This window comes from Allobosea sp. UC22_33 (genome assembly GCF_042700715.1).
Lineage (GTDB): Bacteria > Pseudomonadota > Alphaproteobacteria > Rhizobiales > Beijerinckiaceae > Allobosea.
Genome location: NZ_CP170556.1, coordinates 1,348,677 through 1,800,964, shown reverse-complemented (window position 1 = coordinate 1,800,964; position 452,288 = coordinate 1,348,677). Strand labels below are relative to the sequence as shown.

Annotated in this window: 412 protein-coding genes, 5 tRNA genes, 9 pseudogenes and 2 riboswitches (2 of these 428 cut by a window edge); of the genes and pseudogenes, 191 read left to right on the top strand and 235 right to left on the bottom strand. The window is 66.4% G+C overall.

Going from position 1 to position 452,288, the window contains the following annotated elements; all coding sequences use genetic code 11:
- A protein-coding gene (locus ACFJGT_RS08535; protein ID WP_377847841.1) for a multicopper oxidase family protein crosses the window boundary here: on the top strand, window positions 1-1,556 show its 3' portion. 28 nt of this gene lie to the left of the window's left edge; only the last 1,556 of its 1,584 coding nucleotides appear in the window; the start codon falls outside the window, past its left edge; the stop codon is at window positions 1,554-1,556.
- On the opposite strand, the pseudogene ACFJGT_RS08530 reads toward ACFJGT_RS08535, so the two are convergent.
- From ACFJGT_RS08530 to ACFJGT_RS08520, 3 genes and pseudogenes are all read right to left on the bottom strand, one after another.
- Window positions 1,501-1,899: pseudogene (locus ACFJGT_RS08530) on the bottom strand (gluconokinase); the annotation flags it as partial. The gene ACFJGT_RS08535 and the pseudogene ACFJGT_RS08530 overlap by 56 nt on opposite strands.
- A 48-nt stretch (window positions 1,900-1,947) precedes the next feature.
- Window positions 1,948-2,934 carry a phosphogluconate dehydrogenase (NAD(+)-dependent, decarboxylating) gene (gnd, locus tag ACFJGT_RS08525; RefSeq protein ID WP_377847839.1) on the bottom strand — a complete coding sequence of 329 codons (987 nt, stop codon included), beginning with the start codon at window positions 2,932-2,934 and terminating at the stop codon, window positions 1,948-1,950.
- A 79-nt stretch (window positions 2,935-3,013) separates the two neighbouring features.
- Window positions 3,014-3,883, bottom strand: a complete 870-nt coding sequence (locus tag ACFJGT_RS08520; protein ID WP_377847837.1) for an AraC family transcriptional regulator — start codon at window positions 3,881-3,883, stop codon at window positions 3,014-3,016.
- Here ACFJGT_RS08520 and ACFJGT_RS08515 point away from each other — a divergent pair.
- From ACFJGT_RS08515 to rpmG, 5 genes are all read left to right on the top strand, one after another.
- Window positions 3,882-4,292: a DUF2000 family protein gene (locus ACFJGT_RS08515; protein ID WP_377847835.1), complete on the top strand. Its 411-nt coding sequence runs from the start codon at window positions 3,882-3,884 to the stop codon at window positions 4,290-4,292. The genes ACFJGT_RS08520 and ACFJGT_RS08515 overlap by 2 nt on opposite strands.
- A gap of 440 nt (window positions 4,293-4,732) precedes the next feature.
- Window positions 4,733-7,084, top strand: a complete 2,352-nt coding sequence (gene rnr / locus ACFJGT_RS08510) for a ribonuclease R (RefSeq protein ID WP_377847833.1) — start codon at window positions 4,733-4,735, stop codon at window positions 7,082-7,084.
- Window positions 7,084-7,527: a DUF983 domain-containing protein gene (locus ACFJGT_RS08505; protein WP_377847830.1), complete on the top strand. Its 444-nt coding sequence runs from the start codon at window positions 7,084-7,086 to the stop codon at window positions 7,525-7,527. Before rnr ends, ACFJGT_RS08505 begins: the two co-directional genes overlap by 1 nt.
- Complete coding sequence (locus ACFJGT_RS08500) at window positions 7,527-8,261, top strand: NUDIX hydrolase (RefSeq protein ID WP_377847828.1); 735 nt, start codon at window positions 7,527-7,529, stop codon at window positions 8,259-8,261. The genes ACFJGT_RS08505 and ACFJGT_RS08500 overlap by 1 nt, the downstream gene beginning before the upstream one ends.
- 141 nt (window positions 8,262-8,402) lie before the next feature.
- The gene (gene rpmG / locus ACFJGT_RS08495; RefSeq protein ID WP_038367996.1) at window positions 8,403-8,570 is read left to right on the top strand and encodes a 50S ribosomal protein L33; all 168 of its coding nucleotides are present in this window, start codon (window positions 8,403-8,405) and stop codon (window positions 8,568-8,570) included.
- Window positions 8,571-8,705: 135 nt separating this feature from the next.
- Here the strand turns inward: rpmG and ACFJGT_RS08490 are convergent, their stop codons facing one another.
- The 5 genes from ACFJGT_RS08490 to ACFJGT_RS08470 form a co-directional block, all read right to left on the bottom strand.
- Window positions 8,706-9,017, bottom strand: a complete 312-nt coding sequence (locus tag ACFJGT_RS08490; RefSeq protein WP_377848951.1) for an I78 family peptidase inhibitor — start codon at window positions 9,015-9,017, stop codon at window positions 8,706-8,708.
- Window positions 9,018-9,105: 88 nt separating this feature from the next.
- Window positions 9,106-9,789 carry a DUF2161 domain-containing phosphodiesterase gene (locus ACFJGT_RS08485; RefSeq protein ID WP_377848950.1) on the bottom strand — a complete coding sequence of 228 codons (684 nt, stop codon included), beginning with the start codon at window positions 9,787-9,789 and terminating at the stop codon, window positions 9,106-9,108.
- Window positions 9,790-9,982: 193 nt separating this feature from the next.
- Entirely contained in the window at window positions 9,983-11,551 is a 1,569-nt protein-coding gene (guaA, locus tag ACFJGT_RS08480) for a glutamine-hydrolyzing GMP synthase (protein WP_377847826.1), read from the bottom strand.
- A 90-nt stretch (window positions 11,552-11,641) separates the two neighbouring features.
- Window positions 11,642-11,980: a putative quinol monooxygenase gene (locus ACFJGT_RS08475; protein WP_377847823.1), complete on the bottom strand. Its 339-nt coding sequence runs from the start codon at window positions 11,978-11,980 to the stop codon at window positions 11,642-11,644.
- Window positions 11,981-12,069: 89 nt separating this feature from the next.
- The gene (locus ACFJGT_RS08470) at window positions 12,070-13,362 is read right to left on the bottom strand and encodes an RsmB/NOP family class I SAM-dependent RNA methyltransferase (protein ID WP_377847821.1); all 1,293 of its coding nucleotides are present in this window, start codon (window positions 13,360-13,362) and stop codon (window positions 12,070-12,072) included.
- Between the two features lie 181 nt (window positions 13,363-13,543).
- Here ACFJGT_RS08470 and ACFJGT_RS08465 point away from each other — a divergent pair, with 181 nt between their 5' ends.
- Window positions 13,544-13,681 (top strand): hypothetical protein, encoded by a 138-nt coding sequence (locus ACFJGT_RS08465; RefSeq protein WP_170843263.1) that lies wholly within the window; start codon window positions 13,544-13,546, stop codon window positions 13,679-13,681.
- A gap of 128 nt (window positions 13,682-13,809) precedes the next feature.
- Here ACFJGT_RS08465 and mbfA read toward each other — a convergent pair whose 3' ends face one another.
- Window positions 13,810-14,799: an iron exporter MbfA gene (gene mbfA / locus ACFJGT_RS08460; protein ID WP_377847818.1), complete on the bottom strand. Its 990-nt coding sequence runs from the start codon at window positions 14,797-14,799 to the stop codon at window positions 13,810-13,812.
- A 241-nt stretch (window positions 14,800-15,040) separates the two neighbouring features.
- Between mbfA and ACFJGT_RS08455 the strand changes: the two genes are divergently transcribed.
- The gene (locus ACFJGT_RS08455) at window positions 15,041-16,201 is read left to right on the top strand and encodes a glycerophosphodiester phosphodiesterase (RefSeq protein WP_377847816.1); all 1,161 of its coding nucleotides are present in this window, start codon (window positions 15,041-15,043) and stop codon (window positions 16,199-16,201) included.
- Window positions 16,202-16,307: 106 nt separating this feature from the next.
- Here the strand turns inward: ACFJGT_RS08455 and ACFJGT_RS08450 are convergent, their stop codons facing one another.
- From ACFJGT_RS08450 to ACFJGT_RS08430, 5 genes are all read right to left on the bottom strand, one after another.
- Window positions 16,308-17,102 carry an amino acid ABC transporter ATP-binding protein gene (locus ACFJGT_RS08450; protein ID WP_377848949.1) on the bottom strand — a complete coding sequence of 265 codons (795 nt, stop codon included), beginning with the start codon at window positions 17,100-17,102 and terminating at the stop codon, window positions 16,308-16,310.
- A gap of 20 nt (window positions 17,103-17,122) precedes the next feature.
- Window positions 17,123-18,502, bottom strand: a complete 1,380-nt coding sequence (locus tag ACFJGT_RS08445; RefSeq protein ID WP_377847814.1) for an amino acid ABC transporter permease — start codon at window positions 18,500-18,502, stop codon at window positions 17,123-17,125.
- 10 nt (window positions 18,503-18,512) lie between these two features.
- Entirely contained in the window at window positions 18,513-19,709 is a 1,197-nt protein-coding gene (locus ACFJGT_RS08440; protein ID WP_377847812.1) for an amino acid ABC transporter permease, read from the bottom strand.
- Between the two features lie 370 nt (window positions 19,710-20,079).
- Window positions 20,080-21,105, bottom strand: coding sequence for an amino acid ABC transporter substrate-binding protein (locus tag ACFJGT_RS08435; protein WP_377847810.1), 1,026 nt, complete (start codon window positions 21,103-21,105; stop codon window positions 20,080-20,082).
- Between the two features lie 160 nt (window positions 21,106-21,265).
- The gene (locus tag ACFJGT_RS08430; RefSeq protein WP_377847807.1) at window positions 21,266-22,288 is read right to left on the bottom strand and encodes an amino acid ABC transporter substrate-binding protein; all 1,023 of its coding nucleotides are present in this window, start codon (window positions 22,286-22,288) and stop codon (window positions 21,266-21,268) included.
- Window positions 22,289-22,553: 265 nt separating this feature from the next.
- On the opposite strand from ACFJGT_RS08430, the gene metC reads away from it, so the two are divergent.
- Window positions 22,554-23,744: a cystathionine beta-lyase gene (gene metC / locus ACFJGT_RS08425; RefSeq protein WP_377847805.1), complete on the top strand. Its 1,191-nt coding sequence runs from the start codon at window positions 22,554-22,556 to the stop codon at window positions 23,742-23,744.
- Window positions 23,745-23,839: 95 nt separating this feature from the next.
- Here the strand turns inward: metC and ppx are convergent, their stop codons facing one another.
- The 5 genes from ppx to ACFJGT_RS08400 form a co-directional block, all read right to left on the bottom strand.
- Window positions 23,840-25,321: an exopolyphosphatase gene (ppx, locus tag ACFJGT_RS08420; protein WP_377847803.1), complete on the bottom strand. Its 1,482-nt coding sequence runs from the start codon at window positions 25,319-25,321 to the stop codon at window positions 23,840-23,842.
- 28 nt (window positions 25,322-25,349) lie between these two features.
- On the bottom strand, window positions 25,350-27,545 hold the full coding sequence (locus ACFJGT_RS08415; protein ID WP_377847801.1) for an RNA degradosome polyphosphate kinase: 2,196 nt from the start codon (window positions 27,543-27,545) through the stop codon (window positions 25,350-25,352).
- 121 nt (window positions 27,546-27,666) lie between these two features.
- Window positions 27,667-28,365, bottom strand: coding sequence for a hypothetical protein (locus tag ACFJGT_RS08410; RefSeq protein WP_377847799.1), 699 nt, complete (start codon window positions 28,363-28,365; stop codon window positions 27,667-27,669).
- Between the two features lie 7 nt (window positions 28,366-28,372).
- Window positions 28,373-29,482: an AI-2E family transporter gene (locus tag ACFJGT_RS08405; protein ID WP_377847797.1), complete on the bottom strand. Its 1,110-nt coding sequence runs from the start codon at window positions 29,480-29,482 to the stop codon at window positions 28,373-28,375.
- A gap of 89 nt (window positions 29,483-29,571) precedes the next feature.
- On the bottom strand, window positions 29,572-30,102 hold the full coding sequence (locus ACFJGT_RS08400) for a CDP-alcohol phosphatidyltransferase family protein (protein ID WP_377847795.1): 531 nt from the start codon (window positions 30,100-30,102) through the stop codon (window positions 29,572-29,574).
- Window positions 30,103-30,277: 175 nt separating this feature from the next.
- On the opposite strand from ACFJGT_RS08400, the gene purM reads away from it, so the two are divergent.
- Together purM and purN are read left to right on the top strand one after the other, a co-directional pair.
- Entirely contained in the window at window positions 30,278-31,351 is a 1,074-nt protein-coding gene (gene purM, locus ACFJGT_RS08395) for a phosphoribosylformylglycinamidine cyclo-ligase (RefSeq protein ID WP_377847793.1), read from the top strand.
- On the top strand, window positions 31,348-31,971 hold the full coding sequence (purN, locus tag ACFJGT_RS08390) for a phosphoribosylglycinamide formyltransferase (protein WP_377847791.1): 624 nt from the start codon (window positions 31,348-31,350) through the stop codon (window positions 31,969-31,971). The genes purM and purN overlap by 4 nt, the downstream gene beginning before the upstream one ends.
- Here the strand turns inward: purN and ACFJGT_RS08385 are convergent.
- Both ACFJGT_RS08385 and ACFJGT_RS08380 read right to left on the bottom strand, forming a co-directional pair.
- On the bottom strand, window positions 31,968-32,726 hold the full coding sequence (locus tag ACFJGT_RS08385; protein ID WP_377847789.1) for a helix-turn-helix transcriptional regulator: 759 nt from the start codon (window positions 32,724-32,726) through the stop codon (window positions 31,968-31,970). The two genes, purN and ACFJGT_RS08385, sit on opposite strands and share 4 nt — an antisense overlap.
- Window positions 32,727-32,913: 187 nt before the next feature.
- Entirely contained in the window at window positions 32,914-33,276 is a 363-nt protein-coding gene (locus ACFJGT_RS08380) for a hypothetical protein (RefSeq protein ID WP_377847787.1), read from the bottom strand.
- Between the two features lie 1,179 nt (window positions 33,277-34,455).
- Here ACFJGT_RS08380 and ACFJGT_RS08375 point away from each other — a divergent pair.
- Complete coding sequence (locus tag ACFJGT_RS08375; protein ID WP_377847785.1) at window positions 34,456-35,298, top strand: MipA/OmpV family protein; 843 nt, start codon at window positions 34,456-34,458, stop codon at window positions 35,296-35,298.
- A gap of 154 nt (window positions 35,299-35,452) precedes the next feature.
- Here ACFJGT_RS08375 and ndk read toward each other — a convergent pair whose 3' ends face one another.
- Complete coding sequence (gene ndk / locus ACFJGT_RS08370; RefSeq protein WP_377847783.1) at window positions 35,453-35,875, bottom strand: nucleoside-diphosphate kinase; 423 nt, start codon at window positions 35,873-35,875, stop codon at window positions 35,453-35,455.
- A 164-nt stretch (window positions 35,876-36,039) separates the two neighbouring features.
- On the opposite strand from ndk, the gene ACFJGT_RS08365 reads away from it, so the two are divergent.
- The gene (locus ACFJGT_RS08365) at window positions 36,040-36,174 is read left to right on the top strand and encodes a hypothetical protein (RefSeq protein WP_377847781.1); all 135 of its coding nucleotides are present in this window, start codon (window positions 36,040-36,042) and stop codon (window positions 36,172-36,174) included.
- Between the two features lie 43 nt (window positions 36,175-36,217).
- On the opposite strand, the gene ACFJGT_RS08360 is transcribed toward ACFJGT_RS08365, so the two are convergent.
- The gene (locus ACFJGT_RS08360; protein WP_377847779.1) at window positions 36,218-36,487 is read right to left on the bottom strand and encodes a hypothetical protein; all 270 of its coding nucleotides are present in this window, start codon (window positions 36,485-36,487) and stop codon (window positions 36,218-36,220) included.
- Between the two features lie 357 nt (window positions 36,488-36,844).
- Here ACFJGT_RS08360 and ACFJGT_RS08355 point away from each other — a divergent pair, with 357 nt between their 5' ends.
- On the top strand, window positions 36,845-37,231 hold the full coding sequence (locus ACFJGT_RS08355) for a DUF2147 domain-containing protein (RefSeq protein ID WP_377847777.1): 387 nt from the start codon (window positions 36,845-36,847) through the stop codon (window positions 37,229-37,231).
- Window positions 37,232-37,367: 136 nt separating this feature from the next.
- Here ACFJGT_RS08355 and ACFJGT_RS08350 read toward each other — a convergent pair whose 3' ends face one another.
- From ACFJGT_RS08350 to gatB, 4 genes are all read right to left on the bottom strand, one after another.
- Entirely contained in the window at window positions 37,368-38,075 is a 708-nt protein-coding gene (locus ACFJGT_RS08350) for a glutathione S-transferase N-terminal domain-containing protein (RefSeq protein WP_377847775.1), read from the bottom strand.
- Window positions 38,076-38,194: 119 nt separating this feature from the next.
- On the bottom strand, window positions 38,195-38,683 hold the full coding sequence (locus tag ACFJGT_RS08345) for a GNAT family N-acetyltransferase (protein WP_377847773.1): 489 nt from the start codon (window positions 38,681-38,683) through the stop codon (window positions 38,195-38,197).
- A 28-nt stretch (window positions 38,684-38,711) separates the two neighbouring features.
- The gene (locus ACFJGT_RS08340) at window positions 38,712-39,218 is read right to left on the bottom strand and encodes a GNAT family N-acetyltransferase (protein ID WP_377847771.1); all 507 of its coding nucleotides are present in this window, start codon (window positions 39,216-39,218) and stop codon (window positions 38,712-38,714) included.
- An 82-nt stretch (window positions 39,219-39,300) separates the two neighbouring features.
- Entirely contained in the window at window positions 39,301-40,782 is a 1,482-nt protein-coding gene (gene gatB, locus ACFJGT_RS08335; protein WP_377847768.1) for an Asp-tRNA(Asn)/Glu-tRNA(Gln) amidotransferase subunit GatB, read from the bottom strand.
- Window positions 40,783-41,056: 274 nt separating this feature from the next.
- Between gatB and ACFJGT_RS08330 the strand changes: the two genes are divergently transcribed.
- Both ACFJGT_RS08330 and ACFJGT_RS08325 read left to right on the top strand, forming a co-directional pair.
- Window positions 41,057-42,214 carry an efflux RND transporter periplasmic adaptor subunit gene (locus ACFJGT_RS08330; protein ID WP_377847766.1) on the top strand — a complete coding sequence of 386 codons (1,158 nt, stop codon included), beginning with the start codon at window positions 41,057-41,059 and terminating at the stop codon, window positions 42,212-42,214.
- Window positions 42,215-42,334: 120 nt separating this feature from the next.
- Complete coding sequence (locus tag ACFJGT_RS08325) at window positions 42,335-45,523, top strand: efflux RND transporter permease subunit (protein WP_377847764.1); 3,189 nt, start codon at window positions 42,335-42,337, stop codon at window positions 45,521-45,523.
- A 140-nt stretch (window positions 45,524-45,663) separates the two neighbouring features.
- Here ACFJGT_RS08325 and ACFJGT_RS08320 read toward each other — a convergent pair whose 3' ends face one another.
- From ACFJGT_RS08320 to ACFJGT_RS08300, 5 genes are all read right to left on the bottom strand, one after another.
- On the bottom strand, window positions 45,664-45,870 hold the full coding sequence (locus ACFJGT_RS08320) for a hypothetical protein (protein WP_377847762.1): 207 nt from the start codon (window positions 45,868-45,870) through the stop codon (window positions 45,664-45,666).
- A gap of 135 nt (window positions 45,871-46,005) precedes the next feature.
- Complete coding sequence (gene gatA / locus ACFJGT_RS08315) at window positions 46,006-47,520, bottom strand: Asp-tRNA(Asn)/Glu-tRNA(Gln) amidotransferase subunit GatA (protein ID WP_377848948.1); 1,515 nt, start codon at window positions 47,518-47,520, stop codon at window positions 46,006-46,008.
- An 86-nt stretch (window positions 47,521-47,606) separates the two neighbouring features.
- Window positions 47,607-47,894 (bottom strand): Asp-tRNA(Asn)/Glu-tRNA(Gln) amidotransferase subunit GatC, encoded by a 288-nt coding sequence (gatC, locus tag ACFJGT_RS08310; protein ID WP_377847760.1) that lies wholly within the window; start codon window positions 47,892-47,894, stop codon window positions 47,607-47,609.
- Window positions 47,895-48,128: 234 nt separating this feature from the next.
- The gene (locus tag ACFJGT_RS08305; RefSeq protein ID WP_377847758.1) at window positions 48,129-48,827 is read right to left on the bottom strand and encodes a metal-dependent hydrolase; all 699 of its coding nucleotides are present in this window, start codon (window positions 48,825-48,827) and stop codon (window positions 48,129-48,131) included.
- Between the two features lie 21 nt (window positions 48,828-48,848).
- The gene (locus tag ACFJGT_RS08300) at window positions 48,849-49,133 is read right to left on the bottom strand and encodes a GIY-YIG nuclease family protein (RefSeq protein WP_377847756.1); all 285 of its coding nucleotides are present in this window, start codon (window positions 49,131-49,133) and stop codon (window positions 48,849-48,851) included.
- Window positions 49,134-49,357: 224 nt separating this feature from the next.
- Here ACFJGT_RS08300 and ade point away from each other — a divergent pair, with 224 nt between their 5' ends.
- Both ade and ACFJGT_RS08290 read left to right on the top strand, forming a co-directional pair.
- On the top strand, window positions 49,358-51,058 hold the full coding sequence (gene ade, locus ACFJGT_RS08295; RefSeq protein WP_377847754.1) for an adenine deaminase: 1,701 nt from the start codon (window positions 49,358-49,360) through the stop codon (window positions 51,056-51,058).
- Between the two features lie 134 nt (window positions 51,059-51,192).
- Window positions 51,193-51,648 carry a hypothetical protein gene (locus ACFJGT_RS08290; protein WP_377847752.1) on the top strand — a complete coding sequence of 152 codons (456 nt, stop codon included), beginning with the start codon at window positions 51,193-51,195 and terminating at the stop codon, window positions 51,646-51,648.
- A 63-nt stretch (window positions 51,649-51,711) separates the two neighbouring features.
- Here ACFJGT_RS08290 and ACFJGT_RS08285 read toward each other — a convergent pair whose 3' ends face one another.
- Window positions 51,712-52,644, bottom strand: coding sequence for a hydroxyacid dehydrogenase (locus tag ACFJGT_RS08285; protein WP_377847750.1), 933 nt, complete (start codon window positions 52,642-52,644; stop codon window positions 51,712-51,714).
- The gene (locus tag ACFJGT_RS08280; RefSeq protein ID WP_377847748.1) at window positions 52,641-53,222 is read right to left on the bottom strand and encodes a GNAT family N-acetyltransferase; all 582 of its coding nucleotides are present in this window, start codon (window positions 53,220-53,222) and stop codon (window positions 52,641-52,643) included. The genes ACFJGT_RS08285 and ACFJGT_RS08280 overlap by 4 nt, the downstream gene beginning before the upstream one ends.
- 172 nt (window positions 53,223-53,394) lie before the next feature.
- Between ACFJGT_RS08280 and ruvX the strand changes: the two genes are divergently transcribed.
- Entirely contained in the window at window positions 53,395-53,898 is a 504-nt protein-coding gene (gene ruvX, locus ACFJGT_RS08275; RefSeq protein ID WP_377847746.1) for a Holliday junction resolvase RuvX, read from the top strand.
- Between the two features lie 70 nt (window positions 53,899-53,968).
- Here the strand turns inward: ruvX and ACFJGT_RS08270 are convergent, their stop codons facing one another.
- Together ACFJGT_RS08270 and ACFJGT_RS08265 are read right to left on the bottom strand one after the other, a co-directional pair.
- Window positions 53,969-54,325: a hypothetical protein gene (locus ACFJGT_RS08270; protein WP_377847744.1), complete on the bottom strand. Its 357-nt coding sequence runs from the start codon at window positions 54,323-54,325 to the stop codon at window positions 53,969-53,971.
- Between the two features lie 148 nt (window positions 54,326-54,473).
- The gene (locus tag ACFJGT_RS08265) at window positions 54,474-54,854 is read right to left on the bottom strand and encodes a hypothetical protein (RefSeq protein ID WP_377847742.1); all 381 of its coding nucleotides are present in this window, start codon (window positions 54,852-54,854) and stop codon (window positions 54,474-54,476) included.
- A 249-nt stretch (window positions 54,855-55,103) separates the two neighbouring features.
- Between ACFJGT_RS08265 and ACFJGT_RS08260 the strand changes: the two genes are divergently transcribed.
- A complete protein-coding gene (locus ACFJGT_RS08260; RefSeq protein ID WP_377847740.1) occupies window positions 55,104-56,018 on the top strand; it encodes an AEC family transporter in 915 nt (304 codons plus the stop codon).
- Between the two features lie 111 nt (window positions 56,019-56,129).
- Window positions 56,130-56,375, top strand: a complete 246-nt coding sequence (locus ACFJGT_RS08255; protein WP_377847738.1) for a hypothetical protein — start codon at window positions 56,130-56,132, stop codon at window positions 56,373-56,375.
- Window positions 56,376-56,391: 16 nt separating this feature from the next.
- Here the strand turns inward: ACFJGT_RS08255 and dprA are convergent, their stop codons facing one another.
- The 4 genes from dprA to ACFJGT_RS08235 all read right to left on the bottom strand — a co-directional run bounded on the left by dprA (window position 56,392) and on the right by ACFJGT_RS08235 (window position 60,720).
- Window positions 56,392-57,603: a DNA-processing protein DprA gene (gene dprA / locus ACFJGT_RS08250; protein WP_377848947.1), complete on the bottom strand. Its 1,212-nt coding sequence runs from the start codon at window positions 57,601-57,603 to the stop codon at window positions 56,392-56,394.
- A 16-nt stretch (window positions 57,604-57,619) separates the two neighbouring features.
- Complete coding sequence (plsY, locus tag ACFJGT_RS08245; protein ID WP_377847736.1) at window positions 57,620-58,243, bottom strand: glycerol-3-phosphate 1-O-acyltransferase PlsY; 624 nt, start codon at window positions 58,241-58,243, stop codon at window positions 57,620-57,622.
- Between the two features lie 198 nt (window positions 58,244-58,441).
- Window positions 58,442-59,758, bottom strand: a complete 1,317-nt coding sequence (gene pyrC, locus ACFJGT_RS08240; RefSeq protein ID WP_377847733.1) for a dihydroorotase — start codon at window positions 59,756-59,758, stop codon at window positions 58,442-58,444.
- Window positions 59,759-59,775: 17 nt separating this feature from the next.
- Window positions 59,776-60,720, bottom strand: a complete 945-nt coding sequence (locus tag ACFJGT_RS08235; RefSeq protein WP_265059009.1) for an aspartate carbamoyltransferase catalytic subunit — start codon at window positions 60,718-60,720, stop codon at window positions 59,776-59,778.
- 139 nt (window positions 60,721-60,859) lie between these two features.
- Here ACFJGT_RS08235 and ACFJGT_RS08230 point away from each other — a divergent pair, with 139 nt between their 5' ends.
- From ACFJGT_RS08230 to ACFJGT_RS08220, 3 genes and pseudogenes are all read left to right on the top strand, one after another.
- The gene (locus tag ACFJGT_RS08230; RefSeq protein ID WP_377847731.1) at window positions 60,860-61,984 is read left to right on the top strand and encodes a serine hydrolase domain-containing protein; all 1,125 of its coding nucleotides are present in this window, start codon (window positions 60,860-60,862) and stop codon (window positions 61,982-61,984) included.
- A gap of 217 nt (window positions 61,985-62,201) precedes the next feature.
- A pseudogene (gene topA / locus ACFJGT_RS08225) lies at window positions 62,202-64,821 on the top strand (type I DNA topoisomerase).
- Between the two features lie 78 nt (window positions 64,822-64,899).
- Window positions 64,900-65,148, top strand: coding sequence for a hypothetical protein (locus ACFJGT_RS08220; protein WP_377847729.1), 249 nt, complete (start codon window positions 64,900-64,902; stop codon window positions 65,146-65,148).
- 224 nt (window positions 65,149-65,372) lie between these two features.
- On the opposite strand, the gene ACFJGT_RS08215 is transcribed toward ACFJGT_RS08220, so the two are convergent.
- Window positions 65,373-66,464 carry a tlde1 domain-containing protein gene (locus tag ACFJGT_RS08215; protein ID WP_377847727.1) on the bottom strand — a complete coding sequence of 364 codons (1,092 nt, stop codon included), beginning with the start codon at window positions 66,462-66,464 and terminating at the stop codon, window positions 65,373-65,375.
- A 463-nt stretch (window positions 66,465-66,927) separates the two neighbouring features.
- Between ACFJGT_RS08215 and ACFJGT_RS08210 the strand changes: the two genes are divergently transcribed.
- On the top strand, window positions 66,928-68,190 hold the full coding sequence (locus ACFJGT_RS08210; protein ID WP_377847724.1) for an MFS transporter: 1,263 nt from the start codon (window positions 66,928-66,930) through the stop codon (window positions 68,188-68,190).
- A gap of 8 nt (window positions 68,191-68,198) precedes the next feature.
- Here the strand turns inward: ACFJGT_RS08210 and ACFJGT_RS08205 are convergent, their stop codons facing one another.
- Window positions 68,199-70,523, bottom strand: a complete 2,325-nt coding sequence (locus tag ACFJGT_RS08205) for a bifunctional salicylyl-CoA 5-hydroxylase/oxidoreductase (RefSeq protein ID WP_377847723.1) — start codon at window positions 70,521-70,523, stop codon at window positions 68,199-68,201.
- Between the two features lie 240 nt (window positions 70,524-70,763).
- Here ACFJGT_RS08205 and ACFJGT_RS08200 point away from each other — a divergent pair, with 240 nt between their 5' ends.
- From ACFJGT_RS08200 to ACFJGT_RS08175, 6 genes are all read left to right on the top strand, one after another.
- Window positions 70,764-71,519, top strand: a complete 756-nt coding sequence (locus tag ACFJGT_RS08200) for an SDR family NAD(P)-dependent oxidoreductase (RefSeq protein WP_377847721.1) — start codon at window positions 70,764-70,766, stop codon at window positions 71,517-71,519.
- A 1-nt stretch (window position 71,520) separates the two neighbouring features.
- Window positions 71,521-72,057 (top strand): MarR family winged helix-turn-helix transcriptional regulator, encoded by a 537-nt coding sequence (locus ACFJGT_RS08195; protein ID WP_377847718.1) that lies wholly within the window; start codon window positions 71,521-71,523, stop codon window positions 72,055-72,057.
- Window positions 72,057-72,893, top strand: a complete 837-nt coding sequence (locus tag ACFJGT_RS08190; protein WP_377847716.1) for an enoyl-CoA hydratase family protein — start codon at window positions 72,057-72,059, stop codon at window positions 72,891-72,893. Before ACFJGT_RS08195 ends, ACFJGT_RS08190 begins: the two co-directional genes overlap by 1 nt.
- Window position 72,894: 1 nt before the next feature.
- The gene (locus ACFJGT_RS08185) at window positions 72,895-74,103 is read left to right on the top strand and encodes an acyl-CoA dehydrogenase family protein (protein ID WP_377847714.1); all 1,209 of its coding nucleotides are present in this window, start codon (window positions 72,895-72,897) and stop codon (window positions 74,101-74,103) included.
- A gap of 63 nt (window positions 74,104-74,166) precedes the next feature.
- Entirely contained in the window at window positions 74,167-75,807 is a 1,641-nt protein-coding gene (locus tag ACFJGT_RS08180; RefSeq protein WP_377847712.1) for a benzoate-CoA ligase family protein, read from the top strand.
- A 46-nt stretch (window positions 75,808-75,853) separates the two neighbouring features.
- Entirely contained in the window at window positions 75,854-76,261 is a 408-nt protein-coding gene (locus tag ACFJGT_RS08175) for a RidA family protein (protein ID WP_377847710.1), read from the top strand.
- Window positions 76,262-76,358: 97 nt separating this feature from the next.
- Here the strand turns inward: ACFJGT_RS08175 and ACFJGT_RS08170 are convergent, their stop codons facing one another.
- From ACFJGT_RS08170 to ACFJGT_RS08140, 7 genes are all read right to left on the bottom strand, one after another.
- A complete protein-coding gene (locus ACFJGT_RS08170; RefSeq protein WP_377847708.1) occupies window positions 76,359-77,993 on the bottom strand; it encodes a sulfate adenylyltransferase subunit 1 in 1,635 nt (544 codons plus the stop codon).
- Window positions 77,993-78,895 (bottom strand): sulfate adenylyltransferase subunit CysD, encoded by a 903-nt coding sequence (cysD, locus tag ACFJGT_RS08165; RefSeq protein ID WP_377847706.1) that lies wholly within the window; start codon window positions 78,893-78,895, stop codon window positions 77,993-77,995. The genes ACFJGT_RS08170 and cysD overlap by 1 nt, the downstream gene beginning before the upstream one ends.
- Window positions 78,892-79,701, bottom strand: a complete 810-nt coding sequence (locus tag ACFJGT_RS08160) for a phosphoadenylyl-sulfate reductase (protein ID WP_377847703.1) — start codon at window positions 79,699-79,701, stop codon at window positions 78,892-78,894. Before ACFJGT_RS08160 ends, cysD begins: the two co-directional genes overlap by 4 nt.
- Window positions 79,702-80,025: 324 nt before the next feature.
- Complete coding sequence (locus ACFJGT_RS08155) at window positions 80,026-83,439, bottom strand: error-prone DNA polymerase (protein ID WP_377847701.1); 3,414 nt, start codon at window positions 83,437-83,439, stop codon at window positions 80,026-80,028.
- The gene (locus ACFJGT_RS08150) at window positions 83,436-84,980 is read right to left on the bottom strand and encodes a Y-family DNA polymerase (protein WP_377847698.1); all 1,545 of its coding nucleotides are present in this window, start codon (window positions 84,978-84,980) and stop codon (window positions 83,436-83,438) included. The genes ACFJGT_RS08155 and ACFJGT_RS08150 overlap by 4 nt, the downstream gene beginning before the upstream one ends.
- Window positions 84,886-85,737 (bottom strand): ImuA family protein, encoded by an 852-nt coding sequence (locus ACFJGT_RS08145; RefSeq protein ID WP_377847696.1) that lies wholly within the window; start codon window positions 85,735-85,737, stop codon window positions 84,886-84,888. The genes ACFJGT_RS08150 and ACFJGT_RS08145 overlap by 95 nt, the downstream gene beginning before the upstream one ends.
- Window positions 85,738-86,137: 400 nt before the next feature.
- The gene (locus ACFJGT_RS08140; protein ID WP_377847694.1) at window positions 86,138-87,163 is read right to left on the bottom strand and encodes a helix-turn-helix domain-containing protein; all 1,026 of its coding nucleotides are present in this window, start codon (window positions 87,161-87,163) and stop codon (window positions 86,138-86,140) included.
- Window positions 87,164-87,410: 247 nt separating this feature from the next.
- On the opposite strand from ACFJGT_RS08140, the gene ACFJGT_RS08135 reads away from it, so the two are divergent.
- From ACFJGT_RS08135 to ACFJGT_RS08080, 12 genes and pseudogenes are all read left to right on the top strand, one after another.
- Window positions 87,411-89,681 (top strand): TonB-dependent receptor, encoded by a 2,271-nt coding sequence (locus ACFJGT_RS08135; protein WP_377847692.1) that lies wholly within the window; start codon window positions 87,411-87,413, stop codon window positions 89,679-89,681.
- Between the two features lie 4 nt (window positions 89,682-89,685).
- Window positions 89,686-90,063: a hypothetical protein gene (locus ACFJGT_RS08130; protein WP_377847690.1), complete on the top strand. Its 378-nt coding sequence runs from the start codon at window positions 89,686-89,688 to the stop codon at window positions 90,061-90,063.
- Window positions 90,060-91,331 (top strand): MFS transporter, encoded by a 1,272-nt coding sequence (locus ACFJGT_RS08125; protein WP_377847688.1) that lies wholly within the window; start codon window positions 90,060-90,062, stop codon window positions 91,329-91,331. Before ACFJGT_RS08130 ends, ACFJGT_RS08125 begins: the two co-directional genes overlap by 4 nt.
- A gap of 39 nt (window positions 91,332-91,370) precedes the next feature.
- A complete protein-coding gene (locus tag ACFJGT_RS08120; RefSeq protein WP_377847686.1) occupies window positions 91,371-92,816 on the top strand; it encodes a phospholipase D-like domain-containing protein in 1,446 nt (481 codons plus the stop codon).
- An 89-nt stretch (window positions 92,817-92,905) separates the two neighbouring features.
- Window positions 92,906-93,703 (top strand): annotated as a pseudogene (locus tag ACFJGT_RS08115) (endonuclease/exonuclease/phosphatase family protein); the annotation flags it as partial.
- Between the two features lie 516 nt (window positions 93,704-94,219).
- Window positions 94,220-94,768 (top strand): chromate transporter, encoded by a 549-nt coding sequence (locus ACFJGT_RS08110; RefSeq protein ID WP_377847684.1) that lies wholly within the window; start codon window positions 94,220-94,222, stop codon window positions 94,766-94,768.
- A gap of 8 nt (window positions 94,769-94,776) precedes the next feature.
- Entirely contained in the window at window positions 94,777-95,313 is a 537-nt protein-coding gene (locus ACFJGT_RS08105) for a chromate transporter (protein WP_377847682.1), read from the top strand.
- 353 nt (window positions 95,314-95,666) lie between these two features.
- Complete coding sequence (locus tag ACFJGT_RS08100) at window positions 95,667-97,808, top strand: TonB-dependent hemoglobin/transferrin/lactoferrin family receptor (protein WP_377847680.1); 2,142 nt, start codon at window positions 95,667-95,669, stop codon at window positions 97,806-97,808.
- A 93-nt stretch (window positions 97,809-97,901) separates the two neighbouring features.
- On the top strand, window positions 97,902-98,654 hold the full coding sequence (locus ACFJGT_RS08095; protein WP_377847678.1) for a hypothetical protein: 753 nt from the start codon (window positions 97,902-97,904) through the stop codon (window positions 98,652-98,654).
- Window positions 98,632-99,531, top strand: a complete 900-nt coding sequence (locus ACFJGT_RS08090; protein ID WP_377847675.1) for a ChaN family lipoprotein — start codon at window positions 98,632-98,634, stop codon at window positions 99,529-99,531. The genes ACFJGT_RS08095 and ACFJGT_RS08090 overlap by 23 nt, the downstream gene beginning before the upstream one ends.
- Window positions 99,528-101,270, top strand: a complete 1,743-nt coding sequence (locus tag ACFJGT_RS08085) for an ABC transporter ATP-binding protein/permease (protein WP_377847673.1) — start codon at window positions 99,528-99,530, stop codon at window positions 101,268-101,270. Before ACFJGT_RS08090 ends, ACFJGT_RS08085 begins: the two co-directional genes overlap by 4 nt.
- A gap of 41 nt (window positions 101,271-101,311) precedes the next feature.
- Entirely contained in the window at window positions 101,312-103,171 is a 1,860-nt protein-coding gene (locus ACFJGT_RS08080) for an ABC transporter ATP-binding protein (RefSeq protein ID WP_377847671.1), read from the top strand.
- A gap of 24 nt (window positions 103,172-103,195) precedes the next feature.
- On the opposite strand, the gene ACFJGT_RS08075 is transcribed toward ACFJGT_RS08080, so the two are convergent.
- The 19 genes from ACFJGT_RS08075 to ACFJGT_RS07985 form a co-directional block, all read right to left on the bottom strand.
- The gene (locus ACFJGT_RS08075; RefSeq protein WP_377847669.1) at window positions 103,196-104,476 is read right to left on the bottom strand and encodes an NAD(P)/FAD-dependent oxidoreductase; all 1,281 of its coding nucleotides are present in this window, start codon (window positions 104,474-104,476) and stop codon (window positions 103,196-103,198) included.
- 95 nt (window positions 104,477-104,571) lie between these two features.
- Complete coding sequence (locus ACFJGT_RS08070; protein WP_377847667.1) at window positions 104,572-106,920, bottom strand: molybdopterin guanine dinucleotide-containing S/N-oxide reductase; 2,349 nt, start codon at window positions 106,918-106,920, stop codon at window positions 104,572-104,574.
- Between the two features lie 182 nt (window positions 106,921-107,102).
- Window positions 107,103-108,119, bottom strand: coding sequence for an amino acid ABC transporter substrate-binding protein (locus ACFJGT_RS08065; RefSeq protein ID WP_377847664.1), 1,017 nt, complete (start codon window positions 108,117-108,119; stop codon window positions 107,103-107,105).
- A gap of 101 nt (window positions 108,120-108,220) precedes the next feature.
- Window positions 108,221-109,405 (bottom strand): MalY/PatB family protein, encoded by a 1,185-nt coding sequence (locus ACFJGT_RS08060; protein WP_377847662.1) that lies wholly within the window; start codon window positions 109,403-109,405, stop codon window positions 108,221-108,223.
- 289 nt (window positions 109,406-109,694) lie between these two features.
- Window positions 109,695-111,008: a porin gene (locus tag ACFJGT_RS08055; protein ID WP_377847659.1), complete on the bottom strand. Its 1,314-nt coding sequence runs from the start codon at window positions 111,006-111,008 to the stop codon at window positions 109,695-109,697.
- 12 nt (window positions 111,009-111,020) lie between these two features.
- A complete protein-coding gene (locus ACFJGT_RS08050) occupies window positions 111,021-112,046 on the bottom strand; it encodes an amino acid ABC transporter substrate-binding protein (protein ID WP_377847657.1) in 1,026 nt (341 codons plus the stop codon).
- Window positions 112,047-112,090: 44 nt separating this feature from the next.
- Window positions 112,091-112,720: a L,D-transpeptidase gene (locus tag ACFJGT_RS08045; protein WP_377847654.1), complete on the bottom strand. Its 630-nt coding sequence runs from the start codon at window positions 112,718-112,720 to the stop codon at window positions 112,091-112,093.
- A 14-nt stretch (window positions 112,721-112,734) separates the two neighbouring features.
- A complete protein-coding gene (locus tag ACFJGT_RS08040; protein WP_377847652.1) occupies window positions 112,735-113,241 on the bottom strand; it encodes a hypothetical protein in 507 nt (168 codons plus the stop codon).
- A gap of 275 nt (window positions 113,242-113,516) precedes the next feature.
- The gene (locus ACFJGT_RS08035; protein WP_377847649.1) at window positions 113,517-116,345 is read right to left on the bottom strand and encodes an autotransporter outer membrane beta-barrel domain-containing protein; all 2,829 of its coding nucleotides are present in this window, start codon (window positions 116,343-116,345) and stop codon (window positions 113,517-113,519) included.
- A 206-nt stretch (window positions 116,346-116,551) separates the two neighbouring features.
- Window positions 116,552-117,325, bottom strand: coding sequence for an SDR family oxidoreductase (locus ACFJGT_RS08030; RefSeq protein ID WP_377847647.1), 774 nt, complete (start codon window positions 117,323-117,325; stop codon window positions 116,552-116,554).
- A 172-nt stretch (window positions 117,326-117,497) separates the two neighbouring features.
- Window positions 117,498-119,147 (bottom strand): tetratricopeptide repeat protein, encoded by a 1,650-nt coding sequence (locus tag ACFJGT_RS08025; protein WP_377847645.1) that lies wholly within the window; start codon window positions 119,145-119,147, stop codon window positions 117,498-117,500.
- A 188-nt stretch (window positions 119,148-119,335) separates the two neighbouring features.
- Window positions 119,336-120,097: an ABC transporter ATP-binding protein gene (locus tag ACFJGT_RS08020; RefSeq protein WP_377847643.1), complete on the bottom strand. Its 762-nt coding sequence runs from the start codon at window positions 120,095-120,097 to the stop codon at window positions 119,336-119,338.
- On the bottom strand, window positions 120,094-121,083 hold the full coding sequence (locus ACFJGT_RS08015; RefSeq protein ID WP_377848946.1) for a FecCD family ABC transporter permease: 990 nt from the start codon (window positions 121,081-121,083) through the stop codon (window positions 120,094-120,096). The genes ACFJGT_RS08020 and ACFJGT_RS08015 overlap by 4 nt, the downstream gene beginning before the upstream one ends.
- Window positions 121,084-121,130: 47 nt before the next feature.
- On the bottom strand, window positions 121,131-122,153 hold the full coding sequence (locus ACFJGT_RS08010; protein ID WP_377847641.1) for an ABC transporter substrate-binding protein: 1,023 nt from the start codon (window positions 122,151-122,153) through the stop codon (window positions 121,131-121,133).
- Between the two features lie 186 nt (window positions 122,154-122,339).
- Complete coding sequence (locus ACFJGT_RS08005; protein ID WP_377847639.1) at window positions 122,340-124,097, bottom strand: mechanosensitive ion channel family protein; 1,758 nt, start codon at window positions 124,095-124,097, stop codon at window positions 122,340-122,342.
- A gap of 192 nt (window positions 124,098-124,289) precedes the next feature.
- Window positions 124,290-125,303: a DUF1254 domain-containing protein gene (locus tag ACFJGT_RS08000; RefSeq protein ID WP_377847637.1), complete on the bottom strand. Its 1,014-nt coding sequence runs from the start codon at window positions 125,301-125,303 to the stop codon at window positions 124,290-124,292.
- Between the two features lie 163 nt (window positions 125,304-125,466).
- Entirely contained in the window at window positions 125,467-126,300 is an 834-nt protein-coding gene (locus ACFJGT_RS07995) for a phosphatase PAP2 family protein (RefSeq protein WP_377847634.1), read from the bottom strand.
- A gap of 40 nt (window positions 126,301-126,340) precedes the next feature.
- Window positions 126,341-127,138, bottom strand: a complete 798-nt coding sequence (locus ACFJGT_RS07990) for a hypothetical protein (RefSeq protein WP_377847632.1) — start codon at window positions 127,136-127,138, stop codon at window positions 126,341-126,343.
- Window positions 127,139-127,376: 238 nt separating this feature from the next.
- Window positions 127,377-128,144: a transporter gene (locus ACFJGT_RS07985; protein ID WP_377848945.1), complete on the bottom strand. Its 768-nt coding sequence runs from the start codon at window positions 128,142-128,144 to the stop codon at window positions 127,377-127,379.
- Window positions 128,145-128,416: 272 nt separating this feature from the next.
- Here ACFJGT_RS07985 and ACFJGT_RS07980 point away from each other — a divergent pair, with 272 nt between their 5' ends.
- Entirely contained in the window at window positions 128,417-129,415 is a 999-nt protein-coding gene (locus ACFJGT_RS07980) for a helix-turn-helix domain-containing protein (protein WP_377847630.1), read from the top strand.
- A gap of 165 nt (window positions 129,416-129,580) precedes the next feature.
- Here ACFJGT_RS07980 and ACFJGT_RS07975 read toward each other — a convergent pair whose 3' ends face one another.
- From ACFJGT_RS07975 to ACFJGT_RS07965, 3 genes are read right to left on the bottom strand one after another with little or no spacing between them, the layout of a single operon-like run.
- Complete coding sequence (locus tag ACFJGT_RS07975; RefSeq protein ID WP_377847628.1) at window positions 129,581-130,462, bottom strand: ABC transporter permease; 882 nt, start codon at window positions 130,460-130,462, stop codon at window positions 129,581-129,583.
- On the bottom strand, window positions 130,459-131,475 hold the full coding sequence (locus ACFJGT_RS07970) for an ABC transporter permease (RefSeq protein WP_377847626.1): 1,017 nt from the start codon (window positions 131,473-131,475) through the stop codon (window positions 130,459-130,461). The genes ACFJGT_RS07975 and ACFJGT_RS07970 overlap by 4 nt, the downstream gene beginning before the upstream one ends.
- A gap of 22 nt (window positions 131,476-131,497) precedes the next feature.
- Window positions 131,498-133,093, bottom strand: coding sequence for an ABC transporter substrate-binding protein (locus ACFJGT_RS07965; protein WP_377847624.1), 1,596 nt, complete (start codon window positions 133,091-133,093; stop codon window positions 131,498-131,500).
- 149 nt (window positions 133,094-133,242) lie between these two features.
- Here ACFJGT_RS07965 and ACFJGT_RS07960 point away from each other — a divergent pair, with 149 nt between their 5' ends.
- A complete protein-coding gene (locus ACFJGT_RS07960; RefSeq protein WP_377847622.1) occupies window positions 133,243-134,484 on the top strand; it encodes an aminotransferase class III-fold pyridoxal phosphate-dependent enzyme in 1,242 nt (413 codons plus the stop codon).
- Between the two features lie 21 nt (window positions 134,485-134,505).
- A complete protein-coding gene (locus tag ACFJGT_RS07955) occupies window positions 134,506-135,300 on the top strand; it encodes a shikimate dehydrogenase family protein (protein ID WP_377847620.1) in 795 nt (264 codons plus the stop codon).
- An 18-nt stretch (window positions 135,301-135,318) separates the two neighbouring features.
- Here the strand turns inward: ACFJGT_RS07955 and ACFJGT_RS07950 are convergent, their stop codons facing one another.
- The 6 genes from ACFJGT_RS07950 to ACFJGT_RS07925 form a co-directional block, all read right to left on the bottom strand.
- A complete protein-coding gene (locus tag ACFJGT_RS07950; protein ID WP_377847618.1) occupies window positions 135,319-137,580 on the bottom strand; it encodes a N,N-dimethylformamidase beta subunit family domain-containing protein in 2,262 nt (753 codons plus the stop codon).
- A gap of 13 nt (window positions 137,581-137,593) precedes the next feature.
- The gene (locus tag ACFJGT_RS07945; protein ID WP_377847615.1) at window positions 137,594-137,920 is read right to left on the bottom strand and encodes a hypothetical protein; all 327 of its coding nucleotides are present in this window, start codon (window positions 137,918-137,920) and stop codon (window positions 137,594-137,596) included.
- A 66-nt stretch (window positions 137,921-137,986) separates the two neighbouring features.
- Complete coding sequence (locus ACFJGT_RS07940) at window positions 137,987-139,075, bottom strand: extracellular solute-binding protein (RefSeq protein ID WP_377847614.1); 1,089 nt, start codon at window positions 139,073-139,075, stop codon at window positions 137,987-137,989.
- Between the two features lie 43 nt (window positions 139,076-139,118).
- Complete coding sequence (locus ACFJGT_RS07935) at window positions 139,119-139,955, bottom strand: ABC transporter permease (protein WP_377847612.1); 837 nt, start codon at window positions 139,953-139,955, stop codon at window positions 139,119-139,121.
- Complete coding sequence (locus ACFJGT_RS07930) at window positions 139,952-140,821, bottom strand: ABC transporter permease (protein ID WP_377847610.1); 870 nt, start codon at window positions 140,819-140,821, stop codon at window positions 139,952-139,954. Before ACFJGT_RS07930 ends, ACFJGT_RS07935 begins: the two co-directional genes overlap by 4 nt.
- On the bottom strand, window positions 140,818-141,918 hold the full coding sequence (locus ACFJGT_RS07925) for an ABC transporter ATP-binding protein (RefSeq protein WP_377847607.1): 1,101 nt from the start codon (window positions 141,916-141,918) through the stop codon (window positions 140,818-140,820). The genes ACFJGT_RS07930 and ACFJGT_RS07925 overlap by 4 nt, the downstream gene beginning before the upstream one ends.
- A 168-nt stretch (window positions 141,919-142,086) precedes the next feature.
- On the opposite strand from ACFJGT_RS07925, the gene ACFJGT_RS07920 reads away from it, so the two are divergent.
- Complete coding sequence (locus ACFJGT_RS07920; protein WP_377847605.1) at window positions 142,087-142,845, top strand: GntR family transcriptional regulator; 759 nt, start codon at window positions 142,087-142,089, stop codon at window positions 142,843-142,845.
- Here ACFJGT_RS07920 and ACFJGT_RS07915 read toward each other — a convergent pair.
- Complete coding sequence (locus ACFJGT_RS07915; RefSeq protein WP_377847603.1) at window positions 142,812-143,810, bottom strand: transketolase family protein; 999 nt, start codon at window positions 143,808-143,810, stop codon at window positions 142,812-142,814. The two genes, ACFJGT_RS07920 and ACFJGT_RS07915, sit on opposite strands and share 34 nt — an antisense overlap.
- Entirely contained in the window at window positions 143,807-144,667 is an 861-nt protein-coding gene (locus ACFJGT_RS07910; RefSeq protein WP_377847601.1) for a transketolase, read from the bottom strand. The genes ACFJGT_RS07915 and ACFJGT_RS07910 overlap by 4 nt, the downstream gene beginning before the upstream one ends.
- A 299-nt stretch (window positions 144,668-144,966) precedes the next feature.
- On the opposite strand from ACFJGT_RS07910, the gene otnK reads away from it, so the two are divergent.
- The 3 genes from otnK to ACFJGT_RS07895 are packed head-to-tail and all read left to right on the top strand — an operon-like array spanning window position 144,967 to window position 147,664.
- Window positions 144,967-146,235 carry a 3-oxo-tetronate kinase gene (gene otnK / locus ACFJGT_RS07905; protein ID WP_377847598.1) on the top strand — a complete coding sequence of 423 codons (1,269 nt, stop codon included), beginning with the start codon at window positions 144,967-144,969 and terminating at the stop codon, window positions 146,233-146,235.
- Window positions 146,232-146,897, top strand: coding sequence for a class II aldolase/adducin family protein (locus ACFJGT_RS07900; RefSeq protein ID WP_377847596.1), 666 nt, complete (start codon window positions 146,232-146,234; stop codon window positions 146,895-146,897). Before otnK ends, ACFJGT_RS07900 begins: the two co-directional genes overlap by 4 nt.
- 17 nt (window positions 146,898-146,914) lie before the next feature.
- A complete protein-coding gene (locus tag ACFJGT_RS07895; RefSeq protein WP_377847594.1) occupies window positions 146,915-147,664 on the top strand; it encodes an SDR family NAD(P)-dependent oxidoreductase in 750 nt (249 codons plus the stop codon).
- A 15-nt stretch (window positions 147,665-147,679) separates the two neighbouring features.
- Here the strand turns inward: ACFJGT_RS07895 and ACFJGT_RS07890 are convergent, their stop codons facing one another.
- The 4 genes from ACFJGT_RS07890 to ACFJGT_RS07875 form a co-directional block, all read right to left on the bottom strand.
- Window positions 147,680-149,998, bottom strand: coding sequence for a penicillin acylase family protein (locus ACFJGT_RS07890; protein ID WP_377847592.1), 2,319 nt, complete (start codon window positions 149,996-149,998; stop codon window positions 147,680-147,682).
- 46 nt (window positions 149,999-150,044) lie between these two features.
- Complete coding sequence (locus ACFJGT_RS07885) at window positions 150,045-151,619, bottom strand: ABC transporter substrate-binding protein (RefSeq protein ID WP_377847590.1); 1,575 nt, start codon at window positions 151,617-151,619, stop codon at window positions 150,045-150,047.
- Between the two features lie 169 nt (window positions 151,620-151,788).
- Window positions 151,789-152,253 carry a transketolase C-terminal domain-containing protein gene (locus tag ACFJGT_RS07880; RefSeq protein WP_377847588.1) on the bottom strand — a complete coding sequence of 155 codons (465 nt, stop codon included), beginning with the start codon at window positions 152,251-152,253 and terminating at the stop codon, window positions 151,789-151,791.
- A 104-nt stretch (window positions 152,254-152,357) separates the two neighbouring features.
- The gene (locus ACFJGT_RS07875) at window positions 152,358-152,786 is read right to left on the bottom strand and encodes a hypothetical protein (RefSeq protein ID WP_377847586.1); all 429 of its coding nucleotides are present in this window, start codon (window positions 152,784-152,786) and stop codon (window positions 152,358-152,360) included.
- Window positions 152,787-152,865: 79 nt separating this feature from the next.
- On the opposite strand from ACFJGT_RS07875, the gene ACFJGT_RS07870 reads away from it, so the two are divergent.
- Both ACFJGT_RS07870 and ACFJGT_RS07865 read left to right on the top strand, forming a co-directional pair.
- Window positions 152,866-153,483: an aminotransferase class III-fold pyridoxal phosphate-dependent enzyme gene (locus tag ACFJGT_RS07870; protein ID WP_377848944.1), complete on the top strand. Its 618-nt coding sequence runs from the start codon at window positions 152,866-152,868 to the stop codon at window positions 153,481-153,483.
- A gap of 97 nt (window positions 153,484-153,580) precedes the next feature.
- A complete protein-coding gene (locus tag ACFJGT_RS07865; protein WP_377847584.1) occupies window positions 153,581-154,453 on the top strand; it encodes an SMP-30/gluconolactonase/LRE family protein in 873 nt (290 codons plus the stop codon).
- A 570-nt stretch (window positions 154,454-155,023) separates the two neighbouring features.
- Here ACFJGT_RS07865 and ACFJGT_RS07860 read toward each other — a convergent pair.
- From ACFJGT_RS07860 to ACFJGT_RS07830, 7 genes and pseudogenes are all read right to left on the bottom strand, one after another.
- Window positions 155,024-156,349 (bottom strand): HlyD family type I secretion periplasmic adaptor subunit, encoded by a 1,326-nt coding sequence (locus ACFJGT_RS07860; protein WP_377847582.1) that lies wholly within the window; start codon window positions 156,347-156,349, stop codon window positions 155,024-155,026.
- Window positions 156,349-158,101 (bottom strand): annotated as a pseudogene (locus tag ACFJGT_RS07855) (type I secretion system permease/ATPase). The gene ACFJGT_RS07860 and the pseudogene ACFJGT_RS07855 overlap by 1 nt, the downstream one beginning before the upstream one ends.
- A 397-nt stretch (window positions 158,102-158,498) precedes the next feature.
- Window positions 158,499-160,319, bottom strand: coding sequence for a M10 family metallopeptidase C-terminal domain-containing protein (locus ACFJGT_RS07850; RefSeq protein ID WP_377847580.1), 1,821 nt, complete (start codon window positions 160,317-160,319; stop codon window positions 158,499-158,501).
- A 491-nt stretch (window positions 160,320-160,810) separates the two neighbouring features.
- Window positions 160,811-161,872 carry an AraC family transcriptional regulator ligand-binding domain-containing protein gene (locus ACFJGT_RS07845; RefSeq protein WP_377847577.1) on the bottom strand — a complete coding sequence of 354 codons (1,062 nt, stop codon included), beginning with the start codon at window positions 161,870-161,872 and terminating at the stop codon, window positions 160,811-160,813.
- A 289-nt stretch (window positions 161,873-162,161) separates the two neighbouring features.
- A complete protein-coding gene (locus ACFJGT_RS07840) occupies window positions 162,162-162,524 on the bottom strand; it encodes a YdcF family protein (protein WP_377848943.1) in 363 nt (120 codons plus the stop codon).
- Entirely contained in the window at window positions 162,505-163,002 is a 498-nt protein-coding gene (locus ACFJGT_RS07835) for a YdcF family protein (protein ID WP_377847575.1), read from the bottom strand. Before ACFJGT_RS07835 ends, ACFJGT_RS07840 begins: the two co-directional genes overlap by 20 nt.
- Before the next feature lie 36 nt (window positions 163,003-163,038).
- Window positions 163,039-165,174, bottom strand: coding sequence for a GumC family protein (locus tag ACFJGT_RS07830; protein WP_377847573.1), 2,136 nt, complete (start codon window positions 165,172-165,174; stop codon window positions 163,039-163,041).
- Between the two features lie 252 nt (window positions 165,175-165,426).
- Here ACFJGT_RS07830 and ACFJGT_RS07825 point away from each other — a divergent pair, with 252 nt between their 5' ends.
- From ACFJGT_RS07825 to ACFJGT_RS07805, 5 genes are all read left to right on the top strand, one after another.
- Window positions 165,427-166,143: an NDP-sugar synthase gene (locus ACFJGT_RS07825; RefSeq protein ID WP_377847571.1), complete on the top strand. Its 717-nt coding sequence runs from the start codon at window positions 165,427-165,429 to the stop codon at window positions 166,141-166,143.
- Window positions 166,144-166,208: 65 nt separating this feature from the next.
- Window positions 166,209-167,384 (top strand): DegT/DnrJ/EryC1/StrS family aminotransferase, encoded by a 1,176-nt coding sequence (locus ACFJGT_RS07820; RefSeq protein ID WP_377848942.1) that lies wholly within the window; start codon window positions 166,209-166,211, stop codon window positions 167,382-167,384.
- A gap of 13 nt (window positions 167,385-167,397) precedes the next feature.
- Window positions 167,398-168,087, top strand: a complete 690-nt coding sequence (locus ACFJGT_RS07815) for a sugar transferase (protein ID WP_377847569.1) — start codon at window positions 167,398-167,400, stop codon at window positions 168,085-168,087.
- A 41-nt stretch (window positions 168,088-168,128) separates the two neighbouring features.
- Complete coding sequence (locus ACFJGT_RS07810) at window positions 168,129-169,136, top strand: SDR family NAD(P)-dependent oxidoreductase (protein WP_377847566.1); 1,008 nt, start codon at window positions 168,129-168,131, stop codon at window positions 169,134-169,136.
- A 60-nt stretch (window positions 169,137-169,196) separates the two neighbouring features.
- Window positions 169,197-170,438 (top strand): polysaccharide biosynthesis/export family protein, encoded by a 1,242-nt coding sequence (locus ACFJGT_RS07805; protein WP_377847564.1) that lies wholly within the window; start codon window positions 169,197-169,199, stop codon window positions 170,436-170,438.
- 275 nt (window positions 170,439-170,713) lie between these two features.
- Here the strand turns inward: ACFJGT_RS07805 and ACFJGT_RS07800 are convergent, their stop codons facing one another.
- The gene (locus tag ACFJGT_RS07800) at window positions 170,714-170,890 is read right to left on the bottom strand and encodes a hypothetical protein (RefSeq protein ID WP_377847562.1); all 177 of its coding nucleotides are present in this window, start codon (window positions 170,888-170,890) and stop codon (window positions 170,714-170,716) included.
- A 200-nt stretch (window positions 170,891-171,090) separates the two neighbouring features.
- On the opposite strand from ACFJGT_RS07800, the gene ACFJGT_RS07795 reads away from it, so the two are divergent.
- From ACFJGT_RS07795 to ACFJGT_RS07780, 4 genes are read left to right on the top strand one after another with little or no spacing between them, the layout of a single operon-like run.
- The gene (locus ACFJGT_RS07795) at window positions 171,091-171,354 is read left to right on the top strand and encodes a hypothetical protein (RefSeq protein WP_377847560.1); all 264 of its coding nucleotides are present in this window, start codon (window positions 171,091-171,093) and stop codon (window positions 171,352-171,354) included.
- Window positions 171,351-172,754 (top strand): O-antigen ligase family protein, encoded by a 1,404-nt coding sequence (locus ACFJGT_RS07790; protein ID WP_377847558.1) that lies wholly within the window; start codon window positions 171,351-171,353, stop codon window positions 172,752-172,754. The genes ACFJGT_RS07795 and ACFJGT_RS07790 overlap by 4 nt, the downstream gene beginning before the upstream one ends.
- A gap of 20 nt (window positions 172,755-172,774) precedes the next feature.
- Window positions 172,775-174,325: a hypothetical protein gene (locus ACFJGT_RS07785; protein ID WP_377847556.1), complete on the top strand. Its 1,551-nt coding sequence runs from the start codon at window positions 172,775-172,777 to the stop codon at window positions 174,323-174,325.
- A gap of 13 nt (window positions 174,326-174,338) precedes the next feature.
- Window positions 174,339-175,679, top strand: a complete 1,341-nt coding sequence (locus ACFJGT_RS07780; protein WP_377847554.1) for a phenylacetate--CoA ligase family protein — start codon at window positions 174,339-174,341, stop codon at window positions 175,677-175,679.
- A gap of 343 nt (window positions 175,680-176,022) precedes the next feature.
- Here ACFJGT_RS07780 and asnB read toward each other — a convergent pair whose 3' ends face one another.
- A complete protein-coding gene (gene asnB / locus ACFJGT_RS07775) occupies window positions 176,023-178,029 on the bottom strand; it encodes an asparagine synthase (glutamine-hydrolyzing) (RefSeq protein ID WP_377847550.1) in 2,007 nt (668 codons plus the stop codon).
- Between the two features lie 248 nt (window positions 178,030-178,277).
- Here asnB and ACFJGT_RS07770 point away from each other — a divergent pair, with 248 nt between their 5' ends.
- The 6 genes from ACFJGT_RS07770 to ACFJGT_RS07745 all read left to right on the top strand — a co-directional run bounded on the left by ACFJGT_RS07770 (window position 178,278) and on the right by ACFJGT_RS07745 (window position 184,476).
- A complete protein-coding gene (locus ACFJGT_RS07770) occupies window positions 178,278-179,606 on the top strand; it encodes a glycosyltransferase family 4 protein (RefSeq protein WP_377847548.1) in 1,329 nt (442 codons plus the stop codon).
- Window positions 179,587-180,612 carry a glycosyltransferase gene (locus ACFJGT_RS07765; RefSeq protein ID WP_377847546.1) on the top strand — a complete coding sequence of 342 codons (1,026 nt, stop codon included), beginning with the start codon at window positions 179,587-179,589 and terminating at the stop codon, window positions 180,610-180,612. Before ACFJGT_RS07770 ends, ACFJGT_RS07765 begins: the two co-directional genes overlap by 20 nt.
- A gap of 61 nt (window positions 180,613-180,673) precedes the next feature.
- Entirely contained in the window at window positions 180,674-181,801 is a 1,128-nt protein-coding gene (locus ACFJGT_RS07760) for a glycosyltransferase (RefSeq protein WP_377847544.1), read from the top strand.
- Window positions 181,773-182,849 carry a glycosyltransferase family 2 protein gene (locus tag ACFJGT_RS07755; protein WP_377847542.1) on the top strand — a complete coding sequence of 359 codons (1,077 nt, stop codon included), beginning with the start codon at window positions 181,773-181,775 and terminating at the stop codon, window positions 182,847-182,849. Before ACFJGT_RS07760 ends, ACFJGT_RS07755 begins: the two co-directional genes overlap by 29 nt.
- Window positions 182,850-183,041: 192 nt before the next feature.
- Window positions 183,042-183,689, top strand: a complete 648-nt coding sequence (locus ACFJGT_RS07750) for a Crp/Fnr family transcriptional regulator (RefSeq protein ID WP_377847540.1) — start codon at window positions 183,042-183,044, stop codon at window positions 183,687-183,689.
- Window positions 183,690-183,810: 121 nt separating this feature from the next.
- On the top strand, window positions 183,811-184,476 hold the full coding sequence (locus ACFJGT_RS07745) for a LuxR C-terminal-related transcriptional regulator (protein WP_377847538.1): 666 nt from the start codon (window positions 183,811-183,813) through the stop codon (window positions 184,474-184,476).
- 31 nt (window positions 184,477-184,507) lie between these two features.
- Here the strand turns inward: ACFJGT_RS07745 and ACFJGT_RS07740 are convergent, their stop codons facing one another.
- On the bottom strand, window positions 184,508-185,314 hold the full coding sequence (locus ACFJGT_RS07740) for a sensor histidine kinase (RefSeq protein WP_377847536.1): 807 nt from the start codon (window positions 185,312-185,314) through the stop codon (window positions 184,508-184,510).
- A gap of 168 nt (window positions 185,315-185,482) precedes the next feature.
- On the opposite strand from ACFJGT_RS07740, the gene ACFJGT_RS07735 reads away from it, so the two are divergent.
- Together ACFJGT_RS07735 and ACFJGT_RS07730 are read left to right on the top strand one after the other, a co-directional pair.
- Window positions 185,483-186,958 carry a right-handed parallel beta-helix repeat-containing protein gene (locus ACFJGT_RS07735; RefSeq protein WP_377847534.1) on the top strand — a complete coding sequence of 492 codons (1,476 nt, stop codon included), beginning with the start codon at window positions 185,483-185,485 and terminating at the stop codon, window positions 186,956-186,958.
- Between the two features lie 33 nt (window positions 186,959-186,991).
- Window positions 186,992-187,225 (top strand): annotated as a pseudogene (locus ACFJGT_RS07730) (transposase); the annotation flags it as partial.
- A gap of 193 nt (window positions 187,226-187,418) precedes the next feature.
- Here the strand turns inward: ACFJGT_RS07730 and ACFJGT_RS07725 are convergent.
- Both ACFJGT_RS07725 and recJ read right to left on the bottom strand, forming a co-directional pair.
- Window positions 187,419-187,493: transfer RNA gene (locus tag ACFJGT_RS07725), tRNA-Glu, on the bottom strand.
- Window positions 187,494-187,595: 102 nt separating this feature from the next.
- Complete coding sequence (recJ, locus tag ACFJGT_RS07720) at window positions 187,596-189,389, bottom strand: single-stranded-DNA-specific exonuclease RecJ (protein ID WP_377847532.1); 1,794 nt, start codon at window positions 189,387-189,389, stop codon at window positions 187,596-187,598.
- Window positions 189,390-189,502: 113 nt separating this feature from the next.
- On the opposite strand from recJ, the gene ACFJGT_RS07715 reads away from it, so the two are divergent.
- Window positions 189,503-191,230, top strand: coding sequence for an FAD-binding dehydrogenase (locus tag ACFJGT_RS07715; protein WP_377847530.1), 1,728 nt, complete (start codon window positions 189,503-189,505; stop codon window positions 191,228-191,230).
- 9 nt (window positions 191,231-191,239) lie between these two features.
- On the opposite strand, the gene glpX is transcribed toward ACFJGT_RS07715, so the two are convergent.
- The 5 genes from glpX to ACFJGT_RS07690 form a co-directional block, all read right to left on the bottom strand.
- The gene (glpX, locus tag ACFJGT_RS07710; protein WP_061963934.1) at window positions 191,240-192,238 is read right to left on the bottom strand and encodes a class II fructose-bisphosphatase; all 999 of its coding nucleotides are present in this window, start codon (window positions 192,236-192,238) and stop codon (window positions 191,240-191,242) included.
- Between the two features lie 44 nt (window positions 192,239-192,282).
- Window positions 192,283-193,635, bottom strand: coding sequence for a homoserine dehydrogenase (locus tag ACFJGT_RS07705; protein ID WP_377847527.1), 1,353 nt, complete (start codon window positions 193,633-193,635; stop codon window positions 192,283-192,285).
- A 71-nt stretch (window positions 193,636-193,706) separates the two neighbouring features.
- Complete coding sequence (locus ACFJGT_RS07700; protein WP_377847525.1) at window positions 193,707-194,138, bottom strand: hypothetical protein; 432 nt, start codon at window positions 194,136-194,138, stop codon at window positions 193,707-193,709.
- Between the two features lie 105 nt (window positions 194,139-194,243).
- The gene (locus tag ACFJGT_RS07695; protein ID WP_377847523.1) at window positions 194,244-195,464 is read right to left on the bottom strand and encodes an LL-diaminopimelate aminotransferase; all 1,221 of its coding nucleotides are present in this window, start codon (window positions 195,462-195,464) and stop codon (window positions 194,244-194,246) included.
- A gap of 183 nt (window positions 195,465-195,647) precedes the next feature.
- On the bottom strand, window positions 195,648-196,010 hold the full coding sequence (locus ACFJGT_RS07690; RefSeq protein ID WP_377847521.1) for a hypothetical protein: 363 nt from the start codon (window positions 196,008-196,010) through the stop codon (window positions 195,648-195,650).
- Between the two features lie 115 nt (window positions 196,011-196,125).
- On the opposite strand from ACFJGT_RS07690, the gene phaC reads away from it, so the two are divergent.
- On the top strand, window positions 196,126-197,946 hold the full coding sequence (phaC, locus tag ACFJGT_RS07685; protein ID WP_377847519.1) for a class I poly(R)-hydroxyalkanoic acid synthase: 1,821 nt from the start codon (window positions 196,126-196,128) through the stop codon (window positions 197,944-197,946).
- A gap of 23 nt (window positions 197,947-197,969) precedes the next feature.
- Here phaC and aac(6') read toward each other — a convergent pair whose 3' ends face one another.
- Both aac(6') and ACFJGT_RS07675 read right to left on the bottom strand, forming a co-directional pair.
- Window positions 197,970-198,446, bottom strand: a complete 477-nt coding sequence (aac(6'), locus tag ACFJGT_RS07680) for an aminoglycoside 6'-N-acetyltransferase (protein ID WP_377847517.1) — start codon at window positions 198,444-198,446, stop codon at window positions 197,970-197,972.
- A 126-nt stretch (window positions 198,447-198,572) separates the two neighbouring features.
- A complete protein-coding gene (locus ACFJGT_RS07675; RefSeq protein ID WP_377847515.1) occupies window positions 198,573-199,916 on the bottom strand; it encodes an OmpP1/FadL family transporter in 1,344 nt (447 codons plus the stop codon).
- 57 nt (window positions 199,917-199,973) lie between these two features.
- Here ACFJGT_RS07675 and ACFJGT_RS07670 point away from each other — a divergent pair, with 57 nt between their 5' ends.
- Both ACFJGT_RS07670 and ACFJGT_RS07665 read left to right on the top strand, forming a co-directional pair.
- Window positions 199,974-200,270 (top strand): hypothetical protein, encoded by a 297-nt coding sequence (locus tag ACFJGT_RS07670; RefSeq protein ID WP_377847513.1) that lies wholly within the window; start codon window positions 199,974-199,976, stop codon window positions 200,268-200,270.
- A 75-nt stretch (window positions 200,271-200,345) separates the two neighbouring features.
- Window positions 200,346-201,194, top strand: coding sequence for a fumarylacetoacetate hydrolase family protein (locus tag ACFJGT_RS07665; protein WP_377847511.1), 849 nt, complete (start codon window positions 200,346-200,348; stop codon window positions 201,192-201,194).
- 351 nt (window positions 201,195-201,545) lie between these two features.
- Here the strand turns inward: ACFJGT_RS07665 and ACFJGT_RS07660 are convergent, their stop codons facing one another.
- The 5 genes from ACFJGT_RS07660 to rplM form a co-directional block, all read right to left on the bottom strand.
- Complete coding sequence (locus ACFJGT_RS07660; RefSeq protein WP_377847508.1) at window positions 201,546-202,646, bottom strand: helix-turn-helix transcriptional regulator; 1,101 nt, start codon at window positions 202,644-202,646, stop codon at window positions 201,546-201,548.
- Between the two features lie 105 nt (window positions 202,647-202,751).
- Complete coding sequence (argC, locus tag ACFJGT_RS07655) at window positions 202,752-203,687, bottom strand: N-acetyl-gamma-glutamyl-phosphate reductase (RefSeq protein ID WP_377847506.1); 936 nt, start codon at window positions 203,685-203,687, stop codon at window positions 202,752-202,754.
- 462 nt (window positions 203,688-204,149) lie between these two features.
- On the bottom strand, window positions 204,150-204,428 hold the full coding sequence (locus ACFJGT_RS07650) for a hypothetical protein (protein ID WP_377847503.1): 279 nt from the start codon (window positions 204,426-204,428) through the stop codon (window positions 204,150-204,152).
- Window positions 204,429-204,677: 249 nt separating this feature from the next.
- Window positions 204,678-205,157: a 30S ribosomal protein S9 gene (gene rpsI, locus ACFJGT_RS07645; protein ID WP_199090930.1), complete on the bottom strand. Its 480-nt coding sequence runs from the start codon at window positions 205,155-205,157 to the stop codon at window positions 204,678-204,680.
- Between the two features lie 2 nt (window positions 205,158-205,159).
- Window positions 205,160-205,624, bottom strand: a complete 465-nt coding sequence (gene rplM, locus ACFJGT_RS07640) for a 50S ribosomal protein L13 (protein WP_377847500.1) — start codon at window positions 205,622-205,624, stop codon at window positions 205,160-205,162.
- Window positions 205,625-205,851: 227 nt separating this feature from the next.
- On the opposite strand from rplM, the gene ACFJGT_RS07635 reads away from it, so the two are divergent.
- A complete protein-coding gene (locus tag ACFJGT_RS07635; RefSeq protein ID WP_377847498.1) occupies window positions 205,852-206,625 on the top strand; it encodes a substrate-binding domain-containing protein in 774 nt (257 codons plus the stop codon).
- A 20-nt stretch (window positions 206,626-206,645) separates the two neighbouring features.
- Here ACFJGT_RS07635 and ACFJGT_RS07630 read toward each other — a convergent pair whose 3' ends face one another.
- Window positions 206,646-207,071 (bottom strand): PaaI family thioesterase, encoded by a 426-nt coding sequence (locus tag ACFJGT_RS07630; RefSeq protein WP_377847496.1) that lies wholly within the window; start codon window positions 207,069-207,071, stop codon window positions 206,646-206,648.
- Window positions 207,072-207,172: 101 nt separating this feature from the next.
- Between ACFJGT_RS07630 and ACFJGT_RS07625 the strand changes: the two are divergent.
- From ACFJGT_RS07625 to ACFJGT_RS07615, 3 genes and pseudogenes are all read left to right on the top strand, one after another.
- A pseudogene (locus tag ACFJGT_RS07625) lies at window positions 207,173-207,989 on the top strand (enoyl-CoA hydratase).
- 175 nt (window positions 207,990-208,164) lie between these two features.
- Window positions 208,165-208,695, top strand: coding sequence for a CoA-binding protein (locus tag ACFJGT_RS07620; RefSeq protein WP_377847493.1), 531 nt, complete (start codon window positions 208,165-208,167; stop codon window positions 208,693-208,695).
- Between the two features lie 88 nt (window positions 208,696-208,783).
- Window positions 208,784-210,062: pseudogene (locus ACFJGT_RS07615) on the top strand (O-acetylhomoserine aminocarboxypropyltransferase).
- A 212-nt stretch (window positions 210,063-210,274) separates the two neighbouring features.
- Here ACFJGT_RS07615 and ACFJGT_RS07610 read toward each other — a convergent pair.
- On the bottom strand, window positions 210,275-211,366 hold the full coding sequence (locus ACFJGT_RS07610) for a COX15/CtaA family protein (protein WP_377848941.1): 1,092 nt from the start codon (window positions 211,364-211,366) through the stop codon (window positions 210,275-210,277).
- Between the two features lie 96 nt (window positions 211,367-211,462).
- Between ACFJGT_RS07610 and ACFJGT_RS07605 the strand changes: the two genes are divergently transcribed.
- Window positions 211,463-211,669 (top strand): DUF2842 domain-containing protein, encoded by a 207-nt coding sequence (locus tag ACFJGT_RS07605; protein WP_377847491.1) that lies wholly within the window; start codon window positions 211,463-211,465, stop codon window positions 211,667-211,669.
- Window positions 211,670-211,684: 15 nt separating this feature from the next.
- Here the strand turns inward: ACFJGT_RS07605 and ACFJGT_RS07600 are convergent, their stop codons facing one another.
- Both ACFJGT_RS07600 and ACFJGT_RS07595 read right to left on the bottom strand, forming a co-directional pair.
- Complete coding sequence (locus ACFJGT_RS07600) at window positions 211,685-211,999, bottom strand: hypothetical protein (RefSeq protein WP_377847489.1); 315 nt, start codon at window positions 211,997-211,999, stop codon at window positions 211,685-211,687.
- Complete coding sequence (locus ACFJGT_RS07595) at window positions 211,996-213,030, bottom strand: polysaccharide deacetylase family protein (protein ID WP_377847487.1); 1,035 nt, start codon at window positions 213,028-213,030, stop codon at window positions 211,996-211,998. Before ACFJGT_RS07595 ends, ACFJGT_RS07600 begins: the two co-directional genes overlap by 4 nt.
- A 186-nt stretch (window positions 213,031-213,216) precedes the next feature.
- Between ACFJGT_RS07595 and ACFJGT_RS07590 the strand changes: the two genes are divergently transcribed.
- A complete protein-coding gene (locus ACFJGT_RS07590) occupies window positions 213,217-214,440 on the top strand; it encodes a GNAT family N-acetyltransferase (protein WP_377847485.1) in 1,224 nt (407 codons plus the stop codon).
- 20 nt (window positions 214,441-214,460) lie between these two features.
- On the opposite strand, the gene ACFJGT_RS07585 is transcribed toward ACFJGT_RS07590, so the two are convergent.
- The gene (locus ACFJGT_RS07585) at window positions 214,461-216,626 is read right to left on the bottom strand and encodes a GumC family protein (protein ID WP_377847483.1); all 2,166 of its coding nucleotides are present in this window, start codon (window positions 216,624-216,626) and stop codon (window positions 214,461-214,463) included.
- A 663-nt stretch (window positions 216,627-217,289) separates the two neighbouring features.
- Here ACFJGT_RS07585 and ACFJGT_RS07580 point away from each other — a divergent pair.
- Together ACFJGT_RS07580 and ACFJGT_RS07575 are read left to right on the top strand one after the other, a co-directional pair.
- Window positions 217,290-217,850, top strand: coding sequence for a polysaccharide biosynthesis/export family protein (locus tag ACFJGT_RS07580; RefSeq protein WP_377847481.1), 561 nt, complete (start codon window positions 217,290-217,292; stop codon window positions 217,848-217,850).
- A 16-nt stretch (window positions 217,851-217,866) separates the two neighbouring features.
- Window positions 217,867-219,030 (top strand): glycosyltransferase, encoded by a 1,164-nt coding sequence (locus tag ACFJGT_RS07575; protein WP_377847478.1) that lies wholly within the window; start codon window positions 217,867-217,869, stop codon window positions 219,028-219,030.
- 195 nt (window positions 219,031-219,225) lie between these two features.
- Here the strand turns inward: ACFJGT_RS07575 and ACFJGT_RS07570 are convergent, their stop codons facing one another.
- Together ACFJGT_RS07570 and ACFJGT_RS07565 are read right to left on the bottom strand one after the other, a co-directional pair.
- Window positions 219,226-219,561, bottom strand: a complete 336-nt coding sequence (locus ACFJGT_RS07570; RefSeq protein ID WP_377847476.1) for an SMR family transporter — start codon at window positions 219,559-219,561, stop codon at window positions 219,226-219,228.
- Window positions 219,558-219,911, bottom strand: coding sequence for a DMT family transporter (locus tag ACFJGT_RS07565; protein WP_377847474.1), 354 nt, complete (start codon window positions 219,909-219,911; stop codon window positions 219,558-219,560). Before ACFJGT_RS07565 ends, ACFJGT_RS07570 begins: the two co-directional genes overlap by 4 nt.
- Window positions 219,912-220,432: 521 nt before the next feature.
- Here ACFJGT_RS07565 and ACFJGT_RS07560 point away from each other — a divergent pair.
- Together ACFJGT_RS07560 and ACFJGT_RS07555 are read left to right on the top strand one after the other, a co-directional pair.
- On the top strand, window positions 220,433-221,986 hold the full coding sequence (locus tag ACFJGT_RS07560) for an undecaprenyl-phosphate glucose phosphotransferase (protein ID WP_377847472.1): 1,554 nt from the start codon (window positions 220,433-220,435) through the stop codon (window positions 221,984-221,986).
- Complete coding sequence (locus tag ACFJGT_RS07555) at window positions 221,983-223,254, top strand: O-antigen ligase family protein (protein ID WP_377847469.1); 1,272 nt, start codon at window positions 221,983-221,985, stop codon at window positions 223,252-223,254. Before ACFJGT_RS07560 ends, ACFJGT_RS07555 begins: the two co-directional genes overlap by 4 nt.
- Here ACFJGT_RS07555 and ACFJGT_RS07550 read toward each other — a convergent pair.
- Both ACFJGT_RS07550 and ACFJGT_RS07545 read right to left on the bottom strand, forming a co-directional pair.
- Complete coding sequence (locus tag ACFJGT_RS07550; protein WP_377847466.1) at window positions 223,224-224,042, bottom strand: class I SAM-dependent methyltransferase; 819 nt, start codon at window positions 224,040-224,042, stop codon at window positions 223,224-223,226. The genes ACFJGT_RS07555 and ACFJGT_RS07550 overlap by 31 nt on opposite strands.
- Before the next feature lie 952 nt (window positions 224,043-224,994).
- Window positions 224,995-225,072, bottom strand: a tRNA-Pro gene (locus ACFJGT_RS07545).
- 738 nt (window positions 225,073-225,810) lie between these two features.
- Between ACFJGT_RS07545 and ACFJGT_RS07540 the strand changes: the two genes are divergently transcribed.
- Entirely contained in the window at window positions 225,811-226,062 is a 252-nt protein-coding gene (locus ACFJGT_RS07540; RefSeq protein WP_377847464.1) for a hypothetical protein, read from the top strand.
- 414 nt (window positions 226,063-226,476) lie between these two features.
- Here the strand turns inward: ACFJGT_RS07540 and ACFJGT_RS07535 are convergent, their stop codons facing one another.
- Together ACFJGT_RS07535 and ACFJGT_RS07530 are read right to left on the bottom strand one after the other, a co-directional pair.
- Window positions 226,477-227,100: an alpha/beta hydrolase gene (locus tag ACFJGT_RS07535; protein WP_377847462.1), complete on the bottom strand. Its 624-nt coding sequence runs from the start codon at window positions 227,098-227,100 to the stop codon at window positions 226,477-226,479.
- Between the two features lie 105 nt (window positions 227,101-227,205).
- On the bottom strand, window positions 227,206-228,138 hold the full coding sequence (locus ACFJGT_RS07530) for a ring-cleaving dioxygenase (protein ID WP_377847460.1): 933 nt from the start codon (window positions 228,136-228,138) through the stop codon (window positions 227,206-227,208).
- Between the two features lie 203 nt (window positions 228,139-228,341).
- Here ACFJGT_RS07530 and ACFJGT_RS07525 point away from each other — a divergent pair, with 203 nt between their 5' ends.
- The 3 genes from ACFJGT_RS07525 to ACFJGT_RS07515 all read left to right on the top strand — a co-directional run bounded on the left by ACFJGT_RS07525 (window position 228,342) and on the right by ACFJGT_RS07515 (window position 230,036).
- Window positions 228,342-228,767, top strand: coding sequence for a DoxX family protein (locus ACFJGT_RS07525; RefSeq protein ID WP_377847458.1), 426 nt, complete (start codon window positions 228,342-228,344; stop codon window positions 228,765-228,767).
- 47 nt (window positions 228,768-228,814) lie between these two features.
- Window positions 228,815-229,780 (top strand): LysR family transcriptional regulator, encoded by a 966-nt coding sequence (locus tag ACFJGT_RS07520; protein WP_377847456.1) that lies wholly within the window; start codon window positions 228,815-228,817, stop codon window positions 229,778-229,780.
- 85 nt (window positions 229,781-229,865) lie between these two features.
- Window positions 229,866-230,036: a hypothetical protein gene (locus ACFJGT_RS07515; protein WP_377847454.1), complete on the top strand. Its 171-nt coding sequence runs from the start codon at window positions 229,866-229,868 to the stop codon at window positions 230,034-230,036.
- Between the two features lie 10 nt (window positions 230,037-230,046).
- On the opposite strand, the gene sugE is transcribed toward ACFJGT_RS07515, so the two are convergent.
- The 7 genes from sugE to ACFJGT_RS07480 form a co-directional block, all read right to left on the bottom strand.
- Window positions 230,047-230,364: a quaternary ammonium compound efflux SMR transporter SugE gene (gene sugE, locus ACFJGT_RS07510; protein WP_377847452.1), complete on the bottom strand. Its 318-nt coding sequence runs from the start codon at window positions 230,362-230,364 to the stop codon at window positions 230,047-230,049.
- 154 nt (window positions 230,365-230,518) lie between these two features.
- Window positions 230,519-231,055, bottom strand: a complete 537-nt coding sequence (locus ACFJGT_RS07505; RefSeq protein WP_377847450.1) for a MerR family transcriptional regulator — start codon at window positions 231,053-231,055, stop codon at window positions 230,519-230,521.
- A complete protein-coding gene (locus ACFJGT_RS07500; protein ID WP_047573001.1) occupies window positions 231,052-231,366 on the bottom strand; it encodes an integration host factor subunit alpha in 315 nt (104 codons plus the stop codon). The genes ACFJGT_RS07505 and ACFJGT_RS07500 overlap by 4 nt, the downstream gene beginning before the upstream one ends.
- Before the next feature lie 189 nt (window positions 231,367-231,555).
- The gene (locus tag ACFJGT_RS07495) at window positions 231,556-232,533 is read right to left on the bottom strand and encodes a beta-ketoacyl-ACP synthase III (RefSeq protein ID WP_377847447.1); all 978 of its coding nucleotides are present in this window, start codon (window positions 232,531-232,533) and stop codon (window positions 231,556-231,558) included.
- A gap of 13 nt (window positions 232,534-232,546) precedes the next feature.
- Window positions 232,547-233,605 (bottom strand): phosphate acyltransferase PlsX, encoded by a 1,059-nt coding sequence (plsX, locus tag ACFJGT_RS07490; protein ID WP_377847444.1) that lies wholly within the window; start codon window positions 233,603-233,605, stop codon window positions 232,547-232,549.
- Window positions 233,606-233,719: 114 nt separating this feature from the next.
- Window positions 233,720-234,277 (bottom strand): YceD family protein, encoded by a 558-nt coding sequence (locus tag ACFJGT_RS07485; protein WP_377847442.1) that lies wholly within the window; start codon window positions 234,275-234,277, stop codon window positions 233,720-233,722.
- A complete protein-coding gene (locus ACFJGT_RS07480; protein ID WP_377847440.1) occupies window positions 234,267-234,800 on the bottom strand; it encodes a ubiquinol-cytochrome C chaperone family protein in 534 nt (177 codons plus the stop codon). Before ACFJGT_RS07480 ends, ACFJGT_RS07485 begins: the two co-directional genes overlap by 11 nt.
- A 150-nt stretch (window positions 234,801-234,950) precedes the next feature.
- On the opposite strand from ACFJGT_RS07480, the gene ACFJGT_RS07475 reads away from it, so the two are divergent.
- Complete coding sequence (locus ACFJGT_RS07475) at window positions 234,951-235,445, top strand: outer membrane protein assembly factor BamE (protein WP_377847437.1); 495 nt, start codon at window positions 234,951-234,953, stop codon at window positions 235,443-235,445.
- An 83-nt stretch (window positions 235,446-235,528) separates the two neighbouring features.
- Here ACFJGT_RS07475 and ACFJGT_RS07470 read toward each other — a convergent pair whose 3' ends face one another.
- The 10 genes from ACFJGT_RS07470 to nrdR all read right to left on the bottom strand — a co-directional run bounded on the left by ACFJGT_RS07470 (window position 235,529) and on the right by nrdR (window position 245,608).
- Window positions 235,529-236,455, bottom strand: a complete 927-nt coding sequence (locus ACFJGT_RS07470) for a DMT family transporter (protein WP_377847436.1) — start codon at window positions 236,453-236,455, stop codon at window positions 235,529-235,531.
- 228 nt (window positions 236,456-236,683) lie between these two features.
- Window positions 236,684-238,840 (bottom strand): sodium-translocating pyrophosphatase, encoded by a 2,157-nt coding sequence (locus ACFJGT_RS07465; RefSeq protein ID WP_377847433.1) that lies wholly within the window; start codon window positions 238,838-238,840, stop codon window positions 236,684-236,686.
- Between the two features lie 213 nt (window positions 238,841-239,053).
- The gene (allE, locus tag ACFJGT_RS07460) at window positions 239,054-239,854 is read right to left on the bottom strand and encodes a (S)-ureidoglycine aminohydrolase (RefSeq protein ID WP_377847431.1); all 801 of its coding nucleotides are present in this window, start codon (window positions 239,852-239,854) and stop codon (window positions 239,054-239,056) included.
- Between the two features lie 35 nt (window positions 239,855-239,889).
- Window positions 239,890-241,092, bottom strand: coding sequence for an MFS transporter (locus tag ACFJGT_RS07455; protein WP_377847429.1), 1,203 nt, complete (start codon window positions 241,090-241,092; stop codon window positions 239,890-239,892).
- A 36-nt stretch (window positions 241,093-241,128) separates the two neighbouring features.
- A complete protein-coding gene (thiL, locus tag ACFJGT_RS07450; RefSeq protein ID WP_377847427.1) occupies window positions 241,129-242,124 on the bottom strand; it encodes a thiamine-phosphate kinase in 996 nt (331 codons plus the stop codon).
- 154 nt (window positions 242,125-242,278) lie between these two features.
- Window positions 242,279-242,743, bottom strand: a complete 465-nt coding sequence (gene nusB, locus ACFJGT_RS07445; protein ID WP_377847425.1) for a transcription antitermination factor NusB — start codon at window positions 242,741-242,743, stop codon at window positions 242,279-242,281.
- Window positions 242,740-243,249 carry a 6,7-dimethyl-8-ribityllumazine synthase gene (gene ribH / locus ACFJGT_RS07440; RefSeq protein ID WP_377847423.1) on the bottom strand — a complete coding sequence of 170 codons (510 nt, stop codon included), beginning with the start codon at window positions 243,247-243,249 and terminating at the stop codon, window positions 242,740-242,742. Before ribH ends, nusB begins: the two co-directional genes overlap by 4 nt.
- A gap of 34 nt (window positions 243,250-243,283) precedes the next feature.
- A complete protein-coding gene (locus ACFJGT_RS07435) occupies window positions 243,284-243,931 on the bottom strand; it encodes a riboflavin synthase (RefSeq protein ID WP_377847421.1) in 648 nt (215 codons plus the stop codon).
- On the bottom strand, window positions 243,931-245,121 hold the full coding sequence (ribD, locus tag ACFJGT_RS07430; RefSeq protein ID WP_377847419.1) for a bifunctional diaminohydroxyphosphoribosylaminopyrimidine deaminase/5-amino-6-(5-phosphoribosylamino)uracil reductase RibD: 1,191 nt from the start codon (window positions 245,119-245,121) through the stop codon (window positions 243,931-243,933). Before ribD ends, ACFJGT_RS07435 begins: the two co-directional genes overlap by 1 nt.
- Window positions 245,114-245,608, bottom strand: coding sequence for a transcriptional regulator NrdR (gene nrdR, locus ACFJGT_RS07425; protein ID WP_199091679.1), 495 nt, complete (start codon window positions 245,606-245,608; stop codon window positions 245,114-245,116). Before nrdR ends, ribD begins: the two co-directional genes overlap by 8 nt.
- Before the next feature lie 180 nt (window positions 245,609-245,788).
- Here nrdR and ACFJGT_RS07420 point away from each other — a divergent pair, with 180 nt between their 5' ends.
- Window positions 245,789-246,763 carry a hypothetical protein gene (locus ACFJGT_RS07420; protein ID WP_377847415.1) on the top strand — a complete coding sequence of 325 codons (975 nt, stop codon included), beginning with the start codon at window positions 245,789-245,791 and terminating at the stop codon, window positions 246,761-246,763.
- A gap of 31 nt (window positions 246,764-246,794) precedes the next feature.
- On the opposite strand, the gene glyA is transcribed toward ACFJGT_RS07420, so the two are convergent.
- Together glyA and ACFJGT_RS07410 are read right to left on the bottom strand one after the other, a co-directional pair.
- Window positions 246,795-248,093: a serine hydroxymethyltransferase gene (gene glyA / locus ACFJGT_RS07415; RefSeq protein ID WP_377847413.1), complete on the bottom strand. Its 1,299-nt coding sequence runs from the start codon at window positions 248,091-248,093 to the stop codon at window positions 246,795-246,797.
- A gap of 121 nt (window positions 248,094-248,214) precedes the next feature.
- The gene (locus tag ACFJGT_RS07410; protein WP_377847411.1) at window positions 248,215-248,679 is read right to left on the bottom strand and encodes a helix-turn-helix domain-containing protein; all 465 of its coding nucleotides are present in this window, start codon (window positions 248,677-248,679) and stop codon (window positions 248,215-248,217) included.
- Window positions 248,680-248,747: 68 nt separating this feature from the next.
- On the opposite strand from ACFJGT_RS07410, the gene ACFJGT_RS07405 reads away from it, so the two are divergent.
- Window positions 248,748-250,010, top strand: coding sequence for an MFS transporter (locus tag ACFJGT_RS07405; protein ID WP_377847409.1), 1,263 nt, complete (start codon window positions 248,748-248,750; stop codon window positions 250,008-250,010).
- Window positions 250,011-250,067: 57 nt separating this feature from the next.
- Window positions 250,068-250,418 (top strand): hypothetical protein, encoded by a 351-nt coding sequence (locus ACFJGT_RS07400; RefSeq protein WP_377847407.1) that lies wholly within the window; start codon window positions 250,068-250,070, stop codon window positions 250,416-250,418.
- An 81-nt stretch (window positions 250,419-250,499) separates the two neighbouring features.
- Here ACFJGT_RS07400 and ACFJGT_RS07395 read toward each other — a convergent pair whose 3' ends face one another.
- The 5 genes from ACFJGT_RS07395 to ACFJGT_RS07375 all read right to left on the bottom strand — a co-directional run bounded on the left by ACFJGT_RS07395 (window position 250,500) and on the right by ACFJGT_RS07375 (window position 254,864).
- The gene (locus tag ACFJGT_RS07395; RefSeq protein WP_377847405.1) at window positions 250,500-251,744 is read right to left on the bottom strand and encodes a murein L,D-transpeptidase; all 1,245 of its coding nucleotides are present in this window, start codon (window positions 251,742-251,744) and stop codon (window positions 250,500-250,502) included.
- A 304-nt stretch (window positions 251,745-252,048) separates the two neighbouring features.
- Window positions 252,049-252,561 (bottom strand): transcriptional regulator LdtR, encoded by a 513-nt coding sequence (gene ldtR, locus ACFJGT_RS07390; protein ID WP_377847403.1) that lies wholly within the window; start codon window positions 252,559-252,561, stop codon window positions 252,049-252,051.
- A gap of 375 nt (window positions 252,562-252,936) precedes the next feature.
- Window positions 252,937-253,377 carry a DUF6163 family protein gene (locus ACFJGT_RS07385; RefSeq protein ID WP_377847400.1) on the bottom strand — a complete coding sequence of 147 codons (441 nt, stop codon included), beginning with the start codon at window positions 253,375-253,377 and terminating at the stop codon, window positions 252,937-252,939.
- Between the two features lie 2 nt (window positions 253,378-253,379).
- Window positions 253,380-254,435 (bottom strand): enoyl-CoA hydratase/isomerase family protein, encoded by a 1,056-nt coding sequence (locus ACFJGT_RS07380; protein WP_377847398.1) that lies wholly within the window; start codon window positions 254,433-254,435, stop codon window positions 253,380-253,382.
- A gap of 84 nt (window positions 254,436-254,519) precedes the next feature.
- A complete protein-coding gene (locus ACFJGT_RS07375; protein WP_377847396.1) occupies window positions 254,520-254,864 on the bottom strand; it encodes a hypothetical protein in 345 nt (114 codons plus the stop codon).
- A 217-nt stretch (window positions 254,865-255,081) separates the two neighbouring features.
- On the opposite strand from ACFJGT_RS07375, the gene hemB reads away from it, so the two are divergent.
- The 12 genes from hemB (at window position 255,082) to ACFJGT_RS07315 (ending at window position 266,364) form a co-directional block, all read left to right on the top strand.
- The gene (gene hemB, locus ACFJGT_RS07370) at window positions 255,082-256,131 is read left to right on the top strand and encodes a porphobilinogen synthase (protein ID WP_377847394.1); all 1,050 of its coding nucleotides are present in this window, start codon (window positions 255,082-255,084) and stop codon (window positions 256,129-256,131) included.
- Window positions 256,132-256,273: 142 nt separating this feature from the next.
- The gene (locus ACFJGT_RS07365) at window positions 256,274-257,653 is read left to right on the top strand and encodes a branched-chain amino acid ABC transporter permease (protein ID WP_377847392.1); all 1,380 of its coding nucleotides are present in this window, start codon (window positions 256,274-256,276) and stop codon (window positions 257,651-257,653) included.
- Between the two features lie 41 nt (window positions 257,654-257,694).
- On the top strand, window positions 257,695-258,939 hold the full coding sequence (locus ACFJGT_RS07360) for a threonine ammonia-lyase (protein WP_377847389.1): 1,245 nt from the start codon (window positions 257,695-257,697) through the stop codon (window positions 258,937-258,939).
- A 56-nt stretch (window positions 258,940-258,995) separates the two neighbouring features.
- On the top strand, window positions 258,996-259,469 hold the full coding sequence (locus ACFJGT_RS07355; RefSeq protein WP_377847387.1) for an RDD family protein: 474 nt from the start codon (window positions 258,996-258,998) through the stop codon (window positions 259,467-259,469).
- A 115-nt stretch (window positions 259,470-259,584) separates the two neighbouring features.
- The gene (locus tag ACFJGT_RS07350) at window positions 259,585-260,349 is read left to right on the top strand and encodes an arginyltransferase (protein WP_377847385.1); all 765 of its coding nucleotides are present in this window, start codon (window positions 259,585-259,587) and stop codon (window positions 260,347-260,349) included.
- A 113-nt stretch (window positions 260,350-260,462) separates the two neighbouring features.
- Window positions 260,463-261,110 carry an RraA family protein gene (locus ACFJGT_RS07345; protein WP_377847383.1) on the top strand — a complete coding sequence of 216 codons (648 nt, stop codon included), beginning with the start codon at window positions 260,463-260,465 and terminating at the stop codon, window positions 261,108-261,110.
- A 30-nt stretch (window positions 261,111-261,140) separates the two neighbouring features.
- On the top strand, window positions 261,141-261,455 hold the full coding sequence (locus ACFJGT_RS07340) for a UxaA family hydrolase (protein WP_377847381.1): 315 nt from the start codon (window positions 261,141-261,143) through the stop codon (window positions 261,453-261,455).
- Window positions 261,452-262,648 (top strand): UxaA family hydrolase, encoded by a 1,197-nt coding sequence (locus ACFJGT_RS07335; RefSeq protein WP_377847379.1) that lies wholly within the window; start codon window positions 261,452-261,454, stop codon window positions 262,646-262,648. Before ACFJGT_RS07340 ends, ACFJGT_RS07335 begins: the two co-directional genes overlap by 4 nt.
- An 80-nt stretch (window positions 262,649-262,728) precedes the next feature.
- Entirely contained in the window at window positions 262,729-263,097 is a 369-nt protein-coding gene (locus tag ACFJGT_RS07330) for a hypothetical protein (protein ID WP_377847377.1), read from the top strand.
- Window positions 263,098-263,133: 36 nt separating this feature from the next.
- Window positions 263,134-264,495, top strand: a complete 1,362-nt coding sequence (locus ACFJGT_RS07325; RefSeq protein ID WP_377847375.1) for a PepSY-associated TM helix domain-containing protein — start codon at window positions 263,134-263,136, stop codon at window positions 264,493-264,495.
- A 188-nt stretch (window positions 264,496-264,683) separates the two neighbouring features.
- Window positions 264,684-265,673 (top strand): DUF2336 domain-containing protein, encoded by a 990-nt coding sequence (locus ACFJGT_RS07320; protein ID WP_377847373.1) that lies wholly within the window; start codon window positions 264,684-264,686, stop codon window positions 265,671-265,673.
- A 91-nt stretch (window positions 265,674-265,764) separates the two neighbouring features.
- Window positions 265,765-266,364, top strand: a complete 600-nt coding sequence (locus ACFJGT_RS07315; RefSeq protein WP_377847371.1) for an outer membrane protein — start codon at window positions 265,765-265,767, stop codon at window positions 266,362-266,364.
- 157 nt (window positions 266,365-266,521) lie between these two features.
- On the opposite strand, the gene parC is transcribed toward ACFJGT_RS07315, so the two are convergent.
- The 3 genes from parC to ACFJGT_RS07300 all read right to left on the bottom strand — a co-directional run bounded on the left by parC (window position 266,522) and on the right by ACFJGT_RS07300 (window position 270,276).
- Window positions 266,522-268,768, bottom strand: a complete 2,247-nt coding sequence (gene parC, locus ACFJGT_RS07310; protein ID WP_377847369.1) for a DNA topoisomerase IV subunit A — start codon at window positions 268,766-268,768, stop codon at window positions 266,522-266,524.
- A gap of 122 nt (window positions 268,769-268,890) precedes the next feature.
- A complete protein-coding gene (gene recO, locus ACFJGT_RS07305) occupies window positions 268,891-269,652 on the bottom strand; it encodes a DNA repair protein RecO (protein WP_377847367.1) in 762 nt (253 codons plus the stop codon).
- Between the two features lie 240 nt (window positions 269,653-269,892).
- A complete protein-coding gene (locus tag ACFJGT_RS07300; protein ID WP_377847365.1) occupies window positions 269,893-270,276 on the bottom strand; it encodes a tautomerase family protein in 384 nt (127 codons plus the stop codon).
- Window positions 270,277-270,388: 112 nt separating this feature from the next.
- Here ACFJGT_RS07300 and ACFJGT_RS07295 point away from each other — a divergent pair, with 112 nt between their 5' ends.
- A complete protein-coding gene (locus tag ACFJGT_RS07295) occupies window positions 270,389-271,228 on the top strand; it encodes a LysR family transcriptional regulator (protein WP_377847363.1) in 840 nt (279 codons plus the stop codon).
- A 216-nt stretch (window positions 271,229-271,444) separates the two neighbouring features.
- Here ACFJGT_RS07295 and ACFJGT_RS07290 read toward each other — a convergent pair whose 3' ends face one another.
- From ACFJGT_RS07290 to ACFJGT_RS07280, 3 genes are all read right to left on the bottom strand, one after another.
- Window positions 271,445-273,655 (bottom strand): RelA/SpoT family protein, encoded by a 2,211-nt coding sequence (locus tag ACFJGT_RS07290; RefSeq protein ID WP_377848940.1) that lies wholly within the window; start codon window positions 273,653-273,655, stop codon window positions 271,445-271,447.
- A 161-nt stretch (window positions 273,656-273,816) separates the two neighbouring features.
- Window positions 273,817-274,206: a DNA-directed RNA polymerase subunit omega gene (gene rpoZ / locus ACFJGT_RS07285; RefSeq protein ID WP_291651738.1), complete on the bottom strand. Its 390-nt coding sequence runs from the start codon at window positions 274,204-274,206 to the stop codon at window positions 273,817-273,819.
- A gap of 103 nt (window positions 274,207-274,309) precedes the next feature.
- Window positions 274,310-276,019: an ATP-binding protein gene (locus ACFJGT_RS07280; protein ID WP_377847360.1), complete on the bottom strand. Its 1,710-nt coding sequence runs from the start codon at window positions 276,017-276,019 to the stop codon at window positions 274,310-274,312.
- 212 nt (window positions 276,020-276,231) lie between these two features.
- On the opposite strand from ACFJGT_RS07280, the gene ACFJGT_RS07275 reads away from it, so the two are divergent.
- Both ACFJGT_RS07275 and acpS read left to right on the top strand, forming a co-directional pair.
- Complete coding sequence (locus ACFJGT_RS07275; protein WP_377847358.1) at window positions 276,232-276,981, top strand: pyridoxine 5'-phosphate synthase; 750 nt, start codon at window positions 276,232-276,234, stop codon at window positions 276,979-276,981.
- Window positions 276,982-277,052: 71 nt separating this feature from the next.
- The gene (gene acpS, locus ACFJGT_RS07270; protein ID WP_377847355.1) at window positions 277,053-277,454 is read left to right on the top strand and encodes a holo-ACP synthase; all 402 of its coding nucleotides are present in this window, start codon (window positions 277,053-277,055) and stop codon (window positions 277,452-277,454) included.
- Window positions 277,455-277,557: 103 nt separating this feature from the next.
- Here acpS and aqpZ read toward each other — a convergent pair whose 3' ends face one another.
- A complete protein-coding gene (gene aqpZ / locus ACFJGT_RS07265; RefSeq protein ID WP_377847353.1) occupies window positions 277,558-278,271 on the bottom strand; it encodes an aquaporin Z in 714 nt (237 codons plus the stop codon).
- A 231-nt stretch (window positions 278,272-278,502) separates the two neighbouring features.
- On the opposite strand from aqpZ, the gene lepB reads away from it, so the two are divergent.
- From lepB to ACFJGT_RS07240, 5 genes and pseudogenes are all read left to right on the top strand, one after another.
- Window positions 278,503-279,270: a signal peptidase I gene (lepB, locus tag ACFJGT_RS07260; protein WP_377847351.1), complete on the top strand. Its 768-nt coding sequence runs from the start codon at window positions 278,503-278,505 to the stop codon at window positions 279,268-279,270.
- Window positions 279,267-279,998 carry a ribonuclease III gene (gene rnc / locus ACFJGT_RS07255; RefSeq protein ID WP_377847349.1) on the top strand — a complete coding sequence of 244 codons (732 nt, stop codon included), beginning with the start codon at window positions 279,267-279,269 and terminating at the stop codon, window positions 279,996-279,998. The genes lepB and rnc overlap by 4 nt, the downstream gene beginning before the upstream one ends.
- On the top strand, window positions 279,991-280,908 hold the full coding sequence (era, locus tag ACFJGT_RS07250; RefSeq protein WP_377847346.1) for a GTPase Era: 918 nt from the start codon (window positions 279,991-279,993) through the stop codon (window positions 280,906-280,908). Before rnc ends, era begins: the two co-directional genes overlap by 8 nt.
- A 17-nt stretch (window positions 280,909-280,925) precedes the next feature.
- Window positions 280,926-281,470, top strand: a pseudogene (locus tag ACFJGT_RS07245) (sugar O-acetyltransferase).
- A 139-nt stretch (window positions 281,471-281,609) separates the two neighbouring features.
- The gene (locus ACFJGT_RS07240; RefSeq protein ID WP_377847344.1) at window positions 281,610-282,242 is read left to right on the top strand and encodes an NYN domain-containing protein; all 633 of its coding nucleotides are present in this window, start codon (window positions 281,610-281,612) and stop codon (window positions 282,240-282,242) included.
- 10 nt (window positions 282,243-282,252) lie between these two features.
- Here ACFJGT_RS07240 and smpB read toward each other — a convergent pair whose 3' ends face one another.
- On the bottom strand, window positions 282,253-282,726 hold the full coding sequence (gene smpB, locus ACFJGT_RS07235) for an SsrA-binding protein SmpB (RefSeq protein WP_265058831.1): 474 nt from the start codon (window positions 282,724-282,726) through the stop codon (window positions 282,253-282,255).
- A gap of 166 nt (window positions 282,727-282,892) precedes the next feature.
- Entirely contained in the window at window positions 282,893-283,786 is an 894-nt protein-coding gene (gene dapA, locus ACFJGT_RS07230) for a 4-hydroxy-tetrahydrodipicolinate synthase (protein ID WP_377847341.1), read from the bottom strand.
- A gap of 168 nt (window positions 283,787-283,954) precedes the next feature.
- On the opposite strand from dapA, the gene ACFJGT_RS07225 reads away from it, so the two are divergent.
- From ACFJGT_RS07225 to ACFJGT_RS07205, 5 genes are all read left to right on the top strand, one after another.
- A complete protein-coding gene (locus tag ACFJGT_RS07225; RefSeq protein ID WP_377847338.1) occupies window positions 283,955-286,030 on the top strand; it encodes a transglycosylase SLT domain-containing protein in 2,076 nt (691 codons plus the stop codon).
- A 229-nt stretch (window positions 286,031-286,259) separates the two neighbouring features.
- A complete protein-coding gene (locus ACFJGT_RS07220) occupies window positions 286,260-287,414 on the top strand; it encodes an amidohydrolase (protein WP_377847336.1) in 1,155 nt (384 codons plus the stop codon).
- Window positions 287,411-288,706: an MFS transporter gene (locus tag ACFJGT_RS07215; protein WP_377847334.1), complete on the top strand. Its 1,296-nt coding sequence runs from the start codon at window positions 287,411-287,413 to the stop codon at window positions 288,704-288,706. The genes ACFJGT_RS07220 and ACFJGT_RS07215 overlap by 4 nt, the downstream gene beginning before the upstream one ends.
- Before the next feature lie 9 nt (window positions 288,707-288,715).
- Entirely contained in the window at window positions 288,716-289,141 is a 426-nt protein-coding gene (locus tag ACFJGT_RS07210) for a MarR family winged helix-turn-helix transcriptional regulator (RefSeq protein WP_377847332.1), read from the top strand.
- Window positions 289,142-289,220: 79 nt separating this feature from the next.
- Entirely contained in the window at window positions 289,221-290,114 is an 894-nt protein-coding gene (locus ACFJGT_RS07205; protein ID WP_377847330.1) for an alpha/beta fold hydrolase, read from the top strand.
- 6 nt (window positions 290,115-290,120) lie between these two features.
- Here the strand turns inward: ACFJGT_RS07205 and ACFJGT_RS07200 are convergent, their stop codons facing one another.
- The 7 genes from ACFJGT_RS07200 to ACFJGT_RS07170 form a co-directional block, all read right to left on the bottom strand.
- Window positions 290,121-290,888 carry a hypothetical protein gene (locus ACFJGT_RS07200; protein WP_377847328.1) on the bottom strand — a complete coding sequence of 256 codons (768 nt, stop codon included), beginning with the start codon at window positions 290,886-290,888 and terminating at the stop codon, window positions 290,121-290,123.
- Window positions 290,889-290,897: 9 nt separating this feature from the next.
- A complete protein-coding gene (locus ACFJGT_RS07195; protein WP_377847326.1) occupies window positions 290,898-293,249 on the bottom strand; it encodes an OmpA family protein in 2,352 nt (783 codons plus the stop codon).
- A gap of 266 nt (window positions 293,250-293,515) precedes the next feature.
- Window positions 293,516-294,883: a porin gene (locus tag ACFJGT_RS07190; protein WP_377847324.1), complete on the bottom strand. Its 1,368-nt coding sequence runs from the start codon at window positions 294,881-294,883 to the stop codon at window positions 293,516-293,518.
- Window positions 294,884-295,291: 408 nt separating this feature from the next.
- Window positions 295,292-299,140, bottom strand: coding sequence for a translocation/assembly module TamB domain-containing protein (locus tag ACFJGT_RS07185; RefSeq protein WP_377847322.1), 3,849 nt, complete (start codon window positions 299,138-299,140; stop codon window positions 295,292-295,294).
- Window positions 299,079-299,612: a hypothetical protein gene (locus ACFJGT_RS07180; protein ID WP_377847320.1), complete on the bottom strand. Its 534-nt coding sequence runs from the start codon at window positions 299,610-299,612 to the stop codon at window positions 299,079-299,081. The genes ACFJGT_RS07185 and ACFJGT_RS07180 overlap by 62 nt, the downstream gene beginning before the upstream one ends.
- Window positions 299,612-301,624, bottom strand: a complete 2,013-nt coding sequence (locus tag ACFJGT_RS07175) for an autotransporter assembly complex family protein (protein ID WP_377847318.1) — start codon at window positions 301,622-301,624, stop codon at window positions 299,612-299,614. Before ACFJGT_RS07175 ends, ACFJGT_RS07180 begins: the two co-directional genes overlap by 1 nt.
- 106 nt (window positions 301,625-301,730) lie before the next feature.
- Complete coding sequence (locus ACFJGT_RS07170) at window positions 301,731-302,486, bottom strand: hypothetical protein (protein WP_377847315.1); 756 nt, start codon at window positions 302,484-302,486, stop codon at window positions 301,731-301,733.
- 139 nt (window positions 302,487-302,625) lie between these two features.
- Between ACFJGT_RS07170 and ACFJGT_RS07165 the strand changes: the two genes are divergently transcribed.
- Window positions 302,626-303,147, top strand: coding sequence for a DUF4142 domain-containing protein (locus tag ACFJGT_RS07165; protein WP_377847313.1), 522 nt, complete (start codon window positions 302,626-302,628; stop codon window positions 303,145-303,147).
- Between the two features lie 133 nt (window positions 303,148-303,280).
- Here ACFJGT_RS07165 and ACFJGT_RS07160 read toward each other — a convergent pair whose 3' ends face one another.
- Window positions 303,281-304,546 (bottom strand): alkyl sulfatase dimerization domain-containing protein, encoded by a 1,266-nt coding sequence (locus ACFJGT_RS07160; RefSeq protein WP_377847311.1) that lies wholly within the window; start codon window positions 304,544-304,546, stop codon window positions 303,281-303,283.
- 247 nt (window positions 304,547-304,793) lie between these two features.
- On the opposite strand from ACFJGT_RS07160, the gene ACFJGT_RS07155 reads away from it, so the two are divergent.
- The 8 genes from ACFJGT_RS07155 (at window position 304,794) to ACFJGT_RS07120 (ending at window position 312,853) form a co-directional block, all read left to right on the top strand.
- The gene (locus ACFJGT_RS07155; protein ID WP_377847309.1) at window positions 304,794-305,930 is read left to right on the top strand and encodes an ABC transporter substrate-binding protein; all 1,137 of its coding nucleotides are present in this window, start codon (window positions 304,794-304,796) and stop codon (window positions 305,928-305,930) included.
- Between the two features lie 151 nt (window positions 305,931-306,081).
- Window positions 306,082-306,960: a branched-chain amino acid ABC transporter permease gene (locus ACFJGT_RS07150; RefSeq protein WP_377847307.1), complete on the top strand. Its 879-nt coding sequence runs from the start codon at window positions 306,082-306,084 to the stop codon at window positions 306,958-306,960.
- Entirely contained in the window at window positions 306,957-307,952 is a 996-nt protein-coding gene (locus ACFJGT_RS07145) for a branched-chain amino acid ABC transporter permease (RefSeq protein ID WP_377847304.1), read from the top strand. The genes ACFJGT_RS07150 and ACFJGT_RS07145 overlap by 4 nt, the downstream gene beginning before the upstream one ends.
- The gene (locus ACFJGT_RS07140) at window positions 307,949-308,692 is read left to right on the top strand and encodes an ABC transporter ATP-binding protein (protein WP_377847302.1); all 744 of its coding nucleotides are present in this window, start codon (window positions 307,949-307,951) and stop codon (window positions 308,690-308,692) included. The genes ACFJGT_RS07145 and ACFJGT_RS07140 overlap by 4 nt, the downstream gene beginning before the upstream one ends.
- Before the next feature lie 11 nt (window positions 308,693-308,703).
- A complete protein-coding gene (locus ACFJGT_RS07135; RefSeq protein WP_377847300.1) occupies window positions 308,704-309,441 on the top strand; it encodes an ABC transporter ATP-binding protein in 738 nt (245 codons plus the stop codon).
- Window positions 309,442-309,518: 77 nt separating this feature from the next.
- Complete coding sequence (locus tag ACFJGT_RS07130; protein ID WP_377847298.1) at window positions 309,519-310,643, top strand: zinc-dependent alcohol dehydrogenase family protein; 1,125 nt, start codon at window positions 309,519-309,521, stop codon at window positions 310,641-310,643.
- A gap of 210 nt (window positions 310,644-310,853) precedes the next feature.
- On the top strand, window positions 310,854-311,999 hold the full coding sequence (locus ACFJGT_RS07125) for a CaiB/BaiF CoA transferase family protein (RefSeq protein WP_377847296.1): 1,146 nt from the start codon (window positions 310,854-310,856) through the stop codon (window positions 311,997-311,999).
- A complete protein-coding gene (locus ACFJGT_RS07120) occupies window positions 311,996-312,853 on the top strand; it encodes a MaoC family dehydratase N-terminal domain-containing protein (RefSeq protein ID WP_377847294.1) in 858 nt (285 codons plus the stop codon). Before ACFJGT_RS07125 ends, ACFJGT_RS07120 begins: the two co-directional genes overlap by 4 nt.
- A gap of 99 nt (window positions 312,854-312,952) precedes the next feature.
- Here the strand turns inward: ACFJGT_RS07120 and ACFJGT_RS07115 are convergent, their stop codons facing one another.
- Entirely contained in the window at window positions 312,953-313,579 is a 627-nt protein-coding gene (locus tag ACFJGT_RS07115; protein ID WP_377847292.1) for a glutathione S-transferase family protein, read from the bottom strand.
- A gap of 113 nt (window positions 313,580-313,692) precedes the next feature.
- Between ACFJGT_RS07115 and ACFJGT_RS07110 the strand changes: the two genes are divergently transcribed.
- The 4 genes from ACFJGT_RS07110 to ACFJGT_RS07095 all read left to right on the top strand — a co-directional run bounded on the left by ACFJGT_RS07110 (window position 313,693) and on the right by ACFJGT_RS07095 (window position 319,715).
- Window positions 313,693-315,648 (top strand): bifunctional 2',3'-cyclic-nucleotide 2'-phosphodiesterase/3'-nucleotidase, encoded by a 1,956-nt coding sequence (locus ACFJGT_RS07110; protein ID WP_377847289.1) that lies wholly within the window; start codon window positions 313,693-313,695, stop codon window positions 315,646-315,648.
- A 130-nt stretch (window positions 315,649-315,778) separates the two neighbouring features.
- Entirely contained in the window at window positions 315,779-317,722 is a 1,944-nt protein-coding gene (locus ACFJGT_RS07105) for a putative bifunctional diguanylate cyclase/phosphodiesterase (RefSeq protein ID WP_377847287.1), read from the top strand.
- Between the two features lie 50 nt (window positions 317,723-317,772).
- A complete protein-coding gene (locus ACFJGT_RS07100; protein ID WP_377847285.1) occupies window positions 317,773-318,813 on the top strand; it encodes a hypothetical protein in 1,041 nt (346 codons plus the stop codon).
- Window positions 318,810-319,715, top strand: coding sequence for a hypothetical protein (locus ACFJGT_RS07095; protein ID WP_377847283.1), 906 nt, complete (start codon window positions 318,810-318,812; stop codon window positions 319,713-319,715). The genes ACFJGT_RS07100 and ACFJGT_RS07095 overlap by 4 nt, the downstream gene beginning before the upstream one ends.
- Before the next feature lie 9 nt (window positions 319,716-319,724).
- Here the strand turns inward: ACFJGT_RS07095 and ACFJGT_RS07090 are convergent, their stop codons facing one another.
- Window positions 319,725-320,462, bottom strand: a complete 738-nt coding sequence (locus tag ACFJGT_RS07090; RefSeq protein WP_377847281.1) for an SIMPL domain-containing protein — start codon at window positions 320,460-320,462, stop codon at window positions 319,725-319,727.
- 230 nt (window positions 320,463-320,692) lie between these two features.
- Here ACFJGT_RS07090 and ACFJGT_RS07085 point away from each other — a divergent pair, with 230 nt between their 5' ends.
- A complete protein-coding gene (locus ACFJGT_RS07085) occupies window positions 320,693-321,259 on the top strand; it encodes a cytochrome b (protein WP_377847279.1) in 567 nt (188 codons plus the stop codon).
- A gap of 9 nt (window positions 321,260-321,268) precedes the next feature.
- On the opposite strand, the gene ACFJGT_RS07080 is transcribed toward ACFJGT_RS07085, so the two are convergent.
- From ACFJGT_RS07080 to ACFJGT_RS07070, 3 genes are all read right to left on the bottom strand, one after another.
- On the bottom strand, window positions 321,269-322,945 hold the full coding sequence (locus tag ACFJGT_RS07080; RefSeq protein WP_377847277.1) for an acyl-CoA dehydrogenase family protein: 1,677 nt from the start codon (window positions 322,943-322,945) through the stop codon (window positions 321,269-321,271).
- Window positions 322,946-323,024: 79 nt separating this feature from the next.
- Complete coding sequence (locus ACFJGT_RS07075) at window positions 323,025-323,906, bottom strand: DMT family transporter (RefSeq protein WP_377847275.1); 882 nt, start codon at window positions 323,904-323,906, stop codon at window positions 323,025-323,027.
- Window positions 323,907-324,008: 102 nt separating this feature from the next.
- Window positions 324,009-324,668, bottom strand: a complete 660-nt coding sequence (locus tag ACFJGT_RS07070; RefSeq protein ID WP_377847273.1) for a glutathione S-transferase family protein — start codon at window positions 324,666-324,668, stop codon at window positions 324,009-324,011.
- On the opposite strand from ACFJGT_RS07070, the gene ACFJGT_RS07065 reads away from it, so the two are divergent.
- Entirely contained in the window at window positions 324,658-326,427 is a 1,770-nt protein-coding gene (locus tag ACFJGT_RS07065; RefSeq protein WP_377847271.1) for a methyl-accepting chemotaxis protein, read from the top strand. The genes ACFJGT_RS07070 and ACFJGT_RS07065 overlap by 11 nt on opposite strands.
- 197 nt (window positions 326,428-326,624) lie before the next feature.
- Here the strand turns inward: ACFJGT_RS07065 and ccrA are convergent, their stop codons facing one another.
- Complete coding sequence (ccrA, locus tag ACFJGT_RS07060) at window positions 326,625-327,896, bottom strand: crotonyl-CoA carboxylase/reductase (RefSeq protein ID WP_377847268.1); 1,272 nt, start codon at window positions 327,894-327,896, stop codon at window positions 326,625-326,627.
- A gap of 200 nt (window positions 327,897-328,096) precedes the next feature.
- Between ccrA and ACFJGT_RS07055 the strand changes: the two genes are divergently transcribed.
- Window positions 328,097-328,399, top strand: a complete 303-nt coding sequence (locus ACFJGT_RS07055) for a GlsB/YeaQ/YmgE family stress response membrane protein (RefSeq protein WP_377847266.1) — start codon at window positions 328,097-328,099, stop codon at window positions 328,397-328,399.
- 3 nt (window positions 328,400-328,402) lie between these two features.
- On the opposite strand, the gene ACFJGT_RS07050 is transcribed toward ACFJGT_RS07055, so the two are convergent.
- On the bottom strand, window positions 328,403-329,335 hold the full coding sequence (locus ACFJGT_RS07050; RefSeq protein ID WP_377847265.1) for a PLP-dependent cysteine synthase family protein: 933 nt from the start codon (window positions 329,333-329,335) through the stop codon (window positions 328,403-328,405).
- Window positions 329,336-329,421: 86 nt separating this feature from the next.
- On the opposite strand from ACFJGT_RS07050, the gene ACFJGT_RS07045 reads away from it, so the two are divergent.
- Window positions 329,422-329,865 carry a MarR family winged helix-turn-helix transcriptional regulator gene (locus tag ACFJGT_RS07045; RefSeq protein ID WP_377847263.1) on the top strand — a complete coding sequence of 148 codons (444 nt, stop codon included), beginning with the start codon at window positions 329,422-329,424 and terminating at the stop codon, window positions 329,863-329,865.
- On the opposite strand, the gene ubiG is transcribed toward ACFJGT_RS07045, so the two are convergent.
- Window positions 329,862-330,623, bottom strand: a complete 762-nt coding sequence (ubiG, locus tag ACFJGT_RS07040; protein ID WP_377847261.1) for a bifunctional 2-polyprenyl-6-hydroxyphenol methylase/3-demethylubiquinol 3-O-methyltransferase UbiG — start codon at window positions 330,621-330,623, stop codon at window positions 329,862-329,864. The two genes, ACFJGT_RS07045 and ubiG, sit on opposite strands and share 4 nt — an antisense overlap.
- Window positions 330,624-330,756: 133 nt before the next feature.
- Between ubiG and ACFJGT_RS07035 the strand changes: the two genes are divergently transcribed.
- The 3 genes from ACFJGT_RS07035 (at window position 330,757) to ACFJGT_RS07025 (ending at window position 334,190) form a co-directional block, all read left to right on the top strand.
- Window positions 330,757-331,995, top strand: coding sequence for an aspartate kinase (locus ACFJGT_RS07035; RefSeq protein ID WP_377847259.1), 1,239 nt, complete (start codon window positions 330,757-330,759; stop codon window positions 331,993-331,995).
- A gap of 81 nt (window positions 331,996-332,076) precedes the next feature.
- Window positions 332,077-332,490: a thiol-disulfide oxidoreductase DCC family protein gene (locus tag ACFJGT_RS07030; RefSeq protein WP_377847257.1), complete on the top strand. Its 414-nt coding sequence runs from the start codon at window positions 332,077-332,079 to the stop codon at window positions 332,488-332,490.
- On the top strand, window positions 332,490-334,190 hold the full coding sequence (locus tag ACFJGT_RS07025) for a DUF4166 domain-containing protein (RefSeq protein WP_377847255.1): 1,701 nt from the start codon (window positions 332,490-332,492) through the stop codon (window positions 334,188-334,190). The genes ACFJGT_RS07030 and ACFJGT_RS07025 overlap by 1 nt, the downstream gene beginning before the upstream one ends.
- Here the strand turns inward: ACFJGT_RS07025 and ACFJGT_RS07020 are convergent.
- The 4 genes from ACFJGT_RS07020 to ACFJGT_RS07005 all read right to left on the bottom strand — a co-directional run bounded on the left by ACFJGT_RS07020 (window position 334,171) and on the right by ACFJGT_RS07005 (window position 339,882).
- A complete protein-coding gene (locus tag ACFJGT_RS07020) occupies window positions 334,171-337,305 on the bottom strand; it encodes an efflux RND transporter permease subunit (RefSeq protein WP_377847253.1) in 3,135 nt (1,044 codons plus the stop codon). The two genes, ACFJGT_RS07025 and ACFJGT_RS07020, sit on opposite strands and share 20 nt — an antisense overlap.
- A complete protein-coding gene (locus ACFJGT_RS07015; protein WP_377847251.1) occupies window positions 337,302-338,495 on the bottom strand; it encodes an efflux RND transporter periplasmic adaptor subunit in 1,194 nt (397 codons plus the stop codon). The genes ACFJGT_RS07020 and ACFJGT_RS07015 overlap by 4 nt, the downstream gene beginning before the upstream one ends.
- 15 nt (window positions 338,496-338,510) lie before the next feature.
- Window positions 338,511-338,981, bottom strand: a complete 471-nt coding sequence (locus tag ACFJGT_RS07010; protein WP_377847249.1) for a MarR family winged helix-turn-helix transcriptional regulator — start codon at window positions 338,979-338,981, stop codon at window positions 338,511-338,513.
- A gap of 109 nt (window positions 338,982-339,090) precedes the next feature.
- Complete coding sequence (locus ACFJGT_RS07005; protein ID WP_377847246.1) at window positions 339,091-339,882, bottom strand: enoyl-CoA hydratase/isomerase family protein; 792 nt, start codon at window positions 339,880-339,882, stop codon at window positions 339,091-339,093.
- 173 nt (window positions 339,883-340,055) lie between these two features.
- Between ACFJGT_RS07005 and ACFJGT_RS07000 the strand changes: the two genes are divergently transcribed.
- The 3 genes from ACFJGT_RS07000 (at window position 340,056) to ACFJGT_RS06990 (ending at window position 343,248) form a co-directional block, all read left to right on the top strand.
- Window positions 340,056-341,147 carry an NADH:flavin oxidoreductase/NADH oxidase gene (locus ACFJGT_RS07000; protein WP_377847244.1) on the top strand — a complete coding sequence of 364 codons (1,092 nt, stop codon included), beginning with the start codon at window positions 340,056-340,058 and terminating at the stop codon, window positions 341,145-341,147.
- A 157-nt stretch (window positions 341,148-341,304) separates the two neighbouring features.
- Window positions 341,305-342,798: a carboxypeptidase M32 gene (locus ACFJGT_RS06995; protein ID WP_377847242.1), complete on the top strand. Its 1,494-nt coding sequence runs from the start codon at window positions 341,305-341,307 to the stop codon at window positions 342,796-342,798.
- 135 nt (window positions 342,799-342,933) lie between these two features.
- Window positions 342,934-343,248 carry a SelT/SelW/SelH family protein gene (locus ACFJGT_RS06990; protein ID WP_173047105.1) on the top strand — a complete coding sequence of 105 codons (315 nt, stop codon included), beginning with the start codon at window positions 342,934-342,936 and terminating at the stop codon, window positions 343,246-343,248.
- 148 nt (window positions 343,249-343,396) lie between these two features.
- Here ACFJGT_RS06990 and ACFJGT_RS06985 read toward each other — a convergent pair whose 3' ends face one another.
- From ACFJGT_RS06985 to thiO, 4 genes are read right to left on the bottom strand one after another with little or no spacing between them, the layout of a single operon-like run.
- Window positions 343,397-344,014: a thiamine phosphate synthase gene (locus ACFJGT_RS06985; RefSeq protein WP_377847239.1), complete on the bottom strand. Its 618-nt coding sequence runs from the start codon at window positions 344,012-344,014 to the stop codon at window positions 343,397-343,399.
- Between the two features lie 14 nt (window positions 344,015-344,028).
- Window positions 344,029-344,799 carry a thiazole synthase gene (locus tag ACFJGT_RS06980; RefSeq protein ID WP_377847237.1) on the bottom strand — a complete coding sequence of 257 codons (771 nt, stop codon included), beginning with the start codon at window positions 344,797-344,799 and terminating at the stop codon, window positions 344,029-344,031.
- Between the two features lies 1 nt (window position 344,800).
- Window positions 344,801-344,998 carry a sulfur carrier protein ThiS gene (gene thiS / locus ACFJGT_RS06975; RefSeq protein ID WP_377847235.1) on the bottom strand — a complete coding sequence of 66 codons (198 nt, stop codon included), beginning with the start codon at window positions 344,996-344,998 and terminating at the stop codon, window positions 344,801-344,803.
- Window positions 344,982-345,977, bottom strand: coding sequence for a glycine oxidase ThiO (gene thiO / locus ACFJGT_RS06970; protein ID WP_377848939.1), 996 nt, complete (start codon window positions 345,975-345,977; stop codon window positions 344,982-344,984). Before thiO ends, thiS begins: the two co-directional genes overlap by 17 nt.
- Before the next feature lie 78 nt (window positions 345,978-346,055).
- A riboswitch (TPP riboswitch) is annotated at window positions 346,056-346,156 on the bottom strand.
- Between the two features lie 218 nt (window positions 346,157-346,374).
- Between thiO and ACFJGT_RS06965 the strand changes: the two genes are divergently transcribed.
- The 9 genes from ACFJGT_RS06965 to ACFJGT_RS06925 all read left to right on the top strand — a co-directional run bounded on the left by ACFJGT_RS06965 (window position 346,375) and on the right by ACFJGT_RS06925 (window position 351,799).
- Window positions 346,375-346,465, top strand: a tRNA-Ser gene (locus ACFJGT_RS06965).
- 277 nt (window positions 346,466-346,742) lie between these two features.
- Entirely contained in the window at window positions 346,743-347,930 is a 1,188-nt protein-coding gene (locus ACFJGT_RS06960; protein WP_377847232.1) for a phage portal protein, read from the top strand.
- Entirely contained in the window at window positions 347,927-348,427 is a 501-nt protein-coding gene (locus tag ACFJGT_RS06955; protein ID WP_377847230.1) for an HK97 family phage prohead protease, read from the top strand. Before ACFJGT_RS06960 ends, ACFJGT_RS06955 begins: the two co-directional genes overlap by 4 nt.
- 11 nt (window positions 348,428-348,438) lie before the next feature.
- Entirely contained in the window at window positions 348,439-349,602 is a 1,164-nt protein-coding gene (locus ACFJGT_RS06950; protein WP_377847228.1) for a phage major capsid protein, read from the top strand.
- A gap of 10 nt (window positions 349,603-349,612) precedes the next feature.
- Window positions 349,613-349,927, top strand: coding sequence for a hypothetical protein (locus ACFJGT_RS06945; protein WP_377847226.1), 315 nt, complete (start codon window positions 349,613-349,615; stop codon window positions 349,925-349,927).
- The gene (locus ACFJGT_RS06940; RefSeq protein ID WP_377847224.1) at window positions 349,912-350,328 is read left to right on the top strand and encodes a hypothetical protein; all 417 of its coding nucleotides are present in this window, start codon (window positions 349,912-349,914) and stop codon (window positions 350,326-350,328) included. The genes ACFJGT_RS06945 and ACFJGT_RS06940 overlap by 16 nt, the downstream gene beginning before the upstream one ends.
- 126 nt (window positions 350,329-350,454) lie before the next feature.
- On the top strand, window positions 350,455-351,075 hold the full coding sequence (locus ACFJGT_RS06935) for a hypothetical protein (RefSeq protein WP_377847222.1): 621 nt from the start codon (window positions 350,455-350,457) through the stop codon (window positions 351,073-351,075).
- 2 nt (window positions 351,076-351,077) lie between these two features.
- The gene (locus ACFJGT_RS06930) at window positions 351,078-351,434 is read left to right on the top strand and encodes a hypothetical protein (RefSeq protein WP_377847220.1); all 357 of its coding nucleotides are present in this window, start codon (window positions 351,078-351,080) and stop codon (window positions 351,432-351,434) included.
- 41 nt (window positions 351,435-351,475) lie between these two features.
- Complete coding sequence (locus ACFJGT_RS06925; RefSeq protein ID WP_377847218.1) at window positions 351,476-351,799, top strand: HNH endonuclease; 324 nt, start codon at window positions 351,476-351,478, stop codon at window positions 351,797-351,799.
- Here ACFJGT_RS06925 and ACFJGT_RS06920 read toward each other — a convergent pair.
- Window positions 351,780-351,962, bottom strand: a complete 183-nt coding sequence (locus ACFJGT_RS06920) for a hypothetical protein (RefSeq protein WP_377847216.1) — start codon at window positions 351,960-351,962, stop codon at window positions 351,780-351,782. The genes ACFJGT_RS06925 and ACFJGT_RS06920 overlap by 20 nt on opposite strands.
- Window positions 351,963-352,115: 153 nt before the next feature.
- Between ACFJGT_RS06920 and ACFJGT_RS06915 the strand changes: the two genes are divergently transcribed.
- From ACFJGT_RS06915 to ACFJGT_RS06900, 4 genes are read left to right on the top strand one after another with little or no spacing between them, the layout of a single operon-like run.
- A complete protein-coding gene (locus ACFJGT_RS06915; protein ID WP_377847214.1) occupies window positions 352,116-352,538 on the top strand; it encodes a phage terminase small subunit P27 family in 423 nt (140 codons plus the stop codon).
- Complete coding sequence (locus tag ACFJGT_RS06910) at window positions 352,507-354,099, top strand: terminase large subunit (RefSeq protein ID WP_377847212.1); 1,593 nt, start codon at window positions 352,507-352,509, stop codon at window positions 354,097-354,099. The genes ACFJGT_RS06915 and ACFJGT_RS06910 overlap by 32 nt, the downstream gene beginning before the upstream one ends.
- A 13-nt stretch (window positions 354,100-354,112) precedes the next feature.
- The gene (locus ACFJGT_RS06905) at window positions 354,113-354,496 is read left to right on the top strand and encodes a hypothetical protein (protein WP_377847210.1); all 384 of its coding nucleotides are present in this window, start codon (window positions 354,113-354,115) and stop codon (window positions 354,494-354,496) included.
- Window positions 354,493-354,786 (top strand): hypothetical protein, encoded by a 294-nt coding sequence (locus ACFJGT_RS06900; RefSeq protein ID WP_377847208.1) that lies wholly within the window; start codon window positions 354,493-354,495, stop codon window positions 354,784-354,786. Before ACFJGT_RS06905 ends, ACFJGT_RS06900 begins: the two co-directional genes overlap by 4 nt.
- 41 nt (window positions 354,787-354,827) lie before the next feature.
- Here the strand turns inward: ACFJGT_RS06900 and ACFJGT_RS06895 are convergent, their stop codons facing one another.
- From ACFJGT_RS06895 to ACFJGT_RS06885, 3 genes are all read right to left on the bottom strand, one after another.
- The gene (locus tag ACFJGT_RS06895) at window positions 354,828-355,829 is read right to left on the bottom strand and encodes a DUF4238 domain-containing protein (RefSeq protein WP_377847206.1); all 1,002 of its coding nucleotides are present in this window, start codon (window positions 355,827-355,829) and stop codon (window positions 354,828-354,830) included.
- Window positions 355,830-355,960: 131 nt separating this feature from the next.
- Window positions 355,961-356,494 (bottom strand): hypothetical protein, encoded by a 534-nt coding sequence (locus ACFJGT_RS06890; RefSeq protein ID WP_377847204.1) that lies wholly within the window; start codon window positions 356,492-356,494, stop codon window positions 355,961-355,963.
- Window positions 356,495-356,602: 108 nt separating this feature from the next.
- Window positions 356,603-356,926, bottom strand: coding sequence for a hypothetical protein (locus ACFJGT_RS06885; protein WP_377847202.1), 324 nt, complete (start codon window positions 356,924-356,926; stop codon window positions 356,603-356,605).
- A 123-nt stretch (window positions 356,927-357,049) separates the two neighbouring features.
- Here ACFJGT_RS06885 and ACFJGT_RS06880 point away from each other — a divergent pair, with 123 nt between their 5' ends.
- Window positions 357,050-357,883: a GIY-YIG nuclease family protein gene (locus tag ACFJGT_RS06880; protein ID WP_377847199.1), complete on the top strand. Its 834-nt coding sequence runs from the start codon at window positions 357,050-357,052 to the stop codon at window positions 357,881-357,883.
- Window positions 357,884-357,929: 46 nt separating this feature from the next.
- Here the strand turns inward: ACFJGT_RS06880 and ACFJGT_RS06875 are convergent, their stop codons facing one another.
- The 18 genes from ACFJGT_RS06875 to ACFJGT_RS06790 form a co-directional block, all read right to left on the bottom strand.
- Window positions 357,930-358,322, bottom strand: coding sequence for a hypothetical protein (locus ACFJGT_RS06875; protein ID WP_377847197.1), 393 nt, complete (start codon window positions 358,320-358,322; stop codon window positions 357,930-357,932).
- A 362-nt stretch (window positions 358,323-358,684) separates the two neighbouring features.
- A complete protein-coding gene (locus ACFJGT_RS06870; protein WP_377847195.1) occupies window positions 358,685-359,449 on the bottom strand; it encodes a hypothetical protein in 765 nt (254 codons plus the stop codon).
- A 249-nt stretch (window positions 359,450-359,698) separates the two neighbouring features.
- A complete protein-coding gene (locus ACFJGT_RS06865) occupies window positions 359,699-360,046 on the bottom strand; it encodes a hypothetical protein (protein WP_377847193.1) in 348 nt (115 codons plus the stop codon).
- The gene (locus ACFJGT_RS06860) at window positions 360,036-360,470 is read right to left on the bottom strand and encodes a hypothetical protein (RefSeq protein WP_377847191.1); all 435 of its coding nucleotides are present in this window, start codon (window positions 360,468-360,470) and stop codon (window positions 360,036-360,038) included. The genes ACFJGT_RS06865 and ACFJGT_RS06860 overlap by 11 nt, the downstream gene beginning before the upstream one ends.
- Entirely contained in the window at window positions 360,460-360,804 is a 345-nt protein-coding gene (locus ACFJGT_RS06855; RefSeq protein WP_377847189.1) for a hypothetical protein, read from the bottom strand. The genes ACFJGT_RS06860 and ACFJGT_RS06855 overlap by 11 nt, the downstream gene beginning before the upstream one ends.
- A gap of 717 nt (window positions 360,805-361,521) precedes the next feature.
- Entirely contained in the window at window positions 361,522-361,770 is a 249-nt protein-coding gene (locus ACFJGT_RS06850; RefSeq protein ID WP_377847186.1) for a DUF6074 family protein, read from the bottom strand.
- Window positions 361,767-362,108: a hypothetical protein gene (locus tag ACFJGT_RS06845; protein ID WP_377847184.1), complete on the bottom strand. Its 342-nt coding sequence runs from the start codon at window positions 362,106-362,108 to the stop codon at window positions 361,767-361,769. The genes ACFJGT_RS06850 and ACFJGT_RS06845 overlap by 4 nt, the downstream gene beginning before the upstream one ends.
- Before the next feature lie 208 nt (window positions 362,109-362,316).
- Window positions 362,317-362,697 (bottom strand): helix-turn-helix transcriptional regulator, encoded by a 381-nt coding sequence (locus tag ACFJGT_RS06840; RefSeq protein WP_377847182.1) that lies wholly within the window; start codon window positions 362,695-362,697, stop codon window positions 362,317-362,319.
- Between the two features lie 244 nt (window positions 362,698-362,941).
- Window positions 362,942-364,177, bottom strand: a complete 1,236-nt coding sequence (locus tag ACFJGT_RS06835; protein ID WP_377847180.1) for a tyrosine-type recombinase/integrase — start codon at window positions 364,175-364,177, stop codon at window positions 362,942-362,944.
- 425 nt (window positions 364,178-364,602) lie between these two features.
- Window positions 364,603-365,397 carry an ABC transporter ATP-binding protein gene (locus tag ACFJGT_RS06830; protein WP_377847178.1) on the bottom strand — a complete coding sequence of 265 codons (795 nt, stop codon included), beginning with the start codon at window positions 365,395-365,397 and terminating at the stop codon, window positions 364,603-364,605.
- A 10-nt stretch (window positions 365,398-365,407) separates the two neighbouring features.
- On the bottom strand, window positions 365,408-366,451 hold the full coding sequence (locus tag ACFJGT_RS06825) for a FecCD family ABC transporter permease (RefSeq protein WP_377847176.1): 1,044 nt from the start codon (window positions 366,449-366,451) through the stop codon (window positions 365,408-365,410).
- Window positions 366,448-367,485 carry an ABC transporter substrate-binding protein gene (locus ACFJGT_RS06820; RefSeq protein ID WP_377847174.1) on the bottom strand — a complete coding sequence of 346 codons (1,038 nt, stop codon included), beginning with the start codon at window positions 367,483-367,485 and terminating at the stop codon, window positions 366,448-366,450. Before ACFJGT_RS06820 ends, ACFJGT_RS06825 begins: the two co-directional genes overlap by 4 nt.
- 214 nt (window positions 367,486-367,699) lie before the next feature.
- Window positions 367,700-367,912: riboswitch (cobalamin riboswitch) on the bottom strand.
- Window positions 367,913-367,947: 35 nt separating this feature from the next.
- Entirely contained in the window at window positions 367,948-369,126 is a 1,179-nt protein-coding gene (locus ACFJGT_RS06815) for a mandelate racemase/muconate lactonizing enzyme family protein (protein ID WP_377847171.1), read from the bottom strand.
- 11 nt (window positions 369,127-369,137) lie between these two features.
- Complete coding sequence (locus tag ACFJGT_RS06810; protein ID WP_377847169.1) at window positions 369,138-370,625, bottom strand: M81 family metallopeptidase; 1,488 nt, start codon at window positions 370,623-370,625, stop codon at window positions 369,138-369,140.
- A gap of 17 nt (window positions 370,626-370,642) precedes the next feature.
- On the bottom strand, window positions 370,643-371,491 hold the full coding sequence (locus tag ACFJGT_RS06805) for an ABC transporter permease (protein ID WP_377847167.1): 849 nt from the start codon (window positions 371,489-371,491) through the stop codon (window positions 370,643-370,645).
- The gene (locus tag ACFJGT_RS06800; RefSeq protein WP_377847164.1) at window positions 371,491-372,435 is read right to left on the bottom strand and encodes an ABC transporter permease; all 945 of its coding nucleotides are present in this window, start codon (window positions 372,433-372,435) and stop codon (window positions 371,491-371,493) included. The genes ACFJGT_RS06805 and ACFJGT_RS06800 overlap by 1 nt, the downstream gene beginning before the upstream one ends.
- A 244-nt stretch (window positions 372,436-372,679) precedes the next feature.
- Window positions 372,680-374,218 carry an ABC transporter substrate-binding protein gene (locus tag ACFJGT_RS06795; RefSeq protein ID WP_377847162.1) on the bottom strand — a complete coding sequence of 513 codons (1,539 nt, stop codon included), beginning with the start codon at window positions 374,216-374,218 and terminating at the stop codon, window positions 372,680-372,682.
- 57 nt (window positions 374,219-374,275) lie between these two features.
- On the bottom strand, window positions 374,276-375,307 hold the full coding sequence (locus ACFJGT_RS06790) for a succinylglutamate desuccinylase/aspartoacylase family protein (RefSeq protein ID WP_377847160.1): 1,032 nt from the start codon (window positions 375,305-375,307) through the stop codon (window positions 374,276-374,278).
- 79 nt (window positions 375,308-375,386) lie between these two features.
- Here ACFJGT_RS06790 and ACFJGT_RS06785 point away from each other — a divergent pair, with 79 nt between their 5' ends.
- Both ACFJGT_RS06785 and ACFJGT_RS06780 read left to right on the top strand, forming a co-directional pair.
- Window positions 375,387-376,145 carry a GntR family transcriptional regulator gene (locus ACFJGT_RS06785; RefSeq protein WP_377847158.1) on the top strand — a complete coding sequence of 253 codons (759 nt, stop codon included), beginning with the start codon at window positions 375,387-375,389 and terminating at the stop codon, window positions 376,143-376,145.
- Window positions 376,142-377,335 carry a mandelate racemase/muconate lactonizing enzyme family protein gene (locus ACFJGT_RS06780; RefSeq protein ID WP_377847156.1) on the top strand — a complete coding sequence of 398 codons (1,194 nt, stop codon included), beginning with the start codon at window positions 376,142-376,144 and terminating at the stop codon, window positions 377,333-377,335. Before ACFJGT_RS06785 ends, ACFJGT_RS06780 begins: the two co-directional genes overlap by 4 nt.
- A gap of 183 nt (window positions 377,336-377,518) precedes the next feature.
- Here the strand turns inward: ACFJGT_RS06780 and ACFJGT_RS06775 are convergent, their stop codons facing one another.
- Entirely contained in the window at window positions 377,519-378,886 is a 1,368-nt protein-coding gene (locus tag ACFJGT_RS06775; protein ID WP_377847154.1) for a sigma-54-dependent transcriptional regulator, read from the bottom strand.
- Window positions 378,883-380,733, bottom strand: a complete 1,851-nt coding sequence (locus ACFJGT_RS06770; RefSeq protein WP_377847152.1) for an ATP-binding protein — start codon at window positions 380,731-380,733, stop codon at window positions 378,883-378,885. Before ACFJGT_RS06770 ends, ACFJGT_RS06775 begins: the two co-directional genes overlap by 4 nt.
- A gap of 179 nt (window positions 380,734-380,912) precedes the next feature.
- Here ACFJGT_RS06770 and ACFJGT_RS06765 point away from each other — a divergent pair, with 179 nt between their 5' ends.
- Window positions 380,913-382,244 (top strand): dicarboxylate/amino acid:cation symporter, encoded by a 1,332-nt coding sequence (locus ACFJGT_RS06765; protein WP_377847148.1) that lies wholly within the window; start codon window positions 380,913-380,915, stop codon window positions 382,242-382,244.
- Window positions 382,245-382,332: 88 nt separating this feature from the next.
- Here ACFJGT_RS06765 and ACFJGT_RS06760 read toward each other — a convergent pair whose 3' ends face one another.
- The 4 genes from ACFJGT_RS06760 to ACFJGT_RS06745 form a co-directional block, all read right to left on the bottom strand.
- Window positions 382,333-383,061, bottom strand: coding sequence for a class I SAM-dependent methyltransferase (locus ACFJGT_RS06760; RefSeq protein ID WP_377847146.1), 729 nt, complete (start codon window positions 383,059-383,061; stop codon window positions 382,333-382,335).
- A gap of 256 nt (window positions 383,062-383,317) precedes the next feature.
- A complete protein-coding gene (locus tag ACFJGT_RS06755) occupies window positions 383,318-384,517 on the bottom strand; it encodes a mandelate racemase/muconate lactonizing enzyme family protein (RefSeq protein ID WP_377847143.1) in 1,200 nt (399 codons plus the stop codon).
- Window positions 384,518-384,588: 71 nt separating this feature from the next.
- Window positions 384,589-385,353: an SDR family oxidoreductase gene (locus ACFJGT_RS06750; protein WP_377847141.1), complete on the bottom strand. Its 765-nt coding sequence runs from the start codon at window positions 385,351-385,353 to the stop codon at window positions 384,589-384,591.
- 10 nt (window positions 385,354-385,363) lie between these two features.
- Window positions 385,364-386,113, bottom strand: a complete 750-nt coding sequence (locus tag ACFJGT_RS06745; RefSeq protein WP_377847139.1) for a FadR/GntR family transcriptional regulator — start codon at window positions 386,111-386,113, stop codon at window positions 385,364-385,366.
- 132 nt (window positions 386,114-386,245) lie between these two features.
- Between ACFJGT_RS06745 and ACFJGT_RS06740 the strand changes: the two genes are divergently transcribed.
- The 4 genes from ACFJGT_RS06740 (at window position 386,246) to ACFJGT_RS06725 (ending at window position 390,312) form a co-directional block, all read left to right on the top strand.
- A complete protein-coding gene (locus tag ACFJGT_RS06740) occupies window positions 386,246-387,256 on the top strand; it encodes a DctP family TRAP transporter solute-binding subunit (protein ID WP_377847137.1) in 1,011 nt (336 codons plus the stop codon).
- A 95-nt stretch (window positions 387,257-387,351) separates the two neighbouring features.
- Entirely contained in the window at window positions 387,352-388,365 is a 1,014-nt protein-coding gene (locus ACFJGT_RS06735; protein WP_377847135.1) for a TRAP transporter substrate-binding protein, read from the top strand.
- Window positions 388,366-388,465: 100 nt separating this feature from the next.
- Window positions 388,466-389,035, top strand: coding sequence for a TRAP transporter small permease (locus ACFJGT_RS06730; RefSeq protein ID WP_377847133.1), 570 nt, complete (start codon window positions 388,466-388,468; stop codon window positions 389,033-389,035).
- Complete coding sequence (locus tag ACFJGT_RS06725) at window positions 389,032-390,312, top strand: TRAP transporter large permease (protein ID WP_377847130.1); 1,281 nt, start codon at window positions 389,032-389,034, stop codon at window positions 390,310-390,312. The genes ACFJGT_RS06730 and ACFJGT_RS06725 overlap by 4 nt, the downstream gene beginning before the upstream one ends.
- A 19-nt stretch (window positions 390,313-390,331) precedes the next feature.
- On the opposite strand, the gene ACFJGT_RS06720 is transcribed toward ACFJGT_RS06725, so the two are convergent.
- From ACFJGT_RS06720 to ACFJGT_RS06695, 6 genes are all read right to left on the bottom strand, one after another.
- On the bottom strand, window positions 390,332-391,693 hold the full coding sequence (locus ACFJGT_RS06720) for a TIM-barrel domain-containing protein (protein ID WP_377848938.1): 1,362 nt from the start codon (window positions 391,691-391,693) through the stop codon (window positions 390,332-390,334).
- Window positions 391,614-392,624 (bottom strand): hypothetical protein, encoded by a 1,011-nt coding sequence (locus ACFJGT_RS06715; protein WP_377847128.1) that lies wholly within the window; start codon window positions 392,622-392,624, stop codon window positions 391,614-391,616. Before ACFJGT_RS06715 ends, ACFJGT_RS06720 begins: the two co-directional genes overlap by 80 nt.
- 190 nt (window positions 392,625-392,814) lie before the next feature.
- Window positions 392,815-393,879 carry an ABC transporter ATP-binding protein gene (locus ACFJGT_RS06710; RefSeq protein ID WP_377847126.1) on the bottom strand — a complete coding sequence of 355 codons (1,065 nt, stop codon included), beginning with the start codon at window positions 393,877-393,879 and terminating at the stop codon, window positions 392,815-392,817.
- Window positions 393,879-394,931 (bottom strand): carbohydrate ABC transporter permease, encoded by a 1,053-nt coding sequence (locus ACFJGT_RS06705; RefSeq protein ID WP_377847124.1) that lies wholly within the window; start codon window positions 394,929-394,931, stop codon window positions 393,879-393,881. Before ACFJGT_RS06705 ends, ACFJGT_RS06710 begins: the two co-directional genes overlap by 1 nt.
- A complete protein-coding gene (locus ACFJGT_RS06700; RefSeq protein ID WP_377847122.1) occupies window positions 394,928-395,950 on the bottom strand; it encodes a carbohydrate ABC transporter permease in 1,023 nt (340 codons plus the stop codon). The genes ACFJGT_RS06705 and ACFJGT_RS06700 overlap by 4 nt, the downstream gene beginning before the upstream one ends.
- Before the next feature lie 5 nt (window positions 395,951-395,955).
- Window positions 395,956-397,233 carry an ABC transporter substrate-binding protein gene (locus ACFJGT_RS06695; protein WP_377847119.1) on the bottom strand — a complete coding sequence of 426 codons (1,278 nt, stop codon included), beginning with the start codon at window positions 397,231-397,233 and terminating at the stop codon, window positions 395,956-395,958.
- A 90-nt stretch (window positions 397,234-397,323) separates the two neighbouring features.
- Between ACFJGT_RS06695 and ACFJGT_RS06690 the strand changes: the two genes are divergently transcribed.
- The 10 genes and pseudogenes from ACFJGT_RS06690 (at window position 397,324) to ACFJGT_RS06645 (ending at window position 408,978) form a co-directional block, all read left to right on the top strand.
- Window positions 397,324-398,625 (top strand): LacI family DNA-binding transcriptional regulator, encoded by a 1,302-nt coding sequence (locus tag ACFJGT_RS06690; RefSeq protein ID WP_377848937.1) that lies wholly within the window; start codon window positions 397,324-397,326, stop codon window positions 398,623-398,625.
- Between the two features lie 32 nt (window positions 398,626-398,657).
- Entirely contained in the window at window positions 398,658-401,741 is a 3,084-nt protein-coding gene (fdnG, locus tag ACFJGT_RS06685; RefSeq protein ID WP_377847117.1) for a formate dehydrogenase-N subunit alpha, read from the top strand.
- A gap of 10 nt (window positions 401,742-401,751) precedes the next feature.
- On the top strand, window positions 401,752-402,672 hold the full coding sequence (gene fdxH / locus ACFJGT_RS06680) for a formate dehydrogenase subunit beta (RefSeq protein ID WP_377847115.1): 921 nt from the start codon (window positions 401,752-401,754) through the stop codon (window positions 402,670-402,672).
- Entirely contained in the window at window positions 402,656-403,351 is a 696-nt protein-coding gene (locus tag ACFJGT_RS06675; protein ID WP_377847113.1) for a formate dehydrogenase subunit gamma, read from the top strand. The genes fdxH and ACFJGT_RS06675 overlap by 17 nt, the downstream gene beginning before the upstream one ends.
- A gap of 66 nt (window positions 403,352-403,417) precedes the next feature.
- Window positions 403,418-404,338 (top strand): formate dehydrogenase accessory protein FdhE, encoded by a 921-nt coding sequence (gene fdhE, locus ACFJGT_RS06670; protein ID WP_377847111.1) that lies wholly within the window; start codon window positions 403,418-403,420, stop codon window positions 404,336-404,338.
- Between the two features lie 25 nt (window positions 404,339-404,363).
- The gene (gene selA / locus ACFJGT_RS06665) at window positions 404,364-405,770 is read left to right on the top strand and encodes an L-seryl-tRNA(Sec) selenium transferase (RefSeq protein ID WP_377847108.1); all 1,407 of its coding nucleotides are present in this window, start codon (window positions 404,364-404,366) and stop codon (window positions 405,768-405,770) included.
- Complete coding sequence (locus ACFJGT_RS06660; RefSeq protein WP_377847106.1) at window positions 405,757-406,506, top strand: tetratricopeptide repeat protein; 750 nt, start codon at window positions 405,757-405,759, stop codon at window positions 406,504-406,506. Before selA ends, ACFJGT_RS06660 begins: the two co-directional genes overlap by 14 nt.
- Window positions 406,503-408,317: pseudogene (gene selB / locus ACFJGT_RS06655) on the top strand (selenocysteine-specific translation elongation factor); the annotation flags it as partial. The gene ACFJGT_RS06660 and the pseudogene selB, both read left to right, overlap by 4 nt.
- A 105-nt stretch (window positions 408,318-408,422) precedes the next feature.
- Window positions 408,423-408,518: transfer RNA gene (locus ACFJGT_RS06650), tRNA-Sec, on the top strand.
- A gap of 76 nt (window positions 408,519-408,594) precedes the next feature.
- On the top strand, window positions 408,595-408,978 hold the full coding sequence (locus ACFJGT_RS06645; protein WP_199091510.1) for a hypothetical protein: 384 nt from the start codon (window positions 408,595-408,597) through the stop codon (window positions 408,976-408,978).
- 6 nt (window positions 408,979-408,984) lie between these two features.
- Here the strand turns inward: ACFJGT_RS06645 and selD are convergent, their stop codons facing one another.
- The 4 genes from selD to ACFJGT_RS06625 all read right to left on the bottom strand — a co-directional run bounded on the left by selD (window position 408,985) and on the right by ACFJGT_RS06625 (window position 413,799).
- A complete protein-coding gene (gene selD, locus ACFJGT_RS06640; protein WP_377847103.1) occupies window positions 408,985-410,055 on the bottom strand; it encodes a selenide, water dikinase SelD in 1,071 nt (356 codons plus the stop codon).
- 374 nt (window positions 410,056-410,429) lie between these two features.
- The gene (locus tag ACFJGT_RS06635; protein WP_377847101.1) at window positions 410,430-411,665 is read right to left on the bottom strand and encodes a class I SAM-dependent methyltransferase; all 1,236 of its coding nucleotides are present in this window, start codon (window positions 411,663-411,665) and stop codon (window positions 410,430-410,432) included.
- Entirely contained in the window at window positions 411,662-412,465 is an 804-nt protein-coding gene (locus tag ACFJGT_RS06630) for a DUF1365 domain-containing protein (protein WP_377847099.1), read from the bottom strand. Before ACFJGT_RS06630 ends, ACFJGT_RS06635 begins: the two co-directional genes overlap by 4 nt.
- Window positions 412,462-413,799: an NAD(P)/FAD-dependent oxidoreductase gene (locus ACFJGT_RS06625; protein WP_377847097.1), complete on the bottom strand. Its 1,338-nt coding sequence runs from the start codon at window positions 413,797-413,799 to the stop codon at window positions 412,462-412,464. Before ACFJGT_RS06625 ends, ACFJGT_RS06630 begins: the two co-directional genes overlap by 4 nt.
- A gap of 164 nt (window positions 413,800-413,963) precedes the next feature.
- Between ACFJGT_RS06625 and ACFJGT_RS06620 the strand changes: the two genes are divergently transcribed.
- From ACFJGT_RS06620 to ACFJGT_RS06595, 6 genes are all read left to right on the top strand, one after another.
- Window positions 413,964-414,548 carry a hypothetical protein gene (locus ACFJGT_RS06620; protein ID WP_377847095.1) on the top strand — a complete coding sequence of 195 codons (585 nt, stop codon included), beginning with the start codon at window positions 413,964-413,966 and terminating at the stop codon, window positions 414,546-414,548.
- Window positions 414,549-414,578: 30 nt separating this feature from the next.
- Complete coding sequence (locus ACFJGT_RS06615; RefSeq protein ID WP_377847093.1) at window positions 414,579-414,947, top strand: DUF2147 domain-containing protein; 369 nt, start codon at window positions 414,579-414,581, stop codon at window positions 414,945-414,947.
- A gap of 88 nt (window positions 414,948-415,035) precedes the next feature.
- On the top strand, window positions 415,036-415,623 hold the full coding sequence (locus ACFJGT_RS06610) for a sigma-70 family RNA polymerase sigma factor (protein WP_377848936.1): 588 nt from the start codon (window positions 415,036-415,038) through the stop codon (window positions 415,621-415,623).
- Window positions 415,620-416,243: a ChrR family anti-sigma-E factor gene (locus ACFJGT_RS06605; RefSeq protein ID WP_377847090.1), complete on the top strand. Its 624-nt coding sequence runs from the start codon at window positions 415,620-415,622 to the stop codon at window positions 416,241-416,243. The genes ACFJGT_RS06610 and ACFJGT_RS06605 overlap by 4 nt, the downstream gene beginning before the upstream one ends.
- Complete coding sequence (locus ACFJGT_RS06600; RefSeq protein ID WP_377847088.1) at window positions 416,240-417,043, top strand: DUF1295 domain-containing protein; 804 nt, start codon at window positions 416,240-416,242, stop codon at window positions 417,041-417,043. The genes ACFJGT_RS06605 and ACFJGT_RS06600 overlap by 4 nt, the downstream gene beginning before the upstream one ends.
- Window positions 417,040-418,062: an SAM-dependent methyltransferase gene (locus tag ACFJGT_RS06595; protein ID WP_377847086.1), complete on the top strand. Its 1,023-nt coding sequence runs from the start codon at window positions 417,040-417,042 to the stop codon at window positions 418,060-418,062. Before ACFJGT_RS06600 ends, ACFJGT_RS06595 begins: the two co-directional genes overlap by 4 nt.
- A 21-nt stretch (window positions 418,063-418,083) precedes the next feature.
- On the opposite strand, the gene ACFJGT_RS06590 is transcribed toward ACFJGT_RS06595, so the two are convergent.
- Window positions 418,084-418,497 carry a DUF2177 family protein gene (locus ACFJGT_RS06590; RefSeq protein ID WP_377847084.1) on the bottom strand — a complete coding sequence of 138 codons (414 nt, stop codon included), beginning with the start codon at window positions 418,495-418,497 and terminating at the stop codon, window positions 418,084-418,086.
- Between the two features lie 143 nt (window positions 418,498-418,640).
- On the opposite strand from ACFJGT_RS06590, the gene ACFJGT_RS06585 reads away from it, so the two are divergent.
- The gene (locus ACFJGT_RS06585; RefSeq protein WP_377847082.1) at window positions 418,641-419,486 is read left to right on the top strand and encodes an alpha/beta hydrolase; all 846 of its coding nucleotides are present in this window, start codon (window positions 418,641-418,643) and stop codon (window positions 419,484-419,486) included.
- A gap of 5 nt (window positions 419,487-419,491) precedes the next feature.
- Entirely contained in the window at window positions 419,492-419,680 is a 189-nt protein-coding gene (locus ACFJGT_RS06580) for a hypothetical protein (protein WP_377847079.1), read from the top strand.
- 31 nt (window positions 419,681-419,711) lie between these two features.
- Here ACFJGT_RS06580 and ACFJGT_RS06575 read toward each other — a convergent pair.
- The 7 genes from ACFJGT_RS06575 to ACFJGT_RS06545 all read right to left on the bottom strand — a co-directional run bounded on the left by ACFJGT_RS06575 (window position 419,712) and on the right by ACFJGT_RS06545 (window position 424,475).
- Window positions 419,712-419,788, bottom strand: a tRNA-Phe gene (locus ACFJGT_RS06575).
- 169 nt (window positions 419,789-419,957) lie between these two features.
- On the bottom strand, window positions 419,958-420,272 hold the full coding sequence (locus ACFJGT_RS06570) for a hypothetical protein (RefSeq protein ID WP_377847077.1): 315 nt from the start codon (window positions 420,270-420,272) through the stop codon (window positions 419,958-419,960).
- Between the two features lie 107 nt (window positions 420,273-420,379).
- Window positions 420,380-421,651, bottom strand: a complete 1,272-nt coding sequence (locus ACFJGT_RS06565) for an NAD(P)/FAD-dependent oxidoreductase (RefSeq protein WP_377847075.1) — start codon at window positions 421,649-421,651, stop codon at window positions 420,380-420,382.
- Window positions 421,648-422,673, bottom strand: coding sequence for a Dyp-type peroxidase (locus ACFJGT_RS06560; RefSeq protein ID WP_377847074.1), 1,026 nt, complete (start codon window positions 422,671-422,673; stop codon window positions 421,648-421,650). Before ACFJGT_RS06560 ends, ACFJGT_RS06565 begins: the two co-directional genes overlap by 4 nt.
- A 77-nt stretch (window positions 422,674-422,750) precedes the next feature.
- The gene (yacG, locus tag ACFJGT_RS06555) at window positions 422,751-422,957 is read right to left on the bottom strand and encodes a DNA gyrase inhibitor YacG (protein ID WP_377847073.1); all 207 of its coding nucleotides are present in this window, start codon (window positions 422,955-422,957) and stop codon (window positions 422,751-422,753) included.
- Entirely contained in the window at window positions 422,950-423,771 is an 822-nt protein-coding gene (locus ACFJGT_RS06550; protein ID WP_377847071.1) for an SDR family NAD(P)-dependent oxidoreductase, read from the bottom strand. The genes yacG and ACFJGT_RS06550 overlap by 8 nt, the downstream gene beginning before the upstream one ends.
- Before the next feature lie 95 nt (window positions 423,772-423,866).
- Window positions 423,867-424,475 (bottom strand): Maf-like protein, encoded by a 609-nt coding sequence (locus ACFJGT_RS06545; RefSeq protein ID WP_199091495.1) that lies wholly within the window; start codon window positions 424,473-424,475, stop codon window positions 423,867-423,869.
- A gap of 302 nt (window positions 424,476-424,777) precedes the next feature.
- Here ACFJGT_RS06545 and ACFJGT_RS06540 point away from each other — a divergent pair, with 302 nt between their 5' ends.
- Window positions 424,778-425,161 (top strand): hypothetical protein, encoded by a 384-nt coding sequence (locus tag ACFJGT_RS06540; protein WP_377847068.1) that lies wholly within the window; start codon window positions 424,778-424,780, stop codon window positions 425,159-425,161.
- Window positions 425,162-425,174: 13 nt separating this feature from the next.
- Here the strand turns inward: ACFJGT_RS06540 and ACFJGT_RS06535 are convergent, their stop codons facing one another.
- From ACFJGT_RS06535 to ACFJGT_RS06520, 4 genes are all read right to left on the bottom strand, one after another.
- Window positions 425,175-426,017, bottom strand: coding sequence for a CDP-alcohol phosphatidyltransferase family protein (locus tag ACFJGT_RS06535; RefSeq protein ID WP_377847066.1), 843 nt, complete (start codon window positions 426,015-426,017; stop codon window positions 425,175-425,177).
- 235 nt (window positions 426,018-426,252) lie between these two features.
- Window positions 426,253-427,011, bottom strand: coding sequence for a phosphatidylserine decarboxylase (locus ACFJGT_RS06530; protein WP_377847063.1), 759 nt, complete (start codon window positions 427,009-427,011; stop codon window positions 426,253-426,255).
- Between the two features lie 103 nt (window positions 427,012-427,114).
- A complete protein-coding gene (locus ACFJGT_RS06525; protein WP_377847061.1) occupies window positions 427,115-427,606 on the bottom strand; it encodes a hypothetical protein in 492 nt (163 codons plus the stop codon).
- Window positions 427,607-427,822: 216 nt separating this feature from the next.
- A complete protein-coding gene (locus ACFJGT_RS06520; protein ID WP_377847059.1) occupies window positions 427,823-429,733 on the bottom strand; it encodes an ABCB family ABC transporter ATP-binding protein/permease in 1,911 nt (636 codons plus the stop codon).
- A gap of 176 nt (window positions 429,734-429,909) precedes the next feature.
- Between ACFJGT_RS06520 and ACFJGT_RS06515 the strand changes: the two genes are divergently transcribed.
- Window positions 429,910-430,248: a hypothetical protein gene (locus tag ACFJGT_RS06515; protein WP_377847057.1), complete on the top strand. Its 339-nt coding sequence runs from the start codon at window positions 429,910-429,912 to the stop codon at window positions 430,246-430,248.
- Between the two features lie 136 nt (window positions 430,249-430,384).
- On the opposite strand, the gene cimA is transcribed toward ACFJGT_RS06515, so the two are convergent.
- Window positions 430,385-431,983 (bottom strand): citramalate synthase, encoded by a 1,599-nt coding sequence (cimA, locus tag ACFJGT_RS06510; RefSeq protein ID WP_377847055.1) that lies wholly within the window; start codon window positions 431,981-431,983, stop codon window positions 430,385-430,387.
- 103 nt (window positions 431,984-432,086) lie between these two features.
- The gene (gene cysS, locus ACFJGT_RS06505; RefSeq protein ID WP_377847053.1) at window positions 432,087-433,637 is read right to left on the bottom strand and encodes a cysteine--tRNA ligase; all 1,551 of its coding nucleotides are present in this window, start codon (window positions 433,635-433,637) and stop codon (window positions 432,087-432,089) included.
- 329 nt (window positions 433,638-433,966) lie between these two features.
- Here cysS and ACFJGT_RS06500 point away from each other — a divergent pair, with 329 nt between their 5' ends.
- On the top strand, window positions 433,967-434,296 hold the full coding sequence (locus tag ACFJGT_RS06500) for a hypothetical protein (protein WP_377847051.1): 330 nt from the start codon (window positions 433,967-433,969) through the stop codon (window positions 434,294-434,296).
- A gap of 9 nt (window positions 434,297-434,305) precedes the next feature.
- Here the strand turns inward: ACFJGT_RS06500 and ACFJGT_RS06495 are convergent, their stop codons facing one another.
- A complete protein-coding gene (locus ACFJGT_RS06495) occupies window positions 434,306-434,821 on the bottom strand; it encodes a CreA family protein (protein WP_377847049.1) in 516 nt (171 codons plus the stop codon).
- Window positions 434,822-434,942: 121 nt separating this feature from the next.
- On the opposite strand from ACFJGT_RS06495, the gene ACFJGT_RS06490 reads away from it, so the two are divergent.
- Entirely contained in the window at window positions 434,943-435,494 is a 552-nt protein-coding gene (locus tag ACFJGT_RS06490) for a GNAT family N-acetyltransferase (protein ID WP_377847047.1), read from the top strand.
- Here ACFJGT_RS06490 and ACFJGT_RS06485 read toward each other — a convergent pair.
- Together ACFJGT_RS06485 and ACFJGT_RS06480 are read right to left on the bottom strand one after the other, a co-directional pair.
- Window positions 435,475-436,008, bottom strand: a complete 534-nt coding sequence (locus tag ACFJGT_RS06485; protein ID WP_377847045.1) for a hypothetical protein — start codon at window positions 436,006-436,008, stop codon at window positions 435,475-435,477. The two genes, ACFJGT_RS06490 and ACFJGT_RS06485, sit on opposite strands and share 20 nt — an antisense overlap.
- Before the next feature lie 93 nt (window positions 436,009-436,101).
- Window positions 436,102-437,112, bottom strand: coding sequence for a fumarylacetoacetate hydrolase family protein (locus ACFJGT_RS06480; protein ID WP_377847042.1), 1,011 nt, complete (start codon window positions 437,110-437,112; stop codon window positions 436,102-436,104).
- A 62-nt stretch (window positions 437,113-437,174) separates the two neighbouring features.
- On the opposite strand from ACFJGT_RS06480, the gene ACFJGT_RS06475 reads away from it, so the two are divergent.
- Both ACFJGT_RS06475 and ACFJGT_RS06470 read left to right on the top strand, forming a co-directional pair.
- Complete coding sequence (locus tag ACFJGT_RS06475; RefSeq protein ID WP_377847040.1) at window positions 437,175-438,260, top strand: TRAP transporter substrate-binding protein; 1,086 nt, start codon at window positions 437,175-437,177, stop codon at window positions 438,258-438,260.
- Between the two features lie 19 nt (window positions 438,261-438,279).
- The gene (locus ACFJGT_RS06470) at window positions 438,280-438,777 is read left to right on the top strand and encodes a MarR family winged helix-turn-helix transcriptional regulator (RefSeq protein ID WP_377847038.1); all 498 of its coding nucleotides are present in this window, start codon (window positions 438,280-438,282) and stop codon (window positions 438,775-438,777) included.
- A gap of 163 nt (window positions 438,778-438,940) precedes the next feature.
- Here the strand turns inward: ACFJGT_RS06470 and ACFJGT_RS06465 are convergent, their stop codons facing one another.
- Entirely contained in the window at window positions 438,941-439,891 is a 951-nt protein-coding gene (locus tag ACFJGT_RS06465; RefSeq protein ID WP_377847036.1) for a phosphoribosylaminoimidazolesuccinocarboxamide synthase, read from the bottom strand.
- Window positions 439,892-440,167: 276 nt separating this feature from the next.
- On the opposite strand from ACFJGT_RS06465, the gene ACFJGT_RS06460 reads away from it, so the two are divergent.
- The 3 genes from ACFJGT_RS06460 (at window position 440,168) to ACFJGT_RS06450 (ending at window position 443,133) form a co-directional block, all read left to right on the top strand.
- Entirely contained in the window at window positions 440,168-441,322 is a 1,155-nt protein-coding gene (locus ACFJGT_RS06460) for a DUF2865 domain-containing protein (RefSeq protein ID WP_377847034.1), read from the top strand.
- 189 nt (window positions 441,323-441,511) lie between these two features.
- Window positions 441,512-442,834 carry an MFS transporter gene (locus ACFJGT_RS06455; RefSeq protein ID WP_377847032.1) on the top strand — a complete coding sequence of 441 codons (1,323 nt, stop codon included), beginning with the start codon at window positions 441,512-441,514 and terminating at the stop codon, window positions 442,832-442,834.
- Window positions 442,831-443,133 (top strand): hypothetical protein, encoded by a 303-nt coding sequence (locus ACFJGT_RS06450; protein WP_377847030.1) that lies wholly within the window; start codon window positions 442,831-442,833, stop codon window positions 443,131-443,133. Before ACFJGT_RS06455 ends, ACFJGT_RS06450 begins: the two co-directional genes overlap by 4 nt.
- A gap of 28 nt (window positions 443,134-443,161) precedes the next feature.
- On the opposite strand, the gene gltX is transcribed toward ACFJGT_RS06450, so the two are convergent.
- On the bottom strand, window positions 443,162-444,502 hold the full coding sequence (gltX, locus tag ACFJGT_RS06445) for a glutamate--tRNA ligase (protein ID WP_377847028.1): 1,341 nt from the start codon (window positions 444,500-444,502) through the stop codon (window positions 443,162-443,164).
- Window positions 444,503-444,655: 153 nt separating this feature from the next.
- On the opposite strand from gltX, the gene ACFJGT_RS06440 reads away from it, so the two are divergent.
- Complete coding sequence (locus tag ACFJGT_RS06440) at window positions 444,656-445,525, top strand: outer membrane protein (protein ID WP_377847026.1); 870 nt, start codon at window positions 444,656-444,658, stop codon at window positions 445,523-445,525.
- 78 nt (window positions 445,526-445,603) lie between these two features.
- Here ACFJGT_RS06440 and ACFJGT_RS06435 read toward each other — a convergent pair whose 3' ends face one another.
- From ACFJGT_RS06435 to ACFJGT_RS06425, 3 genes are all read right to left on the bottom strand, one after another.
- A complete protein-coding gene (locus ACFJGT_RS06435; RefSeq protein WP_377847023.1) occupies window positions 445,604-446,989 on the bottom strand; it encodes a class II 3-deoxy-7-phosphoheptulonate synthase in 1,386 nt (461 codons plus the stop codon).
- A gap of 253 nt (window positions 446,990-447,242) precedes the next feature.
- Entirely contained in the window at window positions 447,243-448,613 is a 1,371-nt protein-coding gene (gene gor, locus ACFJGT_RS06430) for a glutathione-disulfide reductase (RefSeq protein ID WP_377847021.1), read from the bottom strand.
- Window positions 448,606-449,856 carry an O-antigen ligase family protein gene (locus ACFJGT_RS06425; protein WP_377847019.1) on the bottom strand — a complete coding sequence of 417 codons (1,251 nt, stop codon included), beginning with the start codon at window positions 449,854-449,856 and terminating at the stop codon, window positions 448,606-448,608. The genes gor and ACFJGT_RS06425 overlap by 8 nt, the downstream gene beginning before the upstream one ends.
- A 225-nt stretch (window positions 449,857-450,081) precedes the next feature.
- On the opposite strand from ACFJGT_RS06425, the gene ACFJGT_RS06420 reads away from it, so the two are divergent.
- From ACFJGT_RS06420 to ACFJGT_RS06410, 3 genes are all read left to right on the top strand, one after another.
- The gene (locus tag ACFJGT_RS06420; RefSeq protein WP_377847016.1) at window positions 450,082-451,047 is read left to right on the top strand and encodes a Bug family tripartite tricarboxylate transporter substrate binding protein; all 966 of its coding nucleotides are present in this window, start codon (window positions 450,082-450,084) and stop codon (window positions 451,045-451,047) included.
- Window positions 451,048-451,148: 101 nt separating this feature from the next.
- The gene (locus ACFJGT_RS06415; protein WP_377847014.1) at window positions 451,149-451,628 is read left to right on the top strand and encodes a tripartite tricarboxylate transporter TctB family protein; all 480 of its coding nucleotides are present in this window, start codon (window positions 451,149-451,151) and stop codon (window positions 451,626-451,628) included.
- A 14-nt stretch (window positions 451,629-451,642) separates the two neighbouring features.
- On the top strand, window positions 451,643-452,288 hold the start of the coding sequence (locus ACFJGT_RS06410; protein WP_377847012.1) for a tripartite tricarboxylate transporter permease. It continues 854 nt past the right edge of the window; 646 of the gene's 1,500 nt are visible here — the first part of the coding sequence; it begins with the start codon at window positions 451,643-451,645; its stop codon lies off the right edge, out of view.

The window sequence follows — 452,288 nt, the reverse complement described above, 5'->3', positions numbered from 1 at the left end:
CCTCGCTCACGCGCCGCCATATGCTGGCAGGGCTCGGCGGCACCTGCCTGATCGCGCCGATGACCGGTTTCGCGCAAACGCCGGGCCCGTCCGCAAAACCCGCAGCCGAGCCGCAGCGGCAGACGCTCGTTGCCGCCCCGGCAAAGGCGCGACTGCGCCCATCGCCGCCGGTCGATACGGAAATCTGGTCCTTCGACGGTGCGACACCGGCCCCGCCGCTGCGAATCAAGCAGGGCGAGACACTGGTCCTGAAGCTGGAAAACAAGACGACAGCGCCGCTCGACCTGCACTGGTACGGCTTGCGCGGCGAAGCGGAGCGCGATGGCGCCGCCTCGTTCACGCGGCCTCCGATCGCGCCCGGAGACACCGGCGAGTTCCGGATCACCCCGCCGGATTCGGGCACGCTGCTCTATCGGCCGCTCCGCGCCGGCGGCTCATCCGAACCCGCCGGCCGGGGGTTGAGCGGGCTCGTCATCGTCGAGGAGAAGGAGCCGCTGCCGGTCGATCTCGACCTGCCCGTGCTCGTCACGGACTGGCTGATCGGCGACGATCAGGCGCTCCAGCCCTTCGTGCTGCAGAGCAACGCCGCGGCCTCGGCGGGGCGCCTGGGCAGCTGGCTCACCGTCAACGGCCGCTCGCCGCCGCAGCCGATCACCGCTCGCCCCGGCGCGCGGATTCGCGTCAGGCTCGCCAATGCCTGCAATGCCCGGATCATGCGACTGCGCTTCGACGGCGGAAAGGCGACCGTGATCGCTGTCGACAGCCAGCCGACCGAGAGTTTCGAGCCGGTGCGCTCGCAGCTGCCCTTCGCGCCGGGCACGCGCTACGACGTGATCCTCGACCTGCCGATCGAGGTCGGCGCCGCCGTGAATATCAGTGCGCTGATCGGCGGCGGGCTGCCATTGGTCAGGATCGTGACGGCAGGCCAGCCGCAGGTGCCGCCTGCGGCCGCGCCTGCCCTGAAGCTCAACCCGGCCCTGCCGCTCGGCGTGCGCATGCAAGATGCGCTGCGGCCCGAACTTGTCGTCGAGGGCGGGGCGAAGCTGACCGAGGACCAGAAGCTCGACTTCACCGGGCTCGATCTCGCCAGCCCGTGGCGGGTCAATGGCGGCACCGGCTCGTTCGGGGGCAAGCCGCTGTTCAGCGTCAAGCGCGGCACGCCGATCGTCATGGCGATCGACAACCGCACCGCCTTCGTGCAGCCGTTCCATGTCCATGGCCACAGCTTCCGGCTGCTGCACCCGCTCGACGACGGCTGGGAGAACTACTTCCTCGACACCGTCCAGATCCCCGAGCGCAAGAAGCTGCACATCGCCTTCATCGCCGACAATCCCGGCCGCTGGCTGATCTCGTCGACCGTGCTGGAGCGCTTCGACCTCGGGCTGTGGAGCTGGTTCGAAAGTGACGTGAGTCCGGGCGTCAGAGCCCCAGCCGACCCACCACGTCCTGTACGATCGCGTCCTTGCTGTCCTCGACCGAGACGACCAGCGGCTTCTCGTCGCTGCCCGGCTCCTCCAGCGCGGCGAACTGGCTGTCGAGCAGGGCCGGCGGCATGAAATGGTGCTGGCGGGCGGCCATGCGCCGGCCGATCAGTTCGCGCGAGCCCTTGAGATAGACCAGCGCGACATCCGGCCGGTCGCCGACGATCACCTGCCGATAGGCGCGCTTCAAGGCCGAGCAGGTGACGATGCCGTGCTCGCCCTTGTTCCGCAGGTCATCGATCCAGGCGGCGATGGCGGCGAGCCAGGGCTTGCGGTCGTCGTCGTTGAGCGGCGTGCCGCCGGCCATCTTGGCGACGTTCTCAGGGGGGTGAAAGGAATCGGCGTCGCGGAACGGCCAGCCGAGACGCTCGGCCAGCCGCTCGCCGAGCGAGGTCTTGCCCGAGCTCGCGACGCCCATGACGACGATGACGGCCGGGCGGCCGCCGCTTGCTGCCTCTGACACGTCTCAGCCCTGCTTCTTGGGTTCGACATGGCCGCCGAAGCCGGCGCGCATCGCCGAGAGGATCTTCTCGCCGAAGGTGTGGTCGACGCGCGAGCGGAAGCGGGCGAACAGCGCCGAGGTCAGCACCTCGGCCGGGGTCGCGGTCTCGACGGCGGCATCGACCGTCCAGCGGCCCTCGCCGGAATCCGAGACATTGCCGTTATAGGAAGACAGTTCCTCGTCGGCGGCCAGAGCCTCGGCCGTGAGATCAAGCAGCCAGGACGTGACAACCGAGCCGCGGCGCCAGACCTCGGCGATCTCGGCGACATCGAAATCGAAGCCGTATTCGGCCGGCAGCCCTTCCTTGGCCGAGGCGTTGCGCAGCAGGTCGAAGCCTTCCGCGAAGGCCTGCATCATGCCGTATTCGATGCCGTTATGGATCATCTTGACGAAATGGCCGGCGCCGGTCGGGCCGCAATGGAGATAGCCCTGCTCGCTCGTGGGGTTGCGACCCTCGCGATGCTTCGTCGGTTCGATCTCGCCCTTGCCGGGCGCCAGCGTCGCGAAGATCGGCTCCAGCCGGTCGAAGGCTTTCTTGTCGCCGCCGATCATCAGGCAATAGCCGCGGTCGAGCCCATGGACGCCGCCGGAGGTGCCGATATCCATGTAGTGGATGCCCTTGGCCGCCAGCTCCTTGCCGCGGCGGACATCGTCCTTCCAGAAGGCGTTGCCGCCATCGATCAGCGTATCGCCCGGCGCAACGAGACCGGCGAGTTCGGCCAGCGTCGCCTCGGTGATCTTGCCGGCCGGGAGCATGACCCAGATGGCGCGCGGCGCCTTCAGCTTGGCGACCATGTCCTTGAGGTCGGCGGCGAGCGTCGCCCCGTCGGCGGCGAGCGCCTGGCCCGGCTTCGGATCGCGATCATAGACCACGCATTCATGGCCGGCGCGCATCAGCCGGCGCACGATGTTGCCACCCATCCGGCCGAGGCCGATCACTCCAAGCTGCATGTCAGATACTCCGCAAAGCCGGCTTTTTCTGCTTCAAGCATGGAGGCGACGGGCGGGGCAAGCCGAGGTGACGCAGGTCTCAGGCCCGGATTTGCCGTTGCAGGGCCCGCCAACGCCCCGGCGTGACGCCATAGGCGCGGCGGAACTGGCGGGTGAGATGGCTCTGGTCGGCGAAGCCGCAGGCGAAGGCCGCATCGGCCAGGCACGTGTCCTGCGCCAGCATGCGGCGGGCGCGATCGAGGCGGCGCATCACGAGGTAATTATAGGGGCTGGTGCCGAAGGCGGCGCGGAACTGGCGCGCCAGCGCGAAGCGATCGAGCCCGGTCATCGCCTCCAGCCGGCTTGAATCGACGACATCGGTCGCATGGGCATCGAGGTAGTCGCGCGCCCGCTCCAGCGCGGGGGCGTCTAGCCGGGATGAACGGACGCGCCCGGCCGAGGGATCGAGCGCGAGCAGGGCCTGGGCGAGCCGGTCGACGAAGTCATCGGCCGCCAGCGGGTCGAGCAGCTGGTCGAGATCGCGCAGCGCGCGGGCGATCGCCGCGACGAGGCAGGGCTCCTGCGAAACGGCTGTGGATATGAAGGGCAAGGCCCGGCCGCCCTCGCCCATTGCCTGCCGGATCAGCCGCGGCTCGACATAGAGCATGCGATAGCGGAAACCGCTCTCGACGCCTGAGCGGCCGTTATGGACCTCGTCGGGATGCAGCACGATGGCGTGGCCACCAAGACTGTCGCGCCGGGCACCGCGGTAATCGAAGGACTGCACGCCCGAGAGCGTCAGCCCGAAGGCATAGGTGTCGTGACGGTGCGGGTCATAGGCATAGCCGCGAAAGAACGCCTCTATGCGTTCGATGCCATCAGCGCCGGAGCCGAGCCGGACCCAGTCCGGCTCCGGTCCGCACGATCGTTCAAGACGGGCCTTGCCGGCCTCGGTTAGCGATGCATCCATGCGTTACGATACCAAGATCGCCATCGTGGTTCGCGAAGATCTCGCAACCTGGCAAAAACTCAATGTCGCCAGCTTCCTTGCAGGCGGGCTCGTCGGAACCTCCCCCGAACTCGCGGGTGAATCCTATCAGGATGCCTCCGGCCGCTTCTACGGGCCGCTGATCCGCCAGCCCGTGCTGATCTTCGCGGCGAGCGCCGCGGAGCTCACCAACGTGCTCCAGCGGGCTCAGCAGCGCGGCGTCAGGCCGCATCTCTATACGAAAGAGCTGTTCGCGACCGGCAATGACGTCGACAACCGCGCGGCGGTCGCGGCGGTGACAACGGATGCGCTCGACCTTGTCGGACTCGGGCTCCATGCCGAGCGCAAGGAGATCGACAAGATCATCAAGGGGCTGAAGCTGCACGGCTAACGCCTTGCGATCCGTGCCTTTCCAGCAGACTTCCCTGCCTCATTGCTGTGCAACGCAAGAGCCGGCTGATCTTTTACGGCCGTGAACGCGACTTTCGTCGTGCTCGGCCAGCGCATTTTTTGGCATTTACGAGTCCCGGAGAATCGCCTTAGCCTCCTTCTTGTCGGTAACAACTGAAAGGAGGTGATCCAGTGTCTCATTGTCATCAACCGCTGGTGCAAGGCGGGCGGACCTGGACCTCTTCTTGCTGGGGTTTCTATTCCGCGTGAGTTTTCGCACCTTCAGATCCGGTTCGCCGGGTCGCGGTTCGGCAATGGAAGGGCAGCTCGCAAGGGCTGCCCTTCTTGCTTTCAGGCCGCCCAAGCTGGCGCCCGGCCGCAAGCCGTGGCAGACAGGCGGCGTGTCACGCTTTTCCCTGCCCAACGCCACGAGTACCGGCCGTGTCCGTTCCTGATCCGAGCCGCGAGGCCATTCTCGACTTCATCGAGGAAGAGCGCGCTGCCGGCCGCGAGGTCGGCCGCCGCGAGATCGCCAAAGCCTTCGGGCTCGACGGCGGCGGCAAGATCTGGCTCAAGCGCCTGCTCAAGGAGCTGGCGGAAGAAGGCGAGATCGGCGGCGACGGTGAGGCACGCCCGGTCCATCCGCGCGGCGCGCTGCCGCCCGTCCTGCTTTCCGAGATCAAGCGCCGCGACCGCGAGGGCGATCTCATCGCCCAGCCGCTAGAATGGGACGCGGCCGAGAACGGCGACCCGCCGCAGATCCTGATCGAGCGCAGCCGCGAGGGGCGGCGCAAGGACAAATCAGCGGCGCCCGCGCCCGGCGTCGGCGACCATGTCATCCTCAAGCTGACACGCCTGCGCGGCGTCGACGGCTTCGGTTATTCCGGCCGCGTGCTCAAGGTGATGGGCAAGGCCCGGGCCGCCGTGCTCGGCATCTTCCGCGCCCTGCCCGACGGCTCCGGCCGGCTGGTGCCGATCGACAAGAAATCGCTGGGGCGCGAGGCGCTCATCCCGAAGGGCCGCACCGGAGAGGCTGAAGACGGTGACCTCGTCTCGGTCAGCTTGCGTCGCGAGAGCCGCTTCGGCCCGCCGGAGGCGCAGGTGCGCGAGCGGCTGGGCTCGATCAAATCGGAGCGCGCGGTCAGCCTGATCGCGATCCATGCCCATGGCATTCCGCATGAATTCCCGCCGGCGGCGCTTCAGGAAGCCGCGAATGCGCCGCTCGCCAGCCTCAAGGGTCGCGAGGACTGGCGCGAACTGCCGCTCGTCACCATCGACCCGGCCGACGCCAAGGACCATGACGACGCGGTCCATGCCACGCCGGACGACAACCCGGACAATCCTGGCGGCTTCGTCGTCACCGTCGCCATCGCGGATGTCGCAGCTTACGTCACGCCGCATTCGGCGCTCGACCGTGAGGCGCTGGAGCGCGGCAACTCGGTCTATTTCCCCGACCGCGTCGTGCCGATGCTGCCGGAGCGGATCTCGAACGATCTCTGTTCGCTGCGCGAGCATGAGGACCGGCCGGCGCTCGCCGTCCGGCTGGTGCTCAAGGCCGACGGCTCGAAGAAGAGCCATTCCTTCCACCGCGTGCTGATGCGCTCGGCGGCGAAGCTCTCCTACCAGCAGGCTCAGGCCGCGATAGACGGGCAGACCGACGAGAAGACCGCGCCGATCCGCGAGAGCGTGCTGATGCCGCTCTGGGCGGCCTATGGCATCGCAGCGCGCGCCCGCGACCAGCGCCAGCCGCTCGAACTCGATCTGCCCGAGCGCAAGTTGGTCCTGAAGCCCGACGGCTCCGTCGATCGCGTCATCGTGCCGGACCGGCTGGCAGCGCATCGATTGATCGAGGAATTCATGATCCTCGCCAATGTCGCGGCGGCCGAGACGCTCGAGAAGGCCGGCAGCCTCTTGATCTATCGCTGCCATGACGAGCCCTCGCTGGAGAAGATGCGCGCGTTGGGCGAAGTCCTGGCCTCGATCGGCATCAAGCTGCCGCAGGACGGGGCGCTCAGGCCCGTGCTGTTCAACCGCATCCTCGGCATGATCAAGGGCTCGGAAAACGAGACGCTGATCAACGAGGTCGTGCTGCGCACGCAGGCGCAGGCCGAATATGTTGCCGAGAATTACGGGCATTTCGGCCTCAACCTGCGCCGCTACGCCCATTTCACCTCACCGATCCGGCGCTATGCCGACCTGATCGTGCATCGCGCCCTGATCACCGCGCTCAAGCTCGGCGATGACGGCCTGCCGAAAAGCGCCACGCTTGCGGAACTGCGCGAGGTGGCGACCCGCATCTCGGCGGCGGAGCGGCGCGCTATGGCGGCCGAGCGCGAGACCACCGACCGATTGATCGCGCATTTCCTGGCCGGCCAGATCGGTGCGAGCTTCGACGGGCGCATCGGCGGCGTGCACAAGGCCGGCCTGTTCGTGAAGCTCGACGGCACCGGCGCCGACGGCTTCATCCCGGCCTCGACGCTCGGCGGCGACTACTACCGCTATGATGAGGCCGCCCATGCGCTGATCGGCGAGCGCACCGGCGAGAGCTGGCGCCTCGGCGACCGGGTCCATGTCAAGCTGGTCGAGGCTGCGCCGGTCGCGGGCGCCCTACGCTTCGAACTGCTCTCGGAGGGACGAAAAGTCGCCACGAGCGGCGCCGGCAGGCGGCGCGGCGGGGCGGTGCCGTTCGGAACGAGCCGGCCGGCTGCCAGCTTCGGCAAGAAGGGCAAGCCCGGCGGGGGCGGTTTCGGCAAGAACAAACCCGGCAAGGGCAAGCCCGGCAAGAGGCGGTGATGGGCGTCCAGGTCCATAGCGCGGACACGCATCTCGAAGAGCGCGACTGGCGCCAGGCGGTGGCGCGCGGCTTGCGGGGCCGATGCCCGCATTGCGGCAAGGGCCGGCTGTTCCGCGCCTTCCTGAAGCCCGTCGATCGATGCGAAGCCTGCGGCGAGGACCTGCATCACCAGCGCGCCGACGACCTGCCGCCCTATATCGTCATCACCATCGTCGGCCACATCATCGTCGGCGGCCTGCTGCTGGCCGAGAAATTCGCGGACTGGCCGATGTGGCTGCACATGACCGTCTGGCCGCTGCTCACGATCCTCCTGTCCTTCGCTCTGATGCAGCCTGTGAAGGGCGGCGTCGTCGGCCTGCAATGGGCCGTGCGCATGCATGGCTTCGGCGGTGAGCCCGCCCGGCCCGAGCGCCAGCCCCTGCCTCCCTCGGAACCACGCTGATGACCGATCACACCGTCACCCTGACCCAAGCCGAACGGGCGCGCACCACCGCCAATCAGCGTCCGAAGGACGCGGCGACCATGATGATCCTGGATCGCAGCGGCACGCGCCCGAAGGTGCTGATGGGCAAGCGCCACGCGAGCCACAAGTTCATGCCGGGCAAATACGTCTTCCCCGGTGGGCGCGTCGATGCCGGCGACCGGCAGATGGTCGCGACCGGCGCCGTGCCGCAGATCTGCGAGGACCGGCTCGGCAAGCGCTGCCTGCGCCCCAGCGCCGGCAAGGCGCGCGCGCTGGCGATGGCCGCGATCCGCGAGACCTTCGAGGAAACCGGCCTGCTCTTCGGTTCGGACGAGTTCGGCGCACCGGATGCGCCGCCGCCCGGAAGCTGGAGCGATTTCGCGGCGCAGGGCATCTATCCCGATCTCTCGGCGGTCACCTTCGTCGCGCGCGCGATCACGCCGCCGCGCCGGCCGAAGCGATTCGACACCCGCTTCTTCGCGATCGATGCCTCCGCCGTCGCCAAGCGGGTCGACGGCATCATCGGCCCCGATTCGGAGTTGGTCGATCTGGTCTGGGTCGATTTCGACGAGGCCAAGGAGCTCGATCTGCCGACGATCACCAAAGTGATCATCCAGGAGGTCGAGGCCCGCATCGAGGGCGGTTTCGCGCCCTATCTGCCCGTCCCGTTCTACTGGGAGAAGCGCGGCAGCTTCGTACGCGAGGAGCTCTGAGGCGACGGCGATCCCGGGAGAGCTATTCTTCCTTGACTTCGCCGGCCCTTTGCGGCATTCCCCGCGCTGACGGTTTGCCGGGTTCGCCCGGCCATTTTCTTTTCCGAGGGCCTCTGGCCCGCATGGCTCGAGGATAGACCCATGGCCAAGGCCGTGACGATCAAGATCAAACTGCTTTCGACCGCCGACACTGGCTTCTTCTACGTGACGAAGAAGAACTCGCGCACGATGACCGAGAAGATGTCGAAGAAGAAGTACGACCCCGTCGCGCGCAAGCACGTCGAGTTCAAGGAAACCAAGATCAAGTGAGGCTTGGCCTCCCGATCTGGTACGATTTGAAAACCGCCCTTTCGGGCGGTTTTTTCGTTTGGAGCTTCAGTCTCTCGCGGCCAAGGCAGCGGCGTTCAGGCAAGCTGATGACCCGGATGGCTCCCGCGGTTTTCCCTAACCGCAATAGGCGCGGATGATCCTTCCGCTCTTCGGATCGGTCTCGATGGTTACGCGCTCCCGGCGATAATCCATCGTCACGCCCTGCCCCGGCCGAATCTGCCGGACGATGGTGGCACCGGTGGCTTGCTGGGCCTCGGCATCGCCAATGCGGGCCTTGCCCGCCAGCGCCTCGGCCTCATCCTCGCTGCACGCACCGGGCAAGCCGGGTGCAGTTCCCAACGGAGCCTGTTGCGCATCGCTCTGGCAGGCTGCCAGCGTCAACGCCACGAGCGACAGAACTCCGGCCGCCAGAAATCTCTGCGTCATCGTCACAACCCCTTTCAGGCCACCCGAACGATCGCCGGAGGCTCTACGATCGCGTTGAGTCGCGGCCGTGGCAAGGGGATGGCTATGCTCAGGCCGCGAGCTCCGCTGCCGGGCTCGCCGGGAACTGAACCTGCCATGCAGCCAAGGCGCTGCGGCCGGCCTCGGTCAGCGCGTAGACGCCACGCCCGGAGCGCTCGAACCAGCCATAGACGTTGCGATGCAGGATCTTCTGCGCATCCGGGCAGGACGGCTTGAGGTCGCGTGGGCGCTTCGGCTCTACCGCCATTGCTGCCGCGCAAGCCAGCGCCTGCTGGCGGTAGGCCGTCATGATGGGCTTGCGCGTACCTCCGCCCATGGCCGGATCACCCAAACGGCGCTTGTGCTCATCCACCAGCCGCGAGCGCCGGCGCGGATCCTTGCGCGGCGTCGGGGCGGCCGGCGATACGAGGATATCGACATGGCCGGCCTTCGAGACGCCGAGCAGGCCGAAGCCGAGGCGGCGGCAGAGGTTGCGGTAGCGCGGATCGCTCTCGCGCCCCTTGCCTCGTATGGAGAGCTGCGCCGCGAGCCAGATCTCGTCGCCGAGGCTGAGCCGGTCCACGCCTTGCAGGATGAGCTCCAGATTGAAGCTCAGCTTCAGCTCGCCGATCACCACGATGGACGGATCGCCATCGCGAAGCCCGACGAGATCGCAAGGCCCGATCTCGCCCTTGACGGTGTAACCCAGCCCTTCGAGGAAGCGCTTGACGGGCAGATAGAGCGACGTTTCCACATCCACCTCCAGAGAGCTGAGCGCCATCTTGAACGGCAGTCGTTTCGGAGAGGCAAACGTCGCTCGGCGCGATGATGCTCAAACGAAAAATCCACCCGCATGGGCCGGGATGGTCAGCCGATGGCGGATGGATTTATCTCAACGGTCTATCGTCAGCCCGAGCGCGATCCGAGCAGATCGGAACAGTGTCCGATCACTCCCACTCGATCGTGCCGGGGGGCTTCGAGGTCACGTCGTAGACGACGCGATTGATGCCCTTGACCTCGTTGATGATGCGGGTCGCGGCGCGGCCGAGGAAGTTCATGTCGAAGGGATAGAAATCCGCCGTCATGCCGTCGACCGAGGTCACGGCGCGCAGCGCGCAGACATGGTCATAGGTGCGGTAGTCGCCCATCACGCCGACGGTGCGCACCGGCAGCAGCACGGCGAAGGCCTGCCAGATCACGTCGTAGAGGCCGGCCTTGCGGATCTCGTCGAGATAGATCGCATCGGCCTTGCGCAGGATGTCGAGCTTCTCCCGGGTGATCTCGCCGGGGCAGCGGATGGCGAGGCCCGGCCCCGGGAAGGGGTGGCGGCCGACGAAGGCCTCGGGCAGGCCGAGTTCGCGGCCGAGCACGCGGACCTCGTCCTTGAACAATTCGCGCAGCGGCTCGACGAGCTTCATCTTCATGCGCTCGGGCAGGCCACCGACATTGTGGTGGCTCTTGATCGTCACCGAAGGGCCGCCCGAGAACGAGACGCTCTCGATCACGTCCGGGTAGAGCGTGCCCTGCGCCAGGAAATCGGCGCCGCCGAGCTTGGCGGCCTCGGCATCGAAGACGTCGATGAAGAGCCGGCCGATGGTCTTGCGCTTGGCTTCCGGATCGGCGCCGCACTTGGCGAGCTCGGAGAGGAAAAGCTCTTCGGCCTCAACATGCACGAGCGGAATGTTGTAGTGATCCCTGAACAGGCGGACGACCTCCTCGGCCTCGTTCATCCGCATCAGGCCGTGATCGACGAAGACGCAGGTGAGCTGGTCGCCGATCGCCTCGTGGATCAGCACCGCCGCGACCGCCGAGTCGACGCCGCCGGAAAGCCCGCAGATGACGCGGCCGGTGCCGACCTGCTCCTTAATCTTCTTCTTCATCTCGGAGCGATAAGCGGACATGCTCCAATCCGGCTTGCAGCCGCAGATCCCGACGACGAAATTCCGCAGCAGCTTGCCGCCATCCGGGGTGTGGACCACCTCGGGGTGGAACATCGTGGTGTAGAAGCGGCGCTCTTCGTCGCTCGCGACGGCATAGGGAGCGTTCTCGGAGGTCGCCTTGACGGTGAAGCCGGCCGGAAGCTGCGTGACCCGGTCGCCATGGCTCATCCAGACAGGATAGCGGCCGCCCTCTTCCCAGACGCCCTCGAACAGCGCCGACGGCGTGACGATCTCGACATCGGCGCGGCCGAACTCGGCAGCGTGCCCGCCCTCGACCTTGCCACCAAGCTGATGCGCCATGGTCTGCTGGCCGTAGCAGATGCCCATGAGGGGGATATTGGCGGAGAAGACCGCTTCAGGCGCGCGCGGGCTGCCCTCGTCCGGCACCGAGGCCGGGCCGCCCGAGAAGATCACGCCCTTCGGCTTCATGCGGGCGAAGGCCTCGGAAGCGGACTGGAACGGGGCGATCTCGCAATAGACGCCGATCTCGCGGATGCGCCGCGCGATCAGCTGCGTCACCTGCGAGCCGAAATCGATGATGAGGATGGAGTCGTGATGGGGCTGAGCGCTCGTCATCGCGTTCCGTTAATGGATCGCGCGGGCGCGCGCAACGGGGCCGCCTCCGCGTCAGGGCGGAGCGGCCATGCCGGAATGCAAATCGCCGTCTCAGGACGAAACCTGATCCAGAACGATCAGGCGCAGCGGCTCGGCCAGAAGCGCCTCCATTTCTGCGGCAAAAGCCTGGAAATGCGGGGTGGCGATATGGGTATCGAGCGCCGCACGGCTGCGGAACGCTTCGCGCATGCAAAACGTGCCTGGCTCGTCGCGCTGCTCGAACAGGACATAGTCGAGGCAACCCACTTCCGCCCGCGTCGGCTCGATCAGGGCGAGAAGCGCCGCCCGCAGATCCTCTCGCCGGCCGGCTTTCGCCTTCAGGACAGCAAGGGAGACGAAGGTTTCCGTATTCGCGCTCATGACCATTCTCATGCGATTGGTGATGGTCATGAGATGAGCGGAGCGGTATCGCGGCGCAAGAACGCACAATTCCCGCCCTTGGTGAGCCGGATGATACCGTCAGGCGGCCCGTCGCGGCCTCAGCCCTGCAGGCAGGCGAGATAGAACCCGTCCGTGCCAGTGCGGCGCGGCGAGAGCTGCAGGCCGTAGGCTGTGCCGAAGCGGGCGAGCAGCGAGACGTCGCTCTCGGCGCCCTTTAGCACATCGATCGGCGCGATGGCGGAGAAGCCGGGGTGCTTGCCGAGGAAGGCGCGGATGGCCTCGTCATTCTCCTCCGGCAGCACCGAGCAGGTGATATAGGCGATGCGGCCGCCCGGCTTCACCAGCCTCGCGGCGCGGGCGAGCACTTCGGCCTGGTCCTTGATACGCTCGGCCAGCGCGCCGGGGCGCACCCGCCATTTCGCATCCGGGTTGCGCCGCCAGGTACCGGAGCCGGTGCAGGGCGCGTCGACCAGCACGAGGTCGACCTGGCCTGCGATATCGGCGAAGGGCTCGTGGCCGCGCGAGCGGGGAATGCGAACTTCGACGATGGAGGCGCCCGAGCGCGCCAGCCGGTCATGCAGCGGCGCGAGGCGGCGGCTGTCGAGATCGGTGGCGTAGAGACTGCCGCGATTGGCCATCAGCGCGGCCAGCGCCAGCGTCTTGCCCCCTGCCCCGGCGCAGAGATCGATCACGGTCTGGCCGGGCTGTGCGCCGGCGAGCAGCGTCACCAGCTGCGAACCCTCGTCCTGGATCTCGAAGGCGCCGGCGAAGAAGCCGGGCTCTGTCTGCAATGAGGGACCGCGGCCGTCATGGCCGGGCTGGAAGCGCAAGGCGTCGGGCGACCAGGGGCCTGGCTCCGGCTGGAGATGGGCGAGGTCATTCAGCACGGCGTCGCGGCCGGCCTTGAGGCGGTTGACGCGCAGATCAATCGGCGCGCGGGCGGCCAGCGCCTCGCCTTCGGCGATGGCGGCCTCGCCGAGGCCCGCCCGGAAGGACGGCCAGAGCCATTCCGGTACGTCCGCCTGCACCCATTCGGGGGCCCCTTCGACCGAGAAGGCCGTGAGCAGCGCGGTCTCGTCGTCGCTCAGGGGCGGCGGCGCGTGATTCTCGCCCGAGCAGAGCGCCGCGATCTCGGCGACGCCAAGGCCGCGCAGGCCCGCCAGCATGCCGAGGACCAGCGCGCGCGGCGTCTCGGAGGCCATGGCAAAGCCGGAGGAGGCCTTGCGCCGGAGCGCGTCATAGACCAGCGAGGCGATGGCAGCCCGGTCCTTCGAGCCGGCGAAACGGCGCGAGAGGCCCCAGTCCTTGAGGGAATCGGCGGCCGGACGGCGGCGCTCGACGATATCCTGGAGCACCTCGATGGCGGCGCTGATCCGGGCGGCTGGGGTCATGACGCTTCAATCCTGGCGCCGGACGGCTTCCGGGGCGCCGCAAAAACGGGGCCGAACCTGTTTCGACCGATTCAAGCATGACGCAGGGGCATAATGCCCCCATCGTCACACTCTTGACGCGGTCGTTCCACAAGCGGAAAGACGATGCAACCGCATGTCGCGGCCATTGGGATACACACACATGAAAAGCGCCAGCCGCATCGTCATCCTGAGCCTCGTCGCGCTGGGCCTCGCCGCCTGCGCCACCCAGCAGCCGGACTATACCCCGCCGGCCTCCAAGCGCCTCGACGCCAAGACGACCCTCGAGAACCGCCGCTGAGATTGTGCGGGAGGGATGGCTGCGCCAAGCGGCCTCCCGCTCGTATCTGCCAGCGACAGTACAACCCGCGCCGGCCTCCGCCGGGGCGGGTTTTCTATAGGCGAGGAAGCAGCAGGTGGCTTGGGCGCTCAAGCACCGCCAATCAGAATGCCCGTCGCCAACACGAGCAGTCCGCCGAGGATAATCTGGAACATGGCTCGCCCTATCGGGGTCTCCATGTAGCGGTTCTGTATCCACACGATGGCCCATAGCTCGACGAAGACGACGCAGAGCGCGATGGCCGTTGCGGTCCAGAAATGGGGGATAAGGTAGGGCAGAGCATGGCCGAGCCCGCCGAGCGTGGTCATGATGCCAGACGCCAGCCCACGCTTCCACGGCGCTCCGCGGCCCGAAAGCTTGCCGTCGTCGTGCGCCGCCTCGGTAAAACCCATGGAAATGCCGGCACCGATTGAAGCCGACAGACCAATCAGGAAGGTCGTCCACGGGTTCTGCGTGGCAAATGCGGTTGCGAAGATCGGGGCCAGTGTCGAAACGGAGCCGTCCATCAGGCCCGCAAGTCCCGGCTGAACCCAAGTCAGAACGAACTGGCGCTTGGCGTGGTCGGCTTCCGCGTGACCTTCGTCGCTGGTCGCTAGGCCCTCCTCCAATGTCATGGCCTTGCGCTCATGCGTCGCTTCCGCGGCGGCAAGGTCTCCAAGGAGCTTTCGCGTCTCGGCGTCGGTGCTGCGCGCGGCGGCCAGCCGATAGAAGGCTTCGGCCTGCCGCTCCATGTCGGCGGCCTCGGCTCGCGCGCGCTCCAATGGGAGGGACTTCACCAGCCACAGAGGACGCCGTGCGTAGAAGCCTTCGACATGTTCGCGGCGGATGGGGATGATCGTGGAGCCGAATTTGCGAACATAGAGGTCGAGCAAGACGCGCCGATGCTCGTTCTCATCGGCTGCCATGGCATCGAACATCGCTGCCGAGGCAGGAAACTGCTCGATCAGATTGGCGGCGTAGGCGGCATAGATGCGCCCGTCCTCCTCTTCGGCGAGGATTGCGAGCGACAGAACCTCCTGCGCGCTGAGGTCGTCGAACCTGCGGCGGGCCGGGTGGAAGATGGAAAAGAGGGCGGGCATCGGGAAACCTGCGGACGACGAGCAGGTGCTTTCTTTAGAAATATTCTAATCTAATGTCCAGCGTGGGGAGGCGTCGGCGACATCCGTAACGGGTCGCCAGCCGACCCAGGTCCGTCCTCCAAAGCTGCCGCCACATTCGGCAGCCAACGGTACTCCCCTCAAATCCGAGCACTGACCTTCATGGCCGTGTCATATCGGCCGCCTTAAGGTCGCCCGCATTTTCGCGAGGCTGGGCCCAATCATGACAAAGCACCTCCTTCTCTCGACGTCGCTCCTCGCCGCTCTGGCCTTCCAGGCTCCGGCTGCGTTCGCGCAGGCGGCCCCGACGCTTTCCGGCCAGAAGCCGATCGTTGTCGCCCATCGCGGTGCCAGCGGCTACCTGCCGGAGCATACGATCGAGGGCTACAAGCTCGCGATCCAGCAGGGCGCCGACTTCATCGAGCCCGACCTCGTCTCGACCAAGGACGGCGTGCTGATCGTCCGCCACGAGCCGATGCTGAGTGGCACGACCGATGTCGCCGATCGCCCGGAGTTCGCCAACCGCAAGACCACCCGTAAGGTCGACGGCGTCGACACCACCGACTGGTTCGCCAACGACTTCACCGCTGCCGAGATCAAGACGCTGAGGGCCAAGCAGGCCTTCGCCGATCGCGACCAGTCGCATAACGGCAAGTACGCGATCCCGACCTTCCAGGAGGTGATCGACCTCGCCAAGGCCGAGAGCACCCGCACCGGCCGCACCATCGGCATCTATCCCGAGACCAAGCACCCGACCTATCACGCCGCGCTCGGCCTCGCCTTCGAGGACAAGCTTTTGGACATGCTCAAGGCCGCCGGCTGGACCGACAAGGCGGCGCCGGTCTTCATCCAGAGCTTCGAGACGGCGAACCTGAAATACCTGCGCCCGAAGACGCAATTGCGCCTCGTCCAGCTCGTCGATGGCGACGGCGTCGACAAGGACGGCAAGGTCACGCTCGTCGCGCCCTTCGACCGGCCCTACGACTTCGCCGTGCTCGGCGACAAGCGGACCTTCCAGGACATGCTCTCGGCCGAGGGCCTCAAGGAGATCGCCACCTATGCCGACGGCGTCGGGCCCTGGAAGCCCTATCTGATCGGCTCGAAGCAGACGATCGGCGCCGACGGCAAGCCGCAGGACCTGAACGGCGACGGCGTGATCGACGAGCGCGACCGCACGCTGATCGCCCCCACCAATGTGGTGAAGGACGCCCATGCCGCCGGGCTGCTGGTCCATAGCTGGACCTTCCGCAGCGAGCCGAAGCGGCTGACCTCCGATTTCAAGGGCGACGCCGGCGCCGAATACAAGGCCTTCTTCGCGCTGGGCCTCGACGGGCTGTTCTCCGACTTCCCCGACCAGGCCGTGAAGGCGCGCGACGGCAAGTAAGCGCCCTCGCCTCGCGAAACGAAACGCGCGGCGTCAGGCCATCGAAACGGAAAGGGCGCGCCGGAATGCCGGCGCGCCCTTCTGTTGTCGAACAAGTCTTCCAGGTTCAGTGCAGGATCTGGCTGAGGAAGAGCTTGGTGCGTTCGTGCTGCGGGTTCTTGAAGAACTCGTTCGGCGTATTCATCTCGACGATCTGGCCGGCATCCATGAAGATCACGCGGTCGGCGACCTGGCGGGCGAAGCCCATCTCGTGGGTGACGCAGAGCATGGTCATGCCCTCGTCCGCCAGCGAGACCATGGTGTCGAGCACCTCCTTGACCATCTCGGGATCGAGCGCCGAGGTCGGCTCGTCGAACAGCATGATCTTCGGGCTCATGCACAGCGAGCGGGCGATCGCGACGCGCTGCTGCTGGCCGCCCGAGAGCTGGCCCGGATATTTATGGGCCTGCTCGGGAATCTTGACGCGCTTGAGATAGTGCATGCCGATCTCCTCGGCATCCTTCTTCGGCATCTTGCGCACCCAGATCGGCGCCAGCGTCAGGTTCTCCAGGATCGTCAGATGCGGGAACAGGTTGAAGTGCTGGAACACCATGCCGACGTCGCGGCGGATCTCGTCGATCTTCTTGAGATCGTTGGTGAGCTCCGTGCCGTCGACGATGATCTGGCCCTTCTGGTGCTCCTCCAGCCGGTTGATGCAGCGGATCATCGTCGACTTGCCCGAGCCGGACGGGCCGCAGATGACCAGCTTCTCGCCGCGAGAGACCTTCAGGTTGATGTCGCGCAGCACGTGGAACTCGCCGTACCACTTGTTCACGCCGATCATCTCGACCGCCGTCGCGGTGTTCAGCGAGGTCTGCTTCAGCGCTGCCGGGCGGGAGTCGGTCGTCTTGGTTTCTGCCATTGCCATGGTTGTCGTCCCTCTCAACGTTTTTGGCCGGCGGCGAGGCGTTTCTCGACCGCGATCGAGTAGCGCGACATTCCCCAGCAGCACAGGAAATAGAAGATGGCGGCGAAAGCGTAGCCTGTCGACCGTGTCGTGGGCGTCGCCCAGGTCGGATCGATCAGCGTCGCCTCGATGGTGCGCAGGAAGTCGAAGATGCCGACGATGGTGACCAGCGTCGTATCCTTGAACAGCCCGATGAAGGTGTTGACGATGCCAGGGATCACGATCCGCAGCGCCTGCGGCAGGATGATCAGGCGCATCATCTGCCAGTAGCCGAGGCCGAGCGACATCGCGCCCTCGTACTGGCCCTTCGGCATCGCCTGAAGGCCGCCGCGCACCACCTCCGCCATATAGGCGGCGGCGAAGAGCGCGACGCCGATCAGCGGCCGCAGCAGCCGGTCCGGCGAATATTCCTGCGGCACGAAGAGCGGCAGCATGGTGTTGGCCATGAACAGCACGGTGATCAGCGGCACGCCCCGCACGAACTCGATGAAGATCACCGAGAGCAGCTGGATCGCCGGCAGCTTGGAGCGCCGGCCGAGCGCCAGCAGCACGCCGAGCGGCAGCGAGAAGACGATGCCCACCGCCGAGATCAGGAAGGTGACGGTCATGCCGCCCCAGAGGCCGGTATCGACGCGCGGCAGCCCGATCTTGTCGGCCAGGATCGCCAGCAGCCCGAAGACGACGAGCGACATCAGGATCAGGCGCTTCGGCCGGTAGAAGCGCTGCCAGGGCGGCATCGCCTCCTCGACCGCGAGCTGCCCCTCGCCGATCCAGAACTTCATCAGCCCCGGCGCGAAGGAGAGCACCAGATAGAGCACGGCCAGAGCGAAGGTGGCGATGATCAGGAAGCGCAGGAAGCTCTCGGCGCGCGGGCCCCCGAGCAGCAGGATGAAGGCGCTCGCCGGCATGATGACGAAGAAGAAGAAAAAGCCGACCTTCTTCAACGGCATCCTGTTCCAGAGCAGCCAGACCACGCCGAGCGCGAACATCACGAAGACGATGTTGACGCGCCAGCGCTCGGCCACCGGATAGGAGCCGTAGATGAAGTACTGGGTCCGATCCGCGATATAGGCCCAGCAGGCGCCGACCGGGCGCCCGACCTTGTCGGCGAGGCAGGCGTCACGGTTCGTACCGGTCCAGACCGCATCGAGGATGTAGAAGCGGATCATTCCCGGAACCGTGTCGATCACCAGCCAGACGCAAAGCAGCGTCAGGATGATGTTGAGCGGGCTGGAGAACAGGTTCGCCCTGATCCAGGCCAGCGGGCCGGCGACGGAAAGCGGCGCCGGCTCCTGCGGAAGCGTTTCCTTGCGGACGAAGGCGAAGGGCGCGTTTTCGGTTGTTGCGTCGGTCATCGCGCAGCCCTCACCGTTCCACCAGCGCCATGCGCTTGTTGTAGATGTTCATGAAGAGCGATGTCACCAGCGAGATCGTCAGATAGACCGCCATCGTGATCGCCACGACCTCGACCGCCTGGCCGGTCTGGTTCAGCACCGTGCCGGTGAAGACCTGCACGAGATCGGGATAGCCGATCGCGACCGCCAGCGACGAGTTCTTGGTCAGGTTGAGGTAGTTCGAGGTCAGCGGCGGGATGATGACGCGCATCGCCTGCGGGATGACGACGAGCTTCAGCGTCGGCCCGTTGCGCAGGCCCAGCGCATGCGCTGCCTCGGTCTGCCCCTTCGACACCGCGAGGATGCCGGCGCGCACGACCTCGGCGATGAAGCCGGCCGTGTAGGTGGTGAGGCCGATCAGCAGCGCCACGAATTCCGGGAAGATCTGGATGCCGCCGCGCAGGTTGAAGCCGGCGAGCTCGGGATAGACGAAGCTGACCGGTCGCCCCAGGACGAAGTAGATCAGCGCCGGCACGACCACGATCAGAGCGAGAGCGACCCAGCCGACCGGGTACTGCCGGCCGGTCGCCGCCTGCTGCTTGCGCGCCCAGGAGCGGAAGACGAGCGTGGCGACGAGGCCGATCAGAAAGGCCCAGACGATCAGGCTGCCGCCGGGGCCCAGATGCGGATCGGGAAGGTAGAGGCCGCGGTTGTTGAGCAGCGCGCCGGTCGGCAGCTTGATCGAATCCCGCGGATTCGGCAGCGGCTTCAGGACCGCGTTATACCAGAAGAAGAGCTGGAGCAGCAGCGGGATGTTGCGGATGACCTCGACATAGATCATCGCGAGCTTCGAAATGACCCAGTTGTTCGACAGCCGGGCGACGCCGACGAAGAAGCCGAGGAAGGTCGCGAAGATGATGCCCAGTCCGGCGACCAGCAGCGTGTTGAGCAGGCCGACGATGAACGCATCGCCATAGGTCGAGCCGCCCGAAGCCGAGAACGGGATCAGCTTCTGGTTGATGTCGAAGCCGGCGGCGTTGTGCCAGAAGCCGAAGCCGGAGGCGATCTTCTGCGCGCGCAGGTTCTCGATCGCGTTCGAGGCCGCCGACCAGATCAGGAAGGCGACGATCGCCACCAGAGCGATCTGATAGACATAGCCTCGGATCTTCGGGTCGTAGAATAACGACGCCTTGCCGGGTGATACCTGTTCGGTGGGAATGCTCGACACCTGTCACGCCCTTTTTGTTTCGCTTGTCGTGGCCGGCGATCCTGCGGCGGTGCGGTTGCGCCGCGGTCGTCTTGTTGCCCGTGCCACTCTTCTGGTTTTGTGATCGCGCCCGGCCGGCAGGCCGCGCGCCGTTCTTTCAGCCCCCGGCCCCGATCCGCGCCATGCGCTGCGACAGGTATCCGGCGCCGGCAGCCGCCGACGAGATCATGTTCCTCATGCCATTCCCCTGTTCGGAGCGGGTTCGTCCCGCTCTCGGCTTGCCAGCAAGTCCCGGGCCAGACGATCCGGACCCTGCCCCAACTGCTTCGTCTCGTGCGGAGCCTTCCGGCTCCGTTTCATTTTGCTCCGAACCGGATTTACCCGGCCCTTTTCAGCGGATCGGCGGAGCGTATTGCAGGCCACCCCGAGTCCACAGCGCATTCTGGCCACGTTCGATCTTCAGAGGCGAGTCCCGACCGAGGTTTCTCTCGAAAGATTCACCATAATTGCCGACATGACGCAGAATGCGATAGGCCCAATCGCGATCGAGGCCGAGCGCCTCACCGAAATCGCCCTCGATGCCGAGCAACCGGCGGATATCGGGCCGCTCCGAGGCCCGCATCGCCGCGACATTGTCCTGGCCGACGCCGAGTTCCTCGGCGTTCAGCATGGCGAAGAGCGTCCATTTGACCAGATCGAACCATTGATCGTCGCCATGACGGACGGCAGGGCCGAGCGGCTCCTTCGAGATCGTCTCCGGCAGGATGACGTGCTCCTGCGGCACCGGGAGCTTCATCCGCTGGATCGCGAGACCGGCCCGGTCGTAGGCATAGGCGTCGCAACGGCCGCTGGCATAGGCGTCGACGGTCTCCTCGCTGCCCTTGAAAGCGACGATCTCGTATTTCAGTCCGTGGCTGCGGAAGAAATCGGCGACATTGAGTTCCGTCGTCGTGCCCTGCTCCACACAGACCGAGGCGCCGTTGAGTTGAAGCGCCGAGGTCAGGCCGAGCTTGCCCCGGACCATGAAACCCTCGCCGCCGTAGAAATTGATGCCGGTGAAGTTGAGGCCGAGCCCGGTGTCGCGCGCCATCGACCAGGTCGAGGTCCGCGAGAGCAGATCGACCTCGCCCGTCTGCAACGCCGTGAAGCGATCCTTGGACAGGAGCGGGACGAACTGCACCTTTTCGGGATCGTCGAAGATCGCGGCCGCGACCGCCCGGCAGAGATCGACATCGAAGCCGGTCCAGCGTCCCTGCCTGTCGGGAATGGAGAAACCGGCCAGCGAGGGCGCCACACCGCAGATGACAGCGCCGCGATGCCTGACCTGCTCCAGCAAGCCGCTCTCCAGAGCAGCCCGCCCATCAACCGGCGCGAGGATCGCCATGGCGGCGAATACCATCGCGACGATGGGCGGCATCCTTGCTTTTCCCATGGCGAACAGGCCCTGGACGACAACAGCGACGGCACCGTGCGGCAATCGAACACTCAAATCCTGCGCGCCGTCGGCGAAGGCCACCGCGGAGCGCGCATGCGAAACGGAAACGGGGCGCCGGTCAAACCGGCGCCCCGCAAGCCTCTCAGCGAACCGGCGGGGCGTATTGCAGGCCGCCCTTGGTCCAGAGACCGTTCTGGCCGCGGGCGATCTTGAGCAGCGAGCCCTGACCGACGTTGCGCTCGAAGGATTCGCCGTAGTTGCCGACATGCTTGACGATGCGGACAACCCAGTCCGCGGTCAGGCCGACCTGCTCGCCGAACTTGCCTTCGGTGCCGAGCAGACGCTTGATCTCCGGGTTCTCGGACTTGAGCTGCTGCTCGACATTCGCCTGGGTGACGCCGAGTTCCTCGGCATTCAGCATGGCGAAGTGGACCCACTTGATCAGGTTGAACCACTGCGGATCGTTGTTGCGGACGGAGGGGCCGAGCGGCTCCTTCGAGATGATCTCGGGCAGCACGAGATGCTCGTCGGGGTTCGTCAGCTTCAGGCGCTCGGCATAGAGGCCCGAGGCGTCGGTGGTGAAGGCGTCGCAGCGGCCGGCATCATAGGCCTTGACCGTCTCGTCCGAGGTCGCGAAGGCGACGACTTCGTATTTCAGGTTGTTGGCGCGGAAGTAGTCGGCGAGGTTCAGCTCGGTCGTGGTGCCCTGCTGGGTGCAGACCGAAGCGCCGTTGAGCTGCAGCGCCGAGTTCACGCCGAGCTTCTTGCGGACGAGGAAGCCCTGGCCGTCATAATAGTTCACGCCGGTGAAGAGCAGGCCGAGCGAGGCGTCGCGCGTCATCGTCCAGGTCGAGTTGCGCACGAGCACGTCGACTTCGCCCGACTGGAGCGCCGTGAAGCGGTCCTTGGCCGAGAGCGGGATGAACTTCACCTTGTTGGGGTCGTTGAAGATCGTCGCCGAGATGGCGCGGCAGAGATCGACGTCGAGCCCCTTCCAATTACCCTGCGCATCCGGCACGCCGAAGCCGGCAAGGCCGGTATTCGAGCCGCAATTCAGGATGCCGCGCTGCTTGACCTGCGCCAGCGTGGCCTGGGCCGAGGCCCCGGTCGCGGACAGCGCCATGCCGATCCCGGCCGCAAGGGCGGCTGCAATAAACTTTTTCATCGGTACTCTCCCGTTGGAACCCCTGATCCGGCTGACGCCGGAAGATATTTCTGGTGCCGCCGCCGGCGGCTTTTTCGCCGCTCGGTTCATCCCGCTTTCGCGCGGCGTCGCCATATCCTCGAGTCGATTGCCAGAGCGTCCCATGAGCGTCAAGCAACCGCCATACGCATGAGCCGCCCCTTGTTCCCTGCATACATCACATGCGAGTTTGGGGGGAGTGGTCAAGCCTGACCATGATTTTCCCGTTTCCTGGCCGTGCCGTTCCATGAAAAAGCTGACTTCGCCTGAATTTGCGCGCCTCGGCGAGCGCACGCGCCTCGTGCTGGCAGGCCGCGACCCCGCCGACAGCTACGGCTTTGTCAATCCGCCTATCGTACGAGGCTCGACGGTCGTCTATCCGAACACCGAAGACTTCCTGGTGCGCAAGGCGCGCTACACTTACGGCACGGATGGCAACCCGACGATCGATGCGCTGATCGCTGCCGCCAACACGATCGAGGGCGGTGCCGGCGTCGTCGTGACGCCATCGGGGCTGATGGCCTGCACGCTCGCCTTCCTCACCCTGCTGTCTTCCGGCGATCACGTTCTGGTGACGGATAGCGTCTACCGGCCGACACGAATCTTCTGCGACACCTTCCTGAAGCGGATGGGCGTCGAGGTGACCTATTACGATCCGCTGGTCGGCGGCGACATCGCCAAGCTGTTCAAGCCGAACACCAGGGCGGTCTGGACCGAGGCGCCGGGCTCGCAGACCTTCGAGATGCAGGACATCCCGGCGATCATCGCGGCTGCGCGCGAGCGCGACATCCTGGTCGCGATGGACAATACCTGGGCGACGCCGCTGTTCTTCGATGCCCACACCTTCGGCGTCGATCTCTCGGTGCAGGCCGGCACCAAGTATTACGCCGCGCATTCGGACGTGCTGATCGGCACCGTCTCGGCCCGCACGCCGGAGCTTTACAAGAAGCTGCGCGCGGCCTGGGGCCAGCTCGGGCTCATCGTCGCCCCGGAAGACGCCTTCCTGACGCTGCGCGGCATGCGCACGATGGCGATCCGCTTGAAGGAGCAGATGCCGGCGGGCATCGCCATCGCCGAATGGCTGCAGGCGCGCCCCGAGGTCGCCCGCGTCCTGCATCCCGCCCTGCCCGGCGCGCCCGGCCACGAGATCTGGAAGCGCGACTTCACCGGCGCCTCCTCGCTCTTCACCTTCGAACTGAAGCCGGTCTCGATGAAGGCCGTCGGTGCGATGCTGGACGGGCTGACGCTGTTCGGGATCGGCGCCTCGTGGGGCGGTTACGAGAGCCTCGTCCTGCCCTTCGACTGCAAGGAGTACCGCACCGCGACCAAGCCGGACTTCAAGGGGCCGACGATCCGCATCCATATCGGGCTGGAGGATATCGAAGACCTCAAGACCGATCTCGATGCCGGCTTCGCCCGGCTGCGGGCGGTGGGGTAAGTCGACAAGCCGCTTGTCATTCCGGGGCTTCGCGCAGCGAAGAACCCGGAATGACAACGAGTGGTACGCAGCCTTTGCGCTGAGTCGACAGCGCCTCAGAGCCTGCCGATCTCGAAATCGCGGCCGAGCAGCTTCGCCAGCTGCTTGAGCCGCCCCTCGACGCGCTCGCTCGCCAGCGCCGAGAGATCGGCGGGAAAGCGCAGGAGCAAGCGGTTGTCGACGCAGGCCGCCGGAATGCGCGGCAGGATGCCGGACATGCCGGCCGAGAGCAGATAGGCGACGCGGAAGATCGCGGCGATCAGCATCGCCCGCGCCAGGATCGCCGGCGGCAGCAGCGTCTTGAGGCCGGCCGCGGCCGGCGAGCTCGCCTTCATCCCGGCGTAGCGGTGGAAGATCGTCAATGCCAGGAAGGCGCGCCCGACATGGTCGAGGCCGGTGAAATAGGCGTGGGCGATGACGTTCATGCTCTGCTCGCCGCGATAATCGGGATGGGCGCGCCACCCGATATCGGAGAGCAGGCAGACGGTCTCGATCATCCGGCCGGAGGGCTCGTCCTGCGGCAGCCCCGCCGTCTCGAGGATACCGCAGGTCCAGGCGATCAGCTCGGCCGCATGGCGCGGGTCGCGGGCACGCAGCAGATTGTAGTCGCGCGCGGCCTGCATCAGCGGGTCGGCGCTCTGCTCCTCCGGCGAGAGTTGCTCATGCAGCAGCCCTTCGCGCACGCCCTGCGCCGAGATGATGATCGCGCGCGGCTTGCCGCGCTTGATCAGTTCGTCCAGCACCAATGCGCCATAGGCCAAAAGCGGACGGCGGGCCGACGACACCGAATCGATCGCGTCCAGCACCGAGACATCGGCCCGCTCGACCAGCTTGACGAAATCGGCGACGTCGCGGGTCGGCACGGCGTAGCCGTGCATCACGTTCAGCGGATAGGCCGCGCGATGCTGATGGAGCGTCGCAAGCGCGCGCCAAGTACCGCCGACCGCGTAGAAATCCCGCCCCTTCATCGCAGCGAGCTGGGGCAGCTTGTCGAGTTCGTCCTTGACGATCTTCTCGGCCGCCCTGAGCGAGCCCTTCGAGCGGTCGAGCAGGGCGAGGCCGCCGAGCGGGACGCTGGCGCCCTGCCCCACCGCGCCATCCTTGACCGAGATCAGCTCCAGGCTGCCGCCGCCGAGGTCGCCGACGACGCCGTCGGGATTGTCGAAGCCCGAGATCACGCCGAGGCCGGAGAGCACCGCCTCGCGCCCGCCGGAAATCAGTTCGATCGGCTGGCCGATCGCCTCCTCGGCGCGGGCGATGAACTCAGGCCCGTTGCTGGCATAGCGCGCCGCTGCGGTGGCGATGACGCGGATCTCGCCGACATGCATGGCCTCGCAGAGGATGCGGAAGCGCACCAGCGCGTTGATCGCCTTGGCGACGGCGTCATCGGCGAGACGGCCGGTCGAGGCGACCTGCCGGCCGAGACCCGCCATTTCCTTCTCGTTGAAGACCTGCGCGGGGGCGCGAGCCAGCATCTCGTAGACGACGAGGCGGACCGAGTTCGAGCCGATATCGACGATGGCGATGGTGTGGGACAACGCGAGCCGCCCCGGCGCATGCTTGAGCTCAGGCCTTGCGTCCCCCTCGGCGCGAGAGGGAACGGGGACTTGAGTTGGAGAGCGATTTTCCACGTCCGGACAGACTCGGGTTCGTCATGAAGTACTTATGCGCATTGAACGGCTCTTCGTTCGGCGCGGGGACAATGCGGCGCGAGCCGCCATCGGGCAATATCGTCCAGCTCTGCTCGTTGTCGAGCCAATTGGCCAGCATGATCTGATCCATCAGCTGCTGATGCACAGTCGGATTGAGGATCGGCGTCAGCGCCTCGACCCGGCGGTCGAGGTTGCGCGGCATCAGGTCGGCCGAGGAAATGTAGATCTTGGCCTTGGGCGACGGCATGCCGTGGCCGGCGCCGAAGGCGTAGATGCGGGTATGCTCGAGGAAGCGGCCGATGATCGACTTGACCCGGATGTTGTCGGAGAGGCCGGGCACGCCGGGCCTGAGGCAGCAGATGCCGCGCACAACGAAATCGATCTCGACGCCGGCCTGGCTCGCATCATAGAGCGCATCGATGATCTCGGGATCGACCAGCGAGTTGCACTTGCCCCAGATCGCGCCCTTGCGGCCGGCCTTCACATGGGCGACCTCCTCGGCGATATCGGCGAGCAGGCGCTGCTTCAGGCCGGTCGGCGAGACCGCCATGCGCTCCAGCCCGTCGGGCTCGGCATAACCGGTGATGAAGTTGAAGACGCGGGCAACATCCTGCGACAGCACGGGATCGGCGGTAAAGAAGGAGACGTCGGTGTAGATGCGCGCCGTGATCGGGTGGTAGTTGCCGGTCGCGATATGGCAATAGGTGACGAGCTGGCCGGCCTCGCGGCGCACCACCAATGACAGCTTGGCATGGGTCTTCAGCTCGATGAAGCCGTAGACGACCTGGACGCCGGCGCGCTCCATCTCCTTGGCCCAACGGATGTTCGCTTCCTCGTCGAAGCGGGCCTTGAGCTCGACCAGCGCTGTCACCGACTTGCCGGCCTCGGCCGCCTCCGTCAGCGCCTTGACGATCGGCGAGTTGGAGGAGGTGCGGTAGAGCGTCTGCTTGATCGCGACGACGTTGGGGTCGCGCGCCGCCTGCTGCAGGAACTGCACGACGACGTCGAAGCTCTCATAGGGGTGATGGACGAGCAGGTCCTTCTGGCGGATCGCGGCGAAGCAGTCTCCGCCATGCTCGCGGATGCGCTCGGGGAAGCGGGCATTGTAAGGCTTGAACTTCAAATCCGGCCGGTCGACGCCGACGAGCTGCGAGAGTTCCGTCAGGCCGATCAGTCCGTTGACCTCGACGACCTCGTCGCTATCGACCTTGAGCTCGCGCACGATCATCCGGCGCAGATGGTCGGGCATGCCGGTCGAGAGTTCGAGCCGGATGACCACGCCGAGCCGGCGTTGCTTCAGCATGGTCTCGAAGACGCGGACGAGGTCCTCCGCCTCCTCCTCGATATCGAGATCGGAGTCGCGGATGATGCGGAAGGAGCCGGCGCCCTTCACCTCGTAACCGGGGAAGAGCTTGCCGATGAACAGCGAGACCGCGTCGTCGAGCGCGATGAAGCGGTGCAGGCCCTCGCGCGCCAGGTCCGGCAATTCGACGAAGCGGTCGATCTTGGTGGGCACGCGGATCAGCGCGTCGAGCTGACGCCCGTCGCTCTTGCGCTCCAGCGCCAGCGCGATGGTGAAGCCGAGATTGGGAATGAAGGGGAAAGGATGCGCCGGGTCGATCGCCAGCGGCGTCAGCACCGGGAAGATGTAGTTGAGGAAGTAATCCTCGAGCCAGATGCGGTCCTGCGCGCCGATATCGCCCGGCTGGAGCAGGTGGATGCGATGGCCGTGCAGTTCGTTGCGCAGCTCGGCCCAGCGCGCCTGCTGGTCGGCAGTCAGCGCCGCGACCGCCTCGCCGATGGCGACGAGTTGGCCGGCCGGCGTCAGGCCGTCCTGGCTGCGGGTGACGACACCGGCCTTGAGCTGCTCGCGCAGGCCGGACACGCGGACCATGAAGAATTCATCGAGATTGTTCGCGGAGATCGAGAGGAAGCGCAGCTGCTCCAGCAGCGGGTGGCTGCGATTCGAGGCCTCCTCCATCACGCGGCGGTTGAACTGGAGCCAGGACAGCTCGCGGTTCATGAAGCGCTCCGGCTGGTGGCGCAGCGGCGCCGCGTCAGCCTCGCTGGACAGCTTCTCCGGCTCGTCGATCACGGTGTCGAGGGTCATGCGCTTCACTCGCGTCCTGGTCGTCTTTCCGCTCATGCTGCCGTTGAAGCCATTCTAGTGCGACGGTTCGATGACAAGCGACATGATTTGAAGCATGCGACCTGCGCGCATGGGGCCGGGTTCAACCCGGTTCCTCCGGAAACAGTTCCGCCAGCGCCTCCTGAACCAGCGGGCGCGTCACGCGCCGGCCGCGTTCGAGCGCGAGGCGGTCGAGCCGGTCGACCACCTGCCGCGCGGCGGCGAAGGAGCGCTCCATCCGCATGGCGAGGGTGTCGATCACAGCGATATCGACCACGAGCTGGCGGTCGATGAAGAGCTTGACCAGCAGCGCCCGCAGCAGCCCGTCATCCGGCGGCTCGATCGTCGCGGCCGGCGCCAGCCGAAGCCGCGAGAGCAGGTCCGGCACGCTCAGGCCCCAGAGGTCGGGCGCGCTTCGCGCCGTCAGCAGCAGGGAGCCGCCGCGCGCCTTGATGGCGTTCATCAGGTGGAACAGGGCATGCTCGTCGAGGGCGCCGGCATCGCAATCCTCGATCACCAGCGCGCCGCCCGAGACGAGGTGGGGCACCTGTGCCTCGTTCAGCTCGCTTGCTGGAATCGTCCAGGCATGGGCGGCCCGCGCCCAGATCGCGGCGAGATGGGTCTTGCCGGCGCCCTCCGGCCCGGTGAGGCGCAGCCAAGCCTCGGGCCAGGCCGGCCAGCGCTCGATCAGGCCATAGGCGGCCTCGTTGGAAGCACCGACCAGAAAGTCCTCGACACCATGGCGGCTGTCGACCGGCAGGTCGAAGGCAAGCTGGCGCGGGCGCGGGGGAATTTCGGACATGAAGAACTCAGGCGTCGGTGCCGATGCGCGCCTTCGCCGCCGCCGCGCGGGTGGCATCGCCGCCGTGATAGAGGTTGCTGGCGAGATATTGCCGCAGCGCGAAGCGGCAGAGCACACCGATGACGGCCGCGAGCGGCACCGCCAGCAGCAGACCGACGAAGCCGAACAGCGAGCCGAAGGCAAGCAGCGCGAACATCAGCCAGACCGGGTGCACGCCGATGGAATCGCCGACGAACTTGGGCTGGAAGATGTTTCCTTCGAGGAACTGCCCGGCGAAGAAGACGCCGAGCGTCGCCAGCGGCCAGGTCCAGTCCGGCCAGAACTGCACCGTCGCGACGCCGACCGAGAGCACGAGCCCGGTCAGCGAGCCGACATAGGGGATGAAGGACAGGAAGCCCGAGATGATGCCGATCAGCGCGCCGAAATTGACGCCGATCAGGCTGAGGCCGATGGCGTAGAAGCCGCCGAGCAGCACGCAGACCAGCGCCTGTCCGCGCAGGAAGCCGGCGATCGCCCTATCCATCTCGTGCAGCAGGCCGCGAATGGTGTCGCGATGGTCGAGCGGCAGCCAGCTATCGACCGTCGCGACCATGCGGTCCCAGTCGACCAGCAGGTAGAACGCGATGACCGGCGTCAGCACCAGCAGCGAGAACACGCCGACGATGGCTGTGCCGCCGCTCCAGAGCGATTGCAGCAGGCCGCCGACCCATTTCATGCCGTCGCCGACGAGATTGCCGAGCGAGCTCTGCGCGTCCTTGGTGAGTTCGGAGGCGCCAAAGCGTTCGAGCCAGGGGGTCCCCTTCTCCAGCACCAGCGCCTGGAGCTTGGCGGCGTCGCCCGGCAGACGCGCGACGAGGCCGGCGAGCTGCTGGCCGAGCAAGGGTGCCAGCAGGACCAGCCCCAGCACGAAGATGAGCAGGAAGACGACGAGGATGACGATCGTCGCCGCCAGCCGGTTCATGCCCATTCGCTCCAGCCGGTCGGCGAGCGGATCGAGCAGATAGGCCAGCGCCAGCGCCGCGATGAAGGGCAGCAGCACGTCGCGCAGCACGACCAGAAACAGGACGAAGACAAGAAGGGAGCCGACCCAGAAGCCGATCTGGCGTTGCAACGTCATCGATCAGCCTCTCTCGCATCTCATGGCCAGCGCCTATGTCAGATGTGCATCGGGGGCCGCGTTTCCAACCGCTATCGTGGAAAGCCCCGTCAACCTGCCATGTGGCGCAGCCAGAAGGCGAGATAGGCCGTCATCGAGGCGACCGTCAACAGAGCGACGAGGAGTTCACAGGCCAGCGTCAGTCCACCGGGTTCGATGCCGAAGGCGCGAGAACCCAGCGCAAATGCAGCAAAGCCGATCTGCGCGGCGGTGTTGAGCTTGCTGACGACGATGGGCGCGATCGTCAATGGTTTGTCGAGCAGCCAGGACAGGATCACCGCCGCCACGATCATCAGGTCGCGCGCAACGACGAGCACGACGAGCCAGACCGGGATCGCTCCGACGACGGCGAGCGTGATGTAGATCGAGACGATCAGCGCCTTGTCGGCGACCGGATCGAGCCATGCGCCCAATTCGCTCGCCATGCCGCAGCGCTTGGCGAGGAAGCCGTCGACCGCGTCCGAGATGCCGGCGACGACGAAGAGGATGAACGCCGCATCCCAGTTCGCATTGATGATCATGACGATGACCAGCGGCACCAGGAACAGGCGGCCGATGGTGATCAGGTTGGGGATCGTCATGGCGGCAGTGTCGCCCGAACCGCTGGAAAGGCCAATGCCCTTCCGTCAGAGGAGCTGTGACCGGCCGGAATGACGCCTCCTCACCTGTGAGAAATCGACAAAGCCGGCGTGAATGCCTTGCCACGGCGGGCATGCTTGCCTATCGCTCGCGCGAGCAGAAGGAAGGCGAAACGCAATGAGCAAGCCCGGCGCAAATGGACTGACCTATGCGCAGGCAGGCGTCGACATCGACGCCGGCAATGCCATGGTCGACGAGATCAAGCCGCTGGTGCGTGCGACGCGCCGGCCGGGCGCGGACGCCGAGATCGGCGGTTTCGGCGGGCTGTTCGATCTCAAGGCCGCCGGCTTCAACGATCCGATCCTGGTCGCGGCCAATGACGGCGTCGGCACCAAGGTGAAGATCGCGATCGAGAGCGGGCTGCACTCGACGATCGGCATCGACCTCGTCGCGATGTGCGTCAATGACCTGATCGTGCAGGGCGCCGAGCCCCTGCTCTTCCTCGACTATTACGCCACCGGCAAGCTCGACCCGAAGGTCGGCGTCGAGATCGTGCGCGGCATCGCCGATGGCTGCCGCCAGGCCGGCTGCGCGCTGATCGGCGGCGAGACCGCCGAGATGCCCGGCATGTACGCTGAAAAGGACTACGACCTTGCCGGCTTCGCGGTCGGCGCGGCCGAGCGCGGCACGCTGCTGCCCCGCGAGGACCTGAAGCCCGGCGACGTGGTGTTCGGCCTGCCCTCCTCCGGCGTGCATTCGAACGGTTATTCGCTGGTGCGCCGTATCGTCGAGCTCAGCGGCCTCGGCTGGGCGGCCCCTGCCCCCTTCGCTCCCGAGAAGAGCCTGGCCGCGGCGCTGCTGGAGCCGACCCGCATCTATGTGAAGCCGCTCCTGCAGGCGCTGAAGGCGACCGACGGCATCAAGGCGCTGGCGCATATCACCGGCGGCGGCTTCCCCGACAATATTCCGCGCGTCCTGCCCGAAGGGCTGGGCGTTGCGCTGGACCTGCCCGCCATCCCGGTTCCGGCGGTATTCGGCTGGCTCGCCAAGATCGGCGGCGTCGCCGAGCGCGAGATGCTGCGCACCTTCAACTGCGGCATCGGCATGATCGTCGCGGCTGAAGCCGACAAGGCGGGCGAGGTCCTCGCGGCGCTGAAGGCGGCCGGCGAGGCGCCTGTGAAGCTCGGCGAAATCGTGCCCGTCGCGGCCGGCGAGGAGCAGGTCAGCTATCGCGGCAAGCTCTCGCTGTGAGCGCCGCCCTTCCCCGCAAGCGCGTCGGGGTGCTGATCTCCGGGCGCGGCTCGAACATGGTCTCGCTGGCCGAAGCGGCACAGGCGCCGGGCTATCCGGCCGAGATCGCACTCGTGATCTCGAACATTCCCGATGTCGCAGGGCTCGACCGGGCGCGCGATTTCGGCATCGCCACCGCGACGGTCGATCATCGCGCCTTCAATCGGGATCGCGAAGCGTTCGAGCGGGCGATGGATGAGGTGCTGCGCGTCAACCAGATCGAGTTCATCGTGCTCGCCGGCTTCATGCGCATCCTGACGCCCTGGTTCGTGACGCGCTGGGAAGGGCGGATGATCAACATCCATCCCTCGTTGCTGCCGCTGTTCAAGGGCACGCATACGCATCGGCAGGCCCTGGAAGCCGGCGTCACCGAACATGGCTGCTCGGCGCATTTCGTCGTGCCGGAGCTCGATGCCGGGCCGGTGATCCTGCAGGCGAAGGTGCCGGTCCTGCCCGGCGACGACGAGGAGGCGCTGGCGAAGCGCGTCCTCGTCGAGGAACACAAGCTCTATCCGGCAGCGCTTGCGGAGGTCGCTTCCGGCCGCGCGAAGCTCGAAGGCGGCGCGGTGGTCCGCGGCTAGGCCGCGACGCTGCCTTCAGCGCCCGCCGGCATTGCGCCTCCTTCGCGCTTGCAGCGCTCCCACTCTTCTTTCGTCCTCTCCTCTTCCTTCTGCCAGCGGCGGAAGAGGTCGGCACGGCGCGCGGGATAGCGCTCTTCCAGCGCGACGAGGCCGGTCAGGCGGTCGGTGCGGAAATGGCGGAAAGCCTGCCTGAGCTCGCACCAGGCGATGACGATGCGCACGCGTTCATAGAACGTCATCCCGATCGGCCAGATCATGCGCTGCGTCGCCTGGCCGCTCTCGTCACTGTACTGGATCGAGAGCTTGCGGCCATTGCGGATGGCCGCACGCACGGCCCCGACATCGACCTGATCGGCCGGCACGTCGCCGGGATGGGAGGCCGCGAACAGGGCTCCGTCGAGCAGGATCGGCCGCAGATGCGGCGGCAGCACCGCCGCGACCTTGCTGACGACATCCTCGGCGGCGCGCGCCAGCACCGGGTCGGCGCGCTCGCTCAGCCAGCGCATGCCGACGAGTACGGCCTCGATCTCGTCGGGCGAGAGCATCAGCGGCGGCAGGTCGAAGCCGGCATCGAGCACATAGCCGATACCTGCCTCGCCGCGCACGGGCACGCCCTGGCGCACCAATGCGCCGATATCGCGGTAGACCGTGCGCACGGAGACGTCGAGCTCGGAGGCCAGCGTCTCTGCCGTCACGGGGCGCCTGCGGCGACGCAGGCTCTGGATCATGTCGAGCAATCGTTCAGCGCGCTGCACGGCGGCGTCTCCCCACTCGTCTCCGGTCCAACGGCCATGCCGCTCGATCGCTGGGATCGAACGGATCACGATGTGGACCTGCGGCAGAATGGCTCAACCGCGCTGACAGTTTCTGTCAGGAGCGTGTCAGCAGCAAGGCGATCGTCGCGAGATGAACGGGCGCCGGCAGGCCGGCGCAGCCATCAGCTCAGAACGGACGCTTCAGCTTGCACTGATCAATGAACTGCAAGCCCTTCTGGCGGGCCGTGTCGTTGAAGTAGCCGGTGTCGCGGAAGGCCTGGATCTCGTCCTTGCTCATCGCGCCGACCGTGCCCTTGGCGTAGCAGCTACAGGGCGTGTGAACCGCTTCGCGGGTCGTGCCCATCAACTGCGACTGCGTGATCAGGCAGGCGTCGAAGGCGCGCAGCTGGATCATGTAGGGGGTGAGATTCTTCGCCGTCGGGTCGGGCGGCGGCAAGGTCGTCGAGCTGCTCGCGGCATAGGCCGAGACGCTCGCCAGAATCGACAGTCCACCGGCCAGAACGACCGCACCCATCCGCCGCATCTTCATGATTTCGCCTGCCCTTCGAGAACGGAGCGCATCGAAGACCACGATGCCAAACCCGTGTCCCGGCATGGCCATAGAGCGGCGCCGAGGTCAAGAGGTGCACCATGGCTCGACGACCGATTTCATCGGTGGTGCGTCCGCTTCGACGCGCCTGGAGCCCGGACCCGGCCTCTCCAATCCGATCTCCTGCGGGACGACACGAGAGCCGAAAGCAAAGCCGTGAGCCTGCTTCTCATGAGCGCCATCACCGTGACGATGGCGGCCTGGATCGTCTTCCTGGGCCGGGCGGCCTGGTCGCTGCTGGGCGAAAGCTAGTCGATCTCGGGGGCGCGCTCGGCCAGTTCGAGGAACACGGCTGCGCAGAGTAGCCAGAGGATCGCCAGTTCCATGATCGCCGCCCCTTTCTGGAGGGTCATACGACCGGCATGTCCGGCCTCGCGATCATTCTCTCCGCTATCGATTAACACGACGTAATCGAGTCCGCTCAGCACCGCCGGCCGCGCCACAATCCTTGCCCGAACGCCACCGACTTCGGCGACTGCATTCCAGGGGGCCCTTCAGTCGGCCGAACGAATCGACATCCGAGCCCGCTACGCGGCCGCGGAAGCTGACAGCCCGAGCTCGACCAATATGGCGCGAGGGCACAAGCAGCCGCTCTGGCTAGGCGAAGGTCCCCAAGCGCTTTGCCACTCCAGGTCGCCCTGCTTCCAGGCTTCGACGATCGCGCGCCACTGCTTGCGCTGTTCGGAAGATTTTCGCCGGCGGACCGAGCCGGAATTCCTTTTCGCCATGTCAGCCTCACCGCTTCATTGCGACGCAGCATTGATTGTGCATCGCAACAAAAATAGAAAACCTCCAGGCGGGACGCCACCCTCGTTTCGGCAAGGCCATCATGCATGCAGAGGCCTAGCAAACGGACGCGAAGCGCTTCGGGCCACTCCGGATGGCCCTCTCGCCAGAACGCTCGCACCGCCTGCCCTGGCCGCGCTTGCAGCCTGGGCATCCACGGAGCGCAGACAGAACAAAACCGTGCAAAACCGGCCGACGCGTGAAAAACCGGGAAGATCAAACACTTGAAAATGTTGAAGATAACGAAATGGGAACCTTAACCGCGCATTAAACCTCGTCCGCCAGATTGCGGGCATCGCTATTGGAGACGCCGTCGCGTCGGAGTTCTGGATCATGCGTTGCGTTGCGTATCTGGCGGGCCTTTCGTCCTGCCTCGCCCTGTCGCTGCCTGGCCAAGCCCAGGCCCAGTCGAGAGACTACTCGACCCTCACCTCGCCCCAGTCGGCGCAGAACTGGTACATCACGCTCGGCGCCGGCGTGCGCTACCAGCCGGACTATACCGGCTCGGACGATTACGTCTTCCGGGCCCGCCCGATCATCTCGCTCGGCCGCGGCCTGAAGAGCACCTGGTGGAGCGCCGAGGACGACGCGATGCTCAGCATCGGCGTCTTCTCCGGCCAGGGCTGGCGCATCGGCTTCTCGGGCGACCTGCTCTGGAAGCGCTCGGCCAAGGTCAATCCGGCGCTCGTCGCCGTGCCCGCCACCAAGTTCGGTGCCGAACTCGGCGGCTTCGCCGAATTCTACCCGACCTCCTGGCTGCGCGGCCGCGTCGATGTACGCCGTGGCGTCGCCGCGCATGACGGCGTCGTCGCCGATTTCAAGCTCGACGCCTTCTCCACGGTCGGAACCTGGACGCTCGGCATCGGCCCACGCATGCGGATAGCCACGGCCGATTATGTTCGCACCTATTTCGGCACCGCAGGCGCCATGCCCGGCACCGGCGGCCTGCTGCAGCGCTACAATGCCGGCGTCCATTCAGTCGGCGCCCTCGCGCAGGTGACCTATCACTGGTCCGACCAGCTCAAGACCACGGCCTATGTCGAGTACAAGCGCCTCGTCGGCGACGCCACGCGCTCCCCGATCGTCAGGCCGTTCGGCTCGCGCGATTCGTTCACCTTCGGCCTGTCGGCGAGCTACTCGTTCGACACGGGAACGAACTACTCCTTCGGGCTCTGAGGCGCCCGGCCATGGCCGCTACGGCTTGAATCATGCCGTCGTCATTCCGGGGCGCGCCACAGGCGCGAACCCCGGAATGACAAAGGTCGAGCCAAATAAAAAAGGCGGGCCGGATACCGGCCCGCCTTTCTGCTTTTCAGCAGGCGACTGACAATCAGCCGACGATCTCGTTGCCCGCGAAGAACTGCGCGATCTCGACCGCGGCGGTCTCCGGCGCGTCCGAGCCGTGCACGGTGTTCTCGCCGACCGAGAGGGCGAAGAGCTTGCGGACGGTGCCCTCGGCGGCGTTGGCCGGGTTGGTGGCGCCCATCACTTCGCGATACCTGGCGATGGCGTCCTCGCCTTCCAGCACCTGCACGACGACCGGACCGGAGGTCATGAACTCGACGAGCTCGCCGAAGAACGGACGGGCCGAGTGGACGGCATAGAAGGTTTCGGCCTGGGCCTTGGTCATCTGGATGCGCTTCTGCGCGACGATGCGCAGGCCAGCCTTCTCGATGACCGCGTTGACCGCGCCGGTGAGATTGCGCTTCGTCGCGTCGGGCTTGAGAATGGAGAAGGTACGCTGGACAGCCATCGATCGATCCTTGGAAGGGGTACGGGTCAGGGAAATGTGGCGCGCTTATAGCCGCCACCTTCGCGCCCCACAAGGCTTGTGCGCAGGGCCGTCATGCCCGGAATCGATGAGCCGGCGGATCAATTCGATGCTAGATTGAGGCGTTGACGACGAGGAGCCTGCCTATGCTGCTCATTGCTCTCGCCTTCGCCAGCTGCCTGGCGCTGTTTTGTGAAATCCTGTCCGTAACGCCCGATTCCATCACCAGGGATCGCAGGGGCAACCAGCCCCCGCCCTCGGGCGGCGTCGCGGCGTTCTGAACGGCGCAGCAGGGCGCCATTCTCCGGATACGGAACGTGGCGCTCAGTGCCGCGTCAGGAAAGCTCGGGCCTCGCGCAGCGCCGAGGCGATCTGATCGCGATCCATCTCGAGCGCCAGCTCCTGGCGATGCGCCGCCGCCCGGGCACAGCCGCGGGCAAAGGCGACGTTGAACCACATCTGCGCCTTGACCAGGTCGACGGCTCCAGCCCGCCCCGAGGCATGCATCAGCCCGAGCTCGTAATAGGCTTCCGCCGACACCTCCGCCGGGATCACCAGCGAAGCGGGAACCGCGTTCATCTCCATGCGTGCCATGACAACCACCCTGATTTGTCGTTGCTGGCCAGCCACCCGTCCAAGGCCCCGGCCTGATGTGACCGAGAGTGGGTTCAATCCCTAAAATGCGTCCTAAATTTCGCGATGAATCGAGTCTCAACGAGACGTAATCAGTCGGTTAAATCAACGAAGCATTCATCTCGGAATCGCGAAAACATCAACGATCTCAATAGCCTGATCTTACGTCACGCAGACCTCTGTTGAGAATGGATTCACCTTGCGTAACGGAAGCCGTGGAAACCGCTTCCGCAACAGCAGCTTGGAGACGGGCAAGATCCGGGATACGGTTCACATCTGAACCATGCAGACATAGCTGGTCGAACACGGGAGGATCGGATGCATCACGGAATCGGATCGAAGCTTGCTGCCTTCACCGCGCTCGGCCTGCTGGCCAGCGTCTCGGCCGCGGCGGCACAAGAGGTCGTCGGCACCTGGGAGCGCGATACCGGCGCCTCGCGCGTGCGCTTCACCAAATGCGGCGAGGCGCTCTGCGGCTCGCTCTCCTGGCTCAAGGACGAGAAGGGGCCGGCCAAGGTCGGCCAGCGCATCTTCTACGACATGAAGCCGAACGGCGCGAACAAGTGGAGCGGCAGCGCCTTCAACCCCGAGGACGGCAAGACCTATTCCGGCACGATGACGCTCTCGGGCAGCACGCTGACCACCGCAGGCTGCGTCATGGGTGGGCTGATCTGCCGCTCGGTGAAGTGGAACCGGTCGAACTGACGTCGTTTTCCCTTCTCCCCTCGGGGGAGAAGGTGGCAGCGCGAAGCGCTGACGGATGAGGGAAATCAGCGCCCAACGGCCCTCATCCGTCTGCTTCGCAGACACCTTCTCCCCCGAGGGGAGAAGGAAGGGGCGTTCAACGCGCCTTCTGGCCGAACAGGATCGCCTTTTCCTGGGGCGTGCTGATGCCGGCGGGGTTGCGCAGCTCTTCGCCGACCTTCAGCCCGCGCTGCACGGCCGGGCGCGCCTGCATGGTCTCGAGCCAGCGCGCGACGTTCGGGAACTGCTTGAGGTCCTGGCCCTGCTTTTCCCAGCCGCGGGCCCAACCGATGCAGGCCATGTCGGCGATGGAATAGTCGCCGCAGATGTAGTCGCGGCCTTCGAGACGCCTGTTCAGCACGCCATAGAGGCGGTTGGCCTCGTTGGTGTAGCGATCGATCGCATAGGGCACGGGCTCGGGCGCATAGAGGCGGAAGTGATGGGTCTGGCCGAGCATCGGGCCGAAGCCGCCCATCTGCCAGAACAGCCATTCGTCGACCTCGACGCGGCCACGTTCGTCCTTCGGATAGAACTGGCCGGTCTTGCGCCCGAGATATTGCAGGATCGCGCCGGATTCGAAGACCGAGATCGGCTGGCCGCCCGGCCCGTCGGGATCGACGATCGCCGGCATGCGGTTGTTCGGGGAGATCGCGAGGAAGTCCGGCTTGAACTGGTCGCCCTTGCCGATATTCACCGGGACGATGGCGTAGGGCAGCCCGGTCTCCTCAAGCATGATGGTGATCTTGGTGCCGTTCGGCGTCGGCCAGTAATACAGGTCGATCGGCTTGGCGGGGGCTTCGGACATCGGTCGCTTCCTTTCAGGCGGGAGGCCTCGCCTCAGAACCTAGGAAGCTTGCGAAGGCCCCGTAAGGGGCTGCGGTGCGCTTTCGGCGCGACCACGCCATGCCCTGACGGCGGGCGCGCTCAGGGCTCAAGCGCCATCTTGAAGCCCTCGTGGCTCTGCACGAAGCCGAGGCCGGCGTAGAAACGATGCGCTTCGGGTCTGGCCTTGTGAGAGGTCAATTCGACGAGGCCGACGCCCTTCTCCGCTGCGAAAGCGATCGCGTGGCGCATCATGATCGCGCCGATGCCCCGACCTCGGCATTCCGGCGCGACATGGACGCTCTCGATCTTGGCGCGGATGCGGCCGCGCTCGGCCATGCCCGGCAGGATCGTGATCTGGTAGGTGCCGACCACCGCGCCTTCAAGCTCGGCGACGAAGAGCGTGTTGTAGGGATTGGCAGCGATGACGTCGAAGGCCGTGAGATAGACCGGGTCCTGCGCCTCGGCCGCGATCTGCTCGGGCGTGCGCTCCTGCACCGATGCCCCATGCATGATGAGCTCTGCGACGCGCGGCACATCGGCCCTGGCCGCCTCGCGCATGCGGATTTTGGAAGCGTCGGTTTTCGTCATAGGCCTGTCTCGCTTGTTGGCAGCCTGCTCAGGCGACGAAGAGGCGCTTCGCCATCAGGAGCGTGTTGGGCGTATCGTCGCGCCCGTCGAAGCGCGCCTGCCTCTGCAGGAAGAAGCCCATGCGCTCGTAGAAGGTGATCGCCGGCTCGTTCTGGCTCTCGACCTCGAGCCGCGCCACCGGCGCCTCCGGAAAGCAGGCGAGCGCGACCTGCAGCAAGGTGCGCCCGATGCCGACGCCCTGCCTGTTCGGCACGACATAGAGCCGCGTCAGCAGGGCCGCGCCGTCGCGCTCCTGCCGGGCGGAGGCCGTGGCGACGATCTCCTCGCCGACCAGCCCGACCAGGAAGACGCCCTCGTCGCGGCCGAGCTGCGCCTTCAGGTTCTCCAGGGAGTGCCAGGCATTGGTGATCTCGGCGACACGCTGCCAGCCGTAGATGCCGTCATAGGTGGCGTGCCAGGTCTCGACCAAAAGCGCCCTGACCGCCGGAAGATCGGCGGCTTCGGCGTCGCGGATGACGAGATCGGCGGGGGTCATCCCAATCGTCCAGCTTGCGCAGGAAGCACTGCCGTCATCCCGGATCTCCGCTTCGCTGCGTCCGGGATGACAGCATGTTTGATCACTCGATGCCGAGCTTTGCTTTGAGGATCTCGTTCAGGGCCTGCGGGTTGGCCTTGCCACCCGAGGCCTTCATCGCCTGGCCGACGAACCAGCCCAGCATGGTCGGCTTGGCCTTGACCTGCTCCACCTTGTCGGGATTGGCTGCGATCAGTTCGTCCACGGCCTTTTCGATGGCGCCGGTGTCGGTGACCTGCTTCATGCCGCGGGCCTCGACGATCTCGCGGGGATCACCGCCCTCGGTCCAGAGGATCTCGAACAGGTCCTTGGCGATGCGGCCGGAGATCACGCCTTCGCCGATCAGGTCGACGAGGCCACCGAGCTGCGCGGCCGAGACCGGCGAGGTCGTGACGTCCTTGCCTTCCTTGTTGAGGCGGCCGAACAATTCGTTGATCACCCAGTTGGCGGCGGCCTTGCCGTCACGACCCTTGGCGACGTCCTCGAAATAATCCGCCTGCTCGCGCTCGGCGACCAGCACCGAGGCGTCATAGGGCGAGAGCCCGTAGGTCGCGATGAAGCGGGCCTTCTTGGCGTCGGGCAGCTCCGGCAGCGCGCCCTTCAGGCTCTCGACGAAGGCATCGTCGAATTCGAGCGGCAGCAGGTCGGGGTCGGGGAAGTAGCGATAGTCATGCGCTTCTTCCTTGGAGCGCATCGAGCGCGTCTCGCCCTTGCCGGGGTCGTAGAGGCGGGTTTCCTGATCGATCGTGCCGCCATCCTCGATGATGCCGATCTGGCGGCGCGCCTCGGTCTCGACCGCCTGTCCAATGAAGCGGATCGAGTTGACGTTCTTGATCTCGCAGCGCGTGCCCAGCGCATCGCCCGGCTTGCGGACGGAGACGTTCACGTCGGCGCGGAGATTGCCCTTTTCCATGTCGCCGTCGCATGTGCCGAGATAGCGCAGGATGGTGCGCAGCTTCGAGACATAGGCCTTCGCCTCGTCTGCCGAGCGCAGGTCGGGCTTGGAGACGATCTCCATCAGCGCGACGCCCGAACGGTTGAGGTCGACGAAGCTCATCGTCGGATGCTGGTCGTGGATCGACTTGCCGGCATCCTGCTCCAGATGCAGGCGCTCGATGCCGACCGTGATCTGCTCGGTCGGCGAGAGATCGACCACGATCTCGCCCTCGCCCACGATCGGGCTCTTGTACTGGCTGATCTGGTAGCCCTGCGGCAGGTCCGGGTAGAAATAGTTCTTCCGGTCGAAGACCGAGCGGTTGTTGATCTGGGCGTTGAGGCCGAGGCCGGTGCGCACCGCCTGCCTGACGCATTCGGCATTGATCACCGGCAGCATGCCGGGCATGGCGGCGTCGACGAGGCTGACATGCTCGTTCGGCTCGGCGCCGAAACCGGTCGAGGCGCCGGAGAACAGCTTGGCATTGGAGGTGACCTGGGCATGGATCTCCATGCCGATCACGATCTCCCAATCGCCGGTCGCGCCCTTGATCAGCTTCTTCGGGTCGGCGGGGCGGGCATGCGCGTTCATCTGGTCTCTTCCGGCTGCTATATTCGCTTACGCGTTACGATGTCGGCGGGCGGGCGGCAAGCTTCCGTTGCACCGGCACGGCACTCGCGAGAGGCGAAAACCGCCCGCCGCGTTGCGCTCCTGCAACCGGATGGCGGGAATGTGGCGTATCTGGCGCAAGATCGTGCAAATTGACGGGTGATGGTTCTTGACATTCGTCACTCGCCAACCCTTCTTGCGCAAAATGCCGGAAACCCCCATTGGTTGTGCCGGCTCGTTACCCCGGAGTTCCGTCATGTCACGCAGCCGTTTCATCGGTCTGGTGCTCACCGCCGCCTTCACGTCGACCGCCCTCACGGCTTTCGACGCCGCCGCGCAGGGAGCTCCGCCGGCTCCTCCGGTGCAGGTCGCCAATCCGCTCGCCAAGCGCATCACCAACTGGGACGAGTTCACCGGCCGCTTCGAGGCGAGCGAACAGGTCGACGTGCGCGCCCGCGTCTCCGGCTTCATCGACAATGTGCACTTCCGCGACGGCTCGCTCGTCCAGAAGGGCGACCTGCTCTTTACCATCGATCAGCGGCCTTACAAACTGGCCGTCGACGTGGCGCGTGCCGAGGTCGCCCGTGCCAAGGCGCAGGTCGAGCTCGCCCAGAACGAGGTCGAGCGCGCCGAAGGCCTGACACAGAACCGCACGATCACGGCCCGCGACGTCGACCAGCGCCGCGCCAATCTGAACAGCGCGGTCGGCTCGCTGCAGGGCGCCGAGGCGAACCTGAAGAATGCCGAGCTCAACCTCGAATGGACCGAGGTCCGCGCCCCGCTCACCGGGCGCATCTCGAACCGCCGCGTTGACCCGGGCAACCTGATCGCCGGCGGCCAGTCGGGTGCCTCGCTGCTGACGACCATCGTCGCAGTGTCCCCGATCTACTTCACCTTCGACGTCTCGGAGGCCGACTATCTGCGCTACGCGCGGATGAGCAATCCGCGCGAGGGCACCGGCAGCAAGGATGCGGGCACGCTGGTCGAGGTTCGCCTTGCCGACGAGCCCAAATGGGGTCGCCGCGGCCAGGTGAACTTCCTCGACAACGCGCTGAATGCCCGCTCGGCGACGATCCGCGGCCGCGCCGTGTTCGAGAACAAGGACCAGTTCCTGACGCCCGGCGTCTTCGGCCGCCTGCGCTTCTTCGCCGGCGAGTCCGATGCGCTGCTGGTGCCGGATACGGTCATCGCCTCGGACCAGGCCAGCAAGATCGTGCTGACGGTCGGCCCCGAGAACAAGGTCGTGCCGAAGCCGGTCGTGCTCGGACCGCTCAGCGAGGGCCTGCGGGTCATCCGATCCGGGTTGACGACCCAGGACAAGGTGATCGTCGGCGGCTCCGCCAATCCGATGGTCCGTCCTGGCGTCGCGGTTTCACCGCAGCCCGGCGAGATCAAGGTCGCGACGACGAACTGAGCGCCTGCCGCGCCGGCTTTCCCCGAAAGCCGGCGCACGCCTCTCGGGCCATGAACGGCCCCGACTGAATCATGGACGCCACCGGGCGCCCGCCCGCCTTATTCCGGCCAGGACATTCCCATGTTCCGCTTCGCCCATTTCTTCATCGACCGGCCGATCTTCGCCACCGTGCTTTCGGTGCTGCTGACGATCGCCGGCGCCATCGCGCAGCGCTCGCTGCCGATCGCCGAATATCCCGAAATCGCGCCGCCCACGGTCTCGATCACCGCAACCTATCCCGGCGCCTCGGCCGAGACGGTCGCCGCGACGGTGGCGACGCCGATCGAGCAGGAGGTGAACGGCGTCGACGACATGCTCTACATCACCTCGCAGTCGACCGGCGACGGGCGGGTGACGATCAACGTCGTCTTCAAGGGCGGCACCGACATCGACCAGGCGCAGGTTCTGGTCCAGAACCGCGTCTCGCAGGCCGAGGCGCGCCTGCCGCAGGATGTGCGCGCGCTCGGTATCCAGGTCCGCAAGGCCTCGCCCGACTTCCTGATGGTCATCAACATGATCTCGCCGGACGGGTCGCGCGACGCGCAGTACATCTCCAACTACGCCTCACTCTATGTGAAGGACGTGCTGACCCGCGTCGACGGCGTCGGCGACGTGCAGGTCTTCGGCGCGCGCGACTTCTCGATGCGGATCTGGCTCGATCCGGCCAAGGTCGCGGCACGCAATCTGACCGGCGCCGACGTCGTTGCAGCCCTCAGGGCGGCGAACGTCCAGGTGGCGGCCGGCGCGCTCAACCAGCCGCCGGCGAAGTCGGACGAAGCCTTCCAGCTCTCGGTCAACACGCTCGGCCGCCTGACCGACGTCTCCGAATTCGAAAGCATCGTCGTCCGCTCGGACGCAGACGGCGGCACGATCCGCATCCGCGATATCGCCCGCGTCGAGCTGGGATCGCAGGACTACACCACCAACGCCTATCTCGATAACAAGAACACCGTCGCCATCGGCGTCTTCCAGCGGCCGGGCTCGAACGCGCTCGCGACCTCGGACAAGCTGATCGGGACGATGGCCGAGATGGCCAAGCAGTTCCCCGTCGGCCTCGAGCACCGCATCATCTACAACCCGACCGAGTTCATCGGCGAATCCGTCGACGCGGTCGTGCGCACGCTGCTCGAAGCGATCGTACTCGTCGTGATCGTGGTGATCCTGTTCCTGCAGACCTGGCGCGCCGCGATCATCCCGATCGTCGCGATCCCGGTCTCGCTGGTCGGCACCTTCCTGGTGATGAGCGCGGTCGGCATCTCCTTCAACACGATCTCGCTCCTGGCGCTGGTTCTCGCCATCGGCATCGTCGTCGATGACGCGATCGTCGTGGTGGAGAATGTCGAGCGCTATCTCGCCGAGGGCATGTCGCCCAAGGAAGCGGCCCACAAGACCATGGACGAGGTCGGCGGCGCGCTGCTCGCGATCGCGCTTGTGCTTTGCGCGGTGTTCATCCCGACCGCCTTCATCAGCGGCCTGCAGGGCACGTTCTACCAGCAGTTCGCGGTGACGATCGCAGCCTCGACGGCGATCTCCTGCTTCGTCTCGCTGACGCTGTCGCCGGCGATGTCGGCGGTGCTGCTCAAGGCGCACAAGAAGCATGACCCGAACGAACAGCACGGCTTCTTCTACAAGCTGGGCGCGCCGGTCCGCGGTTTCTTCCACTATTTCAACGCCGGATTCGACTGGCTGTCGCGGACTTACGGACGCATCACCTCGCGGCTCATCCGCATCGCGGTGATCCTGCTGATCGTCTATTCCGGCCTGATCGCCGCGACCGTCTACGACATCCGCAAGACGCCGACCGGCCTCGTGCCGCAGCTCGACCGCGGCTATTTCATCGCCGTCATCCAGCTACCGCCCGGCTCCTCGCTGGAGCGTACGGACGCCGTGCTGCGCAAGGCCAACGAGATCCTGCTGTCTCGCCCCGGCGTGGCGCATACCGTGGCCTTCGCCGGCCTCGACGGCGCGACCTTCACCATCGCGCCGAATACTGGCGTCGCCTTCGTCACGCTGTCGCCGTTCAAGGACCGCGAGAAGCTGGGGCTGACGACGCAGGGCATCTTCGCCGATCTCCGGCAGCAGATGTTCGGCATCTCGGAAGCCTTCACCCTGCTGATCGAGCCGCCGGCCATCCCGGGCATCGGCACCGGCGGCGGTCTCAAGGGCTATGTGCAGGATCGTGGCGGGCGCGGGCTCGCGGCGCTCGAAGGCGCGGCCTGGATCGTCGCGGGCTCGGCCGGGCAGGTCCCGGGCATCCAGCAGCCCTTCACGCTGTTCTCGACCAAGACGCCACAGATCTATGCCGATATCGACCGCACCAAGGCGGAGATGCTCGGCGTGCCGGTGACGCGCATCTTCGAGACGCTGTCGATCTATATGGGCTCGGCCTATATCAACGACTTCAACCTGCTGGGCCGGACCTATCGCGTGACGGCGCAGGCGGACAACCCCTTCCGCCTGACCACGCGCGACGTCGCCAATCTCAAGACCCGCAACGCGGATGGCGAGATGGTGCCGATCGGCTCGGTCGCGTCGTTCCACGACACGACCGGTGCCTATCGCGTGCCGCGCTACAACCTCTATCCGGCGGCGGAAGTGCAGCTCTCGATGGCGCATGGCTTCTCGACCGGACAGGGCATCGCGGCGGTCGAGAAGATCGCGGCGGAGCGGCTGCCGGCCGGGTTCGGCTTCGAGTGGACCGAGATCGCGCTGCAGGAGAAGCTCGCGGGCAATACGGCGGCCGTCGCCTTCGGCCTCGCGGTGGTCTTCGTCTTCCTGCTGCTGGCGGCGCTCTACGAGAGCTGGCTCCTGCCGCTCTCGGTCATCCTGATCGTGCCGATGTGTATCCTGGCCGCGATGTTCGGGGTGAACTATGCCGGGCTCGACCGCAACATCCTGGTCGATATCGGCCTGGTGGTGCTCGTCGGCCTCGCCGCGAAGAACGCGATCCTGATCGTCGAGTTCGCCAAGCAGGCGGAGGACGAGGGTATGAACCGCCGCGACGCGGCGATCGCAGCCGCCAAGACCCGTCTGCGGCCGATCCTGATGACCTCGATGGCGTTCATCCTCGGCGTGCTGCCGCTGACGGTCTCGGTCGGCGCCGGCGCGGAGATGCGCCAGGCGATGGGCATCGCGGTGTTCTCCGGCATGCTCGGCGTGACCTTCTTCGGCCTGATCTTCACGCCGGTGTTCTACGTGATGGTGCGCTGGCTGGCGGATCTGCGCGGGACGAAGCGCAAGGCCGCGGCACAGGCGTCCGGAGCGCATTGAGGCCGCAGCGCTCTCGATCCGGGAGCGTTGCGCCCTTCCCCGGAGGGCTTGGGACAGCCAATATGAAAAGGGGCCGCAGCGATGCGGCCCCTTTTCGTTCGCCGATCATCGGCAGGCGGTTCGAGCCTTGCCCGGCAGGCTCAGACCAGACGCCGCGCCAAAGCACGGCAGAGCGGCGCAAGGCCGGCAGCGATCAGCGTGCCGATCACTCTGGCTCCCAAATCCGGAATCGTCTCGCCGCGCGCCATCTGGACGACCGTCAGCAGGATCATCAGCGCGGCGATGAGGACAAGAATGCCGGCGAAGACCAGCAGGCAGGCATAGGCCATCGCGCGGCTGACGATCATCGCCATCTCCTTTGACGAGGCCACCAGCCTAACGGCCAGACATCGCTCATGCCATCCCGGGACGGGGCCGCTTCGCCACGTGTCCGGGATGACGAAGCGTTCTTGTAAAACAGTCGCGGGAGAACCGAATCCGGCTCAGCCCCACCAGCGCTCGGAGACGGCGAAGCGGCCGGCCGCCTGCTCGATCACCTCGCCGAGCGAGAACAGCGTCTCCTCGTCGAAGGGGCGGCCGATGAGCTGGAGGCCGAGCGGCAGGCCCTGCGCGTCGAGGCCGGCGGGCACGGCGATGCCGGGCAGACCCGCCATGTTCACCGTCACCGTGAAGACGTCGTTGAGATACATCTCGACCGGATCGGCCGAGCCCTTCTCGCCGATGCCGAAGGCGGCCGACGGCGTCGCCGGCGTCAGCACCGCATCGATGCCCTGGGCATAGACCGTCTCGAAATCGCGCTTGATTAGCGTGCGGATCTTCTGCGCGCGGACGTAATAGGCGTCGTAATAGCCGGCCGAGAGCACATAGGTGCCGATCATGATGCGGCGCTTGACCTCGGCGCCGAAGCCGGCGGCGCGGGTCTTCTCGTACATCTCGACGATGTCCTTGCCCTGCTCGCGCAAGCCGTAGCGGACGCCGTCATAGCGGGCGAGGTTCGAGGAGGCCTCGGCCGGGGCGACGATATAATAGGCCGGCAGGGCGTATTTCGTGTGCGGCAGCGAGATCTCGACGATCTCGGCGCCGGCCGCCTTGAGCCAGGCGATGCCCTGCTGCCAGAGCGCGTCGATCTCGGCGTTGAGGCCGTCGAGCCGGTATTCGCGGGGAATGCCGATCTTCATGCCCTTCACCGAGCGGCCGACGGCGGCCTCGTAATCCGGCACGGCCATGTCCACCGAGGTGGTGTCCTTCGGATCATGGCCGGACATCGAGCGCAGCATCACGGCGGCGTCGCGCACGGTCTTGGCGATCGGCCCGGCCTGGTCGAGCGAGGAGGCGAAAGCGACCGTGCCCCAGCGCGAGCAGCGGCCATAGGTCGGCTTGATGCCGACCGTGCCGGTGAAGGCGGCGGGCTGGCGGATCGAGCCGCCGGTATCGGTCGCGGTCGCGGCGAGGCAGAGATCGGCGGCGACGGCGGAAGCCGAACCGCCGGACGAGCCGCCCGGCACGAGATGGTTGCCCTCGACGGACCCGCCCTGCCCGGCGCCCACATTGGAGCCCTTGCGACGCCAGGGGTTCACGACATTGCCGAAAGCCGAGGTCTCGTTCGACGAGCCCATGGCGAATTCGTCGTTGTTGAGCTTCCCGAGCATCACGGCACCATCGCGCCAGAGCTGGCTCGTCACGGTCGATTCATAGGCCGGCACGAAATTGCCGAGGATCTTCGAGCAGGCGGTGGTGCGCACGCCGTTGGTCGCGAACAGGTCCTTGATGCCGAGCGGCAGGCCTTCGAGCGGGCCGGCCTCGCCCTTGGCGAGCTTCGCGTCAGAGGCTGCCGCCTGCTTCAGGGCGTGCTCGGGGGTTTCCAGCACATAGGCATTGAGAGCGCGGGCCTTCTCGACGGCGGCGATATGCGCCTCCGTGAGTTCGGTCGCGGAGAAGGTCTTGGCTTTCAGGCCGTCGCGGGCCTCGGTCAGCGTCAGGCGGGTGAGATCGGTCACGGTATCAATTCCGTTCTGCATGCGGATGGCGATCCCGGATGGCGTTTCGCGCCTCCGGGATGATCGAACGAGCGGCGAGCGGCCGCTTACTCGATCACCTTCGGCACCATGAAATAATCGTCCTCGGAGGCCGGCGCATTGGCGACGATCGCTTCGGCGATCTCGCCATCGGTGACCACGTCCTCGCGCTGCTTCATCGCCATCGGCGTCACCGAGGTCATCGGCTCGACGCCGTCGACATTGACCTCGTTGAGCTGCTCCACGAAGCCGAGGATGGCGTTGAGCTCGCCTTGCAGCTTGGGCAGATCGGCCTCCGGCACGGCGATGCGCGCGAGATGCGCGACGCGTTTGACGGTGGCGAGATCGACCGACATGGCGGAACTCCTGGATAGGGCGCGGATCGCGCGCCGGAAAACGGTTCGCCGCGCTATAGCAGATGGCAGCGCGTAAGTAAGTGCTGACTTACTTCACGGGTCATCCCGGACAAGCGCGCAGCCGCGCCGATCCGGGATCCATGCCGGAGCAGTTCCGACAAAGGTTCAGGCATGGATCCCGGGTCTCCCTTCGGTCGCCCGGGATGACGGCGGTGGGAGGTTCGTGCCCCGCTCTCAGATCGCGAAAGCCTCGCCCTTCTTCGGCAGCACGACCTCGATGCCGCTGCCCTGCATGCCGGCGACGAAGGCATCGGCGTTCTGGTCGATGATCGGGAAGGTGCCGTAATGGGCGGGGATCGCGACCTTCGGCTTGACGAAGCGGGTCATGGCGAGCGCGGCGACCTTGCCGCCCATGGTGAAACGGTCGCCGATCGGGCAGATGCAGGCCTCGACGCCGTGGATTTCGCTGAGCAGCGCCATGTCGGAGAAGATGTCGGTATCGCCCATGTGCCAGAGCGTCTTTTCGCCCTTGGCCTTGATGATCGCGCCATTGGCGTTGCCGACGGGGACGTTGACGCCGCCCTCGCCCATGCCGGCCGAATGGTCGGCGCGGACCAGCGTGACGCTGAACGGGCCGAGATCGACCATGCCGCCGGTGTTCATCGGGCTGAAGTTCTTCAGGCCCTGCGAGGCCAGATGCATGGCCAGATCATAATTGGTGATGACGGTAGCGCCAGTCTTGGCGGCGATGTCGAGCGTGTCGCCGACATGGTCGCCATGGCCGTGGGTGACGACGATATGGCTGATGCCCTTGGAGATCGCCGCGACATCGCCCTCGAAGGCCGGGTTCCCGGTGAAGAACGGATCGATCAGGATGGCGGCGCCGTCGATATCGACGCGGAAAGCGGAATGGCCGTACCAGGTGAGTTTCATGCGAAGGCTCCGGGCTTTCGATCAATCGAAATGCGTCGTCGGATATAGATCATTCCAATCGGGATTGGCACGTTCGATCAGGGCGATCTTCCAATCCCGCGACCAGTGTTTGACGCGCTTCTCTTGTGCGATGGCTTCTGCCGGATCGTCGTAGTGCTCTGCATAGACGAGGCGCGTCACACCATAACGGCATGCGAATTGTGACCCGCGACTATCGCGGTGCTCCTCGACGCGCCGAGAGAGGCGATTGGTCACGCCGACATAGAGCGTGCCGTTCTTCTGGCTTGCGAGAATGTAGAACCACATCCCGAACTATACGCGGGTCATCCCGGGCGGAGCGAAGCGCAGACCCGGGATCCATGCCGGAACCTGACAAGAAGAGGCTCCGCAGACAACCGTGAACGCTCAGGCATGGATCCCGGGTCGGCGCGGCTTCGCCGCTTGCCCGGGATGACCCGCGGGGGAGCGGTATCGACAAGCGGGAGCAGCCCGTGCAGGTTCGCGTGATGACCCCAGACGGAAATCGCCTCATGACCGACGCTGCCACGCTCGCCCGGCGGATCGCCCAGGGGCATGGCGACGAGCCGGCCGATCTTGTCATCAAGGGGGCGAAGCTCCTCGACCTCGTCACCGGCGCGCTGGTCGAGAGCGATATCACGATCTGCGGCGACACCATCGTCGGCACCTACGGCAGCTACGAAGGCAAGCGCGTCATCGATGCCAGGGGCCTGATCGCCGTGCCCGGCTTCATCGACACGCATCTGCACATCGAATCCTCGCTGGTGACGCCGCTCGAGTTCGAGCGCTGCGTGCTGCCGCATGGCGTCACCACCGCGATCTGCGATCCGCACGAGATCTCGAATGTGCTGGGCGTCGAGGGCATCCGCTATTTCCTCGCCTGCGCCGAGGCGATGCGGATGGACCTGCGGGTCAACCTGTCGAGCTGCGTGCCGGCGACGCATCTGGAGACGGCAGGCGCTGCGCTGGAAGCCGCCGACCTGACGCCGATGATGGATCATCCCAAGGTGATCGGACTCGCCGAGTTCATGAATTTCCCCGGCGTGATCCATCGCGATCCCGGCTGCCTCGCCAAGCTGGAGGCCTTCTCGCATCGCCATATCGACGGCCATGCGCCGCTGGTTCGCGGGATGGACCTCAACGCCTATCTCGCCGCGGGCATCCGCACCGACCACGAGACGACGACCGCCGACGAAGCCCGCGAAAAACTCGCCAAGGGCATGGCGATCCTGATCCGCGAGGGGTCGGTCTCGAAGGACCTGCATCAGCTTATCCCGCTGATCTCGCGCGATGCCTCGCCCTTCCTCGCCTTCTGCACCGATGACCGCAACCCGCTCGATATCGGCGAGGAAGGCCATCTCGACTACATGATCCGCACCGCCATCGCCGAGGGCGCGGATATACTGGCGACCTACCGCATCGCGTCGCTCTCGGCGGCGCGGCATTTCGGGCTATTCGATCGCGGCTTCATCGGGCCGGGCAAGCGCGCCGATATCGTGCTGGTCGAGGACCTTGCCGCCTGCTCGGTGAAGCAGGTTCTGACGGGAGGCCGGCTGGTCGAGGAGGCGCTGTTCGCGGACCGGGCGGTGATCGCGCCGGTCGGGCTCGGCAGCGTGAAGAGCCGCAGGCTCTCCCCTGCCGATTTCGCGGTGAAGGCCCGCGACGGCGAGACGCCGGTGATCGGCGTGGTGCCGGGGCGGATCATCACCGAGCGGCTGTCGATGGCCCTGCCCTCGCGCGATGGCGAGGCCCTGCCCGATCTGGCGCAGGACGCGATCAAGGTCACGGTGATCGAGCGGCACGGCAAGAACGGCGGCATCGCCGGCGGCTTCGTCCACGGCTTCGGCATGAAGCGCGGCGCCATCGCCTCGTCGGTTGGCCATGACAGCCATAATCTCTGCGTCGTCGGCGTCGACGAGGCCTCGATGGCGGCGGCGGCCAATCGCCTGATCGAGATCGGCGGCGGCTTTGCCGTGGCCGATGGCGGGCGGGTTACGGCGGAGCTGGCGCTGCCGGTCGCCGGGCTGATGAGCGAACAGCCCTTCGAGGCGGTGCGGCACGATCTGGAGCGCTTACGCGCCGCGGCGAAGGCGTTGGGCGTCGTGCTGGCCGAGCCCTTCCTGCAGGTCGCCTTCCTGACCCTGCCGGTGATCCCGCATCTCAAGATCACCGACAAGGGGCTGGTCGATGTCGATCGGTTTGATTTTTTGTGAGGCTACGGTAGCGGGCTATAGCGCCTTACCAATCGCCTAGCGCCTGAAATGCGTCGAAAGCGGCCGCCGCGCGGGTGGCGCAGCAGCTGCCCACAGTACGAGGATTTCGAGATTTGCGAGCGCGTCGGATCGGCTTGATCGCGATCACACTGCTAGGCGTTCCTTGGGCGTTGTTTGCGCTCGTAAACCGCCAAATACAGCGCGAGACACTGCCATCCAAATTCAAGCTCGGATGGTTTTATGCAGAGGGAAGCTGCGGCGGCTTTCGAGCGTATGCGTTCGGCCTGTCGGAGTGGTCGGCCAAAGAGATCACGCAACAGGGCATCGCATACTTCGCCGATATCGACGTGAGTGATCATGCAGCAGTCAGAAAGATGTACCACGGCGAGTGGAAGGCGACACCTCTCCCGTCATCGTTTTTTGGAGATGGGCTAGCCTCTATTTTGCATTGCGGCGAAAAGGGTTCGCTGCTTTGGCCAACGGGCGTGACGGAGGCGCTAAAGCGATCTGGAAGCTACTATCAACAGTCGGGGATGAGGGTTCTCTTTGTACTTCCCCAACCCGGTTTAGTTGTTGGAGTCTTGGACTAGGCGCACTGCCGTGATGCCCGCTAAGGGTCGCTTGCGGACTCTGGCGTTCGGCCAGCTCGCACCCTAAATCCGCTCCTCCAGCGCCGCCATGACCTTCTCGGCCACGAGCCCGGACACTCGCCCGTTCGACTCTACCGTATTGCCGGCGATATGCGGCGTCAGGATCAGGTTCGGCGCCCCGGCGAAGACCTTGGCGGCGTCCTTGCCGAGCGGCTCCTGCTCGTAGACGTCGATCGCGGCGCCGCCGAGCTTGCCGGCCTTGAGCGCCTTGACCAGAGCCGCCTCGTCCATGATGCCGCCGCGCGCCGTGTTGATCAGGATCGCGTCCGGCTTCATCCGGGCGAAGGCATTCTTGTCGATCATGCCGCGGGTTTCCGCGGTCAGCGGCACATGCAGGCTGATCACGTCGGCCTCGGCCAGCAACTCGTCGAATTCCAGCCGCCGCACGCCGCTCCAGGTGGGGTCGTCGATGGGCAGGCGCGGATGGTAGGCCGCGACCTCCATGCCGATGGCGCGGGCATGATGGGCGACGTCGCGGGCGATCGAGCCGAAGCCGACGAGGCCCATCAGCTTGCCGGCGATCTCGCGGCCGATCAGCTTGGTCTTGGGGAATTCGCCGGCGACCATCGCGGCATTGGCGAAATAGGCGCCGCGCAGCAGGGTCATCGTCGTGCCGATGACATATTCGACGACGGAGAGACTGTTGGCCCCGGTCGCGGGAAAGACGCGGATGCCGCGGGCGGCGCAGGCTTCCATGTCGAGATTGTCGAGGCCGACGCCGAGGCGGCCGATCACCTTGAGCCGCTTGGCGGCCGCCAGAACCTTGCCGCGGACCTGCGTCTGGTTGCGCACGATCACGGCCGGCACATCGGCGAAGAGCCGCGCCATCTCGTCGGGATCGGCATAGAGCTCGGGATCGTAATGGACCGAAAAGCGCGCCTTGAGATTGGCGACGGCGGCGTCGTCCATGAATTCGGTGATGACGATATCGGTCATGGCGCGGTGCTGACGAGGAAACGAAGGCGTTGATCGGGGCCGTAGAGCGGCGCGACGAAGGTCTCGATGAGCCGCCCGCCATTCTTCTCGATGATGCGGCGCGAGGCGTGGTTGGTCGCATCGCAGGTGATGGTGATGTCGGGCAGACCGGCCTCGCGTGCAACGCCCAGCATCGCGGCGAGCGCCGCGGTGGCGTAGCCGTGGCCTTCGAAGGCCGGCAGGATGGTGTAGCCGACATGCCCCAGCACATGCTCCGGCAGGGCCAGGATCGGGCGGCCGTCCTTCTCCTGCCAGCGCAGGTTGATCGAGCCGATGAAGGGCCGCTCCGGCCGATCCTCGGCGAAGATCCAGCGCGTCGGGCCGGGAATGCGATCGACCTCGCGGCCATCGGGCAGCTTGATGCGGCCGGGGCCGCCACGGGTTTCGGCGAGGAAGGTGTCGGGATCGGCAGCGATCGCAGCGAGCTGCTGGGGCGCGACATTGCGCGTCGTATTCGGCGACCAGCCGCCGCGCAAAGCCGCCTGATAGGCGTCGAGCAGGGGCTTGTCGGGAACTTGCAGCGAAATCCGCGCCGGCACGGGAGGCATCCTTCTCAAGCGGCCGCGCCGCTGACCAAGCCGGCGCATATAGCGCGGCAGCCGACAAGGCGCGATGACTTCCGCGCTACAGCGAGCGGAAACCCGCCATTCCTCGCATGCATCGCAACAGGTATCGCTCGCGAGACAGCCCGGCGCATGATACCGCCATGCCATGACCAGCGCCGTCGTCCCGCTCGAAGCCTTCGTCGATTTGCCCGCACATGCGCGCCTGCTCGGGCTCGACCTCGGCACCAAGACGATCGGCCTCGCCCTCTCCGACGTCGAACGGCAGATCGCATCGCCGCTGGAAACGATCCAGCGCGTGAAGTTCGGGCTCGATGCCGCGGCGCTCTTGAAGATCGCCGGGAAGCATCAGGTGGCCGGGCTGGTCATCGGCCTGCCGCTCAACATGGACGGCACCGAAGGTCCGCGCGTGCAGTCCACCCGCGCCTTCGTGCGCAATCTCGTGCCCCTCACCGACCTGCCGATCGTGTTCTGGGACGAGCGCATGTCGACGCTGGCGGTGACGCGTACGCTGCTCGACGCCGATGCCTCGCGCGCCAAGCGCGCCGCCGTCGTCGACAAGATGGCGGCCGCCTATATCCTGCAAGGTGCGCTCGACCGGCTGGGCCGGCTCGGCCCGCAGGACGCCGAAGACGACGGCCAATACGACTGAAGGCCGCCCCGCGCGATGGCGAAGCGGCCTTCCGTGAAAAGCCTGGTTGCCTGCCTCCGGCAGAGGCGACCTAGCGGAACAGCTGCCCGCGCTTGATCGCCCTCTTCTGCGCCTCGCGCTCGTTCTTGACCGCGCGCTTCTGCTCTTCGAGCGTCATGCCGGCCATCGGGTTCTGCTGGCGGCCATAGCCGCGGCCCCGGCCGTCGTCGCGGCCATAGCCACCGCCCGAGCCATAGCGGGATCCGCGATCCTCATAGCGCCGGGAATCGCGGCGATCGTAGTCACGGCGGTCGTAGCCGTCCCGGGAACGGCGCTCATAGCCGTTGCCCTGGCCGCCATAGTACTGGGCGACCGCCGGCTGGGCGGAAGCCCAGGCCACCACGACCAGGCCGAAGCCGGCCACCACTGCGCGTCCAAGCGATTTCATCGCGACGATATCCCTTCATCGGAAAACACAAGCCGCCCATCCTTGGCGTCTAAACCTCAAGGATATCCTGACAGACGCGAGGATGTTCCGACATACGAAGGCCCGCGCGCATTGCGCGGGCCTTGCAAGGCAGCCCCTTCAACGCCTGTCAGCGATCGTAGCGCCAGTCGTAGGGCTGCTGATAGTAATAGCGGCGCGGATAGGCGTAGACTGGCGCCGGCGGCGCGTAATAGCCATCATCGTAGTAATAGCTGGGCGCCGCATAGGAGCGGTTCTGAGCGGCGACGGCAGCCGCACCGAGAATGCCGAGGCCGATCGCGCCGGCAACCGCCGCGCCGCGCGACGGGCCGCGCCAATGGCCGCGATAGCCGCCACGGTAGCGATACTGCGTGTATTCGGCCTGAGCCTTGTCGAGGCGCGCCGCATCGAAGCCGCGCGTTTCGGCCGCCATGGCCGGAACGGCGAAGCTGCCTGCGGCAATGCTGGCCACGGTCAACGCAACAGCGGCCTTTTTCTTCAGAGACATCATGACGGCATCTCCTTTCGCGAGATCACCCAATGTTGAAGCCAGCATGGGGCAGTGCGGTTGAATGGGACCTGAACCAATCTCGGCAGCATTGCGGCAGGGACATCGCCATCCGTCTCCCGCGCCCTTGCCGGCCACGAGAGGGCATGACAGGGACAGGTCTGTTCGACATCAAGAACCGCCATCCGCCCCCATTGTTCCCGACGGCCTGCCGCTACGGCATCCTGCCCCACCCTCTTTTCCGGCCCCTGCATGCTCGATAGCCTGATCGCCGTCTTTCTCGTCATCGCGACGGGCTGGTTTCTGAAGGCGCGGGGCTTCGTTTCGCCGACGCATTGGGTCGGCGTCGAACGCCTGACCTACCAGGTGCTGTTCCCGGCGGTGGTGATCCATACGCTGGCCATGGCCGACCTGCGCAGCATGCCGGTCCTCGGCATGGGCGCGAGCCTCGTCCTCGCGATCCTGACCGTCGCCGCCCTCCTCCTGCTCGCCCGTCCGCTGCTGGGCCGCGCCGGCATCGACGGACCGGCCTTCACCTCGATCTTCCAGGGCTCGGTGCGCTGGAACACCTTCGTCGGCCTCGCGCTCGCCGCCGGCCTGCAAGGGCGTACCGGCACGACGCTGATGGCGATCGCCGTCGCCGCGATGATCCCGCTTCTCAACGTCATGTGCGTGTTCGTGCTCGCCCGTTTCGCGAGCGGCAAGCCGATGAGCCTCGGCGCGACGATCCGCTCGATCCTCTACAACCCGTTCATCTGGTCCTCGGCGGTCGGCCTCGCGCTCAACCAGCTCCAGTGGATGCTGCCCAGCGCCTTCACCGGCTATCTCGACGTGCTCGGCCGCGCCTCGCTCGGCATCGGCCTGCTGGTGGTCGGTTCGGCGCTCGATCTCGACAAGCTCGCCCGGCCGCGGCTGGCCCATGCGGTGGCAGTCTGCCTGAAGCTCGCGGTCATGCCGGTGCTGGCCTGGCTCTATGCCGGCTGGTTCGGCGTGACCGGCCCCGCGCTTGCGATGACCGTGGTCGCCGCGGCCGTGCCGACCGCGACTGCCGCCTATTTCCTGGCGCGCGACCTGGGGGGCGATGCGCCCCTGATGGCCGAGATCACGACATTGCAGACGCTACTTGCCCTGGCGACGCTTCCGGCGGCAGTCTTTCTTCTGACCTAATATACTAACGCTTGAAATTAGTTCATACTTGCAATCTATAATTGCATATCCGTCGGGAATCGCAGCCCACGGACGAGTTGGTCCCCCACTATGGGAGGGAATCCATCCGCCATGAAGCATAAAGTATCCAAGCTCATCTCGCTCGAATCCGACCCGGACGATGGCAGCGACGATATTCCCAATCGAGCGATGTCGCCCCTGGAGGCGGCCTCCTTCATCGAGGGTATGACCGCAGAGCTGCGCATCATGGCCCGCAACACCAAGCTCAGCGCGCTCAGCTATTTTCTGGAGATGGCCCGGATCGAGGCTTCCGCCGAAATCGAACGATTGGCGTCGCCGAGCCGCGACCGCCACTGAGCGAAGGCGCTGCGTTTCAGGGGGCGAGGCGCGACAGGGTTCCGCCGGGATGGCGCCTGATTGCGCCCGTGAGTTCCAGCTCGAGCAGGACATGGCCGACCTCGCCGGCAGCGAGCCCGCTGGCACGGACGAGATCGTCGAGCGGGACCGGCGTCGGCCCAAGGAGGTCGAGCACGAGACGGCCGGGATCGGCCGCGCCGGCCGTTCGCAACGACGAGGCAGGCTGCAGCTCGAAGCCATCCTCGTGCCGGGCATAGCCGGGCGCCGGCATGATCTCGGGCAGGTCGAGCTCGTCCCACATCGCCTCGGGAGCTGGTTCGCCAACGGCTTCGCGCATGAGTCTGGGTCGCGGTGACAGGTCGAGCTCGCGCTGGCGCAAGGGCTGCAGAGCCTCGATGACATGCGCGGCCTCGGCGCAGAGCGTCGCACCTTCCCGGATGAGGTGATTGCCGCCCTCGGCGCGCGGGTCGAGCGGCGAGCCGGGCACGGCGAAGACCAGCCGGCCCTGCTCGTTGGCGAAGCGCGCGGTGATCAGCGAGCCCGAGCGGCGCGCCGCCTCGACCACGACGGTGCCGAGCGACAGGCCTGAGACCAGGCGGTTACGCCTTGGGAAGTCGCGGGCGCGGGCGACCCAACCGAGCGGCATCTCGCTGACGAGCGCGCCGCGCTCCAAAAGGCGACGGGCGAGCGGGATGTTCTGCGGCGGATAGATCTCGTCGAGCCCGCCGGCGAGCACGGCGACGGTGCCGGTCTCCAGGCTCGCTTCGTGAGCGGCCGTGTCGATGCCGCGCGCCAGGCCCGACACCACCGTGAAATCGGCCTCGCCGAGATCGCGCGCGAGCCGGGCGGTGAATTTCATCCCGGCGGCCGAGGCATTGCGCGAGCCGACGAGCGCGACGCCCGGCCTCTGCAAGGTCTCGACGCGCCCGATCACGGCCAGCAAGGGCGGCGCCGAATCGATCGCCTGCAGCGGAATGGGATAGCCGGCCTCGCCGAGCGCGATGAAACGGCCGCCGAGGCGCGACAAGCCCTCGAACTCGCGCTCCGCCTCATCCGCCGGGCAGATGCGGATGCGCCGGCCGGCCTGTCTGGCAAGGTCCGGCAGCTCATCCAGCGCCCCTGCCGCACCGCCGAAACGGTTCATCAGCGAGCGAAAGCTGCGCGGGCCGATGCTCTCGCTGCGGATCAGCCGCAACCAATCGAGACGCTGGCGATCGGAGAGGACGATCCCAGCCATATCCCTGTCAGCCCTTCTGGCCGATCTTGCCTTCGCGCCCGGCCAGCAACCGGGCGATGTTCTCCCGGTGCATGATCCAGAGCAGGACGGTGAGCCCGGCCATGACGAGCGCGGCCTTGGGCATTCCGACCCAGAACCAGAGCAGGAGCGGCGTCAGCACGCTCGCGACCAGCGCCGCGAGCGAGGAATAGCGGAACAGATAGGCCAGGCTCAGCCAGATTGCGGCGAAGACCAGCGCGATCGAGGCCTTCACGCCGATCAGCACGCCGATATAGGTCGCGACGCCCTTGCCGCCCTTGAAGCCCAGCCAGACCGGAAAGAGATGGCCGAGAAAGGCGCCGACACCCGCCGCCAGCGCCGCCTCCGGGCCGCCGAGGAAGCGCGCCCCGACGAGGACCGCGACCGTGCCTTTCAGCATGTCGCCGACGAGGGTCGCAGCCGCGAGCTTCTTGTTGCCGGTGCGCAGGACGTTGGTCGCGCCGATATTGCCCGAGCCGATGCTGCGCAGGTCCGGCCCGCCGGCGAGCTTGGTCAGGATGATGCCGAAGGGGATCGAGCCGAAGAGATAGCCGACGACGAGGGCAATCAGCGTGGCGGGGCCGGAAAGGCCCCAGTTCAACGTCTCAGCCATTCAACCCCTCGCCCGGTTCAGCGCAGCCACGATAGAACCCGCCGTCGCGAATAGAAAGTGCGCCGTCATCCCGGACAAGCGGCAAAGCCGCGCCGATCCGGGATCCATTCCGGAGCGTCCCCGGGAAAGGTTCAGGCATGGATCCCGGGTCTCCGCTTCGCTCCGCCCGGGATGACCCTCGGGGGCATATTAGAGAACTCAGCCCGGCTCGGCCTCGTAGACTACCCGGCCGCCGACGAAGGTTGTGGCGACGATGCCTTCCAGGCGCGCCTCGTCGAAGGGCGAGTTCTTGGCGCGCGACTTGAGCTTGCGCTTGTCGACGACGAAGGGCGCCTCGGGATCGAACAGCACGAGATCGGCCGGCGCGCCGACGGCAAGCCTGCCGGCGGACAAGCCGATCAGCGCGGCCGGCCGCGCCGAGAGCGCGGCGAGCAGTCGCGGCAGATCGATCTGCCCGGCCTGAACCATGCGCTGGGCGGCCGAGAGCATCGTCTCGATGCCGAGCGCGCCATCGGCACATTCGGAGAAGGGCTGGCGCTTGGTCTCGACGTCCTGCGGATCGTGATCGGAGACGACGACGTCGATCACGCCCTCGGCCAGGGCCGCGACCATGGCGAGGCGGTCATCCTCATGGCGCAAAGGCGGCGTGACCTTGCAGAAGGTGCGGTACTCGCCGACGTCGTTCTCGTTGAGGGTCAGGTTGTTAATCGAGACGCCGCAGGTGACGCGCACGCCGTCCTGCTTGGCGCGGCGCACGATCTCGACCGATTCGGCGCAGGAGATCATCGCGGCATGATACCGGGCGCCGGTTGCGCGGGCGAGGCGGATGTCGCGCTCCAGCATCACCGTCTCGGCCTCGATCGGAATGCCCGGCAGGCCCTTGCGGCTGGCGAATTCGCCGTCGTTCATCACGCCGGAGCCGCGCAGGTCTGGGTCCTCGACATGGTTCATGATGAGGGCGTCGAAATTGCGGGCATAGATCATGGCGCGGCGCATGACCTGCGGATTGCGCAGGCCCTTGGCGCCATCGCAGAAGGAGACCGCGCCTGCTTCCAGCAGCAGGCCGAACTCCGTGATCTCCTTGCCCTCCAATCCCTTGGTCAGGGCGGCGCAGGAGAGGACGTTGACGACGGCCTTGTCGCGGGCGCGGCGCTTGACGAAATCGATGATCGCGGGGTCGTCGATCACCGGGTTGGTGTCCGGGCGGCAGACCACCGTGGTCACGCCGCCAGCAGCGGCCGCCTGCGAACCGGTGCCGAGCGTCTCGCGGAATTCGGCGCCGGGCTCGCCGAGGAAGGCGCGGAGATCGACGAGGCCCGGAGTCAGCACCTGGCCCTTGGCATCGATGCGGCGCACGCCCTCGCCCGTGGCAGGCGCGCCCTGCCATTCGACCGAGGCGATCGCGCCGTTGCGGATCAGGATAGAGCCTGTGCCCTCGCGCCCGGTGGCCGAGTCGATCAGGCGCGCGTTGACGATTGCCAAGTCTCTCGACGTCATGTCCTGCGTGTCAGCCATGTTCGGTCTCTTTACGCTCAGACATTCGGCAGGTGCTGGGCGAGCGCGTCGAGCACCGCCATGCGGACGGCGACGCCCATCTCGACCTGCTCGCGGATCAGCGACTGGGCGCCGTCGGCGACGGCCGACGAAATCTCGACGCCGCGATTCATCGGGCCCGGATGCATCACCAGCGCGTCAGCTTGAGCGCGCGCCAGCTTCTCCTGGTCGAGCCCGTAATAGCGGAAATACTCCTTCGCCGACGGCACGAAGGCGCCGTTCATGCGCTCGAGCTGGAGGCGCAGCATCATGACGATGTCGGCGCCCTCCAAACCCTTGTTCATGTCGGTGAAGATCTCGACGCCCATGCGCTCGATGCCGGGCGGCAGCAGCGTCGTCGGCGCGATCAGCCGGACTTTCGCGCCCAACGCGTTCAGCAGGATGATGTTGGAGCGGGCGACGCGCGAATGCAGGATGTCGCCACAGATCGCCACCGTCAGGCCCTGGATGCGGCCCTTGTTGCGGCGGATCGTCAGCGCGTCGAGCAGGGCTTGTGTGGGATGCTCATGGGCGCCGTCGCCGGCATTGATCACCGAGCAGCCGACCTTGCGGGCGAGCAGGTTGACCGCGCCCGCCGCATGGTGGCGCACGACGATGATGTCGGGACGCATCGCGCTCAGCGTCGCAGCGGTGTCGATCAGGGTCTCGCCCTTCTTTACGGAAGAGAAGGCGACGGACATGTTCATCACGTCGGCGCCGAGGCGCTTTCCGGCGAGCTCGAAGGAGGCCTGCGTCCGCGTCGAGGGCTCGAAGAACAGGTTGATCTGGGTGCGGCCGCGCAGGGCGGTCGTCTTCTTCTCGACCTGCCGGGAGAGGGAGACATAGTCCTCCGCCCTGTCCAATAGCGCTTCGATGTCCAGATGGGACAACCCCTCGATCCCGAGGAGATGGCGGTGCGGATAGAGCGGTGCTGGCGATGTCATTTGAAGCAGGCTGTTTAGGCGCGAGTCGTTGATGGCGCAAGCCGCTCCGAACCGGGAGGGCACATGTCCTGTGGGTCGTGGAGCTTTCGACGGAACGGCGCTACCAATCGGGTTTTCCGCTGTGCGTGAGGATATCGCCTTGTCCAGCCCGACCGATGCCTTCGTCCCCGCCCCCGATGGCGCCCTCTGGCAGACGATCCCGCCCGCCAAGGCCGGCTTCGACCCGGACAGGCTGAAGGAAGCGGTCGATTTCGCCCGCGCGCAGGAAAGCCCCTGGCCGCGCAGCCTCTACTATCCGGACGGCAGCTATGTCGGAAATCGCGAGTGGAACGAGAGCGGGCCCTGGACGGAGATCGTCGGCCCCGTGCGCGAGCGCGGCGGCCCGGCCGGCCTCATCCTGAAAGGCGGTCGCATCGTCGCCGAATGGGGCGACACCGCCCGCACCGACATGACCTTCTCGATCGCCAAGAGCTATCTCGCCGTGCTCGCCGGCATCGCCTTCGACGATGGGCTGATCAAGGATGTGGACGAGGCGGTCGGCGCGACGGTCTCCGGCCCGGTCTTCTCCGGGGCGCATAACGGCCAGATCACCTGGCGGCACCTGCTGCAGCAGTCGAGCGAATGGCAGGGCGAGATCTTCGGCAAATCCGACCAGGTCGACCATAACCGCCAGATCGGCCCCGGCGCCGACAACAGCCGCAAGGGCCAGCGCCGCGAGCTCAAGACGCCCGGCAGCTTCTACGAATATAACGACGTGCGGGTGAACGTGCTGAGCTACGCCCTGCTCGAACGCTTCCGCCGGCCGTTGCCGGAGGTGCTGCGCGAGCGGATCATGGACCCGATCGGCGCCTCGCCGGATTGGCGCTGGGAGGGCTACAGCACCTCGTTCACGGATATCGACGGGCGCTCGATCCAGTCGGTGCCGGGCGGCGGCCATTGGGGCGGCGGGCTGTTCATCGGCGCGCGCGACCATGCCCGCTTCGGCCTGCTGATCGGCCGGCAGGGCGACTGGGGCGGCCGGCAGATTCTGTCGCGGGAATGGGTGAAGCGCATGCTGACGCCCTCTCCCACCCTGACGAATTACGGCTATCTCTGGTGGCTGGCGGCGCGGCCCGGCGTGCCGGCCGCGTCCTTCTCGGCGCTCGGCGCCGGCAGCAACGTGATCTGGGTCGATCCGGCGCAGGATGTCGTCGCGGTGCTGCGCTGGATCAACGGCGCCCAGACCGACGCCTTCATCGACCGGCTGGTGGCGGCGCGGGGCTGACGCCCCAGCCTTGCAAAGCCTGCGACCGCCCCCATGTCTCACCGCTGCATCAGCGGGCCGGCGATCGTCGTCACCACCCATTCGGGGTTTGACACAGGCAGCGCGCTGAACCACTTTCGCGCGCAAATCCGAACCGCAGCGGTCTTGCGGGTCGCGGGACCGTCCTTCAGGGCCGGCTCCGCGCTCTGATCAAGGCTGTCATCGAGACACGAAAATCATGAAGCTCCTCGTCGTCGAGTCGCCGGCCAAGGCCAAGACGATCAACAAATACCTGGGCTCCGACTACGAGGTCATCGCCTCGTTCGGGCATATCCGCGACCTGCCGGCCAAGGACGGCTCGGTCGAGCCCGACAACGACTTCGCGATGAAGTGGGAGATCGAGGGCCGCGGCGCCAAGCAGGTCGCCGAGATCGCGCGCGCCGTGAAGGGCGCCGAGAAGCTGATCCTCGCAACCGACCCGGATCGCGAGGGCGAAGCGATCTCCTGGCATGTGCTGGAGGCGCTGAACCAGAAGAAGGTGCTGAAGGGCATCCCGGTCGAGCGCGTCACCTTCAACGCCGTCACCAAGGACGCCGTGCAGAAGGCGCTGGCCAACCCGCGTGCGATCGACCAGGCACTGGTCGATGCCTATCTGGCGCGCCGGGCGCTCGATTATCTCGTCGGCTTCACGCTCTCGCCGGTGCTGTGGCGCAAGCTGCCGGGCGCCCGCTCGGCCGGCCGCGTGCAGTCCGTTGCTTTGCGAACTCGTCTGCGACCGCGAGCGCGAGATCGAGGCCTTCCGAGCCCGTGAGTACTGGTCGCTGGTCGCGACGCTCGCGACCGCCTCCGGCCAGACCTTCGAGGCCCGCCTCGTCGGCGCCGACGGCAAGAAGATCACAAGGCTCGATATCGGCAACGAGGAGGAGGCCAAGGCCTTCAAGGCTGCGCTGGAAACCGCGCTCTTCACCGTCAGTGAGGTCGAGGCCAAGCCGGTCAAGCGCCACCCGCAGCCGCCCTTCCAGACCTCGACGCTGCAGCAGGAGGCCTCGCGCAAGCTCGGCCTCGCCCCGGCGCGGACGATGCAGCTCGCCCAGCGGCTCTATGAAGGTGTCGATATCGGCGGCGAGACCGTCGGCCTGATCACCTATATGCGTACCGACGGCGTCGACATGGACGGCTCGGCGATCACGGCGGCGCGCAACGTCATCGGCAAGGAATTCGGCGCGAAATACGTGCCGAATTCCCCGCGCAAATACATGGTCAAGGCCAAGAACGCGCAGGAGGCCCACGAGGCCATCCGCCCGACCGATCTCGCAAGGCTGCCGGCCATGGTCGCGCGCCAGCTCGAACCCGAGCAGGCCAAGCTCTACGAGCTGATCTGGAAGCGCACCATCGCGAGCCAGATGGAATCGGCCGAGATGGAACGCACCACGGTCGATATCGCGGCCAAGGTCGGCACCCGCAACCTCGACCTGCGCGCCTCCGGACAGGTCGTGCTCTTCGACGGCTTCCTGACGCTCTACCAGGAAAGCCGCGACGACGAGGAGGACGAGGACAGCAAGAAGCTGCCGGCGATGAAGGCTGCCGACAAGCTGGAGAAGCGCACTATTGCCGCCGACCAGCATTTCACCGAGCCGCCGCCGCGCTTCTCGGAAGCGAGCCTGGTCAAGCGCATGGAAGAGCTCGGCATCGGCCGGCCCTCGACCTATGCCGCGACGCTCTCGACGCTGCGCGACCGCGAATATGTCCGCATCGACAAGAAGCGCCTCGTGCCCGAGGACAAGGGCATGCTGGTCACGTCGTTCCTGGAGAGCTTCTTCAAGCGCTATGTCGAGTTCGATTTCACGGCGAATCTGGAAGAGAAACTCGACCGCGTCTCCAATGCCGAGATCGACTGGAAGGCGCTGCTGCGTGAATTCTGGGAGGAATTCCAGGCCTCGATCGGCGAGACCAAGGACCTGCGCGTCGGTGACGTGCTCGAGGCGCTGAACGGCATCCTCGGCGAGTATATCTTCCCGCAGAAGGCCGATGGTTCCGATCCGCGGGTCTGCCCGACCTGCGGCAACGGCCAGCTTTCGCTGAAGCTCGGCAAGTTCGGCGCCTTCGTCGGCTGCTCGAACTATCCGGAATGCCGCTATACGCGCCCCCTCTCCGTCCCCGCCGCGGATGGCGAGGCTAGCGCCGAGGGCGGCCAGGGCGCGCCGGGCGTGCGCATCCTCGGCACCGATCCCGTGACCAATCTCGAAGTCACGCTGCGCGACGGCCGCTTCGGCCCCTATATCCAGCTCGGCGAGGGCGAGAAGCCCAAGCGCTCCAGCCTGCCCAAGGGCATGAGCCCGTCGAGCGTCACGCTGGATAAGGCGCTCGCCCTGCTCTCGCTGCCGCGCGAGGTCGCCCGGCATCCCGAGAGCGGCGAGCCGATCCTCGTCGGCATCGGGCGCTTCGGGCCTTACGTCCAGCACGGCAAGGTCTACGCCAATATCGACAAGGACGACGACGTGCTCGAGCTCGGCGCCAACCGCGCCATCGACCTGATCGTCGCCAAGGAGAGCGGCGGCGGGCGCGGCGGCCGGGCGGCGACGCCGGGCCGGGCGCTCGGCGACCATCCCGCCGGCGGCGCCCTGGAGGTCAGAGCCGGCAAATACGGCCCCTATGTCGCCTGGGGCAAGATCTTCGCGACCCTGCCCAAGACGATGACGGCCGAGAGCATCACGCTGGAACAGGCGATCGAGCTGGCGAACGCCAAGGCCGAGGCGAAGGGCGGCAAGGGCAAGCCGAAAGCCGCGGCTGGTGCAGCCAAGGCCAAGGCGCCTGCGAAGAAGCCTGCCGCGAAGAAGGCCCCTGCCAAGAAAAGCTGATGAGGCCGAGCCGGCTCCGAAGAAGGCGCCGAAGGCCGCGCGCGGCTGACTGCGGCGCGGCTTCGCGGAGCGGCCTGAATGCGGCTTGCGATCTGGCTTCTGATCGGGGGCGGGGCTGTTCTCTGCCTCGTCGCATTCGCGGGCTGGGTCGGGCTCAACCTCTTCGCCTGCGGCCTGGCTTCCGGCGGTTGCAGCCTCTCCCGCTTCCGCTTTCGCTGGGAGGATACCGAAGCCCTTATGGTCTTCGTCCCGCCCTTCGTGCTGGGCTGCGTTCTGGCTGCGACGGGGATCGCGCTGCGGATCGCTAACCGTCAGAGGCAGTCATAAGGCTTGCTACAGCATTCGTTCTTGATCTGAGCCCTTGCCATTCCGGGGCGCGCCGCAGGCGTGAACCCGGAACCCACGACAGTGTGAGACGCAAAGTGTTCGGTTGCGAATGGCTCGCCCGGTCGTGGGTTCCGGGTTCTTCGCTACGCGAAGCCCCGGAATGACAAGGCGGCACTCGCCGAAACGCGATCAGGTGCCGAAGGGTCTCGCCTCGTGGCCTCCGATCAGAGGCTCGCGACCACCCTGATCCGCCTGACCTCGCCGCGCAGGAAAGCCTGCAGGAAACGGTCATAGTCCTTGAACGAGATGCAGCCATTCGAGTCGCCGCGCGGCCCGAGCAGGTAAGTGTGGGCGAGCAGCCCGGCGCGGCCATGGATCGCGCCGCTGCCGCCGACCGGGTTCAGGCGGATTGCGCGCACGCCATGAAACAGCGCCTCGCGCTCGGTCAGCGTATAGGTGTGCGGCGGGGTCACGCCCTTCATCCGGACATGGGCGTAGCGGACATCGTCCATCATCTCGCCGAAGCCGGAATGAGCCTCCAGGCGCTCGCCATTCGGCATGTAGACCATCTTGGCGGCGATATCGTAGATCGCCGTGCCGGCCTCGGCGGTGCGCGGCGGCGTGCCGATCGAGGGGCTGAGGCGGGTGATGCGGCCGCGGTCGACGATGTCGTCCTGCGGCGCGGCATAGGCAAGCGCGGGACCAGTCGGCTCGGCCTGCTTCTGCACGCCGAAGAGCTTCTCGAAGAAATTGCGGTTGTCCTCGGGCGTCGGCGCGACCGCCGCCGTGCGGTTGCGGCGCGACGTGCCCGGCTGGGCGACGCGCGGCTGAGCCTGCGGCTGAAGCTGCTGGGGCTCGGCCTTTGGCAGCAGGTCGAGCGGGCGCGGCACCGGTATGGGCGCCGCCCTCTCCGCCAGCGTGACCGGAGGCTGCGGCGGCAGCGGCAAGGCGGGCTCGGCGGGAGCGATAGCGGCGAGGGAGGACGGTGACGGAGCCGTGGGCTGGAAGGCGGAACGAGCGGGAGCGCCCTGAACGAAGGAAGCGCCCTTGCCGCCCGACAGAGCGGGGTCAAGCAGGCCGCTATAGGCCGGCGCCTGCTGCTGCGCGACGCGGGAGGCCGCGGCCTTTCGGGCGGTTGCGGAGGGGGCGCTGGTCGTATCGGTGCCGGGCGCGCCCTGCCCCAGCATCCAGAAGCCGGACATGGCGCCACCGCTCAGGGCGATGGCAAGGAAAAGCCCCTTCAGCAGGGGCCGGCGGCGACGGCGAGGCCGCACATAAGGCGCGCCACCTTCCCGGACATAGGTCGCATAGGTCATCCGCCGCACTCTCGATACACTTACGCCACGCCCGGCGGCCGCAGGCACAGCTTCGCGGCCCGCGCCTCTACCAAGGGAGGCGCGATACACGTCGCGAGGTGACAGAGCATGCCGGGAGAACCCAAACGTCGTTCCGTATCGATAAGGCGCTGCCTTGGTTAATCGCCGGTGAACCGCATCGATAAATTTTCGCGTTTCGCGCGCGGCGGAAGGTGGCTTCGGCGCGGGCCTCCCTGACCATCAAAAGGCGGCGCGATCGAGTCCGCGGGATGGAGGAAGAAAGACGAGGATTTTTCGTAGCCTGCCCCGATTGGCCCATCTTTTCCGGCAAGGCTGCAATCCCAGCCCATTTTTCCCCAAACCGGCCTTCGAATCGGATATGTCGCAAGCATCGCAACCGCAGGAGTTGCAGCCGCCGGAATCGCGGGATTCCGATGCGCCTGCGTCGGAGGCCGGGACCGCCGTGAGCCAGCCAGCCGAGCCGAGAACAAGCTCCGTCGCAGCGCTCGGCGCGATCGTCAGCGGCGCGCTGATCCTGCAGATCGCCTCGACCATCGTGAACACGGTCGTGCCACTGAAGATGGCGCTGGAGCAGAAGGCGCCGCTGCTGATCGGCCTCGTCGGCTCGGCCTATTCCGTCGGCTTCCTCGCCGGCTGCTTCGTGGTCCCAACCTTCATCCGCCGCGTCGGGCATATCCGCGCCTTCGGCGTCTTCGCGGCGCTGCAAGCGGTCTTCACCATCAGCTTCGCGCTGACGCCGCTCGATATCTGGGGCATCTCGCGGCTGGGGATGGGCTTCGCCGGCGCCGGCCATGCGATCTGCATCGAGAGCTGGATCAGCGGCCAGGCCAAGGCCGGCCAGCGCGGACGCCTGTTCGGCTTCTACCAGATCCTCAACCGCCTCGCGCTGATCGGCTCGCAGATCGGCGTCGGCTATGTCTCGCTGCAGTCTCACGACATCTTCCTGCTGGCGAGCGCGACCTTCTCGATCGCGCTGATCCCGGTCGGCATGACCCGCGCCAAGGGGCCTGAATCGGGCGAGGTCGTCTCGGTGCGGCTCAACACGATGTGGCAATACGCGCCGGCCTCGGTGATCGGCTGCCTCTATGTCGGGCTGATGGGCGGCGCGCTGACCAATATCGCACCGGCCTATGGCATCCTGATCGGGCTCGATCAGGCCTGGGCGATCCTGCTGACGGCGGGCATCCAGATCGGCGCGCTCGTGCTGCAATGGCCGCTCGGGCTGCTGGCGGACCGCGTGGACAGCCGCAAGATCATGCTGAGCGCCACCGTCTCCGTCGTGCTCTGCTCGCTGGCGCTCGGAGCGGTGCTCTGGTTCTCCGTTCCCCATACGCGCTTCTGGCTGTTCGGGCTCTTCGCCCTGATCGGCGCCGGCGCGATGCCGATCTACACCGTGGCCGTGGCCCATGCCTATTTCCGGCTCGGCCGCGAACGCGCGCTCGGCCTCTCCGCGCAATTGCTCTTCCTCTGGGCGGTGGGCTCGGCGATCGGCCCCCTGGTCGCCGCCGCCTTTATGCAGGCGGTGGGGCCGAACGGGCTCCTGGCCTATCTCGGCGTGCTTTCGGCGGCGGCCGCGGCTTATCTCGCCTTCCGCCTGCGGCGCAATCCGCCCTCGGCCAATCCGTTCGGCGAGCGCAAGCCGATGGCGCCGACCATCCCCGACGTCTCGCCTTCGGGACGCCGGAGCGAGGCCGAAGGCAAGTAGGCCCTCGCCTATTTCGCGACCGCGTGGCGGCTCGGCTTGGCCTTGAGCTTGAGCTCTTCCAGGTCCTGACGCTCGCGCGGGGTGTTGCGCATGAGCTGGTCCTTGCCGGGCCCGTACTGCACCGGCTGGTCGATATCGACACCGTACCAGGCGGCGGCACGCAGCACGAAGGACGGATCGGCCAGATGCGGGCGTCCGAGCGCGACGAGGTCGGCGCGGCCGGCCGCGATGATGGTATTGACCTGATCGGCCGTGGTGATGTTGCCGACGCACATGGTCGCGACCTGCGCCTCGTTGCGGATGCGGTCCGAGAACGGCGTCTGGAACATGCGGCCATAGACCGGCCGGGACTCCCGCGCGGTCTGGCCGGTCGAGACATCGACGAGATCGCAGCCCTCGGTGGCGAAGGCTTCGGCGATGGCGACGGAATCAGCCGCCGAAAGGCCGCCCTCGACCCAGTCGGTGGCGGAGATGCGCACTGAGATCGGCTTCTCGCGCGGCCAGGCCTCGCGCAGCGCCCGGAAGACCTCGAGCGGATAGCGCAGGCGGTTCTCGACCGAGCCACCGTACGCGTCGGTGCGCTTGTTGGTCAGCGGCGAGAGGAAGCTCGCGAGCAGATAGCCATGGGCGCAGTGCAATTCCAGCATGTCGAAGCCGGCGCGCATCCCCCGTTCGGCGGCGGCGACGAACTCGGCCTTGACCCGGTCCATGTCGGCGCGGGTCATTTCCCGCGGCACCTGGCTTTCCGGATAATAGGGCAGCGGCGAAGCCGAGATGATCGGCCAGGCGCCTTCCGGCAGCGGGCGGTCCATGCCCTCCCACATCAGCCTGGTCGCGCCCTTGCGGCCGGCATGGCCGAGCTGGAGACAGATCTTCGCAGCGGAATTTGCATGGACAAAACCGACGATCCGCTTCCAGGCGGCTTCCTGCTCGTCGTTCCACAGGCCGGTGCAGCCGGGGGTGATCCGGGCATCGGGCGCGACGCAGGTCATCTCGGTGAAGATGAGGCCTGGGCCGCCAATGGCGCGCGAGCCGTAATGCATCAGGTGCCAGTCGCCCGGCAGGCCGTCCTCAGCCGAGTACTGGCACATCGGCGAGAGCGTCATGCGGTTCTCGACCCGCATCTCGCGCAGCTTGAAGGGCTGGAAGGCCGGCGGCACCGGTGAGCCATTCTTGCGCCGCTTTGCCAGATCGCCGAGGCCATCGGCGACGAGCTTGTCGACGGCCGTGACCATCTCCGGGGCGCGCAGGGCGAGGTTGTCGTAGGTAATCGCCTTGGAGCGGGTCATCAGGCCAAAGGCGAAGCGCAGCGGTTCGAAATCCCAGAAGCGCTTCAATTCCTCGAACCAGACGAGCGAGACATCCGCCGCGTGCTGGGTCTTCTCGACCTCCTCGCGGCGCTGCGTCTCGAACAGCTTCAGGCCCGCAGTGACATCGAGCTTCGCCTGCCCCATCGCCTTGTGCAGGGCGATGGCGTCTTCCATCGCGAGCTTGGTGCCGGAGCCGATCGAGAAATGCGCCGTCGCCTTGGCGTCGCCGATCAGCACGATGTTCTCGACCACCCAGTTGCGGCAGCGGATCATCGGGAAATTGCGCCAGAGCGAGCGGTTGGTGATGAGCTTGTGGCCTTCGAGTTCCTCCGCGAAGACGCCTTCGAGGAAGGCGGCCGATTGCGCCTCGTCCATCGCGCCGAGGCCGGCCTTCGCGAAGGTCTCGGGATCGGTCTCCAGCACCCAGGTCGAGCGGCCGGCCTCGTACTGGTAGCAATGGGCGATGAAGACGCCGTGCTCCGTCTCCTTGAAGAAGAAGGTGAAGGCGTCGAAGGGGCGGGTCGAGCCCATCCAGGTGAAGTGGTTCGGGCGCAGGTCGGTCTGCGGCTGGAAGCGCTCGCGCCAGTTCTCGCGGATGCGGCTGTTGATACCGTCGGCGCCGACGACGAGATCGTAATCGCGCTTCAAGGTCTCGGCATCGGCGATGTCCTGCCCGAAATGCAGGTTGACGCCGAGCTCGCGTGCCCTCGCCTGCACCAGCATCAGCAGCGACCGGCGCGAGCAGCCGCAGAAGCCGTTGCCGGGCACGCGGAAGATATCGCCCTTGAAGTGGATCTCGATATCGTCCCAGTAGGCGAAGTTGTCGCGGATCGCGGCATAGCTCTGCGCATCCGCCGCCCTGAAGGTGTCGAGCGTCTGGTCGGAGAAGACGACGCCGAAGCCGAAGGTGTCGTCCGGCTGATTGCGCTCGAAGACATCGACCGTCAGCTCCGGCCAGTCCCGCTTCATCAGCAGCGCGAAATAGAGCCCCGCCGGCCCTCCGCCCACGACCGCGATACGCATCGACGCCTCCATTCGGGAGCCGGCCGACCCGGCTTAAGGAATTATTTTAAGCCTAAAATATTTTCGAACTCAAGAGGCTTTTGCGACGCCTCTGGCCGTCACGCGAGCGCTGCATACCGTGAAACGCCGGGCCCACATGGGATTTTGCACTGCGGGATGGCGGCATTTCCCGACCCGAGCCAGAGCGCTTGCAAATTCCTTCAGACTTAAAATATATTTGCTGTCGGAGGTCGAGCGGCCATGACACTGCAGGGACGGCGTGCATTGGTAACGGGTGGCGGACGCGGCATCGGCCGGGCCATCGCCGCCGCGCTGACGGCAGCCGGCGCGCGGGTCAGCATCCTCGGGCGCGACGAAGCGACCCTGCGGGAGGCCGTCGCCAACGGCGTCGCCGCCGATTTTGCGGCTTGCGACGTGCGCGACGAAGCCTCGGTATCCGCTGCACTCGACCAGCTCTCCCGCCAGCATGCCTTCGACATCGCCGTTGCCAATGCCGGCGCGGTCGAGACCGGTCCGTTCATGCGCAGCGACAGCGAGCGCTTCCGCCGCATGCTCGACATCAACCTGATCGGCACGGTCAACCTGTTCCATGCCGCGCTGCCGGCCATGCTGGAAAAGCGTCAGGGCCGGTTGATCGCGATCGCCTCCACCGCAGGACATCGCGGCTATCCCTATGTCAGCGCCTATGTGGCGGCGAAGCATGCCGTCGTCGGGCTGGTGAAATCGCTGGCGCTGGAGACGGCGCGCTCCGGCGTCACCGTCAACGCCGTCTGCCCCGGCTATGCCGATACCGACATGGCGACCGCCAGCATCGACACTGTCGCGGCCAAGACCGGCAAGAGCCGCGAGGATGCGCTGGCGGCGATGATCAAGGACAACCCGCAGGGCCGTTTGATCGCGCCGGAAGAGGTCGCGGCGGCCGTACTCTATCTTTGCGGGCCGGGCAGCGACGCCGTCACCGGCCAGTCGCTGCTCGTCAATGGCGGGGAGTTCTGAGATGGAGACGCCCTCCTCTTCCCTGATCCTCGACCGCGAGACCAAGGCCAGCGAGCGCCCCGGCGACCACAAGGACGAGTTGCGCCTCTGGTTGCGGATGCTGACCTGCTCGACTCTGATCGAGACCGAGATCCGCAACCGCCTGCGCGAGGAATTCAAGACCACGCTGCCGCGTTTCGACCTGATGGCGCAGCTCGACAAGACTGCGGTCGGCATGACGGTCGGCGAGGTCTCGCAGCGCCTGATGGTCTCGAACGGCAATGTCACCGCCGTCGTCGCAGGCCTCGTGACGGACGGGCTCGTCGACAAGCGCTCCGCCCCGCAGGACCGGCGGGTACAGATCCTCACGCTGACGGCACAGGGCCGCAAGGTCTTCCGCGCCATGGCCGAGCGCCATGAGGACTGGATCGCCGAATTGTTCGCCGGGCTCGAGCAGGCCGACCGCGGACAGTTGTTCCGGCTGCTCGGACAAACCAAAACCTCGCTGCATCGCGCCATCGCGGGGCGGGCCGAAGACGCCGCCAAGGGAGATGCCTGATGGCAGAGATCGCCAATGCCACCACCTTGCCGCTGGCGGGTTTCACGCCGGAGCATTTCAGCCTCTCGGTCTCCGGCAAGGTCGCGACGGTGACGCTGAACCGGCCTGAGAAAAAGAATCCGCTGACCTTCGCAAGCTATCGCGAACTCACGGATTTCTTCCTCGCTGCGCAGAAGGAGGAGGCGGTCAAGGCGATCGTCGTCACCGGCGCTGGCGGCAATTTCTCCTCGGGCGGCGACGTTTTCGAGATCATCGGGCCGCTGGTCGCGATGGAGACCAAGGACCTGCTGAAATTCACCCGTATGACCGGCGAGCTGGTCAAGGCGATGCGCGCCTGCCCGCAGCAGATCGTCGCCGCGATCGACGGCGTCTGCGCCGGCGCGGGCGCGATCATCGCGATGGCCTCCGACCTGCGGCTCGGCACGGCCGGAGCCAAGATCGCCTTTCTGTTCAACCGCGTCGGCCTTGCCGGTTGCGACATGGGCGCCTGCGCGATGCTGCCGCGCATCATCGGCCAGGGCCGCGCCGCCGAGCTGCTCTATACCGGCCGCGTGCTCAAGGGCGAGGAAGCCGAGCGCTGGGGCTTCCTCAACCGGCTTTGCGCATCCGAAGCCGTGCTGGCGGAGGCTCAGACGCTCGCCACCGAGCTGGCGGACGGGCCGACCTTCGCCAACGCCATGACCAAGCGCATGCTCGAAATGGAATGGGCGATGTCGGTCGAGAGCGCGATCGAGGCCGAGGCCGTGGCGCAGGCGCTGTGCATGCAGACCGAGGACTTTTCCCGCGCCTATCACGCCTTCGCCAACAAGCAGAAGCCGGTCTTCGAGGGCAACTGAGATGGGCAGCGCTTCTCCGCTCGGCCTCGACATTCTCGGCGACACGCTGGACTGGCCGTTCTTTGGGGAGAGCCACCGCGCCTTCGCCACGGAGCTCTCGGGTTGGGCCGATTCCTATCTCGCCGACCTGCCTCACGACGATGTCGACGAGGCCTGCCGGGCGCGCGTCGCGGCCTTGGGCGCTGCCGGCTTCCTGAAGGCTGCCGTGCCGGCGGCCTATGGCGGGCTCGCCGACAAGCTCGATGTGCGCACGCTCTGCCTCGCCCGCGAGATCCTGGCGGCGCATGACGGGCTAGCCGATTTCGCCTTCGCCATGCAGGGTTTAGGCACCGGCTCGATCAGCATTGCCGGCTCGGAGGCGATGAAGCAGCGCATCCTGCCGGATGTCGCGGCCGGCAAGCGTATCGCCGCCTTCGCCCTTTCCGAGAAAGAGGCCGGCTCCGATGTCGCCGCCATGGCGACGACCGCGACGCCGGATGGCAACGCCCATGTCCGCATCGACGGCGAGAAGAGCTGGATTTCGAATGGCGGCATCGCCGACCACTATGTCGTCTTCGCCCGCACCGGCGAGGCGCCCGGTGCCCGCGGGCTCTCCGCCTTCCTGGTGGAGGCCGATACGCCCGGCCTGACCATCGCGGAGCGCATCGAGGTGATCGCGCCGCATCCGCTGGCGACATTGCGTTTCGAGGGCTGCCGGGTGCCGCTCGAAAACCGCATCGGCGGGCCGGGCGACGGCTTCAAGGTCGCGATGGCGACGCTCGACATCTTCCGCTCGACGGTCGGCGCCGCCGCGCTCGGCTTCGCGCGCCGGGCGCTGCACGAGACGCTGGCCCATGCCAATGGCCGCAAGCTCTTCGGCGGCACGCTCGGCGATCTCCAGCTTTCGCAGGCGGCGATCGCCGACAGCGCTGCCGAGGTCGATGCCGCCGCCCTCCTCGTCTATCGCGCCGCCTGGACGAAGGACCGCGGCGCGGCCCGCGTCACCCGCGAAGCGGCGCTGGCGAAACTCGTCGCGACTGAGAACGCCCAGCGCGTGATCGACCGGGCCGTCCAGATCCATGGCGGGCTCGGCGTCACCAAGGGCGTCAAGGTGGAGGAACTCTACAGGGAAATCCGGGCGCTGCGCATCTACGAGGGCGCCTCGGAAGTCCAGAAGGTCGTGATCGCGCGCGACCTGCTCAAGACACATGCCGGAAGAGCAGATCGTTAGGGGCGGATTCAACCGATCGGGCCGAGGGGACCTGATCGGATCCGGCTCTTGCAGGGGAACAGCATGACAGCAACCGGATTCGCGACATCGGGGCATCAAGACAGCTTCGCGCGGGACAACCTGCCGCCGCGCCAAAGCTGGCCCGACCTGAGAGTGGAAGAGGCAGGGCTGACCTATCCCGAGCGGCTGAACTGCGTCGCCGAATTGCTCGACCGGCATATCACCGAGGGGCGCGGCGGGCGCACCGCCGTGATCGCCAGCGACCTGCACTGGAGCTATGCCGATCTCACCGAGGTGGTGAACCGCATCGCCAATGTGCTGACGCGCGATCTCGGCCTGGTCAGCGGCAACCGCGTGCTGCTGCGCGCCGGCAATACGCCGATGATGGTCGCGGCCTATCTCGCCGTGATCAAAGCCGGCGGCGTCGCCGTCGCAACCATGCCGATGCTGCGCGCGGGAGAGCTCGCCTATCCCTTGCGCAAGGCAAAGATCACGCTGGCGCTCTGCGATCACCGCCTCACCGCCGAGCTGGAGACCGCCAAGGGACAGGTGCCGGAACTCGCCCGCATGGTCGCCTTCGGCAGCGCCGGGAGCGAGCTGGAAGCCCTGATGGCACAGCCCGGCTACCAGCATTTCGAGGCTGTCGACACCGCCCACGACGATGTCTGCCTGATCGCCTTCACCTCCGGCACCACCGGCGAGCCCAAGGGCACCATGCATTTCCACCAGGACATGCTGGCGATCTGCGACTGCTACGGCGCCCGCGTGCTGAAGGCCTCGCCCGAGGACCGCTTCACCGGCTCTCCGCCGCTCGCCTTCACCTTCGGGCTCGGCGGGCTCGTGCTGTTCCCGATGCGGATCGGCGCGGCGATGGTGCTGCCCGAGAAAGCCGGCCCGGCCGATCTCCTCGACGCGATCGAGCGCTACAAGGTCAGCGTCGTGTTCACGGCGCCGACCGCCTATCGCGCCATCCTCGACAAGCTCGACGGGCGCGACATCTCTTCGCTGCGCACCTGCGTCTCGGCCGGGGAAGCCCTGCCCAAGGCGACCTTCGACGCCTGGCAGGCCCGGACCGGCATGCCGCTGCTCGACGGCATCGGCGCGACCGAGATGCTGCACATCTTCATCGGCGCGCCGCGCGAGGCGATCCGGCCGGGCTCGACCGGGATTCCGGTGCCGGGCTACGAGGCGAAGATCGTCGACGAGAACGGCGAGCAGGTGCCGGACGGCACGCCGGGGCGGCTCGCGGTGCGCGGGCCGACCGGCTGCCGCTATCTCGCCGACCCCAGGCAGGCGCGCTACGTCCTGAACGGCTGGAACATCACCGGCGATACCTATCTGCGCGATCCGCAAGGCTATTTCTGGTATCAGGCCCGCTCCGACGACATGATCATCTCGGCCGGCTACAACATCGCCGGTCCCGAGGTCGAAGCCTGCCTGCTGACCCATGAGGCGGTGGCGGAATGCGGCGTCGTCGGCGCGCCCTGCCCCGAGCGCGGGCAGATCGTGAAGGCCTATATCGTGCTGCGCGAGGGCGTCACCGGCGACGCGGCGCTGGCCAAGGCGCTGCAGGAGCATGTGAAGGCCGGCATCGCGCCCTACAAATACCCCCGCGCCATCGAATTCGTTCCGGCCCTGCCGAAGACGGCGACCGGCAAGCTGCAACGCTTCGCCTTGCGCCAGATGGCGCAGGGTGAGACCTGATTTCCCGTCAACAGAGCCTGAACGGCCGAAACCGAGGCGATACGCCATGTCCGACCTTCCGCAATCCCGCGCCATCCTGCCCGAAGGCTGGCCGCAGCCGCGCGGCTATGCCAACGGCATGGTGGCGGAAGGCCGCGTGCTGGTGACCGGCGGCCTTGTCGGCTGGGATGCCGAGGGCGTCTTCGCGCAGGGCTTCATCGGCCAGTTGCGCCAGACCTTCCTCAACATCAGGGCGGTGGTCGAGGCCGGCGGCGGACGCGTCGAGGATATCGTGCGCCTGACCTGGTACGTCACGGACATCGCGACCTATCGCGCCAGCCTCAAGGAGATGGGGCCAGCCTATCGCGAGGTCTTCGGCCGGCATTTCCCGGCCATGGCGGTGGTTGCCGTCACTGCGCTGGTCGAGCCGGAGGCGCTGCTGGAGATCGAGGCGACGGCCGTGGTCGCGAGCTAGGTCTCAGTTCGCAAGATGAAACCGGAGCCTCGGTTGTCATTCCGGGGCTTCGCGCAGCGAAGAACCCGGAATGACAAGGGGAGAAAGGCTGGATAGCCTAGATCCCCGCGCCATCCTGCAGGACCCCGGCCGGCGCCTTGCGCCAGAGGCGCATATGCAGCGCCCTTAAGCCGGGCCGTAGCAGGATGTCGCCGAGCGCGAGCGCCAAGGACGCCACCGCATTGGCTGTCAGCGCAAAGGCGGCCGCGAACAGCCCCGCCGTGCTCAACACACGCCAGCTTACGCCGGCGAGCCAAGCCCGGCGATCGGGTGTGCCTCGCCGCCCGACGATGCGCAGAACGCCGCGTTGCGCCCGGGCCAGCGCCCCGCCTTCGCCCACGGCCTGCCGAATATCGCCCTCGGCCGGCTCGACAAACCCGAAGGCCACCGTCTCGTTGCTGATGCGATCGATCAGGATGAAACCGCCGAGATCGTGGCTCCTTGCATAAGGCAACGAAACCAGGGGACGATCGAGGCGCAGTGTCACCAACCCGATGCCGTTCATGCCCAGGCTCTGCGCCGGCAGCGGCTGGAAGCCCTCGATATCGATGCTGTGATGCAGCGTCTCGACCGTGGCATTGGCGCTCTGCGTCGCGAGCTTCACCAGGAACTGGCCGCCTTCGAGCATGGCGCGCTCGCCGGTCCAGAGCAGCCGCGCCTTGAGGCCGCGGCTGACCGGGAGCGCGGTGCCGGCCGCGGCGATGACATCGCCGCGCGAGATGTCGATATCGTCTTCCAGCGTCACCGTGGCGGCCTGCCCGGCGGCGATCTGGCTCGCCTCGCCTGCCGCGCCGATCAGCCGCGCGATGCGGCTGGTGCGGCCGGAGGGCAGCGCGACGACGGGATCGCCGACACGGGCACGCCCGGCGACGGCCGCGCCGGCATAGCCGCGGAAATCGAGATCGGGCCGATTGACCCATTGCACCGGCAGGACGAAAGCCTCTTCGCCGGGTACGGTCCGCGTGATCGCGACACCTTCGAGATAAGGCAGCAGCGCCGGCCCGTCATACCAGGGCATCAGCGCGGACGGGCGCATGACGTTCTCGCCGTCACGGGCCGAGACCGGGATGAAGCGGATCGAGGCAAAGCCGAGATTCTGCACCGCCGCGCGGTAGTCCGCCGCGATCCGCGCGAAGACGGTCTCGTCATAGCCGACGAGATCCATCTTGTTGATTGCGACCACGATATGGCGGACGCCGACCAGCGAGACGATGAAGGAATGGCGCCGCGTCTGCGGCAATAGCCCCTTGCGCGCATCGACCAGGATGATCGCGAGATCGGCCGTCGAGGCGCCAGTCGCCATGTTGCGGGTGTATTGCTCGTGGCCCGGCGTATCGGCGACGATGAAGCTGCGCGTGTCCGTGGCGAAATAGCGATAGGCGACGTCGATGGTGATGCCCTGCTCGCGCTCGGCCGAGAGGCCGTCGACCAGCAGCGCGAAATCGGGCGCCTCGCCTTGCGTGCCGAACTTGCGGGAATCGCTGTCGAGCGCGCTGAGCTGGTCGTCGAAGACGGCGCCGGCCTCGTAGAGCATGCGGCCGATCAGGGTCGACTTGCCGTCGTCGACCGAGCCGCAAGTGATGAAGCGCAGCAGCGAATGCTGGCCTGTTGCGGATGAAGCTGGCGCATCATTGGCCGGAAACGGCGTCTGCACCGGTTTCGGTGCCTTCTTCTTGGCGATGGCGAAGCCCATCAGAAATAGCCTTCCTGCTTCTTCTGCTCCATCGAGCCCGAGCCGTCATGGTCGATGACGCGGCCCTGCCGCTCGGAGGATCGGGAGGAGCGCATCTCGGCGATGATGTCGGTCAGGTTCGCCGCCTCGCTCTCGACGGCGCCGGTCAGCGGGTAGCAGCCCAGCGTGCGGAAGCGGACCATGCGGGTCTCGACGGTCTCGCCGGGGCGCAGTTCCATGCGCTCGTCGTCGCGCATGATCCAGGCGCCGTCGCGCCGGACGACCGGGCGCGGCGCCGCAAAATAGAGCGGCACGACCGGGATATTCTCCAGCGCGATGTAGTCCCAGACATCGCGCTCGGTCCAATTCGAGAGCGGGAACACGCGAAAGCTCTCGCCGCGATGCTTGCGGGTGTTGAAGAGCTGCCAGGGCTCGGGACGCTGGTTCTTCGGGTCCCAACGATGTTCGGGCGAGCGCAACGAAAAGACCCGCTCCTTGGCCCGGCTCTTCTCCTCGTCGCGACGCGCGCCGCCGAAGGCCGCATCGAACCTGTGGAGGTCGAGCGCCTGTTTCAGCCCTTGCGTCTTCATCACGTCGGTATGGACGCGCGAGCCGGAGGCGAAGGGGTTGATCCCGGCCTCGACGCCCTCGCGATTGATATGGACGATGAGGTCGAGCCCGAGGCGCTTTGCCGTCTCGTCGCGGAAGGCGATCATCTCGCGGAACTTCCAGGTCGTGTCGACATGAAGCAGCGGGAAAGGCGGCTTGGCCGGATAGAACGCCTTCATCACGAGATGCAGCAGGACGGCGGAATCCTTGCCGATCGAATAAAGCAGAACCGGCCTGTCGCAGGTCGCCACGACCTCGCGGATGATGAAGATTGCCTCGGCCTCAAGCTTCTGGAGATGGCTGAGCTGGATCACTGACGCACCTCCACAGCCGAGAGCCCGGCGCGCGCCAGCTTTCCGTCTTGCCCGACATGCAGGCCGCATTCCTTGGCCGCATCGTCCTCCCACCACCAGCGCCCGGCCCGCTCGGGCTCGCCGGGGCGGATGGCACGGGTGCAGGGCTGGCAGCCGATCGAGACGAAGCCCTGCGCATGCAGCGGATTAAGCGGCACGGCATTCTCTTCGGCGAAAGCCAGAGCGCGCTCGCGCGTCCAGTCGATCAGCGGGCTCGCCTTGACGAGGCCGCGCGCCGGGTCGGCTTCCGCGAGCTTGACGCCGCCGCGGGCTGCCGATTGGTCGGCGCGCAGGCCGGTCAGCCAGATATCGGCGCCGGCCAGTGCCCGGCCAAGCGGCTCGACCTTGCGGATGTCGCAGCAGGATTTGCGCGCGTCGCGCGAGGCATAGAAGCCGTTGATGCCGTTCTGGCGGACATGGAGCTCGACCGCGTCATGGCGCGGATAATAGGGGCGGATCACGATGCCGTAGCGCTCCTCGGTCTCCTGCCAGAGGGCGTAGACCTCAGGGAAAAGCCGGCCGGTATCGAGCGTGGCGAAGGTGACCGGCAGCTTCGCGGCCGCGATGAAATGGGTCAGCACCTGGTCTTCGAGGCCGAAGGAGGTGGTGAAGACGACGGGTCCCGTGGCCTGCGCGATGATACCGGCGAGGCGCCGGGGAACCTCCGCCGCCCCAAACGCCGCATCGAGCGCAGCCGCACGATGCGCCAGCAACGCCTCTGCCGGCCTTGTCGTCGAGGGTTCGTCCGCGCCGAAGCCGTTCGCCATGGTCCTGGCCGCCTGTTCGGTAAATCGAACGAACCACTTATACCCATGGCGGCGAAGGTTCAATTTACAGCAGGTAGCGTGTTTTTTCTTATTTTACTTCCATTGGAGAAGTTTGTTTTGGCGAACGACGACGAGCACATCCGGAGGTATACTCTGCCCACGCATCCTCCTCGCCGTCATCCCGGACAAGCGACGAAGTCGCGCCGATCCGGGATCCATGCCTGAACCGCTTTCGGCGGCGCTCAGGCATGGATCCCGGGTCTCCCTTCGGTCGCCCGGGATGACCCGCGTGGAGATGGCGAAGACGGAGCGAAACGCCTGCCCTCAATGGAAATCCCGCGATTTCGGGAGGATGCGGACATTGCGCGGGTGGCGGTGGCGCGGCAGCGGCGGGTTCTTCAATTCGTCGATCGGCATCGGAACCTCGGCGCGATGCGTGTCCGAGAGCGAGAGCAGGTCGATCGAGCGATCGGCAATGCGCTGGGCCATGAGATGGGTGACGCCCTCGACGCTTTTCTGCACCCTGCCTTCGACCAGCATCAACCGTGCACCCATGACCTCGCGGCGGAAGCGCTCGAACAGCCTCGCCCAGATCACGACATTGGTGATGCCGGTCTCGTCCTCCAGCGTGACGAAGATGGCGTTGCCCTTGCCCGGCCGCTGCCGAACCAGCACGATTCCCGCCGTACGGACGAAGGCGGCATCGGGCTTCGTCTCGGTCTCGGCGCAGCTCAGAATGCCCTCACGCCGGAAGCGCGGACGCAGGAGCTGCATCGGGTGCCCCTTCAGCGAGAGCCGCACGGTCTGGTAATCGGCGACGATGTGCTCGGCCAGCGGCATGACCGGCAGCGCCATGCTCCGCTCCGAACCGAGCTCGCGGGCCTGCGCGGCCTGGAATAGCGGCAAAACGGCATCGTCCGGCAGGCGGCGCACGGCCCAGAGCGCCTCGCGGCGGTCGAGCCCGAGCGAGCGGAAGGCGTCGGCATCGGCGAGCAGGCGCATGGCGCGGGCGGGAAGACCGGCGCGGCGCATCAGTTCCTCGACGTCGCGATAGGGGCCGCCCGCTTCCCGCCCCTGCGCAATGGCCTTCCCCCATTCATCCTTGAAGCCGTCGATCTGACGGAAGCCCAGACGCAGGGCGAAGGGGTCCCTTCTGCTCTCCTGACGGGGCCGGTCATGGTAAGAGCTCGATTCCGAAACGGCTTCCAAGCTATTGTCCAAAAAGCTGGAATTGACATCGGCCGGCCGCGCTTCGACGCCACCGTTCTCCTCTGCCTCCCGCACGATCTGGGCTGGTGCGTAGAAACCCATCGGCTGGGAATTCAGCAACGCAGCGGCGAAAGCGGCCGGATACCATCGCTTCAGGAAGGAGGAGATGTAGACCAGCTTGGCGAAGGAAGCCGCGTGGCTTTCCGGAAAGCCGTAGCTGCCGAAGCCCTTGATCTGCTCGAAACAGCGCTGGGCGAAATCGCGCTCATAGCCGCGCGCGACCATGCGCTCGACCATCATCATCTCGTAATTGCCGATGGTGCCGGCATTGCGGAAGGTCGCCATCGCCTTGCGCAGGCCATTGGCTTCGATGTCGGAGAATTTGGCGGCGACCATGGCAAGCCGCATCGCCTGCTCTTGGAAGAGAGGAACGCCTTCGGTTTTCTTCAGAACTTCATAAAGCTCGTTCTCAGGATGGGGCGGCTTCGGAGACGGAAACACGACTTTCTCGATCCCCGCCCGCCGCTTCAGATAGGGGTGCACCATGTTGCCCTGGATCGGACCGGGCCGGACGATCGCGACCTGGATGACGAGATCGTAGAATTCCCGGGGCTTCAGCCGCGGCAGCATGTTCATCTGGGCGCGACTCTCGACCTGGAAGACGCCGAGCGACTTGCCCTCGCAGAGCATGTCGTAGGTCGCCTCGTCGCCATCCTTGAGGTCGGCGAGCGCGTAATCCTTTCCACCGTTCGCCTTGATCAGATCGAAGGCCTTGCGGATGCAGGTCAGCATGCCCAGCGCGAGGACATCGACCTTCATCAACCCGAGCTCGTCGATGTCGTCGCGGTCCCATTCGATGAAGGTGCGCTCGTCCATCGCGGCGTTGCCGATCGGTACGGTCTCGTCGAGCCGCCCGCGCGACAGGACGAAGCCGCCGACATGCTGCGAGAGATGGCGCGGATAGCCCAACAGCCGGGAGGCGAAATCGACGGCGCGGCGGATCGTCGGATTGGTCGGATCGAGCCCGGCCTGACGGACGCGGGCATCGCCGATCTCGCTGCCCCAGCTTCCCCAATTGGTATCGGCGATGCGGGCGGTGACGTCCTCGGTCAGGCCCAGCACCTTGCCGGCCTCGCGAATGGCGCTGCGCGGCCGGTAATGGATCACGGTCGCGGCGATGCCGGCGCGCTCACGACCATAGAACTCGTAGATCCACTGGATCACCTCCTCGCGCCGCTCGTGCTCGAAATCGACGTCGATATCGGGCGGCTCCTTGCGCTCCGTGGAGATGAAGCGCTCGAACAGCACGTCGTTCTCGTCCGGATCGACCGCGGTGATGCCGAGCACGTAGCAGACGGCAGAATTCGCAGCCGAACCGCGGCCCTGGCAGAGAATGCCCCTGCTGTTAGCGAATTCGACGATCTGGCGGATCGTCAGGAAGTAGCGGGCGTATTCGAGCTTCCCGATCAGATCGAGTTCCTTCGCCAGCAGCTTCTCGACCTTCTCCGACACGCCACCGGGATAGCGGATCAGACAGCAGCGGCGGACCAGCTCCACCAGCCAGTCCTGATCCTTCCAGCCGGGCGGGATCGGCTCGTCCGGGTACTCGTATTTGAGCTGGCCGAGGTCGAACTCGATGCGGGAGAAGAGGGCTTGCGTCTCGGCGATGGCCTCGGGCGCATCGCGGAAGAGGCGGGCCATTTCCTGCGGCAGCTTGAGATGGCGCTCGGCATTGGATTCGAGCAGGCGCCCGGCCCGCTCGATGGTGGTGCCCTCGCGGATGCAGGTGAGCACGTCCTGCAGGTCGCGCTGCCCGATGGAATCGTAGAGCGCGTCATTGGTGGCGATCAGCGGCGTGCGGGTCGCTGCCGCGATCGCCTTCAGGCGCGCAAGGCGACGGCGATCGTCGCCGCGCCGATGCATGCTGGCGGCGAGCCAGACAGCGCCGGGCGCGGCGTCGTCCAGCCGGGCGAGCAGATTGGGCAGGCCATCGAGGCTGCGCGCGGGCATCAGGATCAGCAGCAGGTCGCGGGCATCGTTCAGGAGGTCGTCGAGGACGAGATGGCACTCGCCCTTCTTCACGCCCTCATTGAGGTTGCCATGGCTGAGCAAGCGGCAAAGGCGACCCCAGCCGGCACGGTTGGCGGGATAGACGACGATGTCGGGCGTGCCGTCGGCGAAGACGAGACGGGTGCCGGTCGCGAGCTTGAAGCGCTCCGCCTTCGCTTTCATCTCCTCAGGCGTGAAAGGCAACCCGGCGAATTCGGGGTTCTCAACCCAGTAATATTCGCCGGGGCTGCCGCCCTCCCTGATCTTGTCGGGCGCCGGCAGACCCTCCTCGCGCAATTGCTTCAGTGCCGCCCAGGCGCGCACGACGCCGGCCACCGTGTTGCGGTCGGCGATGCCGATGCCGGAATAGCCGAGCAGCAGCGCCGTCAGCACCATATGCGGCCCCGGCGAGGCGCCGCGCAGGAAGGAAAAATGCGTGGCGGCAACAGGTTCGGCGAAGGCATTCGCAATCTGATTCATGCGAAGAGCCCGTGCAGGAACCAGCGCGGCGGGGCGCTGTCGGCCTCGTAGAAACCGATGCGGTAGAGCCAGAAGCGGCGACCTTGCGCATCCTCGACGCGGTAATAGTCGCGCATCGGCTCGTCCGAGCCGTCGCGCCACCATTCGGGAGCGATGCGCTCGGGGCCTTCGGCGCGGGCGACGTCATGGGTCAGACGGCGCCAGCGGAAGCGGATCGGCGGTCCGTCCGGCACCTCCGCGATCGCCTCGACCGGCTGGGGCGGCTCGAAAAGCTGGAGCGGGCGGGCCGGCGGCTCCTGCGGCTCCGGCGCAGACCATGCCGCCTCAGGTAATGGTGCGGCAGCCGAAAGCGCTTTCGCGGCTCTGACGGGGTGATGCGTGTCCTGCGCCGCGAAGCGCAGCACCCGGTCGCGGCCGAAGCGGGTGACGAGCCGGTCGACCAGATCGGCGACCGCTTCCTCCTCGATGGCGCGGCCGTCGAGGCTGTGCTGGGGCGTGTCGAGCGGCTCGCAAAGCGGCACGGCGAGCTTGATCGCATCGAAACCGAAACCGGGGTCGAGCGGGTCAGACAACGTCTCGATGCGCTCGCGATAGAGCCGCAGCAGCGCCTTTGCGTCGCGCGACGGGCGGCCGGTCTCCATGGCGAGGCGGCGGACAGTGCCGTCGCTGCGGAAGAAGCCGAGTTCGAAGACGCGCCCGCCCTCGCCGCGCGCTTCCAGCACCCGCGCCGCCTCCCCGATCAGCCTGACGACGACAGCCTCGAGGCTCGCGGTATCGGCGAAAGGCTCGGCGAAATGACGCTCGACCACGCAATCGGGCGGCGGGCGCAAGGGCGTGATGCGACGGTCCTCATGGCCGAGGATGCGCCGGAGCTTGACCGCCAGCGCCTCGCCGAAGCGGGCGGAGAGCGTTTCCGAGGGGCGCTCCGCGAGATGGTCGAGCGTCTTCAAGCCGGCGCGGGAGAGCGCGATCACGGTATCGGCGTCCGTATCCAACGCTGCGGTCGGCAGCGAACGTAGCAGCGCCTCCTCCTGCCCGGGCGGGACGATGCCGCCGCGGCCATGGCGGGCGCAGGCGCGGGCGGCGTCGGGCGTGCCGGCGATGGCGGCCTTGAGCTGAAGGCCGCCCCGCTGCATGGCGCGCGCGGCCAGGTTGCCGAGCCCGGTCTCGCCGCCGAAGAGATGGGCACAGCCGGTGATGTCGAGCATCAGGCCATCAGGCGCGTCGAGAGCGACCAGCGGGGTGAAGCGGTCGCAGAAGCCGGCGAGCGCTTCGAGGAATTCGCGATCGGCCTGGGCTTGAGTCTCCAGCGCGACGAGATCGGGGATGCGGGCGCGGGCATCGGCCAGCGTCATATTTCGTGTCAGGCCGAGAGCGACGGCGCGCTTATCGCAATCGACGAGGCGCAGGGCATTGCCCTGCATCTCGGTCAGCACATGCGGCTTCTCAGCCAGTGCGCCGGAGGCCGGAATCGCGCCCGTCCGCCGCAATCTGTCCGTCGCCAGAAAGGGGAACCAGAGGGCGAGATAGCGGCGCGGCATGGTCTGTCCGGGCAGATCGATCGAAAAGGCTGCGTTCCGCAAAGCAATGTCGGTCACGGTCCCACTCCACACGCCACTCACGCTCGGCCGCGCCGCCGCGCTGGCGCAGCAATCTCAGGGCGAAGGCCGGCGCCCCCGGCGCATTCGCCTCCAGCGCCCGCGAGGCGAGCGCCCTCACCTGCCAGCGCGTGCGCGCCGCGCTTGGAGCCTCGGCCGCTGCGACGCGCAGCAGCAGAACCGGCACGCCCGAGGCTTCCGCCGCCAGAGCCAGGCGGCGGCTCGCCGTCAGGTCGAAAGGGCGCGGCTCGCCCCAGGGTTCGATCAGCACGGCGCTGAGCGCGGCACAGCGCGCCGCCTCGGCCCCGGCCCGCAGCACACCCTCGCCGTCTCGCGCCCGCACCAGGAGCAGGCGCGCCGGATCGAGGCCGAGCTCGTTCAACCCCGGTGCATGGAGCCGCCCGGCCTCGGCATCGACGAAATCCTGCCGCGCCCAGAAGATTGGGCCTCCGCCCCCCTTCCGGTCGATCCGCCCCGCCCGCAGCGCGAGGCCGAGCGCAAACCCGGTCGCAGCGGCGAGATCCGCGACCTCGGCGGCGTAGACCTCGTGCAGCGCGGCCCGCGCGAGCCCACCGTTCAGGACCTCGTCCAGAGCGGGGACGCCCAGGTCGATCCGGCCGGCCGCGGCCGGGCCGCTCCGTAAAGCGGCCTCGGCAAGGCTGCGGCGCAGATCGGACAGGGTCGGGGCGGTTTCCGGCATGGGAGCACGATAATTGTTCTCTCTTTGTTCTTTTATAGAACGCTCCCCGCCGGAAGGCGAGTCGAGTCTTCCGGCCGTCCCCATGCCCCTGTCAGCGGATGACGCGGAGCGGAGGCCGTTTGGAAATCCCCTGAGTGCTCATCAGAGTTTGGCCGCGAGTTAGCATCATGATTTCAAAGAGTATTTGATCGCAGAAATGCGCTGGTCATCCCGGGCGACCGAAGGGAGACCCGGGATCCATGCCTGAATCTTGGTCGGAAGCGCTCCGGAATGGATCCCGGATCTCCGCTTCGCTCCGTCCGGGATGACCCGCGCCTTTCAGGTCAAAACTCAAACGCCTGAAATGACCAGCATCATTCCCGGGCAGTCTCACGATGAGGGCTGAGTGTCCGCCGGGCTCTCAGGCCTCTCCGCTGACGGCCTGCGCCTTCACCTGCGAGGGCGGGCGGCCGAAGCGCTTGCGGAAACAGCGGTTGAAATAGGAGAGATCGCCGAAGCCGACCTCATAGGCGACGGCGCTGATGGTGAGCGTCGCGCCTTCGGCCGTGACCAGCCGGTGCCAGGCACGGTCGAGGCGGCGCTCCAGCACATAGTCGGAAAAGGTCCGGCCCTCGGCCTCGAACAGCTTCTGGACGACGCGCGCGCTGACGCCGTGCAGGGACGCGATCATCTCGACGCCGAGCTCGCGCCGCTCCAGCCGGGCCTCGATATCGGCCTTGATGGCGGCGAGGCGGCCGGCCCGCCGGTCGGCCATCGCGGCCGGCACCGCGGATCCGCGATCCGAGAGGGCCGCGCCGATGAGATCGTGGACATGGCCCTTGGCGAGGGCCTGGAGATCGGCGGAGTTCAAGGGCAGCAGGCCGCGCAACAGGAGCGCGCCGTAATGCGCCAGCGCCTGCAAGCCCGGATTGGAGCGCGGGATGACCTGCATCAGCGCGGAATCGTCCCCGAGCGAAGGCAACAAGGCCCGATCGAGTTCGATCACATCGATGCGGCCGGGCTGGGCCAGGACGAACTCGGTCGGCTGGTCGAGAGCGAGCGCCGCCGCCTCGCGAGCCCGGAGCGCGATGCGCCTGTCGCCCTGCCGGATCACGACGCGCCCCTCGGCCGGGCGGACGAGGATGTAGCGGGCTCCCTCCCCGGCTCGCTCCGGCCGCCAGACCCAGTGCGCCGCCGGGGCGAAGCAGGAGCGCAGGCCGATATCGGGGCGCGTGGTCAGGATGCAGCGGGCATCGAAAGGCAGGGGCAGATCGGGCGCCGCAGCTTCGCGAGCGACGGTGCGGCCGAGGATGCGTCGCGACAGCGTGCTCGCCTCGTCGCGGCCTACACCGGCGGAGACCAGCCAGAACGGCACGAAATTCTGCGATTCAGGCGCCGCCTCACGCCCCGGGCGTGTCGCGACAGCCACATCTCCCGTTTTCGACACCGGATTCGTCTCAGTCCTATAGCGCGTTCGCGGAAGTCCAAGCTTAGACCGCAGAAACATCATTACAGCAACAACTGAAATCGATCACGGACCTCACCCAAGACCGAATCTGCAATGAAATCAAGCTACTTTACTATAATTCTAAAGAACGAATTCTGAGACGACACAAGTAATCCGCCATCAGAACGGCTTCGCATTCCTGCCCAACACATGGGCAGGACCGCAGCCAGCGCCGCCAGGTAGAACCATGACCAGATCGATCAGCCTCGCCACCAGCCTCGTGGCCCTCCTCGCCTCCTCGGTGGCGGTCGCGCAGGTTTCGCGGGAGTCCGCAGCGCGCCCTGCCGGATCGGGCCGCGCCGCGAATGCGCCGACAACGATCGATCTCGACACGATCACGGTGACCGCCGCCCGCGCCGAACGCAGCACGGCCGAGACGCCGCAATCCGTGCAGGTCATCGACCGGACGGAGATCGAGCAGCAGATGAAGTTCAGCCCCAACGCCGCTGCCGCGCTCGGCAAGCTGGTGCCGGGCTATTCGATGTCGACGCAGACGGTCTCCAGCGCCTCGGAGAACTATCGCGGCCGCGACCTGCTGGTGATGATCGACGGCGTGCCGATGAACACGCCGCTGCGCGACGTCTCGCGCATCCTTTCGCTGATCGATCTCAACACGGTGGGGCGGATCGAGGTCGTCGCCGGCGCCTCCAGCTTGTACGGCGCGGGCGCGACCGGCGGCACGGTCAATTTCATCACGCGGAAGGCAGCCGAGGGCAAGCCGCGCGTCACGGTCAACACCGCGATCCGCGGCTTCACCCAGAATTTAGGCCGTTCGCTCGCGCCGGAAACTTCGGTCACGGTCTCCGGCAAGGTCCCGGATGGCATCGACTACCTGTTCTCGGGCCAGATCCGCGGCGCCGGCCGCACCTATGACGGCGCCGGGCGCGAATTGCCGTCGGACGGCCTGCTCGGCCAGGGTGGCGGCGATCGCTACAAGGCCGGCAACCTGCTCGCCAAGCTCGGTTATGATTTCGCGGGCGGCAAGCGCATCGAGTTCAACGCCTCCTGGATCGGCTTCGACCAGGACCCGAAATATCTGACCAACTACGCCGCCCCCTTCGCGCGGCCGGACCGGACGCAGCTCTATACCGGCCAGAGCGTGCTGGAGGACACCAAGTCGGTGTCGCTGCGCTATAGCGACGCCGATTTCGCGCTCGGCAAGCTCAGCGTGCTCGGCTACTACAACGACATCAAGAAGCGCTTCAATTACTCGACCTTCTCCTATCCCTACAATTCGCAGGTCTACTACTCGTTCAACCCGCTCTCGCCGACGAGCCGGGACAACCAGACGACGCTCTATTCGCAGCGCGGCGGTGTGAACGTCACGATCGACACCCCGCTCGATCGCATTCTGCCCGGCGCCAAGCTGACCTGGGGCGGCGACCTGATCCAGGAGAAGACCTGGCAGACCCTGACCAGCGGGCAGGACGTCTTCACGCCATTGAAGCAGACGACGGCCGCCGGCTTCGGCCAGCTCCAGATCCCGATCGGCGAGCGCATCGTGCTGCGCGGCGGCCTGCGCTACGAGCATTTCTCGCTTTCGGTGAACGACTATACCCGCCCGGCGGCTTACGCGGCTGTCGCGGCCAACAATGCGCAGGGCTACCAGGCCTTCGTGCTGCCGGCTTTGCGGGTGCTCGGCGGCGATTTCGACTATTCGGCGGTGACCGCCAATCTCGGCGCGACGATCAAGCTCTCCGAGAGCAGCGAAATCTTCGGCGGCTTCTCGCAGGGCTTCGCGCTGCCGGATGTCGGCGCCTTCACCCGCCGCGCCGGCATCTCGACGCAATATGCCTGCCCCGTGCAATTGCCGAACTGCCTGCCGGCCAACCGCCAGACGATCAGCTATTCGGCGATCGCTCCCAAGGCGCAGATCGTCAACAATTACGAGCTCGGCATCCGCGGCAGCTACGACCGCTTCAAGGGCTCGCTGACCGGTTTTGTCAGCACCTCCGATGACGGCGTCACCTTCGATTCCGTGACCAATACGATGTCGCAGCAGAAGGAGCGGATCTGGGGCGTTGAGGCGACCGGCGATGTCACCATCACCGATGCCTTCACCATGGGCACGGTCCTGTCCTATCGCGAGGGCCGCTACGACACCAATGGCGACGGCAGGCTCGACAGCAATCTGCCGAACAACCGCATCGGTTCGCCCTGGCGCGGGATGCTCTATGGCAGCTACCGCTTCGTGAACGGCATGCAGCTGCGCGTCGAGGGCGAGGCGTTCTCGGACCGCGACGTCGCGATCGACCTGCGCGGCACGCGCTACAAGCTGAAGGGCGCCGCGACGATGAACGTCGCCCTCACCGCTCCGGTCTGGGAGGGCGAGGCTTATGTCGCGGTCAACAACCTGTTCGACCGCGCCTACCAGAACCCGACGGCGACCTCCGTGCGCAACCTGCCGAACTATGGCTGGGGCCGCACCGTCACCCTCGGCTTCCGCAAGACCTTCTGACGCCATGGTCAGCCTCGAGATCGACGCGGATGCGGTGGTGACGCTGCGCTTCATGCCGCCCTATCAGCCGGAGGACGAGCGCGCCTATCTCGACGCGCTTCACGAGATCGGCCAGCGCGAGGAGCCCTATACGCTGCTGACGATCTTCGGCGGCGGGCGGGCGCTGTCGCAGGCGGGCGAGCGCGAGCAGGCGCTGTGGTTCAAGGCGACGCGGGACCGGGTCTCGCGCGCCTGCCGGGCCTGCGCGATCGTGCGCCCCGATGCCAGCGAGAAGACCGCCGAGATCTTCCGCCGGCTCTGGCCCTTTCCGATCGTCGCCGAACGCGAGGAGGCGGTTGGACGCGCCTTCCTGCTGAGCCAGTACAACGGATCGAAGCCATGAGCAGCGCGACCGAATCCGCTGTCATGCCCGCCGCGCTCGCGCCGCGCCAACGCTACCGGCTCTTCGCCGTGCTGGGCGGCTTGTATCTGGCGCAGGCGATCCCGTCCTATCTCTTCGTCGCGGCGCTGCCGCCGATCATGCGTGAGCTCGGCGTCTCGCGCACCGCCATCGGCGCGATGAGCATCCTGCTGCTGCCGCTCGTGCTGAAATTCATCTGGGCGCCCTGGGTCGACCGCATCCGCCCCTTCGCGCGGGCGCACCGGGCCGGTTGGGTCCTGATCACCCAGAGCCTGACGATCCTCGCCATCCTCGCCCTGATCATGGTCGGGCCGACCGAGGTCAACGCGATCATCGCGATCGGCTTCGTCGCCTCGCTCTTGATCTCGACGCAGGACATCGCGACAGACGGCTATGCCGCGAAATATCTGCCGGAAGCGGATCGCGCCATCGGCAACGCCATCCAGGGCGGCTCTGTGGCTTTCGGCGTGGTGATCGGCGGCACGCTCGGCCTCGTGCTCTACCATCATATCGGCTGGACCGGGATGCTGGTGACCATCGCCGCGATCTCGCTGCTGCCGCTGGTCGCAGCCGCGATGATGCGCGAGGACGATCCGGTGCCGGGGACCGCACCCGCGCCGCGCCCGTCGATCCGCGCCTTCATGAGGCGGCCGGAGGCCCGCCAGATTCTCTGGATCGCCCTGACCTACCGAGCCAGCGAAGGCCTCGTGAAGGCGATGGAGGGTTCGTATCTGGTCGATGCCGGCATCCCGCTCGACCAGATCGGCTATCTCTCCGGCCTCTCGGCGACGACTGCGGGGCTTGCGGGCTCGGCGATCGCGGCCTGGATGGTGAAGCGGCAGGGGCTGTCCTTCGTGCTCGCCCTGCTCGGGGGGATGCGGACGGTCTGCTTCGCGCTCTTCGCGGCGCATGCACTCGGCGCCGTCGTCGGCGTCTGGCCGCTGTTCGGAGCGGCCGGCTTCCAGACCCTGATCCGCTACATGGAGATCGTCGCGCTCTATTCGCTGTTCATGGCGGTGACGACCTCGGAGCAGCCGGGCACGGATTTCACCATCCTCGCCTGCGCGCAATTGCTGGTCTATCTCGCGGGCTCCATGCTGGCCGGCAAGCTCGCCGACGCGATGGGCTACGGCTTCCTGTTCGCGCTGGCGACCGCGATCTCCGCCATCGCCGTGATCGCGACGGTCAGGATGCTGTCGCAAGCGACGATCATGAACCCGGCAGGCGACGGGGCGATAAAGGCCGGCTGAGCATGGCGGATCGCCTCGCCGCAGGTTAGCCTCGGCTGCATGTGGGGGATTCTCCAAGACTACTGGCCGCATATTCTCGCTGTCATCACGATCGTGACGTCGTCCATCGCCGGCGCGCATGCGGTGATGACCAAGGACGAGGTGCGCGCGGCCATCGGCTGGGTCGGTGTCATCATCCTCTCGCCGATCGTCGGGCCGCTGCTCTACGCCATCGCCGGGGTCAATCGCATCCGGCGCGCCTCGATCCTGGCCAACCGCCCCGGCCACGGCATGGCGGCGGCCGATTTCCATGTCGAGGACGAGGCGGTCGCGACGGATTTCGGCCGGCGCTTCCTGGCGCTCAAGACGCTCGGCGACCGCGTCGCCCGCCACCCGCTGACCACCGGCAACCGCATCGAGACGCTGGAGACCGGCGACGAGGCCTATGGCGCGATGCTCGTGGCGATCGCGGCGGCGCAGCGCAGCATCATCCTGGAAAGCTATATCTTCGACCGCGACCCGATCGGCCTGCGGATCGCCGATGCGCTGATCGACGCACACAAGCGCGGCGTCGCAGTCCGCGTGCTGATCGATGCGGTCGGGGCGCGCTATTCGGTGCCGAGCATCGCCGGGCATCTGCGCGAGGGCGGGGTCGCGGTCAGCGTCTTCAACGGCAACATCATCGTGGGCCTGCGGCTGCCCTATGCCAATCTCCGGACCCACCGGAAGATCATCGTCGTCGACGGCGCCATCGGCTTCATGGGCGGCATGAATATCCGCGAGGGCTTCACCCGCGAATTCGCCGGTGACGCCTTCGCCCATGACACGCATTTCCGCGTCGAAGGCCCCGTGGTGGCCGATCTCTTCGCGGTCGCGGCCGAGGACTGGTGCTTCGCCACCGGCGAGGCGCTCACCGGCCCCGCCTGGGAGCTTCCCGCATTGGAACGCGGCGGCATGCCCGTGCTGGCGCGCGCCGTGCCATCCGGGCCGGATGCCTATCTGGAGACCAATCACAAGCTGTTGATCGGCGCCCTGTCGGTGGCGCGCCATTCGGTCAGGATCATGTCGCCCTATTTCCTGCCGGACCAGGAACTGATCAGCGCGCTCGTCACCGCGGCGCGACGCGGCGTCGACATCGATATCGTCGTGCCCTCGGTGAACAATCTCGTGCTGGTCGACCGCGCGATGACCGCGCAATTCGACCAGATTCTCAAGAATTACTGCCGGATATGGCGCTCGACCGGCGCCTTCGACCATTCCAAGATCCTCGCCATCGACGGGAGCTGGGCCTATATCGGCTCCTCCAATCTCGACCCGCGTTCGCTGCGCCTGAACTTCGAGATCGACCTCGAGGTTCTCGACCATGGTTTCGCCCGCGCGATCGAGCGCCGGATCGAGATGGTGATGGCGAGCGCGACACCGGTCACGCTTGCCGGCCTGCGCGCCCGGCCCTATGTCATGCGTCTGATCGACAGGTTGATCTGGCTCGGCTCGCCCTATCTGTGAGCCGGCCCGGCCATCCCCCTGACGCCAGAGGCGCCTAAGCCGTCGATCCGTTCGACCAGAGCGGGTCCGGAGCACGAGCCGGCGGAGCGATGCAGAAGAAGAACCAGAGCCTGCCCGCCACCATCATCGCCTCGCTGCGCCAGCGCAAGAACCGCCCCGGCCCCGTGCCGGCGAGCGAGGCCGGCCGCCCCGGCGGCACGCTGGTCGCGTCCTACAACGTCCATAAATGCGTCGGCATCGACGGCCGCTTCGATCCCGGCCGGATCGCGCAGGTCATCCGCGAGATCGCGCCCGACGTGATCGCTCTCCAGGAGGCCGACAAGCGCTTCGGCGCCCGCCACGGCCTGCTCGACCTCGCACGATTGAAGGAGGAGACCGGGCTCGTCCCGGTTCCCGTGGAGAGCGCCAATGCCGCGGCCCATGGCTGGCACGGCAATGTCGTGCTGTTCCGGCAGGGGCTGGTGCGCGACGTCAATCAGGTCTCATTGCCGGGACTGGAGCCGCGCGGCGCGCTGGTCGTCGATATCGACATGGAGAGCGGCGCGGCGCTGCGCATCGTCGCGGCGCATCTCGGCCTGCTCAGGCGCTCGCGCTCGCAGCAGGCCCGCATGATCATCGAGTTGATGCGCAGCCACGACGAGCGCCCCACCCTGCTGCTCGGCGACCTCAACGAATGGCGCCTCGGCGGCCGCTCGGCGCTGAGCGCGCTCGATGCCGCCTTCGGCGCCATGCCGGTGCCCGTGCCGAGCTTCCCGGCCGGGCTGCCGCTGCTGGCGCTCGACCGGATCATCGCCAATCGCCCGGAAATCCTGTCGGAGGTCGCGGTCCACGATACGCCACTGGCGCGTGTCGCGTCCGACCATCTGCCGATCAAGGCCTTCGTCGATCCGGCCATGGTGGCGCTGCCGGTCAGCGCGCCCGAGCTCACGCTCGTGCCGGCTGAAGCGGCGATCTCCAGAAAGCCGGCTGCGCGAGACAAGGAAGCGCCCTTGCCGCTGCCGTCCTTGTCATCGGGCAAGGGTTATCGCGGCAGCAATCGCGAACTCGTGCGCAAGGCCGGCGACCAGCTGAAACGTGCGGTGAAACGCACCTTGCGGCGGCCGGATGCTCCGTCGCGGTAGGCCGCGCGTGGATTTTCACCTCGACCCAGCCGTCATTCCGGGGCTTCGCGCAGCGAAGAGCCCGGAATCCAGAACCAATGCGGCTCCTTCGAAAGGCGCTACTGGGTCACCGCTCCGATCAATAGCGGGCTCGGCTCTGGATTCCGGGCTCAGGCCTCCGGCCTGCCCCGGAATGACGACGAGGGTTTCTGCAGCTTCATGCCGGCAATGCGCTTCAGCGCTGGCCAATCCCGGCGAAGCCTGCTTTCTGGATTCGTCAGCCGTCTCAGGACGCAGAATCAGATGCCGGATGCCTTGGCCGAGCGCCCGAGCGCGCTGCAGCTCTTCCTGATCTTCACGCGGATCGGGCTGACCAGCTTCGGCGGCGGCCTGAGCGGTTGGATGCTCCGGGAATTCGTGCAGCGGCGGCGCCTGATGAGCGAGGAGGATTTCCTCAACGGGCTCTCGGTCGCGCAGGCCCTGCCCGGCGTCAATGTCACCAACATGGCGATCTGGATCGGCTACAGGCTCGGCGGCCGCAACGGCGCCATCGCCTCCTGGCTCGGCATCGTCGTTCCGGCCGCCTTCGTCATCGTGCTGATCGGCAGCGTCTTCGCCTCGCTCAGCGGTTACGCGCTCAGCCATGTCGCGCTCAGCGGCGCGGCTTCGGCCGCGATCGGCCTGTCGTTGGCGATGGGGCTCACCGCCGCGCGCCGGGTGCCGCGCCGGGTGTTCCCGCTCGCGATCATGGCCGCGACCTTCGTCGCGGTCGCGATCCTGAAATGGCCGCTGCTTTGGACGGTGCTTGGCTTCGGCTCGCTCAGCGTCGCCGTGACCTACCGGGACGGCTGAGCGACCGGATGCAATCCCTGCCCTTCAGCATCCTGCTGGTCTTCCTGCCGCTCTCGCTGGTGACGATCGGCGGCGGCCAGAGCGCCATTGCCGACATGCACCGCCAGATCGTCGATGTGCATCAGTGGATGAGCGCCGCGCAGTTCGTCGACGCCTTCGCGATCGCGCGGCTGGCGCCGGGGCCAGGCTCGCTGCTGGCGACGCTGATCGGCTGGCAGATCGCCGGGTTCTGGGGGGCCATCGCGGCCACCGCCGGCATCTTCGGGCCGACCGCCTTCCTGATCTACGGGGTTGCCCATATCTGGTCGCGCTACGAGGGCGCCCGCCTGCTGCGCGCCCTCGAGAAGGGCCTGCGACCGGTCGCTGCGGGCATGATCCTCGCGGCAAGCTATGTGCTGATCCAGTCGCTCGACAGCGGCTGGCTCGGGCGGGGCATCGCGCTGATCTCGACCGCCTTGCTGATGCTGACGCCGGTCAATCCGCTGCTGCTGATCGCCGGCGGCGCCGGCTGTTTCGTTGGACTGCATCTGCTGGCGCTGATCTGAGCGCGGCTCACGACGCCCAGGCCAAGGCTGCGAAGCCACCGACCGCAGTCATATCGAACAAATCTTGCTCCAATATCTCCGCAAGGGCTTTACACGGCAATTTATTGTAATAATTATATTATAGAAACCACCTTCTTTTGAATTATATCAATTATTATATTATCGATTCCTAAAGAATCAACTTGCGAATCCTTTCGCAAGACTATTACACGCCCCAGACATGGGACTGGGGTTACGTAATGAATAATAATTCCAAGCTGGCTTTCCTGGCGGCGCTGCTGTCGACGACCGCTCTTTCGGTGGCTCAGGCGCAGACTTAGGCGCCGCAATCCAATCAAAACACCGGCGAGCAGATGATCTCGCTCGACCAGATCACGGTCACCGCGACGCGTGGCGAGAAGCAGGTTCTCGACGTTCCCGGCACCGTCAGCGTGATCACGCGGCAGGATCTGGAGCAGCGGATCACCCGCGACACGCAGGACCTCGTGCGCTACGAGCCCGGCGTCATCGTCAACCGTCAAACGACGGGCACCGACCCCTTCGGCAATTATGGCGGCTTCACCATCCGCGGCGTCGGCGGGAACCGCGTGCAGATGCAGGTCGATGGTTCGCGCGTGATCGAGCGCATCACCGACGGCAACCGCGACTTCGTCGACCTGCCCTTCCTCAAGAATGTCGAGATCGTGCGCGGCCCGGGCTCGGTGCTGTGGGGCGCCGATGCGCTCGGCGGCATCGTCGCCTATCGCACGCTCGACCCGCAGGACCTGCTCAAGGGCCGCAAGGACAAGCCCTGGGCCGTCAAGCTCGATACGAGCTATGACAGCTTCGGCCGCTCTCTCGTGAAGACGGGGATCGCCGCCTACAGCTTCTCCCCGGCCTTGGAGGCGATCGTCGGCGTGAGCCACCGCACCGCGCAGGAAGGCAAGCTCAGCAAGGCCCGTGCCGATGGCGGGCGCTGGGGCTGCCCGGTGCCGACCCTGCGCTTCCTGGGCTGCAACCAGCTCAACCCGATCGATACCGAGGTCTGGAACGCCTTCGGCAAGCTCGTGTTCAAGCCGACCGTCGATCATACGATCAAGCTGACCGGCGAGTATTTCGACAACGACACGCGGGCGAACCAGCTCTGGGACTACAATGTCGTCAGCCTCGGCACCCGCAACGGCGCCTATATCCGCGACCAGGCCAAGAGCCGCCAGCGCATCGCGATCGAGCATGAATGGCAGGCGGGACTGAGCTTCCTCGACTCCGTGCGCTGGCAGGCCTCGTTCTCGCCGCAGGAGCGCGAGGTCATCAATAACCGCCTGCAGACGCTCTCGAACGGCCAGCAGCGCTTCACGCGCGGCCTGCTCGACTACAAGGAGCGGTTCTCGCAGCTCGACATCCAGGCGAAGTCGAGCTTCGCGCTGGGGCCGACCTTCCACCGGCTCACCTATGGCTTCCAAGGCGACGTCACGCGCACCGACTACAAGCGCCGCGACGACGTCCGCAACCTGACGACGGGCGTGACCACCACGACGATCGCGGGCGGCTTCAACTTCGCCAATGCCACGACGACGCGCTACGACTTCTACCTGCAGGACGAGATCGAACTCCTGAGCGGCCGCTGGACGATCACGCCCGGCCTTCGCTACGCGAACTACAACATCGATCCGCGCCTCGGCCAGAACTACGTCATCGTGCCCGGCAAGGAGCCGCGCGAGCTCGATTCGCACCGGGTGATCCCGCAGGTCGGCACGCTCTTCAAGCTCGACGAGACCTATTCGCTCTATGCCCGCTATGCCGAGGGCTTCAAGATGCCGACGGCGCAGCAGCTCTACACCTCGCTGCCGTTCGGCACCCAGAACCTAATTCCGAACCCGGACCTGCGTCCTGAGAAGGTGAAATCCTACGAGGCCGGCGTGCGCGGCCGCTTCGCAGATGGCTGGTTCTCGCTCGGCGCCTTCCACGCCGACTACAAGGACTTCATCCAGGAGCTCTACGAGGTGCCCGGCACGACCGACATCACCTCGCGCAACCTGTCGCGGGTGAAGATCTCCGGCATCGAGGCCTCGGCCGAATGGCGCTTCCAGGAGCGCTGGGTCGGCCATCTCGCCGTCAGCTACCAGTACGGCAAGCAGCGCAAGGAACAGGGCTCGCCCATCGTTCCCTACAATATCAGCCCGCTGAAGGCCGTCGCCGGCCTGAAGTACCTGATGCCGGAATATGGGCTGGAGGCCGAGGTGATCGGCACCTTCGCGGCCGGCGCGACGCGCGCGGACGCTCCGACCACGTTCAAGCCCGGCGGCTATTCGGTGTTCGACGCCTATCTGAACTGGAAGCCGACCAGTTCCATCACCGTGCGCGGCGGCGTGCAGAACATCTTCGACCGGCGCTATTTCGCGGATGTCCTGAACTACGCCAAGACGGCGACCGCCGCGACCGCTGCCACAAACCCGCTGGAACTGCAGACGGCACCGGGGCGCACCTTCAAGCTCGCCGCTTCCGTCGAGTTCTGAGCCTGTTCGAGACGCCGGAGCTGAAAAGCCCGGCGGATCAGCGGCGCCCCGGTCGAGACCCCGGGGCGTCGCACCCCTTTTTCGGAGACCATCATGAGCAACGAGACGAACCCGCGCGAAAAGCTCGCGCAAGCGCCGGCCGACATCCTGCGGAACCTGCCTGCCATGGGCCGCGTCATGCTGAGCACCCGTTCCGGCGGGGCCACCCATGAGCGGATGGGCGCGGTCGAGACGGTGACCATCACCGGCAACGAGGCCCGCCTCTCCGGCGCCTTCCACGACAGTCGCATCGACCTTGCCACGGTCGTCAGCATCGTCGCCGACAGGACCAGCAAGATGCGCGAGCGCGTGCTGCCGCGGCTCGAATGCCAGGACGCCGCCGGCGAGACCCTGTTCAGCCTGATCGGGCTCGACGGGCTGGAGCCCTTCGACAAGGCGCTTGAGCCCTTCGGCGCCGGCGAGACGCTGGAGCCGATCCAGCGCGAAGCACCGGGTAGCGGCGGGCCGGCCGAGGTGCCAGAGGACGATCTCGGCGCCCGCAGCTTCGCGGCGATCCTGGCCAGCGGCGAGGCGATCGCGATCGATGTCGAGCGCGCCGGCTTGTTCCAGCATTGGCAGGGCGACCTGCCCGAGCCGAAGCCGGCCATGGGCTTCGTCAACATCATGCGGGGCGATTTCCACCTGCATCTGAAGGCCGGTGCGGTCTCAGGCTGGACCCGGACGGACAACGCGGGGACCGTGACGCTCGAAGCCCGCGACAGCGACGGCAAGGGCTTCGGCCTGGTCTTGCGTGGTCCGGTGGCAGCCTTCGCAGAGGTTCCGGATGTCGATGTCGTCGGCGGCTGAACCTGTACCGGCGGGCGTGACCTTCGCCCATCCGCGCGCGACATGGCTCTGCCCGGATACGGGGCGGCAGCTTGCGCAAGGCGAGCTGATGCGGGCGATGGCGCGCAAGCGCGTCGTCCTGCTGGGCGAGACGCATGACGTCGCCGAGATTCATCGCTGGCAGCTGCATGTCACGACCTGTCTGCATTTGCTGCGGCCGGCGATGGCGGTGGGCTTCGAGATGTTTCCGCTGCGCATCCAGCCGGTGCTCGATGCCTGGGTCGCGGGCGAGATGGACACCGCGAGCTTCCTTGAGCGCAGCGAATGGGTGCAGGTCTGGGGCTTCGATCCCGAGCTCTACCTGCCGCTGTTCCATTTCTGCCGGCAGCAAAGGGTGAAGATGCTGGCGCTGAACTGCCATCGCCCGCTGGTCACGCGGGTCGGACAGGTCGGCTGGGAGGCGATCCCGGTCCCCGAGCGTGACGGCGTCACGCCGTCTGCGCCAGCGACCGATGGCTACCGCGACTATCTCGCGGCGATCACCGGCCGGTTCAGCGGATCGGCCAAGCCGGAGGCGATGGCGCCGGAGCGTTTCGATCGCTTCATACGGGCGCAGCAATGCTGGGACCGCTCCTTCGCCTGCCGCATCGCGGATCATCTCGCTGAGACCAAGGATGACCCGCTGGTCGTCGGCATCATCGGGCGCGGTCATCTCGAGTATGGTCACGGCACGCCGTTCCAGCTCCGCGATCTCGGCATCGAGGATGTCGCGGTGCTGCTGTCGGCGACGGAGGCAGCGCCTGAAGCCGGGCCACTCACCGGCATCGCCGACGCGCTGTTCCGGCTCGACGCGCCCGAGCCGCCGCAATCGCGACGGACGCCAAGAGCGGCGTCATGAGGGCCGTGCTCTCCCAGGTCATCGGGCTGACCCGGCTCTGCATCTCCGGGCCGGGCGGCAAGGTCGGCGCGCTCTATTTCCTGATGATCTTCGGGCTTGGCCTCGCCGGGGTGCAGGTCGGCGTGCGCCTGATCGCCTGGACGGCGGATTTCTACAACGCGCTGCAGAAGCTCGATGTCGATGGCGCGCTCAGGCAGATCGCGGTCTTCTTCGGGCTGATCGCGATCAGCGTTTGCATCCACCTCGGCAGTGCCTATCTGCGCAAGATGCTGCAGATTCGCTGGCGGCGCGCGCTGACCGAGGCCGCGCTCGACCGCTGGCTCGCCGGCAAGGCCTATTGGCACATGCGCGAGCGCACCGATCACGGGCTCGACAACCCCGACCAGCGCATCGCCGAGGATTGCCGCATCTTCGTCGAGAAGCTCACGATCGAGGGGCTGGAGCTCGCCACGAACATCGTCGCGCTGGTGACCTATGTCGCGATCCTGTGGTCGCTCTCGACCTTCGCGCTGTCGTTCAGCCTGTTCGGCTACGCGATCGAAATCCCGCGCTACATGGTCTGGGCCGCGCCGCTCTATGTCGCCATCGCCACCTTCATCACGCATGGGCTGGGCCGCCCGCTCAAGGCGCTGACGGTCGAGCAACAGCGGCGCGAGGCCGATTTCCGCTTCGCGCTGGTCAGGCTGCGCGAGCATGTCGAAGCCGTGGCGCTGGCCGATGGCGAGCCCGCCGAGCGCCGCCTGTTCCGCGAGCGCTTCGGCGCGATCGCCGGGAATTGGCAGAAGCTCGCCAACCGCGAATTGATCCTCGGCTTCTTCACCCGGCCCTATTTCCAGACCGTGCTGCGCATCCCGCTCTTCCTGGCACTGCCGGCCTATCTCGCCGGCCGCGTCACCTTCGGCGGGCTGATGCAGATCGGCTCGGCCTTCCAGAATGTCGTGACGACGCTGTCCTGGTTCGTGTTCTCCTATCGCGATCTCACCGAACTCGCCGCGGCCGCCAGCCGCCTCTCGCACTTCATGAGGGCCGCCGAAGGCGCGACCGCGCCGATGGCGGGCCCTGCCCTGCACAGAACCAGCAATGCGGAGATGCGGCTGCGCGACCTCGTCCTGAAAACGCCTGCGGGGCGCCGCCTCCCACCCGTCCCGGACCTGAAGCTGGAGGCCGGCGGCAGCTATTGGCTCGCGGCACCGTCCGGCCACGGCAAGAGCACGCTGGCCAAGGCGATCGCCGGGCTCTGGACACATGGCGAAGGCTGGATCGAGCGGCCGGATGGGCGCATCCTTGTCTTGCCGCAGCAGCCCTATCTGCCGCTCGGGGATCTCCGTGCCACGCTCGCCTATCCGCAAGCGCCGGAAGCCCTCGACGACGAGCGGCTGCGCGCGGCGCTGGCCACTGTCGGGTTGGAGGAACTCTGGTCGCTCGACGCGGAAGCCTGGACCGACATGCGGCGCGGGCTTTCCGGCGGCGAGCGGCAGCGCTTCGCCCTGGCGCGCGCGCTGCTCCAGGCGCCCGACTGGCTCGTGCTCGACGAAGCGACGAGCGCGCTGGATGCGCAGTCCGAGGGGCAGGTGCTCGCCGCGCTACGCCATGCCCTGCCCGCGAGCGCCCTGATCCTGATCGCGCATCGCGCGCCGCAAGGCCTCGGCTCGCTCCGGATGATCGAACTGGCGCAACCTCCGTCACGACCGGACGCCGTCCATGCCACTGCCGTTGCGCAGGCCGAGCCGATAGTCTGAACGGAGATGAATCGCCGCTCCTCTCAACGCTCGCTCTGCTGATGGCCGTGCCCTCGCTCACTGACATCCGCGCTGCCCTGCGCCGCCGCCTGGCACGCTGGCAGGGCGTGCCGCGCCTGCTGTGCGCGCTGTGGCAGACCAGCCCGCGGCTCTTCGCGACGATCGCGGCCTTGCGCCTGCTGCGTGCGTTCCAGCCGCCGGCAATGCTGTTCGTCGGCAAGCTGATCATCGACGAGATCGTGCTGCAGACCCGGACACCGGCGCCCGGCCCGGCCCTGTCGGACTGGCTGGAGAGCGGCCGGGCCTCGGCATTGGCCGGCTGGATCTTGCTGGAATTCCTGCTGGTCGCCGGCGGCAACGCGCTCAACCGGCTGGGAACGCTGGTCGAAGGCTTGCTATCAGAGCGGCACGGCTTCGCGATGGGCGCGCTGCTCGTCGAGCGCGCGGCCGAGCTCGACCTCCGGGACATCGAGGGCAACGCCGCTCAGGACAAGCTGCAACGCGCCAATGCTGCGACGATGCTCGGCTACCAGCTCGTGACCAATCTCCTCACGCAACTCCAGAACGGGGTGACGCTGCTTGCTCTGCTGGCCGGCCTCGTGTTCTTCGTGCCTTGGCTGATCGTGCTGTTGCTCGCGGCCCTGCTACCGACCTTGCTCGTCGAAGCTCATTTCAATGCCCGGCAATATGAGGCTGCGACGGCGCTGGTGCCGGAACGGCGGCGCCTCAACTACCTCCAGCATGTCGGCTCCTCAACGCATGCAGCGAAGGAGGTGAAGCTGTTCGGCCTCGGCAGCTACATTGCCGGCCTGCTGCGGGAGGTCGCGGAGCGCATCATCGCGACCAACCGCCGGCTGGCGGTGCGGCGTGCCGCCTGGAGCAGCCTGTCCGGCGCGATCGGCTCGCTCGCCTATTACGCTGCCTATGCCGTCGTCGCCTGGCGCGCGCTGACGGGTGGGCTCAGCATCGGCGACATGACCTTTCTGGCGGGCTCGCTCATGCGGCTCAACGGGCTGTTCGAAGGATTGATCGTCGGCCTGTCGCAAATCACGTCGCAGGCCCAGTATCTCGGCGATCTCTATGCCTTCCTCGACATGCGTTCGACCGTGGCGCCTCCGGCGCGTCCCCGCGCCTTTCCCGCACCTCTCCGACAGGGCGTGACGTTCGAGGATGTCGGCTTCCAGTATCCCGGCAAGCCGGATTGGGCGCTGCGCCATCTCAGCTTCAGCCTGCCGGCCGGCGAGGCGCTGGCGCTGGTCGGCGAGAACGGCGCCGGCAAGACCACGATCGTCAAGCTGCTGACGCGGCTCTACGAGCCCGACGAAGGCCGCATCCTGATCGACGGTGTCGATCTCCGCAACATCCCGCTGCCGGACCTGCGCGAACATGTCGGTGCGATCTTCCAGGATTTCATGCGCTACAACCTGACGGCTTCCGAGAATGTCGGGGTCGGCCGGGTGGCGCGCATCACCGAGCGGCCGGCGATCGTCGAAGCTGCCCGCAAGAGTTTGGCCGATCCCGTTATCGCTGCCCTGCCAGAGTCTTATGACCAAATGCTCGGACTTGGATTCCAGAGCGGGCTCGACCTCTCGGGCGGACAATGGCAGAAGATCGCCATCGCGCGGGCCTATTTCCGCGACGCCGCGATCCTGATCCTCGACGAGCCAACCGCCGCGCTCGACGCCCGCGCCGAGGCCGAAATCTTCGAACGCTTCCGCCATCTCACCACCGGCAAGACGGCGCTGCTGATCTCGCACCGCTTCTCGACGGTGCGCATGGCCGACCGCATCCTCGTTCTGGAGAACGGCGCGATCCTCGAACAAGGAGGCCATGCCGAGCTGATGGCGCAGGACGGCCGCTATGCCGAGCTGTTCAAGCTGCAGGCTGCCGGGTTCCAGTAGGCTCGGCAGCCGCTTTCGAGACGCCTACCGCCCCCGGATCAAATCGGCCGCCTGATAGCTCCAGTAGGTCAGCTGGACCGCGGCCGTGCCAAACGGGCCACCGTTCCAGACCAGGCCGAACGGTGCGAACAGCTTGTAGCGGTCGCTCGCGCCGCGGATCGCCTCGGCGATGACCGTGCCGCCGATCGCGGTCGTGTTCATGCCATGACCGCCGAAGGCGGTGCAGTACCAGACGCCCGGCCGGTACTGTCCGATCTGCGGCATGAGGTGGCGCGCATAGGACATCAGGCCCGACCAGGCGGCCTCGACCTTCAGCTCGGCGAGCTGCGGATAGGTCGTGACCATCTCATGGCGGAGGATCGCGGCGACGTCGCCGGGCTCGGTCGTGCGCGTGGTGATACGCCCGCCCCAGAGGATGCGCGAGCCGCCCTCGACCGTGCGGTAATAGTCGCCCGCGCGCCGGTCGTCGCCGACGCCGGTGCCGATGCGGATCGCCTGGCGGATCAGGTCGGGCGCGGCCTCGGTCAGCAGGACATAGGTCGCGATCGGGATATAGGCGCGGCGCAAGGCCGGCAGCACGTCGCCGGTATAGCCGCCGGTCGTGAACAGCACCTGATCGGCCTCGATCGTCGCCTTGGCCGTCTTCAGCTGCTTCACCGCGCCGTCGAGTTCGCAGGAGATGACCGGCGAGCCCTCGTGGATCTTGCCGCCGAGCCGGACGATCTCGCGGGCGAGTGCGCGAGCATAGTTCAGCGGGTGGAAATGGAAGGAATCGTCGGCCGTCAGCGAGGCGTGATACTTTGGCGAATTGAGCAGCGCGCGGGTCTCATCGCGGCCGAGATAGCGGAGCTTGCGCCCGAAGCGCTTTTCCTGCGTGTCGCGTACCGCCTGGAGCCCAACGCCGCCGTCATAGCGCACAACCTTCATGATACCCGGTGACGGCGCGGCCTCGGTGATCCCTAAGCTATCGATGTTGCCGCGGACGATCTCGACGCCTTCCATCGTCATCCGATAGAGCTCGTCGGCCTGCTCGCGCCCGGTCTGGCGCTCGATCGCGGCCAGCGAGGTCGCATAGCCCGGGCTGACGAAGCCGCCATTGCGGCCGGACGCGCCCCAGGCGACGCGTTGCGCCTCCAGCAACAGGACGGAGCGCCCGGCGCGGGCGAGTTCGAGCCCAGCGGTCAGGCCGGCGAGGCCGCCGCCGACGATGCAGATATCCGTCTTCAGCGTGCCTTCGGCCGGTGGGTAGCTCTCCTGCGTGGCGAGCGTCCGGCGATAATAGGTATCGATATAGGAGGAGGACATGCGGTCTCGCGGAAGGCAGGCAGCGGGCTGTATTCGGTGTCGGCTCGCGCGATCCGCAACCGGTTTTCCCGGCAGCGGACCGCGTGCTTGAAGGCTTATTCGGCGGCTTGCGCCGTGCGTGAACCCGGCGGATCGAAGGCCTGGATCGGCGGCAGGTTGCCGTCGAAGCGCGCGACCTGCACCGTCGTGAGCTGGCCGGTGCAGCCCTGCGCCAAGGCCGAGGTGCCGATATCGCGGGTCAGCACGTTGGGATTACCGTGGACGCAGAGCGGCTTGTCCTCGTTCGGATCGACGGGGTCGTACCAGGCGCCGGTGGGGAGCTGGATCACGCCCTTGCGGATGCCGTCGGTGACATGCACGGCCGCGAGGCAGGCGCCGCGCTCGTTCGAAAGCCGGATGATGTCACCATCGGCGATGCCGCGCAGGGCCGCATCGTCCGGGTGCATATGCGCGACCTCGCGGCCACGATGCTTGGCGTCGCTGCTATGGCCGCCGAAATCGAACTGGCTGTGCAGCCGGGTCCGGGGCTGGTTGGCGACGAGCACGTAGGGGTTCGTCTCGTCGGGGACGTTGGTGGCGCCGAGCCAGGTCGGATGTCCGGGGCAATCCGCCTCGCCGAAGCCGGCGATGGTCTCCGAGAAGATCTCGAGCTTGCCTGATGGCGTCGGCAGCGGCGATGCGTCCGGGTTGGTGCGGAAGGCACGCAGCTTGCCGCCATCGTCCGGCTGCTGAGGCAGGTCGAAGCCCTCGCCCGCCCAGAATTCTGCGAAGCTTGGCGCCGGCAGGCCCTTCGCGGCAAGAGCCGCGCGCGTCGGCTCGTAGAGATGCTCCAGCCATTGCCGGGCGGTGCGGCCCTCGGTGAAGGCCTCGCCCGTGCCGAGGCGCTCGGCGAGATCGGCGAAGATCGCGTAGTCGTCGCGCGCCTCGCCATAGGGCGCGACGACCGGATGCATCGGCACCAGCAGCGGATCGTTGGGGTTGCCGCCGATATCTTCGCGCTCCAGCGTCATCGTGCAGGGCAGCACGATATCGGCATGGCGCGCCGTCGCGGTCCAGGCGAGCTCGTGCACGACCAGCGTGTCGATGCGGGCGAAGGCCTGACGCAGGCGGTTGAGGTCCTGGTGGTGGTGGAACGGATTGCCGCCGGCCCAGTAGACCAGCTTGATCTCGGGATAGGTTCGGGTCTGGCCGTTATAGCGATAGGTCGCGCCCGGGTTGAGCAGCATGTCGGCGATGCGCGCGACCGGGATATAGTCGCTGATCGGGTTCCTGCCCTGCGAAAAGGTCGGCATCGGCACGGCGTTGTAGCGCCGGCCGTAATAGGCGATGGCGCCGAGGCCGTAGCCATAGCCGCCGCCGGGCAGGCCGATCTGGCCGAGCGCGGCTGCGAGCACCATGCCCATCCAGACCGGCTGCTCGCCATGGGCGGCTCGCTGCAGGGCATGGGCCACGACGATGAGCGCGCGCTTGCCGTGCAGGCGCTTCGCCAGGGCGACGATCTCCTCAGCCGGCAGGCCGGCGATCGGGGCCGCCCAGGCCGCATCCTTCGGCTGCCCGTCGGTCTCGCCCAGCAGGTAGCGTTCGAAGACCGGCCAGCCGGCCGTGTAGCGCTCAAGGAAGGCGCGGTCGTGCAGGCCCTCGACGACGAGCGTGTGGACCAGCGCCATCATCAACGCGGTGTCGCTGCCCGGCTTGTTCGCAACCCAGTCGGCGCGGGCCCCAGTCGGCAGGTCGCCGCGCAGCGGGCTCACCAGCACGAATTCGCAGCCGCGCTCCTGCGCCCGCTCCATCGCACCACGCTCGACATGGCGGCTGGTGCCACCGCCGGCGACCATGCTGTTCTTCAGGGCCATGCCGCCGAAGGCGAGCACGATCTCGCTGTGATCGGCGATCTGCTCCCAGGAGACGTTGCGCTTCACCAGGTCCTCGTAGTCGCCGATGATATGCGGCACGAGGACGGAGGACGCGCCCGAGGAATAGCTGTTGACCGACTTCACATAGCCGCCGGTCGAGGTGTTCAGGAAGCGATGGATCTGGCTCTGGGCGTGGTGGAAGCGCCCTGCGCTGGCCCAGCCATAGGAACCGCCGAAGATCGCGCCGGGGCCGTGGTCGTCGCGCACGCGGCGCAGCTCGGCTGCAAGCTTGTCGAGTACGGCAGACCAGGACATCGGCACATATTCGTCGCGGCCGCGACGGTCATCCGGGCCGGGGCCGTTTTCCAGCCAACCGCGCCGGACCATGGGCTGGGCGATGCGGGCGCGATGGCGCAGGGCGGCCGGGAAATTCTGGATGATCTCGTTCGGGTCGGGATCGACGGGATGTGGCCGGACTTCGAGCTCCCCGTCCTTCATGCGCGCCGAGAACACGCCCCAATGCGATGTGTGCGGGCGGAACGCCTCGCTTTCGGCCGCAGCTTCACCTGCAGGAACGATCGGAGCCGTCATCGCCTTAACCCTCGCCTTTCGGACTGAAACAGCCCTTCCCTCATGCCGCCTGTCGGCAGCGGATCGCAAGGGGTTTTCGCGGATTGCGGACAAGCGCCATACGCTTGGCCAGAATGCGGAAGGGCCCGGCTGCTCGTCGCAGCCGGGCCCTTCCCTATTGCGTCAATCGGAGCGCGCCGCGATCAGCGGATCGGCGCCGCATATTGCAGGCCGCCATTGGTCCAGAGCGCATTCTGGCCGCGCGCGATCTTGAGGAGCGAGCCCTGGCCGAGATTGCGCTCGAACATCTCGCCGTAATTGCCGACGGCCTTGATGGCGTTATAGGCCCAGTCGTTCTTGAGGCCGAGCGCCTCGCCGAAGGTGCCTTCCTTGCCGAGCAGGCGCTTGATCTCGGGATTATCCGACTTCGCGCGCATCTCGTCGACATTCGCCTGGGTCACGCCGAGCTCCTCGGCCGTGATCTGAGCGAAATGGACCCAGGTGACGATGTCGAACCACTGGTCGTCGCCGTGGCGGGTGACGTAGCCGAGCGGCTCCTTCGAGATCGTCTCCGGCAGGACGATGTGATCGGCCGGGGCCTTGAAGCGCATGCGCTCGGAATAGAGACCGGAGGCGTCCGTGGTGAAGGCGTCGCAGCGGCCGCTCTCATAGGCCTCGGTCGCCTCGTTGTTGGTGGCGAAGGTCACCGGCTCGAACTTCATGTTGTTCTTGCGGAAATAGTCCGCCGTGTTGAGCTCGGTCGTGGTGCCCTGCTGGATGCAGATCGAGGCGCCGCTGAGCTCCTTCGCCGATTTGATGTTGAGCGACTTCTTCACCATGAAGCCCTGGCCGTCATAGTAATAGGTCGCGCGGAAATTCTGGCCGAGCGTCGTGTCGCGGCTCATGGTCCAGGTCGTGGTGGCGGCGATGAGATCGGTCTCGCCCGACTGGAGCGCCGTGATCCGGTCCTTCGAGGGAAGCTGGATGAATTTCACCTTGGTCTGGTCGCCGAAGACGGCCGCGGCCAGGGCCCGGCAATAATCGGCGTTGATGCCGGTCAGGACGCCGTTCGCGTCCGGAACGGCGAAGCCGGCGAGATTTGCACCAGTGCCGCAATTCAGGACGCCGCGCGACTGAATGGTCTTCAGGGTCTGCGCTTCCGCCGACACCGAAACGGTGCAGGCGACAGCAGCGGCAAGCGCCAGGGTAAGCTTCATCATTCCATCCCCATATTACGATAGTACCGACGATGTTCCACGCGGCCCGGCTCCCGTCAATCGGCAGCAAGGGCCTGGCGTCTCGGGAACCTGACCGTTCGCGCTTATTGCAGATCGGCGAAGGCGAGCTTCAGGCGCTCCACCGCTTCCGTGACGACATCGCGCGGCGTCGCCAGATTGAAGCGCAGGCAGCTCTCGCCGCCCTTGCCGAAGGTCGGGCCGTGATTGACAGCGATCCTGGCCTGCTTCTCGACCCGCGCCGTGAACTCCGCCGGGTCCATGCCCGTGCCCGAGAAATCCGCCCAGGCGAGATAGGTCGATTCGAGCGGCATCGAGCGCACGCCCGGAATCGCGTTGATCCCGGTATCGAAGATACGGCGATTGCCGTCGAGATAGAGATTGAGCGCGTCGACCCAGGCCGCGCCCTCGGGGCTGTAGGCGGCGGTGGCCATCGCCATGCCGAAGGAATTCGGGGAGATGCCGAGCGCGTCCATGCGCCCGCGGAACAGCTCGCGCAGCCGCTCGTCCGGGATGATGACGTTGCCGATATGGGCACCGGCGATGTTGAAGGTCTTGGTCGTCGCCGTCATCATGACCAGGCGGTCCATGATCTCGGGCGCCGCGAGCGGCATCACCGTATGCTTCTGGCCGGGCATGACGAGGTCATGGTGGATCTCGTCCGAGACCAGGATGAGGTCGTGGCGCTTGCAGAAGTCGGCGATCGCGCGCAATTCGTCGCGCGTCCAGACGCGCCCGCCGGGATTATGCGGCGAGCAGAGAATCAGCATGCGCTCGTTGCCGGTCATCGCAGCATCCCAGGCGGGGATGTCGAGGACGTAACGCCCCTCTTCCTGCGCCAGCTGGCATTCGACGACGCGCCGGCCAGACGAGGTCACGATGCGCGCGAAGGCGTGGTAGACCGGGGTCATCAGCACGACGCCGTCGCCGGGCTTGGTATAGGCCTCGACGCAGAGCGCGGTGCCGTTGACGAGGCCATGCGTGGTGAAGACCGATGCCGGGTCGACCTCCCAGCCGTGACGGTTCGACATCCACCAGCGGATCGCCGCGAGGTAGGCCCGGTCATCGCCGAAATAGCCGTAGACGCCATGGGCGTTCATGCCGTCGAGGGCGTGCTGCACGCAGGCCGGCGGGCGGAAATCCATGTCCGCGACCCACATCGCGATGCCGCCATCGGCCGGCACGCCGTAGACGGTTTCCATCTTGTCCCACTTGGCCGAATGGGTGCCGCGGCGATCGATCCGCTCGTCGAAATTGGGAGAAGGCTGCATGAGACCCTGCCGGCTAACACGGAGAATATCCTTCCCCTAGCAGGTCTCTCGGGAGAACACAGCCGCTGCCGGGCGCAATGCTGGCGCACGAAGAGCGCATCCGTCGCCGGGCCGGCAGGCGCAAACGACACAGCTCGGCGGGCACAGAGGATGCCTGGGCGGCATGCCAAGGAATCTCACGCAGAGCCTTGCCGCTCTGCATCCGTGGCACAGACCCGGCTTGGCGATGTCGTCGAGATGTCGGCCCATTCCGCTTCAAGCCTGGCGAACTGGCCATGCGACCCGGGCATCAGAAGCTTCGTTCCATGAAGATCTGCGCCGAGCTTTGTCGGCCGCTGAGGCTCGCCGCGCGTGCGTTTCCGGCGATGTCGAGCACTTGCCAGGCGACCGAGCCTTCGAGGCCGAGGCGCAATCCAACGATCGGTGCCCAGATCAGATTGGCCGCCACGCGGTCGATCTGGATCCGGCCCGCCAACCCGGAGGGGTTCGGAACGGAGAGCCGGTAGCGGCTGACATAGGCGTTGGTCGACCATTCATCCGTCCATTCCCGCCCCAGCGCAACGACGCCGGACCAGCCGCGCGTCGTCGGGTCACCGGCCAGGACCGAGAGAGCCGTGCGCCGGTCGAGCTGCGAGCCGATATAGGGAGCTGCGTTCACCGCGCCGGCGATCTGGGCGGTCAGTGTCAACGGCCGGCCGAGGAGCTTCCGTTCCCAGGTCGCGCCAAGGAGAGCAGCCCGGCCGAGGCGGTATGAACCACCGGCACCCGGCACATCGCGCGCGGCGACCGCCCCGTGCAGCGTCAGCCCATCCTGTTCGTAGAGAAGGCGCGCGACGCCGTCGGGGAAGCGATTTCCCGTCGTCGGCAACACCGCGCTGCGATCGGTGACGGCATCTTCGACGGAGAGCGACAGGCTGAGCCCATCGGTCAACTGACGCTCATAGCCGATCAGCGCGACGGTGCGGCTCGGAATCCGCCCGATGAAGGCGAAGTCGTCGCCGGTCCAGAAATCGAAGCGTGAGCCTGCCAGCCCAAAGGCGAAGGCCCCGAAGGTGACGCTTGCCTCGCTCATCGTGAGCGCGCTGTCGCCTTCGCTGGTCGTGTCCACCGAGACCTCGAAAGCGCTCGCCAGATAGCGGCCGTCGGCGAGCGTCTGGCCGGTTTCGATCCGGAAGCTGCTGCTCAGGGGAAAGCTGGAGGCGTTCTGCGGCACCTGCCCTGTCGCCCGCGCCAGCGCATTCGCCTTGTAGTCGTCGCGCTGGACCCCGGCATTGACCGTGCCTGATATCGCGATGCAGGCACCGGAGAGAGGGGCAACGAAGCCGCGGGGGCTTTCATCGGCTTCCTCCTCCTCATCATCATCATCGCCAGCGCTTGCGGCGGCGGGTTTCGATGGGGCAGGAAACGCAAAGGCCGGCGCCGGGTCGGGCGGGGTGATCGTGCAGCTGCGCAGGAACAGCGGCGGCTTGCTCGCGGCCTGTGCCGGGCTGCCGGCGAGGAGAGCGACGCAGAGGGCCGCGAGCGCCGGGGTGGCAAGCCGGGCCGGCGGCAAGGGCTGCCCCATGCCATGGCCGCCGAGCCCGATGCCTTTCCCGATGGCCATGGCAGGCGAGGTTCAGCGCAGCGGCGGGGCGTAGAGGACGCCACCCATGCTCCAGAGCTGGTTGAGGCCGCGCGGGATACCGAGCTTCGAGCCGGTGCCGAGATTGCGTTCATAGATCTCGGCATAGTTGCCGCCCGCCCTGACGGCGCGGATCGCCCAGTCGGCATCGAGGCCGAGCGCCTTGCCGAAGCCGCCCTCCGCCCCGCTGAAGCGGCGCGCGTCCGGCTTCTGCGATTTGAGGGCCTCGTCGATATTGGCGCTGGAGATGCCGAGCTCCTCGGCATTGACCAGGGCGAAATTGACCCATTTCACCACAGTGAACCAGGGAAACTCGTCGCTGCGCACCACCGGCCCGAGCGGCTCCTTCGAGATCACGTCCGGCAGCACGATCGCCTCGGCCGGCCTGGCCAGCCTGAAACGGTCGCCATGCAATGCCGACTGGTCGCGGGTCAGCACGTCGCATTGCCCGCCCTCGAAGGCGGCGAAGGCTTCCGCGGCGCTCGGATAGACCTTCTCCTCATAGGTCATCGAGTTCGCCTTGAAGAAATCGGACAGATTGAGCTGCGTCGTGGTGCCGGCCTCGACGCAGATCTTCGCCTTGTCGAGCGAGAGCGCCGTGTCGACCTTGAGCGAACGCTTCGCCAGGAAGCCCTGCCCGTCGTGATAGGTGATGCCGGCGAAGGCGAGGCCCAGCTCGGCCTCGCGCCCGAGCGTCCAGGTCGAGTTGCGCGCCAGCAGATCGACCTTGCCGCCCTTCAGCGCATCGAAGCGCTGGCTCGCCGAGAGCGGCGTGAAGGCGACCTTGCCGGCATCGCCGAGCACGGCAGCCGCTACGGCGCGGCAGAAATCGACATCGAAGCCGCGCCAGTTGCCCTGCGCATCCTTCTCGGAGAAACCGGTCACGCCCTCGCTGACGCCGCATTGCAGCGTGCCTCGCTGCTTCACGGTGTCGAGCGTGCCGGCACCGGCCGGAAGGGTGAAGCCTGCGAGAGCCGCGAGGCAAAGGCTGCTACTGCGAATCCAGGACGCTTTCGACATGTCTGTCCGTTCCTTTTGCAGATCGGCGGAGCCGGCAAGGCCGGTCACAGCGTCGCCTTGTGGCGGATGATGACCTTGGTCCCGACAGGCACGCGGTCGTAGAGATCGGCGATGTCGCCATTGGCGAGCCGGAAGCAGCCGGACGAGATCGCCTGGCCGATCGTCTCCGGCTGGTTGGTGCCGTGGATGCGGAAGACGGTCGAGCCGAGATAGAGCGCACGCGCCCCCATCGGGTTGCCCGGACCGCCGGCCATGAAGCGCGGCAGATAGGGCTGGCGCTGCAGCATCTCCGGTGGCGGGCGCCAGTCCGGCCACTCCGCCTTGCGGCTGACCTGGACCTGGCCGGACCAGGTGAAGCCCTCGCGGCCGACGCCGATGCCATAGCGCAGGGCGCGGCCATTGCCCTGCACCACGTAGAGGAAACGCTCGGCCGAATGGATCACCACCGTGCCCGGTGCCTCGTTCGAGCGGAACAGCACCATCTGGCGGGCATAGGGGCCGTCGGTGACGGTGGCATCCTCGGTCGAGACGCGGCCCGGCTCGTCGCCGATATCCATCGTCTCCTGGAGAGCGGCGGGCGGGCGCGGCTGCGCCGCCGCCATGCCCGGCAAGGCGAGCAGCGACACGAGCCCGAGGCCCGAGACGGCGAGGCCGGTGCGGATTGCGTGGTTCATCGCGTCGCCTCCGTTCAGCCGCAGCGGCTGTAGATGAAGGTGCCGTAGCGGGCATTCGCATCGGCATCGACGAAGCGCGCCACGATCTCCTTCGGCTTCACCGTGAGCAGTTCGCGGTCCTGCGGATCGCCTGCCGGCGCCTCGAAACCGAGATAGGTCTTGCCACCCGGGCCGGCCTTCAGCCGGAGCTCATAGAGTTTGGGGTCATCGGCGACATGCATCATCACCCCGTCCCCGGGGCCCTTGGCGATGACATAGGGCTGCTTGCACTGGCCGCGCGCCTCGGCCTCGGTGCGCTTGCGATCCTTCTCCGTGTGGAAGGACGCAACGCCCCAGCGCCCGACCAGGGCGTCACGGGAGATTCCGGCCGGAGCCGGCGCGCTCGCCGCGCCGCCGCCGCTCGCCACAGGCGGCAGGCTCTCGCCGCCGCCACAGCCCGCAAGCACCAGGAGAAGACCGCAAGCCAGGATGGCAAGGGCCGGACGCTGCGCGCAGAGCGGCTCGACAGGGGTCCGTATCATCGTTCCTCCAGATGGATCGCGTGGTCCGTAAAGCCTCGGGACGGGAGAAGCAGCGGAGTCGGTCGCCCGGGCGCACTGGCTCGAACCCCGGAAGAGCAAGCTGAACGACCGGCAGCTAGCTCGTCAATGGGATTATCGGCGCGCCGGTTGCAGAGGCGAGCGCGGCGGCGGCACCGGAATGGGCCGAGGCCTCGCCGCTGACGACGCATCTCGGCTCCGAAGCGATCGCAGTCCTGAAGCGCCACCTGGAGTCAAACCAGGCGTTGACGGATTTTCTACCAGCTTACCTTGATGCCGGCCCGGCCGGTGATGCTGTGGCTGTCGGCGAAATGGGCGAGGCTGGTCTGGGCCTCGACCTCGCCATAGAGCGCATAGCGGCCCGTTTCGTATTTGGCACCGAGCCCGAGCCCGCCCCAGAGCCGCTCGCCACGGTTGGTCAAAGCCACGCCGGCGACCGTTGCCGTCGTCCCGCCCAGGAATTCGTAATGCAGGTTGGCGATGCCGTAGAACGAGGCGTTGACCTGCCGCCCTGCGCTGTCGCGCCAGCTCTGCCGGTAGTCCGCCGACAGGCCGAGCCGCCCACGCAGGCTGTCGCCGTCGGTCAGGGCGACGCGGGCGCCGAACGGGTCGACGAAGCTGTCGGCGTCGACGCGCGAATAGCTCAGCTGTGCCTGCGGCGTCAGCGACCAGGCATCTGAAATCGCAAAGCGCTGCCCCAGTTCGAGCCCCAGAGCATAACCGAAGCCGCCCTTGCCCTTGGCGAGCCGACGCCCGGCCGTCGTGGAGGACAGGTCGCTGTCGAACCAGCTGAACTTGGTCTGCGCGTCGGCATAAAAGCCTGACGCGCCATACCATGTCAGCGCCCCACCGAAGCCACTGCCCGCGGCCTTGATCTTGCCGCGCCCGAAGACCGAGGCGATATCGGCCAGCGCTTCGCCATGATGCAGCGAGACACCCCCGACCAGCGTGCCGGCTTCGCTGGCGAAGACCTGCCCGTCGGCGCCGGCTTGGAGGCGCCAGCTATCGATCATGTAGTTCGTGCCGGTCGTCGAGAAGGCCGGCGTGACGCGGCTGTGGGCCGCATCGATGCGGGCCCAGATCGCACGGCCCGCCGCGTTCGCGGTGTCGTCAGCTCTGCCGTCGAAGCGCTCGCCGACGCGCTGACGCAGGGTCTGGAGTTCGTTCAGGCTCTGCAGGACCTGGCCATAGGCTTCATAGATGGGCGCCCCAGGCTGGTAGATCGGGCCTGCAACGGTCGGGGAAGACGGCGCCATATAGGCCGAGCGCAGATACCAGTCGCCGTCATTTGGCGTGGAGACGCCGTTCTTCTGCAGGGTATAGGCATAGGCGCCGGCGACGACGGCCTGCTGGCCCTGGAAGACATAATCGCCCTGGAGCGTGAAGACGCCATTGGAGACGCCTCCGACATCGACGACCTTGATGCCTTCGACGGTCTGTGCGCCGGTCCCGCCCTGGTTCAGCACCTTCACGGTGGTGGAGCCAGCCGTGCTGCCGGTGATGACGAGGCGGTCGGACGGCGAGGCGTCGCCGCCGAGCACGGTCTCGATCTCGAGCCGGCCGCCATTGCCCACGTAATTGCCGTTGATCGTCAGCGTGCCGATCGAATTGCCCGGCGCGATCGTGCCGCCCGGCTGGTTGATCGTGGCGCCGACGGTGCCGATGCCCTGCAGGCGGCCGCCGATGACCTCCATCGTTCCGCCGAGGACACCGTTCACCGCGAGCGTGCCCGCCAGGACGCTGCCGGCGCCGGTATAGGTCGAACCGCTGTTGCCGGTCAGCGTCACCTTGCCCAGGCCATCCTTGATCAGCGCGCCCGCGCCGGTGAAGGTCGGAGAGATGCCGATATCATAGCCATTCGTGTCGATGACCATACCATTCGCGCCAATGGCGATGGTGCGGGTGTCGAAACCTGCGAAGAAATTCGCATTGCTCGCCGTGGCGCGCAGGAGGCCACCATCGAAGGTGACGCTGGCTGTGCCATTGCCACCGAAGATCCGTCTGGTTTCCAGAACGCCGCGATTGTTCGTGGGACCCTGCAACAGCAGTGTCCCGCTGGCGCCTGCGCTCTCACCAATCCGGACTCCGCTTTCTGCTCGAACCAGCCCGCCATTCTCGACCGTCAGCGAACCGGTTCCGAAATTGCCGATGGTGAGGTCGAAGGGCGCCATCAACCATTTCGAGCCCACTCCCGTCACGGTGACGGTGCCGGTGTTGTTGGCGCCGATATAGCCCTGATTGCTGATGACAATTGCGCCGGCTTCGATGCGCAAGGTGCCCACGTCGAAGCTGCCGACGGTGAACTGCCCCGTATTGGTCCACGTCGTGCCGACGCCGTTCAACACGACACCGCCCTGACCGCTGCTGCCGACGATGCCGTCCGCACTCGAAACCGTCGCGCCGTCCTCGATGCGCAGAGTTCCGGCGCCGTACAGGCCAACGGTCAGTCGGCCGCTGTTCTGCCAGGACGAGCCAAGTCCGCTGACCAGCGCGTTGCCGCCGCCGCTGATGCTGCCGGTGCTGTTTGAAACCCGACCGCCAGCGATAATGTTCAGTACGCCGGCCCCATCGTATCCGACAAAGAGATCGCCGGCATTGGTCCATGTGGAGGCCGTGCCGTTGCTGTTGACTCCGGAGACCGTGACCGTACCCTGGCTGCCGGAACCGCCAGCGATATACCCACTCAGGCTGCTCACCTTACCGCCATCGAGGATGGTCAGCGAGCCGGTGCCGGACTGCCCGACGACGAGGTCGCCGTTATTGGTCCATGTCGATGCATTGCCGCTGCCGTCGATACCCGAAACGGTGACCGTGCCATTCCCGGCCGCAGCGTTACCGATCGTGCCGAGATCGTTGGTCACGGTGCCGCCAGTCGTAATATCGAGCTGGCCGGTACCGGCATCACCGACACTCAGATCGCCGCCAACCGTCCAGTTCGGCGATTGGGCGGGGCCGGGGCTCAGATCGCCGCTGCCCGTGACCGATTGCGCGTACGCCGGCAGGTGGCTGGCACAGGCCAGTGCGACGAGCGCGGTCGACATCAGCAGGGCCTGGCGACAATCACGAGCGATAGCCGCGCTCTTCATCACTCGTCTCGTCACTGTTCAGCCCCCCAGCCGATGATGTCGATTGTGCTCGTCGAGTTCCCGCATAGGCGCATGTTCACGCGGAGAAATATGCTGAAAGCGAATCGCTGCAGCAGATCGCGAAGGTTAGCATTCAATCGTTAATCGTAATTGCAAGGCAAAGCCCTCCGGAGCCATTTTCGGCTCCGGGGGGCTGCCGGCTGACCTCACTTGGTGGTGTAGCCGCCGTTGACGAGAATGGTCTGTCCGGTCATCCACCAGCCATCCGAGACGAGAAAGCGGATGAAGGGAACGATGTCCTCGATATCGGTCAGGCCCGTCCTGGTGAATTTCGACAGAGCGGCCGCCGCCTTGTGATAGGCCTGGGCGTCCGCGCCTTCCGCCGGATAGAAGAACGGCGTGTCCATCGGGCCCGGGCCGATGGCGGTCACCGAGATACCGCGCTCGCCGAACTCCTTCGAGGCCGCGCGGGTGAAATGCTCGACCGGCGCCTTCGTGCCGGCATAGGCGGCATAGAAGGGCGTGTAGGCGCCAAGCAGCGAGGTCACGAGCGTGCAGATCTTGCCGTTGTCATTGACGTGCTTGCCAGCCTCCTTGAGGAAGAAGAAGGCGGATTTCGAGTTCACCGCCGTCATTTCGTCGTATTCGGCCTCGGTGATCTCGACGAAGGGCTTCTTCAGAACCTTGCCGACCGTGTTGATGGCGATGTCCGGCTTGCCGACGGCAGCAATGGTGTCGGCGAAGAGCTTCTCGACGGCAACGGCCGTGGTCAGGTCGGCCTGAAGCGCGACGGCCCACGCACCAGCTGCCTTGATCGCCGCAACCGTCTCATCCGCCGCGGCTTTGGTCGCGCTCGTGTTGTAGTGGATCGCCACGGCCCTTGCGCCATGCTCGGCCAGATCACGGGCAAGCAGCCCGCCGAGGTTCTTTGCCCCGCCGGCGATGAGAACCGTCTTACCTTTGATGCCGTGATCGAGCATGTTCCGCCTCCACTGGTCGCAGCAGCCAAAACGCGACCCTTCGACGGAACTGATCTCGTTTGGGGCGCCTGACCAGAGCAGCGACAGTCGCTGCTCCGGACTTCCCTTGACGGGATGCGCATTGTGGAATCCGACGCCGAGGTGCCGGGAGATTCGCGATTACCCGGCTCTTTCAGGAGTCGATGCGAGCGCCGGTGACGGCGAACCCGACCTTGCCCAGGCCCTCGGCGATATGGGCGATGTAATCTTCCCGGAACTTTCGCCCGCGCCAATCGACATAGAATTCAGCGGCGTAATCGGGCCTCAAACGGCGCAAGATCTGAAGATGCGTCTCTGCTCTGGCCGCAGCGCCGAGCTGCCCGCAGACCGCGGCCAGAATGACATGCATGAAGTAGTATCTTTCATCGATGCTGAGGTTCGAGGCCAGCCGCAAGGCGCCCTCGTAATCGCGCTGGCGATAGAGCTCCAGGATCGGGACACCGTACGACATCGCCGGGTGATAGTATTCGCGCGCGTTGGCGCACCGCACGAGTTCGGCTCCCTCCTCATAGCGGCCCATGACATAGAGCCGATTGCCCAGCGTCAACTGATGCTCGCCGGACCCCGGGTTCAGGTCTATGGCCCGCCGCCCGGCCTTTTCGAATTCCTCGAACTTCCCCATGGCGAACAGCACCGTCGAGCGCATGCTGTGAGCCAGAGCCGAGTGCGGCGCGATGCGGATCGCTTCATCGGCCATGCCGAGGGCTTCCTGCAGGATCCTGCCACTCTCAGCCGGCCGGGCATAGAGCCCCCGGATCTCGTTCATCTGAATATAGGACAGCATCGCCCAGGCATCCGAGTAGAGCGGCTCGTCCCTGACCGCTGCCTCGAGGCATGTCCGGATATCCTTCTGCTCGGCGTCGTCGAGATTCGCCAGATAGGTGACGGCGTGCACGACACAGCAATAGGCATCCCGGTGCTTGTCCGGATGGAGCTTGCGCTCGTTCACATTGATGATGCCCCAGCGCTGCCCGATCGCCCTCGCGACGGCTTCGCCGACGGCCTTCTCCACCGCCATCATCGAGGACGTTCCGGCGGATTCGATTTCCTCGCGCGACGCCAGAATGAGCCCCGACCGGTGCTCGCTCAGGATCCATTGGCATCGCAGCGTTCGTTCCTCGACATCGGCGGCGATATCGAGAACATAGATGCTGCCGGCGCCGCTGGCGCGCAGCGACGCCACGAGCTCCTCAAACGATTTGTGAGGCTCAAGACCGGCGATGCGCAGGCCGTGATAGGGAACGAGAGCAGCAACAACCGAGCGGATTGTGCGAGACGATGCTTCGCGGGTCCCCTCACCGGCCGCTGACCTCACCACGATGATCGGAATCTTGTGCTCGGGGCCGCGCCGGCCTTCTTCCGGTTGCGCTGGCGCGGGCATCGGCTGAAGCCCCGCCCGAACCAGTGTCTCGTTGCTGTCCGAAGTCCCGGTCGCTTTCGCCTGCCGGCGCTCGAAGCGCGGTACGTAGCCGCCGACGGGCAGACGAATCGCCACGTTCTCCGCGGCGCCATCGACGGCGTAATAGAGTGCCAGTGCCGCACGCAGGCGGGTTGCCTCGTTGCGAACCACGGCATCCTTGGCGGGGTCGAAGTCGACGCCTCTGCCGAAGACATCCACCGCGATCGTGTAGGCCTTCAGCTGGGCGCCTTCTCCCGCGAGGGTCTTTTCGACGACATAGCGAAGGAAGCGCGCACCTCGTTCGGAAATGCGAGCGCTGTGCGCATTCAACAGGCTGTCGAGTGCCGATGTGATTTCGCTCTCTTCAACGCCGTCGATAGGCATATCGCTGCTGGATCCACGCTACCATGCGCCTCAAATGCGAGGAGCCAATTGCCACGGGGCGCGGCTTTCCTTGCCCTACCACGCTTTGCGTCACTGCAGCATAACGCTCCGCGTTCCACAATCGCCCTCTGAAACTCTCTCTCGGCGCTTCCGGTCGTCGCGTGCCGCATTGATGAGGCACGCGTCGCTCAACGCAGGTAGTGGATATGCGGCCTGTGATGGTGCGGAGATATCTCGACGCGTGCTTCGACCGAGAAGACATCGCGCAGGAGGGCTTCGGTGATCACCACGCCAGGAGCGCCTGATGCCACGATCTTTCCCTGCTCCATGACGATGACCGCGTCGCAGAACATGGCCGCGTGGTTGAGATCGTGCAGGGCGACGACGCTGGTGATCGGCAGGCCAGCGACGAGTTTCAACACGCCGATCTGATGCTGGATGTCGAGATGGTTGGTCGGTTCGTCGAGGATCAGCTCGGTCGGCGTCTGCGCGAGCGCCCTGGCGATATGCGTACGCTGCTTCTCGCCGCCCGACAGGCTTTGCCAGCGGTCGTCGCGCCGGTCCTGCAGGCCGGCGCGCAGAAGCGCCTCGTCCACGGCGCGGTCGTCAGCGTGGGTCCAGCGCGATAGCCAGGAGCGATGCGGAAACCGGCCGAGCCGGACGATGTCGGCAACGCGGAGATTGGAGCTGGTGGTTGCGTGCTGCTCGACGAAGGCGACGCGGCGGGCCACGGCGCGGGCGCCCAGCGACGAGAGGTCGCTCCCATCCAGCAGCACGCGGCCCGATTGCGGGCGTTTCAAGCCTGTCAACAGGCGCAGAAGCGAGGTCTTGCCGGAGCCGTTGGGACCGAGCAATCCGAGCATCCGGCCGGGCTCCGCGGAGAAGGAGACGCCGTCGACGATCGTCTTGCTTCCGATCCGCCACACCAGGTTCTCTGCCGTGATGCTCATGCGGCGCGCTGCAATCGGTACAGGATGATCGAGAAGAACGGCACGCCGACGAGCGCCGTGACGACGCCGATCGGAAGCACCTGCTGCGGGATCAGCGCGCGCGAGGCGACATCCGCCAGCACCATGAAGACCGCGCCGATCAGCATACAGGCCGGAAGGAGCCGGATATGGAGTGGCCCGACCAGGGCACGCGCCGTGTGCGGCACGATCAGGCCGACGAAGCCGATGGAGCCGACCATGCTGACGATGGTCGCGGTCATCATGGCGGTGAGAGCGAAGAGCACGATGCGCGCCCGGTCGACATTGACCCCGAGGGAAGCGGCCGTCTCGTCGCCGAAAGCGAAGGTGTCGAGCGTCCTGGCATAGCAGAGGCAGGCGACGAGCCCGATGCCGACGACGACCGAGACCAGCATGAATTCGGGCCAGCGCACGCCGCCGAAGCTGCCGAGCAGCCAGAACATGACATCCCGAGCCTGTTGCGCGTTGCCGGATGTGGTGACGATGTAGGAGGTCGTCGCATTGAAGAGCTGGGACGCCGCGACGCCAGCCAGGATCGTGCGATCGGCGCCGCCGCGCGTGCCGTTCGAGAGCAGGGCGACGAAGCAGAAGGCCGCGAAAGCACCGAGGAAGGCGCCCGCGGACAGCGACAGGACGCCGCCGCCGATGCCCAGAATGATGATGGCCACCGCCCCGGTCGATGCGCCGGCGGAGATGCCGAGAACATAGGGTTCCGCGAGCGGATTGCGCAGCAGCGACTGCATGATCGCGCCCGACAGCGCGAGGCCGGCACCGCAGAATGCAGCGACCAGCGCGCGGCTCAAACGGTAGTCCCAGATCACCGTCTCATAGACGCGATCGATCTCGACCGCCGTCCAGCCGAGCCGGTTGGTGACGGCCGAAAAGGTTGTGCCAAGCGGAATCGGCAGGTCGCCGATGCCCACGCTCAGCCCGACGGCGAGCCCGATCGCCGCCAGCGATGCCAGCATCAGGCCGGCAAAGACCGCCCTGCCCTCCAGGGCTCCATTCTCCGAGGTCACTTCAGCAGGCCGAGCGCTTTCAGCTGCTGCGCGACCTGCTCGGCGCCATAGATCGTGCGGACGGTCGGGTTCATCGCCTGCCCGTCCATGATCACCATCGCCTTGTTCCTGACGGCTGCGAGCTGGCTGACGGCAGGGTCCGTGGTCAGGAACTTGATCTTGGCCTCGGGCTTGTCGAGCTCCCAGCGGTTGCGATCGAGGCTGGCGACGACGATCACGTCCGGCTTCGCCGCGATGATGCCTTCCCAGCCCAGCGTCGGCCACTCGGCCTCGGCAGCGATGGCATTGCGGCCGCCGAGCAGGTCGGCGATGAAGCCGGACGCACCGTTCTTGCCGCCGAGATAGGCATCGGCCGAGGGAGACGGGCTGGAGAACCAGAAGACATAGGAGAGCTTCTTGTCGCCCGGCGTCACGCTGGCGCGCAGTGCCGCCTCGCGCGCCTTGAAATCGGCGATCAGGGCCTGGCCGCGATCCGCGACGTCGAAGATCCGCGAGAGCTCGTCGATCTCCTGATAGAGAGCCTCCATGCTCCAGAGCTGGGCACGGCTGCCATAGGCGTCCTTGCTGCCCCTGGTCTCCAGGCAAGTGCTGGGCGAGAGATAGCTCGGCACGCCGACGCGCTCGAAATCCTCACGCTTGGCGACCTTGCTGCTCGGGCCGAGCAGGGTGGGAAGTGCCGCCGCGACGAAATCGGGCCTCTCGGCGAGCATGCTCTCGAAGGTGGGGAACTCCACGGTCAGGAGCTTCACCTTGGCATTGGCTTCCGCAAGCTGCGGCAGAACCTTGCTCGGCCAGAAGGCCGTGCCTACCATCCTGTCCTGCAATCCGAGCAGCAGCATGATCTCGGCGCTGTTCTGGCCGAGCCCGATGGCGCGCTGCGGCGCTTTCTGGAAGGTGACCTTCGCCCCGCAATTGTCGAGGGTCAGCGGGTAGCTCGTCGGAGCCGCAGCCAGCGGATTCGTCAGTCCACCCACGGCGCAAACCGCAAGCGCGACCAGGAGCGATTTGAAAGGACGCACGCGTTTTTCCCGGCAATGTTGCTATGCGGGAAGTCCTTAACCGTCCTGCAGGCGAAGCACTAGCTGATCGCCAAACATTATATTGATTCTAAACTCACGCCGTTTCTTGCTGTGTCAGGCTACTTACGCTTGCCTTGGCACCAGGGTCAGGTGGAACCCGGGCATTCGCTTCGAGAGACCTGAGCTTCAACTGTCCATCTGCGGCACGTGAAGCGGCTTGGGAACCAGTTTGATGTCGTTCTCGGCCAGCGTGGTCCGCACCTTGGACAGGATCGCCTTGCGGATCTGGAATTGCCGACCGGCCCGGGCCTTGTACTTGCCGCGGATCACCAGCGTGCCTTCCTCGAGGGCGGCGATGCCCTGGCTCTTGAACGGCTCGATCAGATCGGCGTTCAGTTCCGGATCTTCGGCGATCTCCTGCCCGATCTTCTTGAACAGCTTTCGAACGGCTTCGACATCGGTGTCCAAAGCCACCCGGAACATCATCTTCTCGACGACCCATTCACGGCTGAAGTTCAGGATCTTCCCGATCTGACCGAAGGGGATTGTCGCAACCGGGCCCCGCGGATGCCTCAGGGAGACCGAGCGCAACGAGATTCTCTCGACGGTGCCCTTGGCCCCCGAGGTCTCGATGTACTCGCCGTGACGGAAGGCATCGTCGACGAGGAAGAACAGGCCGGCCACCACATCCTTGACCAGGGTCTGGGAGCCGAGACCAATCGCCAGGCCGAAGATGGAGAGGCCGGTGACCAACGGCCAGACATTGATGCCCAGCATGACCAGGACGGTCAGAGACCCCAGCGTCAGAAGCGCGGCCTTGGTGAGGCCGACAAGCAGCGGCCCGACGGTCGTCAGCCGTGTGCCGATCACTGCAGTGGTGACGTGCTGGTCGCCCGGCGCATGAGGCCTGATGCGCGCGGCCATGATCGCCACCCAGTTCCAGCAGAAGGCGATGACCAGCACGAGCATCAGGATCTCGGCGGCCTTCAGCAGGACGGCCCCTCGTGGAATGCCGGCCACATCCAGAATGGGCAGAAGCCAAAGGATCGCCAGGACCGCGAATATCAACGAGGCGGCGACGATGCGGAAGGTGCGCCACAGCGCACCTGTCAGTTCGCCTCCCTGCGAGCGAGCCGCCTGCCAGCCGCGCCTTTCGATGGCGACGTCGAGATGGGGGCCGGCAAGAGCGAGAAGAAGCGAAATCAGCAGCAAGCCGCCGCGCGTCGGCCGGCCGATAGTCAGGTCAAGCTGGATGAAGACGAAGGCGAAGATGACAATCGCGACCGCAATCCAGGGCCAGATCGCAGCCAGCTTCCGGCGGAACGACCCCGGCCTGCTGCCGAAGGACAGGGCTTTCGCCACCGGCCTGCGATGGCGCAGATACGCCGCCGAGACCAGGACCGTGAACGGCAGAGACACCCCGAATGTCGCGAAGAGATCGCGAAGCGGATCAGCCGCATTCCAGATGCGCAGGCAGGCCAGTATCGCCAGGCCGCCGGACGCGATTCCGATGGCGACTGCGAGATCGCGCCGCCAGGACCGGAAGATCGACCGGCGCCCCGTGGCCAGGGGGACGCATATCACCGTCCCTGCGGCCGAGATCACGACGCAATTCAGCAAGACCTGGCGGAGCACGGGATCGGAGACGACGCTCAGCAGCAGGATCCAGGACGCCAGCACCACGAGCAGGGCGGCCGCGAACCAGGCCACGGCGGACAGGAGCGGCCGCGCCCTCGATCTGCCGATGATCGCGCCGGCAAGCAGGGCCGTCGCGGCAATGGCCATCAGGCACATCGCGACAATGCCGAGGGCCAGCAGCGCGGGGCTATATCCAGCGGCTTCGAGACCCTGGACGAAATCGTGCCACGCCCCACCGGACGATTGCCATCCCGAGAACCGCGCGGCCAGACCGTCCTCGATCAGCATGGAGAAACGATGGAGCATCGCGGATACGGCCTCGAGCCCGTCGGCCCCTGAAACGGCAGTCATGATCTCTGTCTCGCGTGGAAATCGCCGATACGAGGCTGCCCACGCCAAACGGTTGCCCGGCGTGGAGAGTGTTTAGGTGTCCGGCATAAGAGCGCCCGCTACCGCCCGGACAGAACCGCAACCGCGGCGGCCCGGGCGGATGGCCATCTACGACGCAGGCTGCGCCACCGGCAGCTTCCACGTGCCGTTCAGATACGTGGCACGGGGTCGGTAGAGCCGGAATGTGTAATTCCACCCCTGCGTGATCGGCAGGCAGTTCGCGATCTTGCCGTCGCAGCCGCCGAACTGGATGTCGATCGCGCCGTCAGCGCTCTTCGTGCCGGTGATGCTGTTGACCGAATAGGCGTCGAAATCGTTCTTCTGGAAGAAGCCCTTGTCGTTATAGACGCTGATCGACCAGAACGCGTCGACCGGAACATCCTTGAGCCTGAGCTTGTAGATCGTCTTGCCGTCGTTCCTGGCCGGGGTCACCGAGGGGTAGGACGCGTCCTTGTCGGGGTTGCCGCCCCAACCGGACGCGGTGCCGAGCAGGTGCTTGACCGGATCGACCTTGCCCTTCGGGCCGAAAGCGTTGCTGAAGTCGCCCGATGCAGCGGAGAGCGTTTCCAGCGCCTCGCGGATCTTCTTCTGCTGAGCCAGATCCCAGTTCGGGGCCTCGAACTTGCCGGCCGATTTCTGCTGCACCTTCAGCGCATCCTGCAATGCGTGCACTTGTGCGAGATCCTTGGTGTCGTTGGGATCGACAAGGATACGGACCGCGACGAACACATAGCGGGTGCCGACCTTGTCCCGGGTGAGCGTCGTGCGGCCGGGCTTGTAGACCACCATCGGGGTGTAGTGGTCTTCGCTGATGACCTGCATCGAGACGAAGCGCTTGCCGGCCTCTGGAAGGGTTATGGTCACCGGGCCGGCATCGAGATCGAAAACCGCCTGGGAGTAGAGCGTATCCCGGTTCATCCGGACCACGGGCTGCTTGTCGATCGGCGTCGGCGTCCTGTTATGGACGAACCTGCCGAGAGCACCCGCCTCGACCGTCTTGGCCATATAGAAATCGGACTCGGCTCGCTTGAAATTGTCGACATTGACCGCAGCCGGCTGCGCGGACGCCACGCATGGCGCGAGAGCCAGGAAACTCAAGCCGTAGACCCAGATCATTCGCATCGAAGGGAACCTCATTGGTGTCATTGATCCATCTGCTCGTCGGGCAGGACCGACCGGGTCTGCGCCCGTATTTCGAGAAATCGCCTCGGCAGGGAATGGCCGCCCTGCCAGAAGTCCGGCGGCGAACCGAAGCCCGGCAGGGCGCCGCAGCGCCCCGGCCCGGTTAGCGTGCGGATAGTGCCGCAGCCTCCGCGGCGCATTCGGCAGTCGAGGGCAGCCGTTTCGCCTTCGCCGCCTTCACCTCCGCTTTCGCGGCCTTCATATCGGCGAGGAAGGTCGGGTCGGTTTGCAGTCGCGCAACGGTCGCGGCGCCCATGATCCGTCCGGCATCGACGTCGCTCTGCCAATGCGCGTCGCAGATCACGCGGCTCTGCCCGAATGCGAGGCCGCGCTTCAGCAACTCGTTCGAGCGCTCGGGATTGATCTGCGCGAAAACGAGCGCCCAGCCCCAGCCGGCGGCCGTGTGACCGGAGGGGTAGGAGCCGTCGCTCCGCAGAATGGCCTCCTGATCCGCCCGGCAGGTCGCTTCGTTATGGACCACGAAGGGGCGGACCCGGTTGTACTTGTTCTTCACGCCATAGGTGGAGAGGCCGAAATCCGACAGCACCTTCTGCATCATCGCGTAGAGGCGCGGGGTCTGCCGGGCGTCGATCTTCACGCCCATCGCGCAGGAAAAATTGTCGGCCGCCTGCGGAAAGGCGAGGTCGGCGTCGGTCCGGGCGAGCGTCCAGCGCTCGGTGTTTCGCAGGGGGAGCGTCGCCCTGCGTGCTTCCTCGTCCCGGGCGAGCGCAGCCGAATCCGCCGCAGGCGGCGGCCCGAGCAGGGCCAGGCTGTCCGGCAGGTCGGACCGCTTCAGATAGCCCGGCGCGATCTTGAAATGCGGGTCGGTGACCTTGGGCTGGGCCTCGCCCGCCTGTGCCAGCGCCTGCCCGCAAAGCGCGAACCATGCCAGCAGGGCAAGATGCGCGGTCCGCATCGCAGTCTCGGTCGTCGGCATTCCCATTCCCCACGGCATGGCTGAATTGATGAAGATCCGGTCAGAACCGGTATGTTGCGGCGACGGCGGGTCCGTGCTGGGTCACGTCGTAGGAAAAGCCGCCATTGCGATAATCGACATGGAGCGCCCGGTAGCCGGCTTTCAGCGTCAGCTTCTCGTTCCACGCATAGTTGACGCTGCCCAAGGCCTGCCAGGTCAGGCGCGAGCCGACACCGAGGCCGCCGATATCGCCCGCCACCGTCAGACTCCACGGACCGTCGAGCTTTATCCCGAGGCGGGCGCCGAGGATCGGGTCGGCCCACATCTGCGATTGGCGGTCGTCAATACGAAGGTTGGCGAGTCCGGGCAGGATTTCGAGCTTGGTGTCGAGATTCCAGAACCGGACGCCGCCGCCCACGTCCAGCGCAAAGACGGCATCCTCGTGGACGCGGTAGAAGACGGAGCCCTGCAGGGTCGTGGTCTGCGAGCGCAGCTTCAGCGCGGAAAAGAAGGGGCCGGGCAAAGCGCCGCCGGTCGTCACCTGCGAGAATTGCCCGTCGACCAGGACGCTCCAGCGGTCGATGCGCATCTCGGCGGATGCCATCAGCGCGCCGTTGAGCTCCTTGAGCACGTCGCGGAAGCGCAGGCTGATATCCGCAGCCGGCAGCGGCGGCAGCGTCGCGCTTTTGCCGTCGATCGCAGTCGCCCAGACATAGCTGGTGACCGAGAAGCTCGGTGTCGACGCGAGGATGGGCGACGGCGGCGCGTAGGGCTGCCGGAGGTCGGACGCCCAAGCCGGCCCGCACAGGCAAGCCGACATCGAGCCGATAGCGAGATAGCGCGCCGTTGCGCCTGACATTGCTGCTTGTCCCCTGCCCTGCCAGCGCCTGCACGAACGCTCCGGTTCGCGACGGCCCGTGATCGCGGCCAAACGGCCGGCGCATGTCGTCGCGAGCATTTCGTGCATGGGGAGCCTGCTCGTCTTGCCATTTCGCGCCAATCGCGCGCGACTGCTCTCGATCCCCTGCATCGCCCCCGGTGCGAGATCGTCGGTTCCCTGCGACGCGGCCGAACCGGCGCGGCATCGCCGACTGCACCTATGTCGGAAACAGGAATGTCAGCCCCACGCGGGGGCCCCAGCCGCGCGGTCCGCCCTTCGGCGCGGCCGCCCAATAGCGCACGCCCGCAGAGAGGCTCACCGGCTGCTGGCCAAATTTCACAAGCTTCGAAACCTGGGCGTTGACGGGCACCGACCATTGTTCGGCCTTCCAGTCATAGGTGCTCTCGGTATTGAGCGTGAACGTCCAGGCGTCCGATGTCCTGTAGGAGATGAAGGGCTGCAGATAGGTCAAGCTGATGTCGGACCTGTCTCCGTTCCCCGCGACGGACCAGATGTGGTTCGCAAGCGCGCCGACCGTCCATGCACCCTCCTGCTTCAGGACGACGGCAGTCAGGCCCATCCCGAACTTGCCGCCTCCGAGCAGATCATCGGTCGCCGTCGGAAGGAGGAAGACGGGACCCGCCCCCCAGATGATCCCACCGGCAGTCGGCTGCGCCGGAGAAATGAAAAAGCTCTGGGTGATGTCTCCCAGACCGGACTGGTTGCCGGAGGGGCCTGCGATGTCGTGCTGCCAGATGACAGGGACGACGGTCCGGGAAATGACGTTCCAGTCCGCGTTCAACGAAAACGGGATGACGGGTTGGATGTCGAGTGTTTTCCGGTCGCCACGGTTCGGTCCGAAGCCCCGGTCGTAATTGAACTGGAAGGGCACGCTGATCAGCGACGACACGGGATTGCTGAGCTTTTTCGCCAGATCGGCTGTCGCGTCCTGCGCCTGTGCGGCGCCGGTGCCGATCAAGTCCATGCCTTGACCGACGAATGCAAAGGCCGTGAACACAGCCAGCCGGTCGATTCTCGACAGCATTCAAGAACTCCTCAATCCCCGGTCGGGAGGCTCCATGCGGCGGATTCGCTCGGATCAGCCGACGCCCTCTGTCGGGAGCATCTGGTGCATGGACAGGTTGTCAGTCTTGCCATTCCGCGCCACCCGCAAACGGCTAGTCTGCCTCGGTGGGTGCGATTCACCCGGAGGTCCGGCCTGCGGACATGCTGACCCGATGACAACGGTGCGATCCGATGGCTGATATCCCTTTGACGCGCGGCCAGTTCCTGCTGCCCTTCGTCAGCATCCTCGACGAGATCGGTGCACCGACGGAGACGCTCCTGGAGAGGTCGCGGCTGCCATCATCCCTGGCCGAGAAGAGCGAGCTCTACCTGCCGCTCCTGCCGGCACTGCGCTTCGTCGAGACCGCCCAGAGAAGCCAGGATATCGAGGATTTCGGCTTTCTCGCCGCCCGGCGCCTGCATTTCTCCCATATCCGGGAAAAGACGCGGGCCTTGATCGCGCATTCCCCGACGCTGCTCGTCGCGCTCCGGCATGCCTGCCGCGAGGCGTCGGGAGAAGACACCATCCTGAGCATGTGGATCGAACACGACACGGATCACGTGCGGGTCTGCAGCAGGCTCACCGGGCCATGGCTCCTGCATCTGAAACACGCGCAGTGGATCCAGAACATCTTCTCGGTCTACATCGTCAGGCAATTCGCAGGGTCAGACTGGATGCCGGCAGCGATCGGCTTTGAATCGTCTTACGGGCCAAGCCCTGCGACGCGCTCCAGCTGGCCGAATGTCCGGTTTCTGTCGGGCCAGCATGCCGCCTGGATCAGCGTGCCGACCATGCTGCTCGGCCTCCCCAATCGTTCGACCGCCTCGTTTGCGCTGCCACGCGACCATGAGGACGGCCCGTCCGCCTACGACATCGTCGACCTTCTCAAGCTGATGCTTCCGGCCTATCTCGATGAAGGAACAACCGCTCTTGCCGACGTCGCCGAGATCGCGGGCCTCAGCACACGGACGCTTCAACGCAGGCTCGCCCATCTCGGCTTCTCCTATTCGGACCTCCTCGACACCGTCAGATACGAGAATGCGAGCAGGCTGCTGCGCGACACCGATTGCAGGATCATCGACGTCGCCTTTTCCTCCGGCTACACCGATCCGGCGCATTTCAGCCGCGCCTTTCGCCGGATGGCGGGCGTCACGCCGCGTCAGTTTCGCGAGCAGTCGCGGCTGGGCTGAAGACGTTTCGCCTTGCCAAGTCCGTTCTTGGCGCGATCCGGCCCCGGTGGGAAATAGCGCGCCATTCAGGATGAGGCTGCAAACACCGATGTATTTGACGTCACTACGTAATCAGCGCCTCTTGCGAGGATAGGCCGAGGGCTTGAAACGCCCGCCGGAAACGCTCTAGTTCCCCGATCGGGTGTCGAGGAGATCGCGTGCCGCGTCCCCGATGAAGCTGAACGCCAGCGATAGCGACAAGATCGCAAGGCCGGGCCCCGCCGCAATCCACCAATTGTAGAAACTGGTAGCGCCCTCCGCGACCATCTGGCCCCATTCCGGCGTCGGCGGACGCGCGCCCAGGCCGATGAAGCTGAGCCCCGCCACCAGCAGGATGATCTGGCTGAGATCGGCCGTCGCATTGACCAGAATCGGCGTCCAGCACAGCGGCAGCACATGGCCGAACAGGACGCGCTGCCGTGACGCACCGATCGCCACCGCCGCCTCGACATGTTCGAGCGACCGTACGGCGAGGACCTGAGCTCGCATCAGCCGCGCATAGATCGGCCACCAGACCACGACCATGGCAATGCCGGCGTTGAGCAGCCCCGGCCCGAGCGTGGCGGCAACCGCCATGGCGAGCAGCATCGCCGGGAATGACAGCGTGATATCGGCGAGGCGCATCAGGATTCCGTCTGCGAGCCCCCCGACATAGCCGGCAAAAGCCCCGATCGCGCAGCCGATGGCGACGGCCACGGCGAGGACGCCCGCCGCAACCGGCAGCGAGAAGCGAACGCCATAGAGCGTGCGGATGAGGACATCGCGCCCCAGCGCGTCGGTGCCGAGCCAATGCGCCATGCTCGGCGGCTGCAGCCGGCGCCCCGCCAGCGCGACCGGATCATAGGGCGTCCAGAGATCGATCGTCGCCGCTACGAGTATCCAGGCGGCGATCACCACCAGGGCCAGGAGCAATGTCCAGCGCGCCGCGCCGCCGGGTGCGAATCGATGGAAGAGCCTGCGTCGGCCGGTCCGCTTTCCGCTGGCCGAGGGATCGGTCGCGACTGTCATCGGCGGTCCCGCAGACGCGGATCCGCGAACGCATAGGCGATGTCGGTGACGAGGTTCGTGATCAGAAAGGCCGCACCGCCCACGATAGTGACGCCGATGATCGCCGGATGGTCGAGCGTCCGTGCCGCCTCGACGGCATAGGAACCGATCCCCGGCCAGGCAAAGATCGTCTCCGTCAGGACCGCACCCGTGATCAGATAGGCGAAGGTGAAGCCGAGGATCGTCAATGTCGGCATCAGGGCATTGCGCAGCGCATGGATCGCCAGCACGCGCACCTCCCCTGCCCCCTTGGCCCGGGCCACCAGGATATAGTCCTGCGTCAGCACCTCGATGAGACTTGCGCGCACGAGCCGGGCGACGATCCCGACCACCGTCCAGCCCAGCATCAAGGCGGGCAGCACGAGATGAGCCAGCGCATCGCGCAGCTTGGCGCCGTCTCCCGCGATCAATGCATCGATCGTGAAGAAGCCGGTCACGAAAGGCGGCGGCAGCGAACGGGTGTCGAGGCGCCCCGGCCCGGGAGCCCAGCCGAGCGTGGCGAAGAAGATGAAAAGCGCGATCAGCCCGAGCCAGAACATCGGCACCGAGGAGCCTACGAGCGCGAAGATCCGGATGGCGGTGTCGGCCGCCCGGTCCTTCATCCTGGCGGCCACCAGGCCGAGAACCGTGCCGACGCCGCCGCCGATCAGAACCGCCGCGATGACCAGCTCCAGCGTCGCGGGCAATCGCTGCGCCAGGTCGGAGGCGACCGGCTGGCGCGTGCGGAAGGACGTCCCCATGTCACCGCGCGCGAGGTTGCCGACATAGACGAGGTAGCGTTCGGCGAGGGGGCGATCGAGCCCCCAGCGCTCCTTGGCGGCGGCGACCACGACGGGATTGTTCATCTGGCGCTCGCCGATCAGCGCGGCGAGCGGATCGCCCTTGGTCACCTGCATCAGGAAAAAGGCGACCGTGATGATGCCGAGCAGAAGGAACGGCATCATCGCCAATCGCTGCAATGCAACCCTGAGCATGGGCTCTCCCGGCGGGTGGACGCTACTGGCGCCCGACCTGGCTGAGGTCGAGATTGCAGCAGGCGCTGTAGCGCACCCCGGTCACGCCCTTTCGCGCGGCGAGGATCAGGTCGGGGCTGACCACCGGAATGATGACCTTGTCGCCGATCATCTCGAGCGCGATCTCGCGGAAGATCTTGTCGCTGTCGGCCGGGCCGGCGGCGAGAGCCTTCTTCAGGAGCTCGCCTTCCCTGGCGTTGATGACGCCTTCCACCTTCGTGGCATGCGCGCGCTTCGACCAGGAGCTTCCCTCCATCATCGAGAAGAACTGGACGTATTGCACCGTGCCGAAATAGTCCGGCGCATAATACGAGGCGGTGATCGGGATGCCCTCGCTGGCGACGCGCTCGCGCCAGACCGCGAAGGTGACGGGCTCCAGCTCCAGCTTGATGCCGACGCGGCCGAGATCCTGCTGCAGCTTCTGCATCATCAGCGAGAGATCGACGCCGTAGGAGTTCACCCCCGGGAAAGCCGCCTTCATCGCGAAGCCGTTGGGCTGTCCGGCTTCGGCGAGCTTGGCCTTTGCAAGCGCGAGGTCCTGCTTCGGCGCCGGCAGATCATGGCTGCCGGGGAAGCCGTTCGGGATCGCGACGGGCTGGAACTTGCCCTTGCCGCCGACCGTGAACTCGATCAGCCCCTGATAATCGATCGCAGCTGCGATCGCCTCGCGCACCGGCTTGGTCAAGGGCACCGTATTGGCCTTGGCGCCGACGCCGAGCGCCAGATAGATGAAGTTGTAGCTCGGCACCGACTCGAGCACGAGATTGGGGTCCTTGCTCGAGGCGGCGGTGTCGGAATCGATCTGCATCGCGACGTCGGCGGCCCCGGCCTGCAGGGCCTGAAGCTGCGACACCGCATCGGGCATCTGCTTGACGATGACCTCCGAAATCTTCGCCGGCGTGCCCCAGAACTTCTCGTTGGCGACGAGGCGCAGCTGGTCGCCGTTGCGATAGAGCGCGAGCTTGTAGGGTCCGCTGCCGGCGGAATTGGCGAAGAACCAGGCATCGGCCTGATCGGTGCTGCCCGCGTTCTCGCCGCTCCTGGCGCCGTTCGCCTCGGCGAGCTTGCGGTTGATGATGCCGGCATAGGGCGAGGCCAGCATCTGGAGGAATTCCGAATTGGCCTGGGCGGTCCGCAGCACGACCGTCTTGTCGTCGGGGGTCTCCACCGCGCTCAGCGCGTCCATCAGGAAGGAGGCGTCCGCCTTCATGTGCTTCAGCCGCATCAGCGACCAGGCGACGTCGGCCGCGGTGACCGGCGTGCCATCCGCGAACACCGCATTGGGCGCGATCTTGAAGGTAAAGCGCGTCTGGTCGGGGCTGACCTCCCAGGCGGTTGCGAGATGGGGCACCAGCGTCTTGTTGTCGGGGCCGAGCGTGACCAGCGTCTGGTAGGCGGCCGAGAGATAGATCTGGCAGGTGTCGCAGAAGGACCGGGCCGGATCGAGCGAGACGATATCCATGTTGCGCGCGACCACGAGCGGGCGCGTGTCGGCCGCCCGAAGCGGCTCCGTCAGGGCCGCCAGCGACAGGGCGGCGGCGCCCAGCGCCAGGGATGTCCTCAGCCAGCTTGCCTGCATCTCAAAACCCTCCCGCTCTGTTTTTTGGACCCTCGGACCCGGCACCGCCCGCCCTGCACAGACCGCGCCGCGCGGCCTCTCCCAAGCGACACGAAAGCTCTTGCCAAGTCAATCTTACTATATGATATATCAAATCATGGAGGACAGCCATGACCGATGTCAAGAACTCCGCTGACGCGGCCCTTCGCGACCGAGCCCTGCGCGTCGTCCCGGGCGGCATGTGGGGGCATCTGCACGCCAATCGCCTGCCCGAGGGCTACCCGCAATTCTTCGCGCGGGCGGAGGGCTGCCGCCTGTGGGATGTCGATGGCCGCTCCTATCTCGATTTCATGTGCAGCTGGGGGCCGAACCTGCTCGGCCATCACCATCCCGAGGTCGAGGCGGCCGCGGAGCGCCAGGCACGGCTCGGCGACTGCATGAACGGCCCGGCGGAAGCCATGGTCGAGCTTGCGGAACTGCTCGTCGACACGGTGGCGCATGCGGACTGGGCGCAGTTCCAGAAGAACGGCACCGACGCGACCACGACCTGCGCGACGATCGCGCGCGCCGGGACCGGTCGGCGCAAGCTGCTCGTCGCACGCGGCGCCTATCACGGTGCGGTGCCGTGGTGCTCGCCCTCGGTCATCGGCGTCACCGAGGAGGATCGCGCCCATATCCTCTATTACGAATTCAACGATGCCGAGAGCCTGGCCAGGGCGGCCGAGGAAGCCGGGGACGATCTCGCCGGCATCATCGTCTCGGCCTATCGCCATGATCTGGCGCGCGACCAGGAATTGCCGACGCGCGCCTTCGCCGAGGCGGCCCGCGCGGCCTGCGACGCCAAGGGCGCCGCGCTGATCCTCGACGAGGTCAGGGCCGGCTTCCGGCTCCATCTCGCCGGAAGCTGGGAGCCGCTCGGCGTGCGTCCCGATCTCGCCGCCTGGAGCAAGGCGATCGCCAATGGCCATCCGCTGGCCGCCGTCACGGGCCGCGAATGGCTGCGCAAGGCCGCCTCCCAGGTCTTTGTGACCGGGTCGTTCTGGTGCGGCGCCGTGCCGATGGCCGCGGGAATCGCGACCTTGACGGTGCTCCGGCGCGGCGAGGTGATCGACCGGCTCGACGCCATGGGCCGGCGACTGCGGGACGGGCTCGACGCTCTCGCCGCTCGCCACGGCGTGCGGCTTCGCCAGAGCGGCCCGGTTCAGATGCCACTGTTCCTGTTCGAGGACGACGCGGATTTCGCCAAGGGCAACCTGTTCTGCCAGACCGCGCTCACGCGCGGCGTCTATTTTCACCCGCGCCACAACATGTTCCTCTCGGCCGCCCATGGCGAGGCCGAGATCGACGAGGCGCTGGCCGCCGCCGATGCCGGGCTCGCGGCCGTGGCCGCGCGGAACCGGGCGGCGGCGTAAGGCTCGGGCGACGGCCGCGCCATGCAGCCCATCACCGGCAAGACCCGCATCCTCTTCATCCTGGGCGATCCGGTGGCTCACATCATCGGCTCCTCCCTGCTCAACGAGCATTTCGCCGGCCGTGGCATCGATGCCGCGGTCTCGCCGCTCCATGTCGCGCCGCAGGACCTGCCGGTCCTGATCGGAACGCTCCGGAGGCTGCGCAACGTCGCCGGGTTCGGCGTCACGATCCCGCACAAGATCGCCGTGATCGACCTGCTGGACTCGGTCGGCGAGCGCGGTCGGCTGGTCGGTGCCGTCAACTTCGTCCGGCGCAACGCCGATGGGACGCTGCATGGCGACAATGTCGACGGCCTCGGCTTCGTCGGCGGCCTTCTCCAGGCGGGCGTCACCCTCAAGGGGGCGCGCATCCTGCAGGCCGGTGCGGGCGGCGCCGGGCGCGCGATCGCTTTCGCGCTGGCGGAGGCCGGCGCCGCTACGCTCACCATCGCGAACCGCTCCCCGGACAAGGCAGAGGCGCTGGCCGCTGCCGTCGCGCGAGCCTATCCAAGCTGCCGCGTCGAGGCGGGAGACGGCGATCCGGCCGCCTGCGACATCGCCGTCAATGCGACCTCGCTCGGGATGCGCGAAAGCGATCCCCTGCCGCTCGCGGCCGACAGGTTGCCATCGACCGCAGTCGCGGCCGAGGTGGTGATGACGCCGGCCGTCACGCCCTTCCTCGCAGCCGCTGCGGCGCGCGGCTGCCGCACCGTGCCGGGCCGGGCGATGCTGCTCGCCCAGCTCCGGGCCGCCTCCGATCTGGTCGGGCTGGGCTGAAGCGCCGCTTGTCGCCCTTCACCGATCCGGATCGTCGAAGCCGGCGAAGGGCGCCGGATCGAGGAAGCGGCGCAGGACATTGCCGGTGACCTGGCTGACCGAGTTGTCATAGCCATTGCAGGTCAATGCGCAGGCCCAAGCGATCGAGCCGGTCGCGAACACCGCCCCGCCGGCCGCCGTCGGGAAGAAGGCGAGATCGGCGCGCACCAACGCGTTCTGGTCGCCCATCACCCCGCGGTGGAGCGTCCGCAATTCCTCCAGGGTCGGGACGCCGCCATAGTCGAGCCGGTCGGCCGTCGCCAGGCGTAGAATCTGCGGCGACGACCCCAGGGAGGGCTCGATGCGGTCGACCTCCAGTCCCGCGGCCCCGCCCCCGCGCAGGCCGAAATCGCCGAGCGGCTTGGTGAGGTCGATGCCCTCGATCAGCCAGCTCACGCGCGGATCGCGCGCGTCCTCCAGCCATTCATAGGGGTAGGAACGGGTGAAGACCTGGGCGTCGAAGCCGACGCCGACCAGCCGCTGCGGCGGCCGCCCATGCGTGCGCCAGAGCCCGGAAGGCTCGCCGGTGAAGGAGAGGCCGTTCTCGCCCGCCTCGCCCTCCCAGGTGCGCAGGCCGCTCATGCCGCGACGGATCTCCATCTGGTGCGGCTCGCTCGGATGCCAGGCGATGCGCCAGTAGAAGCCGTTGCCGCCGAGATAGATGTGCCGTCCCCCGCCGCGCTGATAGGCATCGAAGGCTTCGATCATGTTGAGGCTGTAATATTCGGGATGCGACGGCGTGATCACGCAGGCATAGGCCTCGAGCAATTGCGCGCCGTGGCGGTCGATGTCGCAATCGGTGATGACGTCGTAGTCGAAGCCGAGCTCCTCGAGCCAGTCGATGATATGCGTGTCGTTGACGTAGTTGAAGGTGTTGCCGAGCGGGCGCATGTTCAGGATCGGCCGCTTGGCGGTCGAATAGCACCAGCCGCTGCCGTCGCTATGCGTGTCGTAGGTCGACAGCCCGAGCTCGCGATGCTCCTGGATATAGGCGTCGTCGCGCGACAGCGCGATCACCCCTTCCAGCATCGCCTCCGCATGGACCTGGTCGAGCCGCAGCGCGCTGTTGGCATAGGCCAGATAGGTCGCCGTCGAGGCGACGAGCGCGAGCCTTGCCTTCGCCTGCCCCGGCGGCGTGCGGACGAAGAAGGAGACATAGCTCTCGACCGGATCGTCGCTGCCCTCGCGCGCCGTCAGCTTCAGCGCATAGAATCCGCTGCGCCAGTCCTGCGGCACGCTCAGCGTCAGGTCCGGCGCCCAGCCGCAATCGGCCATGTCGTCGCGATGGAAATGGATCGCGCCGTAGAACTCGGGCCGCTCCCGCCATTGCACCACGGAGCCGTCCCAATTGGCGCCGGTCATCGCGCGCATCGGCATATGGCGCAGCCGGCCGTCGAGGCGATTGGTCGAGACGTCGCGCACGCTATCGCCCGCCATCTCGCGCGTGAAATCCCAGGCGCCGACCAGCGCCGGATCGGCCGGCGGCGGCGCCAGCATCTCGCAGGCCCGTCGCATGGCGTCTTCCGGCAGGGCCTCGCGGTACAGCCGGGGGCGGTCGATCTTGCCGTCGTAATGGGCGCCGGTGAGCGGATCGGCACCGCCCGCCAGAGCGTGCGCCGCGAAGACCAGCGCGGTGTCGGCCGGCCAGCCTAGCGCGGCAGGCGCCCTGCCCTCGCGGGCGCCGCTGCGGTCGCGGCCGGCCTGCGGATCGAGGCTGCGCTGGGTCAGGCCGATCCGCCCCGTCGTGGCATCGTAGCTGGCGGTGACGAAGAGCCATTCCCGCTCGATCACGGCTTTCGCGGAGCGCAGTTCCGCGCCGCCGGCTGCGCCTGCGACCGCGAAGACGAGATGGCCGCCCTCGTCCAGGCCGAGCCGCCAGCCTTGAGCGATATCGCCGCGCCAGCGCGACAGGATGGTCTGGGCGCCATCGAGCGGGGCCGTCGGCCAGATGAAGCAGCCGACGGAAAAGCTTGCCGGCGCGAGAGCGGGCTTGTCGGCGATGATCGCCGCCGAGCCCGGATGGATCGGCTGGTCGCGCAGGGCGACCGGCCCGTCGATCGCGGTTCCCGGCTCGCTCAGCTTGAGGCCAGGCCCGTCCGGATCGGGATCGGCACAGCGCACCCGGACGATCCGCGCCTGCGCCTGCTTCAGGCTCGGGCTCGACAGATGGAAGGAGACGGCCTCGCCCGGCGAGACGACGAGCGGCCAGGCATAGCCGAGGACGGCGGTGGTATCTCTCATGAGGAGCGGCCCTTCAGTCCAGCTTCTGCCCGGTCAGCGCTTCCCAGCGGATGGCGAAGACGGCCCATTCGGCCTCCGCCAGGCTGGTGAACACCCGATTGGGAAAGGTCTCGATCGCGGCGCCGCGCCGTCCCGGCAGGCGGGCCAGCATCCAGCGGCGGCCCGGATCGAGGGTGATCAGGACATGGCGCTTGCCGACCCCGGTCCAGCGCATGCGGTGCAGCAGGCGCTGCAGATCGTGGCTGTGCGGGCCACGGGGCCGCGCCCGCATCTCCTCGACCAGATCCTGACGGGACGGATCGATGGGCCAGTGCGCGGCGTCGGAATAGTTTACGAGCATCGGCTTTGAAACCTCGGCATGATGGCCGGCGTCGCGAAGGCGGCGCCGGCCGATGGCGCGTGCGGCCTATTTGGTCAGCCAGGTCACCCAGCGCTCGCGCAGGGCGTTCCGGTTGGCGGCGATCCAGTCGTAATCGGCGATGACGAGCCGCGACCAGTTCTCGGGCCAGGACGGGCGGAAGCGGCGCTCCTCGGGCGGCACCAGATTCGGCGCCTCGCGGTTGTTGGAATCGAAGGAGACCTTTTCGCTGAAAGCGACATGCTCCTTGCCGTCCTGAACGAAGAAATCGAGGAACTTGATGCCGTTGCCGACATTGGGGCTGCCCTTGAGCACGGCCCAGTTGCCGACGTCGCGGATCGCCTGATTCCAAGTGAAGTCGAAATCGCCGCTCTTGGCGAGCGGCACCGAGCGGCTGGAATAGACCATCATCATCACGGCATCGCCGCCGCGCATGATCTGCATCGCGTTGTCGCCGCTCTTCCACCAGGCCGCGACCTGCGGCTTCAAGGCGTCGAGCTTCCTGTAGGCACGGTCGATATCCAGCGGGAACGCCTTGTCGGGCGCGACGCCATCGGCGAGCAGGGCCGCCAGCGGCACCCACCATTCGCGGTCGCCGGTATCCGGCAGGGAGCGCGGCCCCGGAAATTTCTGGACGTCGAAGAAATCGGCCCAGGATTGCGGCCCGCCATTCGGAAAGGCCTTCTTGCTCCAGGTCAGCGCCATCCCGCCCGCCGTGCGGATGATGCCGCGCGGGAAACAGGCATTCGGCAGCGCATGGGCGACGATGCCGGGCAGGCCGGCGCAATCGATCGGCTCCAGGATGTCGGCATGCTGGATCAGGTCCGGGGGCGTCGCGGTCACGACGTCGAAGGGGATGTTGCCGCTGCGCTGGCCGGCACGGGCGCGCGCCCATTGATCCGGCAATTCGATCGGGACGGAGCGGACCTTGATGCCGGTCTGCGCCTCGAAGCGCTTGTAGAAATGCTCCTGCAGGCTGCGTTCCATCAGGCCGCCGGTGGTGGCGACGATCACCTCCTGGGACTGGGCGAGCGCACGGCCGCCGATCGCCAGGGTCGTGGCGCCAAGTGCTCCTGCCAGGACTTTACGCCGAGTCACCTGGCGCCGTGTCGTCGAGATCTTGCTGTCGGTAGTCATCGCGAGGCTCCCCTTGTTTGGCCTTCGGAATGCGGATCGGCTGTCAGGAACTGGGCGGGTCGGTCCGGGTGCGGCGGTCGAGCCGGCTCTTGACGAGATGGCTGCCGACCAGGGCTGCGATGGTGAGCAGCGTCAGCATGGTCGCCACGGCGGCCAGCGTCGGCGAGACGTTGTAGTCGATGTCCTCGAACATCTTCCGCGGCAGGGTCTTGCGGTCGAGATTGGAGATGAAGAACGACACCACCGCCTCGTCGAAGGAGATGATGAAGGCGAAGAGCGCAGCCGAGACCACGCCCGGCGCGATCAGCGGCAGGGTGACATGCCGGAAGGTGCGGAACGGCCCTGCGCCGCAGGACAAGGCGGCCCGCTCCAGATCCACGTCGAAACGATAGAGGGCCGCCAGAACGGTGAAGACCACGAAAGGCAGGGCGAGGATGGTATGCGCCATCGCGAAGCCGAGCAGCGTCCCGGTCAGGCGCAGCTGCTCGAAGACGAGGAACATCGCGACCGCAAGCGCGATATGCGGCACGATCACCGGGCCGATGACGAGCAGTTCGACGACGCCCTTGCCGGGCAGGCGGCCGCGCACCAGCGCCAGCGCCAGCATCGTCCCGATCACGGTCGCCGCGAGCGTCGCGATGATGCCCGCCTCCAGGCTGAACAGCGTCGCGTTGATCCAGTCGGCATCGCCGAAATATTCGCCGTACCAGCGCAGCGAGAAGCCGGCGGGCGGAAACCGCAGATAGCGCTCGGGCCCGACCGACATCGGCGCGATCACCAGCGTCGGCAGCAGCAGGAAAACCGTGACCGCATAGGCGGCGGCCCCGAGCGTCGCGCGGCCGACATTGCGGGGCGGCGCGTGGCGGGCGGGCGCGCTCATGCCGACCCCACGAAGCGGTCGAGCCGCACCGCCCGCTTGAAAATGAGCACCAGCAGCAGGACGAAGGCGAGCAGCACCCCGACCAGCGCGCCGGCGAAGGACCAGTCCAGCATCTCGCGCACCTGCTGGGAGACGAGCGTGGCGATCATCATCTGGCGGGGACCGCCGACCAGGGCCGGCGTGACGAAGAAGCCTAGCGCGAGCAGGAACACCATCAGGCAGCCCGAGGTCACGCCCGGCAGCGAGAGCGGGAAGATCACCTCCCGGAAGGTCGCCCATTCGGAGGCGCCCAGCATCTGCGCGGCGCGGCTGTAATCCTCCGGAATGCCGCGCAGGGCCGAATAGATCGGCAGCACCATGAAGGGCAGCAGGACATGGCTCATCGCGAGCACGACCGCGCCTTCGGTGTAGAGCAGCGTCAGGGGCTGATCGACGATGCCGGAACCGATCAGGAGCTGGTTGACGACGCCGTTCTTCTGCAACAGCACCATCCAGGCATAGGTGCGCACCAGGACCGAGGTCCAGAGCGGCAGCAGCACGGAGGCGATCAGGATCGCGAGCTTGAGCCCGCTGCTGCGCGCCATGACCCAGGCCAGCGGCCAGGCCAGGATCAGCGTCAGGACGGTCACCGCGGCGGCGATCCGCAAGGTGCGCAGCATGACGCGCAGATAGACCGGCTCCGTCAGGGCGCGCTGGTAATGGGTCAGGGTCGGCGTCGGCAGGAACAGGCTCTCGTGCAGCAGCGAGGCCAAAGGCAGGATGAAGGTGACCAGCGCGAGCACGAGGAACGGCGCAGCCAGCGCCAGGCTCGCCGCCGTGCTGTAGTGGCGCCCGCCGAGCAGCCAGGCGTTCGGGCGCGCCGTCATGGCGCGCCCTCGAAGACGCGGGCATCGGCGGCGGCCCAGCTCAGACCCACCGCATCGCCCACCGACGGCACGGAGGCACCCGCAGGCAGGCGCAGTTTCAGGACCTGCCGCTCCGGCGTCGCCAGCAGCAATGTCGTGGCGTTGCCGACATAGATCGCTTCCTGCACGCGCGCGGCCAGCAGCCCCTCGCCCGCCGCGGTCAGGGCCAGCCGCTCCGGCCGGACCGCGACGCGAACCGCGGCACCGGGCGCAACATCACCCACCGCTGTCGCGGGGACGGCACGCCCCTCGCCCAGCCCGACGGCCGTCTGCGCACCCGCGACGGCCGCCGCCTGCGCGGTCCCGGCGATGAAATTGGTCTCGCCGATGAAGCCCGCGACGAAAGCGCTCTGCGGCGCCTCGTAGAGCGCATGCGGCGTGCCGATCTGCTGCAGCCGGCCGTGGTCCAGCACGGCGACACGATCGGCCATCGTCAGCGCCTCGGTCTGGTCATGCGTCACGAAGACGACGGTGACCCCGATCTCGCGCTGCAGATGCTTGGTCTCGATCTGCATCTCCTCGCGCAGGTTCTTGTCCAGGGCGGAGAGCGGCTCGTCCATCAGGAGCACGCGCGGCTTGTAGACGATGGCCCGCGCGATCGCGACGCGCTGCTGCTGGCCGCCGGAAAGCTGCGAGGGCTTGCGCTCGCCGAAGCCGTCCAGCCTGACGGTCGCGAGCGCCTGGCGCGCCCTGTCCTCCCGCTCGGCGCGGCCGACTCCGCGCATCTTGAGCGGAAAGGCGATGTTCTCCAGCACGCTCATATGCGGAAAGAGCGTGTATTTCTGGAAGACCATGCCGAGATTGCGCCGGTTCGGCGGCATCCAGGTCACATCCTCGCCGCCGACGAGGATGCGGCCCTCGTCGGGATATTCGAAGCCCGCAATCGCCATGAGGATCGTCGTCTTGCCCGATCCGGACGGCCCGAGCAGCGCGAGGAACTCGCCGGGCTCCACGGCCAGCGAGACGTGATCGACCGCTGTGACGGCGCCGAACCGCTTGACGGCGTCACGGACCTCGATCCCGACCGAGTGGCTGAACGCGTCGACAGGCCGCAACATCGTTCCCCTTCATTTTGATGTAGGTTATTTGATATATCGAACTTGGCAAGCCGGTTTCCGAGCTATGCAGCAGCACCGGGACACGCCTGCGTTGCGCGTTCCACGGCCCCGCGATTTGCTTTATGGCTGATGCAGCGAGTTTTAAGCCTCGGCGAAGGACAGGACAGCGTGACGGACGCCGAAGACAATTTTCTGCAGGGGGGCACCATCGAGCCGGTGGCGCGCGATAGCCTGACCCGCATCGTCTACAACAATCTGCGCGTCGCGCTGATGGAGGGCCGGTTCTGGCCGGGCCACCGCTTCAAGATCCGCGATCTCGCCGCCTCGATGCATGTATCGGAGACGCCGATCCGCGAGGCGCTGATGCAGCTTGTCCGTGCGCGGGCGCTGGAGCTCATCGACGGCCGCTCGATCATCGTCGCGCATATGTCGCTGCCGCAATATCTCGAATTGCGGCAGATCCGGCTGTTCCTCGAAGGGCTGGCGGCCGAGAGCGCGACGCCGAAGATCAGCGAGAAGGGCATCGCGCAGATGACGGTGCTGCACGAGGAGCTGGCGCTGGCCGAGGACGAAGGACGCTGGTCGGACGCGGTGCGGGCCAATTGGCGCTTCCACCACCGCCTTTACGAGGCGGCCGAGATGCCCGAGCTCCTCGCCATCCTCGACGACATCTGGATGCGCAACGGGCCGCTGCTCAACTACCATTACCCGCATGCGCGCCCGACCTATCCGGGGCCGCACGAGCATCTGCGCATCCTCGAACGGCTGCAGCAGCGCGATGCCGCCGGCGTTCGCGAGGCCGTCCAGACGGACATGATCCAGGGCGGGCTCAAGCTGGTCGAGCTTCTGAAAGCGGGTGGCGACACCCGTAACATGAGCCGCGAAGGGGCCGCTCAGCCCCCGGCACGCTCCCGCGCTTCGCGGTAAGAGCGGGCGATCGCCGCAGCGGTCAAGCCGTAGCGCTCGAACAGATAGGGCGTGGTTCCGCCTTCGGCGAAGACGTCGCGCACGCCGACCCGTGCGAAGCCGGTCCTGACGCCCTGCTCCATCAGCAGCTCGGCCACGGCGCTGCCGAGGCCACCGATGATCGAATGGTTCTCGGCCGTGACCACCGCCCTGAGGCCGGCGGCTAGCCCGGCGATCGCGGGATCGAGCGGCTTCAGCGTCGGCACATCTGCGACACCGACCGCGATCCCCTCAGTGGCGAGCAGGTCGGCGGCCAGCAAGGCCTGCTCGACCATCAGGCCGCAGGCGAGGATGAGCCCCTCGCCCGGCGCGCGCAGCAGGCGCAGCTTGCCGAGGGGCATCGCCCCGTCCTGCTCGACCATGCCGGCCTCGGTCCCGTCGGCCCGCTTCAGCCGCAGATAGACCGGCCCGTCATGAGCGGCGGCGGCACGGACGGCCGCGGGCACGGCGGCGGCGTTGCTCGGTTCGATCACCGTCATATTGGGCAAAGCCCGCATCAGCGCGATGTCGTCGATCGCCTGGTGGGAAACGCCGAGCATCGTCGTCAGCCCGGGGATCACGCCGACGATCTTCACGTTGAGCCTGGGATAGGCGACCTGCATCGCGATCTGGTCGTAGCAGCGCCGTGTCGCGAAAACGCAGAAGGAGTGCACGAAGGGGATTTCGCCGCTCCGCGCCATGCCGCCGGCGAGACCGACCATATTGGCCTCGGCGATCCCGACCTGATGGAAGCGCTCCGGCAGCGCATCGCGGAAGAGGTCCGTCTCGGTCGAGAGCGTCAGGTCGGCGGTCAGGCAGACGATGCGCGGGTCGCGCCGCGCCAGGTCGAGCAGCGTCTCGCCGTAGAACTTGCGGTTGGGCGCGGCTGCCGCGCCCCGCTGGTTGAAGTCCTGAACCGTCAGCGCGTCCGTCATGGCGCTCGTCATGCTGCATCCTCGCTGGACAACGCGGCCAGCGCGGCAGCGGCCACATCGGCAGGCAATTTCAGGTTATGCGCCAGGATGCCTTCCAGCGCCGGCACACCCTTGCCGGGAAGCGTGCGGACGACGAGGCAGGTCGGCTTGCCGGCCGTCATCCGTGCCCCGTCGAGCGCCGCCAGCAGCGCGGGAATGTCGTGGCCGTCGATGATGTGCTGCGCCCAGCCGAAGCTCGCGAACTTCCCGCCGATCGGCTCCAGCTTGACCACCTGATCGACATGCCCCTCGACCTGCATGCGGTTGTCGTCGATGAGCAGGCAGATGTTGTCGAGGCCGAGGCTGCCGGCGAGCAGCGCCGCCTCCCAGACCTGTCCCTCCTGCAGCTCGCCATCGCCCAGAACGACATACACGCGGGCGCCGTCGCCCCGGCGGCGCGCGGCCAGCGCCATGCCGATCCCGACCGAAAGCCCCTGGCCGAGCGAGCCGCAGGTCGCCTCGATCACGCTGCCCAGACGTTCGGAGGCATTGACCTCGAAGGGCGAGCCATCCTTGCAGTAACCGGGGAGGCCCTCCACCGGGACGAGGCCACGCTCGGCCAGCGTGGCGTAGAAGATCGCCGTGTTATGCGCCGTCGAGAGCAGCAGTCGGTCGCGTGAGATCCAGTCGGGATCGGCGGGGTCGAGCCTGAGCTCCGCGAAATAGAGCACGGTGAAGAGATCCGCCGCGCCGAGCCCCTGCTGGACATAGCCCTGCCCGGTCGGAGCCACCATCTCGATGACCTTGCGCCGGAGCCGCAGGGCGATTTCGGAGAGTTCGCCGGGATCGCGAACGCGCAGCGCCGGCTGACGATCGGCCACGGCACTCATCGGCACCGGTCCTTCATGACACCCTCCCGTTCGAGGCTCTTCGGCCCATGGACGACAATGACTATATGATATATTCAAATCGCGTCCAGAGCATTGTCGAGCGGAGCGAATGCCGGTTCGCTCGAAGAAAATGCGATAAAACAAGGAACTAGGGCCATTCTCGCTTCCGAGCATGGCTCTGGAGCCGGCGCGGATGGAACGGCCAGCCGGCCCATCCGGTGCGAACAGGCGAGAGGCGCGCCAGCCGCCCGGCCCGGGACACGGGCTCGACCGGCACAGGCGCTGGGGGAGAAGGCACGATGAACCTCGTCTTCGGCGCGGTCGCCGATGATCTGACCGGTGGCCTGGAACTGGCGGCGATGATCGTCGCGGCGGGCGTTCCCTGCGCCTTTGCGACCGAATTGCCGGACAAGCCGGAACACCCCGCCATCGTCATCGGCCGGCGCACGCGCGTCGCCGATCCGGCCGTGGCGGTCGCCGATATCCGCAGGACCGGCACCTGGCTCAAGGAGCAAGGCGCGCGGCAGATCTTCTTCAAGTATTGCGCGACATTCGATTCGACCCCGGCCGGCAATATCGGCAACTGCGCCGACATCCTGCGTGAATTGACCGCAAGCCGGCTGACCGCGTTCTGCCCCTCCTTTCCCGAAGCAGGCCGGCGGGTCTTCCAGGGGCATCTCTTCGCCGACGACCGGCTGATCTCGGAATCGCCGAAACGTCACGATCCCCTGACGCCGATGACCGATCCGGACCTGGTGCGCGTGCTCAGGCAGCAGACCGCGACGCCGGTCGGGCTCATCCCGCAGCAGATCGTACGCGCCGGGCTGGAGGCGATGCAGCGCCATTGCGGCGAGCTCATAGCCGGCGGAATCGGCTTCGCGCTCGCCGACGCAGCGGTGCCCGAAGACCTCGCAGCGCTGGCGGCGCTGACGGTGGATTGGCCGCTGATGACCGGGAATTCCTCGGTCGCCGCCTATTATCCGCCGCTCTGGCGCGAGCGGGAACTCGTCGCGTCCGAACCCGGCGCCCCAAGTCTCCCCGCCGTTCCGGGCCCGGCCGTCGTGCTGGCCGGTAGTTGCGCCGACAGGACGCGGCGCCAGCTCGAGGTCTTCGGCGAACAGCGGCCGGTGCTGATGCTCGACCTCGCGGATGGCGATGCCGACCGGATCGTGGCCGAGGCAATGGCCTGGGGGCTGCCGCGCCTGGGCGATGGCCCGATCGCGATCGCAACCTCCGCCGGGCCCGAGGCAGTCGCCGCAGCCCAGGCCCGCCTGGGGCAGCGCGCCGCCGCCTCGCTGGCGGAGGAGATCCTGTCCCGGCTGGCGGAAGCGTTCCGGGAGGCCGGCACGACGCGCTTCCTGATCTGCGGCGGCGAGACCTCCGGGGCCGTGCTCGACAGGCTCGGCATCCGGACCTTGCAGGTCGGTGCCTATCGCGCGCCGGGTGTCTCGCAAGCCCTGGCCGATGGGGCGAAGCCCCTCGCCTTCTGCCTGAAATCCGGCAAGCTCGGCCCCGAAGACATGCTGCTGCCGATGCTGGCGAGCATGGAGCGGGGTGAGCGGCGATGAGCGGCTCCGCGATGCAGGAAAGCGAGGCCCGCGTCGAGCTCTGCCGGATCTACCGCAGCATCGAGAGCTCGGGCCTCAGCCTCGGCAATGCCGGCAATATCAGCATTCGCTGGGGCGAGCACATGCTGATCAGTCCGACCGGCGCCGATGGGGCGACGGTCGCCCCCGAGGATTTCGTCCTGACCCGGTTCGACGGCACCGCGCTCTCGCAGGGCGTCCCGTCGAGCGAATGGGCGATCCATGGCGGCCTCTATGCCGCGGGCCTGGCGCAGGCGGTGATTCATGCCCATCCCGATTCCTGCGTGGCCCTGTCCTGCCTGCGCCGGCCGATTCCCCCGTTCCATTACATGGTCGCCTCCTTCGGCGGGCATGAGGTGCCCTGCGCACCCTATGCTCCCTTCGGCACGACGGCCCTGGCCGAGGGCGTCGTCGCGACCTTGAAGACCGGATACAGCGCCTGCCTCATGGCCAATCACGGCATGGTCTGCATCGGCGCGACCCTGGCGCAGGCCTTCGCGCGCACCGTCAAGCTGGAGATGCTGGCACGGCAATATCGTCTTGCGCGCCAGGCCGGCGAGATCGTGCATCTGACGACGGACGAGATGGACATCGTGCTCGCGCGCTATGCCGATTATGGTCGCGCCCGCCTGGCGAATAGCTGAACCCTCAAGGATACGACATGATCATTGTTACCGGCGGCACCCACGGCATCGGCCGGGCCTGCGTTGAGCGGCTGGCACCGCGCGGCGTCGTCTTCACGGGCCGCGACCGTGAGGCCGGCGAAGCGCTCGCCGCGGCCACTCCGGGCGCGCATTTCGTCCAGGGTGACGTGACACACGAGGCGGATTGCCGCCGCGCCGTCGAGGCCGCGCTCGATCTCGGCGGCGGACGCCTGCACGGCCTCGTCAACAATGCCGGTCTCGGACGGCGCATGGATTTCGCGCAAGCGGAGATCGCGGACTGGGATGCCGTGATGAACGCCAATGCCCGCAGCGCCTTCCTGTTCACACGCCATGCGCTCGCAGGGTTGCGAGCGGGCAAAGGTGCCGTCGTCAACATCGCGTCCGTGGCAGGCCGCGCCGGCGAGGAAGGCCTTGCGCTCTATTGCGCCTCGAAGGCCGCGGTGATCGCCATGACCCAGGCGCTGGCGCTCGAATATGGCGCGGAGGTCCGCTTCAACGCGATCTGCCCCGGGCAGATCGCGACGCGGATGATGGACAAGGTGCTGGCCGATCCGCTGCGGCTGGAGCAGCTCGAACTGCGCATACCGGCCGGCCGGCTCGGCACGCCGGGCGAGGTCGGCGATGTCGCGGCCTGGCTCCTGTCGGAGGCGTCGAGCTATGTGAACGGCGCCGTCCTGACCGTCGACGGCGGCGAAACGGCGGGCCTCCGCACCCCGCGCCTGCCGAAGAGCGCTGCGGCAGGCTGACGGCAGGCTTCGCCCTCAGGCCGGGACGAGTTCCTGCGAGGTCACGGCCTCCGCGGCGATCCTGTCCCAGCTATAGAGCATCGGCACCATCGCGCAGTCGCTCCAGGGCGCATTCTGGTCGGCATAATGGGGGCTGGCCGGGTGCCCGGAGGCGCCGTGGAAGACGACCCAGCGGCTGTTGTCCCAATCGCCGACATCGAAGACGTAACGCGACAGGGCGCCATAGGTCGCCTGCGGCCCGGCTGAGGGGACCAGCCCATTCGCCAGCACGGTGTCGCCATCGCCGCCGATCGGGCGGGACACCGGATCGAGCAGCGGCGCCCAGGCGGGGAACTGCGTCGAGAGCGGATGCGTGAAGCGCGGTCGATGCTCCTCGCCCCAGCCGCGTCCAGTCAGGTTCTGCGCTGCGACCGACAGCGCCTCCGACAAGGCCTCGTTCCAGCTCCAGCCCTTCAGCATCCCGGCATCGTCGTCGCGCAGCAGGGTCGGCACGGCCCACCAGACCTGGCCTTGCGGCGAGACGCCGGGCGGGACCGCCGCGAAGGGATGCGCTATCGCCTGCTCCAGCCCGCTGCGGGCCGTCACCAGCCGCGTCAGCGCCCTGCGGAATGCGATATAGGCGGCGGCCGCCTGCGAACCCGCATCCATGCGCCCGTCCCAGGCGATGAGGGCCTGCCTCAGCTCTTCGGCGGGGAGGCTGTCGCGGGTGCCGAGCGCTTCGAGCCTCGCGCGCAGCAAGCCGACATGGGGCGACAGCGTATCGGCATGGATCGCTGCCGCGTCGTCGACGGCGAAAGCCGGATTCGCGACCAGACGCTCCATGATCCGTTCGGCGCGATAGGGCGGATGGCAATCGGTGCAGAGGTAATCGGGGTGGTCATCGGCCACGACGCGGTTATTCGCGGTGACGATGAGGCCGCCCGGCGGATCGATGACGCGCGGCATCGCCTCATGCGGAATCCAGCCCTGCCACTCATGCGCCCCGGACCAGCCCGGCACCGGCAGCCAGCCATTCTCGCGCGGACGGGAGGGAACGCGGGCGCGGACCAGATGGCCGATCGAGCCCGCGACATCCCCGGCGACGAGATTATGGTCGATCAGGCCCCAGCCGCGCGTCGCGTCGTAAAGCTGCGCCACGGTCGAGGCGCCCGGCATCCGCGTCAGGCAATCGAAGGACAGATCGGTCTCGGCGAACTGGACCGAGCGCAGGGTGATAGCCGCTCCGTCGCGCGGATCGCCCGCGATGACCGGGCCATGGCGCGTCTCGACGATATCGAATTCGCGGTCGGCGCCACCCCGGACCGCGATACGGTCCCGGCGCCAGGCGACGGGCTCGAAATCGTCGCCGAAGCGCGCGGTGCGCCCCTCCCCCGCGAATTGCTCGAGATAGAGATCATGGATGTCCATGAAGGCATGGGTGACGCAATAGGCGACCTTGCCGTTATGCGCGAAATGCGGGAATCCCGGCACGCCCGGCACGGTCAGGCCGATCATGTCGAAGCGATCGCAGGCCAGATGATGCTGCGCATACATGCCGGGGATTTCGAAGACGCGATGCGGATCGCCGGCGAGGATCGGCCTCCCCGTTGCCGTGCGATCCGGGGCGACCGCCCAGTTGTTGCTGCCGCCGCCGGCAGCGTCGGAAGCATCCCCGCCCATCGCCTTCAGGAGCGCATCGACCGCCGGCCGCAGCGCCGCAAGATCAGCTTCGAGCCGGCTGGCCTCCGCGCCCGGCGGGATGCAGAGCAGGTCGCCGCCGCCATCGTCATAGCGCAGCTTCAACGCATTCGCGGCGCCGACCACCGGCAGCGCCAGCATCCGCCAGAGCTTGAACCAGACCGAGCCCATCAAGAGCCCCAGCCGCCGCATCACCGCGACGCTGTGCCAGGGCTCCCAGGGCTCCGGCTCCGCGCCGAGCAGGCCATACTCGACGGGCATGGGCGCGCCGGAAGCCAGGAATGCGTTCACACCGGCCGCGTAGGCCCGCAGCATGTCCTTCGCCGCGGCGCCCAAGGCTTCGAAATCGCGCCGGCAGACCTTTTCCATGCCGAGCCGGCGCACGAGGATATCGGCCTCGGCGGCGTCCGCGCCAAGCCATTCGGCCGCGCGCCCCAGCGCCTTGCGACGCGTCAGCTCCATCTGGAAAAGGCGGTCCTGCGCATGAACGAAGCCCAGCGCCCGATAGGCATCCGCCTCGCCGGAGGCCTTGATATGCGGAATGCCCCAGGCATCGCGCCGGACACGGACCGGCGCGATCAATCCGGGAATGGACAGGCTACCCGAGAGCTGCGGCAATGCTGCCTGCAAGGTCTCGCGATCGGTCTTGGCGGCCATGGTCATTCCTTGTCGAGATCACGTGTCTTGCCGAAACCGGGCGCGCTCACGCGTCGAGCGTGAGCTGCCAGAAGATCGGGAAGCTGGACTGGACGATGTCTTTGAGGCGCAGGCGGTAGCCCGCCGGCCGGCTGAACTGGCCCCACATCACGGAGGGCGTGTCCTTATAGGCCTCGACCTGGATTTCGGCCGCGATGCGCTTGCGGGTGGCCGGGTCAGGCGCCTTGGCATAGGCGGCGAGCTTCCCGGAGATGACGGCGTCGCAGCTCCAGCCGGCATAGTTCACGCAGTTGTTGCCGATGTAGAAATGCGTCAGCGGCGACATCATGTCGATGCCGTTGGCGTAGACCGGGAAGACACTCCAGCCGTCCTTCTTGGCGCGGCGGGCGAGCACCGTGCCCCAGTCCATCACCTGCTCGTCCACGGTGAAGCCGGCCTTGCGCATGTTGCTGGCCAGAACCGCACCGGCCGTCTGCGAGATCGAGCCGGCGACCGTCAGGAAGACCACGGGCTCGCCCTTGTAGGCGGTCTTCTTCAGGGCGGCGCTGGCCTCTGCGATCGCAAGCTTCGCGCCGGCCGCACCATCCGCGGAGCTGAAAGGCGCATCGCACATGAAGAAGGAGGGGCAGTTCTTGATCACGTAGCGGTCGGGAATCCCGATCGCCTCCAGCATCTCGGTCTGGTCGACCAGCTTCCAGAGAATCTCGCGGACAGCCTTGTCGGCAAACGGCCCCGTGGCGTGATTGAGCCTGAAATTGCCTTGGAACATGTCCAGCCCCGTCAGGGCCATGACCTTCAGGCCCTGCGCCTTTTCGAGCTTCTCAAGCCAGTCGAACGGCAGGTACTGCATGTAGTCGATTTCGCCGGCGACCAGCGCGGTCGCCGCCGTCGCATCGTCCGGCATGGTCTTGAGGACCACCTCGTCGACATTGACGACCTTGCCGCCGGCCAGGAAATCCGGCTTTTCGGCTCGCGGCCTGTATTGGGCGAAGCGCTCGAGCACCATGCGGTCGCCGGCGCGCCAGGCATCCGCCTTGAAGCGGAACGGCCCGGAGCCGACGATCTCCTTGATGCGCTCCTCGCCGGCCGGGATGATCCTTTCGGGCATCATCGCCGGGATCGGCGCGTTGGGCTTGCCAAGCACGTCGAGCATCAAGGGGAAAGGCTCGCGCAGGGTGATCGCGAAGCTGCGTTCGTCGCGCGCCTCGATCGCGGTCACCGCCGCCAGCAGCATCTTGCCCAGCGCATCGCCCTTGGCCCAGCGCTTGAGCGAGGCGACGCAGTCCGAGGCCTTGACCGGTGCCCCGTCATGCCAGGTCAGGCCGTCGCGCAAGGTGAAGGTCCAGGCAAGGCCGTCCGGAGCGGTTTCGAACCTGTCGACCATCTGCGGCCGGATGGTCCCGGCCGTGTCCATCGCGAACAGCGTATCGAAGACATGGTACGCAAAGGTCCGCGTGATCGCAGCGGTGGTCGCATGCGGATCGAGGATCACGACCTCCGACTCGAGGACGGCGGTCAGCGCGCGCGGCGCAGCGCGCGCGAACTCCGGCAATGAAACAGCCGCGACCGACGCCGCGCTTCCGATCAGAAAACTGCGTTTGCTGAAGCCGTGCCGCGCCATGAGCTCTCTCCCAAGCAGATCTGAGGCATCCACAGAAATATAGGATATATCATATTGATCATGTCAATCGCTTTCGCGACGGCCGTTCTGAAGCCCTGACCCGCTGCGCCAAACCGGCTTGCGGCCAATCGTGAAGCGACCAAGCGAACGCTAGAGACTTCGCGAACGGCTAACCGACTCCAGATCCCCTCTTCCTGTGAAATGCAGCGACGACCGCCTTGGCCGAAAGACCGTAGCGATCGAACAGGAACGGCGTCGTGCCGCCTTCGGCAAAGACATCCTGGACGCCGACGCGCGCAAACGGCTTGGCAACCCCCGCTTCCATCAACAGTTCGGCCACCGCACTGCCCAGGCCGCCGATCACCGAATGGTTCTCAACCGTCAGGACGACGGGCGCGCGTGCAGCGAGCTCGACGATGCCGGGATCGAGCGGCTTGATGGTCGACACGTCGACGACGGTCACCGCGCGCCCCGCTTCCGCCAGGATATCGGCCGCCTCCAGGATCACCGGCACCGTCATGCCGCATCCCAGCAGAAGGCCGTCCCTGCCCTCGCGGAGGACGCGGACCTTGCCGATCGCGAAGCTGTCATCGAGCGAAGGCGGGTCCTGTTCGGTGCCGTCCGCCCGCTTCATGCGCAGATAGACCGGCCCGGGATGCCTTGCGATCGCCGCGACGGCCTTGCGGACCTGGTTCGGGCCGGATGGCTCGATGACCGTCATGTTCGGCAGCGCCCGCATCAGGCGATGTCGTCGATCGCCTGATGGGAAACGCCGAGCAGCGTCGAGAGGCCGGGAATGACGCCGACGATCTTCGCGTTCAGGTTCGGATAGGCGACCTGCATCGCGATCTGGTCGTAGCAGCGACGGGTCGCGAAGACGCAGAACGAATGCGCGAAAGGAATCTCGCCGCTGCGCGCCATGCCGCCGGCGATGCCGATCATGTTCGCCTCCGCGATGCCGACCTGGAGGAACCGGTCGGGAAGCGCGTCGCGGAACAGATCGGTCTCGGTCGGCAAGGTCAGGTCTGCCGTCAGGCAGACGATACGCGGATCCTGCCTGGCCGCTTCGAGAAGCGCCTCGCCATAATGCTTGGCGGCGGATGCGGCGGCCGAACCGCGCGCATTGAAATCCTTCACCAGAAGGCTTTCGGCATCGACGTTCATCATCGGGCGTCCCTCTGGCCGGCGAGAGTGTCCAGTGCCCGGGCTGCGACATCCGCCGGTGTTCTGGAAGCGCTAGCGTGCTCTGGCGGACAAGCTGCAGGCGCTGGTGATCATGGACGAAGTCCAGGCCGCGTTTGGACGGACCGGGCAGTTCTTCGCCTTCCAGAGCCTGGGGATCGAACCCGATCTCCTCTGCGTCGCAAAAGGGATCGCGAGCGGCATTCCGATGAGCGCCATCATCGGCCGGAAAGCGCTTTTCGATGCGCTCCCTGCCGGCGTCCTGAGTTCGACCTATGGCGGCAATCCCCTGGCTTGCGCGGCCTGCCTCGCAACACTCGACGTGATCGAACAGGACGACCTCGTCACACGCGCCCGGCACCTGACCCAGACCTTCCATGGGCGCTTCGCGACATGGATGAAGGACATCCCCGGCGTCGGCGACGCGCGCGGCATGGGCCTTTCGATGGGCATCGAACTGGTCGTCGACAGCATCTCGAAGATGCCGGACCCTGCCCGCGCGCTGCGCGTGGTGAAGAAGGCCGCGGAAGACGGCCTCATCGTACTGCCGCCGTCAGGCTCGGATTCGAACGTCGTGCGGCTGGCTCCTCCGCTCGTCCTGACCGACGCGGAGGCGGAGGAAGGCTTGCGGCGCCTCGAAGACGCCTTGCGTCACACGGTCTCGAACCAGCCAGCACTGTGACGCGGAACCGGTGATGCGAGTGGGCGCGCACGGGCCGACGTGCAGACGACGGATGCGTGGACCATGATCAACGAAGGGAAACCTTGAAGGACATCCCATGAACCAGATCGACTACGATGTTCACGTCCGCGATCTGGGTTTCCCCGAAGGGCCCGTCGCCTTGGCGGATGGAGGCGTGGCCTTCGTCGATCTGCTTCATGCCCGGATCCGCCGCTGGCATCCCGATGACGGCGTCAGCGTGCTCGCCGAACTGGACGGGGCTCCGAACGGCATGTGCCTCGGCCGCGACGGCACGCTGTGGATCGCCAACAATGGCGGCATCGCCCCTCAGGGGCCGGGCCGGGCGCTGCATCACGCCGAGCGGCCGATGCCGGGCGGATTGCAGGAGCTGGATTTGCGGACAGGCGCTGTCCAGGTCATCACGCAAGGCGGCGTCCAGCCCGATCGCCCCAACGACGTCGTCGTTTCGCCCGAGGGATACGCCGTCTTCACCGATCCGCAGAACTGGGAGGTTCTGAAGACCAATCCGGATGCCTATCTGGGCGGGCGCGTGCTGATCCGCCGGGATGACGGCACCGTCGACTTGCTGACGCGGCTACCGGGTTTTCCCAATGGGCTGATTTTCCATCCCAACGGCGACCTTCTGGTCAATCTCACGCGCCGGCGCGAAGTGATCCGCTTTCGCTGGCGAAACGGCCGTATTGCCGCTCCGGAGCTGTTCTGCAGCTTTCCGGAAGGCTTTGCCCCCGATGGGATGTGTTTGACGGAAGACCGGTTGCTGGTGGCAGGAAGCGTCGGCGACATGATCGCCGTCGTCGGCCTGGATGGCCGGCCACATGGCTTGGTATCGACCGGCCCAAACACCGATCCAACGAATCTCTGCATCTCCCAAGACAGGGTTTTTATCACCAATGGCTTCGCGCGAGAGTTGGTCTCGACAAAAATCGATCAACTGCTCCGGGCGATATGATGCGCAGCCCGCCCCCCAAGCGCCTATCGAGGCGGAACTGGCCGTTGCGAAAGACCAGAAAGGGCGCTTTGGGCACGGTAATCACCGCCCTAGGAATCCGAACGAACCTGAAAGTGATGGTTGCTGCCGTTCATCCGACGCGGTTCTGCGGAGATGATTTGCTCCACCTCCTGCTTGAACTCTCTCCAGGGGCCGTACTCGCGACCGCAGCCGCTGCATCGTACAAAAGCCGAGTCGATTAGCTCGGCGGGAAGAATGACCGAGATGCTGCCACAATCATCGCACGCGAACTTCGATAGGGTTGTCACACCTAGCATGTGCGTCTCCCAGCATGTCCCGAGGAAATTTGAGCGCCCATTGCGACCAGGTCCGTAGTCGAGCCGATCTCAAGAAAAAATTCTTGATGGTTGGCAAGAACACGGATGACCGGTTCGATCGCGAACCCGCCTACCTTCGACGCCGGGTCGATGGCCGACGTGGTTTCGGGACCCGGGAGGGGAAGTTGGGGCGAAGCCTCCGAAGCAACTGCCGCCTATCAGAGCCGCGCGTTCGGCTCTGAAGGCTCGGCGCCTATCTCTCCCGGAATGCTCGCGCGACCTGGTCCGCAAGCGGCTTGGCGAAATAGGAGAGAACCGTTCTCTGCTGCGTGCGCACGAAAACCTCGACAGGCATGCCCGGCCCGACCTTTGCTCCCCCGAGCCGTCCGAGTTCGCCTTCCAGGATGGCGACGCGAAGCGTGTAGTAGTCTTGCCCCGTTCGCTGATCGACCGTGAGATCGGGAGATACGCGGGACACTTCGCCTTCGATCTCAGGCGTGGTCCGCTGATTGAGGGCCGAGAAGCGTAGCGCAGCGCGCTGTCCGGAGTATACCTGCTCGATATCCTGAGGCCGCACCCTCGCCTGCACCGTCAGGCGATCAGAGGCAGGCACGATCAGCATCAAGGTTTCGCCCGGAGAGGCGACGCCGCCAATTGTGTGAACCGCCAACTGGTGCACAGTGCCGGATTGGGGAGCCCGGATATCCACGCGCTTGAGCTGGTCCTCCGCTGTGACTTTCCGTTCGACCAGTTCGGAAATCTTGCCACGAAGCTCGGCGAGCGCCTTGCCGACTTCGGTGCGAAGATCCTCGTCGATCTGAAGGATCTGCAGCTCGGTCTCGGTGATCTTGCCTTTGGCCTGGGCCACTGACGAGACCAGGGTGCCCTTCTCCCCGGTGATACGTGCGGCATCCCGCTCCAGTGCGTTCAACCGGGTGATCGAAACGAGCTTCTTGCTGTGAAGGTCGCGCACACCCTCGAGCTCCTGCGCGATGAGGGCGGCTTCGCGGTCCTTCGCGACAATCTGCTCCGAAAAGGCCCGGATCTGGTCCCGCATCTGGCCGATGCGTTCGAGGTGCTGGGACTTCAAGCCCAACCGCGCTGCCCCTCGCAGCTCGAAGAGCCTGCGCTCTCCATTGAGGAGCGCTGCGACATCCGGCGAGCTTTCCGCTGCTGTCGATAGCTCGCTGGGAAAGACAACCTCCCCAGCTCCGTCGCGCTCGGATTCGAGTCGAGCTTGCTGCGCGAGGGCTTCGTTGAGAGCCTTGCGCACGACGGCGAGGTTGGCCTGCGTTACCGTTTCGTCGAGGCGGACGATGACGTCGCCGGCCGTGACGCGGTCACCGTCCCGGACGCGCAACTCGCTGATGACCCCGCCAGTGGGGTGCTGAACCTTCTTCACGTCCGACTCGACGACGAGCGAACCCTGCGCGACGACGGCGCCTGAAAACTCGGTTGTCGAAGCCCATCCGCCCACGCCGATCAGCAGGGCTCCAAGGCTGATTCCTACAGCGAGAACATGGCGCTGGATCGAAAGCCGGGTGGGGTGAGAGACGTCGTCCAAGTTTCTAAGCTCCATCAGGTTCTGCTCGCTGCGCGATCGAAAACGCCAGCGGATTTCGGCACCGCCTTCAAGGTGGTGGAAAGCACCTCGTCCTTGGGACCGAAGGCCTGGACTCGTCCTTCCGCCATCACGAGAACCTGATCCAATGCGGTCAGGGCGCTCGGCCGGTGGGCGATGACCACCACGACGCCGCCCCTTCGGCGAACGTGGAAGATCGCGTCGGTCAAGGCCTGCTCGCCTTCGGCATCAAGGTTCGAATTCGGCTCGTCGAGTACAACCAGAAAGGGATTCCCGTAGAGGGCTCGCGCAAGGGCGATGCGTTGCCGCTGCCCCGCCGAAAGAGCCGCTCCACGCTCGCCGATCTGGGTCTGGTAGCCTTCCGGCAGGCGCTGGATAAGCTCATGGACGCCAGACGCCTTGGCCGCTTCAATGATGCGATCGGCCGTCGCGTCGCTGCGGAAACGTGCGACGTTGGCGGCGACGGTACCTGAAAAGAGTTCAACCTCTTGAGGGAGATAGCCGACATGATGCCCAAGCTCTTCCGGCCGCCAGTGACGCAGAGAAGAGCCATCCATGCGCACGGTGCCGGTCAGGGGCTGCCAAACGCCAACGAGCATGCGGGCAAGCGAGGACTTCCCGGACGCGCTATGCCCGATGACGCCGAGCCCCTGCCCCGCCCGAAGCGCGAAGCTGACATTGGCCGCCGTCAGGCGCTGCCCCCCCGGTGGAGAGACGGACGCAGCCTCGACGGTGATCAGTTCCGTCGGAGGAGGCAACGAGAGCGCGGGCGTCGAAGCCGGCTGGGCTTCGAACATCTCCGTCAGCCGGCCCCACCCTTGGCGCGCCCTGACAAATCCCTTCCAGTTGCCGATGGCAAGATCGACGGGAGCGAGCGCGCGCGAGGTCAGGATCGAGCTCGCGATGATGATGCCAGCCGTCGCTTCCTGCTGAACGACGAGGTAGGCGCCGACGCCGAGCACGATCGACTGCAACAGCATGCGCAGCACGCGGGGACGTTGAGGCAAAGCCCCCTGCAACTTCGGCGGCGCGCTGGTGTTGACGCCGATGCTCGTCGCTGACCACCTTCCAGAGCGCACCCATCTCGCCGCCCATGCCCATTGCATGGACGGCCTCGGCGTTGCGCCGCCCGACTTCTGCGATGGAAATCCGGTGGGCCGCAGCCCCACTCGCTGCCGTCGACGGCTTTTTCGTGAGCCGCTCGGTCAGCATGGTCAGCGCGACCAGAAGGATGGTGCCGATGAGAGCCGTAGCGCCAATCCAGAAGTGGAAGAGGAAGCACAGGCCCAGGTAAAGCGGAATCCAGGGGAGATCGAACAGCGCGCCCGGGCCGCTGCCTGACAGGAAGCCGCGCACCTGGTCGAGGTCGCGCATCGGCTGCAGGCCCTCACCAGCGTTCTTGGCCTGGAGTGGCCCCGAGAGGATCGCCTGGAAGACCCTCCCGTTCAGTCCCTCGTCAAGAGCGCTGCCGATCCGCAACAGAAGACGACCGCGCAGGATGTCGAAGAGCGCGTAGAACGCGTACAGCATGACGATCAGCAGGGTGAGGCCCACGAGCGTCGGAATACTGCGGCTCGGCAGGACCCGGTCGTAAATTTCCATCATGTAGAGCGAGCTGGCGAGCGTCAGCAGGTTCAGAGCCCCACTCAAGACCGCGATCGCCACAAGTGCTCCGCGCCATTGGGAGATAGCTGCGGTGAGCGGAGACCGCGCGAGCGCCTCTCTTTGGCTGATGCCGAAAGCAGCCATCTTCTCTCGTCCTGCGGACGCACGCGTCTCGCCCTGTGCGGACGGCGAAAGGCTGGCAAGGCGCCCGAAAAGCGCGCGTCCGTGTGCCCTCAGCGCGACGGCGCCCTGACCGATAACAGTTGAAGCGGCATGCTGGAGGTTGCGGGCCGGGAGGAGATGAAGCAATGGAACCCCGTCGGTTCAAGGGAAAAGGTGTGCCGCTCAAGACCGGCGACTCCACCGAAAAAAACTCTTGGCGGTGGCACTCCGCACCAGCCATACAAGCGCCTGGACGCTCCGGATCGAGGCGGCGCGTCACCCTGGGCGTTTTCGCTATCCGAGCCCGGAGGCCACGGGAGGCCTTTTTTTGACCGGCTCGCGCGGGCGCGAGCCGGAATAATCGTGGTGGTCGGTCCCGTCAGAGAATAAAATTATCTCGGTTGAGATTGATCACCTGGTTGAGCTCGATCTGGAAATCAGCGTGCCCGTCCCCATCCACATCGCCCTGGATGATGGTGTGGTTGTCGCTATGAAAGTACGACACCGAGTTTGCCTCGACCACGCTCGTCTTGCCGGCAAAGTGGAAGACCTGATCTCCCCTGACAGCCGTGTTGGCGTCGATCAGGCTGAGGTCGATCTTGTCCGCGCCGCGCTCGAACCACTGGATCACGTCCCGATTGCCGGCGTCCGGAAGACTCTCTGATACCGACCGGAAAATGAACGTGTCGCGCCCGGCGCCTCCCGACATCGTATCGGCTCCCAAGCCCCCGATCAGCTTGTCTCTTCCGCTGCCGCCGAGAAGCGTATCGTTTCCTGCACCACCGTCGATGACGTCCGCGCCGGCATTCCCGTGGATCCAGTCATGCCCGCTCGTGCCGACCATCTTGTCGGCCTTGTCGGTTCCGAAAACCTTGGCTGCCTCGACCGGATTTTCCGGCTTGGCTGCAGGATTGTCCGGCTGGGTTACGGGGGTGTCCGGCTTGGTTACAGGGGTATCAGGCTGGGTTCCAGTACCGGGGTTATCCGGTTGGGGCTTGGAACCAGTCGCCATGCCGCTCTCGAAGCTCCCGAGGTCCGGAGCCTTCCCGGCATAGGAGAGCCCGACATCCTTGCCCTTGTCGACCAGCGTGCTGCCGGATGAGAGGTGAAGGAAGTCCGTCGAGGGAAGCGAGCCGTCGGCCGCACGCGCGCCACGCGCCCCCGCATCGCTGAGGGAGACGAAGTCGCCGTTGGTCGGGGTGCCATAGTTCCAGGAGTTGTTCGACGCGGTTCCGGCGCCGGAGACCGCGACCTTGCCACTACCCGCCGAGAGATTGTTGACGAAGCTGTTGTGGCCAGACCAGTAGGCGTAGTTATAGGCCCCGTTATTGTAGGCCGAGTTATTGTGGAGGACGCTGTCCAGGCTGGCATCGTTCTGGTCGAAGCCGTTCGACAGATTGCCCCAGGAGACGTTGTTGATCACGGTGTGGCCGCCGGATTCGGCGCCGCCCCCCGGCCGCTGGCCGCCGAGCTTGAAGCCGTTGCCATCGCCCTCAGCCTTGCCCGAGGCGTCGTAGCCGTTGTTGAAGGCCCAGTTGCCCTCGATGAGCACACCGGCGCCCTTCATGCCATCCTGGATATTGAAGAAATCGAAGCCGTCGTCGGAGTTGTTCCAGGCACGGTTGCCGCGCAGGACGTTGCCGGCGCCGGTCGTGCTGATCTGGAAACCGTCGGCGTTGTCGCCGCTCAGGTCATGATTGTCGTGGGAATCGATGTTCTGGAGGAGATTGTTCGAGCCCGGCCCGAAGAGCGAGACGCCCTTGCCTTCCCATTGAGAAAGCCGGCCGTTGTCGTGCACGTCGAGCCGCTCGATGATGTTGTTGTGGGATTCGTCACGGATCACGATGCCCCCCATCGGCCCGCCGCGAACCTCCAGCCCGGAAATGTGGTTCCAGGAAATGCTCGACCCATCGAGCACCCAGCCGCCGGCGCCAGAGCGCCCATAGTACTCGCTCGACGTCATGTGCGACCCGTCCAGGATCGGCTTCTCGCCCGGGTAGTTCGTGACCGTGATCGGCCGGCCGCTTTCCCCGTCATTCGTGAGCTGGATGCCATCCTTCAGGTTGTAGACGCCGCCCCGCAGGTAGATGGTGTCGCCCGGTTTTGCCAGATCGTGGGCATATTGCAGCGAGGCAAAAGGCCGGTCGAGAGTGCCGGCCTGGCTATCGGAGCCAGTGGGTGAAACGTAGAAGATAGTCATAGCGCCCTTTCTCAACAGGGAAACATCCGGCGCCACGTCCTTCGACGCGGCTCCGCCCCCTGATCAGTAAAAAGCTCGCCACCCCTGCAGATGCAGAGCCAGTGAGCCGCGTTATGGGATTGACTCCCGCTTAAGCGGACGAGGAGGCATCGGGTGATCTACGCTGTCCGATACCGAACATCAGCAAACTCACAAGTCACGTTTACTGATTGTTGAATGCTTACGAGTCAGACATCAGCTGCTACGTCAAGCATCCCTCGCATGGTAAAAGAGTAGCCGCATGGTCATAGTCACGGCTACAATTTCATCTATTGTGTAGCCATCGGCATAGATTGCCCTGGATGCTTTCCAGGGAGCGGAGTGATGGCTGCCTCGATCTCCAGCAGCCGAATCAAACATAGGGTATGAACGCGCAGCCGTCTTGGCCTGCCCCGCCATATCCGTTGAGTTTCAAGCCAAGCGCGATTCGAGGCCGTGCGCTGCGTCGCCAGTCATCTGCCGGCGGCGCGCTTCAACTCCCGACGAAACGCCGTCGGCGTCTTGCCTGTCCATCGCTTGAAGGCCCGCACGGAAGCGCTCGGCTCGCGGTATCCGAGCAGCCATGTCACCTGCGAAACCGTCGACGTTCCGTCCCGGAGATATTGCACCGCGAGTTGATAGCGCAACTCGTCGAGGACCTCGCTGAAGCTGATGCCCAAATCAGCCAGCCGACGCGTCAAGGTGCGGGCGCTCGTACCGAGGTCTCGCGCGATTGCCTCGATCTTTGGCGTCCCATGGCGTAGCCGCGGCATGATCGCATTCTCGACGCGGGTGCGCAGGGACCCCGCCTCCCCGGCTGAATACGGAAACGCCTTCTGATGCAGCCCGGCCAGGAGTTCCTTCAGAAAGTGATCGCTGGTCGTCAGAGGCAGTTCTTTGGTGTCCCGAGCGAAGGCCAGAAGGTCCAAATCCGCGCCGAAGTCGATCTGAAGGCCAAAGTAGCGTTCCATCTCGGCAACGCGGCCGGGGCGTGAATGAAGCATCGACGCCGAGGTCGGCACGAGTTCGCGGCCAGTGAACAAGCGACATTGTCGCAACATGGCTGTCAGCCAAAATTCGGCTTGGTGGCGATCGAGGTGCCGCTCAACCCCGATATAGCTAAGCTCGAGGGATGCCCCTTCCCCGCTGCCTTCGCGGATCTTCATGGCCTCGTTCGCGAACGCCCCGTACAGCTCCTGGTACGTCAGTGCCTCAGCGAGGGTTTCGGCCGACGCCATGATGTAGTGAACGAAGCCGAGCGCCCGCAGATCAAAGCTCTGCGCGAGGTGAAAGCCGAGGAGATCATCGTCCAGGTCGTCGGCCGCGATGTTGAGGAATGCGATTTGCCGACGCACGGGGACGCGCTCGTCGGGATTATCCAGGAGCGAAAGAGATAGCCCGGCCTCGATCATCCGCGGCTCGGGATCAATGCCCTGAGCGGAAAGCTGGGCCGCTGCCAGTCTGGTCAGCACCGCGACGGCGGTCGGCGCCTGCTCACGCCCGCTCTCAGTCGAAGATCCGGGCGGCGGAAACATGATGTTCTCGATACAGGCGAATGGCCGACATCGGGTTCTGCCGATCTCGGACCCGAGGTTGAGTTAAATAGAACGACCTTGTGGAGCACTTGACCGGTATCAAGTCGCATGGGCCTCGAAGACGAAATCTCCGCCGCACAGAATGACGAATGGGGATTCCTGCCGCATCCGGTTCACGCGGCGGATTTGCCCCCGGCCGTGGTTTTGCCCCAGGTGGGAAGCGGAATCTGGTTCTCGTCCGGGTGGTCTCGCACCAGGCAATGGCTGGCCGTTGACGAGACAGGCTTCATCAATTCGCGGTCGCGAGTTTCGCTTCGCTGGACTTTGGTTCGACACTTGGACCCGGGAACAGGGCGCCAGTCCGCCCGCTCAGACGATATCCGATCAGGCCTAACCATTCCCGCGCGGCGAGATCCAGGCGCTCAAGCCCCTGCCCGACGACGGTGAACGGCCGCGCAAGATCCCGAGATCCATTTGTCTGAAAGTCGACGGGATAAGGGATCACGCGGAAACCTGCGCGCTCGAAGCTACCCATCGCCCGCGGCATATGCCAAGCGGACGTCACGAGCAGCCAGCGCTCGCCCGGACTGGGCCGCACGAGATTCCGTGTTTCGCGAGCATTCTCCCAAGTGTTATGGGATCGGGGCTCGATGGTGAGACGGTCCCCGGGCAGTCCGAGAAGTCTTCAGGTATTCGGTTGCCGTCCATGCTTCCGGCGGCAACCTCGATCCGATCCTGGAATTGCCACCGGAGTAGACCAAGCGCGCACCGGGATAACGCCGCGCGAGATCCATAAAGGCGAAAACGCGCTCCGCAGCGCCGTTGAGCGCGAACTCGTGTCGCGCCGCGGACCTCGTCAACTCCAGCGCGCCCGACAAAACGATAATGCCGGTGATGGGGCGACCGTCGTCGACGAAAGCCGGGAAACGTTGTTCCAGCGGAAAGATCGCCCAGTTGGCGACGGGCAGCAGGCCAGCCGCCAGGATCCCGCAAATGCCGCCCCCCGCAAGCGCCAGCCCCACTCGTCGCCAAGGCGTCGCCACCATGACGATCAGGCCCAGAACCCCCATCAGCGCGATTGCGTTTGAGGGTGCCAGTAGCCCGCCAATCTGGGACATGACATGAAACATGCGTTCACCAAGGCCGGCACATCACGAAGACCTCATTTATGAGACGTGCAGGCCGGAGCCGCCGGAGCGCTGCAGGCGTTCCCCGAGGAACTCTCCCGTGTCGCCCCGGCGGTAGTCGGCATGAGCCTTCAGGTTCACGTGCGTGAGTACGGTGAAGACTTTAGGTCGTGGCGCCCCGCTCAGCAGTGCGGGCTTCATCAGCAGCTCGATTGCGTTTGCAGCAACATCGCGGCGGGTGCTGCCCCAACGAACGGCAAACAGAACGCCGTCCACCCTTGCCGCGAGAATGCGGATACCAGCGGATTCAAAAACACCCGGTGCGGCGATGATCATGTAATCGTAGCGGTCGCGCAGTTTGTCGAGGCTGTTGGCGAGCTGACTGCCGACAAGGGAAGCCGTGTTGGCATCGCCGATCTCATCGAGGGCGAGGCAGTCGAACCCGAGCGCCGAGTCGCGGCGGATTTCGAATGAAGCGCGTTGGGCCGAGACGCCGCCATCCAGGTTCGTTTCGCTGCTGAGGCCGGTTAGTTTAACGCCCTGGCGCGGAGCGTCGGCACATATCAGCAGTACCCGCCGCTGAAAGCGGGCCGCGTATGTCGCGATGCCGACCGCCAACGCCGTTTTTCCCTCGTCCGGTCCGCTGGATGTGACTGCCAGGATCTTTCCATCGCCCCGATGCTGGATGACCTCGAGTGCCACTGCGGCGACAGCCTCTATCGCCTGGTCATAGGGCGGAGACGGGCATTCGGGCAGCCGCCAACGGCCACTGTACTGTCCCTCTGGGGGCTCCGGGACCAGGCCGATACAGCCGATTCCCAGAGTGGTCGCGAGCTCACGCTCGCTTCGGAAGCTGCGATCCATGCGCTCCAAAGCAGAGGCAGCCCCCCCTCCCAGCACCGCGAACGCGATCATCGCGGCCGAGATGTAGAGGAACGGGCTGAGGGAACTCGGGCGCTGCGGCACCGAAGCTTGAGCCAGGATCTGAACTCCCGTCGAAGTCGGATCTTTCAGCTGCTGTTGCTGACGCAGGAGATCCCGAACGACATCGGCGGTCGTCGCAGCACGCCTCTCGAGCGCCTGCCGCTCGCGACGCTGAGCGAGGTCGGCGCCGGATACGGCCTGCAGCGAAGCAATGCGCTCAGCGAGGGAGTGCTCCTGCAAGCGGAAGACGTCGACATCGTGCTCCAGACGTTGCAGGCGCTGCTTGAAATCAGCGGGAGACACTGTGGGCGTGGCCGCTATCGTTCCGGAATTCGCATCGGTCTGGCCTTCGAGCGCCGTGATCGGCGTTGCGGATCGCAGGGATTGAGTGCCGGCCAGAGGTTCACGCAGAAGCGCATCGATCTTTTCCGGCGGCGCCCCCGAGAGCTGCAGCTTTCGAACCAGCTCGAGCCTCTCCTGCCGGCGCAGCAACTCGGATCGCACCAACTCCAGCTGACGAGACGTCTCAGCGGTCAGCTCACCCGCTGCTGCGTCCGCGCTTGGCGTTCCGTGCGCCGAGACATGCGCTCGGAGCGCTTCGTCCGCGGCTTCGAGTTCGGCCTGCGATTGGATCAGGCGCTGGTCGAGCCATGTTCGAAGCACGTCCGCCTGCTGCTGCATCCTATCTGTCAGGCGATCGACATGCGTCCGTACGACCTGATTGACGATGATCGATGCTCTTTCGGGATCGACGTCCCTGTAACTGATGCTGATCACATTGGAGCGCCGTTCCTGCCGCACGAGAAGGGAGTTCTTCATGGCGTCCAGGCTCGGCAGCCCGTTGGCAGCCTGCCCGGTGTCCGGAGGGCTTGGACTCGGGAGAATGACGTTCTTGAGGCCTTTCCCGATCGAGACAAGCCAGCCCCGCAGCCGCCCTCCCAGCGTCGGGTTGGTCATCTCGGACAAGGCACGCGCTGCCACCACCTGGTACTGCGGCAGGTCAGGCAATGCCTTCAGCACGTCGCGCAGGCGGGCGTCCGACGTGATCGTCGCGATGTGCGTGTCCACGACGGTCTCGAGCAGGCCGGCCGCCATCTGAGCTTGAGTAGGCTCAAACATGAACTGCGCGGTGGCCGTATAAACGGGGGGAACAACGAAGGCAGCGACGCCGGTCAGAAGCGTGCCGGCCAAAACAACATTCGCGATGAAGAGCCTACGTCGACGAACGAGATTGATGATCTCGTGGAACATATGCTCCGGCGGTGGAGACGGCTGTGTGTCGCCCCCGAAGGCTGCGCGACTGGACAACCTCGCGATCGGGATGAACTCGCCTGGGTTCTGACTCATGCTGATCGACTCTGCTTTCGTTCATCGAACTGGCGTCGCAAAGCGGGCTAGCTGTCGACCGAAAGCTATTGCGGCACAGGCAGCTGCAAGTTGACCGAAATCAAGACGAGTTGTGGCAGCGCGCTTAGCCTTCATGCTCCATCGAAGGAGGCCGGCATGAAGGCAGTCATTCAAGCAGGCGGCAAGGGCACGCGGTTGCTGCCCTACACATCCGTTCTTCCGAAGCCGCTGATGCCGATTGGCGCGCGGCCAGTTCTCGAGCTCCTGCTTCGATGGCTTCGCCGCAACAACATCGAGGAGGTCTACATCACGACGGGCTACCTCGGTCACCTGATCCGCAGTTTCTGTGGCGACGGTCAGCAATGGGGCCTCAAGATCACCTATTCTCAAGAGGCCGAACCGCTGGGCACCGTTGGGTCGCTGACGCTGCTGCGGGAGCATCTGGACAGTAGCTTTCTGATGTTGAACGGTGACGTGCTCACCGACCTCAACCTTCCAGCCTTCGGATTGGCGCACCGCAAGCATGGCGGCCCGCTGACGATCGCCACGACGGTCCGATCCACCCGTATGGATTTCGGTGTCATCGAAGATCGGGACAACCGCATCACGAGTTTCACGGAGAAGCCCACGCTGTCCAACAGCGTGAGCATGGGCGTCTATTGCATGGAGCCCGATGTCATCAAATACATCCCCGCAGGCATCCCCTTCGGCCTCGATGACCTGGCGCTTTGCCTGCTCGAAAAAGACGTTCCCATCCACGTCTTCAAGCATCAGGGGCTTTGGCTCGATATCGGACGCGTCGAGGATTTCCACAACGCGCAGGACATCAAGTGGGAAGAGCGGGCGCCATCGCTGCTCGCCGTGGCCAGCTAGCACCCCACCTCCGCACGACGCCCGAAACACTCGTCAGGAAATCAGAGGACATGAAAGCAGAGCCCATGCTTCTCGTCTCGGAGCCCATCCTCGGATCGCAAGAAAAGGCGGCTCTCGCCGACGTCATCGACAGCGGCTGGATCACAATGGGCGAGCGGGTGAGCAGCTTCGAGCGCGCTTTCGCCGAGGCGCACGCAGCCGACGACGCTGTTTCAGTGAGTTCCTGCACGGCCGGGCTGCATCTCATCCTGCATGCGCTTGGGATTGGCCCGGGCGACGAGGTGCTCGTGCCGGCCCTCACCTTCGTGGCGACGGCGAATTGCGTGCTCTATGTCGGTGGCACGCCGATTTTCGTGGACATCGAGTCTTCGGCGCAGCCGCTGATGTCCATCCAGGACGCTGCCGCCAAATGCACCTCCCGGACGAAAGCCGTCATCCTCGTTCATTTCGCAGGATACCTGGTCGATCCCGAGCCATGGCAGGCCTTCGCACGTGAGCGGGGCCTGATGCTGATCGAGGACGCCGCTCATGCCTCCGGGCTTTCGGGTGCAGGCGCAATCGGCGACGCCGCGGCGTTCAGCTTCTACGGCAACAAGAACATGACGACGGCGGAGGGCGGAGTGGTCCTCGCCCGCGATCCCTCCCTGCTCGACACCATCCGACGTGCGCGAGGTCATGGGCTGACGAGCGGCACCTTCCAGCGGCGCTCCAGCCGGACGCCGATCTACGATGTGACGATGCTCGGCTTCAACTACCGGCTCGACGAGTTGAGGGCCGCCATCGGCCTCGTTCAACTCGGCCATCTCAAGGAGTGGAATGCGAAACGGAAGATCCTGGCGGAGCTCTATCGGCGGCGCATTGGCGAGAATTGCCCCAGCGTCGTCATCCCTTTCGAGGCGCTGCGATCTTCCGTCCATCACATTATGCCGGTTGTGCTGCCGGCTTTCGCCGACCGCCAGGACGTGATCGATCACTTACGTGCGAAGGGCATCCAGACCACGATCCACTATCCGCCGGTCCATCGTCTTTCCTTCTATCGCAGCCTCTATCCGGACGTGGATCTCCCCCGGACCGAGGCCTTCACCGATCATGAGCTGACGCTGCCGTTGCATCCGCGCATGGGGCTCGATGACGTCGAAAGAGTTGCATCGGCACTTGCGGACGCGCTTGGCGAGCGCGTTCCGTCCGCTGCGTTCGTAACGCGAGACAAAAGCACGCCTGCCAAACTCGCAAGTAGCTGAGGAGTTCTTTCTCATGAGCGCACAAGGCTTTCCGGAATCAACCGTATCCGAAATGGCGAAAGCGTTGCTGAGACGAGCCGCCGATATTCTGATCGCCGGCATTGCCTTGCTTTTTCTGACCCCGCTGATGCTGCTCATAACGATCGCCATATGGCTGGAATCCGGGCAGCCAACGCTCTTCTGTCAAACGCGACTTGGACAGGGCGGCAGGCGGTTTCGTATGTACAAGTTCAGGAAGTTCCATGCCGACGCAGGCCAGGCAGGCTGCCCGTTGACGCTCGAGCAGGACCCCCGGATGACCCAGGTCGGGCGCCTGCTCATGAAGACGAAGCTCGACGAGTTGCCGCAGTTCTGGAACGTGATCAAAGGCGACATGGCGATCGTCGGACCGCGGCCGGAGAGCCTTGCTTTTGCGGATTGCTTCCATAACGGCTGGGAAGATTTGCTCAGATATAAGCCCGGCCTGGTCGGCCCGTGCCAGATCATATTCCGCAACGAGGCCGCCGCCTTCCCCAAAGGCGTCGACGTCAACGAGTTCTATCGCACCGTCGTGTTTCCGCTGAAGGCGCGCATCGACCTCGACTACTTCCGCAGCAGAAGCCTCGCATCCGATGTCGTGATCATGATCAGGAGCTTCTTCGCGATCTGCGGCTGGACCTCGGCCGCGAGCGCAGACCTCAGGCAAGTCGAACGCCGCGCCTGAGCCGGTGCAAGCCAGCAATATCCAGTCCAGGAGGTCATGCCATGTCCTATGACGGTGCAAAGGTGCTTGTGACCGGCGCCGACGGCTTCATCGGCTCGCATCTCACCGAGGCGCTCGTGAATTGCGGCGCCAGGGTCACGGCTTTAACCCTCTACAACTCCTTCGACAGCCATGGCTGGCTGGACGAAATCCCGGAGGCGACCAAAGGCCGGCTCGATCTCGTCCGCGGCGATGTCCGCGACTCGGCCTTCATCTCACGTGTCGTGCCGGGTCAAGATATCATCCTCCACCTCGCAGCGCTGATCGCCATCCCGCACTCCTACGCCGCCGCCCAGACTTATGTCGAAACGAATATTCTCGGAACCCTGAACATCCTCGAGGCTGCCCGTCAGAGCGGGACGGATCGGATCGTCCATACCTCGACGAGCGAGGTGTATGGAACGGCGTTGAAGATGCCGATCTCGGAAGAGCACCCGTTGCAGGGCCAATCTCCCTATTCGGCCTCCAAAATCGGCGCCGACATGATGTCGGAAGCTTTTGCCCGGTCGTTCGGGTTGCCTGTCGTGACGCTTCGTCCGTTCAATACATTTGGTCCGCGGCAGAGCGAACGGGCGATCATTCCAACGCTCATCCGCCAGGCTCTGGATCCCAACTGCGACGCCATACGGGTCGGGGACACGACGCCCGTGCGCGACCTCACCTTCGTGGAAGACACCGTCGCTGCCTTCATGATGGCGGGATTGTCCCCGGATCTGGAGTTCGGCCGAGCTTACAATGCTGGAAGTCAGAAGGCCGTGACAGTGGCCGACCTGATCGACCTGGTGCTCGAACTCTCCGGCACTTCCAAACCGGTGATTCAAGAGGGCGTCCGGATGCGACCCGCCAACTCGGAAGTGCGTGCGCTTCTGGCGGACTGCAGCCGTTTCGCGGCGGTCACGGGCTGGCAGCCACGGATCGGCCTCCGCGAAGGCATCGGGCGCACCACCGAATGGTGGCGGGCCCGCCTTGCGATGGGCAGAGTACGCTCGCAGAGCAATTTCATGACGTGATCTCATCGCCTTGCCTGGACCGCCGCGTGGCGCCGGCTCGATAACCGAACGAGGCTCTCGATGGGACATCCATCCGCCCGCAAGAGCTGGGCAACAGCGCTGCTCATGGCCGGCATGACTTTGCTCTGGGCGCAGGGCGCTTGCCGAGCCGAATACCTGCTCGCTCCCGGCGACGTGGTCGAAATCGCCGTCGCGGCAATGCCGGAGCTGCGCCAGCGCATACCGGTGCAGCCCGACGGAACCATCATCATCCCGATGTTGGGGGCCGTGACGGCGGCAGGATCGACCCCGTCGGCGCTGCAGGACCGGGTTGAGACAGCCTTCGCAGCGAAAATCCTCCGCCAGCGAATGCCCGACGGGCGCGAGCGGATCGTGCTGATTCAGCCTGGCGATGTCACCACGGCCGTCGTCGAGTACCGGCCGATCTATGTGAGCGGCGACGTGCTCAACCCGGGGCAGTACGTCTACCGACCACAGATGACGGCGCGCCATGCCATTGCTCTCTCCGGCGGCCCGAGCACGGTGCGGGGCCGCCCAGGGTCGTCAGGCGTCGACATCGCGGAGGCCGAGCGCGAATACCGCGCGACGACAAGCGCGCTGGCCAAAGAGCATGTTGTCTCTTGGCGGCTTGTCGCGGAACTCGATGGATCCGAAACGATCAAGCAACAGCCCCTCGGACACCTGTCGGTGTCGGCCGCCACGCTCGCCGATTTTCTGCGCGTCGAGACCCGTTACCTGCAGGTTCGCCTGACGGAAGCCAAGAGCGAGCGGGCCTATTTGGAGAGCACGGTGCGACAGGCCGGCGAGCAGATCGCGACTCTCACGACTCAAGTGCAGGGGGAGCAGAGCGGCCTCCAAGCCGACATGGAAGAGCTTGATCGCGTGAACAAACTCTTCGGCATTGGCAGCTTGCCGAGCCCGCGCGTCACGGACAGTCGCCGAGCCGTCCTGCTTTCGTCGACCCGGCGCCTTCAGACGATTGCCAACCTGACCCAGGTCAAACAACAGCGGGATGAACTCCTTTGGCGCCTGGACAAAGTCGACATCCAGAGGCGCCTCGACGTGCTGCGCGAAAGCAGAGAATCTCAGCTGCGCATGACCGAATTGAAGGCGCGGCTCGACGGCGCGGTAGAGAAGCTGCGTGTGCTTGGGCAGATGGCCGTCCTCGAGTTCGAACGGCAACGTCACGCGGCCGGGCGTCACGATCATCCGCAAAAGCCAAACGAACTGGGATCGTATTCCCGCGTCCGAGGACACAGAGCTAGCGCCGGGCGACACCGTCGAAGTCATGTTCCGACGTGAGGATGCTTCGACGGTGGCGGTGCAGTGAATCCATCACGGAGGCCTGGCGATGACCTGGCCTCTGCCGCACTGATCCAGTGGTGCGGCAGAGCAAGGCCGGAGCCGGTCGCTGTCGCAGGCGACCACCGGCGCATTGTCAGCGAGCATGAGCACGAAATCGCCGGCGCACGCGCCCGGCAGAACACGAAACCGGCCGCTCTGAGACGCGGGCCGAGAAGTGTCGATCGTCAGGTGCTTCGAGACTGGTCGAGGGTCTCGGGAACGGGGGCTTTGGCTTATCTGGGCTTGAGGCCAAGCAACTGCGCGGCGGCTGCGGATTGCCCTTCACAGCCGGTAGCTTGTTCGCCAGCGGCTGGCTGAACGCAGCGATCCCCTCCGGGAGTTATCGCGACCGCCTGGACATTGACCACATCAAGATCAATCACGGGCAACAAGGTCGGCTTCTTCGCCATGGGTCTCGTCCCGTCATGGGGCGACACTCTGCCTCAGAGATGCGCTGTCCGGTCTCCTGCTCTTCGGCGATGCGGTCGGCTTCGAGTTGTGCTTCCCGGCATCCGGACACTATTGGCGGAACCTCCCTGCGAATTGATCCTCATCAAGACTGCGACCTCCGCCCGACGTAGGGTTTCGATCGTAGCGAGAGGGCCCGGCGATGAAAGCTGTCATCCAAGCAGGGGCCCGGCCCAAGCGGCCGATGCCCATCAGCGCCAAGCCCGTGCTGGAGTTCCTGCTGCGCTGGCTACGACGATACGATATCGACGCCATGAACCGGGAAGCGGGCAAGCCCGCGCTCGTCCTTGTGGCCCGCCATCACGACTTGGCGGTTGTCCTCGACAACCTGCCCGCCGCCATGAACATGCCCCGCCGTCGTTCACCGCGCGGAACCAGCGGATCGCCTTGGGAGATTGCGCCGTGACGGCCCGAACGGCGCGGCAACCGCTCGTGCATTTCGCGTTCTGGGTCGGCGGTGCCGGCCTCCTGTCGCTCGTTGCCCTCGCGCTCCTGATCCTGAGGAACCCATCCATCCCCGTAATGCTCATCGGCTTGGCCGTGGCAGCCACGGGCGGCTTGCTGCTGCTGCGAAACCCGCTCGGCGCGACCCTGCTCTCCGCCTTCGTACTCCTGCTGCCGCCTGGGGACCTTCGGGTGGAGGGGATTTACATGGCCGCCAGCAACGGCGCGATCGTGGCAGCTCTCGGGGTCTGGCTCGTCCGGGTGCTGAGCGGGACCGAGACGTTCAAATGGAACCCCACCTGCCTTCTCTTCGCGCTCTACATCGCATGGGGGCTCGTGACGCTGCTCTGGGCGCCGGATCTCGTCGAAGGTCGCCGTAAGCTGATCGCCTGGACGTTCAGCTTTATCCTGCTGATTTTGATCTGCAACCAGGTGAGGTCGCTGCCGGCTGTCGACCGCTTCATGCGGATGTTGGCCCTGATGGGTTGGCTCATGATCCTTTGCGGGACCTACACGCTGCTGTTCACGGATTTCGTGTTTGGAACCCGACTGAAAAGTTTCGGCATGAATGAGAACACCCTGGGCGTCATGCTGATTACGGCGCTCCCCGGTGTCATTTGGCCGGTCATGCGAAGCGTCGGGCCTCGCCGGAGGTCGATGCTCATCCTCGCGATAACCTACATGCTGTGCTCCGTGGCGTTGATCGCGCTCAGCGGATCGCGAGGAGGTGCGATTTCAGTCGGTCTCCTGTTGCTGATGCTGCTGTTCTTCAGACCCGCGCGAAAATGGGCCGTCGGCGGCGCCGCGATCATTCTTTGCCTATTCCTCTTCGCCCCGTTCATCTTCGACACACTCATTCAAAGGGCTGCCGAAGGAGAGGGCGGCGAGCTCGGCGGACGTCCCGTGCTTTGGGAAGCGAGCCTTCTGTTCATGCGCGACCACCTGCTGGGCGCCGGCATCGGAAACGGTCCCTTCAGGCTGCACCCCTATATCGCGTCGCTGACAAGCGCGACCAACCATCGAATGGATCTGCCCAGCCACCAGCCGTTTCTCGAAGTCGGCGTGGACACGGGTCTGGTCGGATTGATCATCTACGTCTGCGTGATCGGATCAGCGATATGGAGTTTCGTGCAAGCCCGTTCCTGCTGGCTGCTCTCTCCTTCCTGCCCGGACGGATACTACTTGACCGTGATCGGAGCGACGGCCGCGTACGGGGCCACATGGATCAAGGGGGGCGGGTTGGAAAACAACGCTAGCCTCATCATGATGCTCGTCCTGCTCCTGATCCCCTCTTTGGTGCAGGAGGCCGACAATCGAAATGCACGGGAGGGCGGCCCCCGGACTGCCGAAGCGTCGTCATGACCGCGGCTAGCGAGGGGACGATGAACTCGCGTGCAGCCGCCCTGCCGCGTGACGAGGCCAGCGGGCGGTTCGTGGTCAACGTCGGCAGCAGCCTCGTTTACGTCGTGCTGAACACCGGCATCATGTTCTGGTACATCCCCTTCCTGCTGAAGCATCTCGGGGTTGCGGCCTACGGGATGGTCCCCTTGTCGTCCTCCCTGGTCATGTTCGCGATGATCGTATGCGAGGGCGTGAACGGTGCGATCTACCGCAACCTGTCGATCGATCTGAACCGCGGAGATCTGTCCGCCGCGCAAAGAACGTTCAACACTGCGGTGATGCTGACGATCGCGGTCAGTTGCGTCCTGCTGGTTCCGATGGCCCCGGCGGTTTGGCTGTTTCCTCAACTCTTCGAGGCGCCGCCGGAGCTCGAAGGCGCGGCGCGGTTCCTGCTCGCGGGCTCCTTCTTCACCGCCCTGACATTCCTCATCGGCAGCCCCTTCGACGCATCGAGCCTGATCACTCACCGGTTCGACGTCCGCAACGCCATTCGGTCCGCGGTCGCCTTGAGCAGGGTCGGGATCGTGGCCCTGTGCTTCTATGTCTGGCCGGCGAGCCTCCTGCACGTCGGGCTCGGCCTGATCGCCTCCGCCCTCCTCGGCCTGGGCGGTTGCGTGATCGCGTGGCGGCGGCTGACGCCGCAGTTGCACCTGCGCCTCACGGATGTGGACCCTCACCATTTCCGGCCGCTCTTGAATATCGGCGCCTGGTCGGCGGTGAACACGGCCGGAATGCTGCTGCTCCTGCAGGTCGACCTCATCATCGTGAACGCATTGTTCGGCTCAACCATGACCGGTCGTTACGGAGCACTGCTTGCTTTCGCAGTGCTCATACACACGCTGGCCGAGGTGGTGATACCGATTTTCAGCCCGATGATCATGGCCCGCTACGCCACCGGCGATTCCACGGGTCTGCGCGGACTGCTGGAATCCGCCATCGGGTTTCTCGCCTTCGGGCTGGCCCTGCCGGTCGGTCTCCTCTGCGGACTCGGCGGCCCACTCCTGTCGTTGTGGCTCGGGCCGGACTTCGCCGAACTCGATACGCTCCTGACAGTCCTCGTGGCTCATCTGGCCGTGAATCTGGCGGGCCGGCCGATCGGTTACGTGCTCACCGCGCACAACAAGGTGAAACAGCAGGGTTTGGTGACGCTGGTGCTCGGCGTCGTGAACATTGTGCTGGCAGTCGCGCTCGCCCTCTGGGCCAATTGGGGCGTGCTCGGCGTCGCGGCGGCGACCGCGATCGTTTGGACCTTGAAGAACACGCTCATCCTTCCGGTCTACGGCGCACGCGTGCTCGGGTTGGACTGGTGGGCGTTCCTGCCCCGGCTCGCGGGAGGAGCCGGGGCAGTACTTGGAATAGCGCTGGCTGGCAGGGCATTCGCCGCAATATGGGCACCGCTCGATTGGATCGGTCTCGCGGCAATAGCCGGTGCGATATCGGCACTATACTCGATCATACTTTTGGGCCTCATCATCCGCCCCGACGATCGCAAGCTGATCTCGCGGCTCATACTTCGGAGGGCACATGATTAATTGGCGCCGCCCCATGCTGAAGTTCTACGACGAGCGCGTCATGAAACGCCCGATCCCGCGATGCCGCACCCTGATCTCTGACTTTTATGCCCAGCCCGGTGAAACGCGGCGCAACCTGCGGGCTCAGCGTCTGACGCGACTGCTCACACACGCAGCGCGACACGTGCCGCACTACCGAAAGCTGTTGGTCGAGCAAGAGATCGTGCGTGGTGACGTCATTGATCTCGCCGGCTTTGGGAAGGTGCCGCCTTTAACCAGGGACTTCCTGCAGAACTCCCAGGAGAGCTTGAAGAGCGACGATCTGAACTCGAGAGATTGGTACAAGAACAGTTCCGGAGGAAGTTCGGGAGAGCCCGTCGCCGTGATCCAGGATCAGGATTACAACGCGATGGGTATCGCCATGACCGAGACCTATCACGGCTGGGCCGGAAGGGACTCCGGCGAGTCCATGCTCAAGCTCTGGGGGTCCGATCGGGATGTGCTGTCCGGCACTCTGGGGTGGCGCAACAAGATCAGCGGCTTCGTTCGCAATCAGAAATGGGCGAACTCTTTCAAGATGAGCAAGCCGGCGATGTTGCGTTACTTGGATTACATTCGCCAACATCGCCCCGTTCTCATCGAGGCATATGCGGACTGCGCCTTCGAGCTTGCTCGCTTCGCGAATGCCCGCGAGACCCGGTTCTCCGGCGTGAGACACGTCATCACCAGCGCGGGCACGCTGCACCCGTTCATGAGGGAGGAGATTTCGCGCGCGTTCGGCTGTCCGACGCTCAACAGATATGGGTGTCGCGAAGTTGGCGACATTGCCGGTGAGCTAACAGCGAACGGTGGCCTGGAGGTGTTTGACTACTGCAACCTCGTCGAGGTCGTGAAGGCTGACGGTCAGCCCTGCCAGGAAGGCGAAGAGGGCGAGGTCCTCGTCACCAATCTCACAAATTTCGCGATGCCCCTCATCAGGTACAGACTCGGGGATCGCGCCGTGGTCGGCAAATCCTCGGACGGCCCCTTGCCGTTCGTCGAACGGTTGCAGACGGTTTCGGGACGTCAGACGGACGCGTTTATCCTGAGGGATGGGACAGCCGTATCGGGTGTCTTCTTCGTTTTTTTTCTCACAGTCGTTCACGAGGCCGGTTGGCTTCTCAAGACGCAGATCGTCCAGCGCGACTACGACGACGTCGTCGTCAAAATGGTCGTGAAGACGGCTCCGACGCAATCCGCTTTGGACGAGATCGTCGCTTCGCTTCGGATTTTGCTGGGCGAGTCGTGCAGCATCAGTTTCGAGACGCTGCAGGATATTCCTCCTCTGAAATCCGGAAAGCACAGCTACGTCGTTTCACTCGTAAAGCGACCATAGAAAGTGATCGCCTGGACAATCCAGGTCTTGCAGATCGGTATTGGGGCCTGTGAAAAGCCTGTCTTCGCGCGGCTCTCTTGATCCATATCGCGATTGGGGCGCGGTCAGCTGGAGCGTTCGCGGCATCCGGTGCTTGGGCGGTTGGTGCATTTGCAGTGCGCACGGGTCGGTCGAGACGAGCTGAACCTGGATTTCGTCACCCGAGGCGGGTGCATGGGTCGTGGCACAGGCACAGGTTTTGCGATCGCCGCCAGCGACCTTATCGAGGCTGGATCGTGCGATGATGTCGGCACGCTCGATGAAGGCGGGCTCCCTGTCGCGGACAGGTAACGCTTCGATGCACCTACGCGATAGCCCCCTGCAAAGGCGACTGCGCTCGCCAATGCTGCGTTGTTGGACCTGCCGCATAATGGCGCCACCAGGCTTCCAGCATAAGCAGCCGCCACAGCAGCAGGCCGAAATCCCGGCTCCGACCCGCGCTGTGCAGATCAAGTATCCGCTCCACTCCGCTCAGGCTCCAGAACCCCTGCTCTCGGCTGCCGCGGTTGAGAAGCCTTTCCCTGACCATGGCGCGGCCGGCCGGTTCGCGAAACCAGTCGCCCAGGGGAACGCCGAAGCCCCGCTTCGGGCTTCGGCCAGTAATCTCCGGGAGAAATCGGGCGGCGAGAGCCCTTAGAGGCAGCTTTCCCTCAACGTGATTCAGCAGGCATGCACGGGGGAGGCGTGCGGCCCACTCGACGATGCGGACATCGAGCAGCGGCGACCGAACCTCGATCGAATGAGCCATCGACGCGCGATCGACCTTCACCAGCACATCGTCGGGAAGGTAGAGGCTATAATCGAGCTTCTGCTGGCGTGCCGTTAGCGGAGCGCCGCGGCTCATCCGCCATCTCTCCCATACCGGGCTGCTGGCGTTCCGCAGAAGCGGCCGCAGATCCGGGTGAATGCAATGCTCCATCGCCGGGTCGTCAGGCAGCTCGTCGAAAACCGCCGAACATCCCCCGTCCGGCAAGCTGAGCTTGGAAAGCTGGTAGCGGGCGAGCGACGCCCGCGGCAAAAGACGGCTCGCCGCATCCAGCACGGAGCCGAAACGGCCAGCTACCCGGATCAAACCTTCCCGGCGGGCGCTTTCGACATAGCGGCGATAGCCGCCGAACGCCTCGTCGCCGCCGTCTCCGGAGAGAAACACCGTCGCATGGCTCGCCGCCGCCTCGCAGAGCGTGAAGCTCGGCAAGGCGGACGGGTCGCCGAAGGGTTCGTCGAAAAGCCAAGCCAGCCGGTCGATATCACTGAGCCCGCCGGCGCGTTGCGGGATCACGCGGTGCTCAAGCCCGGCATGGGCCGCGGTTGTGCGAGCGAGCGCACTTTCGTCCCATTGCTCTTCCGCGAAGCCGACCGTCAGCGCGAGCGGGGCTTGCCCCGTCTTCGCCGCCATGGCTGCGACCAGGCCGCTATCGATTCCACCTGACAGGAAAACACCGACGGGAACGTCGCTACGGAGCCGAATGCGGACCGCGTCGAAGAGCAAACTCTCGAGTTCATCCAGTTCGGCGGGGCTGACGGGTCGCCGAGCGGGATCGTCGTTGAGGGTCAGGTCCCAATAGGGTGCCGGCGACGCCGCATGGGGCCGGTCGAGCGAGCCTGCGAGGACGTGGCCCGGCGGCAGCTTCCGGTAGCCCTCGAAAATGCAGGTTTCGCCCGGCAGGTAGCCGAGCGCCAGGTACTGCGCCACCGCGGAGCGGTCGATCTCTCGGGGCGCATCAGGGCAAGCCAGCAAGCCCTTCAGTTCCGAGGCGAAGCGCAGGTGGCTTTCCTGATCCCTGTAGTAGAGAGGCTTTACGCCCAGCCGGTCGCGGGCAAGCAGGAAGCTCCGCCGCTTCGTGTCGACGAAGGCCAGTGCGAACATGCCGTTCAGAAGCGGCAGCGCGCCCGTCCCGAGGCGCATGAGCAGTCGCAGCAGCACCTCCGTGTCGGATCCGCTCTGAAACGCCTCGCCGGCGCGCTCGAGCTCGCGGCGCAGCTCGACATAGTTGTAGATCTCGCCGTTGAACGCCAGCCAGCAGCTGCCATCAGGGCTTCGCATCGGCTGATGTCCAAGCGGGCTGAGATCCAGGATGCTGAGGCGGCGGAAGCCGAGGCCCCAGCCGTCTCCTCCCTCGATTCCAAGATCGTCAGGACCGCGATGTTGCAGGGGCACAGTCATTGCGGCGGTCAGCTCGGGGCCTGCCGCTTGTGCCGGTCCGAACCAGCCGCAAATGCCGCACATCGTTGCTGTTTCGCCTTGCTTGCCTGCACGCCGCCGGGATGGAAGCGTATCGACGCCAGCCATGGACCTGAGCCGGTCAAGCATGTCTGGCGTCCACCGAGTAGGCGCCATCGGCAGCAAACTGAATATGACGCGCGTCAACTCGGTTCAGAGGTCATTCGTCTATCAACTGACCCACGCAGATAGCCGCCTCGCAGTTACGGAGCCGAGTGCTCCGAAGCAGAGGACAGCAGAAGCGCATGAACAAGCATGCTTGGGCCTGAGGGCAACTTCCTGCATGGCGCCGGGGGAAGCGGACCCCGGGTCCAGCATGCGGCCGGGAGACCTGCTCGATGCAACCTTCGCTAAAGGGTCAGAGCCTGCGCTGGTGCTTCTTCTCGCCCGGTCGCCGTGCGCTCGACGTGCTCGGTGGCGATTCACGGACCTCTGGCGGGGCCGAGGCCCAGGTGGCCTATCTCGCAGCTGCGATGGCGGGGCTCGGTCATAAGGTGAGCCTGATCTACGGTGACGGAAGCCAACATTGTCCACCAACGGAACTTGCCTCCGTCACCTGCATCGACGCTGCACCGCGATGGCGGAAACCTGCGAGCATCGCAGCGTTCTGGCGCGCCCTGAAGGGCGCTTCGCCAGATGTGATCTATGCGCGACTGCCGAGCGACTTTCTGGTGTTGCAAGGACTGCTTGGCCGTTTCGACGGCCGAGCGCGCTTCATTTACGCGCTCGCTCACGACGACCACTGCCGGCCCTGGCACGCCTATTCCTACAAGCGTTGGCTGCACGCCCCGCTTTACGCCTTGGGCCTTCAGAGTGCTGTGGCGATCCTGGCGCAGCACGAGGGGCAGCGGGCTCGACTTGCCCGTCGCTTGCAGGGCCGGACGATCTGCGTGCCGAATTTGGTCCGGTCCTTCGCCCCTGCCCCGAGAGATTTCGAGAGCACGTCGATCGATGCCATTTGGGTCGCTCAGATCCGTCCGGAGAAACGTCTCGAGAGCTTCCTCGACCTCGCGACATCGGCGCCAGATCTCTCATGCAGCGTCGTCGGCGGGTTCGATCCGACGTTGCCCGCCGCCTGCCGTGTCGAACTCGAGCAACGGATGCTGTCGTTGAGCAACGTCACCTATTGGGGACCGCAGCCGGCTGACGTCGTGATGTCGCTGCTCGCTCGCAGCAAGGTCCTCGTGAATACGTCGAGCGGAGAAGGCTTTCCGAATTCGATGCTGGAGGCGTGGAGTCTGGGAGTGCCGGTCGTTTCGCTTGCAGTGGATCCTGGCGGCATCATCACGCAGCAAGGTATCGGCCTTCTCAGCGGAAGCGACGTCGAACTGTGCAACGACGTACGGCTGCTGACGCAACGTGCGGCGCTGAATGATCAGATCGGCGTCCGCGCATTGGCCTACGTCAAGGGCCGGCACAGCCTCGAAGCTGTCTGCGCCGCGCTCTCGCCGGCGATTTTCGCCCCCCCGTTACAGCCGGCGTCAATCGCCCTGAACAGTCCAGAGAAGCCCTCTCATGATGCGGGGAAGCCTTCTCAGCGCAGCAGACCGTCCCGTCACCGCTGCTGCCGCACGCCCCCGTGCCCCGAGGGCGGTCGCAGTCCTCATCGGGCAGCTTTCGCAAGGCGGCAGCGAGAGACAGCTCTACATGTTCCTTGCCCACTGTGATCGCACGCGCTGGGCGCCAACCGTCTATGTCTCCGGAGAACTGGGTTTCTGGGAAGGTCCCATCCGGGCCCTGGGCATTCCCATCGTACTATTGGTCGGGGGCCGAATGGCCAAAATGGCGCAATTGCGCGCCGCCTGCGCGGCGCAGGGCGCGACCTGCTTTTTCTCCTGGTCGTCGTACACCAACCCCTTCGGCCTGGCCCTCGTCGGGACCGGCATTCAGCGCGTCGGATCTTTCCGCAATGCGTTATTCGCCGATCTGCCCGTTCGTCTCCGATCGGTCTGGGCTTGGGCCAGCCTCGCTGGCGTCTCCACCGCCATATGCAATTCGCGCGATGCCTTCGAGCAGCTTTCAGGCCGCGGAACTTTGCGACCCAAGGCAGCCTACGTGCCGAACGGGGTCGAGACCCCAAGCCCGCGCGAGGTCGCTGCGTTGCGCGCACAGTGGCGGGGCCGGCTTGGTCTCCAAGAGGACACCATCCTCATCGTGGGGGTCGGTCGGCTCGTGAGCCAGAAGCGCTTCGACCGCTTTCTCGACATCATCGACAAAGTCAAAACGGATGGTCCGGTACAGGCTGTCATCGCCGGCGAGAATCTTGGTTGTCGTGGCGATCTCGAACGCCAGATCGACGATCTGGGCCTTCATGACATCGTACGCCTCGTCGGTGCGGTGCCGGATGCCCGCGAACTGATCTGCGCCGCCGACATCTTTCTTCTCACGTCAGACTTCGAGGGCACGCCGAATGTCGTTCTGGAGGCGATGGCAGCCGGAAAACCCTGCGTGGCGACCCGCGTCAATGGTGTCTGCGAGTTGATCGATGACGGCGCAACCGGGTTCACGGCGGCACAGGATACGGCGGAACTGGCGCGGCACGTTTCCCGTCTCGTCGCTGATCCGGAGCTGCGCCGACGCGTGGGTCAAGCGGCCTGCGCAGCTGTCGAAAGCGCGCGAAGTCCCGTCGAAATCGCACGCGAGCTTTGGTCATTCTGCGAGCAACCCAATTGAGATCTTGAAGCCAATGCACGTCGCCTTCTTTGTCGACCAAGTATTCTGGCGCGAGGGACCCGTGCTCTCGACCGAGGAGTCGTTTATCCTCTTCCCGGCGAGCTTTGCTGGCTTCGTCGACCAGATCACGTTCATTGGACGCGAGGCGCCGACCCCTGGGCGTGCTCCCTACGTCCTGGACGGCTCCAACTTCTCTCTATGCACGATGCCGTTCTATCCCAGCCTGTACCAGCTCTGGCGAGCCGACCCCCGCATGTATCGTCGGATTCGCGAATCCGTGCGCGAGCAATCCAAGAACTGGGATGTGCTCGTCATCTGCGGGCCCCACCCGATTGGCCAGCTCGTCGCCCGGATGTGCATCGCTCAAGGCATCCCCGTCGTCCTGATGGTGCGCCAGAACCTCATCGAGCAAATGAGCGCCCATCGCGGGCTGGAGCGCCCCATCGCGATGCTCGCAGCCCACGTTCTCGAATGGGATTTCAAGCGGTTGGCCCGCGATCGGACGGTCTTTGCGGTCGGCGAGGAGATGACGAAGATCTACAGCCGCTTCTGCAGCCGCGCGCACAATCATTTTCCCTGCCTCGTCGACCGTGCGCAGTTCGAGATGTTCTCGCAGATGTCCGCAGGGCCCGATCCCAAGCGCCTCATCAAGGTATGCCGGCTGGCTCCGGAGAAGGGACATCGCTTCCTGTTCGAGGCAATGGCGCAGCTCAACCAGCGCGGCCTGCGCTGTCATGTCGATCTTGTCGGCACTGGTGCCCTGGACCAGGAGCTCCGGGAACTGGCTTCAAAACTCGGCATTGCGTCGCAGGTTACGTTTCACGGCTATGTTCCCTACGGTCGACCGCTCTTCGACCTCTACGAGAAGGCGGGAGCGATGGTCCTGTCCTCCACAACCGAGGGCTTCCCCCAGGTCATCAACGAGGCCTTGTCCATCGGCCTTCCAACGGTGGCGACAACAGTGGGAGGAATTCCCTCGTTTCTCACGGACGGAGAAACCGCTCTGCTGGTGCCGCCGCGGGACGTCACTGCGTTGGCCGGGGCGATCGAGAAGATGGTGCGCGCGCCAGAGCTTCGTGAGCGCCTGCGACGAAACGGGCGCGCCCTGATGCAGGATAACGTCCTTGAAGTGAATCGGGCCCGTGTCCTCGGGGGTGTTCATGACGAGATCGCTCGCCGTCGAGCATAACTATCGCTGCGCAATCGGCGACCATCCGAACACGGCTCCACCGTGCCGCCCGACGGTCAGCGTTATCGTGCCCGTCTACAACGAGATCGATTGCCTCGACCGGCTCGTGACAGACTTGCTCGCCCAAGATTACGAACGGATTGTCGAATTCTGGTTCGCGGATGGTTGCTCGCAGGACGGGACCTACGAGACGCTGCTGCGGCTCCGCGACGTGGATGACAGGATCCGTGTGATCAGGAACCCGAAACGCGGACCGGCCGCCGGCATCAACCTGGCCTTGGAACTGGCGACGGGAGACATCGTAAACCGCCTCGATGCGCATGCGCGCTATGAACCCGATGTCGTGACGAACAGCGTAAAGGCACTGCTGGCAACGGGCGCCGCAGGCGTGGGCGCCATCGCTCGCCCTTCAGCCGGCAGGACACTTATCGGCCATGCCATCGTCGCCGCGCACAAGAGTCCTTTCGGAGTAGGCGTCGCGAAATTCCGCCGACACGGCGCGGAAGGCTGGACCGACGCGATCTGGAACGGCTGCTACTGGAAGCACATCGTCGATCGCGTGGGGCCACTGCGGGAAGATCTGCATCGCGCCGAGGATAACGACTTCAACGCGCGCATTCAGGGTTTGGGGTATGGCCTCTACCTGTCGCCGGCGATACGAGCCTGGTACCTGCCGCGGCAGACTCTGAGATCGCTCTGGAGGCAGTATTTCGCCAACGGTGTCGGGGTGGTCAGAGCTGCTCGGGAGAGGCCAGATGCCCTGAGCTGGCGGCATTTCGCTCCGCTGGCGCTAGTCCTCGCAGTGGGTTGCGCCGGCCTGATCACAATTGCGTGGCCGGGAGGGCTTCTTAGCCTGATTTTTCTGCTGGCCTACCTGGGCGTTCTGGCGTTAGCCACGCTTCTTGCGGCGTGGCAAGAACGCGGCGCGTATTTGCTCCTCCTCCCGATAGCGTTGGCTACGCTTCACTTCAGTTATGGGTTTGGTTCCCTCTGGGCCCTTGTGGAGCCCCCCTTGATCGCACTCGTGAGGCGAGCTCGCCCCGCTTAACACTCCGTTAAGATATCGCCTTCATGGTTCGTGGTAGCGGCCGGGCAGCGACCCTTCATCATCGCGCCAGTGGTGAGCTACGACGTTCGCATTAGACCGAGGGCTTACGCCTCAATCGCTCGGTCTAGTCTCTCTGCACGATTGGCAGGGTTGAGAGAACGCATACCGTGGTTGCGATCGAGGGATCGCACCATGCTTCAAATCGCTACATCTTCTCATTCGCTGCTGGAGGAACTCTCGCCAAGCGCGAGGGACGGCAGGCACAGAGTGCTTGCCCGCAACGCCGTCCTCTTCTGGCAGGACGAACGACAGCCGCAAGCCATCGAGATTGTGGAGGGCGCCGTTCGGGCCGCGCGTCTCTGGAGCGATGGCTCGCGCCAAATCCTGGCATTCTTTTGGCCCGGCGACATCATCCAGGCCGCGGCTCTGCAACGCTATACTGCGGAAGCGGTCACGCGCTGTGTGCTGAAGCCGCGCAGTCATGAGGAGGTCGGCGCTCTCGAGTCGTCGGGCACGGACCAGGCGCTTCAGGCGTCGATCCGCCTTCTTGCAGCGACGGGCAAGAAGAGCGCCACGAGCCGAATGGCGTGGTTCCTGCTTCAGATCTACGAACACCTTCCGCAGGATCCGAAGCGCCCGCAGGCGCTCCGTTTCACAATCCCCCGCAATGACGTCGCTGATTACCTCGGGATGTCGATGGAAACCGCGTGCCGCGTACTAGCGGCATTCCGGGCACGCGGTTTGATCGATCTCCCGACCCGGAAGACCATTTATTACCGAGACATGGCGCAGCTCGCTCGGGTCGCTCAATCACCCAAATGGGAAGATGCCGAAGCGTGAAGGCAATGGCCTTCCGCTTGCGACAGCTTCCAGATTTTGTGGTATGTATGAGCGCCAAAATAGGTCGAGGGGCATGTGCTGATCCGACGGCGCGGCAGACGCCAGGGAGCCAGGCACGACAATGTGGCGTATCCTGTTAGCCGATGACCATGGGATTTATCGCAAGGGCCTTCACTTGGCCCTTCAGCGCGCGTTTCCCGACGCCGATCTCCTGACAGCGGACTCGCTTCCGACCATCCTGTCCGCAGTCGAGGCAAACCCGGATCTCGACCTTCTTATCATCGACCTGCATATGCCGAGCCGCGTTCCGATCGAGGGCCTCCACCACCTGAGCGCGACCTGCCGGAACATTCATCTGGTCGCGCTGTCCGCCTCCGAAGCAGCTACCGACATTCTGGAATGCCTTGCTTGCGGATTTCACGGCTATATTTCGAAGCTTCAGACTGACGAGGAAATCATTGCGGGCATAGAGGATGTCCTTGCTGGAAAAATCTATGTCACGCCGCGCTTGGCCCTCACGAAGGGACTCGCCTCATGGCGCGAGATGGTAGAGGTCACCGCCTCCAGCCGGTCGCAACTCATCCGCCTGACGAACCGCCAACGGGACGTCCTTGCCCTATTGGCGCAGGGCAAGTCGAACAAGGAGATCGCACGCGAGCTCACCATCGCGGAGGCGACTGTCAAGATACATGCGGCGGCGGTAATCCGCGTGCTTGGAGCCACGAACAGGGCCTCGGCGGCGCTGTTTGCTCAACGGTGGCTTGAAAGGAAGGAGTGGGGACCGTGATCGCGAGCCCCATTTCGACGGAGTGCTGAGCCTACAAGTCCAGAGCTGTGGTGAGGACATACTCCAAGCCTTCCGGCGAGAGGCCCAGCGTCGAGGTCCCTCCGGTGATCGCCTTGCCGTCATCGCATAAAATGGACGTTCCGAAGCCGCGTTTGCAGCTTCCCGTCGCTTGAGGCCCGTTCCGTTCAAGCCATTGCAGGCACAGGCTCGCGTGGGTGCTGTCAATGGGTTGAATGCTCCAACGGACCAGCACCTTGCCTTCTGGGCAGCTCAAGGCTCCATACTTGACGGCATTTGTCGTGAGTTCGTGAATGATGATCGAGAACGACTGCGCAAGCCCGCTACGGAGCCCAACCGACGGCCCGATCAAGTCGAACTGATTGGAGCGGCAATACGGAGAAAGCTCGAGGCGGACGAGCTCCTCCAACGAGCAATGATCCACGCCCTTTCGCGTAGATACATCAGCATTTGCGATAGCGCGAAGGCGCCCTTCCAGCGCATCGCATAATTCTGCAACTGTCGTACTACTCTCTGCTGTCAACTTGATGATAGACAAAACTAATGGTACGAAATTGTCGAGCCGATGCTGAATTTCTTTGTTATCGAGACTAAGAAAATAGAATTGATCTATAAGATCGTCAACAGAATCTGGGAAAGGCGTATTTAATTCGCCATTCAATTTATATAAAATGTGATACAACATAGCAAATGAGTTAAATAACCTTTTTGATCGAAGTAAATTTGTATTCAAACTCGAAAACTTCGAGCGAATTCTTGACGCTGCCTGTCTTTTCATCAGTGCAGACTTCAATTTATCTCTAGGTAGGCCTAGGGTCATGCGAGATCCTCACCTAAGAGACCTAGTTTACGTCAATAATAGCTGATTTCTGTCAATAAAACAATTCTAGGGTCCGTTAGGTTAACGCGCCGCTGCGCGGTTGGTTCACTCGTGACCGAACGCGCCGACGCCGGTTGATCCCGGCTTTGGACCCTGGAGGATGTCCCAATGGAGTCTCGCCGGAGCTTTCTCGTCAACGCTGCTAGCCTCGCAGCCTCAGGGTTTTATGGATTGGAGGCATTCGGCCAAGACGCCAATGTGAGCCGCAAGGCTTCAAATGAGCCTACCCCGAGCCAAGCGAGCGGAACCGGCCGTACGCTCCATGTCGCGCCCACCGGCGAGGACGGCGACTATCCTGAGCGGGGAACGGTCCAGCGTCCGTTCGCCACGCTGCCTCACGCCTTCGCCCATGCCTATGGCGGCGATACGATCCTGCTGCGAGGGGGAGAATATGGCTTCGACGGTGCCGTCGAAGGATGGCTTCTCGCGGGGCACGACGGAGCGCCGGGACGTCCGATCGTCATCGAGAACTATCCCGGCGAGTCTCCCGTGATCGACGGAGCCGCAATGAGGCCCCCGACACAACGGTATCAGGCGTGGCCTTCGCGCAATTCAGCCGGCGGTTTTGCGCTTGTTATCATGGATGCTTCCCACCTGACCCTGCGCGGACTCACCATCCGCCACGGACCGATGGGCGGATGCTTCGTCAACGGCACCCATCACGATTTGACGATCGAGCGCTGTGTCTTCCGCGACAATGGCTGGCTCAACGACGAGTATGGCACCGGCCTGGGAATCCTCGGGAGAGGCGATCACAACGTCGTGCGCAATTGCGACTCCTTTGGCAACCACGGCGGAGGACCGGGCGCAACTGGCGGAAACGCCGATGGGATCTCGGTTTCGCTCAACGACAGCACCGGAACCATCGTCACCGGTAACCGCGCCTGGCGCAACACGGACGACGGCTTCGACTTCTTCAACCCCTCGCGGGCCAAGGACAGCCTTGACGCCTCGCCGTGCCTTATCGACCAGAACTGGGCTTTCGAGAACGGATGGAACTCCGATGGCTCGATCAACCCTAACGAGACTGCCGACGGCTGCGGTTTCAAGCTGGGAGGGCGGCGCCCAGGCGCCACCGGCGTCTATGGCGGCCACACAGTGACGCGGTGCCTTGCTTGGAGCAACAAGACAAACGGCTTTGATGACAACGGCTATAATGGCGGACTGCAGCCGCTGGCCGTCTTCAACAATGTCTCCTTCAACAATGCGCGCGGTGACGTGGGTTACGCCTTCATCATTCAGCATAATGCGAGCACGGTGCTTCGGAACAACATAGCCTTCACAAAAGGCGGAAGGCACGACTTCGACATCTCGCTCCTGTCTCAGTCGCACAATGCGAGCAACGGCGCAGGCTTAAGGTCCCTCTCGCCAACGAATTTCAACGTGTCTTTGAGCGACTTTCAGTCCATCGACGATGCGATTGCGCGCGGCCCCCGCCAAGCGGACAGCTCCCTGCCGTTCTCGGGTTTTTTGAGATTGGCGAAGGGGAGCAGGCTCGTTGGCGCAGGAAGCTCGCTCGGGCTGCCCCCCACCGTGCCCTCGAAAGGGGATGTCGTCGATCTCGGGGCCTTCGATGCACCATAGCAACGGCTCATTATACCGGACTCTGACGGATGAGAGCGCCTACGCATGGGCTTCCCACACGGCCACCGCAAAACCGCGACGTTGGTTGCCGGGCTTCGCATGTTCGGCATGGTCGCGCCGATGGTGCTCGATAGACCGATCAACGGCGACTGGTTCGAGGCCTATGTCACGCAGGTCCTCGTGCCGGCGTTGCAGTCCGGCCACGTGGTGATCATGGCCAATATGTCGAACCACAAGTGCCCCGCAGCCCGAGAGCGGATCGAGGCATGCTGATGCGGCGAAACATCACCGAGGGCATGATCCTGTTCCGCAGGGCCTGGCTACGCAGCATCGTCGATCGCGTCGAGGTCGACGCCGATACCTTTGCATCGTCGGTAACAAGGCCAATCTGGAGCAGACTATCGCAGTGGCAAACTCCGGCTCCCTCAAGGAGCCCGGTGTTCGCAGCTCTGCACGGGAATGGCGCGGTCTACGGGAGTCGAACCCGTCTCCCCAGCGTGAAAGGCTGGTGTCCTAACCGATAGACGAAGACCGCTTTGCCGCGAACCGCTGGGGTTCGTGCCGAAGCGGGCCGAGGTATAGTGGCAGGCTTCCCGCTCCGCAAGCACCCGTTCACAAGAAAATGGCCGGCAGCGCCTCAGACCGGCCGGGCGAGGTCGAGGATGCGCAGTTCCGCGGTTTCCCGGCCGCCCCAGCGATTGAGCGACAGCGTCGCGGCGAGATGCACCATCTCGCCGCGGGCCGCGAACAGGGCCTGGCCAAGCGGCTCCTGCGCAGCACGGAAGGCGATACCGCCAATGCTGGCACCGTCGCCCGAACGCAGCTTGATGCGGACATGACCACCGCTGCCGATCTCGACGGCATCCGTCAGGCGATGCGCCGGGAAGACGAAGACCGGTTCCGGGCTGCCGGAGCCGAAGGGGCCTGCCTTGTCGATCTCGGCGAGGAGACGGGGCGTTGCCCCGCCGGCACTGAGGGCAGCATCAACGAGCAGAGCCTCGGCGTCGCCGACAGCGGTGACCTCCCGCAGCAGATGCTCGTTGAGGAAAGCGTGGAAGGCATCGCTCTGCCCCGGCGCCAGCGTCACGCCCGCCGCCATGGCATGGCCGCCGCCCTTGACCGCGTGGCCGGCCTCGACGGCGGCCCGCACGGCACGGCCGAGATCGACGCCCGCGACCGAGCGGCCGGAGCCGGTCGCGCCGCCCTCCCCGTTCAGCGCCAGCGCGAAGGCGGGGCGGCGGAAGCGCTCCTTCAATCGCGCCGCGACGAGGCCGACGATGCCGGGATGCCAGTCGGCGCTGCCGGCGAGCAGGACCGGCATCTCGGCCATGCCGGCAAGCTCGTGCTCGGCCTGCGAAACTGCTTCCAGCACGGCCTGCCGCTCGATCTCCTGCCGCTCCTGATTCAAGCGATTGAGCTCGGTCGCGATGGTGCGCGCCTCGACCTCGTCATCGGTCAGGAGCAGGCGGGCGCCGAGCGCGGCATCGCCGATGCGGCCGCCGGCATTGATGCGCGGACCGAGCAGGAAGCCGAGATGCCAGGGCTGGATCGGCCCGTCGAGGCCGGAGACATCCATCAGCGCAGCGAGGCCCGGCCGGGTGCGGCTGCGCATCATCGCCAACCCCTGGCGCACGAAGGCACGGTTGAGCCCTTGCAGGGGCACGACGTCGGCGACCGTCGCCAGCGCGACCAGATCGAGCACTGCCAGCAGATCGGGCTCGCCGCCGCGCGCCGCCCAGTGACCCTGCCGGCGCAATTCGCGGCTGGTTGCGACCAGCGCGAGAAATACGACGCCGGCGGCGCAGAGATGGCCGAGGCCGGAGAGATCGTCCTGCCGGTTCGGATTGACCAGAGCCTCGACGGCTGGCAGCCGCTCGGGCGCCTGATGGTGGTCGAGCACGACGACATCGAGGCCGAGCCGGCGCGCCTCGGCCAGCGGTTCATCGCTGGTCGTGCCGCAATCGACGGTGACGAGCAGGGTCGCCCCCTCGCCTGCCAGCATGCGGATCGCCTCGCTGTTGGGGCCGTAGCCCTCGATCAAGCGATCCGGGATGTGGATGCGCGGCCGGGCGCCGGCCTGGGTCAGGAAGCCCGCGAGCAAGGCCGAGGAGCAGGCGCCGTCGACATCGTAATCGCCGAAGATCGCGACGCGCTCGCCTTTGATGCCGGCCTGCGCCAGCCGGGCGGCGGCGGCCTCCATATCGGTGAGGACGCTCGGGTCCGGCAGGACGTCACGCAGCTTCGGCTCGAGGAAGCGCGCGGCCTCGGTGGGCTCGACGCCGCGCGCGGCGAGCAGGCGGGCGAGGATGTCGGGCAGGCCCTGCTGCTGGCTCAGCGCCTCCGCCCGACCGAGGCCGGCGATATCGAGCCGGTCGCGCCACGGGCGGCCGAGTGCCGAACGGGTCACGCCGAGAAAAGCACGGGGCGGCATCAGACTCATGATGCACCCGGCGTCGCGCAAGCAGCCGGCAAGGTCAACCTGTGTCGAACTTGCCGGGCCGTAGCCGATCGCCATACTCGCTGCAAACGGTGGAAAAGGCGGTCATGGAGAGGGATTGCGACGTCGTCATCATCGGCGCGGGACTGTCGGGGCTGGTCGCCGCCTGCGAGATCGCCGATGCCGGCCGCAAGGTGATCCTGGTCGAGCAGGAGCCGGAGCAGTCGCTCGGCGGGCAGGCCTTCTGGTCGCTTGGCGGGTTGTTCATGATCGACACGCCCGAGCAGCGGCGCTTGCGCATCCGGGATTCGCGCGCGCTGGCCGGGGATGACTGGTTCGGCTCGGCAGGTTTCGACCGGCCTGAGGACGATTGGCCGCGGCGCTGGGCTGAAGCCTATCTCGATTTCGCCGCAGGCGAGAAACGAGCCTGGCTGCATGGGATGGGCATGCGCTGGTTCCCGGTCGTCGGCTGGGCCGAGCGCGGCGGCTATCTCGCGACCGGTCACGGCAATTCGGTGCCGCGCTTCCATGTGACCTGGGGCACCGGGCCCGGCGTGCTGGAGCCCTTCCTGCGCCGGGCGAAGGAAGCGCAGGCGAAGGGGCTGCTGTCCTTCCGCTTCCGACATCGCGTCACCGGCATCGGCCGCAGCGGCGGCATGATCGACGGCGTCGAGGGCGAGGTCCTGGAGCCGAGCGATGTCGCGCGTGGCGAGAAGAGCGGGCGTAGCGTCGTGGGCTCGTTCAGCCTGAACGCGCAAGCCGTGATCGTCACCTCGGGCGGCATCGGCGGGAATCACGAGCTCGTCCGGGCCCACTGGCCGGCGCGACTCGGCGAGGCTCCTGCCCGGTTGCTCTCGGGCGTGCCGGATCATGTCGACGGGGCGATGCTCGGCGTGGCGCAAGCGGCCGGCGGGCGCCTCATCAACGGAGACCGGATGTGGCACTATGTCGAGGGCATCGCCAACTGGGCGCCGATCTGGCCGCGCCACGGCATCCGTATCCTGCCTGGCCCCTCCTCGCTGTGGTTCGACGCGCGCGGCAACCGCCTGCCGGTGCCGCTCTTCCCCGGCTTCGATACGCTGGGGACGCTCGAGCACATCATGAAGACCGGCTACGATTATTCCTGGTTCGTGCTGAACCGCAGCATCATCGCCAAGGAATTCGCGCTGTCGGGTTCGGAGCAGAACCCCGATCTCACCGGCAAGAGCTGGAAGCAGGTGCTGGGACGCGCCGGCGGCGGCGTGTCCGGCCCGGTGCAGGCCTTCATGGACAAGGGCGCGGATTTCATCGTCGAGAGCGATGTCTCGCGGCTCGTCGCACGGATGAATGCGCTCACCGGCGAGGCGCTGATCGACGAGGCGCATCTGCGCGAGCAGATCGAGGCGCGCGACCGGGCGCTGGCCAATCCCTTCGGCAAGGACCTTCAGGTCACGGCCTTGCGCGGCGCGCGCAACTATCTCGGCGACAGGCTGATCCGCACCGCGAAGCCGCATCGCATGCTCGATCCCGCGCATGGGCCGTTGATCGCGGTCAGGCTCAATATCCTGACGCGGAAGTCACTGGGCGGGCTGATGACGGATCTGTCGTCGCGGGTGCTGGACGATGGCGGCGAACCGGTGCCGGGGCTCTATGCGGCGGGCGAAGCCGCCGGTTTCGGTGGCGGCGGCGTGCATGGCTACCGGGCGCTGGAAGGCACCTTCCTCGGCGGCTGCATCTTCTCGGGCCGCGCCGCCGGGCGGGCGGCGGCGGGCGGCGGCGGGCGCTGTGATTTGATTCCCTCTCACGTCATCCCGGACAAGCCGCGAGAGCGGCGCCGATCCGGGATGACCGCGTGAGGAAAGAGCTCAATCGAGCTGGAACTTCGAGAACTCGCGGTGCTCGCCATAGATGCGGCGGACCGTGCCGGTGATCGAGCGATAGACCAGCGTCTCGGTCTCGATGAAATCCTTGCCGAAGCGCACGCCCGAAAGCATGCCGCCATCGGTGACGCCGGTGGCGCAGACGATGACGTCGCCCGAGGCCATTTCCGACATGTCGTATTTCTTGTTGGGGTCGAGCACGCCCATGCCGTGCGCCCGCACCCGCTTCTCCTCGGTGTCGAGGATGAGGCGACCCTGCATCTGGCCGCCGACGCAACGGAGTGCCGCAGCAGCGAGCACGCCTTCCGGCGCGCCGCCGATGCCGAGATAGAGGTCGATGCCCGTCTTCTCGGGCTGGGTGCAGAAGATCACGCCGGCGACGTCGCCATCGGTGATCAGGCGGATCGAGCAGCCGGTCTTGCGGACCTCCTCGATCAGCTTGGCATGGCGCGGGCGGTCCATGATCAGCGTGGAGATCTCGTTCGGCTTGACGCCCTTGGCCTTGGCCAGCGCGTTGATGTTGTCGGCCGGCGAGGCGTCGAGGTCGATCACGCCCTTGGCGTAGCCCGGACCGCAAGCGATCTTGTCCATGTAGACATCGGGGGCGTAGAGCAGGCTGCCGGCGCCGGCCATCGCCATCACCGCGATCGAGCCGGGCATGTCCTTGGCGCAGAGCGTGGTGCCTTCGAGCGGATCGACCGCGATATGCACCTTCGGGCCCTGCTTGTTGCCGACCTTCTCGCCAATGAAGAGCATCGGCGCCTCGTCGCGCTCGCCCTCGCCGATGACGATCTCGCCATCGATCGGCAGGCGGTTCAGCTCACGGCGCATCGCGTCGACCGCGGCCTGGTCGGCCGCCTTCTCGTTGCCGTGGCCACGCAGGCGGGCGGCTGCGACGGCGGCGCGCTCGGTGACGCGCACGAGTTCCATCGAGAGATAGCGCTCGATGATCTGGTCGGGAGAGATGCGGAGATCGACGGACATGAAAAATAGTCCCCTTTGAAATCGGGAGATGGAAGGCGGCCTTGTCAGACCTGTTCGCGTTCAATCCTGATGACTTGCGGCGGTTCCGCGACATGGCCGTCGGCGGTGACCTTTTCGAGCGCGGCGCGGATCGCGGTTTCGCTGGTGGCATAGGTGATGAGCACGACCGGCACCGGCGCGCCCGAGCGGCCGCCGGGATCGCGCGTGGCGGCCTCGGGCGAGCGGCGCTGGACGATGCTCTCCAGCGAGATATCGGCTTCCGCCATGCGGGTCGCTATTGCCGCGGCGGCGCCGGGGCGATCGGCGACGGCGAGACGGACATAGTAGCCGCCCTCGTGGCGCTGCATCGGCGCCCGCTTGGCCTCATCCAGGCGGGCGACCGGCAGGCCGAAAGGCAGGCCGGCGGTGCCGCGCGCGACATCGGCGATATCGGCGACGACAGCGGAAGCCGTCGGGTCGCCGCCGGCGCCGGGGCCGACCAGCGTGATCTCGCGGACCGCGTCGGCATCGACGCTGACGGCGTTGAGCACGCCCATCACCTGCGCGATGGGGGAGGATTTCGGCACCATCGTCGGGTGCACGCGCTGCTCGATGCCGGTCTTGGTGCGCTCGGCGACGCCGAGCAGCTTGATGCGGTAGCCGAGGTCGTCGGCCATCTTCAGGTCGAGCGGCGTGATCGCCGAAATGCCTTCGACATGAATCGCTTCGGCGTCGATCTTCGTACCGAAGGCGAGGCTCGTCAGGATCGCGAGCTTGTGGGCGGTGTCGAAGCCCTCGACGTCGAAGGTCGGGTCAGCCTCGGCATAGCCGAGACGCTGGGCGTCCTTCAGGCAGGCCTCGAAGGTCAGGCCTTCCTGCTCCATGCGCGAGAGGATGTAGTTGCAGGTGCCGTTGAGGATGCCGGAGATGCGGCTGACATTGTTGCCGGCCAGCGCCTCGCGCAGGGTCTTCACGACCGGGATGCCGCCGGCCGAAGAAGCCTCGAAGGCGAGCGCCACGCCCTTGCTCTCGGCGAGATCGGCGAGCGCGACGCCATGCGCGGCGAGCAGCGCCTTGTTGGCGGTGACGACATGCTTGCCGGCAGACAGAGCCGCCTCGACGGCAGCCTTGGCCGGGCCGTCCGAGCCGCCGATCAATTCGACGAGGCAATCGATTTCGTCCGATGCCGCGAGCGCGACCGGATCATCGAACCAGGTGAGTCCGCCGAGATCGATGCCGCGGTCGCGATTGCGGTCGCGCGCCGAGACGGCGGTGACCCTGATGGTTCGGCCGCAGCGGGCCGCCAGCGCGTTCTCCTGCCGGCGCAGGATGCGCAAGGTAGAGGCGCCGACCGTGCCGAGGCCGGCAAGTCCGACGCGCAGGGGCTGGGAGGCAGGCGAAAGAGGCACGCTGGTCATGCGCGCGGCGTCGCATGAGGTGCGGCGCGAGTCAACGAGGAAGCCGCGCGGCGCCTTGCTCGCATGACGCTTCACCCGAAATGACAGACGACCTCGGCGGCGACGCGTTTCACCTTGCCATCCTCGAAACCGAGATAGATGCGCAGCAGGTTGGTGCCGAAGGCCGTCGCCTTGATGGTGTGCAGCGCCTCGATCGTCGCGCCCTCGGAGACGGTGCTGTTCTCGACAGCGGGGGTCCAGAACCACGGCTTGGGCGGGTCGATGGTCACTTCGGCGAGAACGCGCTCGGCATCGGCCCGGCCGCTCCCGACCGGGATGTACCGGGTGACGATATCCGTCGCGTCGCGGGCGCATTCGCGGCCATTGGTGACGGCCAGCACGTCCGAGACCAGGGCCGAGCGCGTCTGCGGGATGCGGCCCCGGGAGTAGTCATAGGTCGCGACGAGGCAGATCAGCGCGAAGACGGCGAAAGCGACGCCGAGCAGGCGGCCTTTTCGGGACATGGAAGCGAGCCTCGGACGCGATGCGGAGCGATCCGTCCGCACTGCATCGGTTCCCATGTTTTGCGGGCGCGGTCCAGAGGCATGCGATGCCGCACCCGCGCCGCCCTACCCCGCCTTCGGCATCTGGATGACGTTATGCAGGGTCGTGTCGGCGCCCTTGAGGAAGCGGCCGATGTTGCGCGCGGCCTGGCGGATGCGCTGCTCGTTCTCGACAATGGCGATGCGGACATAGTCGTCGCCATGTTCGCCGAAGCCGATTCCGGGCGCGACCGCGACCTCGGCCTTCTCGATCAGCAGCTTCGAGAATTCCAGCGAGCCGAGATGGCGGAATTTCTCGGGAATCGCGACCCAGGCGAACATCGAGGCCTCCGGAGCCGGGAAGTCCCAGCCGGCCTTGCCGAAGCTCTCGACCAGCGCGTCGCGGCGCTTGCGGTAGATCTCGCGCATCTCGCGGATGCAGTCGTCCGGGCCGTTCAGAGCGGCAGCCGCCGCGACCTGGATCGGCGTATAGGCGCCGTAATCGAGATAGGATTTCACCCGTGCCAGCGCCGCGAGCAGGCGCTCGTTGCCGACGGCGAAGCCCATGCGCCAGCCGGCCATCGAGAAGGTCTTCGACATCGAGGTGAACTCGACCGCGACATCGATCGCGCCCGGCACCTGCAGCATCGAGGGCGGCGGGTTGTTCTCGTCGAAATAGACCTCGGCATAGGCAAGGTCCGAGAGCAGGATCAGCTCGTGCTTCTTCGCGAAGGCGACGAGGTCCCGGTAGAAATCGAGCGAGGCGACATAGGCCGTCGGATTGGCCGGGTAGCAGGTGACGAGTGCGATCGGCTTCGGCACCGAATGCATCATCGCCCGCTCCAGCGCCGGGAACATCGCCGGCGTCGGCTCGGCCGGGACGGAGCGAATCACGCCCCCCGCCATCAGGAAGCCGAAGGCGTGGATCGGGTAGCTCGGATTCGGCACCAGCACGACGTCGCCCGGCCCGGTGATGGCCTGCGCCATGTTGGCGAAGCCTTCCTTTGAGCCCAGGGTCGCGACGACCTGGGTATCGGGATTGAGCTTCACGCCGAAACGGCGCTCGTAATAATGCGCCTGGGCGCGGCGCAGGCCCCCAATGCCCTTCGAGGCGGAATAGCGGTCCGTGCGTGGCTTGCCGGCGGTCTCGACCAGTTTCTCGATGACATGCTTCGGCGCCGGCAGGTCGGGATTGCCCATGCCGAGATCGATGATGTCGACGCCCTTGGCCCGTTCGGCTGCCTTGATCTTGTTGACCTGTTCGAAAACGTAGGGCGGCAGGCGCTTGATACGGTGAAAATCAGTCATCTCGAACAGGTCCTCGGCCGCCCGGGGGCGGTGTCATGTTTTCGCTGGGATTACATCCTTGCGCCGAGGGTGCTTAGCATCGCATCTTTGGTCATGACAGAGCAAACGGCGCAATATTTTGCGATTCGTAGGGCGAGAAAGCCGGCCCATTGCCGCGCCATCCTGCCGCGAGAGGGCCTGCGCTCAGTTCCGGGGCAGCACCGCCGGTGCGGGCGGCGGCGTCGCGCCCAGCGCCTTGGCGGTGTCGCCGGCAGCCGCGTTGGCCTTCTGCTTGGCCTCGAGCGCGGCCTCGATCTTCTTGTAATCCTGGACCGGCTTGCGCGGGGCGGTCCGGGTCACGCTCGACCCGATCGGGACGTATTCGAGATCGGCCGGACGGGTTTCCCGGACGAATGCCTTCGATTCCTGCGGAGTCGTCGCCAGGCCGGCAGCCTCGGCGACGCCCTTGAAGCCCTCGCCGCTGCCGCAGCCGGCGAGCGCCGTGCCGACCACGACCAGGGCAGCCGGAATCAGGAGCAGCTTTTTCGCGGAGATTTCAGTCGGCATCGGACCATCCAGCGGTTGTCGATTTTGCTTGGTAAAGCACAGCGGCTGCGTCCTTAATAGGACCAAAATGGAGCGTCATGCGCTATCCGATAACGACTGGGGGAAAGGGCGAGATATGAGCGGAAAAAGCGACAGGGCGAAGGACACCACCGGCCCGGCCGAGGCCGCCGCTCCCGACTTCGACCAGTTCGCGCAGAATATGGGCCGGCTCGTCGAGGAATACGGCAAGATCACCGCCGCCTATCTGAAACCGCTCGAACGCGGCGAGGCCAAGACGGGCCAAGCCGACGAAGCCAGCGACATGGTCAAGACGCTCGGGCGCGTCGCCGAACGCTGGGTCAACGACCCCTCCAAGATCATCGAGGCGCAGGCTTCCCTCACCGGCGACTTCATGAACCTGTGGAGCACGGCGCTGAAGCGCGCCGGTGGCGAGGAGGTCGCGCCCGTCGCCGAGCCGGACAAGCGCGACGGCCGCTTCAAGGACCCGGACTGGACGAACCATCCGACCTTCGACTTCATCAAGCAGGCCTATCTGATCGGCTCGCGCTGGGCCGAGACGATGGTCGACAAGGCCGACGATCTCGACCCGCATACGCGCGAGAAGGCCCGCTTCTACATCAAGCAGATCGCCGGTGCGCTCTCGCCGACCAATTTCGTCGCCACCAACCCCGAATTGCTGCGCGAGACGATGCAGCAGAACGGCGAGAACCTGGTGCGCGGCATGAAGATGTATGCCGAGGATGTCGAGGCCGGCGGCGGCGAACTCAAAATCCGCCAGTCCGACGCCAGCACCTTCGAGGTCGGCGTCAATATCGCGACGACACCGGGCAAGGTCGTCTTCCGCAACGAGATCATCGAGCTGATCCAGTATGCGCCGGCGACGCCGCAGGTGCTGAAGCGGCCACTGCTGATCGTGCCGCCCTGGATCAACAAGTTCTACATCCTCGACCTCAACCCGGAGAAGAGCTTCATCCGCTGGTGCGTGGCGCAGGGGCTGACCGTCTTCTGCATCTCCTGGGTCAATCCCGATGCGCGCCACGCCGCCAAGGATTTCGAAAGCTACATGCGCGAAGGCATCTTCGCCGCGCTCGACACGATCGAGGAAGCGACCGGGGAAAAGAAGGTCTCGGCGATCGGCTACTGCGTCGGCGGCACGTTGCTCGGCGTGACGCTCGCCTATATGGCGGCTACGCGCGACAAGCGCATCGAGAGCGCGACCTTCTTCACCACGCAGGTCGATTTCTCGCAGGCCGGCGAGCTCTCGGTCTTCGTCGACGAGGAGCAGATCCGCGCTATCGAGGAGCAGATGGCCCGGACCGGCTATCTCGACGGCTCGCGCATGGCGGGCGCCTTCAACATGCTCAGGCCGAACGACCTGATCTGGTCCTACGCGGTCAACAACTACCTGAAGGGCAAGGCGCCGACGCCCTTCGACCTGCTCTACTGGAATGCGGATTCGACGCGGATGCCGGCGGCGAACCACTCGTTCTACCTGCGCAATTGCTATCTCGACAACAAGCTCTCCAAGGGCGAGATGCGGATCGGCGGCAAGGCACTCGACCTCAAGCAGGTGACGATCCCGATCTACAACCTCGCGGCGCGCGAAGACCATATCGCGCCGGCCCAGTCGGTCTTCAACGGCTCACAATGCTTCGGCGGGCCGGTCGAGCATGTCGTCGCCGGCTCCGGCCATATTGCCGGCGTCGTCAACCCGCCGGCCAAGGTGAAATACCAGTACTGGACCAGCGGCCCGGCCAAAGGCCGCTATGCCGACTGGCTGGCCAAGGCGGACGAGCATCCGGGCTCGTGGTGGCCGCACTGGTTCAACTGGCTGGAGGCCCAGGCACCGAAGAAGGTTCCGGCCCGCGAACCGGGCGGCGGCAAGCTCAAGGCGCTCGCCGACGCCCCCGGAACCTATGTGAAGGTGAAGGCCTAGGCGCGAAGATCGGCACGTCCCGATCAGCCCTCACCTGTCTCGGGCGTGCCGATAGCCTTGCGAAAGAACACGACGCGCTCGGTCTCGACGAAGCCGAGCGCGCGGTGAAATGCGAGGCTCGCTGCATTGTCGATCGCTGCGTCGGAGGCGAATTCAGAGCACCCCCGCGCGCGTCCCCACGCCGCGACGGCGCGGCAGAGCATCCGTGCGATGCCGGAGCGGCGGCGCGGTTCGGCGACGAAGATGCCTTCGAGGAAAACGACCGGCGACGTCTCGCAGCCATTGACGTAGTCGCTGCGCAAAGCCGCCTCGGCAAAACCGACGCAGACGCCCTCGCCCGTCAGGGCCACGCAGGCGAAATCGCGGCCGCTCGCGGCAGCCAGCGTCTCCGCCAGTTCCTCGCCATGCGCCTGCGCATCCTGATCCGGCCAGAGTTCGGCCCGTAATCCGGCCCAAGGGGCGAGGTGCCGTTCCCCGGCGCGCTCGATCCTAACGCTCATGATCGATCTTCCCCTACAAAGGCGCCCATCGCTGCACCGGCATCAGCATCAGGGGAAAGCCGGCGAGAAAACGGCAACAAAAAAGCCGGCCAGAAGGCCGGCTTTTCCAGGTCAATCCACCTTGGATCAGTATTTGCGAACCACCGGCTGCACCGGAATGGTCTGAGCCGGATCGTCCCAGCGATAGGTGAGGCCGACCGAGGCGACATGAACATAGGGCTTGGCTTCGGCGGTGTAGTAGACCGGCGCGGCCGGGTTCCACTGCGGATGTCCCGGATTGTAGTTCACCGACGCCTTCTTCACGTCGATATAGGTGTAGCCGATATCCAGCTTGAGCCGGTCGGTGACCTGATAGCTCGCGCCGGCGCTGAGCCAGAGACGATCGTTATCGGAAATATAGATGGTGCGGTTGCGGTCATTGACCGCAGACATCTCGTATCCGATGCCGGCGCGCAGCGTCAGGTCCTTGCTGTACTTGTACTCGACGCCGCCGCTGAAGAACCAGGCGTCGTCATACTGGAAATTCAGGCTGGTCTGCGGGCGGCCGTTGAGCTCGTTGACGATCGGGATGTTGCGGAAGCGGCTCCAGTTCGTCCACTCGACCCCGGCATGGACCTGCCACTGATCGTTGATGACCTGCGAAACGCCGACGACGACCGAGTCGGGCAGATTCAAGTTGGCCTTGACCGGGAAGCGGGCGAGGACGGGCGTTGGCGTGGCCAGCGACCCTTCGAGCGTCTGGCGGATCGAAGAACGGTAGGCCACGCCGATATTGGTTCCCTCGAACGGGGTGAACGTCGCGCCGAGGCGATAGCCGAAATCGATCGTGTCGCCTTCGAGAATAACCGGGGAAGCCGTCGGCAGGATGCCGCCAGCCTGCTTCAGCTTGGCGCTCAGATATTGGACCTGCAGAGCGGCGCCAACCGAGAGCCAGTCGTTGACCTTGTAGCCGACGGTCGGGGAGACGTTGATGGTCACGACCTTGGCCGAACGCCCGTAAACCTGGGCGGCATGAGCCTGGTTTTCCGGCTTGGAGCGCAGGCCATAAGGCGCGCCAGTGGTCATGCCGACCCAGAGCCGATCGGTGAGTTGCCAGGCGCTGGCCGAAGCAGGGATCAAGGCGCCATCGCCGCCGAGATTGCCGGTGCCGAGCTGGATCGGGTTCAGCGGCGCCGGCGCGGCCGGACCGCCGATCCGCGAAGCGGCCGTCGGCTGATAGTCGCCATTGGCGTTGAGATAGGTGTAGTTCCAGTTGCTGGTGCGGCCGGGAAACATGGTGATGGTCGCGGGGTTCCAGGCCATGGCGCTCATGCCGATGCCGCCCGAGGCCGCGCCGGCATAGGCCATGCCGAGACCTTCGGCGCCCTGGCCGCTGCGGATGGCGAAGGAGCTCGCCGAAGCCGCTCCAGCCGCGAGCAGGGCGGCGAGCGAGACGGTGGCGGCAGCGGCGGTACGAACAAGGCCCTTCATCGAATCCATCCCGGTTCTAAGGTTTTTCGAGGCCAGACACCCCGCTTGATTCGGAGCATGCCGCGAGCCGTTTCGCGCCGCAATCCTGCTTCGGACGCCTCGAAATCGCCGCAGCACCTCCACAATTCGCCCTGGGAACCCGGAAAATCGCCCAAAATCGACGATTTACGCGCATGCGCCGGCAAGATTGTTCAGAAAGATATCGTTTATATGAGAACTGTTGCCGGTTTTGAGCATTTGGGCCGGCAGCCCCCTCCCGGATTTGGTTTGCCGGAAACGTCGCTTTGGGAAGCGTCGTTGCATTCGGGCAACAATCCGGCTGGCCGCGCTTTGCGGATGCCCCATGCGCGATGACGGGCTTGTGTTTCCCGCCGGCATCCGATCAGAATCCCCCACCCATTTAGATCGTTTGAAAACGGGGGAAACACCTTGAAACTGCTCCGCTACGGCGCACCCGGCCAGGAGAAGCCGGCCCTTCTCGATGCCAAGGGCGGGTTGCGCGACCTGTCCAGCGTCATTCCCGACCTCGCCGGCAAGGCGCTGACCTCGGCCTCGCTCGCCAAGATCAAGGCGCTCTCGCCGGAATCGCTGCCGCTCGTCTCGGGCTCGCCGCGCATCGGCGCCTGCGTCGCGGATGTCCGCAACTTCATCGCCGTCGGCCTGAACTTCGCCGATCACGCGGCCGAGACCGGCGCCGAGATCCCGAAGGAGCCGATCCTGTTCAACAAGGCTCCCAACTGCATCGTCGGCCCGAATGACGACGTGATCATCCCCAAGGGTTCGCAGAAGACCGACTGGGAGGTCGAGCTCGCGATCGTGATCGGCGACGGCGGCTCCTATATCGAGGAGAAGGATGCGATGGCGGCGATCGCCGGCTTCTGCGTCTGCAACGACGTCTCCGAGCGCGCCTTCCAGCAGGAGCGCGGCGGCCAGTGGGCCAAGGGCAAGGGCTGCCCGACCTTCGGGCCGCTCGGCCCGTGGCTCGTGACCACCGACGAGGTCAAGGACATCCAGAATCTCGGCATGTGGCTCGAGGTTGACGGCGAGCGCGTGCAGAACGGCTCGACCAAGACGATGATCTTCGGCGCCGCCTATCTGGTGCACTATATCAGCCAGTTCATGCGCCTCGATCCGGGCGACGTCATCACCACCGGCACGCCTCCCGGCGTCGGCCTCGGCTTCAAGCCGCCGCGCTTCTTGAAGGGCGGCGAGGTCGTCACCCTCGGCATCGAGGGGCTCGGCGAGCAGAAGCAGAACTTCGTACCCTACAAGGGCTGATCCAAAAGGGGCGCTACGGCGCCCCTTTTCATGTCGGCGGGACATTACCAGCGTGCGGGCGGCGCTTCGCCCCGTCGCGAGACTGACCGTGCAAACTTGCGAGCTGTGCGAAAAGGCACTGCCGAAGCTGCTTGACCCGGCTTCGGCAGTGCAAGCTGATACTCGCCTGTGGGCCTTCCGACCTTGGTGAGAAGCCCATCATGGGGTCAGCGAAGCGGCTTGCCATCCCCCAAATGGGGGCTCCTTGCGGGCTGCACGGCATTTTCAACGGATAAAACGGTTCTTTTCCGGCCGCTTCATCGATTTTTCTCATGATCGCGAAAGTAGTTCCCGGCCCAGCCGCAACAGCGCTCAGCGCGGGCCTGCCGCGCTCTTCAGCAGGCCGACGAGATCGGCCTGCCGGCGTGTCCCCGTTTTGGCGAGGATTCGCTTCAGGGTCGTACGGGCGGTGGCCTCGGTCACACCAAGACGCAGCGCCGCGTCCCGCGGCGGATGGCCACCGGCGATCACCGCGGCCAGCCGCGCTTCGGCCGGAGTGAGATCGAACAAGCCGGCGATCAGGCCGGCATCAGGCCCCGCCCCGGCGACGACAGGCGTGGCGACGATGATGGCACCGGCAAAGGAGAAGATGTCGCGCGCCCGGCCGCGCACGGGCGCGACATGCACCACCATCGGGTTCGCGCCGCGCCAGGCCGGAATCGGTACGGAGCGGACGGGCTGGAGCACATCCGTTCGCGAGAAGCCTGCGACCAAATCGGCCAGCATGTCGTCGGCCGGGGCATAGGCAAGGGCAAGGCGCGTCGTGCGATCGAGGAAGGTGCCGGGAATCAGATCCTGGAACAGGGCGTTGGCCTCGATCACTTGGCCGCGCAGGCCGAGAACCGCTGCCGGCAGCCCCATCAGCTCGAGCGCCTGCGACGCGGCCCGCGCGCGCTCCATCGCGAGGCGCCGCCCGAGCAGCCCGGCCCGGGCGAAATGCGGCCGCAGGCGATCAAGCGCCGCCACGACCCGCCCGTCGACGGTCCCCTCCGCAAACGAGCGCTCGCAATGGACGATCGTGGTGTCGCCGGTCGGCGCCGTGATCACCGTCGCGACGCCGGAGCCGTATCCGGCCGGGATCAGGATGTCCTGATAGACCGGTTCATGCGCGATCTCGTCTCGGCTGAAGACATCGTCGTCGGTGATGAAACCGAGCCTGCCATGCGCAAGCAGGCGCTGCGCCCGCTGGTTGACGGGGAACGGGATGCGGCGCAACACCTCCTCGTAACCCTCGGTAAATTCGGGCGAAGAGCCGAGAATTCGCGCTTCATCGTGCAGCACGGTCCCGAGCAGCGCCTCGCGGCAACTGGCGATCCGGGCCGTGTCGCGGAGCACCGCAGGCCAAGCCTCAGGCACGATGGCGGCCTCGTAGATGCCGTCGATCAACGCATTCTCGAACTCGCTGCCCGCCACGTCTCTCCCTCTCGCAGGATAACCAATTTATCCCCTTTGACGTGAAAAAGTCTCGCCAAAAGACAGGTCTTGGTTGATCTCATAACGCAAGGGCAACCGGAAGGTTCAGCCCTCCGGCAGGCCGAGCATCAGGCGGATGTTCTGCACGGCCGCTCCGGACGCGCCCTTGCCGAGATTGTCGAGCCGCGCGACCAGCACCGCCTGGCCGAGATCGTCCTGCCCGAACACCGTCAGCTCCAGCCTGTTGGTGTCGTTCAGCGCCTCGGGCTCGATCTTGCCGTTCTTGCCGTCCTGCGGGAGGACGCTGACATAGGTCGAGCCGGCATAGCGCTCGGACAGCGCATGATGCAGATCGGCGGCGCTCGGCCGGCCCGGCAGCATGTCGAGATGCAGCGGCACCGAAACCAGCATGCCCTGCCGGAAATTGCCGACGGAGGGCACGAAGATCGGCCGCCGGGTCAGGCGTGCATAGGCCTGCAGTTCGGGCAGGTGCTTGTGGCGCAGCCCAAGGCCATAGAGTTCGAAGGCAGGGGCGACGCCGGTCTCGAAATCCTCGATCATCGACTTGCCGCCACCGGAATAGCCGGAGACGGCGTTGACGGTGACCGGATGGTCCTGCGCCATCAGCCCGGCATCGACGAGCGGGCGCAGCAGCGCGATCGCGCCGGTGGGATAACAACCGGGGTTGGAGACGCGGCTTGCGCCGGCGATCTTTCCGGCATGGCCGGGCTCGAGCTCGGCAAAACCATAGACCCAGCCCGGTGCGACGCGATGAGCGGTCGCGGCGTCCACGATCTTGGGCGCGTCGGAGCCGAGCGCGTCGGCGAGCGCGACCGATTCCTTCGCCGCATCGTCCGGCAGGCAGAGCACGACGAGGTCGACGCTCGCCATCATGTCCTTGCGGGCGGCCGGGTCCTTGCGCTTGTCGGGGTCGATGCTCTTGACCGCGACCTCGGGGACCACGGCCAGACGCTCGCGAATGCCGAGACCGGTGGTGCCGGCTTCGCCGTCGATGAAGATGGTTTTCAGGTTCTGGCTCATCGGGCACCCCGGTGGCTGGCAGGCAAGTTGGCTGGATCGCCGGGCGCCCTGCCGGGCGCCGGGTGGCGATCCATTTTACGAGAGCACCGGGTGAATCCGAAAAGTGGTACCCACTTTCGGCCCGATGCCCGGGCATAAAAAAACCGCGCTGCATGGCGCGGTCGCGGGCGTTCGGACGTCAGCCGAGCGTCATCGCGGGCGCGCCGGAGCGGCCTGGACAGGGCGACGTCGGATGAAGCTCGTCATCATGGCCGTGTATATGTTCGCGCTTGAGCCGGGTGTCAATCGCAGCTTTGAGGCAGGCGTCATTCTCAAGCTCGGCCCGAGAATCCCCTGAAATCGGGCCACTGGGATCTCCTCCGGTCGGAGATGCCCGAGCCAAGCCCGCTCATGACGAGCCCAGACCAGGAAACGCGATTCATTCGAATCCCTTCGCGGTCATTCTTTGCAAATCGATTCCCGTCAGCGGCGCGCGGTGAACCAGACATAGAGGCACCAGGGCAGGATCAGCGCGAGCGCCGTCAGAACGAGCCGCAGCATCGTCCAGGCGTTCGGATTGTTGAGCGCCCGGCCATCGAGGTCCGGCACGCCGTGGATGAAGCCGAGCGCCACGGCCGGAGCCAGGAAGACGACCAGCGCGCGGGCTATGCGCTGCCCGCGCGGCAACTCCTCGCGGGCCAGCATCAGCAGGGCCGGCACAGCGATCATGCCGAAGGCGATCAGGACGAGGAGGATACGCATGGGCTTCCGGGCGGGTTGTCGTCTGAAATGACTATATGTCCTGTCTCAAACGCGCCGTCATCCCGGGCGACCGGAGGGAGACCCGGGACCATGCCGGAACCTCTATCGGCCAAGCTCAGGCACGGATCCCGGAGCTGCGCCGCGTCGGCTGCTCCTCAGGATGAGGGCCGAGACAGACAGAAGGGCAATAGAAACGAAAAGGGCGGCTCGCAAGAGCCGCCCTTCCCATACCGGTAATCCCGGAAACGATCAGCGCTTCGAGAACTGGAAGCTGCGGCGGGCCTTGGCCTTACCGAACTTCTTACGCTCGACGACACGCGAGTCGCGGGTCAGGAAGCCTTCCTTCTTGAGCGGGCCGCGAAGCTCGGGCTCGTAGAAGGTCAGCGCCTTGGAGATGCCGTGGCGCACCGCACCGGCCTGGCCGGAGAGACCGCCGCCCTTGACCGAGACGACGACGTCGTACTGGGTCACGCGATCGACGAGCTGCAGCGGCTGCTTGAGCACGAGGCGCAGCACCGGGCGAGCAAAGTAGACCTCCTGGTCGCGGCCGTTGACAGTGACCTTGCCGGAGCCAGGCTTGATCCAGACGCGGGCGATGGCGTTCTTGCGCTTGCCGGTGGCATAGGCGCGGCCCTGCGCATCGACCTTCTTGACGTGGACGGGAGCAGCGGGCTGCTCAGGCTTGGCGACGTCGCCGAGCTGGGCGAGAGACTGAAGAACTTCGGCCACGGTCAGACCCTCTTGTTCTTGCTGTTGAGCGCGGCGACGTCGAGCGCCTCCGGCGACTGGGCAGCATGCGGATGCTCCGCGCCCTTGTAGACGCGCAGGTTGCCGAGGATCTGGCGGAAGAGCGGGCCACGCGGCAACATGCGCTCGACAGCCTTCTCGAGGATACGCTCAGGGAAGCGGCCTTCCAGGATGAACTTGGCCGAACGCTCCTTGATGCCACCCGGGAAACCCGTGTGGTGGTAGTAGTTCTTCTGCTCGCGCTTGCGGCCGGTCAGGGAGACCTTCTCGGCGTTGATCACGATGACATTGTCGCCGCAGTCGACGTGGGGGGTGTAGGCGGCCTTGTGCTTGCCGCGCAGACGCATCGCCACAACGGAGGCGAGGCGGCCGACGACGAGCCCGGAGGCGTCGATCACAACCCACTTCTTTTCGACATCGGCGGGCTTGAGCGAGACGGTGGTCTTCATCGCGGTACCCTCTGTTGCGTAAAAAAGGACAAGCCGCCGGAGAGCCCGGCGGCGGTGTGGCGTCGGGATAGGTGCAAGGAGGCCGGCTGTCAAGCAGTTCGGAAAAGGCAAAACCCGAAAAAATGCAATTTTCTCATAGCGATGAGCGGAAAGGTATCAGGATACCACTCCTCTCGCTTGCGCCGCGCAGTACCCTGCCCCAGCATCGTGACGAAGGAGGATACGTCATGACACGACAACGCGCCGCCCTGATCGCCGCCGGCCTGCTTCTTTGTGCCTCGCCCGCCTTCGCCGAGGTCAACGTCATCAGCTCGGGCGGCTTCACGGCCGCCTACAAGGAACTCGTCCCCGCCTGCGAGGCGAAGATCGGCCAGAAGGTCACGAGCGCCTACGGCGCCTCGATGGGCGCGGCACCGGATGCGATCCCCAACCGCCTTGCGCGCGGCGAGCCGGCCGATGTGGTGATCCTGGCGGGCGACGCCTTCGACAAGCTGGTCAAGGACGGCAAGGGCATGGCGGGCACCCGCACCGACCTCGCGCGCTCGGCGATCGGCCTCTCGGTCAAGGCGGGCGCGCCGAAGCCCGACATCTCCACCGTCGAGGCGCTCAAGAAGACGCTGATGGAGGCGAAGTCGATCGCGTACTCGGCCAGCGCCAGCGGCACTTATCTGTCCGAGGAGCTCTTCCCGAAGCTCGATCCGAGCGGCCAGGTCATGGCGAAGGCGAAGAAGATCCTCAGCGAACGCGTCGGCACCATCGTGGCGCGCGGTGAGGCCGAGCTCGGCTTCCAGCAGGTCAGCGAACTCATCCCGATCGAGGGGCTGGATTTCGTCGGCACGCTGCCCGAGGAAGTCCAGCGCGTGACAGTGTTCTCGGCCGGGCTGGCAGCCGGCGCGAAGGAGACCGAAGCCGCGAAGGCGCTGATCGCCTGCCTCGGCGGCACGGATGCGGCTGAGACGATCCGCAAGACCGGGCTCGACCCGATCCCGGCGAAGAAGTAGCCGGCCCTGCCGGGCCGCATTCAGCGCGCGGGGATCGAATAGGTCCCCGTCGCGTGGCAGACCATCTCCGCCTCCCCTTGCGAATAGAGGCAGACCTCGCCGACCGCGAGCCGCTTGCCGAGCTTGAGCAACTTCGCCTCGCCGATCAGGGCGGCCTGGCCCGGCTTGCGCAGGAAGTTGAAATTGAGGCTCGTCGTCACCGCGAGGCCGACCGGGCCGATCTGGGCGAGGATTGCCGCATAAAGCGCAAGGTCGGCCAGCGCCATCATGGTCGGCCCGGAAATCGTACCGCCGGGACGCAGGTGCTTCTCGTGGTAGTCGCAGCGCATCCGGGCCGTCATCGGCCCGACATCCTCGATGAAATAGGTGCGCCCGCCATAATGGAGCTGCGGGAAGACCTCGTCGAGATAGGCATCGATCTCGGAGGCGCTCATGCGGGTCGTCATGCGGAAAACCGAAGGCTGAGACGGGACTTCTCCCCTTGCAGCATGGCGAACGGCCTCCGACAATAGGCGGAAATGCTGAGGGAAGCGCCAAGGGGAGCACGATGAACGCCCATCACAAGCCGGAGGCCGCGCCCGTCCTGCTGCGCGAGGATGCGCAGGGCGTCGCAACGCTGACGCTGAACCGCCCCCCAAGTGCGCAATCCGCTGAGCGAGGCGATGCTGGCGGCCTTGAGCGAGACCTTCACCGCGATCGCGGCCGATCGTTCGGTCAAGGCCGTCATCCTCACGGCAGCCGGGCCGGTATTCAGCGCCGGGCACGATCTCAAGGAGATGACCGCCCATCGCGCCGATTCCGACCGGGGCCGGGCCTATTTCACAGACATCCTCGGGCGCTGCTCGGCCATGATGCAGCAGATCACCGCCCTGCCCCAACCGGTGATCGCGGCCGTCGAGGGCACGGCGACGGCCGCGGGCTGCCAGCTCGTGGCAAGCTGCGATCTCGCGGTGGCGGGCGAAGGCGCGCGCTTCTGCACGCCGGGCGTCCATATCGGGTTGTTCTGCTCGACGCCGATGGTCGCGCTCTCGCGCAATCTCTCCGCAAAGCACGCGCTGGAGATGCTGCTCCTGGGCGAGATGGTGCCGGCGGGGGAAGCAGCCCGGATGGGGCTGGTCAATCGCGTCGTGCCGCCTGGCGACGCGCTGGCGGAAGCACGGCGGCTCGCCGCGATCATCGCCTCGAAATCGCCAGCGACGGTCAAGATCGGCAAGCGCGCCTTCTACGAGCAGCGCGAGATGGGGTTGAAGGCGGCTTACGATCACGCCTCGGCGGTGATGGTCGAGAACATGCTGGTGCGGGACGCCGAAGAAGGCATCGGCGCTTTCATGGAGAAGCGTCCCCCGGTGTGGGAGGGGGAATAACAGCCTCCATGTCATCCCGAGCGACCGGAGGGAGACCCGGGATCCATGCCTGAACATCCATTGTAAACGCTCCGGAATGGATCCCGGATCTCCGCTTCGCTGCGTCCGGGATGACGGGGCGGTTGCTGCATCCTATATCGATCCTGCGCCTTCCCTGCCGCCGAGCCCCAGCCTCATGACCCACGACGCCTATCCCGACAGCCTGATCCGCGACATCCTGAAATCCGTGAAGCGGATCGCGCTGGTCGGCGCCTCCGCCAACGAGGCGCGGCCGAGCTGGATCGTGACGAAATACCTGATCGATCGTGGCTACGACGTCATCCCCGTCAATCCCGGCCTCGCCGGGCAGACGATCCTCGGCAAGACGGTCTATGCCGCGCTCAGGGACATTCCCGGCCCGGTCGACATGGTCGAGATCTTCCGCAACTCGGAAGCGGCCGGCCCGATCACCGACGAGGCGCTGGCGCTCGACCCGCTGCCCAAGGTCATCTGGATGCAGCTGTCGGTGCGCAACGACGAAGCTGCCGTACGGGCCGAGGCGAAGGGCGTCACCGTCATCATGAACCGCTGCCCCAAGATCGAGTATGGCCGGCTCTCCGGCGAAATCGGCTGGCAGGGCATCAATTCGCGTATCCTGTCGTCGAAGAAGCCGGTGCTCGCCGGCAAGGGCTTCCAGAAGCTGACGATCCACCGGCCGGGGACCTGACGCGGCCTGCCCCTCCGATTTGACGCCCCGCGAACCGTTCGTTAAATCGAACGATCCGTTTTCGACGTCAGATTGTCAGGGAGCAGCCATGACCGACCGCGCACCGGGTTTCCATACACTCGCCATCCATGCCGGAGCGGCCCCCGACGCGGCGACGGGCGCACGCGCCACGCCGATCTACCAGACGACCTCCTTCGTCTTCGACGATGTCGACCACGCCGCCTCGCTGTTCGGCCTGCAGGCCTTCGGCAACATCTATACCCGCATCGGCAACCCGACCAACGCGGTCCTGGAAGAGCGCGTCGCGGCGCTGGAGGGTGGCACAGCCGCGCTCGCCGTCGCCTCGGGCCATGCGGCCGAGTTCCTGTGCTTCCACGCCCTGCTGCAGCCGGGCGACGAATTCGTCGCGGCGCGCAAGCTCTATGGCGGCTCGATCAACCAGTTCAACCATTCCTACAAGAGCTTCGGCTGGAACGTGATCTGGGCCGATCCGGACGATGTCGAGGGCTTCGCCGCCGCCGTGACGCCGAAGACCAAGGCGATCTTCATCGAGTTCGATCGCCAATCCGGGCGGCGTCATCGTCGACATCGCCGCGATCAGCGCGATCGCCAAGAAGCACAATATCCCGCTCATCGTCGACAACACGATGGCCTCGCCCTATCTGCTGCGCCCGTTCGAGCACGGCGCCGACATCGTCGTTCATTCGGCGACCAAGTTCCTCGGCGGCCATGGCAACTCGATCGGCGGCCTGATCGTCGATGGCGGCTCTTTCAACTGGGTCGGCGACGATCGCTACCCGATGCTCTCCAAGCCGCGGCCGGAATATAACGGCATGGTGCTGGGCGAGACCTTCGGCAATTTTGCCTTCGCCATCGCGACCCGCGTGCTCGGCCTGCGCGACCTCGGGCCCGCGCTCTCGCCCTTCAACGCCTTCATGCTGCTGACCGGCATCGAGACTTTGCCCCTGCGGATGCAAAGGCACTGCGAGAGCACGCTGAAGGTCGCCGAGCATCTCGCCGGGCATCCGGCCGTCGAATGGGTGAGCTATGCCGGCCTGCCCGGCGACAAGTATCACGAGCTCGCCAAGCGCTATGTGCCGAAGGGTGCGGGCGCGGTCTTCACCTTCGGGCTCAAGGGCGGCTACGACGCCGGCGTCAAGCTGGTCTCGAACCTCAAGCTGTTCTCGCATCTCGCCAATATCGGCGACACGCGCTCGCTGGTGATCCACCCGGCCTCGACCACGCATCGCCAGCTCACGGACGAGCAGAAGATCGCGTCCGGCGCCGGGCCGCAGGTGGTCCGCCTCTCGATCGGGCTCGAGGATGTCGAGGATCTGATCGCCGATCTGGATCAGGCGCTGGTCTGATCGGCATTCGCGTGTGACGACAAAGGCGCCGGAAACGGCGCCTTTTTGTTTGGGAGCACCCCGATTGTCATTCCGGGGCACGCTGCAGGCGTGAACCCGGAACCCACGACCGGGTGAGAGCTTCACAAAGCGACGAACGGAAACCGCTGCGACCCAGTCGTGGGTTCCGGGTCCGCTGCTGCGCAGCGTCCCGGAATGACAAGGGTTGTGCGTTATCCCCGCGCGGCCTGCTCGGTGCGGGTGACATGCACCACGCCCATCGCCAGCACAGCGAAGCCGAGCGCCTGATGGCTAAGCCCGGCCCAGAGCGGCACCACCAGCAGCAATGTCACGATGCCAAGCGCCGATTGCGCCAGGACCAGCCCGGCGATCGCGGTCGAACGCTTGGCGCTGCCCGACCCCGGCGCCGCGCGGCGCAGCCTCACCACATTCCAGAGCGCGACGGCGAAGAGGATGTAGGCACCGAGGCGGTGGTTGAACTGGACCAGCGCGACATTGTCGACGAAGTTCTCCCAGAACGGCGTCTGCGCGAAGAGCTGCGAACCCGGCGGCACCAGAGCGCCATCCATCAGCGGCCAGGTGTTGAAGGTGAAGCCCGCCTTGGAGCCGGCGACGAGACCGCCGAGCGCGACCTGCACGAAAAGCAGCAGCAGGATGAGCCACGCGGTTCCCCTGCCCCGTGCTGGCTCGACCCGGCGCAACGGCGTCAGCGCTGTGGCAAAGGCCACGACCGAAGCGAAGAACAGGCCTGCGAAGGTGAGATGCAGCGTCAGCTTCACCGGCGCGACCGCGACCATGCCGGGCTGCAAACCCGACGCGACCATGATCCAGCCGATCGCGCCTTGCAGGCCGAGCAGCAGGCCCATGCCGAAGAGCGTCACGATCTGCCGGGCCGGCAGCAGGCGGCGCAGGGCGACGACGAGGAAACCGGCGAGGTAGATCAGCCCGATGAAGCGGCCGAGCTGGCGATGGCCCCATTCCCACCAGTAGATGAACTGGAACTCGCCGAGGCTCATGCCTTCGTTGAGGAGCTGGTACTGCGGGCTGGCGCGGTATTTGCCGAATTCCTCGGCCCAGGCGTCGGCCGAGAGCGGCGGCATCGCTCCGGTGATCGGCTTCCATTCGGTGATCGAGAGGCCCGAGCCGGTCAGCCTTGTCGCGCCGCCGACCACGACCATCACGAAGACGAGGCCGGCGACGATCCAGAGCCAGCGGCGGATGCCGGCATGGTCGGTCCTGGCGCGTTCGCCGGCAGTCTGGTCGAGGGCTAGGGTCACGGATGGGCTTTCGGTCGCAGACGCCAGCGCTTCACAAGCGCGCTCGCGGGTGACATAGACCCGTCGCTCCGGCGCGACAACGCCCGCATTGCCGCAGCAGCCAGACCTGCGGTGGAGAGCCCGATGAAACAACGCAACCGCAAGCTGATCGGGACCGTGCTGATCCTCGTCTTCGTCTGCGTCTATGCGCTCGTCGCGATGGCGCTCGCACAAGGACGGATCACCGAGGCGCCGAAGCTGGTGCAGACCATCGCCTATATCGCGCTCGGCCTCGCCTGGGTGTTGCCGCTGCTACCCCTGATCAAGTGGATGGAGCGCAAGGACGAGTAAGCACTCTCCGCGCCGTCAGGAATGCAGATAGAAATATAGCATCAGCGCGTAGGGGATCAGCAATGTCAAAAGGCCGATCCGCCACTTGAAGCATGACAGCACGCCCGCGACGATGAAAATCGCGTAAGTCATGAATATTTTTGGATCATCATGCACGTTCGGCATGTTCATCGACATATAGGCGACAAATAAGAACCCGCCGACGATGAAAACGGCCGCAAGTTTACCCAAAATGATCGCGGCCGTTCCCCCTCCGGGATAAACCAATAGGTACCCGCCAGCGAAAAGAATCGCCGGCAAGCCGACCAAGCCGAAGAGTTCTCCGCTCAACTGCCTATCCTCTCATCTACCCCGCGTCCGAGCTTCCGCCCCCTGCTTCGCAGCCAGAACGGCAGCCCCGACAGCAGCGCCCGCAGCGCCGCATCGTTCTGGTGGAGGCCATTGAGCGAGACGCGCGGCAGGGCGTGGAGATGGCCGGCGTGCTCGGGAAAGAGATGGCCCGGCCGCGTCGTGACGGCACTCTCGAAGCCCGCCTCCGCAGCCAGCGCGAAATCGCGTGGGCCGGCCGAACCGGAATCGCCGACCGGATAGGCGAAATGGCGGATCGGGATACCCAGCTCGGTCTCCAGACGCTGCCTGCTCTCGACGATCTCGCGACGCGCGACATCCGCCTCGTGCTTCGCCAGCATCGGATGCGTCAGGGTATGAGCGCCGATGGTCACGCCCGGTGCGCCCGACAAGGCCCGCAATGTCTCCCAAGGCAGGCAGTCGCGCTCGACCAGGGCTGCCGGGTCGATGCCGGCCTCCGTCGCCAGCGTCGAAATCGCCGAGAGCAGAATCGCTTCCGGCCCGCGGCGTAGAATCCAGTAGAGCCTAGCGAAAGCGCGATTCTTCTCGGCATCGGTTTCGGTGCGGGCCGTGAAGCGGCCATTGGGCAAGGCGAGATCGAGCCGCGGCAGCGCCCGGATCGCCTCCTCCAGCTCGACCCACCAGAGCCGCGCCGTGCGGTCGGCGAAGCCCGGCGTCACGAACAGGGTCCAGGGCGCCTCGTGCTTGGCCAGCACGGGCCAGGCTTCCTCGACATTGTCGCGATAGCCGTCGTCGAAGGTCAGCGCGACGAAGAAGCGGCCGGGTTTGGGATTGCGCAGGCGTGCCAACGCCTCCTGCAGCGAGACGATGTCGTAGCCGTCTGCCCGGATCAGGCGCAGCGCGCGGTCGAGAAAGTCCGGGGTGATGTCTAGCAGGGCGTTCGGCGCGAAGCCGCGTGTCTCGGCAGCCCGGACATGGTGCAGGGTGAGGATGACGCCCTGCCCTTGCGCGAAGCCGCGGCTCCAGCGGTCGGCGCCGGTTGCCGCCATCATCCGGAATATGGCCGCGATGGCCCTGTGACGCCCGTTCATCGCCGCCAACTGCAACCGTCCTCTTTGCAACCCCCCGCTAACGCTATCGCGCGATCGCGCAGCCGGGCCGCGGGAGTGTGGCCGATCCGTTCACAATGACGGGTTAAGGAGACGCCATCTGCCCCGCTCGCCATGGGCGAAGGAAACATGCCCGCAGCCACCGCCTCAACGCCGGCCATATCTGACGCGACCGCCGCCGGCGCCGTATCGCGCCCCTGGGCGTCGATCGCGATCGAGACCGATATCGCGGCGCTGGCCGAACGGTGGCGCGCCTTCGAGGCGACCGCGCTGGTGACGCCCTATCAGAGCTATGACTGGATCAGGCCTTTCGTCGAGACGATCGGGACCGCCCATGGCATGGCACTCCGCTATGCGCTGGTGCACGGTGCCGACGGCGCGCTTTGCGCGCTTCTGCCGCTCGTCATCACCCGGCGCAGCGGCTTCCGTTTCGCCGAGTTCATCGGCGGCAAGCACGCCAATTACCATATGGGGCTCTATGCTCCGGCCTTCGCCGCGCAGCTCGACGCCGTCTTGACGGCACGGATGCTGACGGAAATCGGCAATGCGATCGGCGGGCTCGACGCGCTCGCCTTCGTCAACCAGCCGGTCATCTGGCAGGGCGTCGACAACCCTGCGGCGCGGCTTGCGGCAGGCCCGAGCCCGAGCCGCGCCTATAAGCTTGCCCTGATCGCCGGCGACGGCGACGCGACGCTCAGGCGCTCGATGAGCAGCCATGCGCGCAAGAAGCTCAAGAACAAGCACAGCCGCTTCAAGGATTTCGGCCCGTCGGTGCTGACGCGCGCGAAGGCGCCCGGCGAGGTAGCGCGCATCATCGACGCCTTCCTGGCCCAGAAGGCGGAGCGCTTCCGCGCCATGGGCGTGCCCGACCCCTTCGCCGAGCCGGCGATGCGCGCCTTCCTGGAACAGGCGGCCAGGGATGACGGCGCCGGGCGCCCCGCGATCGAGCTCTACGCCCTCGACCTCGACGGCCTTGCGGTGGCGACCTATGTCGGCGCGATCCAGGGTGAGCGCTTCTCGGGCATGGCGACCTCGTTCGACATGGCCAGCGAGACCGTCAAGACGAGCCCCGGCGAATTGCTGCTGGCCGAACTGATCCGCCTGAAAGCCCGCGAGGGCGTCGCGGTCTTCGATCTCGGCGTCGGCGAGGCCCGCTACAAGACGACCTTCTGCGACGACCATGATGATCTCGTCGACAGCTTCCTGCCCTTGACCTTCAAGGGTCGGGTCTTCGCCCGGATCGCCCGGACGAAGCGCGAGCTGAAGCGGCGGATCAAGCGCTCGCCGCTCGCGCTGAAGCTCGCGCACCGGGCATCGGGCTGGCTGCGGGGCAAGCGCTCCGAGGACGAATAGGACCGCCCCGCCTCTCTGTGTCAGGCGCCGACGGGCATCTCCGAGCGCGAGACCGGGGGCATCGGCACGCCGCCCTCGGCATCGAGGATCAGCGTGACCGGCGCCTCGGTCAGTTCACTCAGGCGATAGGCGGTCTCGAGCGCATGGCCGTTGCCGACCTGCCCGCTCATCACCAGCCCCGCCTGCGCGCGGCGGGCTATCGGCGCCAGCACCATCCCATCGTCGTTGGAGGCGGCCGCGACCAGCACCCAGTCGTAGGTCTCGCAAAGCGCATCGAGCGCGACATCGACGAGATCGGGGGCCGCCAGCACCGCAGTGCGGCCGGCATGGCCCGCCCCGATGCGATGCAGCCGCGATCCCGGCTCCCGCATGATGATGTCGGAGAACAGCGCCTCTCCGGCGAGCAGTTCCGAGAAGCCGGCCTCCCCGACCGCATGATCGGAGGAGAGGTCGACGAGCACGCAGCGGCAGCGCTGTGCCAGCAGTTCGGCAAGGTCGCGCGGCCTTGCGGCCCCTTCGCCGGCCCCATCGAGCACCAGCGCCAGCGGCGCCATGCCGCGCGCCGGCTCGCGGGTCCGTTCGGCGATCTCGGCCAGCGTCAGCTCGGGCCGGTCGAGGTCGAGCCGGGTCTGGCCGAGTTTTCCGGCATGGGTCAGCAGGCCGGCGACGCGCGCATGGCGCGGCGCGGCACCCGGCACCGGGCCAGGCGCATCTCCCTCGTCCTCGGTCGAGCCGGCGGAAACCCAGCGCGGCCCGCGCGGCGTATTCGGCAGCGGGCGGCCCTGGCCGTTGAGCAATTCGCGGGTCACGATCGTCGCCAGCGCGATCAGGAAGGTCGCGAGCGTCGAGACCAGCACCACCGGAAGCTTCTTCGGGAAGGAGGGCTCGGTCGGCTCGACGGCGCGCGAGATGATGCGGGCATCGGCCGGCGTGGCGTTCAGCGTGTCGCGCGCGACCGCCTCGCGATAGCGCTGCATGTATTGTTCGAGCTGCTCGCGCAGGGTACGGGCTTCGCGCTCTAGCGCGCGCAACTGCACTTCGCTGTCATTGGCGCTGGAGACGTTCTTCTTCTGGCCATCGAGCGCGGCCTGGAAGCTCTCGACGCGCTGACCGGCGATCTTGGCCTCGTTCTCGAGCGTGCGCACCGTGCGTTCGGCAGCGGCGCGGAGCTGGCCTTCGAGATCGAGAAGCTGGGCGTTGAGCTCCTTGATCCGCGGGTGCTCGGGCAGGAGGCTGCGCGATTCAGCCGCGATCTGGGCGCGCAGGTTGACGCGCTGCTCGATCAGGCGGCGGACCAGATCGTTATTGGCGACATCCGGGATCTCGAAGGTGCGGCCCTGCTTGATCGCGTCGCGGATCAGGCCGGCCTTGGCCTGCGACTCGGCCTGCTGGCTGCGCGCGCTGGAGAGCTGCGCCGAGAGGTCGGTAAGCTGCTGGGAGGTGATGGTGGTGTTGTTGGGCCCGGCGAACAGGCCGTTCTTGGAGCGATAGTCCTCGACCTTGGCCTCGGCCTCGGCAACGCGCTTGCGCAGGGGCTCGATCGTGGTCGAGAGCCAGTTCGAGGCGCTGCGGGCATTCTCCTGCTTCGCCTGCTCCTGAAACTCCAGATAGGTCTCGGCGATGGTGTTGGCCGCCTTGGCGGCGAGCGCCGCATCGCGCGAGGTGAACTCGATGGAGACGATGCGCGAGCGGGCGACCGGATAGACCAGCAGCCGGTCATAGTACTTTTCGAGGACGCGCTCCTCCGGCGAGCGATCCGCCGGATGGCCGCCCAGCCCGATCATGACGGCAAGCTTGCGCACTGCGCTCAGCGCCCCGACGCCGGAATCGAATTCGGCATTGCCGACGAGCCCGATCCGCTTCACGGCCTCGCGTGCGAGGTCGCGGGACATGATGAGCTGGACCTGGCTCTGGACCGCCTCGGAATCGAACTGGCCGCTATCGGCCGCAGCCTGGCCCGGCAGCGCATAGAAGCCGCCCCGGCTTTCGAGCAGCAGCTTGGCTTCGCCGGTATAGCGCGGCGTCACGACGTTCACCGCGACGAAGGACAAGCCGAGAGCTGCGAGTGTCGGCGCGATGATCCAGAATTTGCGGCGCTTGATCGCCGCCCAGAGGGCGGAGAGATCGAGCATGTCGCCCCGGCCTTCGCCAGCGCCGCGCGCATCAATCCCAGCTTGAGCGGTCATGGGCCCACCTATCGACGCAAAACTCTCGTCCCGTGGAAGGGACGCGGGCGCCATTGAAAGCCCAGTAAGCCTAATGAACCCCTAACGATCTCATCGCCTTAGTTAACGTCGCCGGCGGCATGGCGCCCCTTTCACCCCGAACGCGGAGCCTGCCAGCCCGATTCGATTCCGGTCGATCCCAGCCCCAAACCAGCCTTCCGAGGCGCCAGGCGCGGCGGCGCGCCCTTGATTTCGCGCAGGAGATTTTCGCCGGCAAGACGTGTTTTTTTCACCCCGCCGCCCCTCTCAATCGTAAACGGCAACCGCGCCCGTCAGCCGCCAGCGCGCCCCTCGGCAGCCCGCGACCGGCGATTTCGGCGCACAAGGCCCGGCACACGGTAACGAAGGTTAACGACTCGTTACGGCATTCTGAACGGCAACTTCATCGGCCCTTCAGCCCGGGAAGCGAATCTCGGGTCGTTCGATCAAACGTGTCGCCATGATCGGGCCGCTGCCGACTGCAGCTACCCCCACAGCCAAGCAGTCGGCAGCGTTTTTGCGCGCCCCTTCCTTCCAGAACAATCTCGAACAGCTCTGCCGCGGGGCTGGCCGGTGCCCGCGAGAAGTGTTTGTTAACCATATCGAGCCTAAAGATCAGGCCAGTTCTGCACGGGTAAGCCAGTGATGAGTCGACGCCTCGCCTCTCTCGCCTTGGCCGCCGCCATGACTGCGGGCGCCTGCGCGCCCCGCTATCCGGCGTCGGACTATGCGCTCGCCGAGCCGGCTGGCCCTTACCGGCTCGCCAGCGGCGACCGGCTGCGCGTCATCGTCTTCGGGCAGGACAATCTCTCGAACATCTACGCCGTCGACGGCGCCGGGCGCATCGCCATGCCGCTGATCGGCTCGGTCGAGGCGCAGGGGCGCACGACGCAACAGCTCGCCCAGGCAATCGAGGCCAAGCTGCGCGGCGGCTACCTGCGCGAGCCCAAGGTTTCGGTCGAGGTCGACACCTATCGGCCCTTCTTCGTGCTCGGCGAGGTCACCCAATCCGGCCAGTTCCCCTATGTGAACGGCATGACGGTGCAGACCGCCGTCGCGATCGCCGGCGGCTTCACCCCGCGCGGCCAGCGCTCCTCGGCCGAGGTAACGCGCCAGATCGAGGGCCAGACCGTGACCGCGACCGTGCCGATCACCTATCCGGTGCAGCCGGGCGATACGATCGTCATCAAGGAACGCTGGTTCTGAGGTCGCGGCGCCCCCGATGACGGACAGCCCCGCCCGCCCCCTGAAAATCCTGCATGTCTTCCGCGCGCCGCTCGGCGGACTGTTCCGGCACGTTCTCGACGTGGCCCGGGGCCAGGTCGAGCGCGGACACGATGTCGGCATCTTCTGCGATTCCAGCACCGGCGGGGCGCGGGCCGACGCGGTCTTTCGCGAGCTTGGCCGCCAATTGACGCTGGGCGTCACGCGGGTGCCGATGTCCCGCTATCCGAGCATCACCGACCTCAAGGCCCAGCTCTCCGAGATATCGTTGCGGCGGCGGCTCGCGCCGGACGTGGTGCACTGCCACGGCTCGAAAGGCGGGGTCTATGGCCGCATTCCCGCACTGTTTTCGCCCGCCCGGCGCTATATCACCGCCTACACGCCCCATGGCGGCAGCTTCAACTACAAGGCCGGCGGCGTGGAGCATAAGGTCTATATGAGCGTGGAGCGCCTGCTCGAAGGCGCGACCGACATGTTCCTGTTCGAAAGCCGCTTCATCGCCGGTCGCTTCGAGGCCCATGTCGGCCACCTGCCGCGCACGGATCATCGCGTGGTACTCAACGGCGTCTCCGACGCGGAGTTCGAGCCGATCGACCACGCGGTCGCGGATTTCGACCTGCTCTATCTCGGCGAGCTGCGCTCGGCCAAAGGCGTCGACACGCTGATCGACGCGCTGGCGCTGCTGCGCCGCCGGGACAGGCTGACCCCGCGGATCCTGATCGTCGGCTCGGGACCGGACGAAGACGAACTGAAGCAGATGACGCGCGAGCGTGGCATCGCCGACCAATGCGCCTTCGAGCCGCCCGCCCCCATCCGCGAGGCACTGGCACGCGCGCGGGCCATGGTCATCCCGTCGCGGGCGGAATCCCTGCCCTATGTCATCCTGGAAGCGGCCGCGGCGGCGCAGCCATTGATCTCGACCGATGTCGGCGGCATCGGCGAAATCTACGGCCCGAGCCATCGCCAGCGCCTGATCCCGGCCAATGATCCGGCGGTCCTCGCCGGCGCGATCAAGACCATGATCGAGACGCCGGAGGCCGAGCGGCTCGCACAGGCGGCCGATCTTGCCGGCCATGTGCGGCAGAATTTCCGCCTCGACGACATGATCGACGGCGTCATCGCGGGCTACCGCGACGCGCTGAAGGCGCGCGGCGTCGCCTGAGGCATTTCCTTCGGCGCTGACCACGGCAGTCTCGAACCACCCTTGTCATTCCGGGGCGCGCCGCAGGCGCGAGCCCGGAACCCACGACTGGGCGAGACCTTCGATGCCCGATTGTCAGCCGCTCACCCCGTCGTGGGTTCCGGGTTCTTCGCTGACGCGAAGCCCCGGAATGACAAGGGCTTCCGAGCGGCGGTTTCAGACCATCTTCAGCGCGACGACGCCACCAAGCACCAGCAGGATGCCGAGCCAGCCGGCCGGCCTGATGCGCTGGCCGAAGACCAGCGCGCCGATGATCGCGGTGATCACCAGCCCCGCCCCGCCCCAGACCGCATAGGCGACCGAAAGGTCCATGCCTTCGATGGCCTGGGCGAGCGCCGCGAAGGCGCCCATGACCAGGACGATGCCGCCGGCGCCCATCGCACGGCGGGTCATGCCGTCCGAGAGCTTGAGCAGATAGGTGCCGCCGATTTCGAGGGCGACGGCGAGCAGGAGCCAGAGAAACGGCGCAGCCTGCACGAAGGAGGCGTTCACGCGAGCCTCCCGTGATCCTCGCCGCGTTCGTGTCCCACTCCATTCTCGATGAGCAGGATACCTGCCAGGATCGCGGCGAGACCCGCCGCCCGCGCGGGGGTCAGGTGCTCGCCGAAGAGCACATGGCCGATCAGCGCGATGCCGACGATGCCGAGCCCTTCCCAGACGGCGTAAGCGACCGCCATCGGAATGACGCGCAGCGCGATGCTGAGCAGGACGAAAGAGAAACCGATCAGGACCAGCGGCAAGGTGCCGACGACCCATGAGCTGGAGACAGCCGTCTTCAGCGCGGCCGTCGCGACGATCTCGACGGCGATGGCCGCGAGCAGAACCAACCAATGAAAAGACATGATGCACACGGGCGAAGCCGGCGCTGAACGTCACGGGTGCGACGCAGGGACAGCCAAGCAATCGTTAGAGTTTTAAATCGACAGGTCCGAAAAGAAGACTTAGCCGGAACATCAATCCAGCAGACCACGCCATAGGCAAAACACCTGTTGGGGCGCGGCGCTCATCTTGAGCGATATATGCTTCTCAGACACTCATCGAAAGCCAATATGCCTACGCCACCTCGTTCTGTCAACTCTCGATCACTTGCAATAACAATCACTTGCGGGAAATCAGGGCATTTTCGGCCGATTTAGACCTGCGCCAAATCACTGGCCGGCCAAGATAAAATCCTCTTTTTCGCCACCGCTTTTTTGCAGCATGCGCAAGCGCGCCCGGCGCGGCCATTGCCGTGCCCCGAAGGCTTACGAATCCTTCGAAACAGCAAGCGGTCCGGTTAAATGTTCCGTGAGCAATTTCGGATAGAGCCAAACCGGGATCGCTGCACCCCCGGCGCGGCGCTCCGAGTTGAGGGTGTAGGGTGATGGGGACTTTCGATGTCCGCGATATGATGAAGGCGGACGCGGCCGCCTCGGCGACGCCGGCCATGTTCGGCGGAACCGAGAAGGGGCAGACGCGGCGCTTCCATCCGCTGGCCGAGCGCATCGCGGCCATCCCCGTCAAGCCGACCCTTTCCCCGGTGATGATCGAGGGCGTGGCCCGGCTGCTCGACCTGCTCGCCGTGCTCGGCACGGGCGGCCTGATCTACTGGCTCTATGCGGCCGGCAAGGTCGACTACACATTGCCCTACCAGGTGACGGTCGGCGCGCTGGCTCTCGGCTCGCTGACGCTCTTCCAGGCCTTGCAGCTCTACCCGATCGGTGCGCTGCGCCATTTCATCGGCAGCGCGGTCAGGCTGGTCACCGGCTGGACCATGCTGTTCCTGGTGGCGCTCGCGGCCTTCTTCTTCCTGAAGATCGGCGACCAGGTTTCGCGTGTCTGGCTGATCGGCTTCTATTTCTCCGGCGTCGGCGCCCTGCTCGCGGGGCGCGTGATCATGACGACGGGCGTGCGCCATCTCACGCGCACCGGCCGGCTGGAGCGGCGCACGGCGATCGTCGGCGGCGGCGAAGCGGGCGAGGCCCTGATCCGCGCCCTGGAGAGCCAGAAAGATACCGGCCTGCGCATCTGCGGCGTGTTCGACGACCGCAACGACGAGCGCTCGCCCGACCTCGTCGCGGGCTATCCCAAGCTCGGCACGATCGACGACCTCGTCGAATTCGCGCGCCGCACCAAGCTCGACCTCGTCATCTTCACCCTGCCGATCTCGGCCGAAGCGCGGCTGCTGACCATGCTGCGCAAGCTCTGGGTGCTGCCGATCGACATCCGCCTCTCGGCCCATATGTCGAAGCTGCGCCTGCGGCCGCGCTCCTATTCCTATTTCGGCGCCGTGCCGGTGCTCGACGTCTTCGACCGGCCGATCGCAGACTGGGACATCGTCGTCAAATGGGCGTTCGACAAGGTCGTCGGCACGCTCGCGCTGATCGTCCTCTCGCCGGTGATGCTGGCGACGGCGATCGCGATCAAGCTCGACAGCAAGGGGCCGGTCTTCTTCCGCCAGAAGCGCTACGGCTTCAACAACGAAACCGTCGACGTCCTGAAGTTCCGCTCGCTGCGCAACGACATGGCCGATCATACAGCCGCCAAGCAGGTCACCAAGGACGATCCGCGCGTCACGCGCGTCGGCCGCTTCATCCGCAAGACCTCGATCGACGAACTGCCGCAGTTGATGAACGTCGTCTTCAAGGGCGACCTCTCGCTGGTCGGCCCGCGCCCGCACGCGATCCACGCCAAGGCCTCGAACCGGGCCTATGAGCAGGTGGTGGATGGCTATTTCGCCCGCCACAAGGTCAAGCCCGGCATCACCGGCTGGGCCCAGATCAACGGCTGGCGCGGCGAGACCGATACCGACGAGAAGATCCAGCGGCGCGTCGAGCACGATCTCTACTATATCGAAAACTGGTCGGTGCTGCTCGACCTCTACATTCTCGCCAAGACGCCGTTCTCGCTGCTGACCAAGAACGAGAACGCCTATTGAGCACGCTGGCGCACGACACGCCGCAGGAAGGACGCGGCCCGGGTCTGACGATCTCCTATGCCGCGATCAAGCGCGGCGCCCTGTGGCTGCTGGCCGCCTCGAGCGGGATCGCGCTGGTCGAGCCCTCGCCCTACGAGATCGTCTTCCTGCTGGTGCTGTTCGTCTTCGCGCTCACCGGCATTCGGTTCTCGCAGAAGCTCCTGCCGCTCGCGCTGCTGCTGCTCGGCTATAATATCGGCGGCATCATCTCGCTCATCCCCTGGATGGACGAAGGCCCTTCGGTGCGCTTCACCGCGGTCTCGGTCTATCTGATGGTCACGGCGGTCTTCGTCGCCGGCATCATGTCGCAGGACGCAGCGGGCCGGCTCGAGACATTGCGCCGGGGCTACCTGTTCGCCGCCTGGGTCGCGGGGCTTGCGGCCCTTCTCGGCTATTTCGACATCGCCGGGCTCGGTGAAATCTTCACGCTCTACGGCCGCGCCTCGGGCACGTTCAAGGACCCCAACGTCCTGGGTCCCTATCTCGCCTTGCCGATCGTCTATGTGCTGCAGCGCATCCTGACCGGGCAGACCCGGATGCTGCGCGGCCTCGTGATGCTCAGCATCCCGCTCACGGCCCTGTTCTTCACCTTCTCGCGCGGCGCCTGGGGCGTGCTGGTCGCGTCGACCGCCCTGATGATCGCTCTCACCTTCCTGACGGCGCCGAACACCGCCGCGCGGGCACGCATCGTCGGGATGTCGGCGGCCGCGCTCGGCGCCGCGATCGCAGCGCTGCTGGTCGCGCTGTCCTTCGAGGAGGTCCGCGCCGTCTTCGAGATGCGCGCCAGCCTGGTGCAGGACTACGACGAGGGCGTCACCGGCCGCTTCGGCAACCAGTGGCGCGCCATTCCGATGCTGCTGGAGGCGCCGAACGGCTTCGGGCCGCTGCGTTTCCGCTGGCATTTCAACCAGGCCGACCCGCACAACGTCTATATCAACGCCTTCGCCTCCTATGGCTGGCTCGGTGGGCTGTTCTGGCTCGGCCTCATGGCCGCGACCTGCTATGTCGGCTGGCGGCTGGTCTTCCGGCGCGGGGCGACCCAGTTGCACGCCATCGCGATCTGGTCGGTGCTCTTCGTCACCATTCTGCAGGGCCTCCAGATCGACACCGATCACTGGCGCCATCTCTATCTGCTGATGGGCCTGATCTGGGGGCTCGCCGCATTGGGGCCGGACAGCGAGGCCGAAAGCGCGCCCGTTCAGCCCCGGCCCTTGCGGACCACGACATAGGCGTAGGTCGTCACGAAGTTCCAGCCGATCCGCGCAGCCACTGCATTGAAGGCGTGGTCGACCTGCTTCAACCCCGGCATCCGGTCGAAATAGCCATGCCCCCAGAAGCGCTGGACATGGCTCTCGGCGAAACCGGCCCGCTTCAGCATCGGCTCGAGCAAGGCAGGATCGCCGCGGCACCAATCGTAGAGCGCGGGGAATTTCGGATAGCCGCCGCCCTCGCGGCGCGCCGGAAACAGGGCGTGGACGATGGCGTGCGAGGCCTTTTCGGGCAAGACGTGGTTCAACGCGAAGACGGGGGCCCACAGCGTGGGGAAAAACGCGAGCGCCACGCCGCCGGGCGCCAGCAGTTCATGGATGTTGGCCCAGGCCCGCTCGACCCCGTCGACATGTTCGAAGACCATGCGCGAGACCATCATGTCGTAGCCGCCGCGCCGGACATCGGGCTCGGAGAGGTCGCCGGCGATATCGAAGCGCGCGGTCGCGAGCCCGCGCCCGGTCAGGGCCAGCTCGCCGGCATCGATGTCGTTGACGATGAGGTCGATGCCGTTGCGGACGGCCTGCTCTCGGGTGAACAGCGGACCGCGCCCGCCGCCGATCTCGCAGACGCGGCGCAGGCCGAACTGATGCGCCAGCCCGAGAATGGTCGCCTCGTAGTGATCCCAGGCCCATTGCGAATGCCAGTGGGGCCTGATCTCCTCGAAGAACCCGGCGAGCGAGCCGGCCGGCTGCGCCATAGCCCGGCGCTCCGGCCCGGAGCCCGCGATCGCAAGACTTGCCGTGGACATGATCGCCTCCGACTCTGCGCACCCTGCCTTCCCTATGGGACATTGGCTGCAGAGCCGCAGGGCCGCAACGACAAGCTTAAACAAAGGTAAACGGATAATCTTAAGAGCGCAGCTTGACCCCGAACCTCGCCATTTCAGGCGCGGACAGAGCCCAAGAGGGACGGAGCCGGATCCGCCGGGGCAGCTCAGAACGGATTTCGACGCTCCATCCCCTTGCGAGGCGGGCTGGCCTTGGGTGAGCGGCGACGGAGCTGACGAGCAGTCAGCTCGATACGCTGGGGCTCGCCGGCGGTGCGGAACTCGAACAGACAGCAACCGTTCAGGTCTGGCGGCCGATCATTGCGCCAGGAGGAAATCTCGATGCGCTTCTCAGTTGTTGCACCGGCTCTGTTGTTCGGCTCGCTTGCGACCGGAGCGCAAGCCTTGCCGATCTCCCCGCTCCCGGCTTTGCAGGATGTTCATCGGGTTCAGATGCTGTGCACGCCAAACAGCTGCATCGATCAGCGCACCGGCGTCTACACCCAGTCGACCTGCAACGCATACGGGTGCCGGCCGATGGGAAGGCCCGTCGGGCGCCTGCCCGGCTATGGCGGAGGGCCGGGCTATGGTGGTGGCCAGGGCTATGGCGGGGGTCCGGGCTATGGCGGGGGCCCAGCCTATGGCGGCGGCGGATATCGAGGCGGACGGTATGGCGGGCCGCCGCCGCCCACCAATTACAATCCCCCCACATGTGCCGAATGCTAGTGCCGCGCTATCGAACTTGAGTCCCCTGTCGGCGGGAATGGCTCAAGGTCAGCCATGGGAATCACTCCGAGGGATCGCGGAGGGCGTCAGCGAGTATCCCGTACGGCTTTGATGGAGACTTCTGCGCAGATTCGCGAAATCGCGCGCAACATCATTGCGCGTCGCCTCAAACCACGAACGCTTTAAAGCATTGATTTTGAGGATTTAATGGTCGGAGCGAGAGGATTCGAACCTCCGACCCCTTGTCCCCCAGACAAGTGCGCTAACCGGGCTGCGCTACGCTCCGACGGCTCGGCTTATAGTGGCGGGGCGGCGCAGATGCAATGCGCTTCGACATGATCATGAACAATCTCGTCGCATGATGGCCATGGCTCGCGTCGACAACGCGGTTCCCGCCCGATACGCCGGGCCCGTCTTCTCTCCGGCCGCCGAAACATGCCCGCCGGGTCCTCTCGCATCTCTCCCAAATGGGGGCTGCGCCAAGGCCCGAGCTGCGCTTTCGTCCGAGGATCGGATGAGGGGCTCATGCTCGATCAGGACGAAAATTCGGCGGTGGCGATCGGCGTCACCGTGCCGCACTGGCTCCTGTCCGCGATCAACAGCGCGGCGGCCCTGATCCTCATGTTCGTGATCTGACCCCGGCGGCTGATCGGCCTTCCGGAATCGGACACCCCAAATGGGGGCTGCACGAACACTTGCCTCGATGCGATGATGAACGTGCGGTTCCGGGTCATTCCATCATGAAACACAAGCATCAGATGTCGCTCATCGCGCGACGGGCTCAGATTCGTCGTGCCGCCGCCAGCCGGAAGGATCTTCCTTCGGTTCAGCCGGCCGGGCGGCCCGCTTTGCGCCTGGTCTCGACCAGCCACGAGGGCGAGAGGGTTGCGCGGACCGATCATCGCGACCTGGCCTCGGCCGTCGAGTAACCATCCGTTCCGCTCCGGCGTCCCGCGTTCAGCCCATAGTCATCTGCGATGGCCCTTGATGGCGGCGCGGCGCACGAATTGCCGTAGCGTCAATCATGAACACGGACGGTATCGCGTTGAAGCAAGACTGGTTCCATTGCGAGGATTGCGGCTCGCCGGGCGTCTCGATTCCGCACACGCTCAGCGATACCAGCGTCGTCTCCTGCGCCAATTGCGGATTGAGCCTTGGGTCCTGGGCCGAGTATCGCCGCAGGATCGATCAGGTCCTGATGGCCGAGCAGGCCAGCAAGGCGCGCCGCGTCATCGTGGCGGACCCGATCGGGAACGTGCTGGCCGAGGCCAGCTGAAAGCCACCGCCCCCTTCGCCGCGCCGGGTTCACACAGGCACGGACCGAAACAGGCGGAGTTGTCCACCGCACGGCATCTTCAGCCGGCTTGCCAGACGCTATGTCAGGCCTCACGATCCCCTGACGTAGCGTCGATTGGGAGGTCGAAGATGCGTGCCGTGTCGCGTTCGGTAGACATGCCGGTTACGAGCCAGCGGGCGGTTCTGCTGCGCATGCTCGTGCTTCTGGCCATTACGATGGCCGTCCTGATGCCTCTGATCGACTAGAAGAGTTCCACGTCGTTCCGAGGCGCGGAGCTGCTCCAGCCCCTTGTTTTCTTGCATTAGCTTCACGCCAGCCGCCTATCCACTGCGCTTGGCAATGTTCCGGCCGTGCCAGCGGCATCGCAGTGCTTCTCCGCGATGCCGCCCCGATTCAGTTGCGCGCCAGCCAGCCGCCGAGCAGGTCGATATCCCCCTGCCCGAGACCATGGCCTGCCGGCAGCACATGATGCTCGACGACGGCCCCGCTCGCGCCGAGCTGCCCTGCCAGCGCCTCGGCATTGGCTTTCGGCACGATCGGATCGAGCGCGCCCGACAGGATCAGCACGGGCTTGCCGGTGAGAGCGGCGCGGGGCGGCTCCGAGAAGGGGGTCATCGCCCGCAGCAGGACTGCGCCGGCGAGGATTTCCGGCCGCTGCTGCAGAATCGCCGCCGCAATATTCGCACCGTTGGAAAAGCCGAGCGCGATCGGCGCCGGCAGGCCGTAGCGCTCCCCCGCCCACAAGACGAATTCCGCCAGCTCATCGGTGCGGCGCTTCAGATCGGCCTCGTCGAAGACGCCTTCAGCCAAGCGACGGAAGAAGCGCGGAGCCGCTCCCTCCAACACCTTGCCGCGCGGCGAGAGCAGGCTCGCGCCCGGCGCCACGGTGCGGCCAAGCGACAGGAGATCACGCTCGTCGCCGCCGGTTCCGTGCAGGAGCAGGAGCGGCCGGCGAGCCGGATCGCTGCCGGGCTCGAAGACATGGATGAAATCGGTATCGGTGGTCGTGGCGGTCATGGTCGTCTCCCTTGATCAAGCGGAACCGCCCTGCCCCTTGCGACAAGCAGGCAGGTCGTCGCGGTGTCGCTCCGCCGCTCGCCTGGATAGCGGGCGGCGGTGTCGTCAGCCGAGAACGGGCAGGACCGCCTCGATCTCCTTGCGGTGCGCCTCATATTGCGGCGGCAGCTTCAGCGACCGGCCGAGCTGGGCCGCCGGCTCGTCGACCGCGAAGCCGGGGATATCGGTCGCGATCTCGAACAGGACATGGCCGGGCTCACGGAAATAGACCGAGCGGAAATAGTTCCGGTCGCGCTGTTCCGTGGTGCGGATGCCGTGGCTCTCGACGAGACGGCGCACCATCTCCTCCTGCGCGGCGTCATCGGCCGCCCGGAAGGCGATATGGTGGACCGAACCCGCGCCCTGCCGGGCCGGCAGAAACCCGCCGGCAACGCGCAGGTCGATCACCCCGCCGACCGCCGTACCCTTGGCGGCATAGCGGATCAGCGTGTCCTCGCGGCCGATCTCGGTGAAGCCGAAAACGTCGCTGAGGATGGCGCCGGTCGGCGCCGCATCGGCCAGCAGCAGGCTGACGCTGTGGAAGCCGCGCAGCGCATGCTCGGCGGGGATGCCGCCCTCCGCCCAGGCGGGCTCCTTCTCGACGCCCGGCAGGCCGACGAGGGCGAGCCTCATGCCGTCGGGATCGCGGAAGCTCAGCACGGTCTCGCCGAAGCGCTTCAGCGGCGCCTCGTGCGGCACCCCCTGCTCGACGAAGCGATGCGCCCAGAAACCGATCGAGCCTTCCGGAACCCGGAAGACCGTCTCCTGGGTCTCGCCGACGCCGAGGCGGCCGGGAGCGGCATGCTCCCACGGGAAGAAGGTCAGGATCGAGCCGGGCGCGGCATGCGCATCGCCGAAATAGAGGTGATAGGTGCCGGGATCGTCGAAATTGACCGTCTTCTTGACGAGGCGCAGTCCGAGCACGCGGGCATAGAAATCGAGATTGCGGCGCGCCGGGCCGGAGATGGCGGTGACGTGGTGAAGGCCGTTGATCTGCATGGTGTAGGTCCTCCGTTTTCCTGATCGCGGCGAGCTGACATCCGCTCCGTTGACCGGAAGATCGGCATGGAAGGCGCCGAGCGCCAGAGCCATTTCATTGCATTGATGCAATGCATAGAACGCCAAACGACAATTTGATTTGCGGACGAAGCCGCCCGATCTTCTCGCCCAAGACCAACCGGTCCCGTTTCAGGAGACGTCCCATGATCGACAATCGCCTCGCCCCTTACGGCGCCCTCGGCCTGCGCATTGCGCTCGGCCTGATGTTCATCGCCCACGCCTATCTCAAGCTCGTCATCTTCACGCCCGCCGGTTTCACCGGTTTCCTCGGGCAGGTCGGGCTGCCCGGCTTCCTCGCCTGGCCGATCATGCTGGCCGAGCTTCTCGGCGGCCTTGCCATCCTCATCGGCTTCCATGGCCGCCTCGTTTCGGCCGCGCTGCTGCCGGTCCTGCTCGGAGCTCTCGCGATCCATGCCCCGAACGGCTGGGTCTTCAATGCGCCGAATGGCGGCTGGGAATATCCCGCCTTCCTTGCTCTCACCGCACTGGCGCATGTGCTGATCGGCGATGGCGCGCTTGCCGTCACCGGCACGCGCCCGGCCATCAGCGCCAAGCCGGCGCTGGCGTGACGCGAGCCCGCCTTGAAGGGGAGCGTCCCTTGGCCGAGAGTGAGCGGATGAATCAAGCCGCGAAGCCCCTGGCCTGGGACGATTTCCGCCTGATCAAGGCGATCGCCGACAAACGGGCGCTGCCTGCAGCCGCGGTAGCGCTCGGCGTCAACCACTCGACGGTGTTCCGTCGCCTCGGCCAGATCGAGGAATCACTCGGCACCCGCCTGTTCGAGCGCCATCGCAGCGGCTACGTCGCGACGCCGGCCGGCGAGGAGATGATCCAGCTCGCCGCCCGCGTCGACGACGACATCACCGCCTTCGCCCGCAAGCTCGCCGGGCAGGAGATCAAGCCGGCCGGCGAGCTGCGCGTCGCCACCAACGACTCCCTGCTGGTCGACCTACTGACTCCGCTCTTCGCGCGCTTTCTCGATCAATGCCCGGATATCCGGCTCGATATCCTGATCGGCAACCAGGCGGCCAATCTCTCCAAGCGCGACGCCGATGTCGCAATCCGCGCCACCGACAATCCGCCGGAGACGCTGGTCGGCCGCAAGCCGGCCCGGATCGCCTGGGCGCTCTATGGCCGCGCCGTCGATTTTCCCGAGGCCGAACCGCCGTCCCGCGAAAGCCTGTGGGAGCGGAGCTGGGTCTCGCTCGGCGACCAGTTCACCCTGCTCAGCGCCGTCCGCTATCTCGCCCGCCATGTTGCGCCGGAGCGCGTCGTCTACCGGCTCAACACCGTGCTCGGCCTCGCCGAGGCGGTCGAGGCCGGGATCGGTGTCGGCTTCCTGCCCTGCTTCATCGGCGATACGCGCCCAGCCCTCCGGCGGTTCGGCGACCCTGATCCGGATCTCGCCGCCGATCTCTGGCTGCTGACCCATCCGGACATGCGCCACACGCCAAGGGTCCGGCTTTTCCTCGACTTCCTGGCGGTCGAGCTTGCGGGGTTGAAGCCACTGGTCGAGGGCAGTCGCCCGATTGGCAAGGGCATGGGGCCGGAGACCCCGGCGACGGAAGAGCCCGGGCCATAGATCCCGACGGGCCTTCCCCCTGCGCGATCATCGTGGACCCAGCCGGCGATTGCAGCACAACCCTGGTGCAGGCTAGGCTCGTGCCATGGAGATCGTCATCCCCCTGATCATCGGCCTCAGCCTGATCTGGCTCATCGGCCGCGGCGTGCCCTGGAACGCGAAGCTGATGACCCTCGTGGTCACGCTGGCCGTCATCGTGCTGATCGTGCTGCTGGAGCGCGGCGGCTACTGGCCGGAATCCTGGAGTCGACGCTGAGCTCCGGCCTTTACGCCGAGACCAGCTTGAGCCCGACGATGCCGGCGATGATCAGGCCGATGCAGGCCAGCCGCAAGGCTCCAGCCGGCTCGCCCAGCAAGGCGATGCCGAGGATCGCCGTGCCGATCGTGCCGATGCCTGTCCAGACTGCGTAGGCCGTGCCGACCGGCAGCGATTTCAGGGCAAGCCCGAGCAGGCCCAAGCTGACAATCATGCTGGCGCCGGTGAACAGCGTCGGCACCAGCCGCGTAAAACCGTTGGTGTATTTCAGGCCGATGGCCCAGCCGACCTCGAACAGGCCCGCGACGAACAGATAGAGCCAAGCCATGCAGGCGCTCCTTGAGAGATGGGGCGCAAGATCCGCGCCGGAGAGGACGCGCAAGGGCGCCCCCGGCCTTGAACCTATGGCCCAGGGAGCGACGATCAACCGGCGCAGCGCCTGCATCGGCGCAAACGCCGCAGGCGCGACCGCAAGCCCTGGATCAAGCCGCGTCAGGTGCCGGCTGCAGGGCCTGTTCGAGGATGCGCCGGCACTCGCCGAGCTCCTTCATCACCGCCGTCAGGATGGAGACGTCGTCGAGCCCTTCGGGAACGGGCTGCCGGTAAGGCTGCTGCCGCTCGGCGGTAACATCGACGGAGTCGTTGGGCAGAGCAGGACCACCGGGCACGGGCGCCGTCGCGCCGCCCCCCATGGAGCCGATCGGCGCGCCGCGTCCGATCGCCTGGACATGGCGCGGCCCCTGCTCCTTCAGGATGCGCTGGAGGCCCTTGATCGTATAGCCTTCGCCATAGAGCAGGCGGCGGATGCCCTTGAGCAGGGCGACGTCGTCAGGCCGGTAGTAGCGGCGTCCGCCGCCGCGCTTCAGCGGCTTGATCTGGTTGAAGCGGGTTTCCCAGAATCTAAGCACATGCTGGGGTATGTCGAGGTCTTCGGCGACCTCGCTGATGGTCCGGAAGGCATCTGGGCTCTTGGTGTCCAATTCGGCCTCGGTGTCGCCGGCGTGGAACTCCAGGCTCACTCAGTCTCACCCTCACCCGTCTGACCGTTGATACGGGCCTTCATCACGTTCGAGGGTTTGAACACCATCACGCGACGCGGCTCGATCGGCACCTCAACGCCAGTTTTCGGATTACGCCCGATTCGCTCGCCTTTGTCTCGCACGACGAAAGAACCGAACGAAGAGAGTTTCACATTCTCGCCGCGCGCGACCGCATCGCAGATCTCGTCGAGCACCGCTTCGACGAGCTTCGACGACTCCGTCCGCGACAAGCCGATCTTCTGGTAGACAGCCTCGCACAGGTCCGCACGAGTGACCGTTTGCCCCGCCATTCATATCCTCCAAGGCGTATTGCAGGCGGCGGCAAAAACCACCGGCCCTTCGCCATTACGGACGGCGGACGCTAGGCGCCCCCGTCGCGCGGGTCAATCCTCAAGCACGGCCACTGTGCCGTGCTAGGCCGGATTCGACCCGAAATGACGATGTTTCATGACAATTTTCGTGAGTTTATTGCCGCAATGTCACCAGCGGATCAAGGCCGAGCCCCAGGTGAAGCCGCCACCCATCGCCTCGATCAGGACGAGCTGTCCCCGCTTGATGCGGCCATCGGCGTGAGCCTCGGCCAAGGCGAGCGGGATCGAGGCCGCAGAGGTGTTGCCGTGACGGTCGACCGTTACGACGACATTGTCGTGGCTGATGCCGAGCTTGTCGGCCGTCGCGTCGATGATGCGGCGATTGGCCTGATGCGGAACGAACCAGTCGATATCGGCGCCGGTGAGGCCCGTCTGCTCGAACGTGTGACGCACCGTCTCGGCGAGGTTGGTGACGGCGTGGCGGAAGACCTCCTTGCCTTCCATGCGCAGGAAGCCGACCGTCTTGGTCGAGCCCGCGCCGCCATCGACATAGAGCTTGTCCTTGTGGCGGCCATCCGAGCGGATATGGGTGGTGAGGATGCCGCGATCGGCCAGCGTTCCCTCGCCCGGCACCGCTTTCAGCACCACGGCGCCGGCGCCGTCGCCGAACAGCACGCAGGTGGCGCGGTCCTCCCAGTCGAGGATGCGCGAGAAGGTCTCGGCACCGATCACCAGCGCGGCGCGGGCGCTGCCCGTGGTCAGGAACTTGTCGGCGGTCGCCAGCGCGAAGACGAAGCCGGAGCAAACCGCCTGCACGTCGAAGGCAGCGCCACCGGTGATGCCGAGCGCGGCCTGGATCTGCGTCGCAGTCGCCGGAAAGGTATGATCCGGCGTCGCGGTCGCGACGATGATCAGGTCGATCTCGGACGGATCGATGCCGGCATCGGCAATCGCCGCCTGCGCCGCCTTGAGGCCGACTACCGAGGTCGGCTCGTCATCGGCCGCGACATGGCGCTGGCGGATGCCGGTACGCTGGACGATCCACTCGTCACTGGTATCGACGCGCGCGGCCAGCTCGGCATTCGTGACGATGCGCGCGGGCAGAAAGGAGCCGCAGCCGACGACTTGAGAGCGCAGTATGGACAAAAGAGATCGTTCCCTATTCCGCCTCGGCGGGCTGCGCGGCCGTCAGCTCCGGACGCGTGCTCGCGGCGACCATTTCGCGGACCTTCGCCATCAGGTCCTCGCGTGCCATTTCATACCCCAATTCGGCCGCGCTGGCGAAGCCGATCGCATCCGTGCCGCCATGGCTCTTGATGACGATGCCTTCGAGCCCGAGGAAGACGCCGCCGTTGGACTTGCGCGGATCGAGCTTCTCCTTCAGCGCCGCGAAGGCGCCGCGGGCGAAGATATAGCCGATCTTGGCCATCAGCGAACGGCTCATCGCCGCGCGCAGGTAATCCGCGATCTGGCGGGCGGTGCCTTCGGCGGTCTTCAACGCGATATTGCCGGTGAAGCCCTCGGTGACCACGACATCGACCGTGCCCTTGCCGAGATCGTCGCCTTCGACGAAGCCGTGATAGGCGAGATGCGGCAGGTTGCTCTCGCGCAGAATACGCCCCGCTTCCTTGACCGCCTCGACGCCCTTGATCTCCTCGACGCCGACATTGAGCAGGCCGACCGTCGGCCGGTCGAGGTCGAACACGACACGGGCCATGGCCGCGCCCATCACCGCGAGGTCGACGAGATGGCGCGCATCCGCGCCGATGGTAGCACCGACATCGAGCACGATGCTCTCGCCGCGCGCCGTCGGCCACAGGCAGGCGATCGCCGGCCGGTCGACCAGCGGCATCGACTTCAGGCAGAATTTCGACATCGCCATCAAGGCGCCGGTATTGCCGGCCGAGACGGTGACATCCGCCTCCCCCGTCTTGGTCGCGTCGATCGCGCGCCACATCGACGACTTGTAGCGGCCGTAGCGCAGCGCCTGGCTCGGCTTGTCGTCCATCTTCACCGAGACCTCGGTGTGATGGAAGGTCGTGACGGCCTTGAGCTTCGGGTGCTGGTCGATCAGCGGCAGCACCTGCTTCTCGTCGCCGAAGATGACGAAGCGGGCATCCGGGCGGCGCTCGAGCATCAGGGCGGCGCCGGGTATGACGATGGAAGGGCCGTGATCCCCGCCCATCGCATCGAGCGCGATTGTAACCGGTCTTGTCATGGAATTCTGGCGTGTCCCGGAAATGGCCGACCTTCGATCCGGGGCGGCTCAGTGCCGGCCGGACAATAGTGGTTTGGGCCGTCGCCGCAAGCTGCGCAAGAGCCAGAGAGCGCTTCAGTCACCGCGTTTCAACTTTGCAAGCGCCGCAAAAGGCGATTCCGCGCGGGTGTCACCCGCCGACGACTCGAAACTGGCACCGGGCTTGCGCGGATAGGGATCAAGCGCCAGCGCCAGGAACTCCAGCGTGATGCCACCGAGCTCGATGACGCCGTCGACGATGGGCTCGGGCGGGTCGTCCTCGTTCAGCAGCACCTCGATATCGATCTCGGCATCGTCACGTTCGTTGCGCCGGGCGAAGGCCGCAGTCTCTTCCTCGGGGGCAAAGTCGAGCTGCACGGGCACGTCGAGCTGAACCGGGAACGGATCGAGCGTCACGATGCAAGCCTGGTGGAAGCGGGCCGCGATGCGGCCGTCGAGCTTCACGCGCTCGCCATTGCGCGAGAGCGTGTAGCGCGCTTCCAGAGCCTCGATGGAGACAAGGCCGAGCAGCGCGGCGATGCCGGGCAATTGCTCGGCTTCCGCCCGGACCACGACCTCGCTGCCGCGCGGGCGGATCGCCTCGATACGGATCGGATGGCTGAGCAGCGAAGCCGGAGCGCGATCAGGCGTCATGGGCGGCCTCCCGGACTGCGAAGGCGGGAAAGAGATCTTCCCGGTTCAAGATATCGTCGAGACCGGCGGTGGCTATCGCCTCCTGCGCGGTCCGCATGTAAGCCGCGAGCGTCGGCGCCGCTTCCGGCGCACAGGCATTGCGCCCCAGCGCTTCGGTCAGCGCCTCCAGGCCGGGCGCGGCCAACGCAGCCTCATAGGCTTGCACGCGGCCATAGAACATCTGGCCGATCTTCTTCATCTTCTTGGGTACGGCAACGTCGCTGACGCCGCCATTGCGGAAGCCCAGCTCGAGATAGGCAAAGCAGGCATCGATGAATTCCTGGGCCAGGTCGGCGGCAGGTGCCGGCAGTTCGCGCAAGCGGCGCAACACCAGGAAAACATGCAGGGTCAGCGATTCGAACCGGCCCTCGAAGCTGTCGGGAATTTCACCCTCGATGTAGAGCGCCGGCAGGCGCGAAGCCTCGGCGACCCGCGCAAACAGCGTGTCCACAGGGGAGCGCCGATTGGCGCGCTTGCCGAACAACCCGAAAATCACCTGTTTGCTCCCGCCCGCTCTTGCCCGGGGCGTCCTCGCCTTGCCAAAGCCATCCTCGGGCGTTACGCCAACCCTTACCCTTTTGACAAGCGGCTTGGGATCGTCCCCGGCCGTGCTCGCCTTTCGGATCGTGCCCGCATGACCCAGATCACCCGCCGCACGGCTCTGCTCGGAGCCCTCGCGACCACCTCCCTTGTGCTGGCCGGCTGTGGCCCCGATGCCGGTGGCTTCATGCTGCCGACCTCGTCCGGCATCAACGAAGTGTTCAGCCGCGGCTTCGTGATGGACGATGCGCTGATCGCGCAGATCAAGGTCGGCATGGACGTGCAGGCGGTGCTGACGACACTCGGCACGCCGTCTACGACCTCGACGGTCGGAAACCGCACCTTCTACTATATCAGCCAGACGATGCGTCGCCGGTTCCAGTTCCAGGATCCGCAGACCATCGACCAGCAGGTGCTGGTGATCTATTTCAACAAGGGCTTCAAGGTCGAGCGCATCGCCCATTACGGCCTGCAGGACGGCGTGATCTTCGACTTCATCAGCCGCACGACCCCGACCGGCGGCGAGGAGCAGAGCTTCCTGCGCAACCTGTTCAAGGGCGTCACCAAGTTCAACCCGCTCGGCTCGTAAGCGCAACGCCTTTCAGGCGATCGACATCGAAAAGCCCGCGGCTCGCGCCGCGGGCTTTTTTCGTTCTGGGGCAAACTCCCCCATCAGGGGGCTATCCGACGCGCGCGCAGCGGCAACGTCATCGCCAGCACGCCGGCGATGACAAGAGCAAGCCCGACCCAGGCCGTGGGCGCGAGCGTCTCCCCCAGGACGATCATGCCGATCAGCACGCCTGTCGGAACGCGCAGATAGGCGACCGATGTCGTCGCGACCGAGCCCAGCCGTGCGATCAACCGAAAATAGATCACGAAGGCCAGCGCGGTCGAAACGAACGAGAGCGCGACCAGCGCCTGAATCGACTGAGCCGAGGGCGACAAGGTCCAGGGCCGGTCGATCATCAGGCTGAGCGGCAGCAGGACGAGCGCACCGCAGAGCAGCGAACCGGCCGCCGGCATGATCGGATCTAGGCCCTTGAAGCTGCGCCCGAACAGGGCGGCCCCGCCATAGCAGAGGCTGGCCGCGACCAGCGCAAGCTGTGCCCAGAGCTGCTCGCCGAAGCCCGCCATCGCCTGCGTTCCGACGATCAGGATGGTACCGGCGAGGCCGGCCGCGATGCCGGCGAGGCGCAGGCCCGGCAGGCGCTCCGCCGAAGCAGAGAGGCAGGACAGCAGGACGACGAAGATCGGGCTGGTCGAGCTCAGGATCGTCGCCAGCCCCGCATCGACGCTGCGCTCGGCCCAGGCGATCAGCGTGAAGGGCACGACGCTGTTGAGGCAGGCCTGGATCAGGAACTGCCGCCATGTCGCGAGATCGCGGGGCAAACGAAGACCGCGCCAGCGGATGACGACGAGCAGGGCGAGGCCCGCGATCAGCGTCCTGGCTGCGATCAGGGTCAGAGGCGGGATCGTCTCCACGCCGAGCTTGATGAAGGTGTAGGAGCCGCCCCAGAGCCCGGCCAGAATCAGCAGGAGCGTGAGCTCCACGGCGCGGTTGGGCGTGGCGGCGGGTTGGTCAAGCATGTGCGTAGACATGGTTCCTCCTGGAGTTGGCGGGACCATGCCAGCCGGGAGGCAGCGAAGCATGCGGGAACGCTACGGAGCCGGCCGTAGCTTCCGAGCTTGATTCAAGGGCTTGCCGGATTGATTCAAGCGCCGCCTTTAAGCCGTTGCCTTCAAGGGCTTTTCAGCCTTGCCGTCTCTAGAAGCGAAAAGACCCGCGGCTTTCGCCGCGGGTCCGGAATGCATCGTCGATGCCTGCGATCAGGAATGCGCCAGGATCGCCAGCAGCAGCAGGGCGATGATGTTGGTGATCTTGATCGCCGGGTTTACGGCGGGGCCCGCCGTGTCCTTGTAGGGGTCGCCGACGGTGTCGCCAGTCACCGAGGCCTTGTGAGCCTCGGAGCCCTTCATGTGGCGCACGCCGTCCTTGTCGACGAAGCCGTCCTCGAAGCTCTTCTTGGCGTTGTCCCAGGCGCCGCCGCCCGAGGTCATCGAGATCGCGACGAAGATGCCGGTGACGATCACGCCCATCAGCATGGCGCCAACGGCCGCGAAGGCGTTGTTCTTGCCGGCGATCCAGTAGATCACGAAATAGGTCACGATCGGCGCCAGCACCGGCAGGAGCGAAGGCACGACCATTTCCTTGATCGCGGCCTTGGTCAGCAGATCGACGGCGCGCGCATAATCGGGACGCTCCGTGCCTTGCATGATGCCGGGCTTCTCGCGGAACTGGCGACGCACCTCTTCCACGACGGAGCCCGCCGCGCGCCCGACCGCCGTCATGCCCATGCCCGCGAAGAGGAAGGGGATGAGGCCGCCGAGCAGCAGGCCGACGACGACATAGGGGTTCGACAGGGTGAAATCGACCGTGACGCCCTTGAAGTACTGGAAGGTGGTCGACCCCGCCTTGTTGGCTTCCCCGATGAAGAAGTTCAGGTCCGAGGTATAGGCCGCGAAGAGCACCAGGGCGCCGAGGCCGGCCGAGCCGATCGCGTAGCCCTTGGTGATCGCCTTGGTGGTGTTGCCGACCGCGTCGAGCGCGTCGGTGGAGTGGCGGACCTCCTTGGGCAGGCCCGCCATCTCGGCGATGCCGCCGGCATTGTCGGTGACCGGGCCGAAGGCATCGAGGGCAACGACCACGCCGGCCAGCGCCAGCATCGCGGTGGTGGCGATGGCGATGCCGAACAGGCCGGCAAAGGTGTAGGACACGATGATGCCGGCGATGATGACGATCGTCGGCAGCGCCGTCGATTCCAGGGATACCGCGAGCCCCTGGATGACGTTGGTACCGTGGCCGGTCACCGAGGCCTGGGCGATCGAGACCACCGGACGCTTGCCGGTGCCGGTGTAGTACTCGGTGATGACGACGATGAGCAGCGTCACCGCGAGGCCGACCAGCGCGCAGGCGAAGAGACCGCCCGAGGTGAAGCTGACACCCTGCGCCGTCTTGAAGGCCATCGAGAAGCCACCGAACATCACGTAGTTCACGGCCGCGATCGCGCCGACCGAGAGCACGCCGGCGGCGATGAAGCCCTTGTAGAGCGCCCCCATGATCGACTGGTTGGCGCCGAGCTTCACGAAGAAGGTGCCGATGATCGAGGTCACGATGCAGGCCGCGCCGATGGCCATCGGGTAGAGCATCATCGTGCCCAGCACCGGCTGGCCGGCGAAGAAGATCGCGGCGAGCACCATGGTCGCGACCAGCGTCACCGCATAGGTCTCGAACAGGTCGGCGGCCATGCCGGCGCAGTCGCCGACATTGTCGCCGACATTGTCGGCGATGGTCGCTGGGTTGCGCGGATCGTCCTCGGGAATGCCGGCCTCGACCTTGCCGACGAGGTCGGCGCCCACGTCAGCGCCCTTGGTGAAGATGCCGCCGCCGAGACGGGCGAAGATCGAGATCAGCGAGGCGCCGAAGCCCAGCGCCACCAGCGAATCGATCACCGTGCGGCTGGAGGCCTCGAAGCCGAGGAAGGAGGTCAGGACGCCGTAATAGACGGCGACGCCGAGCAGCGCGAGGCCGGCGACGAGCATGCCGGTGACGGCGCCCGCCTTGAAGGCGACATCGAGGCCCTCGCCCAGCGACTGCATCGCGGCCTGGGCCGTGCGGACGTTGGCGCGGACCGAGACGTTCATGCCGATGAAGCCGGCGACGCCCGAGAGCACCGCGCCGATCAGGAAGCCGATCGCCACCCATTTGCCGAGCAGCCAGGCAAGCGCGACGAAAAGCACGACGCCGACCATGGAAATGGTCAGGTACTGGCGCTTGAGATAGGCCTGCGCGCCTTCGGCGACCGCGCCGGAAATCTCCTGCATGCGCTGGTTGCCGGCATCGCGCTTCATCACATCGCCATAGGCCCAGACGCCGTAGGCTATGGAAAGCGCACTCAATACGATGATGATAAGCAGAGCTGACATTCGATTTCCTGACCCTAGAGCTTGCAGTCGGCGGGAGCGCTGTCGCTCCTCATTGTTGCAGCGTTGGACGTCAGGCAGCGAAAAAACGGGCCCTAAAGACTCAAGGCCCGCTCCGCGTCGCCAGTGTCAGGCGAATTTGTGGCAAGTTTCGGCGAGGAGCGCAAACGCCCCGGCTTACAAATTTGATCGAATGTCAGGCAGATTCGCGAAAGCTCAGAGCGCGAGGTCGCGATTGACGTTCTTGTAGAGCAGGTAGCAGGCATCGCCGTAGCCCGTCGGATAGAACTGCTGCGGGCAAAAACCGCCCATCCAGATGAAATCCCGCTCCCAGATCTCATGCCAGTCGGCGCCGAGCAGGTAGAGCCCCTGCCCTTCCAGCATGTAGAGGCCGTGCTCCATCACATGGGTCTCGACCGCCGGGAAGCAGACGCCCGGCTTGAACCACATCAGGTTCATCTCGAAATCGAAGCGCATGTCGCCATAGGGCAGCAGGAACTGGAAGCCGCGCCCCTCCATGCCGGTGTGATTCGTGATCGGCACCGCATCCTGATGCGAGACGATCGGCTCCGGCACGGCAAGGCCCGGCGCCGTCTCGTAACGCTTGCGCAGGGCGAGAACGCGGATGGTCTCCGCCGTTTCGTTGCGCAGGGTGAAGGCGGTTGCCGGCGGCAGATAGGCGAAGCCGCCAGCCGTCAGCGCTTGCGCCGCGCCGCCGGCCACGGCGATTCGCGCCTCGCCCGCGAGGACGTAGAAGAAATGCTGGATGCCGTCCTCGCTGAAGGCGGTCGGCGTGCCGCCGCCCGGCGCGATCTCGAGGACATATTGGGCGAAAACCGCGCCCATCACCGGGCCTGTCAGGACGCGGACGATGGTGTCGCGATATTGCGGCAGGCGGCTGACCAGCACGCCCTCCGGCGGCATGAAGGCGTAGTTCGACTTGATGACACCGCGATTATGCCCGATGGCGCCGGGCGGAACCTGACCGGTCGCAGGCGGGAAGGCGCGGTTGTTCATCGATCTACTCCGGTCCTGAATCTGCCGACGGCCGCTCAGGCCGCAGCCGGCCGCTGAAAGCGCTGCCAGGCGACCAGCATGAGGGCAATCGCGACCGGCGGGAAGATCAGCCAGTTCACGGCCGTCCAGCCGCCATGGCTGAGCAGGCCGCCCGATGAGAAGGAGGCGATGGCGACCGAGCCGAAGACGAGGAAGTCGTTGGCGGCCTGGACCTTCACGCGCTCCTCCGGCCGGTAGCAATCGGTCACCAGCGCGGTCGCGCCGATGAAGCCGAAATTCCAGCCGATACCGAGCAGGATCAGGGCCAGCCAGAAATGGCCGACGCTCAGGCCGGTCAGGCCGACGACCGCGGCCAATGCGGTCAGGCCGAGCCCGACCGCGGTCACCGTGCCCTTGCCGAAGCGGGCGATCAGGCGGCCGGTGAAGAAGCTTGGCCCGAACATCGCCAGCACGTGCCACTGGATGCCGAGCGTTGCGTCACCGACCGAATGGCCGCAAGCGACCATCGCCATCGGCGCTGCCGTCATCACGAAGCTCATCAGGCCATAGGCCACGAGCGAGGCCGTCACCGAGGCGATGAACTTGGGCTGGCGCATGATCTCACCGAGCGGGCGCCCGCCGCCCGAACGGACCGCAGCGACCGGCGGTGCGCGCAGGCGGGAAACGATCAGGATGGCGATCAGCGCGAGCATGCCCTGGGCCAGGAAGCTGGCGGCGAAGGGGGCGGAAGGCGTCAGGTCGCGCGTCCAGTAGACCGATTGCGGGCCGATGACGCCTGCGGCGAGGCCGCCGATCATGACCCAGGAAATCGCACGCGGCCGGAAATCGTCGGTCGCGGTATCGGCAGCGGCGAAGCGGTAGCTCTGGACGAAGGAGCCATAGAGCCCGCAGACGAAGGTGCCCAGGCAGAACAGCCAGAACAGCCTGAGCGAGACGCCGCCGGCCGCGAGGCTCGCGCCCGCCGCACCGACGAGGGCGCCGATCAGGTAACCGTTGCGCCGCCCGAGCCTGCGCATGATCATCGCGGCCGGGATCACTCCAGCGGCGATGCCGAGCTGGAGCAGGCTGACCGGCACGGTCGCGAAAGCCTGGTCGGCGACGAGCTGGGCGCCGACGATCCCGCCGAGCGAGACGATGATCGCCGGATTGGCGCCGCCGAGCGCCTGCGCGCCGGCCAGCACCAGCGCATTGCGCTTTGCGAGCCTGTCGCCATCGATAGCCGAGAAGTGCTGGTTCATCACAACGCGCCTCGCGGCCGCCATGATGCGCCGCTGTCAGAAATGAGAGAAGGAGCCCTGCGCGAAGCCGCGCGCCTCACCCTTCTCGCGATACGTCACCGCGCCGGCCTCATCCGATATCCGCCCGATCGGCGTCAGCAGAAGCATCTTTCCTTCTGCCGCAGCGATCAGAGCAGGACATTCTATTTCCGAGGCCGTGCAGAGAATTTCGTAGTCGTCTCCGCCGGTCCAGGCCAGTTCCGCCAATGCGGGAACAGCCATGAGCGCCGCGCGGGCCGCGCCGGAGAGCGGGATCGCATCGAGATCGATTTCGGCCCCCACGCCGGAGGCTTTCAGGAGTTTTGCGAGATCGCCGACAAGCCCGTCGGATATGTCCATCGCCGCCGAGGCATGGCGCTGCAAGGCGTCCGCCAGCGCATGGCGCGGCTGCGGATGGAGGTAGCGGTCGGCCAGGAAGGCGCGATCCTCCGTGCCGAGCGCAGCGACCCAGTCCGGCTTGTCGGGGCCATGGGCCTTGAGGCCGAGCGCGCCGTCGCCGATGCTGCCGGAGACGAGCACGACATCGCCGGGCTTCGCGCCGGAGCGCTTGACCATCCGCCCGGCCGGAACCGTGCCGAAGGCGGTGATCGAGAGCGTGAGCGGCCCCGCGGTCGAGACGGTGTCGCCGCCGATCAGCGGGCAACCGGCGGCTTCGGCCATGCGGGCGAGACCGGCAGCGAAACCGGCGAGCCAGCCCTCGGTCCAGCCGCGCGGCAGGGCGAGCGTCAGAACGAAGCCTTCGGGCTTGGCGCCCTTGGCGGCAAGATCGGAGATGTTGACGGCCAGCGCCTTCCAGCCGATCGCGTCGGGCGGATCGTCGGGGAAGAAATGGACGCCGGCGACGAGCGCGTCAGCCGTGACCACGACCTCGTATCCGCGGCCGGGCCGCAGCAGGCCGGCATCGTCGAGGAGGCCAAGCCCGCCCGGCCCGGCGATCGGCGCGAAATAGCGGGCGATCAGCTCGAATTCGCCGGGGCGCTGGTTATCGGCCATGGGGCAGCGAAGCTCCGCAACTATTCCAAGGTCATCCCGGACAAGCCGCGTCAGCGGCGCCGATCCGGGCTCCATGCCTGAACCTCTATCGGATATGCTCCGGCATGGATCCCGGGTCTCCCTTCGGTCGCCCGGGATGGCGGCTGAGGAAAACCTAAGCCGCCGGGTCGAATTCGTCGGCGCGGAAATCGCGGGCCATGCGGTCGAGCACGGCGTTGATCATGCCGATCTCGTCGCCCTCGTAGAAGGCGCGGGCGACCGCGACATATTCGGAGATCACGGCGCGGGCCGGCACGTCCTTGCGGAAGGCGAGCTCATAGGCGCCAGCGCGCAGGATCGCGCGGACCACGGCCTCGACCCGCTTCAGCGGCCAGTCCTTGGCCAGAAGCTCGTCGACCGTGCGGTCGACCAGGCGCTGCTCGCGGACGACGCCGCCGAGGATGTCGCGGAAGAAGGCGATCTCGGCCTCCGGCAGTTCGATCTCCTCGACCTCCTTGCCGATCCAGAAGGTCTCGAACTCGGCCATCGCCTCGACGACGCCACGGCCGCCGATTTCCATCTCGTAGAGCGCCTGCACGACCGAGAGCCGCGCCCCGCGCCGCTTCTCGGCGCGGCTCACTTGGATTGCTCCGCCAGGGAGCGCTTGTAGCGCAGCACGGCGAGCGCGGCTTCAGCGGCGCCGCCGCCCTTGTTCATGTCCGCGCGGTTGGCGCGGGCCCAGGCCTGCGCCTCGTTCTCGACGGTCAGGATGCCGTTGCCGAGCGGCAGGGCGAAAGCGACCGAAAGGTCCATCAGCGCGCGCGAGCTTTCGCCGGCGACGATGTCGTAATGGCCGGTCTCGCCGCGGATGACGGTGCCGAGCGCGACGACCGCCTCATAGGGGTCGACGGCCTCGTCGGCGGCGCGCAGGCCGATGACGATCGCCGAGGGGATTTCGAGCGCACCGGGAACGGTGACGACATCGACGCGGCAGCCGGCGTCTTCCAGCACCGCGGTTGCGCCCGCCAGCAATTCGTCGGCGTAGTTGTCATAGAAGCGGGCCTCGACCACGAGGACGCGCGCGCCGTCGATCTCGACGGCAGGAGTTGCGGCCTTGTCGGCCGAGGTCTGCCGGGGTCCGGCCATTTCTTCTGTCCTTCTTGGAATGTGATCGGGCTGGTTACCCTTGCGGGCGCGCCTCCGCAAGCCGCGCGGCATACCGTGCCATCAGATCGACCTCGACATGAACGGGGTCGCCCTCCTTGCGCTGCCCCCACGTGGTGACAGCGAAGGAGTGCGGAATCAGCAGCACGGTGAAGACATCGTCCTCCACCGAGTTGATGGTGAGCGAGGTGCCGTCGAGGCAGATCGAGCCCTTGGTGGCGATGAAACGCTCCAGGCCTTGCGGGGCGCGGATATGGAAGCGCGCGGTCGCGCCCCAGGGCTCGTCGGGATCGGGCTCGATCGCATCGATCTTCAGGATGCGGCCGGGGCCGTCGACATGGCCGACGACGAGATGGCCGCCGAGTTCATCGCCGACCTTGAGCGAGCGCTCGAGATTGATCCGCGTGCCCGGCTCCCACGTACCGACGATCGTCTTCGCCAGCGTCTCGGCCGCGGCTTCGACCTGGAAGATGCAGCCGGGCTCGCCATCCGTGCGCGGACGCAGGGCGGTGACGGTCAGGCAGACGCCGGCACAGGCGATCGAGGCGCCGATGGCGATGCCCTCCGCCTCATAGGGGCAGGCGATGGCGAGACGCTTGAGGCTCGGCCCCTTGCGCTCGGCCTCCACGACCTCGCCGATGGCGGTGACGATGCCGGTGAACATCAGCCTCTCCTCGTGAAATGCTCGAAACGGTCCTGACCGATCAGGCCGGTCTCGACAAGGGCGTATAGATCGGGGTCGGCGAGCAAGCCGGCAAGCCCCGGACGTACGGCAACGATGCCGGGCTGCCCCAGCGTTTTCGGCGCGGTCGAGACGATGATCTCGTCGGCCAGCCCGGCAAGCGCGAGCTTCTCGCCGATGCGCGGGCCGCCTTCCGAAAAGACGCGGTTGATGCCGCGCGTGCCGAGCAGGGTGAGCGCCTCGGCAAGGTCGAGATGACCGTCATTATCCCTCGAGACCCGCATGACTTCGACGCCCGCCGCGACCAGCGCCTGCTCGGGCTCGATCGGAGCCGTCTCGGCGGCGATCACCCAGACCGGGACCTCACGGGCCGTGCGGACGAGCTTCGAGGTCAGGGGCAGGCGCAGATGCGTGTCGAGGATGACGCGGATCGGCGAGCGGTCCGCCATGCCGGGAAGGCGCACGGTGAGCTGCGGGTCGTCTGCCAGCACCGAGCCGATGCCGAGCATGATGACGTCGTGATGCGCGCGCTGGAGATGGACCCAGCCGCCCGCGACCGGGCTCGATACCGCGAGCGGCACGCCCCCTGCCCCGCCGGCATAGCCGTCGGCGGTGCGGGCGATCTTGAAGGTCACCATCGGGCGCCCCTGCGTGATGCGCGTGAGATAGCCGCGATGCGCCTGCCGCGCCTCGTCTTCCAGCACACCGACCGTAACCTCGATACCGGCTGTCCGCAGCAGCGCGTGGCCGAGACCGGCGATGAAGGGATTCGGATCCGACATCGCCGAGACCACGCGCTTCACGCCCGAGAGGATGGTGTGCTCGACGCAGGGGATACCGCCGCGCACCGAGCGATGCGAGCAGGGTTCGAGCGTGACATAGAGCGTGCCGCCCATCGAGGCCGCGCCGGCCCGCGAGAAGGCATGCGCCTCGCCATGCGGACGGCCGCCGGGCTGGGTATGGCCGCGGGCGACCACGACGGGGCCATCCGGCGTGTCGCGGGTGACGATGGCGCCGACGGAAGGGTTGGTCGCGGTCGTGCCGAGGCCGCGAGCGCCATAGGCGAGCGCCTGGCGCATGAAGATGCGATCGATCGCCTGCTGTCGGTTCGACGCATTGTCTTCGCGCGACGCGATGGCCGCTTCGCGCGAAGAAGCCCTGGGATCAGTCATCGGCGCGGCGCGGCGGGGCGGAGACGCCCTCCTCCTCGATCGTGCCGAGCTGGCCGAGCAGCTCCTCGAAATCCTTGGCCTCGCGGAAATTCTTGTAGACCGAGGCGAAGCGGACATAGGCGACGTCGTCGAGGCCTTTCAGCCCCTCCATCACCAATTCGCCGATGGCCGAACTCTGGATCTCCGCCTCGCCCGAGCTTTCGAGCTGGCGCACGATGCCGTTGACCATGCGCTCGATCCGCTCCGGCGCGACCGGGCGCTTGCGCAGGGCATGCGCGATCGAGGTTTCCAGCTTGTCGCGATCGAAGGGCGCGCGACGGCCCGAGCGCTTGACGACGGTCAGTTCACGCAACTGCACGCGCTCGAAGGTGGTGAAGCGGCCGCCGCAATCCGGGCAGACCCGCCGACGGCGGATCGAGGCGTGATCGTCGGTGGGACGGGAATCCTTCACCTGCGTGTCGAGGGAGCTGCAATAGGGGCAGCGCATGCGCTTATCCTTCGGAATGCCTGATGGGCGAAACCGCCCGACGCTTCTTTGCCCCAGCGCCGGTTGTCGCGCCAGACGTCAAGGCGCCGCTGCTGATATGCTGCGCGCGGCGATGAACCTCGAAGCGCATTACGGCGACGAACACTCGACCTTCACAGCGAGCGCGGCGGAGCTTCTATCATGGCAGAGAACGAAGACAACATGAGCGACGCGTTCGGCGGCCTGGTGGTGCTGGCTTTCGATCTGTTCGACTCCGAAGTCGCCCGAACACCCGAGCGCCTCATCCAGACCTTCAAGAACCCGGCGCTGCTCAAGGCGGCCGAGAATGCGATCCTGAACTTCGCGAAATCTCGCAGCCCGACCGCCAGTTCCCAGTTGACGCCCGAGGAGATCGGCAAGCTCCAGTCCTCCATCGTCGGTGGCGTCAAAACAGCCGCGACCGAGGCATATCTCAAGCAGATCAAGGAATCGTCGAAGTTCAAGGCGCTGGAGAAGCAGCTGAAGAATTTCGAGGACGCGGCAAAATCATCGGCGATCGGCGTCTGGGTCGATCACAACAAGGGCGTTCTCTATGTGGTCGGTGCCGTGCTCGCGGTCGGCGCCGGCGTCGCGCTCTATATCACCAAGCCCTCCGGCCCGATCTACGGCATGGGCATCCGGGAGCTGGAGAAGCTGAAATTCGAGGTGCTGAAGGTCGGCACGCTGAAATCCGGTCAGGTCACTGTTGGTCTCGGCAACATCGTCTTCGACCCGACGGCCGAGCGCTATGGCGGCAAGGTGACCGGGAAAATCGCCTGGGAGCAGCTCAAGATCGACCTGTCGCTGCAGATCGTCACCGCCAACCTGAAGGCGCCCGAAATCACCAGCGAGGTCGGGCTGAAATACGGCGTGATCAGCCTGACCGCGGCCAACAAGGTCGACCTGACGAAGCCGAAGGTCGACCTCACGCTGCGGCTCAGCGCCAACAAGGACCGTTTCGGCCTGTCGGTTGCCGCCAATATCAAGGACGACAACGTCACCGGCAGCGCTTCGGCCTCCTACAAGATCGCGGAGAGCCTGAAGCTCGGCGTCGATCTCAGCCGCAAGAACCGCCCCGATATGGGGAACCAGACCGAGAACCTGATCATGTTCGAGCTCAAGGGCACGTTCCCCTGAGCGCGAAGTACACCGGCTTCCTGCTTCCGCCTCAGTAGATCGGGAAGCGCGCCGTCAGCGCCTTGACCTTGGCGGAGACGGCCTGCTCGACGGCAGCATTGCCCTCCTCGCCATGGGCCGAGAGGCCGTCCAGCACCTCCGCGATCAGCTCGCCGACCTGCTTGAACTCGGCGATGCCGAAGCCGCGCGAGGTCGCCGCAGGGGTGCCGAGGCGGATGCCCGAGGTGGTCATCGGCTTCTCGGGGTCGAAGGGGATTCCGTTCTTGTTGCAGGTGATGTGGGCGCGGCCGAGCGCGGCTTCCGCGGCCTTGCCGGTCAGCTTCTTCGAGCGCAGGTCGACCAGCATCAGGTGGTTGTCGGTGCCGCCGGTGACGAGGTCAAAGCCCTTGGACTTCAGCGTCTCGGCCAGCGCCTTGGCGTTGGCGACGACGGCGTGGGCGTAGGTCTTGAACTCCGGCTGCAGCGCCTCGTGGAACGAGACCGCCTTGGCGGCGATGACATGCATCAGCGGGCCGCCCTGGATGCCCGGGAAGATCGCCGAATTGACCTTCTTCGCGATCGCCTCGTCATTGGTCAGGATCATGCCGCCGCGCGGGCCGCGCAGCGTCTTGTGCGTCGTGGTGGTGACGACATGGGCATGCGGGAACGGCGAAGGATGCGCGCCGCCGGCGACGAGCCCGGCGAAATGGGCGATATCGACCATGAAATAGGCGCCAACCTTGTCGGCGATCTCGCGGAAGCGGGCGAAATCCCAGTGGCGGGCATAGGCCGAGCCGCCGGCGACGATGACCTTCGGCTTGTGCTCGACGGCGAGGCGCTCCATCGCGTCGTAGTCGATCATCTGGTCGACGACGCAGACGCCGTAGGAGACGACGTTGAACCACTTGCCGGACTGGTTGACCGGCGCGCCATGGGTCAGGTGACCGCCGGCAGCGAGGTCGAGACCCATGAAGGTGTCGCCGGGCTGCATCAGCGCCATGAAGACGCCCTGGTTGGCCTGGCTGCCGGAGTTCGGCTGGACATTGGCATACGTGCAGCCGAAGAGCCGCGTGGCGCGCTCGATCGCGAGCTTCTCGGCGATGTCGACGAACTGGCAACCGCCGTAGTAGCGCCGGCCCGGATAGCCTTCGGCGTATTTATTGGTCATCACCGAGCCCTGCGCTTCGAGCACGGCGCGCGAGACGATGTTCTCGGAGGCGATCAGCTCGATCTCGTCGCGCTGGCGACCAAGCTCCAGGTCGATCGCGCGGGCGATCTCGGGATCGGCATCATGCAGCGAGGCGCCGAAGAAGGAGTTCGAGAGGTGCTTGTTCAGCGCGGCGTCGGTCATGTCCGGCTCCTGAAGTTCAACGGCCGGTGGGCGTCCGGCTTCGTCGCGGCTCCCCTATCATGGGGCGGGGGGCTGTCCAAGCGATAGATGCCGCGGCGGAACAGCTGCATCGCCGCGGCCGTCAATTGTCCGGATTTCGCCGCTTCGGCAGCAGCTTCTTCTCTTTCTTCGGATGAGACGGCGCGTAGGCGAGCGGTCGGTGTGAAGCCGTGCGCAGCAGCGCCCGGAAGGTCGGGCATTCCAGGTGAGTCGGCGCCCGGCAATCCGCGACATGGCGCAGCGCGTCGCGCAGCGTCCTGAGCCCGATCATCTGCCGCTGCAACGCGTCGGCTCGCGCCCGCAGCTGCTCGCGCGGGATGTCCGGTTGCCCGTCCGCACCGAACATCGCGGCGATCTCGTCCAGCGAGAAGCCCGCGGTCTTGCCGAGCCCGATCAGCGACAGCCTGAGCAGGACATCGGGATCGTATTGCCGGCGCAGGCCATGTCGCGCCTCCGAGCGGATGAGGCCGATCTCCTCGTAATAGCGCAGGGCCGAGGCCGGCACGCCGGAGCGTTCCGCGACCTCTCCGATATCCAGCAACAGCATACTTGACCTCAAGTCGACTTGAATTCGTAGGCTCTGCCGGACGGATGAAAACGACAAGAGGAAAAATCATGGAAAGCCTTGCTGAAGCACGAGAAAGCCCGATCTGGAGGGACCAGCGCGCGGTCGCGCTCCTGCTGGCGGCCTCACTCACCACGATGGCCAATGCGACGATCAGCCCGGCGCTGCCGGGCATCGAGCGGCTGTTCACTGATGACCCGAACGCCGCGCTGCTGACGCGGCTTCTGGTGCCGGCGCCCTCGCTCAGCGTCGCGCTGTTCGCACCGCTCGCAGGCTTTGCCGCCGACAGGATCGGCCGGCGCATGATGCTGCTGGCCGGCGTGGTGCTGTTCGTGATCGCAGGCTGCGGCGGGCTCTTCCTGCCCGATCTGCGATCGATCTTCGCCAGCCGCCTCGTGCTCGGCATCGCCGTCGCGCTGATCATGACGGCGCAGACCGCGCTGATCGGCGACTATTTCACCGGTGATGACCGCAACGCGCTCACCGGCCTACAGATCTCGGCGCGGAATTTCGGCGGGCTGGTCTTCATTTCGCTGGCCGGCTGGGCGGCAACCCTGTCGCCTCGCCTGCCCTTCGCGATCTATGGGCTGGCGGCCGTGTTCCTGCCGCTGATGTGGTTGGCCATCGTCGAGCCGCCGCGCATCGCGACCGCACCGGGCGTCCTGCCAGCGAGCGACGATAACGGGCATCCGTCCTGGCGCAGCCTGCTCGCCGCACTCGTCCTGCTTCAGGGCCTGACGAACATGATCTTCTTCCTGATGCCGACGCAGATCTCGTTCTTCCTGGAGGCCAGCGGGTATGAGAGTGCGGCGATGACCGGAACGGTGCTCGGCCTGCTGATGATCGCAGGCGGCTGTTCCGCCCTGCTCTATCGGCGCGTCCGGCGGGCGATCGGCTCCGCGGGCATCTTCGCCGCCGGCTATGCCGCGATGGCGCTGGGCTTCCTGCTCCTGTCGCGCTCGGCGTCAATGCCCTCGCTGTTCGCGGCGGCCCTCCTGATCGGCACGGGTTACGCGCTGGTCTCGCCAAGCTTCGTCGCCATGGCGCTCGATCTTGCGCCCCGGCGGTCGCGAGGCATGGCGGGAGGCATCCTGACCGCATCGATCTCCATCGGTCAGTTCTGCTCGCCACTGGCCAGCACGCCGCTGATCGCAGCCCAGGGCTATGGGGCACTGTTTGGCGGCACCGCCTGGCTGCTCGCGATCATGGCGCTGGCGGCGTTTCTGGCCTGGTCCGGGAGGTCGTTTCGCCCGAGGAGCTGGATCGCACGAAGGGCGTTGCCGGGGACATCGAGCGCCCGCCATAATGGTTAACAAATTATGGCTTGCGGCTTGCTGCGTGTGACCTAGCGCAACACTGGATGCCTCTCGATGACACAGAACGCCCCAAAACAGAACGCGAGTCCTGTTCCAGATTCGGCTTCGCCGATCTCCAAGCAGCTCAGGAACGCCTTCCTCGGCGGTGCGAGCGCTTTCGTCCTGTCGATGCCGTTGCTGAGCCAGGAAGCGGCAGCCGAGACCTGGACGGTGACCAGGCAGTACTATCCGGGCGGGTCCACGAGCGTCTATCGCTGGTCTCCGGATGGCTACAGCAATGTCTCTGGCCTCAACAATCCCGCGCCGGGAAACAACTGCCCCGTTCCGGCCTTCGAGGTCATGAATCCGGGCCCGGGCGAAGCGCGCTGCGTCGGCTATGTCGCGCCATCCTGGCTGACGCGCTGACGCCTGCCGAGCGGCTCCGTTCCATGAAAAAAGCCCGCCGGAGACCGGCGGGCTTTTCGAAACCTGCGTGAACCGCAAGCGTCAGATATCCTGTTCGCCCTGCAACGCGGCGACGGGCGCCGGTCCGAGGCCGTCCTTGTTGTAGATGTCGTCGCGGAACTGCACGCCACCATCGGGCGTGGCCCAGGCGGTGACATAGACCCAGTAACACGCCACCGGATCGGCGATGCGGGCGTTGACGCGCTGGCCGGACTGGATCGTCTCGTCGATCTTGGCGCGGTCCCAACCGGGCGTGTTCTTCAGGAGCCAGGCGACATAGTCGCGCACGTTCTGAACGCGCATGCAGCCCGAGGAGACGAAGCGGTAATCGTCGCCGAAGATGCCCTTCGACGGTGTGTCGTGCATGTAGACGCCGTGCGGGCTCGGGATATTGATGCGCACGAAGCCGAGCGAGTTGAACTCGCCGCCCGGGTCCTGCCGGAAGGTGTAGCGCGTCGCCTCGTCGGAATTCCAGTTGACGCTGGCCGGCTGAATCTCGCCGCCGCTCGGCGAGATGATGCGGATCTTGTTCTCGGTCAGATAGTTCGGCTGCTTGCGCATGGTCGGGATCAGATCCTTGCGGATGATCGAGGCCGGAACCGTCCAGGTCGGGTTGAAATTAACTTCGGGAATCTTGGTCTGGAGCAAGGGCGACTGGCGGTCGATCTTGCCGACGCCGGCAGCGTGCCGGGTCGCCACATGGCCGTTCTCGACCGTCTCGACCATCGCGGCCGGGATGTTGGCGACGACATAGCGCCCGCCGAGATTGCCTGACCAGCTGCGCAGCCGGACGACATTGGTCTCGAGCTGGCGGATCCGGCGATCGATCGGCACGTTGAGGGCGGCGACGGTGGCGCGGTTGATCGAGCCGGTCGTCGACAGGCCAACACGCGACTGGAAGCGGCGCACGCCTGCCTCGACATAGGAGTCGTATACGCTGCTCTCGCCGGCCGCGGCATCGAGATCGCCGGTGACGATCAGGCGGCGGCGCAGAGCCACCACGCCCGGCCCCTTGGCGCCGACGCTCATGCGATCAGGCAACTGAACCTGGGGCCAGCCGCCGCGCGCGGCGAGGTCGCGATAGGCCACGATCGCCTGCTCGGTCGCCTGCAGCGCCTCGGCCGACAGCATCGGCGTCGAGGAGCGCGCCACGGCATTGCGCGCGCCGGCATCGTAGCTCTGGCGCCACTCGGCCTGCTGGGCGAGCGCCGGTGCAGCTGCGGCCGTAGCGGCGCCCGACAGAAGGGCGAGCACGGTTTCGCGGCGGGTCAGGCTCAATTGCGACATCTCTTCCCTCTTCAAGACTTCACGCAAGCACGCCGGCCACAAGAAAACGCCGCCGGAACAGGCGACGCTGGCGATGCAATGGCGCGACGGACAACTGCTTGGCCGCCGACGGTGTCCTAGCACAGTTAACGAGGCGTGATGACAGAGGCGAATTTAGGGCATGGCCCGCTTTTGCTGCATGCATGGCAGCAAAACCACAGCCGCAGTCCGTCACCGACCGAAAACGCGCCGGCGCGACCGGGACATCGTCCCAGCCGCGCTCAGGCAGGCGGATATGTGCGATCGCCGGAAAACGGCGGCTTTTTCAGAGCTTGTAGCGGATCTGGTCGGTCCAGAAGCGCTCCAGGCGCAGCAGGGCGTTGTTCATCCGCTCGAAGTCGTCGGCTGCGATGCCGCCGATCTGCTCGACGGTGCGGACGTGCTTGTCGTAGACGCCCTTCACGATGTCGTGCACGGCGGCGCCCTTCTCGGTGAGGCTGATCCGCACCGAGCGACGATCGATGCGCGAACGGGCATGGTGGAGATAGCCGAGCTCGACCAGCTTCTTGACGTTGTAGGAGACGTTCGAGCCGAGATAGTAGCCGCGGGTGCGCAGCTCGCTGGCCGAGAGCTCGGCATCGCCGATATTGTAGAGCAGCAGGGCCTGCACGCTGTTGACGTCGTCCCGGCCGCGGCGCTCGAACTCATCCTTGATGACGTCGAGCAGACGGCGATGCAGACGCTCCACCAGCGTGAGGGACTCAAGATAAAGAGGCTTCACGTTGAGGTCGGCATCGCTCGTCTTGGCAACATCCGAAGTCTTGACGCTCGCTTTCATGGTATATCCCGCCTGTTGTGTGTCGGCCAGGATTTGTCTCCCGGTCCGCTTCTGAAACACACCATAAGCTGGACCGGATGAAAACGAGTTTAAATATCAGGATGAATCAGGGATTTACCCCTTTGGGTGAATCGTAGGTGAAGCCAGAAACGCTTAAGCTAAAGCGATTCTTACCATGACTCGGGGCAATCGAAGGGTCGGGTGGCTAACCCGCGCTGTCATCCCGTGCGCGGTGCAGCGCGTAAGCGGTGCGCCGCAGACACGGGACCGCGTGACGAGAAAGGCGCCTTTTCCTGAGGACGGTCCCGTGTCTGCGCAGCAGCGTTTCACGCTGCGGCGCGCACGGGATGACGCCTTCCACCGGCGCGCCGCCAGCTACTCGGCCTCGTTCTCGGCCGCCCAGGTCGCCAGGAAATAGACCGCGATCAGCCCGATATAGAGGCCGACGAGCCAGGCCGTCATCGGCACGAAGCGCGGAAAGAGGAAGCCGAGCAGCATCTGGCTGATCGCGGCCAGCAGCCAGAGCACGCCGCCCCAGGTCGAGGTCAGCCAGAGCCCGACGGCGGCCACGAGATCGATCACGGCGAAATAGACGATGATGGCCTGATAGCTCAGCAGGCGGTTCTCGAAAGGCGGCTGCGGGTTGCCGGGCAGGCCGAAGATCACCATCCAGGCGGTCAGGCCCTTGGCGAGCCAGAAGGCCGAGAGCAGGCGCAGGAACCAGACGAGCACGAGCCGCCAGCGGTTCGCCTGCTTGCCTTCGGCCTCGCCCGTGCCGCCGCCGCGCAGGGCCTCGCCGTTTCCGCCCAAACCCAAGCTCAGCCCTCCAGCTTCAGTTCGTCGGCGCCGAGCGACGCGAAATAGGCGTCGATATCGGCCTGCTCGATCTCATCGAGTGATGCAGGCCGCCAGCGCGGCGCCTGATCCTTGTCGATGACCACGGCGCGCACGCCCTCATAGAAATCATGGCCGCGGGCGATGCGCGAGACGATGCGGTATTCGGTGCGCATCGCCTCGGCGAAATCGAGCCCGCCGCCGCGCCGCATCTGCTCGAAGGCGATGGCGACGCTGGTCGGCGACTTGACTGCGATGGTCTGCAAGAGCTTGCCGGCGAAGGCGCTCCCGGCCTCGGCAGCCCGGCGCAGGCGCGCGATCACCTCCGGCAGGGTCGCGGCCGTGAAGGCATCCGCCATCACCGCCCTCTCTGCATGCAAGGGGCCGGGGCCGCGCTGGAGCGTGAAACCCGCGAGGATGTCGTCGAGCGAGCCGGGCTTCGTCAGCGCGTCTGCGAGTTCCGCCATGCGCTCGCTCGGCACGCCGTGGGTCGCCAACCCCGACGAAAGTGCATCGGCCGCGCCGACCCGCTCGCCGGTCAGGGCCAGGAAGCTGCCGAACCCACCCTCGAGGCGCGGCAGGGCATAGGTCGCGCCGACATCCGGGAAGAAGCCGATGCCCACCTCAGGCATGGCGAAGAGATAGCGGTCGCCGGCGATGCGGTGGCTGCCATGCAGGGAGATGCCGACGCCGCCGCCCATGACGATGCCGTCGATCAGCGCGACATAGGGCTTGGGATAGGTCTTGATGCGGTGATTGAGGATGTATTCCTCGCCCCAGAAGGCAAGCATCTCGTCGTGGCGGCCGGCCTTGCCGCAATCATGCAGCCAGCGGATGTCGCCGCCGGCCGAGAAGGCCTTCTCGCTCGTGCTGACGACGACGACCCGCGTGACCTGCGGGTCGTTCTCCCAGGCGTCCAGCGCACGGGCAAGCTCGCGGACCATGCCGAGGCTCAACGCGTTGAGCGCCTTCGGCCGGTTGAGCACGACGACGCCGGCAGCGCCGCGAATCTCGCAGATGATCTCGCGATCCTGGGTCATGGTCCGATCCGGCCTCCGTGGGCAGCGGTTCTGGAAGGCGAGGCATGGCTTGTCAACGCGAGGGATCGGCGGTCCGTCTGCGCATCAGCGCAGGATGACGCCGCGGCCGTAGCCGCCATGGGCGGAGGGCAGCACCATGCAGACCATCGCCCGGCCCTGCTGCTTCTCGACCGATTGCAGGGCCGCGATCTGCTCTTCGTAGCTTTCGGTGCGGCGCAGGCCCTCGATCGTCCCCTTGATCGATTTCAGGTTCTGCTCGATGCGCTGCCAGCCGATCCGCAGGGACGGACAGTGACGCTGGGCATAGTCGGCTGAGGCGAGAGCGCTCGCCGTCTGCGCCTCGATGGCGTCGCGGCGCGAGACCTCGGCAAGGGCCGAGCCGGCGGCAAGGCAGAGAATGGGGGCGATTGCCCAGATCGGTTTCGGCACGCGGGAGGTCCTTGCGGTCGGCAGGGCAGACTTCGTCGCGAAAGGCTGGGCAAGGCAAGGGCGGGATGCCCGCCATCCACGGCCGCGGTCCTGCCAGCACACTTGCGACCATGCGCCCTGTTTTGGAATCGTTCCGATGTGATAAGGAAAGCGTCGGCCGGTTTCGCCCGCATGACGACAACCGCGCCTGTGCAGTTCATCGCTTGAGGCAATCGCCATGGAATCCCCGGTCGTGCGGCCTTTTCCGACTCCGAAATCCCGCCATGACGAGACGCCGTCGCTCGGCCTGACGCGCCGCATGCGCCGCAACCGCAAGGCGGATTGGTCGCGCCGGCTGGTGCGGGAATCGGCGCTGACGACCGACGACCTGATCTGGCCGATCTTCCTGATGGATTCCAGCGAGGCCAGTTCGCCGGTCGAGTGGATGCCCGGCGTCGACCGGCTCAATATCGACGAGGCCGTGCGCCGGGCGGCCGAAGCGGCCGCCCTCGGCATCCCCGCGATCGCGCCCTTCCCCTATGTCGACAAGGCCCTGCGCGACCCGACCGGGTCCGAGGCGCTCAATACCGGCAACCTGATGTGCCGCGCCGTGCGCGCGATCAAGCGCGAGGTGCCGGAAATCGGCATCATCTGCGATGCCGCGCTCGACCCCTATACCTCGCATGGCCATGATGGCGTGATGGAGGGCGAGCGCGTCCTCAACGACGCCAGCGTCCAGATCCTCGTCGGGCAGGCGCTGGCGCTCGCCGATGCCGGCGCCGATGTCATCGCCCCCTCCGACATGATGGACGGGCGCGTCGGTGCGATCCGAGCGGCGCTCGACGGCGATGGCCATGAGGACGTGCAGATCATGGCCTATGCGGCGAAATACGCCTCGGCCTTCTACGGCCCGTTCCGCGACGCGATCGGCACCAATGCCACGCTCGTCGGCGACAAGCGCACCTACCAGATGGATCCGGCCAATTCGGACGAGGCGATCGCGGAAGTGATGCTCGATCTCGAAGAGGGCGCCGACATGGTGATGATCAAGCCCGGCCTGCCCTATCTCGACGTAGTGGCGCGGGTGAAGGACCATTTCCGCGTGCCGACCTTCGCCTACCAGGTCTCCGGCGAGTACGCGATGATCATGGCCGCCGCCAACAATGGCTGGCTCGACGGCGACAAGGCGATGCTGGAGAGCCTGCTGGCGTTCAAGCGCGCCGGCGCCGATGGCGTGCTCACCTATTTCGCGCCCCGCGTGGCGAAGAAGCTGAAGGCCGGCGCGTAAGCAAACCAAGGGTTTCACCCCGCACGCGCCGCGGCACGATAGTGCTGCTGCGCAGAAGCGGGATCGTCCCCCGGAAAAGGCGCCTTCTCGTCATGCGGTCCCGTGTCTGCGGCGCACCGCTTCGCGCTGCACCGCGCACGGGATGACAGCGCGCCCCGGCAGGCGCTACCGTCGCACCAGCATGCGCCCGCTCCTCCTGTCGATTCTGGCTGCCGTCACGCTCGCCCTCGCGGGCTGCGGCGCCGATTTCGATACCGACCAGATGCGGCTGTGCCGGCAGGCGATCCCGCCGCTCAATCCGCCGAATGCCCGCATCGAGATCGAACGGACCACCAAGGGCCCCGTGCCGCGCGCGCTCAGGCTGTTCTACCGGGTCCAGCTCGGCGACGGTCTGTCGCGCCATCGCAGCATAGACTGCCTGTTTGCCGGCGAGGGCAGCGGGCCGAGCCGCGGCGCACTGGTCGGCATCGCCTCCGACGGGCGGCCGATGGCCGATGCGAGCTTCTACCTGCTGCGCCGCTTCTACCTGGAGGACCGGGCATCGCCGCCGCCGGACCCGGCAGAACCGGAGACCGAGAGCCTGCCGGCGATTCCCGCCGGCCTCGCTTACGGCCTGCAGCAAGGCCTGAGCGCCCTGCCCTCGGCCGCGATCTACGGCATGCTCGCCGCGGCCTATGCGCTCGTCTACGGCCTGACCGGACGGATCATCCTGAGCTTCGGCGAATTCGCGGCGCTGGGGGCGCTCGCTTCCGTCGTCGGCGTCGCGCTGCTGCTCTCTCTTTCGGTCTCGACGCCGATCTCGGGACTGGTCGTCGCCTTCGCCGTCGCGATCGCCGTCTGCGCCCTGCACGGCTTCGCCATGGGGCGCTTCGTGCTGCGCCATCTCGAACGCGGCACGGGCCAGCAGATGCTGATCGCCACGATCGGGCTCGCCATCGCGATGTCGGAATATCTCCGGCTGGCGCAGGGGCCGGAGCTGCGCTGGTTGCCGCCGGTCTTCAATACGCCGATCCCGCTCGCCCATGCCGGCAACTTCGTGGTCACCCTGAACCCGCTCGCGCTGGCGCTGGCGACCATCGGGCTCGGCGCCACCCTCTGCGTCGTCCTGCTGATCCGGCGCACGGCCTATGGCCGCGCCTGGCGGGCGGTCTCGGACGATGCGAAGACCGCCGCTCTGTTTGGCGTCGATGCCCGCGCGGTCCATGATATCTCCGTCATCATCGCCTGCGCCTGCTGCGGCATCGCCGGCGTCATCGTCACCGCGATCTACGGCGGCATGGGCTTCGCCGGCGGTTTCTCGCTCGGCCTGAAGGCGCTGGTCGCGGCGATCCTCGGCGGCATCGGCTCGGTCAGCGGGGCGGCGCTGGGCGGCCTCTGCATCGCGGCCTTCGAAGCGATCTGGTCGGCGACACTGCCGATCGAGCAGCGCGACCTCGCCGTCTATTCATTGCTCGCGATCGTGCTGATCTGGCGCCCCGGCGGCTTTTTCGGCGACGGCGAATTGACGCCGCGGCGCGTGTGAGGCCCTCTCCTTCGCCTGCGGACCGGAATCGAGACCCGAGCATGAGCGAGAGCTTCGCGATCACCCCCGAGGATATCGACGCCGCGGCCGGGCGGATCGCCGGGCATGTGCTACGCACGCCGCTGGTGCCGGCGCCGCGCCTCTCCGAACTGACCGGCGCGACCGTGCTGGTGAAGCACGAGAACATGCAGGCGACCGCTTCCTTCAAGGAGCGCGGCGCGGTCAACAAGCTGCTGACGCTCAGCGAGGCCGAGCGCGAGCGCGGCGTCATCGCGATGTCGGCCGGCAACCATGCCCAGGCTGTCGCCTATCACGCGAAGCGCTTCGGCATCCCGGCGACGATCGTGATGCCAGAGACGACGCCGCTGGTGAAGGTCGAGAACACGCGCGCCCATGACGCCCGCGTCGTGCTGCATGGCGAGACGCTTTCGGAAGCGAGCCAGAGGGCGCATGAACTCGCCGGCGTCGAAAAACTGACCTTCGTCCACCCCTATGACGACGCCGCCGTGATGGCCGGGCAAGGCACGCTGGCGCGCGAGATGCTGACGGAGGCCCCCGATCTCGACATGCTGATCATTCCGCTCGGCGGCGGCGGGTTGATGGCCGGCAACGCCGTCGCCGCCAAGGCGATCAAGCCGGGCATCGACCTGATCGGCGTCGAAGCCGCGCTGTACCCCTCCTTCTTCAATGCCGTGCACCAGCAGGACAAGCCGATCGGCGGGCCGACGCTGGCCGAGGGCATCGCGGTCAAGACCGTCGGCCAATTGACCCTGCCGGTGATCTCGGCCCTCGTCAGCGACATCGTGCTCGTCGGTGAGGACCTGATCGAGCGCGCCGTCAACGCCTATGCCAGCCTTCAGCACAGCCTTGCGGAAGGCGCGGGCGCAACCGGGCTCGCCGCCATGCTGAAGGAGCCGGAGCGCTATGCCGGCCGCAAGGTCGGGCTCGTGCTCAGCGGCGGCAATATCGACACGCGCCTGCTCGCCGCGATCATGGTGCGCGAGCTGGAGCGCGACGATCGTATCGTCGCCTTCCGCCTGACCACCAGCGACCGGCCGGGCCTGCTCGGCCGGATCGCGAGCCTGCTCGGCGAGGAAGGCGCCAATATCCTCGAGGTCAGCCATGGCCGGCTCTTCCTCGACGTGCCGGCCAAGGGCGTCACGCTCGACGTCACGGTGGAGACGCGCGGGGCGGCGCATTCGCGGGGGATCGAGGATGCCTTGGCCAAAAACGGCTTCGCGCCGCGACGGATTCTGCCGCGCGGTCTTGCGGAACCGGCCCGCTGATCAAACATTATCCAGCGGGCACGCATTTCGCGCGCCGATGGAGGATTGAAGTCCCGATGAGCGAGACCCGTTATGGCCAGCCGCCGATCACGGCACTGGAGCCGCGTCCCTACCAGAACGTCAGCGGCGTTCTCGGGGCACGACTGTTCGCCTGGCTCGTCGACATCGTCGTGCTGTTCTTCCTGGGCGGGCTGGTCGTGTTCCTGCTGGGCTTGCTTGGCGTCGTCACCTTCGGCGCGACCTGGCTGTTGATCCCGATCGCCACTGTCGCGACCGCGCTCGGCTATGCCGCGCTGACGATCGGCGGGCGCAAGCAGTCGACCTGGGGCATGCGCGTCGCCGGCCTGAGGGTCGAGACCGCGACCGGCGGGCGCCCCGATGGGTTGGCGGCGGCCGTGCATGCGCTGCTGTTCTATGTCGCGGCCGGCACCTTCCTGCTCTGGCTCGTCGATGTCGCCTGCGGCTTTGCCCGCGAGGACCGGCGCATGGGCCACGATCTGCTGACGGGGCTCGTCATCGTTCGCGCCTGACCGGTTGAGCCAAGTCAAAAGACCGCGAATCCACGTCTGATCGGCCGCGCCGCGCTTGTTGCCGGTGCGGCCGATGTTACATTGGGAGTCGGAAGCTTCCGGGGAGCCTGCCGACGTGACGCGCCCATTGCGGGATGCCCCGCAATTCTACCTGACCTCACCGACCACGTGCCCCTATCTGCCCGGGCGCGAGGAGCGGAAGGTGTTCACGCATCTCGTCGGCTCGCGGGCGCGTGAATTGAACGACGTGCTGTCGCAGGGCGGCTTCCGGCGTTCGCAGAGCATTGCCTACCGCCCCGCTTGCGAGACCTGCCGCTCCTGCGTTTCCGTCAGGGTCCGCGTCGATGATTTCCGGATGTCGCGCGGCTTCCGCCGGGTGCTCGCCCGCAACACCGACCTGATCGGCGAGGCGCTGCCGCCGCGGCCGCGCTCCGAGCATTATTCCCTGTTCCGCTCCTATCTCGACGAACGTCATCCCGATGGCGGCATGGCGACGATGTCGGCGCTCGATTTCGCGATGATGGTCGAGGATACCCATGTCGAGACCAGCCTGATCGAATATCGCCGCCGCGGCCCCGATTCCGGCTTCACCGGCCGGGGCGAAGGCGATCTCTTCGCGATGGCGCTGACCGATACGCTGAGCGACGGGCTGTCCATGGTCTATTCGGTCTACGATCCCGGGCTGGAATTGCGCTCGCTCGGCACCTTCATGGTGCTCGACCATATCGCCCGGGCGCGTCGCCTCGGCCTGCCCTATGTCTATCTCGGCTACTGGGTCGATGGCTCGCCCAAGATGGCCTACAAGGCGCGCTTCCTGCCGCAGGAGCGCCTGATGCCGCAAGGCTGGGAGCGCGTGGATCGCAACGATTCAACCGATTGAAACGCATCAGCGTCGCGCGGAAAATGCGCTTGCCGCGCATCGTTCCTCCCGACACTGTAGCGGCAACGGCCATGGCGGCAGAGCCAGGCGACAGGGGCCGAACCGGAGGAATGATGAGCCAGGAACTGACCGACAGGCTGGAGCGCTGCTACACTGGCATCATTCACGATACGATGCGGGCGATGGGCCTGACGGATTTCGTCCTGCCGCCGGAACTGCGCCCGCTCCTGCCCGGCCAGAAGCTGGCCGGCCCGGCCTTCACGGTCGAAGGCAAGACCGGCGAATTCGATGCGCATGAGACGCTCCTGGGCTGGACCGGCCTGCTCTCGGCCGCCAAACCCGGCCATGTCTGGGTCTGCCAGCCCAATACCAACGAGATCGCGCTGATGGGCGAACTCTCGGCCGAGACGCTGAAGAACAAGGGCGTGCGCGGCTGCGTCATCGACGGGCTGTCGCGCGACACCGAATTCATGGTCGAGATGGGCTTCCAGGCCTATTTCAAGGCCTATACGCCGCGCGACATCGTCGGCGCCTGGCTGCCCAAGGCGGTCGACGAGCCGATCAAGATCGGCGAGGTCTGGATCCGGCCGGGCGACTATATCCTGGCCGATCGCGACGGCGTCGTCCGCATCCCCGCCGAGATCATCGAGGAGGTTCTGGAGAAATCCGAGACCGCGATCACCGCCGAGAACAAGGTCCGCACCGCAATCCTCGCCGGCACCGATCCGCAGCAGGCCTATCTGCAATACGGCAAGTTCTGACGCGATCCCTCCTTCGAAGGGCGGCTCCTCATGACCCACGATCCGCGCCTCATCCTGCTCGATCCGCGCGACAACGTTCTCGTCGCGCGGGTCCGGCTGAAAGCCGGCGAGATGGTCGAGACCGGCACCGGCCCCGCCGCGCTCGATCGCGACATCGCGCTCGCCCACAAGGTCGCGCGGCGCTCGATTGCCGCCGGTGAGAAGATCCTGAAATACGGCGCGCCGATCGGCGTCGCGACCGAGGCGATCGCGCCCGCCGCGCATGTCCATGTCCACAACATGCGCAGCGACTACACGCCGACCTATCATCTCGAAGACGAACGCAAGGCGGGAGCCTCGGCATGAGCACGATGCGCGGCTATCTCCGGTCCGACGGGCGCAAGGGCATCCGCAACACCGTCGCGGTCGCCTATCTCGTCGAATGCGCCCACCATGTCGCACGCGAAATCGCCCTGCCCTGGCGCGAGGAAGGTGTCCACGCCATCGGCTTTCCCGGCTGCTACCCCAACCCCTATGCCGAGCGGATGATGGAGCAGCTCTGCACCCATCCGAATGTCGGGGCGGTGCTGCTGGTTTCTCTCGGCTGCGAGAGCTTCAACAAATACGCGCTGGAGCGGGCGGTGCGCGCCTCCGGCCGGCCGGTGAAGACGATCATCATCCAGGGCACCGGCGGCACCCGCGCCTCGATCCGCGAGGGCCGCGCCTGGGTCGAGGAGCAGCGCAACCTGCTCGACGCGCAGGAGACCGTGCCGATGGCGGTCTCCGAACTCGTGGTCGGCACGGTCTGCGGCGGCTCGGACGGCACCTCCGGCATCACCGGAAACCCTGCGGCGGGACGCGCCTTCGACCAGCTCATCGCGGAAGGCGCAGCCTGCATCTTCGAGGAAACCGGCGAATTGATCGGCTGCGAGCACATCATGGCGGCGCGCGCGATCACGCCCGAACTCGGCGCCGAACTGGAGAAATCCGTGGCCAAGGCGGCGCGCTATTATGCGACGCTGGGCTACGGCTCCTTCGCCGCCGGCAATGCCGAGGGCGGGCTTTCGACCATCGAGGAGAAGTCGATGGGCGCCTATGCCAAGTCCGGGGCCTCGCCGATCTCCGGCCTGATCAAGCCTGGCGACGTGCCGCCGCATGGCGGGCTCTACCTGCTCGATGTCGTGCCGGATGGCGAGGTCCGCTTCGGCTTCCCGAACATCAACGACAATGCCGAGATCGCCGAACTGATCGCCTGCGGCGCGCATTGCGTGCTGTTCGTGACGGGGCGCGGCTCGGTCGTCGGCTCCGCGATCTCGCCGGTGGTGAAGATCTGCGCCAATCCCGAGACCTATCGCCGGATGGCGGAGGATATGGATGTCGATGCCGGCCGCATCCTCGAAGGCCGCGCCGGGCTCGACGAAGTCGGCACCGAGATCCGCGATCTCGTGGTCTCGCTCGGCCAGGGCGGGCGGACGAAATCGGAAGAGCTCGGCCATCAGGAATTCATCCTGACCTACAAGAGCTTCGAGCCGCTCGGCCCCGCCTGCCTGCCCGCGTAAGTCAGGGCGCGTCACGAAGCCGCTTCCGCCAGTCGAGCGGATTGGCTAAGCGTCGGTCCATGACAAGGGCGAGAGGACAGATGAGTTGGCGGAGGAGCGTGATCACGCTCGTCGCCGTCTATGTCCTCGTCCTGCAGACGACGCTGATCGCACTTGCGGCCGGATTGTCGGCGCAGCCTTCGTCCGGCCTGGTCCACCCACTCTGCGCGCCCGGCCAGACGGCACCGTTCGATCCGGCGCCAGACAGCGGCAGCGCGAAGCTGCCTGATTGCTGCGCGACGCTCTGCCTCTCGGCAGCGATCGCGTTGCCGCCGACATCCCCCGCCACCATCCTCGTCGCGCGTCCGCCGGTGCTCGCTTTCTCCGGCAATCTGCCGGGGAAGCAAGTCTCGTCCCCGTCCGCACCGGGTTACCCGCTCGGCGCCCGCGCTCCCCCTGTCCTGGCCTGAAGCCCTTCTCCCTTCAGCTCAGACCAGGATTTTTCCATGACAACCGTCTCAACGGCAGCAGCCGCGCCCGAACGCGCGGTCCGATCTGCCGCATCGCTCTATCGCGCCGTGTGGCGCTGGCATTTCTATGCCGGACTGATCACCCTGCCCTTCCTCATCCTGCTGGCGGTGACCGGCGGGCTCTACCTGTTCCGCGCCGAGATCGACGGCCTGATCCATCGCGACGTCAAACGGGTCGAGGCCCGCGCGACGCGCGAGCGCCCGCCCAGCGAGATCGTCGCGCAGGCCGCGAAGGCCTTCCCGGGTCAGGCCGTGAAATACATCCCGCCCGAAACTGCCACCGCTTCGGCCGAGGTCACGATCCGCGACGCGGCAGGAACCCGGATGGTGGTCTATGTCGATCCCTACGACGCCCGCGTGCTCGGCCAGATCCCCGACAAGGGCACGGTGATGTGGGTGATCCGGCAGGTCCACAGCCTGGCCTATTTCGGGCCGATCGCGAATGGCGTCATCGAGATCGCCGGCGGCTGGGCGATCCTGCTGGTGCTGACGGGCCTCTATCTGTGGTGGCCACGCAAGCAGAGCGGCGGCGTGGTCACGGTGAGGGGCAAGCCGCGCCAGCGCGTGTTCTGGCGCGATCTCCATGCCGTGACCGGGCTCGTCGCGGGCGGCTTCATCCTGTTCCTGGCGATCACCGGCATGCCCTGGTCGGTGCTGTGGGGCAACAAGGTCAACCAATGGGCCAACGGGCATAATTTCGGCTACCCCGCCGGGGTCCGCGTCGCCGTGCCGATGTCGGACGAGCATCTCGGCCATGTCGCCCCGACGACATGGTCCCTCGAACAGGCGAAGCTGCCGACATCGCAAGCTGCAGGCGGCGAGCCGATCGGCCTGGATGCAGCCGTCGCGGCCTTCGATCGGCTGGGGCTGGCCCGCGGCTATGCGGTCAATCTCCCCGGCGGCCCGGGCGGCGTCTATACCGGCTCGGTCTATCCGAAGGACATGGCGCTTCAGCGCGTCATCCATCTCGATCAGTACAGCGGCAAGCCCCTGATCGACATGAGCTATGCCGATTACGGCCCACTCGGCAAAGCGCTGGAATGGGGCATCAACGTCCATATGGGCCAGGAATTCGGGCTGGCGAACCAGCTGGTGATGCTCGCCGCCTGCCTTGCCATCGTCCTGCTCTGCGTGTCGGCATTGGTGATGTGGTGGAAGCGCCGCCCGCAAGGGTCGCTCGGCGTGCCGCCACTGCCGGCGGAGAAGGCGACGCTCCGCGTCGTCGTCGCCCTGCTTGCCGTCGGCGGGCTCGTGTTTCCGCTCGTCGGGCTGTCGCTCATCGTCATGGTGATGATCGACGCTGTGCTGGTAAGAAAATTGCAACCTATGAGTGCATAAATTGAGAAGCCTGCCTCACCCGAGCAGCAGGCTACCCACGGACTGGACAACGGGGCGTCATTGCCCCGTTGTCCAGAAAAGAACGTTATCGCCTTAAGAGTAAATCAAGCCGGACCTGCGCAGAGTGCCGCCATTGCTTTGCCGTGGGGGCCCTCATGCTGCGTAACCTGACCCGAATGCCGGCGGACATGTCGTCGGATTCGCGCCGGCAGCTTCTCCATGCCGTCACGGACCTGTTCCTGCTCGACAACGACCCGAACGAGGCCGTGAAGGAGCATTACGGCGAGATCGCAGCCGGCTCGCTTGGCCATCTCGGCGACGAGGACCGCAAGGGCTATGCCGATCGCGTCGCGGCCATGCCGACCCTGCCGCATAACGTCGCGGTGACGCTCGGCGGCGACAGCAATGCCGAGGTCGCGCGGCTGGTGCTCTCGCTGTCCCCGGTCCTGACCGATACCGACCTCGCCGCCATCGCGGTCAGCCAATCTCAGCAGCATCTCGTCGCCATCGCCGAGCGCGCGCGCCTCTCCGAGGGCGTTACCGACATCCTTGTCGAGCGCGGCGACCAGAAAGTGCTGCATACGGTCAGCGCCAATGAAGGCGCGGCTTTCTCGGATCGCGGCTTCGACCGGTTGCTCGAACGCGGCGAGGGCGATGCCACCATCACCGGCGCGCTTGCCCGCCGCTCCGATCTTGCGCCGAACCGCGTCCAGCGCGTACTGAGGATCGTCGAGCAATTCTCCGATGGCGGCAGCGCCGCGCCCGCCACGGACGCCAGCGTCTCCCTGGCCCGGCAGGCGCGCCAGCAGCGCCTGGAGGTCAAGCTCCTGCTCTCCGACCTCGCCGCCAAGGTGCGCGAGGTCGATGACGTGCTGATCATGCTCGCCGACGAGGACCGCGCCTATCACCTCTCGCAGGTGCTGGCGGAGATCTCCGGCATCTCGATCGAACAGGCGTTGCGCGTGCTGATGCAGCGCGATTCCAGCGGCATAGCCGTTGCTTGCCGTTCGCTCGGCATCGGCGCGACCGCCTTCCGCGCCATCCTGCAATTGCGGGCGCGGCGGCTCTATTTCTCCTCGCGCGACGTCGACGACGATGTCGATGCCTATGACAAGCTCGATCTCGCAACGGCAGAACGGACGCTGCGCTTCCTCAAGCTCAGGACCAAGATCGCCTGAGGCGCAGCCGAGCTCGGCCACAAAACCGCGACATTCGCCCCGCTCCATGCTAGCTTCCGACGGGGCGCGCTGTCGCGAGGATGCTTTCGACGTGAGATTTCCGCTTCTTTCCGCCGCGACGTTCGCAGCCCTGCTCGGCGCGAGCGCGTCAGTGCAGGCACAAGCGATCCTGCCTCTGTCCGGCTTTGCGCCGCTGCCATCGTTCGCATGGGACCGCCCCAGCCTCTCGCCGAAATGGGAGGGGTCCTATGCCCGCATCTCATCGGGCTTCCAGGTCACCAGCAGCAAGCATATGCGCACCAGCGCCGGCCCGACGATCGGGCTGGAGGCGGGCACGATGCTGCGCGAGGGCAATTTCGTCTATGGCATCGCCGGCGCGATCGACTACATGCCGGCTGTAGGTGGCTACGGCTACCCGAGCTTCGGCAACGTCGCCTATACCCGCGACTTCGCCGGCGCCTTCAAGGTCAAGGCCGGCGTGCTGGTGACGCCGGACGTGCTGCTCTACACGACGGTCGGGATGAGCGCGGCCAACGAGACCTGGCGCTTCGGCGCGACCGACTTCTCCTCGCCGTTCAGCCGCAGCAGCATCGCGGTGCGGCCCGAGGCGCGGGCCGGCGTCCAGTGGGCCGTCACCGACAAGCTCACGATCGGGCTCGAAGCCGGCATCATCGGGCGGGAAATCCGCTGAGGATTTGATTCAGGCGGCTGCGGGATTGATTCCGGTTTTTGCGGCAAGCCCTTGATCTGGCGTCATTCTCGGGTTTGCCCCCGGGAATCTCCTGCGGAGAAGGCGCTGGTCAAGAGATGCTCGGGTCAAGCCCGAGCATGACGCGCGTGCCAGGCTCTTACCCTCCGAACGTATTGCTCTTCGGGAAGCCCTTGGGCGGCAGGCGGCCGGCTTCGGCGCGGTGGCCGAGCCATTCCAGGAGATCGGCCTGCGTCACCGTCCAGGTCCGGCCGGAGGTATCGAGCCAGGTCAGGCCATCAGCGAGGTTGAAAGTCCTGGCGTCCGAGAGGCCGCCATCCTTGTAGCGCTGCAGGCGCACGCCCTTGCCCCGGCCCATCTCCGCCACTTCCGAGATCGGGAAGCAGAGCAGCTTGCGGTTCTCGCCGATGATCGCGACATGGTCGCCATCGGCCGGCACCGCCAGCACCGCGACATGCGTGCCATCGACATTGAGCACCTGCCGTCCTTTGCGGGTATTGGCGACGACATCGTCGGCCGGTGCCACGAAGCCCCTGCCCTCGCTCGTCACCATCAGCAGCTTGGAGCCCGGCTTATAGGGGAAGGCGGAGACGATCTCGGCCGTCTCCTCCAATTCGATCATCAGGCGGAGCGGGTCGCCGAAACCGCGGCCGCCCGGCAGCTTCGAGGCATCCAGCGTGAAGACCTTGCCGTTCGAGGCGAGCACCAGGACCTTCGCCGTGGTCTCGGTGAAGAAGGCCGTCTGGAGCGCGTCGTCGCCCTTGAAGGAGAAGCTCGACTTGTCCTGGACATGGCCCTTCAGCGCCCTGATCCAGCCCTTCTTCGAGATCACGACCGTGACCGGCTCGCGCTCGACCATGGCCTGGGTCAGGTCGATATCGGTCGTCTCGGGCATGTCGGCGAAATCGGTGCGGCGCTTGCCGATCGCGGTTTCCGGACCGAAGGTCTTCTTCACCTGGCGGATGTCCCAGGCGATCGTCTTCCACTGCGTCGCCTCGGAGGCGAGCAGGCCTTCGACCTGTTCCTTCTCCTTGGTGAGTTCGTCGAGCTCGGTCTTGAGCTGCATCTCCTCGAGCTTGCGCAGCGCCCGCAGGCGCGTGTCGAGGATGGCGTTGGCCTGGATTTCCGTGAGCTCGAAATAGCGCATCAGTTCGATCTTGGGCTCGTCCTCCTCGCGGATGATTTTGATCACCCGGTCGAGATCGAGATAGACGATCAACAGGCCGCGCAGGATTTCCAGGCGCTTGTCGATCTGGCCGAGCCGGAAGCGCGAACGCCGCTGCAGGACATCGCGACGATGGTCGAGCCAGGCGCGCAGGGCCTCGGCCAGGCTGAGCACGCGCGGCACGAGCCCGCCGGTCAGCACGTTCATGTTCATCGAAATGCGCGCTTCGAGCTCGGAGAGCCGGAAGAGCGATTCCATCATCAGGTTGGGATCGACATTGCGGGCGCGGGGCTCGATGACGATGCGGATATCCTCGGCCGACTCGTCGCGCAGGTCGGCGACCAGAGGCAGCTTCTTGTCGTTGAGCAGCTCAGCGATCTTCTCGATCAGCCGGCCCTTCGAGACCATGTAGGGGATCTCGGTGACCACGATCTGCCAGGCGCCGCGTTCGAGATCCTCCTTCACCCAGCGCGCGCGGGTGCGGAAGGCGCCGCGGCCGGTGCGGTAGGTCTCCGCCATCGAGGTGCGGGTCTCGACGATGATGCCGCCGGTCGGGAAATCCGGGCCGGGCACGAAGGTCATGAGCTGCTCGGAGGAGGTCTCCGGGTGCTGGATCAGGTAGAGCGCGGCGTCGCAGAGCTCGGCCGCGTTGTGCGGGGGTATCGAGGTCGCCATGCCGACCGCAATGCCCTGCGAGCCGTTGGCGAGCAGGTTCGGGAAGGCGGCCGGGAGCACGACCGGTTCCTCGTCCTCACCGTTATAGGTCTCGCGGAAATCAACCGCGTCCTCGTCGATCCCGTCGAGGAGCAGGCGCGCGACCTCGGTCATGCGCGCTTCGGTATAGCGGTAGGCGGCGGCGTTATCGCCGTCGATATTGCCGAAATTTCCCTGTCCGTCGACGAGCGGATAGCGCTGGGCGAAATCCTGCGCGAGGCGCACCAGCGCGTCGTAGACCGACTGGTCGCCATGCGGATGGAACTTGCCGATGACGTCGCCGACGATGCGGGCGCATTTCTTGTGGACCTGGCCCGGATCGAGCCTGAGCAACCGCATGGCGTGCAGGATGCGGCGGTGGACCGGCTTCAGGCCGTCGCGCGCATCCGGCAGGGCGCGGTGCATGATGGTGGAGAGCGCATAGGCGAGATAGCGCTCTTCGAGCGCCGATTTCAGATCGATGCGCTCGGACTCGTCTTCCGGCGGCGGATCGACCGGTTTGCCCATGCTGCGTCAGCCCTCGTCTTGTCCAGAATTCGCGTGGTCTCTATGGCACAGCGCGAATCAGCCCGCCAGAACAATGCAGGTACGAAGACCCCGGCGCAAACGCAGGGACGGCCTTTTCGCGCTTAGGCGGTGGATGATTCGCCGGGCGGCGCATTCGCCGCGGCCCGCGTGGCCATTTCGACCAGTCGCGCCCGCTCCGGCGGCTCGCGCAGGCCGCGCGGATCGAGGATATGGCGGCGCAGGAAGAAGCCGGTCAGGGCGAAGCCCGAGAGGATATCCGCCGGCGACGGCCGGCGCCCGCCCTGCCCTTCGACCAGGAAGGACGGCAGCTTCAGCAGGCGGTCAAGATAGGGTTGCGCCGCCCGCCGGCTGACCGCCTTGCCGGATTTGGGCGAGACATGGCTGAGATCGTCCGGCGAGCCGGTGACGGCGCAGCGCGCGAGATCGAGCCCGAAGCCCAATTCGGTCAGCATCGCCAGCTCGAAGCGGATGATGAGAGCCGGCGCCATCTCAGCCTCGTCGAGATGGGCTACAAGGACGGAGAGGCCCTCATAGAGGCCGGGATGGGGATCGCGCTCCGGCAGCAGGCGCAACAGGCCGGCGATCGTGCCGAGCCCGTAAAGCGCGACCGGCGCCGCGATCAGGCGGGCGGCATGGGAGGTGAGGAGCTCGACCTTGTATTCGCCGAGATGCTCGTCGAGCCGGGCGCGCCATGTGAGCGAGACGGCGTTACCGGGCTGGAGCGAGGCCTGCGCCTTGGCGGAGCGCCCGCCCCTGACGAGGCCGAGATGGCGGCCGTGCTCGCGCGTCATCGCCTCCAGGATCACGGCGCTCTCGCCATGAGCCTTGAGGCCGATGATCGTGCCCTCGTCGGTCCATTCCATGAGGAGAGGGTTTAGGGCGTGACGCGCGGCGCCGCAATTTCATGCGCGCTGCCGGCCATCGGACGACGGCCCAACTGGTTCGGCTCCCGGCCTTGTTTGGAACCGCGGGTCATCCCGGACGGAGCGAAGCGGAGATCCGGGATCCATGCCTGAGCCTTTATCGGATAGGCTCCGGCATGGATCCCGGGTCTCCCTTCGGTCGCCCGGGATGACGGCGCGGGAAGTGAACAGGTGGCCGCCTCACGCCACGTACTGCGCGATGCCGCCGCCGAAGGACCAGTCCTCGCGCTTGACCTCGACGAGGTTGATGAAGATGTCGTCCGGCTTCAGGCCCGGCTCCTTCATCAGGTTCTCGACGATCGCAGCGTAGAGCTTCTTCTTCTGCGTGACGCCGCGCGTATTGGCGACGGTGAGCTGGATGATCACCAGCCTGTCACTGCGGTTGAAGCCGAAATAATTGGCGTCGAAGACGAACTCGCCGGCGTCATGCTGGTGGACGACGGCGAAGAGGTCCTTTTCCGGCACCTCGAAGGTCTCCCGCAGCGCCTTGTAGACGCCATCGATGATGGCGGCCGGCTCGGAAGCCGGGCGGCCGCGACGCATGGAAATCCTGATCAGGGGCATGGTCTGTCTCCGTATCGAGGCGCAACCGCGCCTGTTGGAGAACACCATAGGCCGCTTCTCACGATCTTAAAATCGCATCTATGACGATATCAATGATATGGTATCATGATGTATGAACACCTTGGACATCGACGCCGTCGCCTCCTTCCTGCGGGCAGCCGAGCTGAAAAGCTTCACCCGCGCCGCCGAGGCGCTCGGCACGACGCAATCGCTGGTCAGCACGCGGGTGAAGCGGCTCGAAGACGGACTCGGCCGGCTGCTGCTGCAGCGCCATCCCCGGCTGGTGCGACTAACGGCAGAGGGCGAGCGCTTCCTGCCCGCCGCGCGCGAGTTGCTGGCTGCCCATGGCAAGGCGCTCGCAGCCTTTACCGTGACGCCGGAGCATATCGCGGTCGGCATCAGCGAGCAGGCTGTCGGCGCCGAGGTTCCGGCCGTACTGGCGCGTCTCACCGCCCATGACCCCGGCATCGTCATCAATCTCAGGATCGAGCCGTCACGGATGCTGGAAGAGGCGTTCGAGCGCGGCGAGCTTGACGTCGTGATCGTGCGCCGGCTTGCGGCAGGGCGGACCGGCGAAGTGCTGCGCGACGATGCCGTCGGCTGGTTCGCGGCGCCCGGTCTCGTGCGGCAGGCCGATGCACCGGTGCCGCTCGTCAGCCTCGTCGCCGAATGCCGCTTGCGCCGACACAGTATGGATACGCTGGACCGCGCCGGCATCGCCTGGCGCGAGGCCTTCGTCGGCGGCGGCATGGCGGCGGTCGCAGCCGCAATTCAGGTCGGGCTCGGCGTCTCGCCATTGGCCGCGCGGATCGCGCCGGCAGGCACGATCGATATCGGGCCCGCCTGGGGCCTGCCCTCGCTCGGCGGATCGCAGGTCGTGCTCAGGAGCAATGTCGCCACGCCGCGGGCGGGCGCTTTCGTGCGCGAATTGGCGGCGGCGTTCCGGGGGTAGCGGCTGGCAACGTCCGCTCGCAGCGACCTCAGACCCCCTTTGTCATTCCGGGGCGCGCCGCAGGCGCGAACCTGGAACCCACGACCGGATGAGCCACTCACGACCGAACACCGGATGTCTCACCCAGTTGTGGGTTCCGGGTTCTTCGCTACGCGAAGCCCCGGAATGACAAGGGTGGTGCCAGCAAGAAACTCGCGGGCTACTGCCTCTGCCGCCCTACCCGACCACGCGCTCCACACGGCTTATCACGCGCTTCTCGCGGAGTTCGCTGATGATGGCCGAGAGGTGCTTCAGGTCCCAGACCGTGAGGTCGATGGTGACGTCGGTGAAGTCCTGGTTCGGCCGGTTCATCGAGACGGAGTCGATATTCCCGTCATGCTCCGCGATGGTCGTGGTGATCTGGGCGAGCGAGCCGGGCTCGTTGATCGATTTCAGGGCGATGCGCGCGGGGAAGCGCTGCGGCACCTTGTCGTCGAGGTCCCAGCGGACATCGAGCCAGCGATCGGGCTCGTTGTCGAAGGCCGCGAGTGCCGGCGACTGGATCGGGTAGATCGTCACCCCCTCGCCCGGCGTCAGGATGCCGACGATGCGATCGCCCGGCACGGCCCCGCCATGCGGCGCGAAGCGCACCGGCAGGTCGCCGCCGAGGCCGCGGATCGGGATCGCAGTATCCGGCTCCTCGCCCGGCAGCTTGAACTTGAGGTTCTCGCCCTTGCGCAGTTCGAACCAGCCCTTGCCGTTGGCGGCCGCCCCCGGCTTGCCGTCGGAGGAGCCACGCTTCTCGGGTTCAAGGTCGGGATAGACCGCCTTGACCACGTCGCCGGAATACATCTCGCCGCGCCCGACCGCCGCGAGCACGTCGTCGACGGTGTTGCGCGCGAGGCGCTTCAGCGCCGCCTTGAGCTTGTCGTCGGAGAAGGCGCGCTCGGCGCGGGAGAAGGCGCGTTCGAGAATCTGGCGACCGAGGCCGGCATATTGGCGGCGGACGGCGGCGCGGGTGGCGCGGCGGATCGCGGCGCGGGCCTTGCCGGTGACGACGAGGGATTCCCAGGCCGCCGGCGGGGCCTGCCCGTCGGCGCGGGTGATCTCGACCTCGTCGCCGTTCTGCAATTCGGTCAGCAGCGGCGCGATGCGGCCGTTGATCTTGGCGCCGACCGCGCTGTTGCCGACGTCCGTATGGACGGCATAGGCGAAATCGATCGGCGTCGCGCCGCGCGGCAGGGCGATGAGCCTGCCCTTCGGGGTGAAGCAGAAGACCTGGTCGTGGAAGAGCTCGAGCTTGGTATGCTCGAGGAATTCCTCGGGGCTGTCGCCCTCGGCCAGCAAGTCGACGGTGCGGCGCAGCCATTGATAGGCGCGGCTCTCGTCGGCGAGGCCCATCGGCTCGCCGGCCCGGCCGTCCTTGTAATGGGCGTGCGCGGCGATGCCGTATTCGGCGATGCGGTCCATGTTGTCGGTGCGGATCTGCAATTCGACGCGGCTATGGCCGGGGCCGACGACGGTCGTATGGATCGACCGGTAGTCGTTCTGCTTCGGCGTCGAGATATAGTCCTTGTAGCGGCCCGGCACCATCGGCCAGGTCATGTGGACGATGCCGAGCACGCGATAGCAATCCTCCGGCCTGTCGACGATGACCCGGAAGCCGAAGATGTCGGAGAGCTGCTCGAAGGAGACGGATTTGCGCTCCATCTTCTTCCAGATCGAATAGGGCCGCTTGCGCCGCCCGAAGACCTCGGCCTGGATGCCGCTGGCGGCGAGCTTGCCCTTCAGGTCCTGTTCGATCTCGCCGATGACCTTGCCCTCGCGCTCGGTCACCTCCTCCAGCCGCTTGGTCACGGTGGCATGGGCCTCGGGCTTGATATGGCGGAAGGAGAGTTCCTCCAGCTCCTCGCGCAGCTCCTGCATGCCCATGCGGCCGGCGAGCGGGGCGTAGATCTCGATCGTCTCCTCGGCGATGCGCAGGCGCTTCTCGGGCGGGACGAAATGCAGGGTGCGCATGTTGTGCAGGCGGTCGGCGAGCTTGACCAGCAGGACGCGGATATCGTCGGCGATGGCGAGCAGCAGCTTGCGGAAATTCTCGCCCTGCGCCGCCTTCTTCGAGACGAGGTCGAGCTTCTTGATCTTGGTGAGGCCGTCGACCAGCCGGCGGATATCCGGCCCGAACATGGTCTCGATCTCTTCGAGCGTCGCGGCCGTGTCCTCGACCGTGTCGTGCAGGACGGCGGCGACGATGGTGGCGTCGTCGAGCTTGAGATCGGTCAGGATCGCCGCGACTTCGAGCGGATGCGCGAAGAAGGGATCGCCGGAGGCGCGCTTCTGCGTGCCATGAGCGCGCATGGCATAGACATAGGCCCGGTTGAGCAGGTCCTCGTCGGTATTCGGATTATAGCTCCTGACCCGGTCAACGAGCTCATATTGCCGCATCATGCCCATGCGGGCCCCAGCCTCATCCTGCGATCATTGCAACACATTATTATTTGCACAGGCATCGGCGGCAGCAAGGCGTTTTCCGGATAGCGGGCATGAAAAAGCCCGGCACTGCCGGGCTTTAACGGGAAACAGTGAACAATCGATTCACGCGAGGAGAATCAGTCCTCGTCGTCGGCGCTCTCGGTCGGCGGCACGAGGCCGTCGAGGCCGCGCAGCAGGTCCTCTTCGCTCATGCGGTCGAACTGGACTTCGCTGTCCGGGGTCGCGGCGCTCGTCGGGCTGGCGAGCAGCGGAACGGTCTCCTGCTCCGGCTCGTCGACCTCGACATGCTTCTGCAGCGAGTGGATCAGGTCTTCCTTGAGATCCTCAGGCTTGAGCTTCTCGTCGGCGATCTCGCGCAGCGCGACGACGGGGTTCTTGTCGTTGTCGCGGGGGACGAGGATCGACGAGCCCGACTGGATCATCCGCGCGCGGTGGCTGGCGAGCAGCACCAGCTCGAAGCGGTTCTCGACCTTGTCGATGCAGTCTTCAACGGTAACGCGAGCCATGGCCGGCTTCTTCCGATCTCAGCGATGCAGGGAAATGGATTGAGCACGGCCTTACAGGCAAAGCCACCGCGATGCAAGAATTTCGCTCGCTGCCGGCGTCGCGTCAGGCGCCCATGCGACGCACCATGTCGTCCAGCGTCGGCTCATACCGGCCCGCGACCTCGCCGCCGCGCGCGCCCATGGCCGGCAACTCGTGCGGCTGGAGCTGGGCGAAACGCATCCGCATCGTGGTGGCGACGCCCTCGCCGAAGGCGATCGCCTCGCGATTGCCGATCGAGGACAGGAAATTGATCGTGCTGGCGGAGGCGTCGGAGATCGCCGAGCGGATGATCTGCTGGTCGCGCTCGTTGGCCAGCCGCATCGCGAAGATGGTCGAGCATTGCGACAGGATGGTCGGGTCGAGCTCGCCGGGGCGCTGCGTCACGATGCCGAGATAGGCGCCGTATTTGCGGCCTTCCTTGGCGATCCGGGCGAGCGCCTGCCGCGTCGGCGCGAAACCGAGCTTGGGGTCGGAGGGGACGTAGCGATGCGCCTCCTCGCAGAGCACGAGGATCTCGCAGGCGCCCTGGCTCGCGCTGGCAAGGTCGAAGGCCAGGCGCGACAGCACCGAGGCCACCGCGTTCACGACTTCGGATGGCAGGCCGCCGAGCTGAAAGGCCGTGATCGGCCGGCCATGCATCGGGATGCGGAAGACCTGGGACAGGATCGGCGCCACGGTCTCGTACATGTTGGCCCGGCCGAACATGAAGCGATAGCGCGGATCGGCGTGGAGCGACTCCAGCCGCACCTTGAGCGAGCGCAGCGCGGCACGAGGCCAGCGCTGCTCATGCAGGCCGACCAGCTCGTCGATGACCGCGAAGACATCCTTGATGCGGTAGGGCGTGGCGGCATCGGCCGGCCCGGCCTGCTGCGTATCGGCGGACTGGCGCGAGACGCCGAGATCGAGCGGACGCTTCAGCAGACTCGAGCCGAGATCGCGCGCCAGATCCTGCCCGTTGGGCTGGCGATAGCGGGCGCGCGCGGCCGAGACGACCTCGCGCAGGATATCCGGCTCGTCGTCGAGAGGCGCGCGCGCGCGAAACACGACATCGGCCAGTTCGTCCTGCTTGAACATCCAGAAGGGCAGATCGAGGCTTTCGCCGTCGATGGTCAGGGCGAGGTCCGGAAAGGCGCTGGAATATTCGTTGTGCGGGTCGAGGATGAGCACGCGCAGGCGCGGCCGGACCGAGACGGCACGGCGCAGCAACAGCGAGACCGCGCTCGACTTGCCGACGCCGGTCGTCCCGACCAGGGCGAAATGGCGCGACAGCATGTCCTCGACGCTGACGGTCGCGGGGATGCTGGCATCCTGCGTGACATGGCCAATCTCGACGCCGACCCGGTCACCGAGGTTATGGACGAGCGCAAGATCACCGGAGCGGATACGGTGGGCGACAGCGCCGATCGACGGAAAGGTGCTGATGCCGCTTTGGAAGCGCGGCTTTCCAACGGTGTTCTCCAGCACCTCGCCAAGCAACTCCACCTCGACCCGGATCGGGTTTTCCTCGGAATCGTACCAGGCGGTGTCGACGGCGTGCAGCTTGTAGACGAGCGCGACGATACGGCTCGCGCCAAGATTGATCGATATCATCTGGCCGATGGCCCAGGCATCACCGGCCTGCCAGCCATCGGTCGAGACCGCGCTGAGGATCGTGGCACGCGAGCCGTCACAAGCGATGACGCGGCCGAGCGCCCGCTCGGGCGGCTGCTGGCCGTCACGCCTGTCCGGCTGGATATCGGTGTGGAAAGCCGCGTTCTTCAGTGGGAGTTGCATCGGCTCGCGCGATTTCTGCAATGTCGAACATCAACGCTAGGGAGTTCCGGTTACGATTACCTTCACGCGGAAAGGTTATTCCTCTTTATCAAATCGCAAGGTTTGGCGCCCCGCACCGATCACATTTCGTGAGCCGGGCATCACAATCCCTGTATTGAGCCGACGCGCCGCTTTCGTCTAAGCAGGTTTCAAAGAAACAAGGGGAATGCGTGATGGCCGAAGGCTTGCGTCTGGGCATCAATATCGACCACGTCGCCACGGTGCGAAACGCGCGTGGCGGCGCCCTGCCCGATCCGGTCCGGGCCGCGCATCTCGCCATCGCCGCCGGCGCCGACGGCATCACCGCCCATCTGCGCGAGGACCGCCGCCATATCCGCGACGCCGACATGGAGCGCCTCGCCACAGAACTGACCAGGCCGCTAAATTTCGAGATGGGCGCCACCGAGGAGATGATCGCGCTGGCGGAACGGCTGAAGCCGCATGCGGCCTGCCTCGTGCCGGAGAAGCGCGAGGAACGCACCACCGAAGGCGGCCTCGACGTCGTCGGGCAGGCAGCCCATCTCGCGCCGGCCATCGCCCGGCTGAAAGCGGCCGGCTGCCGCGTCTCGCTGTTCATCGAGCCGGACGAAGCGCCGATCGCGATGTCCGTCAAGCTCGGCGCGCCGGTCATCGAACTGCATACCGGAAGCTGGTGCCATGCCGTCATCGACGGCGACACCGCCAAGGCGGAGGCGGAATTCCGACGGCTGACGAACGGCGCGGCGCTCGGAGCCAGGCTCGGTCTCGAAGTCCATGCCGGGCACGGGCTCGACTACGACACCGCCCGCATGCTCGCAGCCGTGCCGGCCTTCGTCGAGTTCAATATCGGCCATTTCCTGGTCGGCGAGGCCATCTTCGTCGGTCTCGAAGAGGCGATCCGCCGGATGCGGCAAGCGATGGACGAGGGCCGCGCCGGGCGCTGAGCCCCCGGTCAACGTCCTTCCCTGCTCCCAAAGCGGTTCCGATCCGGCGCAAAGCGCGCTACATCGCGGGGATGATCCTCGGCATCGGCTCCGACCTCTGTGACATCCGCCGCATCGAGCGCTCGCTCGAACGCTTCGGCGACCGCTTCACCCAGCGCGTCTTCACCGAGGGCGAGCGGGCGAAATCGGACCGGCGCGCGACCCGCGCCGCTTCCTATGCCCGCCGCTTCGCCGCCAAGGAGGCCTGCTCGAAGGCCTTGGGCACGGGCATGAGCCACGGCGTGTTCTGGCGCGACATGGAAGTCGTCAACCTGCCGGGCGGACGCCCCACGATGCGATTGACCGGCGGCGCGATCGAGCGGCTGAAGGCCATGACCCCGCCAGGCCACGAGGCTTTCGTCCATGTCTCGCTGACGGACGACCCGCCTCTGGCGCAGGCCTTCGTGGTGATCGAGGCACGGCCGGTCACCTGAACCGCCTTCCCTTCAAGCAGAAGCCGCCGCCATTCCGGGGCACCGCTTGACGATGCACCGGAACGACGGCGGCTTTCGAGACGTTACCGCCCTGTTCGGCCGCTCAGCGGCCGGTGACCTGGCCTTCCGGCTCGTCGCTCAGCCAGCGATAGATCACGCCGCCGAGCACGCCGCCGATCAGAGGCGCCAGCCAGAACAGCCAGAGCTGCTGGAGCGCCCAGCCGCCGACGAAGAGCGCCGGGCCGGTGCTGCGGGCCGGGTTCACCGAGGTGTTGGTCACCGGGATGCTGACGAGGTGAATCAGGCAGAGGCCGAGGCCGATCGCCAGCGGGGCGAAGCCTGCCGGCGCCTTGCCATGGGTCGAGCCCATGATGATGAAGAGGAACATCATGGTCATCACGACTTCCATCAGGAAGGCCGAGACGAGATTGTACTTGCCGGGCGAATGCTCGGCATAGCCGTTCGAGGCGAAGCCGCCGGCAAGATCGAAGCCCGGCGCGCCCCGCGCGATAAGATAAAGGACGCCGGCCGCCACGACGGCGCCGACCACCTGCGCAATGATATACGGAACGACCTGGCCCGCCGGGAAGCGTCCGCCGGCCGCGAGGCCAACCGTCACCGCCGGATTGAGATGGCAACCCGAGATATGGCCAATGGCATAGGCCATCGTGACGACGGTCAGGCCGAACGCCAGCGAAACGCCGAGCAGCCCGATACCGACATTCGGAAATCCCGCAGCGATGACCGCGCTGCCGCAACCCGCAAAGGTCAGCCAGAAAGTCCCGATGGCTTCGGCGGCTAATTTCTTCGTGCTCATGAATGATTCCCCCCAGTGTCGCGCGACCATGATGCTGTTGACGAAAACAGGGGCCGTCAATCTGTCATCGGTGTTAAAACTGCCCTGATCCTGCCGTTCTCCCACGCTGGATTCGCATTTGACATCTTGCCGCCATCCACTGGCGCCCCTCCCCCTCCCGCTCTTGCGCGTTGTCGCAGGCGCGATAGTCGGCTAGACCGCGCGCTGGATTGCAGCCTCAGGAGCGCCCGCGTGGCCAACGACGTCGACAGCAAAAGCAAGGCGGCCAAGGAAGAGGGCGGCGTCCTCGAGACGATCAAGGTCGTCGTCCAGGCGCTGCTCATCGCGCTCGTCATCCGCACCCTGCTGTTCCAGCCCTTCAACATCCCCTCGGGCTCGCTGATCCCGACGCTGCTGATCGGCGACTATCTGTTCGTGTCGAAATACACCTACGGCTATTCCAAGCATTCGATCCCGTTCAGCCCGCCGCTGTTCTCCGGCCGGGTCTGGGCAGCCGAGCCCAAGCGCGGCGACATTGCCGTGTTCAAGCTGCCGAGCGACAATTCGACCGACTACATCAAGCGCGTCATCGGCCTGCCGGGCGACCGCATCCAGATGATCGACGGCATCCTGCACATCAACAACCAGCCGGTGAAGCGCGAGCGCATCGCCGATTACGTGACGGCCGACAACTGGGGCCGCAGCGCCCCCACGATCCAGTATCGCGAGACGCTGCCCGGCGGCGTCAGTCACCAGATCATCGAGCGCGAGGGCGATACGGGCACCTTCGACAACACGCAGGTCTTCATCGTGCCGGCCGGCCATTTCTTCATGATGGGCGACAATCGCGACAATTCGCTCGACTCGCGCGACCGCAGCGTCGGCTTCGTGCCCTTCGAGAATTTCGTCGGACGGGCCGAGATCATCTTCTTCTCGATCGAGGACGGCGCCTCGGCCTGGAAGATCTGGGAATGGCCCTATACGGTTCGCTGGAACCGTCTGTTCAGCACCATCAAGTGAGCAAGGCGGGCGACGGCGGGCGCAAGGCCCCGGATACGGCACGGCTCGAAGCCGCGCTCGGGCACCGCTTCGCGGACCAGAGCCTGCTCGCCACGGCGCTCACCCATATGAGCGCCGAGGGCTCGCGGCTGGCGAGCTATCAGCGCCTCGAATTCCTCGGCGACCGCGTGCTCGGCCTGTCGGTCGCCGACCTGCTGTTCCGGCAGTTCCCGCAGTCGGAGGAAGGCAATCTCTCGCGCCGGCTCGCCGATCTCGTGCGCAAGGAGACCTGCGCGGAGGTGGCAGAGGGCTGGAATCTCGGCCAGTTCATGCGGCTCGGCGAAGGCGAAATCCTCGGCGGCGCCCGCAAGAACAAGGCGATCCTGGCCGATGCCTGCGAGGCGATCATCGGCGCGGTCTTCATCGACGGCGGCTACGAGGCCGCACGCGCACTGATCGAGCGCGCCTTCGGCGAGCGCATGCTGAAGCCGATCCGCCCCTTGCGCGACGCCAAGACCGCGCTGCAGGAATGGGCGCAAGGCAAGGGCTATCCGACGCCGACCTATAGCGAGCGTGGCCGCTCCGGCCCCGATCACGCGCCGGTCTTCGTCGTCGCCGCCAGGATCACGGGGCTCGCCGACGCCGAAGCGCGCGGCCCCTCCAAGCGGCTGGCCGAACAGGCCGCGGCCGAAACCTTCCTGAGGCGCGAGGGCCTGTGGAACGACAACCCGGAAAGTGACAATGTCTGAAACCGATCAAGCCACGCGCTGCGGCTTCGTCGCGCTGATCGGCGCGCCGAATGCCGGCAAGTCGACGCTGCTGAACCAGCTCGTCGGCGCCAAGATCTCGATCGTCTCGCGCAAGGTGCAGACGACGCGCACGCAGGTGCGCGGCATCGCGCTCTCCGGCACGGCGCAGATCATCTTCGTCGACACGCCCGGCATCTTCGCGCCCAAGCGCCGGCTCGATCGCGCGATGGTGACGAGCGCCTGGGGCGGCGCCACCGATGCCGACCTGATCGGCGTGCTGATCGACGTCGCGCGCTTCGACCATGAGGAGAACACCGCGCTGTTCGAGCGGCTTGCCGAGCTGAAGCAGCCGAAATTCCTGATCCTCAACAAGATCGACACGGTGCCGAAGGAGAAGCTGCTCGAAATCACCGCCAAGGTGAACGAGCGCGGCAGCTTCGAGACGACCTTCATGGTCGCGGCTCTGACCGGCTACGGCGTCAAGGATATCCTGACCTGGCTGGAGAAGCGTCTGCCGCTCGGCCCCTGGCTCTATCCGGAGGACCAGATCTCGGACGCGCCGCTGCGCTTCCTCGCCGCTGAGATCACCCGCGAGAAGATGTTCGAGCGGCTGCATGACGAACTGCCCTATCGCTCCACGGTCGAGACCGAGAGCTGGCAGCAGAAGCCGGACGGCTCCGTGCGCATCGAGCAGACGATCTATGTCGAGCGCGAGGGCCAGCGGAAGATCGTGCTCGGCGAAGGCGGCCAGACGATCAAGGCGATCGGCCAGAAGGCCCGCATCGAGATCGCCGAGGCGGCCGAGGCCAAGGTCCATCTCTTCCTGTTCGTGAAGGTGCGCGAGAACTGGAGCGACGATCCGGAGCGCTACCGCGAGATGGGGTTGGAATTCCCCAAGGGCAAAGCCTGAGCGGCGCAGCAAACGTGATGCGCAGCGAGAAGGACAAGATGCTGGCCGGCGAACTCTACCGCGCCGACGGCCCCGAGCTCATCGCCGATAACCGCCGCATCAGCGCCTGGATGGAGCGCTTCAACGCCACGACTGCAACGCCGGAAGCGCGGCTGCCGCTGCTGCGCGAGGCGCTCGGTCATGTCGGGCGCGACGTGGTCATCCGCCCGCCCTTCCATTGCGACTACGGTTACAATATCAGCCTGGGCGACGGCGTCTTCCTGAACTTCAACTGCATCATCCTCGACGTCGTGGCGGTCACGATCGGCGATGGCACGCAGATCGGCCCCGGCGTGCAGATCCTGACAGCCGACCATCCGCGCGACCCCGAACAGCGCCGGCAGATGCTGGAATTCGGCCGCCCGGTCTGGATCGGGCGCAATGTCTGGATCGGCGGCGGCGCGATCATCCTGCCGGCGTCACGATCGGCGACGACGCGATCATCGGCGCGGGCAGCGTGGTCACGCGCGACGTGCCGGCCGGCGCCACGGCCGTCGGCAATCCGGCGCGCCTGCGGCCCTGACGTAACGGAAAATCGAGCTGCGTCAGTGTGCCACGGACTGCCCTTGTAACTTGTCAAATTTCAGTCGTGAAACGACATTGTTAGAACGCGTTTTGCCTCCATTTTCATACCTAAAGATATTTCAGCAGGAGTGATTGCCATGAGCGCCGTACCGCGCATCGCGCTGTTCATCGATGGCGCCAATCTCTACGCCACGTCCAAGCAGCTTGGCTTCGACATGGACTACCGGCGCCTGCTGCGCGAGTTCCAGGGCCGCGGCAACCTGATCCGCGCCTTCTATTTCACCACGCTGATCGAGAGCGAAGAGTATTCCTCGATCCGGCCGCTGGTCGACTGGCTCGACTACAATGGCTACCGGGTGATCACCAAGGCGGCGAAGGAGTTCACCGACGCCACCGGCCGGCGCCGGATCAAGGGCAACATGGATATCGAGCTGGCGATCGAGATGCTCGAGCTCGCGCCGCATCTCGACCAGATCTACCTATTCTCCGGCGACGGCGATTTCCGCCCGCTGGTCGAGGCGGTGCAGCGCAAGGGCGTGAAGGTCTCGGTGGTCTCGACGATTTCGACCAATCCGCCGATGGTCTCGGACGAGTTGCGCCGTCAGTGCGACGAGTTCATCGACCTCGCCCAGCTCATGCAGAAGATCGGCCGCGACCCGGCCGAGCGTGCCGGCCGCAGCGGCCCTGCCGCAGCGCCGGTTACACCCGGCAGCCCGTCGCTGGAGCGCCGCTACGGCATCCGCCAAGGCGACGAGCCGGCCGAGGGGTAAGGCGCCAGCACTACCCGCCCGACTTCAGCAACCGCTGCTTGTCGCGGTTCCAGTCGCGCTCTTTCTCGGTCTCGCGCTTGTCGTGGAGCTTCTTGCCCTTGCCGAGGCCGAGCTCGACCTTCGCCCTGCCCCGGTCGTTGAAGTAGACCTTGAGCGGGATCAGGGCCATGCCCTCGCGCTGGACCGCGCCCATCAGCTTGTTGATCTCCCGCCTGTGGAGCAGGAGCTTCCGCGGCCGGCGGACCTCGTGATTGAAGCGGTTGGCCTCGAGATATTCCGGAATATGGGCGTTGAACAGAAAGAGCTCCGTCCCCATCGGGCCGGCATAGCTCTCTCCGATCGTCGCCTTGCCGCCGCGCAGCGATTTGATCTCGGTCCCCTGCAAGGCGATGCCCGCCTCCACGGTTTCCTTGATCTCGTAATTGAAGCGCGCCTTGCGGTTATCCGCCGCGAGACGATAGCGCTCCGGATCGGGTTTCTTCATGCCGTTCCGCTGAATCCATGCTGCTCGACCGGCGCTGCCACAGCTTGAGAATCCGATTCGGAATCGGCGCCCAAGCCTTTGAAGCCACTGGTCTTGTCATTCTTCCGCCCGCCCCGGCGGGGCGAGCGAATGGCCGTGCCCTGTCCGGCACGGCCATCCATCCTACTTAAGCATTCACCAGCCCGGCGAAAACCATGGCCTCGCGAATGACCTTGCCCGTCGCCGGCGTCACCGGCATCAGCGGCAAGCGGACCTCCTCCTCGATGCGGCCGAGCAGGGCGAGACCGTGCTTGGCGCCGGCAAGGCCGGGCTCCTTGAAGATCGCATCATGGAGCGGCACCAGACGGTCCTGCACCTTCAGCGCGCCGGCATAGTCGCCCTTCTGGACGGCCTCCATCAGCTCGGCGCAGAGGCGCGGCGCGACATTGGCGACGACCGAGATGCAGCCATGGCCGCCGGCCGCCATATAGGCGAGCGCGGTCATGTCCTCGCCCGAGAGCTGGATGAAATCCGGCCCCATGGCGTGGCGCTGCTGAGAGACGCGGGCGAGATTGGCGGTGGCATCCTTCACGCCGGCGATGTTCTTCAGCTCATAGAGCCGCGTCATCGTCTCGACCGACATGTCCACCACCGAGCGCGGCGGGATGTTGTAGATGATGATCGGAATGCCGATCGCGTCGTTCACCGCCTTGAAGTGCTGGTACATGCCCTCCTGGGTCGGCTTGTTGTAATAGGGCGTGACCACGAGCACGGCATCGGCGCCGGCCTTCTCGGCATGGACGGCGAGATCGATCGCCTCGATCGTGTTGTTTGAGCCGGCGCCGGCGATCACAGGGACGCGGCCCTTGTTCTGGTCGATGACGATCTCCACCACGCGCTTGTGCTCGTCATGGGACAGCGTCGGGCTCTCGCCGGTGGTGCCGACGGGCACGAGCCCGGTCGAGCCGTTCTCGATCTGCCATTCGACCAATGCGCGCAGCGCCTGCTCGTCGACCTTGCCGGATTTGAACGGCGTGACCAGAGCGGGCATCGAGCCGGTGAAGGCAATGTGCTTGGTCATGGGACGGTCCTGGGACGAAAACGCGGGTTACGGGGCCGCCACACATAAACCGTCGTCTCGCCAAGGCAAAGCCGGCAAGTCATGAAAATGCGTGGCCTCATAGTTAAGCCTTCATAAACGGCCTTCGCCGACCATCCGTCGATGACCATCCGAGCCTGGAGCCGCGCCATGGCCTCGCCTGCGGCCGCGAGGAGACTGATCTGCCTGCTGCTGCCCGTCCTGCTCTCGGCGTCTTCGACGCGGGCGGGCGATGACGGCATGCTCGCAACCCAGCGCAAGCTCGCCATGCTCGGCGATGTCGAGGCCACGGGCGCGCTGCCCTATCCGGCCAATGCATTGCGTGGTCACGACGCCGTCAATGTCGAGGCCGTGAAGGCGGCGGTCGCTGCCTATCGCCGCGGCGCACTCACTGAGGGCGACGATCTCGCGGCACGCATCGACGATCGCTCGACGCGCTCCCTGCTCGAATGGGTGGCGATCCATGCCAATGCCGGCGCCGTGCCCTTCCTGCGGATCGACGCCTTCCTGCGCGAGCACCCGAACTATCCGGCCACGACCCGTTTTCGACGCCGCGCCGAGGAGGCGCTGATCGCGGAGAAGAAGGCCCCCGCCATCGTGCGCGCCTTCTTTCATGGCCAGCAGCCGGTCTCGCCGGCCGGGCGGATCGCACTGGCCATCGCGCTCAAGGATGAAGGCAAGGCCGAACAGGCCAATGCCCTGATCCGCCAGAGCTGGCGCAAGGACGTTTTCGGACAGGCTCTCGAAAAGATCGCGCTCGCCGCCTTCGAGGCGGTGCTGAGCAAGGACGACCATCGCCTGCGCGCCGAGCGCTTTCTATTCCGCGAGAATGGCGAGGCCGCCCTGCGCAACGCCGCCCGCGTCTCGACCGATTACGTCGTGCTGGCCAAGGCGCGGCTCGCCAGCGCCAAGGCCCGCCGGCCCATCTCCGACAAGCTGATCACGGCCGTGCCGGCGTCGGTTCGCGGCGATGTCTCCTTTGCCTTCCTGCAAGCCCAGCAGGCGCGCCGCGGCGACAAGCTCGACGATGCCGTGAAGGCGCTGACCGCGATTCCGCGCGATCCGGCCCTGCTCGGCGACGGCGACGGCTGGTGGGAGGAGCGGCGCATCATCGCACGTAAGCTCCTCGATGCCGGCCAGCCGCAGAAGGCGTATGAGGTCTCGTCCGGCCATGGCGCCGAGGATGCAGCCGAGCGGATCGAGGCCGAATGGCATGCCGGCTTCCTGGCGCTCCGCTTCCTGAAGAAGCCGGATGTCGCGCTCAGGCATTTCGACGCGGCGGCAGGCATCGCCGAGACGCCGATCTCGGTCGCCCGCGCCGCCTATTGGCAAGGCCGCGCCTATGAGGAACTGGGCAAACCCGACGAGGCCAAGGCCGCCTTCGGCAAGGCGGCGGAACAGCCGATCGCCTATTACGGGCAATTGGCCCGGGCCAAGCTCGGCTTCTCCGACCTACCGCTGCGACGCACGGTTGCCGCCGGGCTCGAGACCCTGCCGGGCCATCGCGCCGTGCGCCTGCTCTACCGCATCGGCGAGCGCGATCTCGCCACGCTGATGCTGAACGACTTAGCGCAGCGTCTGCACACCACCGAGGCGCTGGAGGCGATCGCCGCCATCGCCCGGCGCGAAACCGATGCGCGCGCGCAGGTCGGCATCGGCAAGGCCGCGCTGCAACGCGGCTTCCCGCTCGACATGACGGCCTATCCGGTCAACGGCATCCCGGAATTCGACGTGCTCGGCGATCCGATGGAGCGCGCCATCGTCCATGCCATCGCCCGGCAGGAGAGCGCCTTCGATCCGACCGCGATGTCGGGTGCCGGCGCGCGCGGCCTGATGCAGATGATGCCGGCGACCGCTCGCGAGACGGCAAGGCGCGCCGGCCTCCCCTTCAACTGGGAGAAGCTGGGGCAGGACCCGCTCTATGCGGCGCGGATGGGCGCGGCCCATCTCAACGACCTGCTCAAGGAATGGCGCGGCTCGTATATCCTGACCTTCGCCGCCTATAATGCCGGCTCGCCCAATGTGAAGAAATGGATCGCCGCCTATGGCGACCCGCGCGATCCGGAGGTCGACGCCGTCGACTGGGTCGAGCGAATCCCGTTCTCGGAGACGCGCAACTACGTCCAGCGCGTGATGGAGAACCTGCAGGTCTATCGCGAGCGCCTGAATCAGCGCACGGCCTACCTCATAGACTACGACCTGAAGCGCGGCGGCAAGCGGGACTAGCCGGGCCTTTGCTCAAACACGCCGTCATCCCGGACAAGCCGCGAAGCGGCGCCGATCCGGGATCCATGCCGGAGCGTTTCCGACAGAGGCTCAGGCATGGATCCCGGGTCTCCGCTTCGCTGCGCCCGGGATGACATGATGAGGTCATGAAGCCACCCCAACGATCTTCCCTGCCGATTGCAATATTTGAAACTTTCAATTAGTTTCTGCCGGCAGCGGAGGAATTTCGATGCTGCAGGACATTGCCGATTTCGCGCCCACCCTTGAGGCTTGGCGTCGCGACCTTCACGCCCATCCCGAAATCGCCTTCCAGGAATTCCGAACCTCGGATTTCGTCGCGAAGACGCTGGCCTCCTTCGGTATCGAGGTGCATCGCGGGCTCGGCGGCACCGGCCTCGTCGGTGTCATCAAGGGTGCGGCCGAGGGGCCGACCATCGGCCTGCGCGCCGACATGGACGCGCTGCCTATGGAGGAGGATACCGGCCTCGACTATCGCTCGACCACCAAGAACCAATTCCATGGCTGCGGCCATGACGGCCATACCGTGATGCTGCTCGCCGCGGCGCGCCATCTCGCCGCCAACCCGCCCAAGCGCGGCAAGGTCCACCTGATCTTCCAGCCGGCCGAGGAGATCGGCCAGGGCGCGCAGAAGATGATCGAGGACGGGCTGTTCGAGCGTTTCCCCTGCTCCGAGGTCTACGCGCTCCACACCATCCCGCTCTACGAGGAAGGCACGGCTGCCGTCCGGCCCGGCCCGACGCTGAGCGGCACGACCGTGTTCGAGATCACGATCAAGGGCAAGGGCGGCCACGGCGCGGCGCCGCATACAACCAATGACCCGCTGCAGGTCGCGGCGCGGCTCGCGATCGAGATCTCCTCGATCGTCGGCCGCCATGTCGATCCGATGCAGCCGGCCGTCATCAGTCTCGGGAAGCTCGTCGCCGGCACGGCCTCGAACATCATCCCGGACTCAGCCGAGCTCAGCGGCACGATCCGCACCTATAATCCCGAGACGGAGGCCCGCATCATCGACAAGCTCGATGCGGCCTGCCGGGGTCTGGCGCTGATGTCCGGCTGCACCATCACCTGCACGAAGAAGGCGAGCTGCCCGCCCTGCCTCAACGATCCCCGCGCTGCAGCGGCTGCGGCCGCTGCAGCAGCGCAGGTTCTCGGCGACGCCAATGTGCAGACCGATCTGACGCCCCTGCCCTTCTCCGACGATTTCGCACTGATGCTGCGGCAATGGCCGGGCGCCTACATCTTCCTCGGCCAGCCCGGCGCGATGTGCCACCACCCGACCTTCGATTTCGACGACCGGCTGCTGCCGGTCGGCGCCAGCATCCTGTGCCGCCTCGTCGAGCGCCAGACCGGAGCCAACGCATGACCGCCGCCGCGATCCCGAGCGCCGAGCCGCGCTCCCCGGCCATGATCCGTCGCGCCGTGATCTCCTCGGTGATCGGCAATGGCCTCGAATGGTACGACTTCCTGGTCTACGGCTTCTTCGCCACGATCATCGCCCAGGTCTTCTTCCCGACCTCCGATCCGCTGGTCTCGACGCTGCTGACGGCCGCGACCTTCGCGATCTCGTTCCTCGTCCGGCCGGTCGGCGGCGTGCTGCTCTCGACCTATGCCGACCGCTTCGGCCGCAAGCCGATCCTGACGGTGATGATCCTGATCATGGGCTTTTCGACCGTGCTGATCGGGCTGACGCCGAGCTATGCGACGATCGGCATCCTCGCGCCCATCCTCGTGATCATCGCGCGCATCCTGCAGGGCATCTCGGTCGGCGCCGAATTCGCCTCGGCCACCGCGATGCTGGTCGAATACGCCCCGCCCGGCCGCAAGATGCTGTTCGGCAGCTTCCAGATGTGCTCGCAGGCGCTGGCGCTCGCGCTCGCCGCCTTCTCCGGCTATGCGCTGGCGACGCTGCTGACGCCCGAGGACCTGCAGGGCTGGGGCTGGCGCATTCCCTTCCTGCTGGGCTCGCTGATCACGCCGCTCGGCTTCTACATCCGCCGCTTCGTCGACGAATCCCCGGAATACGAGAAGGACACCAAGCAGAGCACCGGGCAGACGCCGTTCCGCACCGTTCTCTCCGAGCATCGCAACGCGCTGTTGCGCTGCTTCGGCATCATGATTCCCGGCACGGCCTCGAACTATGTCTGGTTCATCTTCCTGCCGGGCTATGTCATCCGCCAGCTCAAGCTCCCCTTCACCAGCGCCATGCTGAGCTCGCTGATCGGCGGCGTCCTGCTCTTCATCTTCGTGCCGATCATGGGCCATCTCGCCGACCGCTGGAGCGCCTTCCGCGTCTGGCTCCTGGGCATGCTGAGCTTCGCGCTGCTCTCCTACCCGCTGCTCGCCTATGTCGTGGCGGAGCCGAGCTTCGAGCGGCTCCTGACCGCACAGGCGATCTGCGCGCTCTCGATCGCCGCGATCTGGGCACCGACGCCGGGCCTGCTCGCCGGCATGTTCCCGACGCAGGTACGCTCGACCGGCATGTCGATCGCCTACAATGTCGTGGTGCTGCTGTTCGGCGGGCTCGCGCCCTTCACGCTGACCTGGCTCGTGGCGAAGACGGGGTCGGACATGGTTCCGTCCTATTATCTCCTCGCCTGCACGGCGATCTCCCTATTCGCCCTGAGCCTGGCGAAACGGGCGCGCACGCAAGGCTGAGCAAGCAAGATGGCCCGCGAGTCCTTCCTGACCTTCCGGCTCGACCAGTTGAGCCAGACCGCGATGGCGAAGGCCTCGCAGGTCTACAAGGAGCGGCTCGGCCTCAATATCCGCGAACTCAGGGTGATGAGGGCGATCGGCGACGAGCCGGGACTGTCGTCGCGGAGCCTGTCGGAAGCGACCTTCATCGAGCAGACGCTGGTCTCGAAACACCTGCGCAAGCTGGTCGGTGGCGGGCTGGTGCAACGCGAGCTGGAAAGCGCCGATGCACGGCGCGTCGTCCTGCGCCTCACCGCGCAGGGCGAGACGATCCGAGAGGCCGCGGACCGGCTGGGCGAGGAGATGGAGCGCGATTTCCTGTCGGTACTGACCCCGCAAGAACTCGCCCAGTTCAACCACTGCATCGACAAGCTGCGCCGCTGGGGTGCTCCCTGAACCGAAAGCCGGCTTCCGTGGGCGTCCCGGCCATGGTTAGGTGCCCTCCCGCCGCCTGCGCAGCCTTTTTGAGTCCCTCATGACGCCCGAATCCGGTTTCACCTCCCGCTTCGTCAGCGCCAGCGACGGGCTCAAGCTGCATTTTCGCGACTACGGGCCGCTCGCGGCGACTGCGCTGCCCGTCATCTGCCTGCCGGGCTTTGCCCGTACCGCAGCCGATTTCCATGAGCTGGCGCTCGCCCTGTCGCAGGACGAGGCCAAACCGCGCCGCGTGCTGGCGCTCGATTATCGTGGCCGGGGCTTGTCCGAATACGACAAGAACTGGAAGAACTACGACATCCGCGTCGAGCTCGACGATCTCGTCCAGGGTCTGATCGCTGGCGGCATCGAGCAGGCCGTCTTCGTCGGCACCTCGCGCGGCGGCCTGTTGACCATGGCGCTGGCGGCGGCGCGCCCCGCCATGATCCGCGGCGTCGTCTTCAACGATGTCGGCCCGGTGATCGACGCGCGCGGCCTGCTGCGCATCCGCGGCTATGTCGGCAAGCTGCCGACCCCGCGCAGCTTCCAGGAAGGCGCGGAGATCCTGAAGCGGCTCTCGGACCAGCAGTTCCCGATCCTCGGCGAGGCCGAATGGGAGGTGATGGCGCGCCGGACCTGGACCGATCGCGACGGCTCCCTGAAGCCCGATTACGACATCAAGCTGATGAAGGTGTTGGAGGAGCTCGACCTCGAGGCACCGCTGCCGGTGCTCTGGCCTTATTTCGACGCGCTCAAGGCCGTTCCATTGCTGGCAATCCGTGGCGCCAATTCCGACCTGCTGGCCGAGAAGACCCTGGAGGAGATGGCGGAGCGCCATCCCGACTGCGAGACCTACACCGCGCCCGGCCAGGGCCACGCGCCGCTGCTCGGCGCCAAGGACATGATCCGGCGGATCACCAAGCTGGTCGCGCGAGCCGAGCGCCGCGCCGGCTGATCCGGTTCAGGACTTCGGGCGCTCCGCTTCGATCTTGTCCTCGACGATCTCCGCGACATTGCCCTGCCCCGCCGTCCCGTCGTCGCGCGACGTTTCGACCTCGCCGGCCTTGGCCCGCTTGGCGAACTCTGTCTCTGTCCCAGCCGCCAGAAGCTTGGCCTGATCGACCCAATCCTCGCGCTCGATGCGACCGGGAAAGGCGAGATAGCCGCCGACCCACTCGACATTCTCCGGCGTCCAGGCAGCGATCTGCTCGAAATGCCAGATGCCGAGGCCGTGCAGGCGCCCCTCGTTCTGCCGGCCGATACCCTTGATCAGCTTGAGATCGTCGGGCTTTTCGTCGCGGGCTGCAACAAGGCCCGCAGGACGCTGCCCGGGCAGCTCCGCCTCGTTCTCGACGGGCGGTAGCCGGGCCGGCTGGGCGGCGGCCGGCACCGTCGATGCAGGCGCTGCCGCGACGGCCGGCTGCGAGGCCGCGACGAGGACGGCGCCTGGCTGCGATGCCGCCGGCTTCCGGAGCAAGCCGGCGCAGACGCAACCCGCCCAGTAGGCGGCGGTGAACAGCAACGCCGTCTCGACCCAGGTCGCCGGCATGCCGTTCAGGAGCTGAAACCAGGTCACGGCGGCGCCGGCGATCCAGAGCACGGCGACCGCGCTCCAGGCACCGCTCCAGAAACGCGCCTTGCCGCCGTCATGGCTGATCCAGCCCATGGCGCAGCCGAGACCGAAGGCAGCGAGCAGGAACCAGACGAACTGACTGGCGAGATAGAGCATGTCCGCCTCCTACTTCGCCACGGTGAACTGCACGCGGCGGTTCATCGCCCGGGCTTCCGGCGCTTCGTGCGGCACGAGCGGGCGGGTGCTGCCATAACCCTTGACCGCGAGCTTGCCGGAATCGATGCCGCGCCGCGCCAGTTCATCGCGCACGCGCAGTGCCCGGCGGAGCGACAGATCCATATTGTCGAAGCCGCGCCGCTCGCCGTCGCGGTTGGCATGGCCTTCGATGACGACCGGAGAGCCAGGGCATTTCTCCAGGATGGCCGCGGCCTCACTGACGACGCGCTCGGTCGTGGCATCGAGCTCGACGACCGAGGTTCCCTGGCCGAACAGGACGGTGTTGCGCCTGGTCAGCCCGTCGAGATCGTTCTGGCAATTCGCCGGCGGATCGACCACGCAGCCGGTCTGGCGCAGGCTCACCGCCGCATCCACCTTGAAGCCCTGCGGCAGGCCGGTGGCGGCGCTGGTCTCGATCTCGCTCTTGATCAGGTCGCGGCAGGTGAGCCCCCGCAGCGTCACGCGATCGTTCACCACCGCAGCCGAGCCGAGATCGAGGCGCAGCAGATCGGCCAGCACGGCCCGGGCCGCGGCGCCGAAGCCTGCCGGGGCTCCCTGCACGAGCGTGGTCGCATCCTCGAAACGGTCCTTCAGCGGCGAATCCGCAACCAGGGCCCGCAGTGCCGCTTGCGTCGCCTGATCCGGCAGATATCCGGAAAGCCGCAGGCCAGTCCGATCCGCCGAGAGCGACAGGCCATAAGGCCGCACCACGATGCTGTCAGGCACATCGGCCAGGGCCAGACCGGCGGGAGCATTGCGCGCCAGAAGATCGCGCAATGCCGCCAGGCTCGCGGCGTCCGCGATCTCGCCTGCGATCGCGAAAGCCTTTTCGCGGATCGTCACGGAGCCGGTCTTCAGCTTTGACAGGGCCTCCAATGCGAAGGAGGTCGAAGCCCCCAGGTCGAGCTCGGATTTCAGCGCCGGCTCGATGCCCATCCGGTCATCGACCGCCGCTTCGCCGAAGAAACCGCGCACCGCGGAGAGAATACGCGCGCGCGCCGCCTCGTCCGGCAGCTTTCCATTGAGGCGCAGGCCGCTGTCGCTGCGAACGGCGCTCCAGTCCAGCGGCACGGGAGCCACCGCACGGAGCGTTACCGCCGGAGCGCCCAAGGGCGGCGCGATGACAGTGCCCTGCGGCGCCGCAGGGCCCGGCGCAGGCTCCGGAGACGCTGCGGCGCCCGCCGGCTTCGGCTGAGCCGGCAAGACATCGTGCAGGATCAGCCCCGGCACCTCCGGGATCGGCACGATGACCGGCACCGGCGGCGGAGCGGGCGGACACTCGATGGCAGCCTGAGCCACCGAATCCGGCCCGTCCAGCTGGGCAATCTGCAGGCGCAAGGCCTGACAGGCCTCGTAGGTCTCAGGCCCTTTCCCGGCCAGGGTGTAGACGTCGCCGTTGATCTCCACCTTGCCCTGCCGCAGCCGCGCCAGATCCCCGACCGCACGCGCGATCTTCGCAAGGAAGGCCGATGGCGCACCAAGCGCCGGCTTCATCTCGTCACGAAGGGCAGAGCCCGCGCCGAGCGCCTGCCGCGCCACTGCCAGTATCTGCTGGCGCGCGTTCTGATCGGGATAGAAGCCGCGCATCACGACGCCGCCGCCGGCTTCCTGCTCGGCACTCCAGCGATAGGGTGTCACGGCGGGTGGCTCGAGATCGCATTTGACGGCGCGGAAGCCAGGCCGCTCCGCCTGCGCCATCGCGGCCTCGAGGGCCAGGAACGAATCCGAGCTGGCCGCCTTACCCTCGATGCAGAAGCGGCCATCGTCGAGGGTGACCCGTCCCGAGGCCAGCTTCGGCAATTCGGCGAGCATCGCCACTGCCATCGCTGCGAACCCCTCCGGCGCACCGAAAGCGACGGTCTGGCGGTCGTCGATCCGCAAACCGGGCAAGGCCGCCGATGCAACCGCCATATTGGCCGCAGCGGTGTCGAGATCCGGCACGAATCCAGCGAGCGTCACGCTATCCGCCTGACGGCTGGCGAACCAGGAATAGGGTTTCTGGGCGACGACCTGCGACAGCCCGCCAAGCGTCCGGCGCACGCCGAACTCGCCATGCAGCCGGGCCATCGCCTTGCCCGCGCCATCGGAGGACAGGACTTCCCCACCGATCGTGACGTCGCGACCATCGACCTGGGCAACGACCGGACGGGCGCCCGGCGTCGTGCCGGCGACGGCCGCCACGGCCTGCTCGGCGCGCAAGCCGACATCGCGCTCGATTGCGGAATCGAGTGCGAGATTTCCGGCTCCCCACAACAAGCCGAGTGGGATCAGCCCCCAGAGCCAACGCGCCGGTTGAGACATGCACCGCCCCCTGCCCCACGTCGACCCGGGGTCGGCGCAGGTATCCCCTTCGGGATCGCTCTCGTTTTCTCAAGGACTTGTCGAGCGATCCGCAGATATCGATTCAACGAACGATCGAAGCTGCGACCCTATAGGATCGCGGCCGGAACGCCCATGCCAGATCAGGCCGGGCAAGCAGGCCCCGTCAACAGCGAAGCCGGGACAACCCACATAAAAAAGAAGCCCCGGGTTTCCCCGGGGCTTCCTGACTAGAGATCGGAAACCGATCAGAAGTCGCGCTGGACGCGGAGACGGCCGCTCCAGGAGTCGTCCGACTTGATGGTCTTGCCGTTGATGGCGAACGCCTTGGCGTCCGGAACGCGGCCACCGAACTCGGTGCGGGCGTAGAGCACCTCGACACCGATGTCGAGACCGGAGACCGGCGACCACACGAGGTTGGCGCTGGCAACCAGTTCCTTCGGGTCATACGACTTGAGCGAGCCCGGGATGATCGCAGCCGTCTGGAGAGCCGAGTACGAGACCAGGAAGTCCGAACGGATCGCCGGGGTCCAGTAGTGGCGCATGGCAGCGAGCAGGGTGTAGCCGGTGTTCGACTTCACGCGGCCGAAGCCGTCGATGCCGTAGTTGCCGACCGGGAAGGCCGCGACGCGGCCGTGACCGGCGTTGGCACCCCAACCGATATACTCGAGAGCGCCGTCGGCGTAAGCAGCCTGCACGAACAGAGCGTCGCCAGCGGCGAGCATCGGCAGGTTGATCTTCACGCCGGCCTGGAGAGCCCAGCCCATCTCGTCCTTCTTGGCACCGGTGCCGAAGACAGGAGCAAGCGCCGTGCCGTAGTTGACATACGGCGAGCTGTAGGTGCTGCGGTCACCGAAGGCGCCCGAGATCGAGGCCGAACCCCAGCCCTGATCGACGCGCAGCTGACCGACGACGTCAGGATAGGTCATGCCAGCGTAGCCGCCGGTCGGACGCACGACACCGAAGCCATCGACGTAGTTGGCGGAAGCGCCGAGACGGCCGGTCGTGCGGGGATCTTCGAGCGACAGCGTGGCGGTGAAGCCGCCGCCGAACGAAGCGGTGTAGGCGAGCAGGTTGACCTGACGGTCAGAGGTGCGCGCGCCGTGGAAGGTGTAGTCGTTGGCGTAGAACTGGAACATCGACGCCGTACGACCGGCGGTCAACGGGCCGAGCTGGACGACTGCGTCGACGAGGTCAACGCCGCTATCCTGGTTCACGCCATTGACGCCCGAGAAGCGGTTCGCAGCCGAGTTGGTGCCGCTGTAACGATACACGCCCGTGGTGGTCGTGACGTCATAACGGATGAACGTGCGCAGCGTGCCGTAAGCGGTCTGGTTGCGGGCGTCCAGGAAGATACGGCCGCGAGCGCGGGTACCGAAGGCGTCCTGACCAGCGTTCCAACGCTCACCGAAGGAGTACTCGGCGCGGACACGACCACCAATGCGGAGGCAGGTGTCGGTGCCGGGCAGATAGAAGAAGTTCGCGCCGAAGGCGGAGCAGACACGAACGTATTCGACCGGAGCGGCCTTCCGCGAGGGAAGGTCGGCGGCCTGAGCCCCGGCGACCGCGGCGATGCCGGCGGCGGAACCGAGGAGGAGGCTCTTGACGAGCTTCATTTGGTAACCTCCAAAAGAGTTTCGAGACCCTCGGGCTTCAGCCTGCCCCCCGCCCCAAGCTTTCAGCCTGATCGCAGAACCTGCCTGTTCCCGGTCTTTCGCCTGCGTCACCGACCTATTTCGGAGGCGAAGGCGAAAAACAGCGACCGGGAACGTCCCGACGCATTTCCACCATACGAAAGCCGCCCCGCCGATCAACCTCGATCCGCCTCGCGAGCCTGTGAATGGGGTGCTTTGGAAACCGGTGTTGCAGGCGAGACACGCTTTAACCGCCGAAATTCACCAAGCATTAACCGCAACGGCACCGCACAAGAGGTTTTCGGCTCGTCGCGGTGGAGAATCGGACCATGAAAACCGGATTCGGGCCGAATCCCCTCGCGCGCCGCCTTCCGGGACGCCGAGGCCGATTCAGTACTCCCACTCGGCCCCGATTCCGACAGCAGCGCTGCCGTCGGCTCCGGTCTCGGCCTGGAGCTTGAGGCGCTTGGTCACGTCGATGCCGACCGAGACACCGCTATCCTCGGGCTTGGAGCCAACCTTCACGCCCACCGAGATGTTGTCGCTGATATAGCGCGAGGCCCCGACGGTCGGCCCGCCCGCCCCCATCTGGATGTCGAGATTGTCGACGCCGAGCGATTTGCGCAGCCGCTCGAAGGTGTCGTCGCCGCCGCCACCTGCGAATTGCGCCGCCGCCTGGGCGAGCTGCAGGGCCTGGAAGGGCGACAGCGAACCGGAGGCACGGGCGAAGAGCAGCCGCGACAACACCTCGTCGGGCGGCAGCTCGGGCTGCGAGGTGAAGGCGAAGACCGGCTGGTCGGCCGGACCGCTGATGATGATGCGGGCGGTGACGTCGCCCGCGCTAGTCTGGGCAATGAAATCGAGCTCGGGAATCAACCCGCCGGCGAAAGTCAGCCGGCCGCGGCTGAAATCGAGCCGTTGGGTCAGGACGCTGAGCCTGCCGCGGCGCAGTTCGAAGCCGCCGTCCAGCGCGGGCGCCGAAGACGTACCGCCGACGCGAATCTCTCCGCCGAGCTCGGCATCGATGCCGCGGCCGCGGATGAAGACCTTGCTGGGAGCCGAGACGGTCAGGGCAAGCGCCGCATCGAACGCCGGGGCGGGACGGCCGCCGCGCCCCTTCGCCTTCTGCGCCTTGCGGGCGGCGGCGAGCCGCGCGGCGGCCGCGCCCTTCGCATTGACATGCTTGATGCCGTCGACCGGCCGCAGCGTCGCCGGCAGGCGATCCGGCACGGAGACGTCGAGAGAGGCGATATCGACCCGGCCGCTGAGGCGCGGACGCTGCGCCAGGGGGCCGGCGATCTCGAGATTGAGCCCGGCGACGGCCGTCACCAATCCGCTGGAGACGAGCTGGGCCCGGTCGCCGCGGATGCGGATGGTGCCGGGGAAGCCCGCGCCCGGATCGACCTTGACCTGGCCGCTCGCCGAGATCGTGCCGCCGTTCGGCGTCTGAGCGGAGGCACGCTCGATCGTCAGGTTGTCGCCGTTGGCGGCAATCCGCGCCTCGACGGCGTTGAAGCGGATGCCTTGCAGGGCGTCGGTGAAGCTGCCGCCAGTCAGGGTCGCGTTGCCGCTGAGCCGCGGGGCGGAAGCGGTTCCGCCGGCGCGCATGTCGAGGGCGACCGCTCCGGTGACGCGCTGGCCGCTCGCACCCAGCATGGTGTTGGCGAGCGCGGCGTCGACCCGGCCCTGAGCCGAGAGATCGAGCGGGCCGGTGGCGTTGAGCGGTGCGGTACCGCGCAGCGTGAGGCTCGCGCCCTTCCCGGCGTTGACGGTCGCGGAGATGCCGGCGGCATCGCCCTTGAGCGCGCCTTCCCCCTGAATCTCGACCGGCGGCAGGCCGGCCTGCCGGGTTTCCGGGGTGACGAACTGGGCGATCCTGAGCTTCCAGGGTCCCGAGAGGTCGCCGGGCTTGCCCTTGACCTGAGCCTCGGCGTTCAGCGTGCCGCCCAGCTTCAGGCTGGGAACCGCGATGCTCGCGGCGGAAAGCGGCACGTCGCGGGCGGCGAAGCGCAGATCGAGCGTCTCGCCGGCGCGGCCGTCGAGCGTCACCCGCCCCTTGTCGATCAATAGGGCGAGATTGGCGATCTCGACACCGGAAGCCGGGAAGCTGAACGCGGCCGGATTGGCGAGCGTGATCGCGCGGCCGTCGCGGCGCGCGTCGAAAGAGGCGAGTTCCAGCTTCAGCGGCTCGCCCGGCACGAGACGGCCGGCGCCCTTCAGGGCGAAGCCGCGAGCATTGGCGCTGAGCGTGAAGGCGCTGGCATCGGGCGCGCCCTTCGAATCGAAGCGGATGCCGCTGATCGCCTCGCCCGCCGCGACGGCCCGATCGATCGCAATGGCCGCATCGAGCATCGGGCGGCCATAGATGTCCTTGGCATTGGCGCGCGCGTCGAGCTTGTCGATGGTCAGCGAGGGGCCGGCGAGACGCGAGCCGCGGGCGGTCAGGTCGATATCCTGCCGGCCTTCCGGCGCCGCCAGAACAATATCGGCATCGAGCTGGCCGCCCAGCTTGGTCAGCGCGAGCGCCGAGAGATCGTCGAGATTGCGGGCGGCGAGCGTCAGGCGCCCAGTGGCGCGGCTTGCCGGGTCGAGCGTCAACCCGCCATTCAGGCGGACCGAGCCGAGCGCGAAATCGAGCGTCGAGAGGTTCCAGCCGTCGTCGGGCTGGCGCACGAGGCGCAGCGAGCCGGTGGCCGGCTTGGAATCGACTTCGCCGGCCAGCGTGACGCTGGCATCGAGCGCGCCCTGCAGGTCCTTCGCCACCGCATCGATCGTCAGGCGCGGGATCGGCCGGGCGAGCGCGGTCGCATTGGCGACGGCGATGCGGGCGGTGGCATCCAACTTGTTCTGCGGGCCGGTGATCTGGGCGGTGACGTCGCCGCGGCCGGAGAGGCGCGGATCGGCGCGCTTGAGATCGGGCAGGTTCAGCGCGAGCTTGAGATCGGATCGCTGCTGCCCGATCGCGCCATCGGCCGTGAAGGCCGCATGCTGGCCGGTGACGCGCAGGCCGCTCACCGTATAGTCGCCAGCGAGCGCATTGACGCGGCCGGTGATGGTCAGGTTGCCGGCAAGCAGGCGATCGAGAGCCGCCTCACCGGTCGCAAGACGCTCGGCCTTGCCGGCGAGCGTCGCGGTGTAGTTGTTGAGGCGCGGCGTCGCGTCGAGATCGGCGGTGATATCCGCCCTGCCCCCGAGCGGGCGTCCGGCCAGGCCGCTCAGGCGGGCGAGGTCCGGCAGCACCGCCTTGAGCTGGCCGAGCATGCGCGCCCGGCCGAGCTTGCCGCGATAGTCGAGCTCGACACCCGAGAGCGCGAGTTTCAGCGTCTCGAAATCGGCGGTGCCGTCGTCCTGCCCGGTGCCGCGCAAAGTGAAGGTGACCTTGTCGCCGACCGCGCGCATCAGCGCCTTGTCGGCCAGCACGATCCCGCTGGCCTCGCCGTCCGAGGTCAGGGCGATGCGCGTACCGGGCTCGCCGATGGTGCCGGTCGGCGTCGCGTTGAAGGTGAGCGCGACCTTGCCGAACTGGCCGGCCGGCAGCTTGGCGTCGTTGGCGTCGAGCTTCGCGGCGACGGTCGGGCCGGCGACCGGGCCGCGGATCGTCGCGTCGAAGGCGAGCTTGCCGATCTCGGTGCCGGAGGCGACCGTGCGGCCACCCTCGTTGGGGCGCGACGCTGCCGTGACGCGCAGATCCAGCGTCTTGTCGGGATTGTAGCGGCCGAGCACGTCGAGGCGCGCCAGCGCCGAGACCAGCGCGAGATTGCGGATGTCGACGCCGCTGTCGTCGCGGAAGCCGACCGAACCGTCGAGCCGGGTCGAGCCGGCGAAGACCGGCGCCACCGGGGCCGGCATCAGGCCTTCGATGCGGGCATCGAGGGCAAGCGCGAGCGCGCGCTCGGTTCCGGCTCGGGTGAGCGTCGCCGAGCCTTCGGCGCCGATGGTCGGGCCCGCCGTGAAGACGAGGCTGGAGCGGAAGGAATCGAGCGGGCCGTCGCCCTTGAGGTCGAGCTGCACCGGCGGCTCGCCCGGCAGCCCGGCAACCTTCGAGATCAGGCCACCCGCCGGCTCATCGAGCTTTGCGGTAAGCTGCAGCCGGGTGCTTTCCGGTACGAAGGACAGGGTGACGTCGAAGAGCCCGCCCATGTCGAGCCGCTTCGCCTCGAGCTTGAGGTCGAGGCCTTCATTGGGCGGCCCGAGACGTGCGGCGCCGTTGGCGCTCAACCGGGCCGCGACGCCGAGCACGGGCTCGCCCCAGCGCCAGCTCGTTGAGCTGGAGCGCGCGGATGATGACCTTGAGCGGGAGCTCGGGCAGGATCGGCTCGTTGCTCGGCGGGGCTGCGCCTGCCGGCTGCGGCGCTGGCTTGCGCAGGATCTCGAGCTTGCCGATCTCCAGCCGGTCGACATCGAGCCTTCGCAGCAGCAGGGCGCTGCGCGTCCAGACCAGGCGGACGCGGTCGAGCCGCAGCCAGGCGCCGTCGCGATCGGAGAGCACGATGTCGCGGATCTCGACATCGGACGACAGCGCGCCGTTGACCTCGCCGATCGAGACCTGGCTCGTGCTGCTCGACAGGGCCTTGGAGATCAGGTCGGCGACGACGCCGCGATCGGTCTGGGCATTCTGGGCGAAGCCGCCGAAATGCGCAGAGAACAGGAAGCCCGCCGTCAGCAGAAAGGCGAGAAGCGCGAGGCGCGGGATGGTGAGGAGCCGGCGCATCAGAAGGCCTGCCCGATGCTGACATAGAGCGCGACCGGCTTGTCGCCCTTGCGCGGATTGAGCGGCGCGGCGATGTCGACGCGGATCGGCCCGATGCCGGTATAGTAGCGGAAGCCCAGACCTGCGGCCATCTGCAGCTTCTGCTTGCCGTCCGGCAGGCTCGATTCGAAGGCTGTGCCGGCGTCGAAGAAGGGTACGATGCCGATCGTGTCGGTGATCTTGATCCGGGCCTCGACCGAGGCTTCAAGCAGGCTGCGCCCGCCGACGATGCGCCCGAACGGCCCGAGCGGCGACAGGCTGCGATAGGCATAGCCACGCACCGAGCCGCCGCCGCCGGCATAGAAGCGCCGGGTCGCCGGGATGTCGTCGAGGCTGGCGCCGGAGACCGAGCCGAAACCGATGCGGCCGGCGAGAATGTAGCGGGCGTCCTCGTCGAGGGCGTAATAGGCCGAGACGGTCGCCTTGGTCTGGTAGATGCCGACCGTCGAGCCGAGGAAGGTCGGATAGGGCGTGAACGAGGCCGTCGCGCGATAGCCGCGCGTCGGGTCGAGCAGGCTGTCGGTGGAATCGTATTTCACCGAGAGGGGAATGCCGACCAGCGTGTAGTCGACCTGCCCCAGCACGTCGCTGGTCTGGCCGCGCTCGACCTCGATGCCGCCCTGGACCGAGAAGGTGTAGCTGAAGCGGTGGCGGATCGCGGTGGTGACGTTGCCGTAGCGGGCGGTATAGCCGCCGTAGCGGTTGAGGCCGACGCGCTCGCGCGTCGCGACGCCGTCGAGCAGCCAGTCGTTGCGGCTGCCGCCCAGCGCCGGCTTCATGAAGCTGAAGGCGAAGCGGCCACCGAGGTCGGATTCCTTGAAATCGCCGAAGCGCTGGAGCTTGCTGCCGTCAATGCGCGGCGCGAAGAAGACACTGGCCTCCAGCCGCAGGCGCTCGGCCCCACCGAACAGGTTGCGGTGCTCCCAATAGGTCTTCACCGCCGGACCATCGATGGTCGAATAGCGGGCCGAGAAGCCGAGCAGGCGCTTGGGCCGCTCGGTCACCTCGACGAAGATCGGCAGGTTGCCGGCGCCGTCGAGCTTGTCGCCCTCGCGGATACGGACCGAGCCGACGGCGGGAAGCGTCGCAATCGACTTGCGCGTATCGGCCAGCGCCTTCGGCGAGTAGGGATCACCGGGCTTCAGATAGATGAAGGAGCGCACGACCGCGGGCGGAATCTCGTCGGTCTGACCGACCGTGATGTCGCCGAAGCCGGCGAGCGGACCGGGCGCGATGACATAGGTCACGTCCATGATGCCGGCAGCATGGTCGACCACCGGCCGCAGCTCGACCACCTTGGCGAGCGGCCGCGATTGCGCGCGCATATGGTCGACCAACGCGGCCTGCGCGGCCCGCAAGGCCGCGGCGGTGGCGGGATCGCCGGCCTTGAGCCGGGAGACCTTGACGGGGTCGGCGATCGCCGGCGGGCCGGCCTCGTCACGTTCGACGACATCGACCTTGCGCAGGCCGAAAACCTTGCCGGGCCGGGCGACGACCTTGATCGGCACGGCGTCGCGGTTGCGATGCGCCTCCAGCGCCCTGACCAGCGTCGCGTTCGGTTCGGCCCCCACCTTGAGCGGGACACCATCGACGATCAGCGTGACATCGGCGTTGAAATAGCCCTGCGACCAGAGCGCATCGAGCATCGGGTTCAGGTCAGTCGCCATCCGGCGCGACAGGCTCTCGCCATCGGGCGGAGCGTCCTGACGCAGGCGATAGAGCAGCGAGGCATCTTGCAGCGAGCGCGTCAGCGCCTTGGCGTCGTCAGCCTCGCCGAGATCGAATTCGAGCTTGTAGGGCAAGGCAGACGGGCTCGGCGCCGGCGGCTCGTCCTTCTTGGTGAAGAGGCCGAACACGTCGAGCGACGAGAGATCGAAAGCCCGGGCAGGTTCAGCCTGCAGGCTCAGCAGTGTGGCAAACGCACAGCCGCCGCTCAGCGCGACCGCATGCTTCGCCCTACGCCAGAACCGCATCCACCCTCCAAGCAACCCCCCGCCACACGCAAAAACATGCCCATGCCCGCGGCCATCATAGGGAGCCGACCGGCATGCGCAATGCTCAAGGACTCGAACGTTCCGGCTAACGAAGGGTTAAGGTCACGCTGCCGAGCGGCGAAAGTCGCGTCACGACCTCGCCCTTTCCAGGCGAGAGCACGCCGCCGCAGAGACTGCCCGTGGTCACGATCTGGCCGGCCTTCAGGCTACCCAGGTCATCGCTCCGGCGGTTGGCCCAGGCGAGAAAGGGCGTCATCGGATCGCCGTTTCCGTGGACGGCCGGCTGGTCGTAGATCGTCACGCCGTTGAGCGAGATGAAGCAGCCGAGACCGGAGAGATCGTCCAGCGTGGCGATGTCGAGCTCGGGACCGATGAGGTAGCCGCCATGGCCCATCGCGTCGGCGAGCCAGAGCGGAAAGGCGACGTTGCCGGACCAGTTGGCGAGGCGGCTCTCGACGATCTCGATGCCGAGATAGGCCTTGTCGCAGCAGGCGAGCAACTCGGCGCGCGTCCAGGGCTGGCCCGGGCGGAACGGCACGTCGCGGGCGAGCCGGAGCGCGATCTCGATCTCGATGCGCAATTCCGCGCCGATCGCGCCCTCATAGGTCTCGCCGGGTGCGAGCCAGGGACCCGGCATCAGGCCAGCGACCGCCGTGCCGTCCTCGGCGATGCCGACCTTCCAGCCGGCCTCGGGCAGGCCGAGCGTGTTGCCGACCGCCGCCTGTGCGATGAGGCCCTCAGTCAAGGTTGCCGGCACCGGAAGGCCCGCGATCTCGGCCAGCGAACGCTCGCGGCGGGCCTTCACCAGCGCATCGCGCACGGTCTCGACGGTGGTGGGCATGGGACTTCCTCTGCATCCGGGCGGCAAGTGCGTCAGGTCCCTGCTATCGCAGCGGGCCGGGAGCGACAAGGCGCGCTGGCGTACCGATGCCCGGCCCAAGCGCCATGGAACCTCCCGGCCTCTTCCCGGTTCCCCGAGGATGATCCACATCACTCATCACACCCGGCGGAGGCTGCTGCAGGGTTTCGTCGGCGTCGTCCTGCTCGGCTCCGCCGCGGCAGCCCAGTCCGCCGTTCCGGCCGCGGAATTCGTGCGCGAGACCGCCATCGCCCAGATGTTCGGCATCGAATCCGCGACGCTGGCGCTGCACAAGACCAGCTCGCCCGCGATCAAGGATTTCGCTCATGCGCTCGCCAGCGAGCAGGGCGCGGTGACGAGCGGCCTGCGCCGCATCATCGCCAAGCGCTCGGACATCGCCCTGCCCGACCGTCCGGACGGGCGCCATCTCGACCTGCTGCGCGACCTCACCGACAAGCAGGGGGCGGCTTTCGACAAGGCCTATGTCGAGGCCCAGCGCAGCACGCATCACGATGTCGCCGTGCTGATGGAGCGCTATGCCAACGAGGGCGACGACCCCGAGCTGAAGAGCTTCGCTGTGCAGTCGCTGCCGGTGTTTCGCGAGCTCGATCGCAAGGCGCGGGAGCTGCCGGTTGGGCCCTAAGGGCGGGCAGGCCGCAGGCGTGAACGCGGAATCCACGACGGGGTGAAACGCCGACGACGGGGAAGGTCTCACCCGGTCGTAGGTTCCGGGCTCTTCGCTCCGCGAAGCCCCGGAATGACAAGCTTGGAGCGTCTCAACCCTTCGATTTCTTGTCCGCCTCGCGCTCGTAGACGGCGAGGAAGGCCTTGCCCATCAGCGATGTCTCGCCGTCGATCAGCTTGCGGAGCATGGCCGCGCGGATGGCCTGGAGCGCGGGATCATTCGGCAGGGCCGCGGCCGCCAGTTCGGCCAGCGCCACGGCGAGCCGGTTCTGCCCCTGCCCCGCCAAGGCCTCGGCGCGCTCGGCGAGCTTGCGGGCGCCGCCGGCGAGATCGGCGAGTTCGGCGGCAAGCTCTGCCGTGCGGGCCGGTTTGAGATGGGCCGCGTTGCCGTCGAACCAGCCAGCGTTGAGGTGATAGATGCTGCGGACGAGGAATTCGGGGTCGTCGTATTTCGGCAGCAGATAGGGCTTGGCGAGGTAGTTCGCGGGGACCTTGACCTTGCTCAGCACGTCCTCAAGCGTCGCGCCGGCATTCATCAGCGTGAGTGTCTCGCGAACGAGATGCTCCAGCGCCTCAGCGCCGTCGCCCAGCATCCGCGCGACACGCTCCGCTCCGAAGACGACGGGGCCATGGCCGGGGATCAGGATGTCCGGCTTGAGCGCCTCCATCCGCCGCAAGGCCTGCGCCCATTCCGCCGCATAGCGCTGGACCTTGCGCGGATTGCCGGCATTGGGGAACACCCAGATCACGAAATCGCCGCTCGCCAGCACGCGCCGCTCCGACAACCAGACGAAGGTCGCGTCATCCGTCTCGCCGCGGCCATGGAAGAGTTCGAGTTTCTCCCCGCCGATCGCCAGCGACAGGGTGTCGTCATAGACCTCGTCGGGGCGGCGCTGGCCGATCGGATAGACATAGCCGGGCATGTTGAACTGCTGGCTTTGCACGAGACTGTTGAAGCCATGCGAGTCGACATAGCGCTGCATGCGCCGCGCGACATTGCGATGGGCGACGATACGCGGGCGCGGCCAGCCGCGCGCATCCGCCTCCTCGTCGATCAGCTTGATGCCGCTGGTATGGTCGATATGGCCGTGGGTGAAGATCACCGTATGGATCGGGCCGTCGTCCCAGGAGCGGATGACGTCGAGCGTCTGCCTGGCGGTGTCGGGCTTGGCGGTGTCGATCAGCACGAGGCCTTCGCCCGTGCGGATCGCGGTCACGCTGCCGCAGAAATAGGTGGTGTGGACGGTGATGATGTTGTCATCCACCTGCGTGATCGCGCCATGCGAGACCGACGCCGTCCATTCCTCCATCGCGGCGGAGCCGTCCCAGAGACGCTCGAATAGCGGGTCCTGTTTCATGCGGCATCCTCCGGCGAAGTCCTCGCCTGTTTAGCACCATCGACCGGCTGCGACAGGCCGGCCCGGCCGCATGCTGACAGCCGGCGTCAGCGGCGGCCGGCCGCCATCCCCGGCAAAGCGGCAACCCCGGCGCCGCCATGTCCCGCCGCCTCTGGACATGCCGCCCCAAAGCCCGGCAAGAAGCGGGTGGGCGCCGCGGCTATCCAAGACCGCGCATGCGACAAGAATTGTCCGGGAGGAACAGGAAATGAAATCGCTTTGGGTCATGGCCGCCGCGCTCGGCGCCGCGCTCAGCCTGCCCGCGCAGGCGCAGGACAAGGTCAAGCTGGTCGACGTGATCGAGTTGTCGGGCGCGGGCGCCGCCGCCGGCACCAACTGGAAGAACGGCGCCGACATGGCCGCCGCCGACATCAACGCCAAGGGCGGCATCCTCGGCAAGCCCGTCGAGATCGTCCATTACGACACGCAGACCAATCCGAGTAACACGCGCGCCGCCGTGCAGCGCGGCATCGACGAAGGCGCCTATGCCATCCTCGGCCCGATCTTCTCGGGCCCGATCGGTGCCTCCATGCAGATCTCGCAGCGCGCCGAAGTCGCCCAGATCGTCGGCGGCGAGGCGGCCGGCTTCACCAAGCAGGGCAACCCCTACATCTTCCGGACCTCGCTGAGCCAGACGGCGGCGATGCCGAAGATCGCCAAGTACCTCAAGGATACCGTCAAGGCCGGCTCGATCGCCGTGGTCTGGGTCAATAACGATTTCGGCAAGGGCGGCCGCGACGCCATCCTGCCCGAGCTCGAGAAGGCCGGCATCAAGGTCGCCGTCGACGTTTCGACAGAGCAGGGCCAGGCCGACTTCACCGCCGACGCGATCAAGGTGAAGAATGCCAATGCCGATGCCGTCTTCGTCTATCTGAACGAGGAAGAGAGCGCCCGCTTCCTGCGCGCCGCCAAGCAGCAGGGCATCGCCAAGCCGATGATCGGCGAGACCACCCTGCTCGGCGCCAAGGTGCTGGAGCTTGCGGGCGACGCCGCCAACGGCGCCAAGGGCCATGTCGGCCTCTCGACCGACGCGCCGATCCCGGCCCTGCAGGAATTCGGCAAGCGCTACCGCGAAAAATACGGCTTCTCCTCGGACCATAACGGCGTGAAGGGCTACATGGCCGTCTTCATGGTGAAATGGGCGACCGAGAAGCAGAAGAAGCTCGACAAGAAGGGCCTCGCCGACACGCTGCGCGGCGCGACCATCAAGGCGAGCGAAGAGCCGGGCATCATGATCGACACGGTGATCGAGCAAAACGGCGATCTCGACCGCGAGAGCTTCCTGGCGGAGGTCGTCAACGGCAAGCAGGTGATCAACACCACCCTGCCGCGGATCAAGCCGTAAGCAGCAAAGATATCCTCGACGTCATCCCGGACGGAGCGCAGTGAAGATCCGGGATCCATGCCTGAACCTTCTTCGGAAAGGTTCCGGCATGGATCCCGGGTCTCCCTGCGGTCGCCCGGGATGACATGAGTTTGGGCACAAAGCGGAAGCCATGGCCGAATTCATCGCCTACCTCATCGCCGGCATCGCCACAGGCTCGATCTACGCGCTCGCCGCGATCGGCTTCACGCTGGTCTGGCAGACCTCGCAGACGATCAATTTCGCCCAGGGCGAATTCGTCATGCTGCCGGCCGTGCTGATCCTGCTCGCGGTCAAGCTCTTCGGCCTGCCGCTCTGGGCCGGCGGCCTCATCGGCATCGCCGTCTTCCTGCTGATCTTCGGCGCGGGCTTCAAGCTCGTGGTGGTCGATCCGATGATCAAGCACGGCGTGCTGCCGCTCGCCATCGCCACCATGGCGCTGTCGATCGTGATGAAGGAAGGCGCCAAGGACGGCTTCTCGGCGGAGGCGCAGAGCTTTCCCTCGCTGGTGCCGACCGACATGGTCAACCTGCTGGGCGCGTCGATCTCGCTGCAGCATCTCGCGATCATCGTCGTCGCCTTCGCCGCGATCGGCCTGCTGCAATGGTTCGTCGGCGGCACGAGGCTCGGCCGGCAGATGCAGGCGACGGCGCAGAACCCGACCGTCGCGCGCATCCTCGGCATTCCTGTCGAGCGAATGGTGCTGCTGACCTTCCTGCTCAATGCCGGCCTTGCCGTCGTCGCCTCGCTCCTGATCTCGCCGATCTATCTGGCGAAGTTCTCGAACGGCGAGACCATCGGCCTCTTCGCCTTCATCGCGGCCATCGTCGGCGGCTTCAACCAGGTGCGCGGCGCGCTGGTCGGCGGCATCCTGATCGGCGTCGCCGATTCACTGGCCGCCGCTTACATCTCGACACAATACCGGCTCGCCGTGCCGCTGGTGCTGCTCGTCGCCATCATCCTGGCCAAGCCGGAAGGGCTGATGGGCCGCAAGGAGGAGCGCCGCGTATGAGCGCCCCTGCCGTCCAGAATTCCGCAGCCCCGGCCCGCCGCATCGATGCCGCGCTGATCGGGCTCATCCTCGGCGCCATCATCCTCTGGTTCGCACCGGTCGGGATGGGCCGCTACGGCACCTATGTGCTCTCGCTCTGGCTCGTCATGAGCATCGGGGTGATGGGGCTGAACCTCACACTCGGCTATGCCGGCCAGACATCGCTGGCGCAGGCCGCCTTCATGGGGCTCGGCGCCTATGCGACCGCGATCCTGACCACGAAATACGGGGTGAGCTGGTATGCCGCCTTCGCGCTTTCGGGGCTGCTGACCTTCGCGGTCGGCCTGCTGCTCGGCTTCCCGGCTTTGCGTGTCCGCACGCATTACCTCGCCTTCGTCACCCTCGCCTTCTCGACGCTGATCTGGCTGGTGCTCCGTAACGAGCAATGGCTGACCGGCGGCGTCTTCGGCATCTCCAACATCAACCGGCCGGACTTTTTTGGCATCAAGCTGTTCGGCGCGCTGGAATTCCACCGCTTCGTCGTCGTCGTCACGCTGATCCTGTCGCTCAAGCTGTGGTGGCTGATCCGCTCGCCCTGGGGCCGTGCGTTCACGGCGCTGCGCGAGAACCCGGTCCGCGCCGCGAGCCTCGGCATCGACACCCGCGCCTACACGCTGCTCGCCTTCGCCATCGGCTCGGCCTATGGCGGCTTTGCCGGTTCGCTCTATGCGCCGCTGGTCGAGTTCATCGACCCCTCGCCCTTCTCGCTGTCGCAGAGCCTCTTCCTGCTCCTGATGGTGGTCGCGGGCGGGGCCGGGTATCTCTTCGGTCCCTTCGTCGGTGCGCTGCTCGGCGTCGTGCTGCCGGAATGGCTGCGCTTCGCCGGCTCGCTCTACCTCATCATCTTCGCGACGATCGTACTCGCCCTGCTCGTCATCTGCCCGCAAGGCGTCTGCGGCCTGATCGAGCACGGCTGGAACGCGCTCCGACGCAAGACCGGAGGCGCGCGATGAGCCCGGTCCTTGAAGTCCACGATCTGCACAAGGCCTTCGGCGGCATCAAGGCCGTGAACGGCGTCTCCTTTTCGGTCAACGAAGGCGAGATCCTCGGCATCATCGGGCCGAATGGCTGCGGCAAGTCGACCCTGTTCAACTGCATCCTCGGCCAGCTCGAACCGACGCAAGGCGCGGTGAAGCTCGACGGCCGGGACGTCACCAATATGCGCCCGTCCGCGCTCAACCGGCTCGGCGTCAGCCGGACCTTCCAGCTCCTGCAGGTCTTCCCGGAACTCTCAGTGCGCGAGAACCTGATCCTCGCCGGGCAGGAGCATCAGGGCTCGATGCTCGGGCGCCTGTTCGGCGCGCGCGATGCCGGGCTCTCCGAGAAGGCCGAGCAGATGATCGGCTTCTTCAAGCTCGGCCATCTCGCGGATGCCAAGGCCGGCGGCCTCTCCTATGGCCAGCAGAAGCTGCTCGACGCCGCGATGGCCTTCATGGCCGGCCCGCGCCTCGTGCTGCTCGACGAGCCGGCCGGCGGCGTGAACCTGACCATGCTCGGCGATCTCAAGGAGCGGCTGCGCGCCATCAACGCCAAGCAGGGCGCGACCTTCGTCGTGATCGAGCACAACATGGATTTCGTGATGTCGCTCTGCACGCGCGTGATCGTGCTGGCGGAGGGCAAGGTTCTGGCCGAGGGCACGCCGGCCGAGGTCCGCGCCAACCCGGCCGTGATCGAAGCCTATCTGGGTCACTGAGGAGCACGGTGATGAGCACCCCCATCCTCGAACTCGACGGCGTGGTCGGCGGCTATGGCGCCATGACCATCCTGAACGGCACCTCCTTCGCGGTGAAGCGCGGCGCGATCACGACGGTGATCGGCCCGAACGGCGCGGGCAAGTCGACCGTGTTCAAGGCGATCTTCGGCCTGCTCAAGCTGCGCGAGGGCCGCATACGCTTCGATGGGCGGGACATCACCGGCTGGAGCCAGCGCAAGCTGCTCGAAGCCGGCATCTGCTATGTCCCGCAGGGGCGCAACATCTTCCCGGAGCTCTCGGTGCGCCACAATATCGAGCTCGGCACGGTCGCCGCCGGCTTGGGGATCACCGACATGCCGCAACGTTTGGAGGCGGCGCTCGACCGTTTCCCGGCCCTTAGGCGCAAGGCAGACCAGCAGGCTTCGACGCTCTCCGGCGGCGAGCAGAAGCAGCTCGAGATCGTGCGCGGCCTGCTGCTCGATCCCAAGCTGGTGCTGATCGACGAGTCCTCGATCGGCCTCTCGCCGCTGATGGTGCAGGAGACCTTCGGCATCCTGAAAGACCTGCGCGCCAAGGGCGTCTCGATCCTGATGGTCGAGCAGAACGCCCGCTCGGCGCTGGAGATCTCCGACGAAGGGCTGGTGCTCGAACTCGGCCGCACCCGCATGCAGGGGCCGGCAGCGGAAATCCTTGCCGATCCGCGTATCGGCCAGCTCTTCCTCGGGGGCACGCTGACCGACGCGGCCTGACGGCGCAGGCGTCAGGCTTTGACAGCGGCGCCCTCTCCTGTCGGGATGGCGGCGGATACCGAGACCGGAGCCTGCCCATGAAGATTCGCGCCGCCGTCCTGAACGCCAGCCCGGTTGCGGCGCCCTATGCGCAGAGCCGCCCGCTGCGGATCGAGGAGCTCGACCTCGCACCGCCCGGCCGCGACGAGGTCCTGGTCAAGATCCGGGCAGCGGGGTTGTGCCATTCCGATCTCTCGGTGATCGACGGCAACCGCCCGCGCCCGGTGCCGATGGTGCTCGGCCATGAGGCTGCCGGCGAGGTGGTCGAGACCGGCCAAGGCGTCGACGATCTGAAGCCCGGCGACCGGGTCGTGATGGTGTTCGTGCCATCCTGCGGGCATTGCGCGCCCTGCGCGGAGGGGCGCCCAGCGCTCTGCGAACCCGGCAACGCCGCCAACGGGCGCGGCGAGATGCTTGGCGGCGGGCGCAGGCTCTCGGTCGCCGGCCAGCCGGTCCATCACCATATCGGCGTCTCCGCCTTCGCCGAGCATGCGGTGATCTCGCGCCATTCGCTGGTCAAAATCGAGGCCGATATCCCGCATGAGATCGCCGCCCTGTTCGGCTGCGCCGTGCTCACCGGCGTCGGTGCTGCCGTGAACACGGCACGGATCAAGGCCGGCGAGACCGTCGCGGTGGTCGGGCTCGGGGGCGTCGGGCTCTCGGCCCTGCTCGGCGCCATCGCCTGCGGCGCGTCGCGCGTCGTCGCCGTCGATCTCGCGCAGGACAAGCTCGATCTGGCGCTGGCGCTCGGCGCGACCGACGCCTTCAAGGCCGACACGCCCGATGCGGTCGAAGCCATTCGCGCCGCGACCAAGGGCGGCGTCGATCACGGGCTGGAGATGGCCGGCTCGGTCAGGGCGCTCGATCTCGCCTACCAGATCACAAGGCGCGGCGGCACGACGACGACGGCCGGCCTCGCCAACCCCGCCCATACGCTGTCGCTCTCGCCAGTGAGGCTCGTCGCCGAAGAGCGCACGCTGAAGGGCTCCTATGTCGGCTCCTGCGTGCCCTCGCGCGACATCCCGCGCTTCATCGAGCTTTACCAGCGCGGGCGGCTGCCGGTCAACAAGCTCTGGACCAGTTCGGGCAGCCTCGACGAGATCAACGAAGGTTTCGACGCGCTCAACGAAGGCCGCACGATCCGGCACATCGTCAGGATGTGATGCGGGACGCAGCAGGCCTGAAACAAGCGGCTGTTTCCTTGCTACGCCAAGGACATGACGCCCGCTCATGAGATGTTGATTCAAGCTGCGCGTCGCTTCGCGATGCCGCATGCCGACCTGCCGAAAGAGCCGCCCGCGCTAACCCGCCGCCCGCGTTTGACACGGCCGCTGCGGGGCGCTCCTCCTCTCCCGACTACTGAGGGAATGCCGATGTCGAATGCGCTGGAAGGTATCGTCGTGGTCGCGCTGGAGCAGGCGGTGGCCGCGCCGGTCGCGAGTTGCAAGCTTGCCGATGCGGGCGCGCGCGTCATCAAGCTCGAGCGGCCAGAGGGCGATTTCGCCCGCGGCTATGACGGCTTCGCCAAGGGGCAGTCCTCCTATTTCGTCTGGATCAACCGGGGCAAGGAATCCTGCCGGGTCGACCTGCGGCAGCCTGATGATCTCGCGCTGGTCGAGGCGATGATCGCGTCGGCCGACATCTTCATCCAGAACCTCGCGCCCGGCGCTGCCGGCCGACTCGGGCTCGGCAGCGCGACGCTCCGGCAGCGCCATCCGCGCCTCATCACCTGCGACATCTCCGGCTATGCGCCGGGCACGCCGCATGAGCGACGCAAGGCCTATGACCTGCTGATCCAGGCGGAATCGGGCCTCTCCGCCATCACCGGCACGGCCGAATCCGGCCCTTCGCGCATCGGCGTCTCGATCGCCGATATCGCGACCGGGCAGGCGGCCTATGCCGCGATCCTCGAAGCGCTGCTGAGGCGGGCACGCACCGGTGAGGGCTCGGCGATTGCGCTCTCGCTGTTCGACACGCTCGCCGAGTTGATGAACGTGCCCTATCTCACGCGCCGCTATGGCGGCATCGAGCCGGCACGCGTCGGGCTCGCCCATCCCTCGATCGCGCCTTACGGCGTGTTCTCGCTACTCGATGGCGAGGTGCTGGTCTCGATCCAGAGCGAGCGGGAATGGCAAATCTTCGCCCGCGACGTGCTTGAAAGCCCGGAGCTGGCCGGTGATCCGCGCTTCGTCTCGAATGTGCTGCGGGTCAAGGAGCGCGCCGTGCTCGATGGCGCTGTGCAGGCGCTGCTAGGCCGACGGCGATTCGCGGATATCGCCACCGCACTCGACCGGCATGCCATCGCCTATGGCACGGTCTCGACTGTCGGGGGGCTGATCGACCATCCGGCGGCGACCGCCCTGCCCGTCCCGACGCCGAACGGCCCGGTCGAGGTGCTGGCACCTTCGGTCGTCGTCGATGGCCAACGCGTCGCGATGCGGCCGGTGCCCGCGCTCGGTCAGCACGACGCAGCTTTGCGCGCCGAATTCGCCCATCCGACCGAGGAAAGCCCATCATGAGCATCGACATCGCCAAGCTCGCAACCTGGGCGGGCAGGACCGAAGAGGCGCAGGACATTGTCACGCCGCGCCTCGTGCAGAGCTTCGCCGCCACCTTCGGCCGCCATCTCGCGCCTCATGGTTCGGGCGAGGCGCCCTTGGCGCTGCATTGGTGCCTTGCGCCGCCGATCTCGGATATCGAAGCCTGCGGGCCCGACGGCCACGCCGCCAAAGGCGAGTTCCTGCCGCCTGTGCCGCTGCCCCGGCGGATGTGGGCCGGCGGGCGGATCGAGACGCTGGCGCCGCTGCGCGAAGGCGACCGCGTCACCCGGCATTCGCGCATCGGCGATATCACCTACAAGGACGGGCGCAGCGGTCCGCTCTGCTTCGTCGCGGTCCATCATGACTATGCGACCGAGCGCGGCATCGCACTGCGCGAGCGGCACGACATCGTCTATCGCGAGGCGGCACAGCCCGGCGTGTCGCCAGCCGGAGCGCCAGGGCCGGCCGCCGAGGGCGAGCCAGCCGATCTCATCTGGGAGGTCGAAGGCAGCCCGCTGCTGCTGTTCCGCTACTCGGCGCTGACCTTCAACGGCCACCGCATCCACTATGATTTCCCCTATGCGACGGGCACGGAGGGCTATGCCGGGCTCGTCGTGCACGGGCCGATCCAGGCGACGCTGATCGCCAATATTCTGGCGACACTGACCGACGGCGCGCCGGTCCGGCTCGACTATCGGGGCCTGAGCCCGCTCATCGCCGGCGATGTCTTCCGGGTCAAAGCGAAGCGGCAGGCCGATGGCAGCATCCGGGGCTGGACCGAAGGCGTCGACGGGCGCGTGCGCATGGAAGGCGTTCACCGCCCGGCTGATTGATCTTCCTGCTGATTTTCCGCCGCCCTTTGTGGTTCCGGGTTCGCGCCTGCGGCGCGCCCCGGAATGACAAATGTCGGGCTCGATCATCGGCTCAAGGCCTCAGGCTGGCGCGACGAAGGGCTGGGATATCTCGCCGAAGACCGGCAACGCTTCCAGCCCGGCGGCATGAGCCGCGAGCGCCGGTATGGCAGCAGCGTCGATCAGCCCCGGATGCGCCTCGGTGATGAAGCGCAGCGCCACCGCCACCGCGATATCGGCATGGCCCAGCGTCTCGCCGAACCAATAGGGCGTCGTGCGGCCGGCCCGGTCGCGGTCGAGCGCGGCGAGCGCCGACAGGATCTGGCCGCGGCAGCGCTCCGCCCAGACCGCCGAGACCTGCTCGTGCAGGCGCAGTTCGTAGAACAGGCTGACCGCCTTCTCCGCCGCGCCCATCGCGAGCGCGACGACGGAGAGGGTCTGGCGCCGCACCGGACCGCTGCGCGGGCACAGCGCAAGCTCCGGCCCGGCGAGATCGTCGAGCGCGTCGATCATGCCGGCGCTGTCGATGAGCACCTCGCCATCGTCGAGCACCAGGGTCGGCACCCGCATCAGCGGGTTGAAGGCCCTGACCTTCTCGCCATCGGCGAAGACGGACCAGGGCCGATGCTCGAACGACACGCCGTAGAGCGCGAGCGTGATGCCGACGCGGCGGACGAAGGGCGAGTCATATTGGCCGATCAGGATCATCGCTTGCTCCGTTCACCATCTTCCCAACAGGCGGCGAGCCGGCGATCTTCCCGGTGTCACGGCCGCGCCGCAATGCTAACGTCCTGTCCCGGCAAGCATAGTGGGAGCCGGACATGGCAAGGGATCATCGTCTCAACCGCCGCGAGACGCTCAAGGCCGGGGCCGCGGTCGCCGCCTGTGCCGTCCTGCCGGGGACGGCCGCCGCACAGGCCCCCGCGAAGCTCAAGCTGCGCGTGCTGGAGACCACCGATCTCCATGTCAATGTCGTGCCCTACGACTATTTCCGCGACGGCCCGGACGACACGGTCGGCCTCGCCAAGACCGCGAGCCTGATCAAGGCCGCCCAGGCCGACGCGAAGAACAGCCTGCTCTTCGACAATGGCGATTTCCTGCAAGGCTCCTCGCTCGGCGACTATATCGCCTACAAGAAGGGCCTGAAGGCCGGCGAGACGCATCCGATGCTCGCCGCGATGAACGCCCTGCCCTATCTGTGCGGCACGCTCGGCAATCACGAGTTCAACTACGGGCTGGATTTCCTCGACCACGGCCTCGCCAAGGCGGAATTCCCGATGGTCTGCGCCAATGTCGAGCGCGTCGGCGGCGGGCCTCTCGTCGATGCCTGGCGCCTGTTCGAGCAGAGCTTCGAGGACGAGGCCGGCAACCGGCATGTGCTGCAGATCGGCGTGATCGGCTTCGTGCCGCCGCAGATCATGCAATGGGACAAGGGCCATCTCGACGGCAAGATCGTCGCGACCGACATCGTCGATGCGGCCGAAAAGCATATGCCGGACCTGATCGACGCCCAGCCCGACCTCGTTATCGCGCTCTGCCATTCGGGGATCGCAGGCGGGCAGCGGCGCGGCATGGAGGAGAACGCGGCGCTGCATCTGTCGAAAGTCGAGGGCATCGACGTCATCCTCACAGGCCACCAGCACCTCGTCTTTCCGGGCGGCAAATCCTTCGACGGCATTGCCGGGGTCGACAACGTCAAGGGATCGCTCAACGGCAAGCCGGCCTGCCAGCCCGGTTTCTGGGGCTCGCATCTCGGCATCGTCGACCTCGAACTGGAGAAGCGCGGCGAGCGCTGGAGGATCGCCGATTTCAAGGTCGAGGCGAAGCCGATCTATGAGCGCACGCCGGATCGCAAGATCGTGCCGAAAGCCGCCGTGGAGCCCGCGGTTCTGGCCGCCGTCAAGGCCGACCACGAGGCAACGCTCACCTATATGCGCGAGCCTGTCGGCAGCACCGCCGCGCCGATCAATTCCTATTTCGCGCTGGTGGCGGACGATCCTTCCGTCCAGATCGTGGCCGAGGCGCAGATCGCCTATGCCAAGCCCCTGATGGCGCAGACGCGCTGGAAAAACCTGCCGATCCTTTCGGCGGCGGCCCCGTTCAAATCGGGTGGGCGCGCCGGCCCCTCGTTCTACACCGACATTCCCGCCGGCCCGCTGGCACTCAAGAACATCGCCGACATCTATCTCTATCCGAATACGGTGCAGGTCGTGAAAGTCAGCGGCGCTGACGTAAGGGAATGGCTGGAGCGCGCCGCCGGTATCTTCAACCGCATCGACCCGGCCAAGAGCGGCGAGCAGCCGCTGATCAACCCCGCCTTCCCCGCCTTCAATTTCGACGTGATCGACGGCGTGACCTATCGGATCGACGTCACGCAAGCCTCGCGCTACGACACGGACGGCAAGCTCGTCGCCCGGGATGCGCACCGCATCCTCGACCTCGCCTTTGCCGGTGAGCCGATCGAAGACAAGGCCGAATTCCTCATCGTCACCAACAACTACCGCGCTGGGGGCGGCGGCAATTTCCCGGGCACGAAGACGACGGTGGTGCTCGAAGCACCCGATCTCAACCGCGACGTCATCGTGCGTCATATCCTCGGCAAGAAGGCCATCGACCCGAAGGCCGACGGCAACTGGTCCCTCGCGCCAGTGCCAGCCGGCGTCGACGTGACCTTTCTGACCTCGCCCGCCGCGGCCGGCAAATTGCCCGCAGGGCTGAAGGCGGAGCCGGCCGGAGACGGGCCGGAAGGTTTCGCCAAGTACCGGCTGCGCGGCTGATCGCGCGATATAGGCCTCAATTTATAATTTGTCGGCGAAACCGCCGAAGCGACATACAGTTCTTTAATAGATTTTTAGCGAGAATAGCTGCTACGCCGAACGAAAAGCAGATAGAGCGACGGGACGCCTGATGATCGTCGACGTTCACGAGAACGACATCGCGATGAAATCGGAGCTGGTGGCAGCGCTCTATGCCACGCCCGGAACGATCTTCATCGGCACCGTCACGGTCGCGGCGGTGATGGCGGCGAGCGCGCTGCTGACGGGCGGCGACATCGTGTTTCACGCCATGGCGGCGGTTATGGTCGCGATCGGCGTGTTCCGCTACCTGTCGCATCGCTATTACAAGGGCATCCACCTCGCCACGGCCACGGAAGGTCAGATCGGCACGCTGGAAAACCTGGCCATGGCCGGCGCCTGGTCGACCGCCTGCCTGATCTCGGGCTTCGGCTGCTATGCCATCCTGCGCTACACTTACGAGCCCGTCGCGGCGCTGGCGATCGCGCAGACGATCGGCTACCTCGCCGGCATTTCCGGGCGCAACAGCTCACGGCCGGTGATCACCCGCGTACAGGTTCTGGCGGCGGCGACGCCGTTCACGCTCGCCCTGCTCTGGACGCGCGACCCCGCCTATCTGGTGATCGGGCTCTCGGTCCTGCTCACCACCGTCCTGACCTTCTCGAGCGCCCAGGTGATCCACAAGATCTTCCTCGCCCGCCTGCGCACGATGCGCGAGCTGGAGCATCTGGCCGTCAACGACACGATCACCAGCCTCTATAACCGCCGCGGCTTCATGCGCGAGATCCGGCAGATGGCCGCTTCCGGCCGCCCGGTGACCCTGATCTCGATCGATATCGACCGTTTCAAGAGCATCAATGACAGCCTCGGCCACGATATCGGCGACGCGCTGCTGCAGGGCTTCAGCGAGACGCTGATCGCCGAGCTCGGCGTCGGCGACATCGCCGCGCGCACCGGCGGCGACGAGTTCATGGTCGCGACATCGCGCGATGCCGAGGGCGCGAGCGCGCTCGCCGCCCGCCTCGTCATGATGCTCGCCAGCCAGCGCGTCATCGGCGGGCGCCACGTCACCGCGACCGCCAGCATGGGCATCGCGCCCGCCGGCTGCGCCAGCTCGATCGACGAATCCCTGAAATGCGTCGACATCGCGCTCTATCGGGCCAAGCTCGACGGAAGGAATCGCTTCGTCATGTACACCGATGCCATCCGCAACGAGCATGAAGACGGCGTGGCGCTCGAAACGGAGCTGCGCGACGCGATCCGCCGCGGCGAATTCGAGCTGTATTTCCAACCGATCTACAACCCGCGCTCCGGCACCGCGACGATGGCGGAAGCGCTGCTGCGCTGGCGCCATCCGCGGCGCGGCATGGTCAGCCCGGCGGTCTTCATCCCGCTCGCCGAGCGGACCGGGTTGATCACCGTGCTCGGCTCCTGGGTTCTCGGCGAAGCGATCCGGGCCGCCCTATCCTGGCCGCGCAGCGTCGGCGTCAGCGTCAATGTCTCGGCCCGCCAGTTCGACCACGGCCACGATATCGTCGGCGTCGTCGAGGCGCTGCTCAGGATGAGCGGCATCGAGCCCCAGCGCCTGACGATCGAGATCACCGAGAGCTCGCTGATCGACGATGCCGACCATGTCGTCTCCCGCCTCGTCGCGCTGCGCGCGCTCGGCGTGCGGATCGCACTCGACGATTTCGGCACGGGTTATTCCTCGCTCAGCTATCTCGCGCATCTGCCGATCGACACGATCAAGATCGACCAGGCCTTCACCCAGGAGATCGGCACCTCGCGCAAGGCGGATTCGCTGATGAACGCGATCGCCCAGCTCGCGCACGATCTGAAGCTGCGCCTGATCGTCGAGGGCGTGGAGACGCAGGAGCAGCTCACCGTCATCGAGAAGCACGCCGTCCACGGCATTCAGGGCTATATTTTCGCCCGGCCGATGACAGCGGATGATTTGCTGCCCATGATCGGCAACCGTGTTCCCACGGGGCGGATGGGGTCGGCGCGTTCGCGCTCCGGCTCGCGCAAGCCAGGCCGCTTCAGTCAGGTCGCCTGATACGCCCCGGACGCAGACGACCGCGCGAGCCGGAGGCCTAGAGGCTGCTGATGCAACGCCCGAACTATCCGAGCGGGAAGGATCTGCTGAGCGCCGACGCCGTGTCGCGCTTCGATCTCGACGACATCATCGAACGCGCCCAGCGGCACCTGCACGAGGAGGAGCTGGAAAAGGCCGGCCTGCCCCTGCCCGAGCAGCCGCCCGCCCCGCGCCGCCGGCCGAAGGTGGTCGCCACCCTGTTCGACCAGCGCAGCACACGCACCCGGCTTGGCTTCCAGACCGCGGCCGCACGGCTCGGCCACCAATCGATCGACGCCTATGACACCGACCGCAGCCGCATGGGCACCGCGACCGGCGAGTCGATCGAGGACCATATCCACACGGTCGAGCTCTACAGCGACCTGCTGATCGTGCGCTCGCATCTGGAGGACATGCCCTATCGCGTCGGGCGGCTGAGCTACCTGCCGGTGATCAATGCCGGCAACGGCGCCGACGAGCATCCGACCCAGGCGCTGGTCGACATCTTCGCGATCCGGCAGATGCGCGGCCCGATCGAGACGCTCAGCATCGCCCTGTCCAGCGATTCGCGGGCCCGCTTCGCGATCTCCTTCGTGAAGATGCTGCGCCTTTCGCCGCCGAAGCGGTTCACGCTGTGCTGCCTGCCGGATACGCCGATCAACCCGGCGATGCGCGAGGCGATGACCGTGCTCGCCGATCTCGGCACGCAGGTCGGGCTCGTCCACGACATCCGCCATACGCTCGACCATGACGTGCTCAGCATCCAGATGCAGGACATGAGCAAATTCGCCCACGCCTCCCTTGGCAACGAAGCGGTCGACAAGGAAAAAGAGAGCGAGCCCTTCACCCTGACTGCCCGCAAGGTCCTCGACGCCCGTTCGGATACGCTGATCCTCAACCCTCTTCCGCGCTTCTCGGAGCTCGACACCTCATGCGACAGCCTTCCGAACGCAGGCTATTTCCGCCAGGTCCAGCTGTCCGTGCCGATGCGGATGGCCATCCTGGAGCGCATGCTGCTGGGCATCCCCTGGACGGGGCAGGCCGAAGGTTTCCCGCCTTCCTCGGGTGGATGAGCGCCTATCTGGCGTCCTATCTCGCGATCGCCATCTCCATCCGCCTTCTCGCCGGCTATCTCACCGTCATCGAGATCGGGCTCCTGCGCTCGGTCGGCAGCCTCGCCATCGCAGCCTCCGCCGTCTGGGCGGGCGGAGCCGAGCAGCGCCGCAACGTCGTGCCACCCAAGCTGCGCGAGGACGTCGTCCGCAGCGTCCTGCATCTCGTCGGTTCGCTCGCGCTGATCTGGAGCCTGGCGCATCTGCCGCTGGCGCTCGTCACCACCATCGAGTTCTCAGGCCCGCTCTTCGCGGCCGTGCTGCTGTTCCTGGTGCTGCGCCGCCGGCCCGGCATCGGGCCTGCGCTCGGCCTCGCCGTGCTCGCGACCGGGATCGGGCTGCTCGTGTTCAGGCTGGACGCAGTCCCCAACCACGACATCGCCATCGCCATCGGTGCCGTCGCGATCCTGACGACCACCAATCTGATGCTGGCGCGGCTCGCGGCCCAGCGCAGCACCTTGTCCATCGTGCTGCTTATGCACGCGATCCAGCTGCCGCTCTATCTGCTGCTCTGGTTCTTCGTGCCGGAACAATGGTCGCCGCCATCGCAGCCCTACCGGCTGGCCTTCGACCTTCCGGAACTGGCCGTGATCGGTGGCGCCGTGCTCGCGCTGATCGTCGGCGGCTTCGTCTCGCAGGCCGCGCTCGCCAACGCCTCGCGCCACGGTTCGGCGCTGCAGCTCTGCAGCGCCGATACCCTGCGCGTGCCGCTGATCACCTTCGCAGCCTATCTGCTGCTGGCGGAATTGCCGCCGGCGGAGCTGCTGCTTCCGGGCCTCTGGGTGCTCTGCGGCGTCGTCATCACCAGCCTGCCGGTTGCGGCCGTCGCAAAACTGCGCCCGGAACAGGCCGGGCGCGCTTGAACTCCGGTTTTAGAGTGCGATCTCGAAGATCACGTTGACCTGCGTCCGATAGCTGTTCTCGCCGCTGGCCAAAGGCACGGCGGCATCGCTGGCAGCCATGCGCACCGCGCCGCCATAGGGCATCGGGCGCGCCATGATGGACTGCTCCTCGATCGAGACGATCTTGCCGAGCTTGACGTCGGCCGCCTCGGCCAGGGTCTTCGCGCGCGCCACCGCATCGGCGACCGCACGCTTGCGCGCTTCGGTCAGGGTCGGCTTCATGTCGTCCTTGACGAAGGCGATGCCGCCGCCCTGGTTGACGCCGAGCCCGACCGCCTTGTCGAGAATGCCGCCAGCGTCCGCGAGATTGCGGACCCGGACGGTCAGCGCGTTGCTGACGCTGTAGCCCGCGATCTTCGGCTCGCCGCTGCGGTCCTTGGCCGGCTGGGCATAGCGCGGCTGGATGCTCAGGCCCGAGGTCTGGAGATCGCGCTCGGCGACGCCGGCTTCCTTCAGCGCGGCCAGCACCTGCTTCATCGCCTCGTTATTGGCGGTGAGCGCCGCGCGCGCCGTATCCGCCTCGCGCAAGACGCTGAGATTGAGGATCGCCATGTCCGGCGCGACATTCACCTCGCCCTCCCCGGTCACGCTGATGCGCGGGCTGGGACGCCGGCCGGCATCCTCCTGAGCCGTGGCGGACGTAACCGGCAACATCGCGGCAGCGATCAGAGCGGTTCCGGCCAAGGCGGGGACAAAGAGGTTAGACATCGTGACTCCTGAAAATTCCGCGGCCGAACGGCCGTAACGATGCCAAAGCGCCCGATGATGTCGAAATTATCACGGTGCGGGGGCGATCAGGGCGAGCTCCCCTGCTGACCCGGATCACCTCCTCCTCGCAACTGGCTATGTCCCGCAAGAATCAATCGTGACGGAGATTTAACTTTCGCACGGCGCTCGCACCTCTTAGATTAGAATAAATCTAATCTTTGGACGCCCCAATGACCCCATCTCCGATCCGCCCGATCGTTCCCGCCGCCTATGACGCGGTCTCCCGATCGCTTCACTGGAGCATGGCCGCGCTCATCGTGGTTGCCTTCGCTCTCGGCCTCACCGTCGATCTCTTTCCCAAAAGCTGGGATCATGCGCTTGTCGAGACCCACAAGGTCATCGGCACGGCGATCCTGCTCCTTCTGTTCGCTCGCTTCGGATGGCGCCTGACGCACCGGGCGCCGCCTCCGGAGGAAGGGCCGGCGCTCCTCGCTCTCACGGCACGGGCAGGCCATGCCGCGCTCTACCTCGCCATGCTGATCGTGCCCGTCCTCGGGCTGGTCTATGCGGTCAGGCGCGGACAAGGCCTGGATTTCGGCCTGTTCGCCTTGCCGCAACTCCAGGCGGCGGAGCCGCGCGCCGTGACGCGCCCGATCCGCACCTGGCACGAATGGGCCGCCTATGCGCTGATCGCGCTCGCGTGCCTCCACGCCGTCGCCGCATGCTGGCACCATTTCATCCGCAAGGACGGTGTCTTGCGGCGCATGTTGCCGGATTCGTCCCGGGCCTCGCTCTAAGGCCCCTGGCTATTCTTCCACCAGCCGGCGCGCGATCACCTGCGCCTGGATCTCGGCCGCGCCCTCGAAGATGTTGAGGATGCGGGCGTCGCAGAGCACGCGGCTCACCGGATATTCCAGCGCGAAGCCGTTGCCGCCATGGATCTGCAGGGCGTTGTCGGCCGCCGCCCAGGCGACGCGGGCGCCGAGCAGCTTGGCCATGCCGGCCTCGAGGTCACAGCGCCGGTCGGCATCTTTCTCGCGGGCGGCGAAATAGGTGAGCTGGCGGGCGATCAGGATCTCGGCCGCCATCATAGCGAGCTTGTCGGCGACGCGCGGGAAGGCGATCAGCGGCTTGCCGAACTGGATTCTTTCCTGCGCATAGCGCAAACCGAGATCGAAGGCCGATTGCGCGACGCCGATGGCGCGGGCCGCCGTCTGGATGCGGGCCGCCTCGAAGGTTTGCATCAGCTGCTTGAAGCCCTGGCCGGGCACGCCGCCGAGCAGGTTTTCAGCCTTGACCTCGAAGCCGTCGAAGGCGAGCTCGTATTCCTTCATGCCGCGATAGCCGAGCACCTCGATCTCGCCGCCAGTGAGCCCTTCGACCGGGAAGGGATCGGCATCGCTGCCGCGCGGCTTCTCCGCGATCAGCATAGAGAGACCTTTGTAGCCGGGCTCGGACGGGTCGGTGCGCACCAGCAGCGTCATGATGTCGGCGCGGACGGGGTGGGTGATCCAGGTCTTGTTGCCGTGGACCTTCCAGACATCGCCCTCCTTCACCGCCTTGGTGCGCAGCGAGGCGAGGTCGGAGCCGGTATTGGGCTCGGTGAAGACGGCAGTCGGCAGAACCTCGCCCGAGGCGATCTTCGGCAGCCAATGCTCCTTCTGCTCGGGCGTGCCGCCGCAGAGGATCAGCTCGGCCGCGATCTCCGAGCGGGTGCCGAGCGAGCCGACGCCGATATAGCCGCGCGAGAGCTCCTCCGAGACCACGCACATCGAGACCTTCGACAGCCCCATGCCGCCGAATTCCTCGGGGATGGTCAGGCCGAAGACGCCGAGCTCGGCCATCTTCTCGACGACCGGCATCGGGATGTATTCGTTCTCCAGGTGCCATTCATGGGCATGCGGCGTGACCTCGGCGGCGCAGAAGCGGCGCATTTCCGAGCGGATCGCCTCCAGCGTCTCGTCGAGGCCGGTATCGCCGATGCTGGCGGCGCCCTGGTCCTGGCTGAACAGCGCGACGAAGCGGGCGCGGTTCTCCGGGGTGTTGCCCTCGGCGATCAGGGCCTCGGCAGCATCCGAGCAGGCAGCGGCGACCGCCTTCTGCGACAGGCCGAGCGCCGGCAGGCGGAGAATCTCGCCCTGGCTCATCGGGATGCCGCCGAAGATCTGGGCGGCATATTCGCCGGCGCCGATGCGGAGCGCATAGTCCTCGACGGCGCCGTAGCGGCCTTCGGCCTCGAGGCGCTCGCCATAGGCCTTGAGCTCGCGGAGAGCCGTGACATAGGTCGCGAGCCAGGACAGGCCGTGGGCGGCGTGCTGCTCGGCCTCCAGCCGTGCCGAGGAGATCCGGCCGTCGACCAGAACCTTCTGCCGCACTGCGGCAACGGCCTCCTGGAACAGGGTCTCGAAACCCGGGAGCGCCGCTGCGATCAATTCGATCGCATTCGTGCGATTCTCAGCCTTTGCGGCCGTATTGGCAGACATTTCTTCGACCCTCCCTTTGTTGCGACGCAGCATAAGGGGAGATCGCGGGAAACCGAAACCCTCCTTTTTGGGGAGAAGCCTATTTCCGGCTGGCGAGCACGACGCCGAGGATCGTCACGGCCATGCCGCCGATCTGGAGCGGGGTCAGCGTCTCCCCGAAGAGCAGCCATGCCTCGACCGCAACGAGGGCCGGGACGAGATAGAGGAAGGTGACGATGCGCGAGACCTCGCCGCGCCGGAGCATGTAGAAGTAAAGCCCGATGCCTCCCAGCGAGAGCACGACGGCCGACCAGGCGAGGACCAGCCACATGGTCAGGTTCCACTCGATCCGCATCGGCTCGAAGGCATAGGCGAAGGGCAGGACGACGAGGCAGGCCGCGACATACTGGATCGCCGTCACCGTCCGCAGATCGCCGGTGGAGAGATGCGTCTTCTGATAGAACGAGCCGAAGGTCACCGAGAACATGCCGATCACGTTGATCAGGATCGGGCCGAGGACGCCCCAGAGCGCGGCCGGCTGAACGCCCGCGAGTTGCGGCTCCAGCACCAGCGCGATGCCGATGAAGCCGCAGAGGATGCCGAGCCAACGGATCGGAGAAATGCGCTCCCCCAGAAGGGCCGGTGCGAAGAGTGCCGTCAGGACCGGCTGCAGGCCGGCGATGAGGCCGGAAATACCGGCCGGCAGGCCATGGCGCACCGCCCACCAGACGCCGCCGAGATAGATGCCATGCAGCAGGATGCCGGAGATCGCGGCATTGCGCAGCGCGCGCCAGCCGCGCGGCCAGGGCGCGCCCGTCGCCAACGCCAGCAAGGAAACGATGAGCGCCGCACAGGCGAAGCGTACGACCAAGAAGGTCAGCGCATCGGCGTAGCGGGCCGAATAACCCGCGACCACCCAGCCCGAGGACCAGAGCAAGGTGAAGATGAGCGGTATCGCGCGCAGGATGAGAGGCGAGGACATCGGAACCCGGAACCGCTGGACCCTGCCGTCTCTAACGCCGATCGACGGCCACAGACAGAGCGCCAACGCGCCTTGCCCATGCTCCCATCGTCGATGCGGGGTTCAATCGCGATCCGGCGCTCCCGGCGGGAACAGCTCGCGGAAGGGTCTCGCCTCCTCGACGGCGCGCGCGAAGGACGGCCGCGCCAACAGGCGAGCCCGATAGGCGCGCAGGTTGACGAAGGCCTCGTCGATTTCGTGGACCCAGTCGGCATAGAACAGGGACGGCGCGGCCGCGCAATCGGCGAGGCCGAAGGCATCGCCGCAGGCCCATTGCCGCCCGGCGAGGGCACCGTCGAGCCAGCGATAGGCGTCATCCAGCTGCCCGCGCGCTCTGGTAACGCCAAAGGGGTCGCGGTCGTCGGCCGGACGCAGATGATCGAAGACGATCGCCTGCATCGGCGTCATCACGTAGTTGTCGAAGACGCGGTCCATCATCCGCACCGCCAGCGCCTGCTTGGCGTCGGCCGGCACCAGTCGGGCCGCCCCCGGATGAAACAGGTCGAGATGCTCGATGATGACGCTCGATTCGAAGACGGGCGTCTCGCCATCGACGAGCACTGGCATCTTCTTCATCGGCCAGAGCCTGGCCAAGTCGGCGCCGGCTTCGGGATCGTCCAGGCCAAGCCGGCGATAGGCGAAGGGCGTCGCGTTCTCATAGAGCGCCACGATGACCTTCTGACAATAGGACGAAAACGGGTGAGCGTAGAGCGTGAGCGACACGGGCTCCTCCTGCGCGAGTCTGGGCTGCTCCCTGCATACGCAAACCGATTGCATATTGCAATCGGTTATCATCCCGATCCGCGCGCCTCCAGCAGCGGAACAAGACGGCCCGCCGCAATCCTTAACAAAAACCGTCTCTCGCCCTTCCGCATCGTCAACCAATCCTCAACGCACCGCGCGCAATGTCGCGTTTGATCGAAAAAACCTCACGATGCCGCACGCTTCTCACCCTTCTCCCACCGCCAGCGCAGAGCTGCTGAACAGCGAGCACGAAGGCTTCGTCACCTTCGCGCAAAACGCGCTCGCCTCCGCGATCCTGAACTTTGCGGCGGTGGTTGCCGTGGCAGCCCTGCTGTGGCGGCCCGATCGCGCGCCTGTTCTGGTCGGCTGGGTTGGGATGACGCTGGCCTATTCGCTGTCGATGGGCCTCGACATTGCCGCCTGGCGCAGCCGCTTGTACGAGCGCTCGCCCTGGCCGATGCGGATCGTGCATCTGCGCGCGCCGATACTCGGGCTGATCTGGGGCGCCCTGCCCTGGGTCGCGGGCGCGACCCTCGATCCGCGGGAGAACATCGCGATCGGCCTCGTCATCACCGGCATGATCGCCAGCGGCATGACGCGCTTCGTCGTCGTGCCGCGCGCAGCCCTGACTTACGGCCTCACGCTCGGCGTGACATGCGTTCTGGCCTTCGCCCAGCATTCCCTCGAGATCGCGGCAACGGCAGCGGTGCTGCTCGCGCTCTATCTCGTCTTCATGACCCGCCACGTCACGGCCTATGGCAAGACGCTGGCGGAGGCGGTGCGCGGCCGCAACGCCGCGACCGAGAGCAGCCGGGAGCGCGCCCAGCTCCAGCATAGCGCGCTCGCCGAGCGCGACGAGACAAGCCGCCGGCATCACGAACTGATGGAGATCGTGGCCGCCTTCCGCCAATCGATGGCGGGTTTCCAGGATGTCGTCGGACGTGAGACCCAGGGCATCGCCGCCAGCGCTGCCTCGCTCTCCGTGACGGCGGCAACGACCGCCAGCCAGGCCGGGGCCGCACGCAACGCCGCTGCGAGCGCCACCGGCGAGATCGACGCCATCGCCGCGAGTACCGGCCATCTCAACGACGCGATCACCCTGATCGGCGAGCGGACCTATCGTGCCGGGACTGTGATCAGCGATACCGTTTCGATCAGCGCGACCGCCATGAGCGACATCGCCCAGCTCTCAAGCGTGATGCAGGGCATCGCCGGCATCGTCGAGATGATCCAGGCGATCGCCGGACGAACCAACCTGCTCGCCCTGAACGCGACGATCGAGGCGGCCCGCGCCGGGGAGGCCGGGCGCGGCTTCTCCGTCGTCGCCGCCGAGGTCAAGGGCCTGGCCGCACAGACCACGGCCGCGAGCAACGAGATCATCACCAAGATCGGCGCGATCGGCGCCTCGGCCACCAATGTGACGCGGTCGATCGAGGCGATCCGCCAGGCCGTGCTCGACGTCCACGACGTCACGCATGCCATCGTTTCCGCCGTCGAGGAGCAGCGGGCCGCGACCGCCGCCATGTCGAGCAATATCGACTCCGCCGCGGACCACAGCCGGCAGGCGACCGAGCGCGTCGAGCAGGCCTACGGCGCCGTCGGCGAGACCAAGACCGAGATCGAGAAGGCCCGGCAGGCGGCCGAGATCATGGCCCAAGTGGCGGGCTCCCTGACCACGTCGGTCGACGCCTTCCTGCATCGCATGGAAGCGGTGAACGCGCGCGAGCGAGCCGCCTGAGCGAGCAGGTGCTGCCGCACGCAAGGCAGTGATTCAGCGCCGTGTCCGGCATCGGATTTTACGCAGAAACGCGCCGTCATCCCGGGCTTGCCCCGGGATCCATCGTAAAGCGCGGTGCCCTATGATGGATCCCGGATCGGCGCCGCTTCGCGGCTTGTCCGGGATGACGGCGCGTTTCCGAGAAAATGGAGCAGGCCTCAGCCCGCCAGAGCCTCGGCGACATCCTCATAAGTCCGGAGGCCCGTGCGCGGCGCGTAGACCAGCACCGACATGTTGCCCGGCGCGTGCTCGTTCTTCCACATCTTGTGATGGGCGAGCGGGATCTTGTCCCAGGGGAAGACCTCGGACATGCAGGGGTCGATGCGGCGGTCGATGACGAACTGGTTGGCGGCGCTGGCCTGCTTGAGATGGGCGAAATGCGAGCCCTGCACACGCTTCTGCCGCATCCAGACATAGCGGGCGTCGAAGGTGATGTTGAAGCCCGAGGTGCCCGCGCAGAACACCACCATGCCGCCGCGCTTGGCGACGAGGCAGGAGACCGGGAAGGTGGCCTCGCCCGGATGCTCGAAGACGATGTCGACATCCTTCTTGCCGGTGATGTCCCAGATCGCCTTGCCGAACTTGCGGGCCTCCTTGGTCCACTCGTTGTATTCGGGCGAGTTGACCTTGGGCATCTGGCCCCAGCAGTTGAAATCCTTGCGGTTGATCACGCCTTTGGCGCCGAGGCCGAGAACATAGTCGCGCTTGGTCTCGTCGGAGATCACGCCGATGGCGTTGGCGCCGGAGGCCGCGCAGAGCTGGACGCCGAATACCCCGAGGCCGCCCGAGGCGCCCCAGACCAGCACGTTGTCGCCGGGCTTGATGGTGTGGGGGGCATGGCCGAACAGCATGCGGTAGGCGGTGGCCAGCGTCAGCGTGTAGCAGGCGGCCTCCTCCCAGGCGAGGTGCTTCGGCTTGTGCATGAGCTGGCGCGACTGCACGCGGCAGAACTGGGCGAAGGAGCCGTCCGGCGTCTCGTAGCCCCAGATGCGCTGGGTCGACGAGAACATCGGGTCGCCGCCGTTGCACTCCTCGTCGTCGCCGTCATCCTGGTTGCAGTGGACGATGACCTCATCGCCGACCTTCCAGCGCTTCACCTTGGAGCCCACGGCCCAGACGATGCCCGAGGCATCGGAGCCGGCGACATGGAAGGGCGCCTTATGAACGTCGAAGGGCGAGATCGGCTGGCCGAGGCCGGCCCAGATGCCGTTGTAGTTGACGCCGCCGGCCATCACGAGGAGCAGGACCTCCTCCTCGCCGATCGACCAGGTCGGCAGGACCTCGACCTGGAACGAGTCCTGCGGCGCGCCATGGCGCTCGCGCCGGATCGCCCAGGCATACATCTTCTCAGGGACGTGACCGAGCGGCGGCAGTTCATCGAGCTCGTAGAGATCCTTGAGCGGCTTCACGGCGGCCTGCGACTTCGACATGGTCGTCTCCCTGCTCTCTTCCGTCGTTGCCCAGCCCGGAGCTTGTCGGCGGTATGGGACGCCGATCATGCACCATATGCTGCGCTGCGCCATTAACCTAAGGAATCACGCCGCAGCGCAAAACACTTTCTTTCCGGCGCTTGCGCTTTCTTCATCGTTTTCCGCGATGCTGGCTTTCCTTGCGGCACCGAGGAGGAACGATGCCCGGTCTGCTGAAGATCGTCGGCCTGCCCGATATGCCCCTGCTGTCCGCGATCATCATCATGGTGATGATCTGGCTCAGCGCCCTTTTGATCGGCTGGCTCGCCGACCTGCTGCTCGACGACGGCGGTTTCGGCGTGATGTTCAACGCCGGCATCGTGCTTGTCGGTGCCTTCGCCGGCGCCTGGCTCTGGCACCGCTACGGCATCCCGACGCGCTTTCCGGCCGAGATCCTGCGCGCCGCGATCGCGACGGGCTCCGGCCTGCTGCTGCTGATCGGGATGGCCGTCATCCGGCCGTAAGCATCATTTCGCGGGCGCGGCGGCGAAGCTGTTGAGGTATTTCATCCCTGTATCGCACATCAGCGTGACGATGGTCGCGCCGGGGCCGAGGCGATCGGCCAGGCGCAGAGCCGCCGTGATATTGCCGCCGGTCGAAGTCCCCGCGAACAGTCCCTCTTCCCGCGCCAGGCGCAGCGCCATCGCCGTCGCTTCGGCCGTCGAAACCGGCTCGATCGCATCGACGAGGTCGGGCCGCCAGAGCGGCACGACATAGCCAGCCCCGACGCCGTCGATCTTGTGCGCACCCGTCGGGCCGCCGGAGAGCACGGCGGATTCGGCCGGCTCGACCGCCATCAAGGCGATCTTCGGATCGCGCCGGAGCAGTGCCTCCCCGGTCCCCCGCAGCGATGCCGCCGTGCCGACGCTCTGCACGAAGGCGTCGATGCGGCCGCCGGTCTGCTCCCAGATCTCGTCCGCCAGCCGGTCATAGGCCGCGAGCTGGTCCGTGTTGCGCATCTGGTCGGTCCAGAAGGCGCCCATCTCGGACGCGATGACGCGGGCGGCCTCGATCATGTCCTTCGTCAGCTTCTCGGTCATGCGGCCGGATTCTGAGGGGATTATCGTCAGCTCCGCACCAAGCAGACGCATATGGGTGAGCTTCTCGCGGGCGAAGGCGTCCGACGTGACGATATGCAGGCGATAGCCCTTCACCGCGCAGACCTGCGCGAGCGAAACGCCGGTGCTGCCGCCGGTATATTCGACGACATTGCCGCCCGGCTTGAGCCGCCCATCGCGCTCGGCCGCCTCGATCATCGCAAGGGCCATGCGGTCCTTCATGCTGCCGGTCGGGTTCTCGCTCTCGATCTTCAGCAGGATGCGCGCGCCGTTCGCCGGCACGACGCGGCGCAGCGGCAGAAGCGTGGTGCCGCCGATGCGGCTCAGAATGTCGATGGGCATGGCGGATCCTCGGAAGGAATTTAGATGCATATGCAATCATTGCATCTACATGTAAATTCCGATTCGCCATGAAAGAGACAAGCGGATTGCGGGAAGAGGTGCGCAGGCTCGCGGCCAGCTGCGTAGGCTTGACCGTCCGGCAAGCGGCGCGGCGGGTGACCCAGGTCTATGACGAGGCCTTGCAGGCGAGCGGGCTGAGCGTCGCGCAGCTCGGCCTCCTTGCAGTGATCGCCACGAACGAGGATGACCGCATGGCCGCGCTTGCCGAGCGGGCCGGTCTCGACCCCTCGACGCTGTCACGGAACTTGCGGGCGCTCGAACGCGACGCGCTGATCGAGATCGCGACGGTCGAGAAGGACCTGCGCCGCCGCGCCGTCTGGCTGACCGAAAGCGGGGTCCGGCGACTGCAGGCGGCGCTTCCTGCCTGGCAGGACGCACAAAACCGGGTGGCCGAGGTCTTACCGGCCGATCTTCTGCAGCAGCTTCTGGCGGCGAACGCCTCGCTCGCCGTGTCGAAAGGTGCAGGCTAGGCCCGGCCCCCGCGGCTGGCGGCGAGCATGTAGTTCACATCCATGTCGCGCGCGGCGCTCCAACGGCCGGTCAGCGGGTTGAAGACCACACCCGTCTGCGTGCCGATCGTGAAGCCGTTGCCTTCGATGGCGCCGCCGAGCTCGGCCGGCGTCACGAATTTCTCCCAGTCATGCGTGCCCTTCGGCAGCCAGCGCAGGACATACTCGGCGCCGACGATGGCGAGCGCATAGGATTTCAGCGTGCGGTTGAGTGTCGCCATCACCAGGAGCCCGTCCGGCTTCACCGCGGCGCAGCAGGCCGCGATGAACGCCTCGACATCGGCGACATGCTCGACGACCTCCATCGCGAGCACGATGTCGAAGCGCTTGCCGGATTCCACGACCGCCTCGATCGTCTCCTCGCGATAATCGATTGCAAGGCCGCTCTTCTCGGCATGGGCGCGTGCGACAGCGATGTTGGTCGGCGCCGGATCGAGGCCCGTGACCTCCGCGCCCAGCCTTGAAAGCGGCTCGGAGAGCACGCCGCCGCCGCAGCCGATATCGACCAGGCTCAGGCCGTCGAGGGCGCGCATCCGTTTCGGATCGCGCCCGAAATGGGCGCAGGCCTCGTCGCGGACGAAGGCGAGCCGGACCGGATTGAACTTGTGCAGGACGGCCATGGGGCCTTTCGGATCCCACCAGTCGCGGGCGATCGCATCGAAGCGGGCGACCTCGGACGGGTCGATCGTCGAGCCTGTGCGCTGGGTCGCAGCCGCCATGAACCGGTCCTTCGCTTATGCGATGCCGCATTGACACCGCGCCTGTCGCCCGTCATCTACACCCGCCCCGCTGCAAGCGCGAGGGCGACCTTTCGACCCGGCTCCGGCCGGGACAGCTATCGAAAAGACCGTCATGGCCCGTCTGGTGATGAAATTCGGCGGCACCTCTGTCGCCACTGTCGAGCGGATCAAGAACGCGGCGCGCCACGTCAAACGCGAGTTCGACGCCGGCCACGAGGTCGCGGTCGTGGTCTCCGCGATGTCGGGCAAGACCAACGAGCTCGTCGGCTGGTGCAAGGAAGCGGCGCCGATGTTCGACCAGGCCGAGTACGACACCGTCGTCGCCTCGGGCGAACAGGTCACCTCCGGCCTGATGGCGATCGTCCTCCAGGAGATGGGCATGCCCGCGCGCTCCTGGCAGGGCTGGCAGATCCCGCTCTACGGCTCGGACGCGCATGGCTCGGCCCGGATCGAAAGCGTCGACGGCGCCGGCATCCTGGCGGGTTTCGACCGCAACCGCGAGATCGCGGTCTGCTCCGGCTTCCAGGGCATGAACCCGCGCACGCACCGCATCGTCACGCTCGGCCGCGGCGGCTCGGACACCAGCGCGGTCGCGCTCGCCGCCGGCCTCAAGGCCGATCGCTGCGACATCTACACCGATGTCGACGGCGTCTACACCACCGACCCGCGCGTGGTGCCCAAGGCCCGGCGCATGGACAAGGTCTCCTTCGAGGAAATGCTCGAAATGGCCTCGCTCGGCTCCAAGGTGCTGCAGGTGCGCTCGGTCGAGATCGCCATGACCCAGCGCGTGCCGACCTATGTGCGCTCCTCCTTCGACGACCCCGAAAACCCCAATCCTGGCACCCTCATCTGCGACGAGGACGACATCGTGGAACAGCAGATCGTCACCGGCATCGCCTTCTCCCGGGACGAAGCCCAGATCACCCTCCGCCGCGTGGCCGACAAGCCCGGCGTCGCCGCGGCGATCTTCGGCCCGCTCGCCGATGCCAATATCAATGTCGACATGATCATTCAGGTCGTCTCGGACGATCAGGCGACGACCGACATCACCTTCACGGTGCCGACCGCCGATTACGAGCGCGCCCGCACGCTGCTCGAGAGCAAGCACGACACGATCTCCTACCAGGAGATCCAGGGCGCGACCGACGTGGTGAAGATCTCGGCGATCGGCGTCGGCATGCGCTCGCATGCGGGCGTCGCGGCGCGCGCCTTCCGGGCTCTGGCCGAGAAGGGCATCAACATCCGCGCGATCACCACCTCCGAGATCAAGTTCTCGGTGCTGATCGACTCGGCCTATACCGAGCTCGCGGTGCGCACGCTGCACTCGCTTTACGGGCTCGACGCGGCCTGAGAAGGCCGGCTGCGGCATGATGGAGCCTTGATCTTTGCCGCCATGCGGAAAAGATCGCCTTCATCTTGGCCGGAGACAGCAATGAGCGAGGCAGGACCGGTCTGGCTCTACGACGGGGTCTGCGTACTCTGCTCCGGCGGTGTCCAATACACGCTGAAGCACGAGCGCGATCAACGCATGCGCTTCATCGCGATCCAGTCGCTTGCAGGGCGCCAACTCGCCCGCGACCACGGCATCGATCCGGACGATCCCGAGAGCTTCCTGTTCGTCGAGAAGGGCCGTGCCCTCGCGAAATCCGATGGCGTCCTCGCGCTGCTGAAGCATCTGCACGGGCCGGCGCGGATACTGCTTGTCGGACACCTCCTGCCAAAGCCAGCGCGTGACTGGCTCTACGAGCGCGTCGCTCGCAACCGCTATCGCATTTTTGGCCGCAAGAGCCATTGCGAACTGCCGGCGCCGGAACAGCGCCACCGCTTCACACTGCCGGAAGCCTGATGGAACGCCACCGTGTCCTGCTGATCGGCGCCACCGGCGTGTTCGGACAGCGGCTCGCCCGCCATCTCGCACTCACGGAGGAGCTGGAGCTTTTCCTGTCCTCGCGCGATGCCGACAAGGCCGCGCATCTCGCCCGCGGGCTCGTGACCGCCGCGGGTACGACGGCGACGGGCATCGGCCTCGATCACCACAACGACCTCGCCGAGCGGCTGGCCGCAATCGCCCCCTGGCTGGTGATCGACGCATCCGGTCCGTTCCAGAGCGCGGGTTACGGCGTTCCGCGCGCCGCGCTCGAAGCCGGCGCCCATGTCGTCGACCTTGCCGATGCGCGTGATTACATCCTCGGTTATGGCGCAGCCCTGAACGAACTTGCGCGTTCGAAAGGCCTCGTGGCGCTAGCAGGCGCGAGCTCCACGCCAGCCCTCTCGGTCGCCGCCACGATGGAGCTCATCCGCGGCTGGGCGCGGGTCGATACGATCGAGATCGCGATCGCACCAGGTGGGCGAAGTCCTGTGGGCGAGGCGGTCATCGCAGCAATCCTGAGCTATGTCGGGCGCCCCATCCCAATTTGGCGGGAAGGCGAGCTCCAGGACACGACAGGCTGGCTCGACAGCCGCGTCGCGGCCATGCCGTGCCTACGGCGGCAGCGTGTCGCCGCGGTCGAGACGGTCGATGCCCAATGGCTCGGCCCTAGCCTTGGCGTCACCTCGCATGTCGCGTTCCGCGCCGGGCTGGAATCTCCCATTGAGCAATGGGGCCTCATGCTGCTGGCGCGCTTGCGCCAGGCCGGCCTCGTCGGAGAACTTCACAAGCTGATCCCTGCCCTCCTCGCCGCACGCCGCCTGACGCGCCTGCCGACCTCGAATCGTGGCGGCATGCTGGTCCGCGTCACCGGCCTGGATGATCAGGCACTTCTGCGGCATTCGCACTGGTCCCTGGTCGCTGAGCGTGGCGACGGCCCGCAGGTTCCGACGCTGGGGGCCGCAGCCGCCTTGCGGGCGCTTCTGGGTGGCGCTCTCGAACCGGGGGCGAGACCGGGGGCCGACGCCATCCCGCTCGGCTGGATCGAAGCCGAGATGGCGCCCTACGCGATCACCACGCAGGTCGAGAGCGTGGCACACGGCCCTGCGATCATCCGAAAGGCCTTGGGCGAGGCTGCCTTTGCCGCGCTGCCAGAGCCACTCAGGCATTTCCACAGCGCCGAGGGCGTACCGGTCTGGCGTGGTCGAGCCCGGATCGCGAATGGAGGAAATCGCGTCGCTCGATTGCTGCGCTGGATCATCGGTCTGCCGGCCGCCAGCGCGGACGTGCCCGTCACGGTCAGTGTCGAGCGGCTCGTCGGCAAACACGGCCCAACCGAAATCTGGACTCGTAATTTCGACGGGCGGCGCTTCTCGTCGCAGCTCGACCTGGACCCGCAGGGCTGCCTGCGCGAACGCTTCGGCCCGACGGCCTTCCGCCTCGGCCTCACAGCACGCGACGGCCAAATCCATCTGCCCGTGCTGGCAGCGCAGCTATTCAGGCTGCCTCTGCCCCACTTCCTGCTGCCACGCTCGGAGGCCGTCGAAAGCCTCGACGACGAAGGGCGCTTCACCTTCGACGTAAAGCTGACGCTGCCCTTCTTCGGCCTGCTGGTGCACTATTCCGGCTGGCTGGTGCCGAAGGCCGGAACCGGTCCGATCACTCCGCCGGATGCGTGACCGGCGGCGGCGTGTGCTTCGTGCCGCGGACATAGCTGCCGAGCTTCACCAGCCCTTCCGAGAGCCTGTCCATGTAGAGGAAGAGGACGGGCGTGATGAACAGCGTCAGCACCTGAGAGATCATCAAGCCGCCGACCACGGCGATGCCGAGCGGCTGACGGAGTTCGGCGCTCGCGCCCGCGCCGAGCGCGATCGGCAAGGTGCCCATCAGCGCCGCCAGCGTCGTCATCAGGATCGGCCGGAAACGCATCACGCAAGCCTTGTGGATCGCTTCCTGCGCCGACATGCCTTCGCGCCTGAGCACCAGCGCCACGTCGATCATCATGATCGCGTTCTTCTTGACGATGCCGATCAGCATCAGCAGCCCGATGATCGCGATGACCGAGAGTTCGAGATCGAAGAGCCTGAGCGCCCCTAGCGCCCCGACAGCCGCCGACGGCAGACCGGTCAGGATGGTCAGCGGGTGGATGAAGCTCTCGTAGAGAATGCCGAGCACGATGTAGATCGTCAGGATGGCACCCGCGATCAGCAGGCCCTGGTTGGCGAGTGAATCCTGGAAGGTCTTGGCGGTGCCGGCGAGCGTGGTCGAGATCGACTTCGGCAAGCCGAGCTCATCCTTGATCGCCTCGATGCGGGTGACGCTGTCGCCGAGCGCGACGCCGGCCGGCAGGTTGTAGGAGATCGTCACCGCCGGCAGCTGACCGAGCTGATTGACCGTGAGCTGGCCGGCCGTGCGCTCGATCCGGGCGATGGCGCCGAGCGGCACCAGCGTGCCGGACTTGGTACGCACGCGGATGGCGTTCAGCCGCTCGGGCGTCCAGTGCTCATTCGGGTTGAATTCGACGACGACATTGTAGCTGTCGCCGGCGGTGTAGATCGTCGAAACCTGCCGGACGCCGAAGCCGGAATAGAGCGTCGAGCGCAAGATGTCGGAGCCGATGCCGAGCGCATTGGCCTTGTCGCGATCGACGATGACGGTCGCCTGCAGGGCGTTGTCCTGCAGGTCCGTGGTGACGTCGACGAAGGCCGAGCGGTCGCGGCTCATCGCATCGGCCAGGCGCACCGCCCAGCCGTTCATCTGCTGCTGGTCGAGCCCCTGCACGACGAGCTGATACTGGCTCTTGGAGGAGCGCGCGCCGATGCGCAGGTTCTGCACGGGCGTCATATAGGTGCTGATGCCCGCCACCTGGGCGAGATCGCGCCGGAGCGAGGCCAGCACGGCATCGATCTTCGGCCGTTCGTCGAGCGGCTTCAATTCGACGAAGAGGCGGCCGGCATTGAGCGCACTGCCGCCGCCGCCATTGCCGCCGACGGTCGAGGCGACATGCGCGACATAGGGAGACTTGCGGAAGACCTCGGCCACCGCGGCCTGCAGCTTCTGCATCGCGTCAAAGGAGATGTCCTGCCGCGCCTCGGTCGAGACCTGGAGCTGGCCGATATCCTCCTGCGGGAAGAAGCCCTTCGGCGCGCTCTGGAGCAGCCAGACGCTGCCGGCCATGGTCAGGAAGAAGGCTATGAGCATCAGCGGCTGGAAGCGCAGGCAGAATTTCAAACCCGCGTCATAGCCCGCGAGAAGCTTGTCGAAGCCCTTCTCCAGCCAGCGGCCGAGCGCGTTCTCCTGATGGTGCTCGGAATAGCCCGAGAGCAGGCGCGAGCAGAGCATCGGCGTCAGCGTCAGCGAGACGAAGGCCGAGGCGAGGATCGAGACCGTCACCACAACCGCGAACTCGTTGAAGATGCGGCCGATGACGCCGCCCATCAGCAGCACGGGGATGAAGACCGCGACCAGCGAGAGCGAGATCGAGATGATGGTGAAGCCGATCTCGCCTGCGCCCTTCAACGAGGCCTCGAAGGCGGAGAGCCCGTCCTCCTCCATGTGGCGGACGATGTTCTCGAGCATGACGATGGCGTCGTCGACGACGAGGCCGACCGAGAGCGTGAGCCCGAGCAGCGAGATGTTGTCGATCGAGAAATTCAGCAGGTACATCACCGCCAGCGTGGCGATGATCGAGATCGGCACCGCGACCGCCGGGATGAAGGTCGCGGCCACCCGGCGCAGGAAGACGAAGATCACCATGATGACGAGCGCGATGGTCAAGAGCAGCGTGAACTGCACGTCCTCCACGGCCTGGCGGATCGAGGTCGAGCGGTCGTTGAGCAGCGAGAGCGAGGCTGCAGCCGGGAGTTGATCCTCGAAGGCCGGGATCATCGCCTTGACGCGGTCGACCACCTCGACGGTGTTGGCGTCGGGCTGGCGCTGCACGGCGAGCACGATGGCCGGCGTGCCGTCATAGGTGCTGCGGGTCTGGGTGTTTTCGACGGAGTCGATCACCTTGGCGACGTCGCCGAGCCGAACCGGCTTGCCCGAGCGCGTGGTGATGATGACATTCGCAAACTGGGCGGCATCGGCGAGCTGCGTCTTCGCCTGGATGGTGAGCTGCTGGGCCGTGTTCTGGATGGTGCCGACCGGCGTATTGGCGTTGGTCGCCGTGATCGCAGCCTGCAATTCATCGAGGCCAATGCCGCGCGCGGCCAGCGCCGTCGGGTCGATCTGGATGCGCACGGCGTATTTCTGGCTGCCCCAGATCAGCACCTGCGCGACGCCGTCGACGGTGGAGAGCGCCGGGGAGATCACCTGCTGGGCGAAGGCATCGAGCTGCGACAGCGGCACGACATCGCTCTTCAGCGCCATCAGGATGATCGGCGCATCGGCCGGGTTCACCTTGCGGTAGCTCGGCTGCGTCGTCATCTCGACCGGCAATTGCCGCTGCGTGCGGGCGATTGCGGCCTGCACGTCGGCCGCGGCGGCGTCGATGTCGCGGTTCAGCACGAACTGGATCGCGATCGAGGTCGAGCCCTGCGAGTTGGTGGTCGAGATGGAGTCGATGCCGGCGATGGTGCCGAACTGCTTGATCAATGGCGTCGCGACCGAGGTCGCCATGGTGTCGGGCGAGGCGCCCGGCAATTGCGCGGAGACGTTGACGACCGGGAACTCGGCGCGCGGCAGCGCCGCGACCGGGAGGAAGCGGTATGCGAACAGCCCCGCCAGCACCAGCGAGACCGACATCAGGATGGTCGCGACGGGATGGCGGATGCAGAAACCGGAGACGTTCATGAGCGTGCGCCTTCCGCAACCGGCGTCGCCTGCACCGGCTTCTCGCCGGTCGCCGCGCGCTCGCGCACCCTGGTGCCCTGCTTCAGCCGCATCTGCCCGTCGGTGACGACGCGCTCGCCCGGTGCGATGCCCTCGGTCACCGCCGTCCGCTCGCCATCGCTGAGCGCGACCTTGATCTGGCGGAGATCGACCGTGGAATCCGGCTTCACCACGAAGGCATAGGGGCCCTTCTGGCCGGTCTGCACCGCGACCGTCGGGATCACGGTGACGCCCGTCAGCGTCTCCGGGATGATCTCGACATCGACATATTGCCCGGGCCAGAGGCTCAGGTCGTCATTGGCGAAGGCTGCCTTGGCCGTGATCGTGCCGGAGGTGATGTCGACGGTCGAATCGACGAAATTGAGCCTGCCCTCGGTGGCCGTGCGGGCGGCATTCGGCACCCGCGCAGTCACCGGCACCGGCTTCGCGGCGGCAAGCGCTCCTTGCAGGGTCGGCAACTCGCTCTCCGGCATCGCGAAGGAGACGCGCAGGGGCTTCATCTGCGTGATGGTGAGCAGGCCCGTGCCGCTGCTGTTGGCGCTCGCGTTGACGAGATTGCCCGGCGTGACCTGCACGGCGCCCACGCGTCCATCGATCGGCGCGGTGATGCGCGTATAGCTCAGCCTGAGCCGATCGGCATCGAGCGTCGCATGATCGCCCTGGATGGTGGCGGCCGAAATCCTCTCGTCGGCCGTCGCCTGGTCGACCTGCTGCTGGGTTCCGGCATTGCGGGCGAAAAGCTGCTTGTAGCGATCGAGATCGGCGAGGTTGCGGGTATGGGTCGCCTCGTCGCGCGCCAGCATCGCCTCGTCCTTGGCGATCTGGGCCTTGATGTCGCGATCGTCGAGCGTGAAGAGCAGGTCGCCGGCCTTGACGAACTGCCCGTCGGTGACGTGCTGCGCCGTGATCTGGCTGTCGATGCGGGAACGCACGAGCACGCTCGCCGGCGTCTCGACGAAGCCGATGGCGCGTTTGCGCACCGGGAAATCGGCCTGGACCGACGCGGCCGTGACGACCGCGACCGGAGCGCCCTCGCCACGCCGGCTGCTGGCCGTGCGCGCGGCCTCAGGGCTGCGCGCATGCCAATACCAGGCCCCGCCGGCTGCAAGGCCGAGGGCAACAACGCCGATGATCAATCCTGAACGCTTCATTGTCTGTCCACTCGCTCAGGCTGCGTTGCCGGCGGAGGCCGGCGCCTTGTCTTCGGATCGGGTGCGGATCTGCTCACGGATCATGGAAAGCGTGCCGATGGCGGACAGGAGCGCCTCCTCCTCGGCCTCGCCGAGAATCTCGTGGGCGATCTCGCCCCGCACCGAATCGAGATCATCGACCAGCGCGCGACCCTCCGGGGTCAGGAAGAGCCGATAGGCGCGGCGGTCGGCCGGGTCCTCGCGGCGCTCGATCAGGTTCTGGCTCTGCAGGCGGTCGAGGAGGCGCGCGAGCGAAATCGGCTGGAGGTCCATCTGCTCGGCGAGCGCGGCCTGGTTCAGCCCCTCCTGGCGCCGCAACCGGGACATCACGCCCCATTGGGCCCGCGTCGTTCCATGCTGGCGCGCGCGCTGCTCGACATAGGTGCGCAGCAGCCGCGAGGTTTCGACCAGCTGGAAAACCAGTTCCCGCCGCAAGGGTCGCTTCATTCGCAGGCCTCCCAATCGTAAGCCTGCTTATCATATGTCGGATTACGGCATTTTCAGGAGCGGATTGTGCGGCGCACGCAAAGGTGAAGAGGGACGGCGGCCGTGGCTCTCACCGGCCGGTGAAGGCGGCGGGTCGCTTTTCCAGAAAGGCCGTCACGCCCTCACGGAAATCGGCGGTCGCCGTGGTCTCGCGGAAGGCGTCGCGCTCCGCATCGAGATGATCAGCGAGATCGGCATCGGGAGCTTTCGCCAGCAAGGTGCGGATGCGGCCGTAGGCTCCAGTCGGCCCGGCCGCGATCTTTCGGGCAAGGGCCAATCCCTCGTCGCGTGCCTGAGCGGCCGGCACGACACGGTTGACCAGGCCGATCTTCAGCGCGTCCTCGGCCCCGAAAGTCTCAGCCAATAGCGCGATCTCGCGCGCCTTGCGCTGTCCGACGAGCCGAGCGAGCCGATAGGTGCCCCCAAGATCGGGCGTCGCGCCGATCCGGGCATAGGCCATGGTGAAGCGCGCATCGTCAGCCGCGACGGCAAGATCGCAGGCGAGCGCGAGGCTGAAACCGCCGCCGGCGATGGCCCCGTGCAGGCAGGCGACCGAAGGCTGCGGCAGGGCATCGAGCAGGCGCAGCGCCTCGTGCAACGGCGCCATGATCGCCTCGATGCCGGCCAAGATGTCGTGGCTCGCGAGGAATTGCGAGACGTCGCCACCGGCGCAGAAGGCCCGGCCATTGCCTTGCAGAAGGATGGAGCGCACGTCGCTGCTCGCCGCAATTGCTTTCACCTTTGCGAGGAAGAGCTCGGCCATCGGCGCGTCGATGGCGTTCAGCACCGCCGGCCGGTTGAGCGTCAGGACGGCGACGCCGCCGTCACGGGTGAGCTGAACCGAATCGGATGCGTCGGACATGGCGGTCTCCGGAAGCACGGGCTGTCATCCCGAGGCTAGCACCGGGATCGCCGGCATCGCGAGGTGCATCTGCACGCATCGGGCATCGCGTTTGCGCGAGGGCCACTGGCCTTCGCCACAGGGCGGCTTCTACACTGCGCGGGAAACCTGCCCTTCCGAGACCCCATCCCGCCATGAGCCAGCTCTTCAGCCCCTATCAGCTTGGCAGCCTTACGCTTGCCAACCGTATCGTCATCGCCCCGATGTGCCAGTATTCGGCGCAGGATGGCTGCGCCAGCGACTGGCACACCATCCATCTCGGGCATCTCGCCTTGTCCGGCGCCGGCCTCCTGATCATCGAGGCGACGGCCGTCGAGCCGGACGGCCGGATCAGCCCGTTCGATCTCGGGCTCTGGTCCGACGAGACGGAAGCCGCGCTCGGCAAGGCACTCGATTCCGCCCGCCGCTGGTCGGACATGCCGATCGCGATCCAGCTCGCCCATGCCGGCCGCAAGGCCTCTCTCGCCCAGCCGTGGAAGGGCGGCGGCCAGCTCGGTCTCGATCAGGGCGGCTGGACGGTCGAAGCGCCCTCGGAGATCGGCTTCGAGAACTACCCGCGGCCGCCGCGCGCCCTCACCGGGGATGACATCGCCCGGCTGATAGAGGCCTTCGCGGCTTCGGCCCGCCGGGCGGTGCGGCTCGGCTTCGCCGCGATCGAGCTCCATGGCGCGCATGGCTACCTGATGCACCAGTTCCTCTCGCCGTTCTCGAACAAGCGCGAGGACGAGTATGGCGGCTCGCTGGAGAACCGCATGCGCTTCCCGCTCGCGGTGCTCGATGCGGTACGAGCCGTGGTGCCGGCGGGCTATCCAGTCGGCTTCCGCATCTCCGGCACGGACTGGGTCGAGGGCGGCTGGGATATCGAGCAGAGCATCGCCTTCGCCAAAGCGGCCAAGGCACGCGGCGCCGATTTCATCGACATGTCCGGCGGCGGGCTTTCGGCGACGCAGAAGGTGCCGCTCGGCCCGAACTATCAGGTGCCGCTTGCGCGGGCCGTCAAACACGCGACGGGCATCACCACGATGGCGGTGGGCCTGATCACAGAGGCCGAGCAGGCCGAGGCGATCATCGGCACGGGCGAGGCCGATTTCGTCGCGCTGGCACGCGGCATCCTCTACAACCCGCGCTGGCCCTGGCACGCGGCGGCGCAGCTCGGCGCCACCGTCAAGGCCCCGAACCAGTATCTGCGCTCGCAGCCCAGGCAGTATTCCAAGCTGTTCGCCTGAATTCGCAACACTGTCTCTGGTCATCCCGGACGGAGCGAAGCGGAGATCCGGGATCCATGCCGGAACGGTTCAGGCATGGATCCCGGGTCTCCCTCCGGTCGCCCGGGATGACCGCGTACGTTATGACGTTCCAGAGAATCCCCGGAGCCGCCGAAACATGACCGCCTATTCCGACCTCTCCACCCATTTCAGCCGTATCGCCGCGCTGTCGAACGCCATCGGCATCCTGCAATGGGACAACGACGTGATGATGCCGAAAGGCGCCGCCGAGACGCGGGCCGAGAGCATGGCCCTGCTCCATGTCATGCGCCATGGCCTCTCGACCGACGCGCGCATCGGCGACTGGCTCGCTGACGCCGAGAACGACGGCGGCCTCGGCGCCTGGGAGAAGGCCAACCTGCGCGAGATCCGCCGCGTCTGGACGGTCGACACAGCCCTGCCCTCCGAATTGGTGGAAGCGTCGAGCAAGGCGGTCTCGGCCTGCGAGATGCGCTGGCGGCAGGCGCGGGCCGATGCCGATTTCGCGGGCCTCCTGCCCTATCTCGCCGAGGTGCTGAACCTGCAGCGCCAGATTGGCAAGGCCAAGGGCGAGAAGCTCGGGCTCTCCGCCTATGATGCTTTGCTCAACGACTACGAGCCCGGCGGCCGCTCCGCCAAGATCGACGGGCTGTTCGACGATCTAGCCGCCTTTCTGCCCGGTTTCACGCAGGAAGCGATGGCGGTGCAGGCGCGCCGGCCGGCACAGCCTGTACTGGAAGGCCCTTTCGCGACCGAGACGCAGCGCGCGCTCGGCCTCAAGTTCATGGCCGCGCTCGGCTATGATTTCGAGCGCGGGCGGCTCGATATCTCGACCCACCCGTTCTGCGGCGGGGCCGACAACGATGTCCGCATCACCACGCGCTATGACGAGGCCGATTTCACCAAGGCGCTGATGGGGGTGCTGCACGAGACCGGCCACGCGCTCTACGAGCAGGGCCGGCCGCAAGCCTATCTCAACCAGCCGGTCGGCGCCGCGCGCGGCATGAGCCTGCATGAGAGCCAGTCGCTCCTGATGGAGATGCAAGCCTGCCGCTCGCGCCAGTTCCTGACCTACGCCGCGCCGCTGATGCGCGAGAGCTTCGGCGGCAGCGGCCCGGCCTGGGAGAGCGAGGCGCTATGGCATCGCTATACCCGCGTCGAGCCCGGCTTCATCCGGGTCGATGCCGACGAGGTGAGCTATCCCGCCCATGTCATCCTGCGCTACCGGTTGGAGAAGGCGTTGATCGCCGACGAGATGCCACTCGCCGAATTGCCGGCGGCCTGGAATGCCGGGATGAAGTCCATGCTCGGCGTCACCGTGCCCAACGACCGGCTCGGCTGCCTGCAGGACATCCACTGGCCGTCCGGTGGCTGGGGCTATTTCCCGACCTATACGCTGGGCGCGATGACCGCGGCCCAGATCTTCGACGCCGCCTGCAAGGCCGAGCCCGCGATCCTGCCCGGCATCGGCAAGGGCGATTTCAGCCCGCTGGTCGGCTGGCTGCGCGCCAATATCCACGGCAAGGGTTCCCTGCTCCCGACCGACGAGCTGCTGACAGAGGCGACCGGCCGCCCGCTCGACGCCTCGGTGTTCAAGGCGCACTTGCGCAGGCGCTATATCGACGAGGTGTGAGGGTTTTCATTTTAGTTAGTTTAAACAGAAACTTAGCTGCATGGCCGATCGCCGATCGGCCATGCAGCTTTCGGGCTTGCATCGGGGCTCACGAAGCGGGATGTCGGAGACAACCTTCCGCTTCGGTGACCGATCATGACCCAGACCAAGCCCGCCCCCCGCATCGCCATCACCTATTGCTCGCTATGCAACTGGATGCTGCGCTCGGCCTGGCTCGGGCAGGAACTGCTCTCGACCTTCGGGCAGGATCTCGGCGAGGTCGCGCTGATCCCGCGCACCGGCGGCATCTTCCAGATCCATTACGACGGCGAACTGATCTGGGACCGCAAGGCCGATGGCGGCTTCCCCGACTCGAAGGTGCTGAAGCAGCGCGTGCGCGACCGGCTCGACCCCGAGCGCAGCCTCGGCCATGTCGACGGTCACACGATGTCGGCGGAAGCGGAGAGCTGAGGTGCGTTCTCCACCGTCCAAACGATCCGCGGTCATCCCGGGCGCAGCGAAGCGAAGACCCGGGATCCATGCCGGAGCGCTTCCGGCATAGGTTCAGGCATGGATCCCGGATCGGCGCGGCTTCGCCGCTTGTCCGGGATGACGGCGTTCAGGAAGCGGGAGAGCGGCGCCCGCGCGTCGCCGCGATCCAAGCATTCAGGCGCCCCTCGGGATCGGCGTTCAGCGTGATGTCCGTCACCGCCGCGACGATGTCGGCGCCAGCCTCGAAGACGCCCGGCGCCCGCTCCAGCGAGATGCCGCCGATGCCGACGAGCGGCAGGTCGCCGATGCGACGCTTCCAGTCGCCGAGCCGCTCCAGCCCCTGCGGGCCGAAGCGCATCTGCTTCAGGATCGTCGGATAGACCGGGCCGAGCGCGACATAGTCGGGCTTGGCCGCCAGCGCGCGCTCCAGCTCGGGCTCGTCATGGCTGCTGATGCCGAGCTTCAGGCCGGCCTTGCGGATCGCGCCGAGATCGGCCTCGTCGAGATCCTCCTGGCCGAGATGCAGCCAGTCGCAGCCCTCGGCGATGGCGATTTTCCAGTAGTCGTTGACGACGAGCACGCAACCGGCCGCAGCGCAAAGCGTCTTCGCCCGCGCGATCTCGCGGGCAACCTCGGTCTCGGGGCGGTCCTTGACGCGCAATTGCACCAGCTTGACGCCGAGCGGCAGCATCCGCTCCAGCCAGTCGGCGCTGTCGAAGATGGGGTAGAACGGATCGAGCTTCATGCGGAGTAAGTCTTTCAGGCCAGGAAGGCTTTGCCCATGACGGGGGTGGAGGGAGCAGCCATGTCGCGCGCCTCGATCGGCTGCGCGGCGAAGGCCTGGCGGCCGGCGCGGATGGCGAGCGCGAAGGCCTCGGCCATCGCGGCGGGATCGCCGGCCTTGGCGACGGCGGTATTGAGCAGGATGCCGTCATAGCCCAGCTCCATCGCCTGCGCGGCATGGGAGGGCAGGCCGATGCCGGCATCGACGACCAGTGGCACATCCGGGAAATGCTGGCGGAGGCTGCGCAGACCATAGGGGTTGTTGAGCCCCCTGCCCGATCCGATCGGCGCGCCCCAGGGCATCAGGACCTCGCAGCCGGCATCGAGCAGGCGCCCGCCGACGACGAGGTCCTCGGTCGTGTACGGGAACACCTTGAAGCCGTCGTCAGTGAGGATGCGCGCGGCCTCGACCAGCGCGATCACGTCCGGCTGGAGCGTGTCGTCCTCGCCGATCACCTCGAGCTTGATCCAGTCGGTGCCGAAGACCTCGCGCGCCATCTGCGCGGTGGTGACGGCCTCCTTGACGGTGTGGCAGCCGGCGGTGTTCGGGAGCACCTTGACGCCAAGCTCGCGGATCAGCGCCCAGAAGGCCTGTCCGGCCCCGCCCGCCGATTCCCGGCGCAGCGAGACCGTGACGACCTCGGCGCCGGAACGCTTCACCGCCTCGGCCAGGATCGCGGGCGACGGGTACTGCGCCGTGCCCAGGAAGAGCGGGTTCTGCGGCTCGAAGCCATAGAAGGACGCCATCTCAGCCTCCCTGCATCGGCGCGACGATCTCGATGCGATCGCCTTCGCTCAGCGCCGTCTCGGCGCGCTTGCGGGCCGGCACGAAATCGCCGTTCACCGCGGTCGCGACGATGCGGCCGGCATAGCCCAGCTCGGCCAGCGCCTCGGCCAGCGTGTTGGCCGCGATTTCCTGCGGCGCGCCGTTAAGCAGCAAGGTCATGCAGCATCTCCGGTCTTGCTTGCGGGTTCAGCGCGGCCTCCGCCGCCATCCGCGCCATGGCGGGGCTGAGCAGAAAGCCGTGGCGGTAGAGCCCGTTGACATGGATCACCCGGCCGCAACGGGTCAGCCGCGGCAGGTTGTCGGGAAAAGCCGGGCGGGCATCGGTGCCGATCTCGACGACCTCCGCCTCGGCGAAAGCGGGATGCAGCGCATAAGCCGCGCCGAGCAATTCGAGCATGGCGCGAGCGGAGATGCGGCGGCGCTCACCGCTTTCGATCATGGTCGCGCCGACCATGAAGAGCCCTTCAGTGCGCGGCACGATGTAGAGCGGGATGCGCGGATGCAGCAGCCGGACCGGCCGTGACAGGCTGATATCGTCGCTGCGCAGCAGCAGCATCTCGCCCTTGACGCCGCGCAGATCGGGCAGGACATCGCGCGCCGCCAGCCCCCGGCAGTCGAGGACGATATCGGCATCGAGATCGGCAGGCTCGACGGCGCTGTCGAAATGGATGGCGGCCCCGTCGACGAGAAGCCGCTCGGCCAGTGCGGCGATCGCCTTGCGCGGGTCGAGATGCGCCTCGTCAGCGAAGAAAAGCCCCTGCGAGAAGCGCCCGGAGAGATCGGGTTCCAGCTTGGCAACGGCCTCGCCATCGATCTCCTCGAACTGGCTGGTACGCTGGCCGAAGCGTCGCAGCTCCGAGCGATCGCGACTGGGCGCCACGACCAGCGTGCCTTTACGGACAACGCTACCGGCATGGCGCTCCCACCAATCGGCCGCCTGCTGGCCGAGCCGGATCACCGGCTCCTCGGCGCTCTCGCCCTCGCACCAGGGCGCAAGCATGCCGCCGGCATACCAGGAACAGGCCTCGGCGCCGATGCGCGAGCCGCGCTCATACAGGATCACCTGCGCACCGCGCGCCAGCAATTCGGTCGCGCAGGCCAGGCCGACGACGCCGGCGCCGACCACTGCGACCTTCAGGCCTGACTGAGGGCGTTCTGCCGCCATGCGCTTCCCTGCTCCCGGAAAGGCAGCGGCCTGAGGCACGAGCAAGATATCTGCGAGCCGAAGACCGTTCCCTTCGCCGGCATTACCCGGATCAGGTACGATGGGTTGGCGCGAGCACGCCTCTCAGCCTTTCGGCACCCCAACGGACGACTTCAATCTAATGACTGCCTGGCTGCGGAGCAAGGCGAGCCGGCGCAAGGCTCCTTTGCAGTAGCCTTCGAACCAGCCGCTGCGCCGTTCGTTCTCTCGCTCGCTCCATGGCCAACGGAGTGCTTTCTGATCGGCTTGGCACGCATGCACAGGCGAAGCGAAGGAAGTTGCCGACAAGGCTTGTCAAACGGCTCTGCAATCAGGCATAGAGCCTCTCGCCGGAGACGTGGCCGAGAGGCTGAAGGCACTCGTTTGCTAAATGAGCATACCCCACAAGGGTATCGAGGGTTCGAATCCCTCCGTCTCCGCCACTTCCCCTTCTTAAGCCTTGAAAACGCTACATATTCTTGTCGCGCCCATTCCCTATACACGTCTCTACATACGCGCTGAAACCCGATAAAATCCGGGCTTCTCGGCGCTATCGGAGCCATCGCCGCATTCCGAGGCAGCACGGGACATTGCGAATCCGCGCAAAACTATGTCGATGTGCCTCACCTGCATCTTGCACTATTGCAATTATTCACGCGCTTTCTCTGAACTCGATATTGCAAATTTGCATATTTCGCCCGGCTGTGATTCGCTGCGCCGATGTGGCGATGGACGCGAAAAGATCAGGCGGCGGATGACCGGAAGAGCTTAGAGGCTCTCGCCGAGTTCTTTGCTGCGGCCACCGGAACGGCCTCAGGGATTGGCGTCTCCCCGATCAAGGCTTTGCAGTGCGCGCCGGTAGCGCGAGCCGTCGCGGTTCGATCCGAGACGCTTGGCGTCCTGCCTCTGCACCTATTCCAGCGGCTTGAGGATGGCGGGAAAGAACGCGCCGATCATCCGCTAGCGGACCTGCTAAGCAATCGCCCCAACGGCTGGACCAGCGCGCCGCAATTCCTGATGGAGCTGGAGCGCGACACGCTCATGAACGATGCCGGCGCGTTCGCGGTGGCAAACCGTGTCGACGGCGGCCGCATCCATGAGTTGATCAGGCTGTCGCCGAGCACCGTCACGGTCGAAACCGACTTCAGCGGGGAGCCTCGCTATCTCGTCAGCCAGAAAGGCGGCGGCACTCGAACCTACCGCTGGCAGGACATCCTGCACATCCCCAACGTCGGCGGCGTCTGTCCGATCAAGCAGGCTCGCGAGGCCATTGGTCTCTGCATGGCCATGCAAGGGCATGCGGCACGGATCTTCGCGAACGGGGGCCGTCCGTCTGGCGTCTTGAAGGCAAAGGGCTCGCTGAAGGAAGCGACGATCAAGCGGCTCAAGGAGTCGTGGTCGCGTGCCCATGCCGGCGATGCCAGCGGCGGCACCGCCATCTTGGAAGACGGTATCGACTGGCAGCAGATCACCAGCACGTCGGTCGACCTTCAGTTCCACGAGCTGCGTGGCTTCCAGGTCGTCGAGATCGCCCGCGCTCTTGGCGTGCCTCCCACGCTGATCTTCGACCTCGGCCGCGCCACCTGGGCGAATGCCGCCGAGATGGCGCAGGCCTTCCTCACCTTCACCTTGCTCGCCCGCCTCAAGTTGTGGTGCGGCGCGGTCTCCCGGCTGCTGACGACCGAGGAGCAGAAGACGCTCGTCCCGGAATTCGTCGTGGACGGCATCGTAATGGCCGATATCGAAAAGCGCTTCGCGGCCTACGCCTCGGCCATCTCCAGCAAGATCCTGAACCCGAACGAGGTCCGGGCGATGGAGAACAAGGCTCCCTACACGGGGGGCGACAAGTTCGAGAATCCGAACACCACTGCCGGCGCCCCGGCTCCTCAGCAAGGAGCCGCGGCATGATCGCGCTCGAACTCAAGGCCTCCGTCGAGGTCGACGACAGCGGCGCCATTACGGGCATGGCTTGGCCGTTCGGCACGCCCGATCGCATGGGCGACGAGATCCTTCCGGGTGCCTTCAAGGGCGCCAAGGCTCCGTTGCCCTTGCTCGCCTTCCATCGGCCCGATGATCCTGTCGGCGTCTGGGAGTCGATCACCGAGACGCCGAAGGGCTTGGCCGTCTCCGGCCGGTTGCTGGTCGACGACCTTCCCCGTGCTCGTGAGGTCCGAGCCCTCGTGAAGAGCGGTGCCGTCACCGGCCTCTCGATCGGCTTCATGACCAAGAGCGCCGCTGCCCGGCGTGGCGGTGGTCGCACCATCAAGGCCGTCGAGCTGGTCGAAATCAGCCTCGTCAGCGTCCCCGCTCATCCCGGCGCGAAGGTGACTTCCGCCAAATCGGCCGAGCAAGCCATCGCGCTCGCAGAGGCCATCAACCGCGCCACGGCGCGCCTGCGAGCATGAAAGGCTCCATCATGATGCATGTGTCTCGCCGCGCCCTTGTGGCCGGCTCGATCGAGTTGAAGGGCGACGATGACGATCCGGTCGCCGGTGTCACCAAAGCTCTCGACACTCTGAGCGCCACCGTCGACACGCGGCTGAAGGCCGTCGAAGCCAAGGCGGACACGTCGGCACTCGCCGGCCGTATCGATGCCATCGAGGCGAAGATGAACCGCCCCGGCGGCGGTGACGGCAGCGACGACGACGGCGCAGAGGAGAAGAAGTCGTTCGGCTTCTATATTCGTCAGGGCGACAAGGCCGGCGCCGAGGTGCTGAAGACGCTGCGCGTGTCGAGCGATCCGCAGGGCGGCTACCTTGCCCCGCCGGAGTTCGCGACCGAGTTCCTCAAGGACCTCGTCGAGTTCAGCCCGATCCGTTCAATCGCCAGCGTGCGCCAGACCGGCAACCCGTCCGTGATCTATCCGGCGCGCATCGGCCGCACCAACGCGAAGTGGAAGGGTGAGAACCAGCCGCAGGAAGGCAGCGAGCCGAGCTTCGGTGAAGCTGAGATCGCGGTGAAGGAGCTGAATACCTTCGTCGATATCTCGAACCAGCTTCTGGCGGACAGCGCCGGTGCCGCTGAGCGCGAGGTACGCGAGGCGCTGGCCGAGGACTTCGCCATGAAGGAAGGCACCGCCTTCGTGAATGGCGGAGGTGGCCTTCAGCCGGACGGCTTTATGCTGGACCCCCGGGTTCCGCAGGTAGCCAACGGCCACGCCACCAACCTGTCGGCGGATGCGCTGATCTCGCTGCTCTATGCCCTGCCGGCGGCGTACCGCCGCAATGCGACCTGGGTGATGAACGGCGCGACGATCGCCACCATTCGCAAGCTCAAGGACGGTCAGGGCAACTATCTCTGGCAGCCTGGCCTGCAGGCTGGCCAGCCCGAAACGATCCTCGGTCGTCCCGTCGTCGATGCGCTCGACATGCCCGGCGCGACCAGTGGCGAGTTCCCGATCGCGGTCGGCGACTTCAGCGCCGGCTACCGCATCATCGATCGCGTCGCGATGTCGATCCTCGTAAATCCCTACCTGCTGGCGACCAACGGCGTCACCCGCTTCCACGCCACCCGTCGCGTCGGTGGCGGCGTCATCCGCCCGCTTGCCCTGCGCAAGCTGAAGATGGCCACGAGCGTCTGAGGGTACAGCGATGGCGCTCTCGGGAGTTCACTTCGCCTGCGGGTTCGGCGGCGGCACTGCCAAGCGCGGTGCAACCCTCGCGCTCGCCGTCAAACCGGTGTGGTCGGAAACCATGGCTTCGCCGGGCACCACGTCCGGCGTCGCGCCGCAGGGCAGCCAGAACGACGGAGATCCCATCATCGGGGTTTCCACTTCGGTGGCCGTCTTCGTCGCTTTCGGACCTGCTCCGAACGCCAGCACCGGCCCCCGCGTCTACATCGACGCTGGTGACACCATGCATTTCAGCGTCGCCCCCGGCGACAAGGCCGCGTGGATCGCGGCGTAACCCGAAAGGACAGGCACTATGCGCGATCTCGCGTCGAACATCGCGTCGTCACGGCGCTCTCCCCGGCCGTTCAGGCCGCCACCATCAACGGCGTCGCCGTCGATACCAAGGGCTTCGGCTCGTGCGCCGTTATCCTGAACACTGGTGCCATCGTCGGTGCCGGTGACTTCGGGGCGAAGCTTCAGGAATCCGATGTCAGCGGCTCCGGCTACACCGACGTTACGGCCGGCGATCAGGTCGGTTCCTTCGCCGCAACGGCTGTCGCCGATGCCTCCACCAAGGTCAGCTACATCGGCTTCAAGCGCTATGTGCGCCTCGTCCTGACGAAGGCGGGCGGCACGTCGATCGCAGCCGGTGCAGTCGCCATCCTCGACCACGCCTCGGCCCGTCCCGTCGCCTGATCTCCCATTGGTCGCCCTCTTCCCTCCGAGGGCGGCCGATACCGGCGCTGTGGGGCGCCGGTCTGGGCGGGGAGCGTGCTTCTGCTCCGTTGTCGCGCTCCCCGCTTTCTCACTCGCGAGGCTCGAATGCTCGAAATCATCGCTGCAGCCACCAGCACGAGACTGACAACCGTCGACGCCGTCCGCGCGGATTGCGGCATCACGCTCGATCAGGCGAGCGACAGCGATGTTGAGCGCTGGATCGATCAGCAGAGCGCCGCCATCGTCGGCTGGCTCGGCCGTCCGCTCGCGCTTGAGACTGTTCGGGAGACGCTGCTCGAACGGTCCAGCACCGACATGCTGGCACTGGCGCGGTTCCCAATCGTCGATATCGCCAGCCTCACCGTCAACGGCACGCCTATCGACGAGGACGGCTATGCGGTCAATCGCGCTGCCGGGCTGCTCTATCGCCGCTCGCCAACGCGCTGCCTGTTCTGGCCGCACGGCGAAACCGTCATCACCTATTCGGCGGGGTATGTGTTGCCGGGCGAAGCCGGTCGCACGCTGCCTCATGATATCGAGCGCGCTACGCTGCTGCTGATCCGATACGGATGGCTGGCCCAGAGCCGGGATCCTTCGATCCGCTCCGAAACCGAGGACGGCGTCGGCGCCACGACCTGGTTCAGCTCGCTCGGCACCAACTCCGACTCCATGCCGCTTGAGGTGCAGGGCCTGCTTTCCCCGTACCGCTCTCCGGCGGTGGGGTGATCATGGCCGAACTCGTCGCACGCCTCGATCGCCAGCTCTCCCGTAAGGGCGAGACCGTCGTCGTGAAACGCCGCATCGGTACCGGTCAGACGACCTTCGCCACCGTGACGGCTCGCGCGCGTATCTCCGGCTATCAAGGCGAGGAGGTCACGCTCGGCATCGAACTCACCGACAGCAAGTTCATCATGTCGCCCACACCATTCGGCGCCTCCTCGAGCTGGCCCAGTGCCGCCAGCGGTCCGCCCTACCCGCGTCGTGGCGACTGGATCGTCAGCCGAGGTGTTGATCGTCATATCGAGCAGGCCTTGCCGATCGTCGTCGGTGGCATCGTCGTGCGCATTGAGGGGCGCGTCCGCTGATGCCGGTGCGTGCTCCCCGTATTTGCTCATGCGGCAAGGTCGTGGCCTCCGGCCAGCGCTGCGCCTGCCAGCACGCCAAGGCGAAGGCGCACGATGCCCAACGCGGCACCGCTGCCCATCGTGGCTATGGCGGTCGCTGGCAGAGGGAGTCCAAAGCCTTCCTCGCCCTACCCGGCAACGAGCGTTGTGCCTGCGGCTGCGGCAGGGTCGCCGACATGGTCGACCACATCCGCGCCCACAAAGGCGATCCCGTCCTGTTCTGGTCGCGCTCGAACTGGCAGCCGTTCGCCCGCGTCTGCAACTCCCGGAAGGCCATCGCCTCCGAGGGCGGCTTTGGCAGGCCGATCAGAGGACACCAGTTTTGAGCGCCGCCCGTCCCTTTTCAGTCAGCCGCCACGCGTCGTTACCGGCATACTCGATAGCGCCGTGGTGGAGCGGTCGCGCCGTTACTCCGTCGTCGAACACGCGTGCAGGCCCGCGACGAAGCTTCTCGAGCAAGAGCCGCTCTTCATCAGTCAATTTGATCATTGGAAATCTTCCGGTTTGCAATCGATCAAAGATGGTGTTCGTGACGGCAAAGCTCAACGGGGGGCGGGTCGAGACTTCGACCTCCGGGGGCCAGACCGCACGGGGAGGCACGCGCAAGGTTCCGCCGAATTCGGTTCGTGGGGAATTCGCGCGATGAGAGGCCGGCGCCCCACCACGTTGAAGGCGATCGAGGGTGGGCTCTCCGGAGCGGCACCTCTGCCGCCCGATGTCCCGAAGAGCTGCCGCGCCGAGTGGGACCGCGTCGTGTCCGACCTGGCTGCACGGAAGCTGCTATCGCCGGCCATGCTGGGCACGGTCGCGGCTTATGTCATCGCCCGCTGGACGGTCGGCGAATGCGTGAAGGCCGTTCAGAAGGATGGCGCCTTCGTCCGCACCAAGGGCGGCGAACCGAAGCCGCATCCCGCTCTCGGCGTCATGTCGAAGACGAATGAAACCGTGGCGCGCCTTGCCGCCGAACTCGGCCTGACGCCGGCAGCACGCTCGCGTCGCGGTCTATCCGGTCCAGTGCAGGGAGGGGAAGCCGATGATGGCGCTCCGTCCGGACTGGATCTTTGACGGCTCCCCCATCGCGGATCCTGCCGGGCGCGGCGAGCGTGCCGTCGAATTCCTGCGTGCCCTGCGGCATCCGAAATCGGAGAGCGGCGAGTTCGACCTGCCGGCATTCTGGGAACGGGTCGTGCGGCGGATCTATGGACCTTCGAATGCCGCCGGCAAGCGCGAGGTGAAGACGGTATTCGCCATGGTGCCGCGTGGCGCCCGCAAGACCACGATCGGCGCCGGGCTGGGCCTGCTCCATACCTTTGGCCACGAACGGGTTCAGGGCGGCCAAATCATCGCGGCGGCCGCTGCCGAGGATCAGGCTGCGCTCGCGGCGGATGAAGCGCGGATGATCGTCCGTGCCACGCCATGGCTCGACAAGGTCGCCAAGGTCACCGAGTCCGAAGACACGATCGAACATCGGAAGTCCGGGACGCTGTTCCGCACCATCCCGGCGCAAGGTGATCTGCAGCACGGTCGGACGCCGGCATTCGTGCTTGCGGACGAGTTGCATGCTTGGCCGTCCCGCAAGCTCTGGACCGCTCTGCGCACCGGATTGGCGAAACAGCCGGGATCACTGCTCGTCATCATCACGACTGCGGGGCGCGGCAAGGAGAACCTCGCCCACGGGATCTATGAGTATGCAGTGAAGGTCGCGGCGCGCCCGGAGATCGATCCCGGCTTCCTGCCTATCCTCTTCCAGTCGCCGGCGGATTGCGATTGGCAGGACGAAGAGCTCTGGCATCTGGTGAACCCCGGCCTCGCCGAGGGCTTCCCGGATCTCGACGGACTTCGCCAGCTCGCACGCGAGGCGCGTGAACGGCCTGCCGATCGGGAGGATTTCAGACAGTATCATCTCAATATCTGGCTGGATCATTCCGCTGCGCCCTTCGTCGACATGTCGGTGTATGACGAGGGCGCCGACCCGGTGGACCTGGCGGAGCTGCGCGGCGAGCCGTGCTGGCTAGCAGTGGACCTGTCGAGCAATTCCGACCTCACCGTCATTGTCGCCTGCTGGCGCGACGGCGAGGATGGGTATGTCGTTCATCCGTGGTTCTTCTGCCCTGCCGACAATCTCCGTGGGCGTGAGAACCGCGACAAGGTTCCTTACCCACGCTGGGCCGCCGAGGGGCTGATCGAACCGACGCCGGGCAACGTTGTCGATTTTCGTCACGTCGAAGCGAAGGTTCGCGAGCTGTGCGACGCGTTCGACGTGCAGGAGATTGCTTTCGATCCGCACCTGGCGCGCGTCACCATGAACAACCTGCTCGAGGACGGCTTCCCGGCCGTCGAGATGAGGCAAGGCTGGGTGACGATGGCGCCGGCCATCAAAGAATTGGAGCGAGCGATTGTCGGCCGGCGCTTCCGCCATGGCGGCCATCCCATCCTGCGCTGGCATTTCGAAAACATCGCCGTCGAGCGCGACAAAGCCGGCAATTGCTCGTTCCACAAAGGCAAGAGCCGCGACCGGATAGACGGTGCAGTGGCTGCTGCCATGGCCGTGGCGCGGGCGGCGGCTGGCGGCGGCGGCTCCGTCTACGAAACCGAAGAGCGGGCCGATGGCCTGCTCGTGATCTAGGAGGGCTGGTGTCATGCAGACTGCCAACGCCGCGCCACGAGCATTTGCCCGAGTGCCGGCCAATCCGATCGACAAGCTGCATCAGATCCGGCTCGCGGCGTGCAAGCCATATCTAACCGCGCCGGCTGCACGACTGTTCATCGCGTTGGTCGCCGGCAGCGATGAAAGCGGCCGCATCAGCCCGACCCATGCCGAGCTGGCCGAGATGGCTGCGCTCGGCGTCCAAGGCCGCTCTGTAAACCTGCTTGTACGCGAGTTGGTGACGCACGGACTGATCGAAGCAGATGGGCACGATAGGACCTATGCCATTCGAATTCTGCTCGATCGAGAAGAGCTCCGGGAAGACATCGACACGGCCAGCCGGCGGCTCCGTGAGGCGCGGCGGGAACGCCCGTGAGCGTTGAGCGGTATCAGGTGCTCGGACGGATCGCGGGCGCCGATCTCGCCCGCGCTCTGGTCGATGTGCTCTCACGGGCTGGTGTCGATGCGAACGAGGTTGCCGCAGCCGGCGAAACTGCGATCGCAAATCGTCTAGCCTCCCTTCGTGCCGAGGGCGCCAGCGAAGAGCAGGTTGAAGCATTTGCGGAAGCTGCCAGTCGACGATACGGCGAAATGCTGGCCGAGGTCATACTTCAGGCCGAATTGGCTATGCTCGCATCAGACGGGCCGAGCAGAGTGACGCATTGAGCCGGGACGCCCTCCAACGAGGTTTGCCCAATTGCACCTTGTCACTGCTCCCATTTCCAGCGGCGCGGGACCTTCGTTTCCATTAGCTTTTGGCCAGGCATAGTGCCGCCTGCCATGCTGAGGCGATGCTTGGCATACCGGTCGACCAGCCGCCGTGTATTCGCGTGCATGAGGTGCGAGTAAACCTCGCTCTCAGCGTGCTGAACGCGCAAAATGTTGCGTCCGTCGATAAATTCCCGCGATACCTCGAACATTGGCGGTAGACCTTTATGCCACGACATTAGCAACATGCGCTTTGGGCTGAGCGGGAACGACACCTCCACGTTTTTATGCAAGAACCCACCGTCGCCCATCGGAAGTCGCGGCCCTATCACGACCCGGCAGACTGGGTTGTCAGACGAGATAATGAATCCACGCTCCGGCTCAACGACCGACCATGCCATGTCGTGGACGAGAGGCATTATCGGCTTTGCATTCCCAAGGATGTCGAGCGTTCGCTCTTTGGGGATGTGTAACTCGAAGGAGCTCGGATCGATCATGACCGATTTGATCGCGGCGCGCTCCTCAGCGGAGTAGGTTCGGCCTTCGTCTTTTTCCATCCTGCGAATGAGCGTGTTGAAGGCGCCGTCGTGCAATGCCGTAGCGTGGTTTTGAAGCTGAAACATGCGGCTTTGCATTTCAGCAGACATGCGGCGAGCCGGCCTCGTCCTGACATACATCGTCGCAATGAAGGCCGCGAAATCCATCCTCTGGGCGCCGACCGGGATCTCGCCGAGTAATAGCTTCCGGTACGGTTCTTCCGCAGCCCCTTCTATCTTTGAGAGCGTCTCCTCAATCCAAGTGTCGTGCGTACCATCCGGGTTCTCGACTGAGTAGAAGTGACGCTCTGTTGCGGTCTCTTCCGGGATCGATGAGCGAGGCTTGGCGCCCTGCTTCGAGAACGTCCATACGTGCCCTTTTGGCTCGGCGCCGACGAAGCGGCTCAGGTGCATCCTCGGCACGATGTGATGCATAACCGGCCGAGGTTTTTTGGGCTGGTTCATATCGCCATGCTTAGCTCTGAGCCCCACGCTTACAATCGTCGCCACCGCCCAGGCGAGCGGTTTTTAGCGCTCAAATGATCCCTTCCGACGCGTTGCAGATGTTGCGCTTCCGCTTATTGTAGAACGCAGCTCTAGCTCCCGGCAGGCCAATTAACAGGCTTAAGTCGAGACTGTTCAACTATTCCGATGCGGTGATTGAAGCTTACGACAAGTTGCGCAGCGGCCACCGTGAACTGCATCTTCAGAGGCATCACGATTTCCTTACCCTGCACATCGAAAGGCTTCATGTTCTTGACGAGGCTGCTTATCCGTTGCTCAGAAAAGTTCGCCTTCAGATTATGAGCGAACTCGTTGCGGATTCTCCGAATCCAATCCAAACGATCCCGCTCTGTATCGCTAATGATGCCGAGCGCGTGAGTCCCCTTAATCCGAGCGGAGAACGTACCGAAGGGTGCATTGAAATCGTCAACCAGAGCCTTTGAATCGGTTCCCGCGACTAGAAAGCGCTTAAGCAGCTCGCCAAGTCGACCTTCGAGGTAGCTGCTGGATATCAGAACAGCTCCTCTATCTAACTCGTTGTTGAGGCCTTCCATATACAAGCCCATGTCGGCCCATACGGGATCGCTGCCCACTGCAGCCATCACGCTTTTTCCGAGTTCTTCCATCGCCTCACCTTAGACCAGTCGCATCATCAAATTCGATTATCACGGCCGCCGGATGCCCGTATACCACCCGGAATCCGCGGCTCTAGCCATTGAATTCGGGCGTCCGTCTCACCAATAGCCGCGCCGTCGGCGCGCCTCGTCCCGCCTCGCGCCGCGCCCTCTGATCCATCGTCCGCCGCTGCGGTCCCGAGGATCGAATTCCTCGCCTCGGATCGTTTCGCGGAAAGCATCCGCCTGTGCCTTTTCGCTGAAACACAGGACCTCATAGCTGTGCTCGCCGTCGCCAACATGGTGCCGGAGCCAGCAGAGCGAGCTGAACGGGCCGCATTGATTGATGTGCCCGACGTTTTGCCCCGGAATGCAACGGACGGCGACTTGATACGGATATTCGCGATCGGCCTTGCCAGCCGTTAGCTCGCCCTTTCGCCTCATGACTTTTATCCTCGCCTATGAGAACAAAATCACAATCAAGAGCTGCGCAGGTCAAGTGGCCTAAGGGAGCGTCCCAAGGCAAATTCCGTTATCACTTACCGCTGATAGCGATCGGGGGACGAAATGGAGCTAGCTTTTGGCGACCTGCTGGATGTCGCCGGCCTGGATCGAGGCTCGGTGAGGCTGCTCCGGCATCAGGAAAACAAGCATACCGCACATCGCTCGATCTACGCCGTGTGGCGGGACAACCGCCAAGCGTTCGAAGCCTATCAGGCGACGCAGGCGATCTCTGATGAGCCGAAGTTGCGAGCCCCACTATGGGCTTCCTTCGTCGCTCTCCCAGGCCGACAAACGCTCTTCATAGGGATGTATTCGGCGGGGTTGGACGGGCTGCTGCGGGAAGACCGAACCCACCCCATCACTGGGGCGACGGAAGAGGCCGAAACCTGCAACTTCTATTCATTGGCGCCCCGGCCTGAACTCGCAGGTTATGCGGGGAGGCTGTTGATCGATTGGGGGGCTGGTTTCAGGTCGTGGATTCAACGCGCGGATTCTGCGCCGAAGCGGATCGTCGAGCTTCGCCCAACATTCAGCGAGCCACCATTTCCGGGTTTCCAGAACTTAGTGATTAATCTGTCTGAGATTGGCGCGCTTCCTTCAGGGTGGGTCACTGCATTGGCGAGCACGCGCGGCATCTACCTGCTGACCTGCCCGCAAACACGCGAGCAGTACGTAGGGCAAGCATCCGGTGCGACGGGCTTTATGGGCCGCTGGCGGGAGTATTTCAGCTCGGGGCACGGCGGCAATATAGGGCTGAAAAGCAGAGATCCGAGCGACTATCAAGTTTCGATCCTTGAGACGCTCGGCAGCTCTGCGACTCTGGATGATCTGTTCCGGAGCGAGCAGCTATGGAAAAGGAAGCTGCAGAGCCAAGAGATGGGGCTGAATCGAAATTGATGTTGGCGCTCACATCGCCGTGAGGGAGCGGCTCGGTCACGGCCAGTCAGTCGAACTTCAGGCGCCCTTTAAGGCTGGCCAGATCTTCTTTTACCCTCTTTGCCGCTGCTTCGTCAGCCGCGCGCTGTCTGGTCTGCTCATTGAGGTGGTCACGGTATACCGCATTTGTCTGAGCGACGACTGTTTGAAGCTCCGCAAGCAGTCCGTCTTCAAGCTCAGCCGGGGAACATACAGTGACTATCGTTTCACCTTTTACACTGGCGCTTCGCTTCATCGCGTAGAGGTGTTGCTTCCACAGATGATCAAACCCCCTCGCCCAGTCCAACTGTGGTCGCACGGATAATCTAAGTACCATCCGAAGGAGCGCGCCCTGCCCAGAAGCACCTGATGCTCCATCGTCGAGCCCCACAATCTTGATGTCTTCGAAATCAGCCGACATGGAATCCCCCCGTGCTTAATGGGTATCCTGCACGCCGGATCAGGCCGATCAAGGCAGCAAATCCAACATCGTGATGGATTTCGGCCCGCCGATTCTACGCCTCAACCATCGCCCCGTATGGGTTCGCCATCACTCAAGTTCAGTGAGGGCGCGATGGTTCGAGATGGGTTCCTCTGGCTTCTGAAGGCGATCACGGAGGCTGTCGTCCAGATAGTCGTCGCGCGTCTCATGGAAATGGCTGGCTATTGGCTGGGCTGGTTAGCCTAAGCCAGCTCTTCTCGGCATGGGCGGTGGCGGCTTTGAAGCGCGGTGCAAAGGCCGACTGAACTATGATCGCGTGCAGGCCAGCCGCACGATCGCCGTTATCGGCCACGGCGGCCAATGCGATCGAGCTCTCGGATGACCAAATCAGCAAGAGGAGTGTGGCCTTCTTCTCTCAACAAGCCGGCCAACCGCGCTAGATATCTAGCGCGCTCTTGAGGTTCGAGTAGCGTTGTCATCGTTCGAATGAGCGTTTCTGCATCTGACAAATCAATGGATGCGAGCTGATCAATGACCGAGCTGACGTCGTGGAGCGGCATTCGCATCGCCACAACTTTTTCTCGCGGCGATCTCCGAAGGCGCCGTTCTGCCTGTGTGATGTGATGGATATGCTCAAGTTCCGGAGGCTTCATCTCCAGCTGAAGCTCAGAGCCATCAGCGCCTTTCTGGTGAAGATATAGGCCCCTGCCGGAGTCAGCGGCGATCTGAGCGATTTTTTCAACGCTTCTGTGCGGCAGATGAGCGGCAATTGGCTGAGGAAGAGGGACACTCTGTTTTTTCTTCCGAACCAATTCGTCGCGGATTGCCTTCCCAAAATCGAAGATTGCTTTGCCGTCCTTGGCCAGCACAGCGGCATCTTTCACATAGGGAGCGGCGGCAGTCAGTCCGTCCATGACCGTGACCCATAAGGATCCCGTTTGGAGGCTCGTCACCAGCAGTTGCCGACCCGGATTCGCTGCGCGGTAGTCATTCGACAAGGAGGACAATAAGCTCGCGATGTCGGCTGCGGAAAACGGGCGTTGCCCATCTAGGACTATCAGAAGCTCACCTGGGCTCAGGTCCCGGTTGAAAGGTTCGGCAGCCATCGTCCCCATGTCCCCAGCCAGTTACGACTGGTCTGTGGTGCCTCGGCAATCTTGCAAAGTCTAGCTCGGCATCCCTGATTCCTGACCAAAATTACCCTATCGGTTCCTAGAATGCGCTACAGCGGGTCCGATTGATCGCCGCATGGGTGCCTCTGATGGCGTTCGCGCCATTTTCCGAGTTGGAGCGGCGCGGTCCGGAACGCCGCCTTTAACTTGCTCAGGGTCTGCGGCAGCGTAATGCTGGCAGCCCTACCGGAACTCGACGTTTCGGCATCCCGGCGGCATTGGGATTGCTGGCGCGATGGGCGGAAGCAGAGTGTCGATCTCGGCAATTCGCGGCTGGGGGTATGTGAGCGCCCGCAACTCGGCCTTAGCGGGATCAAATACAAGCCGTTCACGCCGCAGCTCACCAACATATCGCCCGTCGCGGAATACCTCGTTGGCACGAAAGCTTGTGCCGGGCTTCAAACCATGGGTGCCAAAGTACGCGCCCGTTCCGGCTCTGTAGAGATGAAATCCGCCAGCGCGATAAGCGACGTACTTCCCGCTGCAATCGCAGATCTGACAGCTCTCATCTTCTTCATAGTCATCGCTCATGGTGCATCTCCCGCGCGGTCAGTAGTTCGACAATCTGCGCACTTCTGCCGGGCTTCGCCATGAATTTCGCGATCTCATCGCGGCCTTCGTCGTCCAGCCACGCTGCCACAGCTTCCGGCGGCCAGAATGGCACCTTGGCTTCCTTCCACGGGCATTTTGCGACTGGATGCCCGCGCCGCTCGCAATATGTCGTCATCGCCTTTTCGATCCGGCGCCATAGCCAGCCCCTGCCGCGAAACTTTTCAGGCAGCCCGGCCAGGTCGGTCACGTCTTTCGCGTCGAGAAAGCCCAGTTCGCGGGCGACAACCCCACTGACGATACCGTCCCGCTCAGTCCAGTAGCTTTCGAAGAACGCGCGCTCGAATGGGTTGCTCAGGAAGCTGAAATCGAGATGCGTCATCGCCGCGCCGTGCTCAGCGGACATTGCCGGCCTCCTGCGCTTCAGCGGCACGACGCCAGAGGTGGAGCTGACAGTAGCCAACCGCCGATTCCATCGCGCCGGGGACGGCGAGCAACTCATGATCGGCGATCGATCGGATCACCCGCTCCACGAGCACGTCCAGGTCGGTGTCAGCCTCGAAAAAGTCGAGCAGGTCCAGTGCGAGCGCTTTCTCAGCCAAGTTGATGCCGAAGATCGCCGGGAAATCGTCCGGGTCGTCGGGATCAGTGTACCAGTCAGCCGGGGGATTCTTCATCAGGCCGAGCACCGCATCGGCCTCGCGGCGGGCGGCATAGGAATACTCTTCGTGGCGTCTCATGAGAGATCTCCATAGCGGCGCACCTCAATTCCGAGGGCGCCATTTTCAACGAATTGTGGGGGGAACCGGGCGGAAGCGCCCGGTTTCTCTAGGTCCATTTTGGTACCGCAGAGACGATACCAATGCGGTACCATCAGCCGGCTTTCGCAGCTCGAAAATCGCCCGAAACGGCTGGGGTCTCTGGTACCGGGGTGGTCTCACTCTCTATATTCTGCCCAGGGTGGGCCTCTTGAACCTCGTCTTCAACACGCATGGCCTTGAGCGCGGCCTTCGCCTCGGCGACCGACTTGAACCTCTTCCACTGGTTCGTGGGCGGGCTCTCACCAATGATTGGCAGCCAAGTCAGCGCCCATAGAGCTGGCGCGCCCTTGTCACGCCCGTTGGCAGGCCGGCCGCGACCCGTGCAGCGGATCAGGCCAAGGGCCTCACCCTGAGCGAATGCTATCCTGATGCCGCCTTGCCTGACGCCCTCCCGCCGGCAATCTCGCCACGTCACCGGCAACCTGCCGTTGCTCGTTCCCGCGTGCCGGACGTGCTCGCGAACGACCAGCATCACGACGCGGCGAGCAGCGTCGGGGCAAGCCACCCACGCGGCGGATTCGAGCAGATCAAGGCCTAACCACGCCCAACCGACATCCGTCGGCGGCGAGTTCGGCCCGCGCCGTGACTTCCTAGGCCGGGCGCTAGAACGGCTGCGCCCGGTCGCGTCATGTTCTCTCACGCCGTGCCTCCTCGAAGGAGGACTACTTTCCACAGCTCGCCGCGGATCCCGCCCTCGATCGCGGCCAGCTCTGCCTTGATCACGTCCTCGGTGATGCCGCGGCGGCGGAGAGTGCCGCGCTGCTGGTCGAGCAGGCGGACGAGATGGCCCTCCGCCTGCTTCGGCCTGAACGATGCCATTCTGCGGGCATGGCGTCTCAGAAACGCCTTGTCATGCGCGCGGCTGAATACGAGAACGTTGCTCATGTCGCCCCCTCCGGATCGTGAAGGGCGGGCACGGCGGCGTCGACAAGCCCTTCCGCAACCCCGGCGGCGCGGAGCTTCATCAGCAATTTGAGCCGACCGAGATAGTCCTCGGCGAGCTCATAGGCCGAGGCTACTTCAAGCTGGTCTGCGCGAGCGCGCTGCCAGATCGACTCAGCGACGCACTCGGGGCTGAAGCCACCGATCGCGTCGCTGAGCTCTTGCTCGCCCCATGCTTGACCCAACGCTTCAACGCAGCGCCGAATATCAGCGCGGCGCCGGCCCTCGGCGGCCGTGATTTCTCGCGCTTTGCGAACACTTGGCCTGACGCGCCCGCTCATGACCGGGTCCTCCGGTCAAGAAGCCGCGAGGCCAGCAAACGGAGCGCGCTGCGCCGGCGTTCGATGGCGGTGCGGCAATAGAGCAGCGGCGGGTTGTCGGTCGCGGCCTCGGCGGCTACGACATTCGGGACGGTCTGGTGCTTCGGATTGTCGGCCTGAGATCCACTGCCGGTTGCCCCCGGCGGTGGATTTTTCGTTTCGGGGCACTTCATGATGCACTCCCCGAGCGGCGGCGACGGCGCGGCGCAGGAAGAGCGGGCTCGGCGGGCGCAGGGGCAGCTTCGGCCTTCGGCTTGCGCGGGCGCCCGGCGGGGTTCGGCGACCGGATCGGAACAGCGATGCCGGCGTCACGCTCTGCGATACGGGCCTCGAGCCACCGGTCGACCTCCGCCTCGACCCACGCCACGGCGTGCTCGCCGAGCCGGATCGGCGCGGGGAACCGACCCTCCTTCACCATCGATAAAAGCGCCGATCTTCCATACGGAACCTTCTCCAGGACGCGCCCCAGTCGAATTGCTACGAAATTCACGATCACTCTCCTTGAATTCAGGCGAACCGATTTGGTTGCCATCAGACGATGGTCGAACATGAGTGAAGCACGATGACTTTAAAACACGCCTCACACGGAGCCTTAAACCGCCAAAACTCAGCAATCATCGGGATTTCAGCGCGATCTAAATTGCAATTTGCAATTTTACACTTGAGATAGACTGACTGGTACTGCTGGCCTAAGTCGGCCTCGTTGGTGCAGGCACCAACGAAAAAGGGCGCCGGAGCGCCCTCGAAAAGTGGTCAGAACGGCGCACCATCGCCGGGTACGATATCCACAGATTTTATTTCGCCCGGATCGCGACGACCTTTGCCCCCTGCCCCGCCTTCGGCTCGGACGATAGAAACGCGCCCCAAGCGGCCATCAACCGGCGGCGCTTTTCAAGAAGATCGCCTCGCCTGTAAGCCGCTTCGGCTTTGTTCTCGATCGTATGCGCAAGAGCAGCCTCGCTGACTTCGTTCGCGAAGCTCGTCCGCTCGCTCGCCCAATCTTTGAATGTCGACCGGAAACCGTGCGTCGTAACCTTCTGATCTGGCATCATGCCGCGCAGCAACATTAACAACGACATGTTTGATAGGCCAGATCCAGCCTTCGCGCCGATGAATACGAAGGGGTTTCCCTTTTCGCGCGGCAGCCCTTCGAGGAGCTTGAGCATGTCGGCGGTCAATGGAATCGCGTGATCGCGATGCGCCTTCATCCGCGAACCGGGAATACGCCACACTTTTCCAGCGAAATCGAACTCATCCCAAACCGCGCCGAGGGCCTCGCCGCTCCGGCTGGCTGTGAGGATGACGAATTCCAAGCACCGCGCCGAACTCGACGTGAGTGCGCGCAACCGCTTCACGACGGCGGGCGCGTCATCGATCGCGACCGCAGCATGATGCTCAATTTTCTGGATTTTCTTCGGAGACGCCAGCAGCTTGTCGAGATGCCCTTTCCACCTCGCCGGGTTCTCAGAAGTCCTATATCCGCGTACCTTCGCCCAATCTAAGACTTGCTCGATACGACCGCGCAACCTAGTCGCTGTTTCTGTCTTCTTCGACCAGATCGGTTCGAGGATCCTCAACACCAAGCCGGTATCTATGTCTTTGACATCGAGCTTGCCGATCACCGGATCGGCGTAAGTTGCTAGTGAATTCTTCCATTGCTGGCGGTGCTTTTCGTTCCGCCAACTGGCTTCATGTGCACTGATGTAACGGGTCGAGCATTCGCTGAACGACACGCTCTTGGTTGCGTCAGCTAGCACCGTCGCAAGTTTGGCTCGGCGCTCGCTCAGAGGGTCTAACCCCGCGCGGAGTTGACGACGGCATTCCTGCGCTAGGAGCCGCGCTTCTGCCAGCGACACGTCTGGGTATGGTCCTAAACCAACTCGGTGCTCTTTGCCGCCGCGAGAGTATCGGAAGATCCAGCTTTTCGTCGACCAGCGGGATATCTGAAGCCCCAAGCCTTGCCCGTCGCTGTGCAAACCCACCCGACTGAGTTTCGCGACTTTCAATGCACTAAGCTTTTCCAGCGCCACAGCGAACCTCGCAAAGTGGAATCGAAGTGAGACAGCATACGTCTCTACATACGTTCGTAAGCTGGATTTGAGCGGACTTCAATGGATGCGGCTGGACGACTCGAATAGCCTAAGCGCTTCCGGGAGCGTCATTTTCTGGACGTGGTTGGATGTCGTTGGGTTCGACGGAGAGGGACTCCGTCTCCGCCACTCCTACCTCCTTGGTTGACTAAGGCGCCGCCGAGCAGATTGCGCGGTGTCAGGCCTGTGTCCGGGCTATCCCTGACATCGAGGGGCCCTTTCCGGCTCAAGATCGCGGTCCGACATGCCTCGGACGGGTTTCGGAAGAACGGCCGGCTATCCATGCCTTCCCTGTGGTGAGCGCCAGGACGCATCACGTTTTCACGGAGGCCGAAACAAGGCCCAACGCTACGAACCATGAGACCTCAGCCGCTTCCAGGCGCGCCCTTCCGCGATTCGGCGTCGATCAGGTACTCGATATGCCGGCGCCCGGAAGCTCCCGGGCGGATCGAGACCGCGACGCCGAAGATGCGCTGGATCGCCTCTGCCGTCAGCACCTCTTCCGGCGCGCCGGCCGCCTGCAGGCGCCCGTCATGCAGCAAGGCGATCTCGTCGCAGAACATGGCGGCGAGGTTCAGATCGTGCAGCGCCATGATGCAGGTGATGCCGAGGCGGCGGACCAGGCTGAGGATCGAGAGCTGGTGCTGGATGTCGAGATGATTGGTCGGCTCGTCCAGGATCAGCTCGCTCGGCTCCTGCGCCAGCGCACGGGCGATATGGACGCGCTGACGCTCTCCGCCTGAGAGCGTGTGCCAGAATTGATCGTGCCGCTCGGTGAGCCCGACCCGCGCCAGCGCCTCGTTGACGGCGGCCTCGTCGGCATCGTTCCAGGAGGCGAGCGCAGCACGATGCGGCGTGCGGCCGAGGCGAACGACATCGCAGACGGAGAGCTGGATCTCGGTCGTCGCCTGCTGCTCGACGAAGGCGAGGCGGCGGGCGAGATCGCGACGCGGTACGGCGGCGATGTCGTTGCCATCGAGCGTGACGACGCCGCTCGCGACATTGCGCAGGCGGCAGAGCAACCGGAGCAGGCTCGATTTGCCCGAGCCGTTCGGGCCGATCAGGCCGAGTACGCGACCGGGCGCCGCTTCCAGCGTCACGCCATCGACGATCATCCGGCCGCCGACACCCCAGCGGACCTCGCGGGTCGCGAGCGTCATGCCGGCCTCCTCATTGCGGTCTCCTGGCTCTGTAGAGGATCAGCGCGAAGACGGGGGCACCGAACAGGGCCGTCACCACGCCGATGGGCAGGATCTGCTGGGGGATCAGGACGCGGGAGAGGATATCCGCGAGGATCATGAAGATCGCGCCGATGACGAGGCAAGCCGGCAGCAGGCGGGCATGGCCCGAGCCGACGAGGAAGCGCGCGGCATGGGGAATGATCAGCCCGACGAAGCCGACCGTGCCGACGATCGAGACCATCACCGCCGTCATCACGGCCGTCGTGGCGAAGAGCACGACCTTCACCCGCGTCACCGCGACGCCGAGCGAGGCCGCGGCATCGACGCCGAAGGCGAAGGCGTCGAGCACCTTGGCGTGCAGCATGCAGATGCCGAAGCCGATGAAGGCGACCGGTGCCGCCATCCAGATGTCAGGCCAGCGCACGCCGCCGAAATTGCCGAGCAGCCAGAACATGACGCCCCGCGCCTGCTCGGCGCTGGCGAGCGTCGTCACGATCGTCGCCGTCGCGGCATTGAAGAGCTGGGAGGTGGCGACGCCAGCGAGGATGACGCGGTCGCTCGCGCCCCCTGCCCCCGCTGCCAAGAGCGCGACGACGACGAGCGCGGCGCAGGAGCCGATGAAGGCGCCGGCCGAGAGCGAGAGCACGGCACCGCCGATGCTGATTCCGAGAATGAGCACCGCCACGGCGCCGGTCGAGGCACCCGCCGAGATGCCGAGGATATAGGGCTCGGCCAGCGGATTGCGCAGCAGCGCCTGCAGGATCGCGCCCGACAGGGCGAGCGCGCCGCCGCATAAGCCTGCCATCAGCGCGCGGCTCAGGCGATAATCGAAGATCACGCCTTGCTGGATCGCGCTGACAGGGAAGTCGAGATCGAACAGCCCGTTGCCGAGCGCCTTCAGGGCCGTGTCGAGCGGGATGCGCATCTCGCCGATCGTCACCGCCAGCGCGACCGAGAAGGTCAGCGCCAGCAGCGAGGCCAGCGCGATGCCGATCCGCGCCGGCCAGTTCGGCCCATGGGCGGCGTGGCTCAACGCGAGATCCCGAAGCCGGCGATCGCCTTGGCGAGCGTCTCGATGCCGTCGACCGTGTCGAGCCCGGCGCGGGTCGCGCCGACATCCATGATGACGATGCGGCCATTCTTCACGGCGTCGAGCTTGCTGGCGACCGGGTCGGTCTTCAGGAACTCCAGCTTCTTCTCGATATCGTCGGCCGGGAAGCGGCGGCGATCCATCTTCACGGTGACGATCACGGCCGGATTGGCGGCGGCGATGCTTTCCCAGCCCACCAGCGGCCATTCCTCGTTGGTCGCGATGATGTTGCGGGCGCCGAGCTTCGACAGGATATAGGCGGGCACGCCGTTCTTGCCGGCCATGAAACCGTCGCCCTTGATGTCCTTGCTGGAGAACCAGACGACGACCGGCACGTCCTGCGCCTTCAGCTTGGCGACCTGCCCGACCGCCTTGTCCTCGCGCGCCTTGAGCTCTGCGATAAGCTTGTCGGCCCGGTCGGCGACATCGAAGATTTCGCCGAACTCGCGGATGTTGCGATAGACCAGCTCCATCGTGAACATCTGCGTGCGCACGCCGTCGCCGGCGCCGGAATTATCCTTGCCGACGCAATCGGTCGGCGAAACGTAACTCGGCACCTTCACCTTGGCGAACTGGTCGCGCTTGCCGACGATGCCGTTGGGCCCGACATGCCATTCGAACATCGCGGTGACGAGATCGGGCTCCTGCGCCAGCACGGCCTCGAAGCTCGGATCGTTGTCGGCGAGGCGCTTCACCTTGGCATTGACCGCCTCATAGGGCTTGGCCACCGGCGAAAACCAGACCGCCGTGCCGACGACGCGGTCGCCGAGGCCGAGCGCATAGAGAATTTCGGTCTGCGTCTGGCCGATCGCGACAACGCGCTTGGGCGCGGCGTTGAAGGTGATCGTTTCGCGGCAATTCTCCAGCGTCAGCGGATATTTGGTCGGCGCCGCGCTGGCCGTGCCTGCGGCGAGAGCTCCGAACAGCGCGGCGGCCGAGAGGCGGAACAGGTGATTCAACGGGCGCGCAGCCGGCATCGAGGCTATCCGAAATGTAACAATGTTGCATTTCTGATAGAGTGCGCGGCAGGCAGCCGTCAAGCCGCGCTGAGCGGCCTGAGTGGTGGTCTTCGTGAACATGAGTTTCATCGCTCCCCGAGATGACGGCCGGGGCAGCTTTGGGCATGTGGGGCGGGAGGCTGGCCGCAAGGGTCGCCATCGACACACAGGCTTCGGAACACCCCGTCCGAAAGACGTCTTCAACGACCGGGGCAGGTCTCCTGGCTCGCGGGTCGATGCCTGTTCCGCCCGGCCTTCCCGGCGCGTCTGGCGCCAGTGGACGATGGGTGGAGAGCTCGCCGCTTACAGTTGCGGGGGCAGCCTCGGCATTTGCGCGTGGCGCGCAGCACCGAATTCCCTCTTAGCTCCGGGAGCAACCCGGAGAACCTCGATCGGCGCCCACCCTATAAGGGTGCGGCGCTGCGTCAAGCGGACATCGTGTCAGAGGCTCGGCGTGCTGTAGAGCCGCTTGCCGCCCACGGATATCTCGACCTCCTGAAGGTAGCCGCGCAATGCGGTCGTCGCGACCTCGATGCCGAGGCCGGGCGCATCGGGGGCGGCGACCTGCCCGTTCGCGTCGCGCTCCAGATGGTTGGCGGAGATCGCGGTCGCGAGCGGCTTCGGCATCGCCGGATATTCGCAGATCTCGTGATCGGCCAGGCCGGCATAGGGCTGGAGCGAGGCCGAGAGCGCCAGATGCGAGGTGAAGGTGTGGTTGACGAAGGTCACGCCCTTGGCGACCGCATAATCCGCCACCGCCTTGGACGGGCCGATGCCGCCGATCCGGCCGCAATCGATCTGGACATAGCCGATGCCGCCATAATCGATGAGCTGTCGGGCCATCGACTCGTTATGGGCGCCCTCCCCGCCGGCCAAACGGACCTTGGGGCTGCGCTTCGCGAGGGCGCCATAGGCTTCGAGCGCGCTGGCGTGGAAGGGCTCCTCGAACCAGAGCGCGTTGGCCTTCTCCATCGCCGGCAAGCGGGCGGCGGCGCGCGCGACATCCTCGATGAAGATCTGTCCGGTATCGACCAGCAGGATGCCGTCCTGCCCCAACCCCTCGCGGGCTGCGACGAAATGCTCGGCATCGGCCTCGACGCTGCCGCGCCCGATCGGCCCCCAGCCAAACTTGGCGGCGCGGAAGCTGCGCTTCCGCGCATCGCGGGCGCGTTCGAGGGTCTCCTGCGCCGTGTCGCCGAAGAGGACCGAGGCATAGGGCGTCTTGGGGTGGCTTTTCGCGTATCCGAGCAGGCGCCAGACCGGCTCGGAGCGCATCTTGCCGAGGATGTCCCAGAGCGCCATCTCGACGCCGGAGAAGGTATGCGGCGCCTGCAGCAGGTCCATCGAGTTATAGGCGACGGCCGCCGCGATGCGGGCGATGTCCTCCGGGCTCTCCAGATTCTGGCCGAGCACGGAATCGGCCACCGGCCGGCAGACGCCATGCGACATCGGGCAGATGAAGGCGGCGATGGAGGGCAATGGCGCCGCCTCGCATTCGCCCCAGCCGACATGGCCGCCGGCGGCGACCCTGACCAGAAGCGCATCCTGGCTGCCATCGGCCTCGTCAGTGACGACGGGCATGGCGAGATAGAAGAAATCGACGGCCTCGATCCTGGGCACGGGTCCTCTCCTCACAGTTCGTAGATCGTGGCGCGGGGCGCGAAGGTGACGCCCTCGTCGAGCGGGTAGATCGGCCGGGCGCAGATGGTGTGGCCGAGGCTCTTCAGGTTGGCGGATGTCGCGCCGGGCGCGTCGATGTTGAAATTCCGCGCGCACCACTGGTCGAACATGCGGAATTCGGTGTGGGGCGACTTCACCACGATCAGGTCGAAATCGGTCGGGTCGATACCGTTGGCGTAGTACATCGCGCGGTCGAACAGGCTGACCGACCGGCTCATCACGACGACGGTGACATTGTCCCAGGTCAGCACGGCGGTCGGCCCGGCACTGAGCGGTGCCTTCATCGTCTCCAGCGCGGCTTCGCCATCGGAGAGCAGCTTGACCTTGGCTTTCACCGGCATCGGTGGGAAGCGCGCGGGATCGATCGAGCCGCCGAGCGCGACCTCGATCGTGGCGCCGACGCCGGCCTTGTGGGCGGCTGCCGCTGCCGGCGCATCGACGATCTGGGCCAGCACGCGCTTGCCATAGCCGGCCTCGCGCAAAGCGGCGAGGATGGCGTTGCTGTCGCCCGAGGCGCCGGAGGAGGTCGCGTCGGCGGCATCGGTGAAGATCACCGGGCCGTCGATGCTGCGGGCCTGGGCGATGGCGCGGTCAAGCGGGACGAGCTTGCCTTGCATGCGGAAGCGCAAGGGCCAGAACTCCTCGGCGAGCCGGACCGCCTCGCGCTCGGCCGTCTCCCTGTCGCCATCGGTGAGGATCAGCACCTGCGAGCAGAGCTCGGGCACGTCGGTGAAGGGGTTGCCGATCATGATGCCGGCCGCGAGCGCCCGCCCCTCCTCCTCCAGCCGGCGGCATTCGGCGAGAAGCTCGCCATAGCAGCCGGTCTTGGTGATGAGCTCGTCGCCGCGCACCAGGGCCGGGATGACGACGCGGGCGGCGACGGGCCGGATACCGCCGGCCATCAGCTTCAGCAGCAGTTCGGCGGCGCGGCGGCCGGTATCGGCGAAATCGACATGGGGGTAAGTCCAGTAGATCGCGAAGCCGTCCACGTTGCGCAGCATCCGGTCGGTCAGGATGCCGTGCAGGTCGAGCGAGATGACGATCGGCATGTCCGGGCCGACGCGCTGGCGCAGCTTCTCCAGCAGGTAGCCTTCGGGGTCGAGTTCGCCATCGGCACCCATCGCGCCATGGAGCGAGACATAGATGCCGTCGATGCGGTCGAGCTTCGCGAAGATGGCAGTGAGGATTTCCTCGGAGAGCTTCTCCCAGCCTGTGGCCGAGAGCGGGCCGGCGCTGCCGGAGCGCGCGCAGATCGTCGGCACGATCTCGATATCAGGCCTCGCCTCGAAGACCGCGAGCGCGCCGCCGAGTTCCTGGTTCTGGCCGCGCTGGACGTAGAGGCCGTCGCCATGGTGGATCAGGAAGTTCTCGTAATGCGACGGCAGCGGGTTGAAGGAGGAGATCTCCTGCTTGCAGTCGGCGATCAGGATGCGCTTCATCGGGCGGCTCCGGCGGGTCAGAATTTCAGGCGGGGATCGAGCACGTCGCGCAGGCCGTCGCCGAGCAGGTTCAGCCCGAGCACGCAGGCGATGATCGCAAGGCCCGGAAACACCGTGATCCACGGGGCTTCGCGCATGAAATCGCGGCCTTGCGCGATGATCGAGCCGAAAGAGGCGGCCGGCGGCGGCGGGCCGGCACCGACGAAGGACAGAGCGGCTTCGGCGAGGATCGCGATGGCGAAGACATAGGTCAGGCGCACGATCAGCGGGCCGGCCACGTTGCGCAGCACATGCTTGAACAGGATCGTCCATTCGCCGACGCCGATCGAGCGGGCGGCGGCGATGTATTCCTGCTCCTTTTCCAGAAGGACCGAAGCCCGGACGATGCGGGCGGTGTGCGGCGTCGTGGCGATGGCGAGCGCGATCACGACATTGGTCAGCGACGCGCCAAGCACGGCCGAGACGACCATGGCCAGCACGATCGACGGAAACGCCATCAGCGCGTCCATGATCCGCATGATCGGCTGGTCGAGACGATAGAAATAGCCGGCGATCGCGCCGCTCAGCGTGCCCGCGATGCCGGCCAGCACGACGGTGAAGGCGCCGATGGCAAGAGAGGTGCGGGCGCCGATCATGACGCGGGAGAGGATGTCGCGGCCGAAATGATCCGTACCGAACCAGTGCAAGGCGCTGGGCTCCGCGAGCCGGGCCCGGACATTGCTCTTGAGCGGATCGAAGGGCGTCAGCCAGTCGGCGAAGAGCGCGACCGCGACCATGGCGAGCACCAGCACCACGCCGATCGCGAAAGAGCGGTTGCGCAACAGGCGCCCCCAGAGGGCGCGGCCGACGAGTGGCGTGCCCTGCATCAGGCCAGCCTCACGCGCGGATCGACCACGGCGTAGAGGATGTCGACGACGAGATTGATCGCGAGATAGACGACCGCGAGGAAGAGCAAGCCGCCCTGCAGCACCGGGAAATCGCGCGAGGCGATGGCGCCGACGATCAGGCGGCCGATGCCGGGGATCGAGAAGACCTGCTCGACGATGACCGCGCCGCCGAGCAGCGCGCCGGAGACGATGCCGATGACTGTGAGGATCGGGATCATCGCGTTCGGCAATGCATGGCGCAGGACGACATGGAGCTTGGCCAGCCCCTTGGCATCGGCGGTGCGGACATAGTCCTGGCTGAGCGTATCCAGCATCGAAGCGCGGGCCATGCGGGCGATGAAGCCGACCTGGACCAGTCCCAGTGTCAGCGCCGGCAGAATCATGCCGCGCAGCCATTCGGTGGGAGATTGCAGGAAGGGCGTGAAGCCGCCGCTCGGCAGCCAGCCGAGCGAGACCGCGAAGACCAGCACCATGACGAGGCCGAGCCAGAAATCCGGCACGGAGAGGCCGAGCAGCGCCGTGGTCATCACCGCCTGATCGGGCCAACGGTTGTGATTGACGGCCGCGATGATGCCGGCAGCGACGCCGAAGAAGACGGCGAAGGCGAGCGCCAGCGCGGCGAGCGAGAGCGTGACCGGCAGGCGCTCGATCAGCGCCGCCGTCACCGAGCGGTTGAGCAGGATCGACTGGCCGAGATCGCCGCTGAGGATGCGGCCATACCAGCCCAGCATCTGCTGCGGCAGCGACAGGTCGAGCCCGAGCGCGCTGCGCAGCTTGGCGACCTGCTCGGGCGTCGCCGAGGCGTCGAGAAAGGCTGCCGCCGGATCGCCCGGCACCAGCCAGATCAGCGCGAAGGACATCAGCGAGACCAGGACGAGCACGAGAAAGGCGCCCGCGAGCCGACGGATCAGGAAATGCCCCATGCCGCCCTCCTTCCGAGCGTCAACCGTTCATCGAAACGAGCGCTGGTCATCCCGCGCGACCCACCGGGTCCGATCTCCGGTCGGCCCGATGGCAGGCTCCGGGAGACCCGGGATCCATGCCGGAGCCCTTCCGAAGAAGGTTCAGGCATGGATCCCGGATCGGCGCCGCTGCGCGGCTTGTCCGGGATGACCCGCGTTCATGAGAACCGGCAACGCCTGCGCTGACCGGTCCTCGCTCCTATGCTCAAGGCTCCAGCCAGACGCCCCACATGCGCGGGATGCGATAGGGCTTGAAGTTCTTGAGCTTCGCCGTGGAGGCCTGGAAGATCCCGTAATTGCCGGCCTTCATCGCCACCGCTGCATCGTACATGTGCTTCTGGAAGGCATCGAACAGGGCCTTGCGCTTGCCTTCGTCCATCTCGGCGTTGAAGGCGGCGGCGATGCGGTCGATCTCCGGGTCTTTCGCCTGCTGGGAGAGGCCGTTGACCCAGGGCGCCATGACCGAGCCCGGACCTTCATAGGGCTCGATGCCGAAGCCATGGGTCCAGAAGGTCCAGCCGGTCGGCGTGAAGCCGATCTTCGAGACGGTCGGCCAGTCGGCGACGGAGATGTCGACCTCGACGCCGATCTCCTTCAGCTTCTGCTGGACCAGCGTCGCAGTGTCGACATTGGGGCGCAGATTGTCGGTGATGAAGGTGACCTTGCCGCCCTTGTAGGAGGATTTGGCGAGCAGCTCCTTGGCGAGCTTCACGTCGTTCTTGTTGTACTTGTCGCTACCGACCGTCGAATGGAAGGCGGAGCCCGGATAGAGCCAGCTCGGGTCCATCTGGTAGATATCGGCATAGGAGATCGCCATGATCTCCTCCATGTCGAGCGCGGCCTGGACGGCAAGCCGGAAGTTCACGTCATTGGCCGGGGCCTGAGCCTGGTTGAACTTGATGACCTGCAGGCCGAACGGCACCATCTTGTGGATGGTGAAGCGGCTGTCGGTGCCCAGCCGCTTGGCGGTCGGGCCGTCGACGGTCTCGTTGAACTGGATCTGGCCGGCCTCGAGCGCGGCGGTGCGGGCGCCGCCTTCCGGCATGAAGCGGAAGGTGACAGTGTCCAGGAAGGCTTCCTTCTTGCCGGCGAAGCCGTCGCGGCCGGTGCCCTTCGGATTGGGCGCATAGCCGTCATAGCGTGTCAGCTTGACGTGGCTGTCCGGCCTGTACTCGACGAATTTGTAGGGGCCGGTGCCGATGATCTCGATCTTGCCGGCTTCCTTGGCGGCCTCGCTCGCCGGGTAGATCGCGATCGGGGCGCGCGGCGACGAGAGATTGTCGAGGAAGGTCGATTGCGCCTGCTTCAGCGTGACCGTGACCTCGTGCTCGCCGCTCGCCTTGATCGTGTCGATGGCGGCGACGAGCGCGGGCGAGGCGCCGACCTTGCGATAGCGCTCCAGCGAGGCGACGACATCGGCCGCGTCGAGCTTCTTGCCGTTATGGAACGTCACGTCCTTGCGGATCGGGAAGACATAGGTCTTGCCGTCGGGCGAAATCGTCACGCCCTCGGCCAGTTCCGGCACCGGCTTGGCGTTCTCGTCGCGGGCATAGAGCGTCTCGAAGATATGCAGCGTGACATTGCGCGAGGCCTGCGCCGAGGTGATCTGCGCATCGAGCGAGGGCGGGGCCTGGCTGATGCCGATGACGACCTCGCCGCCCTTGCGCTGGGCCAGCGCGCCTTGCGCCCCTCCGAGCATGAGCGCCGCCGCGAGGGCCGCGCCGAAGATGATGTGCTTTGCCATGTTCTTGTCCCCTCAGGATTGATGGTCAGGCACGGTGTGGTTCAGGCGTAGGCTTGGTCACGCGGCGGCGCGCACCGCGTCGTAATCCTCCATCAGGACCGCGACAGCATCGCCGCGCTGGACGCGGCCGGGCCCGGCGGACATCCAGAGCACGCCATCGCGGCGATAGCGCACCTCAAGCGGGTCGCGGTCGATGTCCTCGACGAAATGCAGGTAGCCCGCGAGATCGCCGACCCGGCAGACATCGCCGACGACATGGCGCGGCTCGAACAGCCCGCCGGCCGGCGCGAAGGAATAACCGGCGGCATCGCGCACCATCATGTGGCGCGTGCCGGGCGAGCCGTCGCGCTGCGTCGTGTCGGGCTTGCCCTCCATCAGGCCGAAATGCTTGAGGATATTGGTCAGCGCCCGATCGGCGATGCGCACGCCCTCGACATTGACGCGGCCCCAGCCGCCGAGCTCGGTGCCGAGCGAGAGAATACCGCGCTTCTCGACCGAAGAAGTGAGGGTCGCCCCCTCGTCGACGCCCCAGAACACGACATTGTACGGCGCACCGAAGGCCGCCGCCGCCGCCATGGTGCGATCACGCAGTTTGGCGTCGGCAACGTAATGCATGTTGGTCGAGAGCGCCGAGTCACCGGAATGGCCGGCTGTGTGGAGATCGACGGAGATATCGACCAGCGGCAGCACCACGGTATCGACGAAATGCGCCAGCATCTCGGAGAAGGTGCCGCGCGGATTGCCCGGAAAGCAGCGGTTCATGTCGCGGTTGTCGACCGGCGAGAGCCGGGTGTCGTTGAGCACGGCCGGCATGTTGAGCGCGGGTATCATGATCACCCTGCCCTGCACCTTGGCCGGATCGAGGCTGCGGGCGAGGCGCGAAACCGCGATCTGCCCTTCGTACTCGTCGCCATGGACGCCGCCAGTGAACAGGATGGTCGGGCCGGAGCCGTTCTTGACGCTGATGACGGGGATTTCGACGACGCCCCAGCCGGAGGTATTGCGCGACAAAGGCGCCCGCAGATAGCCGGCCTGCCGGCCCGCTGCCTCGAAGTCGATCTCGCACCGAACACGACTTTCCGACGCCATGGCGAACCCCTCCTCGCTCTTGCGTTTCGTATGATTGTATACGATCATACGACCTGTCAAGCGAGAGGCAGAGAGCCGGATGACGGATACGAGCGAGCAGATGCGGGCAGCCGAAACAGCGACACGGGAGCGCGTGAAAAGCGCCGCTCCCGATTGGCAGCCCCTGCAGCCGCAAACGCTCGTCGACCACGCGATCGAGGCGATCATCGCCGGGGCCGCCGCCGGGCTGATCCTGCCGGGCGACCGGATCGTCGAGGTCGATCTCGCCCGCAAGCTCGGGGTCAGCCGCGTGCCGGTGCGCGAGGCGCTGCGCCTGCTCGAAAGCCAGGGCGTCGTGGTCAGCGAGCCCTATAAGGGCATCCGGCTCCGCCCGGTGACCAACGAGCGCGTCTCGGACCTGATCGAGGCGCGCATCGCGCTGGAAGCCAGTGCGGTCGTGCGTGCCGTCGCCGCCGGCCGCAATCGCGGTTCCCATCTCGATGAACTGCGTGCAGCCGTCGCCGAAATGGAATTGATGGCGGCGCGCGGCAGCGCCTATGGCGTCGCGGTCGCCGATACCGGCTTCCACCGCGCGCTCTGCCGGCTCGGCGGTAACAGCGTCACCTTCGACCTGTGGGAAACGCTGGCGCCGCAATGCACGATCATCTTCGGCCTCGCCACCTTCGGCAAGCCGATGGCCGGCGTGGTCGAGGAGCATGTCGACCTGCTCTCGGCCTTCGAGGCCGGCGATATCGCGGCGATCACCCGCACGCTCGACGAGCACATCACCGTCATGAACCACGCGATGGACTACGAGGCCATCGTCGCCAGGCGCCGCAGGGAAAGGGATTTGCCGTGAACGACCAGCCGATCCAGACGCGCGCAGCGGGGCGAGCGGGGCTTCCGCCCTTCCGCATCACCCGCATCGAGGCCGCCCCCCTCTTCGGCGAAAGCCCCAAGGGCGGCTGGTCGGCGGAGATCCGGCCGGAGGATTCGATCCACGCGCTGATCGCGGTTCATACCGACCAGGGCCTGACCGGCTATGGCAGCGTCTTCACCGATGGCCGGCTCGTGCAGGCGGGCCTTAAGGTGCTGGAGCCGCTGTTTCTCGGTGCGGACGCGCTCTCGCCCGATTTCGTCAGCGAGAAGCTGCATCAGAACACTTTCTGGATGGGGCGCGGCGGCACGCTGACCCACACGATCAGCGGCATCGACATCGCGATGTGGGACATTCTCGGCCAGGCGACGGGCTTGAGCGTCGGGCGATTGCTGGGCGGGCGCTATCGCGAGCGCGTGCAACCCTATTGCTCCCTGCTGATGGAAGAGCCGGCGGCGATGAAGGACGTCGTCGCCAGCTATCGCGACAAGGGATTCAGTGCCTTCAAGATCGGCTGGGGGCCGTTCGGCCGGGCGCTCGACGTCAAGCTCGACGAGGCGATCGTGCGCGCGGCGCGCGAGGCGGCCGGCGAGAAATCCAAGCTCTTCGTTGACGCCGGCGCCAGCGACGCGCTGTGGCCGCATGGATTGAAATGGGCCAAGCGCACCGCCGAAATGCTTGCCGATTACGAGGTCGGCTGGTTCGAGGAGCCTGTGCGGCCTGACGCCATCGACGACTACCGCGAATTGCGCCGCTCCTCGCCCGTGCCGATCGCCGGCTGCGAGGTCCTGACCCGGCGCCAGAACTTCATTCCCTGGCTGACGACCGGCGCGCTCGACATCGTCCAGCCCGATGTCACCAAGGTCGGCGGCATCTCCGAGCAGCGCCGCATCGCTTGGATGGCTTATGATCTCGGCATCAAATATGTCGGCCATGGCTGGAACACGGCGCTCGGCCTCGCCGCCGACCTGCAGATGGCCGCGGCCTTCCCCGATGCCGATCTGGTCGAGTTCATCGGCGGCAGCCCCTATGTCGATGGCATCCTGGCGAAGCCTTTCGCGCTCGACGCAGAGGGATGGCTGACGATCCCGGACCTGCCGGGGCTCGGCGTGACGATCGATCGCGAGAAGCTCGGGCGGTATACGCCGGATCCGCAGGCGCTGTTCGGCTGACGGCGTGGGGAACTGACGGCGTTCCGAGAGAAACGCGGGTCATCCCGGACGGAGCGAAGCGAAGATCCGGGATCCATGCCTGAACCTTCATCGGAAACGTTCCGGCATGGATCCCGGGTCTCCCTGCGGTCGCCCGGGATGACGCCGCGTTTCCGATGATAGCCAGCAGGCTCCCGCAGCAGCTTACTCGGTTATCGCGTACGCCGCCCTGTCGATGCCGTGGCGGGCGAGCTTGTCGTAGAAGGTCTTGCGGGGGATGCCGAGCATCTCCAGCGTCGCGCGGACATCGCCGCGATTGGCTTCCAGAGCCTCGCGGATCAGATTCGCCTCGATCGCATTGAGACGATCGGGCAGGCTGGCGGCGGGAGCGTCCGAACGAGCCGCTTGCGCCGGCAGGTCGCCGGAGAGGCCCAGCGCGACACGTTCGGCGAAATGGACGAGTTCGCGGACATTGCCGGGCCAATCGCTCTCGACCAGATGACGCTCGACGGCGCGATCCAAGACGGGCACCGGCCGGCGATATTTTTCCGCCGCACGGGCCAGGAAGCGCGTGAAGAGCAGCGGGATGTCGCGGCGCCGTTCGCGCAAGGGCGGGATGCGCAGCGTCACCACGTTCAGGCGGTAATAGAGGTCCTCGCGAAAATCGCGGCGCTGGGCGGGGTCACCGAGATCGGCCTTGGTCGCGGCGACGACCCTGAGGTCGACGCGGCGCAGGTCGTTCGAGCCGAGCGGAGCGATCTCGCGCATCTCCAGCACGCGCAGGAGCTTGACCTGGGCAGAGGGCGGCATGCTCTCCAGCTCGTCGAGGAAGAGCGTGCCGCCGCTGGAATGCTCGATGCGGCCGATCCGCTTTTTCTGCGCGCCGGTGAAAGCGCCGGGCTCGTAGCCGAACAATTCGCTCTCTATGACGCTGTCGGGCAGCGCGCCGCAATTCAGCGCGACGAAAGGCTTGTCGCGGCGCCGCCCGAGCCGATGCAGCAGGCCGGCGACGACCTCCTTGCCGGTCCCGGTCTCGCCGAGCACGAGCACGTCGACATCGACATCGGCGAGCTCGCGGATGGTCTGGCGCAGGCGCGTGATCGCGGCGGTCTCGCCGATCAATGCGGTCTCTTCCTCGCCTTGCTCGGCCAGCGCCCGCAGGCGGCGGTTCTCCAGGACGAGCGCCCGCTTCTCGGCCGCGCGTCTCAAGGTCTCGACGAGGCGCTCGCCGGCATAGGGCTTGGCGATGAAGTCGTAAGCGCCCTCGCTCATCGCGCCGACGGCGGTGGCGATATCGGCATGGCCGGAGATCATGATCACCGGGATATCGGAATCGAGCGCCCGCAAGCGCCGGAACAATTCGATCCCGTCCATGCCGGGCATGCGGATATCGGTGACGACGATGCCCGCGTAGTCCGGTCCGATCCGCTCCAGCGCCGCCTCCCCCGATGGGAGCGCCACCGCGCGGAAGCCGGCGAGGCGCAAAGCCTGAACATTGGCGTCGCGCAGGTCGGGATCGTCGTCGACGAAGGAGACCTCGATCGCGTCGATGGAGCCTGAGGAATCGCTCATGCCGCCGCCCTTTCGAGAGTGATGACGAAGCTGGCGCCGGCGCCGGGAGCGCTCGTCGCGGTCAAGGTGCCGCCGAAGGAGACGATCATGTCCTGCGAGATCACCAGCCCGAGGCCGAGCCCCTTGGGCTTCGAGGTGCTGAAGGGGGTGAAGAGCTGCGCCAGCGCCTGCTCGGACAGGCCGGGGCCGCGATCCGTGATCGCGATCTCGACGCGCTCGTCATTGGGTGTGACCGTGATCGCGAGCGCAGGCTCGCCGCCCTGCCCGCCTTCCATCAGAGCCTCGATCGCATTGCGCAGCAGGTTCACGAAGACCTGCTCCAGCTCGATCGGGCGCGCGATGACATGGATCGGCTCCGGCGGCGCCGTGACGAGCGGCGTCACGCGCGCCTGACGCAAGGGGCCTTCGAGCAAGGTCACTGCGCCCTCGATGATCGTGCCGATCGGGACCGGGGCCAGCGGCTCCTTGCTGCGACGCGCGAAGCCACGGAGCGCCTCGGTGATCGCGCCGATCCGATCCGTCAGCGCGACGATCCGGACCAGCGCGCCGTCCGCATCCACCGGCTCGGCGCGCTTGAGGAAGGCGCGGGCGTTCTCGGCATAGGTCCGCAAAGCCGCGAGCGGCTGGTTGACCTCGTGGGCGACGCCGGCCGTGATCTGGCCGAGCGTTGCGAGTCGGTTGGCCTTGGCCAGTTCCTCGCGGAGATTGGAAAGGCGTTCCTGCGCCCGCGTGCGCTTGGCCATCTCGGCGACGAGGCGTTCATTGGCACCGGCAAGCTCCGCCGTGCGTTCGTCGACACGCTCCTCCAGCTCCGCCTTGGAGCGGGCATCGGCCTCCTGCCGGGCGAGATTGCGCTGGCGGCGGTAGAGGGCGAAACCAGCCAGCCCCGCCCCCGGCATCAGCAGGAGGGCGACCAGCGCCTGCGATTGCGTGCGCCCGGCGGCGACGGCAGCATCGACCGGCTGAAGCACCTCCAGCAGCCAGTCGGTGGTTGCGACGGGCTGGCGGATACGGGCGTAGAGCCCGGCATAGGGACCCGTGCCCTGAACGAGCTCGTCGCGCTCCTGCAGCGGCAGCAGGGTCAGCGGCGCGGTGCCGAACTGGAGCGAATCCCGGATGACCGCGGCCGTCGCGGCATCGAGCGGCGTCTCGACGCGAAAGCGCCAGTCCTCGACCGTCGAGAGCAGCACGACACCCCGCCTGTCGACGACATAGGTCTGGCCGCCGAGCGCCCGCCAATCCGCCTCGACGCGGTCGAACTCGGCCTTGACGACGATCACGCCGAGACGCTGGCCGCCCTCCTCGATCCGCCGGGTGATGTAGAGGCCGGGCCGCTGGCTGACCGTCCCGAGCGCGAACTGCTCGGCCGCGCCGTTCGCGACCGCACCCCTGAAATAGTCGCGGAAGCTGTAATCATTGCCGACGAAGCTCGTCGGCTCGTTCCAGTTGCTCGCTGCGATCGCGACGCCGTCCGGGCCGAGCAGATAGATCACCGCCGTGCGGGCTTCCTTCGCGATCGCCTCCAGCTTGAGGTCGAGCCCATGGCGGCTGCCGCCGGTCAGAGCCTGCCGCACGTCAGGATCGCGGGCCAGGATGACGGGGAGCGCGCGCTGCTTCTCCAGCTCGCCGCGCAGGATCGCCAGCGCCAGGGTGCCGCCATCGGTCGCCCGGCTTTCGGTCGCGGCGATGGCACGGCTGCGGCCGATCTCACCGGCAGCAAAAAGCGCGGCAATAGCCAGCGCCGCCGCCACCAGCCCGAAGACCAGCCAGCGCTGCGTCGCGGCACTCTTCCATGGATCGCGCCGGGAGCGGCTGATCCCCCAGTCGTTGTGCGGAATTCCGCACAAATCAAGAGGCCGCGTGCGGAAACCCGCCTTGCAGTGCTATCAGATTGATTCCACCGGGAATCACAAACCATTGGTTTCGTTTGATTTTCGACATGCGGGCGGGTTGGCACGCGGGTTGCGAAAGGGGGGGCAGCGGTTTCAAGCAAAACTAACACGACCGCCGACCCAAGGAGCAGACCATGGCGACCCCGATCATCGCGCCCGCTCAGCCGGCGCGCCCGAAGAAGTTTTACCAGCATCTCTATGTGCAAGTGCTGTTCGCCATCGCGGCGGGCATCCTGCTCGGTCATTTCTGGCCGGACCAGGGCGCGGCCCTGAAGCCGCTCGGCGATTCCTTCATCAAGCTGGTGAAGATGATCATCGCGCCGGTGATCTTCCTGACGGTCTCGACCGGCATCGCCGGCATGACCGACATGAAGAAGGTCGGGCGCGTCGCCGGCAAGGCGATGATCTATTTCCTGTGCTTCTCGACACTGGCGCTGATCGTCGGCCTCATCATCGGCAACCTGATCCAGCCCGGTGCCGGCCTGCACATCAATCCCGCCAGCCTCGACGCCAAGGCCGTCCAGGGCTACGCCGCCAAGGCGCATGACACGAGCATCGTCGGCTTCCTGCAGAACATCATCCCCGACACGATCGTCGGCGCCTTCGCCTCGGGCGACATCCTGCAGGTGCTGTTCTTCTCGGTGCTGTTCGGCCTGTCCCTGGCGATGGTCGGCGAGCGCGGCAAGCCGGTACTCGACTTCCTGCAGGCGCTCTCGACCCCGATCTTCAAGCTGGTCGCGATCCTGATGAAGGCCGCCCCGATCGGCGCCTTCGGCGCGATGGCCTTCACCATCGGCCGCTACGGCATCGGCTCGGTCGCCAATCTCGCCTTCCTGATCCTGACCTTCTACATCACGGCGGCGGTGTTCGTGCTGGTCGTGCTCGGCGCCGTCGCCCGCTATAACGGCTTCTCGATCCTGGCGCTGATCCGCTACATCAAGGACGAGATCCTGCTCGTCATCGGCACCTCCTCGTCGGAAGCGGCGCTGCCGAGCCTGATGGAGAAGATGGAAGCGGCCGGCTGCAAGCGCTCCGTCGTCGGGCTGGTCATCCCGACCGGCTATTCCTTCAATCTCGACGGCACGAACATCTACATGACGCTGGCGGCGCTGTTCATCGCGCAGGCGATGGATATCCACCTGCCGCTCGGCGACCAGATCCTGCTGCTGCTCGTCGCGATGCTCTCCTCGAAGGGCGCGGCCGGCATCACCGGCGCGGGCTTCATCACGCTGGCGGCGACGCTCTCCGTCGTCCCGGCCGTGCCGGTCGCCGGCATGGCGCTGATCCTCGGCATCGACCGCTTCATGTCGGAATGCCGCGCGGTGACCAACTTCATCGGCAATGCCGTCGCCACGATCGTGGTGGCGCGCTGGGAAGGCGAGCTCGACGAGAACCGCCTGAAGGCCGCGCTTGCCGGCGAACTGCCCGATTTCCTCGACGAGCCGCTGATGGCCCCGGCGGAGTGATCCGCAGCGTCGACGCGAAAAAGGATCGCGGCTCCTGCGAGCCGCGATCTCTCACGCATTCAATCGGACTGAGCGGCGCAGGCGCCGGTCACTTCCGGCAGACGAAGAGGCGATCGAGCCCCTGCGGTTCGAACGCATGCTTCTCGGTCAGGCGGCTGCGGTCGCCGTCCTCGGTCGAGAACCTGATCTCGTCGACGTCGAAGCCGACGGCGGCGAGCTTGTCCGGGAAATCGCGGCCATAGAGCCGGACGTGATCCCAGCCGCAGATGCGCTCGATCTCGGCGGCCGGCATGTCCGCCGGCGGTTCCCAGGTCTCCGCCCGCGACTGGTCGAGCGGCACCGAGAAGAAGGCGGTGCCGCCGGGCTTCAGGACGCGGAAGCATTCGCGCATGCCCTGGGCGTCGTCGGGAACGTGCTCCAGGATATGATGGCAAATCACGTAGTCGAAATGGTCGTCTTCGAACTGGATATTGGTGATGTCGACGACGGCATTGGCGACCTTGCTGATCTTGACGTCGCCGGCGACGTAGCGGGGATTGTCCTTCCACAAACGGAAGAACGGCCGCTCCGGCGAGAAATGCAGCACGGCCTTGTCGGTCAGGTTCAGGCGGTTGGCGCGCAGGTACAGCCCCATGATCCGATCCCGCTCCTTGGAGGAGCAGTTCGGGCAGCGCGCCTCGGGGCGCGGACCCACATCGAGGAAGCGCCCCTCATAGCCGCAGATGGTGCAGAGCCGGGCCGGGCGCGCCTGCAGGAATTGACTCGGCTTGCGAACGGCCGCGCGCAGATATTCCTGCGCGAATACATTGATGTTCATGCCAGAAATACAGCCAGGACGTGGCGCCGGCACCGCGATCGGCGGCCCAGCACGGCAGGTCACAGCCTCCCCAAGAGAAATACGAACGATTGGAATATTCGAGCGTCTTTGAGAAAGCCATTGTTATTGCGCATCTCCCATTTGGGGGGTGACGCAAAGAATCGCACCGGAGCATGCCGACGAATCGCGAGCATGCTCCGGCGCCATGACGAGCCGCACCCCTCTCGGGCAAACCGGGGCCTGCGCCCCGGCGCCCTCAGAGCGTCGAGCGGCGCACGGTCAGGTCGGAGCGCTCGTAGACGGACGGCAGCAGGTCGACGCCGAGGCCGGGCGCCTCCATCGGATAGACATAGCCGCCTTCGATGCGCGGCATCTCGGTGACCAGCTCCAGATACCAGCCGCGATAGAAGGCGCGCACCGATTCCTGGATCAGCGTGTTCGGCTGGCTGAACGAGGTGTGGACCGCCGCGACGAAGCCGACCGGGCCGATGCAGTCATGCGGCGCGAAGGGGCGGTGGAAGGTCTCGGCCAGCGCGGCGATCTTGCGGCCCTCGGTCAGGCCGCCGGTCCAGCACAAGTCGACCATCACGACATGGGCGGCGTCCCGCTCCAGCATGTCCTTGTAGGGCCAGCGCGAGCCCAAGGTCTCGCTGGCGCAGACCCAGACATCGGTCGAGCGCGCGTATTCGGCGAGCGCCTGCGGCGAGTTCATCTTGATCGGGTCCTCGTACCAGGTCGGCTTGTAGGGCTCGAGCACGCGGGCGATCTGCTTGGCGGTCGGCAGGTTCCAGAGCGAGTGGAACTCGACCATGATCTCCATCTTGTCGCCGACCGCCTTGCGAATCTTTTCAAAGGGCTCGACCGCCTTCTTCATCTGCTCGGCCGTGATGTAGAGGCCCTGGTTCTCGATCGCGGGCGGATCGAAGGGCCAGATCTTCATCGCGGTGATGCCCTGCTCCAGCAGGTTCTCGGCCAGCGCATCGGCGCGATTCATGAAGCCGTCGAGATCCTCATAAGGGCTGGCCTCGTCGCCCAGGCTCCAGTTCGAGACCGGCTTGATATTGCTGGAACGGACATAGCGGGTGCCGGCGCAGGTGTTGTAGATGCGCTGCTTGTCGCGGCAGAGACCACCCAGCATCTGGTGCACCGGCTGGCCGCAGACCTTGCCGAAATGGTCCCAGAGCGCGATGTCGATCGCCGAGGTCGCGCGCGATTCCGCGCCGGTCGAGGACTGCGCCATCGGCAGGTTGGTCATCTCGCGATGCAGCGCCTCGATATGCAGCGGGTTCTTGCCGAGCAGGCGCCCGGCCAGCGTGTCGTGGATGTGGGCCTCGACCGATCGGGCGCCGTAGAAGGTCTCGCCCAGGCCGATATGGCCGGAATCGGTGTGGACACGGACCCAGAGCACATTGCCGAACTCCTCGGCGTGCAGGGTTTCGATGGCGGTGATCTTCATGGCGTTTCGTCCTGTTCAGTCTGTCGGGAGCGGGCGCCGAAGGCCCCTCGCCGCCTGTTGCTCTTGCGGGTTCACAGCACCGAGATCATGCCGCCGTCGACATAGATGATCTGGCCGCTGACATAGTCGGAAGCGGATGAGGCGAGGTAGACGCAGGTGCCGGCAAGCTCGTCCGGGCGGCCCCAGCGGCGGGCCGGCGTGCGGCCCTTCACCCAGGCATCGAAGGCCGGGTTCTCGATCAGCGCCTGGTTCATGTCGGTGATCATGTAGCCGGGACCGATCGCATTGGCCTGGATGCCGAGCTCGCCCCATTCGGCCGCCATGGCCTTGGTCAGCATCTTGATGCCGCCCTTGGCCACCGTGTAGGGCGCGACGGTCGCGCGGGCGAGCTCGCTGGTCAGCGAGCCGATATTGATGACCTTGCCATGGCCGCGTTTCGCCATCCGGCGGGCGGCCTCGCGGCCGACCACGAAGGCGCTGGTCAGGTTGGTGTCGAGCACGCGGCGCCAGTCGGCCGTCTCCAGCTCCAGCATCGGCTTGCGGAACTGGATGCCGGCATTGTTGACTAGGATATCGACCGCGACGCCCTCGGCATCGAGCGCGGCGAAGGCCGCAACGACGGCCTGCTCGTCGGTGACATCGAAATTCACTCCGCGCGCGCTGTGGCCGACAGCGTTCATCGCCGCGACCGCCTCGGAGAGGCGCCCGGCATCGGCGCCGTTGAGGATGATGCTGGCGCCCGCAGCCGCGAGCCCTTCGGCCATGGCACGGCCGAGCCCGCGCGAGGAACCGGTCACGAGCGCTGTGCGCCCCGAGAGATCGAAGGGAGAGATCACGAGAAGGGTCCTATTTCGGCGTGGTCTGAAGGGCCGGATGGGCCGGCATAGCGCCGCTCGCGGCTAGCTTGCCTGCGTAGCGGCGATAGGATTCGCCGATATGCTTGCGCATCGCCTCGCCGGCGCCGTCCGGGTCCCGGGCCCGGATGCGATCGAGGATCGCTGCGTGGTCGGCCCGGCGGATGGCGATGTTGGACTCCTCGCCGCGATCCTTGTCGCGCATGCTGCGGATCGAGTTGAGCAGCGGGCTCGAGACGAACTGGAGCACGGTCAGGAAGAGCGGGTTATGCGCTGCCGTGGCGATGGCGAGATGCAACGCGAGGTCGTGCGCCGCGCTGTCCTCCCCCGCATCGTCGGCGGCGTTCAGCGCGGCCTCGGCCGCCTCCATCCGGGCGAGATCCTCCGGCGTACGGCGCAGCGAGGCCAGTTGGCCCGCCTCGACTTCCAGCCCGAGGCGAAATTCCAGGAATTGCAGGATCGACTGCTCGGAAGCCGCTATCTCGGCACGCCGCAGCCGGAACGAATCCTGCTGATTGACGAAGAGCCCGAGGCCGCGCCGGCTTTCGACGATGCCATCGGCCTTGAGATAGGCGATGGCCTCGCGCACCACTGGCCGGCTGACGCCGAGCTGGCGGGCGAGCTCCGTCTCGGAGGGCAATCGATCGCCCGGCTGCAAGGCGCCCGAACGGATCGAGGTCGCCAACGCGGTGGCGGCATCGCTCGCGAGATTGGGCCGTGATCCGATGGATGAGAGCTGCATGGCGGGTTCCTGCTGGGTCATCATTGTCACGTTGTCAGTTGTTTGACAACCTGACTTCTGCCGCGTTATGGGTGCCGCAACGGCGCCCGCCTCCAGAGCGACAAAGCGCGCCAAGCACAGGGAAGGACCGCCATGTTCAACGGAACCCGCCGGACGCTGCTTGCTGCCGGAGCGGCGCTTGCCGCCACAGGTCTTGCGCCTGCCGGCGCGCAGGGCGTGAAGACCGCCAAGCTCGGCCACTCCTTCGCCGATTCCCATCCCCGCGCCACCGCGATGCGCCGCTTCGCCGAGGAGGTCGCCAAGGCGACGAATGGCAGCGTCAAGGTCGATGTCTTCGGCAATGCCGCGCTCGGCTCCGAGGAGAAGATGCTGATCGCGACGCAGGCCGGCACGATCGACTTCTACATGGGGGCGCTGTCGCCGATCGCGGCGCGCAAGAAAGAGCTGCAGATCTTCGATTTCCCGTTCCTGTTCGCGACCGATGCGGAGGCCGCCGCCGTGCTCGACGGCCCCGCCGGCACGCGGCTGCTTGATGGGCTGGCCGACATGAACCTGCAGGGCCTCGCCTGGTCAGGCGGCGCCTTCCGCAATCTCTCGAACAGCAAGCGGCCGATCGCCTCGCTCGCCGATATGAAGGGCCTCAAGGTCCGCGTCATGCAGAGCCCGATGGCGCTGGCGAGCTTCAACGCGATGGGCATGAACGCCGTGCCGATGGCCTTCACGGAAGTCTACACCGCCCTGGAGACCAAGGCGCTGGACGGCTACGAGCACCCGTTCGTCGACATGTACGCGAACAAGATGTTCGAGGTGCAGAAGTACCTGACCGTCACCAATCACGTCTACACGCCGGTCGCGCTGGTGGCCTCGAAGAGGTTCTGGGCCTCGCTCACGCCGGAGCAGCAGGCCGCCGTCCAGAAAGCGGCCGAGACGACCCGCGCCTTCCAGCGCGAGGCGGAATTGCGCGAGGCCGGCGAGGTGCTCGGCGAGCTCAAAGCCAAGGGCATGGCGACGACCGAGATGCCCGCGGCCGAACTCGACGCCATCCGCAAGGCGATCCAGCCGGTGATCGAGAAGAACACCGAGACGATCGGCGCCGCCTTCGTCAACGACTTCTACGCCGAGATCAAGAAGCATCGGACATGAGCCCCCTGCCCTCGGCGGTGGAAAACGCCGCCGGGCGGTTGAGCCTGCCTTCGTTCGATGACACATCCGCAGCAACTGTTCCGGAGACGCGTATCATGACAAAGACCCATCCGACACGCTTCGCTTTCATCGCCGCGCTGGCTGCAGCCCTGCTGGGTTCGACGGCGGCCATGGCCGAGGTCAAGGCCAAGATCGGCCACGCGATGCCCGACACGCATCCGCAGGCGACCGCCGTCGCCAAGTTCGCGGAACTCGCCGGCACCTACACCAATGGCAACGTCAAGATTCAGGCATTCCACTCGGCCATGCTCGGCAGCGACGAGAAGCAGCTGCAGGCGACGCAGGCCGGCACGCAGGAATTCTACATCGGCACGCTGGCGCCGCTCTCGACCCGCGTGAAGGAAGTCCAGGTCTGGGACCTGCCCTTCCTGTTCCAGAACGAGAAGGAGGTCTACGCGGTCCTCGACGGCGCCTCGGTCAAGAAAATCTTCGACAAGATCGAGCCGAGCGGTCTCGTCGGCCTGACCTGGACCGGCATGGGCTTCCGCAACCTCTCGAACAGCCGCCGCGCCGTGAAGACGGCCGAGGACGTCAACGGCCTGAAGCTGCGCGTGATGGCGAACCCCGTCGCGCTCGATACCTGGAAGTCGATCGGCGCCAATGCCGTGCCGATGGCCTTCTCGGAGGTGTTCACCGCGCTCGAGGTCAAGGCGCTCGACGGGCAGGAGAACCCGCTCCAGCACATGTGGGCGAACAAGATGCAGGAGGTGCAGAAGCACATCTCCATCACCAACCACGTCTACACGCCGGTCGCGCTCGTCGCCTCCAAGAAGTTCTGGGACACGCTCTCGGACGCCGACAAGGCCGGCGTCCAGAAGGCCGCGACCGAGGCCGGCCTGCTGCAGCGCAAGCTGCTCGACGAGGGCGACCGCGACGTGATCACCAAGTTCAAGGAGGCCGGCGTGTCGGTCGACACAGTCTCGGCTGACGACCTGCGCAAGGTGCAGGCCAAGGTCCAGCCCGTGGTCGACAAGTTCAAGGGCCAGATCGGCGAGGAATTCGTGAACGGCTTCGTCGCCGAGATCGAAAAGGCCCGCGCCGCCAAGTAAGGCACGCGACGGCAGCCGGCCTCCATGGTCGGCTGCCTTTTTCTTCCCTACCGGCGCCGAGCCGGCGATCCCCTTCACAATGCCGCCGGCGAGGTGACCGATGACCAGCCTGCTCAAGACCGCGACGGACGGTTTCTACCGCCTGATCGAGGTCATCCTCGTGATCTGCATGGCCGTGATGCTGGTCATGGTCTTCGGCAACGTGATGCTGCGGCTGTTCTTCAACACCGGCATCGATCTGTCCGAGGAAATCCCGCGCTTCGCCTTCGTATGGATGACCTTTCTGGGCGGCATCATCGGCCTGCACCGGCGCAGCCATCTCGGCGTTGACATGGTGGTCCAGGCCCTGCCGATCTTCGGCCGCAAGATCTGCTGGGCGATCAGCCAGGTTATCATGCTGATCTGCGCCCTGTTCATCTTCTACGGCACCTATCTCCAGCACGACATCATCGCCGGCAACGCTTCGCCGGTCGCGCAGCTCAGCATGATCTGGGTCTATGGCGTGAGCTATGTCACCGGCGCCGCGATCGCGCTGATCTGCCTGTCGAACCTGATCCGCCTCGCGCTGGGACAGGTCGCGGACGACGAGCTGATCGACGTGCACGAGGAGGGGATGGCCGAAGGCCTCGAAGCCGAGCGCGACATGAAGGCGCAAGGAGCCAAGCCGTGATCGTCTTCGTCTTCATCACGTCGCTGCTCGGCCTGATGGCGCTGGGCATGCCGGTCGCCTTCGCGCTGATCGGCTGCGGCCTCGCCATGATGCTCTACATGGGCATCACCGACCCGCAGATCATCATCCAGAACATGTGGGACGGCGCCAATTCCTTCCCGCTGCTGGCCGTGCCCTTCTTCATGCTGGCCGGCGAGCTGATGAATGCCGGCGGCATGACCCGCCGGATCATCACCATGGCGATGGCCTGGATCGGCCATATCCGCGGCGGCCTCGGCTATGTCGCGGTCATCGCCGCCGTCATCATGGCCTCGCTCTCTGGCTCGGCCGTCGCCGACACGGCGGCGCTCGCCTCCGTGCTTGTGCCGCTGATGCGCAATGCCGGCTACAACATCAACCGCTCCTGCGGCCTGATCGCCTGCGGAGGCATCATCGCGCCGGTGATCCCGCCCTCGATCGGCATGATCATCTTCGGCGTCACCGGTGGCGTCTCGATCACCAAGCTGTTCATCGCCGGCATCGTGCCGGGCGTGATGATGGGCATCGCGATCATGCTGGCCTGGCGCTGGAGCATCAAGCGCGACAATCCGCGCGTCGAGCCCAAGCGAAGCATGCGCGAACGGCTGGTCGAAACCCGCAATGCCGGCTGGGCGCTGGTGCTGCCCGTGGTCATCATCGGCGGGCTCAAGGTCGGCTGGTTCACCCCGACGGAAGCAGCGGTCATCGCCGCCGCCTATTCGCTCTTCGTCGGCGTCTTCATCTATCGCGAGATCAAGATTCCCGACCTGTTCGGCCTGATGTACCGCGCGGCCGAGACCACCGCCGTCATCATGTTCCTGGTCGCGGCCGCCGGCGTCTCCGCCTGGCTCATCACGACGGCCAACATTCCCCAGCAGGTCGCCGACATGGTCGCGCCCTTCATGGAGAACAAGATGCTGCTGATGGCCATCCTGATGGTGATGGTCTTCATCGTCGGCACGGCGCTCGACTTCACGCCGACGGTGCTGATCCTGACCCCGGTGCTGATGCCGGTGGTCAAGCAGGCGGGCATCGATCCGGTCTATTTCGGCGTGCTGTTCATCATGAACAACGCGATCGGCCTGGTGACGCCGCCGGTCGGCACCGTGCTCAACGTGGTCTGCGGCGTCGCGAAGGTGCCGATGACCGGCGTCATCAAAGGCGTGACGCCCTTCATGGTCGCCCAGCTCATCGTGCTGGCCCTGCTGGTGATCTTCCCGCAGATCGTGATGTGGCCGCTGCAGATGATGTCGCGCTGAGGAGCGCGACGCGCGGGGGCTAGTTCGCCCCCGCTCCCTCCGTGATGTTGCGGATCGCGATGCGGTCGAAGAACGGATCGCGATCCCCCTCCTGATCGACCGCGATCTCGCCGTTTTTCACCCGGAAGCGGATCACGGTCGCCCCAGTGCCGCGCCAGTCGGCGGTATCGCCGTCATCCTCGTAGAGTTCGCCGGCCGCACCCTCGACGAGGCCGCAGACGAGGATCTCGCGGAGATCGTCGATGCCCTCGGGATTGCCGAGCGGGATCAGCGCGCCGGCGCGGACGAAGACCGGCAGGCGGCCGAGCGGGGCTGTGACCGTCACGACCGCGCCACCGTCGAAATGCTTACCCGTATGCCAATCGTACCAGCCGCCCGCATGAGCCGGCAGGTAGGCGCTGCGCTGCCGCGCGCCCTCCTCCAGCACCGGCGCGACCAGCACATCCGGGCCGAGCATGAAGGCGTCGTCGGTCTTCACAGCCGTCGCATCCTGCGGGAAATCCCAAAGCAGCGGGCGGATCGCCGGCGTGCCGTCGCGGCTGGCGCGCCACATCAGCGTGTAGAGATAGGGCATCAAACGGTAGCGCAGCGCGATCGCCTCGCGCACCTGCGGCACCATCTCCGGATACATCCAGGGCAGGTTGACGACGCCGTCGTCGTTCCAGGAATTCATCACCATGCGCGGCCAGAGCGAGCAGAACTCGTTGAAGCGCACGAAGAGCTCGGGGCCCGGCGTCGGGCCGTGGAAGCCGCCGACGTCGTGGCCGATCGAGAACATGCCCGAGAGGCTCATGTTGAGCCCCTGGGTCAGGTTGTAGCGCAGCGTCTTCCAGGCGGTCTCGTTGTCGCCGGACCAGGTCTGGGCATAGCGCGAGATGCCGGCGCAGCCGCCGCGCGTGATCGCATATTGCCGCTTGCCGGGCTCGCGATCGGCCTGCGCTTCATAAGAGAGCTTGGTCATCAAGAGCGGCTGCGCCGGGCGCGCCAGCGCCTGCCGGAAGGGGCGGCCGTCGCCGTCGCAGACGGCATCCTCGTCCCAGATCTCGTATTCGTTGTTGTCGTTCCAAACGGTGGTGAAGCCGTAATCGAGCAGCGCGGTCTCGATGCCGTCGCGCCACCAGGCGCGGCCCTTCGGGTTGGTGTAGTCGAGATGGAAGCCGAGCCCGTCCCAGAACTGGGCGACGGCCGGCTTGCCGCTATCGCCATCGCGCACGAGGAAATCGCCGTCGAGGGCTTCCTTCAGACGCGGATGGTCGTCGAGCAGGCAGGGCTTGAGATTAGCGACCGTAAAGATGCCCGCATCATTCAAGCGCTGCATCGTCGCCTTCGGGTCGGGGAACTTCTCCCGGTTCCAGTTGAAGGCATAGCGGCGATGGCCGATCTGCGTGTAGCCCGAGCCGAAATGGAAGGAGTTCGCAGGGGATGCGGTGCGTCTCCAGCTTGCCGATGAAGTCGCTGATGCGGGCATCGGCGTCCGGCGCATCGGCGATCGCCATCGAGGTGACGCCGAAGCCGAAGGACCAGAGCGGCGCGAAGGCCTGCCCGCCGGTCAGCCAGGAGAAGCGGCGCACCACATCCGGTACGCTCGGGCCGGCCATGACGTAATAGTCGAGGTCGCCGTCATCGCCTTTCCAGGAGCGGAACAGGCCGTGATAGTTGTCGAGCGTGCAGCCGAAATCGACGCTGCCGGTCGAGAGGTTGTCGTAATAGACGCCATGCGCGCCGGCCGGCCCATCGACGATGAAGAAGGGCAGCATCTTGTAGAGCGGGTCCGACAATTCGGCATCGAAGCCGCAGGGATCGACGGCGTCGATGGCGAAGCGGCGGCCGGTGCGGTCGAGCGGTCCGGCCTTGTCGCCGAGGCCGTAATGGCGCTCGGTGTAGTCGCGCGCCATGAAATGCGCGAGCGCGCCGGTGCGCGGCGAAACCAGATAAGCCTGTGTGGTGCGGTCCTGAAGGAAGGGCTTGTCTTCGCCATCGCGGCGCCAGGCGATGCCGAAGGGCGAGAGCGTGACCTCGGCGGTGAGCCCGCCTGCAGCGATGACGACCTTGTCGGCGCCGGCGCGGATATCCGTCTTCGGACAGGCGAAACCGTCGAGGCTGTCGCGCGGACGCCCCTCATAGGCCGACTCCAACCCGCCGGGCGCAATCGACCAGCCACGGTCGAGCCGGTAGCCGTCCTGCGGCTTCAGCGTGACGCGCCCGATATCGCCTTCGAGGATGCGGACCGCGAGCGTATGGCCAAGCCCGAGATCGAACAGGGCGGCTTCGCCGTCGCGGCCGAGATAGCGGCCTTGGCTGAGGGCTTTCATGGGGTGGTCTCCGAATACCTAAATTTCACTCGCGCCGTCATTCCGGGGCAGGCCGGAGGCCTGAGCCCGGAACCCAGAACCGATGCGCTCTCAGGAGGAGATTGGACCGCCCGGCCCTTCTCCATGACGGCATCGGCTCTGGGTTCCGGGCTCTTCGCTTCGCGAAGCCCCGGAATGACGGCGCGCATCTTCAAACCCGAACGGCTTTCCCCGCCTCGTCGAACAGGTGCAGGTGGGCCTGGGGGAAGGCGAGGTCGACGGTCGCGCCGCGCTCATGCGGTGTCTGACCGTCGAGGCGCAGCGTGATCTGCGGCAAGCCGGCGGCGGCGCCGTAGAGATAGCTCTCACCGCCCAGCCGCTCGACCAACTCGACGGTGAGCTTGAGGCCGCCGGTCTCGGCCAGCGCCAGATGCTCCGGACGGATGCCGAGCGTCACCGGCGCGCTGGCAGCGAGGCTCGCGGTCTCGCAGGCGACCTCGTACCCCTCCTCGCCGACGGCGACCCGGCCGGGCGCCGCGACGCGGCCGGGCAAAAGGTTCATACGCGGCGAGCCGATGAAGCCGGCGACGAAGAGATTGTCGGGGCAGTTGTAGAGTTCCAGCGGCGTGCCGATCTGCTCGATCCGGCCACCCTGAAGCACGACGATGCGGTCCGCCAGCGTCATCGCCTCGACCTGATCATGGGTGACGTAGATCATCGTCCCGCCGATCTCGGCATGGAGCGCGGCGAGTTCCTTGCGAGTGGCGACGCGCAATTCCGCGTCGAGGTTCGAGAGCGGCTCGTCGAACAGGAAGATCTTCGGGTCGCGCACGATGGCGCGGCCGATGGCGACGCGCTGGCGCTGGCCGCCGGAGAGCGCCTTGGGCTTGCGCTCGAGATAGTCGGTGAGGCGCAGCATCGTCGCCGCGCGCTTTACGCGCCGGTCGATCTCGTCGCGCTTGAGCCCCATGTTCTCCAGCGCGAAGGCCATGTTGGCGTACACGCTCATGTGCGGGTAGAGCGCATAGGACTGGAACACCATCGCAAGCCCGCGCTCGGAAGCCGGCAGATGCGTGGCATCACTGCCGTCGATCGCGATCGTGCCGCCGGTGATCTCCTCCAGCCCGGCGATCGAGCGCAGCAGCGTCGATTTTCCGCAGCCGGACGGGCCGACGAAGACGACGAATTCGCCATCGGCGACATCGAGATCGATGCCGTGCAGCACCGTCGTCGCACCATAGGCCTTGCGCACGCCGGAGAGTTTCAGGCCGGCCATTATTTCATTCCCGTATTGGCGATGCCGGTGGTGATGAAGCGCTGCAGGAAGACGAAGACCAGCGCGACTGGCAGCAGCGTCACCACGGTCATCGCGAGCAGGTAGTGCCACTGCGTCTGCAACTCGCCCTGGAAGGCGTTGAGGCCGATCTGGAGCGTGTAGGATTCCGTCTTGGTCAGCACCGCCAGCGGCCAGAGGAACTCGTTCCAGCGCCACATGATCGAGAAGATCGCCAGCACGGCCAGCGCCGGCATGGCCAGCGGCATGACGATGCGCCAGTAGATCTGCCATTCCGAGGCCTTGTCCATGCGGGCGGCCTCGATCAGGTCGCGCGGCAGGGTCAGCATGTACTGGCGCAGCAGGAAGACGCCGGTCGGGGTCGCGGCGCCCGGCAGGATCACCGCCCAGAGCGAATTGACGAGGCCGAGCTTGGTGATGACGAGATAGACCGGGACGAGGATGATGGTGATCGGGATCATCAGCGTGCCGATGACCATCAGCATCACCGCCGTCTTGCCGCGGAATTCGTAGATCGAGAGCGCATAGGCCGCCATCGAGTTGATGATCAGCGTGATGATCGTGGCGACCAGCGTGACGAAGACCGAGTTCCAGAGGAAGCGCGTGAAGGCGAAGCGCTCCAGCGGCTCGGTATAGTTCTCGGTGGCAAGCTTGAACTCGCGGACGGGCGTGCGCTTGTCGATGGGAACGCGGATCGTCTCGCCGGGCTTTTCGGGATCGACCATCTGGGCCTGAATGCCGATGCGGCGGACCTGCGCCAGCACGCGCTTCGAGCCGTCCGGCATCTCGACCTCGAAGAGCGGCAGTTTCTGCGACTGGCCGGGGACCGCCACCTCCTTCTGCGACATCGGCAGGAGCGAGGGCGGGAATTCGAGCAGGCCGGCCTGCGTCTTGAACGAAGACATGCCGAGCCAAAGGACCGGCCCGAACATCAGGACGACGCCGAGCGCGAGATAGGCATAGGCCGCGATATCGGTCCAATCCCACCGGCCGGGCTTGCGGCGGGCGGTGGCGAGCTTGGTCACGAGGCTCATGCGGCCCCCTTGCGGCGGCTCGCCGCGAGCTGGGCCAGCGTCAGCGCGAACAGCACCACGCCGAGCACGACGGAGGCTGCCGCCGCCAGCCCGAAATTCTGGACCTGATTGGCGAAGGCGGTCTCATAGATGTAGTGCACGATCATCAGCGTCGCGGTGCCCGGGCCGCCCCCGGTCAGGACGAAGACCTCGTCGAAGGTCTGGACGCCCTTGATCAGGGCCAGCACGATCACGACGATCATGTTCGGCCAGAGCAACGGCAAGGTGATGCGCCAGAATACGCGCCAGCGCGGCGTCGCGTCCATCTCGGCCGCCTCGTAGAGGTCGGCCGGAATGGCCTGCAGGCCAGCGAGCAGGATCAGCGTGTAGAAGCCCATATGGGCCCAGACCGAGACGAAGACGATCCAGAACATCGCCCATGACGGATCGACCAGGAACAGGATGCGCTCGCCGCCGATCGAGGTGATCGCGGCATTGAGCAGGCCGTCGCGCTGGAGGATCCATTTCCAGGTCAGCGCCACCACGACCGGCGAGAGCAGGACCGGGAAGAAATAGACGGCGCGGAAGAAGCCGCGCGCCCGGATCTTCATGTTCAGGACGATCGCGGTCAGCAGCGAGAACAGCACCATCGCCGTGACCTGGAAGACGGTGAAGCGCGCGGTGTTGGACACGCCGCGCCAGAAATGGTCCTCGCGGCAGGAAGACGGATCGAGGAAGGAGCCGCAATCGAAGAGATAGCCGTATTGCTGCGCCCCGACGAAAGGACGCTCGCTCGGGAACAGCCCTGCCCCGCCCGTCACCGAGAAGATCACGTTGATGATCAGCGGCAGGAAGACGAAGAGCGAGAAAAAGGCGAGGTTCGGCAGGATGAAGACATAGGCCATCCGCCGCTCGCCGATCAGGCGCTGGAGCGCGCCCATCGGGCCGTCCACGAGCCGCATCAGCAGCGCGAGCGGCACGGCGAGGAGGCCGGCGGCGCCCGCACCCTCGCGGCGCGGCTTGGTCTCGGCGGCGGCCATGGCGCCTACTTCTTGCGCTCGGCGATCTGCTGGGCGATGTCGGCCTCGATGCGCTTATAGGCCTCGTCGAGCGTGCCCTCGCCCGAGATCGCCTGGCCGAGCCGGCTGATCACGGCGTTGAAGATGACGCGGTTGTTGACATAGCCCTGCAGCTTGTAGGCGACCGGCGAAAGCTCCGCGACCTGATCGGAGAAGACCTTGAGCGCGGCCTTGGCCAGCGGGCTCGCATCCTTGTAGTCGAGCCCCTTGGCGGCGATGCCGAGATGGCCGGGCACGAAGAGCGAGCGGGCATAGAACTCGCTCAGTACCGGCTCGCTCGCGAGATAATCCATCACCTTGGCGACGGCTTCCGGGCTCTTGGTCGTTTTGATTGCGACCAGGCCGGCGCCGCCGGGCATGCCGGAACAGTTACCGGCGCCGCAGGGCGAGGGAACCGCGACCCAGTCGAAGGCATCGCCGACCGTCTTGTCGAACTGGGCGATCTGCCAGGAGCCGGAGTGGTACATCACCACCTGGGCGTTCTTGAACTCGTCATTGGCGCCGCGATAGGCGGTGCCGGAGACCGAGCCCCAGAGCTCCTTCTTCATCACGCCGCTCTTGTGCCAGTCATAGACGCGCTTGGCGGCGCGCTTGAAACCGTCGTCGATCACGGCCGGCTCGCCCTTGTCGTCGAGGACCTTGGCGCCCTCCGAGACCGCGACCGAGAAGAAGCGATGGCCGGACCGGTCCATGGCGAGCGGGAACGGCGCCTGCACCTTGTCGGCCACGGCCTTCGCCGCCTTGCCCCAATCCTCCCAGATCGCCTTGGCTGATGGCATGGCGATGCCGGCCTGCTCGAACAGCGTCTTGTTCACGAAGGGGCCGGTGACGGTGAGCTGCGTCATGAAGCCGGTGATCGCGCTGGCTTCGCCCTCGGGGCGCATCCAGGGCAGAAACGGCCCGAAATTCTTCTCCCAATAGGCGGCATCCTTCAGATAAGGCCGCATATCGAGCGCGTAGCGGGCGATGCCGCCGAGATCGACGACGCGGGCGATATCCGGCCCCTGCCCCGAGGCGAGCTGCACCGGCAGGTTTTCCGTGATCGCCTTGTAGGGCACCTGGTCGAGCACGACCTTGATGTCCTTGTTCTGGGCCTCGAAGCGCTTGAGCAGATCGGCAACGACCTCGCCCTCGTTGCCGTCGGAATACCAGGCGATGCGCACCGTGGTCTGGGCGAAGGCCGCGCTGCTCATGGCGAGTCCAGCCGTCAGCGCGAGCGCGGAAATCCAGTGCTTCCCCTGCATCTGCGTTCCATCCCTGTACCGATCACAGCGCCTCATCGAGCGCCTTGACAATCACTAAGGCAAACGATTGCCTTGCTTGTCAACGGGCAGATGAACCGGCATGGCTGCATTAGCCGGCTTCGGATTCGCCGGGTTGGCGCACTACCCCTGGGGAGGGTCATGACGGCAAAACCCGCAAGATCGCCGAAGGGCGGCGTTTCGCTGGCGACGGTCGCACGGGAGACGGGCGTCTCGGTCGCGACCGTCTCGCGGATCGTCAACGGCAAGAGCGGACGGGCCTCCCCGGATACGATCGCGCGGGTCGAGCAGGCGATCGTCCGCCTCGGCTACCGGCCCAATCCCGTCGGCCGCGCCCTGAAGCGCCGGGCCAGCCGGGTGGTCGCGATGCTCGCCCCCAATCTCGACAATCCGGCGATGGCGGCGATCGCGGTCTCGACCGAAGCGGCGCTGCGCGACGCCGGCTATGTCATGATCCTCTGCGACACGCATGACCGCGCCGACCTGCAGGACGACTATTTGCGGGCGATGCGCGACCAGTTCGTCGCCGGCTACGTCATGGTCAGCGCCGTCGCCAGCGCCGGCCTCGCCGACGCATTGTCGCGCGGCGACCCGATGGTGTTCGTCGCGCGGCGCAATCCGCTCGGCGGCGGCGCCCATGTCGGGATCGACAACCGCAAGGCGGGCGCCGATGCCGCCGACCACCTGCTAGCGCGCGGCATCCATCGGCCTGCCGTGCTGATGGCGACGCAGAACGCCTCCAGCACGGCCGAACGCGCGGAAGGCTTCGTCAAAAGACTGGTCGCGCGCGGCGTACCGGAAGGCGATATCCGGCAGGCCAGCGCGCCCGGCCTGTCGCATATCGAGATCGGCTATGCGGCGGCGAAAAGCCTGGAGGAGAGCTTCGGCTGGCCGGACGGGGCGCTCTGCGTCAGCGACATGATCGCCTATGGAGCCTATCGCCGCGCCACGGAAGCCGGCATCGCCATCCCCGAGCGCTGCACCCTCGTCGGCATCGACGGCAATGCGATCAACCACTGGATCGCGCCCTGGCTGACCTCGATCCGCATCCCCTATGAGAGCTTCGGCAGGCATATCGTCGCGCAGCTCGCATCGGCCTGGGGCGGCAATGCGGTGGCCGATGTCGACGTGGCCCATGAACCGCTTCCCGCGGTCCCGGGCACCGGTCCTTCCCACCTGAGGCATCCGGCGCCGCCGCTCACGCCAAGCGCGATATGGCCAGCGCTCGCGAAGCCCTCGACAGCGCAGCCTGGCTGTCGCGCAACCCTTGCCAGGCAGAAACAATTGTACGTCCAAAGTCTAAGAAGCCACCTTCCGGGTGACGGGACGTGCGCCTTGACGCCCCCCTTCCAGAGTTTCACTATTCCAAATTGAACAACGCTTTGTCGTTCGCCTGGGAGGTTGAGATGCTGCATGAGCTCTCGCGTCGCCAGTTTCTGAAAGCCGCAGGTGCGGGTGTCGCCGGCTCTGCCGTCGCCGCGCTTGGGTTTGGCGGTGCCGAGGAGGCACTTGCCCAGGCCGTGCGGCCCTTCAAGCTGGCGCGCACCACGGAAACACGAAATACCTGTCCGTACTGCTCCGTCGCCTGCGGCGTGATCATGTACAGCCTGGGCGACAAGTCGAAGAACGCCCATCCGGCGGTCATCCATATCGAAGGCGACCCGGACCACCCGACCAATCGCGGCACGCTCTGCCCGAAGGGCTCTGCCCTGCTCGACTTCGTCCATTCCGAGACGCGTACGAAATTCCCGCAATATCGCGGCCCGGGCGAGAAGGCGTTCAAGCAGATCAGCTGGAACGAGGCGCTCGACCGCATCGCGCGATTGATGAAGGACGACCGCGACAAGAACTTCATCGCCAAGAACCAGGATGGCCAGACCGTCAACCGCTGGCTGACCACGGGCTTCCTGGCGGCCTCGGCAACCACCAACGAGACGGCCTTCGTGACCTACAAGGTCATGCGAAGCCTCGGAGTACTGGCGTTCGACAACCAGGCGCGCGTTTGACACGGACCGACGGTGGCCAGTCTGGCCCCAACATTCGGTCGCGGTGCGATGACCAACTCCTGGACGGACATCAAGAACACCGACCTCGTCATCATCATGGGCGGCAATGCCGCCGAAGCGCATCCTTGCGGCTTCAAATGGGTCACTGAGGCGAAAGCCCAGCGTGGCGCCAAGCTGATCGTCGTCGACCCGCGCTTCACGCGCTCGGCCTCGGTCGCGGATTTCTATGCGCCGATCCGGCAAGGCACCGACATCGCCTTCCTGCTCGGGGTGATGAAATACTGCATCGACAACGACAAGATCCAGCACGACTACGTGCGCGCCTTCACCAACGCGCCCTATATCGTGAAGGACGGCTTCGACTATCAGGACGGCCTCTTCACCGGCTATGACGAGGCCAAGCGCGACTACGACCGCTCGAGCTGGGAATACGAGCTCGGGCCGGACGGCTATGTCCAGGTCGACGAGACGCTGCAGCACCCGCGCTCGGTCTACCAGCTCCTGAAGAAGCACGTCGCCGTCTATACGCCGGAGATGGTCGAGCGCATCTGCGGCACGCCGAAGGACAAGTATCTCGCGATCTGCAAGATGATCGCGGAATGCTCGACGCGCGACAAGACGATGACGTCGATGTACGCGCTCGGCTGGACGCAGCATTCCAAGGGCGCGCAGAACATCCGCTCGATGGCGATGCTGCAGCTCCTGCTCGGCAATATCGGCGTGCGCGGCGGCGGCATGAATGCGCTGCGCGGGCACTCCAACATCCAGGGATTGACCGATATCGGCCTGATGTCGGACCTGATCCCCGGCTATCTGGCGATCCCGAAGGACCGGGAGGTCGATTTCTCGACCTATATGTCGACGCGCGGCTTCAAACCGCTGCGTCCCAACCAGATGAGCTACTGGCAGAACTACCGGAAGTTCATGGTGAGCTTCCTGAAGGCGATGTGGGGACCGGCCGCGACGGCGGAAAACGAGTTCGCCTATCAGTGGCTGCCGAAGCTCGACGTCTCCGGCTACGACATGCTGCGGACCTTCGACCTGATGCATCAGGGCAAGGTCAACGGCTATTTCTGCCAGGGCTTCAATCCGCTGCTCTCCGCCCCGAACCGGGGCAAGATCACGGCCTCGCTGTCGAAGCTGAAGTTCCTGGTGGTGATGGATCCGCTGCAGACGGAGACATCGCGGTTCTGGAAGGACGAGGGCGTCCATAACGACGTCAGGCCTGAGGCGATCCAGACCGAGGTCTTCGAGCTGCCGACGACCTGCTTCGCGGAGGACGAAGGCTCGCTGGTCTCGTCCAGCCGCTGGCTGCAATGGCACTGGCCGGGACAGGAACCTCCCGGCGAGGCCAAGACCGACGCCTGGATCATGGCGCAGATCCATCTGCGTCTGCGCGAGCTCTACGCCAAGGAAGGCGGCGCCTTCCCCGATCCGATCGTCAACCTGCACTGGCCCTATCGCGACCCGCAGGACCCGCAGCCGGATGAGATCGCCCGGGAGCTCAACGGCTACGTCGTCTCCACCGTCACCGATCCGGCCGACCCCACCAAGGTGGTGCTGGAGAAGGGCAAGCAGGTCGATACGTTCGGCCAGTTGCGCGACGACGGCTCGACCGCCTGCGGCTGCTGGATCTATTCCGGCAGCTGGACCGAGCGGGGCAACATGATGGCCCGGCGCGACACCGGCGACCCCGGCAATACCGGCGCCTACTCGAACTGGGCCTTCTCCTGGCCGGCCAACCGGCGCATCCTCTACAACCGCGCCTCGGCCGATATCGACGGCAAGGCCTGGGATCCCAAGCGCAAGCTGATCGAGTGGAACGGCACGGCCTGGACCGGCTACGATGTCCCCGACATCGCGGTGAACGCCAAGCCGCGGGATGTCGGGCCGTTCATCATGAACCCGGAGGGATCGGCACGGCTGTTCTCGCGCGGCATGATGCGGGACGGCCCCTTCCCGGCCCATTACGAGCCGTTCGAAAGCCCGATCGCCAATGTCGTGGCTCCGAAGATTCGCGGCAATCCGGTCGCCCGCATCTTCAAGGACGACCTCGCCGCACTCGGGAACTCCGACAAGTTCCCCTATGCGGCGACCTCCTACCGCCTGACCGAGCATTTCCACTTCTGGACGAAGCATGTCTGGGTGAATGCGGTCCTGCAGCCGGAGTTCTTCGTCGAGATCAGCGAACAGCTGGCCGCGGAGAAGAACATCCAGAAAGGTGGCTGGGTGAAGGTCTCCTCCGCCCGCGGCGCAGTCTTTGCCAAGGCGGTCGTGACCAAGCGCATCAAGCCGCTGATCTGCGACGGCAAGACGGTCCACGTGGTCGGCATCCCGCTCCACTGGGGCTTCACCGGTGCGGCACGGAAGGGCTTCGGCCCCAACAGCCTCACCCCGTTCGTCGGCGACGCCAACACCGATACGCCCGAGTTCAAGGCGTTCCTGGTGAATGTCGAGCCGTCCAACGGTCCGGCGACGAGCTAGGGAGGAAGCAATGGCTGGATTGCAAAGTCAGGACTTCGTCCGCATCTCGGCGACCACCTTCAGGCCGCCGGATGTCCGCCACGATTTCGAGGTGGCGAAGCTCATCGACGTCTCCAAGTGCATCGGTTGCAAGGCATGCCAGGCGGCCTGCCTGGAATGGAACAACCTGCGCGAGGAAGTCGGGATCAACCGGGGCGTCTACGACAACCCGCACGACCTGACGGAGAACACCTGGACGCTGATGCGGTTCACCGAATGGGAGAACCCGGAGAGCGGCAATCTCGAATGGCTGATCCGCAAGGATGGCTGCATGCATTGCGCCGATCCGGGCTGCCTCAAGGCCTGCCCCTCCCCCGGCGCGATCGTGCAGTACAATAACGGCATCGTCGATTTCGTCTCGGAGAACTGCATCGGCTGCGGCTACTGCGTGAAGGGCTGCCCCTTCAACATCCCGCGCATCAGCCAGGCCGACCACAAGGCCTATAAGTGCACGCTGTGCTCTGACCGGGTCTCGGTCGGCCAGGCGCCGGCCTGCGCCAAGGCCTGCCCGACCGGCGCGATCGTGTTCGGCACCAAGAAGGCGATGCTCGACCATGCCAATGGCCGCATCACCGACCTGAAGTCGCGCGGCTTCAAGAATGCCGGCATCTACGACCCGCCCGGCGTCGGGGGCACGCATGTGATGTATGTCCTGCATCACGCCGACAAGCCGCAGCTCTATGCCAACCTGCCGAACAACCCGCGGATCAGCCAGGTCGTCGAGCTGTGGAAGGGCCTGACCAAATATGCCGGCATGGCGGCCGTCGGTTTCGCCGCCGCCTTCGCCTTCGTCCATGCGACGATCGCCCGACGCAACGATGTCAGCCGCGCCGAAGACCGCGAGGCCGAGCATCTGATCGACGAGGAGGCAGCCCGTGGCCGTAAGACGTGAAGAGGAGCGCACGACCGTCGACCGCTATCCCGGCCGCGTGCGCGTCAATCACTGGGTCACCGCGATCTCGCTGATCCTGCTCACGTTGAGCGGGGCCGCGCTGTTCCACCCGGCGCTGTTCTTCCTGTCGAGCCTGTTCGGCGGCGGCTCCAATACGCGCGCGTTGCACCCCTGGATCGGCGTCGTCCTGCTCGCGAGCTTCGCGATCCTGTTCGTCCAGATGGTCAAATACAATTTCTGGACGAAGGCCGACACCAAATGGATGGGCCATATCGGCGAGGTGATGTCGGGCCGCGAGGAGAACCTGCCCGAGATCGGCAAGTATAACGGCGCGCAGAAAATCGTCTTCTGGCTGATGACGCTCCTGATCATCGTCCTGTTCGGGACGGGCATCGTGATCTGGTACGAGTATTTCGGCGCGAGCTTCACCATCGAGCAGCAGCGCTTCGGCCATATCATCCATGCGCTGGCGGCGATCGCGATGCTGCTCGTCGTCATCGTCCATATCTATGCCGGCTTCTATGTCCGTGGCACGATCAGCGCCATGACCGAGGGCAAGGTGACGGGCGGCTGGGCCTTCCGCCACCACCGGCTCTGGCTGCGGCAGGAGGCGCGGGAAGGCGTGATCGACGAGCGCCAGACGCCGCCGCGCCGCCACAGCCCCGGCCCGGCCGAATGAGTTCGACTGCGGGGCGGCACCCGCCGCTCCGCCTCCCGTGACCCGTGCGGTTCGAGAGGACGCTGAATGAGTGACGATCAGGACCTGGCGACCTTCGAGGATGTCGGCACGCCGGAACGCGACAAGCCGCCTTTCATGCGCCTGCCGGAGCCTGCGACGCTCTTTGCCCGGCGGGCTGAGCGGTTCGCTGCGCTCGCGCCGGGGCACCAGCTCGAGGCCTATCTCACCTTTCTCGCGGGATTGAGCCGGGCTCAGGCGACGCTGGTGGCGGCAATCGGCACGCCCGGCATGCCTCCTCCCGCTGAACTGCGGTTGCGTGCGGTCAACGCCATGCCGGTGCTGCCGCGCGAGGAGCTGGCCGGTGCCCCGGCGGTATCGGATGCTTTCGATCGCCTCGCGGAGCTGCTGGCCGGCGTGGCGATGCCGGACCTTGCCCGGGCCGCCCTCGCACGGGCCGTCTCAGCCCAACCGGAGGCGCGGCAGGCGATGTTCACCGCGGTGCTGGCCGACGCGGTGCCCGTCGAGGCGGTCGCCGAGCACATCTTCGCCGCCGCCGCCCTACAGGTCGTCGCGGCCGGGCGCAGCGCCCGGCTCGACCCTGCCCTGCCCCAGCCGGTCGCAGACGGTGTCTGCCCCTGCTGCGGCGGGCCGCCGGTCGCGAGCGCGGTCGTCGCCGACCTCAATGTCGAGGGCGTGCGCTATGTCCAGTGCTCGCTCTGCGCGGCACAATGGAACCATGTCCGGGTGAAATGCGTCTCCTGCGGCTCGACCAAGGGCATCGCCTATCAGGAGATCGAGGGCATCGCCGACACGATCAAGGCCGAGACCTGTGACGAGTGCCGGACCTATGTGAAGATCCTGAATCGCCGCAAGGCGCCGGAGCTGGAGCCGGTGGCGGACGATGTCGCGAGCCTCGGGCTCGATCTGCTGGTGACCGAGGCCGGCTGGCATAGGGCGGGGGTGAATCCATTCCTGCTCGGATACTGATCAAGCGTCTCCCGGAGGGAGCCTGATGAACAAGCCGGAACGCTTCCGCCCGCCATCGGTCGATACCGTGCTGCGCAGTCCCGCAGGCGAGCTCGCGATCGCGCAGCATGGCCGGGCGGCTACGACGGGTACCATCCGGCATGTGATCGAGCGGCTGCGGGCCGGCGGTGGGCCAACCGCTGCCTCGGCCGAGCAGGTGGGCCGGATGGCCCTGAACCGGCTTGAGGAGCAGAACCGCCCCTCGCAGCGACCGGTGATCAACCTGACCGGCACGGTGCTGCACACCAATCTCGGCCGCGCGCTCCTGGCCGAGGAGGCGATCGAGGCCGTGGTCGCGGCCATGCGCGCGCCGACCAATCTCGAATACGAGATCGAGGCCGGGCAACGCGGCGAGCGCGACGCGCATGTCCGCGGCCTCGTCAGGGAATTGACCGGCGCGGAGGACGCAATCCTCGTCAACAACAACGCTTCGGCCGTTCTGCTCGTGCTCAACACGCTGGCCAAGGACCGCGAGGCCATCGTCTCGCGCGGCGAATTGATCGAGATCGGCGGCGCCTTCCGCATGCCGGATATCATGGCGCGTGCCGGCGCGACCCTGCGCGAGGTCGGCACCACCAACCGCACGCATCTCAAGGACTATGCCGAGGCGATCGGACCTGAAACCGGCCTGCTGATGAAGGTCCACACCTCGAATTACGTGGTGCAGGGCTTCACGGCCGAGGTCGAGCCGGCCGAACTCGCCAAGCTCGCGCGCCAGCACGACCTGCCCTTCGTCGACGATCTCGGCTCGGGCACGCTGATCGACCTCTCGCGCTGGGGGCTGCGCCGCGAGAAGACGGTGCAGGATGCCCTGAAGGGCGGCGCCGATCTCGTCACCTTCTCCGGCGACAAATTGCTCGGCGGCCCGCAGGCCGGCATTGTCGCCGGTCGCAAGGACCTGATCGCGAAACTGGCGAAGAATCCGCTGAAGCGGGCGCTGCGCCTCGACAAGCTCCGGCTCGCGGCGCTGGAAGCGACGCTGCGGCTCTATCGCGATCCCGACCGATTGGCCCAGCGCCTGCCGACGCTCAGGCTGTTCACGCGAACGGCAAAAGAGCTGCACGCGCTGGCCGAGCGTCTTCAGCCCAAAGTGGCCGCCGCGATCGGCACCGACTGGACCGTGGAGGCCATCGATTGCGCGAGCCAGATCGGCTCGGGCGCGCTGCCCCTGGAGACTTTGCCGAGCGCCGGGCTCGCGCTGCGGCCGGCCGGCAAGGCTGCGGGTTCCGCCGTCGAAAAATTGGCGGCGGCTTTTCGTGCCGTTCCGGTGCCTGTGATCGGGCGGATAGCACAGGGCACGCTCGTCTTCGACCTGCGCTGCCTGGAGGATGAGGCGCTGTTCGTCGCACAGCTCGATGCCCTGAAACCCGAGCCGCTCGATGCGCTGGCTTGAGCGCCTGATCGGCCGGGATCGGACCGCCGATAGCGACGTCGCCGCGACGATGGCGCAAGCCACGGCAGCGGTCGAGCGCGGTGACCACGTTGCTGCCCTCGCGCTCTGGGGGCCGCTCGCCCATGCCGGCATCGGGCGGGCGCAGAACAATATCGGCGCCTGTTTCGCCGAGGGGCTCGGCGTCGAGCGCGATCCTGCCCTGGCGCTGCGCTGGCTGACACTGGCCGCCGAGAGCGGCGATCCGGTCGGACAGCGCAATCTGGCCGCCCTGCATTTCAAGGGCGAAGGCGTCGCGCAGAGCGATGCCGAGGCGATGCGGCTCTATCGACTGGCCGCCGAACAGTACGATGCTCCCGCGCAGGACATGCTCTCCTGGATGCTGCTGGAAGGCGGGGACGTTTCGGACCGGGCCGAGGCGTTGCGTTGGGCGCAGGCCGCGGCCGAGGCCGGCATCGCCACCAGCATGACCCGGCTCGGCATGATGCATCACGATGCGCTCGGCGTTGGGCGCGACGCCAGCCTGGCCGCGCAATGGTGGCAGCGCGGCATGGCGGCCGGCGATCCGGATTCCGAGGCCATGCTCGGCGCCGCGACCCTGCTCGGCCAGGGCGTGCCCGCTGACGCGGAGCGCGCGCTGGCGCTGCTGCTCGCGGCCGAAAGCAAGGCCAGCCCGCTCGCGGCGCCCTTCATCAAGGCCGCGCGCGCGGCCGTCTCTCCCGCAGAGACTGCGCCATGATCATCGGCACCGCCGGCCATATCGACCATGGCAAGACCTCGCTGGTCCGGCGCCTGACCGGAGTCGATACCGATCGCCTCAAGGAGGAGAAGGCGCGCGGCATCTCGATCGCCCTCGGCTTCGCCTACTGGCTCCAGGCAGACGGCTCGGTGGTCGGCTTCATCGACGTGCCCGGCCATGAGAAATTCGTGCACACGATGCTGGCCGGCGCCGCCGGGATCGATCTGCTGCTGCTGGTCGTCGCGGCCGATGACGGCGTGATGCCCCAGACGCGCGAGCATGTCGCGATCGCCCGGCTGCTCGGCATCGGCGAGGCCGTCGTCGCGATCACCAAGGCCGATCTGGTCGAGGCTGACCGGATCGAGGCGGTCGAGAACGAGATCGCGGCGCTGCTGGCGTCAGGCCCCTTCGCCAAGGCGCCGATGCTCCCGGTCTCGACCCTGACCGGAGAAGGCTTGCCGGCGCTCGCCGAGCGGCTCGCGGCGCGGGCCCGCGAAGCCCAGGCGCGGCAAGGCGACGGCGCCTTCCGGCTCGCGGTCGACCGTTGCTTCACCCTGCAGGGCGCCGGGACTGTGGTGACGGGAACCGTCCTGTCCGGCAGCGTCAGCGTGGGGGACAGCGTCGCCGTTTCGCCGAGCGGGCAGCCGGCGCGGGTGCGCTCGATCCATGCCCAGAACCGCCCGGCCGAGCGCGGCCTGGCCGGCGAGCGCTGTGCGCTCAATCTCGCCGGTCCCGGTATCACGAAGGACGCCATCCGGCACGGCGACATGGTGTTGACGCCAGCGCTCCATGCCCCGACGATGCGGATCGACGCTGAAGTAACCCTCCTGCCCGGGGAGAAGCCGCTGACGATGTGGCAGCCGGCCCGGTTGCACCATGCCGCTGCCGAGATCGGCGCGCGCATCGTGCTGCTGGGCGACGAGACCGCGCCTGGCACGAACGGGCTGATCCAGCTCGTGCTCGACGAGCCGCTTGCCGCGGCCGCGCTCGACCGCTTCGTGCTGCGCGACACCAGCGCCTCGCGCACGATCGGTGGGGGACGCTTTCTCGACCTGCGCGCGCCGGAACGCCGGCGCCGCAGCCCGGAGCGCCTGGCACAGCTCGCCGCGCTCGGCCTGCCCGATCCCGCGGAGGCCCTGCGCGGCCTGCTGTCGGCACCGCCACATAACGCCGATCTGGCCGGCTTCGTTCGCGACCGCGCGCTCGGTTCCGCTGCGGAGGGAGAGCTGACGCATCATCTCGGCCTCGTCAGGGTCGGCCCGCTCGCGATGCTCCCCCTGCATTGGCAGGCGCTGGCACAAGCCGCCATCACACGGCTCGACGCTTTCCATGCCGAGCATCCGGACCTGCCGGGCATGGGGCTGGAGCGCCTGCGCTTCGCCATCGCACCGCGATGGCCCGCGCCCCTGTTCCGGCAGGCGCTCGCCCGGCTCGCGGAGGACGGCGTGCTGGTGCCGGCCGGGTCATGGCTCCGGCGGCCCGGCCACGAGGCCCGGCTTTCGCCGGATGACGAGGCCTTCTGGGAGCGGATCAGGCCGCGGATCGCCGATAGCGAGCGCTTCCGCCCGCCCCGCGTGCGCGATATCGGCCAGTTTCTCGGGCGGCCCGAGGAGGAGGTCCGGCGCCTGCTGCGGCTCACCGGCCGGCGCGGCGATGTCCACGAGGTCGCGCTCGACCATTTCTTCCTGCGCAGCACGCTCGCCGAGATGGTCGGCATCGCGGCCGAGCTTGCCGGGCTGCATCCTGACGGCTTCAATGCGGCCCAGTTCCGCGACAGGCTCGACAATGGCCGAAAGGTCGCTATCCAGATTCTCGAGTTCTTCGATCGCCACGGCGTCACCATCCGCCGCGGCGACCTGAGACGCATCAACCGGCGGCGGCTCGACCTGTTCGGCCCGCCGCCCGGCTTGAGCGATGGAGGAGAAACGTCCCCGGTGGGGCGTCCGGACTTCAAATCCGGGAGGGGCCGTCAGACGGTCTCTGGTGGGTTCGACTCCCATTCTCTTCCGCCAGTTCACTGAGGGGTCATGACGGACGTGGATAGCGCTCCCCTCGCCTTCACCGCCAGCACCCTGCCCGGTCCGTCGTATGCCGCCATCTAGAGGCCTGGGCACCGATTTCGACCGCTGGCTCGGCAAGCTCTTCCGCAAGGGCCCGTTCACGGCGCTGATCGTGCTGGTGAAGATCGCCGAGCCGAAGGTCGAGCCGCTGCGCTCGACCTTCGTCCATGTCGTCGGCGACGAGATCGACTGGGGCGATATCGTGCTGATGCTGCGCGGCGCCGGCGTGAACTGGGACGGCGCCGCCTTCTTCCCGACCCGCGACAACGATGGCGGGCTCGTACCGGACGATCTGGCACGCAACCGCCTGCGCGAGCTGGAGGCCGCCTTGCGCGAGGATCGGCTCACCCTCAACAAGGGAGCCTTCTTCGATGTCTGGGGCCGGAACCTCGAGGTTCAGGAAGCGCGCTGAGGCCGATCAGCCGATGACGACCTGCGCCGGCCCGGCCTCGACGGAACCGACGATCCGCGCCGCCGGGTAACCTGCTCCCTTGATCTGCGCGAGCACGGCATCGGCGCGCTCGGCCGCGCAGGAGACCAGCAGGCCGCCCGAGGTCTGCGGGTCGGTGAGCAGATGGCGCTGCCAGTCCGGCAGGCCCGCGGGCAGCACGGCGCCCTCGCCATAGCTCGCCCAGTTGCGATGCGACGCTCCGGTCACCCTGCCCTCCTGCGCCAGGCGTTCGGCCCGCGACAGGAACGGCAGATCGGACAGCCGGAGCTTCAGCGTGACGCCGGAGCCCCGCGCCATCTCCAGCCCATGGCCGAGGATGCCGAAGCCGGTGACATCCGTGATCGCATGGACGGCCGCATCCTCCGCCAGATCCGCTCCGACGCGGTTCAGCAGCGTCGTCGAGGCGATCATCTCGTCATAGGCCTCTGCGGAGAGTTCGCCTTTCTTGAACGCGGCCGAGTAGATGCCGACGCCCAGCGCCTTGGTCAGGATCAGCGCGTCGCCGGCCTTGGCACCGCTGTTGCGGCGCAGGTTCGCGGGCTTAAGCAGGCCGATGACCGCAAGCCCGTAGATCGGCTCGGGCGCATCGATCGAATGGCCGCCGGCAACCGGGATGCCGGCCTCGGCGCAGATCGAGGCGCCGCCCTTCAGAATCTCGCGGGTGACCTCGATCGGCAATTTGTCGAGCGGCATGCCGAGGATCGCGAGCGCCATGATGGGCCTGCCGCCCATGGCATAGACGTCGGAGATCGCGTTGGTCGCGGCGATGCGGCCGAAATCGCGGGGATCGTCGACCACCGGCATGAAGAAATCGGTGGTCGCGACGACGCAGGTGTTGTCGTCGACCTGCCAGACAGCGGCATCGTCGCCGGTCTCGGTGCCGACGAGGAGCTGGCTATAGGGGCCGGCCGCCGGATGCCCGGCCAGCAATTGCTGGAGCACGGCCGGCGCCAGCTTGCAGCCGCAGCCGCCGCCATGGGCCAGGCTGGTCAGGCGCAGCGGCTGTGCCGGCGCCGCGAGCGGGCTCGTCTGGTTCATCGTCGGAAGCTCCGGGACATCGAGGTTTGGCAGCGCTGCGGCAAAGCGCCGGCCTTCGCGCGGACGCGTCGCGGTCCCGGCCGATCAGCGCCCCGGCACGCGGGAGCCACAGCAGCAAGCATGACACATCGTTTCCGCATCGCCCGGCGGCGTCAACGCTTCCTTTGGCGGATACTGTGGCTTGCTCATGCGCGGAGCCTGAAGAACCGGGCGGCGCCGAGCATGCCTGTGGCTGCGCCCTGCGGGTCTCGGAGATCGCCAACCTCAGGTCGCCGACATCGGGCCGCAAGGACCGCTATGTCATGCTCGCGCCGGACCGGCTCGATCTCCTGCGACGGGGCTGTCCGACCGATGCGAAAGCGAAGACGCGGGGCTTACTTTCCGCGCAAGGCGATCAGGTTGACGTCGATCGTCCGGGCGCGGAAACCCGCCTCGCAGTAGCAGAGATAGAACTCCCACAGCCGACGAAACGCTTCGTCGAACCCCATGGGTGCGATCTCGGTCCAGCGCTCCTGGAAGCGACGGCGCCATTCCTTCAGGGTCAAGGCGTAGCTGTCGCCGAAGTCGAGCTGTTCGACCACGGCCAGCGCGGCAGCTTCGGCGCTGCTTTTGAGCACCGGGACCGATGGCAGGCTGCCTCCGGGGAAGATGTAGCGCTGGATGAAGTCGGTGCCCTGCTGGTAGCTCTCGAACAACGCGTCATCGATCGTGATCGCCTGCAGGACGACGCGACCGCCCGGCTTCAATGAGCGGTTGAGAGTGTCGAAATAGGACGGCCAGTAAGCGCGGCCGACCGCCTCGATCATCTCGATCGAAACGATGCGGTCGAACTGCCCGGCAATGTCGCGATAGTCCCGGAGCTGGATGTCGACGCGCTCGCTCAGCCCGGCGTTTGCGATGCGCTGTTGCGCCGCCTCGCGTTGCGCCGGCGACAAGGTGATCGCCGTCACGCGGCAGCCTTCGCGGGCGAGCCGCTCGGCCAAGGCACCCCAGCCGCAGCCGATCTCCAGGACATGCTCGCCGCCGGAAAGGTCAAGCATGGCGACGATCCGGTCGAGCCGGCGCTGCTGGGCGGCTTCCAGCGTCTCCGTCGGCGCCTCATACAACGCCGATGAGTACATCATGCTGGCGTCGAGCCAGCGGCCGTAGAAGTCGTTGCCGAGATCGTAATGCGCCGTGATGTTGCGGCGGCTGCCGCGGCGGGTATTGGCGTTCAGAACGTGGCGCAGGCGGTTGAGCAGCCGCGCCGGCCAGGCCCCCGAAACCAGATTGCGCAACGTCGCATTGTTGCGTGCGCCGAGTTCGATCAAGGCTGTCAGGTCCGGCGTATGAAGGTCACCATCGCGATAGGCTTCAGCGAGGCCGATATCGCCGTCGAGCAGAAGGCGGCGTATCGAGCGCCAATTGTTCAGGATCATCGTCGCCTGAGGCCCCGGCAGACCGGGCGCGCTGCAGAGCCGTCCGCCATCCGGCGTGAAGATCGTCAGGTGGCCGATGGCGATCCGGGAGAGCACGCGGCGCAGGAACCAGCGCGACAGGCCGATACCACCTGGCAAGGCGAGCGCCTCTTCGGGCATGCTGAAATGCTGTTCCGCGTCGGGACGGCTCATGGCTTCATCGGTCCTTTCGCATGGGCTGTCACGGCTCTGCCAAGACTGAAGGAGTGTTCGGGCGCCGCCGGATGGGGCCGCCAGGAAATCCGCTTCGCCAGCAGGCGCAGGGCGTGCCAGTGGATGGCCGCGGTGACCTTCAGCGTGAGCAGCGGATGGGTTGCAAGCAGCCGCAGCAGGCTCGCGTCGCTCAGTTCCGTGCGCTTGCCGCTCAACACGGCGGCGATCAGGCGCCCATCGGCGTCGCTGCCCTCGATGGCGACGGAGACGCGTTCTCCTGGCGCGGTGACCGTGAAGGCGTAGCGCATGTCGAGGTTCATGAACGGCGAGACGTGGAAGGCCTTGTCGGCCTCCTGCCTCAGCGCGCCTTCCGAGACGTCGGCAGGCGCTACATAGCTATGGATCTCGCCGAAGGTATTGTGCACCTCGTAGACGGTCGCGCAGAGGCTACCGTCGCGGCGGTAGCAGAAATAGGTACTGAGCGGGTTGAACGCGTAGCCGAGGATGCGCGGCATGGTCAGCAGACGGATCGGGCCGCCGTCATGCGCGATCCCGGCCTTGGCCAGGGTTTCCTCGATCTGGAGCCGCAGGGGCCGTCCGCTGCGATCGCCATAATCCGCGTCGCGAAAAGCGTAGAGATTGAAGCGGTTGCGCGAGAAGAAGCGGAGCTTCGCCGACAACCCATCGATCTCGTCGAGATCGAGCAGCATCCAGAACACGCGATAGGCCAGCCCATGCGGCCGGGGCCTGAACCGATGGTGCCTGACAAGGCCGACATAGAGGGCGGATTGCAGGGTCATGCGGCCTGCTCCAGCCGGGGCAGGATCGGAATGCGACCGGATTCGTCGGGGACGTTCCAGGGCCGGCGGACGCCGCCGAGCGCCTCGGCGACGGCAAGCCCCGCCTGCAGGCCATCCTCGTGGAAGCCCGATCCGAAATAGGCTCCACAGAACCAGCTTCGACGCATGCCCTGCAAGGACCAGAGCCGTTCCTGCGCGTCGAGAGCAGCGGCATCGAACAGCGGATGCTCGTAGATCTCCTCGTGGAAGATGGCTTCTTCGCGCAGCGTATCCGGCGGATTGAGCGTGACGAAGAAGGGCTGAGCCTCCGGCAGCCCCTGGAGCCGGTTCATCCAGTATGTCACCGCGCAGGCGGAATCCGGTTGCGCGCGCTGACCGATATGGTTCCAGCTTGCCCATGCGCGGCGGCGCTTGGGCATCAACGCTTCGTCGCCATGCAGGACGGCGCGGTTGCGGCTGTAGCGGAAGGAGCCCAGCGCCTCGGCTTCCGTCGGGCTGGGGTCGGCGAGCATGGCGAGCGTCTGGTCGGCATGACCTGCGAAGACGACCTGGTCGAAGGTCTCGGTCCAGCCGTCGCCCGTCAGGACGACATCGTTTGCCCCACGTCGAACCTGACGCACCGGCGTGCCGGCCCTGACTTCACCCGAAAAGGCGGCGCGTAGCCGCTCGACATAGACGCTGCTGCCACCTGTGACGGTGCGCCAGACCGGCCGGTCGCTGAGTTGGAGCAGCCCGTGATTGTGATGGAAGCGCAGGAAGGCGGTGGCCGGATAGGACAGGATCTCCGAGCAGGGAGCCGACCAGATCGCGGCTGCCATCGGCAGGAGGTGATCGTCCCGGAAAGCCGTGCCATAGCATCCGGCGGCGAGATAGTCGCCCAGCGAGATGCCGGCCAAGCCGCCCGTCAGCGCGTCCTTCGATGCATTCCGGTAGAAGCGGGTGATATCCTGCAGCATGGCCCAGAAGCGCGGGCGCACGAGATTGCTGCGCTGGGCGAACAGGCCTGCGACGCTGGTGCCGCTATATTCAAGACGCCCGCCATCGAGCGAGACGGCGAAGGACATCTCGGTCGGCTGGGTGGCGACGCACAAATGCTCCATCAGCGCGATGAAGTTCGGATAGGTCGCCTCGTTGTAGACGATGAAGCCGGTATCGACCGCCGTCTCGCCGCCGCCCCCCGTGATGCGAACCGTGTTGGCGTGACCGCCGAGGCGAGGCGCGGCCTCGAACAGCACCACGTCATGCGCCTGCCCCAGCAGCCAGGCCGCGGAGAGACCGGATATGCCGGCACCGATCACGGCGATCCGCATCGCCTTGCCCTGTGCCCGTTCCATCGTCGCTGCTTCATCGATCATGACGGGTATACGCGGCTGGGGCCGGACTGGATTTGCCGCCGCGCGAGCAAAAGCGCGCCGGCCGAGTGACCCGCCGCAGCGCTTCCTGCGTAAACGAAGACAGGCCGGGACTTTCCGCGAGGGCGACGATGCCGATGAGCCGAATGAAACGGGTCGCTGCTGCGATCGGCGCCTACGCGGCGCATCCCGATCCGCGGGCCGCGATCGCCAATACCGTCGCGCTGGTGATCGTCTCGAACCAGCCCTTCTACCCGCTCTATCTTTATTGGGCGGTCTCGCCCGTCGTCACGCCGTCCTATCTCACCTTCCTATCGACGCCCTTCTTCGCGGCGGTGCCGGCCGTCATGCGGCGCAGCGCCGTGCTCGGGCGATCGCTGCTTCTTGTCGCCGGCATCGGCAATACCTTGCTCTGCCGGGCCGCCTTTGGCCCGGGCTCAGGGGTCGAGGTATTCCTGTTTCCTTGCCTCATGCTGGCAATGATGCTGTTTCGCCGCACGGAGCGCCGCTTCGCGCTCGGCTTCGCGGCGCTGGCCTTCGCCGCCTATCTGCTGCCGGCCGCCATCCTGGGGGCACCGATACATCTCTATGGGCCCGACGAATACGCAGCCTTGCAGCGCCTGAATTTTCTGAGCGCGGCATCCCTGACCGCCCTGATCGGATGGCTGTTCGTCGGGCGTCCGGACACAAATTCGCGCGCCGATGAAACCGGCGGCGCTGCCGGAGCGTAGACGAAACGCATCCGCCGAAAGGACTTCATCATGACGCGCCTTCCGCTTGTCCTCGCCCTCGTCGCTTTTTCGGCCCATAGCGCCGCCGCCAACGATCTCGACGGGACATGGTTGCGCGACGACGGCAACGCCCGCGTGAGGATCGCGCCCTGCGGCGACAAGATCTGCGCCACCAATCTCTGGATCGGCGACACCAGCACGGGCGAGGCGGCCGGCGACAAGCTCGTCATGACGCTGGCCCGCCAGCCCGACGGTACGTTTTCCGGCAGCGCCTACGACGCGAAGCGCGACTGGACCTATTCGATGACGATCACCGCTAAACCCGGTGCTCTCACCACCCGCGGCTGCATCGCGGCGAAACTGATCTGCCGTGACGTGAACTGGAAGGCCGTGGAGTGATGGCGCCCGCTCCCGCCCAAGTGATCCAGTGCGGAGCCGGCCGCGTATCTCGTATATGGTTCCCGCACTCGCCCTGACCGTCGACGGCATGCGCAACGCGGGAGCTGTCGCGCAAGGAGTTCGGTTTATCGTCTTGTTCGACCCCAACAGTCTGATTGCCGCCATCGCGCGCTCGGGCGACCGGGCGGCCTTTGCCGAATTGTTCGACCATTTCGCGCCGCGCGTGAAGGGATTGCTGATGCGCGGCGGCGCCCCGGCCGAGTTGGCCGAGGAGGTCGCGCAGGAAACGCTCCTGGCCGTCTGGCGGAAGGCCGCCCTGTTCGATCCGGCGAAGGCCAGCGCCTCGACCTGGATCGCAACGATCGCGCGCAACCTGCGCATCGACATTGCCCGACGCGAGACCCGGTCGCGGCTGTCGCAAGTTTACGAGATCCTGGATGAAGAAGCCCCTGAACAACCCGATGCGATGCTCTCCGGCGCCGAACGCGATGCGCGCGTGCGAGCCGCGATGACCCAGCTTTCACCTGACCAGTACCGCGTGGTCGAACTCGCCTTCATCGAAGGCTTCAGCCATCAGGATGTCGCCGATCGCCTCGCGATCCCGCTGGGCACGGTGAAATCCCGCCTGCGCCTGGCCCTGTCGCATCTGCGCGGCCGGCTGGAGGATCTGCGATGAGCATGTCGCATCGCCCGTCTGACGAGACGCTTGCCGCCTTCGCAGCGGGCCAGCTCGACGAAGGCCTCGCGGTCGTCGTCGCCTGCCATATCGAGGCGGACCAGGAGAGCCGCGGCCGCCTGCGCGAGCTCCAGGCCGTGCAAGGCGCGCTGCTGGAGGCGGTCGAGCCCGTCGCAATGGCTTCCGGCCCAAGCCCTGTGGCCCCAGCAGCACGACCCGAGGCAGCGTCGCTTGAGACCGCCCCGATGTCCGAGGGGATGCCGAAGGTGCTGCGCCCCTATGGCCTCGGCCCCTGGCGCCCCATCGGCATCCGCATCGCCATGCGGCGCGTCGAGGTTCCCGGAGCAGATGCGCGCGTCTTCATGCTGCGCGCGGGGCCCGGAATCTCCCTGCCGCACCACAAGCATACCGGGTTCGAGTGGACCACGATCCTCGCCGGCGCCTATGAGCACGAATATGGGCGCTACGCAGCCGGCGATTTCGACGAGGCCGATGCCGAGCACGACCATACGCCGCGGGTCGATCCCGTCGAGGGCTGTACTTGCATCGTCGCGATGACCGGGAGCGTGCAGTTGCAGGGCTGGCTCGGCCGGCTGCTGCAACCGCTGGTGCGGTTTTGACGATCGCGTCCTTCGCAGCAGCTCTGGTCTTCGTCGCCGTGGCCATGTCCGCCTTCATGGCCCTGGCGACGCTGGTCGAGCGTCGCACCGGCAATTCCGGCTGGATCGACGTGGTCTGGACTTTCGGATTGGGGCTGACGGGGGTTGCCGGCGCCTTGCTGCCCTTCGGGGCGGGGCCGATGCCACGACGCCTCGTCGTGGCCGGGCTCGCATTGGCGTGGGCGCTTCGGCTCGGCCTGCACATCGCGCAACGCACCGCCGGCATCACCGAAGATCCTCGCTACGCGAAGCTGAAGCGGGACTGGGGCAGCGCCGCACCACGGCAACTGGCCCGGCTGCTGCAGATGCAGGCGCTGGTCAGCATACCCCTGGGATTGGGGATCGTGCTGGCGGCACATAGCACCGCGCCGGCGCTGGGCTGGCAGGATATTGCCGGTGTCGCCGTATTCGTCGCCGGCCTTGCAGGAGGCGCCATCGCCGATGGGCAATTGCGGTCCTTCGCACGGTCGGGAGCAGGCGGCGTCTGCGACTCCGGCCTGTGGCGCTGGTCGCGGCATCCGAACTACTTCTTCGAATGCCTGCTCTGGTGCTGCTATCCCGTGATCGCGTTCGCGACCGGCTACCCCTGGGGCTGGCTCGCCTTGCTGGCACCGGCCTGCATCACCCTGCTGCTCACCCGCATCTCCGGCATTCCGCCTCTGGAGGAGCACATGCTCGCCAAGCACGGCGAGGCCTATCGCGCCTACCAGAATCGAACCAGCGCCCTGATCCCGCTGCCGCCGAAAGGAGCGACGTCATGACGATCATGCAGAAGCTTTCGACCTGGGGCGAAGGGCTGCCCGTTCCCGATGCCGTCAGCCGCATGGTGATCGCGTCGCTGGTCGGGCGCACGGCCCGGTCGCTGGCCGCGCAATCGGCCGATGCCGCGGCCTTCGCCCGCGACATGGCCGACTTCCCGATCGCCGTTCATACCGATGCGGCCAATGCCCAGCATTACGAGGTGCCGGCCGCCTTCTTCGATCAGGTGCTCGGCCCGCGGCGCAAGTATTCCTCCTGCTATTATGCGGATCCCGGCGACACGCTGGCCGCGGCGGAAGACAATGCGCTGGAGCTGACCGCGGAGCATGCCGATCTCGCCGATGGGCAGGACATCCTCGAACTCGGCTGCGGCTGGGGTTCGCTCTCGCTCTGGATGGCGGAGCGCTATCCGCAGGCACGGATCGTATCGGTCTCCAACTCGGCTTCGCAACGCGCCTATATCGAAGAGCAGGCGCAACGCCGTCATCTCGGCAATCTCCGCGTCGTCACTGCCGACATGAACGCGTTCGGGACGGAGGAGCGGTTCGATCGCGTCGTCTCCGTCGAAATGTTCGAGCACATGGCGAACTGGCGCGAACTGCTCGGGCGGGTTCGTGGCTGGCTGAAGTCGGACGGACGGCTCTTCATCCATGTCTTCGCCCACCGGCAGGGCTGCTACCGCTTCGATGCGGGCGATACGGGCGACTGGATCGCGCAGCATTTCTTCACCGGCGGCCTGATGCCGAGTGCGACGCTGGCGCACCAGTTCCCCGATCTCTTCACGGTGGAGGAAGAATGGCGCTGGAGCGGCGAGCACTACCGCGCCACGGCCGAGGATTGGCTGGCGAATTTCGATCGCAATCTCGCGACGATCGATCCGATCCTGCGCGAGACCTATGGGGCGGATGCGCCGCTCTGGCGCCGGCGCTGGCGGCTGTTCTTCCTGGCGACAAGCGGACTGTTCGGCCATGCTCAGGGCGATGCCTGGGGCGTCCACCACTACAGGCTGCGTGCGGCCTGACCGATCGGCTGGGGGTGGGGACTAGACCCAGCCCCAGCCGGCAAGGCGCCGGACCGCGATAAAGGCGACCCATGTGCACAGGCCGACGACGACCGTGCCATAGACGAGGTCGACGAGCGTGATCGTCAGCGTCCAGGGCCGCAGCGTGGCGTAGTTGGTCAGGTCGTAGGTCGCATACGCCAGCAGGCCGATGAGCGCGCCATTGAGCAAGGCGGCGCTCGCACTCTCGTCGCGTAGCGCGGGCATCAGCGCGAAATACACGACCCCGAGCGGAAAGCCGAAATAGAACAGCGCCGCCGGCCAGTAGCGCACCTGCTCTACGATCAGATCGCCGAGCGCAGGCCGGTACAGCCTCGTCGTCATCGTGCCCAGCCAGATGGCGTCGCAGATGCCGAAGGCGATGAGGAAGGCGACGTAACCGGCAACGAAGCGCATGGCGATCTCCCTGGTCTTGCGGGAGATACGCCGAGCGGGCCGAGATGGTTCAGTTGTGTTTGCGATCCTGCCCCATCGCCATGGAAATCCGTTTCGGCCGGCCGAGCGTATAGAAGGCGATACCTCCTCGGCCGCAGGTGACCATGACGATCCGGATTATCCGACGCACCATCCTGCCGCTGCTTGCCGGACTTGCCTTGCCTGCCTGCGCAGCCCTGCGCCCCGGCGCCCTGACAAAAGGCGCGCGCGATGTGGCCTATGGCCCGCATCCCCGGCAGCGCATGGATATCTACGTGCCTTCCGGTGGCGGGAGCGCGCCGAAGCCGGTGGTGTTCTTCATCTATGGCGGATCCTGGGCCAATGGGGCCAAGGAGACCTATTCCTTCGTGGGGGACGCGCTTTCGGCGCGCGGCTTCGTCACGGTGATCGCTGATTACCGCCTGGTCCCGGAGGTCCGCTTCCCGGTCTTCATCGAGGACGGCGCGCTGGCGCTGCGCTTCGTGCGAGACAACATTGCCCGCTTCGGCGGCGCCCCGGAGGCGATCCACCTGATGGGACATTCGGCGGGCGCCTACAATGCGATGATGCTGACGCTGGACAGGCGTTATCTTGCCGCTGTGGGCATGCGCGCGAGCGATATCCGCTCCACTATCGGCCTCTCCGGCCCCTACGACTTTCTGCCGTTCGATATCGACGTGACGAAGGAGGCGTTCGGAAACGCCCGCGACCCTGCCCGGACGCAACCGATCAATTTCGCGCGCCGCGACGCCCCGCCAATCTTTCTGGCGACGGGATCGGAGGATACCACTGTCCTGCCACGCAACAGCGAGCGCCTTGCGCTGGCCCTCAAGAAGGCCGGTGCCCCATCCGTTTCTTTGAAGATTTATCCGGGACTCGGCCATGCCGGCACAGCGACTGCGCTGTCCCGGATTCTGCAGTGGCAAGCGCCCATTCTCGACGAGATTGTCGCATTTCTTCGAGCGCGATGAGCCGGTTGTCCGAAGCCTTCGAGGCGGGCGCGGAGCCAGCCGACGTGATGAAGGCCGCGACCCACACCCAGATATCGACGACGATGGGCTACAACCGCGGCGCCGTTGCCCAATCCATCCGGGTTGCCGAGCTGAGAATCGCGAAACGGGACGCGCCAGAACAGGCGGCGGCAACTGCTGATTTTCTGCTTTAGCCTCCAGGGCCTAAGCCCTTGAGAAGGTAGATGGTGCCCAGGGACGGAGTTCGAACCGCCGACACTGCGATTTTCAGTCGCATGCTCTACCAACTGAGCTACCTGGGCGAACCGGGAGCGGCGCGAGGCCGTCCGTGTTGGTGGGGGCGATATAGAGGCAGGCGCTCGGCCTGTCCAGTCACTTCAGCCGGCTTTCTTCAATAGGGCGCCGACAGGCTCCGGGCCTGTGGATCGGGCAAGCGGAAATCGGCGTCATTGAACCGGCGGGCGACATCGCTCAGGGAGAACTTGCCTCCCGCCATTCGCAGCGCCCGAGCACCCCGGCCAGCCGATCGATTGCGGCCAGCGCCGTGCGCCGGGCCTGCTCCGATTCGGCGATGCCGGCATGGCCGTAGAGCAGTTTGGCGAAGCCGATGGTGTCGTTCACCACCTGGAACGAGGCTTCATGCAGCTCGCGCGATTCGCGCAGCACGTCATGAAGATGCGCAACATGGGATTCCGCGCTTTCCTGCAAGGCCTTGGCGTTGAGGACGCCGGCCTTGAGCACGTCAACGCGCAACGCTTCGATGTCGCGTGCCAGCAGGTCCTTCATCAAGGCAGCCATCGCTCCTCCATCGCAGGAGATTGCTCCAACAGGCCAAGCAAGCTTCAAGCTATCATCGAAAGGGGATCGAAGGGAGCGGCAAACCTGCCGTTTGGTTAGCCGCTTCTTTCGGGATCGCGCTGCGTGATGAGTCGGGCGCTGCGATGGCCGCTGACATAGATCCACAGCCAGTTGAGCGCGACGGCGAGCCGGTTGCGCAGGCCGATCAGGAAGAAGATGTGAGCGATGCCCCAGATCCACCAGGCCAGGCGCCCGCGCAGCTTGATCCAGCCGAAATCGACGATGGCCGCGCGCTTGCCGATCGTCGCGAGATTGCCGGCATTCCTGTAGGCGAAGGGTGTTGGAGCCGTCTTGCCCCGCAGCCGCGCCTTGATGAGGCCGGCGACATAACGCCCCTGCTGCTTGGCTGCCGGCGCCACGCCGGGCACCGGCTTGCCGTCGGCACCCGCGACGAAGGCCGTATCGCCGATCACGAAGATATCGGACTCACCGGGGGCCGTCAGATCAGGCTCGACGCGGATGCGGCCCGCACGGTCGGCCGGTGCCTCCAGCCATTCCGCCGCCGGCGAAGCGGCGACGCCCGCTGCCCAGAGGATGGTTCGGGCCGGCAGGATCGCGCCACCGAGCACGATCCCGTCCGCACGGCATTCGGAAACCGGCTGACCCAGCCTGATCTCGACGCCGAGGCGGCTCAGCGCCCTCTCGGCATAGGCGGATAGATCCTCCGTGAAGCCTGCCAGGATGCGCGGGCCGGCCTCGACCAGCACCACGCGGGCGCTGCGCGTGTCGAAATTGCGGAAATCGCCGCGCAGCGTGTCATGCGCCAGCTCCGCGATCGTGCCGGCAAGCTCGACGCCGGTCGGCCCTGCCCCGATGATCACGAAGGTCAGCCATTCGGCGCGTCGCTCGGGATCGGCTTCCCACTCCGCCTGCTCGAAGGCCGAGAGGATGCGGCGCCGGATGCGGGTCGCGTCCTCCAGCGTCTTCACGCCCGGCGCGTAAGGTTCCCACTCGTCATGGCCGAAATAGGAATGACGGGCGCCGGTCGCGAGGATCAGCGTGTCGAAGGCGATCGGCCGCTCGCCTTCCAGCAGCACCTGCTTGCTGGCCTTGTCGACGCCGGTGACCGTGCCCAGCAAGGTCGTGACGTTCTTGTGGCTGCGCAGCAGGAAGCGGATCGGCCAGGCGATCTCGGAGGTCGGCAGCGAGGCGGTGGCGACCTGATAGAGCAAGGGCTGGAACAGATGGTGGTTGCGCTGGTCGATCAGCGTGATCCTGACCGGGGCGCTGGCGAGATTGCGCGCCGCCTCAAGCCCGCCGAAGCCGGCGCCGACGATGACGACGTGATGTGTTGCGGCGGCGCTCATCGGCATTGCGGCGCAGGCGCGCCGTCACCGGGCAGCCCCGATGGCGAGGCCGCGGAGCCCGGTTCAGGGGCAGCCTTCTCGGCCGGGACACCGTCGAGGAAAGTCGCCGGGGGCACGAAGAAGAGCGAGCCGGTGACCGCGCGACTGAAATCGAGCAGGCGGTCGTAATTGCCCGGCGGCGATCCCACGAACATGTTCTCCAGCATGCGCTCGATCCGGCGGGGGTTGCGGGAATAGCCGATGAAATAGGTACCGAACTCACCCGTGCCGACCTGGCCGAAGGGCATGTTGTCGCGGAGGATGTCGACCGGCTCGCCATCCTCGGTGATGCTGGTCAGGACATTGTGGGCATAGGGCTTCTTCACCGCATCGGGCTGCTCGATATCGGAGAGCTTGTGGCGGCCGATGATGTTCTCCTGCTCCTCGACCGGCATGCTGTCCCAGCCGGCGATGTCGTGCAGGTATTTCTGGACGATGACATAGCAGCCGCCGGCGAAGGGGGCGTCCTCATCGCCGATCAGGGTGGCGCGGATCGCGTCGGGGCCCGCCGGATTCTCGGTGCCGTCGACGAAGCCGATCAGGTCGCGATCGTCGAAATAGTTGAAGCCGTGAACCTCGTCGACGGCCGTCACGGCGCCACCGAGCCGGATCATGATCTGCCGCCCCAGCTCGAAGCAGAGGTCCATCCGCTTGGTCGCGCGGATGTGGAACAGGATGTCGCCCGGCGTCGAGACGGCGTGATGCACACCGCGGATTTCGCGGAAGGGATGCAGCTCCCTGGGCCGCGGCCCGTCGAACAGCCGGTCCCAGGCCTGCGACCCGAAGGCCATGACGCAGGACAGGTTGCCCTGGAGATCGCGGAAGCCGACCGCTCTGAGCAGCGAGGACAGGTCGGCGCAGAGACCGCGCACCGCCGTCTCTGCCTCCCGGCCGGGATTGATCGTCACGATCAGGAAGATCGCCGAGCGGGTCAGCGTCGCCACGACCGGTTGCGAGGTTATCGATGGCAGATCTGGTGGCATGGGCGATCCCGCTCGGCGGCCTCTCCTCCCCAGCTTGCACCGAGGCGAGCCTGGAACTCAATCCATGCTGCGCTGCTTCAGTCCTCGCGCTCACGCTGCTGCGGGGCGCCCTCTTCCGCCTCCTCGACGGGCTCGCCGGGGATGACATAGCTGCCCTTGAGCCAGCGGCCGAGGTCGATATCGGCGCAGCGCGTCGAGCAGAACGGCTTGAAGCGCGCGACCGCCGGCTTGCCGCAGATCGAGCACGGCTTCGCGGCCGGCAGTGCTTTGTCGGTGTCAGTCATATTTGAGCGTGATGCCTCCATCGACGATGAGCTCGATGCCGGTGATGTAGCGCGCCTCGTCGCTGGCGAGGAAGAGCGCGGCATTGGCCACGTCCCAGGCCTCGCCCATATGCCCCATCGGGACTTGAGCGGCGCGCGCGGCCCACATCGCGTCGACATCGCCCTTGCCGTAGACGGCGGCGAGGCCGGCGGAATGCTCGACCATCGGCGTCTTCATCAGGCCGGGCAGGATCGCGTTGACGCGGATCCTCTGCGGCGCAAACTGCACTGCCGTCGTTCGGGTTAGCTGGTTCAACGCCGCCTTCGTCGCCGAATAGCTGGCATAGGGCACGCCGGTGTGGCGGATCGACGCAATCGAGGAGATATTGATGATCGAGCCGCCCTCGCCCGTCTCCTCGAACTGGCGCTGCATCACCGGGATGACATGCTTCATCGCGAGGAAAGCGCCGGTGAGGTTGACCTTGAAGACTCGCTCCCAGACCTCCTCCGAGAGATCGACGACGCTGCCGACCTCGGCGATGCCGACATTGTTGTCGAGGATGTCGATGCGGCCATAGCGGCCGAGTGTGTGGCCGACGAGCTCGGCGACCTGGTCGGCCCTGGTCACGTCGGTCTGGACGGCAAAAGCCTGCCCGCCTTCATTCTGGATGATGGCTGCGGTTTCCTCGGCGGCATCGCGGTTGATGTCAGCGCAGACGACCCTGGCACCTTCGCGGGCGAAGATCGTCGCCGTCGCCTTGCCGTTGCCCCAGCCCGGCCCGATCGCCCCCGCCCCGGCCACGATCGCGACCTTGCCGCTCAGACGTCCCGTCATGTCTGTTTCCCCCTTGTCGGCGCGTTCGAGCGCCCGCGTTCCCGGCGGCAAGATCGACCGCGAGACGCGTTCAGGCAACCCGAATGGACGCGGTGTCAGGCTGCGTTCATCCAGCCGAAGCGGATGGGGAAGCCCTCGCCGCCGAGAAGGTTGACCGTCTCGTAGAGCGGCAGGCCCACGACCCCGGTATAGGAGCCGACGAGCTTGACGACGAAGGAGCCGGCGATGCCCTGCACGGCATAGCCGCCGGCCTTGCCGCGCCATTCGCCCGAGGCGAGATAGGTCTCGATATCCTCGGTGGAGAGGCGCTTGAAGCGCAGGCGTGTCTCGACGATGCGCTCGCGGACCGCGCCCGAAGGCGTCACCAGCGCGACGCCGGTATAGACGCGATGCGCCCGGCCGGAGAGCAGGCGCAGGCACGCGGCGGCCTCGTCGACGATCTCGGCCTTGGGCAGGATGCGCCGGCCGACGGCCACGACCGTATCGGCGGCGAGGATATAGCAGCCTTCGAGGTCGGCGCGGGCCTTGGCGCCCTCGCGCGCGGCCTGCGCCTTCTCACGGGCGAGGCGGCGGGCGAGGTCGCGCGGGCGCTCGCCCTTCAGCGGGGTCTCATCGAGATCGGCGGGCAGCAGCGCATCGGGCTTCAGCCCGGCCTGCTCCAGCAAGGCGAGGCGGCGCGGCGAGGCCGATGCGAGAACGAGCATCGGCCGCCAGCCGGGATGTTTGGGAGTGGAGAAAAGGCTCAACAGGCTGCTCGACAGGATTCCGGGGGCCGGAGGATTTCGGCACAGGCCAGCCTTAGAGCATTTCGGCAGGGGGATAAATCCATCCGCGCCGGCAGCGGCCGGAACATCACCTTCCGCATTTCGGACGTCGCGCGCCGGTTCCATGCGATCGCGGTCGACCGCCGTGGTATACTAGGCATTGCCAAGCGCTGCCGTTGACGGCACACTCCTACCCCCTCGGCGTTACGTCTCCTGGTTTCGTCGGCTTACCGGAGTCCACCATGCCGAGATCGCGCAAATCGACGGGCTCCGCCCTTGCGACCGGGGCGGAGGCGCAGGTTCTTGCGGCGCGCCTGATGTCCATGCAGGCGGATGCCGGCCTCACCATCGCCATGCGGATGCCGCTGCTGATGAGGGGCGCCTTCGGAGACAGCCGCGGCCAGCGCGAGGCGACCAAGGCCGTGATGGAGAAGGCCTCGGCCGTGTTCGAGAGCAGCGTTGCCGCAATGCAGGCGACGACCGCCTTCTGGTGGGGCCTCGCCCTCCACCCGCCAGGCCAGTTCGACCTCGCGACGGCGGCGGTCAGGGCTGCCGACAGCACGCTGGAGCCCTTTGCGCGGCGCACCCGCGCCAATGCGGCGCGACTCAGCGGTAATCGCCGCTAGGCTTCGGCTGACGTCAGACCTGACTGTCCAAACCGGGTCCCGTCGCGGGAGCCGGCGCAGACAGGGCGTGCGCCCGCTCCAGCTTGCGGTAGCGCACGACGCTGACCGGGATCAGCGCGAGATAGGCGACGACGACGACGGTCAGCACCTCGAAGGTGTAGGCGAAGAGCAGGCCCGCGACGATCACCACAGCGACGAAGATCGGCAGCACCTGGGTCCGCGGCACGCGCGTGCCGAGCGTCTTGCCGGCATAGCAGGGGATGCGCGAGATCGTCAGGAAGGCGATGAACAGGATGTAGATGCCGACGAAGAGCGCGCCGTATTCCTGCACGGGAACGCCGATCATGTGCAGATAGACCGGCAGCATCGCGGTGATCGCGCCGGCCGGGGCCGGCATGCCGACGAAAAAGTCCTTCTGCCAGTCCGGACGATCGGGATCGTCGATCATCACGTTGAAGCGCGCCAGCCTGAGCGCCATGGCGCAGGCCAGCGTCAGCACGATGATCCAGCCGAACGACTTCAAATCGTGCAGGACGAAGATCCACAGGACATAGCCGGTGGCGACGCCGAAATTGACGAAATCGGAGAGCGAATCGAGCTCGGCGCCGAAACGCGAGGTGCCCTTGAGCAGGCGCGCCAGACGGCCGTCGACACCATCGAGCGCCGCCGCGATCAGGATGCAGATCGTCGCCGTCTCGAGCTTGCCCTCGACGACGAGGCGCATCGCGGTCAGGCCGAGGCAGAGCGCCAGCAGCGTGATGACGTTCGGTGCCAGCAGCCGAAACGGAATCGGCTTGAAGCGGGCGCGCTTGGATTCGACGCGCTCGGGCTCGAAGGGGGGGAACAGGTCGCTCATGTCAGCCGGAATACGCGGTTTTTGGGACGCAGGCTAGGCGCCGGCGCGCGTCATCCCGCGCGCGCTGCGGCGCGGAGGGCCGCTGCGCTGATGCGGGATCGTCATCGGGAGAAGGCGTTCTTCTCGGGAGCGTCGGAGGAGCGCCCGTACCGGAGGGCGGTCCCGTGTCTGCGCAGCGGCATTACATGCCGCAGCGCGCACGGGATGACACCGCCTCTCAGGCGCCCTTCAACCCTCAGATGTCGCGGAAGCTGCGCGCCACCGACTCGTTGCCGGTCAGGTCGGCGAGCACGGTCTCGCCGGCGATCGCGGTCTGGCCCTCGCCGACCAGCGGCACGACATGCGACGGCAGGTAGACGTCGACGCGCGAGCCGAAGCGGATCAGGCCGAAGCGCTCGCCGGTGCCCAGTACGTCGCCTTCCTTGACGAAGGGCACGATGCGGCGCGCGATCAGGCCGGCGATCTGGACGACGCCGACGATGCCCGACTTGGTCTCGATCGCCAGCGCGTTGCGCTCGTTGTCGTCGCTCGCCTTGTCGAGCTCGGCATTGAGGAAGAGGCCGGGCGTATAGGCGATCTTGGCGATGCGGCCGGGCACGGGCGCGCGGTTCACATGGCAGTCGAAGACGTTCATGAAGATCGAGATGCGGGTCATCGGCTCGGCCGGCAGCTCCAGCTCCGGCGGCGGCAGCGACTGGGCGATCTGGCTGATGCGCCCGTCGGCCGGCGAGATCACCAGCCCTTCCCGTTGCGGTGTGACGCGCACGGGATCGCGGAAGAAATAGCAGATCCAGATCGTGACGATCGCGCCGATCCAGCCGAAGGGCGACCAGAGATTGGCGAGGATGATCGTCGCCACGAGGCCGATCGCGATGAAGACATAACCCTCCTTGTGGATGGGCACGATCACCTTGCGGACGGAATCGACGAGGGACATGGGGCGGTTTCCGTTGGGCTGCCGGCGCTGGGCGCGCGGGAATGGCTTGGTCGCCACCGAAGGCCGGCAGCGAGCGTTGCGCTGATTTAGGAGGTTCCGGCGCGAAGGGAAAGCCCCGGCGCACGCCGGTGAACGGCGCGCGATGTCGCGGTCGGTTCGCTCAGGCGGCCCGGTGCTGCACCTGGACGAAGCGCACGGCCGCCCTCCAGGTCAGCAGGGCGAAGACGACGAGGACGATGCCCTGGGCGATACCGAAGGGTGGTTCGGATTGCGTCGGCGCCAGGGCGTGCAGGGCCGGGACCTTGCCGAAGAGCTGCGCGACCAGCACGAAGATCAGCAGATAGAAGGACAGCACGGCCATGATCGCGTAGATGCGGCGCCAGCCGCCCTCCAGCCGCCTCCCGTAAAGCGCGTAGGCAGCGATCGCGACCAGCACGATGTGGATCGCCCCGACGATATGCGATGGCAACACGCCGTTGAACGGGAAGCCGAAACCGGTCGCGCTCGTGGCGAAGGCGGTGGACAGGAAGATTCCGGTCCAGCCCGGCCGCGTGTGCCCGTGCAGCAGGCCCGTCGTGACCGGAAACCCGGCGACGATAGCCACAAGGCTCAGCCAGGTGTGGAAACCTACGAATGTGGTCGGATCGAACATGGCGGCCCCCCAGCTTCACCCTGCCGGGGCAGCATGCAGGAAACGGACCGTAGTTGCGAGGGCTTTTAAACTGGGCCGAATGGAGAGGCGTCGAGGGCCCCAGCCGTCATGGTCGGGCTTATCCCGGCCATCCACGTCTTCACTGATGAAGAGCAGTGCCCAAGACGCGGATGCTCGCCACGAGGGCGAGCATGACGGAGTCGAGCGGCCGATGCCCTACGTCAGCGTCACCCGGACGCTCTCGCCCTCGGCCTCGGTCGCACGCTGGAGCGTGGCCTTGGCTTCGTCGACTTCGCGCTGGCGGTTCCACATCGCGGCATAGACGCCGTCGGCCGCGAGCAGGTCGCGATGGTGGCCGCGCTCGACGATGACGCCCTTGTCGAGCACGATGATCTCGTCGGCATTGACCACGGTCGAGAGCCGGTGCGCGATGACGAGTGTGGTGCGGCCTTCGCTGACCCGGTCGAGCGCGTCCTGGATCTCCTTCTCGGTGAAGGAATCGAGCGCCGAGGTCGCCTCGTCGAGGACGAGCACCGGGGGGCCCTTCAGGATGGTGCGGGCGATGGCAACGCGCTGCTTCTCGCCGCCGGAGAGCTTGAGCCCGCGCTCGCCGACGGAGGTGGCGTAGCCTTCCGGCAGCAGGCGGATGAAGCGGTCGATCTGGGCGAGGCGCGCGGCCTCCTCGACCTCGGCCTGGGTCGCCTCGGGGCGGCCGTAGAGGATGTTGTATTCGATCGTGTCGTTGAACAGCACGGTGTCCTGCGGGACCATGCCGATCGCGGCCCTGAGCGAGACCTGTTGGATATCGGCGATCGGCTGCCCGTCGATCAGGATGCGGCCGGCTTGCGGCTCATAGAAACGGAAGAGCAGGCGCGAGATCGTCGACTTGCCGGCGCCGGAGGGGCCTACGATGGCGACCGTCTGCCCCGGCAGGATCTTGAACGAGACGCCGCGCAGGATCGGCCGCTCCGGCACATAGGCGAAATGCACGTCGTCGAAGACGACCTCGCCGGCGGAAACCGCCAGCGGCTTCGCGCCGGGCTTGTCCTGGATTTCGGGATCGCGGCCGATCAGCGAGAACATCTGGGCGATGTCGAGCGTCGCCTGCTTGATCTCGCGATAGACCGTGCCCATGAAATTGAGCGGTATGTAGAGCTGGATCAGCATCGCGTTGATCAGGATGAGGTCGCCGACCGTGTTCGTGCCGGCCTGGAAGCCGCGCACCGCCATCACCATCGACAGCGTCAGCCCCACCGCGAAGATCGCGGCCTGGCCGAAATTGAGCCAGGCGAGCGAGCTGTAGGACTTGATCGAGTTGCGCTCGTAGCGCGCCATCGACAGGTCGTAGCGCGCGGTCTCGCGGGCCTCGGCGCCGAAATACTTCACCGTCTCGTAATTGAGCAGCGAGTCGATCGCCTTGGCATTGGCGTCGGTATCCAACTCGTTCATCGCCGAGCGGATGGCGATACGCCACTCCGTCGCCTTGATGGTGTAGGTCATGTAGGCCGTGACCATCGTGACCAGCACCACGACATAGCGCCAGTCGAACAGGTACAGCAGCACCGTGATGATCATGATGACCTCGATGATCACCGGCACGAGCTGGTTGAGGCCGAGGCGCACCATCTCCTCGATGCCGTTGCGGCCGCGCTCCAGCACGCGGGTGAGGCCGCCCGTCTTGCGCTCCAGATGGAAGCGCAGCGAGAGATGGTGGAGATGGCCGAAGGTCTGGAGCGCGAGCGTGCGCACCGCATGCATGAAGACCGGGGCGAAGATGGCGTCGCGCATCTGGACGAAGGCGGCCGCGCCGACGCGGGCGAGGCCATAAAGCACCGTCAGCGCCAGGGGCGCGCCGACCAGCCAGGGCAGCCATTTCTCCAGGTTCGAATAGGTGCCGGCCAGCGCATCCGTCACCCATTTGAAGGTGAATGGCACGCCCATCAGCACCAATCGCCCGCACAGCATCAGCGCGAAGGCCGCGACGACGCGGCCACGCAGATCGGCACGCTCGGCCGGCCAGAGATAAGGCCAGAGCGCCCGGAAGGTTGCGAAGAAGCCGGACCCGGGCTGGATCACGGCAGAGCGTTGGAAGCTCGACGTCGGGGGCGGCGCTGACGGCGCGGACATTTTCAAACGATTCCAGTTGGCGCGTTCATATAGACGCAATCGCGCGCCGTTGCAGGGGAATGTCGTTGCGTGGGGAACATGGCTCGGACTGCCCGAAAGCTGCCTTGCCATCGCCCCATCGCAGGTATCTGATCCCATCCAGAGCGCCCGACGCTCGAGAAGGGGAAGGAAATACCATGAAGGCTCAACAGCTTGTCGCCTCCGGGATCGGCATCGCCGCCGCCATCATCCTCGCGCTGCCGGCCATGGCGCAGGGCTCCCGGCCGCATCCTCAGATCACGATCACCAACCAGCGCACCGTGCCCTTGAGCAATTTCGCGATCGCGACGCCCGGCGACCAGCCGCGCCTCGTCGCCAAGCTCGCCAAGCCGCTGGCGCCGGGCAAGAGCGTCGCGCTGAAGCTCAACAAGCCGCAGGGCTGCGCCTATACCGTGCAGGCGCGGTTCGAGGACGAAGCCGAGAGCGACGCCGATATGGACCTGTGCAAGGACCGGGTGATCCGCCTGACGGAGTGAGCAGAATTTCCTTCTCCCCTCGGGGGAGAAGGTGGCAGCGCGAAGCGCTGACGGATGAGGGATGAGTAGCGCCAACGGCCCTCATCCGTCTGCTTCGCAGACACCTTCTCCCCCGCGGGGAGAAGGAAGAAGCGGCTCACGCCGTCGCGCCGGCCTTGACCAGCTTGTAGGTGATCGAGTCGACCAGCGCCTGGAACGAGGCGTCGATGATGTTGGCGCTGACGCCGACCGTGGTCCAGCGCTCGCCGGTCTCGTCGCCGGATTCGATCAGCACGCGCGTCACCGCATCGGTGCCGCCCTGGAAGATGCGGACCTTGTAGTCGACCAGCCGCAAGCCGCCGATCAGCGACTGGTAGCGGCCGAGATCCTTGCGAAGCGCGATGTCGAGCGCGTTGACCGGGCCGGCATCGCCTTCCGCTGCCGAGATCAGCACCTCGTCGCCGACCTTCACCTTCACGATCGCTTCGGAGAAGGTGACGAGCTCGCCAAGCGCATTGTAGCGGCGCTCGACATTCACGGCGAAGCGCTCGACCGCGAAATAATCCGGGACCTCACCGAGGATGCGCTTCACCAGCAGGAAGAACGAGGCGTCGGCGCCCTCGAAGGCATAACCCTGCGCCTCCTTGTCCTTGACCTCCTGCAGCACGCGGTTGAGGCGCGGATCGTCGCGGCCCAGCGTCACGCCGATTCGCTCCAGCTCGGCGACGAGGTTCGACTTGCCACCCTGGTCGGAGATCAGGACCTTGCGGGTGTTGCCGGTCGCTTCCGGCGCGACATGCTCGTAGGTGCGCGGGTCCTTCAGCACGGCCGAGGCGTGGATGCCGGCCTTGGTCGCGAAGGCCGAGGCGCCGACGAAGGGCGCATGCCGGTTCGGCGCGCGGTTCAGCATCTCGTCCAGCGCGCGCGAGACATGGGTCAATTCGCCGAGCTGGTCCTCGCTGACGCCGAGTTCGAAGCGGTCGCGATAGCGCTCCTTGAGCTTCAGCGCGCCGATCAGCGTGACGAGATTGGCATTGCCGCAGCGCTCGCCCAGACCGTTGAGCGTGCCCTGGATCTGGCGCACGCCGGCCTCGACCGCCGCCAGCGAATTGGCGACGGCGCAGCCGCAATCGTCATGGGCGTGGATGCCGAGATGGTCGCCCGGAACGGTCTTGGCGACTTCGCGCACGATCGCGCCGACCTCGTCGGGCAGCGTGCCGCCATTGGTGTCGCAGAGCACGACCCAGCGCGCGCCGGCCTCATAGGCCGTGCGGGCGCAGGAGAGCGCATAGTCCGGATTGGCCTTGTAGCCATCGAAGAAATGCTCGCAGTCGAGCATCACCTCGCGGCCGGCGGCTTTCGCGGCCTCGACGCTCTCGCGGATGCCGGCGAGGTTCTCCTCCAGCGAAATCTCCAAGGCGACATGGACATGATAGTCCCAGCTCTTGGCGACGAAGACGATGGCGTCGGCCTTGGCCTCCAGCAGCGCCGCGATGCCGGGATCGTTGGCGGCCGAGCGCCCTGCCCGCTTGGTCATGCCGAAGGCGGCGAATTTCGCCTGCTTCGTCGGCTTCTCCGCGAAGAAGGCGGTATCCAGCGGGTTGGCGCCGGGATAGCCGCCCTCGACATAATCGACGCCGAGCCGGTCGAGCAGGCCTGCGACCGCACGCTTGTCGTCGAGCGAGAAATCGACGCCGGTGGTCTGGGCGCCGTCGCGCAGCGTCGTGTCGAAGAGATGGACGCGGGCCGCGCTCATCGCTCGCGCCGCAGCTTGAAGCGGACGACGCGCGGCACGACCATGGCCAGCATGACCAGCTTGATGGCGAAGGAGAGCGAGCCCGCCGGGCGGATCTTCGGACTCATCGCTTCACCTCCCAGCTGGTCGTGGGCTCGCCGGTGGCGGGGTCCTTGCCGTCCTTGAGCGCGATGCCCCTAGCGGCGAGTTCGTCGCGGAGGCGATCGGACTCCGCGAAGTTCTTCGCGCGGCGGGCTTCGAGGCGGGCGGCGATCAGGCGTTCGACCTCAGAACCGTCGATGGACAAATCTAAGCCTGCGATGATGGTAGTTCCGCGTGTATCCTTGGTCGGTCTCTTGAAAATCCCAAGAAATGCGGCCGATTGGGCCAGTTTCTCGGCCTCGTCAGCATCATGGCGCGCGCGCTTTGCGATGTTGGAGAGCACAGCGAACGCCTTTGCCGTATTCAGGTCATCAGCAAGCGCTTCCACAAGCTCCAGCGGCGGACGAGCCCTCGCTGAATCGAGCGTTCCGTCATCGTTGATGACATTCACCCAACTCGCGTCACGCAGAGCGACAACCCAAGAATCGAGCGTCTTCTCCGCCTCCTCCAGCGCCTTCACCGTCCAGTCGATCGGCTGGCGGTAATGGGTCTTGAGCATCGCTAGGCGCAGCACCTCGCCCGGCCATTTGCGGCCGCCGAAGACATCCGTCTCCAGCAGCTCGTTGATGGTAACGAAGTTGCCGAGGCTCTTCGACATCTTCTCGCCTTCGACCTGCAGGAAGCCGTTATGCATCCAGATATTGGCCATGAGCGGCTGCCCTTCCGCCCCGCCAAAGGCGCAGCAGGACTGCGTGATCTCGTTCTCGTGGTGCGGGAAGACGAGATCGATGCCGCCGCCGTGGATGTCGAAAACGTTCTTCATGGGGTCGTCGCAGGACAATCCCCCGCCGAAGGGCGTCAGCAGCTTCGCCATCGACATCGCCGAGCATTCGATATGCCAGCCGGGGCGGCCGGGCGTGGCGATGCCGGCCGGGGACGGCCAGCCGGGATCGATGCCGTCGCGGCTCGGCTTCCACAGCACGAAATCCATCGCGTCCCGTTTATACGGAGCCACATCCACTCGTGCCCCCGCCAGCATCTCGTCGAGCGAGCGGCGGGCGAGTGTGCCGTATTTCGGCGCCTTGACGAGATGCGCGACCGCCGGAACGTGGAAGAGCACATGCTCCTCGGCGACATAGGCGACGCCGCGCGCGATCAGGCGCTCGATGATCGCCTTCATCTCCTCGATATGCTCGGTGGCGCGCGGCTCCGTCGTCGGCCTGAGCGTGCCGAGCGCATCGATATCGGCGTGGAACTGCGCCGTCGTCGTCTCAGTGACCTTGGCGATCGCCTCGTTCAGCTTCAGGCCGGGATAGTCGCGCGCCGCGCGGGCATTGATCTTGTCGTCGACGTCCGTGAGGTTGCGGGCATAGGTGACGTGATCGGCGCCGTAGATATGGCGCAGCAGCCGGTAGAGCGCGTCGAAGACGATGACCGGGCGGGCATTGCCGATATGGGCGTAGTCGTAGACCGTCGGGCCGCAGACATACATGCGGACATTCGACGGATCGATCGGCGCGAAGTCCTGCTTCGTCCGCGTCAGCGTGTTGTAGAGCCTCAGGGTCGGCGACATCGGGGCTAAATCCTGGGAAACGAACGGCGAAATACGAAAGGGCGACCTGGCCGCTGGCCGGGGGCGCTTTTGTCGGTTCGTTTTTCAGGACGAGGACGTGAGCAGCCGGCCAGCGAAAGCTAGCGGCAAATAATGCAAGTGCTGTTGATGGCGGCTCGCGTCATGGTGCGAACTGATTGCCTTTCCGCGGGCTTTCCGTCAAGAGGGCGCCCGATTGCTGCAATGCAGCATTGCCTCAAGGTTGCCGCGGTTCATTCAAATTTAACCGGCCGGAACCATCCTCCCGATTCGCGGGTTCTGCGCCCGCAACCCATCAGGAACCCAAATTCATGCGCCGCGCCGTGGCCTTCGTAGGACTGCTCGGGATCGTTGCCGGCGGCATCTCGCTGTCGGTCATGCCGACCAGCCACACCGCCGCAGCCGCGAACGAGCCGCGCACCTTCCTGATCCCGGCCAGCGACGGTTACGGCGTCGCCGACTGCATCTCGTCCAAGGCGGAATGCGGCAAGATCGTCGCCAATGCCTGGTGCGAGTCGCAGGGTTTCGGCAAGGCGGTCGCCTTCGGCGTCGCCACCCGCGAGGACTTCACCGGCTCGGTCACCAAGCAGAGCCCGGCCCAGGCGGCCGAGCAGCCGCTGAGCATCACCTGCGGCGAATAACTTTCCGCTTCAGCGAATCCATTCCGAACATTTCGGCGGCTCGCCCGACGCGCCCCAGGGCATGATCGGCACGGTCGAGGTCGAGTTCTGCGGCGAGCCGTCGATCAGCTTGTCGGTATAGACGAGATAGACCAGCACGTTGCGCTTGGTGTCGCAGCCGCGCACGATCTGCATCTTCTTCCAGATCAGCGAACGGCGCTCGCGGAAGACCACATCGCCCTGCTCCGCCTTCTCCTTGAACTTGATCGGCCCGATCTGGCGGCAGGCGAGCGAAACCTCCGAAACCTCCTCGGCGACGCCGAACATGCCGGACATGCCGCCCTTCTCGGGCACGGTATAATGACAAGCGACGCCTTCGACGGCGGGGTCGTCGACGCCGTAGACGGCGAGCTTGTCGTTCGGCGTCAGCATCTTCCAGACGGTCGATTTCCTGAAGATCAGGTCTTCCTGCGCCGTGGCCGGCGACAGCATCATTCCCGACAGGGCGAGGGCCAAGGCGGCCAGGACCCAACGACGAAGCAGCATTCCCATTCTCCCGACGCGTTCCAGCTTGGCGCCCGGCAGGATATGGGAAGCGGAGCAGCGGCGCACCAGAGTTCTGCGTCGCACAATCTCATTCCGTGAAATGGCTCGGGACAACGGAAACATGCTGCCGGAACTGGAAAGCCAACGGCTGCTGCTGCGCCCGCGGGCGTTGGAGGACCTCGACGCCATCGCGGCGATGAACGCCGATCCGGCGGTGATGAAGCATATCGCCGCGATCGGCGATCCCGCGATGGGCCGCGAGGCCGTCGCGGCGCGCAGCTTCAGCCATGTCGAGCGGGGATTGGGCTACTGGTCCGTCTTCGCGAAAGCCGAGCCGGCGGTCTTCATCGGCTATGTCGGGCTTATTCCGGATGGGTATGCCGCCGAGGATACTCAGTTGAGCTACAAATTCACGGTGTCAAGCTGGGGCCGAGGCTATGCACGGGAAGCCGCGGCGCGCCTTTTGCGGCATGGTTTCGAGGCGCTCGCGCTGGCGAGCATCGCCGTCACCACGCATCCGCTCAATCTGGCCTCGCTGCGGCTGGCGGAGCGGCTCGGCTTCACGCCCGCGCCAGTCGATCCGGCGATCCTGATCGGCCATCCAGCCGTGATCGCCACGCGCTTCCGGCTCACGGGCGAGGCGTGGCGCCGCCTCAACCCGCCAGCGGCTTGAAGACGAGATAGGCCGCCGCGAGCGCGCCGATGACGCCGAGCGCGAACAGGACGAGCTTCAACCGCGTCATCGTGCTGGCGAAGGCGACATTGCCGCCATCGACCTGCGGGTAGCGATCGAGCAACCGCGCCACGGCGAAATTCTCGGCGACGTCGCAAAGCCCGCCGAGCAACCAGCCACCACCGCAAAGCGCCGCCACCCACCAGGGTTGTCCCCGCGTCGCAAGGCCGGCGATGATCAGGGCGCCGACGATCGCATAGGTGAAGGCGCACGCGACATCGGCCGGCAGCACGCGGTTGCGATAGCGCGCGCGCTTGTCCTCGCCATAGAGCGTGAACAGCTTCTCGACATCGGCGACGTTGTAGCCGTCCCAGTCGCTTTCCAGCATGCGCGGCACGCCCTGCCGGCTCGACCAGACGCCGACGGCCCAGAACAGCACCACCACCAGGACCGGCCCCCAGATGAAGAAGGCCAGCGGAATGGCGGTCGAATAGAACGGCACGGTCTCTGTCATGGCGTCTCGGTTCTCGCGTCTGGCATCGGCGCTGTGGGAAGTGAGGTTATCCGGCCGCCCGGCTGCCGCCAAGCCGAGACAACCGGAACTCGATCAGCCGTGGGGCAGGATGTCCTGCTCGATCGCACCGAAGATCGAATGCCCGGAGGCATCCTTCATCTCGATGCGGACGGTGTCGCCGAAGCGCAGGAAGGGCGTCTTCGGCTCGCCACCGCGGATCGTCTCGACCATGCGCTGCTCGGCGATGCAGGCATAGCCCTGCCCGCCTTCCGCAACCGGCCGGCCCGGCCCGCCATCGGCATCGCGATTCGAGACCGTGCCGGCGCCGACGATGGTGCCCGCCGAGAGGCGGCGGGTCGCGGCGGCATGGGCGATCAGCGTACCGAAATCGAAGGTCATGTCGGTGCCCGCATCGGGTTTGCCGAAGAGCGTGCCGTTGACCTGCGCGAGCAGCGGCAGGTGCAAACGGCCGTCGCGCCAGGAGCCGCCCAGCTCGTCCGGCGTCACGGCCACAGGCGAATAGGCCGATGACGGCTTCGACTGAACGAAGCCAAAGCCTTTCGCCAGTTCGCTGGGAATCCGATTCCGCAAGCTCACGTCGTTGACGAGCATGACGAGGCGGATCGCGCCGAGCGCCTCCTCGCGCGTCGCGCCCATCGGCACGTCGCCGGTGACGACCGCGATCTCCGCCTCGAAATCGATGCCGTCATCCTCGCTGCGGGCGTGCACGGCCTGGCGCGGGCCGAGCGAGGCGTCGCTGCCGCCCTGGTACATCAGCGGATCGGTCCAGAAGCTCTCCGGCATGGTGGCGCCCCGCGCCTTTCGGACGAGATCGACATGGTTCACATAGGCCGAGCCGTCGAGCCACTGATAGGCGCGCGGCAGCGGCGCGGCGCAATCATGCTCGTGGAAGCGGAAGGACGGGACCGAGCCGTGCTCCAGCCCCTCGGCGAGGTCGGTGAGGCGCGGGGCGTGCCGCTCCCAGTCGTCGAGCGCCGCCTGCAGCGTCGGCACGACCGGAAAGGCATCGGTGGCGCGGGTCAGGTCCCGCGAGACGACGACGAGACGGCCGTCACGGCCATGCGCGAGCGAGGCAAGCTTCATGTCTTTTCATTCCTTCCCGGACGCGCCAATAAGGGCATAACAATCCCTCGGGAGGAAACCATATGGAACGTCGCAGCTTTTTGAAATCGGGGGCACTGGCCGCCGCCGCGACGACGGTCGCAATGCCGGCTGTCGCGCAGTCGCAGCCCGAGGTGAAATGGCGGCTGACCTCGAGCTTCCCGAAGTCGCTGGACACCATCTTCGGCACGGCCCAGCAGTTCTCGAAGTTCGTCTCCGAGGCCACCGACGGCAAGTTCGAGATCCAGGTCTTCGCGCCCGGCGAGATCGTGCCCGGCCTCCAGGCGCTCGACGCGGTTTCCTCCGGCACGGTCGAATGCGCGCATTCGCCGACCTATTTCTATATCGGCAAGGACCCGACGCTGGGTCTGGGCACCGGTATCCCCTTCGGGCTCAACGCCCGCCAGCAGCATAGCTGGTGGTATTTCGGCGGCGGCGAGCAGATCGTGAACGGCGTGCTCGACCGGTTCAACGCCTATTCGATCCCCTGCGGCAATTCCGGCTGCCAGATGGGCGGCTTCTTCCGCAACGAATTGAAGAGCATCGACGACCTCAAGGGCCTGAAATTCCGCATCGGCGGCATGGGCGGGGCGGTTCTCGCCAAGCTCGGCGTGGTGCCGACGCAGATCGCGCCCGGCGACGTCTATCCGGCGCTGGAGCGCGGCGCGATCGACGCGGCCGAGTTCGTCGGCCCCTATGACGACGAGAAGCTCGGCTTCATCCGCGTCGCCAAATACTACTACTATCCCGGCTGGTGGGAGGGCGGCGCGATGCTGCACCTGATCATCGGCAAGGAGGCCTGGGCCAAGCTGCCGAAGCACTACCAGGCGATCGTCCAGAACGCCTGCGAGGCGGCCAATAACTGGATGCTGGCCAAATACGACTTCGTGAACCCGGGGGGCCTGCGCCGTCTCGTGGCGCAGGGCGCGCAGTTGCGCGGCTTCCCGCTGCCGGTGATGGAGGCGGCGCTGAAGGCGGCCGAGGAATACTATGCCGAGACCAGCGCCAAGAGCCCGGACTTCAAGAAGGGCTACGATTCGATGGTCGCGTTCCGCGGCGAGAACCTGCTCTGGTGGCAGATCGCGGAACTCTCCTACGACTCGTTCATGAACCGGCTGAAGGCGCGCTGAGGCGCGAGCGGTCATCATCATGACGAAGAAGCAAGCCGCTGATACGGAAGAACAGGCGCTCCATCTGGAGCGCTTCCTGCCCTATCGCCTGAATGTCGTCGGCACGCTCGGCGGCAGGGCGCTCGGGCGCATCTATGGCGAGCATTTCGGCATCGGCATCCCGGAATGGCGGGTCGTGGCGCAGCTCGGCGAATTCGGCAAGCTGACCTCGCGCGACATCGGCGAGCTCGCCCAGATGCACAAGACCAAGGTCTCGCGGGCGGTCGGCGAGTTGGAGAAGCGCGGCCTCGTCTCGCGCGCCGAGAACCGGCAGGACCGGCGCGAATCCTTCGTCGCGCTGACGCCGGCGGGCAAGCGCATCTACGACCAGATCGTGCCGCTGGCGCTCGGCTTCGAGGCGCGCTGGATCGACGGCATCGCGCCCGACGAGCTCAAGGTGTTCGAACGCGTGCTCTCGACCTTGACCGAGCGCGGACGGCATCTCGCCGGGAATTATCGCGAGGAAGACGGGGCTTAGGCCCTCACGCGACCACACCGCGCCGTCATCCCGGACAAGCGGCGAAGAGGCGCCGATCCGGGATCCATGCCGGAGCATTTCCGGCAGAGGCTCAGGCATGGATCCCGGGTCTCCGCTTCGCTGCACCCGGGATGACAGTGAGGACGGCTGATTTGGCAGCGCCTCAGAAGTACGGCGCGAGATTGCGCCGGATGCGCTCAGCCGGGTCCTCGCCCTTCGGCGGGTAGGCAAAGGCCGTTCCCGTGATCGCCTCATAGGCGCGGACATAGACCGCAGAGGTCTGGTCGATCAGCTCCTGCGGGATCGGCGGCAGGTCCTGCGTATAGGGATCGCAGCGCGCCACGACCCAGTTGCGCACGAAATCCTTGTCGAAGGATTCGGGCTTGCCGCCGGCCGCGAAGCGCTCGGGATAGCTTTCGGCGAACCAGTAGCGGCTCGAATCCGGCGTGTGGATCTCGTCGGCCAGCACGATGTTGCCCTCGGCATCGGTGCCGAACTCGTATTTGGTATCGGCGAGGATCAGGCCGCGCTCGCGGGCGAGCTTCTGGCCGCGGGCGAAGAGCGCCAGCGCATAGGCCGAGACCTCGTCCCATTGCTTCTGCGTGAGCAGCCCCTCGCCCACGATCTGCTCGGCCGAGAGCGGCTCGTCATGGCCGCCGTCGAAGGCCTTGCTGGTCGGGGTGATGATCGCCTGCAGCAGCGCCTCGTTGTCGCGCAGGCCCTCCGGCAGCGTCATGCCGTACATCTCGCGCCGGCCCTGCTTGTACATCGTCAGGATCGAGGTGCCGGTCGTGCCAGCGAGATAGCCGCGCACCACCATCTCGACCGGCAGGATATCCAGGCGCCGGCCGACGACGACGTTCGGATCAGGATATTCCAGGACATGGTTGGGGCAGATATCGGCGGTCTGCTCGAACCAGTAGCGCGCGGTTTGCGTCAGCACCTGGCCCTTCAGCGGAATCGAGGCGATCGCCCGGTCGAAGGCCGAGAGCCGGTCGGTCGAGATCAGGATGCGACGGTTGTCGGGCAGGTCGTAATTCTCGCGGACCTTGCCGCGATAATAGTTCGGCAGCTCGGGGATGACGGCTTCGTGAAGAGGCAGATAGTCGGACATGGGCGGAGCTTGCCTCATTGGCGCTGCACGGAAGGCCGGCGCGGCCGGGCCGCTGCCACAGGTCTTCTAACCAGAACGGAAGTTTTCCACCATCGGGGCGACAGAAGCTTCCCCGGATTGCTGCGCTCTCCCGAATGTGGCATGCGAGGCCCTCGCGATGGAGCGTCCCCGCGGCCTATCAGGCGAGGCTCCGCTCCTTAGTTCCGTCGTGTTTGGCGGGTGTTCTGGACCACAGTTTGCGATCAGAGCCGGCCCGCCGGCGCGACTATGGATGACGTGACCCGACCTGCGATGATGCTGCGACTGACCAGACGCTTCGGCATGGCCCTTCTGATGCTGGCGGCCCTCGGTGGCACCGCCATGGCGCAGTCGGCGTCCTGCAATGCCTGGCGCGCCGAGCTGGAAAGCCTGCAGGGCCGCAGCGGCGGCGACCCGCGCGCTGCGCAGGCCGCGCGGCGCGTCGGCGCCCAGCTGGCGCAACTGAGCAACCAGTATCGCTCCATGGGCTGCGACCGCGGCTTCAGCTTCTTCGATTCCCCGCCGCCGCAATGCAATTTCATCCGGCAGCAGCTCGGCCAGTTGCAGAACCAGTATGGCCAGTTGCAGAGCCAGGCAGAGGGCGGCGGCATCGAACAACGCCGCGCCCAGCTCGCGGCCGCCATCAACAACAATTGCCGGGCGCAGCCGCGCGGCTTCTTCGACACGATATTCGGGCGCGATCCCGGCCCCGGCGAGATCGATTCGACCTTGCCGGAACTCGATCCCGAGCAGCCGACCGAACCGGCCAAGCCACGCCTTGGCGGCCCGCAGACCGTCTGTGTCCGCACCTGCGACGGCTTTTTCTTCCCGCTCGGGAACAACGCCGGCAATGGCGACGAGATGTGCCAGGCCCTGTGCCCGGGCACCGAGACGCTGGCCTATGGCATGAGCGCCGGCGGCGACATCCAGAACGCCGCCTCGCGCGCGACCGGGCAGCCCTATTCCTCGCTGGCCAATGCCGGCAAATACACCCGCAGCTTCGATGCCGCCTGCACCTGCCGCGGCCAGGGGCAGAGCTGGTCCGCCGCCCTCAAGGACGCCGAATACCTGCTCGACAAGCGCAAGGGCGACGTCATCCTGACCGAGCAGCGGGCCGCCGAATTGTCGCGGCCGAAGGCGGACCCGAAGCGCAAGGGCGCTGCTGCGGCCCAACCGGCGGCAGTGGTGCCCGTTCCGGTCGTCCCCGACGAGAAGCCGATGCCGTCGGAGGATTCACCGACCGCCGGCACCGAATCGGCCGGCGTCGGCCCCGATATCGTCGGCGAGAAGGTGCTCGACAAGAAGGACGGGTTGAAGAGCGAATCGCAGAGCTCCACCGGCGAGCGCCGGACGGTGCGGATCGTCGCACCCAATCTCGCGCCCAACCTGAACCCACAGGCCGCTCGGCCCTGAACGCGAAAAGTTCCATGCGATTTTCGCATGGAAGATCACCCGAGAACGCCGCGATCGCTTCTGGACGCATGAATGGATCGGCAGCATAAGGAGGCATCCAAGCCGCCTCCGGGAGGCCCGCCAGACCCGTCCCACGGCTCCACCGTGCCGCGCGCCCGCTTCTGACGCTCCCCAGCTCAGAAGGCCGCCATGTCCGAGACGACAGCGCCAGCTCCCACCCATCCCATCCAGTTCGACGATGCCAAGCGCCGCCTCAAGGCGATCTTCATCGGCTCAGTCGGCAATCTCGTCGAATGGTACGATTTCTACGCCTATACGGCCTTCGCGCTCTATTTCGCGCCGGCCTTCTTTCCCTCGCATGACCCGGTGGTGCAGCAGCTCAACGCGGCGACGCTGTTCGCGGCGGGGTTCATCGTGCGGCCGATCGGCGGCTGGCTGTTCGGCCATCTGGCGGATCGCTACGGGCGGCGGCTGTCATTGACCCTGTCGGTGATCATGATGTGCTTCGGCTCGCTGATCATCGCGCTGACGCCGACCTACGCGACGATCGGCTTCGCGGCGCCGGCCCTGCTGGCACTGGCGCGCATCATCGAAGGCCTGAGCCTCGGCGGCGAATACGGGGCGAGCGCGACCTACCTCACGGAAATCGCCGACCCCGAGCATCGCGGCTTCTATTCGAGCTTCCAGTACGTGACGCTGATCGGCGGGCAGCTCACCGCGATCCTGGTGCTGCTCCTGCTCCAGAACGTCTTCCTGACGCATGAGCAGCTGGTCGAGTGGGGCTGGCGCATCCCCTTCGTCATCGGCGCGATGCTGGCCGTCACAGCCATGCTGATGCGCCGGCACATGCACGAGACCGAGTCGTTCGAGGCCGCCAAGGCGACGATGAAGAAGGAAAGCTCGCTCAAGGGCCTGCTGAAATACCCGCGCGAGGTTGCGATCGTGGTCGGCCTCACGGCCGGCGGCACGGCCGCCTTCTACACCTTCACCACCTATATGCAGACCTTCGTCAGGCAGACGGTCGGCCTTTCCGACATGACCACGACCTATGTGATCGCAGGCTCGCTGATCTTCGCGGCGGTGCTGCAGCCGATCTACGGCATGATCTCGGACAGGATCGGCCGCAAGCCGATGCTGATCTTCTTCGGGCTGGCGGGCTCGCTGCTGACCGTGCCGATCCTGACGGCGCTCGCCGACACCAAATCGGCGTTCACGGCCTTCCTGCTGATCTGCGGCGCCTGGATCTTCACCGCCGGCTACACCTCGATCAACGCCGTGGTGAAAGCGGAGCTGTTCCCGACCGCGATCCGCGCGACCGGCGTCGCCGTGCCCTATGCCGTGACCGTCTCGATCTTCGGCGGCACGGCGCCGGCCATCGCCCTGTTCTTCAAGCAGCAGGGCCACGAGCAGTGGTTCTATTACTACCTCGCCGGCGTCATCTTCCTGTCGTTCCTGGTCTATGCGACCATGCGCGACACCAAGCACGCCTCGGCGATGGAGCGGCACGAGTGAAGAACGGAATTGCAGGCGAGCAGATGGAGCGGAGATGTTTTGCCTGCAATCACGTCTTTCTAAACGAAAGGCCCGTTTGCCATGTCGTTTTCTTCGATGACGGAGAAATCCAGATCGACTGCGGGCAGGATGATCACGGTGAAGGCGATGAGTTCCCCAAGAACTTTCGTCCCGTGGGGCTGAACCACATCATCGCCCGGGACGAGACGGTAGCTGCTCTTCTCGCCGAAGAGGCACCTGATGTCAGTTTTGGGAGAGATAGCGTCGACCAGCCATGGAGCCGCTACATCATTCGCTGAGCGGCTTCTCACTGTTCGAAGAGATTGATCAGCTCGTTTCGCCAGCCAGCCGCTTCAGCGCCTTCTCCCGCCCGATCAGCGGCAGCAGTGCCGCCAGCTCCGGGCCATGGTCGAGCCCCGTCAGCCCCCGGCGCAGCGGCATGAACAGCGCCTTGCCCTTCGCGCCCGTGGCGGCCGAGACCGCTTGCGTCCAGCTCTTCCAGGTCGTGGTGTCGAAGGGCTCTGCCGGCAGTAGCCCGGCCGCCGTGGCGGCAAAGCCCTGATCGGCGATCACGGGCTCGATCGGCCCCTGCACGACGCGCCACCACTGAGCCGCCTCGTCCAGCTTGGCGAGATTGCCGCGCACGGCCTGCCAGAACGGCTCGTCGGCCGCGACGCCGAGCGCCACCAATCGGTCGGCAACTGCAGCAAGCGGCAACTGGTGCAGCGTCCGGGCGCTCAGCGCCTCCAGCTCGTGCTCGTCGAACTTGGCGGGCGCCCGCGAGACATGGGCGAGCTCGACCAACCCTGCGAGCTCGTCGAGGCTCGCGACCGGGCGCACGGCGTCGGAAGTACCGACCAGCGTCGCCAGCGCCGCCACCGCCAGCGCTTCCACGCCGGTCTCGCGCAGGCCGCGCAACGAGAGATGTCCGAGGCGCTTGGAGAGCCCCTCGCCGCTCGCGGTGGTCAGCAGGTTGTGGTGGCCGAAGGTCGGCAGGCTCGCGCCCAGCGCCTCGAAGATCTGGGCCTGGACCGCGGTGTTGGTGACGTGGTCCTCGCCGCGGATGACATGGGTCACGCCGGTCTCGATATCGTCGACGACGGAGGGCAGCGTGTAGAGATAGCTGCCGTCCTCGCGCACCAGCACCGGGTCCGAGAGCGAGGCGCAATCGACATGGGAGGCACCGCGCACCAGATCGTCCCAGGCGACCTCGCGCGGCTCCAGCAGGAAGCGCCAATGGGGCTTGCGCCCCTCCGCCGCGAAGGCAGCCTTCTGCTCGTCGGTAAGCTTCAGCGCGGCGCGGTCGTAGATCGGTGGCAGGCCACGGGCGAGCTGGCGCTTGCGGCGGCGATCGAGCTCGTCGGCCGTCTCGTAGCAGGGATAGAGCCGCCCTGCCCCGCGCAGGCGATCGGCGGCGGCATCATAGATCGCCAACCGCTCCGACTGGCGGATCACCTCATCGGGCACGATGCCGAGCCAACCCAGGTCCTCGGCGATGGCATCGGCATATTCCGCCTTCGAGCGGGCGATGTCGGTATCGTCGTAGCGCAGCAGGAAGCGACCGCTGTGGCGGCGGGCGAAGAGCCAGTTGAACAGCGCCGGCCGGGCGTTGCCGATATGGAGGTAGCCGGTGGGCGACGGCGCGAAGCGAACCAGAGGAGAGGTCATGGCCCGGCTTATGGCGCGTTTGCCGGCAGGCGACAATCCGGCGATCCCATGGAATTCCGCATCGTTAACCCTGCATTAGGGTTACCAAGGCATGAATTGTCCCCAGAGCAGGGTGAAACGGGTGATTTCGAACCGCTGCTCGGGGAGATCAGGATGCGCATCCGTTCCATCGCGCTCATGCTTGGGTCTACGGCCCTCGCGACCAGCCTTCTCGCCGCACCGACGCTTGCGGCGGATTACCTGCGCGGCACGCAGACCTTCGAGGCCCCTCAGAGCGCGGTGGCGTTCGAGCGCGGCATCAACTGGTCGGGCTTCTATGTCGGCGGCGGCGCGGGCGTGTCCGATACCAAGTTCAAGCCCGATAACGGGCTCCAGGACCTCGCCCGCTTCGCCTATCGCAACACGCTGCTCGGCGCCGAGTACGATTTGGGCGCCCTGCTCGGCAACCTGCCCGAGAAGCGCGACAGCGGCGCAACCTTCTTCGGCTTCGCCGGCTACAATTTCACCTTCGGCGATGCCGTCCTCGGCTTCGAGGCCGATTACACCCGCTCGGGGCATGAATACCGGCTCGGCGACTACATCGCCCGGCGCGCCACCACCTCCAACGGCACCATCAACGACGTCTCTCTGACGACAAATCATGGGGCCTCGCTCAACGACTACGCCACGGCGCGTGTACGCCTCGGCTGGGCAGCCGGCAGCTTCATGCCGTTCGCGACGCTCGGCGGCGCGGTGGGACGCTTCAACACCACCTCGACGATCACCGCAACGAACTACATCACCCAGCTCAACCCGGTCACAGGATTGATCGAGCAGGGTCAGGCCGCCGGCTATCCCCTGATCGTCGGCGCGACCAAGAAGAACGTCTACGGCTTCGGCCTGACGGTCGGTGGCGGCATCGACTGGGCGCTGACCGACAACATGTTCCTGCGCGGCGAATACCAGCTCATCCGCTTCGCCGATGTCGAGGGCACGACGACGACGATCAACACCGCGCGCGCCGCTCTGGGCGTCAAGTTCTGAGGCAGGTCACCACGCCTCAAACGAAAAGGCCGGGGCGAGAGCCCCGGCCTTTTCTGTTTGTTTGGTAGCCGAAGCGCCTTATTCGGCCGCCTCGACCTCAGGCCGGGCCCGGCCGGCGCGCTGGCGCTTGACCAGCTCGGCGACGATGAAGGCAAGCTCCAGTGCCTGCTCCGCGTTGAGGCGGGGATCGCAGAACGTGTGATAGCGGTCGTTGAGGTCCGCATCCGTCATGCCGCGCGCACCACCGGTGCATTCGGTAACGTTCTTGCCGGTCATCTCGAGATGCAGGCCGCCGGCATGGGTACCTTCGGCCTGATGGACGGCGAAGAAGTTCTTCACCTCGCCCAGGATCAGGTCGAAGGGACGCGTCTTGTAGCCGCTCGCCGCCTTGACCGTGTTGCCGTGCATCGGGTCGCAGGACCAGACGACGTTACGGCCTTCGCGCTTCGTCGCCCGCACCAGCGCCGGCAGATGGTCGAAGACCTTGTCGGCACCGAAGCGCGCAATGAGCGTCAGGCGCCCGGCCTGGTTCTGCGGATCGAGCACGTCGATCAGCTTGAGCAGGCCGTCGACCGTGGTCGAGGGGCCGCATTTCAGGCCGATCGGGTTCTTGATGCCGCGGAAGAACTCGACATGGGCATGGTCGATCTGGCGCGTGCGATCACCGATCCAGACCATGTGGCCTGAGGTGGCGTACCATTCGCCGGTGGTCGAATCCGTCCGGGTCATCGCCTGCTCGTAGCCGAGCAGCAGCGCCTCGTGGCTGGTGTAGAAGTCGGTCGTGCGCATCTCCGGATAAGTCTCCGGGTCAATGCCGATGGCGCGCATGAACTCCAGCGCCTCGGTGATGCGCTCGGCCACCTCCTGGTAGCGATGCGACTGCGGTGAATCCTTGACGAAGCCGAGCATCCAGCGATGCGCGTTGTCGAGATTGGCATAGCCGCCGGTCGCGAAGGCGCGGATCAGGTTCAGCGTTGCCGCCGACTGACGATAGCCCTCGAGCTGACGGCGCGGATCGGGGATGCGCGCCTCGGCCGTGAACTCGTTGTCGTTGACGATGTCGCCCTTGTAGCTCGGCAGTTCGATGCCGCCGATCGTCTCGGTCGGGGCCGAGCGCGGCTTGGCGAACTGGCCGGCGATGCGGCCGACCTTCACCACCGGCGAGCCGCCGGCGAAGGTCAGGACGACCGCCATCTGCAGGAACAGCCGGAAGAAGTCGCGGATATTGTCGGCCGAATGCTCGGCGAAGCTCTCGGCGCAGTCGCCTCCCTGCAGCAGGAAGGCCTCACCGGCGGCGACCTTGCTCAACGCCCGTTTGAGCTTGCGCGCCTCGCCTGCAAAAACGAGCGGCGGAAAGCCGGCGAGCTGCTGCTCAACCGCCTTCAAGGCTGCCTGGTCCGGATATTCCGGAATCTGCTGGACGGGCTTGGCCCTCCAGCTCTCTGGCGTCCACCGCTCGGACATGGGACTATGTGCTCCTGACTGTGAGATCGCGCATCGTTAACCTCTTGGTAGCGCGAAGGGGCGGCTATACACCGATGATGTGGGAATGACCACCTTCGGAGGGAAGCCCTGTCAGTGGACGGCCCGGCCGCTCAGCGCATGCGCCGCGAAAGGCGATTCTTCGCAACGGGATAGCGAGCGCCGTTGCCACATCGCGGCAACGGCCTGTCATCCTGATTCAAGCGCTTCACACGGCGATTCAACGCGGCGGACGCTAGCCCGCCCGGGGTGTGCGCATCGTCACCAGCTCCTCCGCGGCGCTCGGATGCAGCGCGACGGTGCGGTCGAAATCGGCCTTGGTCGCCCCCATCGTCACGGCGATCCCGACCGCCTGGACGATCTCGCCGGCATCATGGCCGAGGATGTGGACGCCGAGCACCTTGTCCGATTGCGCGTCGACGACGAGCTTCATGTAGATGCGCTCCTGCCGGCCGGAGATCGTCGCCTTCATCGGGCGGAAGCCGGATTCGAAGACGGTGACCTTGTGCCCTGCAGCGACAGCCTGCGCCTCCGACAAGCCGACGGTGCCGATCTCCGGCGTCGTGAAGACAGCCGAGGCGACGGTGGCGTGGTCAACCGTCCAGGTCCTGCTGCCGAAGGTCGAGTCGGCGAAGGCATGCCCCTCGCGGATCGCGACCGGCGTCAGGTTGACCCGATTGGTCACGTCGCCGACGGCGTGGATCGACGGCACGCTGCTGGCGGAGGCGCCATCGACCGTGATCTCGCCGAGCGGGCCCATCGCAACGCCCGCCTGCTCCAGGCCGAGCCCCCTGGTGTTCGGCCGGCGACCGGTGGCGACCAGCACGACATCGGCATCGATCGGCTCGCCCTTGGCGCAATGGGCGCGGCGGGTGCCGTCGGACAGTTCCTCGATCCGGTCGATCGTGCAGCCAAGCCGCAAGGTGATGCCGGCATGGATGAGCGCGTCGCGCAGGCGGGTGCGAATGTCCTCGTCGAAGCCGCGCAGGATGTTGTCGCCCCGGTGCAGCACGGTCACCGCGACGCCGAGCCGGGCGAAGAGGCTGGCGAATTCGAGGGCGATATAGCCGCCACCGACAACCAGCATGCGCTTCGGCAGCGCAGGCAGATGGAAGATCTCGTTCGAGGAGATGCCGAGCTCGCCGCCGGGAATCGGCGGGTCGAAGGAGGGCCAGCCGCCGGTCGCGACCAGGATATGGCGGGCGCGGATCACCTCCCCGCTCTTGACCAGTCGGACCTGATGCGGCCCCTCGACGACGGCGCGCTCCTCGCGGATTTGGACCTTCGCCCCTTCGAGCCCCTTGCGATAGAGGCCGGACAGGCGCGTGACCTCGTTGGCCACGGCATCGCGCAGCGTCGACCAGTCGAAGACCGGCGCCTGCGGCAGCGTCCAGCCAAAGCCGGCAGCGTCCTCGAAATCCTCGGCGAAACGGCTGGCATAGACGAAAAGCTTCTTGGGCACGCAGCCGCGGATCACACAGGTGCCGCCGATCCGATCCTCCTCGGCGATCATCACGCGGGCGCCATGGCCAGCGGCGATGCGCGCCGCGCGCGTGCCGCCCGAACCGGCACCAATGACGAAAAGATCGACGTCGAAATCAGCCATGGTCTTCTCCCTGCGGCGCCGCCACGCCCGGACCGAACCAGAGGATCGAAGCCCCCAGAACGGCAATCCACCAGCCCTGCCAGGCGCCATGCCCGACGACGGCAATCGCGAAGGCGCCTGCAAACAGCGCCAGGCGCGGTGCCATCTCCCGCGCCGGCAGGCGGCGCAGCCGCCCCAGCATAAGGAGACCGGCCAGGACGAGGAGGCCCGCTCCGACCACCCCGGTCTCGGCCCAGGCCTGCAGCGGCATATCATGCGGATGGCTCGCTGCCAGGAGCTCGCGATGCGCAGGAGAGACCTCCTTCGCCACCGGGTGTTCATGCATGGTGGCCGAGGTTCCGAAGCCGGCGCCGACGATCGGCCGTGCCCGCGCAACCTCGCCAAAGCTCTGCCAGATATCGATGCGGGCCTGGCCGGTCATCACCGCGAACCGGTTCAGGATCAGCGAAGGCAGCCAGTTCTGCGCGGCGACGCCAAGCACGGGCGCCACCGCCATGGCGAGAAGAAAGGCGCAGCCTGCGGCCGTCAGCGTCAGGCGCGGCCAGAGCGCCGACAGCCCCCAGCAGAGCGCGCAGACGGCGACGCCGAGCCGAGCCGAGGAGCTTTCCGAGCGCAGCGCCAGGGCCGTCACGGCCAAGGCCAGAACGACCGCCAGAATCCGGTCGGACCGGCGAGCACCGGGCAGGTTCCAGAGGCCATGAATCGTCGGCACCGCCAGTATGAGCGCCGTGATCGCCGGGCGGTTGAAGACGAAGCTCGCCAGCTTGCCGATGCCGAGCGCGGCCCGCTGCGACAGCCCGGACGTAAGCTCGAGCATCGCCAGCAGGCAGGCGAGGATGATCGCGAGCGCGAGCGCCCGCAGCCAGGCAGGCTGCGGCCTGAACACGCCGGAAGCGGCGATCGCGAGGGCGAAGACGATCGGCAGCGCGAGCTCGCCCCAGGCCCGCAACGAGGCGAGCGGAGCGTGACTCCACAGAATCGAGATCAGCGCCCAGGCGAGGAAGGCGGCCAGGGCCAGCCCGGGCGGCGTCACGAGAAGGCGCCCCATGCGCCCGACGAGCTCGCCTGTTCGGCCGGAGAGGATGAGGACGGCGGCGAAGGGGATCACCGCCAGCCCGAGCAGAAGCGTCGACGAGCGGTTGGCGAGCCACATCGCAACCGGCATCAGCACCATCAGCGCCACGCCGATCCCGATCAAGCGCGGCGACAACTGCTGGCGATCTGCAAGACGCGTCTGACTCATGGCTTGCGCTTACGCGATCGCAGGAAACGCCGCCAGCGCGTTATCGCGCGATTGCCCGCAGTCGTAGGAGGAAAGGCGTAGATTCTGCGGTTAACGCACGCCGCAGCCGAAAATTCTTGACTTCCGATTATGCAATCTGGCGCAATTGACGATCGGCGCGGCGAGGTGCCACAGGCGGAGCGCCTCAAGAAACCCGCGGGCAAGGCCCCGCAAGCGGAGGAATTCATGCTGACATCCATCCTGAAGCGCACGGCCCTGACGGCGGTGGCGCTGGCTGCCCTGTCCACAGCCGCCTTCGCCCAGCTCAACGAGCTGAAGATCATGGCCCCGGCGGCGCCCGGCGGTGGCTGGGACGGCACGGCGCGCTCGATGCAGCAGGCGCTGACCGCGGCCGGGATCACCAAGAGCGTGCAGGTCAACAACGTCACCGGCGCGGGCGGCACCATCGGCCTCGCGCAATTGATCGGCGCCAAGGGCGCCGGCGACCAGCTGATGGTCAACGGCTTCGTCATGGTCGGCGCCATCCTGCTCAACAAGTCCCCGGTCAACCTGACCCAGGTCACGCCGATCGCGCGCCTCACCGCCGAGGCCGAGGTCATCGTCGTGCCGACGGAATCGCCGCTCAAGACCGCCAAGGACCTGGCCGAGCGCCTGAAGGCCGACCCGGCCAAGGTGACCTGGGCCGGCGGCTCGGCCGGCGGCACCGACCACATCCTCGCCGCGCTGTTCGCGCAGGCCGTCGGCGCCGATGCCAAGAAGATCAACTACATCCCGTTCTCGGGCGGCGGCGAGGCACTGGCTGCCATGCTCGGCGGGCGCGTCACGGCCGGCGTCTCCGGCTATGGCGAGTTCGAAGGCCAGATCAAGGCCGGCAAGCTGCGTGTACTCGCAGTCTCCTCGTCGAAGCGCCTCGAGAACGCCCCGGATGCGCCCACGCTGAAGGAGCAGGGCATCGATCTCGAGCTCCTGAACTGGCGCTCGGTCGTCGCCCCTCCCGGCCTCTCGGCCGAGCAGACCAAGGCCCTGATCGACACGGTCGAGAAGATGGTCAAGTCGAAGGAATGGCAGGAAATCCTCAAGGCTCGCGGCTGGGACGATTCCTTCCTCGCCGGCGCAGCCTTCGACACCTTCCTGAAGGCCGAGATCGAGCGCGTCTCCAAGGTGATGACTGAAGTCGGTCTGGTGAAGTAAGCCGGCAGCGACGCGAGAATCAGAAGGGGGCCGGGAAACCGGCCCCTTTTCCAACCACCAGAAGCGCCAAGAACGACGCCGACCAGCACTGCGGGAACGCCATGACCAACGATACGCGCACCCAAGGCGCCAACAAGCCGGCCCTGGTGGTAGGCGTCCTGCTGCTGATCGTCGCCGCCCTTATCGGCTATGACGCCTCGCAGCAGACGATCACCTCGACCTATGGCGTCGGCCCGACCGCGATGCCTTATGTCGTGGCGGCTGGTCTCGTCATCCTGGGCCTGGCGCATTTCCTGGTCGCCTTCCGCGAAGGCCTGCCGCAGCCCGAGGCGGCCGATAACAAGGCGCTGCTCTGGATCGCCGGAGGCCTGATCTTCCTGATCGCCTGCATCGGGCTCGGCGGCGGCTTCATCATCGCCATCACCGTGGTTTTCGCCTGCACCGCGCGTGGCATGGGCCGGCAGGGGCTCCTGGTCGATGCTGTGATCGGCTTCGTGCTCGGCCTCGTCATCTTTCTCGTCTTCGCCAAGGTCCTGACGCTGATCCTGCCGTCGGGTCCGCTCGAGCGCCTGTTCCTCTAAAGGAGAGCCCGATCATGGATACCCTGCTCTCCCTGCTTCACGGTTTCAGCGTCGCGCTCGAACCCTCCAAGATGATCTTCTGCCTGATCGGCGTGTTCCTCGGGACCGCCGTCGGCGTGCTGCCCGGCATCGGCCCGGCGCTCACCGTCGCGCTGCTGCTGCCGGTGACCTTCAAGCTCGATCCGGCGGGATCGCTGATCATGTTCGCCGGCATCTACTATGGCGGCATGTATGGCGGCTCGACCACGGCGATCCTGCTCAATGCACCCGGCGAAAGCGCCTCGCTCGCCACAGCGCTCGAAGGCTCGAAGATGGCCAAGGCCGGCCGCGGCGGCCCGGCGCTCGCCACCTCGGCGATCGGCTCCTTCGTCGCCGGCCTGATCGCGACGATCGGGCTTGCCTTCCTGGCACCCGTTCTGGTCGAGATCGCGGTGAAGTTCGGCCCCTGGGACTATTTCGCGCTGATGATCGTCGCCTTCGTCACGGTCTCCGCGACCTTCGGCGACTCGCCGCTGCGCGGCCTGACCAGCCTGTTCCTCGGCATCGCGCTCGGCCTGGTGGGCATCGACAAGCTGACCGGCCAGGCCCGCCTGACCTTCGGCGTGCCGGAGCTGCTCAACGGCGTCGAGGTCACGACGCTCGCGGTCGGCCTCTTCGCCG

Bases quoted from the DNA above. Each gene is read 5' to 3' on its own strand.
- ACFJGT_RS07325 (WP_377847375.1), top strand. From the start codon at position 263,134: ATGACAACCGTCTCAACGGCAGCAGCCGCGCCCGAACGCGCGGTCCGA.
- ACFJGT_RS06960 (WP_377847232.1), top strand. From the start codon at position 346,743: ATGTGGCGATGGACGCGAAAAGATCAGGCGGCGGATGACCGGAAGAGC.
- ACFJGT_RS08025 (WP_377847645.1), bottom strand. From the start codon at position 119,147: ATGCCTATCGACGGCGTTGAAGAGAGCGAAATCACATCGGCACTCGAC.
- ACFJGT_RS07145 (WP_377847304.1), top strand. From the start codon at position 306,957: ATGAGCGCCCCTGCCGTCCAGAATTCCGCAGCCCCGGCCCGCCGCATC.
- ACFJGT_RS07690 (WP_377847521.1), bottom strand. From the start codon at position 196,010: ATGCCGACTGAAATCTCCGCGAAAAAGCTGCTCCTGATTCCGGCTGCC.
- ACFJGT_RS07750 (WP_377847540.1), top strand. From the start codon at position 183,042: ATGCTTCAAATCGCTACATCTTCTCATTCGCTGCTGGAGGAACTCTCG.
- ACFJGT_RS07035 (WP_377847259.1), top strand. From the start codon at position 330,757: ATGGCCCGTCTGGTGATGAAATTCGGCGGCACCTCTGTCGCCACTGTC.
- ACFJGT_RS07845 (WP_377847577.1), bottom strand. From the start codon at position 161,872: ATGTTTCCGCCGCCCGGATCTTCGACTGAGAGCGGGCGTGAGCAGGCG.
- ACFJGT_RS08015 (WP_377848946.1), bottom strand. From the start codon at position 121,083: ATGCTGGCATCGCTGGCGGCGATCGGGCTCGCCGTCGGGCTGAGCGTG.
- ACFJGT_RS06470 (WP_377847038.1), top strand. From the start codon at position 438,280: ATGACGAAGAAGCAAGCCGCTGATACGGAAGAACAGGCGCTCCATCTG.
- selA (WP_377847108.1), top strand. From the start codon at position 404,364: ATGAACAAGCCGGAACGCTTCCGCCCGCCATCGGTCGATACCGTGCTG.
- ACFJGT_RS07160 (WP_377847311.1), bottom strand. From the start codon at position 304,546: ATGAAACAGGACCCGCTATTCGAGCGTCTCTGGGACGGCTCCGCCGCG.
- ACFJGT_RS07355 (WP_377847387.1), top strand. From the start codon at position 258,996: ATGAGCGAGACCCGTTATGGCCAGCCGCCGATCACGGCACTGGAGCCG.
- ACFJGT_RS08470 (WP_377847821.1), bottom strand. From the start codon at position 13,362: ATGACCCCAGCCGCCCGGATCAGCGCCGCCATCGAGGTGCTCCAGGAT.
- ACFJGT_RS08305 (WP_377847758.1), bottom strand. From the start codon at position 48,827: ATGAAACTCACCTGGTACGGCCATTCCGCTTTCCGCGTCGATATCGAC.
- ACFJGT_RS08255 (WP_377847738.1), top strand. From the start codon at position 56,130: ATGAAGCATAAAGTATCCAAGCTCATCTCGCTCGAATCCGACCCGGAC.
- ACFJGT_RS07085 (WP_377847279.1), top strand. From the start codon at position 320,693: ATGACCCCATCTCCGATCCGCCCGATCGTTCCCGCCGCCTATGACGCG.
- ACFJGT_RS08170 (WP_377847708.1), bottom strand. From the start codon at position 77,993: ATGGGCTTCGCCATCGCCAAGAAGAAGGCACCGAAACCGGTGCAGACG.
- ACFJGT_RS07130 (WP_377847298.1), top strand. From the start codon at position 309,519: ATGAAGATTCGCGCCGCCGTCCTGAACGCCAGCCCGGTTGCGGCGCCC.
- ACFJGT_RS06850 (WP_377847186.1), bottom strand. From the start codon at position 361,770: ATGAGCAACGTTCTCGTATTCAGCCGCGCGCATGACAAGGCGTTTCTG.
- ACFJGT_RS08125 (WP_377847688.1), top strand. From the start codon at position 90,060: ATGAGCAGCGCGACCGAATCCGCTGTCATGCCCGCCGCGCTCGCGCCG.
- ACFJGT_RS07205 (WP_377847330.1), top strand. From the start codon at position 289,221: ATGACGCCCGAATCCGGTTTCACCTCCCGCTTCGTCAGCGCCAGCGAC.
- guaA (WP_377847826.1), bottom strand. From the start codon at position 11,551: ATGACGAGCGCTCAGCCCCATCACGACTCCATCCTCATCATCGATTTC.
- ACFJGT_RS08190 (WP_377847716.1), top strand. From the start codon at position 72,057: ATGGCAGAGATCGCCAATGCCACCACCTTGCCGCTGGCGGGTTTCACG.
- ACFJGT_RS08465 (WP_170843263.1), top strand. From the start codon at position 13,544: ATGAAAAGCGCCAGCCGCATCGTCATCCTGAGCCTCGTCGCGCTGGGC.
- ACFJGT_RS08215 (WP_377847727.1), bottom strand. From the start codon at position 66,464: ATGACCTATGCGACCTATGTCCGGGAAGGTGGCGCGCCTTATGTGCGG.
- ACFJGT_RS08355 (WP_377847777.1), top strand. From the start codon at position 36,845: ATGCATCACGGAATCGGATCGAAGCTTGCTGCCTTCACCGCGCTCGGC.
- ACFJGT_RS06955 (WP_377847230.1), top strand. From the start codon at position 347,927: ATGATCGCGCTCGAACTCAAGGCCTCCGTCGAGGTCGACGACAGCGGC.
- ACFJGT_RS07100 (WP_377847285.1), top strand. From the start codon at position 317,773: ATGCAACGCCCGAACTATCCGAGCGGGAAGGATCTGCTGAGCGCCGAC.
- ACFJGT_RS07940 (WP_377847614.1), bottom strand. From the start codon at position 139,075: ATGACTACCGACAGCAAGATCTCGACGACACGGCGCCAGGTGACTCGG.
- ACFJGT_RS07800 (WP_377847562.1), bottom strand. From the start codon at position 170,890: ATGGCGAAGAAGCCGACCTTGTTGCCCGTGATTGATCTTGATGTGGTC.
- ACFJGT_RS07470 (WP_377847436.1), bottom strand. From the start codon at position 236,455: ATGTCTACGCACATGCTTGACCAACCCGCCGCCACGCCCAACCGCGCC.
- ACFJGT_RS07915 (WP_377847603.1), bottom strand. From the start codon at position 143,810: ATGACGAGCGCCATGACGGACGCGCTGACGGTTCAGGACTTCAACCAG.
- ACFJGT_RS08175 (WP_377847710.1), top strand. From the start codon at position 75,854: ATGTCCGACCTTCCGCAATCCCGCGCCATCCTGCCCGAAGGCTGGCCG.
- ACFJGT_RS07925 (WP_377847607.1), bottom strand. From the start codon at position 141,918: ATGTTGCGGCCTGTCGACGCGTTCAGCCACTCGGTCGGGATCGAGGTC.
- ACFJGT_RS07050 (WP_377847265.1), bottom strand. From the start codon at position 329,335: ATGCCCATCGACATTCTGAGCCGCATCGGCGGCACCACGCTTCTGCCG.
- ACFJGT_RS06810 (WP_377847169.1), bottom strand. From the start codon at position 370,625: ATGAAGCGCATCCTGATCGCCGACTGCAAGCAGGAGATCTCCTCCTTC.
- ACFJGT_RS07540 (WP_377847464.1), top strand. From the start codon at position 225,811: ATGAACACGGACGGTATCGCGTTGAAGCAAGACTGGTTCCATTGCGAG.
- cysS (WP_377847053.1), bottom strand. From the start codon at position 433,637: ATGTCGCCGACCCTGAGGCTCTACAACACGCTGACGCGGACGAAGCAG.
- ACFJGT_RS06710 (WP_377847126.1), bottom strand. From the start codon at position 393,879: ATGGCCGGCCTGAAACTCTCCGGCGTGCGCAAGGCCTATGGTGCGACG.
- ACFJGT_RS07175 (WP_377847318.1), bottom strand. From the start codon at position 301,624: ATGCGGTTCTGGCGTAGGGCGAAGCATGCGGTCGCGCTGAGCGGCGGC.
- ruvX (WP_377847746.1), top strand. From the start codon at position 53,395: ATGACCAGCGCCGTCGTCCCGCTCGAAGCCTTCGTCGATTTGCCCGCA.
- ACFJGT_RS07420 (WP_377847415.1), top strand. From the start codon at position 245,789: ATGGCAGAGAACGAAGACAACATGAGCGACGCGTTCGGCGGCCTGGTG.
- ribH (WP_377847423.1), bottom strand. From the start codon at position 243,249: ATGGCCGGACCCCGGCAGACCTCGGCCGACAAGGCCGCAACTCCTGCC.
- ACFJGT_RS08345 (WP_377847773.1), bottom strand. From the start codon at position 38,683: ATGACGAAAACCGACGCTTCCAAAATCCGCATGCGCGAGGCGGCCAGG.
- ACFJGT_RS07075 (WP_377847275.1), bottom strand. From the start codon at position 323,906: ATGTCCTCGCCTCTCATCCTGCGCGCGATACCGCTCATCTTCACCTTG.
- ACFJGT_RS07080 (WP_377847277.1), bottom strand. From the start codon at position 322,945: ATGTCTGCCAATACGGCCGCAAAGGCTGAGAATCGCACGAATGCGATC.
- ACFJGT_RS08330 (WP_377847766.1), top strand. From the start codon at position 41,057: ATGTCACGCAGCCGTTTCATCGGTCTGGTGCTCACCGCCGCCTTCACG.
- ACFJGT_RS06565 (WP_377847075.1), bottom strand. From the start codon at position 421,651: ATGAGCGCCGCCGCAACACATCACGTCGTCATCGTCGGCGCCGGCTTC.
- ACFJGT_RS07125 (WP_377847296.1), top strand. From the start codon at position 310,854: ATGTCGAATGCGCTGGAAGGTATCGTCGTGGTCGCGCTGGAGCAGGCG.
- ACFJGT_RS08410 (WP_377847799.1), bottom strand. From the start codon at position 28,365: ATGTCCGAAATTCCCCCGCGCCCGCGCCAGCTTGCCTTCGACCTGCCG.
- ACFJGT_RS07565 (WP_377847474.1), bottom strand. From the start codon at position 219,911: ATGTCTTTTCATTGGTTGGTTCTGCTCGCGGCCATCGCCGTCGAGATC.
- ACFJGT_RS07590 (WP_377847485.1), top strand. From the start codon at position 213,217: ATGCCCGCAGCCACCGCCTCAACGCCGGCCATATCTGACGCGACCGCC.
- ACFJGT_RS07195 (WP_377847326.1), bottom strand. From the start codon at position 293,249: ATGTCTCAACCGGCGCGTTGGCTCTGGGGGCTGATCCCACTCGGCTTG.
- ACFJGT_RS08060 (WP_377847662.1), bottom strand. From the start codon at position 109,405: ATGCAGCCTTCTCCCAATTTCGACGAGCGGATCGATCGCCGCGGCACC.
- nrdR (WP_199091679.1), bottom strand. From the start codon at position 245,608: ATGCGCTGCCCCTATTGCAGCTCCCTCGACACGCAGGTGAAGGATTCC.
- thiL (WP_377847427.1), bottom strand. From the start codon at position 242,124: ATGGCCGATAACCAGCGCCCCGGCGAATTCGAGCTGATCGCCCGCTAT.
- ACFJGT_RS08090 (WP_377847675.1), top strand. From the start codon at position 98,632: ATGTCGATGTCGTCGGCGGCTGAACCTGTACCGGCGGGCGTGACCTTC.
- plsY (WP_377847736.1), bottom strand. From the start codon at position 58,243: ATGGCTGAGACGTTGAACTGGGGCCTTTCCGGCCCCGCCACGCTGATT.
- ACFJGT_RS07585 (WP_377847483.1), bottom strand. From the start codon at position 216,626: ATGACCGCTCAAGCTGGGATTGATGCGCGCGGCGCTGGCGAAGGCCGG.
- ACFJGT_RS07605 (WP_377847491.1), top strand. From the start codon at position 211,463: ATGAAACAACGCAACCGCAAGCTGATCGGGACCGTGCTGATCCTCGTC.
- ACFJGT_RS07745 (WP_377847538.1), top strand. From the start codon at position 183,811: ATGTGGCGTATCCTGTTAGCCGATGACCATGGGATTTATCGCAAGGGC.
- ACFJGT_RS07960 (WP_377847622.1), top strand. From the start codon at position 133,243: ATGACCGATGTCAAGAACTCCGCTGACGCGGCCCTTCGCGACCGAGCC.
- ACFJGT_RS07110 (WP_377847289.1), top strand. From the start codon at position 313,693: ATGGCAAGGGATCATCGTCTCAACCGCCGCGAGACGCTCAAGGCCGGG.
- ACFJGT_RS06660 (WP_377847106.1), top strand. From the start codon at position 405,757: ATGCGCTGGCTTGAGCGCCTGATCGGCCGGGATCGGACCGCCGATAGC.
- ACFJGT_RS06785 (WP_377847158.1), top strand. From the start codon at position 375,387: ATGACGGATACGAGCGAGCAGATGCGGGCAGCCGAAACAGCGACACGG.
- argC (WP_377847506.1), bottom strand. From the start codon at position 203,687: ATGAGCCAGAACCTGAAAACCATCTTCATCGACGGCGAAGCCGGCACC.
- ACFJGT_RS06985 (WP_377847239.1), bottom strand. From the start codon at position 344,014: ATGAAGCTCGATCCGTTCTACCCCATCTTCGACAGCGCCGACTGGCTG.
- ACFJGT_RS06805 (WP_377847167.1), bottom strand. From the start codon at position 371,491: ATGCAGGGCACGCCACTCGTCGGCCGCGCCCTCTGGGGGCGCCTGTTG.
- ACFJGT_RS07980 (WP_377847630.1), top strand. From the start codon at position 128,417: ATGGCTGATATCCCTTTGACGCGCGGCCAGTTCCTGCTGCCCTTCGTC.
- ACFJGT_RS07755 (WP_377847542.1), top strand. From the start codon at position 181,773: ATGACGAGATCGCTCGCCGTCGAGCATAACTATCGCTGCGCAATCGGC.
- era (WP_377847346.1), top strand. From the start codon at position 279,991: ATGTCTGAAACCGATCAAGCCACGCGCTGCGGCTTCGTCGCGCTGATC.
- ACFJGT_RS07575 (WP_377847478.1), top strand. From the start codon at position 217,867: ATGACGGACAGCCCCGCCCGCCCCCTGAAAATCCTGCATGTCTTCCGC.
- ACFJGT_RS07380 (WP_377847398.1), bottom strand. From the start codon at position 254,435: ATGACCCAGGATCGCGAGATCATCTGCGAGATTCGCGGCGCTGCCGGC.
- gnd (WP_377847839.1), bottom strand. From the start codon at position 2,934: ATGCAGCTTGGAGTGATCGGCCTCGGCCGGATGGGTGGCAACATCGTG.
- ACFJGT_RS07910 (WP_377847601.1), bottom strand. From the start codon at position 144,667: ATGAGTGCCGTGGCCGATCGTCAGCCGGCGCTGCGCGTTCGCGATCCC.
- ACFJGT_RS07300 (WP_377847365.1), bottom strand. From the start codon at position 270,276: ATGCCCCTGATCAGGATTTCCATGCGTCGCGGCCGCCCGGCTTCCGAG.
- ACFJGT_RS06700 (WP_377847122.1), bottom strand. From the start codon at position 395,950: ATGGCCGCCGCCGAGACCAAGCCGCGCCGCGAGGGTGCGGGCGCCGCC.
- ACFJGT_RS07715 (WP_377847530.1), top strand. From the start codon at position 189,503: ATGGAGAGGGATTGCGACGTCGTCATCATCGGCGCGGGACTGTCGGGG.
- glyA (WP_377847413.1), bottom strand. From the start codon at position 248,093: ATGACCGACGCCGCGCTGAACAAGCACCTCTCGAACTCCTTCTTCGGC.
- ACFJGT_RS08325 (WP_377847764.1), top strand. From the start codon at position 42,335: ATGTTCCGCTTCGCCCATTTCTTCATCGACCGGCCGATCTTCGCCACC.
- ACFJGT_RS07515 (WP_377847454.1), top strand. From the start codon at position 229,866: ATGGAGATCGTCATCCCCCTGATCATCGGCCTCAGCCTGATCTGGCTC.
- ACFJGT_RS07850 (WP_377847580.1), bottom strand. From the start codon at position 160,319: ATGACTATCTTCTACGTTTCACCCACTGGCTCCGATAGCCAGGCCGGC.
- ACFJGT_RS06790 (WP_377847160.1), bottom strand. From the start codon at position 375,307: ATGGCGTCGGAAAGTCGTGTTCGGTGCGAGATCGACTTCGAGGCAGCG.
- gltX (WP_377847028.1), bottom strand. From the start codon at position 444,502: ATGACCTCTCCTCTGGTTCGCTTCGCGCCGTCGCCCACCGGCTACCTC.
- ACFJGT_RS08000 (WP_377847637.1), bottom strand. From the start codon at position 125,303: ATGCGAATGATCTGGGTCTACGGCTTGAGTTTCCTGGCTCTCGCGCCA.
- selD (WP_377847103.1), bottom strand. From the start codon at position 410,055: ATGAACCAGACGAGCCCGCTCGCGGCGCCGGCACAGCCGCTGCGCCTG.
- ACFJGT_RS07105 (WP_377847287.1), top strand. From the start codon at position 315,779: ATGATCGTCGACGTTCACGAGAACGACATCGCGATGAAATCGGAGCTG.
- ACFJGT_RS08405 (WP_377847797.1), bottom strand. From the start codon at position 29,482: ATGACGTTGCAACGCCAGATCGGCTTCTGGGTCGGCTCCCTTCTTGTC.
- ACFJGT_RS08235 (WP_265059009.1), bottom strand. From the start codon at position 60,720: ATGACATCGCCAGCACCGCTCTATCCGCACCGCCATCTCCTCGGGATC.
- ACFJGT_RS06855 (WP_377847189.1), bottom strand. From the start codon at position 360,804: ATGAGACGCCACGAAGAGTATTCCTATGCCGCCCGCCGCGAGGCCGAT.
- ACFJGT_RS06690 (WP_377848937.1), top strand. From the start codon at position 397,324: ATGAACCGGCATGGCTGCATTAGCCGGCTTCGGATTCGCCGGGTTGGC.
- ACFJGT_RS07620 (WP_377847493.1), top strand. From the start codon at position 208,165: ATGACCCACGACGCCTATCCCGACAGCCTGATCCGCGACATCCTGAAA.
- ACFJGT_RS06590 (WP_377847084.1), bottom strand. From the start codon at position 418,497: ATGCGCTTCGTTGCCGGTTACGTCGCCTTCCTCATCGCCTTCGGCATC.
- ACFJGT_RS06860 (WP_377847191.1), bottom strand. From the start codon at position 360,470: ATGTCCGCTGAGCACGGCGCGGCGATGACGCATCTCGATTTCAGCTTC.
- ACFJGT_RS06895 (WP_377847206.1), bottom strand. From the start codon at position 355,829: ATGAACCAGCCCAAAAAACCTCGGCCGGTTATGCATCACATCGTGCCG.
- ACFJGT_RS06620 (WP_377847095.1), top strand. From the start codon at position 413,964: ATGAAACGGGTCGCTGCTGCGATCGGCGCCTACGCGGCGCATCCCGAT.
- ACFJGT_RS06515 (WP_377847057.1), top strand. From the start codon at position 429,910: ATGAAGGCTCAACAGCTTGTCGCCTCCGGGATCGGCATCGCCGCCGCC.
- ldtR (WP_377847403.1), bottom strand. From the start codon at position 252,561: ATGAAAGCGAGCGTCAAGACTTCGGATGTTGCCAAGACGAGCGATGCC.
- ACFJGT_RS08505 (WP_377847830.1), top strand. From the start codon at position 7,084: ATGGGCGTCCAGGTCCATAGCGCGGACACGCATCTCGAAGAGCGCGAC.
- ACFJGT_RS08475 (WP_377847823.1), bottom strand. From the start codon at position 11,980: ATGACCATCACCAATCGCATGAGAATGGTCATGAGCGCGAATACGGAA.
- ACFJGT_RS06930 (WP_377847220.1), top strand. From the start codon at position 351,078: ATGGCCGAACTCGTCGCACGCCTCGATCGCCAGCTCTCCCGTAAGGGC.
- ACFJGT_RS07875 (WP_377847586.1), bottom strand. From the start codon at position 152,786: ATGATGAACGTCGATGCCGAAAGCCTTCTGGTGAAGGATTTCAATGCG.
- ACFJGT_RS06500 (WP_377847051.1), top strand. From the start codon at position 433,967: ATGCGCCGCGCCGTGGCCTTCGTAGGACTGCTCGGGATCGTTGCCGGC.
- ACFJGT_RS07670 (WP_377847513.1), top strand. From the start codon at position 199,974: ATGCCGCGAGCCGTTTCGCGCCGCAATCCTGCTTCGGACGCCTCGAAA.
- ACFJGT_RS08220 (WP_377847729.1), top strand. From the start codon at position 64,900: ATGCGGCTTGCGATCTGGCTTCTGATCGGGGGCGGGGCTGTTCTCTGC.
- ACFJGT_RS06545 (WP_199091495.1), bottom strand. From the start codon at position 424,475: ATGCTCGTTCTCGCATCGGCCTCGCCGCGCCGCCTCGCCTTGCTGGAG.
- ACFJGT_RS08095 (WP_377847678.1), top strand. From the start codon at position 97,902: ATGAGCAACGAGACGAACCCGCGCGAAAAGCTCGCGCAAGCGCCGGCC.
- ACFJGT_RS06795 (WP_377847162.1), bottom strand. From the start codon at position 374,218: ATGGCAAAGCACATCATCTTCGGCGCGGCCCTCGCGGCGGCGCTCATG.
- ACFJGT_RS08160 (WP_377847703.1), bottom strand. From the start codon at position 79,701: ATGGCGAACGGCTTCGGCGCGGACGAACCCTCGACGACAAGGCCGGCA.
- ACFJGT_RS08265 (WP_377847742.1), bottom strand. From the start codon at position 54,854: ATGATGTCTCTGAAGAAAAAGGCCGCTGTTGCGTTGACCGTGGCCAGC.
- ACFJGT_RS08145 (WP_377847696.1), bottom strand. From the start codon at position 85,737: ATGCCGGAAACCGCCCCGACCCTGTCCGATCTGCGCCGCAGCCTTGCC.
- ccrA (WP_377847268.1), bottom strand. From the start codon at position 327,896: ATGTCGAAGTCGCAGGCCGCCGTGAAGCCGCTCAAGGATCTCTACGAG.
- ACFJGT_RS07935 (WP_377847612.1), bottom strand. From the start codon at position 139,955: ATGAGCGCGCCCGCCCGCCACGCGCCGCCCCGCAATGTCGGCCGCGCG.
- ACFJGT_RS07465 (WP_377847433.1), bottom strand. From the start codon at position 238,840: ATGTCAGCTCTGCTTATCATCATCGTATTGAGTGCGCTTTCCATAGCC.
- cimA (WP_377847055.1), bottom strand. From the start codon at position 431,983: ATGAGCGCGGCCCGCGTCCATCTCTTCGACACGACGCTGCGCGACGGC.
- ACFJGT_RS08035 (WP_377847649.1), bottom strand. From the start codon at position 116,345: ATGAAGAGCGCGGCTATCGCTCGTGATTGTCGCCAGGCCCTGCTGATG.
- ACFJGT_RS06615 (WP_377847093.1), top strand. From the start codon at position 414,579: ATGACGCGCCTTCCGCTTGTCCTCGCCCTCGTCGCTTTTTCGGCCCAT.
- ACFJGT_RS08500 (WP_377847828.1), top strand. From the start codon at position 7,527: ATGACCGATCACACCGTCACCCTGACCCAAGCCGAACGGGCGCGCACC.
- ACFJGT_RS06840 (WP_377847182.1), bottom strand. From the start codon at position 362,697: ATGTTCGACCATCGTCTGATGGCAACCAAATCGGTTCGCCTGAATTCA.
- ACFJGT_RS08415 (WP_377847801.1), bottom strand. From the start codon at position 27,545: ATGACCCTCGACACCGTGATCGACGAGCCGGAGAAGCTGTCCAGCGAG.
- ndk (WP_377847783.1), bottom strand. From the start codon at position 35,875: ATGGCTGTCCAGCGTACCTTCTCCATTCTCAAGCCCGACGCGACGAAG.
- ACFJGT_RS07990 (WP_377847632.1), bottom strand. From the start codon at position 127,138: ATGTCAGGCGCAACGGCGCGCTATCTCGCTATCGGCTCGATGTCGGCT.
- ACFJGT_RS07435 (WP_377847421.1), bottom strand. From the start codon at position 243,931: ATGTTCACCGGCATCGTCACCGCCATCGGCGAGGTCGTGGAGGCCGAG.
- ACFJGT_RS06535 (WP_377847066.1), bottom strand. From the start codon at position 426,017: ATGAGCGACCTGTTCCCCCCCTTCGAGCCCGAGCGCGTCGAATCCAAG.
- ACFJGT_RS06990 (WP_173047105.1), top strand. From the start codon at position 342,934: ATGACCCAGACCAAGCCCGCCCCCCGCATCGCCATCACCTATTGCTCG.
- ACFJGT_RS06865 (WP_377847193.1), bottom strand. From the start codon at position 360,046: ATGAGCGATGACTATGAAGAAGATGAGAGCTGTCAGATCTGCGATTGC.
- ACFJGT_RS07900 (WP_377847596.1), top strand. From the start codon at position 146,232: ATGAGCGGCTCCGCGATGCAGGAAAGCGAGGCCCGCGTCGAGCTCTGC.
- ACFJGT_RS08520 (WP_377847837.1), bottom strand. From the start codon at position 3,883: ATGGATGCATCGCTAACCGAGGCCGGCAAGGCCCGTCTTGAACGATCG.
- ACFJGT_RS06950 (WP_377847228.1), top strand. From the start codon at position 348,439: ATGATGCATGTGTCTCGCCGCGCCCTTGTGGCCGGCTCGATCGAGTTG.
- rpmG (WP_038367996.1), top strand. From the start codon at position 8,403: ATGGCCAAGGCCGTGACGATCAAGATCAAACTGCTTTCGACCGCCGAC.
- ACFJGT_RS06560 (WP_377847074.1), bottom strand. From the start codon at position 422,673: ATGCCACCAGATCTGCCATCGATAACCTCGCAACCGGTCGTGGCGACG.
- ACFJGT_RS08085 (WP_377847673.1), top strand. From the start codon at position 99,528: ATGAGGGCCGTGCTCTCCCAGGTCATCGGGCTGACCCGGCTCTGCATC.
- ACFJGT_RS07170 (WP_377847315.1), bottom strand. From the start codon at position 302,486: ATGCCCACCACCGTCGAGACCGTGCGCGATGCGCTGGTGAAGGCCCGC.
- ACFJGT_RS06775 (WP_377847154.1), bottom strand. From the start codon at position 378,886: ATGAGCGATTCCTCAGGCTCCATCGACGCGATCGAGGTCTCCTTCGTC.
- ACFJGT_RS08455 (WP_377847816.1), top strand. From the start codon at position 15,041: ATGACAAAGCACCTCCTTCTCTCGACGTCGCTCCTCGCCGCTCTGGCC.
- ACFJGT_RS08050 (WP_377847657.1), bottom strand. From the start codon at position 112,046: ATGTCGAAAGCGTCCTGGATTCGCAGTAGCAGCCTTTGCCTCGCGGCT.
- ACFJGT_RS07810 (WP_377847566.1), top strand. From the start codon at position 168,129: ATGTCCTATGACGGTGCAAAGGTGCTTGTGACCGGCGCCGACGGCTTC.
- ACFJGT_RS08360 (WP_377847779.1), bottom strand. From the start codon at position 36,487: ATGGCACGCATGGAGATGAACGCGGTTCCCGCTTCGCTGGTGATCCCG.
- ACFJGT_RS08005 (WP_377847639.1), bottom strand. From the start codon at position 124,097: ATGCTCCATCGTTTCTCCATGCTGATCGAGGACGGTCTGGCCGCGCGG.
- ACFJGT_RS06885 (WP_377847202.1), bottom strand. From the start codon at position 356,926: ATGAGGCGAAAGGGCGAGCTAACGGCTGGCAAGGCCGATCGCGAATAT.
- ACFJGT_RS06635 (WP_377847101.1), bottom strand. From the start codon at position 411,665: ATGAGCCGTCCCGACGCGGAACAGCATTTCAGCATGCCCGAAGAGGCG.
- ACFJGT_RS07030 (WP_377847257.1), top strand. From the start codon at position 332,077: ATGAGCGAGGCAGGACCGGTCTGGCTCTACGACGGGGTCTGCGTACTC.
- ACFJGT_RS08515 (WP_377847835.1), top strand. From the start codon at position 3,882: ATGCGTTACGATACCAAGATCGCCATCGTGGTTCGCGAAGATCTCGCA.
- rplM (WP_377847500.1), bottom strand. From the start codon at position 205,624: ATGAAGACCACCGTCTCGCTCAAGCCCGCCGATGTCGAAAAGAAGTGG.
- ACFJGT_RS07165 (WP_377847313.1), top strand. From the start codon at position 302,626: ATGATCCACATCACTCATCACACCCGGCGGAGGCTGCTGCAGGGTTTC.
- ACFJGT_RS08180 (WP_377847712.1), top strand. From the start codon at position 74,167: ATGACAGCAACCGGATTCGCGACATCGGGGCATCAAGACAGCTTCGCG.
- ACFJGT_RS07290 (WP_377848940.1), bottom strand. From the start codon at position 273,655: ATGATGCGGCAATATGAGCTCGTTGACCGGGTCAGGAGCTATAATCCG.
- ACFJGT_RS07215 (WP_377847334.1), top strand. From the start codon at position 287,411: ATGACCGCCGCCGCGATCCCGAGCGCCGAGCCGCGCTCCCCGGCCATG.
- ACFJGT_RS08070 (WP_377847667.1), bottom strand. From the start codon at position 106,920: ATGACGGCTCCGATCGTTCCTGCAGGTGAAGCTGCGGCCGAAAGCGAG.
- ACFJGT_RS07865 (WP_377847584.1), top strand. From the start codon at position 153,581: ATGAACCAGATCGACTACGATGTTCACGTCCGCGATCTGGGTTTCCCC.
- ACFJGT_RS07335 (WP_377847379.1), top strand. From the start codon at position 261,452: ATGAGCACGATGCGCGGCTATCTCCGGTCCGACGGGCGCAAGGGCATC.
- ACFJGT_RS08120 (WP_377847686.1), top strand. From the start codon at position 91,371: ATGTGGGGGATTCTCCAAGACTACTGGCCGCATATTCTCGCTGTCATC.
- fdhE (WP_377847111.1), top strand. From the start codon at position 403,418: ATGAGTGACGATCAGGACCTGGCGACCTTCGAGGATGTCGGCACGCCG.
- ACFJGT_RS06695 (WP_377847119.1), bottom strand. From the start codon at position 397,233: ATGCAGGGGAAGCACTGGATTTCCGCGCTCGCGCTGACGGCTGGACTC.
- ACFJGT_RS07475 (WP_377847437.1), top strand. From the start codon at position 234,951: ATGACCCAGATCACCCGCCGCACGGCTCTGCTCGGAGCCCTCGCGACC.
- ACFJGT_RS07635 (WP_377847498.1), top strand. From the start codon at position 205,852: ATGACACGACAACGCGCCGCCCTGATCGCCGCCGGCCTGCTTCTTTGT.
- ACFJGT_RS06550 (WP_377847071.1), bottom strand. From the start codon at position 423,771: ATGACGGGACGTCTGAGCGGCAAGGTCGCGATCGTGGCCGGGGCGGGG.
- ACFJGT_RS06880 (WP_377847199.1), top strand. From the start codon at position 357,050: ATGGAGCTAGCTTTTGGCGACCTGCTGGATGTCGCCGGCCTGGATCGA.
- ACFJGT_RS07825 (WP_377847571.1), top strand. From the start codon at position 165,427: ATGAAGGCAGTCATTCAAGCAGGCGGCAAGGGCACGCGGTTGCTGCCC.
- ACFJGT_RS08320 (WP_377847762.1), bottom strand. From the start codon at position 45,870: ATGATCGTCAGCCGCGCGATGGCCTATGCCTGCCTGCTGGTCTTCGCC.
- ACFJGT_RS07275 (WP_377847358.1), top strand. From the start codon at position 276,232: ATGGCCGAAGGCTTGCGTCTGGGCATCAATATCGACCACGTCGCCACG.
- ACFJGT_RS06525 (WP_377847061.1), bottom strand. From the start codon at position 427,606: ATGTTCGATCCGACCACATTCGTAGGTTTCCACACCTGGCTGAGCCTT.
- aqpZ (WP_377847353.1), bottom strand. From the start codon at position 278,271: ATGAGCACGAAGAAATTAGCCGCCGAAGCCATCGGGACTTTCTGGCTG.
- ACFJGT_RS07055 (WP_377847266.1), top strand. From the start codon at position 328,097: ATGCCCGGTCTGCTGAAGATCGTCGGCCTGCCCGATATGCCCCTGCTG.
- ACFJGT_RS07735 (WP_377847534.1), top strand. From the start codon at position 185,483: ATGGAGTCTCGCCGGAGCTTTCTCGTCAACGCTGCTAGCCTCGCAGCC.
- ACFJGT_RS07095 (WP_377847283.1), top strand. From the start codon at position 318,810: ATGAGCGCCTATCTGGCGTCCTATCTCGCGATCGCCATCTCCATCCGC.
- ACFJGT_RS07580 (WP_377847481.1), top strand. From the start codon at position 217,290: ATGAGTCGACGCCTCGCCTCTCTCGCCTTGGCCGCCGCCATGACTGCG.
- gatC (WP_377847760.1), bottom strand. From the start codon at position 47,894: ATGTCGGTCGATCTCGCCACCGTCAAACGCGTCGCGCATCTCGCGCGC.
- ubiG (WP_377847261.1), bottom strand. From the start codon at position 330,623: ATGGCGGCTGCGACCCAGCGCACAGGCTCGACGATCGACCCGTCCGAG.
- ACFJGT_RS06440 (WP_377847026.1), top strand. From the start codon at position 444,656: ATGCGCATCCGTTCCATCGCGCTCATGCTTGGGTCTACGGCCCTCGCG.
- ACFJGT_RS07815 (WP_377847569.1), top strand. From the start codon at position 167,398: ATGAGCGCACAAGGCTTTCCGGAATCAACCGTATCCGAAATGGCGAAA.
- mbfA (WP_377847818.1), bottom strand. From the start codon at position 14,799: ATGCCCGCCCTCTTTTCCATCTTCCACCCGGCCCGCCGCAGGTTCGAC.
- ACFJGT_RS08155 (WP_377847701.1), bottom strand. From the start codon at position 83,439: ATGAATCAGATTGCGAATGCCTTCGCCGAACCTGTTGCCGCCACGCAT.
- ACFJGT_RS07010 (WP_377847249.1), bottom strand. From the start codon at position 338,981: ATGAAGCGACCCTTGCGGCGGGAACTGGTTTTCCAGCTGGTCGAAACC.
- ACFJGT_RS07630 (WP_377847496.1), bottom strand. From the start codon at position 207,071: ATGACGACCCGCATGAGCGCCTCCGAGATCGATGCCTATCTCGACGAG.
- ACFJGT_RS08185 (WP_377847714.1), top strand. From the start codon at position 72,895: ATGGGCAGCGCTTCTCCGCTCGGCCTCGACATTCTCGGCGACACGCTG.
- gatB (WP_377847768.1), bottom strand. From the start codon at position 40,782: ATGAACGCGCATGCCCGCCCCGCCGACCCGAAGAAGCTGATCAAGGGC.
- ACFJGT_RS07595 (WP_377847487.1), bottom strand. From the start codon at position 213,030: ATGATGGCGGCAACCGGCGCCGACCGCTGGAGCCGCGGCTTCGCGCAA.
- ACFJGT_RS06875 (WP_377847197.1), bottom strand. From the start codon at position 358,322: ATGTCGGCTGATTTCGAAGACATCAAGATTGTGGGGCTCGACGATGGA.
- ACFJGT_RS08270 (WP_377847744.1), bottom strand. From the start codon at position 54,325: ATGAAATCGCTTGGACGCGCAGTGGTGGCCGGCTTCGGCCTGGTCGTG.
- glpX (WP_061963934.1), bottom strand. From the start codon at position 192,238: ATGTCCGTCGATCTCCGCATCTCTCCCGACCAGATCATCGAGCGCTAT.
- ACFJGT_RS06735 (WP_377847135.1), top strand. From the start codon at position 387,352: ATGACAAAGACCCATCCGACACGCTTCGCTTTCATCGCCGCGCTGGCT.
- ACFJGT_RS08135 (WP_377847692.1), top strand. From the start codon at position 87,411: ATGACCAGATCGATCAGCCTCGCCACCAGCCTCGTGGCCCTCCTCGCC.
- ACFJGT_RS07880 (WP_377847588.1), bottom strand. From the start codon at position 152,253: ATGAAGCGGGCGGACGGCACCGAACAGGACCCGCCTTCGCTCGATGAC.
- ACFJGT_RS07295 (WP_377847363.1), top strand. From the start codon at position 270,389: ATGAACACCTTGGACATCGACGCCGTCGCCTCCTTCCTGCGGGCAGCC.
- dapA (WP_377847341.1), bottom strand. From the start codon at position 283,786: ATGACCAAGCACATTGCCTTCACCGGCTCGATGCCCGCTCTGGTCACG.
- ACFJGT_RS07535 (WP_377847462.1), bottom strand. From the start codon at position 227,100: ATGACCGCCACGACCACCGATACCGATTTCATCCATGTCTTCGAGCCC.
- phaC (WP_377847519.1), top strand. From the start codon at position 196,126: ATGAGCGGAAAAAGCGACAGGGCGAAGGACACCACCGGCCCGGCCGAG.
- ACFJGT_RS06760 (WP_377847146.1), bottom strand. From the start codon at position 383,061: ATGAACATCAATGTATTCGCGCAGGAATATCTGCGCGCGGCCGTTCGC.
- ACFJGT_RS06905 (WP_377847210.1), top strand. From the start codon at position 354,113: ATGCAGACTGCCAACGCCGCGCCACGAGCATTTGCCCGAGTGCCGGCC.
- ACFJGT_RS07985 (WP_377848945.1), bottom strand. From the start codon at position 128,144: ATGGACTTGATCGGCACCGGCGCCGCACAGGCGCAGGACGCGACAGCC.
- ACFJGT_RS08100 (WP_377847680.1), top strand. From the start codon at position 95,667: ATGATCTCGCTCGACCAGATCACGGTCACCGCGACGCGTGGCGAGAAG.
- purM (WP_377847793.1), top strand. From the start codon at position 30,278: ATGAGCAAGCCCGGCGCAAATGGACTGACCTATGCGCAGGCAGGCGTC.
- ACFJGT_RS06630 (WP_377847099.1), bottom strand. From the start codon at position 412,465: ATGACCCTGCAATCCGCCCTCTATGTCGGCCTTGTCAGGCACCATCGG.
- ACFJGT_RS08065 (WP_377847664.1), bottom strand. From the start codon at position 108,119: ATGATGAAGCTTACCCTGGCGCTTGCCGCTGCTGTCGCCTGCACCGTT.
- ACFJGT_RS07525 (WP_377847458.1), top strand. From the start codon at position 228,342: ATGATCGACAATCGCCTCGCCCCTTACGGCGCCCTCGGCCTGCGCATT.
- ACFJGT_RS06915 (WP_377847214.1), top strand. From the start codon at position 352,116: ATGAGAGGCCGGCGCCCCACCACGTTGAAGGCGATCGAGGGTGGGCTC.
- ACFJGT_RS07970 (WP_377847626.1), bottom strand. From the start codon at position 131,475: ATGCTCAGGGTTGCATTGCAGCGATTGGCGATGATGCCGTTCCTTCTG.
- ACFJGT_RS07000 (WP_377847244.1), top strand. From the start codon at position 340,056: ATGAGCCAGCTCTTCAGCCCCTATCAGCTTGGCAGCCTTACGCTTGCC.
- thiS (WP_377847235.1), bottom strand. From the start codon at position 344,998: ATGACCTTGCTGCTTAACGGCGCGCCGCAGGAAATCGCGGCCAACACG.
- ACFJGT_RS07225 (WP_377847338.1), top strand. From the start codon at position 283,955: ATGGCCTCGCCTGCGGCCGCGAGGAGACTGATCTGCCTGCTGCTGCCC.
- ACFJGT_RS07115 (WP_377847292.1), bottom strand. From the start codon at position 313,579: ATGATCCTGATCGGCCAATATGACTCGCCCTTCGTCCGCCGCGTCGGC.
- ACFJGT_RS06870 (WP_377847195.1), bottom strand. From the start codon at position 359,449: ATGGCTGCCGAACCTTTCAACCGGGACCTGAGCCCAGGTGAGCTTCTG.
- ACFJGT_RS08080 (WP_377847671.1), top strand. From the start codon at position 101,312: ATGGCCGTGCCCTCGCTCACTGACATCCGCGCTGCCCTGCGCCGCCGC.
- ACFJGT_RS08045 (WP_377847654.1), bottom strand. From the start codon at position 112,720: ATGAACCACGCAATCCGCACCGGCCTCGCCGTCTCGGGCCTCGGGCTC.
- ACFJGT_RS07930 (WP_377847610.1), bottom strand. From the start codon at position 140,821: ATGACGGCGCGCCCGAACGCCTGGCTGCTCGGCGGGCGCCACTACAGC.
- ACFJGT_RS07830 (WP_377847573.1), bottom strand. From the start codon at position 165,174: ATGTTCCACGAGATCATCAATCTCGTTCGTCGACGTAGGCTCTTCATC.
- ACFJGT_RS07455 (WP_377847429.1), bottom strand. From the start codon at position 241,092: ATGAACCAGCACTTCTCGGCTATCGATGGCGACAGGCTCGCAAAGCGC.
- ACFJGT_RS07240 (WP_377847344.1), top strand. From the start codon at position 281,610: ATGAGCGCCGTACCGCGCATCGCGCTGTTCATCGATGGCGCCAATCTC.
- ACFJGT_RS07365 (WP_377847392.1), top strand. From the start codon at position 256,274: ATGACAGCGCGCCCCGGCAGGCGCTACCGTCGCACCAGCATGCGCCCG.
- ACFJGT_RS06465 (WP_377847036.1), bottom strand. From the start codon at position 439,891: ATGTCCGACTATCTGCCTCTTCACGAAGCCGTCATCCCCGAGCTGCCG.
- ACFJGT_RS06595 (WP_377847086.1), top strand. From the start codon at position 417,040: ATGACGATCATGCAGAAGCTTTCGACCTGGGGCGAAGGGCTGCCCGTT.
- ACFJGT_RS06475 (WP_377847040.1), top strand. From the start codon at position 437,175: ATGGAACGTCGCAGCTTTTTGAAATCGGGGGCACTGGCCGCCGCCGCG.
- ACFJGT_RS07395 (WP_377847405.1), bottom strand. From the start codon at position 251,744: ATGTCGCAATTGAGCCTGACCCGCCGCGAAACCGTGCTCGCCCTTCTG.
- ACFJGT_RS08130 (WP_377847690.1), top strand. From the start codon at position 89,686: ATGGTCAGCCTCGAGATCGACGCGGATGCGGTGGTGACGCTGCGCTTC.
- ACFJGT_RS08260 (WP_377847740.1), top strand. From the start codon at position 55,104: ATGCTCGATAGCCTGATCGCCGTCTTTCTCGTCATCGCGACGGGCTGG.
- metC (WP_377847805.1), top strand. From the start codon at position 22,554: ATGAAAAAGCTGACTTCGCCTGAATTTGCGCGCCTCGGCGAGCGCACG.
- ACFJGT_RS07650 (WP_377847503.1), bottom strand. From the start codon at position 204,428: ATGCGTATCCTCCTCGTCCTGATCGCCTTCGGCATGATCGCTGTGCCG.
- ACFJGT_RS07005 (WP_377847246.1), bottom strand. From the start codon at position 339,882: ATGTCCGACGCATCCGATTCGGTTCAGCTCACCCGTGACGGCGGCGTC.
- ACFJGT_RS07320 (WP_377847373.1), top strand. From the start codon at position 264,684: ATGTCGTCGGATTCGCGCCGGCAGCTTCTCCATGCCGTCACGGACCTG.
- fdxH (WP_377847115.1), top strand. From the start codon at position 401,752: ATGGCTGGATTGCAAAGTCAGGACTTCGTCCGCATCTCGGCGACCACC.
- ACFJGT_RS06490 (WP_377847047.1), top strand. From the start codon at position 434,943: ATGCTGCCGGAACTGGAAAGCCAACGGCTGCTGCTGCGCCCGCGGGCG.
- ACFJGT_RS07485 (WP_377847442.1), bottom strand. From the start codon at position 234,277: ATGACGCCTGATCGCGCTCCGGCTTCGCTGCTCAGCCATCCGATCCGT.
- ACFJGT_RS07835 (WP_377847575.1), bottom strand. From the start codon at position 163,002: ATGTTTCATGTCATGTCCCAGATTGGCGGGCTACTGGCACCCTCAAAC.
- ACFJGT_RS08150 (WP_377847698.1), bottom strand. From the start codon at position 84,980: ATGCCGCGCCGCTATCTCGCCCTCTGGTTCCCCTTTCTGGCGACGGAC.
- ACFJGT_RS07995 (WP_377847634.1), bottom strand. From the start codon at position 126,300: ATGCCGACGACCGAGACTGCGATGCGGACCGCGCATCTTGCCCTGCTG.
- ACFJGT_RS07765 (WP_377847546.1), top strand. From the start codon at position 179,587: ATGTTCCTTGCCCACTGTGATCGCACGCGCTGGGCGCCAACCGTCTAT.
- ACFJGT_RS08105 (WP_377847682.1), top strand. From the start codon at position 94,777: ATGCAATCCCTGCCCTTCAGCATCCTGCTGGTCTTCCTGCCGCTCTCG.
- ACFJGT_RS07965 (WP_377847624.1), bottom strand. From the start codon at position 133,093: ATGCAGGCAAGCTGGCTGAGGACATCCCTGGCGCTGGGCGCCGCCGCC.
- ACFJGT_RS06910 (WP_377847212.1), top strand. From the start codon at position 352,507: ATGATGGCGCTCCGTCCGGACTGGATCTTTGACGGCTCCCCCATCGCG.
- ACFJGT_RS08445 (WP_377847814.1), bottom strand. From the start codon at position 18,502: ATGACCGACGCAACAACCGAAAACGCGCCCTTCGCCTTCGTCCGCAAG.
- ACFJGT_RS08375 (WP_377847785.1), top strand. From the start codon at position 34,456: ATGCGTTGCGTTGCGTATCTGGCGGGCCTTTCGTCCTGCCTCGCCCTG.
- sugE (WP_377847452.1), bottom strand. From the start codon at position 230,364: ATGGCTTGGCTCTATCTGTTCGTCGCGGGCCTGTTCGAGGTCGGCTGG.
- ACFJGT_RS07330 (WP_377847377.1), top strand. From the start codon at position 262,729: ATGAGTTGGCGGAGGAGCGTGATCACGCTCGTCGCCGTCTATGTCCTC.
- ACFJGT_RS07705 (WP_377847527.1), bottom strand. From the start codon at position 193,635: ATGACCAGCGTGCCTCTTTCGCCTGCCTCCCAGCCCCTGCGCGTCGGA.
- ACFJGT_RS07020 (WP_377847253.1), bottom strand. From the start codon at position 337,305: ATGAACGTCTCCGGTTTCTGCATCCGCCATCCCGTCGCGACCATCCTG.
- ACFJGT_RS07550 (WP_377847466.1), bottom strand. From the start codon at position 224,042: ATGTCCACGGCAAGTCTTGCGATCGCGGGCTCCGGGCCGGAGCGCCGG.
- ACFJGT_RS06485 (WP_377847045.1), bottom strand. From the start codon at position 436,008: ATGACAGAGACCGTGCCGTTCTATTCGACCGCCATTCCGCTGGCCTTC.
- ACFJGT_RS07560 (WP_377847472.1), top strand. From the start codon at position 220,433: ATGGGGACTTTCGATGTCCGCGATATGATGAAGGCGGACGCGGCCGCC.
- ACFJGT_RS07950 (WP_377847618.1), bottom strand. From the start codon at position 137,580: ATGAGAGATACCACCGCCGTCCTCGGCTATGCCTGGCCGCTCGTCGTC.
- ACFJGT_RS08365 (WP_377847781.1), top strand. From the start codon at position 36,040: ATGCTGCTCATTGCTCTCGCCTTCGCCAGCTGCCTGGCGCTGTTTTGT.
- ACFJGT_RS07025 (WP_377847255.1), top strand. From the start codon at position 332,490: ATGGAACGCCACCGTGTCCTGCTGATCGGCGCCACCGGCGTGTTCGGA.
- ribD (WP_377847419.1), bottom strand. From the start codon at position 245,121: ATGACTGATCCCAGGGCTTCTTCGCGCGAAGCGGCCATCGCGTCGCGC.
- ACFJGT_RS06645 (WP_199091510.1), top strand. From the start codon at position 408,595: ATGCCGCCATCTAGAGGCCTGGGCACCGATTTCGACCGCTGGCTCGGC.
- ACFJGT_RS07805 (WP_377847564.1), top strand. From the start codon at position 169,197: ATGGGACATCCATCCGCCCGCAAGAGCTGGGCAACAGCGCTGCTCATG.
- ACFJGT_RS06495 (WP_377847049.1), bottom strand. From the start codon at position 434,821: ATGCTGCTTCGTCGTTGGGTCCTGGCCGCCTTGGCCCTCGCCCTGTCG.
- yacG (WP_377847073.1), bottom strand. From the start codon at position 422,957: ATGACTGACACCGACAAAGCACTGCCGGCCGCGAAGCCGTGCTCGATC.
- ACFJGT_RS07885 (WP_377847590.1), bottom strand. From the start codon at position 151,619: ATGGCGCGGCACGGCTTCAGCAAACGCAGTTTTCTGATCGGAAGCGCG.
- parC (WP_377847369.1), bottom strand. From the start codon at position 268,768: ATGGGCAAACCGGTCGATCCGCCGCCGGAAGACGAGTCCGAGCGCATC.
- ACFJGT_RS07200 (WP_377847328.1), bottom strand. From the start codon at position 290,888: ATGCTCTATCTCGCCAGTCAGTTCGTCTGGTTCCTGCTCGCTGCCTTC.
- ACFJGT_RS08205 (WP_377847723.1), bottom strand. From the start codon at position 70,523: ATGCGTATCGCGGTCGTGGGCGGAGGGCCGGCGGGGCTCTATTTCGCG.
- ACFJGT_RS07190 (WP_377847324.1), bottom strand. From the start codon at position 294,883: ATGAAGCTCGTCAAGAGCCTCCTCCTCGGTTCCGCCGCCGGCATCGCC.
- ACFJGT_RS06625 (WP_377847097.1), bottom strand. From the start codon at position 413,799: ATGGAACGGGCACAGGGCAAGGCGATGCGGATCGCCGTGATCGGTGCC.
- ACFJGT_RS06435 (WP_377847023.1), bottom strand. From the start codon at position 446,989: ATGTCCGAGCGGTGGACGCCAGAGAGCTGGAGGGCCAAGCCCGTCCAG.
- ACFJGT_RS07410 (WP_377847411.1), bottom strand. From the start codon at position 248,679: ATGCTGTTGCTGGATATCGGAGAGGTCGCGGAACGCTCCGGCGTGCCG.
- ACFJGT_RS08110 (WP_377847684.1), top strand. From the start codon at position 94,220: ATGCCGGATGCCTTGGCCGAGCGCCCGAGCGCGCTGCAGCTCTTCCTG.
- plsX (WP_377847444.1), bottom strand. From the start codon at position 233,605: ATGACAAGACCGGTTACAATCGCGCTCGATGCGATGGGCGGGGATCAC.
- ACFJGT_RS06455 (WP_377847032.1), top strand. From the start codon at position 441,512: ATGTCCGAGACGACAGCGCCAGCTCCCACCCATCCCATCCAGTTCGAC.
- ACFJGT_RS08430 (WP_377847807.1), bottom strand. From the start codon at position 22,288: ATGAAAAAGTTTATTGCAGCCGCCCTTGCGGCCGGGATCGGCATGGCG.
- ACFJGT_RS08055 (WP_377847659.1), bottom strand. From the start codon at position 111,008: ATGGCCATCGGGAAAGGCATCGGGCTCGGCGGCCATGGCATGGGGCAG.
- ACFJGT_RS06570 (WP_377847077.1), bottom strand. From the start codon at position 420,272: ATGAAGGACCTGCTGGCACGCGACATCGAAGCGTTGCGCGTTGACGTG.
- ACFJGT_RS06890 (WP_377847204.1), bottom strand. From the start codon at position 356,494: ATGGAAGAACTCGGAAAAAGCGTGATGGCTGCAGTGGGCAGCGATCCC.
- ACFJGT_RS06845 (WP_377847184.1), bottom strand. From the start codon at position 362,108: ATGAGCGGGCGCGTCAGGCCAAGTGTTCGCAAAGCGCGAGAAATCACG.
- recO (WP_377847367.1), bottom strand. From the start codon at position 269,652: ATGGAATGGACCGACGAGGGCACGATCATCGGCCTCAAGGCTCATGGC.
- ACFJGT_RS08450 (WP_377848949.1), bottom strand. From the start codon at position 17,102: ATGGCAGAAACCAAGACGACCGACTCCCGCCCGGCAGCGCTGAAGCAG.
- ACFJGT_RS08300 (WP_377847756.1), bottom strand. From the start codon at position 49,133: ATGTGGTTCTACATTCTCGCAAGCCAGAAGAACGGCACGCTCTATGTC.
- ACFJGT_RS07520 (WP_377847456.1), top strand. From the start codon at position 228,815: ATGAATCAAGCCGCGAAGCCCCTGGCCTGGGACGATTTCCGCCTGATC.
- ACFJGT_RS08075 (WP_377847669.1), bottom strand. From the start codon at position 104,476: ATGTCCTCCTCCTATATCGATACCTATTATCGCCGGACGCTCGCCACG.
- ACFJGT_RS08490 (WP_377848951.1), bottom strand. From the start codon at position 9,017: ATGACGCAGAGATTTCTGGCGGCCGGAGTTCTGTCGCTCGTGGCGTTG.
- ACFJGT_RS07210 (WP_377847332.1), top strand. From the start codon at position 288,716: ATGGCCCGCGAGTCCTTCCTGACCTTCCGGCTCGACCAGTTGAGCCAG.
- smpB (WP_265058831.1), bottom strand. From the start codon at position 282,726: ATGAAGAAACCCGATCCGGAGCGCTATCGTCTCGCGGCGGATAACCGC.
- ACFJGT_RS06420 (WP_377847016.1), top strand. From the start codon at position 450,082: ATGCTGACATCCATCCTGAAGCGCACGGCCCTGACGGCGGTGGCGCTG.
- ACFJGT_RS08400 (WP_377847795.1), bottom strand. From the start codon at position 30,102: ATGACGATCCCCAACCTGATCACCATCGGCCGCCTGTTCCTGGTGCCG.
- ACFJGT_RS07785 (WP_377847556.1), top strand. From the start codon at position 172,775: ATGAACTCGCGTGCAGCCGCCCTGCCGCGTGACGAGGCCAGCGGGCGG.
- ACFJGT_RS08020 (WP_377847643.1), bottom strand. From the start codon at position 120,097: ATGAGCATCACGGCAGAGAACCTGGTGTGGCGGATCGGAAGCAAGACG.
- otnK (WP_377847598.1), top strand. From the start codon at position 144,967: ATGAACCTCGTCTTCGGCGCGGTCGCCGATGATCTGACCGGTGGCCTG.
- ACFJGT_RS07740 (WP_377847536.1), bottom strand. From the start codon at position 185,314: ATGACCCTAGGCCTACCTAGAGATAAATTGAAGTCTGCACTGATGAAA.
- ACFJGT_RS07140 (WP_377847302.1), top strand. From the start codon at position 307,949: ATGAGCCCGGTCCTTGAAGTCCACGATCTGCACAAGGCCTTCGGCGGC.
- ACFJGT_RS06585 (WP_377847082.1), top strand. From the start codon at position 418,641: ATGACGATCCGGATTATCCGACGCACCATCCTGCCGCTGCTTGCCGGA.
- ACFJGT_RS07345 (WP_377847383.1), top strand. From the start codon at position 260,463: ATGAGCCAGGAACTGACCGACAGGCTGGAGCGCTGCTACACTGGCATC.
- ACFJGT_RS06920 (WP_377847216.1), bottom strand. From the start codon at position 351,962: ATGATCAAATTGACTGATGAAGAGCGGCTCTTGCTCGAGAAGCTTCGT.
- ACFJGT_RS06945 (WP_377847226.1), top strand. From the start codon at position 349,613: ATGGCGCTCTCGGGAGTTCACTTCGCCTGCGGGTTCGGCGGCGGCACT.
- ACFJGT_RS07405 (WP_377847409.1), top strand. From the start codon at position 248,748: ATGGAAAGCCTTGCTGAAGCACGAGAAAGCCCGATCTGGAGGGACCAG.
- rpoZ (WP_291651738.1), bottom strand. From the start codon at position 274,206: ATGGCTCGCGTTACCGTTGAAGACTGCATCGACAAGGTCGAGAACCGC.
- ACFJGT_RS06820 (WP_377847174.1), bottom strand. From the start codon at position 367,485: ATGCCGGCTGCGCGCCCGTTGAATCACCTGTTCCGCCTCTCGGCCGCC.
- ACFJGT_RS08040 (WP_377847652.1), bottom strand. From the start codon at position 113,241: ATGATACGGACCCCTGTCGAGCCGCTCTGCGCGCAGCGTCCGGCCCTT.
- ACFJGT_RS06605 (WP_377847090.1), top strand. From the start codon at position 415,620: ATGAGCATGTCGCATCGCCCGTCTGACGAGACGCTTGCCGCCTTCGCA.
- ACFJGT_RS07340 (WP_377847381.1), top strand. From the start codon at position 261,141: ATGACCCACGATCCGCGCCTCATCCTGCTCGATCCGCGCGACAACGTT.
- ACFJGT_RS06610 (WP_377848936.1), top strand. From the start codon at position 415,036: ATGCGCAACGCGGGAGCTGTCGCGCAAGGAGTTCGGTTTATCGTCTTG.
- ACFJGT_RS07180 (WP_377847320.1), bottom strand. From the start codon at position 299,612: ATGCGCCGGCTCCTCACCATCCCGCGCCTCGCGCTTCTCGCCTTTCTG.
- ACFJGT_RS07150 (WP_377847307.1), top strand. From the start codon at position 306,082: ATGGCCGAATTCATCGCCTACCTCATCGCCGGCATCGCCACAGGCTCG.
- ACFJGT_RS07820 (WP_377848942.1), top strand. From the start codon at position 166,209: ATGCTTCTCGTCTCGGAGCCCATCCTCGGATCGCAAGAAAAGGCGGCT.
- hemB (WP_377847394.1), top strand. From the start codon at position 255,082: ATGGAATCCCCGGTCGTGCGGCCTTTTCCGACTCCGAAATCCCGCCAT.
- ACFJGT_RS07795 (WP_377847560.1), top strand. From the start codon at position 171,091: ATGAAAGCTGTCATCCAAGCAGGGGCCCGGCCCAAGCGGCCGATGCCC.
- ACFJGT_RS06415 (WP_377847014.1), top strand. From the start codon at position 451,149: ATGACCAACGATACGCGCACCCAAGGCGCCAACAAGCCGGCCCTGGTG.
- ACFJGT_RS07015 (WP_377847251.1), bottom strand. From the start codon at position 338,495: ATGAAGCGTTCAGGATTGATCATCGGCGTTGTTGCCCTCGGCCTTGCA.
- ACFJGT_RS06730 (WP_377847133.1), top strand. From the start codon at position 388,466: ATGACCAGCCTGCTCAAGACCGCGACGGACGGTTTCTACCGCCTGATC.
- ACFJGT_RS08350 (WP_377847775.1), bottom strand. From the start codon at position 38,075: ATGTCCGAAGCCCCCGCCAAGCCGATCGACCTGTATTACTGGCCGACG.
- ACFJGT_RS07135 (WP_377847300.1), top strand. From the start codon at position 308,704: ATGAGCACCCCCATCCTCGAACTCGACGGCGTGGTCGGCGGCTATGGC.
- ACFJGT_RS08435 (WP_377847810.1), bottom strand. From the start codon at position 21,105: ATGCCGCCCATCGTCGCGATGGTATTCGCCGCCATGGCGATCCTCGCG.
- ACFJGT_RS08200 (WP_377847721.1), top strand. From the start codon at position 70,764: ATGACACTGCAGGGACGGCGTGCATTGGTAACGGGTGGCGGACGCGGC.
- ACFJGT_RS07895 (WP_377847594.1), top strand. From the start codon at position 146,915: ATGATCATTGTTACCGGCGGCACCCACGGCATCGGCCGGGCCTGCGTT.
- acpS (WP_377847355.1), top strand. From the start codon at position 277,053: ATGATCCTCGGCATCGGCTCCGACCTCTGTGACATCCGCCGCATCGAG.
- ACFJGT_RS07120 (WP_377847294.1), top strand. From the start codon at position 311,996: ATGAGCATCGACATCGCCAAGCTCGCAACCTGGGCGGGCAGGACCGAA.
- ACFJGT_RS06765 (WP_377847148.1), top strand. From the start codon at position 380,913: ATGGCGACCCCGATCATCGCGCCCGCTCAGCCGGCGCGCCCGAAGAAG.
- ACFJGT_RS06755 (WP_377847143.1), bottom strand. From the start codon at position 384,517: ATGAAGATCACCGCCATCGAAACCCTGCACGCCGAGGAGTTCGGCAAT.
- ACFJGT_RS07155 (WP_377847309.1), top strand. From the start codon at position 304,794: ATGAAATCGCTTTGGGTCATGGCCGCCGCGCTCGGCGCCGCGCTCAGC.
- ACFJGT_RS08340 (WP_377847771.1), bottom strand. From the start codon at position 39,218: ATGACCCCCGCCGATCTCGTCATCCGCGACGCCGAAGCCGCCGATCTT.
- ACFJGT_RS07360 (WP_377847389.1), top strand. From the start codon at position 257,695: ATGAGCGAGAGCTTCGCGATCACCCCCGAGGATATCGACGCCGCGGCC.
- gor (WP_377847021.1), bottom strand. From the start codon at position 448,613: ATGGCTGATTTCGACGTCGATCTTTTCGTCATTGGTGCCGGTTCGGGC.
- ACFJGT_RS06540 (WP_377847068.1), top strand. From the start codon at position 424,778: ATGCCGAGATCGCGCAAATCGACGGGCTCCGCCCTTGCGACCGGGGCG.
- ACFJGT_RS07890 (WP_377847592.1), bottom strand. From the start codon at position 149,998: ATGGCCGCCAAGACCGATCGCGAGACCTTGCAGGCAGCATTGCCGCAG.
- pyrC (WP_377847733.1), bottom strand. From the start codon at position 59,758: ATGGCTGACACGCAGGACATGACGTCGAGAGACTTGGCAATCGTCAAC.
- ACFJGT_RS07500 (WP_047573001.1), bottom strand. From the start codon at position 231,366: ATGGCGGGGCAAACGGTCACTCGTGCGGACCTGTGCGAGGCTGTCTAC.
- ACFJGT_RS06830 (WP_377847178.1), bottom strand. From the start codon at position 365,397: ATGACGCTCGCGACCCGCGAGGTCCGCTGGGGTGTCGGCGGCCGGATG.
- ACFJGT_RS07770 (WP_377847548.1), top strand. From the start codon at position 178,278: ATGCAACCTTCGCTAAAGGGTCAGAGCCTGCGCTGGTGCTTCTTCTCG.
- ACFJGT_RS07700 (WP_377847525.1), bottom strand. From the start codon at position 194,138: ATGTCCCGAAAAGGCCGCCTGCTCGGCGTCGCTTTCGCCGTCTTCGCG.
- ACFJGT_RS07280 (WP_377847360.1), bottom strand. From the start codon at position 276,019: ATGCAACTCCCACTGAAGAACGCGGCTTTCCACACCGATATCCAGCCG.
- ACFJGT_RS07530 (WP_377847460.1), bottom strand. From the start codon at position 228,138: ATGCAGATCAACGGCCTTCACCACGTCACCGCCATCTCCGGCCCGGCG.
- ACFJGT_RS07860 (WP_377847582.1), bottom strand. From the start codon at position 156,349: ATGGAGCTTAGAAACTTGGACGACGTCTCTCACCCCACCCGGCTTTCG.
- ACFJGT_RS08195 (WP_377847718.1), top strand. From the start codon at position 71,521: ATGGAGACGCCCTCCTCTTCCCTGATCCTCGACCGCGAGACCAAGGCC.
- ACFJGT_RS08285 (WP_377847750.1), bottom strand. From the start codon at position 52,644: ATGACCGATATCGTCATCACCGAATTCATGGACGACGCCGCCGTCGCC.
- ACFJGT_RS06935 (WP_377847222.1), top strand. From the start codon at position 350,455: ATGCTCGAAATCATCGCTGCAGCCACCAGCACGAGACTGACAACCGTC.
- allE (WP_377847431.1), bottom strand. From the start codon at position 239,854: ATGAACAACCGCGCCTTCCCGCCTGCGACCGGTCAGGTTCCGCCCGGC.
- ACFJGT_RS07090 (WP_377847281.1), bottom strand. From the start codon at position 320,462: ATGTCTAACCTCTTTGTCCCCGCCTTGGCCGGAACCGCTCTGATCGCT.
- ACFJGT_RS08380 (WP_377847787.1), bottom strand. From the start codon at position 33,276: ATGAAGATGCGGCGGATGGGTGCGGTCGTTCTGGCCGGTGGACTGTCG.
- ACFJGT_RS07400 (WP_377847407.1), top strand. From the start codon at position 250,068: ATGACACAGAACGCCCCAAAACAGAACGCGAGTCCTGTTCCAGATTCG.
- ACFJGT_RS07975 (WP_377847628.1), bottom strand. From the start codon at position 130,462: ATGACAGTCGCGACCGATCCCTCGGCCAGCGGAAAGCGGACCGGCCGA.
- asnB (WP_377847550.1), bottom strand. From the start codon at position 178,029: ATGCTTGACCGGCTCAGGTCCATGGCTGGCGTCGATACGCTTCCATCC.
- ACFJGT_RS07780 (WP_377847554.1), top strand. From the start codon at position 174,339: ATGCTGAAGTTCTACGACGAGCGCGTCATGAAACGCCCGATCCCGCGA.
- ACFJGT_RS06745 (WP_377847139.1), bottom strand. From the start codon at position 386,113: ATGCAGCTCTCATCCATCGGATCACGGCCCAATCTCGCGAGCGATGCC.
- ade (WP_377847754.1), top strand. From the start codon at position 49,358: ATGACCGACGCTGCCACGCTCGCCCGGCGGATCGCCCAGGGGCATGGC.
- ACFJGT_RS06520 (WP_377847059.1), bottom strand. From the start codon at position 429,733: ATGTCCGCGCCGTCAGCGCCGCCCCCGACGTCGAGCTTCCAACGCTCT.
- ACFJGT_RS07945 (WP_377847615.1), bottom strand. From the start codon at position 137,920: ATGCTCGTAAACTATTCCGACGCCGCGCACTGGCCCATCGATCCGTCC.
- ACFJGT_RS06425 (WP_377847019.1), bottom strand. From the start codon at position 449,856: ATGAGTCAGACGCGTCTTGCAGATCGCCAGCAGTTGTCGCCGCGCTTG.
- ACFJGT_RS06800 (WP_377847164.1), bottom strand. From the start codon at position 372,435: ATGGGGCATTTCCTGATCCGTCGGCTCGCGGGCGCCTTTCTCGTGCTC.
- ACFJGT_RS06995 (WP_377847242.1), top strand. From the start codon at position 341,305: ATGACCGCCTATTCCGACCTCTCCACCCATTTCAGCCGTATCGCCGCG.
- ACFJGT_RS07955 (WP_377847620.1), top strand. From the start codon at position 134,506: ATGCAGCCCATCACCGGCAAGACCCGCATCCTCTTCATCCTGGGCGAT.
- ACFJGT_RS06715 (WP_377847128.1), bottom strand. From the start codon at position 392,624: ATGAAAGCCCTCAGCCAAGGCCGCTATCTCGGCCGCGACGGCGAAGCC.
- ACFJGT_RS07695 (WP_377847523.1), bottom strand. From the start codon at position 195,464: ATGACTGATTTTCACCGTATCAAGCGCCTGCCGCCCTACGTTTTCGAA.
- ACFJGT_RS06480 (WP_377847042.1), bottom strand. From the start codon at position 437,112: ATGAAGCTTGCCTCGCTCGCGCATGGCCGTGACGGCCGTCTCGTCGTC.
- ACFJGT_RS06980 (WP_377847237.1), bottom strand. From the start codon at position 344,799: ATGGCGTCCTTCTATGGCTTCGAGCCGCAGAACCCGCTCTTCCTGGGC.
- ACFJGT_RS07675 (WP_377847515.1), bottom strand. From the start codon at position 199,916: ATGAAGGGCCTTGTTCGTACCGCCGCTGCCGCCACCGTCTCGCTCGCC.
- ACFJGT_RS06705 (WP_377847124.1), bottom strand. From the start codon at position 394,931: ATGAGCCTCGTGACCAAGCTCGCCACCGCCCGCCGCAAGCCCGGCCGG.
- ACFJGT_RS06740 (WP_377847137.1), top strand. From the start codon at position 386,246: ATGTTCAACGGAACCCGCCGGACGCTGCTTGCTGCCGGAGCGGCGCTT.
- ACFJGT_RS07220 (WP_377847336.1), top strand. From the start codon at position 286,260: ATGCTGCAGGACATTGCCGATTTCGCGCCCACCCTTGAGGCTTGGCGT.
- recJ (WP_377847532.1), bottom strand. From the start codon at position 189,389: ATGCCGCCCCGTGCTTTTCTCGGCGTGACCCGTTCGGCACTCGGCCGC.
- ACFJGT_RS08030 (WP_377847647.1), bottom strand. From the start codon at position 117,325: ATGCTCGATCACGGCATCAAAGGTAAGACGGTTCTCATCGCCGGCGGG.